General features: G+C 66.2%; 403 protein-coding genes, 4 tRNA genes, 2 pseudogenes, 1 riboswitch and 3 other annotated features (2 of these 413 running past the window's edge). Of the genes and pseudogenes, 218 read left to right on the forward strand and 191 right to left on the reverse strand.

All coding sequences use genetic code 11. From position 1 onward, the window contains the following. The 3 genes from KF907_RS07865 to KF907_RS07875 form a co-directional block, all read right to left on the reverse strand. Positions 1 to 1046, reverse strand: partial view of a hypothetical protein gene (locus tag KF907_RS07865; RefSeq protein ID WP_291219541.1) — the start only. Its footprint begins 1333 nt before the window's first position; 1046 of the gene's 2379 nt are visible here — the first part of the coding sequence; it begins with the start codon at positions 1044 to 1046; its stop codon lies beyond the left edge, outside the window. Positions 1047 to 1135: 89 nt separating this feature from the next. Beyond that, on the reverse strand, positions 1136 to 3931 hold the full coding sequence (locus KF907_RS07870) for a serine/threonine-protein kinase (RefSeq protein ID WP_291219542.1): 2796 nt from the start codon (positions 3929 to 3931) through the stop codon (positions 1136 to 1138). 34 nt (positions 3932 to 3965) lie between these two features. Beyond that, entirely contained in the window at positions 3966 to 4502 is a 537-nt protein-coding gene (locus KF907_RS07875) for an ECF-type sigma factor (protein ID WP_291219543.1), read from the reverse strand. Between the two features lie 289 nt (positions 4503 to 4791). Between KF907_RS07875 and KF907_RS07880 the strand changes: the two genes are divergently transcribed. Together KF907_RS07880 and KF907_RS07885 are read left to right on the forward strand one after the other, a co-directional pair. After that, entirely contained in the window at positions 4792 to 6855 is a 2064-nt protein-coding gene (locus tag KF907_RS07880; protein WP_291219544.1) for a carbon starvation CstA family protein, read from the forward strand. 65 nt (positions 6856 to 6920) lie between these two features. Continuing rightward, on the forward strand, positions 6921 to 7106 hold the full coding sequence (locus KF907_RS07885; protein ID WP_291220284.1) for a YbdD/YjiX family protein: 186 nt from the start codon (positions 6921 to 6923) through the stop codon (positions 7104 to 7106). Positions 7107 to 7451: 345 nt separating this feature from the next. On the opposite strand, the gene KF907_RS07890 is transcribed toward KF907_RS07885, so the two are convergent. The 5 genes from KF907_RS07890 to KF907_RS07910 all read right to left on the reverse strand — a co-directional run bounded on the left by KF907_RS07890 (position 7452) and on the right by KF907_RS07910 (position 15212). Then, positions 7452 to 10706 (reverse strand): S41 family peptidase, encoded by a 3255-nt coding sequence (locus KF907_RS07890; RefSeq protein WP_291219545.1) that lies wholly within the window; start codon positions 10704 to 10706, stop codon positions 7452 to 7454. A 179-nt stretch (positions 10707 to 10885) separates the two neighbouring features. Continuing rightward, entirely contained in the window at positions 10886 to 12121 is a 1236-nt protein-coding gene (locus KF907_RS07895) for a TCR/Tet family MFS transporter (protein ID WP_291219546.1), read from the reverse strand. A gap of 11 nt (positions 12122 to 12132) precedes the next feature. Beyond that, a complete protein-coding gene (locus tag KF907_RS07900; protein ID WP_291219547.1) occupies positions 12133 to 12903 on the reverse strand; it encodes an SDR family oxidoreductase in 771 nt (256 codons plus the stop codon). Between the two features lie 231 nt (positions 12904 to 13134). Next, on the reverse strand, positions 13135 to 14358 hold the full coding sequence (locus tag KF907_RS07905; RefSeq protein WP_291219548.1) for an Lnb N-terminal periplasmic domain-containing protein: 1224 nt from the start codon (positions 14356 to 14358) through the stop codon (positions 13135 to 13137). Beyond that, entirely contained in the window at positions 14358 to 15212 is an 855-nt protein-coding gene (locus KF907_RS07910) for an HlyC/CorC family transporter (RefSeq protein WP_472843832.1), read from the reverse strand. Before KF907_RS07910 ends, KF907_RS07905 begins: the two co-directional genes overlap by 1 nt. 222 nt (positions 15213 to 15434) lie before the next feature. On the opposite strand from KF907_RS07910, the gene rplU reads away from it, so the two are divergent. The 3 genes from rplU to cgtA all read left to right on the forward strand — a co-directional run bounded on the left by rplU (position 15435) and on the right by cgtA (position 17285). Continuing rightward, positions 15435 to 15758, forward strand: a complete 324-nt coding sequence (gene rplU, locus KF907_RS07915; RefSeq protein WP_291219551.1) for a 50S ribosomal protein L21 — start codon at positions 15435 to 15437, stop codon at positions 15756 to 15758. Positions 15759 to 15779: 21 nt separating this feature from the next. Then, on the forward strand, positions 15780 to 16043 hold the full coding sequence (gene rpmA / locus KF907_RS07920; protein WP_291219552.1) for a 50S ribosomal protein L27: 264 nt from the start codon (positions 15780 to 15782) through the stop codon (positions 16041 to 16043). Between the two features lie 189 nt (positions 16044 to 16232). Beyond that, complete coding sequence (gene cgtA / locus KF907_RS07925) at positions 16233 to 17285, forward strand: Obg family GTPase CgtA (protein ID WP_291219553.1); 1053 nt, start codon at positions 16233 to 16235, stop codon at positions 17283 to 17285. A 79-nt stretch (positions 17286 to 17364) separates the two neighbouring features. Here cgtA and rpsT read toward each other — a convergent pair whose 3' ends face one another. Next, the gene (rpsT, locus tag KF907_RS07930) at positions 17365 to 17628 is read right to left on the reverse strand and encodes a 30S ribosomal protein S20 (RefSeq protein WP_291219554.1); all 264 of its coding nucleotides are present in this window, start codon (positions 17626 to 17628) and stop codon (positions 17365 to 17367) included. A gap of 86 nt (positions 17629 to 17714) precedes the next feature. Between rpsT and murJ the strand changes: the two genes are divergently transcribed. From murJ to KF907_RS08005, 15 genes are all read left to right on the forward strand, one after another. Further along, entirely contained in the window at positions 17715 to 19322 is a 1608-nt protein-coding gene (gene murJ, locus KF907_RS07935; RefSeq protein ID WP_291219555.1) for a murein biosynthesis integral membrane protein MurJ, read from the forward strand. Positions 19323 to 19556: 234 nt separating this feature from the next. After that, complete coding sequence (locus tag KF907_RS07940) at positions 19557 to 20516, forward strand: bifunctional riboflavin kinase/FAD synthetase (protein ID WP_291219557.1); 960 nt, start codon at positions 19557 to 19559, stop codon at positions 20514 to 20516. Positions 20517 to 20563: 47 nt separating this feature from the next. Beyond that, the gene (gene ileS / locus KF907_RS07945; protein ID WP_472843859.1) at positions 20564 to 23419 is read left to right on the forward strand and encodes an isoleucine--tRNA ligase; all 2856 of its coding nucleotides are present in this window, start codon (positions 20564 to 20566) and stop codon (positions 23417 to 23419) included. 459 nt (positions 23420 to 23878) lie between these two features. After that, on the forward strand, positions 23879 to 24529 hold the full coding sequence (locus KF907_RS07950) for an REP-associated tyrosine transposase (RefSeq protein WP_291219560.1): 651 nt from the start codon (positions 23879 to 23881) through the stop codon (positions 24527 to 24529). A 338-nt stretch (positions 24530 to 24867) separates the two neighbouring features. After that, on the forward strand, positions 24868 to 25365 hold the full coding sequence (gene lspA, locus KF907_RS07955; RefSeq protein ID WP_291219562.1) for a signal peptidase II: 498 nt from the start codon (positions 24868 to 24870) through the stop codon (positions 25363 to 25365). Between the two features lie 8 nt (positions 25366 to 25373). Next, positions 25374 to 26321, forward strand: coding sequence for a 4-hydroxy-3-methylbut-2-enyl diphosphate reductase (gene ispH / locus KF907_RS07960; protein WP_291219564.1), 948 nt, complete (start codon positions 25374 to 25376; stop codon positions 26319 to 26321). A 132-nt stretch (positions 26322 to 26453) separates the two neighbouring features. Further along, entirely contained in the window at positions 26454 to 26912 is a 459-nt protein-coding gene (locus tag KF907_RS07965; protein ID WP_291219565.1) for a hypothetical protein, read from the forward strand. Between the two features lie 140 nt (positions 26913 to 27052). Continuing rightward, positions 27053 to 27607, forward strand: a complete 555-nt coding sequence (locus KF907_RS07970; protein ID WP_291219566.1) for a GspH/FimT family pseudopilin — start codon at positions 27053 to 27055, stop codon at positions 27605 to 27607. A gap of 11 nt (positions 27608 to 27618) precedes the next feature. Then, on the forward strand, positions 27619 to 28128 hold the full coding sequence (gene pilV / locus KF907_RS07975; RefSeq protein WP_291219567.1) for a type IV pilus modification protein PilV: 510 nt from the start codon (positions 27619 to 27621) through the stop codon (positions 28126 to 28128). Between the two features lie 12 nt (positions 28129 to 28140). Next, the gene (locus KF907_RS07980) at positions 28141 to 29460 is read left to right on the forward strand and encodes a PilW family protein (RefSeq protein WP_291219568.1); all 1320 of its coding nucleotides are present in this window, start codon (positions 28141 to 28143) and stop codon (positions 29458 to 29460) included. Between the two features lie 14 nt (positions 29461 to 29474). Further along, positions 29475 to 30143, forward strand: a complete 669-nt coding sequence (locus tag KF907_RS07985) for a pilus assembly PilX family protein (RefSeq protein WP_291219570.1) — start codon at positions 29475 to 29477, stop codon at positions 30141 to 30143. A 27-nt stretch (positions 30144 to 30170) separates the two neighbouring features. Continuing rightward, complete coding sequence (locus KF907_RS07990) at positions 30171 to 34076, forward strand: pilus assembly protein (RefSeq protein WP_291219572.1); 3906 nt, start codon at positions 30171 to 30173, stop codon at positions 34074 to 34076. 73 nt (positions 34077 to 34149) lie between these two features. Beyond that, positions 34150 to 34554, forward strand: a complete 405-nt coding sequence (locus KF907_RS07995) for a type IV pilin protein (RefSeq protein WP_291219574.1) — start codon at positions 34150 to 34152, stop codon at positions 34552 to 34554. 172 nt (positions 34555 to 34726) lie between these two features. After that, positions 34727 to 34802 (forward strand) — tRNA-Thr (locus tag KF907_RS08000). Between the two features lie 16 nt (positions 34803 to 34818). Then, positions 34819 to 34893 (forward strand) — tRNA-Val (locus tag KF907_RS08005). A 105-nt stretch (positions 34894 to 34998) separates the two neighbouring features. On the opposite strand, the gene KF907_RS08010 is transcribed toward KF907_RS08005, so the two are convergent. The 3 genes from KF907_RS08010 to pilB form a co-directional block, all read right to left on the reverse strand. After that, on the reverse strand, positions 34999 to 35868 hold the full coding sequence (locus KF907_RS08010; RefSeq protein ID WP_291219576.1) for a prepilin peptidase: 870 nt from the start codon (positions 35866 to 35868) through the stop codon (positions 34999 to 35001). 223 nt (positions 35869 to 36091) lie between these two features. Next, positions 36092 to 37366, reverse strand: a complete 1275-nt coding sequence (locus KF907_RS08015; protein ID WP_291219577.1) for a type II secretion system F family protein — start codon at positions 37364 to 37366, stop codon at positions 36092 to 36094. 3 nt (positions 37367 to 37369) lie between these two features. Further along, the gene (gene pilB / locus KF907_RS08020; RefSeq protein WP_291219579.1) at positions 37370 to 39094 is read right to left on the reverse strand and encodes a type IV-A pilus assembly ATPase PilB; all 1725 of its coding nucleotides are present in this window, start codon (positions 39092 to 39094) and stop codon (positions 37370 to 37372) included. A 149-nt stretch (positions 39095 to 39243) separates the two neighbouring features. Between pilB and KF907_RS08025 the strand changes: the two genes are divergently transcribed. From KF907_RS08025 to KF907_RS08060, 8 genes are all read left to right on the forward strand, one after another. Then, positions 39244 to 40092: a glycosyltransferase family 2 protein gene (locus KF907_RS08025; protein ID WP_291219581.1), complete on the forward strand. Its 849-nt coding sequence runs from the start codon at positions 39244 to 39246 to the stop codon at positions 40090 to 40092. 95 nt (positions 40093 to 40187) lie between these two features. After that, the gene (locus KF907_RS08030; protein ID WP_291219583.1) at positions 40188 to 40481 is read left to right on the forward strand and encodes a hypothetical protein; all 294 of its coding nucleotides are present in this window, start codon (positions 40188 to 40190) and stop codon (positions 40479 to 40481) included. Next, positions 40478 to 40963, forward strand: a complete 486-nt coding sequence (locus KF907_RS08035; RefSeq protein WP_291219585.1) for a hypothetical protein — start codon at positions 40478 to 40480, stop codon at positions 40961 to 40963. The genes KF907_RS08030 and KF907_RS08035 overlap by 4 nt, the downstream gene beginning before the upstream one ends. Positions 40964 to 41037: 74 nt before the next feature. Further along, the gene (locus KF907_RS08040) at positions 41038 to 42120 is read left to right on the forward strand and encodes a glycosyltransferase family 4 protein (RefSeq protein WP_291219586.1); all 1083 of its coding nucleotides are present in this window, start codon (positions 41038 to 41040) and stop codon (positions 42118 to 42120) included. Further along, a complete protein-coding gene (locus tag KF907_RS08045; protein ID WP_291219588.1) occupies positions 42117 to 42884 on the forward strand; it encodes a class I SAM-dependent methyltransferase in 768 nt (255 codons plus the stop codon). Before KF907_RS08040 ends, KF907_RS08045 begins: the two co-directional genes overlap by 4 nt. Beyond that, positions 42874 to 43890, forward strand: coding sequence for a glycosyltransferase family 2 protein (locus KF907_RS08050; protein WP_291219589.1), 1017 nt, complete (start codon positions 42874 to 42876; stop codon positions 43888 to 43890). The genes KF907_RS08045 and KF907_RS08050 overlap by 11 nt, the downstream gene beginning before the upstream one ends. 19 nt (positions 43891 to 43909) lie before the next feature. Then, positions 43910 to 45208 carry a lipopolysaccharide biosynthesis protein gene (locus tag KF907_RS08055; protein WP_291219591.1) on the forward strand — a complete coding sequence of 433 codons (1299 nt, stop codon included), beginning with the start codon at positions 43910 to 43912 and terminating at the stop codon, positions 45206 to 45208. Continuing rightward, positions 45198 to 46022 (forward strand): class I SAM-dependent methyltransferase, encoded by an 825-nt coding sequence (locus KF907_RS08060; protein ID WP_291219593.1) that lies wholly within the window; start codon positions 45198 to 45200, stop codon positions 46020 to 46022. The genes KF907_RS08055 and KF907_RS08060 overlap by 11 nt, the downstream gene beginning before the upstream one ends. Here the strand turns inward: KF907_RS08060 and KF907_RS08065 are convergent. Next, positions 45980 to 47211 (reverse strand): IS3 family transposase gene (locus KF907_RS08065; RefSeq protein ID WP_472843833.1). Its coding sequence is split into 2 segments (ribosomal slippage): positions 45980 to 46923 and positions 46923 to 47211, totalling 1233 coding nucleotides; the frame shifts between segments, so codons are not numbered across the junction. The two genes, KF907_RS08060 and KF907_RS08065, sit on opposite strands and share 43 nt — an antisense overlap. Then, positions 46817 to 46933, reverse strand: a sequence feature (AL1L pseudoknot). (Overlaps the previous gene by 117 nt.) Between KF907_RS08065 and KF907_RS08070 the strand changes: the two genes are divergently transcribed. Together KF907_RS08070 and KF907_RS08075 are read left to right on the forward strand one after the other, a co-directional pair. Next, positions 47210 to 47611 carry an FkbM family methyltransferase gene (locus KF907_RS08070; RefSeq protein WP_291219598.1) on the forward strand — a complete coding sequence of 134 codons (402 nt, stop codon included), beginning with the start codon at positions 47210 to 47212 and terminating at the stop codon, positions 47609 to 47611. The two genes, KF907_RS08065 and KF907_RS08070, sit on opposite strands and share 2 nt — an antisense overlap. Positions 47612 to 47744: 133 nt before the next feature. Then, positions 47745 to 48839 (forward strand): FkbM family methyltransferase, encoded by a 1095-nt coding sequence (locus KF907_RS08075; RefSeq protein WP_291219599.1) that lies wholly within the window; start codon positions 47745 to 47747, stop codon positions 48837 to 48839. On the opposite strand, the gene KF907_RS08080 is transcribed toward KF907_RS08075, so the two are convergent. The 8 genes from KF907_RS08080 to tfpZ form a co-directional block, all read right to left on the reverse strand. Beyond that, complete coding sequence (locus KF907_RS08080) at positions 48794 to 50014, reverse strand: ATP-grasp domain-containing protein (RefSeq protein WP_291219602.1); 1221 nt, start codon at positions 50012 to 50014, stop codon at positions 48794 to 48796. The genes KF907_RS08075 and KF907_RS08080 overlap by 46 nt on opposite strands. A gap of 8 nt (positions 50015 to 50022) precedes the next feature. Beyond that, the gene (locus tag KF907_RS08085) at positions 50023 to 51072 is read right to left on the reverse strand and encodes a Gfo/Idh/MocA family protein (RefSeq protein WP_291219603.1); all 1050 of its coding nucleotides are present in this window, start codon (positions 51070 to 51072) and stop codon (positions 50023 to 50025) included. After that, entirely contained in the window at positions 51069 to 52256 is a 1188-nt protein-coding gene (locus KF907_RS08090) for a DegT/DnrJ/EryC1/StrS family aminotransferase (protein ID WP_291219605.1), read from the reverse strand. The genes KF907_RS08085 and KF907_RS08090 overlap by 4 nt, the downstream gene beginning before the upstream one ends. Positions 52257 to 52440: 184 nt before the next feature. After that, on the reverse strand, positions 52441 to 54333 hold the full coding sequence (locus KF907_RS08095) for a hypothetical protein (protein ID WP_291219606.1): 1893 nt from the start codon (positions 54331 to 54333) through the stop codon (positions 52441 to 52443). Beyond that, entirely contained in the window at positions 54330 to 56231 is a 1902-nt protein-coding gene (locus KF907_RS08100; RefSeq protein WP_291219607.1) for a tetratricopeptide repeat protein, read from the reverse strand. The genes KF907_RS08095 and KF907_RS08100 overlap by 4 nt, the downstream gene beginning before the upstream one ends. 63 nt (positions 56232 to 56294) lie before the next feature. Then, entirely contained in the window at positions 56295 to 56750 is a 456-nt protein-coding gene (locus tag KF907_RS08105; RefSeq protein WP_291219609.1) for a pilin, read from the reverse strand. A gap of 110 nt (positions 56751 to 56860) precedes the next feature. Next, the gene (locus KF907_RS08110) at positions 56861 to 57313 is read right to left on the reverse strand and encodes a pilin (protein WP_291220286.1); all 453 of its coding nucleotides are present in this window, start codon (positions 57311 to 57313) and stop codon (positions 56861 to 56863) included. Positions 57314 to 57686: 373 nt separating this feature from the next. After that, positions 57687 to 58430 carry a TfpX/TfpZ family type IV pilin accessory protein gene (gene tfpZ, locus KF907_RS08115; protein ID WP_291219610.1) on the reverse strand — a complete coding sequence of 248 codons (744 nt, stop codon included), beginning with the start codon at positions 58428 to 58430 and terminating at the stop codon, positions 57687 to 57689. A gap of 209 nt (positions 58431 to 58639) precedes the next feature. On the opposite strand from tfpZ, the gene KF907_RS15430 reads away from it, so the two are divergent. Both KF907_RS15430 and KF907_RS08125 read left to right on the forward strand, forming a co-directional pair. Beyond that, positions 58640 to 58801 carry a BrnT family toxin gene (locus tag KF907_RS15430; RefSeq protein WP_472843860.1) on the forward strand — a complete coding sequence of 54 codons (162 nt, stop codon included), beginning with the start codon at positions 58640 to 58642 and terminating at the stop codon, positions 58799 to 58801. Then, positions 58791 to 59072: a hypothetical protein gene (locus KF907_RS08125; protein ID WP_291219614.1), complete on the forward strand. Its 282-nt coding sequence runs from the start codon at positions 58791 to 58793 to the stop codon at positions 59070 to 59072. The genes KF907_RS15430 and KF907_RS08125 overlap by 11 nt, the downstream gene beginning before the upstream one ends. A gap of 224 nt (positions 59073 to 59296) precedes the next feature. On the opposite strand, the gene KF907_RS08130 is transcribed toward KF907_RS08125, so the two are convergent. Further along, a complete protein-coding gene (locus tag KF907_RS08130) occupies positions 59297 to 60058 on the reverse strand; it encodes an enoyl-CoA hydratase/isomerase family protein (protein WP_291219616.1) in 762 nt (253 codons plus the stop codon). 142 nt (positions 60059 to 60200) lie between these two features. Beyond that, positions 60201 to 61631: a DUF4139 domain-containing protein gene (locus KF907_RS08135; RefSeq protein ID WP_291219618.1), complete on the reverse strand. Its 1431-nt coding sequence runs from the start codon at positions 61629 to 61631 to the stop codon at positions 60201 to 60203. 64 nt (positions 61632 to 61695) lie between these two features. Here KF907_RS08135 and KF907_RS08140 point away from each other — a divergent pair, with 64 nt between their 5' ends. Then, positions 61696 to 62136, forward strand: a complete 441-nt coding sequence (locus KF907_RS08140; protein WP_291219620.1) for a copper chaperone PCu(A)C — start codon at positions 61696 to 61698, stop codon at positions 62134 to 62136. Between the two features lie 430 nt (positions 62137 to 62566). On the opposite strand, the gene KF907_RS08145 is transcribed toward KF907_RS08140, so the two are convergent. After that, positions 62567 to 63424 (reverse strand): outer membrane protein assembly factor BamD, encoded by an 858-nt coding sequence (locus KF907_RS08145; protein WP_291219622.1) that lies wholly within the window; start codon positions 63422 to 63424, stop codon positions 62567 to 62569. Between the two features lie 97 nt (positions 63425 to 63521). Here KF907_RS08145 and rluD point away from each other — a divergent pair, with 97 nt between their 5' ends. The 23 genes from rluD (at position 63522) to KF907_RS08260 (ending at position 85373) form a co-directional block, all read left to right on the forward strand. After that, the gene (gene rluD / locus KF907_RS08150; protein WP_291219624.1) at positions 63522 to 64478 is read left to right on the forward strand and encodes a 23S rRNA pseudouridine(1911/1915/1917) synthase RluD; all 957 of its coding nucleotides are present in this window, start codon (positions 63522 to 63524) and stop codon (positions 64476 to 64478) included. 4 nt (positions 64479 to 64482) lie between these two features. After that, positions 64483 to 65226 (forward strand): peptidoglycan editing factor PgeF, encoded by a 744-nt coding sequence (gene pgeF / locus KF907_RS08155; RefSeq protein WP_291219626.1) that lies wholly within the window; start codon positions 64483 to 64485, stop codon positions 65224 to 65226. Positions 65227 to 65977: 751 nt separating this feature from the next. Continuing rightward, on the forward strand, positions 65978 to 66991 hold the full coding sequence (locus KF907_RS08160) for a DUF11 domain-containing protein (protein WP_291219628.1): 1014 nt from the start codon (positions 65978 to 65980) through the stop codon (positions 66989 to 66991). 217 nt (positions 66992 to 67208) lie between these two features. Beyond that, positions 67209 to 69794, forward strand: a complete 2586-nt coding sequence (clpB, locus tag KF907_RS08165) for an ATP-dependent chaperone ClpB (protein ID WP_291219630.1) — start codon at positions 67209 to 67211, stop codon at positions 69792 to 69794. A gap of 161 nt (positions 69795 to 69955) precedes the next feature. After that, positions 69956 to 70276 carry an FmdB family zinc ribbon protein gene (locus KF907_RS08170; protein WP_291219631.1) on the forward strand — a complete coding sequence of 107 codons (321 nt, stop codon included), beginning with the start codon at positions 69956 to 69958 and terminating at the stop codon, positions 70274 to 70276. Between the two features lie 73 nt (positions 70277 to 70349). Next, positions 70350 to 70904: a DUF3011 domain-containing protein gene (locus KF907_RS08175; RefSeq protein ID WP_291219633.1), complete on the forward strand. Its 555-nt coding sequence runs from the start codon at positions 70350 to 70352 to the stop codon at positions 70902 to 70904. Between the two features lie 112 nt (positions 70905 to 71016). Next, positions 71017 to 72780: an aspartate--tRNA ligase gene (aspS, locus tag KF907_RS08180; protein ID WP_291219635.1), complete on the forward strand. Its 1764-nt coding sequence runs from the start codon at positions 71017 to 71019 to the stop codon at positions 72778 to 72780. 20 nt (positions 72781 to 72800) lie between these two features. Then, positions 72801 to 73436: an alpha/beta fold hydrolase gene (locus KF907_RS08185; RefSeq protein WP_291219637.1), complete on the forward strand. Its 636-nt coding sequence runs from the start codon at positions 72801 to 72803 to the stop codon at positions 73434 to 73436. 70 nt (positions 73437 to 73506) lie between these two features. Then, positions 73507 to 74079 carry a crossover junction endodeoxyribonuclease RuvC gene (ruvC, locus tag KF907_RS08190; protein WP_291220288.1) on the forward strand — a complete coding sequence of 191 codons (573 nt, stop codon included), beginning with the start codon at positions 73507 to 73509 and terminating at the stop codon, positions 74077 to 74079. Then, positions 74076 to 74663: a Holliday junction branch migration protein RuvA gene (ruvA, locus tag KF907_RS08195; protein WP_291219639.1), complete on the forward strand. Its 588-nt coding sequence runs from the start codon at positions 74076 to 74078 to the stop codon at positions 74661 to 74663. The genes ruvC and ruvA overlap by 4 nt, the downstream gene beginning before the upstream one ends. A gap of 11 nt (positions 74664 to 74674) precedes the next feature. Beyond that, positions 74675 to 76561 carry a potassium transporter Kup gene (locus KF907_RS08200; protein ID WP_291219640.1) on the forward strand — a complete coding sequence of 629 codons (1887 nt, stop codon included), beginning with the start codon at positions 74675 to 74677 and terminating at the stop codon, positions 76559 to 76561. A 112-nt stretch (positions 76562 to 76673) separates the two neighbouring features. Beyond that, on the forward strand, positions 76674 to 77741 hold the full coding sequence (gene ruvB, locus KF907_RS08205; protein WP_472843861.1) for a Holliday junction branch migration DNA helicase RuvB: 1068 nt from the start codon (positions 76674 to 76676) through the stop codon (positions 77739 to 77741). Beyond that, positions 77731 to 78171: a tol-pal system-associated acyl-CoA thioesterase gene (ybgC, locus tag KF907_RS08210; RefSeq protein ID WP_291219642.1), complete on the forward strand. Its 441-nt coding sequence runs from the start codon at positions 77731 to 77733 to the stop codon at positions 78169 to 78171. The genes ruvB and ybgC overlap by 11 nt, the downstream gene beginning before the upstream one ends. Beyond that, on the forward strand, positions 78168 to 78848 hold the full coding sequence (gene tolQ, locus KF907_RS08215; protein WP_291219644.1) for a protein TolQ: 681 nt from the start codon (positions 78168 to 78170) through the stop codon (positions 78846 to 78848). The genes ybgC and tolQ overlap by 4 nt, the downstream gene beginning before the upstream one ends. An 84-nt stretch (positions 78849 to 78932) precedes the next feature. Continuing rightward, the gene (tolR, locus tag KF907_RS08220) at positions 78933 to 79373 is read left to right on the forward strand and encodes a protein TolR (protein ID WP_291219645.1); all 441 of its coding nucleotides are present in this window, start codon (positions 78933 to 78935) and stop codon (positions 79371 to 79373) included. Between the two features lie 7 nt (positions 79374 to 79380). After that, positions 79381 to 80307: a cell envelope integrity protein TolA gene (tolA, locus tag KF907_RS08225; protein ID WP_291219647.1), complete on the forward strand. Its 927-nt coding sequence runs from the start codon at positions 79381 to 79383 to the stop codon at positions 80305 to 80307. Between the two features lie 271 nt (positions 80308 to 80578). After that, entirely contained in the window at positions 80579 to 81889 is a 1311-nt protein-coding gene (gene tolB, locus KF907_RS08230) for a Tol-Pal system beta propeller repeat protein TolB (RefSeq protein ID WP_472843862.1), read from the forward strand. A 104-nt stretch (positions 81890 to 81993) separates the two neighbouring features. Further along, positions 81994 to 82506: a peptidoglycan-associated lipoprotein Pal gene (gene pal / locus KF907_RS08235; RefSeq protein ID WP_291219649.1), complete on the forward strand. Its 513-nt coding sequence runs from the start codon at positions 81994 to 81996 to the stop codon at positions 82504 to 82506. After that, complete coding sequence (gene ybgF / locus KF907_RS08240) at positions 82506 to 83366, forward strand: tol-pal system protein YbgF (protein ID WP_291219651.1); 861 nt, start codon at positions 82506 to 82508, stop codon at positions 83364 to 83366. Before pal ends, ybgF begins: the two co-directional genes overlap by 1 nt. A gap of 28 nt (positions 83367 to 83394) precedes the next feature. After that, entirely contained in the window at positions 83395 to 84084 is a 690-nt protein-coding gene (queE, locus tag KF907_RS08245; RefSeq protein ID WP_291219652.1) for a 7-carboxy-7-deazaguanine synthase QueE, read from the forward strand. Between the two features lie 56 nt (positions 84085 to 84140). After that, positions 84141 to 84821, forward strand: coding sequence for a 7-cyano-7-deazaguanine synthase QueC (gene queC, locus KF907_RS08250; protein ID WP_291219653.1), 681 nt, complete (start codon positions 84141 to 84143; stop codon positions 84819 to 84821). 159 nt (positions 84822 to 84980) lie between these two features. Further along, positions 84981 to 85055, forward strand: a tRNA-Lys gene (locus tag KF907_RS08255). Between the two features lie 132 nt (positions 85056 to 85187). Then, positions 85188 to 85373 (forward strand): hypothetical protein, encoded by a 186-nt coding sequence (locus tag KF907_RS08260; protein WP_291219654.1) that lies wholly within the window; start codon positions 85188 to 85190, stop codon positions 85371 to 85373. A 194-nt stretch (positions 85374 to 85567) separates the two neighbouring features. Here KF907_RS08260 and KF907_RS08265 read toward each other — a convergent pair. Together KF907_RS08265 and KF907_RS08270 are read right to left on the reverse strand one after the other, a co-directional pair. After that, positions 85568 to 85879 (reverse strand): annotated as a pseudogene (locus KF907_RS08265) (HD domain-containing protein); the annotation flags it as partial. A gap of 82 nt (positions 85880 to 85961) precedes the next feature. Continuing rightward, positions 85962 to 86252, reverse strand: a complete 291-nt coding sequence (locus KF907_RS08270) for a hypothetical protein (RefSeq protein ID WP_291219656.1) — start codon at positions 86250 to 86252, stop codon at positions 85962 to 85964. 86 nt (positions 86253 to 86338) lie between these two features. On the opposite strand from KF907_RS08270, the gene KF907_RS08275 reads away from it, so the two are divergent. Together KF907_RS08275 and KF907_RS08280 are read left to right on the forward strand one after the other, a co-directional pair. Then, positions 86339 to 86620 (forward strand): type II toxin-antitoxin system RelE/ParE family toxin, encoded by a 282-nt coding sequence (locus KF907_RS08275; RefSeq protein ID WP_291219657.1) that lies wholly within the window; start codon positions 86339 to 86341, stop codon positions 86618 to 86620. Position 86621: 1 nt separating this feature from the next. Further along, the gene (locus KF907_RS08280; RefSeq protein ID WP_291219659.1) at positions 86622 to 86903 is read left to right on the forward strand and encodes a HigA family addiction module antitoxin; all 282 of its coding nucleotides are present in this window, start codon (positions 86622 to 86624) and stop codon (positions 86901 to 86903) included. A gap of 167 nt (positions 86904 to 87070) precedes the next feature. Here the strand turns inward: KF907_RS08280 and KF907_RS08285 are convergent, their stop codons facing one another. After that, positions 87071 to 87262, reverse strand: coding sequence for a hypothetical protein (locus KF907_RS08285; protein WP_291219660.1), 192 nt, complete (start codon positions 87260 to 87262; stop codon positions 87071 to 87073). Positions 87263 to 87387: 125 nt separating this feature from the next. On the opposite strand from KF907_RS08285, the gene KF907_RS08290 reads away from it, so the two are divergent. From KF907_RS08290 to tsaB, 3 genes are all read left to right on the forward strand, one after another. Continuing rightward, complete coding sequence (locus KF907_RS08290; protein WP_291219662.1) at positions 87388 to 87966, forward strand: DUF3011 domain-containing protein; 579 nt, start codon at positions 87388 to 87390, stop codon at positions 87964 to 87966. Positions 87967 to 88202: 236 nt separating this feature from the next. Beyond that, positions 88203 to 89543, forward strand: a complete 1341-nt coding sequence (gene creD, locus KF907_RS08295; RefSeq protein WP_291219664.1) for a cell envelope integrity protein CreD — start codon at positions 88203 to 88205, stop codon at positions 89541 to 89543. After that, positions 89540 to 90241: a tRNA (adenosine(37)-N6)-threonylcarbamoyltransferase complex dimerization subunit type 1 TsaB gene (gene tsaB / locus KF907_RS08300; RefSeq protein ID WP_291219665.1), complete on the forward strand. Its 702-nt coding sequence runs from the start codon at positions 89540 to 89542 to the stop codon at positions 90239 to 90241. The genes creD and tsaB overlap by 4 nt, the downstream gene beginning before the upstream one ends. A 271-nt stretch (positions 90242 to 90512) precedes the next feature. Here tsaB and KF907_RS08305 read toward each other — a convergent pair whose 3' ends face one another. From KF907_RS08305 to gluQRS, 6 genes are all read right to left on the reverse strand, one after another. Continuing rightward, a complete protein-coding gene (locus tag KF907_RS08305; protein ID WP_291219666.1) occupies positions 90513 to 91295 on the reverse strand; it encodes a class I SAM-dependent methyltransferase in 783 nt (260 codons plus the stop codon). A gap of 60 nt (positions 91296 to 91355) precedes the next feature. Further along, positions 91356 to 92321, reverse strand: coding sequence for a 2OG-Fe(II) oxygenase (locus KF907_RS08310; RefSeq protein ID WP_291219667.1), 966 nt, complete (start codon positions 92319 to 92321; stop codon positions 91356 to 91358). Positions 92322 to 92367: 46 nt separating this feature from the next. Further along, positions 92368 to 93108 carry an acetoacetyl-CoA reductase gene (gene phbB / locus KF907_RS08315; protein WP_291219668.1) on the reverse strand — a complete coding sequence of 247 codons (741 nt, stop codon included), beginning with the start codon at positions 93106 to 93108 and terminating at the stop codon, positions 92368 to 92370. A 79-nt stretch (positions 93109 to 93187) separates the two neighbouring features. Then, a complete protein-coding gene (phaR, locus tag KF907_RS08320; RefSeq protein WP_291219670.1) occupies positions 93188 to 93670 on the reverse strand; it encodes a polyhydroxyalkanoate synthesis repressor PhaR in 483 nt (160 codons plus the stop codon). Positions 93671 to 93818: 148 nt separating this feature from the next. Further along, complete coding sequence (phbB, locus tag KF907_RS08325; RefSeq protein WP_291219672.1) at positions 93819 to 94559, reverse strand: acetoacetyl-CoA reductase; 741 nt, start codon at positions 94557 to 94559, stop codon at positions 93819 to 93821. A gap of 84 nt (positions 94560 to 94643) precedes the next feature. Beyond that, the gene (gluQRS, locus tag KF907_RS08330) at positions 94644 to 95519 is read right to left on the reverse strand and encodes a tRNA glutamyl-Q(34) synthetase GluQRS (protein ID WP_291219673.1); all 876 of its coding nucleotides are present in this window, start codon (positions 95517 to 95519) and stop codon (positions 94644 to 94646) included. A 168-nt stretch (positions 95520 to 95687) separates the two neighbouring features. Between gluQRS and htpX the strand changes: the two genes are divergently transcribed. Next, positions 95688 to 96563, forward strand: coding sequence for a protease HtpX (gene htpX, locus KF907_RS08335; RefSeq protein ID WP_291219674.1), 876 nt, complete (start codon positions 95688 to 95690; stop codon positions 96561 to 96563). A 105-nt stretch (positions 96564 to 96668) separates the two neighbouring features. Here the strand turns inward: htpX and KF907_RS08340 are convergent, their stop codons facing one another. Further along, positions 96669 to 98747: an EAL domain-containing response regulator gene (locus KF907_RS08340; RefSeq protein ID WP_291219676.1), complete on the reverse strand. Its 2079-nt coding sequence runs from the start codon at positions 98745 to 98747 to the stop codon at positions 96669 to 96671. 133 nt (positions 98748 to 98880) lie between these two features. Continuing rightward, the gene (gene epmB / locus KF907_RS08345; protein ID WP_291219678.1) at positions 98881 to 99900 is read right to left on the reverse strand and encodes an EF-P beta-lysylation protein EpmB; all 1020 of its coding nucleotides are present in this window, start codon (positions 99898 to 99900) and stop codon (positions 98881 to 98883) included. 258 nt (positions 99901 to 100158) lie between these two features. On the opposite strand from epmB, the gene efp reads away from it, so the two are divergent. From efp to KF907_RS08390, 9 genes are all read left to right on the forward strand, one after another. Then, entirely contained in the window at positions 100159 to 100725 is a 567-nt protein-coding gene (efp, locus tag KF907_RS08350) for an elongation factor P (RefSeq protein WP_291219680.1), read from the forward strand. Between the two features lie 10 nt (positions 100726 to 100735). Next, on the forward strand, positions 100736 to 102061 hold the full coding sequence (locus KF907_RS08355; protein ID WP_291219682.1) for a TRZ/ATZ family hydrolase: 1326 nt from the start codon (positions 100736 to 100738) through the stop codon (positions 102059 to 102061). After that, positions 102058 to 102777 carry a bifunctional 2-polyprenyl-6-hydroxyphenol methylase/3-demethylubiquinol 3-O-methyltransferase UbiG gene (gene ubiG, locus KF907_RS08360; protein ID WP_291219684.1) on the forward strand — a complete coding sequence of 240 codons (720 nt, stop codon included), beginning with the start codon at positions 102058 to 102060 and terminating at the stop codon, positions 102775 to 102777. The genes KF907_RS08355 and ubiG overlap by 4 nt, the downstream gene beginning before the upstream one ends. Then, positions 102774 to 103439, forward strand: a complete 666-nt coding sequence (locus KF907_RS08365) for an HAD family hydrolase (protein WP_291219685.1) — start codon at positions 102774 to 102776, stop codon at positions 103437 to 103439. Before ubiG ends, KF907_RS08365 begins: the two co-directional genes overlap by 4 nt. A 2-nt stretch (positions 103440 to 103441) precedes the next feature. Then, positions 103442 to 104287 carry a squalene/phytoene synthase family protein gene (locus tag KF907_RS08370; protein WP_291219687.1) on the forward strand — a complete coding sequence of 282 codons (846 nt, stop codon included), beginning with the start codon at positions 103442 to 103444 and terminating at the stop codon, positions 104285 to 104287. Next, the gene (gene folE2, locus KF907_RS08375) at positions 104284 to 105237 is read left to right on the forward strand and encodes a GTP cyclohydrolase FolE2 (RefSeq protein WP_291219697.1); all 954 of its coding nucleotides are present in this window, start codon (positions 104284 to 104286) and stop codon (positions 105235 to 105237) included. Before KF907_RS08370 ends, folE2 begins: the two co-directional genes overlap by 4 nt. Before the next feature lie 352 nt (positions 105238 to 105589). Then, positions 105590 to 107056, forward strand: a complete 1467-nt coding sequence (gene pyk / locus KF907_RS08380; RefSeq protein ID WP_291219699.1) for a pyruvate kinase — start codon at positions 105590 to 105592, stop codon at positions 107054 to 107056. A 161-nt stretch (positions 107057 to 107217) separates the two neighbouring features. Next, the gene (locus KF907_RS08385) at positions 107218 to 107727 is read left to right on the forward strand and encodes an energy transducer TonB (protein ID WP_291219701.1); all 510 of its coding nucleotides are present in this window, start codon (positions 107218 to 107220) and stop codon (positions 107725 to 107727) included. Positions 107728 to 107852: 125 nt separating this feature from the next. Beyond that, a complete protein-coding gene (locus KF907_RS08390) occupies positions 107853 to 108863 on the forward strand; it encodes a class I fructose-bisphosphate aldolase (RefSeq protein ID WP_291219703.1) in 1011 nt (336 codons plus the stop codon). 245 nt (positions 108864 to 109108) lie between these two features. Here KF907_RS08390 and coaE read toward each other — a convergent pair whose 3' ends face one another. The 3 genes from coaE to ettA form a co-directional block, all read right to left on the reverse strand. Then, positions 109109 to 109735, reverse strand: a complete 627-nt coding sequence (gene coaE / locus KF907_RS08395; RefSeq protein WP_291219704.1) for a dephospho-CoA kinase — start codon at positions 109733 to 109735, stop codon at positions 109109 to 109111. Between the two features lie 124 nt (positions 109736 to 109859). Then, positions 109860 to 110690, reverse strand: coding sequence for an orotidine-5'-phosphate decarboxylase (gene pyrF / locus KF907_RS08400; protein WP_291219706.1), 831 nt, complete (start codon positions 110688 to 110690; stop codon positions 109860 to 109862). Positions 110691 to 110832: 142 nt separating this feature from the next. Further along, entirely contained in the window at positions 110833 to 112494 is a 1662-nt protein-coding gene (ettA, locus tag KF907_RS08405) for an energy-dependent translational throttle protein EttA (protein ID WP_291219708.1), read from the reverse strand. 204 nt (positions 112495 to 112698) lie between these two features. Between ettA and glyA the strand changes: the two genes are divergently transcribed. From glyA to ribB, 5 genes are all read left to right on the forward strand, one after another. Beyond that, positions 112699 to 113952, forward strand: a complete 1254-nt coding sequence (gene glyA, locus KF907_RS08410; protein ID WP_291219710.1) for a serine hydroxymethyltransferase — start codon at positions 112699 to 112701, stop codon at positions 113950 to 113952. 131 nt (positions 113953 to 114083) lie between these two features. After that, positions 114084 to 114605, forward strand: a complete 522-nt coding sequence (gene nrdR, locus KF907_RS08415) for a transcriptional regulator NrdR (RefSeq protein WP_291219712.1) — start codon at positions 114084 to 114086, stop codon at positions 114603 to 114605. A 51-nt stretch (positions 114606 to 114656) separates the two neighbouring features. Next, positions 114657 to 115727, forward strand: a complete 1071-nt coding sequence (gene ribD / locus KF907_RS08420) for a bifunctional diaminohydroxyphosphoribosylaminopyrimidine deaminase/5-amino-6-(5-phosphoribosylamino)uracil reductase RibD (RefSeq protein ID WP_291219714.1) — start codon at positions 114657 to 114659, stop codon at positions 115725 to 115727. 1 nt (position 115728) lies between these two features. Continuing rightward, a complete protein-coding gene (locus KF907_RS08425; RefSeq protein ID WP_291219716.1) occupies positions 115729 to 116328 on the forward strand; it encodes a riboflavin synthase in 600 nt (199 codons plus the stop codon). A 37-nt stretch (positions 116329 to 116365) separates the two neighbouring features. Further along, positions 116366 to 117463 (forward strand): 3,4-dihydroxy-2-butanone-4-phosphate synthase, encoded by a 1098-nt coding sequence (gene ribB, locus KF907_RS08430; RefSeq protein ID WP_291219718.1) that lies wholly within the window; start codon positions 116366 to 116368, stop codon positions 117461 to 117463. A gap of 13 nt (positions 117464 to 117476) precedes the next feature. Here ribB and KF907_RS08435 read toward each other — a convergent pair whose 3' ends face one another. The 13 genes from KF907_RS08435 to pdhA form a co-directional block, all read right to left on the reverse strand. Then, complete coding sequence (locus KF907_RS08435; RefSeq protein WP_291219719.1) at positions 117477 to 118190, reverse strand: M50 family metallopeptidase; 714 nt, start codon at positions 118188 to 118190, stop codon at positions 117477 to 117479. A gap of 8 nt (positions 118191 to 118198) precedes the next feature. After that, positions 118199 to 118654, reverse strand: a complete 456-nt coding sequence (locus KF907_RS08440; protein WP_291219721.1) for a DUF533 domain-containing protein — start codon at positions 118652 to 118654, stop codon at positions 118199 to 118201. 17 nt (positions 118655 to 118671) lie between these two features. Then, on the reverse strand, positions 118672 to 120498 hold the full coding sequence (locus KF907_RS08445; RefSeq protein WP_291219723.1) for an ATP-binding protein: 1827 nt from the start codon (positions 120496 to 120498) through the stop codon (positions 118672 to 118674). 5 nt (positions 120499 to 120503) lie between these two features. Next, positions 120504 to 121214: a PspA/IM30 family protein gene (locus tag KF907_RS08450; RefSeq protein WP_291219725.1), complete on the reverse strand. Its 711-nt coding sequence runs from the start codon at positions 121212 to 121214 to the stop codon at positions 120504 to 120506. A 32-nt stretch (positions 121215 to 121246) separates the two neighbouring features. Beyond that, the gene (locus KF907_RS08455) at positions 121247 to 122110 is read right to left on the reverse strand and encodes a hypothetical protein (RefSeq protein WP_291219727.1); all 864 of its coding nucleotides are present in this window, start codon (positions 122108 to 122110) and stop codon (positions 121247 to 121249) included. A gap of 11 nt (positions 122111 to 122121) precedes the next feature. Continuing rightward, the gene (locus tag KF907_RS08460; RefSeq protein ID WP_291219729.1) at positions 122122 to 122976 is read right to left on the reverse strand and encodes a hypothetical protein; all 855 of its coding nucleotides are present in this window, start codon (positions 122974 to 122976) and stop codon (positions 122122 to 122124) included. 13 nt (positions 122977 to 122989) lie between these two features. After that, the gene (locus tag KF907_RS08465; protein ID WP_291219731.1) at positions 122990 to 123820 is read right to left on the reverse strand and encodes an ABC transporter ATP-binding protein; all 831 of its coding nucleotides are present in this window, start codon (positions 123818 to 123820) and stop codon (positions 122990 to 122992) included. Continuing rightward, positions 123817 to 124629 (reverse strand): ABC transporter permease, encoded by an 813-nt coding sequence (locus tag KF907_RS08470; protein WP_291219733.1) that lies wholly within the window; start codon positions 124627 to 124629, stop codon positions 123817 to 123819. The genes KF907_RS08465 and KF907_RS08470 overlap by 4 nt, the downstream gene beginning before the upstream one ends. Before the next feature lie 11 nt (positions 124630 to 124640). Beyond that, positions 124641 to 126332 carry a phosphate ABC transporter substrate-binding/OmpA family protein gene (locus KF907_RS08475; RefSeq protein WP_291219734.1) on the reverse strand — a complete coding sequence of 564 codons (1692 nt, stop codon included), beginning with the start codon at positions 126330 to 126332 and terminating at the stop codon, positions 124641 to 124643. Positions 126333 to 126363: 31 nt separating this feature from the next. Then, the gene (locus tag KF907_RS08480; protein WP_291219735.1) at positions 126364 to 127068 is read right to left on the reverse strand and encodes a hypothetical protein; all 705 of its coding nucleotides are present in this window, start codon (positions 127066 to 127068) and stop codon (positions 126364 to 126366) included. 87 nt (positions 127069 to 127155) lie between these two features. Beyond that, entirely contained in the window at positions 127156 to 128508 is a 1353-nt protein-coding gene (locus KF907_RS08485; RefSeq protein WP_291219736.1) for a dihydrolipoamide acetyltransferase family protein, read from the reverse strand. A 17-nt stretch (positions 128509 to 128525) separates the two neighbouring features. Continuing rightward, positions 128526 to 129506, reverse strand: a complete 981-nt coding sequence (locus KF907_RS08490; protein WP_291219737.1) for an alpha-ketoacid dehydrogenase subunit beta — start codon at positions 129504 to 129506, stop codon at positions 128526 to 128528. Between the two features lie 26 nt (positions 129507 to 129532). After that, positions 129533 to 130609 (reverse strand): pyruvate dehydrogenase (acetyl-transferring) E1 component subunit alpha, encoded by a 1077-nt coding sequence (gene pdhA / locus KF907_RS08495; protein ID WP_291219738.1) that lies wholly within the window; start codon positions 130607 to 130609, stop codon positions 129533 to 129535. Positions 130610 to 131307: 698 nt separating this feature from the next. Between pdhA and KF907_RS08500 the strand changes: the two genes are divergently transcribed. From KF907_RS08500 to KF907_RS08510, 3 genes are all read left to right on the forward strand, one after another. Continuing rightward, the gene (locus tag KF907_RS08500) at positions 131308 to 132645 is read left to right on the forward strand and encodes a hypothetical protein (RefSeq protein ID WP_291219740.1); all 1338 of its coding nucleotides are present in this window, start codon (positions 131308 to 131310) and stop codon (positions 132643 to 132645) included. A gap of 72 nt (positions 132646 to 132717) precedes the next feature. Further along, entirely contained in the window at positions 132718 to 133581 is an 864-nt protein-coding gene (locus KF907_RS08505; protein WP_291219741.1) for a tryptophan 2,3-dioxygenase, read from the forward strand. 81 nt (positions 133582 to 133662) lie between these two features. After that, positions 133663 to 135171 (forward strand): peptide MFS transporter, encoded by a 1509-nt coding sequence (locus KF907_RS08510; protein WP_291219742.1) that lies wholly within the window; start codon positions 133663 to 133665, stop codon positions 135169 to 135171. 394 nt (positions 135172 to 135565) lie between these two features. Here the strand turns inward: KF907_RS08510 and KF907_RS08515 are convergent, their stop codons facing one another. After that, positions 135566 to 136021, reverse strand: a complete 456-nt coding sequence (locus KF907_RS08515) for a MarR family winged helix-turn-helix transcriptional regulator (protein WP_291219744.1) — start codon at positions 136019 to 136021, stop codon at positions 135566 to 135568. An 87-nt stretch (positions 136022 to 136108) separates the two neighbouring features. Here KF907_RS08515 and hppD point away from each other — a divergent pair, with 87 nt between their 5' ends. The 4 genes from hppD to maiA all read left to right on the forward strand — a co-directional run bounded on the left by hppD (position 136109) and on the right by maiA (position 140443). Continuing rightward, positions 136109 to 137212, forward strand: coding sequence for a 4-hydroxyphenylpyruvate dioxygenase (gene hppD / locus KF907_RS08520; RefSeq protein ID WP_291219746.1), 1104 nt, complete (start codon positions 136109 to 136111; stop codon positions 137210 to 137212). 167 nt (positions 137213 to 137379) lie between these two features. Continuing rightward, the gene (gene hmgA / locus KF907_RS08525) at positions 137380 to 138669 is read left to right on the forward strand and encodes a homogentisate 1,2-dioxygenase (RefSeq protein ID WP_291219747.1); all 1290 of its coding nucleotides are present in this window, start codon (positions 137380 to 137382) and stop codon (positions 138667 to 138669) included. 79 nt (positions 138670 to 138748) lie between these two features. After that, positions 138749 to 139738, forward strand: coding sequence for a fumarylacetoacetate hydrolase family protein (locus KF907_RS08530; RefSeq protein WP_291219749.1), 990 nt, complete (start codon positions 138749 to 138751; stop codon positions 139736 to 139738). Between the two features lie 30 nt (positions 139739 to 139768). Beyond that, complete coding sequence (gene maiA / locus KF907_RS08535) at positions 139769 to 140443, forward strand: maleylacetoacetate isomerase (protein WP_291219751.1); 675 nt, start codon at positions 139769 to 139771, stop codon at positions 140441 to 140443. Here maiA and KF907_RS08540 read toward each other — a convergent pair. The 4 genes from KF907_RS08540 to KF907_RS08555 all read right to left on the reverse strand — a co-directional run bounded on the left by KF907_RS08540 (position 140428) and on the right by KF907_RS08555 (position 146363). Then, positions 140428 to 140856: a CBS domain-containing protein gene (locus tag KF907_RS08540; protein ID WP_291219753.1), complete on the reverse strand. Its 429-nt coding sequence runs from the start codon at positions 140854 to 140856 to the stop codon at positions 140428 to 140430. The two genes, maiA and KF907_RS08540, sit on opposite strands and share 16 nt — an antisense overlap. Before the next feature lie 161 nt (positions 140857 to 141017). Continuing rightward, the gene (locus tag KF907_RS08545; RefSeq protein ID WP_291219755.1) at positions 141018 to 141947 is read right to left on the reverse strand and encodes a glycosyltransferase family 2 protein; all 930 of its coding nucleotides are present in this window, start codon (positions 141945 to 141947) and stop codon (positions 141018 to 141020) included. 90 nt (positions 141948 to 142037) lie between these two features. Then, positions 142038 to 142793 carry a monofunctional biosynthetic peptidoglycan transglycosylase gene (gene mtgA, locus KF907_RS08550; RefSeq protein ID WP_291219756.1) on the reverse strand — a complete coding sequence of 252 codons (756 nt, stop codon included), beginning with the start codon at positions 142791 to 142793 and terminating at the stop codon, positions 142038 to 142040. A gap of 33 nt (positions 142794 to 142826) precedes the next feature. Next, positions 142827 to 146363, reverse strand: a complete 3537-nt coding sequence (locus tag KF907_RS08555; RefSeq protein ID WP_291219757.1) for a S8 family serine peptidase — start codon at positions 146361 to 146363, stop codon at positions 142827 to 142829. 219 nt (positions 146364 to 146582) lie between these two features. Between KF907_RS08555 and hslO the strand changes: the two genes are divergently transcribed. The 4 genes from hslO (at position 146583) to KF907_RS08575 (ending at position 153969) form a co-directional block, all read left to right on the forward strand. Further along, positions 146583 to 147470 (forward strand): Hsp33 family molecular chaperone HslO, encoded by an 888-nt coding sequence (gene hslO, locus KF907_RS08560; RefSeq protein ID WP_291219758.1) that lies wholly within the window; start codon positions 146583 to 146585, stop codon positions 147468 to 147470. 223 nt (positions 147471 to 147693) lie between these two features. Then, on the forward strand, positions 147694 to 148722 hold the full coding sequence (locus KF907_RS08565; RefSeq protein WP_291219759.1) for a hypothetical protein: 1029 nt from the start codon (positions 147694 to 147696) through the stop codon (positions 148720 to 148722). 389 nt (positions 148723 to 149111) lie between these two features. Continuing rightward, complete coding sequence (locus tag KF907_RS08570) at positions 149112 to 151994, forward strand: TonB-dependent receptor domain-containing protein (RefSeq protein WP_291219760.1); 2883 nt, start codon at positions 149112 to 149114, stop codon at positions 151992 to 151994. 163 nt (positions 151995 to 152157) lie between these two features. After that, on the forward strand, positions 152158 to 153969 hold the full coding sequence (locus KF907_RS08575) for a tetratricopeptide repeat-containing sulfotransferase family protein (RefSeq protein ID WP_291219761.1): 1812 nt from the start codon (positions 152158 to 152160) through the stop codon (positions 153967 to 153969). 5 nt (positions 153970 to 153974) lie between these two features. On the opposite strand, the gene KF907_RS08580 is transcribed toward KF907_RS08575, so the two are convergent. After that, positions 153975 to 154619: a sulfotransferase family 2 domain-containing protein gene (locus KF907_RS08580; protein WP_291219763.1), complete on the reverse strand. Its 645-nt coding sequence runs from the start codon at positions 154617 to 154619 to the stop codon at positions 153975 to 153977. Positions 154620 to 154764: 145 nt separating this feature from the next. Here KF907_RS08580 and KF907_RS08585 point away from each other — a divergent pair, with 145 nt between their 5' ends. Next, entirely contained in the window at positions 154765 to 155748 is a 984-nt protein-coding gene (locus KF907_RS08585) for an aspartyl/asparaginyl beta-hydroxylase domain-containing protein (protein WP_291219764.1), read from the forward strand. 64 nt (positions 155749 to 155812) lie between these two features. Here the strand turns inward: KF907_RS08585 and KF907_RS08590 are convergent, their stop codons facing one another. Further along, entirely contained in the window at positions 155813 to 156916 is a 1104-nt protein-coding gene (locus tag KF907_RS08590; RefSeq protein ID WP_291219766.1) for a PilT/PilU family type 4a pilus ATPase, read from the reverse strand. Between the two features lie 138 nt (positions 156917 to 157054). Here KF907_RS08590 and KF907_RS08595 point away from each other — a divergent pair, with 138 nt between their 5' ends. From KF907_RS08595 to KF907_RS08630, 8 genes are all read left to right on the forward strand, one after another. Then, positions 157055 to 157402: a DUF4398 domain-containing protein gene (locus KF907_RS08595; RefSeq protein WP_291219767.1), complete on the forward strand. Its 348-nt coding sequence runs from the start codon at positions 157055 to 157057 to the stop codon at positions 157400 to 157402. Continuing rightward, positions 157399 to 158367 carry an OmpA family protein gene (locus KF907_RS08600; RefSeq protein ID WP_291219769.1) on the forward strand — a complete coding sequence of 323 codons (969 nt, stop codon included), beginning with the start codon at positions 157399 to 157401 and terminating at the stop codon, positions 158365 to 158367. Before KF907_RS08595 ends, KF907_RS08600 begins: the two co-directional genes overlap by 4 nt. Positions 158368 to 158750: 383 nt before the next feature. Then, entirely contained in the window at positions 158751 to 158972 is a 222-nt protein-coding gene (locus KF907_RS08605) for a YdcH family protein (RefSeq protein WP_291219771.1), read from the forward strand. 175 nt (positions 158973 to 159147) lie between these two features. Further along, positions 159148 to 160518, forward strand: coding sequence for a pyridoxal-phosphate dependent enzyme (locus KF907_RS08610; protein WP_291219773.1), 1371 nt, complete (start codon positions 159148 to 159150; stop codon positions 160516 to 160518). Then, on the forward strand, positions 160515 to 161486 hold the full coding sequence (locus KF907_RS08615) for a class I SAM-dependent methyltransferase (RefSeq protein WP_291219774.1): 972 nt from the start codon (positions 160515 to 160517) through the stop codon (positions 161484 to 161486). Before KF907_RS08610 ends, KF907_RS08615 begins: the two co-directional genes overlap by 4 nt. Before the next feature lie 31 nt (positions 161487 to 161517). Then, positions 161518 to 162678, forward strand: coding sequence for a trans-sulfuration enzyme family protein (locus KF907_RS08620; RefSeq protein ID WP_291219776.1), 1161 nt, complete (start codon positions 161518 to 161520; stop codon positions 162676 to 162678). Between the two features lie 95 nt (positions 162679 to 162773). Further along, complete coding sequence (locus KF907_RS08625) at positions 162774 to 164474, forward strand: hypothetical protein (RefSeq protein WP_291219778.1); 1701 nt, start codon at positions 162774 to 162776, stop codon at positions 164472 to 164474. A 337-nt stretch (positions 164475 to 164811) separates the two neighbouring features. Further along, positions 164812 to 165564, forward strand: a complete 753-nt coding sequence (locus KF907_RS08630) for a class I SAM-dependent methyltransferase (RefSeq protein WP_291219779.1) — start codon at positions 164812 to 164814, stop codon at positions 165562 to 165564. Between the two features lie 4 nt (positions 165565 to 165568). On the opposite strand, the gene KF907_RS08635 is transcribed toward KF907_RS08630, so the two are convergent. The 4 genes from KF907_RS08635 to KF907_RS08650 all read right to left on the reverse strand — a co-directional run bounded on the left by KF907_RS08635 (position 165569) and on the right by KF907_RS08650 (position 168758). After that, positions 165569 to 165991, reverse strand: coding sequence for a GtrA family protein (locus KF907_RS08635; protein ID WP_291219781.1), 423 nt, complete (start codon positions 165989 to 165991; stop codon positions 165569 to 165571). Beyond that, positions 165988 to 166959, reverse strand: coding sequence for a glycosyltransferase family 2 protein (locus KF907_RS08640; RefSeq protein ID WP_291219783.1), 972 nt, complete (start codon positions 166957 to 166959; stop codon positions 165988 to 165990). Before KF907_RS08640 ends, KF907_RS08635 begins: the two co-directional genes overlap by 4 nt. A 251-nt stretch (positions 166960 to 167210) precedes the next feature. Beyond that, on the reverse strand, positions 167211 to 168152 hold the full coding sequence (locus KF907_RS08645) for an NAD-dependent epimerase/dehydratase family protein (protein ID WP_291219784.1): 942 nt from the start codon (positions 168150 to 168152) through the stop codon (positions 167211 to 167213). 291 nt (positions 168153 to 168443) lie between these two features. Next, positions 168444 to 168758: an H-NS histone family protein gene (locus KF907_RS08650; RefSeq protein WP_291219785.1), complete on the reverse strand. Its 315-nt coding sequence runs from the start codon at positions 168756 to 168758 to the stop codon at positions 168444 to 168446. 173 nt (positions 168759 to 168931) lie between these two features. On the opposite strand from KF907_RS08650, the gene KF907_RS08655 reads away from it, so the two are divergent. Further along, positions 168932 to 170014: a hypothetical protein gene (locus tag KF907_RS08655; RefSeq protein ID WP_291219787.1), complete on the forward strand. Its 1083-nt coding sequence runs from the start codon at positions 168932 to 168934 to the stop codon at positions 170012 to 170014. 70 nt (positions 170015 to 170084) lie between these two features. Here KF907_RS08655 and KF907_RS08660 read toward each other — a convergent pair whose 3' ends face one another. Then, complete coding sequence (locus KF907_RS08660; protein ID WP_291219788.1) at positions 170085 to 171782, reverse strand: proline--tRNA ligase; 1698 nt, start codon at positions 171780 to 171782, stop codon at positions 170085 to 170087. A 475-nt stretch (positions 171783 to 172257) separates the two neighbouring features. Continuing rightward, positions 172258 to 172665, reverse strand: coding sequence for a DUF4124 domain-containing protein (locus KF907_RS08665; protein WP_291219789.1), 408 nt, complete (start codon positions 172663 to 172665; stop codon positions 172258 to 172260). 152 nt (positions 172666 to 172817) lie between these two features. Here KF907_RS08665 and pssA point away from each other — a divergent pair, with 152 nt between their 5' ends. The 9 genes from pssA to rimI are packed head-to-tail and all read left to right on the forward strand — an operon-like array spanning position 172818 to position 179732. Then, on the forward strand, positions 172818 to 173609 hold the full coding sequence (gene pssA, locus KF907_RS08670; RefSeq protein ID WP_291219791.1) for a CDP-diacylglycerol--serine O-phosphatidyltransferase: 792 nt from the start codon (positions 172818 to 172820) through the stop codon (positions 173607 to 173609). A gap of 5 nt (positions 173610 to 173614) precedes the next feature. Next, positions 173615 to 175312 carry an ATP-binding SpoIIE family protein phosphatase gene (locus tag KF907_RS08675; protein WP_291219793.1) on the forward strand — a complete coding sequence of 566 codons (1698 nt, stop codon included), beginning with the start codon at positions 173615 to 173617 and terminating at the stop codon, positions 175310 to 175312. Further along, on the forward strand, positions 175309 to 175662 hold the full coding sequence (locus KF907_RS08680) for an STAS domain-containing protein (protein WP_291219795.1): 354 nt from the start codon (positions 175309 to 175311) through the stop codon (positions 175660 to 175662). The genes KF907_RS08675 and KF907_RS08680 overlap by 4 nt, the downstream gene beginning before the upstream one ends. Then, positions 175650 to 176447: an MlaE family ABC transporter permease gene (locus KF907_RS08685; protein WP_291219797.1), complete on the forward strand. Its 798-nt coding sequence runs from the start codon at positions 175650 to 175652 to the stop codon at positions 176445 to 176447. The genes KF907_RS08680 and KF907_RS08685 overlap by 13 nt, the downstream gene beginning before the upstream one ends. Then, positions 176444 to 177244: an ABC transporter ATP-binding protein gene (locus tag KF907_RS08690; RefSeq protein WP_291219798.1), complete on the forward strand. Its 801-nt coding sequence runs from the start codon at positions 176444 to 176446 to the stop codon at positions 177242 to 177244. The genes KF907_RS08685 and KF907_RS08690 overlap by 4 nt, the downstream gene beginning before the upstream one ends. Before the next feature lie 30 nt (positions 177245 to 177274). Continuing rightward, positions 177275 to 178201: an MlaD family protein gene (locus KF907_RS08695; RefSeq protein WP_291219800.1), complete on the forward strand. Its 927-nt coding sequence runs from the start codon at positions 177275 to 177277 to the stop codon at positions 178199 to 178201. Further along, positions 178198 to 178815, forward strand: coding sequence for an ABC-type transport auxiliary lipoprotein family protein (locus KF907_RS08700; protein WP_291219801.1), 618 nt, complete (start codon positions 178198 to 178200; stop codon positions 178813 to 178815). The genes KF907_RS08695 and KF907_RS08700 overlap by 4 nt, the downstream gene beginning before the upstream one ends. Continuing rightward, positions 178805 to 179251 (forward strand): hypothetical protein, encoded by a 447-nt coding sequence (locus tag KF907_RS08705; RefSeq protein WP_291219803.1) that lies wholly within the window; start codon positions 178805 to 178807, stop codon positions 179249 to 179251. Before KF907_RS08700 ends, KF907_RS08705 begins: the two co-directional genes overlap by 11 nt. Before the next feature lie 4 nt (positions 179252 to 179255). Beyond that, positions 179256 to 179732: a ribosomal protein S18-alanine N-acetyltransferase gene (rimI, locus tag KF907_RS08710; RefSeq protein ID WP_291219805.1), complete on the forward strand. Its 477-nt coding sequence runs from the start codon at positions 179256 to 179258 to the stop codon at positions 179730 to 179732. A gap of 136 nt (positions 179733 to 179868) precedes the next feature. Here the strand turns inward: rimI and KF907_RS08715 are convergent, their stop codons facing one another. The 3 genes from KF907_RS08715 to rapA form a co-directional block, all read right to left on the reverse strand. After that, positions 179869 to 181101, reverse strand: a complete 1233-nt coding sequence (locus KF907_RS08715) for a DUF4785 domain-containing protein (RefSeq protein ID WP_291219807.1) — start codon at positions 181099 to 181101, stop codon at positions 179869 to 179871. Positions 181102 to 181112: 11 nt separating this feature from the next. Further along, positions 181113 to 181970 (reverse strand): hypothetical protein, encoded by an 858-nt coding sequence (locus KF907_RS08720; protein ID WP_291219808.1) that lies wholly within the window; start codon positions 181968 to 181970, stop codon positions 181113 to 181115. Positions 181971 to 182382: 412 nt separating this feature from the next. Continuing rightward, a complete protein-coding gene (gene rapA, locus KF907_RS08725; protein ID WP_291219809.1) occupies positions 182383 to 185223 on the reverse strand; it encodes an RNA polymerase-associated protein RapA in 2841 nt (946 codons plus the stop codon). A gap of 213 nt (positions 185224 to 185436) precedes the next feature. Here rapA and KF907_RS08730 point away from each other — a divergent pair, with 213 nt between their 5' ends. The 5 genes from KF907_RS08730 to KF907_RS08750 all read left to right on the forward strand — a co-directional run bounded on the left by KF907_RS08730 (position 185437) and on the right by KF907_RS08750 (position 190934). Further along, a complete protein-coding gene (locus KF907_RS08730) occupies positions 185437 to 186336 on the forward strand; it encodes an ABC transporter ATP-binding protein (protein ID WP_291219810.1) in 900 nt (299 codons plus the stop codon). After that, a complete protein-coding gene (locus KF907_RS08735; protein ID WP_291219812.1) occupies positions 186336 to 187103 on the forward strand; it encodes an ABC transporter permease in 768 nt (255 codons plus the stop codon). The genes KF907_RS08730 and KF907_RS08735 overlap by 1 nt, the downstream gene beginning before the upstream one ends. A 41-nt stretch (positions 187104 to 187144) precedes the next feature. Beyond that, positions 187145 to 189016 (forward strand): CIA30 family protein, encoded by a 1872-nt coding sequence (locus KF907_RS08740; protein ID WP_291219814.1) that lies wholly within the window; start codon positions 187145 to 187147, stop codon positions 189014 to 189016. Positions 189017 to 189031: 15 nt separating this feature from the next. Then, complete coding sequence (locus KF907_RS08745; protein ID WP_291219815.1) at positions 189032 to 190207, forward strand: sensor histidine kinase; 1176 nt, start codon at positions 189032 to 189034, stop codon at positions 190205 to 190207. 124 nt (positions 190208 to 190331) lie between these two features. Further along, complete coding sequence (locus tag KF907_RS08750; RefSeq protein ID WP_291219817.1) at positions 190332 to 190934, forward strand: response regulator transcription factor; 603 nt, start codon at positions 190332 to 190334, stop codon at positions 190932 to 190934. Positions 190935 to 191043: 109 nt separating this feature from the next. On the opposite strand, the gene KF907_RS08755 is transcribed toward KF907_RS08750, so the two are convergent. The 3 genes from KF907_RS08755 to KF907_RS08765 all read right to left on the reverse strand — a co-directional run bounded on the left by KF907_RS08755 (position 191044) and on the right by KF907_RS08765 (position 192773). Continuing rightward, entirely contained in the window at positions 191044 to 191880 is an 837-nt protein-coding gene (locus tag KF907_RS08755; protein WP_291219818.1) for a M48 family metallopeptidase, read from the reverse strand. Positions 191881 to 191949: 69 nt separating this feature from the next. Beyond that, entirely contained in the window at positions 191950 to 192456 is a 507-nt protein-coding gene (locus tag KF907_RS08760; protein WP_291219820.1) for a YbjQ family protein, read from the reverse strand. Between the two features lie 2 nt (positions 192457 to 192458). Next, positions 192459 to 192773: a YbjQ family protein gene (locus tag KF907_RS08765; protein ID WP_291219822.1), complete on the reverse strand. Its 315-nt coding sequence runs from the start codon at positions 192771 to 192773 to the stop codon at positions 192459 to 192461. 134 nt (positions 192774 to 192907) lie between these two features. Between KF907_RS08765 and queA the strand changes: the two genes are divergently transcribed. The 10 genes from queA (at position 192908) to pip (ending at position 210277) form a co-directional block, all read left to right on the forward strand. Next, complete coding sequence (gene queA, locus KF907_RS08770) at positions 192908 to 193945, forward strand: tRNA preQ1(34) S-adenosylmethionine ribosyltransferase-isomerase QueA (protein WP_291219824.1); 1038 nt, start codon at positions 192908 to 192910, stop codon at positions 193943 to 193945. Continuing rightward, a complete protein-coding gene (tgt, locus tag KF907_RS08775; protein WP_291219826.1) occupies positions 193942 to 195054 on the forward strand; it encodes a tRNA guanosine(34) transglycosylase Tgt in 1113 nt (370 codons plus the stop codon). Before queA ends, tgt begins: the two co-directional genes overlap by 4 nt. Positions 195055 to 195182: 128 nt before the next feature. Next, positions 195183 to 196262 (forward strand): dTDP-glucose 4,6-dehydratase, encoded by a 1080-nt coding sequence (gene rfbB, locus KF907_RS08780; RefSeq protein WP_291219827.1) that lies wholly within the window; start codon positions 195183 to 195185, stop codon positions 196260 to 196262. A 220-nt stretch (positions 196263 to 196482) separates the two neighbouring features. After that, on the forward strand, positions 196483 to 199665 hold the full coding sequence (locus KF907_RS08785) for a S41 family peptidase (protein WP_291219828.1): 3183 nt from the start codon (positions 196483 to 196485) through the stop codon (positions 199663 to 199665). 83 nt (positions 199666 to 199748) lie between these two features. After that, entirely contained in the window at positions 199749 to 200165 is a 417-nt protein-coding gene (locus KF907_RS08790; protein ID WP_291219829.1) for an antitoxin, read from the forward strand. Between the two features lie 14 nt (positions 200166 to 200179). Further along, entirely contained in the window at positions 200180 to 202801 is a 2622-nt protein-coding gene (locus KF907_RS08795; RefSeq protein WP_291219830.1) for a bifunctional aspartate kinase/diaminopimelate decarboxylase, read from the forward strand. Next, on the forward strand, positions 202798 to 204132 hold the full coding sequence (murL, locus tag KF907_RS08800) for a UDP-N-acetyl-alpha-D-muramoyl-L-alanyl-L-glutamate epimerase (RefSeq protein WP_291219831.1): 1335 nt from the start codon (positions 202798 to 202800) through the stop codon (positions 204130 to 204132). The genes KF907_RS08795 and murL overlap by 4 nt, the downstream gene beginning before the upstream one ends. A gap of 1 nt (position 204133) precedes the next feature. Continuing rightward, positions 204134 to 205492 carry a UDP-N-acetylmuramoyl-L-alanine--D-glutamate ligase gene (gene murD, locus KF907_RS08805; RefSeq protein ID WP_291219832.1) on the forward strand — a complete coding sequence of 453 codons (1359 nt, stop codon included), beginning with the start codon at positions 204134 to 204136 and terminating at the stop codon, positions 205490 to 205492. A 422-nt stretch (positions 205493 to 205914) separates the two neighbouring features. Continuing rightward, positions 205915 to 208809, forward strand: a complete 2895-nt coding sequence (locus KF907_RS08810) for a TonB-dependent receptor plug domain-containing protein (RefSeq protein WP_291219833.1) — start codon at positions 205915 to 205917, stop codon at positions 208807 to 208809. 502 nt (positions 208810 to 209311) lie between these two features. Next, a complete protein-coding gene (pip, locus tag KF907_RS08815) occupies positions 209312 to 210277 on the forward strand; it encodes a prolyl aminopeptidase (protein ID WP_291219834.1) in 966 nt (321 codons plus the stop codon). A 112-nt stretch (positions 210278 to 210389) separates the two neighbouring features. On the opposite strand, the gene KF907_RS08820 is transcribed toward pip, so the two are convergent. Further along, a complete protein-coding gene (locus tag KF907_RS08820) occupies positions 210390 to 212024 on the reverse strand; it encodes a sensor histidine kinase (RefSeq protein WP_291219835.1) in 1635 nt (544 codons plus the stop codon). A 207-nt stretch (positions 212025 to 212231) separates the two neighbouring features. Between KF907_RS08820 and KF907_RS08825 the strand changes: the two genes are divergently transcribed. The 3 genes from KF907_RS08825 (at position 212232) to sucD (ending at position 216399) form a co-directional block, all read left to right on the forward strand. Then, positions 212232 to 213926 (forward strand): M64 family metallopeptidase, encoded by a 1695-nt coding sequence (locus tag KF907_RS08825; RefSeq protein WP_291219836.1) that lies wholly within the window; start codon positions 212232 to 212234, stop codon positions 213924 to 213926. 419 nt (positions 213927 to 214345) lie between these two features. Next, positions 214346 to 215512 carry an ADP-forming succinate--CoA ligase subunit beta gene (gene sucC, locus KF907_RS08830; RefSeq protein ID WP_291219837.1) on the forward strand — a complete coding sequence of 389 codons (1167 nt, stop codon included), beginning with the start codon at positions 214346 to 214348 and terminating at the stop codon, positions 215510 to 215512. 14 nt (positions 215513 to 215526) lie between these two features. Continuing rightward, positions 215527 to 216399 carry a succinate--CoA ligase subunit alpha gene (gene sucD / locus KF907_RS08835; protein ID WP_291219838.1) on the forward strand — a complete coding sequence of 291 codons (873 nt, stop codon included), beginning with the start codon at positions 215527 to 215529 and terminating at the stop codon, positions 216397 to 216399. 87 nt (positions 216400 to 216486) lie between these two features. Here the strand turns inward: sucD and KF907_RS08840 are convergent, their stop codons facing one another. After that, on the reverse strand, positions 216487 to 216816 hold the full coding sequence (locus KF907_RS08840; RefSeq protein WP_291219839.1) for a hypothetical protein: 330 nt from the start codon (positions 216814 to 216816) through the stop codon (positions 216487 to 216489). A 148-nt stretch (positions 216817 to 216964) separates the two neighbouring features. On the opposite strand from KF907_RS08840, the gene recC reads away from it, so the two are divergent. Genes recC through recD form a run of 3 tightly spaced genes read left to right on the forward strand, consistent with a single transcriptional unit; the run spans position 216965 to position 225650 of the window. Further along, positions 216965 to 220225: an exodeoxyribonuclease V subunit gamma gene (gene recC / locus KF907_RS08845; protein WP_291219840.1), complete on the forward strand. Its 3261-nt coding sequence runs from the start codon at positions 216965 to 216967 to the stop codon at positions 220223 to 220225. Beyond that, on the forward strand, positions 220222 to 223821 hold the full coding sequence (gene recB / locus KF907_RS08850) for an exodeoxyribonuclease V subunit beta (protein WP_291219841.1): 3600 nt from the start codon (positions 220222 to 220224) through the stop codon (positions 223819 to 223821). Before recC ends, recB begins: the two co-directional genes overlap by 4 nt. After that, the gene (gene recD / locus KF907_RS08855) at positions 223818 to 225650 is read left to right on the forward strand and encodes an exodeoxyribonuclease V subunit alpha (RefSeq protein ID WP_291219842.1); all 1833 of its coding nucleotides are present in this window, start codon (positions 223818 to 223820) and stop codon (positions 225648 to 225650) included. The genes recB and recD overlap by 4 nt, the downstream gene beginning before the upstream one ends. Positions 225651 to 225677: 27 nt before the next feature. Here recD and KF907_RS08860 read toward each other — a convergent pair whose 3' ends face one another. Next, the gene (locus KF907_RS08860) at positions 225678 to 227840 is read right to left on the reverse strand and encodes a CotH kinase family protein (RefSeq protein WP_291219843.1); all 2163 of its coding nucleotides are present in this window, start codon (positions 227838 to 227840) and stop codon (positions 225678 to 225680) included. Positions 227841 to 227959: 119 nt separating this feature from the next. Between KF907_RS08860 and mtnA the strand changes: the two genes are divergently transcribed. The 6 genes from mtnA (at position 227960) to KF907_RS08890 (ending at position 235744) form a co-directional block, all read left to right on the forward strand. After that, complete coding sequence (gene mtnA, locus KF907_RS08865) at positions 227960 to 228979, forward strand: S-methyl-5-thioribose-1-phosphate isomerase (RefSeq protein ID WP_291219844.1); 1020 nt, start codon at positions 227960 to 227962, stop codon at positions 228977 to 228979. Positions 228980 to 228989: 10 nt separating this feature from the next. Continuing rightward, a complete protein-coding gene (locus KF907_RS08870) occupies positions 228990 to 229379 on the forward strand; it encodes a GtrA family protein (protein ID WP_291219845.1) in 390 nt (129 codons plus the stop codon). A 331-nt stretch (positions 229380 to 229710) separates the two neighbouring features. Beyond that, on the forward strand, positions 229711 to 232299 hold the full coding sequence (gene gyrA / locus KF907_RS08875; RefSeq protein ID WP_291219846.1) for a DNA gyrase subunit A: 2589 nt from the start codon (positions 229711 to 229713) through the stop codon (positions 232297 to 232299). Positions 232300 to 232465: 166 nt separating this feature from the next. Beyond that, positions 232466 to 234142 (forward strand): hypothetical protein, encoded by a 1677-nt coding sequence (locus KF907_RS08880; protein WP_291219847.1) that lies wholly within the window; start codon positions 232466 to 232468, stop codon positions 234140 to 234142. Between the two features lie 198 nt (positions 234143 to 234340). Further along, a complete protein-coding gene (locus tag KF907_RS08885) occupies positions 234341 to 234772 on the forward strand; it encodes an Hsp20/alpha crystallin family protein (protein ID WP_291219848.1) in 432 nt (143 codons plus the stop codon). Positions 234773 to 234853: 81 nt separating this feature from the next. Continuing rightward, positions 234854 to 235744, forward strand: coding sequence for a DnaJ C-terminal domain-containing protein (locus KF907_RS08890; RefSeq protein WP_291219849.1), 891 nt, complete (start codon positions 234854 to 234856; stop codon positions 235742 to 235744). Positions 235745 to 235870: 126 nt separating this feature from the next. Here the strand turns inward: KF907_RS08890 and KF907_RS08895 are convergent, their stop codons facing one another. The 9 genes from KF907_RS08895 to KF907_RS08935 form a co-directional block, all read right to left on the reverse strand. Beyond that, positions 235871 to 236236, reverse strand: coding sequence for a response regulator (locus KF907_RS08895; protein ID WP_291219850.1), 366 nt, complete (start codon positions 236234 to 236236; stop codon positions 235871 to 235873). Between the two features lie 80 nt (positions 236237 to 236316). Beyond that, on the reverse strand, positions 236317 to 237315 hold the full coding sequence (locus KF907_RS08900) for a YhdH/YhfP family quinone oxidoreductase (RefSeq protein ID WP_291219851.1): 999 nt from the start codon (positions 237313 to 237315) through the stop codon (positions 236317 to 236319). A gap of 139 nt (positions 237316 to 237454) precedes the next feature. Further along, a complete protein-coding gene (gene lpdA / locus KF907_RS08905) occupies positions 237455 to 238882 on the reverse strand; it encodes a dihydrolipoyl dehydrogenase (protein WP_291219852.1) in 1428 nt (475 codons plus the stop codon). Between the two features lie 122 nt (positions 238883 to 239004). Beyond that, complete coding sequence (gene odhB / locus KF907_RS08910) at positions 239005 to 240222, reverse strand: 2-oxoglutarate dehydrogenase complex dihydrolipoyllysine-residue succinyltransferase (RefSeq protein WP_291219853.1); 1218 nt, start codon at positions 240220 to 240222, stop codon at positions 239005 to 239007. A gap of 72 nt (positions 240223 to 240294) precedes the next feature. Continuing rightward, positions 240295 to 243171 (reverse strand): 2-oxoglutarate dehydrogenase E1 component, encoded by a 2877-nt coding sequence (locus tag KF907_RS08915; protein ID WP_291219854.1) that lies wholly within the window; start codon positions 243169 to 243171, stop codon positions 240295 to 240297. A gap of 482 nt (positions 243172 to 243653) precedes the next feature. Continuing rightward, the gene (locus KF907_RS08920; RefSeq protein WP_291219855.1) at positions 243654 to 244613 is read right to left on the reverse strand and encodes a GNAT family N-acetyltransferase; all 960 of its coding nucleotides are present in this window, start codon (positions 244611 to 244613) and stop codon (positions 243654 to 243656) included. Beyond that, positions 244610 to 245812, reverse strand: a complete 1203-nt coding sequence (locus tag KF907_RS08925) for a cupin domain-containing protein (protein ID WP_291219856.1) — start codon at positions 245810 to 245812, stop codon at positions 244610 to 244612. The genes KF907_RS08920 and KF907_RS08925 overlap by 4 nt, the downstream gene beginning before the upstream one ends. 167 nt (positions 245813 to 245979) lie before the next feature. Then, on the reverse strand, positions 245980 to 247344 hold the full coding sequence (gene purB, locus KF907_RS08930) for an adenylosuccinate lyase (RefSeq protein WP_291219857.1): 1365 nt from the start codon (positions 247342 to 247344) through the stop codon (positions 245980 to 245982). After that, positions 247341 to 248672, reverse strand: coding sequence for a hemolysin family protein (locus tag KF907_RS08935; protein WP_291219858.1), 1332 nt, complete (start codon positions 248670 to 248672; stop codon positions 247341 to 247343). The genes purB and KF907_RS08935 overlap by 4 nt, the downstream gene beginning before the upstream one ends. Before the next feature lie 200 nt (positions 248673 to 248872). On the opposite strand from KF907_RS08935, the gene KF907_RS08940 reads away from it, so the two are divergent. Together KF907_RS08940 and KF907_RS08945 are read left to right on the forward strand one after the other, a co-directional pair. Next, a complete protein-coding gene (locus KF907_RS08940) occupies positions 248873 to 250267 on the forward strand; it encodes a class II fumarate hydratase (RefSeq protein WP_291219859.1) in 1395 nt (464 codons plus the stop codon). 203 nt (positions 250268 to 250470) lie between these two features. Beyond that, on the forward strand, positions 250471 to 251421 hold the full coding sequence (locus KF907_RS08945) for a hypothetical protein (RefSeq protein ID WP_291219860.1): 951 nt from the start codon (positions 250471 to 250473) through the stop codon (positions 251419 to 251421). Positions 251422 to 251526: 105 nt separating this feature from the next. Here KF907_RS08945 and KF907_RS08950 read toward each other — a convergent pair whose 3' ends face one another. Genes KF907_RS08950 through KF907_RS08965 form a run of 4 tightly spaced genes read right to left on the reverse strand, consistent with a single transcriptional unit; the run spans position 251527 to position 254099 of the window. Next, positions 251527 to 252501: a hypothetical protein gene (locus KF907_RS08950; protein ID WP_291219861.1), complete on the reverse strand. Its 975-nt coding sequence runs from the start codon at positions 252499 to 252501 to the stop codon at positions 251527 to 251529. Further along, the gene (locus KF907_RS08955; RefSeq protein WP_291219862.1) at positions 252498 to 253355 is read right to left on the reverse strand and encodes an ABC transporter ATP-binding protein; all 858 of its coding nucleotides are present in this window, start codon (positions 253353 to 253355) and stop codon (positions 252498 to 252500) included. The genes KF907_RS08950 and KF907_RS08955 overlap by 4 nt, the downstream gene beginning before the upstream one ends. Further along, positions 253352 to 253723, reverse strand: a complete 372-nt coding sequence (locus KF907_RS08960) for a GntR family transcriptional regulator (RefSeq protein ID WP_291219863.1) — start codon at positions 253721 to 253723, stop codon at positions 253352 to 253354. The genes KF907_RS08955 and KF907_RS08960 overlap by 4 nt, the downstream gene beginning before the upstream one ends. 4 nt (positions 253724 to 253727) lie before the next feature. Further along, complete coding sequence (locus KF907_RS08965) at positions 253728 to 254099, reverse strand: hypothetical protein (RefSeq protein ID WP_291219864.1); 372 nt, start codon at positions 254097 to 254099, stop codon at positions 253728 to 253730. 126 nt (positions 254100 to 254225) lie between these two features. On the opposite strand from KF907_RS08965, the gene KF907_RS08970 reads away from it, so the two are divergent. Further along, entirely contained in the window at positions 254226 to 254777 is a 552-nt protein-coding gene (locus tag KF907_RS08970) for a glutathione peroxidase (RefSeq protein WP_291219865.1), read from the forward strand. Positions 254778 to 254887: 110 nt separating this feature from the next. Here the strand turns inward: KF907_RS08970 and KF907_RS08975 are convergent, their stop codons facing one another. Next, positions 254888 to 256609 carry a bifunctional sulfate adenylyltransferase/adenylylsulfate kinase gene (locus KF907_RS08975; protein ID WP_291219866.1) on the reverse strand — a complete coding sequence of 574 codons (1722 nt, stop codon included), beginning with the start codon at positions 256607 to 256609 and terminating at the stop codon, positions 254888 to 254890. Positions 256610 to 256773: 164 nt separating this feature from the next. Between KF907_RS08975 and KF907_RS08980 the strand changes: the two genes are divergently transcribed. Then, positions 256774 to 257511 carry a hypothetical protein gene (locus tag KF907_RS08980; RefSeq protein ID WP_291219867.1) on the forward strand — a complete coding sequence of 246 codons (738 nt, stop codon included), beginning with the start codon at positions 256774 to 256776 and terminating at the stop codon, positions 257509 to 257511. Between the two features lie 51 nt (positions 257512 to 257562). Here KF907_RS08980 and KF907_RS08985 read toward each other — a convergent pair whose 3' ends face one another. Next, positions 257563 to 258315: a hypothetical protein gene (locus KF907_RS08985; RefSeq protein ID WP_291219868.1), complete on the reverse strand. Its 753-nt coding sequence runs from the start codon at positions 258313 to 258315 to the stop codon at positions 257563 to 257565. A 104-nt stretch (positions 258316 to 258419) separates the two neighbouring features. Between KF907_RS08985 and KF907_RS08990 the strand changes: the two genes are divergently transcribed. From KF907_RS08990 to KF907_RS09015, 6 genes are all read left to right on the forward strand, one after another. Next, a complete protein-coding gene (locus KF907_RS08990; protein ID WP_291219869.1) occupies positions 258420 to 259289 on the forward strand; it encodes an AraC family transcriptional regulator in 870 nt (289 codons plus the stop codon). 355 nt (positions 259290 to 259644) lie between these two features. Continuing rightward, entirely contained in the window at positions 259645 to 260373 is a 729-nt protein-coding gene (locus KF907_RS08995) for an FKBP-type peptidyl-prolyl cis-trans isomerase (protein WP_291219870.1), read from the forward strand. A gap of 81 nt (positions 260374 to 260454) precedes the next feature. Further along, a complete protein-coding gene (locus KF907_RS09000; RefSeq protein WP_291219871.1) occupies positions 260455 to 261795 on the forward strand; it encodes a UDP-glucose dehydrogenase family protein in 1341 nt (446 codons plus the stop codon). 159 nt (positions 261796 to 261954) lie between these two features. Beyond that, complete coding sequence (gene gmd, locus KF907_RS09005) at positions 261955 to 263088, forward strand: GDP-mannose 4,6-dehydratase (RefSeq protein ID WP_291219872.1); 1134 nt, start codon at positions 261955 to 261957, stop codon at positions 263086 to 263088. Then, the gene (locus KF907_RS09010; protein ID WP_291219873.1) at positions 263085 to 263297 is read left to right on the forward strand and encodes a SlyX family protein; all 213 of its coding nucleotides are present in this window, start codon (positions 263085 to 263087) and stop codon (positions 263295 to 263297) included. The genes gmd and KF907_RS09010 overlap by 4 nt, the downstream gene beginning before the upstream one ends. A 28-nt stretch (positions 263298 to 263325) precedes the next feature. After that, positions 263326 to 263880, forward strand: a complete 555-nt coding sequence (locus tag KF907_RS09015; RefSeq protein ID WP_291219874.1) for a DUF2058 family protein — start codon at positions 263326 to 263328, stop codon at positions 263878 to 263880. 600 nt (positions 263881 to 264480) lie between these two features. Here the strand turns inward: KF907_RS09015 and KF907_RS09020 are convergent. Genes KF907_RS09020 through KF907_RS09030 form a run of 3 tightly spaced genes read right to left on the reverse strand, consistent with a single transcriptional unit; the run spans position 264481 to position 269460 of the window. Further along, positions 264481 to 267216: a CHAT domain-containing protein gene (locus KF907_RS09020; protein ID WP_291219875.1), complete on the reverse strand. Its 2736-nt coding sequence runs from the start codon at positions 267214 to 267216 to the stop codon at positions 264481 to 264483. A 38-nt stretch (positions 267217 to 267254) separates the two neighbouring features. Further along, entirely contained in the window at positions 267255 to 268814 is a 1560-nt protein-coding gene (locus KF907_RS09025) for a serine/threonine-protein kinase (RefSeq protein WP_291219876.1), read from the reverse strand. Further along, the gene (locus KF907_RS09030) at positions 268801 to 269460 is read right to left on the reverse strand and encodes an RNA polymerase sigma factor (RefSeq protein WP_291219877.1); all 660 of its coding nucleotides are present in this window, start codon (positions 269458 to 269460) and stop codon (positions 268801 to 268803) included. The genes KF907_RS09025 and KF907_RS09030 overlap by 14 nt, the downstream gene beginning before the upstream one ends. Positions 269461 to 269598: 138 nt before the next feature. Between KF907_RS09030 and KF907_RS09035 the strand changes: the two genes are divergently transcribed. The 3 genes from KF907_RS09035 to KF907_RS09045 all read left to right on the forward strand — a co-directional run bounded on the left by KF907_RS09035 (position 269599) and on the right by KF907_RS09045 (position 276375). Continuing rightward, positions 269599 to 271383 carry a Calx-beta domain-containing protein gene (locus tag KF907_RS09035; protein WP_291219878.1) on the forward strand — a complete coding sequence of 595 codons (1785 nt, stop codon included), beginning with the start codon at positions 269599 to 269601 and terminating at the stop codon, positions 271381 to 271383. Between the two features lie 68 nt (positions 271384 to 271451). Beyond that, complete coding sequence (locus KF907_RS09040; RefSeq protein WP_291219879.1) at positions 271452 to 273797, forward strand: NosD domain-containing protein; 2346 nt, start codon at positions 271452 to 271454, stop codon at positions 273795 to 273797. A gap of 118 nt (positions 273798 to 273915) precedes the next feature. Further along, positions 273916 to 276375, forward strand: a complete 2460-nt coding sequence (locus tag KF907_RS09045) for a NosD domain-containing protein (protein ID WP_291219880.1) — start codon at positions 273916 to 273918, stop codon at positions 276373 to 276375. Positions 276376 to 276385: 10 nt separating this feature from the next. Here KF907_RS09045 and KF907_RS09050 read toward each other — a convergent pair whose 3' ends face one another. Continuing rightward, positions 276386 to 277990, reverse strand: a complete 1605-nt coding sequence (locus KF907_RS09050; RefSeq protein ID WP_291219881.1) for a choice-of-anchor Q domain-containing protein — start codon at positions 277988 to 277990, stop codon at positions 276386 to 276388. 391 nt (positions 277991 to 278381) lie between these two features. On the opposite strand from KF907_RS09050, the gene KF907_RS09055 reads away from it, so the two are divergent. From KF907_RS09055 to KF907_RS09065, 3 genes are all read left to right on the forward strand, one after another. Beyond that, on the forward strand, positions 278382 to 279425 hold the full coding sequence (locus KF907_RS09055; protein WP_291219882.1) for an efflux RND transporter periplasmic adaptor subunit: 1044 nt from the start codon (positions 278382 to 278384) through the stop codon (positions 279423 to 279425). Between the two features lie 28 nt (positions 279426 to 279453). After that, complete coding sequence (locus KF907_RS09060; RefSeq protein ID WP_291219883.1) at positions 279454 to 282588, forward strand: efflux RND transporter permease subunit; 3135 nt, start codon at positions 279454 to 279456, stop codon at positions 282586 to 282588. A gap of 187 nt (positions 282589 to 282775) precedes the next feature. Beyond that, on the forward strand, positions 282776 to 283663 hold the full coding sequence (locus tag KF907_RS09065) for a TrmH family RNA methyltransferase (protein ID WP_291219884.1): 888 nt from the start codon (positions 282776 to 282778) through the stop codon (positions 283661 to 283663). A 417-nt stretch (positions 283664 to 284080) separates the two neighbouring features. On the opposite strand, the gene KF907_RS09070 is transcribed toward KF907_RS09065, so the two are convergent. The 3 genes from KF907_RS09070 to KF907_RS09080 all read right to left on the reverse strand — a co-directional run bounded on the left by KF907_RS09070 (position 284081) and on the right by KF907_RS09080 (position 287123). Further along, positions 284081 to 285493, reverse strand: a complete 1413-nt coding sequence (locus tag KF907_RS09070) for a M20/M25/M40 family metallo-hydrolase (protein WP_291219885.1) — start codon at positions 285491 to 285493, stop codon at positions 284081 to 284083. A gap of 193 nt (positions 285494 to 285686) precedes the next feature. Continuing rightward, positions 285687 to 286088, reverse strand: a complete 402-nt coding sequence (gene mscL, locus KF907_RS09075) for a large-conductance mechanosensitive channel protein MscL (RefSeq protein ID WP_291219886.1) — start codon at positions 286086 to 286088, stop codon at positions 285687 to 285689. A gap of 348 nt (positions 286089 to 286436) precedes the next feature. Next, complete coding sequence (locus KF907_RS09080; protein ID WP_291219887.1) at positions 286437 to 287123, reverse strand: fumarylacetoacetate hydrolase family protein; 687 nt, start codon at positions 287121 to 287123, stop codon at positions 286437 to 286439. A gap of 143 nt (positions 287124 to 287266) precedes the next feature. Between KF907_RS09080 and KF907_RS09085 the strand changes: the two genes are divergently transcribed. The 4 genes from KF907_RS09085 to KF907_RS09100 are packed head-to-tail and all read left to right on the forward strand — an operon-like array spanning position 287267 to position 291754. Beyond that, positions 287267 to 288502: an efflux RND transporter periplasmic adaptor subunit gene (locus KF907_RS09085; RefSeq protein WP_291219888.1), complete on the forward strand. Its 1236-nt coding sequence runs from the start codon at positions 287267 to 287269 to the stop codon at positions 288500 to 288502. 58 nt (positions 288503 to 288560) lie between these two features. Next, positions 288561 to 289247, forward strand: a complete 687-nt coding sequence (locus KF907_RS09090) for an ABC transporter ATP-binding protein (protein ID WP_291219889.1) — start codon at positions 288561 to 288563, stop codon at positions 289245 to 289247. A 14-nt stretch (positions 289248 to 289261) separates the two neighbouring features. Continuing rightward, on the forward strand, positions 289262 to 290425 hold the full coding sequence (locus KF907_RS09095) for an ABC transporter permease (RefSeq protein WP_291219890.1): 1164 nt from the start codon (positions 289262 to 289264) through the stop codon (positions 290423 to 290425). A 9-nt stretch (positions 290426 to 290434) separates the two neighbouring features. Further along, positions 290435 to 291754, forward strand: coding sequence for an ABC transporter permease (locus tag KF907_RS09100; RefSeq protein WP_291219891.1), 1320 nt, complete (start codon positions 290435 to 290437; stop codon positions 291752 to 291754). A gap of 105 nt (positions 291755 to 291859) precedes the next feature. Here the strand turns inward: KF907_RS09100 and yedA are convergent, their stop codons facing one another. Next, positions 291860 to 292774, reverse strand: a complete 915-nt coding sequence (gene yedA, locus KF907_RS09105; RefSeq protein ID WP_291219892.1) for a drug/metabolite exporter YedA — start codon at positions 292772 to 292774, stop codon at positions 291860 to 291862. Positions 292775 to 292882: 108 nt separating this feature from the next. Continuing rightward, positions 292883 to 293146, reverse strand: coding sequence for a hypothetical protein (locus KF907_RS09110; protein ID WP_291219893.1), 264 nt, complete (start codon positions 293144 to 293146; stop codon positions 292883 to 292885). Between the two features lie 118 nt (positions 293147 to 293264). Between KF907_RS09110 and KF907_RS09115 the strand changes: the two genes are divergently transcribed. From KF907_RS09115 to KF907_RS09130, 4 genes are all read left to right on the forward strand, one after another. Continuing rightward, the gene (locus tag KF907_RS09115) at positions 293265 to 293606 is read left to right on the forward strand and encodes a Rieske (2Fe-2S) protein (protein WP_291219894.1); all 342 of its coding nucleotides are present in this window, start codon (positions 293265 to 293267) and stop codon (positions 293604 to 293606) included. Positions 293607 to 293755: 149 nt separating this feature from the next. Next, positions 293756 to 294238: a hypothetical protein gene (locus KF907_RS09120; RefSeq protein WP_291219895.1), complete on the forward strand. Its 483-nt coding sequence runs from the start codon at positions 293756 to 293758 to the stop codon at positions 294236 to 294238. A gap of 70 nt (positions 294239 to 294308) precedes the next feature. Further along, on the forward strand, positions 294309 to 294710 hold the full coding sequence (locus tag KF907_RS09125; protein ID WP_291219896.1) for a BlaI/MecI/CopY family transcriptional regulator: 402 nt from the start codon (positions 294309 to 294311) through the stop codon (positions 294708 to 294710). Further along, complete coding sequence (locus KF907_RS09130) at positions 294707 to 296506, forward strand: M56 family metallopeptidase (protein ID WP_291219897.1); 1800 nt, start codon at positions 294707 to 294709, stop codon at positions 296504 to 296506. Before KF907_RS09125 ends, KF907_RS09130 begins: the two co-directional genes overlap by 4 nt. Here the strand turns inward: KF907_RS09130 and KF907_RS09135 are convergent. From KF907_RS09135 to KF907_RS09160, 6 genes are all read right to left on the reverse strand, one after another. Further along, a complete protein-coding gene (locus KF907_RS09135) occupies positions 296436 to 296741 on the reverse strand; it encodes an adenine nucleotide alpha hydrolase family protein (RefSeq protein ID WP_291219898.1) in 306 nt (101 codons plus the stop codon). The genes KF907_RS09130 and KF907_RS09135 overlap by 71 nt on opposite strands. Positions 296742 to 296751: 10 nt before the next feature. Continuing rightward, on the reverse strand, positions 296752 to 298605 hold the full coding sequence (locus KF907_RS09140) for an SLC13 family permease (RefSeq protein ID WP_291219899.1): 1854 nt from the start codon (positions 298603 to 298605) through the stop codon (positions 296752 to 296754). 46 nt (positions 298606 to 298651) lie between these two features. Next, positions 298652 to 299368, reverse strand: coding sequence for a tRNA (guanosine(46)-N7)-methyltransferase TrmB (gene trmB, locus KF907_RS09145; protein ID WP_291219900.1), 717 nt, complete (start codon positions 299366 to 299368; stop codon positions 298652 to 298654). Between the two features lie 2 nt (positions 299369 to 299370). Beyond that, entirely contained in the window at positions 299371 to 300159 is a 789-nt protein-coding gene (locus tag KF907_RS09150) for a thiazole synthase (RefSeq protein WP_291219901.1), read from the reverse strand. Positions 300160 to 300231: 72 nt separating this feature from the next. Beyond that, a complete protein-coding gene (gene thiS / locus KF907_RS09155; RefSeq protein ID WP_291219902.1) occupies positions 300232 to 300432 on the reverse strand; it encodes a sulfur carrier protein ThiS in 201 nt (66 codons plus the stop codon). A 145-nt stretch (positions 300433 to 300577) separates the two neighbouring features. Further along, positions 300578 to 302905 (reverse strand): DUF6600 domain-containing protein, encoded by a 2328-nt coding sequence (locus KF907_RS09160; protein ID WP_291219903.1) that lies wholly within the window; start codon positions 302903 to 302905, stop codon positions 300578 to 300580. A gap of 292 nt (positions 302906 to 303197) precedes the next feature. Between KF907_RS09160 and KF907_RS09165 the strand changes: the two genes are divergently transcribed. After that, positions 303198 to 303271, forward strand: a tRNA-Gly gene (locus KF907_RS09165). Positions 303272 to 303509: 238 nt separating this feature from the next. Next, a complete protein-coding gene (locus KF907_RS09170; protein ID WP_124189372.1) occupies positions 303510 to 305363 on the forward strand; it encodes a tyrosine-type recombinase/integrase in 1854 nt (617 codons plus the stop codon). Between the two features lie 47 nt (positions 305364 to 305410). Here the strand turns inward: KF907_RS09170 and KF907_RS09175 are convergent, their stop codons facing one another. Then, entirely contained in the window at positions 305411 to 306037 is a 627-nt protein-coding gene (locus KF907_RS09175; RefSeq protein ID WP_068636845.1) for a LysR substrate-binding domain-containing protein, read from the reverse strand. A gap of 105 nt (positions 306038 to 306142) precedes the next feature. Between KF907_RS09175 and KF907_RS09180 the strand changes: the two genes are divergently transcribed. Further along, a complete protein-coding gene (locus KF907_RS09180; protein ID WP_003282197.1) occupies positions 306143 to 306442 on the forward strand; it encodes a helix-turn-helix domain-containing protein in 300 nt (99 codons plus the stop codon). Positions 306443 to 306468: 26 nt separating this feature from the next. Here the strand turns inward: KF907_RS09180 and mobH are convergent, their stop codons facing one another. From mobH to KF907_RS09195, 3 genes are all read right to left on the reverse strand, one after another. Next, positions 306469 to 308322: a MobH family relaxase gene (gene mobH, locus KF907_RS09185; protein WP_124189373.1), complete on the reverse strand. Its 1854-nt coding sequence runs from the start codon at positions 308320 to 308322 to the stop codon at positions 306469 to 306471. Between the two features lie 202 nt (positions 308323 to 308524). Next, positions 308525 to 309445 carry a nucleotidyl transferase AbiEii/AbiGii toxin family protein gene (locus tag KF907_RS09190; protein WP_034037631.1) on the reverse strand — a complete coding sequence of 307 codons (921 nt, stop codon included), beginning with the start codon at positions 309443 to 309445 and terminating at the stop codon, positions 308525 to 308527. After that, positions 309438 to 310196 (reverse strand): type IV toxin-antitoxin system AbiEi family antitoxin domain-containing protein, encoded by a 759-nt coding sequence (locus KF907_RS09195; protein WP_033986259.1) that lies wholly within the window; start codon positions 310194 to 310196, stop codon positions 309438 to 309440. Before KF907_RS09195 ends, KF907_RS09190 begins: the two co-directional genes overlap by 8 nt. A 228-nt stretch (positions 310197 to 310424) precedes the next feature. On the opposite strand from KF907_RS09195, the gene KF907_RS09200 reads away from it, so the two are divergent. Beyond that, on the forward strand, positions 310425 to 310790 hold the full coding sequence (locus KF907_RS09200) for a DUF3742 family protein (RefSeq protein ID WP_443080592.1): 366 nt from the start codon (positions 310425 to 310427) through the stop codon (positions 310788 to 310790). 7 nt (positions 310791 to 310797) lie between these two features. Here KF907_RS09200 and KF907_RS09205 read toward each other — a convergent pair whose 3' ends face one another. The 16 genes from KF907_RS09205 to KF907_RS09280 all read right to left on the reverse strand — a co-directional run bounded on the left by KF907_RS09205 (position 310798) and on the right by KF907_RS09280 (position 324836). Beyond that, the gene (locus tag KF907_RS09205) at positions 310798 to 312321 is read right to left on the reverse strand and encodes a conjugal transfer protein TraG N-terminal domain-containing protein (RefSeq protein ID WP_004254868.1); all 1524 of its coding nucleotides are present in this window, start codon (positions 312319 to 312321) and stop codon (positions 310798 to 310800) included. A 15-nt stretch (positions 312322 to 312336) separates the two neighbouring features. Beyond that, positions 312337 to 312690, reverse strand: coding sequence for a hypothetical protein (locus KF907_RS09210; protein WP_004254869.1), 354 nt, complete (start codon positions 312688 to 312690; stop codon positions 312337 to 312339). Then, positions 312687 to 314093, reverse strand: coding sequence for an integrating conjugative element protein (locus KF907_RS09215; RefSeq protein ID WP_004254870.1), 1407 nt, complete (start codon positions 314091 to 314093; stop codon positions 312687 to 312689). Before KF907_RS09215 ends, KF907_RS09210 begins: the two co-directional genes overlap by 4 nt. Positions 314094 to 314103: 10 nt before the next feature. Beyond that, positions 314104 to 315048, reverse strand: a complete 945-nt coding sequence (locus KF907_RS09220) for a TIGR03756 family integrating conjugative element protein (protein WP_291219904.1) — start codon at positions 315046 to 315048, stop codon at positions 314104 to 314106. After that, the gene (locus KF907_RS09225) at positions 315045 to 315494 is read right to left on the reverse strand and encodes a TIGR03757 family integrating conjugative element protein (protein WP_151023721.1); all 450 of its coding nucleotides are present in this window, start codon (positions 315492 to 315494) and stop codon (positions 315045 to 315047) included. The genes KF907_RS09220 and KF907_RS09225 overlap by 4 nt, the downstream gene beginning before the upstream one ends. Positions 315495 to 315647: 153 nt before the next feature. Continuing rightward, complete coding sequence (radC, locus tag KF907_RS09230; protein WP_151023720.1) at positions 315648 to 316142, reverse strand: RadC family protein; 495 nt, start codon at positions 316140 to 316142, stop codon at positions 315648 to 315650. Between the two features lie 195 nt (positions 316143 to 316337). Next, on the reverse strand, positions 316338 to 317081 hold the full coding sequence (locus tag KF907_RS09235; protein WP_151609329.1) for a DsbA family protein: 744 nt from the start codon (positions 317079 to 317081) through the stop codon (positions 316338 to 316340). A 13-nt stretch (positions 317082 to 317094) separates the two neighbouring features. Continuing rightward, the gene (locus tag KF907_RS09240; protein WP_291219905.1) at positions 317095 to 319983 is read right to left on the reverse strand and encodes a conjugative transfer ATPase; all 2889 of its coding nucleotides are present in this window, start codon (positions 319981 to 319983) and stop codon (positions 317095 to 317097) included. Further along, positions 319983 to 320417: a TIGR03751 family conjugal transfer lipoprotein gene (locus KF907_RS09245; protein ID WP_291219906.1), complete on the reverse strand. Its 435-nt coding sequence runs from the start codon at positions 320415 to 320417 to the stop codon at positions 319983 to 319985. The genes KF907_RS09240 and KF907_RS09245 overlap by 1 nt, the downstream gene beginning before the upstream one ends. Then, complete coding sequence (locus KF907_RS09250) at positions 320398 to 321831, reverse strand: TIGR03752 family integrating conjugative element protein (protein ID WP_291219907.1); 1434 nt, start codon at positions 321829 to 321831, stop codon at positions 320398 to 320400. The genes KF907_RS09245 and KF907_RS09250 overlap by 20 nt, the downstream gene beginning before the upstream one ends. Further along, positions 321821 to 322735 (reverse strand): TIGR03749 family integrating conjugative element protein, encoded by a 915-nt coding sequence (locus tag KF907_RS09255; RefSeq protein WP_291219908.1) that lies wholly within the window; start codon positions 322733 to 322735, stop codon positions 321821 to 321823. Before KF907_RS09255 ends, KF907_RS09250 begins: the two co-directional genes overlap by 11 nt. Further along, positions 322732 to 323418, reverse strand: a complete 687-nt coding sequence (locus tag KF907_RS09260; RefSeq protein ID WP_061341187.1) for a PFL_4703 family integrating conjugative element protein — start codon at positions 323416 to 323418, stop codon at positions 322732 to 322734. The genes KF907_RS09255 and KF907_RS09260 overlap by 4 nt, the downstream gene beginning before the upstream one ends. Further along, positions 323415 to 323825, reverse strand: coding sequence for a TIGR03750 family conjugal transfer protein (locus KF907_RS09265; protein ID WP_291219909.1), 411 nt, complete (start codon positions 323823 to 323825; stop codon positions 323415 to 323417). The genes KF907_RS09260 and KF907_RS09265 overlap by 4 nt, the downstream gene beginning before the upstream one ends. A gap of 12 nt (positions 323826 to 323837) precedes the next feature. Further along, entirely contained in the window at positions 323838 to 324206 is a 369-nt protein-coding gene (locus KF907_RS09270; protein ID WP_237264678.1) for a TIGR03745 family integrating conjugative element membrane protein, read from the reverse strand. Between the two features lie 22 nt (positions 324207 to 324228). Beyond that, positions 324229 to 324468, reverse strand: a complete 240-nt coding sequence (locus tag KF907_RS09275) for a TIGR03758 family integrating conjugative element protein (protein ID WP_003140997.1) — start codon at positions 324466 to 324468, stop codon at positions 324229 to 324231. Then, a complete protein-coding gene (locus KF907_RS09280; RefSeq protein WP_291219910.1) occupies positions 324465 to 324836 on the reverse strand; it encodes an integrative conjugative element protein, RAQPRD family in 372 nt (123 codons plus the stop codon). The genes KF907_RS09275 and KF907_RS09280 overlap by 4 nt, the downstream gene beginning before the upstream one ends. Positions 324837 to 325113: 277 nt before the next feature. On the opposite strand from KF907_RS09280, the gene KF907_RS09285 reads away from it, so the two are divergent. The 9 genes from KF907_RS09285 to KF907_RS09325 all read left to right on the forward strand — a co-directional run bounded on the left by KF907_RS09285 (position 325114) and on the right by KF907_RS09325 (position 342273). Beyond that, positions 325114 to 325314 (forward strand): type II toxin-antitoxin system antitoxin, encoded by a 201-nt coding sequence (locus KF907_RS09285; protein ID WP_161613347.1) that lies wholly within the window; start codon positions 325114 to 325116, stop codon positions 325312 to 325314. 19 nt (positions 325315 to 325333) lie between these two features. Continuing rightward, positions 325334 to 326917 (forward strand): ATP-binding protein, encoded by a 1584-nt coding sequence (locus KF907_RS09290; protein WP_291219911.1) that lies wholly within the window; start codon positions 325334 to 325336, stop codon positions 326915 to 326917. Next, positions 326914 to 328947, forward strand: a complete 2034-nt coding sequence (locus KF907_RS09295; protein WP_161613349.1) for a Druantia anti-phage system protein DruA — start codon at positions 326914 to 326916, stop codon at positions 328945 to 328947. Before KF907_RS09290 ends, KF907_RS09295 begins: the two co-directional genes overlap by 4 nt. A gap of 180 nt (positions 328948 to 329127) precedes the next feature. Then, positions 329128 to 332016 (forward strand): hypothetical protein, encoded by a 2889-nt coding sequence (locus tag KF907_RS09300; RefSeq protein ID WP_291219912.1) that lies wholly within the window; start codon positions 329128 to 329130, stop codon positions 332014 to 332016. Beyond that, the gene (locus KF907_RS09305; RefSeq protein WP_161613351.1) at positions 332013 to 333113 is read left to right on the forward strand and encodes a hypothetical protein; all 1101 of its coding nucleotides are present in this window, start codon (positions 332013 to 332015) and stop codon (positions 333111 to 333113) included. Before KF907_RS09300 ends, KF907_RS09305 begins: the two co-directional genes overlap by 4 nt. Then, positions 333110 to 333856 carry a hypothetical protein gene (locus KF907_RS09310; protein ID WP_161613352.1) on the forward strand — a complete coding sequence of 249 codons (747 nt, stop codon included), beginning with the start codon at positions 333110 to 333112 and terminating at the stop codon, positions 333854 to 333856. The genes KF907_RS09305 and KF907_RS09310 overlap by 4 nt, the downstream gene beginning before the upstream one ends. Positions 333857 to 333907: 51 nt before the next feature. Then, a complete protein-coding gene (locus KF907_RS09315; protein WP_291219913.1) occupies positions 333908 to 339472 on the forward strand; it encodes a DEAD/DEAH box helicase in 5565 nt (1854 codons plus the stop codon). A gap of 9 nt (positions 339473 to 339481) precedes the next feature. After that, positions 339482 to 340723, forward strand: coding sequence for a PD-(D/E)XK nuclease family protein (locus tag KF907_RS09320; RefSeq protein WP_161613354.1), 1242 nt, complete (start codon positions 339482 to 339484; stop codon positions 340721 to 340723). Positions 340724 to 340887: 164 nt separating this feature from the next. Continuing rightward, positions 340888 to 342273: a hypothetical protein gene (locus KF907_RS09325; protein ID WP_291219914.1), complete on the forward strand. Its 1386-nt coding sequence runs from the start codon at positions 340888 to 340890 to the stop codon at positions 342271 to 342273. 1 nt (position 342274) lies between these two features. Here the strand turns inward: KF907_RS09325 and KF907_RS09330 are convergent, their stop codons facing one another. From KF907_RS09330 to KF907_RS09370, 9 genes are all read right to left on the reverse strand, one after another. Then, on the reverse strand, positions 342275 to 343024 hold the full coding sequence (locus KF907_RS09330) for a TIGR03747 family integrating conjugative element membrane protein (RefSeq protein WP_291219915.1): 750 nt from the start codon (positions 343022 to 343024) through the stop codon (positions 342275 to 342277). Next, on the reverse strand, positions 343021 to 345177 hold the full coding sequence (gene traD, locus KF907_RS09335) for a type IV conjugative transfer system coupling protein TraD (RefSeq protein ID WP_029578141.1): 2157 nt from the start codon (positions 345175 to 345177) through the stop codon (positions 343021 to 343023). The genes KF907_RS09330 and traD overlap by 4 nt, the downstream gene beginning before the upstream one ends. Before the next feature lie 8 nt (positions 345178 to 345185). After that, the gene (locus tag KF907_RS09340; protein ID WP_029578142.1) at positions 345186 to 345719 is read right to left on the reverse strand and encodes an integrating conjugative element protein; all 534 of its coding nucleotides are present in this window, start codon (positions 345717 to 345719) and stop codon (positions 345186 to 345188) included. Next, positions 345716 to 346336 carry a lysozyme family protein gene (locus tag KF907_RS09345; RefSeq protein ID WP_029578143.1) on the reverse strand — a complete coding sequence of 207 codons (621 nt, stop codon included), beginning with the start codon at positions 346334 to 346336 and terminating at the stop codon, positions 345716 to 345718. Before KF907_RS09345 ends, KF907_RS09340 begins: the two co-directional genes overlap by 4 nt. Next, positions 346321 to 347040 (reverse strand): TIGR03759 family integrating conjugative element protein, encoded by a 720-nt coding sequence (locus KF907_RS09350; protein WP_291219916.1) that lies wholly within the window; start codon positions 347038 to 347040, stop codon positions 346321 to 346323. Before KF907_RS09350 ends, KF907_RS09345 begins: the two co-directional genes overlap by 16 nt. 9 nt (positions 347041 to 347049) lie before the next feature. After that, positions 347050 to 347697: a hypothetical protein gene (locus KF907_RS09355; protein WP_047350999.1), complete on the reverse strand. Its 648-nt coding sequence runs from the start codon at positions 347695 to 347697 to the stop codon at positions 347050 to 347052. Then, positions 347694 to 348101 (reverse strand): PFGI-1 class ICE element type IV pilus protein PilL2, encoded by a 408-nt coding sequence (pilL2, locus tag KF907_RS09360; RefSeq protein WP_472843834.1) that lies wholly within the window; start codon positions 348099 to 348101, stop codon positions 347694 to 347696. Before pilL2 ends, KF907_RS09355 begins: the two co-directional genes overlap by 4 nt. A 275-nt stretch (positions 348102 to 348376) precedes the next feature. Next, positions 348377 to 349246 carry an ImmA/IrrE family metallo-endopeptidase gene (locus tag KF907_RS09365; RefSeq protein ID WP_011829964.1) on the reverse strand — a complete coding sequence of 290 codons (870 nt, stop codon included), beginning with the start codon at positions 349244 to 349246 and terminating at the stop codon, positions 348377 to 348379. After that, positions 349243 to 349566 (reverse strand): helix-turn-helix domain-containing protein, encoded by a 324-nt coding sequence (locus KF907_RS09370; RefSeq protein ID WP_011829963.1) that lies wholly within the window; start codon positions 349564 to 349566, stop codon positions 349243 to 349245. The genes KF907_RS09365 and KF907_RS09370 overlap by 4 nt, the downstream gene beginning before the upstream one ends. A 191-nt stretch (positions 349567 to 349757) precedes the next feature. Here KF907_RS09370 and KF907_RS09375 point away from each other — a divergent pair, with 191 nt between their 5' ends. The 4 genes from KF907_RS09375 to nucC are packed head-to-tail and all read left to right on the forward strand — an operon-like array spanning position 349758 to position 352917. Further along, positions 349758 to 350723 (forward strand): CBASS oligonucleotide cyclase, encoded by a 966-nt coding sequence (locus KF907_RS09375; RefSeq protein ID WP_050157977.1) that lies wholly within the window; start codon positions 349758 to 349760, stop codon positions 350721 to 350723. 5 nt (positions 350724 to 350728) lie between these two features. Further along, complete coding sequence (locus KF907_RS09380; RefSeq protein WP_050157975.1) at positions 350729 to 351244, forward strand: HORMA-1 domain-containing protein; 516 nt, start codon at positions 350729 to 350731, stop codon at positions 351242 to 351244. Next, positions 351244 to 352191, forward strand: a complete 948-nt coding sequence (locus tag KF907_RS09385) for an AAA family ATPase (RefSeq protein WP_050157973.1) — start codon at positions 351244 to 351246, stop codon at positions 352189 to 352191. Before KF907_RS09380 ends, KF907_RS09385 begins: the two co-directional genes overlap by 1 nt. Continuing rightward, complete coding sequence (gene nucC / locus KF907_RS09390) at positions 352192 to 352917, forward strand: CBASS effector endonuclease NucC (RefSeq protein ID WP_050157971.1); 726 nt, start codon at positions 352192 to 352194, stop codon at positions 352915 to 352917. Positions 352918 to 353113: 196 nt separating this feature from the next. On the opposite strand, the gene KF907_RS09395 is transcribed toward nucC, so the two are convergent. The 12 genes from KF907_RS09395 to KF907_RS09450 all read right to left on the reverse strand — a co-directional run bounded on the left by KF907_RS09395 (position 353114) and on the right by KF907_RS09450 (position 362977). Continuing rightward, positions 353114 to 355387, reverse strand: a complete 2274-nt coding sequence (locus KF907_RS09395) for a helicase-related protein (RefSeq protein WP_291219917.1) — start codon at positions 355385 to 355387, stop codon at positions 353114 to 353116. 99 nt (positions 355388 to 355486) lie between these two features. Continuing rightward, positions 355487 to 355792: a hypothetical protein gene (locus KF907_RS09400; protein WP_041104402.1), complete on the reverse strand. Its 306-nt coding sequence runs from the start codon at positions 355790 to 355792 to the stop codon at positions 355487 to 355489. Positions 355793 to 355893: 101 nt separating this feature from the next. Beyond that, the gene (locus KF907_RS09405) at positions 355894 to 357003 is read right to left on the reverse strand and encodes a DUF6094 domain-containing protein (protein WP_291219918.1); all 1110 of its coding nucleotides are present in this window, start codon (positions 357001 to 357003) and stop codon (positions 355894 to 355896) included. A gap of 65 nt (positions 357004 to 357068) precedes the next feature. Then, positions 357069 to 357719: a hypothetical protein gene (locus KF907_RS09410; RefSeq protein ID WP_003141029.1), complete on the reverse strand. Its 651-nt coding sequence runs from the start codon at positions 357717 to 357719 to the stop codon at positions 357069 to 357071. 85 nt (positions 357720 to 357804) lie between these two features. Further along, a complete protein-coding gene (locus KF907_RS09415; protein ID WP_041104397.1) occupies positions 357805 to 358170 on the reverse strand; it encodes a hypothetical protein in 366 nt (121 codons plus the stop codon). 89 nt (positions 358171 to 358259) lie between these two features. Then, positions 358260 to 358871 (reverse strand): DUF3275 family protein, encoded by a 612-nt coding sequence (locus tag KF907_RS09420; RefSeq protein ID WP_034080686.1) that lies wholly within the window; start codon positions 358869 to 358871, stop codon positions 358260 to 358262. A gap of 54 nt (positions 358872 to 358925) precedes the next feature. Continuing rightward, positions 358926 to 359606, reverse strand: coding sequence for an STY4534 family ICE replication protein (locus tag KF907_RS09425; protein WP_472843835.1), 681 nt, complete (start codon positions 359604 to 359606; stop codon positions 358926 to 358928). Between the two features lie 215 nt (positions 359607 to 359821). After that, entirely contained in the window at positions 359822 to 360187 is a 366-nt protein-coding gene (locus KF907_RS09430) for a DUF3085 domain-containing protein (protein WP_041104392.1), read from the reverse strand. A 66-nt stretch (positions 360188 to 360253) separates the two neighbouring features. Beyond that, the gene (locus KF907_RS09435) at positions 360254 to 361051 is read right to left on the reverse strand and encodes a hypothetical protein (RefSeq protein ID WP_058147921.1); all 798 of its coding nucleotides are present in this window, start codon (positions 361049 to 361051) and stop codon (positions 360254 to 360256) included. Positions 361052 to 361341: 290 nt separating this feature from the next. Further along, positions 361342 to 362010, reverse strand: a complete 669-nt coding sequence (locus KF907_RS09440; protein ID WP_472843836.1) for a DUF5983 family protein — start codon at positions 362008 to 362010, stop codon at positions 361342 to 361344. Between the two features lie 298 nt (positions 362011 to 362308). Then, positions 362309 to 362701, reverse strand: a complete 393-nt coding sequence (locus KF907_RS09445) for a hypothetical protein (protein ID WP_023443919.1) — start codon at positions 362699 to 362701, stop codon at positions 362309 to 362311. Positions 362702 to 362725: 24 nt separating this feature from the next. After that, a complete protein-coding gene (locus KF907_RS09450) occupies positions 362726 to 362977 on the reverse strand; it encodes a hypothetical protein (RefSeq protein ID WP_023443920.1) in 252 nt (83 codons plus the stop codon). Positions 362978 to 363450: 473 nt separating this feature from the next. Between KF907_RS09450 and KF907_RS09455 the strand changes: the two genes are divergently transcribed. Then, entirely contained in the window at positions 363451 to 364509 is a 1059-nt protein-coding gene (locus tag KF907_RS09455; protein ID WP_162839967.1) for a hypothetical protein, read from the forward strand. Between the two features lie 545 nt (positions 364510 to 365054). Here the strand turns inward: KF907_RS09455 and KF907_RS09460 are convergent. From KF907_RS09460 to KF907_RS09475, 4 genes are all read right to left on the reverse strand, one after another. Continuing rightward, positions 365055 to 367070, reverse strand: coding sequence for a DNA topoisomerase III (locus KF907_RS09460; protein ID WP_023443922.1), 2016 nt, complete (start codon positions 367068 to 367070; stop codon positions 365055 to 365057). Positions 367071 to 367364: 294 nt separating this feature from the next. Continuing rightward, positions 367365 to 367748 (reverse strand): single-stranded DNA-binding protein, encoded by a 384-nt coding sequence (locus tag KF907_RS09465; protein WP_004362284.1) that lies wholly within the window; start codon positions 367746 to 367748, stop codon positions 367365 to 367367. Further along, the gene (locus KF907_RS09470; protein ID WP_004362273.1) at positions 367745 to 368293 is read right to left on the reverse strand and encodes a DUF3158 family protein; all 549 of its coding nucleotides are present in this window, start codon (positions 368291 to 368293) and stop codon (positions 367745 to 367747) included. The genes KF907_RS09465 and KF907_RS09470 overlap by 4 nt, the downstream gene beginning before the upstream one ends. Continuing rightward, positions 368290 to 369078: a PFL_4669 family integrating conjugative element protein gene (locus KF907_RS09475; protein WP_023125206.1), complete on the reverse strand. Its 789-nt coding sequence runs from the start codon at positions 369076 to 369078 to the stop codon at positions 368290 to 368292. The genes KF907_RS09470 and KF907_RS09475 overlap by 4 nt, the downstream gene beginning before the upstream one ends. 236 nt (positions 369079 to 369314) lie before the next feature. Here KF907_RS09475 and KF907_RS09480 point away from each other — a divergent pair, with 236 nt between their 5' ends. Next, a complete protein-coding gene (locus tag KF907_RS09480; RefSeq protein WP_013721846.1) occupies positions 369315 to 370532 on the forward strand; it encodes a phospholipase D family protein in 1218 nt (405 codons plus the stop codon). 51 nt (positions 370533 to 370583) lie between these two features. Here KF907_RS09480 and KF907_RS09485 read toward each other — a convergent pair whose 3' ends face one another. The 8 genes from KF907_RS09485 to KF907_RS09520 all read right to left on the reverse strand — a co-directional run bounded on the left by KF907_RS09485 (position 370584) and on the right by KF907_RS09520 (position 377695). After that, positions 370584 to 371786: an STY4528 family pathogenicity island replication protein gene (locus KF907_RS09485; RefSeq protein WP_023125207.1), complete on the reverse strand. Its 1203-nt coding sequence runs from the start codon at positions 371784 to 371786 to the stop codon at positions 370584 to 370586. A 3-nt stretch (positions 371787 to 371789) separates the two neighbouring features. Further along, positions 371790 to 372350, reverse strand: coding sequence for a DUF2857 domain-containing protein (locus KF907_RS09490; protein ID WP_010792177.1), 561 nt, complete (start codon positions 372348 to 372350; stop codon positions 371790 to 371792). A 17-nt stretch (positions 372351 to 372367) separates the two neighbouring features. Further along, positions 372368 to 374011, reverse strand: a complete 1644-nt coding sequence (locus KF907_RS09495; RefSeq protein ID WP_023125208.1) for a ParB family protein — start codon at positions 374009 to 374011, stop codon at positions 372368 to 372370. After that, complete coding sequence (locus tag KF907_RS09500; RefSeq protein WP_023443924.1) at positions 374004 to 374240, reverse strand: hypothetical protein; 237 nt, start codon at positions 374238 to 374240, stop codon at positions 374004 to 374006. The genes KF907_RS09495 and KF907_RS09500 overlap by 8 nt, the downstream gene beginning before the upstream one ends. Continuing rightward, positions 374224 to 375090 carry a ParA family protein gene (locus KF907_RS09505; RefSeq protein ID WP_023443925.1) on the reverse strand — a complete coding sequence of 289 codons (867 nt, stop codon included), beginning with the start codon at positions 375088 to 375090 and terminating at the stop codon, positions 374224 to 374226. The genes KF907_RS09500 and KF907_RS09505 overlap by 17 nt, the downstream gene beginning before the upstream one ends. 40 nt (positions 375091 to 375130) lie before the next feature. After that, positions 375131 to 375349 (reverse strand): AlpA family transcriptional regulator, encoded by a 219-nt coding sequence (locus tag KF907_RS09510; protein ID WP_004255100.1) that lies wholly within the window; start codon positions 375347 to 375349, stop codon positions 375131 to 375133. Positions 375350 to 375473: 124 nt separating this feature from the next. Beyond that, positions 375474 to 376229 (reverse strand): hypothetical protein, encoded by a 756-nt coding sequence (locus KF907_RS09515; RefSeq protein ID WP_023443926.1) that lies wholly within the window; start codon positions 376227 to 376229, stop codon positions 375474 to 375476. Positions 376230 to 376783: 554 nt separating this feature from the next. Continuing rightward, entirely contained in the window at positions 376784 to 377695 is a 912-nt protein-coding gene (locus tag KF907_RS09520; RefSeq protein ID WP_291219919.1) for a LysR family transcriptional regulator, read from the reverse strand. Positions 377696 to 378036: 341 nt separating this feature from the next. On the opposite strand from KF907_RS09520, the gene KF907_RS09525 reads away from it, so the two are divergent. After that, on the forward strand, positions 378037 to 378597 hold the full coding sequence (locus tag KF907_RS09525) for a LysR family transcriptional regulator (protein ID WP_227274788.1): 561 nt from the start codon (positions 378037 to 378039) through the stop codon (positions 378595 to 378597). A 111-nt stretch (positions 378598 to 378708) separates the two neighbouring features. Here KF907_RS09525 and KF907_RS09530 read toward each other — a convergent pair whose 3' ends face one another. From KF907_RS09530 to KF907_RS09585, 12 genes are all read right to left on the reverse strand, one after another. After that, the gene (locus KF907_RS09530) at positions 378709 to 379170 is read right to left on the reverse strand and encodes a cytochrome c (protein ID WP_023443928.1); all 462 of its coding nucleotides are present in this window, start codon (positions 379168 to 379170) and stop codon (positions 378709 to 378711) included. Between the two features lie 60 nt (positions 379171 to 379230). After that, entirely contained in the window at positions 379231 to 380430 is a 1200-nt protein-coding gene (locus KF907_RS09535; protein ID WP_023443929.1) for a lipid A deacylase LpxR family protein, read from the reverse strand. Continuing rightward, positions 380427 to 381293: an LOG family protein gene (locus KF907_RS09540; RefSeq protein WP_013721839.1), complete on the reverse strand. Its 867-nt coding sequence runs from the start codon at positions 381291 to 381293 to the stop codon at positions 380427 to 380429. The genes KF907_RS09535 and KF907_RS09540 overlap by 4 nt, the downstream gene beginning before the upstream one ends. After that, entirely contained in the window at positions 381293 to 382702 is a 1410-nt protein-coding gene (locus KF907_RS09545) for an MBL fold metallo-hydrolase RNA specificity domain-containing protein (protein ID WP_023443930.1), read from the reverse strand. The genes KF907_RS09540 and KF907_RS09545 overlap by 1 nt, the downstream gene beginning before the upstream one ends. Positions 382703 to 382709: 7 nt before the next feature. Further along, entirely contained in the window at positions 382710 to 382913 is a 204-nt protein-coding gene (locus KF907_RS09550; RefSeq protein WP_023443931.1) for a YgaP family membrane protein, read from the reverse strand. A 20-nt stretch (positions 382914 to 382933) separates the two neighbouring features. Further along, the gene (locus tag KF907_RS09555) at positions 382934 to 384472 is read right to left on the reverse strand and encodes an efflux transporter outer membrane subunit (protein ID WP_023124374.1); all 1539 of its coding nucleotides are present in this window, start codon (positions 384470 to 384472) and stop codon (positions 382934 to 382936) included. After that, complete coding sequence (locus KF907_RS09560; RefSeq protein ID WP_010792190.1) at positions 384469 to 385587, reverse strand: ABC transporter permease; 1119 nt, start codon at positions 385585 to 385587, stop codon at positions 384469 to 384471. Before KF907_RS09560 ends, KF907_RS09555 begins: the two co-directional genes overlap by 4 nt. Positions 385588 to 385591: 4 nt before the next feature. Next, entirely contained in the window at positions 385592 to 386761 is a 1170-nt protein-coding gene (locus tag KF907_RS09565; protein ID WP_010792191.1) for an ABC transporter permease, read from the reverse strand. Next, on the reverse strand, positions 386758 to 388530 hold the full coding sequence (locus KF907_RS09570; RefSeq protein WP_256514517.1) for an ATP-binding cassette domain-containing protein: 1773 nt from the start codon (positions 388528 to 388530) through the stop codon (positions 386758 to 386760). The genes KF907_RS09565 and KF907_RS09570 overlap by 4 nt, the downstream gene beginning before the upstream one ends. Position 388531: 1 nt before the next feature. After that, positions 388532 to 389572 (reverse strand): secretion protein HlyD, encoded by a 1041-nt coding sequence (gene hlyD, locus KF907_RS09575; protein WP_010792193.1) that lies wholly within the window; start codon positions 389570 to 389572, stop codon positions 388532 to 388534. A gap of 27 nt (positions 389573 to 389599) precedes the next feature. Then, positions 389600 to 390025: a hypothetical protein gene (locus tag KF907_RS09580; RefSeq protein WP_256514518.1), complete on the reverse strand. Its 426-nt coding sequence runs from the start codon at positions 390023 to 390025 to the stop codon at positions 389600 to 389602. Positions 390026 to 390212: 187 nt separating this feature from the next. Beyond that, a complete protein-coding gene (locus tag KF907_RS09585) occupies positions 390213 to 390821 on the reverse strand; it encodes a TetR/AcrR family transcriptional regulator (RefSeq protein WP_023443938.1) in 609 nt (202 codons plus the stop codon). A gap of 295 nt (positions 390822 to 391116) precedes the next feature. Here KF907_RS09585 and KF907_RS09590 point away from each other — a divergent pair, with 295 nt between their 5' ends. The 5 genes from KF907_RS09590 to KF907_RS09610 all read left to right on the forward strand — a co-directional run bounded on the left by KF907_RS09590 (position 391117) and on the right by KF907_RS09610 (position 396476). Then, positions 391117 to 392001, forward strand: coding sequence for a LysR family transcriptional regulator (locus KF907_RS09590; protein ID WP_443089827.1), 885 nt, complete (start codon positions 391117 to 391119; stop codon positions 391999 to 392001). A gap of 328 nt (positions 392002 to 392329) precedes the next feature. Continuing rightward, a complete protein-coding gene (gene rimK, locus KF907_RS09595; protein ID WP_291219920.1) occupies positions 392330 to 393253 on the forward strand; it encodes a 30S ribosomal protein S6--L-glutamate ligase in 924 nt (307 codons plus the stop codon). A gap of 178 nt (positions 393254 to 393431) precedes the next feature. Continuing rightward, positions 393432 to 393917 carry a hypothetical protein gene (locus KF907_RS09600; RefSeq protein WP_291219921.1) on the forward strand — a complete coding sequence of 162 codons (486 nt, stop codon included), beginning with the start codon at positions 393432 to 393434 and terminating at the stop codon, positions 393915 to 393917. A gap of 602 nt (positions 393918 to 394519) precedes the next feature. Beyond that, complete coding sequence (locus tag KF907_RS09605) at positions 394520 to 395206, forward strand: response regulator transcription factor (protein WP_291219922.1); 687 nt, start codon at positions 394520 to 394522, stop codon at positions 395204 to 395206. Beyond that, positions 395190 to 396476 (forward strand): sensor histidine kinase, encoded by a 1287-nt coding sequence (locus KF907_RS09610; RefSeq protein WP_291219923.1) that lies wholly within the window; start codon positions 395190 to 395192, stop codon positions 396474 to 396476. The genes KF907_RS09605 and KF907_RS09610 overlap by 17 nt, the downstream gene beginning before the upstream one ends. Before the next feature lie 198 nt (positions 396477 to 396674). On the opposite strand, the gene KF907_RS09615 is transcribed toward KF907_RS09610, so the two are convergent. Next, a complete protein-coding gene (locus KF907_RS09615) occupies positions 396675 to 397592 on the reverse strand; it encodes a branched-chain amino acid transaminase (protein ID WP_291219924.1) in 918 nt (305 codons plus the stop codon). Between the two features lie 172 nt (positions 397593 to 397764). After that, the gene (locus KF907_RS09620) at positions 397765 to 398319 is read right to left on the reverse strand and encodes a hypothetical protein (RefSeq protein WP_291219925.1); all 555 of its coding nucleotides are present in this window, start codon (positions 398317 to 398319) and stop codon (positions 397765 to 397767) included. Positions 398320 to 398689: 370 nt separating this feature from the next. Here KF907_RS09620 and asnB point away from each other — a divergent pair, with 370 nt between their 5' ends. Next, entirely contained in the window at positions 398690 to 400363 is a 1674-nt protein-coding gene (asnB, locus tag KF907_RS09625; protein ID WP_291219926.1) for an asparagine synthase B, read from the forward strand. Between the two features lie 81 nt (positions 400364 to 400444). Here the strand turns inward: asnB and metF are convergent, their stop codons facing one another. Both metF and ahcY read right to left on the reverse strand, forming a co-directional pair. Further along, complete coding sequence (gene metF / locus KF907_RS09630) at positions 400445 to 401266, reverse strand: methylenetetrahydrofolate reductase [NAD(P)H] (RefSeq protein ID WP_291219927.1); 822 nt, start codon at positions 401264 to 401266, stop codon at positions 400445 to 400447. A 202-nt stretch (positions 401267 to 401468) separates the two neighbouring features. After that, complete coding sequence (gene ahcY / locus KF907_RS09635) at positions 401469 to 402917, reverse strand: adenosylhomocysteinase (protein ID WP_291219928.1); 1449 nt, start codon at positions 402915 to 402917, stop codon at positions 401469 to 401471. A gap of 74 nt (positions 402918 to 402991) precedes the next feature. Then, a riboswitch (S-adenosyl-L-homocysteine riboswitch) is annotated at positions 402992 to 403078 on the reverse strand. Between the two features lie 144 nt (positions 403079 to 403222). On the opposite strand from ahcY, the gene KF907_RS09640 reads away from it, so the two are divergent. Beyond that, a complete protein-coding gene (locus tag KF907_RS09640) occupies positions 403223 to 404560 on the forward strand; it encodes a TolB family protein (protein WP_291219929.1) in 1338 nt (445 codons plus the stop codon). A 116-nt stretch (positions 404561 to 404676) separates the two neighbouring features. On the opposite strand, the gene KF907_RS09645 is transcribed toward KF907_RS09640, so the two are convergent. From KF907_RS09645 to KF907_RS09655, 3 genes are read right to left on the reverse strand one after another with little or no spacing between them, the layout of a single operon-like run. Then, a complete protein-coding gene (locus tag KF907_RS09645) occupies positions 404677 to 405639 on the reverse strand; it encodes a phosphatidate cytidylyltransferase (protein ID WP_291219930.1) in 963 nt (320 codons plus the stop codon). Beyond that, positions 405636 to 406229 carry a lysophospholipid acyltransferase family protein gene (locus tag KF907_RS09650; RefSeq protein ID WP_291219931.1) on the reverse strand — a complete coding sequence of 198 codons (594 nt, stop codon included), beginning with the start codon at positions 406227 to 406229 and terminating at the stop codon, positions 405636 to 405638. Before KF907_RS09650 ends, KF907_RS09645 begins: the two co-directional genes overlap by 4 nt. Further along, the gene (locus KF907_RS09655) at positions 406229 to 406855 is read right to left on the reverse strand and encodes a CDP-alcohol phosphatidyltransferase family protein (protein ID WP_291219932.1); all 627 of its coding nucleotides are present in this window, start codon (positions 406853 to 406855) and stop codon (positions 406229 to 406231) included. Before KF907_RS09655 ends, KF907_RS09650 begins: the two co-directional genes overlap by 1 nt. A gap of 117 nt (positions 406856 to 406972) precedes the next feature. On the opposite strand from KF907_RS09655, the gene KF907_RS09660 reads away from it, so the two are divergent. Then, complete coding sequence (locus KF907_RS09660; protein ID WP_291219933.1) at positions 406973 to 408034, forward strand: GSU2403 family nucleotidyltransferase fold protein; 1062 nt, start codon at positions 406973 to 406975, stop codon at positions 408032 to 408034. A 58-nt stretch (positions 408035 to 408092) separates the two neighbouring features. Here the strand turns inward: KF907_RS09660 and metK are convergent, their stop codons facing one another. Further along, positions 408093 to 409289: a methionine adenosyltransferase gene (gene metK, locus KF907_RS09665; RefSeq protein WP_291219934.1), complete on the reverse strand. Its 1197-nt coding sequence runs from the start codon at positions 409287 to 409289 to the stop codon at positions 408093 to 408095. 213 nt (positions 409290 to 409502) lie between these two features. On the opposite strand from metK, the gene KF907_RS09670 reads away from it, so the two are divergent. The 7 genes from KF907_RS09670 to KF907_RS09700 all read left to right on the forward strand — a co-directional run bounded on the left by KF907_RS09670 (position 409503) and on the right by KF907_RS09700 (position 419440). Continuing rightward, positions 409503 to 411488, forward strand: coding sequence for a reprolysin-like metallopeptidase (locus tag KF907_RS09670; protein WP_291219935.1), 1986 nt, complete (start codon positions 409503 to 409505; stop codon positions 411486 to 411488). A gap of 126 nt (positions 411489 to 411614) precedes the next feature. Further along, positions 411615 to 413339: a hypothetical protein gene (locus KF907_RS09675; protein WP_291219936.1), complete on the forward strand. Its 1725-nt coding sequence runs from the start codon at positions 411615 to 411617 to the stop codon at positions 413337 to 413339. Between the two features lie 258 nt (positions 413340 to 413597). Next, on the forward strand, positions 413598 to 414056 hold the full coding sequence (gene ribH, locus KF907_RS09680; RefSeq protein WP_291219937.1) for a 6,7-dimethyl-8-ribityllumazine synthase: 459 nt from the start codon (positions 413598 to 413600) through the stop codon (positions 414054 to 414056). Then, on the forward strand, positions 414053 to 414514 hold the full coding sequence (gene nusB / locus KF907_RS09685) for a transcription antitermination factor NusB (protein WP_291219938.1): 462 nt from the start codon (positions 414053 to 414055) through the stop codon (positions 414512 to 414514). The genes ribH and nusB overlap by 4 nt, the downstream gene beginning before the upstream one ends. A 35-nt stretch (positions 414515 to 414549) precedes the next feature. Then, the gene (thiL, locus tag KF907_RS09690) at positions 414550 to 415509 is read left to right on the forward strand and encodes a thiamine-phosphate kinase (protein ID WP_291219939.1); all 960 of its coding nucleotides are present in this window, start codon (positions 414550 to 414552) and stop codon (positions 415507 to 415509) included. Continuing rightward, positions 415506 to 415997, forward strand: coding sequence for a phosphatidylglycerophosphatase A family protein (locus KF907_RS09695; protein WP_291219940.1), 492 nt, complete (start codon positions 415506 to 415508; stop codon positions 415995 to 415997). Before thiL ends, KF907_RS09695 begins: the two co-directional genes overlap by 4 nt. Before the next feature lie 425 nt (positions 415998 to 416422). Then, on the forward strand, positions 416423 to 419440 hold the full coding sequence (locus KF907_RS09700; RefSeq protein ID WP_291219941.1) for a ligand-binding sensor domain-containing diguanylate cyclase: 3018 nt from the start codon (positions 416423 to 416425) through the stop codon (positions 419438 to 419440). Here KF907_RS09700 and KF907_RS15435 read toward each other — a convergent pair. Continuing rightward, positions 419364 to 419693, reverse strand: a complete 330-nt coding sequence (locus KF907_RS15435; RefSeq protein WP_472843837.1) for a phage integrase N-terminal SAM-like domain-containing protein — start codon at positions 419691 to 419693, stop codon at positions 419364 to 419366. The two genes, KF907_RS09700 and KF907_RS15435, sit on opposite strands and share 77 nt — an antisense overlap. A 196-nt stretch (positions 419694 to 419889) precedes the next feature. Between KF907_RS15435 and KF907_RS09710 the strand changes: the two genes are divergently transcribed. Next, positions 419890 to 420303 (forward strand): DMP19 family protein, encoded by a 414-nt coding sequence (locus KF907_RS09710; RefSeq protein WP_291219942.1) that lies wholly within the window; start codon positions 419890 to 419892, stop codon positions 420301 to 420303. A 279-nt stretch (positions 420304 to 420582) separates the two neighbouring features. On the opposite strand, the gene KF907_RS09715 is transcribed toward KF907_RS09710, so the two are convergent. After that, positions 420583 to 421814 (reverse strand): IS3 family transposase gene (locus KF907_RS09715; RefSeq protein WP_472843811.1). Its coding sequence is split into 2 segments (ribosomal slippage): positions 420583 to 421526 and positions 421526 to 421814, totalling 1233 coding nucleotides; the frame shifts between segments, so codons are not numbered across the junction. Further along, positions 421420 to 421536 (reverse strand) — a sequence feature (AL1L pseudoknot). It overlaps the preceding gene by 117 nt. 268 nt (positions 421815 to 422082) lie before the next feature. Here KF907_RS09715 and KF907_RS09720 point away from each other — a divergent pair. The 8 genes from KF907_RS09720 (at position 422083) to KF907_RS09755 (ending at position 427241) form a co-directional block, all read left to right on the forward strand. Beyond that, entirely contained in the window at positions 422083 to 422358 is a 276-nt protein-coding gene (locus tag KF907_RS09720) for a BrnT family toxin (protein WP_291219943.1), read from the forward strand. Continuing rightward, entirely contained in the window at positions 422315 to 422593 is a 279-nt protein-coding gene (locus KF907_RS09725) for a BrnA antitoxin family protein (RefSeq protein ID WP_291219944.1), read from the forward strand. Before KF907_RS09720 ends, KF907_RS09725 begins: the two co-directional genes overlap by 44 nt. 218 nt (positions 422594 to 422811) lie before the next feature. Beyond that, positions 422812 to 423141: a hypothetical protein gene (locus KF907_RS09730; protein ID WP_291219945.1), complete on the forward strand. Its 330-nt coding sequence runs from the start codon at positions 422812 to 422814 to the stop codon at positions 423139 to 423141. Between the two features lie 123 nt (positions 423142 to 423264). Beyond that, entirely contained in the window at positions 423265 to 423543 is a 279-nt protein-coding gene (locus KF907_RS09735; protein WP_291219946.1) for a type II toxin-antitoxin system RelE/ParE family toxin, read from the forward strand. Beyond that, positions 423543 to 423836 carry a HigA family addiction module antitoxin gene (locus tag KF907_RS09740; protein ID WP_291219947.1) on the forward strand — a complete coding sequence of 98 codons (294 nt, stop codon included), beginning with the start codon at positions 423543 to 423545 and terminating at the stop codon, positions 423834 to 423836. The genes KF907_RS09735 and KF907_RS09740 overlap by 1 nt, the downstream gene beginning before the upstream one ends. 563 nt (positions 423837 to 424399) lie before the next feature. After that, the gene (locus KF907_RS09745) at positions 424400 to 425041 is read left to right on the forward strand and encodes an alanyl-tRNA editing protein (RefSeq protein ID WP_291219948.1); all 642 of its coding nucleotides are present in this window, start codon (positions 424400 to 424402) and stop codon (positions 425039 to 425041) included. A gap of 83 nt (positions 425042 to 425124) precedes the next feature. After that, complete coding sequence (locus KF907_RS09750) at positions 425125 to 425583, forward strand: hypothetical protein (protein WP_291219949.1); 459 nt, start codon at positions 425125 to 425127, stop codon at positions 425581 to 425583. 426 nt (positions 425584 to 426009) lie between these two features. Next, a protein-coding gene (locus KF907_RS09755; protein ID WP_472843838.1) for an IS3 family transposase occupies positions 426010 to 427241 on the forward strand; the annotation gives its coding sequence in 2 pieces (ribosomal slippage) (positions 426010 to 426298 and positions 426298 to 427241; 1233 coding nt in all). Continuing rightward, positions 426288 to 426404: a sequence feature (AL1L pseudoknot), on the forward strand. Its footprint overlaps the gene before it by 117 nt. 168 nt (positions 427242 to 427409) lie before the next feature. Here the strand turns inward: KF907_RS09755 and KF907_RS09760 are convergent. Further along, positions 427410 to 427919, reverse strand: a pseudogene (locus KF907_RS09760) (integrase core domain-containing protein); the annotation flags it as partial. Between the two features lie 165 nt (positions 427920 to 428084). Here KF907_RS09760 and KF907_RS09765 point away from each other — a divergent pair. From KF907_RS09765 to KF907_RS09775, 3 genes are read left to right on the forward strand one after another with little or no spacing between them, the layout of a single operon-like run. Beyond that, the gene (locus KF907_RS09765) at positions 428085 to 429698 is read left to right on the forward strand and encodes an FAD-dependent oxidoreductase (RefSeq protein WP_291219951.1); all 1614 of its coding nucleotides are present in this window, start codon (positions 428085 to 428087) and stop codon (positions 429696 to 429698) included. Beyond that, positions 429698 to 430879 (forward strand): L-lactate dehydrogenase, encoded by a 1182-nt coding sequence (locus KF907_RS09770; RefSeq protein ID WP_291219952.1) that lies wholly within the window; start codon positions 429698 to 429700, stop codon positions 430877 to 430879. Before KF907_RS09765 ends, KF907_RS09770 begins: the two co-directional genes overlap by 1 nt. Beyond that, positions 430876 to 432540 carry an acetolactate synthase large subunit gene (locus KF907_RS09775; protein ID WP_291219953.1) on the forward strand — a complete coding sequence of 555 codons (1665 nt, stop codon included), beginning with the start codon at positions 430876 to 430878 and terminating at the stop codon, positions 432538 to 432540. Before KF907_RS09770 ends, KF907_RS09775 begins: the two co-directional genes overlap by 4 nt. Before the next feature lie 275 nt (positions 432541 to 432815). On the opposite strand, the gene KF907_RS09780 is transcribed toward KF907_RS09775, so the two are convergent. From KF907_RS09780 to KF907_RS09795, 4 genes are read right to left on the reverse strand one after another with little or no spacing between them, the layout of a single operon-like run. After that, positions 432816 to 434201, reverse strand: a complete 1386-nt coding sequence (locus KF907_RS09780; protein ID WP_291219954.1) for an FAD-binding oxidoreductase — start codon at positions 434199 to 434201, stop codon at positions 432816 to 432818. Positions 434202 to 434204: 3 nt separating this feature from the next. Then, entirely contained in the window at positions 434205 to 434804 is a 600-nt protein-coding gene (locus KF907_RS09785; RefSeq protein WP_291219955.1) for a BON domain-containing protein, read from the reverse strand. Positions 434805 to 434813: 9 nt separating this feature from the next. Next, complete coding sequence (locus tag KF907_RS09790) at positions 434814 to 435170, reverse strand: YraN family protein (RefSeq protein WP_291219956.1); 357 nt, start codon at positions 435168 to 435170, stop codon at positions 434814 to 434816. A gap of 4 nt (positions 435171 to 435174) precedes the next feature. Continuing rightward, entirely contained in the window at positions 435175 to 436980 is a 1806-nt protein-coding gene (locus KF907_RS09795) for a penicillin-binding protein activator (protein WP_291219957.1), read from the reverse strand. A 140-nt stretch (positions 436981 to 437120) separates the two neighbouring features. Between KF907_RS09795 and rsmI the strand changes: the two genes are divergently transcribed. Next, positions 437121 to 437951, forward strand: a complete 831-nt coding sequence (rsmI, locus tag KF907_RS09800; protein ID WP_291219958.1) for a 16S rRNA (cytidine(1402)-2'-O)-methyltransferase — start codon at positions 437121 to 437123, stop codon at positions 437949 to 437951. 158 nt (positions 437952 to 438109) lie between these two features. Continuing rightward, entirely contained in the window at positions 438110 to 439159 is a 1050-nt protein-coding gene (locus tag KF907_RS09805; RefSeq protein ID WP_291219959.1) for an NAD(P)-dependent alcohol dehydrogenase, read from the forward strand. Positions 439160 to 439267: 108 nt separating this feature from the next. Here the strand turns inward: KF907_RS09805 and KF907_RS09810 are convergent, their stop codons facing one another. The 4 genes from KF907_RS09810 to KF907_RS09825 form a co-directional block, all read right to left on the reverse strand. Then, positions 439268 to 440518 (reverse strand): hypothetical protein, encoded by a 1251-nt coding sequence (locus KF907_RS09810; protein ID WP_291219960.1) that lies wholly within the window; start codon positions 440516 to 440518, stop codon positions 439268 to 439270. Between the two features lie 139 nt (positions 440519 to 440657). Then, a complete protein-coding gene (locus KF907_RS09815) occupies positions 440658 to 441647 on the reverse strand; it encodes a stealth family protein (RefSeq protein WP_291219961.1) in 990 nt (329 codons plus the stop codon). 75 nt (positions 441648 to 441722) lie between these two features. Then, the gene (locus tag KF907_RS09820) at positions 441723 to 443813 is read right to left on the reverse strand and encodes a M13 family metallopeptidase (protein WP_291219962.1); all 2091 of its coding nucleotides are present in this window, start codon (positions 443811 to 443813) and stop codon (positions 441723 to 441725) included. Positions 443814 to 443952: 139 nt separating this feature from the next. Then, a complete protein-coding gene (locus tag KF907_RS09825; protein ID WP_291219963.1) occupies positions 443953 to 444633 on the reverse strand; it encodes a DUF502 domain-containing protein in 681 nt (226 codons plus the stop codon). A gap of 186 nt (positions 444634 to 444819) precedes the next feature. On the opposite strand from KF907_RS09825, the gene KF907_RS09830 reads away from it, so the two are divergent. Together KF907_RS09830 and KF907_RS09835 are read left to right on the forward strand one after the other, a co-directional pair. After that, positions 444820 to 445449 (forward strand): DUF47 domain-containing protein, encoded by a 630-nt coding sequence (locus KF907_RS09830; RefSeq protein ID WP_291219964.1) that lies wholly within the window; start codon positions 444820 to 444822, stop codon positions 445447 to 445449. Positions 445450 to 445471: 22 nt separating this feature from the next. Continuing rightward, a complete protein-coding gene (locus tag KF907_RS09835; RefSeq protein ID WP_291220300.1) occupies positions 445472 to 446602 on the forward strand; it encodes an inorganic phosphate transporter in 1131 nt (376 codons plus the stop codon). Positions 446603 to 448127: 1525 nt separating this feature from the next. Here the strand turns inward: KF907_RS09835 and KF907_RS09840 are convergent. Further along, positions 448128 to 448532, reverse strand: coding sequence for a hypothetical protein (locus KF907_RS09840; RefSeq protein ID WP_291219965.1), 405 nt, complete (start codon positions 448530 to 448532; stop codon positions 448128 to 448130). A 58-nt stretch (positions 448533 to 448590) separates the two neighbouring features. On the opposite strand from KF907_RS09840, the gene KF907_RS09845 reads away from it, so the two are divergent. The 9 genes from KF907_RS09845 (at position 448591) to KF907_RS09885 (ending at position 457824) form a co-directional block, all read left to right on the forward strand. Next, a complete protein-coding gene (locus KF907_RS09845; protein ID WP_291219966.1) occupies positions 448591 to 448959 on the forward strand; it encodes an MGMT family protein in 369 nt (122 codons plus the stop codon). 72 nt (positions 448960 to 449031) lie between these two features. Then, positions 449032 to 449667: a rhomboid family intramembrane serine protease gene (locus KF907_RS09850; protein WP_291219967.1), complete on the forward strand. Its 636-nt coding sequence runs from the start codon at positions 449032 to 449034 to the stop codon at positions 449665 to 449667. Between the two features lie 16 nt (positions 449668 to 449683). Further along, positions 449684 to 450955, forward strand: coding sequence for a bifunctional tetrahydrofolate synthase/dihydrofolate synthase (folC, locus tag KF907_RS09855; RefSeq protein ID WP_291219968.1), 1272 nt, complete (start codon positions 449684 to 449686; stop codon positions 450953 to 450955). Between the two features lie 194 nt (positions 450956 to 451149). Beyond that, positions 451150 to 452046, forward strand: a complete 897-nt coding sequence (locus KF907_RS09860; RefSeq protein ID WP_291219969.1) for an SPOR domain-containing protein — start codon at positions 451150 to 451152, stop codon at positions 452044 to 452046. Between the two features lie 106 nt (positions 452047 to 452152). Beyond that, positions 452153 to 452722: a CvpA family protein gene (locus tag KF907_RS09865; RefSeq protein WP_291219970.1), complete on the forward strand. Its 570-nt coding sequence runs from the start codon at positions 452153 to 452155 to the stop codon at positions 452720 to 452722. 3 nt (positions 452723 to 452725) lie between these two features. Then, positions 452726 to 454204 carry an amidophosphoribosyltransferase gene (gene purF / locus KF907_RS09870; RefSeq protein WP_291219971.1) on the forward strand — a complete coding sequence of 493 codons (1479 nt, stop codon included), beginning with the start codon at positions 452726 to 452728 and terminating at the stop codon, positions 454202 to 454204. A gap of 238 nt (positions 454205 to 454442) precedes the next feature. After that, positions 454443 to 455252, forward strand: coding sequence for a ferritin-like domain-containing protein (locus tag KF907_RS09875; protein ID WP_291219972.1), 810 nt, complete (start codon positions 454443 to 454445; stop codon positions 455250 to 455252). Beyond that, positions 455249 to 456433: a hypothetical protein gene (locus tag KF907_RS09880; RefSeq protein WP_291219973.1), complete on the forward strand. Its 1185-nt coding sequence runs from the start codon at positions 455249 to 455251 to the stop codon at positions 456431 to 456433. Before KF907_RS09875 ends, KF907_RS09880 begins: the two co-directional genes overlap by 4 nt. After that, positions 456430 to 457824 carry a hypothetical protein gene (locus KF907_RS09885; RefSeq protein WP_291219974.1) on the forward strand — a complete coding sequence of 465 codons (1395 nt, stop codon included), beginning with the start codon at positions 456430 to 456432 and terminating at the stop codon, positions 457822 to 457824. The genes KF907_RS09880 and KF907_RS09885 overlap by 4 nt, the downstream gene beginning before the upstream one ends. Before the next feature lie 104 nt (positions 457825 to 457928). Here KF907_RS09885 and KF907_RS09890 read toward each other — a convergent pair whose 3' ends face one another. Genes KF907_RS09890 through KF907_RS09900 form a run of 3 tightly spaced genes read right to left on the reverse strand, consistent with a single transcriptional unit; the run spans position 457929 to position 460231 of the window. Then, a complete protein-coding gene (locus tag KF907_RS09890; RefSeq protein ID WP_291219975.1) occupies positions 457929 to 459065 on the reverse strand; it encodes a glycosyltransferase in 1137 nt (378 codons plus the stop codon). A 60-nt stretch (positions 459066 to 459125) separates the two neighbouring features. Next, a complete protein-coding gene (locus KF907_RS09895; protein WP_291219976.1) occupies positions 459126 to 459521 on the reverse strand; it encodes a DUF2304 domain-containing protein in 396 nt (131 codons plus the stop codon). Further along, entirely contained in the window at positions 459518 to 460231 is a 714-nt protein-coding gene (locus tag KF907_RS09900) for a glycosyltransferase family 2 protein (protein ID WP_291219977.1), read from the reverse strand. Before KF907_RS09900 ends, KF907_RS09895 begins: the two co-directional genes overlap by 4 nt. Before the next feature lie 476 nt (positions 460232 to 460707). On the opposite strand from KF907_RS09900, the gene KF907_RS09905 reads away from it, so the two are divergent. Then, positions 460708 to 461373, forward strand: partial view of a hypothetical protein gene (locus KF907_RS09905; protein WP_291219978.1) — the 5' portion only. 90 nt of this gene lie beyond the right edge of the window; only the first 666 of its 756 coding nucleotides appear in the window; its start codon is at positions 460708 to 460710; its stop codon lies beyond the right edge, outside the window.

A 461373-nucleotide genomic window follows, 5' to 3' on the forward strand; every position in this document is an offset into this window, starting at 1 on the left:
TCGCTGTAGATCGCCGCGCCGACCGGAGCGGTGTTCGCCTCCAGTTCCGTGTTGAACAGCCACACATCGGTACTCACGGTGTCGTCGAAGTCCGCGTAGGGCCGCAGGTAGAGGCCGCCGCCACGCTGGCTGGCGACATTGTCGCGCACGCCGGCCGGAGCATCGGCCACGGTCTGCTGGAGCCGGATCGACGCGAACGAGGAGATGACCGTCGTCGCGCCACCGGGATCGTCGCCGACCACGGCCACGCCACCGCCGTACACGGCGGTGTTGGAAACGATCGAACCGAGACCGGGCTGGCCGCTGCCGATGTAGGCGGCCGCCGCAATGCCGTTGCTGAGGACCATCAGGCCACCGCCGTAGCCCCCGCCGCCAATGCCTTGCGCCATGTTCCACATGATCACGCTGCCGGGTGCATGCATGCGGAACTCGCGAATTCCGTGGACGTAGACGCCTCCACCGCTGTGGCGCGCGGTGTTGAAGCCGACGATGACGTTCTCGCCGAACACGAGTCTGGCGTCATGGCCGGTGCCGCGGGCATAGATCCCGGCGCCGTAGCCGGCCTGGTTCTGGATGACCGAGGTATCGCTCAGCTCGAGCACGCCGTTGCCGCTGAAATAGATGCCGCCGCCGTCGGCGTCGCTGGACGGGTCGGCGTCGCGGATCATCAGGTGCTGCAGGCGCACGACACCGCCCCCCGGCATGCTGACACGCAGCACCTGGCGGGGGTTGCCGCCGGCGCCGCTGAGTGTCGTCATGCCCGAGGGCTCGCTGGTGGTGCAGGTGTCGAAGCCGCCGACGAGGGAGAGTTCCTGGCTGGTGTCGACCTGCAGTTCCTGCGCGGTCCAGGTCTGGCTGCGGGTGATGCGGACGGTGTCGGCACCGGGATTCGCCTGGGCGGCATTGATCGCCGCCTGCACGGTCGCATGCGTGCAACCGCTGCCGGTGCCGACCACGTAGACGGCTGCGCCAGCGGACGGCGCGGCGAGGACGAGGCCGATGAACGCGGGAGCGAGACGGCAATGAAGGAGGGAGGTGGATTTCATGGCTGGTCGCCTGTTCAAGGGTCACAGCATGAACAACGCCGTTGGGTGGCCCGGCCTGTCATTGGAGGCACGGCGGATGTACGCGGGTGTCAGTCGCCGCGGCCATCCCGGGCGATGCGCTCGAGGTTGACGAGCATTTTCGCGTTGGTGCCGCGCGGCTTCGGATCGATCGCGAGTGCTTCGGCGGCGACCGGCCTGGCCTCCTCGCCGCGCCCGGCGCGGGCCAGGGCACGTGCCTGCAGCATCAGCATCGAGAACAGCGTCGATTTCTCGTCGGGGGTCTTGGCCTTCTGCTCGGCGACGACGTCGCTGATCAACTCGAGGGTTTCGGCATTGCGCCCGAGCGCAAACAGGGCGAGCGCACGACGGAAGCGCGCATAGCGCACCTCCTTCGAGGCCAGCGTGCCGACGCGCGTGGAGATGGCGAGCACGCTGTCGGTCGTGCGCAAGACGTCCTCGTAGCGCTCGCGGCGGACGTCGACCTGGGCGAGGAATCCGAGTGGGGCGATGAGTTGCGGACTGTCGTCACCCGACAGCGCACGCTGCTCCTCGACTGCATGCGCGGCGAGTTCGCCGGCGCGTTCGACCTTGCCTTCGCCGAGCAGCATCAGCGACAGCGAGCCGAGCAGGCGCGGGCATACCGGGTGACGCACCTCGCCCGTTTGGCAGTGCGCGATGCCTTCCTCGAACGCCAGTCGCGCCTCGTCGCGGCGCGACTGGCCTGCGCGCAGCCGGCCGAGCGCGGCGATGGCATTGAGCGTGTCGGGATGAGTGTCGCCGAGCAGGCTGCGGCGCATGGCCAGGGCGCGTTCGATGTGCGGTTCGGCATCGGCATAGCGGGCATTGGCGACGAGGAAGCTGCCATAGGCACCGATCGCCCAGGCGGTATCCGGATGGGGGCGCGCATGGATGCGTTCGGCCAGCGTGATCGCCTCGCGATAGGCGATATCGGCCTTGTCGGGATGGCCGGTGGCGGAAGCCGCCGTGCTGATCGTCGCGAGCAGATCGAACATGCGCCGGTCGGCCGGTGCTCCCTGCGCGTTCCAGCGCTCGCGCGTGGCTTCGGCGAGCGCGAGCGCATCGTTGAATCGCTGGGCCAGGGCGAGCGCATCGGCTTCGGCGATGTCGACGCTGCGCACGGCATCGTCGCGGCCGGTGGCGAGCCGCCCGGCCAGCGCGCGCGCCTCGGCGAAAGTCGTGCGCGCGGCGTCGTGATCGTTGATGCCGCCTTCGGCACTGGCGCGGGCGACCAGTGCCTCGACGCCGCGCGGTTCGTCGCGCGCGGTCAGTACACGGTCGGCGCCGCCCAGCGCGGTCTTCGCCTCGGCCGGCTTCGATTCGTCGAGCAGCGCCTGTGCGCGCAACAGGCGCAGGCGCAGGCGTGCATCGGCGTCGTCCGCGAGGTGCAAGGCATCGGCTTCCGCTCCGGCGCGGTCGAGCAGGGTGTGCACGCGCGCGGTCGAGCCGAGCGAACGCATGACGCGTGCCAGGGTCAGCGCGAGATCGAGCCGTGTCGCCGGCGGCAGGCGAGTGTCGGCGAGCATGCGCTCGGCAGCCTCGTCGACCAGTTCCTCGATACCGGGCCGCTTCTCGCGTGGTACTTCCGGCTGGGCAGCATCGAACACCGAGACGAGGAAATCGCGCACGGATTCGGCGCGTTGCGTCTGCGTGTTGGCGCGGATGGCTTCGCCACGGGCGACATGCGCCTGCCACAGCGCCACGCCAAGCGCCGCGAGGATGGCGACGAGGAAGGCGAAGGTGCTGGCCACACCGCCCTTGTGGCGCATCACGAACTTGCGTGCGCGGTACCAGGTCGACGGCGGATGGGCGGTGACCGGTCGTCCCTCGAGCAGGCGTTCGATGTCGTCGGCCAGGGTGCCGGCCGAGGCGTAGCGCCGTTCCGGCTCGTCGGCCAGCGCCTTCATGACGATGGTGTCGAGATCGCCGCGCAACTGGCGGCGCGTGATCGGCACAACCGCGCCGTCGCCGGCGGTCATGCCGACGCGGCTGGACGGCGTGCGTCCGCTGCCGTCGTTGACGCGCTCGCCGGTCAGCAGTTCGCCGAGCAGGACGCCGAGCGCGTAGACATCAGTGGCGGTGGTGACCGCACCGCCGCTGCGCTGCTCGGGTGCGGCATAGGCCGGGGTGAAGGCCGGCATGAGGGTGCGGTGGTCCTCGTCGTCGCCTTCGAGCAGCTTGGCGATGCCGAAGTCGAGCAGCTTGACCTCGCCCTCGTCATCGACCAGCACGTTGGAGGGTTTGAGGTCGCGATGCACGATCAGCGCGCGATGGGCGGCATCGACGGCGCGGCAGGCAACGACGAACAGGCGCAGGCGCGCACGCAGGTCGAGGTTGCGCTGACGTGCGTGTTCGACGATGTCGCTGCCGCGCACGAGTTCGAGTGCGATGTAGGGTTGTCCCTCGCCGGTGACGCCGCCCTCGATCATGCGCGCGATGTTGGGGTGGTGCAGGGCGAGCAGGGCGCGCTGCTCGCGGCGGAACTGCTGGCGCGCCTCGGGGCTGTGCAGGCTGCGGCGCAGGAGCTTGAGGGCGACGTCCTGGGTCGCCCCGGCGACCTCGCGACGCGCATGCAGGACGGTCGAGAAGCCGCCCTCGCCGAGCAGGCCGAGGACTTCGAACGGACCGATGCGGTGGCTTGGGCGTGGCGCCACGGCGGGCATGTCGCCGATGTTCCCGGCGAGTTCACCGACGCGCGTGCGCGAGACCGGCTCGCCGGCGTCGGCATCGGCGCGCAGCAGCACGTCGAGCCGGGCGCGCAACCGCGCCGGGCAGTGGGCATCGAGGTAGTTTGCGCGCGTGGCCGGGTCGAGGTCGGCGACGGCCTCGAACAGTTCGCGCAGGAGGGCGGAGTCAGTGGTGCTCATGCCGACGGACAACGCCACACGGCGACCAGACCAGTCATCCGCCGAGCTCGGCCTTGAGGAAGGCGCGGGCGAAGCGCAGGTCGCGCGCCACCGTGCTCAGGCTGATGTCGAGCGTCGCGGCGATCCGTTCCTGGTCGAGGCCGGCGAACCAGGCCAGTTCGGCCACGCGGGCGGTGCGCGCATCGTCCGCTTCGAGCCTGCCCAGTGCCGCATCGAGGGCGAGCGCCTCCTCGGCGCTGTCCAGGACCAGGCGCTCGTCGCGTCCCGTCAGGGTCACGCGCACCCAGTCGCCGCCGGCGCGCTGGCGTTGGCGATCACGCGCGCGGTCGGCGAGCAGGTGGCGCATCGCGCGTGCAGCGTAGGCGAGGAACTGTTCGGGCCGCGCGAAGACGAGGTTGTCGCCATGGCCGAGGCGCAGATAGAGGTCGTGCACGAGCTCGGTGGTGTCGAGCGTGCCGCGCGCACCCCGAGCGAGCTGGCGCCCGGCCATCGCCTTGAGGCGGTCATAGACCGCGGCGAACAACGCGTCGGTGTCGCCTGCCGCTTCGTCGGGGGAACCCGGATCGCTCATCTGCGCACCCCGCCCGGGCGAGTCTAGCTCCAATGCGGCTGTCATTTTGCCATGACTGCTTCCGCGCGGGAAATCGCCGCAGGAAGCGGCCTCGGCCGCGATGCCGTAACCGCGCGACATCGCATGGCAAAGGGCATCGCGCCTGAAGGCGATCCGGGACAGCACGCTGCCACCTCGCGGGCGTCCACTCCAAGGATGGGTCAAAGCATCCTAGTGCGCTGCGGCTTGACCCGACCAGGCCGCAGGGACAGGCTTCCGACGCTTCCCCTGGGGTCATTGCGGAGACGTCATGAACTCGCTCATCAGCAAGATCGGCTGGCTCGCGCTCGCCATACTCGGAGCCTTCTGCCTCGGTACCGTGGCACTGCATCGCGGTGAAACGATCAACGCGGTCTGGCTCGTCACTGCCGCGGTGTCGATTCTGTTCATCGCCTATCGCTTCTACAGCAAGTTCATAGACGACAGGGCACTGCGGCCCGATCCGACGCGGGCGACGCCGGCCTGGCGGCGCAATGACGGCCTCGACTACGTGCCGACCGACAAGCATGTCGTGTACGGCCACCACTTCGCCGCGATCGCCGGCGCCGGGCCATTGGTCGGCCCAGTGCTCGCCGCGCAGATGGGCTACCTGCCGGGAACCCTGTGGATCCTCGTCGGCGTGATCTTCGCCGGAGCGGTGCAGGACTTCATGGTGCTGTTCTTCTCGACGCGCCGCGATGGTCGCTCACTCGGCGAGATGGCACGCTCCGAACTCGGCAACGGCGCCGGCACGGTGGCGATGATCGGCGTGACGATGATCATGTTCATCATCCTCGCCGTGCTCGCCCTGGTCGTGGTCAAGGCGCTGGCGGAAAGCCCGTGGGGCACGTTCACGGTGGCCATGACCATCCCGATCGCATTGTTCATGGGCATCTACCTGCGCTACCTGCGCCCCGGCAAGGTCATGGAGGTCTCGGTCATCGGCCTGGTCCTGCTGATGCTGTCGATCTGGCTTGGTGGTGTCGTTTCGCACAGCCCGGAATGGGCCGACGCCTTCCATTTCGACGGCCGCCAGCTGGCCTGGATGCTGATCGCCTATGGCTTCGTCGCCTCGGTCATCCCGATCTGGCTGCTGCTTGCACCACGTGACTACCTGTCGACCTTCCTCAAGATCGGCACCGTGCTCATGCTCGCGATCGGCATCGTCATCGTCATGCCCGAGATGCGCATGCCGGCGCTGACCAAGTTCGTCGACGGCACCGGCCCGGTGTTCGCCGGCAGCCTGTTCCCGTTCCTGTTCATCACGATTGCCTGCGGTGCGGTGTCGGGCTGGCATTCTCTTATCTCGTCGGGCACCACGCCGAAGATGCTGTCGAGCGAGACCGATGCACGCTACGTCGGCTACGGCGGCATGCTGATGGAAGCCTTCGTCGCGATCATGGCCCTGATCGCCGCCTGTGTGCTCGATCCCGGCGTGTACTTCGCGATGAACGCACCGGCGGCCCTGCTCGGCACCACGCCGGAATCCGCCGCCGCGGCGATCACCAACCTCGGCTTCACGATCACGCCGGAAATCCTCGTGCAGACCGCGAAGGATGTCGGCGAAGGCACGATCCTGTCGCGTACCGGTGGCGCGCCGACACTGGCGGTGGGCATGGCGCATATCCTCCACCAGGTCATCGCCGGCGAAGGCATGATGGCGTTCTGGTACCACTACGCGATCCTGTTCGAGGCGCTGTTCATCCTGACCACGGTCGATGCCGGCACTCGCGCCGGTCGCTTCATGATCCAGGACCTGGCCGGCCTGGCCGTGCCGGCGCTGAAGAAGACCGAGTCGTGGGCGGCCAACCTGATCGCCACCGGCCTGTGCGTCGCCTGCTGGGGTTATTTCCTCTACCAGGGCGTGGTCGATCCGCTCGGTGGCATCAACACGCTGTGGCCGCTGTTCGGCATCGCCAACCAGATGCTCGCGGCCATCGCGCTGACCGTCTGCTGCGTGTGCCTGATCAAGATGAAGCGTGACCGCTACGTATGGATCCCGGCCATGCCGACGGCCTGGCTGCTGGTCTGCACGCTGACCGCCGGCTGGCAGAAGATCTTCCACGACAACCCGAAGATCGGTTTCCTCGCCACCGCCAACCGCTATTCCGACGCGCTCGGCCGCGGCGAGGTGCTGGCGCCGGCGAAGTCGGTCGAGGAGATGGGCCGCATCGTGTTCAACAACTACATCAACGCGACCCTGGCGGGATTGTTCATGCTGATCGTGGTGATCGTGGTCGTGTTTGGCCTGCGTGCGGCGATCAAGGCCCGGCGCAGCGCCGAGCCTACCGCGCAGGAAACGCCGTACGTGTCGATCGACTCGGTGCGCGCCTGATGGCGGCGTTGGTGCGCGAGTCAGCGGAGGCGGGCGTGCAGCCCGTCTCCGTGCGCGTGCGCGCCATGCTGCGCGGGTTCTGGCGTCACGCCGTGCAGACTGCCCGCCTGATCATCGGCATCCCCGATTACGACACCTATGTCGAACACATCCGTCGCTTCCACCCGGAGCGCGAGCCGATGAGCTACGAGGCGTTTTTTGCCGAGCGGCAGGCGGCGCGGTATCGGGGTGGGGGTGGGCGTTGTTGTTAGGGATGTTCCGAGCAAATCCCTTCGCGGCTGAAGCCACCCCCACCAGGCCTTGATTCCGTCCAAGCGAATCCAGCCGTGCGGGCAAGATCGAAGCATCCCTGGCGGCGGCGCGGCCAGGGCGATGCCGAGTTCGTACACGCCGAGCGCTGCGCACCGTTCGTCGCCGCACGCACCGGGTTGTGCATGGTCGGTCTCCGGTTGGGTGCGATGTGCAACCCACGGCGGCGTCCGAAACGAACGCCGCCGCGAATCCGCGTCATCCATCCACAACGCGATCCGCTGCGCGAGGCGGCCAGGTGCCACCCGTCCGTGATGGTTTCGCAGGAGCCCGTTTACGGGCGACGATCAGCGCCGCGCGCGCACCGGCAGCGGCGTCTGCACGGGTTTCGCGGCGGGCGCCTTGTCGAGCGCTTCGAGCGCCACCGCGATCGCGCGGTCGAGTTGCGGGTCGCGGCCCTGGGCGACTTCGGCCGGCCACTGCTCGACCTCGATGTCGGGCGCCACGCCGACGTTCTCGACCGCATAGCCTTCCTCGGTGCGGATTGCGAGGTTCGGCGCGGTGACTCTGCCGCCGTCCATCAGGGTCGGAAAGCCGAGGATGCCGACCAGGCCGCCCCAGGTGCGCTTGCCGACGATGGTGCCGAGCTCGAAGCGGCGGAACATCCATGGCAACAGGTCGCCGCCGGAGCCGGCCGTCTCGTCGGTGAGCATGACCTTCGGTCCGAAGATCGCGCCGCGCGGGCTGACCAGGTCCTCGCCGTAGCGCATCTTCCAGTGCGCGATCAGCGGGCGGCGCAGGATGTCGATGTAGTAGTCGGCGATCAGGCCGCCGCCGTTGAAGCGTTCATCGAGGATGATGCCGGCCTTGTTCGACTGCGGATAGAAATAGCGCTTGAACGACTCGAAGCCTGCGGCTGCCGTGTTCGGCACGTGCACGTAGGCGAGGCGCCCGCCGCTCTTCGCGTCGACGTAGCGCAGGTTGCCCTCTACCCAGTCGCGGTAGCGCAGGCCGTTCTCGCTGGCTACCGGCACCACGGTGACCTCGCGTGCGCCGCTGCCGTCGGCGTTCGGACCGACGCGCAGGCGCACCTGGCGCTCGGCCTTGTTCTCGAACAAGGCGTACACGCTCATCGGTGCGCGCAGCTCGACGCCATCGACGGCGAGCAGGTACTCGCCGGCACGCACCTCGACGCCCGGCGTGCGCAGCGGCGAGCGCAGGTCCGGGTTCCAGTTGAGACCACCGAGCACCTTGCTGAAACGATAGCGGTCGCCAACGAGCACGTAGTCGGCGCCGAGCAAACCGACCTCGATCTTCTTCGGCTTCGCCGGGTAGTCGCCTGGGGAAAGGTAACTGTGGCCGACCGCGAGTTCGCTCAGCATCATGCGGATGACCGTGTCGAGGTCGGCGCGCGTGGCGAGGTCGGGCAGGAACGCGCGGTATTTCTCCCGCATCTTCGGCCAGTCGGCACCGTGGAAGTTGTCGGCATAGAAATAATCGCGGTTGATGCGCCAGGCGTCGTCGAGAATCTGGTGCCATTCCGCGCGCGGATCGACCGCGACGGCGATGCGCTCGAGGGCGAGCTTGCCGTCGCCAGGCTTCAACTCGTCCTTGATGTCACTGATCGACCAGTCCTTGCCGCTGAGCCAGGCGATGCGCTTGCCGTCGCTGGACAGGCGGTAGTCGCCGACTTTCCTCGCCAGCGTCTTCACCTCGCGGTCCTCGAGCCTGAAGCGCTTCAGTTCGGCATCGCCGGAGCCTGCGGAGGCGTGCGGGTTGGCGGTTTCGAGGAAGTAGATCTCGCCGCTGGTGCCAACGCGCAGTCCGCTGCGCCCGGCGCTGCCGGCGGGCAGGGCGACGATGCGGTCCTCGATGCCCTCGGCATCGATGCGTACGCGCACGGCCGGTTTGTCCTTCGCATTCTTGTCGGTGGCCTTCGTTTCGGCGGATTTCACCTCGACCTCGTCGCTCTGTGGCGGGATCGGGTGCGGGCCGTCGCGGCGCAGGGTGATCGCGTACAGGCCATGGGTCATCACGGCATCGCCATTGGCCTGCGAGAACCAGTCCTTGAGCGGGCCGGCATCGGTCGAGGCGAGCACGTAGAGGAACTCGCCGTTCGGATCGAATGCCGGTTCGACCATTTCCGAAAGACCATCGGTGAGGCGGATCGAACGGCCACTGTCGACCGACCAGGCGTACACGGTCTGGATCAGGCCGGCGTTCTGCACGGTGTAGGCCAGCCAGCGCGAGTCGGGCGACCAGTTCGCGCTCATCCGGTCGAGCGGCGAATAAACAGGTTCGGAGGCAATCTTGGCGGTGCGTCCGCTGGCGAGTTCGATGACCCACAGCGACTGACTGTTGTCCTGGAAGGCGATGCGCTGGCCATCCGGGGAGAACTGTGGGCTGTCGTAGTAGCCCGCGCCGTCGAGTTTGTACCTGCGTGGCGTGCCACTGCCATCCTGCGCGCCGACATGGAGCGCGTATTCGCCGTCGGCATCGGAGAACCAGGCGATCAGGCGGCCGTCGGCCGACCACGCCGGCGAGTGGTCGTTGGCACCGGGCGAGCGTGTGATCTGGCGAGGATCACCCTTGCCGGCAGGCACGGTGACGATCTCGCCGCGATAGTTCATGGCGAGGCGCTTGAGATCCGGCGAGCCGGCCACTTCGCGCACCCATTTGACGTCGCTGGCGATGCGCGGACGTGTTTCGGCGAGGTCGGACACCGCCGCCACGACCAGCCGCCGCGTCGTGCCGGAGCGCGTGTCGAGCTCGTGCAGCCAGCCGGCCTGTTCGAACACGATCACGCCGGCGGCATCGGCATCGGCGGAGACCACCGGGAAATCCTCGAATGCGGTCAGTCGCGTCGCCTGCTTCGTCGTCGCGTCGTAGCGGTACAAGTTGAACTCGCCATCGCGGTCGGAGCTGAAATACAGCGTGCCGCCGATCCACATCGGATCGGTGTCATTGCTGCCACCGGCCGGCTTGGAAACTTCGCTGACGGCAAGGCTGCGCATGTCCATCAGCCAGATGCGGCTCTGCGTGCCACCGCGGTAGTTCTTCCACTGGCGAAACGCCTCCGCGTTCGGCGAGTAGGCCAGGGTCGTGCCATCCGGCGAGAGCGCCGCCTTCGCGCCGCTCGGTACCGGCAGCCGCTTCGGCACGCCGCCGCCGACCGGCACGGTGTAAAGCGCGCTCAGGCGCCCGCTGAACTGACCTTCCTCGGACTGGAACAGCACCTCGCCCGCCGGGGTGAAGCCGCGCACGATGTCATTGCCCGGATGCCAGGTCAGGCGCTTCGCTTCGCCGCCGCCGGCCGGCATCACGTAGACGTCGACGTTGTCGCCGTATTCGGCGCTGAAGGCCAGCCAGCGCCCGTCCGGCGAGAAGCGCGGCACGAACTCGCGGCCTGGCGCCTGGGTCAGGCGACGCGCGCTGCCTCCGTCACGCGCGACCAGCCAGAGGTCGTTGTCATAGGTGAAGGCGATGCTGTCGCCGTGCACGGCCGGATTGGCCAGCATGCGCGTATCGCGCGGATTGGCCGCCTGCGCCATGGTGCCTGCGAGCAATGCGGCACACGCGCCCATGCCGATCAATGTCCTCATCGCGGGTTTCCCTTGCTGGGCTTCGACAGGCCGCGAGCATAGCGACCCGGCGGCATGGCCGCCCACGGACGGAAGTCACCGTTGCCGCCAGCGATCCGGTAGGAGCTCCCGCAGGAGCCGGTATACGGGCGATTCCTTCTCTCACCCCCGTGTCGACGAACAGGCCCGTGAACGGACTCCTACGACACCCCGCTCCTTCCGTGCAGGCGTCCGACGCGCACGCCGATCAGCGCAGCCGCGGCGAGCACGGCGGCGGCCATCAGCAGGCTCGTGCCGATGTACGGGATCGCCGCATCGGCGCCGCTGGAGATCGAGTAGATCCAGCCGAAGAACAGCGGCGACACCACGCCGGCGATGCTGGCCACGCTCATGTTGGCGCCCTGCAGCTGCCCCTGTTCGGACTCCGACACGCGCCGCGTCATCAGGGCCTGCAGGGTCGGCATGGCCAGTCCCCAAGCCGCATTCGGCAGCATCGACAGCGTGAACAGCACGCCGTTCGGTGCGAGGCCCATGCAGGCGATGCCGATCGCGCCGACGCCGAGGCCGAGCACCATTGTGCGGCGGTCACCGAGGCGTCGTGCCACCGGTCCGACCAGCAGCCCCTGCACGAGCATGTCGAGCGCCCCGGCCAAGGCCAGCACGAGGCCGACGTCGAGTGCGCCCCAGCCGTAGCGGTGCCCCGCATACAGCACGAACACGGCAGAAAAAACGTGGTGGGCGAAGTACAGTAGGAAGTTGACGACGGCGAGGCCGGCGAGTTCGGCATGCGAGCGCAGCAGGCGCAGCGCGCCGAATGGGTTGGCGCGGCGCCACGAGAAGGCCATGCGGTTCTCGGCAGCCAGCGACTCGGGCAGCACGAACCAGCCGTACAGGAAGGCCACGCCGCTGAGCGCACCGGCGAACCAGAACGGTGCGCGCGGCGACCATTCGCCGAGCATGCCACCAAGCATCGGCCCGGCGACGAAACCGCCGGCGAAGGCCGCGCCGATCAGGCCATAGGCACGGGCGCGTTCGGCCGGTGGCGTGATGTCGGCCATGTAGGCGTACACGGTGGTGAAGCTCGCCGAAGTGACGCCGGCGATGATGCGGCCGAGGGCGAGCCACCACAGGTCCGGGGCCAGGGCCATCAGCACGTAGTCGGCGGCGAGGCCGGCCGTGGAGATCAGGATCACCGGCCGCCGGCCGACCTGGTCCGACCACGCGCCAATCACGGGCGAGGCGATGAACTGCATGATCGCCCACAGTGCGACGAACACGCCGTTGATGATGCCGGCGCGTGCGTTCGAGCCGGTGAAGGTCTCGATCAGCGGCGGCAGCACGGGCATGACGATGCCCATGGCGATGATGTCGAGCGCGGCGGTGACGAGGATGAAGGCGATCGCCGCCTTGCGGCGCGATCCGGACAAAAAGGGCATGCGGCGCGCGCTCAAGCGCTGAGATAACCGCCATCGACGTTGAGCCAGGTGCCGGTCACATAGCTCGAAGCGGATGAGGCGAGGAAGAGCAGCGCGCCGGCCATCTCGGCCGGCTCGGCGACGCGTCCGAGTGGGATGTGGCCGAGCGCGCGCGCGAGGATTGCCGGGTCGTGGATCAGCGGGCCGGCAAACCGGGTGTCGGTCAGTCCCGGCAGCAGCGCGTTGACACGCACGCCCTGCGCTGCGCACTCCTTGGCGAAGGCCTTGGTCATCGACAGGATGGCCGCCTTGGTGATCGAGTAGATGCCCTGGCCGTCACCCGGGATCACGCCGTTGACCGAGGCGACATTGATGATCGAGCCGCCACCCTGCCTGGCCATGCGTTTCGCCGCCGCCTGCGACATCAGGAAGTAGCCACGGATGTTGACGTCGACGGTCTTCTGGAATGCGTCGATGCCGGTATCGACGATCGGCCCGAAATACGGATTCGCCGCAGCATTGTTGACCAGAACGTCGAGCCGTCCGTGCTGCGCATCGATCGTCGCGAACGTCGCCGCGATCGAATCCGGGTCGCCGATGTGGCAGGCCAGCGCCTCGGCGCTGCCGCCGGCTTCGCGGATCGACCGTGCGACCGCCTCGCAGGCCTCGATGCGCCGGCTCGACACGATCACATGCGCGCCGTGTGCGGCGAGCAGGCGCGCGCCGGCCTCGCCGATGCCGCGGCTGGCGCCGCTGACGAAGGCGAGCTTGCCATCGAGTTCGAACGTGGTGGGCATGGACATGGGCGTCGCTCCGGTCTGGGGACAGAGTATCGCGGCTGATGCCGCTCCCACAGAAGATGGAAATGGGAAACAGGGGACGGGGAGTGGAAAGATCAACAGCCTTGCTGCCGGCCGTTCCCCGTTTCCCAATTCTCCATTCCCGGCCATTGCCGGAGCCCGTTCACGGGCGATCGCGCGTTGCGATGAACGAAGAGCATCGCCCTCCTGCGTCGAATGAAGCGTGTGGCCTCTTCAGGTGCGATGCGCCCTGCCGCGCGCGTTGTGCACGACGATCCACGCCAGGGCGGCATGCACCGGCAGCAGCAACAGGATCCATGGCAGGTTCGCCTGCGGGAACCACGGCAGGATCTTGACGAACAGGGCGAGGCCGGCGAGCACGGCGATGAGCACGGCGATCACGCGGACGGGTTTCAGGCAATCCCAGGCGTCATGCCGCGCGCGCCACCAGGCTGGCAGCAGCAGCAGGCACAATGGATTGAGCACCAGCAGGTTTTCGTTGGCCCAGGCCGGGCGATGCTCGGTGCCGAGCCAGAGCAACATCAGGATGATGCCGGCAACCGCACAGACCAGCGCGATCGCGCTGGCTGTCACGGCGAAAGCATGGCGGGCGACAACGCTGCGCCGGTGCGAGGCCAGGGCCAGCAGCCATGCCGCCAGCGCGAGGCCGGCGATGAAGAACGGCCAGCGCAGGTCCGGGGGCAGCGCCGGGGGCGCCGGCAGCCGTCCGAACGAGATCACGCGTTCGGCGGCGACGAGCGGGACGGAGGTGCCGTCCGGTCCCGGCACGTTCACCTCGCGCAGGTGGCCCATCAACTGCATCGGGACGAAGCTGTCTTCCCAGAATGACAGGCGCTGGTCGGCGTATGGGCCAAGGCCGGCGTCGAGCACGGCCATCAGCCACGGCTGCGGACTCATCAGCGCATCGGTCAGCATGCGGTAGGTGTAGCCGCGCGAGGGTGCTGTGAGCTGCGCCTTGAGCGCGCCACCGAGTGCCGCGTCGAGTGCGTCGCGCACGCGCGTCGAGCAGTTGGAAGTGAAGTACTCGTAGCGGTAGCGGGCGTTCTCCGGCTCGGCATTCCACTGCAGGAAACGCGCCAGGTTCAGTGCCTGCGTGTCGTTGAGGCGCAGGCGTTGCTCGACGACGGAACGGCCCTGTGCGCTGTACCAGTCGATGTCGTCATCGGCATCCATGGCGAAGGCCTGGTAGGTCATGCGGCCACGGGCGAAGTTGACCAGGAAATCATCTTCCTCGAAGTCGAAGGTGCCGTAGTTGTAGCTCGTCGCCAGGCCGCTCGAGCGATCGCGCACGACGAGCGCGTTGTGGCCGAAGCGTTCCCAGTAGACCTCACCGGGGCCGATGGTGAGCAGGCTGATCTCGAGTCCGCGCGTCGCCGCCTCCTGGGCCGGTGCAGCCCCGCAGGCGAGCAGCAGCCACACGCCGAACAACAAGCGCATCACGCCTCGTGGATCCGCACGGCGAACTGCTGCACGCGGCGTGCATCACCCTTGGTCACGCGGAACAGGAAGCCGCCGAGTGCGGTTTCCTCGCCCGGTTGCGGCACGTGGCCGAAGGCCGAGGTCAGCATCGCGCCGACGGTGTCGTGTTCGTCGCCGGGGAAGCGCGATTCGAAGCGGTCGTTGAAATCGGAGATCGGCGTGATCGCGGCGACCAGGAAGCGACCGTCCGGCTGCGGCTGGATCAGGTTCGGCGTTTCCTCGTCGTCGTGCTCGTCGTCGATGTCGCCGACGATCTGTTCAAGCACGTCCTCGATGGTCACCAGTCCGCCTACGCCGCCGTATTCGTCAACCACGATCGCCATGTGGTGATGCGAGAGGCGGAACTCCTTGAGCAGGATGTTCAGGCGCTTGGATTCCGGAATCAGCGCGACCGGACGCAGCAGCGGGCGGAAATCGCGCTTGCCCGAACCACTGAAACAACGCAGCAGGTCCTTGGCGAGCAGGATGCCGACGATCTCGTCGCGGTCGGCACCATGCACCGGGAAGCGCGAGTGCCCCGACTCGATGACCGTGTCCAGCACTTCCTCGAACGAAGCCGTGACCGGCAGCGAGACCATCTGCGCGCGTGGCACCATGATGTCGCCGACGGTGAGGTCGCTGACCTCGATGGCGCCCTCGATCATCGACAGTGTGTCGTTGGAGAGCAGGCCGTTGGCCTGGGCATCGCGCAGCTCTTCGAGGAGTTCCTCGCGGCTGCTGACTTCTCCGGAGAGGGCATGGGTGAGCCGGCCGAACCAGGATCGCTGGGGCTGGCTACTGGGAGGGTCCTCGCTCATCGATCGCCGGGACATGCCCCAAGGGGCGGGACCGCGAAGTGTAGCAAAACGATGTGAAGGTGCCGGGTGGGCGTGGATCGCCCCCGCAGAAGCCCCTGCAGCGGCGATCGGCCACCCCGCCAGTGTTTGACCACAACCCCCTCCACGGCTATCATCCGCGGTTCTTTTCGCCCCCGGGCCCGGCCCCGGAGCGCGATCAGAGGCAGATTCCAGAATAACTACAGAGGCATTGCCACCATGTACGCAGTCGTACTCATTTCCGGCAAGCAGTACCGGGTCGCCCAGGGTGAAACCCTGCGCGTCGAAAAACTCGCAGGCGAGGTCGACAGTTCCGTCGATTTCGACCAGGTCCTCCTCGTCGGCTCCGGCGAAGGCATCAGCATCGGCGCCCCGACGGTCGCCGGCGCCAAGGTCGCGGCGAAGATCAAGTCGCATGGCCGCGGCGAGAAGGTCCGCATCATCAAGTTCCGCCGCCGCAAGCACCACATGAAGTCGCAGGGGCACCGGCAGCATTACACCGAGATCGAGATCACCGGCATCACCGGTGGCTCGGGCAAGTAAAACGGGTCGAGGAGTCAAGTCATGGCACATAAAAAGGCAGGTGGTTCGACCCGCAACGGTCGCGACTCGAACCCGAAGTACCTCGGCGTGAAGGTGTACGGCGGCCAGGCGGTCAATGCCGGCAACATCATCGTCCGCCAGCGCGGCACGCGCTTCCATCCGGGCCAGGGCGTCGGCCTCGGCCGCGACCACACGATCTTCGCGATCGTCGACGGCGTGGTCGAGTTCAAGACCAAGGGCGCCGAAGGTCGCCGTACGGTCAACGTGATCCCGGCCGCGAACTGACCGCGGACGGCCACCGCGTGGACAGAGCCCCGCCTTGTGCGGGGCTTTTCATTGGTGGTGCCGGGATTCGGGATTCGGGATCGGGGATTCGGAAGATCAAGAGCTTCCGGCGACTCCCGAGCCCCGAAACCCCGCTTCGCCTGTACGCTTTACCCGAATCCCCAATCCCGAATCCCCAATCCCGCCCCCATGCAATTCGTCGATGAAGCCACCATCCATGTTCACGCTGGCAACGGCGGCAACGGCTGCGTGAGTTTCCGGCGCGAAAAATTCATCCCGTTCGGTGGCCCCGATGGCGGTGACGGCGCAGCCGGTGGCAGCGTCTGGCTGGTCGCCGACGAAGGCCTCAACACGCTGGTGGACTTCCGCCACCAACGCAGCTTCCGCGCCGAACGTGGCGGCAACGGCATGGGCCGGCAGATGGCCGGCAAGAGCGGTGCCGACACGGTCGTGCGCGTCCCGGTCGGCACCGTGGTCATGAACGTCGAGACCGATGAGCTGATCGGCGACCTCGTCGAGCACGGTCAGCGCCTGCTGGTCGCCCAGGGCGGGCGTGGCGGGCAGGGCAACATCCACTTCAAGAGTTCGACCAATCGCGCACCGCGCAAGGCCACGCCGGGAACGCCCGGTGAGGAGCGCGAGCTGCGCCTCGAACTCAAGGTACTGGCCGACGTCGGCATGCTCGGCTTCCCGAACGCCGGCAAGTCGACCTTTATCCGCGCCGTTTCGGCGGCCACGCCGAAGGTCGCCGACTACCCGTTCACGACCCTGCAGCCGCATCTTGGCGTGGTGCGCATCGAAACCGACAAGAGTTTCGTGATCGCCGACATCCCCGGGCTGATCGAGGGCGCCGCGGAAGGTGCCGGCCTCGGCATCCAGTTCCTCAAGCACGTTTCGCGCACGCGCCTGCTGCTGCACATGGTCGACATCGCCCCGCTCGACGGCGAGACCGATCCGGTCGAACAGGTGCGCACGATCGAGCGCGAACTCGCGCGCTTCGATCCGGCCCTGCTCGAACGCGAACGCTGGCTGGTCTTCAACAAGGCCGACCTGGTGCCGGAGGAGGAGCGCACCAAGCTGGCCAAGGCGCTGGTACGCAAGCTCAAGTGGAAGCGGCCGTGGTATCTGGTTTCGGCGCTGGCCCGCGAGAACACCTGGCCGATCTGCCTCGACATCCAGCGCTTCTTCGACGAGCAGAAACGCGCCGCCGCCGAGCGTGCGGCCGAGGCGCAGGCGCGCTGACGTGGCCGTGCGTGCGTTTCACGCGGGCACAAAAAAGCCGGCTTGCGCCGGCTTTTTCGCAGCGGCACCGCAGGCGGGATCAGGCCAGCGCGCGGATGCTCGCGGTCAGGCGGCTCTTGTGGCGGGCCGCCTTGTTCTTGTGGATCAGGCCACGCGCGGCGTAGCGGTCGACGATCGGCTCGGCAGCGCGCAGCGCGGCCTCGGCGGCGGACTTGTCCTTCGCGTCGATGGCCTTGACCACCTTCTTGATCGCCGTGCGCACCATCGAGCGGGCGCTGGCATTGCGCTGGCGCGCCTTCTCGGACTGACGGGCACGCTTCTTCGCAGACTTGATGTTGGCCAAGGGATGACTCCGGAATGCGGGTGGGGTGGAAAAAGGCGGGGGATTATGCCGATGCGGCGCCGCGCGGTCAATCCGGGAGCCGGGCCATGACCCGCCGCAGCCTGCTGCGCTCGATGCTGACCTTCAGCGGCGGCACCTTCGTCTCGCGCGTGCTCGGCCTGGTCCGCGAGGTCGTCATCGCCGCCGTGTTCGGCGCGAACGCGGCGACCGATGCCTTCCTGGTCGCCTTCCGCATTCCCAACTTCATGCGCCGGCTGTTCGCGGAGGGCTCGTTCTCGATGGCCTTCGTGCCGGTATTGAGCGAGTACCGGCAGACCCGCAGCCACGCGGAACTGCGCGAGCTGTTCTCGCGCACGGCCGGCACGCTCGGAGCGATCCTGCTCGTCGTCACCGCGCTCGGCGTGGTCTTCGCCGAGGTGCTGGTCGGCGGTTTCGCGCCGGGCACCCTGGACGAGCCCGAACGCTTCGGCCTGACCACCGACCTGCTGCGTCTGACCTTCCCGTTCCTGCTGTTCGTTTCGCTGACCGCATTGGCCGCCGCCGGCCTCAACAGCTTCGACCGCTTCGGCATCGCCGCGCTGACGCCGGTGATCCTCAACCTGTGCATGATCGCCGCCGCGCTGTTCCTCGCGCCGAAGCTCGACGTGCCGATCATGGCGCTGGGCTGGGCCGTGCTCGCCGCCGGCATCCTGCAACTGGCCGTGCAGTTGCCGGCGCTGCACCGCCTCGGCCTGCTGGTCTGGCCGCGTTGGGGCTGGCGCGACAGCGGCGTGCGCCGCGTGCTCAAGCTGATGGTGCCGACCCTGTTCGGTTCCTCGGTTGCCCAGGTCAACCTGCTGCTCGACACCCTGATCGCCTCGTTCCTGATCGTCGGTTCACAAAGCTGGCTCGGTTACACCGATCGCCTGCTCGAGTTTCCGCTCGGCCTGTTCGGCGTGGCGCTCGGCACCGTCATCCTGCCATCGCTGTCGCGCCGCCATGTCGCCGCCGATCCAGCGGGGTTCTCGAAGGCGCTCGACTGGGGCCTGCGCACGACCCTGCTGATCGGCCTGCCGGCCATGCTCGGCCTGGTCCTGCTGGCTGAACCGATCCTCGCCACGCTGTTCCAGCGCGGGCGCTTCACCGCGCACGACGTCGAGATGGCGGCGATGTCGCTGGCAGCGTTGTCGTTCGGGCTGCCGGCCTTCACCCTGGTCAAGACGCTGGCGCCGGCGTTCTATTCACGCCAGGACACGAAGACGCCGGTGCGCGCCGGCATCATCGCGATGGTGGCCAGCATGCTGCTCAATTTCGTGTTCGTCGGAGTGCTGTTCTGGCTGTGGCATCGCCCCGAGCATCTCGCCATGGGCTGGACCGAGGCGCTGGCCGACATCCCCGGCCTGCATGTGGGGCTTTCCCTGTCCAGTGCCTGCGCGAGCTATCTGAACGTGGCCCTGCTGTGGCGCGCGCTGCGCCGCGACGGTGTCTACACCGCGCAGCCCGGCTGGACACGCCACCTGCTGCGCCTCGCCGTCGCCTGTGTGGCCATGGCCGTCGTGCTGCTGGGCGGCCTGCAGTTCTGGAGTGAATGGACGAGCTGGAGCGAAACCACCCGCATCTGGCGCCTCACCGCCTTGGTCGGAGCCGGTACCGCCACCTTCGCCGGCGTGCTCGTTGCCGGCGGGTTCCGGTTGCGCGACCTCCGAGGACCATAGGTCACGACGGGTTGCATGTTCTGCGCAGGAAACGGCGCAGGAAACGGCGCAGGAAACGGCGCAGGAAACGGTGTAGGAAACGGTGTAGGAAACGGCTTTAGCCGTGATGCCCTGGCCGTACAACCCCGCAAAGCAAAGGCATCACGGCCAAAACCGTCTCCCACACGAAATCGAACGGCCGCTCCCGGCGATCGGGCGCCGCGTGGTGGTGGCCCGAGCCGCTATACTTCCGCGATGTTCCGGCTTTTCCGCGATCGTGAGGGTGCTTCGCTGGCACCCCAAGGCAGTGTTGCCTGCATCGGCGCGTTCGATGGCGTCCATTTGGGCCATCGCGCGCTGCTCGCGCGCGTGCGCGAACGTGCCGACGCGCTCGGCCTCGCCGCGCTCGCGGTCAGCTTCGAACCGATCCCGCGCGAGTACTTCGCCGGTGGCGAACCGGTGCCGCGCATCGACGACGCGCGCGGCAAGATCGCCAACCTCGCCGCCACCGGCATCGACCGCCTGCTCCTGCTGCGCTTCGACGCCGCGCTGACCGCGATGGACGCCGACGCCTTCATCACCCGCGTCCTCGTCGCACGCTGCGCGGTGCGCGAGGTCTGGGTCGGAGCGGATTTCCGTTTCGGTCGCGGGCGCGGTGGCGACGTCGCCCTGTTGCAGTCGCGTGGCGCGACACTCGGTTTTGCCACGCGCGTGTTCGAGGATTTCCGCATCGGCGGCGAGCGCGTGCGCAGCAGCACCATCCGCACGCGCCTGGCGGGCGGCGATTTCGATGGCGCCGCGAACCTGCTTGGGCGACGCTTCATGATCGGCGGTCATGTCGTGCACGGCCTCGCCCTAGGCCGCAAGCTCGGCTATCCGACCGCGAACATCCCGCTCGGTCGGCGCAGCTCGCCGGTGTTCGGCATCTTCGCGGTACGCGTGCACGGTGTCGGCCATGCACCGATGCCGGGCGTGGCCAGCCTCGGCATCCGCCCGACCATCGACGGCACCGAGCCACTGCTCGAAGCCCATCTGTTCGACTTCGACGGCGATCTGTATGGCCGCCGTCTGGACGTCGAGTTCGTCGCCAAGCTGCGCGACGAACTGAAGTTCAACGATCTCGACGCGATGGTGCGTCAGATCGACGAGGACGCGCGCCAGGCGCGCCACCTGCTCGGCCTGTCCGAGGCCGCCACCGCCGGAGCCCCCGCGTGAGCAAGGACTACAAGACCACGATCAATCTGCCGAATACCGGCTTCGCGATGAAGGCCGACCTGCCCGGGCGCGAGCCCGGCATGCTCGCCGACTGGTACGCGAAAGACCGCTACGCGCAGATCCAGCAGCGCACCGCCGCGCGCGAACGCGCCTTCATCCTGCACGACGGCCCGCCGTACGCGAATGGTGCGATCCATATCGGCCATGCGGTCAACAAGGTGCTCAAGGACATCGTGGTCAAGTCCAAGCTCATGGCCGGCCTGCGTGCGCCTTATGTGCCCGGCTGGGATTGCCACGGCCTGCCGATCGAGATCGCCATCGAGAAGGAGTTCGGCAAGGTCGGACAGAAGATCGATGCGACGACGTTCCGGCAGAAGTGCCGCGAGTACGCGGCACAGCAGATCGACTTGCAGCGCGCCGACTTCAAGCGCCTCGGCGTGCTCGGCGACTGGGACCGGCCGTACCGCACGATGGACGCGAAGTTCGAGGCCGACATGCTGCGCGCGCTGGCGAAGATCCACGCCAACGGCCACATCACCCGCGGCTTCAAGCCGGTGCACTGGTGCTTCGACTGCGGTTCGGCGCTGGCCGAAGCCGAGATCGAGTACGCCGACAAGGTGTCGCCGGCGATCGACGTCGCCTACGACGCGATCGATGCGAAGGCACTCGCTGCGAAGTTCGGCGTGACGATCGACGACGACACCATCGTTGCCGTGCCGATCTGGACGACCACGCCGTGGACGCTGCCGGCGAGCCTGGCGGTGTCGCTCGGGCCGGAACTCGAATACGTGTTGGTCGAAGGCCCGGCGCGTGCCGGCCAGCGCGTGCTGCTCGTGCTCGCCGAGGCGCTCGCGGCAAAGGCATTGGCGCGCTACGGCGTTGAAGGTGTGACCGTGTTTGGGCGCACGACCGGATCGGCGCTTGCATCGCTTCCCCTGCCGACTGGGGAAGGGGTCGAAGGCGCGGGCGTGCAGGCTGGCCTGAAGCACCCCTTCTACAGCCGCGAAATCCCCCTGCTCGTCGGCGACCACGTCACCGCCGAGGACGGTACCGGTGCCGTGCATACCGCGCCGGGGCATGGCGTGGAGGACTTCAGCGTCGGTCGCCAGTATGGCCTTGTCGACCGCTACAGCCCGGCCGAACTGAACCCGGTTGGCGGCAATGGCGTCTACATCGCCGGCACGCCGATCTTCGAGGGCCAGTTCATCTGGAAGGCGAATGACGCGGTGATCGATCTCATCCGTGGCAACGGCCACTTGCTCGCACTGGCGAAGCTCGAGCACAGCTATCCGCATTGCTGGCGGCACAAGACGCCGGTCGCATTCCGCGCCACGCCGCAATGGTTCATCGCCATGGACAAGGAGGGCCTGCGTACCAGCGCGCTCGAATCGATCAAGGCGGTGCGCTGGATTCCTGGCTGGGGAGAGGAGCGCATCACCGGCATGATCGCCGGCCGGCCGGACTGGTGCATCTCGCGCCAGCGCACCTGGGGCGTGCCGATCGCGATGTTCGTCGACAAGGCCACACAGCTGCCGCATCCGCGCAGCGTCGAGTTGTTCGAGCAGATCGCGCAGCGCGTCGAGCAGGGCGGCATCGATGCGTGGGCCACGCTCGACCCCGCCGAGTTGCTCGGCGACGAGGCCGCGCGGTATGAGAAGGTCAGCGACGTGCTCGACGTCTGGTTCGACTCCGGCGTCACGCACTACTGCGTGCTCGACCAGCACGCCGAACTGGCGCGCAAGCCCGGTGACCGCGTCATGTATCTCGAAGGCTCGGACCAGCACCGTGGTTGGTTCCACTCCTCGCTGCTGACCGCATCGGCCATGCACGGCCACGCGCCGTACGACGAGGTACTCACGCACGGCTTCACCGTCGACCAGCACGGCCGCAAGATGTCGAAGTCGCTCGGCAACGTCGTTGCACCCCAGAAGGTCGTCGATTCGCTCGGTGCCGATGTGCTGCGCCTGTGGGTCGCCTCGACTGACTACCGCAACGAGATCGCCGTTTCCGACGAGATCCTCAAGCGCGTCGCCGACGCCTACCGGCGCATGCGCAATACCGCCCGCTTCCTGCTCGGCAACCTCGACGGATTCGATCCGGCGACGCAGCTGCTGGCGGTCGAGGAATGCCTGCTGCTCGACCAGTGGGCCGTGCAGCAGGCGTACGATGCACAGGCCGCGATCATCGCCGCCTACGACCGTTACGACTATCCGGAAATCGTCCAGCGCGTGCAGAACTTCTGCACCAACGAGATGGGCTCGCTCTACCTCGACATCACCAAGGACCGCCTGTACACGATGCCGGCCGGCAGCCACGGCCGGCGCAGCGCGCAGAGCGCGATGTATCGCATCCTCGAAGCGATGGTGCGCTGGCTCGCCCCGCTCACCACGTTCACCGCTGAGGAGATCTGGCAGCACCTGCCCGGTGCGCGCGACGAATCGGTGCTGTTCGAGACCTGGTACGACGGCCTCGCCGCCACGCAGGCCTCGGCCGATGCGCGCGGCCGCTGGAACGACCTGCTCGGCGTGCGCGCGGCGGTGTCGAAGGTGCTCGAAGGCATGCGTGGCGCCGGCGCGATCGGCGCCTCGCTGCAGGCCGAGGTAACCCTCTACGCCGATGCCGACACCCGCGCGCGTCTCGACAAGTTCGACGATGAGCTGCGCTTCTTCTTCATCACCTCGACCCTGACCTGGCGCGACCTGGCCGAACGTCCGGCCGACGCCGTGCGCGCCGACCTTGAAGGCCGTGAACTGTGGATCAACGCCTGCTCCAGCGACGCCGGCAAATGCGTGCGCTGCTGGCACCACCGCAGCGACGTCGGCACCCACCCGGACGATCCAGAGCTGTGCGGCCGCTGCGTCGAGAACGTCAACGGCAACGGCGAGGTGCGGCGGTGGTTTTGACCGTCGCGATCGTCGCGGGAAACGGCCGATATATATGAGGCGCCGCAGGAAACGCCTTCAGGCGTGATGCCTTTTCTTTGCGGGGTTGTACAGCCAGGGCATCACGGCCTGTAGGAAACGCCTTCAGGCGTGATGCCTTTTCTTTGCGGGGTTGTACAGCCAGGGCATCACGGCCTGTAGGAAACGCCTTCAGGCGTGATGCCTTTTCTTTGCGGGGTTGTACAGCAAGAGCATCACGGCTGAAGCCGTTTCCTACGGGGGTTGTACGGCCAGGGCATCACGGCCTGTAGGAAACGCCTTCAGGCGTGATGCCTTTTCTTTGCGGGGTTGTACAGCCAGAGCATCACGGCCTGTAGGAAACGCCTTCAGGTGTGATGCCTTTTCTTTGCGGGGTTGTACAGCCAGAGCATCACGGCCTGTAGGAAACGCCTTCAGGCGTGATGCTCTTTCTTTGCGGGGTTGTACGGCCAGAGCATCACGGCTGAAGCCGTTTCCTACAAGCCGTTTCCTACGGGGGATTCCCACGGCGTAACGCCTTTCCGCGTCGAATGGCGGATTTCCTACACGCCGTCGGGACAATCTTCCGTTTTCGACATCGACGTACACGCCCATTCTTTGCGCATGGTCGACGTGCGCTATCCACCCCGCGGAAAATCCGCCCTGCGAATCGGGCGTACCAGCGAACCCGGGCGCGTTTACCTTGTCACCTTCGTGACGATGGCGCGCAGGCAGACTTTCCTCGACTGGAACGCGGCGTGCACGGCCTCCCTGGCCTTGCAATCGAAGCACGTATGGCGAGGCTCGAGCCTTCTCTGCTGGGTTTTGATGCCCGATCACTGGCACGGGATGATCGAGTTGGGTGACATGGACAGCTTGTCCAGCCTTGTCGGTCGCGTGAAAGGCACGCTTGCCCATGCCGTGAATGCGGCGATGGGGTCGCGCGGTTCGGTATGGGATGTGGGATTCCATGATCGCGCCCTGCGTTCCGAGGATGATGCCTTGGCGGTTGCGCGATACATCGTGTTGAACCCGGTGCGGGCAGGATTGGTGCCGCGGGTCGGCCTGTATCCGTTCTGGGATGCCGTGTGGGTCGACCAAGGGGCCGCATGATCATTGAGAGTTGCTGTAGGAAACGCCTTCAGGCGTGATGCTCTTTCTTTGAGGGTTGTACAGCAAGAGCATCACGGCCTGTAGGAAACGCCTTCAGGCGTGATGCTTTTTCTTTGAGGGTTGTACAGCAAGAGCATCACGGCCTGTAGGAAACGCCTTCAGGCGTGATGCTTTTTCTTTGCGGGGTTGTACAGCAAGAGCATCACGGCTGAAGCCGTTTCCTACAAGCCGTTTCCTACAAGCCGTTTCCTACAAGCCGTTTCCTACAAGCCGTTTCCTACAAGCCGTTTCCTGCCGCGGCATGTACCATTCGTTCCCTCGTCGCCCTGAACATCCCCATGCTCCCACGCCCCACCGCGCTGTCCTGGCTCTGGCTCTCGCTCGCTGTCCTTGTCGTCGATCAGGTCAGCAAACACATCGTGCTGGCCCACATGCGGCTGCACGAATCGATTCCGGTCATCGAAGGCCTGTTCGCGTGGACGCTGGCCTACAACGAAGGTGCGGCTTTCAGCTTCCTCGCCGATGCGGGGGGCTGGCAGCGCTGGTTCTTCTCCGGGCTGGCCGTCGTCGTCAGCACCATGCTTGTGCTGTGGCTGGCGCGCACGCCGCGGGGCGACTGGAAGACCGCGCTGCCGCTTTCGCTGGTGATCGGCGGGGCGGTCGGCAACGTGATCGACCGCGTGCGTTTCGGCCATGTCGTCGATTTCATCGACGTGCACTGGAACGGCTCGCATTTCCCCGCCTTCAATGTCGCCGATTCGGCGATCAGCGTCGGTGCAGTGGCGATGATCGTGCTCGGCCTGTTCGGTGGGAAACCCGCCGGCACTGGGCGATAATTGCGCGCATGCAAATCTTTCTCGCCAATCCGCGCGGTTTCTGCGCCGGCGTCGACCGCGCCATCGAGATCGTCGAGCGCGCCATCGACATGCTCGGCGCACCGATCTACGTGCGCCACGAGGTCGTGCACAACCGCTTCGTCGTCGATTCGCTGCGCCAGCGCGGCGCGGTGTTCGTCGACGAATTGGACGAGGTACCCGACGGCGCCACCGTCATCTTCAGCGCGCATGGAGTTTCGCAACAGGTGCGCGCCGAAGCGAAAGCGCGCGGATTGTCAGTGTTCGACGCCACCTGCCCACTGGTGACCAAGGTGCACATCGAGGTTGCACGCCACGGCAAGGCCGGGCGCGACGTCATCCTCATCGGTCATGCCGGCCACCCGGAAGTCGAGGGCACGATGGGGCAGTGGAGCCCGGCCAATGCCGGCGACATCCTGCTCGTCGAAACGCCGGAATGCGTCGCCACCTTGACGCCGCGCCATCCCGCGCACATAGCCTACGTCAGCCAGACCACGCTCTCGGTCGATGACACGAAAGCCGTCATCGAGGCCCTGCGCGCGCGGTTTCCGAAGATCCTCGGGCCGCGTCACGACGACATCTGCTACGCCACGCAGAACCGCCAGGACGCGGTGCGCGCGCTCGGCCAGACGTGCGACGTCGTCCTCGTGGTCGGCTCGCCGAACAGCTCCAACTCCAACCGTCTGTGCGAACTGGCCGGCAAGCAGGGTGTACCGGCCTATCTGATCGACGGTGCCGACGACGTCCGCCGCGAATGGGTCGAAGGCCACCAGCGTATCGGGCTGACCGCCGGCGCCTCGGCCCCGGAGAGCCTCGTCCAGGACGTCATCGCCCGCCTGCGCGTCTGGGGCGCCACCCACGTGCGCGAAGTCGACGGCAAGCTGGAGGACGTCACCTTCGCCCTGCCGAAAGAGCTGCGCATCAGGGTCGTGGCCTGAGTGCGGTGATGGCTGCGGCGGTTGCCGTGGCCACTCGTCTGGAAATCCGTACCTCGCGCGCGCGACGTCCTTGTCAGGTCCCGCAGGCTGCACTAGCGTGCCTCCTCACAGAACCGTTTGGAGTGGGGAACCATGCTTCCTGGATCGTTCAAGGCAGTCGTGCCGGTGCTCTTTCTCTGCGCGCTGGGTTCGTCGACGGCATCCGCCCAGGGTGCGTTCGCAGGCAGCTGGCGGGTGGTCGATTCCGTCCGTCCCGACTGGATCGAGCCGACCTCGCCCGAGCCGGTTGCCCCACTCAAGCAGGGCGACATGGTCACGTTCAAGGCCGATGCAGTGATCGCGGACAGTTACCTCGGTTGCCGAGATGCGACCTACGAGGTGCTGACGGTCGCGCCGGAGGGGCTGTTCCAGGGCGGAGTGGTCGATGGCGCCCAGCTTGCGTCGGCGCGTGATCGCTTCGGCCTGTCTGCGGCCACGACCACGCTCCGGGTCGATTGCGATCAGGGTGTCTTCGACTACCACCAGGGCGGCAAGGGGCTGGTGATCCAGTTCGACAACATGGTTTACGTGCTGGAGCGGGCAGGGCGCTGAGGGTCCGGCGAAATCCGCCGCGACCAGGGCGCGGTGCGCCGCCGATCCGGGAAATCCTGCCGCGCGCAGTCCAGGACCTTGCCGGCGTGTCTGGTGGCTCGGTAGCGTTGGGTGCAGGGCAGGCCCTTTTGGGGAAAAACATGTCGCTATTGCTTCCTGTGCGTCGTCCATTCCGTCGTGCCCGGCCGCGGGGATTCACCCTGCTCGAGCTGCTCATCACGATCGCGGTGGTCGCCATCTTGGCCGGTCTGGCATTGCCCAGCTTCCGCGAGTTCCGCATTCGCATGAATGTTTCCGACGCCACCAACGGACTGGTCCATGCGCTGAGCCTGGCCCGCACCGAAGCCGTCAAGCGCGGTCGCCCGATGTCGGTGGAGCCGGTCGTGGCGGGCTGGAGTTCGGGCTGGGTGGTGCGCTGCTATGCCTGCGCCGGCAACCCGCCCACGAGCGACGAACAGGTTTCCGAGTTCAACAAGGACCCCCAGTACGCGGTCACGTCGTCAGCCGCGACCGTCGAGTTCAACGCGGCCGGTGCACTCGTCGGTGGCGTGAATGTCTCCTTCAGGATCTGCCGGCCGACCGATGCGCCCGACCCTGCCGAGAACCGCATCGTCGAGGTGCAGGGTGGCGGCATCGTCAGCAGTCGCCGGCACGGCGGCAGCGACCCGACCACAGCCCCACCGGCGTGCCCGTGAGGACCCCACACATGCCCAAGATGCGCGGCCAACATGGCTTCAGCCTGCTCGAAGTGCTCATCGCGCTTCTCATCTTTTCGCTGGGCCTGCTCGGCATGGCCGCCCTCATGGTGGTGTCGGTCAAGGCCAACCAGAGCGCCTACGTACGCACGCAGGCATCGTTCATCGCCGAGGCGATGGCCAATCGCATGCGCGGCAATCTAGCCAACATCCCCAGCTACAACGACACCTATACGCCCGGTGCCGGATCGGATCCCTGCACCGGCGGCGTGCCATGCTCGACCTCGGATATCGTCGCGCGCGACCAATGGCTGTTCCAGCAACAGATGCAGGAGTTCCTGCCGAACTCGTCGGCGACGATTGACTGCGACGGTGTACTGCTCGGCAGCGGAGCGCAGGCGGCGTCGTCGCCCTTCGACGGGTTGTGCACGATCTCGCTGTCCTGGAGTGAAGCGGCGCTCGAGCGCAGCGCAGGCGGCAATCCCGATACCCAGACGTTCGCCTGGGTCTTTCAGCCCTGACGGAAGGCTTCCATGACTATCTCCAGAATGCGACATGCCAGCGGAGCCGTCCGGCGAACGGTTGGTTTCACCCTGATCGAGCTGATGGTCGCGGTGACACTCGGCCTGCTGCTCACGCTGGGCATCCTGCAGTTGTTCGACGGCACCAGTCGCACGAACAAGCTGCAGAACGGTTTGGCGCGCCTGCAGGAGAACGGCCGCTATGCAGTCACCCGCATCGAGGCCGACTTGCGCATGCTGGGCGGTCAGCGCTGCAGCAATTTCGCCGGCAATGCGATCACCGATGGCGCGGGAGGCAACAGCATCTGGTCGGCGCGTGCGCCGATTTCGTACGTGACCTCGCTGAGCGTCCCGGACATGGTGGCGCCCCTCACCGGCGCGACGCCGTACCGGGTCGACCCGAGCGTGTTCGTGCGCGGCTACGAATGTGGAGGGGGCGGCTGCTCGAACATCCCCGCGCTCGGCAGTTATGCGGCCGAGGGTCTGGCAGCAGGTCGCAGGGTCCCCAACTCCGATGTCCTGACCATCCGCTACCAGGCCGGCACCGGATGGCCGGTGAGGGTCGGCGGTTGCAGCGCTGCCGGTGACTTCATCGCCGACGGTGACGTGATCAACCTGGTCAATCAGACGGGCAATGATCCCGCCCCGGCGACCACGCCCTCGGCCATTCTCGTTTCCAGTTGCGCCGGTTCGGCAATCCTGCCGGTCAGCGCCATGACCGGGGCCGCACCGAGCCAGCCGTCGGCGTTCACGATCGGCCCGGCCGGTTCGCTGTTCGCCAATGCCGCACCGTCCGGCTTGTGCCAGGGCAATGCGACTACCGACGTGCGCGCGTTCAGCATGGACGATTTCGTCACCGTGTCGTACTTCCTCGTGTACCGCCAGAACAGCGACCCCGATGCCGGAGTGCGCAGCCTCGTGCCCACCCTCGTGCGTCGGGTCAACGGTGGCCCGGCCCAGGATCTGGTTCAGGGTGTCGATCAGCTTGATTTCGTCTTTGGCGCACTCACGGCCGATGGATCGCTGCGCTTCCTGACCGCCAACCAGGTCGATGCCGAGCCCGGATCAAACTGCACGCCGCCGGGCGACGGCGTCGCGAACGGCCCGGGTTGCCTGTGGCGCGACATCCGTACCGTCGAGGCGCACCTGCTGGTCAATTCGGGCGATCAGGTGTTCGGCCTCGACGACATCAGCCGCTCGTTCCGCTACCAGGGCACCACGACGGCCGTGGCAGCGGACGGCAGCACCCTGCTGCCATCCGGCCAGGTCGCCGGCAGCATGCTGCGTCGCGAGTTCATCGCGCAGACGATGATTCGCAACCGCAATCCGTGAGCCAGGAGCATCCGATGACTCTCTGCAATGCCAAGAGCCTCCCCCGGCGACAGGTTGGCGCGGTTCTCTTCGTCGCGCTGGTCTTCCTCATCCTGCTGACCCTGCTCGCCCTGACCGCCACCGGTACGTCGATCCTGCAGGAAAAGATGACCGGCAACCTGCGCAACCGGCAGCTGGGCCTGATGGGAGCGGAAAGCGGCGCCCGAGGTGGCGAGCAATATCTGTGGCAGTTGAGCTTCGACCACACAACCGGTCAGCCGCTGCCGCCGTGCGCAGGCAACAGTGCTTCGGCATGTGTGTATCGGCCCCTGCCGGAGGGTGGACTCGATGCTTCGATCCAGACCTTTCGAACCTCGAAGAACTGGGTGACGGCTCCGCCCAATCAGCCCGGCTACACGAAGGTCATCAGTGGCAATATCGAGGCATCGCAGACGGCCGGCATCGCCGCACAGCCGGTGTTCGCAATCGAGAACCTCGGGCCGGATGTGCCGCTCGGCAGTGGCAAGCAGGACGGAATCTACGATCCCGAAACGACCACGCTGGCCGGCAAGCACGAGTTCTACCGCATCACATCACGCAGCCAGGGTGGCAGCAGCGCGGTCCAGCGCATCGTGGAAAGCGTGTACTCGGCCATCGACCTGACCAATACCGGGACCAATCCTGGCTCGGCTTCCGGGCCGTGACGACAGGCATCGACAGGAATCTCCATCATGACTAGCACTCACAACCTTGCCGGTTCGCTTCGCCTCACCGCACTCGTGGCGACGATTTGCGCGTCTGCCGGGCTCGGGATGATTCCATCTCCGGCCCAGGCCGCCGCCGATGGAACGGTCAACCTGCTCGCCACGCCGCCCGAACTGACTTCGAGCGTATCGCCGAACCTCATCCTCACGTTCGATGACTCGGGTTCGATGGGGCGCAATTTCATGCCCGACCAACGACCCTACGGCGGTGGCGGCTGGGGTGCGACCGATCAGCAGAACACCAGCAGCAGCCAATCGTTCGCTAGCGGGGCCGGACCCTTTCTCTGTGCCGGGCTCATCGACCCACGCGTCACCGATCCTGCGGATCCGCGTTCCTGGGCGATGAACGGCGTCTACTACAACCCGAACGCAACCTATCGCCCGCCGCTCCTCGCCGATGGCATCACCGAGATGCCGAATGCGCCCTTCTCGGCGGCCTGGGACAACGGCATCCATCCGAACCGGCCGGATTCCCCGACCACGAGCACGACGCGCAATCTGGGCACCGACGCCCGTTTCTGCGGGAACACAGCAGGGTACTACCGGCTGCGGACAGGCGTTGCCCTGCCAATCGACGCGGCCACCGGCACGTTCACTCCCGCTGGGCGCAGCGCGCTCTTTACCGCCGCCAACTGGGAGTGGGTGCCGCTGCCGGCCGCCGAGCAGCAAAACTTCGCCAACTGGTATTCGTACTATCACACGCGTCATCTTGCGGCGAAGACGGCGGTATCGCGTGCCTATGCGCCGTTCGATGAAAACATCCGCGTGGCCTGGCAGAACATCAACCAGAACCAGATCGTTGCCGCCACGAGCTTCTTCAAGTTCCGCGATGTCCCGGCCAGCCCGGCGGTCGGCCAGCGCACGGTACGCACCCGGTTCTACAACTGGCTGTTCGCGTCGCCCGTGTCGGGGGGTACGCCGAATCAGCCGGCCACCGTGCGCGCCGGCAACCTGTTCACGCGCAATACCGGCAGTGTCGACAGCAATCCCTACTGGGACCGCGACCTCAATCGCGAGTTGAGCTGCCGGCAGAACTTCCACATCAACATGAGCGATGGATTCTGGAACAACTCGACGGCATCCACCACGCTCACCGACAGCTCAGCCGGCACCTTGCCGGATGGCCGCCAGTTCTCGCTCAGCGACCCGGAAAGCTCGATCGTCTGGAACCAGCAAAATGCCGGCCAGCGCACGATGGCCGATATCGCCTACCACTACTGGGCGACCAACTTGCGCCCGGATTTCATGGGGAATCCCGCAACGCGCCTCAAGGTGCCGGCCTTCATCCCCGACCGGTCGACGAACCTGTTCGGCAATCCGCTGGCCAGTGGCCAGGACCCGCGCGACAACAAGGAGATCTACTGGAACCCGGCCAATGATCCGGCGACCTGGCCGCACCTCGTCCAGTTCATGATCGGCTTCGGCATCTCGGGAACGATTCCGCGCAGTGACGCCAACTACGAGCAGCTGCGGCGCGGAAACATCCTCTGGCCCGCGCTGCAGGGCAGCTCGCCGTACAGCGATACGTCCGAGAAGGTGGATGACATCTGGCATGCGTCGGTGAACAGCCGCGGCAAGTTCTTCGCCGCCAGCAATCCCGAGGAACTGATCAGCGCGCTCAGCGAGATCATCGCCAGCATCATCGCGCGTCGCGGCGCATCCACCGCGATGTCGGTGTCGCTGCCGCTCATCACCGATGGCACGACCGGCTACTCCGCCGGCTACGACACGACCGACTGGTCGGGTTTCGTCACCCGCAACACCCTTGATCCGGTCACCGTCGAGGCCATCGGCGTCGAATGGGATGCCGGATGCAAGCTCACCGGTGGCCCGTGCCCGAGCATGCCCAACACGACAAATCCGGTCCGCGATCCGAACTCCCGCAACATCATCACATCGCGGGGTGACCCCGGAACCGGCATGCCGTTCCGCTGGGCCAACCTTGCGCCCGCGCAGCGGGAAATGCTCAACATCGAACCATCGAGCATCCGCCTCGACCTGGCCGCATCGCCGCGCTCGAGCTGCGGTGGCGCCAGCAGGCATTGGGAATGCGATGCCTATGGCGAATCGCGCCTCAACTACATCCGTGGCGACCGCACCCACGAGACCACCGCGACACCGCAGTTCCGTGCGCGCAGCTCCGTGCTTGGCGCGGTGATCAAGGCGCAACCCGAGTACGTCTCCTCGCCAACCAGCGGCTATCGCGACATCTATCCGCTCGGCTCGCCCGAGCGCACGGCCGCCATCTCCGGCAATTCCTATGCGGTGTACCAGAACGCCCAGCGCAGCCGCACGCCCACGCTCTATGTCGGCTCCAACGACGGCATGCTGCACGCATTCAATGCGCAGACCGGTGTCGAGACCTGGGCTTATGTCCCCAACATGGTGATCGAGAATACCCGTCTGGTGAAATCGACCCAGGTCGAGGTCGGCCTCACCCCCGGCGTCGATGCCGCGCCCGGTGAGATCGACGTGTTCTTCGGTGGCCAGTGGCGGACGCTGTTGCTCGGCTCGATGCGCCTTGGTGCGCGCGGCATCTACGCCCTCGATGTCACCAACCCGGTTGTCACCGAGGCCGCACCCACGGCACCGCTCTGGGAGTTCACCAGCGGTCCGCGCAACCAAGGCCCGGACAGCGGGGCGCCGTGCGCGGCAGGCGCGCGCTACTGCCGTTCGCTCGGCTATACCTATGATTCAGTCAATGTCGCGCGCCTGAACTACGGCGTCGGCGGCAATCACTGGTTCGCCATCGTCTCCAGCGGCTATTTCCCCACGGATACGCTCGACCCCAGCAGCAACGAAATCGCTGCCGGGCGGACCTCGTTGCTGGTCATCAACCTGGAGACTGGCGAGCTCGTGCGCGAGATCCAGACCAGCGAGGCACCGCAGGCGCTGCCGTCCGGATTCAAGACCTTCGGCCTGTCGACCGCCGTGGTGTATGACTCCCAGTCGGACCAGATCGGTGATTTCGCAGTCGCCGGCGACCTCGCCGGCAACCTCTGGCGTTTCGACCTGACGTCCAGCAATCCCGCTGACTGGTCGGTGGACCTCATGTTCGCCAACTACGGCAGTGGCGGTGCCGCCGCGGTCGGTGACCAGCCGTTCTCGTTCATGCCGACCGGCCTGCGCGACCCGCAAACCCTGCGTCCGATCTTCGTCATCGGCACGGGCAAGTACCTCGGCCTGCCGGATCGTACCAGCCTCGTTCCGCAACAGGCCTTCTACGGCATTCGTGACATGGGCAGCAACAGCCCGTGGTATCCGATCCGGGTCAATCAGCTCGTCACCCAGCACATGACGCAGACCAGCGACGCCCGCGAGATCACCGGCTGGTCGCCGCCCGCGTCGGTCCCGCCGGCCCCCGCGCCGGTCATGACGCTTGGTGATACCGACGCCGGTGGCAACCCCATCCTCACCCAGGTGCGCGCGCTTGGCTGGCGCCTGCCGATCAACATCGGCGGCAGCAGCGTGGCGCCCGGCACGCCGGAGCCGGGTGAGCGCGCGCAGCGTCGCGTGGCGCCGCTGTTCTCGGCCAATCTGGCCCTGGCGTACACCTTGATCCCGAAGGGCGAGGATCCCTGCGATCCCGGCGCGCGCTATGCGCTGATGGTGCTCGATGCCGCGACCGGTGGAGCCCGCGTGCGCACCAACCAACCGTCGGGTGCGGTGCAGGGCATCGGCATGATCGGCGGCGTGGTCGGCCTCACCACGCCACCTGGCAATCCGGTCACGCGTCCTGGCGGTGGTGGGCTCGCCATTCCCGGGTTGCCGCCGAGTCTTGCCGACGAGGTCAAGGATGCGCTCGAAGCGGCGCTGGCCGACGACGTCTGGCATCGCAACGCCTGGCGCGAACTGCTTGATCTGTTGCTCTGAAGAGCCGGGGTTACTGCATGGATCGGCGCGGCCAGCGCCGGTCCATCGCGACATTCACATCGGGGGCGTTTCAATGAACAGGAATCGTGGCTTCACCTTGCTTGAACTGATGATCGTGGTGGCGATCATCGCCGTACTCGCCGCCCTCGCCTACCCGAGTTATACGCGCTATGTCGAGCGCACGCGCCGTGCCGACGGGCGCGAGTTGCTCATGCGCATCTCGGCGGCACAGGAACGCTTCTTCACCAACCGCAACCGCTATGCAGCGACCTTCACCGACCTCAGTGTCAGCGACACGAGCGAAAAGGGTTACTACCGGGTGACCATCGGTGGGCTCGGAACCAACAACCAGACCTATACGCTCACGGCGACGCCACAGGCGCCGCAGAACAACGATTCGTGTGGGGCGCTGACGATCAACAACACCGGCTTCAAGGCGGCGCCCAGCGACACGGGCAGCAATGGCGCATGCTGGTAACGCCAGCCTGCCCCGCGCGGGCCGATGCGGGCATTGGGTGACCCCAGCGGACACCCATTCCCGCCGTGTCCCTCGCCGGGGCGGGGCCTGAATCCCCGGATTCAGCCGCGCCTGCCAGCCGTGCAGGCTTGTCGCTGCCATGGCGAGTTCCTATAATCCGCGGCCCTGCGTTGCCGGAATAGCTCAGTTGGTAGAGCGCGTCATTCGTAATGATGAGGTCGTAGGTTCGATTCCTATTTCCGGCACCACTTCTTTCGCATCCGTGGGCGGTTAGCTCAGCGGTAGAGCACTGCCTTCACACGGCAGGTGTCGCAGGTTCGATCCCTGCACCGCCCACCATCCCCTCTCGCTCCCCCGCAGGAGCCCATTCAGGGGCGATGCTTCGAGGCTCCGTGGAAAGCATCGCCCGTGAACGGGCTCCCACGGAAATCCCTCGCGCCGTGCTCACCCCGCGTAGAACCACCCGCGATACCACGCGCCGAGCACGTCGCCGAACACGAACCATGCCCAGCCGGCCGCGGCGATGAAAGGGCCGAAGGGGATCGGAGTTTCACGGCCCTTCTTGTTCACCGCCAGGATCGCGCCGCCGATGATCGCGCCGATCAACGACGACAGCAGGATGATCGGCAGCAGCGCCATCGCGCCCATCCACGCACCAAGCGCGCCGAGCAGCTTGAAGTCGCCGTAACCCATGCCTTCCTTGCCGGTCAGCAGCTTGAACGCCCAGAACACCAGCCACAGGCTGGCCCAGCCGATCGCCGCACCGAGGATCGCGGTCGGCGCATCGACGAACAGCGGCACCAGCGAGACCAGCAGGCCCAGCCAGAGCAGCGGCAGGGTGAGCTGGTCCGGCAACAGTTGTGTGCGCGCATCGATCCCGGCTGCGGCGATCAGGATCCAGGTGAACGCGAGCGCCGCCAGCAGCGGCCAGCCGAAGCCGAACTTCCACGCCAGCACCATGCACGCCGCCGCGCTCAGCGCCTCGACCAGCGGGTACTGCCATGAAATGGCCTCCTTGCAATAACGGCAGCGCCCACGCAGGGCCAGCCAGCTCAACAGCGGGATGTTGTCCAGCGGCGACAAGGCATGCCCGCAATGGACGCAATGCGAACCCTTGAACACGAGGTCGGGCGGCGCCTGGTCATCGGCCGGCGCGTCCTGGGCAAGAAACTCGCGCGCCTGCGTGCGCCACTCGTGCTCGAGCCGCCGCGGCAGGCGCAGGATCACCACATTGAGGAAGCTGCCGACCAACAGGCCGAGCACACCGACCACCGGGATCAGCATCACCGGCTCGTGCAACCACGAAAAATCCATCGACCTGCCCCTGCTGCGGATGCACGGCATTGTGCATGTCGCAGGGCAGGGCGCAAAGATGGATGAAAGGTGGACCCGCAGGAGCCCGTTCACGGGCGATCGGGTGTCGTGACGATGCGGAAAACGCATCGCCCCCGAAGGGGCTCCTACGGGGGTTCCGGCAGGGGCGCGGCACGGGCCGGCGCCGGTGGCGCGCGGCCCGTGCGGGTGAGGCGGGGATCGGTCAGCCGACGACGGCGCCGAGCTTGAAGATCGGCAGGTACATGCCGATGACCATGCCGCCGACGAGTACGCCGAGGATGACCATGATCAGCGGCTCCAGCAGGCTCGACAGCGCATCGACGGCGTTGTTGACCTCCTGCTCGTAGAATTCGGCGATCTTGAACAGCATCTTGTCGAGTGCGCCGGACTCCTCACCGATCGCCACCATCTGCACGACCATGTTCGGAAACAGGTTGGTCTGGCGGATCGCGAGCTGGAGCTGGTGGCCGACGGCGACGTCCTCGCGGATGCGCTTGACCGCATCGTTGTAGACCACGCTGCCGGTGGCGCCGGCAACGGAGTCGAGGGCTTCCACCAGCGGCACGCCGGCCTTGAAGGTCACGCCGAGCGTGCGCGCGAAGCGCGCCATCGCCGATTGGCGAAGGATTTCGCCAACCACCGGCAGCTTGAGCATGCCGCGTCCGACGAGGTGGGCAAACTTGTCCGAGCGCTTGTACAGCAGAACGATGCCAACGATCACCGCACCGGCGATACCGAAGACCAACCACCAGTACTGCACCATGAACCGCGACATGTTCACGAGCATCTGCGTGAAGGCCGGCAGGTCGGCACCGAAGCCCTGGAACACGTTCTCGAACTGCGGGATCACGAAGATCATCAGGATCGACGAGACGAGAATCGCCACGGCGATGACCATGGCCGGGTAGAACATGGCCTTCTTGATCTTGGCCTTGATTGCTTCGATGTTCTCCTTGTACGTGGCGATCGTGTCGAGCACGGTGTCGAGCACACCAGCCGACTCGCCGGCACGGACGAGGTTGCGGTACAGCTCGTCGAACTGAACCGGATACTTGTTGAGCGATTCGTTGAGCGAGGAGCCGCCTTCGATCTCGGTCTTGATGTCGACCAGCATGTTCTTCATGCGCGGGTTGTTCTGGCCGCCAGCGACAATGTCGAAGCCCTGCACCATCGGCACGCCGGCCGCCATCATCGTGGCGAGCTGGCGGCTGAAGATGGCGATATCGCGCGGTGCAATCGTCTTGCCAGCCGCGCCGAACAGGGGCTTGGCCTTTTCCTTGACCGTCTGCGGATTGATGCCCTGGCGGCGCAGTTCGGCCTTGACCAGGCCGACGCTCTTGCTCTGGTACTCGCCTTTGATCTTGTGGCCGCGCTTGTCGAGGCCGACCCAGGTAAAGGTGCTCAACTGGCTGATCTGGGCGCGTGACTTGCCCGCGCTCTGCTTGATGCCGGCCCGTGCGGTTGCGGTGGTTGCCATGGCTTAGTCCTTGGTCACGCGGTTGATTTCGGCAAGGCTTGTAACACCCTGCTTGACCTTCAACAGTGCGGAAGCACGCAAATCGTTGATGCCGATGCGCTTGGCCTCGGCGGCGATCTGCAGGGCGTTGCCGCCGGCGAGGACGATCTTCTGGATCTCCTCGCTCATCGGCATCACCTGGTAGATGCCGGTACGGCCCTTGTAGCCCTCGTTGCAGCCCGAGCAGCCGACCGCCTCGAAGAGTTCGATGCCGGCTTCGACATCGGCCTCGCTGAAACCTTCGGCCAGCAGGGCGGCCTTGGGCAAGGGCGGGTTCATCGGTCGCTTGCAGTCGTGCAGGCGGCGGGCCAGGCGCTGGGCGATGACGATGGTCACCGACGAGGTGATGTTGTACGGGGCGATGCCCATGTTCATCAGGCGCGCGATGGTCTGCGGCGCGTCGTTGGTGTGCAGGGTCGACAGCACCATGTGGCCGGTCTGCGCCGCCTTGATGGCAATCTCGGCGGTTTCCAGGTCGCGGATTTCGCCGACCATGATCACGTCCGGGTCCTGGCGCAGGAACGAGCGCAGCGCCGCGGCGAAGGTCATGCCGCGCTTCTGGTTCTGCTGCACCTGGTTGACGCCGGGCAGGCGGATTTCGACCGGGTCCTCCACCGTGGAGATGTTGCGGCCCTCGGTATTGAGGATGTTGAGCGCGGTGTACAGCGACACGGTCTTGCCCGAGCCGGTCGGGCCGGTCACCAGCACCATGCCGTAGGGTTTCTCGATGGCCTCCAGGAACAGCTTCTGCTGATCCGGCTCGTAGCCGAGCTTGTCGATGCCGAGCTTGGCCGCCGAGGCATCGAGGATGCGCAACACGATCTTTTCGCCGAACAGGGTCGGGCAGGTGCTGACGCGGAAGTCGATCGACTTGGTCTTGGACAGGTTGAGCTTGATGCGCCCGTCCTGCGGCACGCGCTTTTCGGCGATGTCGAGGCCGGACATGACCTTGATGCGCGAGGAAATGCGCGGGGTCAGCTTGACCGGCGGCGAAGCCACCTGCTTGAGCATGCCGTCCATGCGCAGGCGCACGCGGTAGTTGTTCTCGTAGGGCTCGAAATGGATGTCCGAGGCGCCGCGCTTGATCGCATCGACCAGCACCTTGTTGACGAAGCGAACCACCGGCGCGTCGTCACCGCCCTGGGCATCGACGCCGCTGCCGCCTTCGTCCTCGCCGGAGGTATCGGCAAGGTCGAGGTTGTCGAGACCTTCGGCATCGTCCATGCCCTCGATCGTCGTGCTGCTGGTCGCCTGGGCCTGCTCGATCGCACGTTCGAGCTGGTGCTCGTCGACCAGGATCGGCTCGATGATGTGGTTGGACTGAAACTTGATCTCGTCCAGCGCGCGCAGGTTGGTAGGATCCGACACGCCGACGAACAGGCGGTTGCCGCGCTTGAACAGCGGCAAGGCCTTGTGCTTCTGGATCAGCTCTTCCTTGACCAGCTTGAGCGGCACCTGGCTGAGGTCGAGCGCGGCGACGTCGAGCAGCGGCACGCCGAACTCGAAGGCCGAGGCCAGGGCCAGGTTGGCGCTGGAAACCAGCCCGTTCTCGGTCAGCCAGGCGCCGATCGGAATCTTCTGCTTGCCCGCATCCTCGACGGCCTTGCGCGCGTCCTGCTCGCCGAGCAGGCCTTCGGCCACCAGGCGACGGCTGACGCCACTCAGCCCCGTCAAGGAGGGGGTATTCATCTGGGTCGCCATAGGAATGTCGCGTAAGCCCCCGAAACTCCACGCGAATCTACAACAAAAGCGTTGCTGAATGAACACCATCCGGGCAGGATGGGGAACCCACTCCCGGAAAGGAGGCGTCAGGCCGTCAGGCGGCTTCGACCCCACGCATGATCAGTATCGTCCTCCCCGCCAAGAACGAGGCCGCTGCGCTGGTCGGCCTGCTGCCCAGGCTGAAAGAGGCCCGGCCCGATGCGGAAATCATCATCGTCGACGATGGCTCGACCGATGACACGGCCGAGGTCTGCCGGGCCGCCGGCGTTACCGTGCTGAGCCGCCCGTACTCGATGGGCAATGGTGCCGCCATCAAAGCCGGTGCCAGGGCAGCCCGCGGCGACACACTTGTTTTCATGGATGCCGATGGCCAGCACGACCCCACCCTGATTGCCCGGCTGCTCGATAGGCTCGATGAGGGCTATGACATGGTCGTCGGTGCCCGTGATTGGGCCGGCCAGGCCGGGGTCAGCCGTGGCATCGCCAACACGTTGTACAACTGGCTGGCCAGCCGCATGACCGGCTTCGACGTGAAGGATCTGACCTCCGGGTTCCGCGCGGTCCGGGCGGACAAGTTCCGCGAATTCCTGCACCTGCTGCCGAACGGATTCTCCTATCCCACCACCTGCACGATGGCCTTCTTCCGCAGTGCCTATGCCGTGGCATATGAGCCCATTCCGGTTGCCAGGCGCATCGGCAAGAGCCACATCAAGCCGATCAAGGACGGCATCCGCTTCCTGCTGATCATCTTCAAGATCGCCACGCTTTATGCGCCACTCAAGCTGTTTGCCCCCATCTCCATCGCCTTCTTCCTCACTGGCCTGGGCTGGTACGGCTACACCTTTGTCACACGCCACCAGTTCACCAACATGAGCGCGCTGCTGTTTTCCGCAGCGGTGATCATCTTCCTGATCGGGCTGATCTCCGAGCAGATCACCAATTTGACCTATCGCCGAGATGGTTGAACCGGCACTGGCAGCCGGCTGCGTGGGTGCAGGACCTTGGGCAACGCCAGTCCCGCTGGATAAACTGGTCCAGCCAACGGGAGCAGGTAATGCGATTGAGCCACGAACACAGACAGGCGTTGAAGATGCTGGCCCTGGAAGAGGCCGGGCCGGGCGCGCGGCTGCGGCTGTTTGGTTCACGGCTGAACGATCATGCCCGTGGCGGCGACGTTGACCTGCTGCTGGAGATGGACACCCCGGTGGCGCAACCGGCACCGCTGATGGCCAGAATCGCCGCGCGCGCAGGCCGGGTCATGGACGGTCGCAAAGTGGATGTGCTGCTGCTGGCCCCGAACCTGCTGCGATTGCCGATCCACGATATCGCGCTGAAAGAAGGGGTGCTGCTGTGAGTGCGGATGCAGCGCTGATTCATCGACTGCGGTTTTTGACCCGCGTCGTGCAGCGTGAGCGCAAGCACCTGCTGGCAACCGATCACCGGGTGTTTGCGCAGGCATTCACCGTGGAACGCGCCAAGGCGCTGGATGCCGATATTGAACAGGCGGAACGGGTCGAGGCCTTTGCTTCCCGCTTTGCGCGTCTGCAAGACACCTTGGGCGACAAAGTGATCCCGACCCTGCTGCACGCGCTGGGTGAGCCCGTGGGTGTGGCCATTGACAACCTCGATCGCGCCGAGCGGCTGGGCTGGCTGGCGTCAGCAGACCAATGGCTGGCCGTTCGACGGCTGCGCAACCAGATGGTGCACGAATACATCGAAGATCCTGCAATTCTGGCCAGCGCCCTGGAGGCCGCGCATGAACAGGTGCCGATGTTGGTCACCACCGCTGAGGCGTTGCTGGCGGAAATCCAGGCGCGCGGCTGGGCGGCGGCGTGAACGACCGGTTGGCGCCAGCGGCACGCCCTCGTATCTTGCTCATCACTCGCAACCTGCCCCCGTTGGTGGGCGGCATGGAACGGCTGAACTGGCATCTGGCGGAAGAACTCGCCAAACAGGCACAGGTGCACATCGTGGGGCCCAGAGGCTGCGCAGCGCTCGCCCCCACCGGCGTGATCATGACCGAAGTGCCGCTCAAGCCCTTGTGGCGGTTTCTGCTGCTAGGTGGTCTGGCTGCATGGCGAGTGGCCAGGCGCTTTCAGCCGGATGTCGTGCTGGCAGGAAGCGGATTGACTGCACCATTGGCGTTGTTCGCTGCGCGTCGCAGTGGCGCCCGCGCCCACGCCTATGTGCATGGCCTGGACGTGGCAGTGCGGCACCCCATATATCGGGCCATTTGGCTGCGAGCACTGCGCAGGCTGGATGGCGTGATCGCCAACAGCGGCCCCACCGCCACGCTCTGCCGCAGCATCGGAATCCGTGAAGACAGGCTTGGCATCGTCCATCCAGGTGTTGACCTTCCCGAGGCCGACGCCACCCCGTCATCACGGCTGGATGGCATCGACAACCGCCCCCTGCTGCTTTCAGTTGGCCGCCTGTCCACACGAAAAGGGCTGCGTGAGTTCGTAAGCCAGGCCCTTCCCGCCATCGTCGCCCGTCATCCAAAAACCTTGCTGCTGATCGTGGGTGAAGCCCCGGCTCAGGCCCTGCATGCCCAGGCGCAGACACCCGAATCCATCCAGGCCGCCGCCGATGCGGCCGGCGTGGGCGGCAACCTGCGGTTTCTTGGCGTGATCACCGATTACAAGGAATTGGGGCAGATCTACCGCGCCTGCGATGCGCATGTGTTCCCCGTACGCGAGATTCCCGGCGACCCCGAAGGCTTCGGCATGGTGGCGGTGGAAGCCGCAGCGCACGGCCTGCCCACGATCGCCTTTGCCACCGGCGGCATCGTGGATGCCGTGGCAGAAGGGAAATCCGGTCATCTGGTGCCGCCCGGCGATTACCCGGCCTTCGTCGAGGCCACGTTGCGAGCAATTGAGGAAGGCCAAGAACTGCGTGCCACTTGCCTGCCGTTTGCGGCGCAGTTTGCCTGGTCCATGTTCGGGGCTGGCGTCTGGACGTTGCTGGCAGCAAACCCCGAGGCTTCGGCATGAACGGCGCTTCCCACGATGCCGTGCGCCAACCCCATGCCGTGCTGGACCTTGGTTCGCGCACGGCCAAGGCACTGAAAATCGAACGGCTGCTGGATCTGCAGGCGCGGTCACAGCCGCTGCGCCTGCTGGAAATCGGCACCGGCTCCGGCGGCATCGCCCATTACTTTGCTACCCATCCGAGCCTGCGCTGTGAGGTGGATGCGGTCGATGTGGTCGACAATCGGCTGACAACCGGGGACTACCGCTTTCAGCAGGTGGAGGGTGTGGCGCTGCCGTTTGCAGATGGCCGCTTCGACGTTGTCATCAGCAACCACGTCATCGAACATGTCGGCGATGCCAGCGCGCAAGCGCAGCACCTGCGTGAAATCCGCCGCGTCATGCACCCTGATGGCGTGGGTTATCTGGCCGTACCCAACCGCTGGATGCTGACCGAGCCGCACTATCGGCTCATGTTCCTGAGCTGGTGGCCACGCAGCTTGCGCACGCCTTATTTGCGGCTGATGGGCAAAGGCACGTTCTACGACTGCGAGCCGCTGCAATTGGGACAACTGGAGCGCATGTTGACCGCAGCCGGCTTCCGCCATCGCAATCTGTGCATCCAAGCGCTGCGGGAAACTTTCGAGATCGAGCGCCCCGCTGGCGGTGCCACAAAATTGTTGCGCAAGATTCCCGATGGCCTGCTGCGGCCGTTTCGTCGAATCATCCCTACGTTGATCTATCGCATCGAGAAAAAGCAACCGTGGGCTGAATCGCATGCAGGCTGAAACGATAGAAGTGAGCAACCCTGAGCGTCTTGTCAAAAGCCCGCGAGTCAGCGTCCTGATGATTACCTTCAATCATGCAGGCTATATCGCCGAAGCGATCGAGGGCGTGCTGCGACAGGAATGCGACTTTCCCATTGAGTTGATCATCGGCGAAGACGCCTCCACGGACGCAACCTTGCAGGTCGCTCTCGAATACCAGCGCCGCCATCCTGAAATAATTCGTGTCGTTCATTCGGCTGCCAATGTGGGGATGAACGCCAACGCGCTCCGCATCTTTGCAAAGGCAAGGGGGGGGTATGTGGCGTACTGTGAGGGCGACGACTTCTGGTGTGCACCGGACAAGTTGGCGCGACAGGTTGCGCTGATGGAAAGCGATGATCGGATCGGCATCGTGCATACGGACTGGACACGCGCCACCTTTCAGGATGTGGGCTGGAAGCATGACGCCCGCAAGTCGGTTCATCGCCGCGTTCCCCTGAGGTATCTGCGCGGGAACATTTTCAAGACATGGCACTATCCGAAGATTCTCAGGACCTGCACCATCCTGCTGCGCAAGCAATCAATGGAGGATTGGTACCAATCCGGGCTGATGGATGACAGCTACCTTTTCGGCGACAGCGTGTTGTCCGCGTGGATCACATCTCGCTGGCAAGTGGGGTATATCCCTGCGGTCACGGCCGTGTACCGGGTCAGTCCGAACTCCGCACTGCGTTCAGGTGCTGGATCGCGGGTAGCTTTCTACCGCTCCGCGCTGAAATTCGATACTGCGGCTCGCACCTACTTTTCCGGCATCACCGACTATCCATCTGGCTACCGGTGGGAATCTGCTGTCGGGTTGCTGCTCTGGGGGCTGCGGGCGCGGGACTTTTCCGCGGCCAAGGATGCGCTGCGCGATCTCTGCAGGCATTTCACCGTAGCCGGTTTTGTCATTGCCGCTTTGCACGCTGTCATCATGCGGCTGCCCAGCATCAGGCGCTTGCGCGACACGCAAATGTCCGCGCAATAACCTTGACGGCAACGACGCAATGAGAAAATGGCAGGGCCCAAGTTTGTACGGATACAGGCCGGGACGACTTGGCCAGAACACCTTGTACGGAACGGCGGGGCTGGGCGCGCGCGCGGTAATGCAGGCGGCTTACCTGCTGATCGTTTCGCGCTGGCTTGGCGCAGACGGCTACGGCCTGTTTGCGGGCTCAGTGGCGATGGTCGTTGTTGGCGCGCCGCTGGCGAACTGGGGAAGTGCGTTTCTGCTCACGCGCTACATTGCGCGGAATCGCGCCAGTTCGCGTGCGATGTGGGCGACTGCCCTTGTGCAAACGGGTGTGGTGGGCAGCCTGCTGGCCCTTATCGTGCTGGTGATCTCCGCTCAGTTGTTGCAGCAGCGATTGTCGCCGACCTTCATGCTCTTGTTGGCTGCGTCCGAATTGCTGCTGCTTCCTGCGGTGCATGCCGCCACCAGTCATTGTTTCGCATTGGGACGCGGAATGGCGTCGGCAATCGTGATGTGCCTTGTCCCGCTGGGGCGCGTCTTGGCGATGCTGGGTTTCATCGTCATGGGTCTTGCCGGTACGCCGGATCACGCGGCTACCGCGCATTTCACCGGCTCACTGCTGGGCTTTGCAGCGGCAGCAGCAGTGGTGGCCACTGTTGATGGATGGCCGGCCTGGCGCTCGCGCCTGCCGCTACGCGATGCTTTTCGGCAGGGTACGGCCTATGCCGTCAGCAACGCGGCTGGAAGCAGCTATCAGGAAGCGGACAAGATCCTGATGCTGCAAATCCTCGGTGCTGCGGTCGTCGGCCCTTACACCATCGCCTTTCGCATCGCCAGCATCTTCCTGATGCCGGTGGCCGCACTTGCCAGTGCCAGCCTGCCGCGTCTCATGGCGCGCACAAGTGATGATGGGCGAGCGCAGACCTTTCGCGCGATGTTGTTGTCCGGAGTTGGTTATGGCGTGCTGGCAGGCGTTGCGATCCTGCTGGCGGGACCTTGGGTGCCGCGCCTGTTTGGCGATGACTATGCATTGGCTACGCGCTACCTGGGCCTGCTGGCGTTATGGCCTGCGCTGTTTGCACTGCGCCAATGCCTGGCCACGTACCTGACCGCAATCCATCGACAGGGCGCACGCAACTGTGCTGAAGTCTTGGGGTTGCTGATCGTGGTGCTGTTGAACCTGCTGCTGCTGCCAGGCATGGGGGGCGAGGCTGCGGTTCTGGCATTGCTGGCCTCGGAAGTCGTGGTGACTGCCATGATGGCTGTGCTTGTCAGGCAGCGGCATCGTGCTTGGAATGCACTGAAAGCGGGAAAGGACAAACATGGCTACTGAACAGCGATGGCTGAATGGTTTGTTGTCGCAAATTGACTTTCACTTGCGCGGTTGCGCCCGGGGTCGGAGAGATCAAAACTTCGATTGGAAATGGTTCAGAAGGTTGCCGACTGCCCATTTTATCGATACACGTCGCCGCATACGGAAACTGCTTGGTCGGCTGAATGGCAATGTGCCAAAAGGCTACTCAGTGGAATGGTTGGTGGAAAATTCATCAAAACTTTGGCAGACGCGCCAATTGCTTCAGGATGATTTGAGTCGGCGGCAGTTCGATGATGCAATAACGCTCAAGATCGTTGGCTATCGTCGCGCATACTTCCCTCCCGAAGCGTTCGATGAATATCTGGAATTGTGCGCATCGCGACCGTTCGTGCATGAGGAATTGCCAAACAAGTACATGAACGTGCCGTTGCGCGAACTGGAGGTGAGTCGTGCAGGCGCATGTGCAAACATCATTGCGACGGATGGATTTCTGGATTCCATCAATCTTTACCGTCAATATTTCGTGGAGCGTGCTGGCGTCGACTTTGCGCCACAGCCAGGCGAAACGGTGATTGATTGCGGCGCATGTATTGGCGAGGTGGCTACCTTGTTTGCCTTGCTTGTCGGCGCGAGCGGGCAGGTACACATGTTCGATCCGATGCCCGTGCACGTGGCATTCTGCAACTTGCAGAAGACGTTGAATCCCAGCCTTGCCAGTCGAATGCACATTGTGCCGATGGCGGTTGGGGCTGAACCGCCCCGGCTTTCGTGGAGGCTGTTTGGTTTAAGTCAGACCAGCTCGGCAACGGGCCTCTCGGCGAGTTGCCGGTAGTAGTTTGCCTCAGCCTCTGCCGGCGGGATATGCCCGATCGATCCGAGGAGGCGTTGGGTGTTGAACCACGACACCCATTCCAGCGTCGCCAGCTCCACCGCTGCCTTCGTCTTCCAAGGGCCACGTCGGTGGATCAGTTCGGCCTTGTAGAGTCCGTTGATGGTCTCGGCCAGCGCGTTGTCATAGCTGTCTCCTCGGCTGCCAACGGACGGCTCGATGCCCGCTTCGGCGAGCCGCTCGCTGTAGCGAATCGACACGTACTGCGAACCCCGATCGCTGTGATGGATCAGCGTGCCGTCACGCTCCGGCTGGCGTGCGTACAGCGCCTGCTCCAGCGCATCGAGTACGAAGTCCGTCCGCATCGAGTCGCTGACCCGCCAGCCCACGATGCGGCGGGCGAACACGTCGATGACGAAGGCCACGTACAGCCAGCCCTGCCAGGTCGAAACGTAGGTGAAGTCCGACACCCACAGCTGGTTCGGCCGTTCGGCGCGGAACTGCCGGTTCACCTTGTCCTGTGGGCACGGCACGTTGCGATCACTGATCGTCGTTCGCACCGCTTTTCCGCGCATCACGCCGCGCAGGCCCTGCTGGCGCATCAGTCGCTCGACCGTGCATCGAGCCACCGTGATGCCCTCACGGCCGAGCTGTCGCCACACTTTGTTGGTGCCATAGACCTGCAGGTTGGCCCGCCATACCCGGTGGATCTCGGGAATCAGGGCCTCGTCGCGCTTCGCCCTCGCCGGGCGTCGCTCAGGCTCGCGATGGCGGGCCGCGTGTCGCCGGTAGCCGGACGGGGCGATCTGCAAGGCCCTGCAGATCGGCTCGACCCCGAACGTGCTCCGGTGCGTGGCGACAAACGTCCTCAGGGCTTCAGCCGGCGGTCGAGCTCCGCCTGGGCGAAAAAAGCACTCGCCAGCTTCAGGATCTCGTTGGCCCGGCGCAGTTCCCTGTTCTCGCGCTCCAGTTCCTTCATCCGCTTGGCGTCCGCGGTCGTCACGCCATCGCGCATCCCCGCATCGACCTCGTGCTGCTTCACCCACGTCAGCAGCGTCTGCGGCACACAGCCGATCTTGGGGGCGATCGACTCCACGGCCGTCCACAGCGACGGGTACTCTCCGCGATGCTCCAGCACCATCCGGACTGCACGCTCGCGGACCTCAGGGGAAAACTTCTTCGACTTGTTCATGGCTCCATTCTCTCAAGAGTTGGAGCCTCCACGTTTCCCGGGGCGGTTCAGGGCTGCTTCCAACGGGCGTCCGGCCCTGGCCTCGGATGCGACGAAAATTCAACCCAACGCCATACCGGACACCACGTTTCCGTTTGTCTCAATCGACGACTATGTCCGAGACAACGGAGTTCGTCCAAACGTCATCAAGATGGATATTGAAGGCGGTGAATGTGACGCCTTGCGTGGTGCGGAACAAACATTGCGAACGTTCCAGCCAAGATTGATGATCTCCGCTTACCACCGAACGGATGATCTATGGGGGCTGCGCGAGCAGATTCAGGCGATCAACCCTAATTACAGGTTCCACTTCGGGCACCATACCCCTGTTCAGTGGGAGTCTGTGCTATATGCAGTTTAGTGCCTCCATGTGTTTTGAATGCAGTTATGTCTGCATTTGGCGCAGTTTAAATGCTTATTGAGTTAGTTTCGTTTTTTATCATGAATTTTTAGTCCGTGTTGGACTGCTAGAGTCAAGACATTTTGGAGTGGAAATGTGCCTGAAAGACGTTTTGAGTCGTGCTTTGGTGCAATCGGTAGCGAATCAAAGTGCGGCTGAGACTTTCCTTGGAGGTCATCGTGGGAAAGCTCGGTACGCGATTGGAAAAAATGCAGAAAGCTTATCCATTCATCGCCTTGTGCCCCTGGATGGGATCATTGACGACTATGCCGTGCAAGGTGAAATTTGGAATGGTATTCCGCTGCTGCATACCGACGCTGCCCGCAAAGATAGCCTGGTTGTCAATTGTTCAACATCGATTCGGCCGGTGGACGTGCTTGATCATCTTGCAATGTCTGGTTTTTGCCATGTCATTGGTTTGTCCGACCTTATATGCGTTGCGGACGGATCTTTAGCGTGGCCGGACTTCGTGGAAAGGCAAAGGGTGGAAATGGATGAGCACATCAGTGTCTGGCAGGGCATCTACGACGCCTTGGCGGACGATATTTCCAGAAAAACTCTTCGCGATGTGCTCTCGTTTCGTGTGACTGCTGATCCGGTCTACATGAGCGAATATTCTGTTCGCATCCATGATCAATACTTCGAAGATTTCATGAAGTATAGAAATGAGGTTTTCGTGGATGCGGGTGGGTTTGATGGAGATACGGCAGAAGAGTTTGCCAGGAGGTACGGAGATTATCGAAAAATTCTTTTATTCGAGCCGTCCGCTCGGAACATGAGTCTGGCGCGTCGTCGGCTCTCTGGGTTGCGTGATATCGATTTCTTTCCGATTGGTTTATCTGACTCTCCCGGCGTTCTGCGCTTTGATCAAAACAACGGGTCGGCATCAGCCATTAATGATGGTGGTGGGGACGAGATACGTGTCGACACTCTTGACGCCGTTGTGCATGAGCCTGTTTCATTCATAAAGATGGATCTGGAGGGCTGGGAATTGCCGGCGCTGGAGGGTGCACGACGCCACATTCGCGACAATAAGCCGAAGCTGGCGATTGCCGCTTACCATGATGCTTCCGACCTGAGGCGCATTTACCGCTTTATTGAATCATTTGGGCACGATTACCGCCCTTACCTGCGGCACTATACTCAGGGCTGGTCGGAAACCATACTTTTCTTCAGGCCTGAAAGCTGACCGTTACCGTCAATTGATCTCATGCCATTGGATACTTCGTAAAGCTCACGTCGCAATGTCGCTGTATAGAGTTTGTCGAGCTCACCCTGGCTTCGCTCTTGGCAAAACATGATGGCCACGCGACTGCGTGGACTCGGCAAGAGGATGTCGCCAGCCAAGCTAAGAGGAACATAGCTTATTATGTTCATCCTGCGCAAAAAACGGACATGATCAAAGGTCTGCTCTGCGGGTACGCTGATGGTATGGCGCATGACAGGCCGCAGCGAGTCATTGTATCGAGGTGTGGGCACCCCTCCCGTGAAAGCCATCGCGTAGCTATGTGCATACGGGTATCCGGTTGAAAACTCGATCAATTGGCTGTACAGATCCCCTGGGCATCGACGCGTCGATTCGATCAGCCATATCTCGGCTTCATTTGCAATAAATTGAGTATGGAGCAAGCCATCATTTAAGCCGAGGTGCTCGGCCAGCGTCTCCACACTTTTGCGGATTTTCACTAAAAGCAGAGGCAGCACGGAGGGGGCGAGAACCCGGCTCGTATCGACTACGAATCTATTTGCGGTTCCGTCCTCCTGAACGAGGAAGTCGCACAGAACCTTGCGGTCAACCAGAAAGGCGGAGTGGCTGTACAACTGCCCTTCAACGAATTCTTCGACCAAGGCTTGCCGTGACGGAGACGAAGCATGTGCCAATGTTATTGCTTCATGAATCGTTGCGCTGCTCGCGTTCGGTAATACCGTTATTCCCTTACCACTGAATGCGTCCACTGGTTTGACAATAGCCTTGTGCCCGATCGCATCCATGGGGTTATGAAAGATTGCAGGGATAGGTAATCCGATACTTGCGGCGACGCGCCTGAACGCAGCTTTATTACTGATTGCCGTCGTTGCGCTAGGGGAGTCAATTCCGGTGAATCGGCCGCGCCCGGCAATTACGCATGACTCATAAGAGCGATCTGTGCATCCCGGCACGATGTAGTCGAAACCTTGTTTATCGATCAGATCGGACAGTAACTCGATGTCCGAATAATCAAGATTCCAATAATGTGATGCTTGTTTAGCTAGGCAGTCCGAAGGATTGCCGCCAACAACATGCACTTCATCGTTTGTCTCGAGCAGGGCGCGATAAATCGGTACCGAAGAGAAGTTGGTGTCGACCAGAAGGGCCTTGGTCATGAGATTCCTTATACCTCAATTGCGCGTCGTTCAGCTGCGGATCTGGAAATTGCATCGGTAATGACAAGATTGCGTAAGCCGTCGGCCGCAGATACCAAAGGAAGAGCGTCGCCCCTGATGACCTGAATGAAATTCTCTAGTTGGCAGGCCAATGGTTCTTGTCTCGTTACTTCGATGGTTTCCTGGACTAGGGGCTCCCACCACGATGGCTCAGTGCCTTCTCGCGTACATTTCAATCGAAAGGTCGGTACCGAGAGGCAGCCAAGCGTCCCTGCAATCACGTAGCAATCTTCATCGGTATATGTCGGGTAGGCCGGGTTCTCCCGGGAAGTTTGTTCCCAGCTCCTTGCGCATGTTGCAGTGTCAGACAACATGAAGTTTCCGAGTGCGCCGTTTGCGAAACGCAGGTTGATCGAAACGGTATCCTCAACCATGAACTTGCGAATCGCGGAAGAAGAGAATGCTTGGACTTCGGTTATCTCGCCACACAGACTACGCAGGTTTCCTACTTCATGGATGAGGTTGATCAGTATCGGCCCACCGCCAAGCTTTGTTCGCCATGGCCCAGCCTCGAAGTATGCTGTCGGTTTGTAGAATTGGGCACTCCCCATCACCGAGACCAGTCGACCGAGACGGCCGCTGTTGATGATGCTCCTAGCTTGCGCGAGCAGAGGGCTATGAGCGCGATGGTGTCCAACCAGCATTTTTCCGTTGGTCCGCTCTACCATCTCCACGATCTCGATTCCATCCTGAACGCTGGATGTGATGGGCTTTTCCACAAGGACGGGGATTTTTGCTTGCAAGCAACACTTCGCGTGCGCTGCATGGAATTCATTCGGTGAAGATATGATCACGCCGTCAATTTTCCAGCTTTGCCCTATGCACTCATTCAGGGTGAAATACAACGGAACTCCATGCTCGCGGGCGACTTCATGATTGTGTTCATGATTCGGCGCAACGATGGCTGTCAACTTGCAGTCGTGCCTATTCTGGATCAGTCGGATATGCTGCTTCCCGATCAGTCCTGGGCCGACCACGACAATATTCAGTTGCTTCATTGCGCTACCTGTTCGTCGTTGGGAGCCGGGTGACTGGAGCCGTGCTGCATGGCCATCGAGCGAAGCACGTTGGAGATGGTGAGTGCAGTACCATCCGGCAGGTTTCCATTTGGTAGCACCACAATCCGCGCCGCCAGATTGTTCGTCTGTGGCAGCACCAGCCCAGCATGCGGAAACAGATCCCGATACGGCTGCATGCCGTGGCAACCGGGCCAGAAGTATCTGCGTGCAAGGATATTCTTTGCATGCAAGGTGGCGATAATCTCGTCGCGGCTCGCCGGACATTCATCGCCCACTTCCAGCACTACATAATGATGGCTGTTGCGCTCCGCGGGATCGTAGTCGAGTAGCTCGACACCCGGTATCCCTGCCAGCGCCTGCTTGTATGCGGCGTGGTTGCGCCTATTGGTATCGACGATGGCGTCGAAGCCGTCCAGGTTCGCCAGCCCCATCGCCGCGCAGACTTCGATCATCTTGCCGTTGGTGCCGGGGTGGATGACGTTGTCGTAGCCCTTGAAGCCGAAGTTGCGCATCAGGCGCATGGTTTCGGCCAGTGCGTCGTCATTGGTGGTGACCGCACCGCCTTCCATGGTGTTGAAGGCCTTGGTGGCGTGGAAGCTGAAAACCTCGCAGGCACCGAAGCGGCCGATGCTTTGGCCCTTGTAGCTGCTGCCAAAGGCGTGGGCGGCGTCGAACATCAGCTTCAGGCCGCGCTCGTCGGCGATGGCCTGCAGCTCGTCGATCGGCGCGGCGCGACCCCACAGGTGCACGCCGATGATGCCACTGGTGCGCGGGGTGATCATCCGCCGCACGGCTGCGGGGTCAAGGTTGTGGGTGGCCGGATTGATGTCGGCAAACACCGGGGTGATGCCCTGCCAGTACAGCGCGTGCGCGGTGGCCACAAAGGTCCAGGACGGCACGATGACCTCGCCGGTCAGGCCCAGCGCGCGGATGGCGATTTCCAGCGCAATCGTGCCGTTGCACATCGCCACGCAGTGCTTGACCCCCAGCCGCTCGGCAATGCGCTGCTCCAGCTCCTGCACCATCGGCCCGTTGTTGGTCAGCCATTGGTTGTCCAGGATCTGCTCAACCCGGCGCAGGAACTCGGCGCGGTTGGTGATGTTGGGGCGGCCGACGTGGAGGGGTGTGCGGCGCTGACTGGCGTGCGGATCGGGACTGGTCATGTGCTGGCCGCTAATTTGCTGAATGGTGATGACTGCTGTGGCAATAAGGGGACAGAGACCCGGTGGGTAACAGATTCAGCACTGGCAGCAGCGCAATCGTTGCCATCACCAGCAAACCGCCCCGAAATTGCAATCGTTCCGGCGGTCCATGTGCCGATGGGCATCACTGGGAAGGGAGCCTTCGTCACGGCATCTCCTGCAATTCGCGGATCACGCCTGCCTGCTCGTCGTCATTGGACTTTGCCGTCTGTTTCAGGCGATCGAGCACCTGCGCCGCACCGGCATCGTTGTTGGCGGATTTGGCCATCATGAAGGCGAACACGCCCAGTTCGAAGCGAGATCCGCTGTCGAGGAAGGCGCGTTGGGCAAGCGCGAACGCCGTGTCCAACTGGCCGGCGTGCGCGTACATGCCGGCAGCCACTGCACGCGCTTCCCACAGGTACTGATGGGCGGGTGCCTGCGGCGACTGATCCGCCCACGCAGTGAGGATTCGGCCCAGTTCCGCTGTGTCCAGATCGGGGCACTGCCCGGCGCGGACGCTGGATTGCAGTTGCATCATGGCCAGATTGGCGGCCAGGGTGATGCGTGTTGCGGGTTCGGCGGCTACCGAATCGAGCACATCCGGCGCAAGCGGCACGCCGAGCCGGCAGTACGAGAAGAGGTTCCAGAGCCGGGCGGTGCGTTTCTCCGACGATGGGGCGACCTGATACGCGGCTTCGATTTCGCGTTGTGCCCCCGCGAAGTCGTCGGCCTCAAGGGCTTCGCGCAGCCGATCCGTATGCAGGCGCAAGGATGTGGGGTTGTTGATCTCGGCATGCTTCAGCAATCGACCCATGTCGCCCCAGAGGTGGGCACGGGCCGCCGTCGCAAGCGCGAGGCAGGCGAATGCGCCCGCGGCAAGCAATGCACCATGGCGAGCGATGCGAGGCACGCGCTGCCCGAGCAGGTGGAGCGTGGACACGGCCGCCAGCAGCAGGCCCATCGAAGGCAGGTAGTTGCGATGGACGAAGTAGATCTCCAGCGGAAATATGGTCGATTCCAACGCGTGCCCGGCGAAGAAGAACAGGACACCGCCAACGATCGTGCGCCAGCGGCGCAGGAACCAGAGCCCGGCGACGACGGCCAGCCAGCCAGCCAGTGCGAGCGCCGTCACCGGCGGGTCGAACAGGCCGTGCGAAAGCGCATAGTCGTCGTTGTAGACGTTGGCGGTTCGCTCCAGCGGGAAGAACGTCGACCAGGCGTACTCCCACAGGACCCGCAACTGCGAATACACGCGCTCCGCCAGGCCGAAATCGCGGCCCTCATAGCCACTCAGCACGATGCCGGGGTGCCATGCAATCCAGCCGATGGCAGCAACCAAAGGCAGCACGCCAACCAGCAGGATCACCAACCGCGCCAATGGCGGGCGTCTGCTTCCGGCTGGTGGTGCAAAAAACGCCCATTCAACGATCAACAGCAGCAACGGAAACACCAGGGCCGATTCCTTCGACAGCGCGGCGAGCGCGGCGCAGAGCGCCATCAGCAGCAACAGCGGAACGGCGCCAGCACGCGCCTGCTGCATGCGCTCGCGCGCGGCCACATACGCCCACAGGCCGAGCACGCTGAACAGCGCTGCCAGCACGGTCATGCGCTGCACCGTGTAGAGGACGGTGACGACATGCTGCGGCAGGGCCAGCCACAGCACGGAGGTTGCCATCGCAAGCGCGCGGGCGTGATTGGCCAGCCGTGCATCGCGGCGCAGCAGCCTGTCCAGCAGGCCGAACAACGCCACGCCGGTCAAAAGGTGCAGGAGCACGTTGGTCAGCTTCATCGGCCAGAGGGTGCCGCCCGAGACGAGGGCATTCCCCATGAAACTCAAGAGGCTGATCGGGCGCCCCATGGGCCCGGATTTCCGCTCTGCCAGCAAGGGATTGTCGGCTTTGCCCTGCGCCCAATCGACGATCGGGCCGAGATTCGGCACGTCGTCGAGCAGCGCCGGGCCGTGCAGGCCGGGCAGGTACGCCAGCAAGACGGCAGCGAGGGCCAGGCAGGGCAGCAGCCGGGCTGGCAGGTTGGGATGGGTGCGGTCTGATTTCATGGCGAGGCACCCAGCCGTGCACGGAAGTTGGCAATCTCGCGAACCATGCTGCCGCGCCGGTCACGCTGTTCGAGGTTCATCAACGCCTGCGCGGCTTCGTCGTTGCGCCCCAATGCCAGCAGGAACTCGACCAGATTGGCCTGGAACTGCAGGTCGCCGCCCTGCGCCGCCTCGCGCACCAGTTGCAGCGCAAGTTCAGTGTCGTGCAGCCGATTGTGGGCATGGATGCCATAGCTGTACAGCACCCAGGCCGAACGCGACGGTTTGTCGAGCGCGGTCTGGTAGAGCCGGGTCAGTCGGGCGTCGTCCAGATGGCACTGCCCCTCGCGCTGGCATTGCGTCAGCGCAGCGATGGCGCGCGCATCCTCCGGGGTAATGGGGCGGTTGGCCAGCTTCTGCTCCATGCTGTCGATCCAGCGTGGATCCACAGCATGGCCGGCTTTGGAACTCACGATGATCAAACCCGATTCGGGCAGGGTGCTGGAACCTGGCACGCGCATGGCGGCTTCCAGTGCTTCAATGGCGCGCACGGTATGCGGCGAACCCGGCCGGTATGCGCCTAGCTCGGCATACGCGACACCCAGCTGATACGTGGCGCGCGGTGACGCGGGATGCCGGGCCACCTCGGTCATCGCCAACAGCAAGGGGTTCCCCCAGGTCTTTGCACGCAGGGCGAGGGAGAACGTCGCAAGGGCGAGCAGGCAGGCCAACGCGCCGAACCGGGCCCGGTTGAAGGCTGCCTGCAGCGTGGTCGGCAGCAGCAGGTCGAAAACCGCCAGCAGCACGCCGATCGAGGCGAAGTAGTTGCGGTGTTCGAACACCAGCTCCAGCGGGAACACCGTCGCGGTCAGGGCATGGGCGCCGAGGAACCAGCTCCAGCCCAAGGCGAGCAGGGGCCTGCTCTGCCGCCAGAACCATGCCGCCACGGAGATGCCGAGCAGGGTGAGGATCGCGGGCAAGGTGGTCCAGGGCGTGAACAGGCCCGTGGAGATCACGTAGTCGTCGCGGAAGAAACTGAAGAAGCCGGGTGCGGGGAACACCATCCAGCTCAGGTAGTCGAGCAGGACGCGCGGTTCGGTGAGCAGGCGCTCGCCCAGCGTGAACGCGCGGGACGCATAGGCGTGTTCGGAAAACACGCCGGGCAGCAGCCAGGCCAGGCCGGCGATGGCCGGCAATGCAAGGAAGAGCGCGAAGAACGCCTTCAAGGCACCGGGCCTTGCGTATGCCCGCAGTACCGTGAACTCAAGCAGGAGTGCGTACAGCGGCAGCAGTGCGGCTGATTCCTTGCTCGCCACGCCAAGCAGGATCATCAGCGGAAAGGCCAGCCACAAACGCCATGCGGCACCGGGCCGCCGCCCGTGTTGCCGCATGCGCGCGTCGAAGTAAACGATCAACCCGGCCAGCACGAACAACTGCGCCATGCTTTCCATGCGTTGCACGACCAGCAGCACCGGGCTCAGGTTGATCGGGTGGAGCAGCCAGCTGGCCGCCACCAGGGCGGCCAGCCATTCGCCACGTGGCCAGGCAGGCGTTTCCCGGGGGCCGACGGGGCGTACGATCCGGCGCAGCAGCGCGAACAGCAGGACGCCGTTCAGCAGATGGATGACCAGGTTGGTCGCCTTCATCGGCCACGGCGCCAGTGCAGTGAAATAGTGGTTGATGGCAAAGCTCAGCGAGGCCAGTGGCCGCTGCAGTTCACTCGAAGGCGAAGCCCACATCGCCTGCTGCCATGCCTGGGCGTCGAGGCTGCGGACATGGATTCCCGGGTTGGCAACGATGTTCGGCTGGTCATCGAACAGGAAGCCGCCGTGCAGGCCGGGCAGGTACAGGATCGCGCACAGCGCGGCCAGGCCGGCAAAGATCCACGCTGCCCGATCGGGAATACGGTTGTCCGACATGCGCATGCCCCGGGCCAAACGCCCATCATCGCATGCCCGCTGCGATCAGCGGCACGCCGCAGATCAGTTCTGCCCGCTGCGGCAGATCGTCGGCAGGTACTTGGGGCTGATCGAACTGGAGCATGTCCAGTTCAACGAGCCGGCATTGGGGTCGGGCGCCGGGGTGAAGACCAGGGCGTTGCCAGCGAGGAGGGCATTCGCGCGTTGCGGTGCGGTGGCGCTGAAGGCGACGGTGACGATGCCCGCGCCGACGGTCACCGAGCTGACGTACTTGCCGGTGATGCTGGTGGGTGACGGCAGGCCGGCCTCGGTGTTGTCCGCCGGGACCGTGCCGTGGTTGGAGAAGGCCTCCGACACATGCACCCGAACCCCATCCCCAAGCACCGCCCCTTCGGATACCTGGGTGCGGATCACGTAATCCTGATAGGCCGGCAAGGCGATGGCGGCGAGGATGGCGATGATCGCAACCACAATCATCAGCTCGATAAGCGTGAATCCGCGGAACGACGACGTGTTCATGGCAAGGCCTGGCGGCGGAGGGTCGTCCAGAGAGAAAGCATGTGTCGTGCCAGCCGCAACGAAAAAGGCCACCCCGAGGGGTGGCCTTTTTGCGATCCATGAACGGGATATCAGTTCTGGCCGCCGCGGCAGATGGTCGGCAGGTACTTCGGCGCAATCGCCGAGCTGCAGGTCCACACGGTCGAGCCGGCGGTCGCACCGAAGCTCGGCGTGAAGACGAGTGTCGAGCTATTGATGGTGTTGTTGGCGCGCCGCGGGGCCGTACTGCTGTAGGTCGCGGTGATCACGCCGTTGGCTCCCACTGCAACCTGGGAGACGTACTTGCCCGTGATCGACGCGGCCGCCGCGAGGCCGGCGTCCGCATTGCTGGTCGGCGCGGTGCCACGGTTGGAGTAGAACTCGGCCACGGCGGTCTTGGCGCCGTCGGCCAGCACCGCACCTTCCGAGACCTGCGAGCGGATCACATAGTCCTGGTAGGCCGGCAGCGCGATGGCGGCGAGGATGGCGATGATCGCGACGACGATCATGAGTTCGATGAGGGTGAAGCCCTGGGTCTTCTTCATGTTCATGACAAAGGTTCCTTTGAAAGGGTGTGACGCATTGAAAAGGTAAATCCGGATTGCCCCTGGCTTCCGGTTCGGTCGACCCGGGAAAGCTTTCCTGGCCGCCCGCTTCGACAAATCCCGGAAGCGTGCGGAGGATAGAGCAGCATCCGTGCCAAGTGGGCGGAATCTGCGGCGCGGCGTAACAATCCTTGATGATCGTCACAGGCCGTGCACCGTGCCGGGGCTCCCGGACGCGCGATCTGTGCCAGCGATCACGCAGCACCCGCGGGGACCGGGTGGCTGCCGGCCTGCGGGCGGTGTCGGGAGCTTCCGCAGGCGATGTCAGCATGTGACGCCGATTGTCAGGAATGGCGGACAGCGGGGCGCGGCCTCAATTGGGATCGATGGCGATGACGCCGAGGACCGCGCCGGTGCGCGCATCCAGCAGCATCGTCAGGCTGGCCTTGCGCGCATCCACCGGCAGCCAGGCCAGTTCGGATTCCGGCTTGGCGTGTTCCTTCAGCCAGGCGTCGATGGCGGCGGCCGCATCCGCCTGCCGGTCGCGCAGCGCCGCGATCGGCTTGGCGCGGGCGCGCAGGTGGTCGGCTTCCTCGGCGTAGTCGACGAAATAGCGCGGCTGGTTCTGCACATCACGCCCGGCGAATCCGGCAAAGAGCAGGTCGCTGCGCTCTTTCGGGTCGCTCGGCAGGCGTGCGGCGACCAGGCGCGGGCCGGTCCACGGGAGGCTGGCAAAGCGCGGGTCACGCGCCTCCGCCAGATCGGCCGGCGCGATCTCGTTGGCCGCCACCACCACGAAACGATCCACTGCCGCGACGATGAAGGCCGGCCGCGCCGAAGCGATGACATGGAGCCCGTAGAGCAGGGCCGCTGCTTGCACCACGACGATGACGCCGAGGTCGAACCTGAGCCCGGGCTTGCCCGCCTTGAACACGACCAGGGTAAGCAGGGGGCCGAGCACCAGGTCGATGCCGATCAGGGTGAGGGTGAGTTCCTGCCCGCCCGCTGCCTGGAAGTACGGCGAGGGATACCACACGCCGAACACCAGGGTGAGCACGGCAAGGCCGATCAGCACACTGATCGCAAGGTGGATTCCGGCGGCTTTCCAGCGGGACATGGTGTGTGAACCGAGGGGAGCGGCGGGGGATTCTAGTGCGGCTGGTCGATCGTGCAATGGGGGTGACGTTGCAAGGTGTGCGACATCGACATCCGCTTCGATCTCAACGGCGCGAGTTTTGTCTGGGATGACGAGAAGGCCCGGCCCTGAATCACGACGTCACGTCCAGGCACGCGGCGGAGGTGTTTTTCGATCCGTTCTTCCGGCTGGTGGATGCCAGTCGCAATGACGAGGCCCGCGACGCGGTGATTGGCCATGACGTTCAGGGGCGACTTTTGTTCGTCGTGCACATCGAGATCGATGGCGAGTGCATCCGCATCATTTCGGCCCGCAAGGCCACGAAACAGGAAGGTGACATCCATGATTCCTGACAAACTGAAGGCCCGGATGAAGAAGGACCGGGAAATGACCAGCATTACGTTGCGCATCCCCGTGGATGTGGTCGAATCGTTGAAGGCGATTGCGCCACACAAGGGCATGAGCGGATACCAGGCGCTGCTGAAGGCGTATGTGAGCGAGGGTCTGCGTCGCGATGAGGCGGTGCATGTCTTCGGCCCGGCCGCGCGTCTGGCGCAGGCATTGCGCAAGCGCGGCGTGCCCGCGGAGCTGATCGAGGCGGCGGTGCAGGAGGCGGCGGCTTGAGTCGACGCAGGTGTTTCGGATGATGCATGGCCAGCCATGCAACATCGCCTGGCAGCAGAGCACGATCGAATCGCCTGCCGTGTTGTCGCAAACACGCACCCCGATGATGCCCTGGCGTGATGGCCTGCCATGTCCTGCCGTGGGCGCCCGTTCACGGGCAATCGGTGGCGAGGCGTGTCATCACGGAAAGCATCGCCCGTGAACGGACTCCTTACGGGGTGGGTTCAAGCCTTGGCCTTGAGTCTGGCGACGAGGTTGCCGAGGACGTGCTGGGCTTCGGCGGAGAACCAGCGGTCGACGAATGGGGCGGTGTCCATCGCGCCGGGGCGGTCGAACAGGGCGACGAGGTCGGCGCGGGCGATGCGGCGGGTTTCGGTCATGGCCTCGACGGGCAGGGCGAGCAGGTCGGTGAGCCAGCGGATGGCGTGCTCGACGACCTGTTCGGCATCGGCCAGCGCGTCGACAAGGCCGACATCGAGGGCGCGTTCGGCTTCGAGCATGGCACCTGCGACCATCAGGCGTTCGGCGCGGTGGTTGCCGACCAGGCGGCGCAGGGTGGCCTGGACCAGTTCCGGCACGACCAGGCCGACCTGGGTTTCGTTGAGGCCGATGCGATAGTCGCCGCGCGCCATGATGCGGTAGTCGCAGAAGATCGACAGCACCGCGCCGCCGGCCGGGCTGTGGCCGGTGATGGCGGCGACGACGGGCACGGGCGAGGTGCCGAGTGCATGCAGTAGGCCGAAGAAATCGGCCCATACCGTGCGCATCGTGGCACGGTCGAGCTGGAGCAGGGCGGGCACGTCGAGGCCGCCGGAAAACATGCCGGGGCGCCCGGACAGCACGATGCCGCGCGCGCCGCTCGCCGGGGCTGCTTCGACGGCTTCGCGCAGACAGCGGATCAGTTCGGCATCGAGCGCGTTGACCGGTGGGCGCGACAGGCGCAGTTCGAGGATGTCGTGGTGGCGCAGGGTTTCGAGGACGGTCATGGCGGGTCCGGGGTTGTGGTGACGTGCGCTGTACTCGCAGAAGCCCGTTCACCGGCGACCTGGCGCGGCGAAGCAGAATGCATCGCCTCTGAAGGGGCCCCCGCGGGAGCGGTGCAGGGGTTGAGGTGAGTGGCACGGCTCATCAATCGTCCGCCGGCGTCCAGGTGTAGGCGACGCTGTAGTCGAGCACGGCCTTGCCGTTGGCGGGCACGTTGATTTCGAATTCGAGCGTGTCGGGGGTCTGGCGGGTCGGTTTGGCGCTCGATGTGGCGAGTTTCCATTGCGTCCAGCGATTGGGATGCTCGCGCACGGTGACGGTGCGCGCGCTGGCGCCGGCGTTGCTGAAGCCGAGACGGAATCCTTCGCCCATCGTGCGTGCGCCGCGGTCGACCGTGAAGGCGGTGCGCTCGCGCGTGGCGCTGAGTTCGAAGGCGTTGCCGAGGGTGAGGTCGACCGGCTGGCCTTTCGGCGTGTCGCCGACGCGGTTTTCGCCGAGGAATTCGAGCTGGCCGTCGCGATCGCGCATGAGCACGCGCAGATAGCCGGCGGGCAGGTTTTCGGCGGCGCTGAAGCGCAGCGTGCCGAGCACCGGGCCGCTGCTGCGCGTGGTGCCGGTGGCGCCGGTCATCGGCTTCGGCGGATACCAGGTGTTGCCGGATTCGAACAGCCAACTGCGCTGGCAGGGGAGTTCGCGGGCGGCGTACAGCGGCACCTGGGTGACGCTGGCGTCGGGCAGGTCGAGCGTGCCGTCGATGGCGAAGCTGCGGTAGTCGCCGAGCGAGGTCTGCTCGGGCAGGTCGAAGGGCGCGGCTTCGGCGACCATGCCCTTGGCCATCATCATCGGCTGTGCCATCGACGGTTTGGCGAAGTTCGCTGTGCCGGCGATCAGCTTGAGGCGCGAAGCCGGATAGTCGCGACCGCTGCGGTTGGCGATGCTGGCCAACGCCTCGAAACGCATCGCGCAGGCATCGGCATCGGCGAGCACCACCGAGTAGGCGGCGCGCCAGCCGAGGCCGCTGGTCGGATAGGCGAGGCGCACGCGCTCGCTGCCGGCCTTGCCTTCCAGGGCGAGTTGCAGGGTGCTGCCGGGTTGGCCGCTGCCGCTGGCGAAGCGCACGCTGGTGTAGTCGCGCACGTAGTGCACGCGGCCGTCGCCGGCACGCACGCCGATGCCGTTGCCATCGATGCTGAGCAAGGTGCCACCGACCAGCAGCCGATCGGCGGCGAAGACCTCGATCGCCTCGCCGCGATGCGCGGCAAGCAGGCCGGTATCGCCGGCGGCGAGCACGCGCTGGGCGAGCACGCGCGTGCCACGGACGGAATCGATGGCGATGGCTTCGGCGTCGATGGTCGAGGGCAGGCCGTCGATGACGACGGTCTGGCGACCGCCGTCCAGGGTCAGCACGCGCACTTCGTGCACGACCGCATAGCCGTCGGCCACCGGCGATCCGCCGCCTTCGAACAGGGCGCCGCCATCGCTGCGGTAGATCGTCAGCGCTGCATCGTCGGCGGCCGTGGCAATGGCGGGGAGGGACAGTGTGGCGGCGATCGCCGAGGCGAGGATGCGGTGCATGGTCGCGGAATCCGTGGGAGCCAGGACAGGCGCCGTATCATAGCGGCGCTGCCTGGAGACGCCGATGAACATTCTGCAACGTGTTGCTGCTCTCATGGTTTTCGCCTTCGCTGCCACGGCTGCCGAAGCCGGCGGGAAGCTCGTCATCGAAGCCGCGTGGATTCCGACTGCGCCACCGGGCATGGCGATGTATGCCGGTTACGCGACGCTGGCCAATCGGGGTGATGCGGAATTGACGATCAAGGCTGCCGAATCGCCGCAGTTCGACGACGTGTCGATCCACGAGACCGTCGTCGTGGACGGCGTGTCGCGGATGCGCGCGCTGGAGACGATCGCGATCCCCGCAGGGGGCGAGGTGAAGCTCGTGCCGGGCGGACGTCATCTGATGCTGATGGAACCGGTGTCCACGCCGGCGCCGCTGGCGGGCGACACCGTGATGATCGAATTCGTGCTCACCGATGGCAGCCGCGTGCCGGCAACATTCACCGTCCGCGCGCGGGATTGACACGAATCGATCGCCTGCCCGGCCCCTGCGGGGCGGTGTGGCATCGATGCGCTGTAGGAAACGCCTTTAGGCGTGATGCTGTTGGTTCGGAGATCGATGCGCTGTAGGAAACGCCTTTAGGCGTGATGCTTCTTCGGTGGGCGTTGTACGGCAAGGGCATCGCGGCTGAAGCCGCTTCCTACAGCCGCGTCCTACGGGCGCTTCCTGCGGGCGCTTCCTGCGGGCGGGGTGGGATCAATGCGCTGTAGGAAACGCCTTTAGGCGTGATGCGTTTTCCGGGGATCAACGCGCTGTAGGAAACGCCTTTAGGCGTGATGCTTCTTCGGTGGGCGTTGTACGGCCAAGGCATCGCGGCTGAAGCCGCTTCCTACAGCCGCTCCTACGGCTGCTCCTACGGCCGCTTCCTACGGCCGGTTTCTGTGGGGGCTTGCTATTTCTTCGCGATCGGTTTGGCGCCGCGGTTGCTGAGCGGGATCAGTTTCCACCAGTTCGAGCGCCACACCGGCCAGCCTTGGCTGAGCGCGGGGTGGTTCGGGTAGTTGAGCTGGAGCACGCGCGCGGTGTCGTCGGAGAGGGATTCCTGGCCGAGTTCGTGGTAGCTCTTGACCAGAATGGCGAGCGCGTCGCCGACCTGCGGCGCGCCATCGTAGGTTTCGATGACGGTCTTGGCGCGGTTGGCCGCGGCAACGTTGGCGCCCTGGCGCAGGTAGTAGAGCGCGATGTTGATTTCGGCCTGGGCCATGCCGTTGCGCAGGTGGACCATGCGCTGGGTTGCGTCGGGTGTGTAGCGGCTGTCCGGGTAGCGCCGCACCAGTGACGAGAAATCGTCAAATGACTGGCGCAGGAAGGTCTGGTCGCGCTGGGTCATGTCGAGGCCGACATAACGTTCGAGCAATCCTTCCTCGCGGTCGAAGTTGATCAGGCCGCGCAGGTAGTAGGCGTAGTCGACGTGCTTGTGGGTCGGGTAAGTCTTGATGAAGCGGTTGATCGTCGAGTAGGCGTCATCCGGCTTGTTCATCTTGTACTGTGCGTAGGCCTGGTCGATCTGCGCCTGCTCGGTGTACGGACCGAACGGGAAGCGCGCGACGAGGCGGCCGAAGGTGCGCACCGCAGCGTCGTAGTTGCCTCGGTCGTTGGCCAGCTTGCCGCGTTCGTACAGGGCTTCGACGCCGAGCGTCTCGAGCGGGTCTTCCCGTTTCTTGCCGAACATCGAACAACCGACGAGGGCGACGAGGGCGAGGAGCAGCAGCAGCCGCGAGGCGGCGCGGAACACGGGCGAAACTCGCATGCGGAGGGGGGCTCTGCGATGATGTAAGGCCGCGATCATACCGCGAACCCGGCAGGTGCCGGAAACCGGTTGCACCGCACATTTTTTTCACGTTCGCATGACCGACCCCACCACCACGCTGCGCGCGACGATCCCCGACGAGGCGGCCGGACGCCGTTTCGACCAGGTGCTTGCCGAGCTGTTCCCGGACTATTCGCGCTCGCGCCTGAGCGTTTGGATCAAATCCGGCGCGGCCCGTCTCGACGGCGCGACCGTGGCGCCGCGCCAGCTCGTCGACGCGGGTCAGGCGGTGGAGGTCGAGGTGCACCTCAAGCGCGAAGTCGGCGCCGAGGCCGAGGCGATCGCGCTCGATATCGTCCACCAGGATGACGACGTCATCGTCGTCAACAAGCCGGCCGGCCTGATCGTGCATCCCGGCGCCGGCAATCCGGCCGGTACCTTGCAGAATGCCCTGCTGCACCACGATCCGGGGCTGGCCTCCATCCCGCGCGCGGGCCTGGTGCATCGCCTCGACAAGGACACCTCGGGCCTGCTCGTGGTCGCGCGCACCTTGCGTGCGCACACCGCGCTGGTCGAGCAACTGTCGGAGCGCACCATGCATCGCCAGTACGAGGCGATCGTCTACGGCGCGATGGTGGCCGGCGGCAAGGTCGATCAGCCGATTGGTCGGCATGCCGGCGATCGCCTGCGCCAGGCCGTGCGCGAGGACGGTCGCGAGGCGGTCACCCATTACCGCGTGCGCGAGCGCTTCCGTGCGCTGACCCTGATCGAATGCCGGCTCGAAACCGGACGCACGCACCAGATTCGCGTGCACATGGCGCATGTGCGCCATCCGATCGTCGGCGATGCGACCTACGGCAACCTGCGCCTGCCCAAGGGCGCGACGCCGGAACTGATCGAGGCGCTGCGCGGGTTCCGTCGTCAGGCCCTGCATGCGGAACGGTTGTCGTTCGCGCATCCGGCGGATGGGCGCGAGATCGTCGTCGAAGCGCCACGGCCCGCCGACATGGAACGCCTCGTCGCCGTGCTGCGTGACGACGCGAAGACGGGCTGAGGCGATGCAGGACTGGCTGGTCCCGGACTGGCCGGCGCCGCCGAACGTGCGGGCGCGGGTCAGCCTGCGCGGCTCGCCCGGCGTCTCGCTGGCGCCCTGGGATCGCTGCAACCTCGGCAGTCGTTGTGGTGACGATCCCGCTGCGGTGGCGGCAAACCGTGCCGGCCTGGTCGGCGCACTCGGCCTGCCGGCGATTCCGTGCTGGCTGCATCAGGTGCATGGGGTCGAGGTGGCGCTCGTCGATCGTGTCGATTCGGCCGCCGAGCCAGTGGCCGATGCGGCGATGACTGCGCAAGCCGGTCGCGTGCTTGCCGTGCTGACGGCGGATTGCCTGCCGGTGCTGTTGTGTCGAGCGGATGGTTCGGCCGTCGCCGCGGCACATGCCGGCTGGCGCGGGCTCGCCGCAGGCGTGCTCGAAGCAGCCTGCGATGCGCTCGGCTCGTCTGATCGCGAGGTGCTGGCCTGGCTCGGTCCGGCGATCGGCGCGGCTTCGTACGAAGTAGGCGACGAAGTGCGCGAGGCCTTCGTGCGCATCGATGCGGCTGCCGAAGCGGCCTTCGCACCGACCCGGCCGGGGCACTGGACCTGCGACCTCTACACCCTCGCCTGCCAGCGCCTCGCCGCGCGCGGCGTCAGTGGCGTGCATGGCGGAGGTTTCGACACCCTGACCGATCCGCGCTTCTATTCCTACCGCCGCGAGGCCCGTACCGGGCGGTTTGCCAGCCTCGTGTGGATGGGGAGTTCCTGAAGGGCGTGGCGGCGTCGATGCCTGCAGGAAACGCCTTTGGGCGTGATGCTTCTTCGGTGGGCGTTGTACGGCAAGGGCATCGCGGCTGAAGCCGCTTCCTACGGCCGCTTCCTATGGCCGCTTCCTACGGCCGCTTCCTACAGGCGCGTCCTACAGGCGCGTCCTACAGGCGCGTCCTATGGGCGGTTCCTGCGGGCGGGGTGGCATCAATGCGCTGTAGGAAACGCCTTTAGGCGTGATGCGTTTTTCGGGGATCAACGCGCTGTAGGAAACGCCTTTAGGCGTGATGCTTCTTCGTTGGGGGTTGTACGGCAAGGGCATCGCGGCTGAAGCCGCTTCCTACGGCCGCTTCCTACGGCCGCTTCCTACAGCCGCTTCCTACAGGCGCGTCCTACAGGCGCGTCCTACAGGCGGGTCCTACGGGCGGGTCCTACGGGCGGTTCCTGAGGGCGGGGTGGCATCAATGCGCTGTAGGAAACGCCTTTAGGCGTGATGCTTCTTCGTTGGGGGTTGTACGGCAAGGGCATCGCGGCTGAAGCCGCTTCCTACGGCCGCTTCCTACAGCCGCTTCCTACGGCCGGTTCCTATGGGCGGTTCCTGTGGGCGGTTCGTGCGGGTGGTTCCTGTGGGGATTGCGGGCGATGGGGCAGGGGAACGGGTGAGGGTCAGGAGTCGTTGATGTGATGCCTGCCTCCCCATGTCGGGTCGGCTTGCGCTACCGTCGGGTTTCGTTCAGGCCTGGGGGGGTGCGATGCGTGCAGTGATCGGGGCGATGGCGATGGCGATGGCGGCGGCGGCGTCCGCGGCCGAGGTGACGGTGAAGAACGACAGTCTCACCGATTTGTCCGCGGGGGTGATCCAGGCGGGTTTCGTTGCCGGCGAGAAGGCAGCCAGCTGGTTGACCTCGCCCTGTACGGGCAACATCGTCGGCGTGCAGGTGTTCTGGCGTTCGCTGTCCGGCGGCGCTGCGTTCGTGATCGGCGATGCCATCGACATCCATCGCGCCGGCAGTTTTCCCACGCCGGGTGAGCTTGCCCTGTCGGTGCTCGGGCCGGTGATGACCGATGGGGTGCTCAACGAATTCCGTTACCTCGACGAGAACAACACGATCCCGATTTCGGTGCCGGTTGCGCAGAACGAGACCTTCGTTGTTGCCTACACCTTCAGCGAGAATCCGCCGGCGGTGGGGCCGAGCGTGGTCAACGATTCCGACGGCATCCAGCCGAACCGCAACGCGATCTACGCGGAAATCTCGCCCGGATTGTTCTTCTGGTTCGGCTCGCAGGCGCTCGGGGTGAATGGCGACTGGGTCATCCGCGCAGTCGTCGACTGCCAGGCCGCGGCCGCGCAGGCCGATGTGTCAGCCGCGATCACGGCCAGCGTGCCGGCCTACACGGCTGGTGCGCCGTTGACCTACACGATCACGATCACCAATGCCGGGCCGTCGGCAACGAACGCGGCCGTGGTCGATACCTTCCCGGCCGCCTACACCGCGCCGACCTGGGCCTGCATGGCCACCGGCGGCGGCAGTTGCGGCGCCAGCGGCAGCGGCAATATCGCCGACATCGCCAGCCTGCCGCCGAACGCGCAGGTGGTCTACACCGTCAACGGCACGGTCGCGCCGGGCACGACCGGCACCCTGGCAAACAGCGTCGTTGCCGTCGTCAACGCCCCGGTGACCGATCCGAACCAGACCAACAACACGGCCACGTCGACTCTCGAGCCGGACACCGACCGGATTTTTGCGGACGGGTTTGATCCATAGGGACAGCAAGGGCAGGGCGCTCCCCATCCGGCGCTGCCGCACCACCTTCTCCCCGTTGGCTCGGGGAGAAGGGGATCACGAGGCGTCACTTCTTCCCGCTTGCAGGGGGAAGTGACGCGGGAGCGATTGACGAAGGGCCGCTTGGAAGCCCGCGCGCGAATCCCCATGTCGCGCGCATCGCCGGCATTCCGGCCTCCGCTTCCGAAGGTTTCCCGTCATGCGAATGGACAAGCTCACTTCGCGCTTCCAGCAGGCCCTGGCCGATGCCCAGAGCCTGGCGGTCGGTCGCGACCACAACATGCTCGAACCGGTCCACGTGATGACCGCGCTGCTCGACCAGCGCGGTGGTTCGACCGCGCCGATGCTGGCCCAGGCCGGCATCAATGTCGCCGCCCTGCGCACTCGTCTCGGCGAGGCGCTCGACCGCCTGCCGAAGGTGGCCGGGCAGGAAGGCAACATCTCGGTCGGCAACGATCTTTCGCGCCTGCTCAACCTGACCGACAAGCTTGCCCAGCAGCGTGGCGACCAGTTCATCGCCAGCGAACTGTTCGTGCTGGCCGCGCTGGATGACAAGGGCGCGCTCGGTACCGCGCTGAAGGCGAGCGGGGCAGGCAAGCCCGCGCTGGAACAGGCGATCGAGGCGATGCGCGGCGGCGACAAGGTCGACGACGCCAATGCCGAGGAGCATCGCCAGGCGCTGGAGAAATACTGCATCGACCTGACCGCGCGCGCCGAGTCGGGCAAGCTTGATCCGGTGGTCGGGCGCGACGAGGAAATCCGCCGCGTCGTGCAGGTGCTGCAGCGGCGCACCAAGAACAACCCCGTGCTGATCGGCGAGCCCGGCGTGGGCAAGACCGCGATCGTCGAGGGCCTGGCCCAGCGCATCGTCAAGGACGAGGTGCCCGAGGGCCTGCGCGACAAGCGCGTGCTGTCGCTCGACATGGGCGCGCTGATTGCCGGCGCGAAGTTCCGCGGCGAATTCGAGGAGCGCCTGAAGGGCGTGCTCAACGATCTCGCCAAGCAGGAAGGCCGCGTGATCCTGTTCATCGACGAGCTGCACACGATGGTCGGCGCCGGCAAGGGCGAGGGGGCGATGGACGCCGGCAACATGCTCAAGCCGGCACTCGCGCGCGGCGAGCTGCACTGTGTCGGTGCGACCACGCTCGATGAGTACCGCAAGTACATCGAGAAGGACGCCGCACTCGAACGCCGTTTCCAGAAAGTGTTCGTCGGCGAGCCGAGCGTGGAGGACACCATCGCCATCCTGCGCGGGCTGAAGGAGAAGTATGCCGTTCACCACGGCGTCGAGATCACCGATCCGGCGATCGTTGCCGCGGCCACGCTCTCGCATCGCTACATTCCGGATCGCCAGTTGCCGGACAAGGCGATCGACCTGATGGACGAGGCCGCCTCGCGCATCCGCATGGAGATCGACTCCAAGCCGGAGGAACTCGACCGCAGGGAGCGTCGCCTGATCCAGCTCAAGATCCAGCGCGAGGCGCTGAAAAAGGAGAAGGACGCCGAATCCAGGCAGCGCCTGGCCGACCTTGAAGCCGACATCGAGGCGCTCGAACGCGAGTATTCGGACCTCGAGGAAATCTGGAAGGCCGAGAAGGCCGTCGTCACCGGCACCACGAAGATCAAGGAAGCGATCGAGCAGGCACGCAACGAGATGGACGCGGCGATGCGCCAAAGCGACTACGCCAAGGTCTCGGAGATCCAGTACGGGCGCCTGCCGCAGCTCGAGAAGCAACTCGCCGCCGCCGCCGAGACCGAGCAGCAGGGCTTCAAGCTGCTGCAGGACAAGGTCACGGCCGAGGAGATCGCCGAGGTGGTTTCGCGCTGGACCGGCATTCCGGTAAGCAAGATGCTCGAAGGCGAGCGCGAGAAGCTGCTGCGCATGGAGGACGAGCTGCACCGGCGCGTGGTCGGCCAGGACGAAGCCGTGCGCGCGGTCAGCGACGCGATCCGCCGTGCCCGTGCCGGCCTGTCCGATCCCAATCGGCCCAACGGCTCGTTCCTGTTCCTCGGGCCGACCGGCGTTGGCAAGACCGAACTGTGCAAGGCGCTGGCCGGCTTCCTGTTCGACTCGGCCGACGCGATGGTGCGCATCGACATGAGCGAGTTCATGGAGAAGCACTCCGTGAGCCGCCTGATCGGCGCGCCACCGGGCTATGTCGGCTACGAGGAAGGCGGTTACCTCACCGAGGCCGTGCGCCGGCGCCCGTACAGCGTGATCCTGCTCGACGAAGTCGAGAAAGCGCACCAGGACGTGTTCAACATCCTGTTGCAGGTGCTCGACGACGGCCGCCTGACCGATGGCCAGGGCCGCACGGTCGATTTCCGCAACACGGTCGTGGTGATGACCTCGAATCTCGGCTCGCAGTATGTGCAGGAGTTTGCCGGCAGCGACGACGAGGAGGAGTACACCAAGATGAAGGCGGCGGTGATGGGCGTGGTGCAGGCGCACTTCCGCCCCGAGTTCATCAACCGCCTCGACGAGATCGTGGTGTTCCGCTCGCTCGACAAGCGTCAGATCCGCCAGATCGCAAAGTTCCAGATCGCCTATCTGGAGAAGCGGCTGGCCGAACGCCAGTTGCGCATGGAGGTCAGCGACAAGGCGCTCGATCTGCTCGGCAACGTCGGCTTCGATCCGGTCTATGGCGCGCGGCCGCTCAAGCGTGCGATCCAGCAGCAGCTGGAGAACCCGCTGGCGAAGGAGATCCTCGAAGGTCGTTTTGCTTCAGGAGAGACGATCCGCGTCGATGCCGAGGGAGGGCATCTGGTGTTCGCGAAGGCGTGAGCCTTCGCGATGCCGCGAAACCGTCCGCATCGATTCCCGCAGGAGCCCGTTTGCGGGCGATGCTCTTGCAGAAGAAGCATCGCTCCTGAAGGGGCTCCTGCAGGATGCGCGCCGGTGTACGCTTTTCCCGTTTCCCATTTCCCATTCCCCGCTTCCCAGCCATGCCGATCTACGAATTCGAATGCCCCGCGTGCAGCCATCGCTTCGAGCGCCTGCAGAAGCTTTCCGATGCCGATCCGACCACCTGCCCGGAGTGCGCGGGCGACGGTGTCAGGCGTTGCCTGACCGCGCCGGCGTTTCGCCTTGCCGGTTCGGGCTGGTACGAGACCGATTTCAAGAAGGACGGTGACGCGAAGCGCAACCTGGCCAGCAAGGAGGAAGCGCCCAAGGCCGATGCCGGCAGTGGCGATGCGACGAAATCGCCGGCACCGAAACCGGAGGCGGCGAAGCCGGCCAGTGGGGGCGGCAGCAACGAATCGTGACAATGCTCGAACAGGCCAGGCGCCGTTCAGCGCTCGCACCTACACTGGCGCGACTCACAACGAGGAGATCGGGATGTACAAGTCACTCGCTGCCATTGCCGGGTTGATCGCCGGTGCTGTTCTTCTTGCACCTTCCGTGCAGGCACAGCCGCCGCGCGGTCCCGGCCATGGCGGTCCCGGCCCGACCCATGGCTCCGTGCAATGTGAGAGCAGGGACTACCGCCTGCGTCGCTGCGACACGAACTGGCGCGACGCACGCATGGTCCGCCAGACCTCGTCGGCGCGTTGCGTGCGCGGGCAGAACTGGGGCGTCGATCGTCGCGGCCTGTGGGTCGATCGCGGCTGTGGCGGCATCTTCGTCGAGGCCGGTCGCGGGCCGGGTCACGGTCCGGGCGGCTGGCAGCCGGGTCCGGGCTGGGACACGACGCTGCGCCTGAGTTGCCAGAGCAGCGATTATCGCTACCGGTTCTGCCAGGTCGATATCGGTCCGGCCGGGCGCGTGCGTATCGAGCGCCAGCTTTCGCAGGCGGCCTGCATCGAAGGCCGCAGCTGGGGCTTCAACCGCGCCGGCGTGTGGGTCGACAGGGGTTGCGCGGCGACCTTCGTCATCGATCGGCGTTGGCGCTGATCGTTCCTGGTCCACCCTGATGTGACGAAAAGGCCCGCCTCCCGGCGGGCCTTTTTGTTTGCGGCGCAGCAGCATCGGCTATAGCATTCCGCGCCTTTCCCCGGAGCCTGCCATGCGCACCCATTACTGCGGCCTAGTCGACGAGGGTCTAATCGGCCAGACGGTCACGCTGTGCGGCTGGGTCGATACGGTGCGCCTGCAGAGCCACGTCGCCTTCATCGACCTGCGCGATCACGAGGGCATCGTGCAGATCGTGGTCGAGCGCGATTCGGCCGAGGCGTTCCGCCAGGCTGCGGACATCGGCTATGAGTATTGCCTGCGCGTGAGCGGCGGCGTGCGTGCGCGCATCCAGGCCAACGACAAGCTGCGCAGCGGCAGGGTCGAAGTGCTGGCCGAATGCATCGAGGTGCTGAACCGCGCCGACAACCTGCCGTTTGCCCTGCACGAGAACCCGAGCGAGGAGACGCGGCTCAAGTATCGCTACCTCGACCTGCGCCAGGCCGACATGCAGCGCAAGATGCGCCTGCGCACGCGCCTCGTTTCCGCCCTGCGCCATTGGCTCGACGCGCGTGGCTTCCAGGACATCGAAACGCCGATCCTGACCAAGGCCACGCCCGAGGGCGCACGCGACTACCTCGTGCCGAGTCGCGTGCACGCCGGCGAGTTCTTCGCCCTGCCGCAGTCGCCGCAGTTGTTCAAGCAGTTGCTGATGGTGGCCGGCTTCGATCGCTACTACCAGATCGCGCGCTGCTTCCGCGACGAGGACCTGCGCGCCGACCGCCAGCCCGAGTTCACCCAACTCGACATGGAGTTCGCCTTCGTCAGCGAGCGTGACGTGCAGGACACGGTCGAGACGATGATCCGCGAGGTGTTCCGCGCGGTGGCCGGTGTCGAGCTTGCCGATCCATTCCCGCGCATGACCTATGCCGAGGCGATGCGCCGCTATGGTTCGGACAAGCCGGACCTGCGCATCGCGCTCGAACTGGTCGATGTTGCCGAGCATGTGCGTGGCGTCGAGTTCAAGGTGTTCAGCGAGCCGGCAAACGATCCGGCCGGCCGCGTCGCCGCGCTGCGCGTGCCGGGCGGCGCGGTGTTCTCGCGCAAGCAGATCGATGAACTCGGCGCGCTTGCGGCCAAGTACGGCGCCAAGGGCCTGGCCTGGATGCGCGTCGACGATCCGGCCAAGGGCCGCGAGGGCGTCAATTCACCGGTCGCCAAGTTCCTCGACGATGCGGCACTTGCCGCCGTGCTCGGCGCGACTGCCGCGCAGGCCGGCGACCTCGTGTTGTTCGGCGCAGGTTCGTACAAGCTGGTCTGCGATGTGCTCGGCGCGCTGCGCCTGAAGGTCGCGCGCGACCTCGGCCTGGTCGAGAACGCCTGGCGCCCGCTGTGGGTGGTCGACTTCCCGATGTTCGAGTACGACGCCGAGGCGCAGCGCCACGTCGCCCTGCATCACCCGTTCACCGCGCCGAAGATCGACGACGTGGCCGATCTCATGGCCAATGCCGGCATCGCCGTCTCGCGTGGTTACGACATGGTGCTCAACGGCAACGAGATCGGCGGTGGCTCGATCCGCATCCATCGCAGCGACATGCAGAGCGCGGTGTTCGAGCTGCTCGGCATCGGCGCCGACGAGGCGCAGGCCAAGTTCGGCTTCCTGCTCGAGGCGCTGCGCTACGGTGCGCCGCCACATGGTGGCATTGCCTTCGGCATCGACCGCATCGCCGCGCTGATGGCCGGCACCGAGTCGATCCGCGACGTCATCGCCTTCCCGAAGACGGCCAGCGCGCAGTGCCTGCTGACCGCGGCGCCGTCGCCGATCCCGCCCGCGCTGTTGCGCGAACTGCACGTGCAGGTGATCGACGAGGCCGGCTGAGCCGGTCCGCCGCGACGATCATGGGCGAGCACGTCATCCTGCTGCATGGCATCTGGATGCGCGGTTTCACGCTGACCGCGCTGGCGCGGCGGATGCGCGGCGGCGGTTTCGATTCGGTCGAGATCCTCGACTATGCCAGCGTCGCCGGTTCGGTCGATGCGGCAGTCGAACGTCTCGCCCGGCGCATCGAAGCGAAGGCCGGCGCCGTGCACCTTGTCGGTCACAGCCTTGGCGGCATGCTTGCGCTCGAGACGGTCGCGCGGGCGCGCGTGAAGAACTGCGGACGCATCGTCTGCCTCGGCTCACCGCTGCTCGGCAGTGCCGCCGCGCGCGGCCTTGCCCGCGTGCCACCGGCGCGCTGGGCCATGGGTCACAGCGCCGGCGTGCTGGTGAATGGCTTCGAGCGCTGGGATGCCGATACCGACGTCGGCGTCATTGCCGGGCGCGCGCCGTTCGGGCTTGGTCGCTTGCTCGGTGCACTGGATGGCCCGAACGACGGCACGGTCAGTGTCGCCGAGACGCGCCTGCCCGGCATCACCGACCACTGCGTGGTGGACGCCACGCATTCGGGCCTGGTGTTCTCCGCGGAGGTTGCGCGCCTGACCACGGCCTTCCTGCACCACGGCCGTTTTCCGACCATACAGGCAGGCGCGTGATGCGCGACGCGGAGGTGGCATGAGACAGCGCGTATCATGGCGCATGCCCGCAGCGACCAGCGAAGCACCGATGCCCGCCCGTGCCGCCGACCATGCCGGACCCCCGCCCTGCGCTGTGGCGACGACGCGCATCCTCGGCATCGATCCCGGCAGCCAGCGCACCGGCATCGGCATCATCGATGCAAGTGCCGATGGGCGGTCGCGGCCGGTTTTCCACACCGCCCTGCACCTGCTCGGCAACGACAATTTCCACCAGCGCCTCAAGCAGATCTTCGACGAGATCAGCGCGATCATCGACGCGCATGCGCCGAGCGAGGTCGCGATCGAGCGCGTGTTCATGGCACGCAATCCCGACTCGGCGCTCAAGCTCGGCCAGGCGCGCGGTGCGGCGATCTGTGCGGTGGTCAGCCGTGGACTCAGTCTCGCCGAGTACGCGCCGAAGGAAATCAAGCAGGCCGTGGTCGGCGGCGGCGCAGCCGAGAAGGGCCAGGTGCAGCACATGGTCGGCGTGCTGCTCGGCATTCCCGGGCGCCTGCAGGCCGACGCGGCCGACGCGTTGGCCATTGCCCTGACCCATGCGCACACACGTTCGAGCATCGAGCGCATCGGCATTCCACGCACAGCCTGGAGGCGACGCCGGTGATCGGAAGACTGAAGGGGGTGCTCGCCGGCAAGCAGCCGCCATGGTTGCTCGTCGATGTCGGCGGCGTCGGCTACGAGCTGGAGGCGCCGATGTCGACCTTCTACGACCTGCCCGAGGTCGGCCGTGAAGTGACCCTGTGCACGCATTACGCGGTGCGCGAGGACACGGTCGCCTTGTACGGATTCCTGCGCGAGAGCGAACGCAGCCTGTTCCGCCACGTGCAGAAGGTCAGCGGCATCGGCGCCAAGACTGCGCTCGCGGTGCTGTCCGGGGTGTCGGTCGACGAGTTCGCGCGCCTGGTGCAGAACGGCGACATCGCTGCGCTGACGCGCATTCCTGGCATCGGCAAGAAGACCGCCGAGCGCATCGTCGTCGAGCTGCGTGATCGGGTCGATGGCTTGTCCGGCGGCGGCCTCGCGCAGGCGAGCGGCGTGGCGCTCGATCCGGTCGGCGAGGCCAGCGTGGCCCTGCAGTCGCTCGGCTACAAGCCGGCCGAGGTGAGTCGCCTGGTCAAGGACGCCAGCGCCCCGGGCGACAGCGCCGAGGACATCATCCGCAAGGCGCTGAAGGCCGCGTTGCGCTAGGCGAAACAATGATGAGCCACGCCACGAACACGAACGGCCTCCACGGCAAGCGCCTGCTCGCGCTGTGCTTCGGCGTGGTCGGCGTGGTCTATGGCGACATCGGCACGAGTCCGCTGTATGCGTTTCGCGAGGCCTTCGGCCAGCATGGCGTCGAAGTCGGCCGCCAGAACGTGCTCGGCGTGCTCTCGCTGATCTTCTGGTCGTTGATCCTGGTGGTGTCGGTCAAGTACGCCACGTTCATCCTGCGCGCCGACAACAAGGGCGAGGGCGGCATCATGGCGCTGATGGCGCTGGCCCAGCGTGGCGTTGCCAGTGCGCGCGTGCGCTGGCTACTGATGGTGGTCGGCCTGTTCGGCGCGGCGCTGTTCTTCGGTGATGGCGTGATCACCCCGGCGATCTCGGTGCTGTCGGCGGTCGAGGGCCTGGAGGTCGTCGCGCCGAAGCTGCACAGCTGGGTGGTGCCGCTGACCGTGCTGATCCTGCTCGGCGTGTTCGCCATCCAGAAGCACGGCGCCGGACGCGTCGGTCCGCTGTTCGCGCCGATCACCCTGGTCTGGTTCCTCAGCCTCGGCGCGCTCGGCCTGTATGGCATCGCGCGAGAACCGCATGTGCTTGCGGCGCTGAACCCGCAGCACGCGGTGCTGTTCTTCGTCGACAACGGCAAGTTCGCCTTTTTTGCCATGGGCGCGGTCGTGCTCGCCATCACCGGCGCCGAGGCGCTGTATTCGGACATGGGCCACTTCGGGCGCAAGCCGATCCGCCTGGTCTGGTTCTTCCTGGTGCTGCCCTGCCTGATGCTTAACTACCTCGGCCAGGGCGCGCTGGTGCTGGCCGACCCGGCCAAGGCGGCGAATCCGTTCTACCTGCTCGTGCCCGAGGGCCTGCTGATCCCGATGATCGTGCTGGCAACGATGGCGACCGTGGTTGCCTCGCAGGCGGTGATTTCCGGTGCATTTTCGATGGCGCGCCAGGCCGTGCAGCTCGGCTACCTGCCGCGCATGCAGGTCATGCATACCTCGAAGGAGACGATCGGCCAGATCTACCTGCCGTGGATCAACCGCATCCTGCTCGTGCTGACCATTGCCGCCGTGCTCGGCTTCCGTTCCTCGGAAAATCTGGTCGCCGCCTACGGCCTCGCCGTGGTCGGCACGATGCTGATGAACACGATCCTCGTCGTCGTCGTCGCGCGGCGCATCTGGCGCTGGAGCCGCCTGCGCGTGCTCGTGGTCGGCTGCCTGTTCCTTGGCATCGACCTCGTGCTGCTCGCTGCGGTGGCGGACAAGATCGAGTACGGCGGCTGGTTCCCGCTCGCCCTCGGCCTCGGCGTGTTCACGATCATGGCGACCTGGCGGCGCGGCAAGGAACTGGTCATGCGCGAGATGCGCCGTGCCGGCCTCGCCCTCGAACCGTTCATCAGCTCGATCGCCATGCATCCGCCGCTGCGCGTGCCGGGGACGGCAGTGTTCCTCACCGCCAACCGCGATGGCGTGCCACACGCGCTGCTGCACAACCTCAAGCACAACAAGGTGCTGCATGAGCGCAACGTGATCCTCAACGTCGAGGTGCTCGATGAGCCGGCAGCTGACCCTGGTCGGCGCATTGCGGTGTCGCCACTGGCCGATGGCTTCTATCTCGTGGTCGTGCGCTACGGCTTTGCCGAGGATCCGGACTTGCCGAAGGCGCTGGCCGGGGTGACCCAGTGTGGTTTGCCGTTCGACATGATGGATACCACGTTCTTCCTCAGCCGTGAGAGCATCGTCGCCACCGACCGCCCCGGCATGATGCTCTGGCGCGACCGCCTGTTCACCATTCTCGCCCGCAATGCGCATTCGGCGACGGCGTTCTTCCGCATCCCGGGCAACCGGTTGATCGAGCTCGGTACACAGGTGGAGATCTGAGGAAGGCCGCGATTGGGGATTGGAGATTCGGAAAAGACCGGAGAAACACTCCATAATCGCGCCGTTGTCCCCACCCCGAATCGCGAATCCGGCCTTGAGTGTCGAATCCCCAATCCCCAATCCCGGCTCCCCGCGCCTGATCGCCGCCGATGCCGACCGCGAGGACGAGCTCCTCGAGGCGAGCATCCGTCCGCAGCGTTTGGGCGAGTATCTCGGCCAGGCGACGGTGCGCGAGCAGCTGTCGATCTACATCGAGGCGGCGCGGCGGCGTGGCGGCGCGCTCGACCACGTGCTCGTGTTCGGGCCGCCCGGGCTCGGCAAGACCACGCTGGCCCATGTCATCGCCAATGAGCTCGGCGTGAACCTGCGCAGCACCTCGGGCCCGGTGCTCGAGCGCGCCGGTGACCTGGCTGCCCTGCTGACCAACCTGCAACCGAAGGACGTGCTGTTCGTCGACGAGATCCACCGGCTGTCGCCGGTTGTCGAGGAAGTGCTGTATCCGGCGCTCGAGGACTTCCAGATCGACATCATGATCGGCGAGGGCCCGGCGGCGCGTTCGATCAAGCTCGACCTGCCGCCGTTCACCCTGATCGGTGCGACCACGCGCGCGGGCCTGCTGACTGCGCCGCTGCGCGACCGCTTCGGCATCGTCCAGCGCCTCGAGTTCTACACCACCGAGGAACTGGCGGCGATCGTGCGCCGCGCCGCGCGCATCCTTGGCATCGGCTGCGAGCCGGATGGTGCGACCGAGATCGCGCGCCGCTCGCGCGGCACGCCGCGCATCGCCAACCGCCTGCTCAGGCGCGTGCGCGATTTCGCCGAGATCCGTGCCGACGGCGTTATCACGCGCGAGGTCGCGCGCAATGCGCTGGAAATGCTCAAGGTCGATGCGGAGGGCTTCGACGCGCTCGATCGTCGCCTGTTGACGACGATCATCGAGAACTTCGACGGCGGCCCGGTCGGCGTCGAGTCGCTGGCCGCTGCGCTCAGCGAGGAGCGCGGCACGATCGAGGACGTGCTCGAACCCTACCTGATCCAGCAGGGTTTCCTCGTCCGCACCGCGCGCGGGCGCATGGTCACGCAGAAGACCTGGCGTCATCTCGGCCTGCCGGTGCCGCGCTCTGCGCGTCGCGAGGACCTGTTCAGTTCCGCGCCCGACGAGGTCGTCGATGGCGGCTAGGCCGATCGGGACCGGCGCCGCGCCGGCATTCACCTGGCCGGTGCGCGTGTACTGGGAGGACACCGACGCCGGTGGCGTCGTCTACCACGCCAACTACCTGCGCTTTTTCGAGCGCGCGCGCAGCGAGTGGCTGCGGGCGGCCGGTATCGGCCAGGAGCAGTTGCGCGCGGAACTCGGCATCGTCTTTGTCGTCCATGGCATGGACATCCGTTTCAATCGACCGGCCCGTCTCGACGACGCCTTGCTCGCCAGCGTGCGCGTGGAAGCACTGCGCGGGGCGAGCTTCGAGGTCGCGCAGACCTTGGTGCGCGAGCGCGAGCCGGCAATTTCACTCGTCGATGCGCGGGTGCGCATCGCCTGCCTCGACGCCGAACGCTGGCGGCCGCGGCCGATTCCAGAATCGTTGCTCCAGGAGATTGTTCGTCCATGAACCACGAGCTCAACATCCTCGCCCTGATCTGGGGAGCCAGCCTGCCGGTCAAGATCGTCATGCTGATCCTGATCCTGTTCTCGATCGCGTCGTGGTTCATCATCTTCCGCAAGCAGGCGATGCTGGCCTCGGCGAATACCGCGGCCAACGAGTTCGAAGAGCGCTTCTGGTCGGGCTCGGACCTCGCAGCCCTGTTCAAGGACGTCAATGCCAGCGGCGAGCGCATCGCCGGACTCGAGGCGATCTTCGAATCCGGGTTCCGTGAATTCGCACGTCAGCGCCAGCGCCGCGGTGTCGATTCGCGCAGCCTGCTCGAAGGCGCCCAGCGCGCCATGCGCGTGGCCCAGTCACGCGAGGTCGACCGCCTCGAACGCAACCTCGAGTTCCTCGCCAATGTCGGGTCGATCAGCCCCTACGTCGGCCTGTTCGGCACGGTCTGGGGCATCATGATTGCCTTCCAGGGGCTGGCCAACGTCAAGGAAGCGACCATCGCGATGGTCGCGCCGGGCATCTCCGAGGCGCTCGTCGCCACCGCCATGGGGTTGTTCGCGGCGATTCCGGCGGTATGGGCCTACAACCGCTTCGCCAGCCGCGTCGAACGCGTCGCCCTGCGCTACGAGACCTTCCTCGAGGAGTTCTCCTCGATCCTGCAGCGCCAGGCGCATGTCGACGACTGAGGCCGCCGACCCCGTGCGCATCCATCTCGCGTTTGAATCGTCCAGTCCGGGCGGCGCCATGGTGCCGCCCGCCGGAGTGTGCTGATGCAAAGCTATCGCAACCGCAAGCGGCGCAAGCTCAAGGCCGAGATCAACGTCGTGCCGTACATCGACGTCATGCTCGTGCTGATGATCATTTTCATGGTTACCGCGCCGCTGATGAACCTCGGCGTCGACATCCAGTTGCCGCAATCGAATGCCACGGCGATCCAGAACGACAAGGAGCCGGTGGTGGTCAGCGTCGACCAGGACGGCCAGTGGTTCCTGACCATCGGCGCCGGCCAGCGCGAGCCGATCGACGAGGATGTGCTGGTCAACAAGGTTTCAGCTTTCGTCCGCCAGAATCCACAGGTCCCCGTGCTGATCGGTGGCGACGAACGCGTCGACTACGGCCAGATCTATCGGGCCATGGCCGCGTTGCAGCGCGCCGGCGTGCCGAAGGTCGGCCTCATGAGCCAGCCGGTGCAGACCCCGGCGAAACGTTGATGCAGGCATGATCGAAAGCCTCGGAGACAAGCTGCGCGCGATCGTCTGGTCCCTGCTGTTGCACGGGGCGATCGTGCTGATCGTGCTCGGAGGGATGTGGTGGACGCGCGAAACACGGCCGGTGGTGATGCCGGGCCAGGTCATCGAGGCGGTCCTGGTCGGGCCGACTGCGGCACCGAAGCCGCAGGCGCGGCGTGCGCCGCCGAAACCCGCGCCCAAGCCGCCCGAGCCGAAGCCCGCGCCGAAGCCGGAGCCGATCCCCGAGCCACCGCAAGCGAAGCCCGAACCCGAGCAGGCGCCGCCACCGGCGCCGCCGAAGATGGACACGGTCGACCAGCAACGGATCGCCGCACTGGCCGAGCAGAAGGCCGAGCAGGCGAAGAGGGAGCAGGAAGCAAAGATCAGGCAACGCCAGATCGAACTCGAACAGGAACAGAAGCTCGAAGCCGAGCGCGCGCGGAAGCTGGCCGAGATCCGCCGGCAGCGCGAAGCGGCGGCGCGGCAGGTCGCGCTGGAGAAGGCGCGCCTGGAACAGCTGAAGGATCTGCAGGCCGCGCAACAGCAGAAGGCCGAGCGCAACCGTCCGAGCGTGGATGTGCCGCAGGAAGCCGAGCAGGCGACGACTGGCGCCGGTGGTCAGGACGACAGCCTGGCTGCACGCTACGCGGCGGCGATCCAGGCGCAGGCGGTGGCGCAGTGGCATCGACCCGAGGGCATCAGCCAGGTGATTTGCGACATCCGCATCGTGCAGATTCCCGGCGGCGAGGTCATCTCCGCGGCGGTGCAGCCGGGTTGCGCCGCCGACGAGATCACGCGCACTTCGATGGAAGCGGCGGTGCGCGAGCGGCCCTTGCCGTATCGCGGGTACGAGAGCGTGTTCCGCCGCGAGGTTGTCCTGACGTTCTGCTATCCGCTGGAAGTCTGTCCGCAGTGATGGCGTGCCGGCCCCATCCCCTGGCTTCCTTGATGACCTGCAATGGCCGTCCTGTTCGGGCCCCATCGCGGCGATGTCGCTCCTGCACGAACCGCCTGCCGTGGGGGCGGCTTGAGTCAGGATCGGTAGAATCGGGACATCTCTCGCCCAAGCTGCTTCCTGCGCGAGCGACTTGTGCCGCGATCGATGGAATCTGGGCATTCCGGAATCCAGCGCCTCATCCGCTCATCCCTTTCAAATTCCGCCCGTTGGAGGTTGCCGCTCCATGCTGATGCCAACCCGTATCGCGCTCGTCGCCCTCGTTGTCGCCGTGATGGCCATGGTTTCGCCGGTCCGGGCCGACGATGCCCTGAAGATCACCGTGCCCGTCGGCAATGAGGCCTCCACGCCGATCGCGGTCGTGCCATTTGCCTTCGAGGGCGCCGGCCTGCCGCCCGAAACCGACGTCGCCGAGGTGATCCGCAACGATCTTGCGCGCTCCGGCCAGTTCCGCACGCTGGGCAAGAACGACATCGTCGAGTTCCCGGTGCGCGGTGCCGAGGTCAAGTTCGGCACCTGGCGCATGCTCAAGCAGAACTACCTCCTGATCGGCCGCATCGCCGATGCCGGTGATGGCGCCCTGCGCGTCGAGTTCGAACTGTTCAACGTCGCCTCGGGCACGTCGATGTTGGCTTTGGCGATGACCGGCCAGCGCACGGGCATGCGCGATGTCGCCCATCAGGTCGCCGATCTCGTCTACGAGAAGATCCTCAACGTGCGCGGTGCGTTCTGGACGCGCATCGCCTACGTCACCTCGGTCGGCACCGGGCAGAACACGCAGTACGCGCTGATGGTCGCCGATTCCGACGGCTTCAATCCGCAGACCGTCGTGCGCTCGCGCGAACCGCTGTTGTCGCCGGCCTGGTCGCCGGATGGCCGCCGCCTCGCCTATGTCTCGTTCGAGCGTGCCAATTCGGCGATCTATGTGCAGGACCTTTCTACCGGCGCGCGCGAACTGGTTTCGTCGAGCAAGGGCATCAACGGCGGCCCGGCATTCTCGCCCGACGGCACACGCCTCGCCTTGACCCTGTCGGCAGGCGGCAACCCCGACATCTACGTGATGGACCTGGCCAGCAAGCGCACGACCAAGGTGACCAACCACTTCGCCATCGATGTCGAAGCGGTGTGGATGCCGGATGGCCGCAGCCTGGTCTTCACCTCCGACCGGTCCGGCAAGCCGCAGCTCTACCAGACCCCGGTGTCGGGCGGGGAGGCCACGCGTCTGACCTTCCAGGGCCAGTACAACGCCCGTGCTTCGCTGTGCTGCGACGGCAACAAGATCGCCATGGCACAGGGAAATGGAAACGTGTATCGTATCGCGGTTTTGGATCGCGCCACCAACGGGTATCGCGAGATATCCCTCGGCAACGTGGATGAGTCGCCGAGTTTCGCGCCGAATGGAAGCATGGTGCTGTACGCCGCGACGGAGGGTCCACGTGGCGTGCTGTACACCGTTTCGGCCGACGGCAGGGTCCGCCAACGCCTCGTGCTTGCCGAAGGTGACGTACGAGAGCCGGCCTGGGGGCCATACCGCCAACGCTGAGAATGACGATGAGGTCGGACCACCGACCCGTTAAGGTTCACCCGTATTCAGTACTGCTGTCCCAATCCAACCGTAACCTTGTCCACCGTTTGAGGGATACACCCATGAAGATTGCAGTCCGCATCCTGGTTGCCGCCATGCTGGTTGCCGGCGTGGCCGCGTGCAAGAAGAAGGTCGTGAAGGCCGATACCGATTCGACTCCGGCCACGCAGACCGAAACCAAGTCGGTCGACACCAGCGGCCGTTACAGCGTCGGTGACCTCGAGACCGACGCGTGCCTGCGCCAGCGCGTCATCTACTTCGACCTCGATCGCACCGAGATCAAGCCGGAGTTCCAGGCCCAGATCTCGTGCCATGCCGAGTACCTGCGCCAGTTCCCGGGTGCGCGCGTGACCCTCGAGGGCCATGCCGACGAGCGCGGCACGCGTGAGTACAACCTCGGCCTCGGCGAGCGCCGTGGCAATGCCGTGCGTGACGCGCTGAACGGCGCCGGCGCTTCGGGCGGCCAGCTCAACGTGGTCAGCTACGGCGAAGAGCGTCCGGTCGACCGTGGCCACGACGAGTCGGCCTGGTCGAAGAACCGCCGCGTCGAAGTCGTCTATACCAGCGCGCAGTAATGCAGGGCGCACATGCCACGCGCGCGTACCTGGCGGCGGTCGCCCTGACCGCCGCCGCGTTTGCGCTGCCCGTCCAGGCCCAGCAGCGGCTCAGCCTCGCCGAGCGCGTCGAGCGCCTCGAGCAGCAATCGGCGCGCGGCAGCACCGTCGATCTGGTCAACCGCAACCAGGAACTGCAAGCGCAGGTGCAGAGCCTGCTCGGCCAGATCGAGGAACTCAAGTTCCAGATCGGCGAGATGCAGCGCCGCTCGCGTGACCAGTACATCGACCTCGATTCGCGCATCGGCCGCCTCGAAGGGGGAGCGCCCAAGGCACCGGCCGAAGCCGCATCGGCGACGACCGGGCCGGCCTTGCAGGACATCCAGCTCGGTCAGGCCACGGCTGCCTCGGGTTCGCTGACTGCCGAGGATGCCGCGCTGGTTCCACCCGCCGATGCCGCCACGACGGCGAGCGACGTGACGGCTGACCCGGACGCTGAGAAGCGCAGCTACGACGATGCTTTTGCCGCCCTCAAGGATGGCCGCTACGCCGAATCGGCGCGTCGCTTCCAGGCCTTCATCGCGCAGTATCCGGACAGCACGCTGGCCGGCAACGCTTACTACTGGCTCGGCGAGTCGTACTACGTGACGCAGAACTACCGCGTCGCGCTCGATACCTTCGCCACCTTGCTGACGCGCTTCCCGACCAATCAGAAGGCCCCCGACGCCTTGCTCAAGACCGGCTATTGCCAGTACGAGCTGAAGCAGTGGGCCGAGGCCGAGGGCACGCTCAACGAAGTCGTCGCGCGCTATCCGGACACGACCGTCGCGCGCCTCGCCTCGGGTCGCCTGCGTGCGCTGAAGCTCGAAAACCGGCGCTGAGCGCGCGCCGCCTGCGCGCGTCGCTGCCGTGTCTGCCACCGCTCCATCCCCCCTCGTCCCGACCCGGCCCGTCGACGAGCCGCGTCTGCGCGTCACCGAAGTCTTCCATTCGCTGCAGGGCGAAGCTGACAGTGCCGGCTGGCCGACCGTGTTCATCCGCCTCACCGGCTGCCCACTGCGCTGCCGCTGGTGCGATACCGAGTATTCGTTCCATGGCGGTGAGTGGCGCACGATCGACGACCTCGTCGCCGAGGTCGCTGCCCATGGTGCGCATCATGTCTGCGTGACTGGCGGCGAACCGCTGGCACAGAAGCGCTGCCTGGTCCTGCTCGAACGCCTGTGCGACGCCGGTCACGAGGTTTCGCTGGAGACCTCGGGCGCGCTCGATATCACGGGCGTCGATGCGCGCGTGCGTCGCGTCGTCGACCTCAAGCCGCCGGGCTCGGGCGAGGAAGCACGCAATCGCTGGGAGAATCTCGCCGATCTGCGCGCCCACGACCAGGTCAAGTTCGTGCTCGCCGATCGCGCCGACTACGAATGGGCGCAGGCGGTCGTGCGCGAACACACGCTGGACACGCGCTGCGCCGTGCTGTTCTCGGCCGTGCACGGCGAGCTGCCGGCGCGCGAACTGGCCGAATGGATCCTCGCCGATCGCCTGCGCGTGCGTTTCCAGATGCAGTTGCACAAGCTGCTCTGGGATGATGCGCGTGGACGTTGAGGGCCGGTGGGGGCGCCGACCGATACACCGCATCGATCCACGGAGAGCACCGGAGCATGACCACCCAGGACACCCCGCGCGCCGTCGTGCTCGTTTCCGGCGGCATGGATTCGGCCGTCACCCTGGCCATCGCACGCGCCCGGGGCTTCCGCTGCCATGCGCTCAGCGTCGCCTATGGGCAGCGCCATTCTTCCGAACTGGTTGCCGCGGCGCGCATCGCCGCCGACCTCGGCGCGATCGAGCACAAGACTGTTGCCGTCGACCTGCGCAGCATCGGCGGTTCGGCGTTGACCGCCGACATCGAAGTGCCGGAGCAGGGCGGGGCGGGCATTCCGATTACCTACGTGCCAGCACGCAACACGATCATGCTGTCGATCGCGCTCGGCTGGGCTGAAGTGCTCGGCGCCGCAGATGTCTTCTGCGGCGTCAACGCGGTGGACTATTCCGGTTACCCAGACTGTCGGCCCGAATTCGTCGCTGCATTCGAGGTGCTGGCCAACCTGGCGACGAAGAGTGGCGTGGAAGGCACGCGCTTGCGCGTGCACGCGCCGCTGATCCACCTCTCGAAGGCCGACATCGCCCGCGAGGGCGCGCGTCTCGGTGTGGACTTCGCGCGGACCGTGTCGTGCTATCAGGCCGATGTCGACGGCCGCGCCTGCGGTCACTGCGATGCCTGCCGCTTGCGCGCCGCAGGCTTCGCCGCCGCAGGGCTCGTCGACCCCACACGCTATCGTTGAGGCCCGCGCGCGGGTAAACTGCGCGGCCTTCGTGGCGTCGCCATCCATCTGTCGACGATGTGCGGCCACGGCGTTGCCCTCACCCCTTGCCCTCTCCCGCAAGTGGGAGAGGTGAGTGATTGTCGCGCAGCGCGCGACTGCATTGTCTGGTTGAAGCGGGGGCCGTTAGCTCAGCGGTAGAGCAGTGGACTTTTAATCCATTGGTCGATGGTTCGATCCCATCACGGCCCACCATTTCCCCGTCCATCAACGTCCAGCGTTGTCCATTACTGTCTATTTTGCTCAGGAAAACCCCGGTATTTCGCCGGTTTTCTGTCTTGCGCTGTCTGCCCTCGTCCATCGACATCCAGGCGGTTTGTGAGGTCGTTGCTGATCGCGTGCGAGTTCTCCTTGATCGCGGCAACGGTCGCCCTGGAGATCGGCGGCCGAATGGAACGCGCCCGGGAGGCACAGCTCCGCCTTGTTCGCTTGGCGGAGCACTTGAACCAGGATGGCGCGACGATCCGCATCACCGACGAAGTCGAGCGGATGTCGCCCGTTTCGCGTGCGTAACCCGATGGTCAGGCCGCGGTCGTGGACGGTGAACGTGCCAGCAGCGCATCGAACCTCGCGCGCAGACCGGTCGGCTGCGTCGGCAGTCGGTCGACGACTCGCGCCGCCCATGCGAAGTAGGCTGCTCTCCGCTCGACCGGCCAAGGCGGCGGCGACTCGAGGATGTCGGTGAAGTTGGCGATCTTGTCGGCGAACTACACCAGCGCAGCACCCTCGCTCAGGTGCGGCGCGTGCTCGACCTGCAGAGCCTTGCGCCTGTCCTTCGGCAGCGATTTGTCGTCGGTCACTTCCAGGACGATGCCGGCAATCTCTTCGCCGAACAGCGCACGCAGTTCGGCGGGCGTTGTCGTCGTGTCCTCGATCGTGTCGTGAAGCAGGGCCGCGGCAAGCACCACAGGGCTGCCGATGCCTGCACTCGAAAGGATGTGTGCGACCTGCACAGGATGATTGATGTAGGGCGACGCCTCAGCGTCCTTTCGACGCTGGTTGCGGTGCTGGTGCGCGGCGTAGGCCGCGGCTTTGAGTACGAGTTAAATCATGGGTGATCTCCGTTGGGGAAAGCTCATCCGCCAGCGGTCATGCCGTACATCAGGTGTCATCGCCGGCGGGCGGGAAGGGGGTGAGCGGAGGCTCGCCGTTGTCGGTCAGGTTTGCTACCTCAACCGACTTGTTCACGCGCTGCTCGAGGGTTTCCAGAAGCTTCGCGTATGCCGGCCTGGGGCCGAACCGGAGCGTGCCTTGTGCGGCGGTCGCCTGCGCGTCGAGTCGCGCTCGCTTCGCGCGCCGCAAGCCCTCCTCGTGAAAGTGCATTCGTCCGCCATGGTCGAGCGCGATCCAGAAATCGAGCTGCGAGATGCGATGGCGGGGCGGTTCGGGCATGTGCGGAAGTGCAAAGCGGGCCGCTGGCGGCCGGCAGGGAGATGATCGCATTTCGCCGTCTCGAACACTGAGATACAGACGGCCCCGTGATTCGCAGCTTCCGCCACAAAGGGCTCGAACGGTATTTCCTGACCGGCAGAACGTCAGGGATTCAGGCCAGACACGCGAGCAAACTGCGGTTGCAATTGTTCGCCCTGAACCGCGCCAGCGGCCCACAGGACATGAATGCACCGGGATGGAAGCTGCACCCGTTGAAAGGCGGCCTGTCCGGGCATTGGGCGATTTGGGTGAGTGGAAATTGGCGGCTGACCTTCATGTTTGCCGATGATGGCAACGCCGAGCTTGTGGACTATCAGGACCATCACTGACATGAATATGCACAACCCCCCGCATCCCGGCGAAGTCCTGCGCGAATGGTTGGCATGCGTGACTGTGACCGAAGCCGCCGAACGCTTGGGCGTTACCCGTGCGGCGCTGTCGCGCGTGTTGGACGGCGCGGCGGGCATCAGCCCGGAAATGGATCTGCGCTTGCACAAGGCGCTGGGCACGACGCCGGGGATGTGGCACGCGATGCAAGGCGACTTCGACATGTGGCAGGCGCAAAAGCGATTCCGCGCGAAGGTGCAGCCCATCGTCGTGGCGGCTGCGTGAGCGAGCTGCCACGGCGATGCAGGCGGCGAAGCTGAGCTTCTGCCGACGGATGTCGCCGGAGCGCCAAGCGCACGCCGACGGAAGTGAGTAGGATCGTGAGTACGATTCCGATGGCGGCGATCAGCAGTCTCGCGGCATCAGTCACTTAGCGGAGCTTTGCGGTTGCATCACGGCCATTCCTGCCTTTGGCTCGCAACGATCTGCTCGAGGATCGAGCCGACCGCGTCCAGGGCTTCCTCCACCGCGTGCGATGGCGCGTGTTCCAGGCGCCGGAACGGGCGTGCCCGCGCGTCCACGGTGCGTGTCTGGTTGCAGAGGATGACGCCTTGCATGCGCGTGCCGGAGCCCATCGGCGTCACGCTGAATCCTGATTCGCGAGCGGGTTTGCCACGGGTTGCCGCGATGGTGCGCGTTCGTTGTACGCTTGGCGCGCCGGTCGCATGGGCGCGATCGGAGACCTTTATTTCCAAGCCGGAGAGTACGCATGAAATTCCTCATGGCAATCTCGCTTGCAGCAGCCGCCTTCTTCGCCGCCAGCGCGGTCCAGGCCCAGCCTGGCCAGTGGTATCCCGGCCCGGACTGGGATCGCGACATCAATGTGCGTTGCGCCAGCCACGACTATCGCTATCGCATGTGCCAGATCGATACCGGTCGTGGCAGCCGCGTCTACCTGACGCGCCAGATTTCCAATACGCGCTGCATCGAAGGGCGCAATTGGGGATGGAACCGTGCCGGTGTCTGGGTCGATGGCGGCTGCGAGGGCATCTTCACGGTTGAGCGGCGCTGGAGCGGCGGTCCCGGTCGGCCCCCGGGCCATGGCGGTCCCGGTGGCTGGGTGCCTGGGCCGGATTGGGACAACGACATCAGCGTGCGTTGCGGGAGCCGGGACTACCGTTACAACCTGTGCCAGGTCGATACGGGTCGCGGCGGGCGCGTGTACATCACGCGCCAGATCTCGAATACACGCTGTGTCGAGGGCCGCACCTGGGGTTGGAACCGCGCCGGCATCTGGGTTGATGGCGGTTGCGAGGCGATCTTCACCGTCGAGAGGCGCTGGCGCTGATCGATGCGCGGCGGGGCGACGCTGCAATGGCGCTCGCCCCGCCTGGTGTGACATCTGGCAATGGGGGAACAGGGAATCGGGAATGGTTGCAAAACCAGAAGCGCACGCGATGCTTTCCCAGCCCCTGGTCGCCGGCCCCCGCTACTCCCCGTTTCGCCCGAAATCCGCCACATGCGGGCGCCGGCATGCCGGTTCGACGCGCTTCCATGGCATCTCCGAAACCGTGGAGGTGAACCATGTGGCAGGACTGGACGCGCAGCGTGACCCTGCGTGCTCTCGGCATCGGCTTCCTCGGCCTGCTGCTGATGATTCCGCTATTCCAGGTGCAGGGGCTCGTGCGCGAGCGTCAGGGCCTCGAGTTCGAGGCGCGCGCGAAGATCGCCGAGCGCTGGGGTGAAGAGCAGTCCGTCGGCGGCCCCGTGCTGGTCGTGCCGATGCGCAAGTCGGTGCAGAACGACAAGGGCGTCGTCACCACCTACGACGTTGCCCGGTTCCTCCTGCCCGAGCGCCTGCGCGTCGAGGGCACGCTGGAGACCGAGAGGCGCCATTACGGAATCTACGAGACCCCGGTGTACACGGCCGTGCTGCGCTTCAGCGGGCATTTCGAGCCGGCCGCAATCGCGGCGATGAACAATGCGGGCGGCGATCCGCAGTGGCATGCGGCGAGCCTGCGCGTGCCGGTCACCGACGTCCGCGGCATCCGCCAGGTGTCGGTCCTGCGCATCGACGGGCGCGAGTTGGCGTTCGGGCCCGGCGGCCAAGTCGCCGGGATCTCCACGACCGAAGTCGACTGGCCGCTTGATGACGCGGTGGCGCAGCGCCCGTTGCCGTTCTCGTTCGAAATGCGTCTGGCCGGCACGGCCGTGTTGCGTTTCCTGCCGCTGGCCCGCCAGACCGATGTCCACCTCGCCAGCGCCTGGCCGGATCCGAGTTTCACCGGCGCCTTCCTGCCGGCCTCGCACGACACCGGCACGCAGGGATTCAGCGCGCAATGGCAGGTGCTGGACCTGAACCGCGCGTTCGGGCAGAGCTGGAGCGAAGGCGCGAACGGTGCGCCGCTGGTGCTGCAATCAGGGTTCGGTGTCGAGTTGTATCAGCCGGTCGATGCCTATCAGCGCAACGAGCGCGCCGGCAAGTACGGCGTGCTGTTCATCGCGCTGACCTTCGCCGCACTGTTCCTGTTCGACGTGCTCGGCCGCTGGCGCGTTCATCCGGTGCAGTACCTGCTCGTCGGCGTCGCCCTGTGCACGTTCTACGTCGTCCTGCTGGCGCTATCGGAGCAAGTCGGCTTCGGCATGGCCTATCTGCTTGCCGCACTCGCAGTGGTGGCGATCGTCGGTGGCTATGCGCGTGCAGCGGCACGCGGCGGCGCGGCGGCGACGACGCTCGGCGGCCTGCTGGCCTTCGTCTACGCGCTTCTCTATGGACTCGTGATCAGCGAACAGTACTCGCTGCTGATGGGCGCACTGGCCCTGCTCGCTGCGGTCGCGATTCTCATGTACCTGACCCGGCGCGTGGACTGGTACGCTCTCGGCCCCGCGCGCATCGACGTACCGGCGGGGATGGACGCACGATGAACCTGCTCGCGCTGGAAACCTCGACCGAAGCCTGCTCGGTGGCGCTGATCGCCGGCGATGCGATGTTCGTGCGCAGCGAGATCGCGCCACGACGGCACGCGGAACTGCTGCTGCCGATGTGCGAGGCAGTGCTTGCCGAGGCCGGCCTGCGCCGCCGCCAACTCGATGCGATCGCGGTCGGTCGTGGGCCCGGTGCCTTCACTGGCGTGCGCCTGGCGATATCGGCGGCGCAGGGCATTGCGCTGGCGCTGGATCGTCCGGTCGTGCCGGTGTCGTCGCTGGCCGCGCTCGCCCTCGAGGCACCCGCCGAGGCGCGTTCGATCCTCGCCGTCATCGATGCGCGCATGGGCGAAATCTATGCCGGCACCTTCCATCGGCGTGGCGACGGCCTGGTCGAGCCGGTCGGTTTCGAGACGGTCGGTCCGGCTGAACGCCTCGCCGTGCCGCCCGGGCATGCCTGGGCCATCGTCGGCACCGGTTGGGACACGCACGCGGCGGCGATCCGCGCCCGCCTCGACCGCGAACCGGTGTCTGCGCAGGGCTTGTGCTATCCGCAGGCTGCCGCCATCGCGCGTCTCGCCGTGCCGCTGCTGGCCGGCGGCCACGGCCTCGACGCCGAGCAGGCGCTGCCGGTCTATTTGCGCGACAAGGTGGCGTTCACGACCAGCGAGCGGGAGGCGGCGCGCGCATCGGCGTGATGATGATGCGCCCACCCGGGCGCAGGGCGCCTGGATTCCACTCGGGTGCCGACCGGGTTGAAGGTGATGTGCTGGGCGATTTCGGTGAGCGGGCCGACGACGATGCCGGTGCAGGCGACGGCCGCGCGCGGATCCCGGATGTGCTTGAACCTGCATCTCGTGGCGATGAAGCGCGCATGGCGCGGGCGCAGATTCTCCAGCGCTGTTCCACCATGTTCGACAAAGCATGCTTCCGGATCTTCAGGGTTTCCCGCGCTTCGTTCGATGCGGTCTACCGTGATAGCTGCCGGCTGCGGACGAGACAGAACGCACGCTCGTCGCCTTCCTGGCTGGCCGGGTCGGAATTGAGCGTGTCGCCGACCGTCATGAAGTCGAGCACATCCCAGCCGGTGCGGTCGAGGATGCGGCGCAGGCCGGCCTCGGAGAACATCCAGTAGTTCGTGTTGTCGTTGTTCGTTTCGTCCGGCGCGACCAGATAGGCCGCAGGAATCGATTGCAGCTCGACGCGTTCGCGGTTGACGCCGTTCCTGCCGCGCGCTTCGTTCGTGGTGTTGTAGCGGGTGATGCGCGTGCTGATGACGGCGTGGCGTGCATTGCGCGCGAGGCTTTCGAGCGCGTTGTATGGGTTTTTGAGGTGGTAGAGGATGCCGAGGAAGAACGCGAGTCCGTAGTTCTCGCCGGGCAGGTCGAAGCGGGCGTCGAGGTCGGCTTCGTGGATCGTCACTTTCGAGTCGAGGGCCTGCTTGAGCAGGTGCACGCCGCGGCAGCCGTTGAAATTGGTCGGGGCGTTGTCGACGACATGCGCGTCGAAGCCGAGTGATTCGAGGAAGAACGCCGAATCGCCGTCGGCCGCGCCGATGTCGGCGACCGGCGCATCGCCTGACAGCGCGGAAAGGTCGCGGTTGGTGCCGGTCAGCAGACGGTCGAGGTGCTGGAAGTTGCTCAGCGTGCCGTACGGGTACCAGCCGAATCCTTCCGGCGCGAGGTCGCGTTTGGTCTGGCTCAGTGTGGCGTCGAAGGCGTGCGCCTTGCGGGCGATTTCTGCGATGTCCAAGGGATGTTCCTGCCAGGCTGGGAGCGCCGCACACAATGACAAGTATGCCCACGCAGACGGCTACTGTCTGCGCAGGAGCCAGCGGATCTTGTGGGCGAGTCGCCGAATCGGTCGGGCTCTCACCACGGTGGCCACGACATCGGAAGGTTTGAGGTTTTCGAGTGCGCTGCGGGCAGCCTCGTACTGCGTATTGGCGTGGCTGATGTCGCGATACAGGCGCTGGATATGCTGATCGCGGCGGGCGAGCAGGATGCGCAGTTCCTGCATGTCGTCACCGGTGAGCGTGAGTCCGGGACGGAAGCGTTCCGGCAGCGGGCGGTCGACGTAGATCGTCGAATGCGTCTCGGCGAGTTCCTCGGCCGGGCGCTCCTTCGTGTAGAAGTAGAGCGCCAGCGATCGGCGCGTCAGTGCGCGCCTGTCCTCGGGCAGGACGATCGGCGGGAAGCCGTGCCAGCTCGATTCGGTCGTCTCGAAGATCACGCAGCGGTTGAACAGCGGCGTGACGCGCTTCGTCTCGTTGTGTTCGGAGCGCGGATCGGAATGCAGTTCGAGCGAGCCGCCCCAGGCATCGTCCCATTCGTGGTTGAGGTAGACGATCAGGTTGAGGCGGCGGTGCCAGTTCTCGATCGGATGGCGGTTGAAGTCGACGTGCGCGTCGAGATCCTGCCCGTGCCGGCTCTCGTGCGTGCCGCCGCCGAAATACCAGGGGTCATAGAGCAGGTCGTCGATGCCGGTCAGGCGGCCGACCAGGTCGAGGAATTCCTGCGACTGGATCAGGTCGTCGAGTGCCACGAACGAGGGGCCGAGGCCACGGACTTTCTCGATCGTCGACTTGTTGCCGAGGTCGCCGTTTTCGGTGCGCGCGTTGCCCCGTTCGAAGTCCGGAAATTCATCGAGGATCCGTGCCGCATAGGCCGGTTCGAGGAAATCGTCGATGACAAGGTGGCGGAACGGTTTCGCTGCGACGAATTGGCGGCCGTAGGCGTCGGCATCCTGCAACACATGTTCGGCAACGAGATGGTTCATGGGGTGGCCTTGCGCGCTGTGGTTTGGCCGGGCATCGGAACGATGCTCAGAAATCCATGAAGTAGCCGCCGTTGACCGGGATGTTCGCACCGGTGATGTAGCCCGATCCCTCGGCGCACAGGAAATCGACCGTGCGCGCGATCTCGGCAGGTTCGCCGAGGCGGCCGGCCGGGATGCGCGAGACGATGTCGGCGCGCACTTCCGCCGGCACGGCCATGACCAGCGCGGTTGCGCAGTAGCCCGGCGAGACGCTGTTGACGGTTACGCCCTTGCGCGCGACTTCGCGCGCGAGGGCCATGGTGAAGCCATGCATGCCGGCCTTGGCAGCCGAGTAGTTGGTCTGGCCGAACTGGCCGGTCTGGCCGTTCACCGAGGACAGGTTGACGATGCGCCCGTAGCCACGCTCGACCATGCCGTCGACGACGGCCTTGCAGGTGTTGAACACGCTGTCGAGGTTGACGCGCAGCACGTCGTTCCACTGCTGCACGCCCATCTTGCGCAACGAGGTGTCGCGGGTGATGCCGGCGGCGTTGACCAGCACGGAAACCGGACCATGCGTGGCCTCGATGCGGGTGAAGGTCGACGCGCAGTCATCGTGGTCGGCGACGTCGATCGGCTCGAAGGCGATGCCGTCGTCGGCCGTCTCGGCGAGGAAGGTGTCGATGCGTTCCTTGCGTGCGCCGAGGTCGGCGGCGATGACGCGATGCCCGGAACGGGCGAGATGACGGCAGATCTCGGTGCCGAGTCCACCGATGCCGCCGGTGACGACGGCGATGCGCTGGGTCATGGTGGGTTTTCCGCGGTGAAGAATCGCCCCTGAAGGAGCCCCTGCAGGGGCTCCTTCAGGGGTTCCGACATGGATTCCTTTATTTTTTCTTGCCGGCTTCCTCGGCCTCGCGCACGCGACTGGCGGCGGCGGTGAGGAAACCCTGCTGCAGCGACTTCCAGGCGTCCATGTTGCGCTCGGTCATGTCGTTGAGCATCGACCAGGGCGTGCGGCCCATGAGGTTGTTGAGCTGGCTGCGGAACTGCTGCTGCTGGTCGAGGAAGACCTGCAGGCTCTTCTCCAGATAGCTGCCCATGAAGCCCTGCAGCGAATCACCGTAGAAGCGGATGATCTGCGACAGGAGCTGCGTCGTGAACATCGGCTGCCCGCGCTCCTCGTGGTCGGAGATGATCTGCAGCAGCACGGAGCGCGTCAGGTCGTCGCCGGTCTTGGCGTCGCGGACTTCGAAGGTCTCGCCATCGACGACGAGCTGCCGGACTTCTTCGAGCGTGATGTAGCTCGAGATCTCCGTGTCGTAGAGGCGCCGGTTCGGGTACTTCTTGATGATGCGGGTCTGGCTCATCCGCGCAAATTAACAGATCGTGCCGCGCCGCACCAGTTTCATGCTGCGCAGCATGATTCGACGGCGGCGAGCCGTCGCTCTGGCCCGGAAACCAGCCGCACTGCGGCGAAAAGCCGCAGTGCGGGCAGGCCGGCACTGCGCCGCAGCGTCACCAGCCCATGTAGTGGCCGCCGTTGATCGAGAGGTTGGCGCCGGTGATCCATGCGGCGCGCTCGTCGATCAGGAAACCGACCGCATAGGCGATCTCGTCGGGGTCGCCGAGGCGGCCGACCGGGATCTGTGCGGCGATCTTGGCGCGCACGTCCTCGGGTACGGCACGCACCATTTCGGTGAGCACATAGCCCGGCGAGACGGTGTTCACGGTGATGCCGAACTTCGCGTTCTCCTGCGCCAGCGAGATCGTGAAACCGTGCATGCCGGCCTTGGAGGCCGCGTAGTTGGCCTGGCCGTACTGGCCCTTCTGGCCGTTGATCGAGCTGATCTGCACGATGCGCCCCCACTTGCGCTCGCGCATGCCTTCGATGACCGGGCGGGTCACGTTGAAGCAGGAATTGAGGTTGGTGTTGATGACATCCTGCCATTGCAGGGCGGACATCTTGTGGAAGGTGGTGTCGCGCGTGATGCCGGCGTTGTTGATCAGGATCTCGATGCCGCCGAGCTGAGCTTCCGCGGCCTTGACCATTGCCTCGGCGCCGGCGGTATCGGAAACATCGCCGTGGACGATCGCGAAGTCGAAGCCGTCGGCCTTCTGCGCCGCCTGCCAGGCCTTGGCCTTCGCCTCGTCGCGGTAGTTGGTGGCCACCTTGTGCCCGGACCGGGCGAGTTGGCGGCAGATGGCCGTGCCGATGCCGCCGATGCCGCCGGTGACGAGTGCTACGCGAGAAGTCATGTCGTTCCCCTTGCCTGATGGTTGGCGTGATGACGGCGTGCGAGCGCCGGACGAAGGCCGCTGATTCTGCCGCGGCCACCCGTATTAGTCGTCTTGCAATGCGACATGCGGATGATCCCCGCGCGGAATGCGCGTGACATCAAAGCGTGCGACCGCGTCGGCCAGGAACGGCCGCAGCGACGGGGACGCCGGTACGGCCTGGCCGAGCATGGCCAGTGCGCGGCGCAGTGCGGGCAGCGGATCGCCGGCATCGAGCGGATGCGCGGCGTCGCGCTTGGCCAGCTTGCGCCCGGCGGCGTCGAGCACGAGCGGCAGGTGCAGCCAACCGGTATCGGCCAGGCCGAGCAGGCGACGCAGCAGGATCTGGCGCGGCGTAGAGTCGAGCAGGTCGACGCCGCGCACGACCTCGCTGATGCGCTGCTCGCCGTCATCGACGACCACGGCGAGCTGGTAGGCGTATTCGCCGTTGGCGCGGCGCAGGACGAAGTCGCCACCGACTTCGCGCAGCGATCGTTCGACATGGCCGTGGACGACGTCGTCGAAGGTGATCGATTCATCGGGCACGCGCAGGCGCCAGGCCGGTGCCTGGCCCGGTATGGGGCGACGCACGCAGTGCGCGGGATGCACGCCCCCGCATGCGGCGAGATCGCTGCGGCTGCAGGCGCACGGATAGGCGTGGCCTGCTTCGCGCAGGCGCGTCAGGGCGGCTTCGTACAGGGTGTCGCGTGTGGATTGTTGGAGCACGGCCTCGTCGGCGTCGAAGCCGAACGCGTGCAGGGTGGCGAGGATGTCGTCAGCCCAGAGCGGCGAGGAGCGCGTGCGGTCGACGTCCTCGATGCGTACCAGCCAGGCGCCGCCTTCGGCGCGCGCACGCAACCAGCTGCCGAGCGCTGCGACCAGCGAGCCGAAGTGCAATGGGCCGGTCGGCGACGGCGCGAAGCGGCCGCGATACGTGCTCACGCGTGCCCGGAGAACTTGCCCGGGATCGGGTTGTCGAACAGCATCGTGGGTGTATCCGCTTGAAAACGCGGCAGTTTACCCAACATGACGGAGCAGCGCGGTCGACGGCAGCAGGCGGGCCGCGACTTGCGATACCGTACCCGAAACCCAGCCGTGAGCGAGGAGCCCATGCGTCGCATCGTCCTGTTCGTCCTGACCAACCTTGCCGTGATCGCCTTGCTGTCGATCATCGTCAAGCTGTTCGGCATCGACACCTACACCTACCGCAACGGCGGCATCAACTACCAGGGCCTGCTGATCATGTCGGCGATCGTCGGCTTCAGCGGCTCGCTGATCTCGCTGGCGATCTCCAAGTGGGTGGCCAAGTGGCAGACCCGCGCGCACGTCATCACCCAGCCCTCCAACCAGACCGAGGCCTGGCTGGTCGAGACCGTGCGCCGCCAGGCCGAGAAGTCCGGCATCCGCATGCCCGAGGTGGCCATCTACGATGCCCCGGAGATGAACGCCTTCGCCACCGGCCCGACCCGCAACAACGCGCTCGTCGCGGTCAGCACGGGCCTGTTGCAGCAGATGAGCAAGGACGAGGTCGAGGCCGTGCTTGCCCACGAGGTCAGCCACGTTGCCAACGGCGACATGGTGACGATGACCCTGATCCAGGGCGTGGTGAACACCTTCGTGATCTTCCTCGCCCGCGTCGTCGGTACGGTGATCGACCGTGCGATCAGCGGCAACCGAGAGGGCGGCAATGGCATCGCCTATTTCGCGATCGTGCTCGTGCTGCAGTTCGTGCTCGGCATCTTTGCCTCGATGATCGTCATGGCGTTCTCGCGCTGGCGCGAGTTCCGCGCCGATGCAGGCAGCGCGCGCATCGTCGGCAAGGAAAAGATGATCGCGGCGCTGAGCCGCCTCAACGCTGATCGTGGCGAGAACACCTTGCCGCAGGCGATCCAGGCCTTCGGCATCGCCGGCGGCGGCATGCGCAAGCTGTTCTCGAGCCACCCGCCGATCGAGGAACGCATCGCCGCGCTGCGCAAGGCGGGGTAGGGGCGCGCCGCGTGCGCGATCGCCTTTCCCAAGGCACCCCGCGAGCATCATGGCCGAAGTCTATTGCCGCGGCCGGCTGGCGCGCCGGTCCGTGGCTGACGCCAATCAGCCGTTGCCGAAGTCGTAGGCCATGACCTGCTCCGGCTCCTGCAGGAAATTGCCCTGCACGAAGTTGACGCCGCAGCTGAACAGGATCGACATGCTCGCCGCGTCCTCGACGAATTCGGCGACGGTGAGCTTGCCGGCATTGCGGGCCTGTTCGCAGATCGCCTTGATGCGCTCCTGGTTTTCCTTGTGCTTGGGCAGATCGGCCATGAAGCTGCGGTCGACCTTGAGGTAATGCGCAGGGATGTGTTTGAGCAGCTGGAACGAGTTGAGGCCGGAGCCGAACTGTTCGAGGGCAAAGCCGCAATGCACCTGTTCGAGGCCCTTGAGGAAGGCGCGTGCGGGTTTGAGGCTGGTGACGACCTTGCTTTCGGGCATTTCGAAGACCAGCGCGTCGCCACGCAAGCGTGTGTTCTTCAACTGCTGGGCGAGCCAAGGCAGCAGGCCATGGTCGTCGAGCGACTGCGGCGTGAGCTTGATGAAGAAGGTTGTCTTTCGCCCCGCTTGTTCGCGTTCTGCGAGCGCGCGCATGGCGTGGGCGATGACCCAGCGGTCGATCGCCGGCATCAGGCCGTTCTTCTCGGCGATCGGCAGGAAGAAGCCGGGCATGATCTCGCCCTTCGGGCCCTTCATGCGCAACAGGATCTCGTAGAACTCGCCCTCGGCGCCCTGCAGGCTGATGATCGGCTGGTAGTAGAGGATGAAGCCTTCGTTGGCGAGCGCGTCATTGATCAGGGCGAGCCAGTGGCGCGCCTTCTCGGCCTCGGCCTTGTCCTGCGCGCCGGGGTCGAAGATGCGCACGCGATTGCCGCCTTCGGCTTCGATCGCGCGCAGCGAGGCCGAGGCCTGGTCGATGATCGTCGAACTGCTGGCGTTCTTCTCGCCGATCAGGCTGCCGCCGACGTGAACGGTCAGGCTGATCGACTGCTTGCCGACCTCGAAGATGCGTTCCTCGAAGGCCTTGCGCAAGGTTTCGCCGAGCTGGTGCACCTCGTCGGCGGAGCGGCCGACCGCGATGATGGCGAAGGTCTGGTCGCCGAGGCGGGCGGCGGTGTCTTCGTCGCGCAGGTGCCGGCGCAGCAGGCTGGCCATGTCGCCGAGCAGCAGATCGGTGTTGCCGAGACCGATGCCGTCGAGCACCTTCTTGAAGTTGTCTGGTTCGATCAGCAGCAAGGCCTGGTCGGCCTTGCCGCCGGCCGCCGCGGCGGAGGCGCGGTCGAGCTCGGTCAGCAGGTACTGGCGGTTGTAGAGGTCGGTGACGAGGTCGCGCGTGCGCAGCGCGTCAAGCTCACCGGCCAGATTTTCGTCGACGATCTGCTGGCGGAACGTGATCTGCTGGCAGGGCTCGCCCTCGAAATTCGCTTCGGCGAATTCCATGGTGGCATCGAAGGTCGTGCCGTCGCCACGCTGGGCCTTGAGGTTGAGGCGCTGCGGGGGCTTCTCGCCCTTGGACAACTTCTTGAGCAGGGTCTTGAAGTCGCTGGCGTCCTCGGCCGCGATGAGGTCGAGGATCGACACGCCCTCGAGCTCGTCGAAGTCGTCGAAGCCGAACGTGTCGAGGTAGGCCTTGTTGGCGCGTACGTGCATGCCTTCGTGCACGTAGGCGATCGGGTCACGCGAGGAATCGAGCAGGGCGCCGCAGCGGCGCTCGGATTCGCGCAGGGCGTTCTCGAGCCGGCGCACGCTGCGGCGCGTGGTCAGCGCCTCGAACTCGCGGCGCACGACCATTTGCACGTGCTCGACTTTCGTGCGCAGGGCGTAGGCGCGCACGCCCGAGCGGTAGGCCTCGACGATGTCTTCCTCGGACGCATTGCTGCCATAGCCGACCAGGGCGATGTCCTTGCCGGTACGCTCGGCGGCCTGTGCACAGGCTTTCAGCGGGATTTCGCGGGCATGCAGGTTGACCAGGATCAGGTCCGGCGTCTGCCGTTCGAGCTGTTCCTGCAGCTCGGCTTCGTTGGTCGCGCGGGCCGGACGCACGGCGATGCCGCCGTTGCGCAGCATGCTGATCAGCTGCTCGGCGTCGTCGACCGCATCTTCGATCAGCAGCAGTTTGATGACACTGTCTTGTTTGCTCATGGGTCCGCGCAGTCAGGGGGTGCTGCAGAGGGGCGCAATGCGGGGCGCAACGGATTCGGGGTTGTACCGGATTCACCCGGGGTTTTCCATACGCGTTCACGAGGTTTGACGCGCAGCCCGGATTCACCGTCGATCACAGCGGGGTCTTGCCGTCGGCGCCGGCGACTTCGCGCACCAGGCGCGGCACCAGATAGCCGGACAGGCGCGCATGCAGGGCCGCGTGCAGGGCGCGGGCGCGGGCGTCGTCGACTTCGAAATGCGCGGCGCCGGCGACGCGGTCGAGCTGGTGCAGGTAGTAGGGCAGCACCGCGCAGGCGAGCAGGCGCTCGGACAGCGCGGCCAGGGTGTCGACATCGTCGTTGACCCCGCGCAGCAGCACGGTCTGGTTGAGCAGGGTCGCGCCGGCGTCGCGCAGGCGCCGACAGGCGTCGGCAACGGCAGCGTCGAGTTCGTTGGCGTGGTTGGCGTGGATGACCACGACGCGATCGAAGGGCAACGCGCCGAGCCAGGCGAGGAAGGCTTCGTCGATGCGTTCGGGCAGCACCACCGGCAGGCGTGTGTGGATGCGCAGGCGGCGCAGGTGCGCGATGCCGGCGAGGCCGTCGCCGAGTTCGGCCAGGCGTGCGGTCGACAGCGACAGCGGGTCGCCGCCGGAGAGGATCACCTCCTCGATCGAGGCATCGGCGGCGAGCTGGGCGAGCGCCTCGCGCCAGCGTCCGGCTGCGGCGGTCTCCGTGGCATAGGGAAAGTGGCGGCGGAAGCAGTAGCGACAGTGCACGGCGCAGGAGCCGGTGGCCACCAGCAGGGCGCGCCCGGCATATTTCCGGATGACGCCGGGGGCGGTGCGCGCGGCGCCGTCGCCGACCGCATCGAGGCCGAAGCCGGGCACTTCGTCGAGTTCGGCCGGGCGCGGCAACACCTGGGCCAGCAGCGGATCGGCCGGGTCGCCGTGGCGCATGCGTGCGATGAAGCCGCGCGGCACGCGCAGGGGGAAGCCGGTATCGCGTCCGGCCAGCAACTCGTCGGCACGCCCGGCGAGACCGAGCAGGGCGAGCAGTTCACCCGGATCGGTCACCGCCTCGCGCCACAGCTGCTGCCAGCGCGGCGGTTTCGGCGGCGGGATATGCGGGAGCGGCGGGCTTGCGGGTATCATTGCGGATCGATTGCGGCCCGGCCGGTCGGCGGGCCGGCATTTTAGGAGTCTGCACGGCAGAAGCAATCGAGGCGATAAGTATGCGGCGCGACGACAGTTTTTCGACGATTCGCCGGCCCGTAGTGGTTCTGCGAGCCAAGAAGCGGCGGAAAACCGGACTGCGCGGCATACTTCGCGGCCCGGGTGGCTTGCGCCACGCAGGCTCCTGATCGTTTCGCCGGCGACCCTCCCTCATCAAGTCAAGTACAGGAGCGCTCCATGGCTTCGCATGGAATGAACGACGTCAAGAACGGCATGAAGATCATCGTCGACGGCTATCCGTGCACGATCGTCGACACCGAGTACATCAAGCCGGGCAAGGGACAGGCGTTCACGCGCGTCAAGTACCGCAACCTCAAGACCGGCCGCGTCGTCGAAATGACCATGAAGTCGACCGACTCGGTGGAAAGCGCCGATGTCGTCGACACCGACATGGAGTTCCTCTACTCGGACGGTGAGTTCTGGCACTTCATGCATCCGGACACGCATGAGCAGATCGGCGCCGACGAGAAGGCCATGGCCGACGCGTCCAAGTGGCTGAAGGGCAACGAGACCTGCATCGTCACGCTGTGGAATGGCGCGCCGCTGACGGTAGCACCGCCGAACTTCGTCGAACTGGCCATCACCGAGACCGATCCGGGCGTGCGCGGCGATACCTCGGGCGGTGGCGGCAAGCCGGCCAAGCTCGAAACCGGCGCGGTGGTGCGCGTGCCGCTGTTCGTGAACCAGGGTGAAGTCATCAAGGTCGACACACGCAGTGGCGAGTACGTCGGTCGCGTCAAGTAAGCCTGCGCCCATGACCGAACCGCAGGCGGTCGACCTTTCGATCGAGGCGCGCTGGATCGTTCCGGTCGAGCCACATGGCGTCGTCCTCGAAGGGCACGCCGTGGTGGTCGATGGCGACCGCATCATCGACCTGCTGCCGTTGGCCGACGCGCGCATGCGCTACGTGCCGCGCGAGCGTGTCGAGCTCGGCGAGCATGTGCTGATGCCGGGCCTGGTCAATGCCCACGTGCACAACCCCATGACGCTGATGCGCGGGTTGGCCGACGACCTGCCGCTGATGCGCTGGCTCAAGGAGCACGTGTGGCCGGCGGAGGCGCGCGTGCTCGGCCCCGAGTTCGTGCGCGACGGCATCGAACTGGCGATCGCCGAGATGATCCGCGGCGGCACGACCTGCTGCAACGAGAACTACTTCTTTCCCGACGTGCAGGCGGCGACCTATCGTCGCCACGGCTTCCGCGCCATGGTCGGCTTGCCGGTCATTGAATTCCCGACGCCGTGGGCGGCGAGTCCGGACGAGTACTTCGACAAGGGACTGGCGGTGCACGACGACCTGCGCGGTGACGCGCTGATCGGCACGAGCTTCGCTCCACACGCGCCGTACACGGTGTCCGATGCGAGCTTCGAACGCATCGCCCTGCTCTCCGATCAGCTCGATCTGCCGGTGCACCTGCACCTGCACGAGACTGCGGACGAGGTCGCCGACAGTCTGCGCGACCACGGCGTGCGCCCGTTCGCGCGCATCAAGCGCCTCGGTCTGGTCAATGAACGCCTGATCGCCGTGCACATGACCCAGCTCACCGGGAGCGAGATCGCCGACTGCGCCACGCATGGTGTGTCGGTGGTCCACAACGTCGAATCGAACCTCAAGCTGGTAAGCGGCCTGTGTCCGGCCGAAGCCCTGCTGCGCGCCGGCGTGAACCTCGCCATCGGCACCGACGGTTGCGCCTCGAACAACGACCTCGACCTGTTCGGCGAGATGCGCACCGCGGCCCTGGTCGGCAAGATCGTCGCCGGCGATGCCGCCGCACTCGGTGCGGCCTCGGTGCTGCGTGCGGCCACGCTGGGCTCGGCGCGTGCGCTCGGCTGGGGTGATCGCATCGGTTCGATCGAGGCCGGCAAGCAGGCCGACCTCGTCGCCGTGCGCCTCGACGATCTGGAAACGCAGCCGATCTACCAGGTCATTTCACAGCTCATCTACGTCGCCGGCCGCCACCAGGTCAGCGACGTGTGGATCGCCGGGCGGCGCAAGCTCGCCGCGCGCGGACTCGATGGTCTGGATACGGCCGATCTGGTCGCCCGCGCGCGGCGCTGGCGCGAACGGATCGTCGGCGCATGAACGCAGATCGTGCGGAATCGATGAATGCCGATCCAGCCGAGCTGGCGCATTTCGAGCGCATGGCGAGCCGCTGGTGGGATGCCGACGGCGAATCGCGCCCACTGCATGACCTCAATCCGGTGCGCCATGCCTATGTCGCCGCACGCGTCGCCCTGCGTGGTGCGAAGGTGGTCGACGTCGGCTGTGGTGGCGGCCTGCTCAGCGAGGCGCTGGCTGCATCCGGCGCGGTCGTTACCGGCATCGATCTGGCGCCGGCCCTGCTCGACGTGGCGCGCCTGCACCTGCATGAAAGTGGATTGATGGTCGACTATCGGGAAACCAGCGTGGAAGCCCTCGCCGCCGAACAGGCGGGTGCTTTCGCGGCCGTGACCTGCATGGAAATGCTCGAGCACGTGCCCGATCCGGGTGCCGTCATCACCGCCTGCTCGCAGTTGCTCGAGCCGGGCGGCCGTCTGTTCGTGTCCACGCTCAACCGCACGCCAGCCGCATTCGCCGCGGCAATCGTCGGCGCCGAACATGTGCTGCGCCTGCTGCCACGAGGTACGCATCACTACGCGCAATTCATCCGCCCGGCCGAACTTGCGCGCGACCTGCGTGCAGCCGGCCTCGTGCTCGAAGACGTCAGCGGCATCGCCTGGAATCCGCTGACACGGCGCGCGCGCCTGGTGCCGTCGACCGCGGTCAACTACATCGCCTGCGCGCGCAAGGCCGCATGAGCACGGCGTCACGCTTCGACGGCGTGCTGTTCGATCTCGACGGCACCCTGGCCGACTCGGCCCCCGACCTCGTCGCCGCGCTGGCCGTGCTGTGCACGGAACTCGGTGAGCCCGCGCCGGATGCAGAAGCGGCCGGGCGCGTGGTCTCGGCCGGTGGCCGCGCGATCCTGCGCAAGGGCTTGCCGGCGTTCGACGAGGCACGCATCGAGGCGGCGCTGCCGCGCTATCTCGATCTCTACGCAGCGCGCGCGCATGTCGCCACACGCCTGTACGACGGCGTGGCCGAGCTGCTCGATGCACTCGACGCGCGACGCATCCCTTGGGGCATCGTGACCAACAAGGCGGGTTGGCTGGCTGAGCCGGTCGTTGCCCATCTCGGTCTCGCCACACGCAGCCGCGTGCTGGTCGCTGGCGATACCCTGAGGCAGCGCAAGCCGGATCCGGCGCCGGTGCTGCACGCGTGCACCAGGCTTGGTCTCGATCCGAGACGCATCGCCTTCGTCGGCGACGACCGTCGTGATGTCGAGGCCGGCCGTGCGGCGGGCGCGCGCACCTTCGTGGTCGGCTGGGGCTATCTCGATGGCGGTGATCCGCGCGACTGGGGCGCGGATGCGATCGTCCCCACTCCGGCCCTGCTGACCCAGGCCCTGGTTTCCGCCTGACCATGGCCGATGCCGCCTTCGCCGGCTTCGAATCGAAATGGATCGCGGCGCTGCCCGAGTTCGGTCTCGCCCTGCGCTTCGTCGATCCGGCCAACCGAACGGCGCGCGCGGCACTGGCCTGCATCGGCTACGAGATCGAACACGCCGCCAGCCACATCGGCGAAGCCGAGGTGGCCGCCGGCAAGCTGCGTTGGTGGCTCGAGGAACTGGACGCCTTCGCCGCGGGCGCACCGCGCCATCCGTTGACCCGCGCGCTTGCTGCCGAAGTCGATGCCAGGCGCGTGCCGCATGCGTCCTGGCACGGCGTGATCGCCGCGGCACTGGCCCGCCTCGACGACACGCCGGCAACAACGCTCGACGCGCTGCTCGACGCCCATCGCGACCTGCACCGCCACCTGGCCGAAGCGGGCAGGGCGTTGTTCGCGGATGACGCCGTCGCGGTCGTCGCCGAGGCCGGCGCACTGCGCCGCATCCTGCGCGATGCGTTCGCCGCCGCGCATGCAGACGTACCGAGCCGACTCGTCTTGCCGCTGGAACTGCTGGCGCGACATCGCCTCACCCGTGCCGATCTCGCCATCACCTCGCCGTCCCGCGAGGCCGCCTTGCGCGAGTTCGCCGCACTGCTCGCGGTGCGCCTGGACGCGATCGATCGCGCGGTACTGCCGGTGATCGACGCGGTCGCCGTGCACGCCGAGCGTGCGCGTTGTGGCAAGCTGGCGCGTGCGCGCGAACCGCTGCGACTCGCCGCGTCCGCGTTCACGCAGCTGCCGCTGTCGGCCGCCTGGCAGGGCTGGCGCGCGGCACGGCGCCACGCGCACGCTGCCCTTCTGTCTGGAACACGCCGATGAGTCCGAATCAGCCCGCCCGCGACCGCTTGCCCGACGTGGCCGATGTCGCCATTGCGCGTGCCGGGGCCACGCTCGATTGGGTCGGCATGGACGGCATTGCCGTGCCGGTCTGCATCACCGATGCCGACGGTACGACCATCCGGGTGCCGGCACGCGTCGCTGCTTTCGTCGACCTCGGCCGGCCGGATGCGCGCGGCATCCACATGTCGCGCCTGTATCTCGAGGTGCAACGTCATCTTTCCCGCGAGCCGTTGACGCCGTGCACGCTGCGCCGGCTGTTGCGTGATTTTCTCGACACGCACGCAGGCCTGTCCGGCCGCGCGTGTCTGCGCCTTCGCTACGAGCACCTGTTGCATCGCCCGGCCCTGCGCAGTGCGCACGGTGGCTGGAAGGCCTACCCGGTCGAGATCGAAGCGACCCTGGCCGGCGGCGCGTTCACGATCGACCTCGTCACCGAGGTGCTCTACTCGAGTACCTGTCCGGCCTCGGCCGCGCTGGCCCGCCAACTCATCCAGCAGCAGTTCACCAGCGACTTTCCTGCTGGCGGCACACTCGACCGGGATGCCGTGCTGCAATGGCTCGGCAGCGAGCGCGGCATCGTCGCCACCCCGCATGCGCAGCGCAGCGCCGCGCGCCTGCATCTGCGACTCTCGCCGGCCTTCGATTTCCCGCTCGCCGCAGTCATCGATCTCGCCGAACGCACGCTTGCCACGCCAGTTCAGACCGCGGTCAAGCGCGAGGACGAACAGGCCTTCGCCCTCCTCAACGGCCAGAACCTGATGTTCTGCGAGGACGCCGCGCGCCGCCTCAAGGCGGCCCTCGACGCCGACGAACGCATCCTCGATTTCCGTCTGCGCGCCAGCCACTACGAAAGCCTGCACCCGCATGATGCGGTGGCGATCGCGGTGAAGGGGGTTGCGGGTGGCTTCGTTGCGGAGTTGGGCGGGTAGGCCGCGGTGGTGGTTTCGGTTCATTGCGTGGCGTGCTGATTGCTCGCTTTCCCGTGGGCTGCAGGTATCGGATCACGCTTGCCTCTCTGCCGGCCTTGCGGATGTCATGACGCCATCGCGGGATTGATCAGAACATCCTTGCAAGCGCGTGGCCTTCGTGCGTGGGTACAGTTCGGTATCGCGCCGGTTCGGCAGACGGTCAGTCTGCCTTCGCCGTCGCAGGATTGATCCGAGCATCCCGGAAGCGCCGGCAGAGCCAGAATGACCGATACGTCATCGGGCCGATGGAACTGGCCACCATGACGCGATACACCCCTCGTGGTAGCGTCCGCATGTCATCCAGGGAGGCAACATGTCGGCACATCTGCGGCGCACGCGCATCATCGCAACACTGGGCCCGGCGACGGATGTCCCCGGCATGCTCAAGCGCGTGCTCGCCGAGGGCGCCGATGTCGTGCGTCTCAATTTCTCCCATGGCGAGGCCGACGATCATCGCGCGCGCGCCGCCGCGGTGCGCGAGGTGGCCGTGGAACTGGGCCGCGAGGTGGCCATCCTCGGTGACTTGCAGGGTCCGAAGATCCGCGTCGAGCGGTTCGCCGAAGGTGCAGTCCATCTCGAGGTCGGCGCAGCGTTCACGCTCGACTGTCGGCCGGATGCGCCGGCCGGTGACGCGGCTCGGGTCGGCGTCGGTTACCACGAACTCTGGCGCGACGTGAGGCCGGGGGACACCCTGCTGCTCGACGACGGCCTGATTGCGCTGGAAGTGATCGATGTGGTGCCACAACAGGTGCGGTGCCGCGTCCTGGTCGGTGGGCGCCTGTCCGACCGCAAGGGCATCAATCGTCTCGGCGGAGGCCTCACCGTCGCCGCCCTGTCGGACAAGGATCGCGCCGACATCCGCCTCGCCGCCGAGCTTGGCGTCGACTTCCTCGCCGTGTCCTTCGTCAAGGACGCGGCCGATGTCGAACAGGCGCGTGCCTTGCTGCGTGAGGCCGGCGGTGATGCGGCGGTGGTTGCCAAGATCGAGCGCAGCGAGGCGATCGGCGCGCTCGGCGAGATCGTCGATGCCGCCGACGTGGTCATGGTCGCGCGCGGTGATCTTGGCGTGGAGATCGGCGACGCCGAACTGCCTGGCCTGCAGAAGAAGATCATCCGCGAGACGCTCGAGCGCAGCCGTATCGTGATCACCGCGACGCAGATGATGCAGTCGATGGTGGAGTCGCCGATCCCGACACGCGCCGAGGTACTCGACGTGGCCAATGCGGTCATCGACGGCACCGATGCGGTCATGCTCTCGCAGGAAACCGCCTCGGGGCGCCATCCGGAAAAGGCCGTGGCGGCGATGCGTCGCGTCTGCCTCGGTGCCGAGCGCCAGTTCGAGGCGGGCGACGACTTCGCGCCGGGCCGCGAACCGCTCGATCGCACCGATCAGGCGATCGCGCTGGCAACCATGTTCCTGTCCGCGCGCATCGGTGTGCGTGCGATCGTCGCCCTGACCGAGTCCGGTGCGACGGCGCGCTGGTTGTCACGGCATCGTTCCAGCGTGCCGATCTATGCCTTGTCGCGCAACGTGCGCGCACGCCGGCGCATGCTGCTCTATCGCGATGTTTTTCCGATCGAGTTCGATCCGCACGACGTCGGACCGACCCAGGCGGCGCGTGCGGCGATCCAGCACCTGTTCGATCTTGGTCACCTCGCCGAGGACGACCGCGTGATCCTGACCAACGGCGATCACACCGGTCAGCTCGGCGGCACCAATACCTTGAAGCTGCTGCGCGTGGGCGCGGGCGGGCTGGCGATCGGGTTGGGGGATTTGTGAGCTTTCGCCGGCGCAGGCCGGGATTGGTAATTCGGGATTGGGGATTGGGAAAATCAAGAGAATGTCGGCGCTGGAATCGCTTCTTTTGATCTTCCGAATCGCCAATCCCGAATCCCAGATCTTCGCTATGCTCTCGCCCTCCGCGAACCGGGAGTCCGCTCATGTCCGCACGCCTCGTTCTCGCCGCCGGCCTCGCCCTCGTGCCGGCACTCGCCATCGCCCAGCAGGCGCCGCGCTCGGTCACGCCCGAGGCGCTCGAGAAGTACTGGGTGTTGATCCATGCTTCGGTCGCGGCCGATGTTCCGCTCGGCGGTCGGCGCATGACCGAGCCCGGCTGTGCGGCGGTGTCCTTCGTGGTCGAGAAGAACGGCCGCACCAGCAACGTCAAGGTGCAGCGGGTCGAGCCACCCGGCGATCTCGGCACGGTCGCGGCGAGTGCGGCCGCCGGACTTGAGTTCGAGCCGACCATCTCCAATGCTGGCCGTGATCGCGTGTTCAGCTCGTTGATCTTTCCGTTCAACCTGCCGGCCGACCCCGAGGCGCGCAGCGCGGTCATGCAGAAGTGCGTCATTCCGCCGCTGCGCTGGAGCGACCCGGCCGCGCGTGTCGGCACGCCGCCCGTGGGAACTCCCCCTGTGGAACCGGATGCGGCTGACAAAACCTCGCCATAGGAGCCCCGGCCGTGCGATCCACGGCCTGTCCCGGCCTGCTTCGCCCGGGTTTCTGACCTATAATCCCGCGCTTTCCGCGCACTCGCACCGAGCGCGTGCGTGTCCATCGCTTGCCGGAGTCCGCAATGAGTATCGAGCAGCTTGAGAGCATCGCCCAGGCCATGGTCGCCCCGGGCAAGGGCATCATCGCGATCGACGAGTCGAACAACACGATCAAGAAGCGCTTCGACGCAGTCGGCGTGCCGAACACCGAAGAGAATCGCCGCGCGTATCGCGAAATGCTGCTGACCACACCGGGCCTCAACCAGCATATTTCCGGCGCGATCCTCTACGACGAGACGATCCGGCAGTCGACCAAGGCCGGCGTGCCGTTCACCAAGCTCATGCTCGATGCCGGCATGCTGCCGGGCATCAAGGTCGACAAGGGGCCGTTCCCGCTGGCCGGTTTCCCTGGCGAACTCGTCACCGAAGGCCTCGACGGCCTGCGCGATCGCCTCAACGAGTACGCCAAGCTCGGCGCCAAGTTCGCCAAGTGGCGCGCCGTCATCACCATCGCAGCCGATGCGCCAAGCGGCACCTGCATCGAGGCCAACTGCCATGCCCTGGCCCGCTACGCTGCGCTGTGTCAGGAAGCCGGCATCGTGCCGATGGTCGAGCCCGAGGTGTTGATGGATGGCGAGCACGACATCGACGAGTGCTACGACGTCACCGAGGCCACGCTGCGCAGCCTGTTCTCGTCGCTGTACGAGCAGAACGTCCTGCTCGAGGGCACGATCCTCAAGGCCAGCATGGTCATCTCCGGCAAGAGCTGCGCCGACCAGGCCGGTGTCGACGAGGTCGCGGAAATGACCATCCGTTGCCTGAAGTCGGCCGTGCCGGCCTCGCTGCCGGGCATCGTGTTCCTCTCGGGCGGCCAGAGCGACGAGCAGGCCACCGCCCACCTCAACGCGATGAACCAGCAGGGCCCGCATCCGTGGCCACTGTCGTTCTCCTACGGGCGCGCGATGCAGCAGGCGGCGCTCAAGCTGTGGAGCGTCGACATGGCGGCGAATTTTGCCGACGCGCAGAAGACCGTCGCCCAGCGTGCCCGGGAAAACGGCCTTGCCGCACTCGGTCAGTGGAAGAAGGGTGCCTGAGCGCGCTCGCCACGGGACACACACACGACGGGCACCGCGAGGTGCCCGTTCTTGTTTCTGGATGCTTCGAAGGAATCGCCTGCGGGTGTGATGCTCGTTCTTTGTGGCCTCGTACAGCCGGAGCATCACCAGCGGTGACATGCAGGGGTTGCATCAGCGGCGAGGCTGGTTCTTTGTGGTGTTGCACGAACAGAGCATCGCGGCTGAAGCCGCCCCCACAGTGGCGTGGTTTTTTGGGAGCGGCTTCAGTCGCGATCGGTGAATTCAGTCGGCGCATCGTCACGCAGGGCGAGATAGCGCGCATGCAAGGCCGCCACGGCGGCATCGAGTTCGGCCAGTGAGCCGGCATTCTCGATGATGTCGTCAGCGAGGGCGAGGCGCCGTTCGCGGCTGGCCTGGGCGTCGAGCATGGCTTCGGCCAGTGCGCGGTCGACGCCGTCGCGCGCGGTCAGGCGTGCGATCTGCACTTCACGTGGCACATCGACGACGAGCACGCGGTCGACCCAGGCGTAATGCGGCCAGGCTTCGACGAGCAGCGGCACGGCGACGATGCCGTAGGCGCTGTCCACTGTTTCGGCGCGCTGGCGCATCGTGGTGCGGATGCGTGGGTGCAGGATGGCCTCGAGGCGCAGGCGCGCGTCATTGTCGTTGAACACGCGCGCGCGCATCGCGCGGCGGTCGAGGCGACCGTCGGCGCCGAGCACGCCGTCGCCGAACGCCGTGACGATCTCGTCGAGCGCCGGCATGCCTGGCTCCACCAGTTCACGCGCAACCAGGTCGGCATCGATGATGTCGATGCCCAGCGCGGCGAAGCGGTCCGCCACGGCCGATTTTCCCGAGGCGATCCCGCCGGTGAGGGCAACGGTGCGCATGTGCGCAGGGTAGTGGCTCGCGCAGCCCGATAACAGGGGCGAGAATGCGTCCCCCATCGGGTGTCAAGCCCGGAATGTCGTAGCGGGTCGATCCCCGATGAGCGGCCATGACGCCATTGCGAGGCTACTCAGCGCATCCCTGGCGTCTGCAAACATTGATCGTCTCGCGCAACTCCAGCGCGGCGCGGCGGGCGGCATCGGCGTAGTCGTCATCCGCGCTGGCGTAGAGGATCGCGCGCGACGAGCTGACCAGCAGGCCACAGCCATCGGCCGAGCAGCCATTGCGCACCACTGCTGCGACATCGCCGCCCTGCGCGCCGACGCCGGGTACGAGCAGGGGCATGTCGCCGACCAGGCGGCGCACCGCGGCGAGCTCGCCGGGCCAGGTGGCGCCGGTGACGAGCAGGCAGTTGCCGTGCGTGTTCCATTCGGTGGCGACGCGTTCGGCGACGTGCTGGTAGAGCGGCCGTCCGCCGACGTCGAGATCCTGCAGCTCGCGCGCACCCGGATTCGAAGTGCGGCACAGCACGACCACACCCTTGTCGGCGCGGTCGAGGAAAGGCTGGGCCGAGTCGCGGCCGAGATACGGGTTAACCGTCACCGCATCGGCGCGGAAGCGTTCGAAGGCTTCGTGCGCATAGTGCTGCGCGGTCGAGCCGATGTCGCCGCGCTTGGCATCGAGGATGACCGGCACTCCGGGCTGGTGCGCGTGGACATGCGCGATCAGGCGTTCCAGCGCATCCTCGGCACCGAGCGCGGCGAAGTGGGCGATCTGCGGCTTGAAGCAGCAAACCAGGTCGGCGGTGGCGTCGACGATGTCGCGGCAGAACGTGAACACCGCATCCGCATCACCGGCGAAGCGTGCCGGAAAGCGCGCAGGTTCCGGGTCCAGCCCGACACAGACGAGTGAATCATTGCGCTGCCACGCTGCGCGCAGCGATTGCATGAAGCTCATCGGACCCTCCGCTCGAGACACGCCATCCTTCCGGCGGAATCAAGGCATCGCGCCTGAAGGCGCTCCTACGGGTCAATGTTTGTAGGAGCGCCTGCAGGCGCGATGCTGCAACGATTCCCCAATCCCCAATTCCCGACCCCAATCACGCCAGCTTCTTGTAGCGCAGCCGGTGCGGCTTGGCTGCCTCCTCGCCGAGGCGGCGCTTCTTGTCTTCCTCGTATTCGCGGTAGTTGCCCTGGAAGAACTCGACATGCGAATCGCCCTCGAAGGCGAGGATATGGGTGGCGATGCGGTCGAGGAACCAGCGGTCGTGGGAGATCACGAAGGCATTGCCCGGGAATTCGAGCAGGGCGTCCTCGAGCGCGCGCAGGGTCTCGATGTCGAGGTCGTTCGAGGGTTCGTCGAGCAGCAGCACGTTGCCGCCCTGCAGCAGGGTCTTGGCCAGGTGCAGGCGACCGCGTTCGCCACCGGAGAGCGTGCCGACCAGCTTCTGCTGGTCCGGCCCCTTGAAGTTGAAGCGGCCGATGTAGGCGCGCGACTGGATCTCGATGCCGTTGATGTTGAGGATGTCGGCGCCGCCGGAGACTTCCTGGAAGACGTTGTGGTTGCCTTCGAGCTTGTCGCGGCTCTGGTCGACATAGGCAATGTTGACGGTTTGGCCCTTGAGGATCTCGCCCTTGTCGGGCTTTTCCTGGCCGGTGATCATCTTGAACAAGGTCGACTTGCCGGCGCCGTTCGGGCCGATGATGCCGACGATGGCGCCGGCCGGCACGACGAAGCTGAGATCATCGATCAGCAAGCGGTCACCGAACGATTTCGACACGCCCTTGAACTCCATCACCGAGGCGCCGAGGCGCTCACCGGGCGGGATGAAGATCTCGTTGGTCTCGTTGCGCTTCTGATAGTCGACGGATTGCAGTTCCTCGATGCGGGCGAGGCGCGCCTTGCCCTTGCTGCGGCCGCCCTTGGCATTCTGACGCGCCCATTCGAGCTCGCGCTGGATAGCCTTCTGGCGCGCCTTCTCCTGGTTCTCTTCCTGCTTGAGTCGCTCGTCTTTCTGTTCGAGCCACGAAGAGTAGTTGCCCTTCCACGGAATGCCGCGGCCGCGGTCGAGCTCGAGGATCCACTCGGCGGCGTTGTCGAGGAAGTAGCGGTCATGGGTGACCGCGACGACGGTGCCGGGGAAGTCGGCGAGGAAGTGCTCGAGCCATTCCACCGATTCGGCGTCGAGGTGGTTGGTCGGCTCGTCGAGCAGGAGCATGTCGGGCTTGGACAGCAGCAGGCGGCACAGGGCGACACGGCGCTTCTCGCCGCCGGAGAGGTTGCCGACCTTCGCATCCCACGGCGGCAGGCGCAGCGCATCGGCGGCCACTTCGAGCTGGCGTTCGAGGGCGTGCGCATCGCTGGCGGCGAGCAGGTTTTCGAGTCGTTGCTGTTCGGCGGCGAGCTTGTCGAAATCGGCGCCTTCCTCGGCGTAGGCGGCATAGACCTCGTCGAGGCGCGCCTGCGCGTTCATGATCTCGGAGACGCCTTCCTCGACGACCTCGCGCACGGTCTTTTCCGGATCGAGCTTGGGTTCCTGTTCGAGGTAGCCGATCTTGGTGCCGGGATTCGGCCGCGCCTCGCCCTGGTAGTCGGTATCGACACCGGCCATGATCCTGAGCACGGTCGACTTGCCGGCGCCGTTGAGGCCGAGCAGGCCGATCTTCGCGCCGGGGAAGAACGACAGCGAGATGTCCTTGATGATCTGGCGTTTCGGCGGGACGACCTTGCTGACGCCGATCATCGTGTAGATGTACTGCATGCCAACTCCGGGGAATGGGCGCGCCGGCCGGCGGGCCGGGCCCGGGCCGTGCGCAGGATGAAAGGGCGCGGATTATCGCCGATCGGACATGCACGCGTCATGCCCCGGCCCGGTTTTCCGCAGTTTCCGGGCCGCCGCCGCTGCCAGCCCGGCACCACAACGCGGTACCATGCGCATCTTTTCCGGCCAGACGGGGTTGCGACGATGTTCCCACGCGATTCGCGCATCGAGGGTTACGACCCGGAACTTGCCGCGGCGATCGCGGCCGAGGCGAAGCGTCAGGAGGATCACGTCGAACTGATCGCCTCGGAGAACTACGCCAGTCCGCGCGTGCTCGAGGCGCAGGGCAGCGTGCTGACCAACAAGTACGCCGAAGGCTATCCCGGCAAGCGCTACTACGGCGGCTGTGAGCATGTCGACGTTGCCGAGCGGCTCGCCATCGAGCGTGCCAAACAACTGTTCGGTGCCGACTACGCCAACGTGCAACCGCACTCGGGGTCGCAGGCAAACCAGGCGGTCTACTTCGCCCTGCTCAACCCGGGTGACACGATCCTCGGCATGTCGCTGGCCCACGGCGGGCACCTGACCCACGGCGCCAAGGTCAACGCTTCGGGCAAGCTGTTCAATGCCGTCCAGTACGGTGTCAACGATCAGGGCCTGATCGACTACGACGAGGTCGAGCGGCTCGCCGTCGAGCACCGGCCGAAGATGGTCGTGGCGGGCTTCAGTGCGTATTCGCAGGTGGTCGACTGGGCACGCTTCCGCGCGATCGCCGACAAGGTTGGTGCGATCCTGTTCGTCGACATGGCCCACGTCGCCGGCCTCGTCGCCGCCGGCGTCTATCCGAGCCCGCTGCCGCACGCCCATGTGGTCACCTCGACCACGCACAAGACCCTGCGTGGTCCGCGCGGCGGCATCATCGTCGCCAGTGGTGCCGGCGAGGAGATCGAGAAGAAGCTGCAATCGATCGTGTTTCCGGGTATCCAGGGCGGCCCGCTCATGCACGTCATCGCGGCCAAGGCGGTGGCCTTCAAGGAAGCACTCGAGCCGGCGTTCAAGGTCTACCAGCAGCAGGTGGTGAAGAACGCGCAGGCAATGGCGGGCACATTGATCGCACGCGGCTACCGCATCGTCTCGGGCGGCACGCGGAACCATCTGATGCTGGTCGACATGATCGGCAAGGACGTGTCCGGCAAGGACGCGGAAGCCGCGCTCGGCAAGGCCCACATCACGGTCAACAAGAACGCCGTGCCAAACGATCCGCGCTCGCCCTTCGTCACGTCCGGCCTGCGTCTGGGCACTCCGGCGATCACCACGCGCGGATACCTTGAAGCCGATACGGTCGAACTCGCCGGCTGGATCGCCGACGTCCTCGATGCGCCGAACGATCCAGCCGTCATCGCTGCGGTTCGCGACAAGGTCGCCGCCCAGTGTGCGCGGTTTCCGGTGTATGGCTGAGGAGACGGGATTCGGGATTGGGGGTTCGGTAAAAGGCGGACTGACGCATGTCCGCGCGTTGCGCTCCAGCCCGACCCTGCAACCTCGCTCTTCCGAATCCCCAATCCCCAACCCCTGATCCCCGACTCCTGATGCATTGCCCCTTCTGCCAGCATGAAGACACCCGCGTGATCGATTCGCGCGTGTCCGAGGACGGCGGCACGATCCGGCGGCGGCGCGGTTGCGAGCACTGCGGGGAGCGGTTCAATACGTTCGAGACGGCCGAGATCAAGATGCCGGCGATCGTCAAGAGCGATGGCCGGCGCGAGGCCTTCGACGAGCACAAGTTGCGTACGAGCTTCGATCGCGCGCTGCAGAAGCGGCCAGTGGCCAGCGATGCCGTCGATGCCGCGGTACGCGCGGTCGTCGATGAACTGCGTCGCAGCGGCGAGCGCGAACTTCCGTCGCTGCGCGTCGGCGAGCTGGTCATGCTCGAACTGAAGAAGCTCGATCAGGTCGCCTACGTGCGCTTTGCGTCGGTCTACCGCAGCTTCGAGGACGTGCAGGCGTTCCGCGAGGAGATCGAGCGCCTCGAGCGCGATCTGCCCTCGATCGAGGGCATGCAGCTTCCCTTGCTGGGTGAGGTCGCTGCCGCACGCAAGGGCCGGGTCTAGGCCCGGGCTCGCCCCGGTCGCGCGATGCTCACGGCAACCGATCCGACACACATGGCGCAGGCGTTGCGCCTCGCCGAACGCGGTCTGTGCAGCACGCAGCCGAACCCGCGGGTCGGTTGCGTGATCACTCAGGGCGACCAGGTGGTCGGCACCGGCTGGCATCGCCGCGCCGGCGAAGCGCATGCGGAAGTGCTGGCGCTGGCCGAGGCCGGTGCGCGTGCGCGCGGGGCGACGGCCTACGTCACGCTCGAGCCCTGCGGCCTGCACGGGCGCACACCGCCGTGTGCCGATGCGCTGATCGCCGCCGGCATCGCGCGCGTCGTCGTTGCCTGCACGGATGCATTCCAGCGCGAGGGGGGCGCCATCGATCGCCTGCGCGCGGCCGGCATCGCGGTCGATGTGGGCCTGATGCATGATGCCGCGCGTGAGCTCAACCGTGGATTCTTCGCGCGCGTGGAGCGTGCTCGGCCATGGTTGCGCATCAAGCTGGCGCTGAGCCTCGACGGCCGCAGCGCGCTCGCCGACGGCACGTCGAAATGGATCAGCGGCGAGGCCGCACGCGCCGACGTGCAGCGCTGGCGCGCACGCAGTTCGGCGATCCTGACCGGCAGTGGCACCGTGCTCGCCGACGACCCGGCGTTGACGGTGCGCGATCCGGCCATCCTTGCGGATGGCTGCGTGCCGCCGCTGCGCGTTGTGCTCGATTCGGCACGACGCATTCCCCCGAGTGCACAGGTCTTCAACGGCGCCGCTCCGACGCTCGTCTTCCACGAGGCATCGGTGTCGGCCGGCAAGAATGTATCGAAGGCCGAGTACTGCGGGATCGGGGCGCGCAATGGCCATCTCGATGCCGATGCCATGTTGGGTGAACTCGCCCGGCGTGGTTGCAACGAAGTGCAGGTCGAGGCCGGACCGACGCTGTGTGGTGCGCTGTTTGCTGCTGGTCTCGTCGACGAACTGCTGCTCTACGTCGCGCCGGTGCTGCTCGGCGACCGCGCGCGCCCACTGCTGGCGTTGCCACCGCTGGCCGACATGGCCGCGCGCTGGCGCCTGCGCGTGGTCGACCAGCGCAACGTCGGCGCCGACTGGCGCCTGCTGCTGCGTCCGGACCGGGAGAGCTGACGTGTTCACCGGCATCGTCCAGGCCATCGGTCGCATCGAAACCCGCGAGGCACGCGGCGGCGATATGCGACTCGTCATCGATACCGGCGCCCTGGGGCTCGATGACGTGCGCGAAGGCGACAGCATCGCCGTCGCCGGAGTCTGCCTGACTGCACTCGACATCGACGGCACGCGCTTCGCCGCGGATGTCTCCAACGAAACCCTGTCGTTGACCACGCTGGGCGCACTCGTCGTCGGTGCGGCGGTCAATCTCGAGAAGGCGCTGCGCCTCAACGACCGCCTCGGCGGTCATCTGGTCAGCGGCCACGTCGATGGCATCGCCCGCGTCGTCGCGGTCGAAGGCGACGCGCGCTCGCAGCGCTGGACCTTCGAGGTGCCACCACCCCTCGCGCGCTATATCGCGGCCAAGGGCTCGGTCTGCCTCGACGGCGTCAGCCTGACCGTCAACACGGTCCATGACGCACGCTTCAGCGTCAACCTCATTCCGCACACCCAGGCGGTGACGAGCTTCGGCCAGCGCGGCATCGGCGACCCGGTCAACCTCGAAGTCGACCTGATGGCGCGCTATGCCGAGCGGCTGAGTGCGGCAGATCGCGCCTGACCGACCCTGCGCCCGACGAACCACGAGAACACCTGCCATGGCTTTTGCCACGATTGCCGAGATCATCGATGACATCCGCGCCGGACGCATGGTCGTCATCCTTGACGACGAGGATCGCGAGAATGAGGGCGATCTGGTCATGGCCGCGCAGAAGGTGCGTGCCGAGGACGTCAACTTCATGGTGCGCGAGGCACGTGGCCTGGTCTGCCTGTCGCTGACCGCGGCGCGCTGCACGCAGCTCGGCCTCAAGCCCATGGTGCTCGACAACACCTCGCCGCACCATACCAACTTCACCGTGTCGATCGAGGCCGCCGAAGGCGTGACCACCGGCATTTCCGCGCACGATCGTGCGCACACGATCCGTACTGCGGTGGCGCCCGATGCGCGGCCCGCGCATCTCTCGCAACCCGGCCACATCTTTCCGTTGACCGCACAGCCAGGTGGCGTGCTGGTGCGCGCCGGACATACCGAGGCGGCCAGCGATCTCGCCGCCCTGGCCGGGCTCGAACCGGCCGGTGTGCTCGTCGAGATCCTCGCCGAGGACGGCACGATGGCGCGGCGCCCCGAACTCGAGGTGTTCGCCGCGAAGCATGGGCTGAAGATCGGCACCATCGCCGACCTGATCCGCCATCGCCTCGAGAACGAGAAGACCGTCGAACGCGTGCATGAGGTCGACGTCGACACCGAGTTCGGCGCGTTTCGCCTGGTCGTCTGGCGCGATCTGGTGCGCGGTTCGCTGCACTACGCGCTGGTGCGCGGCCAGGTCGATGACGGCGAACCCGTGCTCACGCGCGTGCACGTGCGCAACACCCTGAGCGACGTGCTGCATCTGCGCCGGACTGATCTCGGCCTTACCGTGACGGCTGCCCTGCGTCGGGTTGCGGACGAGGGGCGCGGCGTGGTCGTCGTGCTCGGCGAAGGCGAGGACGATGCGGCCGTGCTCGATGCGCTGGCCGGCAATTCGGCGAAGACCAGCGCCGACCCGGTGCGCGAATGGCGCCGCCACGGCCTCGGTGCGCAGATTCTCGCCGACCTCGGCGTGCGCCACCTGCGCGTACTCGGCACGCCGCGGCGCATGGTCGGCTTGGCCGGATTCGGCCTCGACGTGCTCGGCCACGAGGACGCGCCGGCCTGAATCGGCGGTACGCTCACGGCGCCGCAGTACGGCGGCGATAGGCGAAGCGCAGGGTCAGCGCGAGCAGGACCAGGGACAGGGCCGACCATGCCAGCGCCCACCAGGTCGCCGGCAAACCGGTCAGTTCTCCCATCGTGCGTGCATCGGTGTGGATGGCGGCATCGCCGGCGAGTGTGACGAGGTCGAACAGGCTGTTGAAGCCGTCGAGCACGAGCTGCACGGCGAGCACGGACAGCAGGCCGTCGCGCCACAGTGGCGGCAGGCGCCAGGCGGCGAGGACGAGGGCGAGGCCGATGCCGATTCCGGTGGCCAGGCCGAATGCATTGCGCACGAACAGCAGGCAGGCGGCCACGAGCAGTACGCCGAGCGTGCCGAGCACGCCGCGCCCGGACGCGCCGCGTGCGGCGAGCGCGAGCAGGCTGCAACCGGTCAGCGCACAGCCGAGATAGCCGGCGCTGATGACCATCCAGCGGGTGCCGCCAGCGGACCAGGCGGTGCCCGAGAGATCGGCATTGACGACGAAGTGCTGGAACTCGCCGCCGGTCGCCAGGGCGGTTAGGCCGTGGCCGAGTTCGTGGACGAAAGTGGCGAACAGGCGCAACGGATAGACCAGCGCGCCGATGTATGGCACGCGCCAGAGCGCAAGCAGGGCAAGGCCGAGCGTGACGAGGCCGAACAGCTCACGCCAGTGCCAGGCGTGCGTGGCCGTGCGCTGCCCAGGTGCCACGGTGACGACTACTTCGCCGCGAGTTCGTCGGCCACCTGGCGCAGTGCATCGACGTTGCTGATGCGTGAGATCTGCTGCAACAGGTGATCGGCGATGCCTTCCTCGATGGCGCCGAGCGTGCTCGCGTCGACGCCGAGCGCTTGGGCGAACGAGGCGATGCATGCGCGCTCGCCTGTGCTGTAGCGGCCGTCGGCATGGGCGAGCAGCAGGCAGGACTGCAGCAGCACGGCCTTGCGCTCCGGCGTGTCGAACGCGGCGGCGTCCGTGGCCGCATCGAACGGCGTCGCCACGATGTCGTCGAACGAGGCCAGCGCACCGGCCTCGTGCTGGCAGCTTTCGTAGAAGCCGCGCAGCATCACCTGCTCGGTCGCATGCACGCCGTCGGATTCGGCGACGGCGTGCATGGCGCGCACGATGGACTGGAGGTGGTGGAGTTCGATCGATGGGGGCAGCGGCGAGGTCATGGGTTGTCTCCTGGGGTTCAGCGGATGCGCAGTTCGCGTTGCAGTTCGCGCAGGCGTTCGTGCAGGACTTCCGGCGGCACGTCGCGGAAACGTGCCGGCAGCATGCTCTTGCGCGAGGCCTCGAACACGGCCAGCGTCTCCATGTATTCGAGCATCGCCGAGTCGCGCGCCGGCACGTAGTCGTCGACCGCGCGCGCGAAAGCGTCGGCGTTGACCGCCGAGGCGTCGGCGGCGAATTCGAGGGCGAGCAGGGTGACCGCTTCGAGGTCGGCGTTGGAATAGCCGGTCAGGCGCGCCGAGGTACGCTCGCGCGCGGCCGGCCAGTCGATCGCATTGCCGAGGCGGTAGCGCGCGAACAACGCCTTCAGCACGGCTTCGACGTCCTCGGGCGTGTCGGGGTAGAAGAACGGGATCTTGCGGTCGATGCGGCCGGCGCGCTTGATGTCGATGTCGAGCTTGTCGGGCCGGTTCGTCATCAGGATGAACAGCACGTTGCCGCGGTTGTCCGGATCGCTCATGAACTCCTTGAGCCTTGCGATCACGCGCGAGGAGGTGCCGCCGTCACCGTCGCCGGAATCTCCGCCGAAGCTGCGGTCGCCTTCATCGATGATGAGGATGATCGGTCCGAGCGCGCGCACCATGCCGAGCACCTTCTCGAGGTTGGCCTCGGTCGAGCCGACCCATTTCGAGCGGAAGTTCTTCAGGGTCACGGCGGACAGGCCGGAGTCCTTGACGAAGCACTTGGCGACGAAGGTCTTGCCGGTGCCCATCGGGCCGACGAACAGCAGGCCCATCGGCACGCGGTTGCGGTCGCCGGCACGGATCGCGCGCGCGATCTGCATGAGCTCGTCCTTGATCGGCGCGTTGCCGCCGACCGCGTCGAGGCCGAGGCGCGCATCGACGAACTCGATCAGGCCGGAACATTCCTTTTCGATGATCTCGCGCTTGCGCTTGTGCACCAGCTCGATGACCTCGGCATACGGATCGCCGGCGTCGGTTTCCGGCAGCGGATGCGCCGGATTGATGAGGTGGCGGATCTCGTCGGTATCCATGCCGCGCGTGATCGCGGCGAGCTTGCCGGCGCGTTCGGCGGCATCGGGGCTGTCGCCGAGCAGGGTGCGGATCAGGCTGAGGCGATCGCTGTCGGCGAGCGCACCCGTGCCACGCGGCGTCAACAACTGGGCGAGTTGCACGGCGCGCAGGCCGGCACTGTGCTCGGCCAGGCGCTCGACGTGGGCGGCATCGATGGACGGGTCGACGTGACGTATCACCGCGGCGCGCTCAGTGCGGTCTGGCAGGGGAATCTCGACCGCGCCGACGCGTGGGTTGGCGATCAGGCGTGGATTCAGTTCCGGCAGCGATTCGACCAGCAGGAACACCACGTTGTCCTTGCCGGCCAGCTGCGTGCTGAGCGACCAGCGGTGCAGGCGGATCGCGGCGATGCGGTCGGGCAGGGACAGGAAGCTCTCGTCGCCGGGCGGGGCGACGCTGCCGGCGTAAGGGATGATCAGGGCCGCGCTGTTGCGCAGCAAGATCTCCTGCTCGATCGCGGCGAGTGCCTCCTCGGGCGGCTTGTTCGCGCCGAGCGGTTCACCGGCCACGCTGCCGCCGGTGCGCTTGGCGTAGCGTACGCCGCTGGATGGATCGTAGACGAGGATCGTGTCTTTGTTGTCCTTGAGCAGGACCTCGACGAGGAAGTCGACCAGCGTCCAGTTGCGCCCGTCGTGCAGGATTTCATCGAAGACGTTGTTGTACAGGACGAAGACCGTGGCCTCGCCGCCAAGGTACTTGCGGCGGATCGTCTCCGCCCATCGCGGCAGCGGCGCAGAGGTGGGCGTGCCCATCGTGCTCACATCTGCTTGTTCGCGCCCTGCGCCTGCGCGGCGCGCTGGCGCTTCAATTCATCGAGTTGCGCACGTGCGGTGACGGTGCCGCTGGACTGGCGCAGCTTGTCGAGGCGCACGTCGAGGTCGGAATCGCGCAGCTCCTTGCCGAGGTTGGCTTCGGCGATCGTCGTCTTGATGTGGTCGCGCACCTTGTCGAGCGCCTGTACGTCGGCTTCGACACTGAGGCCGTCGAGTTGGGCCTGGATCTGGATGCGCGCCTGCGCACTCTGCATCTTGGCGAGCATGCGGTCGCGTTCGGCCTTGAGCTTGCCAATCTCGGTCTTGACCGAGAGCAGGGCGCTCTTGGCGTCCTCGGCATCGACCTTGGCCTGCTCGGCCTCGACCCCGATCGCGGCAAGTTCCGCCTCGATCGCCGACTTCTTCTGCAGCAGCACGAGGGCGAGGTCGTCCTGGTTGGTCGCCAGCGCGGTCTCGAGATCGGCGTTGACCTGGGCCAGCGCACGGTTTTCCGCGTCGACGCGCTGGTCGATGTCCTCGCGGCGGCGGATGATCGCCGCGGTAGCGGTCTTCAGGCGCGTGTACTTGGCGACCATGCCGTTGATCGCGTTCTCGTAGGCGATCTCCGGGTGGTTCTTCTCGACGTCGGCGATCCACAACGAGACGAAGCCCTTCCACAGGTTGGTGAGTCGCGCGAAGAAATTGATGCTGGCCATGCAGGTGTCCTCGATGAACGTTTGCGTCTTGCTCAGTCGTCGCTGGCGTTGACGCGCGTGAAGAAGCGGCGATGATCGCGGGCGAAAGCTTCGAAACCTTCGTGCATCTGTCGGCGCAGCGCGGCGTGCTGCGTCGGCGAGACGAAGCGGAAGGCGAGCCGTGCGCCTTGGGTGGCCCATTCGAAATGGTCGGCCTCGGCACCGCCGCCATGCCCGGAATGGATCGGGATCCAGTGATAGGCGACGTGCTCCTGGCCGGCAATGGCTACCCGCGTGGTCAGCAGGTGCTCGACGAGGTCGCCGGCCTGCTCGCGCAGGGTCTGGTCGATGATCGAGAACTCGGCGTCGGCGAGAAGCTCGGAGCCAAGGTGGTAGCCGATCGCCGAGAAGATCGGTGCGAGTTCGTCGGCGCTGCGCGCGCCGTAACCGTCGGCGACCTTGGCATTCAGCTCGCGCAGCCACGGCGGGTCGTCGAGCAGGGCATTGAGCGTGGCCGGATCGCCGAGATCGGTCGCGCCGCGCGTGACTTCGTAGTCGACCAGGCCGCTCAGGGTCGACTGCGCGAGGCAGCGATGGGTGTCGCGATGCACGCTTTCGTGATCGTCGAATTCGTCGCGCGCGGCGTCGAAAAAGAAGCTGGCCACGTACACGCTGCGGTCGGCCAGCGCATGCACGGGTTGTTCGGGATCGAGGAACAGGCCGCGCGACCGGCCGACCTTGCCGGCCAGGGCGGCCACGCCCGAGCCGAAGAAGCCGTTCCAGCTTGCATAGCGGCCGAGGAAACGCACGCGCCGGCGCGGATCAGAGAGCGCATGGCCGACGGCCTGGCGAACCATTGCCTCGTGCCCGGCGAAATCGACCAGGCATTGCAGTTCCTCGCGGGTCACGTCGGTCATTGGAGTTCCCTTCAATGGCGCTGGCCGGCAAGCATACGCGATGCGGCCTGCGGGGCGATCTCGCGCAATTCGGCACCGTAGGAGGATTCGAGTTCCTCCTCCAGGCGCAGGCGTTCGACGGCTTCCTGCAGGCGTGTGCCGCCGCCGCCCGAAGCCGGCGCGGTGACGACCGCGTGGTAGATCTCCTCGACCGCGTCGGGCAGCGACAGCAGGGCTGCTTCGGCGGCGGCATGGCGGCTGGCCAGGCGGCGGTGGCGCAACAGCAGTTCCTCGAGGTCGCCGCGCGCCTTGCGCAGGCTCTTGGTGTCGCTGGCCCCGGCATCGATGCGCTGGCCGAGGTCGGCGATGCGTCGTTCGATCGCGACCTCGTCGACCGCGTTGCGGCGTTCCTGCATCGACAGTTCGGCCAGCCACAGGCCGAGGAAATCCAGGCCACTGTCCTCGATGCGCTCGAGGTCGCGCTCGCCGAGCGGGCTGCGCTTGTGCTGGCCGATCTCGCGCAGCGAGGCGACGCGTTCGCGCATGCGCTTCCAGATGTTCCAGCGCGGGTGGTCGGCAACGACGCGCCGACTGATCTGGTCGTACAGGTGCGCGGTCGCACGATCGCGCCGGCGCGTGCGGAACTCGCGGTCGACGCGCTCGCGGAAGCGGACGGATGTGGCGATGAAGGTCGCGGCCAGTGCCTCGCCGGCACCGAAGGCGAGCAGCGGCAGGGCGATGCCCGGCAGGCCGAACGGGATCGACAGCAGTACCCCCGCAGCGAGCGTGCCGAGGCCGATATGGATGTTGAGTGGGCTCGTCAGCAGCGCGCCGAGGTACGACGGCTGATCCTCCTCGTCCTTGCTCCAGACCGGATGTTCGCTCACCGGGTGCGACTCCTCAGATCGTCACGACGACGCTGCCGGGGCCGCCACTGCGACTGTGCAGGCGATCGAGGATGCGCTCTTCCATGCGCACGGCTTCGCTGGAACGTTGCCAGGCCGCCGAACGCGGACGCGGTTCGAGGATCGAGAAATCGTCGGCGACCACCGCCGGCTGGGTCGACAGCACGATCACGCGGTCACCGAGCAGCAGCGCCTCGGTGACGTCATGGGTAACGAAGATGACCAGGCACGGGTGGCGTTCGTGCAGTTCGACCAGCAGGGTCTGCATCTCGCCACGGGTCTGTGCGTCGAGTGCGCCGAACGGTTCATCCATGAGCAGGACGCGCGGACGCAGGACCAGCGCGCGGGCCAGCGCGACACGCTGGTTCTGGCCGCCGGACAGTTGCGAGGGCAGGTGGTGGCGGTGCGCGCCGAGGCCGACCGCATCGATCATTGCGTCGACGCGCGCTTTCCACTCGGCCTCGGGCACGCGCTTGCGCCAGTGGGCCAGGCGGAACGGGAAGGCGACATTGTTCCAGACATCGAGGTCGGGCCGGTTGGCGTAGCGCTGGAACACCATGACCACGTCGTCGTGCGCGCCATGGCAGGGTGTTCCGTCGATCAGCACTTCGCCGGCGGTCGGTGTCTTCACGCCGATCGGGCGCACGCCACCCATCATGTGGAGCAGGGTCGACTTGCCGCAGCCGGAGGGGCCCAGCAGCATGTTGATGCCGGGGCGGTCGAAATGCAGGCTCACGCCGTTGATGACGCGCAGTACGCCACCCTCGCGACCCGGGTACTCCTGCACGATCTCGCGCAGTTCGAGGCTCACCGTCGCAGCGGTCATACGCGGGTCTCCCACGGGTACAGGCGGCCCTTGATCCAGCGCATGAAGTGGTAGGTCAGCAGGGCGAAGGCAATGATGACGATGATGCCGGCGAACACCTGGTCCATCGCGGAGAAGCGGCGTGCGTTCTGGATCAGTTGGCCGAGCCCCTCGCGCGCATTCACGTACTCGGCCACGGTGATGTAGGTCCACATGACCGAGACGGCAACGATGACGGCGTCGGCGATGCGTGGCATGGCCAGCGGCAGCACGGCGTGGCGCACCGCTTCCCACGGTGTGGCGCCGAGGTCGCGTGCACCGATCCAGTACGACTGCGGCACCGCGCGCACGGCGTCGCGCACCATCGGGATCAGGTACACGACCGAACCGGCATAGAGAAACAGGATCTTCATCCACTCGCCGATGCCGAACCACATGACCATGATCGGCAGCAGGGCGACCACGGGTGCCGAACGAAACGGATCGACCAGTGGCGACAGTGTGGCGTTCACGCGTGGCGAGGCACCCATGAGCACGCCGACCGGGATGCCGATGGCGATCACCAGCGCTCCGGCCGCGAGCACGCGCCCGACCGACCAGAGCGTGGCATTCCACAACAGGCTGCGCTGGTTCTCGCCGTCCCAGGCGAGATAGGCGAAGGCCTTGGCCACCTGCCAGGGCGCGGGCAGCTTGTTCGGACCGATCCAGCCGAACCCGGTCACCACTGCCCACAACACGAGCACGGTGACGACGGCACCGACGCCGAGCATGCGCGTGGTGCGTGCCGGCAGCAGCGCGTAGGGATTCCAGTGCTTGTCAGCAGCAGCCATCGCGATGCCCGTCAGCGAGCCAGCACGGCCGCGCGCGTCGAGCGGTTCAGCGCACGGCATTCCTCGAGCGTCAGGTTCTCGCTTTGCGGCGAGGCTTCGTTGCAGATCGGCCGGTCGGGGCCGTTGCCGACGATGCGGAAGCGTGCCCGTTCGAACTCCCACTGGGTGACCAGGTAGTCGACGACGGCTTGCGCACGGGCGCGCGAGAGCCGCATGTTGACCTCGCGCGAACCGGTGGAGTCGGTGTTGCCGGAGATCTCGAAGTAGGCCGAACCGTTGTTCTCGATGAACGGCACCATCTCGTCGTCGAGGGTCTTCTGCGCGCGTTTGGTCAATTCGGCCGAGGCGGTGGCGAAGGTGACCGTCACCGGCTTGGTCACGCTGGCCGGTTGCTGCGACATCTGCTCGCGCTCGCGCTCGCTGAACGTATATTCGGGCTGCGCCGCCGCCTGCTGCGCGGCCTGGCTCTTGGCAAGCAACTTGCTGACGAAGCGCGTGTCGAACGAATCCTGCGGAGCGATGACCGGGCTGTTCGGGTTGGCCAGCGCGCCGGCGCGGCGGTAGATGCCGTCGAAACGGCGGTATACGCGCTCGTAGTGGTTGGTGCCGCCGACCAGGCCGAGGATACGCGCATTGTCCTCCAGGCCGGTCCAGACGAGGTTCTGGAACAGGCTCTTGACGAAGTCGCGCCCTTGGTCCTTGGCGAGCAGGGTGAAGAACTCCTCGGTGCGCACGAGCGCGTCGACCGCGTCATCCGGTGCCTTGCGTGCAACCTCCACGCCTTCGAGCCAACCTGCGACAAAAGCCTGGAAGGTGTTCGTGTTGGCCGGATTGTCGAGCACGCGGCTGTCACAGACGATGACGTCGTAGATCAGGTTGGTCGCGGTGCGGGTCGAGTAGACGACGTGCGCGCCGGGCACGTTCTTGAGCGCCAGCGACAGGTCCGGATCCCACAGTGCGGCGGCATCGACGTTGCCGGCCGCGAAGGCGGCGCGCACGCCGGCGGTGCCTTCCTCGGCGTTGATGTAGACGTAGCGCACCGAGTTCTTCGCGCGCGCGGTCATGCTGGAGTTTTCGATCGCGTCGATGGTCATGCCATCGGAGGGCGTGAACTGGAGCAGGGCAACCGTGCGGCCGGCGAGGTCCTCGACGCGGCGGATCGCCGGGTCGCGCGTGATGATCGCGTCACCGCCCTGCGTGTTGTCGACGACGATGATGGCGCGGCCGTCGTGGCCCGAGTTGCGCAGGTTCGGCTGCTCCTGCGCCCAGAAGTCCGAGGTGCGCCAGGCGCATTGCGCGGTGTTCGATTCGAAGATCGTGGTCAGCGTCGGGATGTCGTCCTGGATGAGGAACTCGACGTTGACGCCGAGACGGTCGTAGATCGAGCCGGCTTGGGTCTTCAGCGACTTGCCGTTGGCGAGCAGGGCCGGCGCATAGCCGTGGAAGCTGACCAGGCTGACCTTGAGCGGATTGTTGGCGCTGCCGAGCGGGCCGTTGCCGGGCTTCGTGGTTGCGACCGGGCTCGTGGCTGGCCGGCTCGATGTAGATGTCGATGGTGGAGTGGGCGTGGAGGTCGAGGTGGCGGGAGTGGCACTCCGTGACTGCACCAGTTCGCGCAGGCCGAGATGCCAGGCTGCGGCAGCGGTGCCGCCGATGACGACGAGGGTGATCAGGCCTTTGGCCAGCGGGGTCAGCTTTGCCATGTCGGCTCCTTGGAAGCGGGCAATGGGAAGTTCACGGGTTCGCGGTCGGATTCGCCCGGCCGTCACCGAAGACCGCGGCGATGCGCGACAGGCGCATGCCTTCCTGGTCATAACGCAGAATCTCGCGCTGGCAGGCCTCCTTGGTCGCGCGGGCCTCGGCCTCGAGCGCGCCCTTCTCCTCGGTCGCACGCGTGATCTCGCGCTCGAGCAGGGCTTCGAGGTCGGCGATCTGCTGACGGATCCGCTGGGTGGCTTCCTGCTGGCGTGCCTCGCGCGTGGCGATCGCCTCGCGTGCGGTCTCGAGCGCATGGCGCGCGTGCTGTTCGAGTTCGCGCCGTGCGGTCTCGAGAGCGCGCTTCTTGTGTTCGGCATCGAGCAGGACATCGTCGATGGCCCAGGTTTCGTCGGCCGCGTCGAGCGCCTCGACCGCCGCCTTGCGCGCCGAGGGATCGAGCGCGGCCAGGCCTTCGAGCACGCGCAGCAGCTTTTCCGCGCTGAACGGCGCGGCCGGCAGGCCCTGCGCGGCATAGATCTGTTCGAATGGGCGCTGCTCGACCGGGCCGGCGGCCGTGGCGGCAGGCGCCGGCGCAGGTTCTGGCGCAGGCGTTGGCGCTGCCCTGCGCGCCGGCGGCTCGCGTCGCGCCACCGGCTCCGGCGCGGCAGGTGTTTCCACCACCGCCGGCTCCCCGGTCTCGACGAGTCCGACCTTCTCCAGCACGCGCAGCAATTTGCTCATCGACGCACCCCCGGGCAATCCAGCGCCCAAGTGTAGGGGATTCGCGGCCGGTTTGAGGAAGCGTGTCGGTCGCTCGTGAACGGGCTCCTACCGCGGCAGGGCGAGGTCGTCGAGCATGGTCTTGAGGAAGCGCGCGGCCTCGCCGCCGGTAGCGGCGCGGTGATCGAAGGTCAACGACAGCGGAATCACCCGGTGCGCCTCGACCCCGCCCATCACCGGCGTCAGCTGGTGGCGACCCTTGCCGGCAGCGACGATCGCCACGGTCGGCGGTACCACCACGGGCGTTGCATAGCGACCGGCGAATACGCCGAAGTTCGACAGCGAGATCGTGTAGCCCTTGAGTTCCTCGGGCGGGATGCTGCGCTCGAGGACCTGCTGGCGCAGGCGGTTGATCGCCTGGCGCAGACCGTTGGCGTCGAGTACGTCGGCATTGCGCAGGGCCGGCACGAACAGGCCGTCGTCGGTATCGACGGCGATGCCGATGTCGACGTGCGGGTGCAGGGTGCGCACGAGGTTGTCGCCGTCGAACCAGGCGTTCAGTGCCGGCACCGCCTTGCAGGCGGCGACGAGGGCACGGATCAGGCGCACGGTGATGTCGTTGCCGGGTTGCCAGGCGTGGATGTCGGCATCGTCGCACAGCGTGGTCGGCACGACCTTGGCATGCGCGTCGGCCATGACACGCGCCATGTTGCGGCGCACGCCCTTGAGCGGTTCGGGCTGACCAGTCGCACTGACTCCCGGCGGCTGGGTGCGCATGGGCTGACCGGATGCGGAAAGGTGCGTGCGTTCGCGGGTGTCACGCACCGGCGCCACCACAGGGGGCGGCATGGGCGGCGCCGCATCGGTCGCGCGTGCGAGCGGCGCCGGCACATCACGACGGGCGCTGCCGCTCGCTGCGGCCTGCTTGACGTCCTGCAGCGTGACCACGCCGCCGGCACCGCTGGGCGCGACGCGGCCCAGGTCGATGCCGAGCTTCTTCGCCAGCGCGCGCACCGCCGGCACGGCCTTCACGCCGCCGACGTCGCTGGCCTGCTCGGCATGCACATGGCTGCCGGTTTCCATCGCACCGACCACGGTGCCCGAATCGGCACGCGCCTCGATGCTTGTGGCGGCGGCAGCCGGCGCGGCTGGTTTCGCCGGCGCATGCGCGTGGTGGTGGCCGGTGGCCTCCGCCTCGGCGCGTTGCGGCAGGTTCGGATCGAGCGCGATTTCGACCAGCGGCGCGCCGGTGACGATCACGTCGCCGGCCGCACCGAACAGCTTCACGACCTTGCCCGAATACGGTGATGGCACCTCGACCACCGCCTTGGCTGTCTCCATCGACACCAGCGGCTCGTCGAGGCGGATCGTGTCCCCCACCTTGACCGCCCATTCGACGATGGTTGCGTCGGGCAGGCCCTCGCCGAGATCGGGCAGCAGGAATGACTTGGTAGCGCTCATCGGTTCGGATCCTTCAGTCAACTCACCGCCAGCGTGCGTCGTGCAGCGGCGGCGATGCGCTCCACGCTCGGCAGATATTTCATCTCGAGGCGGAACAGCGGAATGTGGGTGTCGTAGCCGGTGACGCGCTCGACCGGCGCGACCAGGTCGTACAGCGCCTGCTCGGCGAGCCGAGCGGCGATCTCGGCACCGAATCCGGCGGTGCGCGGTGCCTCGTGCACGATCACGCAGCGTCCGGTCTTGCGTACCGACTCGTGGATCGTGTCGAAATCGAGCGGTTTGAGCGTAGCCACGTCGATGACCTCGGCGCTGATCCCCTCGGCGGCGAGTACGTCTGCGGCCTCGAGGGTTTCCTTGACCTGCGCGCCCCAAGTGACGAGGGTGACGTCGCTGCCGTCGCGCAGCACGAAACACACGTCGAGCGGCAGTGCCTCGCCGTCATCCGGTACTTCTTCCTTGTACTGGCGGTAGATGCGCTTGGGCTCGAAGAAGATCACCGGGTCGGGGTCGCGGATCGATGCGAGCAGCAGGCCGTAGGCACGTGCGGGCGACGACGGCAGAACCACGCGCAGGCCCGGCACGTTGGTGAAGATCGCCTCGTTGGCCTCGGAGTGGTGCTCTGGCGCACGGATACCGCCGCCCCACGGGGCGCGCCACACGGCTGGCACGCTCATGCGTCCGCGCGTGCGGTTGCGCAAGCGCGCGGCGTGGCAAATGATCTGTTCGAGCATCGCGTAGATGAAGCCCTCGAACTGCGCTTCGGCGACTGGCTTCATGCCCTGTGCGGCCAGGCCGACGGTGAGTCCGGCAATGGTCGTCTCGTCGAGCGGCGTGTCGATCACGCGCTCGGCGCCGTAGCGCCCGATCAAGCCGAGCGTGGCGCGGAACACGCCGCCGTTGACGCCGACGTCCTCGCCGAGGACGACGACCGAGGGGTCATGTGCCATCTCCCAAGCCAGTGCTTGGGTGACGGCTTCGATGAGGGTGATCTGGGCCATGATGGTTCCGTTTTGCGGGGCGCCGATCAGGCGCGCTTCTCTGCGGCGACGGCCTCTTCGCGCTGGGCAACGAGATCCGGTGGCAGTTCGGCGTAGGTGTAGTCGAACATCGCCTCGACCGGTTGCGTCTTCGTTTCGAGATAGGCATTGACCTCGGCGTCGACATAGCGCGTGCACTGTTCCTTCCACGCGGCTTCCTCGTCCTCGGTCCAGGCATTGAGGGACATCAGATAGGCCTTCATGCGCTTGAGCGGTTCGCGTGCCCAGGCGTCCTTGACCTCCTGCTCGCCGCGGTAGCGGCGTGCGTCGTCGGCGGTGGTGTGGTCGGACAGGCGGTAGGTCACCGCTTCGATGCACATGCCGCCGTGGCCGTGGCGGGCGCGCTTGATCGCATGATCCATGGCCGCGCGCATGGCGATCAGGTCGTTGCCGTCGACCTGAAGGCATTCGAGGCCGGCGGCGATGCCCTTCTGGGCCAGCGTTTTCGCGCCGGTCTGTGCGTTGCGCGGCACCGAGATCGCCCACTGGTTGTTGACGATCACCGCGACCAGCGGCAGCTGCATCGCGCCGGTCACGTTGAGGGCGCTGTTGAAGTCGGCCTTCGACGAACCGCCGTCGCCGATCGTGCACACGGCGACACGCGGCTCCTTGCGGATCTTGAACGCCAGCGCCGAACCGGCCGCGTGCAGGCACTGCGTGCCGATCGGCACGCACCAGGCGAAATCGTGCGCAGGTCCGGAGAAATCGTTGCCACGCTCGTCGCCCCCCCAGTACAGCAGCAACTCGCGGGGCTTCACGCCGCGATGGAACTGCACGCCGTATTCGCGATAGCTCGGCGCGAACACGTCGTCCTCCTGCATCGCGCTGCCGATCGCCAGATAGGTCGCCTCGTGGCCCAGGCAAGGCGCATAAGTGCCCAGCTTGCCGGTGCGCTGCAGGGCGATCGCCTTGGCGTCGAACACTCGCGCCATCAGCATCTCCTGGTAGAGCTTGACCAGCTGGCGTGTGTCGCGGGCGAAGGCCGGCAGGTCGTTGCGCACGAGCCCGCCGTCGGCGTCGAGGAACTGCAGGTATTCGATCTCGAAGGTGGCGGCGGTGGGCATGGATGTCTCCGCTGGGGCGCCGCTGGCCGCGCATGCACGGCCGAAGGGCAGGCCCGGATTGATGCCGGGAAAACCGTGGCGTCCCGCCATGCGGGAGCGTGGGGTTCGGTGCGAAGGCTTCGCGCGGAGCCCGGATCCAGTGCCGGATTGCGCGATGCCGCGCCGAGGGATGTCCCCGCGCCACGACGAATCGTTGCGTCTGATACCAAGGCCGGCGTGGCGGCGCAAGGATCGGCGCAGCACGGAATGCGGCCGGGTCGAGCCCGACGCAGTTTGTCCCCGCTGCAGGTTCTTGCGCCAAATTGCGTTGATGTCCGGCAATTCCATCACAGTCCGGGGTTTCCGCCATGACGCCTGCAGTTCGAACGCGGGTCGTATCGCTCGTGCTGTTTCATGCCGCACTGGTTTCCGGCCCGCTCCACGCGGCGTTGTTCTGGGTCGGCAGTGAGGCGGGCTGCACCCATTCCACGCTGCAGGCGGCCATCAATGCGGCGCAGGCAAACGGCCCCGGTGCGGACGAGATCCGCGTACGCACCGGCACGTTCCTGAACCAGAACCTGAGCATCGAGGATCACTCGCTTTCCATCAGCGGTGGCTGGAACGCCTGCGGTGCAGCCGCGCAGCAAACCGCGCGCAGCGTGTTGTCGGCCGGCGCCAGCGCGGGTACGTATGGCAGCAACCCGGTCCTCAGGATCCGCATGCTGGCCGGGCCGCAGAGCGTTTCCTTGCGCAATCTGCTCATCCAGGATGGCTACGGCCAAGCCGTCGATGGTGGCGGCATCCACATCTACGGGCGGGCCTCGGTGGTTCTGGAGAACGTGCAGGTCGATCACAACTACACCTTTAGCATCGGCGGCGGCATCTACATCAATGGTTCCGGCTCGACCGCGCCTGCCACGGTGGAACTGCATCGCAATGTGACCATATCCAACAACCGGGCCGAATTCACGGGCGGAGGCATCTACGGCAGGCACGCCAACATCCGCATCCGCGCGGACCTGACCGACATCGTCGGGAATCTCGCCGGATTTGGCGGTGGCATCGGTGTGGAACAGGCGACCATCACGGTCGGCGCGGTCGGCCAGCCCGTGCCGTACCAGAATGCGACGGGAGCCAAAATACGCAACAACCGGGCCGTCCAGGGCGGTGGCGTCTGGCTGATCAACCACGCAACCCTCGATGCCCGTGAGCTGAGCCTGGAGGGCAACATCGCGACCGCCGGCAACAGCAGCGGCGGCGGCATCTACGCCGACTCCAACGCCTTCGTGCGCATGGCGCGCGACTATCCCGATGCCAATGTCGTCAGTTGTCCGGCAGACCAGAACTGCTCGCGCATCGTTGGCAACCGTGCCGGCAACGGCTGCCCGGGCACGAACGGGCATGGTGGTGGTGCGTATTTCGATGGCGCGAACGGTTTTTTCTACCAGACCATGTTCCTGGAAAACTGTGCCTACGGCTCGCCAGCGTTGAATACATGGGGGGCGATGCTGGTTCTGGAAGGCGTGGTGGTTGCCAAAAACAGGCTTGCCTCGCGCGGCAGCGATCAGACCGGTCGCAGGGTGGTAAGTCATGCCTCCCGGAGCGGCAACCCGATCTCCTTTTCGGACATCCGGTTTTCGACCTTTGCCGACAATGTCGAAGTGCAATCCGATGGTTCGGTGTCGCCGGCCATGGCTGTGCAGCTCATCAACGACAGTTCGTGGAGCCATGAATTGGTGGCGTCGGCTTTCGCCGAGCCGGTCTCGGTTTCCGGCAGTTTCGACGCCTACGGTCCCTGCAACCGCATCCAGCTCCAGTCCGGCAATTTCGTCAATCCGGCAGCGAACGACTACCGCCCGACGTTGGCCGGTTTTCTGGTCGATGCCTGTTCGGAGGCTTCGATCAGCCACTTCATCCAGTACACAGACCCGCGTAAGGTCGCACGCTGCCAGGATCATTCGCGCCCGGACCAGGGCGGCAAGTGCGATGTTGGCGCCTATGAATTGCCGACCGACATTCCGGCCGACCGCATCTTCGCGCACGGTTTCGAGAACTGAGGAAGCACAGGGCTGGCAGTCGCCGCGCGCGTCCGGTAGGTTGCGGAATCAATTCTCCGAGGCCGATGGCGCATGGAAAACCGACGTGAGCTCGAGCAGGGCATCGAAACCGACCTGCGCGACCGCCTGACCTACGGCGGCTACCTGCAACTGGACACCCTGCTTTCGGCGCAGCTTCCGCTGAGCCAGCCGCAGCACCACGACGAGATGCTGTTCATCATCCAGCATCAGGTCGCCGAACTGTGGATGAGGCTGATCGTGCACGAGCTGCGCGCGGCGATCGGTCTGCTGGCGATCGATCAGACTGATCCCTGCCTGAAGATCCTTGCCCGCGTGAAACAGATCCAGCGCCAGCTGTTCGAACAGTGGGCCGTGCTGGAAACGCTCACGCCGACCGAATACCAGGAGTTCCGCCACGTGCTGGGGCCGGCTTCGGGTTTCCAGTCATGGCAGTACCGCCTGCTCGAGTTCATGCTTGGCAACAAGAACGCCGACATGGTGCGCGTCTTCTCCTACGACCCGGTACGTCAGGCCGGCTTGCGCGAAGTGCTCGAGGCGCCGAGCCTCTATGACGAGTTCCTGCGCCATCTCGCCCGTTGCGGGCATGCGGTGCCGGCGCACTGCGTCGAGCGCGACTGGTCGCAGCCGCATGTGTTCGTGCCTGAACTGGTGCCGATGTTCGAGCGCATCTACGAAAACGCCGACGAGTTCTGGTCCGAATACCACTTCTGCGAGCAGCTCGTCGATGTCGAGGAGTCGTTCCAGCTCTGGCGCTTCCGCCACATGAAGACGGTCGAGCGCATCATCGGCCACAAGCGCGGCACCGGCGGATCCTCGGGCGTGGCCTTCCTGCGCAAGGCCCTCGATCTCAGCTTCTTCCCGGAGCTGCTGGAGGTGCGCACGGTCATCGGCGCGTCGCCGTCTGCGCCTGTCTGAGCGGGCGTGGTGGATTGACGCATCCCGCCGCGTCGGTGATGCTCCCGCGGTCCATCCTTCGCTCGACCAGGGGAGATTCGCATGAGTGGCCAATCCGCAGCCGCGCCCGATGTAACGCCGCCACCCGATTTCAAGACCGTGATGGGGCATCCGCGCCCGCTGTGGATGCTGTTCATGACCGAGTTCTGGGAACGCTTTGCGTTCTACGGCATGCGCTGGGCACTGGCGCTGTACATCGTCGCCCAGTTCTACAGTGGCGACAGTGCTGGCGAGGCGCCGGCCAGCCGACTGTATGGTGCCTATCTCGCCCTCGTCTATGCCGCCGCACTGTTCGGTGGTTACGTGGCTGATCGTGTGATCGGCTACCAGCGTTCGATCCTGGTCGGTGCAGTCGTCATGGCCGCCGGCCTGTTCATGATCGTCGTGCCGAACGAGCAGGTGTTCAAGCTGGGCCTGGCCACGGTCATTGCCGGCAACGGCCTGTTCAAGCCGAACATCTCGACCATGGTCGGCAAGCTGTACGCCCCAGGGGATGAGCGGCGCGATTCCGGCTTCACCCTGTTCTACATGGGCATCAATGCCGGCGCGCTGATCGCTCCGATCCTCACCGGCTGGCTGGCCGAGCGCATGTTCGGCGGCTCGCCCGACATGCCGGCGTACAAGGTGGTGTTCATTGCCTCGGGCATCGGCATGCTGGTCAGTCTGGTCTGGTTCTGGTTCGGGCGCGCGCAGCTGCAGGGCATCGGTCGCCCGACCGAAGGTACCGAAAGCGTGCAAAGGGTGGTGTACACGCTGCTGGGCACGCTGGCTTCCATTCCCGTGATCTACTTCCTGCTCGCCATCGATGCCAGCCAGCTGCAGTGGCTGCTGACCGCACTGTTCGTGGCGCTGTGCGTGCTGATCCTGCGCGAAGGCTTCCGCGATGGCGCGGTGCGGCGCGACATGGCGATCGCCATGCTGATCATCTTCGCCTTCAACGTGCTGTTCTGGATCTTCTTCGAGCAGGCCGGCTCCTCGTTCAACTTCCTCGCGCAGAACATCGTCAACCGCGACTTCGGCGGCTGGATCTTCCCGGTGGGCTGGTTCCAGTCGGTCAACTCGCTGGCGATCATCACCCTCGCCCCGGTCATCGCCTGGATCTGGGTCAAGATGGGCAAGGCCAATCCGTCCATCCCGCGCAAGTTCGGCCTCGGCATCATCTTCAATGGCCTGGCCTTCCTGCTGCTGATGGTTGCGCTGTCGAGCATGGTCGATCCACAGAGCCTGAAGATCCCGTTCTGGACGCTGTTCATGGTGTACGTGATCCAGTCGGTCGGTGAGCTGTGCCTGTCGCCGATCGGCCTGTCGATGGTGACCAAGCTGGCACCGGTACGCCTGGTCGGCTTCGGCATGGGCGGCTGGTTCCTGTCCACCGCCATCGGCAACAACCTCTCGGGCATCTTCGCCAGCCACGTCAGCGGCGAGGGCGGCATGAGCGTGGAGTCGGCACTGTCGGGCTACACCTTTGGCTTCTGGGTGCTGGTGGGTTCGGGTGTGTTCCTGTTCCTGATCGCGCCACTGATCCAGAAGCTCATGCACGGCGTCAAATGAGTCCTCGATGACGCCAGCCCGTGCAGGCCATGGACGGCCTGCGCGCGGGATTCGGACCAAGGGATGCTCTGATCAATCCCGTCATCGGATATCAATAGCTCGGGGCCGTCCTGTGCGGGCGCAGCCCGGAGTTGCGCCGGCCCGACAGACGGCCAGTCCGGCTTCGCCGTCGCGCCTTGACCTGCGCTCGCACAGGACGGTGACGCCGCAGTGGGATTGATCGGAACATCCCAAGGTTTCCCCGGATCGTGCCGACCGCGGCTGTAGCCCCACGAGGGCTTGATCCAGTGAACGGCTTCAGTCGCGACGGCTATCGGCCGAGTTCACAGATACGGGCCGCGACGGCACGACCACGACCATCCCGTTCGACTACCGCCGCTGCGGCGGTTGAACCTCAGCGCTTCGACTCGACCAACTCAGCCTTCCACAGCGTATCGAGGATGCGCGCGAGCCATTCGCGTTCTTCCATGCTGAGATGCGAGAGCAGGCGCTGCTCGTGTTCGAGCGCGAGCGGCGCGACCTGGTCGTAGATCTTCCAGCCTTCCTCCGACAGGCGCAGCACCGAACGGCGCTTGTCGTTGGCGGCCGTGCCGCGCTCGACGAGGCCCTTGGAAAGCAGGCGCGCGATCGCGCGGCTCACTGCAACCTTGTCCATCGCCGTGCGCTCGGCGACCTCGCGGCCCGACAGGTCGGCACGGTGGCCGAGCACGGCCATCGCACGCCACTCGGTGACCGACAGACCGAAGCGTTTGTCGTAGACGCGCGCGATCGCCTGGCTCAGGGTGTTGGAGAGCACGCTGAGGCGGTAGGGCAGGAAGGTTTCCAGTTCGAGCAGGGCGTGACCGGCCATCGGGACACTCTTGATTGTGGTTTCAATTGAAACTATAAAGGACGTTTGCGCAGCGCGTGCGCATCGAGCCAGCCGAGGAGCCGCCCCATGAATGCCCAGCCCGCGACGAAGACCGGTGTCGAGGTTACGACGTTCGACAACCCGATGGGTATCGATGGTTTCGAGTTTGTCGAATTCGCCGCGCCGCAGGGCCAGGCGCAACACCTGCACGACTACTTCCGCAAGCTTGGCTTCGTGCAGGTTGCGCGCCACAGGACACGCCCGATCAGCACGTATCGCCAGGGTGACTGCACTTTCCTCATCAACGAGGATCCCGATTCCTTCGCCGCACGCTTCGCCGCCGAGCATGGCCCGAGCGCCTGCGGTTTCGCGATCCGCGTCAACAAGCTCGCCGAATGGGTGCGCGTGCAGGCTCTGAAGAACGGCGCGGAATCCTTCGACACGCGCGACGAACTGAGCAAGGCCGCAGCCGCGCCGGTCATCAAGGGCATCGGCGGCTGCATGCTCTACATCGTCGACCGCTACGACGACAAGGGCACGATCCACGATCCCGACTACGAATACCTGCCAGGCGTCGACCTGCTGCCAAAGGGTTTCGGCCTGACCTTCATCGACCACCTGACCCACAACCTCTACCACGGCAACATGGCGAAGTGGGCGGACTACTACGAGCGCCTGTTCAACTTCCGCGAGATCCGCTACTTCGACATCAAGGGCGCCAAGACCGGCCTGCTGTCGAAGGCAATGACCGCGCCCGACGGCATGGTGCGCATCCCGCTCAACGAATCGAGCGACCCGAAAAGCCAGATCAACGAATACCTCGACCAGTACAAGGGCGAGGGCATCCAGCACATCGCCTGTTTCACAGACGATATCTACACCACGGTCGAACGCATGCGTGATGCCGGCATCGAATTCCTTGATACGCCGGACACCTACTTCGACGTCATCGACGAGCGCATTCCGAACCACGGCGAGGACGTGCCGCGCCTGGCAAAGAACAGGATCCTGATCGATGCCGATCCGGAGACCAAGCAACGCAAACTGCTGCAGATCTTCACCCAGAACGCACTTGGACCGATCTTCTTCGAGATCATCCAGCGCAAGGGCAACGAGGGTTTCGGCGAGGGCAATTTCCAGGCGCTGTTCGAGAGCATCGAGCGCGACCAGATGCGCCGCGGCGTGCTGTAGTAGGAAGCGGCTTCAGCCGCGATGCTCCTTCTGTACAACGCCCCAAAGAAAAAGCATCACGCCTGAAGGCGTTTCCTACAGGGCAATGGGTCTCCGAAGAGCATCACGCCTGAAGGCGTTTCCTGCAAGATGAATACCCACCCGGCACGCGCGCAATGGTGACCCGCATGCATCCGCAATACCAGACAGGTTTCGCCAATGAGTTAGCCACCGAGGCGCTGGCCGGCAGCTTGCCGATCGGGCGCAACTCGCCGCAGCGCGTGGCGCACGGGCTATACGCCGAGCAGCTCTCGGGCACGGCGTTCACCGCGCCGCGCCATGCCAACCGACGCAGTTGGCTCTACCGGATCCGTCCGGCAGCGATGCACGGTGCGTTCGCGCCGTTTGCGCAACCGGCCTTCCACAATGATTTCGGCAATGGGCCGGTCACGCCCGAACAATTGCGTTGGGATCCGCTGGCGTTGCCGAGCGCGCCGACCGACTTCATCGAAGGCCTCTACACGATGGCCGGCAACGGCGGTCCGCTTGCACAGTCCGGCGTCGGCATCCATCTGTACGTGGCCAACCGCGACATGCACGGCCGCTGGTTCAACGATGCCGACGGCGAGTTGCTGATCGTTCCGCAGCACGGCCGTCTGCGCCTCGAGACCGAGTTCGGCGTGATCGAGATCGAGCCGCAGCAGATCGCCGTGGTCCCGCGCGGCATCCGCTTCCGCGTGTCCTTGCCCGATGGTGTCGCACGCGGCTACGTTTGCGAGAACTTCGGCGCCTTGCTCAAGCTGCCCGATCTCGGCCCGATCGGCAGCAACGGCCTTGCCAATCCGCGCGATTTCGAGACACCCGTCGCCGCCTACGAAGATGTCGAAGGCGATTTCGAGCTCGTCACCAAGTTCCAGGGGCACCTGTGGCGTGCGGACATCGGCCATTCTCCGTGCGATGTGGTCGCCTGGCACGGCAATTACGCGCCGTACCGTTACGACCTGCGCCGGCACAACACGATCGGTTCGATCAGTTTCGACCATCCTGATCCGTCGATCTTCCTCGTCCTGCATTCACCGAGCGACAGCGCGGGTGTCAGCAACCTTGATTTCGTGATCTTCCCGCCGCGCATCCTGGCCATGCAGGACACGTTCCGTCCGCCGTGGTTCCATCGCAACGTGGCCAGTGAATTCATGGGGCTGGTGCATGGCGCCTACGACGCCAAGGCCGGCGGCTTCGTGCCGGGCGGCAGTTCGCTGCACAACAGCTTTACCGGTCATGGTCCCGACGCGGCGACGTTCGAGAAGGCGTCCAGCGCAGACCTGTCCAAACCTGATTTCATCACCGACACGATGGCTTTCATGTTCGAGACGCGCGCGGTTATCCGGCCGACTGCCCAGGCCCTCGATGCCGCGCACCGGCAGCGTGACTACCAGGCCTGCTGGCAGGGATTGCGCAAGCATTTCAGCGCGCCCTGAGACGGGCGCCCATTCCCTGCGTGCATCGCGGTGCCCTGATCCGCGATCATGTACCGATCCCAGGCGGAGACTGCATGGCATGAAACTCGGTTCCTTGAAGGAGGGCGGCCGTGACGGCACGCTCATCGTGGTCAGCCGTGACCTTGCCCGCGCCGTGCGCGCGGGCGGCATCGCGCCGACGCTGCAGGCAGCGCTCGACGACTGGTCGAACACCGCGCCGCGCTTGAACGCGCTGTCGGAAACGCTGAACGCCGGCAAGGCCGATGGCGCGTTCGCGCTCGACATGGCTGCGCTCGCCGCACCGCTGCCGCGCGCCTACGAATTCGTCGACGGCAGCGCCTACCTGCCGCACGTCGAGCGGGTGCGCCGCGCCCGGGGTGCCGAGGTGCCGGAGAGCTTCTACGTCGATCCGTTGATGTACCAGGCGACCAGCGCCGGCTTCCTCGGGCCACGCGATCCAATCCTGGCCGCCAGCGAGGACTGGGGCATCGATCTCGAGGCCGAGGTCGTCGTCGTCACCGACGACGTGCCGATGGGCAGCGATGCCGCGCGCGCAGCCGGGCACATCCAACTCGTCGGGCTGGTCAACGACGTGTCGCTGCGTGGCCTGATCCCTGCCGAGCTGGCCAAGGGCTTCGGCTTCCTGCAGTCCAAGCCACGTTCCGCCCTGTCGCCGGTCCTGGTCACACCGGACGAACTCGGCGAGGCCTGGCGCGAGGCCAAGCTGCACCTGCCGATGCGCACCTGGATCAATGACCGATGGTTCGGCGAGGCCGAGGCCGGTGTCGACATGCAGTTCAGTTTCGCCGAGCTGATCGCCCATGCTGCGAAAACCCGCCCCCTGACTGCCGGCACGATCGTCGGATCAGGTACGATCGCCAACGAGGATACGACCAAGGGGGCTTCGTGCCTGGCCGAGCAGCGGACCGTGGAAACGCTGCGCGATGGCAAGCCCTCGACGCCGTTCCTGCGCTTCGGTGACCGCGTGCGCATTGATGTGACCGATGCGTGCGGCCGCTCAATCTTCGGTGCGATCGACCAGATCATCAACGCGTACACGCCGGGTTGAACCCCGCGCGAACGCGATGGGGGAGGGGGAATGGCAACGTCGTTGAAGCTCTACAGCTACTGGCGTTCGAGTGCGGCCTGGCGCGTGCGCATTGCGCTCAATCTCAAGCAACTGGCGTACGAGATCATTCCGGTGCATCTGGTCGCCAATGGCGGCGAGCAGCACGCCCTGGAATACCGCGAGGTCAATCCGCAGCGGTTCGTGCCGACCCTGCTCGACGGTGCGCGCGTGTTCCGCCAGTCGCTGGCGATCATCGAGTACCTCGACGAGGTTCATGCTGGCACCATGAGCCTGTTGCCGTCGACGGCGCGTGACCGTGCCCGGGTGCGGGCGATCGCGCAGGTCGTCGCCTGTGACATCCATCCGCTCAACAATCTGCGCGTGATGCAGTTCCTCGAACGCGAATTCGCCACGCCGCAGGTCGAGCGTGACCGCTGGACGCGGCATTGGATCGTCGAGGGTTTCCGCGCCGTCGAGGCGCTGCTGTCGGAAAGCGCCTCCACCGGTCTCTACTGCGATGGTGATGTGCCGACGCTGGCCGACGTCTGCCTCGTGCCGCAGGTCTACAACGCGCGCCGCTTCGGCGTCGACATGAGTGAGTTCCCGATCATCGAGCGCATCGACCAGCAGTGCCTGGGGCTCGCCGCCTTCGACGCGGCGCGACCCGAGAACCAGCCCGATGCGCCGGCTCAACCGGCGATGTAGCGCTGCAGTTGTTCGATCTGCTCGGTCTGTTCGCTGATGACCGCCTTGACCAGGTCGCCGATCGACAGAACACCGCCCACACGGTCCGCATCGACCACCGGCAGGTGACGCACGCGACGCTCGGTGCACAGGCGCATGCAGTGGTCGACGCTGTCCTCCGGACTCACCGTGACGACCTCGGTGGTCATGATTTCTGCGATCGGCGTGGCCGACGACGAGCGTCCCTTGAGCACGACCTTGCGTGCGTAGTCGCGTTCGGAAACGATGCCGGCGAGGCGCTGGCCATCCATGACGATCAAGGCGCCGACGTGGTGCTCCGCCATCATGCGGATGGCATCGATGACTGGCGCCGCCGGCGACACCGAGTGGACGACGGAACCCTTGTCGGCGAGTAGATGCTTGACCTGGCGCATGGCGACCTCCACGACTGGGCGGCACCGGCAGGCGATGCCGAAGGGGTGAGTGTAGTAGGAAACGCTCCGCCTACAAGGTCGGGTATCTCCGTGGGAGCCCCTTCAGGGGCGATGCTTTCGTTACCCGGCACATTGGAAAAGCATTGCCCCTGAAGGGACTCCTACCGCGGTGGCCGGTACTCATCGACGAGGTAAAGGGGGCGCTGCTTCGCTTCGAGGTAGAGCCGGCCGAGGTACTCGCCGATCACGCCCAGCGCAATGAGCTGTACGCCGCCGAGGAACAGCATCGTCACCATGATGGTCGGATAGCCTTGTACCGCGTCTCCGAACAGCAGGGCCTTGATGGCGATCCACAACCCGAACACGAAGGCGAACGCGGCGACACCCAGGCCGAGGTAGGTGGCCAGCTTGAGCGGCGCACCGGAGAACGAGGTGATCCCCTCGATGGCGAAGTTCCACAGCCTCCAGTAATTCCACTTCGTGGTGCCGGCGAAGCGCGGGTCGCGCGCATAGACGACGGCCTTCTGGCGGTAACCGACCCAGGCGAACAGGCCCTTCATGAAACGCTGGCGCTCGCGCACCTGCTTCAACGCGTCGAGCGCGCGCTTCGACAGCAGGCGGAAGTCACCGGTATCGCGCGGAACCGGGGTATCGCTGAGGCGACCCATGACCTTGTAGAACGCGGTTGCGGTCAATTTCTTGAGGTGCGTCTCGCCGGCACGCGAGGCGCGCGTGCCGTAGACCACGTCGAAACCCTCCCGCCAGTGCCGCACGAACTCGGTGATCAGTTCGGGCGGATCCTGCAGGTCGGCATCGATGATCACCACGGCATCGGCGTCGGCATGGTCGAGGCCTGCGGTCAGCGCCAGCTCCTTGCCGAAGTTGCGCGACAGGCGCAGGGTCGCAACGCGCGGATCGGCAGCGGCGAGCTCACACATGATCGGCCAGGTATCGTCGCGGCTGCCGTCGTCGACGTACAGCACCGAACAGGAGAGATCGAGGCGATCGAATACCGTGGCGAGTCGCGCATGGAACGCATGCAGGCTTTCGCTCTCGTTGTAGGCAGGGACGACGACGGTCAGGTGCTGCATGACGATCGGATTGGTGGTGGTGGCGGGATGCTAACCGATGCGGATGGCCTTGCATCGCGGGATGCCCGGTAGGAGCCGCTGAAGGGGCTCCTACGGGAGGGCGAGATAGGCCGGGCCGCCGAGCTGGCGGACCTGACGCTGGACCCACGCGGCGCGGCGCTCGACATGGGCCGAGGGAGCGTCCACGCGCAGCCGGCGTGGATTCGGCAGTACCGCAGCCAGCAGGGCGGCCTGGCGCGCGTCGAGCGCTTCGGGTCCGCGCTTGAAATATCGCTCGCCGGCGGCGCCGACGCCGTAGACGCCGTCGCCGAACTCGGCGATGTTGAGATAGACCTCGAGGATGCGCCGCTTCGGCCACAGCACTTCGATGAGGACGGTGAAATACGCTTCGAGTCCCTTGCGTACGAAGCTGCGTCCACTCCACAGGAACAGGTTCTTGGCGACCTGCTGGCTGATCGTGCTCGCGCCGCGCAGGCGTTCGCCTTCGCCGGCTTCGGCCATGGCTGCCTGGATGGCGTCGATGTCGAAACCGCGGTGGTGCGGAAACTTCTGGTCCTCGGCGGCAACCATCGCGATCGGCAGTTCGACGGACATGTGCTCGATCGGCGTCCAGCGGTAGTGCAGGCGAAAGTCGCGCTCGCCGGCCAGCATCGCCTCGAGCGTCCGCCCGAGCATGAAGGCCGAGGTCGGCGGCGGCACGAACCGCAGGATCAGGACCAGCAGCACGCTGGCCGCGAGCCAGCCGAATGCTGCCAGCAGCAGCCAGCGCAGCAGGCGGCGCCGGAACGGGCGGTTGGTCGTGGCGCGCAGGAGTCGTTCCTCGAAAAAAAGCGGGCGCCGGCACATCCGCACCGGCGCCCGGGAGTCACCGCATGCGGATCACTGGCACATGTATTGATCGAAGTCGAAACCGTTGCGGAACAGGATCGACGAATCGCCGATACGTACCTCGTCGAGGAAGAAGCCCGAATAGTTCAGACCGGGGTCGGACGAAAGGCGCCAGCGGATCTTCACGTTCTGGCCGACATAGGCAGCGAGGCCGGCGGAGAAGGGCTTGAACACCGGTGTGGCGGAGCCGTTGTTCGGGTCACCGTTGGAAGCGGCCGTCGTCACGCCGCTGTAGATGCCCTTGCCGTTGGCGAAGCCGCAGGCATTGATGATGCCCGTCGAGCCGGTGTTGAACACGGTCGGGTAGTCGCCATCCGGGGGCAGGTCGGCCCAGGTGGCGCCGCCGTCGGTGGAGATCTCGGTGACCACGCCGTCCCACTGGTATTCGAGGTTGTAGCGGGCCATGAACGTGAGTTCGCCGTTGGCCGGAACGGTCAGCTCCGGCGTCTCGATGCTCGTGCACTGCATGTTGTCGTGGTTCGGCGCCGCGCCGCCCGTGTGGTAGCTGTGGCTGCCATTGGATGCGAACTGGTTGCTGATCCCCCAGCCCGGCTCGAACGTGAGGTAGGCCGTGTTCTCGACGTTGTCGAAGAACATCGAGGGATCCGGGCCTGCGGCACCGCTGGTGGTCACATTGATGACCGGCGACGGCGTGGACGAATTGCCGTAGGTGTCGGTCGCGGTGAGCCGGTAGAAATACGCGCGTCCATTGACGACGTCGGTATCCACGAAGCTGGTGCCGACCACGCCGGTGGCGATCACGCTCGGACTGCTGAAGAACGGGTTGGTCGCACGCTCGATCGAGTAGGTCGCGGCAGCGGATGCGGGGCAGGCTGGGGTTACCGCCTGCCAGCCGAGGCTCACGCTGCAACTGGCATTCGCACCTTCGCCGATGAACGCGCTGCCGGCGATCGACGGCAGCAGCGTGCAGTCGTCGGCGGAAACGACGTCGAAACAGGCTGAAACCAGGCCTTCGACGTCATTGGCGACGCCACGGACCTTGTAGGCGTAGCTGAAGCCACCCTGGGTCAGGGTGTCGACGAGCGGCGAGGCTGCGCCAGTGGCGACGAGGCGGAAGTCGCCGGCATCTGCGCTGGCGCAGGTGCCGTTCGCGCGATAGAGCTGGAAGCCCTGCGCTGCGCTGCCGGCAAAACCGATGGCGACACCGTTGCTGTCGTTCGATGCGGCGACCAGTGTGGTCGGTGCGGCGAGCGGAGTCGGGTCGGGCAGGCCGAAGTTGCCGGAAGCGACCAGCGCATAGCCTTGCCGGTCGGTACCGGCACGGCCATTGCCCGGAACCGCGAGCGCCTTGACCCGCAAGGTGTAGCCACCGGCGGTCGGTGCGATCAGGCGCACCTGCTCGACGGTGTTGCGCGCATCGGCCGTGCCGCCAGCCGAGGACACGCCGGAGGTGAACACATTGCCCTTGTAGACGATGTTGCCGGGAGCGACGACCTCGAGGTCGAGGTTGTTGATCAGGGCGACCGCGGTACCCGCGCTGGCCTCAGGGTCGAACCAGGCCAGCGTTACCCGCAGTTCGCTGCCAGCAGCGACGCTGCCGAGCGCGTACTCGTGAGCCTCGCCGGTCACCAGACCGCTTGCCTGTGTGCGCTCGAACACGCGCAGACGGCGGCTGTCGTCGCCCCCGCCCAGTGTGCTCTTGAACCACAGGTTGCCGTCGAGCCACGCCCGACCCCAGCCGCTGTCGGCATTCGGCCAGTTCGGCGCGCCGAGAGGATTCGTGCCATTGATCAGCACCGCCTTCATGACCATGCCGCTCGGGTCATAGCTGTCGTCAGCGGTACGCTCGCCGCGTGGATAGAAACCGTCGGCGAAATACTGGCGGACCAGCGCGGCATTGCCGCTCAGGGTCGGTGCGGCCATCGAGGTGCCGGTGAAGGTCGCCGTGTTCGGCTGCGTCGGCACGGCGCTGAACGCCGTGGTGCGTGCTGCTGAAACCACGCTCGTTCCCGGCGCGGCAATGTCAGGCTTGATGCGTCCGTCGGCTGCCGGTCCACGATTCGAGTAGGTTGGAACATTGGTTGCGCCGGCATGGCCGAGCGCGGCCACCGAAAGCACGTTCTTGGCGTTGCTCGGTGAACCGGTCTGGGTCGCGCCGGGTCGGTCGTTGCCGGCCGAGACGACAACCAGCAGGTCTTCGTTGCTCCATGTCACGCGATCGGCATTGACGTCGTTGCCGCTGTAGACGCCGGCGGTCGCCCCGCCCCAGCTGTTGTTGTGCACGCGCGCACCACCGGCATAGGCCTGCTCCAGGGTACCGGCGAAGTCGGTGACGTAGACCGCCGATGCACTGGTGCCGCCGATGTCCTGCATGATGAGCTGCGCATTCGGGGCCATGCCATCTGCGCTCTCGTGGTTCGGCAGTGTCGGTGTCGAGGCGACGTAGGTGTTTGCGCCGAATGTGCCGGCGGCATCGCCTAGAACCGTGCCCGAGGTGTGCGTGCCGTGACCCGAGGTGTAGTCGTAATCGACGTTATTTCCCGGCTGTCGCCAGTAGGCGACGATCTTGCGGTCCGGATAGAGATTGCCTGTCGCTGGCAGGTCCGGTGGCGGGTTGTCGGCGAGGGTGATCTCCGTCAGCGCGCCGCTGCCTTTGTCGAGGGTGGTGAACCAGGCGGCCCAGGGCGTCGTGCCGGAGTCGGCGACCGCAACGATCTGGCCGGTGCCGATGATCCCCTGCGCCCACAGCGGGGCAGGACCGCAGACCGCGCCGTTGCCGCTGCAGGCCGTGGTCGCGTTGCCCTGGAGTGCGCCGACACCACCGGCGTTAGCGGTCTCCGTCGGCACCCAAGGCTCGATCGAGGCTACGCCATCGATGGAACTCGCCGCGCCAAGCAGCGCGTCGAGTCGGCCGCGGGATACGCCGGCGTGAACGTAAGGCAAAGCATTGGCACGCACGCTGCGCTGGATGATGCGAACGTCCGGGACGAGCTTCTCGAGTGTCGCTGCAATGGCCATCGAGGATTCGCCGGCGAAGGCGCGGATGTCGACGATGTCGAGCAGTTCGTCGCCGCGCACCGCATCTTCGGGAACCTGCTGTTGCAGCTGGTCACGCTGGGTGGACCACAGGCGCGGATCGATCTTGAGTCCGGCCGCATGGAACTCGGCGGCACGCACCGCCACATTGGCCCTGACCGTATCGAGGCTGTGGCCGTTCAGGCGCACGAAGTAGGCATTGTTCGGGATGTAGCCGACGAACTCGATGCCCTGTGCCTCGAGCTTGCGACGACCGGCGTCGAGTTCGTGCGCATGGAACTGCACGATCGCATAGCGTGTGCCCGTCGCGACCGGATTGGCGGTTGCGCCGAGGTCGAGGCGCTGGCTGAGCGGGTCGTAGCTGCCCGCGCGGAACATCAGCAGGTTCGGATTCGGCAGGCCGGCCTCGATGGATTGCGGGTTGGCGATCTCGGCTGGAACGACGACGCGCGGATCGGTGGATGCGGCGCTGGTCTGGGCGAGGATCGAGGCGAGGGCGGCAACGAGCGCCTTGCGGTGCAAGAAGGACATATTCAAAGTTTCGACTCCGGGGAGCGGCGCACGATGGGCGTCCGTCGGGTGGGCGTCCTGCCGGGGTGTCCAGGCCACCGATGGATCGATGGCCGCCGGATGTTACAGCCCAAACCCGTCCGTGTGGGTGTCGGCCGACCTCCTCCGGGAGGCGGCGCAGGACTTGCGCGACCGTTGCGCAGCCACCATCTGACGCACTCCCATGCATGGATCCTTCCGATGAGCCAGGCTGACGACGCCCTGCATCGCTTCCGACTCGAGCGCGCCGGCGTGCGCGGCGGCTTGGTGCGGCTGGAATCGGCCTGGTCCGAACTGTTGGGGCAAGCCGACTATCCGCCATCGATCGCCCGCCTGCTTGGCGAGACCTTGGCCGCCAGCGCCCTGTTGTCCGGCCTGATCAAGTTCGAGGGCAGCCTGTCGATCCAGTTGCGCAGCGGGGGCGTGCCGCGTCTGCTGTTCGCCGAATGCAGCGACGACGGCGGCCTGCGCGGCATCGTGCGCTGGGAAGGCGAGGTACCTGCCACCGCAATCGACATTCGCCAGCCGTCGGCGCAGTTGGCCATCACGATCGAGAATTCGCGCACCGCGACCCGCTACCAGGGTCTCGTGGCGGTTGAGACTTCCGGGCTCGCGGGCGCGCTGGAGGGCTATTTCGCCCAGTCCGAGCAGTTGCCGACCCGGATCGTGCTGGCCCAGCATGGCGGACGCTGTGCCGGCATGATCCTGCAGCCGTTGGCCGGTGAAGGCGGCAGCACGGCGCTGGGTGATGCCGATGCCTGGGATCGCGTCGGCCATCTGCTGGCCACGCTTGGTACGGACGAACTCCTTCATTTGCCAGTGGAGACCCTGTTGTTTCGCCTGTTCCACGAGGAGCAGGTGCGCCTCGAACCCGGCCGGCCGTTGCGATTCGCTTGCAGTTGTTCGACTGAGCGCGTGTCCGCCATGCTGCGTGCGCTCGGTCGCGTGGAATGTGAGGCGGCGCTCGACGCGGACGGTGCCATGGGCATCACCTGCGAATTCTGCAATCGTCAGTACAGGCTCGACCGTGTCGATCTCGGGCTGGTCTTCGCCGACTCCGTTGCCCCGGCTCCGGCCAGGCCTCAATAGGAGAGCCCCTTCAGCAAGGGGATCGATGAGGGGCGTCCCGAAACAGGCTGCGGGGGCGGCATGCGTGACAAGCCGGATCAGGTTCGCCGGGAATGTGAGCATTTCGTTGTCGGCCGCTCGCGGATGCGCGTATGATCCCGGCCCAGGTGTCTTTGCGATGGGGCGGGAACTCGCTCCGGCAACGCCAGTCACAGCACCGCTGCAGGATGGGAATCCAGATACCGTGTTCGTTCGCTTCGCCGCCACGCTCGCCTGCTTCAGCCCGCTGCTCGCCGCAGCGCAGGCGCCGTTGCCCGTGCTCGCGAACGAAGAGCATCCAGTTTCATTCGAGGGACTGATCGCACCGGGGACATCGAGCGCCCCCGGCAGTTCGTCCCAGGTCGTGCCGTTGTGGGCCAGCGATGACGGGCGCCTGCTGGCCATCGCCAGCCTCGCGCCGCATTCGGGTGCGCCGGCGTTGCCGCCGGCACCTGCATTCGGCGGCCTGTCGGATTTGCGCATCATCGACGCGACGGCCCTGTTCTCGACCGGATTGCGCTGGAATCCCGGCCATGGCCTGCGTACCGACCTCCTGATCGGCGTTACCCCTGTCCTGTCGTCGCCTCTGGCTCGACTGCTCGACTGCTCGGCTGCCGAATGTCTGTGGTCGTCGTCGCAGCCGTCCACGCAGGCGCTCGGGGCCTCGCTCGGTGCCGGCTGGACCTCTTCTGGTGCGAGCCCGGTCGATTTTTCCTTCGGCCTTTCGTGGCTGGAAACCGGTGAGCCGTCGGCCGTCATGGCTGCGACCGATCCGCTGGCTGCGAGGATGGCTTTGCTGACCCTGGATGGCGGCATGCCCTGGCGCCTCGATTCATCGCTGATGCTGTCGGCGCGCGGCAGTTGGCGTCTCGCGCAGGGCCCGCGCCTCGACCTCACCGCCGGAGTCGGTCGCGCCGACGCCGTGCCGCTTTGGTACGGCGTGCCGGGGGGCGGCATCGAGTTGAACCAGATGAGTCTCGGGCTGGGCGTTGCCGCGGGTTCGATCCGCGGCAGCATCGTCGGTCACGTCATCAGCGCCGATGATCCAGCCATTGCCGGCGCGCGTCGCTGGAGCGGCATCGATCTGGGCGTCTCCTGGCGCACACCGTGGCGTGCCGAACTCAGCGTCGGCGCACAGAACCTGTGGTCGTTGCCGCTCGATCACGGCAATGCACGCGAAGCCGATTCGAATCAGGCACGCATGCCTTACGTGCAATACCGCCAGGACTTGTAAGGCCTCCTGCTCCGTGTCGCACGGCCGTCACTGCAGCTTTTCTCCCGCTGTGTCGCCATGCCGTCTCGATCTGTTCGGCGCAGTCCGATGGCGCGTCGCTGCTGCTTGGGAGCAGGCCGCGATCGTAACGTCGCGTGTTGTGCAGCGGCACAAGCGCGCCCTGAGGATGTTCTGATGAATCCCATGACGCCATTGCGGGATTGATCACGGCACCCCCAAGGTTCGGTGCTCCCTCCGCTGTGAGAAAGTTGTTAGTATCGGCCGGACATTCGAAGACCCGTCAAGACTGAACAAGGATCAGCGAGAACGCAGGCAGTGATGCCGCCCCCCCCCCTTGGCCGCGCTGCGCGTGGTCCCCGAGAACCAAACTCGAACGTTGGAGAGCGTTGATGAGTATGAAGAACAATGAATTGCTGAAGGCCGTGAGGCTCTCGTTGTACGCCGGTGCCACGGCCGCCGTGGGTCTGACTTCCCTCCCGGTTTTTGCGCAGGGCGGGGAGTCAGGCACAGACAAGCTGGAGACCATTGTCGTCACTGGCTCGCGCATCCGTCGCGTGGACATCGAGAGCGCCAGCCCGGTGTTCAGTATCGAGAAGGCCGACATCGAAAAGAGCGGCAAGCTCACAGTTGGCGACCTCATCCAGGAATCCCCGTCGATCGCCGGCGCGGCGACCAACCCGTCGGTCAACAACGGTGGTGGTGACGGCGCTTCGACCATTTCCCTGCGCGGCCTTGGTTCGCAGCGCACCCTGCTCCTCGTCAACGGCCGTCGCCTGGCCTATGCCGATGTCAACTCGATTCCGCTCAATCTGATCGAACGCATCGACATCCTCAAGGATGGCGCTTCGGCGATCTACGGCTCCGATGCGGTTGGCGGTGTGGTCAACTTCGTCCTGCGCAAGGACTATCACGGCATCGAGGCCGCCGTCGACTACGGCATCTCCGATCGCGACGACGGCGAACGCAAGGGCTTCACGATGACCATCGGTCACACCACTGACCGTGGCGGCATCATCGTTGGTGCAAACTACAACAAGACCGAACCGGTCTGGGCGGGCGATCGCGATTTCTCATCGCCGCCGCTGTACAACTATTTCGGCACGATCTACGTGCTCGGCTCAGGCTCGATCCCGGGCGGCCGCTTCGTCATCCCGCGCGCAACGGCCGTCGCCAATGGCATCAACTGTCCGGGTACCAGCGCCACCGTCAGCGTGGTGCCGATCAACGGCTCCTACGGCGCATCGGCGTCGGATTACCGCTGCTACGTCGGTGGTGGTGCGAACAACGACACCTACGACTACTCGCCGTACAACCTTGAGCTGACCCCGCAGGAACGCGGCGGCCTGTTCGTGACCGGCAACTACCGCATCACCGACAACGTCGAGGCCTATGTCGAGGCGTTCTCGAACAAGACGCGCTCGCGCTACATCATCGCGCCGCTGCCGCTGATCCTCTCCCAGCTTGGCGGTCCGATTTCTGGCCAGAGCGTGTACAACCCCTTCGGTGTCGACATCACCAGCGGCGGCCTGCGCGACGTTACCGGCGGCAACCGCGAAGGCATGTTCGAAACCCAGGCCGACCAGATCAATGCCGGCTTGCGCGGTGGTTTCGGCGACACCTGGCAGTGGGATGCGGGCATTACATGGGCACGCACCTCGCAGGATACGGCGAATACCGGCTACTACTATCTGCCGGGTCTCGCTCCGGCCCTCGGCCCGTCGTTCATCCAGGACGGCGTCGCCTACTGCGGCACCCCGGGCAATATCATTGCCAACTGCACGCCGATCAATATCTTCAACCTCGACCCGTCGACGCCGGCCGGTGCAATCGGTCGCGCGGCACTCGATCAGCTTGCAGTCACCGTGCGCGGACATTCGTACACGTCGCTGAAAACCGCACAGTTCAACCTGACCGGCGACCTGTTCGAGCTTCCCGCCGGTGCGGTCGGCGTTGCCGTTGGCGGCGAGTACCGCAAGCTCTATGCCTACGACCAGCCGGACTTCGTTTCGACGATCACCAATCCGGAAGAGGGTACCTGCCTGACCTTCACTGACGCCTGCGCCTCGCCGGCCAAGGGTGAGCTCAGCGTGCGAGAGTTCTATGCCGAGTTGCTCGTCCCGGTTCTGCGTGATTTGCCGTTCGCCAAGTCCCTCAATGTGACGCTCGGATCGCGCTACTCCGATTATTCCGCCTTCGGCAGCACGACGAACTCGAAGATCGGCATCGAGTGGCGTCCGATGGACGACCTGATGCTGCGCGGCACGATCGCAGAGGTGTTCCGCTCGCCGACGCTGGGCGACCTGTATGGCGGCACCACCCCGAGCGCGGATACGTATGTCGATCCTTGCCGCAACCTGACCGCCAACGATCCGCGTCTGTCCAACCCGGCTTGCGCCGGCCTGAGCCCGGGCTTCACGCAGACCACGCAGCAGACGCAGGCGCTGTATGGCTCGAACCCGCTGGTCAAGCCGGAAGTCGGCAAGACCTTCACTTGGGGTGTGGTCTACGACCCGAGCTGGCTGCCGGGCCTGTCGACCTCGGTCGATGTCTGGAAGGTCGCGCTGAAGGATACGATCGGCGAGATCGGCACCCAAGTCATCATCGACCAGTGCTTCCAGTTCGGCCGTTTCTGCAACCTGTTCACTCGTGATACGCAGACCGGCGGCACCGGCGACATCAACTTCGTGAACAACCTGACCCAGAACATCGGTCGCGTCGACACGAGGGGCGTCGACTTCAGCGTCAAGTACCGTCTGCCGGATACTCCGATCGGCAATTTCCGCGTCTCGCTCGATACGACCTACGTGGCGCAGTATGACGTCGAAGTGCTGGCCGGCGACATCACCACGCGCTACCACCGTGCGGGTACGTACACGTCTTCCGCCACGGGTGGCGACGGCAATTACTCGCGTTGGCGTGCCCTTGGTGCGTTGAGCTGGAGCCTTGGCGACTTCGACGCAAGCTGGCGTGCACGTTTCGTCGGTCCCGCCCGCTTCGGTGACTACGCCGTTGCCGGTGATGGCTCCAACGTGGTGGCCCCGAGCGGTGATCCGGCCGACAACTCGTACCGCATCGGTTCGTCAACCGTCCACAGCCTGACGTTCGGCTACAACGCGGATGTGATCAATACGCGCTTCGATATTGGTGTGGACAACGTGTTCGACAAGCAGCCACCGATGCTGTGGAACTACGGCTTCAACGGCAACACGGACGAGCGCACCTACGACGTCGTGGGTCGCTACTACTGGGCGCGCGTGGGCGTGAAGTTCTAAGCCGACGCTGTATCGCTCCATCCAAGGCCGCGCGGCGCAAGCCGCGCGGTTTTTTTTGCCCGCATCATTGCGATTTGCGAACTCCCGTGCAGTGGCTCATGGTGCTTGTGGCCGATGGTGGGGCGCGTGATACTCGTGCTCCCTCACGCTCCACGGATATCCGATGTTCGAAGCGGCGTACCAGGCATTGCAAAGTGGTCGAGCCGCCGATGCGGAATCGATCAGCCGCCAGTGGCTGAAAAGCGATCCCGGTGGGGAGACACCGCTCCTGTTGCTGGCGCTGAGCATCGAGGCTCAGGGGCGTCCGCGCGAGGCATTGCCGATATTCGAGCAACTCGCCATGCGTCATCCCGGGACGACGGCTCACTGGATCAATCTCGGCAGCGTGCGTCGAGCCCTTGCCGACTCCAAAGGGGCACGCGAGGCATACGAACGTGCTCTGGAGATCGACCCGCATGAGGCCAACGCCTTGCTCAACCTCGGGCTGCTTGCGCTCGACGCTGGTCAATTCCAGGCCGCGCGCGAAGCACTGCGGAGGGCGGTGCAGGCGGCACCGCTCGACGCGTCGATCCGATCAGAGGCCGCCAATGCCGAGTTCGCCAATGGCAATGCGAGCGCGGCGGAATCCCTGCTTGAGGGGTGGGAGCAATGGGCGGCCTCCGATCCATTGTCGCTCGGAAACATCGGCTGGCAGTTCGCCAAGCTGGGACAGGCCGATGATGCGCAGCGCGCCATCGACCTTGCCGCCCGCATGCTTCCGGGACATCCCAAGATTCAGGTGCGCAGGGCTGCATTTCTTGAGCGTGCCAACCGTGTCGACGAAGCTCGTGAGCAACTGGCGCGGATCGATCCTTCGGCAGCCTCACGCGAGGCTGTCACCGAGGACGTGAGAATCGTTCGCGCCCACATCGCCGCGCGCGGAAGCGACCTCGATCTCGCCCTGCGTCTGCATGAGGAGATCGTTTTCGATCCGGTCGCCGCGCGGCGAAATCCCGAACTGCTCACCGCAATCGGTCGCCTGCACGACAAGCGCGGAGACACTGCGGCAGCGATGGACTGGTTCCAGCGCGCCCATGCGACGCAGCTCGACGAGCTTCGCGAGCGTTCGCCGAAATGGCTCGAAGCGGGTGCTGATCCGCTAGACATTACGCGTTTCCGCATCAGTGCCGATGAGCGGGCGGCATGGACGGTCTTGCCCGAACCATCCGTCGAGGAATCACCCATCTTCGTCGTCGGCTTCCCGCGTTCGGGTACGACGATGCTGGAAACGATGCTCGATGCGCATCCGGCGCTGGCGGGCATGGATGAACGTGCCTTCCTCCAGGACGTCATTGACGATTTGCGTGCAATGCGCATGACCTATCCCGAGGACATCGCGCGACTCGACGCAGAGCAGGCTGAGCGGCTGCGCTCACGCTACTGGGACCTCGTACGCAGGCGCGCGCGAATACCACCAGGCAAGCGGCTCGTCGACAAGAATCCGCTCAATATCCTGCGCCTACCGCTGATTTCCCGTCTGTTTCCGCGAGCGAAAATCATTCTCGCCCTCCGACACCCCTGCGATGTCGTGCTCAGCAACTTCATGCAAACGTTCCGCACGCCTGCCTACGTCGCACTGACCTCGACTCTCGCGTCGACCGCCAGAGGATATGCTGACACATTCGATTTCTGGGTCGATCAGGCGGCCGTGCTGAAACCGGATGTTGTCGATCTCCGCTACGAAGACGTCGTCGACGATATCGAAGCACAGTCACGACGCATCACCGACTTCCTCGGGATGCCGTGGGACGAGCGCATGATCAACTTCCATGAGCGTGCCAAGGAGAGGGGCTACATCGCCACTCCGAGTTACCACCAGGTGATCGAGCCGGTGAACCGCAAGGGGGTCGCGCGCTGGGAGCGCTACCGGAACTATCTTGATCCGGTAATCCCGGTATTGCGGCCGCATATCGAGCGTTGGGGATACACCGTCTGACCTGGTCAGCGTGTATCGGCGTGGCCATCTGCGTCGTAGCCGAGCAACTCGAAATCGCGCGCATACATGCGCGCAACAAGCGAGCGCAACTCGTCGTCGTAGTATTCCATGTACGGACGATGGCGCGAAGCGTTGACCTGCTCGAGTTTCGTCGACGGGATGCCGATGTGGCCGCATATGCGGTCATAGTCGGCTTGCATGTTCTCGACCCTGCCGAGCATGTCCATCGCGACCCTGCCAGCTGCATCGACGAGCATTTCGTGTTGGGGGCGGAACAGCACGTGCTGCCACGGCGGTGCATCCCGGACGATGTGGCGCATGAACGCCTGCGGTGCCACCTCGAAACTCCCGGTCTGGCGGCTCATGAACGCGCAGTAGGAAACGAACCGATCGAAAGGGTTCCGCACGAAGGCGAATTTGAAGTAGTTGTCGAATGTTTCCGCGCCGAGCACAGGATGTACCTGGCGCACGCTGAGATGGCCATGCCCGATGGCGTTGAGCTCCGGGAATGGAAATCGCTTCTGAACGAACAGGCCAACCTGTTCGAGATCATCCTCGGCAAGGTGCGGACGCAAGGCGCGGCGTACCGAGTGCGTGCCTGTTTTGGGCACTGCGAAGAAGATGAAGCGACGGTGCCTGGAAATGATCATGGGCAGAAGCGTGGCGGGATCACGCCCGACATTGTCGCATTGCCACCCGCTGGAAGTCAGATCTTTGAGTCGGCCTCGTGTGGGCGGGCCAAACATGTGCTTGCTATGATGCGAGCCAAGTCAGAGCGTGGTTCGCCGACAGGCCATGAAACTCCAGGTTCCGTTCCTCCAACTGCCCGTGTCCTTCGATGCGCCTGCGCTTGCGGCCGAGATTGAGGCGCTCGGCGAATCGGCATGGCGCCCGCACCCGCAGGGGTTCCCCGGCAATTCGGCAATGCCGCTGATTGCCGAGAACGGAAACCCGCAGAGCGATTCCGTGCGCGGCAGGATGCGCCCGACGCCCCAGCTCGAACGCTGTCCGTACCTCAAGCAGGTTCTGGCGACGATCGGCGGCGTGTGGGGCCGCAGCCGGCTGATGCGCCTGTCGGGCCAGGCGGAAGTCACGGCCCATGTCGATATCGATTACTACTGGCGCGACCACATGCGCGTGCACGTGCCGATCATCACCCAACCGGATGTGAGCTTTCATTGCGGCGAGGATTCGGTGCACATGGGAGCGGGCGAGTGCTGGATCTTTGATACCTGGAATCTGCACCGTGTCGTCAACTCGACCGACGCGGCCCGCGTTCATCTCGTCGCTGATTCGGTGGGGGGGCCGGGACTGTGGAACCTCATCGCTTCTGGACGCCCCCATACGGTGAATCTCCCTGGTTGGCGACCGCAGCACGTTGCCCCTGGCGTCGTGCCGGCGGCGCTTCGTCTCGAATCCTTCAACGTGCCATCGGTGATGACGCCTTGGGAGATCCAGGACCAGTTGTCCTTCGTCCTCGGCGAAGTGTCGCAGCATCCAGCGTTGGCAGCGCTGCATCAGTTGGCGGGACATTTTCACCGCCATTGGCGCTCGCTGTGGGCAGCCTACGGCGATTCGGGCGACGGGCTGGCCGAGTATCGGGAAGCACTGCAGTTGTTCGCCACGGAAATGCGTCGTCTCGGCGCGGGTGTGCGATTGCGCAACGGTACGTTGCTGCTCCAGGCAATCAGCAGCCTGGTCATCGACGTCGCCCTGAGCGAAGCGGACAAGCCAATGCTCGCCGACGAGCGCTCGGCTTCGTTTGCGCAGGCGATGTAGGGCGGCGGGAGCCGCGCCGAAAACCGCCTGCGAACACGGGCATTCCGGGGGCGACCCGGCTGCCTCAGAAATGCGCGCTTTCGAACCCTTCGTCCAGCGGCGTCTCGCCGCCCTCGGCGAGACGGATCTTGAGTGCCAGGCCGTCGCGCGAATCGGCCTTCGAAAGTGCTTCCTCGAGTTCGATCTTGCCTTCCTTGTAGAGCGCGTATAGGGCCTGGTCGAAGGTCTGCATGCCTTCCTGCAGGCTGCGGTCCATGGCTTCCTTCATTTCATGGATCTGGCCGCGACGGATCATGTCGCGGATCAGCGGCGTGTTGAGCAGGACCTCGACCGCCGGCAGGCGGCGCCCGTCCTTGCCCATGACGAGGCGCTGCGAGATCACGGCACGCAGATTCAGCGCGAGGTTCATCAGGATGTTGCGATGGGCCGATTCGGGGAAGAAATTGAGGATGCGCTCCAGGGTCTGGTCGGCGTTGTTGGAGTGCAGCGTGGCGAGGCAGAGGTGGCCGGTTTCAGAGAACGAGATCGCCGCTTCCATCGTTTCGGCATCGCGGATCTCGCCGATCAGGATCACGTCGGGCGCCTCGCGCATCGCGTTCTTGAGCGCCTCGTGATAGCTGTGCGTGTCGAGACCGACCTCGCGCTGGTTCACCACCGACTTCTTGTGCCGGTACAGGTATTCAATCGGGTCCTCGACGGTCAGGATGTGCCCGGAGGTGTTGGCGTTGCGCTGGTCGATCATTGCCGCCAGTGTGGTCGACTTGCCCGAACCGGTCGCGCCGACCACCAGGATCAGCCCTCGCGGCTCCATGATGAGTTCCTTGAACAGCGGCGGCAGGCGCAACTGTTCGATCGTCGGAATCTCGCTCTTGATCGCGCGGATGACCATGCCGACTTCGCCGCGCTGCTTGAACACGTTGATGCGGAAACGCCCGGCATCCTTGACCGCGATTGCCATGTTCAGCTCGAGCGCGCGCTCGAACTGCGGCACCTGGCCTTCGTCCATCAGCGAATAGGCGATCTTCTTGACCATGCCGCCCGGCAGGCCCGTGTTGCCGAGTGGATAGAGCTTGCCCTCGACCTTGATGTTCACCGGGGCGCCGGTTGTAAGGAACATGTCCGACGCGCCTTTTTCGGTCATCAGCTTCAGGAAATAGCCGATATCCATCAGTACGATTCCCCCCGTGCGACGCGTGCGGCGGCTGCGTCGTTGCCAAAAGTGCCGTCGAGTTCGGACAATAGGCCGTACCCGTTCGTACAGAGCGCGTTTATGACACCAAGTCGCCCGAAAATCCATGCGGCGGTCGTGATTTTGCTTTTCGCCGTATCGACAGCCTGGGCCGCCAAGCGGCCACCACCGGATCTGCTTGGCCCGGCCCAGTCGCAGTTGCGCGCGGCACGCACCGAGGGTGCCTCGACCTATGCGCCGCTGGAACTGCGTTTTGCCGAGGAACGCCTCGATCAGGCCCAGGTTGCCGTCGATGAGCGCGACTATGCGCTCGCCAGCCGACTGGCCGCGGAATCGGCGGTCAACAGCGAACTCGCCACGCTCAAGGCGCGCCTCGGCAAACGCCGCGAAGCTGTGGAGGAACTGAAGCGGCGGAACGAGGAGGTCGCGCGCACGCTGCACATGACCGGGGAGGGGGAGCAATGAGATGCGGACTCGGTGCCCTGTTCGTGTGTCTCGCGCTCATCGTCCACAGCGCGCCGGCCGCGGCTCGTGATGTCGACCACGAGAGGCTCACACGCAGTCTGGTCCAACTCGAGGCTGATGCAAAGCTCGCCCCCCATGCCAGCAGCGAGATTGCCGCCGCGCGCGTGGCGCTGGCCGACCTGCTCCAGAACCGCCGCGGCAAGAAGCGCGTGCACGCTCTCTACATGGCTGAACACCGGGTCGACATCGCTTGGGCTGCAGCCCAGGTAGGCGATCTCGACCAGCAGCATCGGGAACTCCAGCGCGAACACGATCGCCTGCTTGTACTGGCCGCGCGCCAAGAGGCAGAGCAGGCGCGGCGCGAGCTCGAACACCAGCACTTGCGGGCGCAGATCCAGGCCGAGGAGGCGGAGCGCGCCGCGCGCGAGGCCGAGGAGGCACGCCAGCGCGAGGAAGAGGCCACTGCATCGGCGAAGCAGGAAGTCGAACAATCGCGGCGCCTGCTGGACGCGCAGGCGCACGAGGCGGAGCTGAGTCGCAAGGAGGCCGAGCTCGCGCGCGAGCTGGCCGATGCCGCGATGCGCACGCGGCTTGAGAACCAGTCGCCGCAGCCGGTCGCCGATGGCTTGCAGATGACGATCGATGACGAAGCGTTCGGCACTGGGCGGGCAACCCTGCGTCCGGCAGCACGCAAGGCGCTCGGCGGCATCGTCACCTTTGTCAATCGCGAGCCGGCGAAATCGATCCGCATCGAGGGGCATGCCGATGCGAGCGGAAGGGTCGAGGCGAATCGTGCCCTGTCGCTGAAGCGCGCGGAATCGGTGCGCGATGCCCTGGTCGCGGCCGGAGTCAATGCCGCGCGGATCAGCGTGGTCGGCCATGGTTCCGACCACCCCCTGGCTTCGAATGACAGCGCTGATGGTCGAGCCAAGAATCGCAGAGTGGTCGTTATTCTCCTTGAATAACAAGAGCTTACGAGTTAAATCCATATTCTGTTGCGAATCGCGGGGCAAAGGAGTAGCTTCACTCCCCCATGCGATCCGGGGTTTCTCTGGCCTGCATGGGACAAGCCCAGCCCATGAGCTCAGTACCTGCCGCCGTGGATCCGCCGTCACCTCCCGATGGGACGGGGTTTCATGGTCGGGTGCCTGGCAGTGGCGCCCCAGCCGTGTCGCCGACCTTCATGGTCCCCGCGTCGCACGCACTGTGCTTTGAGGCCGGGCTGGCCCGAATCCCGTCCGGGCCATTTCGCGTCATGTTCCATCGTCCCGCACCTTCACGGTGCGACGTCCCAGCGACGTCGCACCGTGGGGGCTGCGCTTTTTTCCACCGAGAGGAGGTCAGGTCGATGTTCGAGCAGCACGATCAGGAAGCCGTTGAATCCCTGATGCACCGCGATGTCGAGTTTCGCCAGTTGTTCCACAAGCACCGCGAGCTGGACAGCAAGGTGCGCAACGCCGAACTCGGCGTGCTGCCGCTGGACGATGTGACCCTGCACACCCTCAAGAAGGAAAAGCTGCGCGCCAAGGACCGCCTGACGCACATGTGGGAAACGCGTCGGCAGGCGTAGCCAGTCCCCGATTGCGTGCGGTTGCTTTCGTAGGAGCCCGTTTACGGGCGATTGGTACGCGCTCCGAATGCGAGGAAGCATCGCCCTTGAAGGGGCTCCTACAGCCGCTCCTACGGAAAATCGCTGGTTGCAGGCTGGGTTATCATCCGCGGGTTTCCCGCCGCGCGGAGTCCGCATGCCCGTCCACAACAGCGTGCTTGAACTGATCGGCAACACACCGATGGTTCGGGCGCAGCGTCTCGATACCGGCTGCTGCGAGCTTTTCCTCAAGCTCGAGTGCGCCAATCCCGGTGGTTCGATCAAGGACCGCATCGGCCTCAGCATGATCGAGGCCGCCGAGCGCGCCGGCCGCATCAAGCCTGGTGACACCCTCGTCGAGGGCACCGCCGGCAACACCGGCATCGGCCTCGCCTTGGTCGCCCAGCAGAAAGGCTATCGCCTCATCCTCGTCGTGCCCGACAAGATGAGCCGCGAGAAGATCTTCAATCTCAAGGCGATGGGTGCGGAAGTCGTGCTGACCCGCTCCGATGTCGCCAAGGGGCACCCGGAGTACTACCAGGATCTCGCCGCCCGCCTCGCCGAGGAAACGCCCGGCGCGTACTTCATCAACCAGTTCGGCAATCCGGACAACCCACTCGCACACGAACGCACCACTGGTCCCGAGATCCTCACGCAACTCGATGGCCGCGTCGATGCGGTCGTGTTCGGCTGCGGCTCGTCCGGCACGATGACCGGGCTCTCGCGTTTCTTCGCCGAGCATTCGCCGCAGACCGAATTCATCCTCGCCGATCCGGTCGGCTCGATCCTCGCCCAGTACATCAACGAGGGCGTGCTTTCCGACAAGTCGGCGAGTTGGATGGTCGAAGGCATCGGCGAGGACTTCTTGCCGTCGATCAGCGACTTCACGCGCGTGAAGAAGGCCTATGCCATCGGCGACAAGGAAAGCTTCCTCACCGCCCGTGAGCTTCTGGAGAAGGAAGGCGTGCTCGGTGGCTCCTCGACCGGCACCCTGCTCGCCGCCGCTCTGAAATACTGCCGCGAGCAGACCTCGCCGAAGCGTGTCGTCACGCTCGTCTGCGACACCGGCAACAAATACCTGTCGAAGATGTACAACGACTACTGGATGCTCGACAACGGCTTCATCGAACGCGAGCACCACGGCGACCTGCGTGACCTCATCCTGCGCCCCTACTCGCGCCGGGATACCGTGATCGTGTCGCCCAAGGATCTGCTCGTCACCGCTTACAACCGCATGAAGCTCTACGACGTCTCGCAGCTTCCGGTCATGGACGGCGATGCCATCGTCGGCATCCTCGACGAATCCGACGTGCTCATGCACGTCTACGGTGACGAAGCCAAGTTCCGCGATCCCGTCTCGACCGCCATGGTCAGCCGCCTCGAGAAACTAGACGTGAAATCCCCGATCGAAGCCCTGCTGCCGGTGTTCGACGCGGGGCATGTCGCCATCATCATGGATGGCGAGAGGTTTCTCGGGTTGATCACGCGAATTGATCTGCTGAATTATTTGCGGAGGAGGGTGCAGTGAGCGGTGTGATTGGTAGGCTTCTGCGTGCGCTACGATCACCTTCGCAGACCATGGATGCGTCCTGTTCTACGGGCCTGTTGGATCCACGCAGCTTCCAACCGGCCTTGGTTTACCCGGATGGATTCGGGCGTCACGCGCTGCTTGATGCACTCACCGCAGTATCGATTGGCAACAGTACCCGCGGCGAGCTGCGGGCGTACGCGGAGGGCGATTTCGAGCGATTCCTGCGAACTCTGGATCTGTTCCCGGCTGGTGTTTCTGGTCGTCTTCTCGAGGTCGGGGCCAACCCCTACTTCACCACGTTGCTGCTGCGCCGTTTCCGGCCGGGGCTTGAGCTTTCATTCGTCAACTATTTTGGGCCAGGAGCCTCGTCCGGAACGCAAACGCTCGTATTCCCCGGTTTCGACGGAACCGAAGAGACGATCGATCTGCCGTTCGAAAATGTCAACGTAGAGGCGGAACAGTTGCCCTACGAGGCAGCATCGTTCGATTACGTCATATTTTGCGAGGTGCTGGAGCACATGACGAATGAGCCGGTGGCGGCTCTGCTGGAACTGAAACGTGTATTGAAACCCGGCGGTACCATGGTGCTCACAACACCCAACGCGGCCAGACTCGAGAACGTGATTGCGTTCATCGAAGGTCGCAACATGTACGACCAGTACTCCGGCTACGGCCCATACGGTCGTCACAACCGGGAATATACGCGGCACGAACTCCACATGCTGATGGAGCACTGTGGGTTCGATGTCGAGATCAGCTACACCGCGAACGTCCATCCCGATCTCCCACCACAGGTCGTCGATCCGGGGATGATCGCTGCGGTTCTCCGGCAGGTTCCCAACCGGGAGCATGATCTCGGACAGTACCTTTTCACCCGGTGGGTCAATTCGCGTGCCGCGAAGCAGGGGTTGCCGCGTTGGTTGTACCGGAGTCATCCCGAGCATCGAATGGAAACCGTGCAATAACCCCTTCCAGGAATGATCCAGTGAGTTCGACATGAAGAAGAATGTGAGAACGGGGCTTGGCACCCGCGCGATCCACGCCGGTCAATCACCAGACCCCTCCACCGGCGCGATCATGGTGCCGATCTACGCGACCTCGACCTACGTGCAGGAAAGCCCGGGCGTGCACAAGGGGTACGAGTACTCGCGCACGCAGAATCCGACGCGCATGGCCTACGAGCGCTGCGTTGCCGATCTCGAAGGTGGTCGTCAGGGCTATGCCTTCGCCTCGGGACTGGCTGCGGCGGCCACCGTGCTCGACCTGCTCGACTCGGGCAGCCATGTCATCGCGATGGACGATCTCTACGGTGGTACCTATCGCCTGTTCGAGCGCGTTCGCCGCCGCTCGGCCGGGCTCGATTTCAGCTTCATCGACCTCAACGACAAGGATGCGCTGAAGGCGGCGCTGCGCCCGGACACGCGCATGATCTGGGCAGAGACGCCGACCAATCCGATGCTGAAGCTGGTCGATCTCGCCAGGATCGGTGCCTTCGCGCGCAAGCACGGCCTGATCCTCGTCGTCGACAACACCTTCTGCTCGCCGATGCTGCAGCGCCCGCTCGAACACGGCGCGCATCTGGTCCTGCATTCGGCGACCAAGTACCTCAACGGCCATTCCGACATGGTCGGTGGTGTTGTTGTTGCGGGCGACGATGCGGAACTCGCCGAGAAGATGGCCTTCCTGCAGAACTCGGTTGGCGCCGTCGCCGGCCCGTTTGATGCCTTCCTCGCCATGCGCGGCCTCAAGACCCTGCACCTGCGCATGCGCGCGCATTGCGAAGGCGCACTCGAGATCGCGCGTTGGTTGGAGAAGCATCCTGCAATCGAGCGAGTCATCTATCCGGGCCTTAAGTCGCACCCGCAACACGCCTTGGCCAAGCGCCAGATGGATGGTTTCGGCGGCATCATTTCCGTGGAAGTGAAGGGTGGCCTGCGCAAGGCGCGTCGCATGCTCGAACGCTGCCACCTGTTTGCGTTGGCGGAGTCGCTCGGCGGTGTGGAAAGCCTGATCGAGCATCCGGCGATCATGACGCATGCATCGGTACCGGCGGCGAATCGCAAGCGGCTAGGTATCAGTGACGGCCTGATTCGTCTCTCAGTGGGCGTCGAAGACGTGATTGATCTCCGCCGGGAACTTGCGGCTGCATTGGCATAGGTCGTGCTATCACTGTGAATCAGGATTCAATCCAATCCTCGGAAGGACGGCTGTCACCTCAGATATCGCGCAAGATCGCGTCGCCCCTGTCGACCATGGCCATGGTCGAGCGTGCGGCGACGTGGCTGGCGGCCGCATGTGCTTTCGTGGCACAGATCCTGTACGCCGTGCATTTCTACAAGCCGCATTTCCAGAGCGATGACGCGGTTCTGAACATGCTTGCTGAAGCCATGTGGGAGCAGGGCACCCTGCTGCCGCGTGGATGGATCACGAACAACGGCGACCTGATGGTGCCGTCTGGCGCCATCCTCCTGGCGCCACTGCTTTCGTGGATTCCGAACGGGTTCCATGCACACGCCATCGTGGGTGTCTTCGCCATCGTCGTGATGTTGTTGGCGTTCGTCTGGTTCCTCCAGCAGCGGATACACGATGTCTCGATCCTGGCGGCTGCCACGGCGGTCTGCCTGTCCGGATTGTCCTGGTACTGCGCGCACGCGATATATCAGCAGACGACCTACCTTTGGTGGCCGGCAGGCTTCTTCGTTGGGGCTGCTTTGATATGGAAATCATGGCGGGCCCGACCGGATAGAAATGCGTCCCGTTGGTGCGGCATCGCCCTGTTTCTGCTGGTCGCCATCATCTGTTTCGCCAACCCCGCGCGTACGGTCATCATGTTCGTCCTGCCCCTGTACGCGTTTGACCGGGCACTCGCTTTGTCGAATGGCACCAATCCAGGTGGTTTGGCAAAGCACTGGCTGCATCGTTTCGGCGTCGGGGATGGCTCTTCGTCCATTGCGCTCGGCCTGGGCTTTGTCACTTCCGCAGCAGGATACGCCTGGCTGACGTATTCGGGGCGTGTGGAGACATTGCACAGCGCGTCGGGACTGCACTGGGCGGGATGGGGTTCCGTTGCAATGCATGCCCGACTGTTCCTGGAAGGCTGGTTTCCCCTGCTTGGGTTTGGTCCGAATCGAGTCGGCCTGGAGTCCGGCTACTTCGCCGTGGTTATGGAATGGGGGCGCTTGTTGCTTGCCCTGTGGCTTACCTGGGTGGCCGTACACGAGACGCTGACCGTCCGTCGGCAGCAGGATCCATTCCGCCGCGCTTTGACGTACGCCTTTCTGGCGGCCTTCCTGCCGATTCTCGCGCTATACGTTTTCCTGGCACCGCTTGCGGTTGACGTGTCGACGATGCGGTACTTCATCGTGCCGCTGTTCATCCTGCTCGCACTGGCTGCGGTGCGCGTAGCATACGCGCCGTCTCGAAATGACCGGGCATTCCAGGTCGCGATAGTCATCGTCTGTCTGGTGGTGAGCCAGACATCGATGCAGCGTTTCGTCTTTCATGCAAACCAACCCATCTCCGATTTCTGGCACATCAATCCATCAGCACACATGCAACTCGCAGATACGCTCAAACTGGAAGGGCTCAAGTGGGGCTATGCGACATGGTGGAATGCGGGCGCCACGACCGTCGCGTCGGAAGGGGAGGTCAGGGTGAATCCCGTCATCTTGGCAGATGGGCAGGTTCGACCGTTCCCTTTTATGGTGCAGAAGGCATGGTACGACCCATCCAGTTGGCGTGGCGAGACTTTTCTTGTCCTTGATGCGACCGAAGGAAGCGAGGAAACCCTGCGTGGGATGCGGGCATCGCTGGGTGCACCGAGTCGCGTCGTCGAGGCTCCGTTTCACAAGATCTTCGTCTATGACCACAACATACTCGGCTGCGATCAGGGGCGGCCCATGTCACAAAGGACCGGTTCCGGCGCGGTAGGCTTCTGTACTGCACGGGACTGACGCGGACGGCGGTGTGCGTAGGGCTGATCAACCTCACCCACAACCTGCGGCGGTTGATGACGAAGCACCGGATAGCGGCAGGAATCGCATGAAAAGGCGGGAGAAACAGGCAGAAAACACCCGCCGGCATCAAGAATCAGGTGTCGCCCGCGTTCATGACTCCGTTCGCCGCCCTGTGCGGTGAGGCCGCTACGTGTGGAAACTCGAACTTCGATCGCATGGGTGGTGCTGGGTGAGTTCTTCAAACTGCTCTCTTGCTTCTTCTTCATGGCTCCATCCTCTCAAAGGAGAGAGCCTCCGGAAAAGGCGGGGCGGTTCACAAGAGAGGTTGGGGTCTATGCCGAACAATCGTCGCCTTCGCGATGGCGAACACGCTTCACCTTCGAGCAAAGGCAATCGCTGGGCCAGCGACGCCTACCCGGATCGTTACCGTGACGACGTCAATGCCTCGATCGGCTTCGCCGGAGTGGATATGGACATGTTCACGCGTGGCAAGGTCGAGGACCTGGTCAAGCTGATCGATCGCGTGGCGCGGATGCCGGCGTCTCGTGCCGAATGCCTCGATATCGGTTGTGGCGTGGGCGTCATGCATCCCATGCTGCACGGGAAGGTTGCCCGTCTTTCCGGTGTCGATGTGTCCGAGGATGCGGTCCGCGATGCATCGTCGGCACATCCGCAAGTCAACTACGAGGTGCAGCGCAACGACCGCTTGCCGTTTGCCGACGCGAGCTTTGATGTCTGCTCGACTGTCTGCGTCATGCACCACGTCCCGCCTGCACAATGGCGGCACTTCGTGGCCGAGGCGTATCGCGTCACGCGTCCCGGTGGCTTGTTTGCCGTCTACGAGCACAACCCGATCAATCCCCTGACGCGCGTGGCGGTCTGGCGTTGTCCGTTCGATCACGACGCGGTCCTGCTGCGTGCCGGTCAAACCAAGGCCCTGCTCCGCGAGGCGGGGTTCGAGATCGCCGAGACGCGTTACCTGTTCTTCACGCCGGTCGACGCGGCGTGGGCGCGACGGGTCGATGGTTTCCTTGGCTGGCTTCCGCTCGGGGCGCAGTACGTCGTCTGCGCGCGCAAGCCTGGTTGAGAGCTCAGCCCGCGCGCAGGATCCAGCGCGACAGCGCGAACGTGACCGGAATCGTCGCGACTACGGCGAAGCCGAGGGCGACCCATTCGGGCAGGCCGATCCATTCGACTGCAATCCGCAGCAGGACGAAGCTGACCAGGAATTGTGCGATGTAGACGAACGGGAAGCGGAGCGCTGAGCGGCGCTTGAACGGTTGGCGGAACACGAACGTCGAACTCAGCACGTAGGCCATGGCGATGCCGACTGCATAGCCGATCGTGTAGGCGAGTTCGTAGCGCATCCAGTTGAGCAGCAACAGGTAGATCGCATAGGCGACGATCGTGTTTGCGCCACCCATGACGAGAAAGCGCAGGAACTCGCTGACGATGCGGTGCAGTGGGCGTGACTGCGGCGAGGGTGAATCGGCCCGTTCGTGATCCGGATTCATGCCGGTGGCAGCGAGCGAGCCGCAGTCTGCCGCGTGCGGCTTTCGACGAGGTAGACCGGCTTGCGATAGGCGGCGCCCATGAGCCGGCCCACGTACTCGCCGACCACGCCGAGGATCAGCAACTGGACGCCGCAGGCGAACAGGATCACCGACATCAGCGACGTGTAGCCGGGGTTCGTAATGGACCCGGTGAACCAGGCGTGCACGACATACATCAGGTAGCCGAAGCTGGCCAGTGCGAGCGCCGCACCGCCGTAGCTGGCGAGGCGCAAGGGCAGCAGAGAGAATGTCACGAAGATGTTGACCGCGTGCGAGACGAGCTTGCGCAGGGTGTAGGTGCTTTCGCCATGCTCGCGCGTGCCGTGCGCAACCTCGACCGTGTGCACCGATGACGTCAGCCAAGACAGCATCCCGTCGACATAGGGCTTGCTCAGGCGGAAGCGCGGCAATTCGCGCGCCAGCGGGGCGTGGATCGCGCGGAACGAGGAGTAGTCCTCGTTGAGGTCAGGGAATGCGCGCTTGAGCGTGCGGCGCATCAGCTCCGAACTGAGGTTGCGATAGCCAGCATGGGTGCGCTTCGCGAACACGCCGTAAACGAGCGGTATCTCCTCGCTGCCGGCGGCGAGCAAGTCGGCAATCGCTTCGGGCGGATGTTCCAGATCGTCGTCCATCGTCACGATCCAGGCGCCGCGCGCCTGCTCGATGCCGCAGATCGTCGCCGCATGCTGGCCGAAGTTGCGGGACAAGCGGACGCCGACCACTTCGGGAAACTCGTCGGCTAGCGCGCGGATGGCCGGCCAGGCTTCGACCTGGCCGCGGTCGTCGACGAGGATCAACTCGAAGGTTTTTCCGGCGGCAACCATCGCCGCCGCGACGCGTTGGCGCAACTCGGGCAGCGCGCATGTCCCGCCGTAGACAGGAACGACAATGGATGCGTCCAAGGCGTTGGACTCTGACGGATTCTTCATGGGGACTCGGTATGGAAAACGGTGAGGCTCGATCAGAGTGGCAGGAATGACGCTACTCGAATCGGATGCTGTACAGCATGATGCCAAGTTGCCTTGCATCGATACTGAGACCCAACGCCTCCGGGCTTTTCGCATCAGGTGTCGAGATGCTCTACGTAAGCACAGTATCGCCGGAGTCGGGGACGTCCAGCACGGTCATGTGCCGAGGATTCTCCATCGAATAGTGGACAACTGTCGATGCACGGGGCGGTTCACAGCCTTTGCTCTCCAGCATTTCGGAGTATCCAGTCCCAAGTCTGCGTCAGTCCATCGCGTAGCGAAATGCGCGGGGTCCAACCAGTTGCGGACGTGAGCGCCGCATGTGTAGGAGAGACATGCGGAACATCGATTCCGCGAGGTGGAAGGTACTCGGTCTGGATGCCCCGCCTACTGACAAGTTTACACATTTCGACCAGTTCGTTGATGGACAAGACTTCTCCGCTGGAAACATTGAAGACGTCGTGCACGCCGCGACGGGGGGCGGCGAAAACGGCGGCAACGGCGGATGCCAGGTCGTCTATGTAAAGGAAATCGCGCACGCTCGATCCATCGCCCCAAATCTGGAAGGTACTTGCGTCAAGCGCGCGCTGGAAGAGGGTGGGGACGATCGCAAAGCCCTTGGTCTTGTTTTGACCGGGTCCATAAGGATTGGTTGGCCGGAGAATGGTGGTCGTCCAGCTTGTCGTGCGTGAGCACGCATGCAACAGCGCCTCTGCCGCGACTTTTCCTGCGCCGTAGTACGATCTGGGACGCAGCGGCGTCGATTCGTTCGCGCCTCGTGCGCCATCGCCGTATACAGTTCCGCCAGAGGAAAGATAGACCAGGTGCCGAGCCGGGAACTCGGTTGCACACTCCAGGAGTCTGGATAGCGGAAGCAGATTCCCGAGTATCTCGAGCGACGGTTCGTTCGCGGATGTCCCGGGTGTCGTGATGCTTGCCGAGTACACAATATGCCTGCATTCGCGCAGGACTTCGCGAAGAAGGCCGGAATCCTCTATCGAACCTCTTATGCGGACCACGCCATTCTCGCGCGATTCGTTCTCAGAGCGCCCGAGTGCGAAGATGGTCGCCCCATTCCTGCAAAGATGACGGGTGATCGCGGAGCCGATGAACCCGGCTGATCCCAGGACCAAGGTATTCTCGGTCGGTTTCATGGGGAGGAGGCTTCGCTGGTCGAGGTCATGCATGCCCGGTACGACACAGGAATGAGCAAATCGCAGCGCTATGCGGGCCGTGCACTCGTGTTCTGTCACGTCCCCACCATCTGCGCGAGGCGTGCGCGGTGCACGAGAGCAGTTCGAATCAGTGGGGAGTCTGCGCCCGGGGGAAGGCCCCGACATCGCATGCAGGCCCCCTGTACACAATCGAAAGATGCTGCACTGCCCTGATCGCATGCCGGAAGCCGTGACGGACAGGGGCCGGCACGACTTCCCTGCGGTTGCCGATCAACCGATCAAAAGATCCTTTTCCTTCTTCCCCGCCGCGAGGGCGGCGGAGAACCAGCGTGGGCGCTTGCCGCGGCCGGTCCAGGTTTCGGTCTTGTTGGCCGGGTTGCGATATTTCGGCTTGACCTTGGAGCGCGGCTTGCGCGACTTGCCGAATACTTCATCGAAGGTGAAACCTTCCGCCTTGAGAAGGGCGTGGACCTTGTTGCGGACCTTGACGAGCCGCTCTCCGGCGAGGTCGGTTTGGCGCTGTTTGGCGCGCTGAATGAGGTCGTTGAGCTGGTTGTGGTTCAGGGTCTTGATATCGATTGCCATGGATTATTCCTGTCATTGCGTGCGGACGGATATTGTCCGGCCGGCGCATTCTGTCATTCCGGGCTGTGGAAATAAACCCGGATAATCCGGTTCAGGTTCGCCGCCCTTCATCGAATGCACATTTAGCTCGTCGAATGTCGGCGCATGGTGGATGGGAATGACGACACCCGGCGATGCTGGTGGTCGGAGCTGCGGGCATGCCGTGCCGCCTTGCCCCGGTTCCTCGAATCGCGGCTGGTTTTCAACGGCCGAAGCGCTTTTCAAAAGCCGAACAGCTGGTCAGCCGCTCCCACAAAAGTCGCGATCGCAGTCCAACTGGAGGATTGCTTGCGCGGTTTCGCATCCCCGTACTATCGTTTCGCAGTTGCATCTCGTGCAGTTGGCCCGGGCGCGGCGTTTCAGGGGGATACACCATGGGTTTGCTCGACGATCTCGAGAACGAGGCGCAGAAGCGGCGCAACGACGATGAGGAAGCGGCGGCGCGCAAGGCCGAGCGCGAGGCGGCTTATCGCACCGTGGTCGAGCCGGCGATGGTGGCGTTGTTCGCGTGGTTGCGCGAGTTCACCGCGAAGTTGAAGGAACTGCGGCCGAAAATCGGCATGCGCCACACGCTGGCGGGTTATGGCGATGTCGTCGGCTATGTCGACCACGAATTCGACTTGCGCGAAGATCGCCAGCCCTCGTCACGCGAGATCGTGCTGTCGTTCGGTTGCGTGGTGGCGCCGTCTGAGTGCCCCAGCGTGCAGGTCGAAGGCACTACGCGCGTGCGGGCGGTGGCGGCCCTGTTCCAGCGTCATCGCCTCGGTGGGCCGCTCGCGGCGCAGAAGGATGGTTCCGGCGAGATGACATCGGCCACGTTCAAGGCCAAGGGGCGCATTCCGCTCGAGGCACGCTTCCAATCCGACACGTCCAGCGGACAGTTGCGAATCACCTTCACCAACTTCGAGGATCTCGGCTCGGCAGTGAAGCTGTTTCCGCCGGAGCGGCTCGACGAGGCGTTCTACGATGAGATCGGCCGCTATCTCCTGCGCGAGCCGAATACGCTGATGCGCGAGGCTTTGCCGGATGACTTCCGCAATGCGCTGAAGGCGCGCGTGCAGGAGCAGCAGGTGCGGCGGCACTGGGAATCTCAGATCGCCGCGCGTCAAGCCGAAGAAATCGCCATGCTCAAGCGCGAATACAGCGTGACCGGAAAGTTCAGCAGGCTCGGTGATGCGATGGGCAAGTTGCGTGGGCTGGTCGGGCGCAAGGGGTGATGCCAAAGCATCGCCCGTGAACGGGCTCCTGCCTTCGTAGGAACCCGTTCACGGGCGATCCGAGACGGCGTCAATCGAACAGCGCGAGCACCTCATCGCGCGTCAGCGAACGGTTCTCGGTTTCGCCGCGGCGGCGGTACTCGTATGTGCCGGTGGCCAGGCCGCGTTCGCCAATGACGACGCGGTGCGGGATGCCGATCAATTCGGCGTCGGCAAACATCGGGCCTGGGCGCAGGCCGCGGTCATCAAGGGCGACGTCGATACCCCGCGCGGAGAGATCTTCGAGCAGGCGTTCCGCTTCCTCGCGCACACGTTCGCTGGCGGCCATGTTGATCGGGCAGATGATGACCCGCCAGGGCGCCATTGGCTCTGGCCAGAGGATGCCGGCTTCGTCATGGTTCTGCTCGATCGCAGCGGCGACGATCCGGCTGACACCGATGCCGTAGCAACCCATGTGCATGACGCGGGCCTTGCCTTGGTCGTCGAGCACGGTTGCGCCGAGCGCTTCGGCGTATTTCTGCCCTAGCTGGAACACGTGGCCGACTTCGATGCCGCGCGCAAGCGACAGCGTGCCCTTGCCATCGGGCGAGGGGTCGCCGGCGACGACCTTGCGCAGGTCGGCAACACGGGTCATGCGCGCATCGCGTTCCCAGTTCGCGCCACGCAGATGCTTGTCTTCGGCATTCGCACCGCAGACGAAGTCGGCGACGACGGCGGCCGAGCGGTCGACGATGACCGGGATCGATTCAGGCAGGCCGGCTGGACCGATGAAGCCCGGCTTGCAGCCGGTCATGCGCACGATCTCGGCTTCGTCGGCGAGCACGAACTCGCCGGGCAGCTCATCGAGGCGCGCAGCCTTTACCTCGTTGACCTCGTGGTCGCCGCGCAGGCAAAGGGCAACCAGGCCTTCGGTACCGCGCACGAGGATGGTCTTGATGCAGCGCTCCGCGGGCACGCCGAGGAAGGCGCTGATTTCGTCGATCGTGCGCTGGTTCGGTGTGTCGACGCTCTCGAGCGTCGCTGCCGGGGCAGGGCGCGCAATGGCCGGCGCGAGCGCCTCGGCCTTCTCGATGTTGGCCGCGTAGTCCGAGGCATCGGAGAACGCGATCGCGTCCTCACCGGAATCGGCCAGCACCTGGAACTCGTGCGAGGCGCTGCCGCCGATCGCGCCTGTATCGGCGTCGACAGCGCGGAAACGCAGGCCCAGGCGCGTGAAGATGCGCGCATAGGTGTCGTACATGTTGCGGTACTCGCGCTGCAGGCAGTCGAGGCCAACATGAAACGAGTAGGCGTCCTTCATCAGGAACTCGCGTGCACGCATGACGCCGAAACGCGGGCGGATCTCGTCGCGGAACTTGGTCTGGATCTGGTAGAAATTGACCGGGAGTTGCTTGTACGACTTGAGTTCCTGGCGCGCGAAGTCGGTGATGACTTCCTCGTGGGTCGGGCCATAGCAGTACTCGGCTTCCTTGCGGTCGCTGATCTTGAGCAGCTGGCCGCCGAACTTCTCCCAGCGTCCTGTTTCTTCCCACAGCTCGCGCGGCTGGATCGACGGCATCAGCAGTTCGAGCGCACCGGCGCGGTTCATTTCCTCGCGCACGACGTTCTCGACCCGCTGCAGCACGCGCAGGCCGAGCGGCGACCAGGTGTAGATGCCGGCGGCGAGCTTGCGGATCATGCCGGCGCGCAGCATCAGCTGGTGGCTGGCGATCTCGGCGTCGGCGGGGACTTCCTTGACGGTGGCGAGGTGGAAGCGAGACAGGCGCATTCGGGGGCGATCCTTTCAATGGACCGCGGATTCTAGGGATGTTTCGATCATTCCCACAACGGCGTAACCGTCCTGTGCGGACGCAGATCAAGGCGCGACGGCGAAGGCAGACTGGCCGTCTGTCGAGCCGGCGCAAGGCTGAGCTGCGCCCGCACAGGACGGCCCCAACCTCCTGATTCCCAATGACGGGGTGACATGCGCAAGGCCCGCAGCGCGCCGTGCGCGACTCGCCCAGGCAACCCGCCTGCACTTCGCCACGCCCACCCCGCTGCGAACCTTGCGGATGTCACGAGGCCATTGCGGGATTGATCAAAGCATCCCTCGTGCACACCTTCGAGATCGCGTCGATTTCAGGGGGGCGCGTTTCGGGGCAGCCGTCCCGGCAGAGTCTTCATGGGGATGGCCTCGCTTGCAGCGCTTGGGAACCACTCCTCCAACGACCGCCCGACACGAAGCACTCCAGACCGGACGGCCCTCAACCGCAGAACAGCGCGATCTGCTGTTGTGCCTTGCCGATGCGTTCCTGGTGCTCCACCTGGACCTCGACCTCGGCATCGGCACCCGGCTTGCTTTGCTGCAGGACATCGAGGTTGCGCCGCGCCGTCGCGCAGTTGCGCTTGATGTCCTCGGGCGAGTAGCCGGCGGCAGCGGCCATGCTCGGCCCCTTGCCCGTGGTTTCCTTCTCGGCAACCTTGTTGGCGTCCTCGGTGCTGGTCACGCCGCCACGCACGACGACCTTCTTGGTGTCCTTCACGTTCGGCGGCGGCGGTTCGTCGGAGAAATGCTTGACGCCATTGGCGTCGGTCCAGGTATAGACCTGCTGGGCGGCCAGCGGGCCGGCGACGGCCAGCAACAGAACCAGGACGGAAATCGAAGGCTTCATGACAGGGCTCCAGAGGGCGGCGCAAGCCGGGGGCGGTTCGCACCCGATTCTGGGCGCACTGGATAACACTAGCGGCCTTTCCTGACAAGCAATTGCGTGGCAAATCGCAGTCATCGGCTAAACTCGGGGCACCCTCTCGGAAGGTATCCAGCGTGGAAGACGCCCCATCCAGCGAGCGCAAGCGGCCGCGAGGCATCTACCTGTTGCCGAACCTGTTCACGACCGGGGCGATGTTCGCCGGTTTCTACGCGATCATCGCCTCCATCGGTGGGCGCTACAGCGAGGCCGCGCTGGCGGTGTTCGTCGCCGGAATACTCGACGGCCTCGATGGCCGCGTGGCGCGCCTGACCGGCACGCAGAGCGATTTCGGCGTGCAGTACGACTCGTTGTCCGACCTGGTCAGCTTCGGTGTTGCCCCGGCTCTGGTCATGTACACCTGGTCGCTGTCGTCGCTGGCGGCCTATGGCTCGTTGTGGGGCAAGGTCGGCTGGGCAGCGGCCTTCATCTACGCGGCCTGCGCGGCGTTGCGCCTGGCCCGCTTCAACACCCAGGTCGGTGTGGTCGACAAACGCTACTTCCAGGGCCTGGCCAGCCCGGCCGCGGCGGTGCTGTGCATGTCGTTCGTGTGGACGGTCGAGAAGTTCGAGCGCTGGTCCGGTATCGACGTGCAGTTCGTCACGCCGGTCATCGCCATCAGCGCCGGTCTGCTGATGGTCAGCAACGTGCGCTACTTCAGCTTCAAGGCCTGGCCGCGCTCGGATCGCGTGCCGTTCATCGTCGGCCCGATCGCACTGCTGGTCATCGTCGCCCTGGCGGTCGATCCGCCACGTGTGCTGTTTGGCATTGCGGTACTGTACGTGCTGTCCGGCCCGGTGATGACGCTGTGGGGCCTGCGCCGCACGCGTGTCCAGCGCGCCCAACGTGGCGAGCGTGGTGCCGAATGAACGCCTTGTCGGCCCCGTCCGACCACGCGGCCTGTGTCACTGAGGCGCGTGCGTTCGCCTTCCTCGCCGATCTTTCCCAGGCGCTGGCGGTTTCGCTGGACCTGCGCCAGACCATCGATGAGGCAGTGACGCGCATCGCCGCCTTCATGGAGGCCGAGGCGGCGTCGTTGTTCCTGCTGGATGACGACGGCATCACCCTCGAATGTCGGGTTTGCTACGGGCCGGTCGACTTGACCGGCATGCGCATCGCCGTCGGGCAGGGCGTGGTCGGGCGCTCGGTTGCCGACAACACCACCCTGATCTCGACCAACGCGCAACAGGACGCACGCCTCGATCGCGCCAGCGACGAAGCCACCGGTTTCGTCACACGCAGCCTGGTTTGCGTGCCGTTGGCAACGGCGAAGGGGCCGATCGGCGCGCTTGAGGTCCTCAACAAGCGTGACGGCAGCGCTTTCGTTGCAGGCGATGCCGAGATCCTGCGCCTCGTCGCCGCGCCGACCGCACTGGCAATCAACAACGCGCGCATGGCCCATGCGCTGGTCGAGCAGACACGCCTCAAGCGCGAGTTCGACCTGGCCCGTCGGCTGCAGAAATCGCTGCTGCCGAAGCGGCGGCGCGATGCCTTCCCGGTGCTCGGCGTCAACCTGCCGGCACACGAGATCTCGGGTGACTTCTACGACTACTTCGACCTGCCTGACGGCCGCGTCGGCTTCGTCATCGGCGATGTATCCGGCAAGGGACTCGACGCCGCCCTGCTGATGGTGCGTGCGGCCTCGCTGTTGCGCTGGATCGGCCAGGACGGCACTCCGCCGGCCGAATGGCTGGCGCGCGCCAACGACGACCTCTGCCGCACCGCGCTCGATGGCCGCTTCGTCTGCGCCCTGGTCGGCCAGTGCGGGCGCGACGGCGGTGCAGTGCATTTCTGCGCAGCCGGTTTTCCGCCGGCCTTGCTGCACCGCGACGGCGGTTTCACCGAGTATGCCTCGGGTGGTCCGCCGCTAGGCATCCTGCCCGGCGTCGACTTCGAGTCACACGCGCTCGACCTCGGCGACGGCGCCCTGTATTGCTTCTCCGATGGTGTCACCGACGTGCGCGACGCCGAGCGCCGCACGATCGGTGCGGAAGGCGTGCGTGCGCTGATCACGCGCCACGCCGGTTCGTCGGGCGGCCCGCGCCTGCGCGCCATGCTTGGTGAACTCAAGCGCATGCACCTGGTCGACGACACTACCCTGCTGGTGGTCGAGCATCCCTCGACGCGTGGTCACGAGGTGTTGCTCGCGCGCCGCTTCCCGGCACAGCCCGAGGCGATGCGCGAACTGCGTGCGGCACTGCGCGCCGCACTCGATGGCGCCGGCGTGGAATCCGGACTGCGCGATCGTCTCGTCCTCGCTGTCGACGAAGCCTGCTGCAATATCATCCGCCACGCCTACGCCGGTTGCGGCGCCGGCGAGATCGACCTGCGCGTGCGCAGCGATGGCAGTCAGCTCGAGTTCCGCCTGCTCGATTCGGCGCCGGTGGTCGATCCCTGCTGCGTGAAACCCAAGCCGCTTGGCGAGATGCGCACCGGTGGATTCGGCGTCGCCCTGATCGACTCGGTGATGGATGAGTGGCAGCTTTGCTCGCGCCCCGGCGGCTGCGGCAACCGCCTCGTCATGCGCAAGCGCATCGAGTTGGCTCCAGCCACGGAGGAAGACCACGAATGAACGCGATCGAGCAGGAGAGTGCAGACGGAACCACGCTGATTCGCCTGCGCGGTGAGGTTGACCTGTCGTGGTCGCAGCAGGTGCGCAAGGCCGTGCTCGATGCGCTCACCTCGAGTTCGCGTGTCGGCGTCGATCTCGCTGAGGTCGGCTACATCGATTCCTCGGGCATCGCCGCCCTGGTCGAAGGCTTTCAGCAGGCGCGCACGCAGGGCCGCGGTTTCGCCCTCGTCGCGGTCAGCGATGCGGTGCGCTCGGTGCTCGAACTGGCACGCCTGGATCGCGTGTTCCCGCTGGTCGATGAAGTTGGCGCGATCCCTGCCGTGACCGCTGCGCCGGCATGGAAACCCTGACCGGCGCCCTCGCCCAGGTCGGTCGCGCCACCCTTGGCGCGCTCGCCGGCATGGGTTATGCGGCGAGCCTGCTGTTCGAGTCGCTGTGGTTCACCGTGGCTGGCTGGCGCATCGGCCAGCCGGTGCGCTGGCGGGCGGTGCTGGAACAGATGCGCCAGATCGGCGTCGACGCCTTGGCGATCGTCAGCCTGCTGGCCTTCACGGTCGGCATCATGCTCGGCATCCAGTTCATCGCCGCGCTCGGCGAGTTCGGCGCGCAGTCGCAGGTGGTCATTGCCGTGGCCAAGTCGGTCACACGCGAGTTCGGAGCGTTGATCACGGCGATTCTCGTGGCCGGCCGCTCCGGCTCGGCACTGGCGGCACGCATCGGCTCGATGAACGTGTCGCAGGAAATCGACGCGCTCGCCGTGATCGGCATCGAGCCGGTGCGCTACCTGGTCGCTCCCGCCCTGATCGCGATGCTGGTCATGTTGCCGGTGCTGACCGTGTTCGCCGATGCCGTGGCGATCTTCGGTGCCGCACTGTACAGCGCGCCTGCGCTCGACATCACCCCGACGGCCTACCTGCTGCAGACGATGAACCTGCTCGATCCGGGCGACGTCGGCCAGGGGCTGGCCAAGAGCCTCGTTTTCGCCATCCTGATCACCTTGATCGGCGTCGGCACGGGTTTCTCGGTCACCGGCGGTGCCGAAGGCGTCGGTCGCGCGACAACGCGCGCCGTGGTCCTCGCGATCTGCTGGATCATCGTCGCCGACATGATCTTCAGCTTTTTCCTCAATCGATGAACGCCGCGACGCCGCTGATCGAGGTCGAGGGGCTCGAGGCCTGGTACGGTCGGCGCCGCATCCTCAATGGTGTGGATTTTCGCGTCGAGCCCGGCGAGATCCGCGTGATCATGGGCGGGTCCGGCTCCGGCAAGAGCACCCTGCTGCGTCACATGCTCGGCCTGAATCGGCCGGTATCCGGCACCGTCAAGCTGTTCGGCAAGGACATCGCACACGCCAGCGAGCGCGAAAAGCTCGACGTGCGCAAGCGCATCGGCGTGTCGTTCCAGGGTGGTGCGTTGCTGACTTCGCTCACGGTCGGCGAGAACGTCGCCCTGCCGCTGCGCGAGCACACGGACCTCGATGAATCGACGATCCGCATCATGAGCCGACTCAAGCTCGAGGTGGTCAATCTCGGCGGCTTCCAGGACCTGATGCCGGCGCAGCTTTCCGGCGGCATGATCAAGCGTGCTGCACTCGCGCGGGCAATCGTCATGGATCCACGCCTGCTATTCTTCGATGAGCCGTCCGCTGGCCTCGACCCGGTGGTTTCGGCAGAACTCGACGAGCTGATCCTGCGCCTGCGCGACGCGCTGCGCATGACCATCGTCGTGGTCACCCACGAACTCGAAAGCGCCTTCAAGATCGCCGATACGATCACCGTGCTCGATCACGGCAATGTGCTGATGACCGGCAGCGTGGGTGACGTGCGCGCCGCTGACAACGAGCGCATCCAGGACCTGCTCAACCGGCGCCCGCGCGAAGTGCAGGTCGACGCCGACGAGTACCTGCGGCGGTTGACCCGCGAGGATGGGTAGAATGATGCGACGCACCGGGGGAGGCGCACGGTGAAACGCGATACGGTCAATTACGTGCTGGTTGGCGCGGTCGTCGTGGCCGGACTTGTCCTGCTGCTGGTCGGCCTGGCCCTGATCACCGGCCGGGGTGGGGCGAGCAGCGACTACGTCGTTCGCTATCGCAACGTGACCGGCCTGCGCTACGGCGCGCCGGTGTTCTACCAGGGCTTCCGCATAGGGCAGGTGACCGAAGTCGTGCCCGAGCGCAATGCCGAAGGCACGCGCTACCGTGTCATCCTCGCCGTGCGCAGGGACTGGGCAATCCCGAAGGACAGCGTCGCCCACCTGACATCCAGCGGCTTGCTCGCCGACATGTCGATCGGCATTCGAGAAGGCGGCAGTCGCGAGATGCTGGCCGCCGGCGGTGAACTGACCGGAGCCGAAAATGCAGACGTGTTCGCCGCGGTCGGTGAGTTGGCCGGTCAGATCAACATGCTGACGCGTGACAAGCTGAACCCGCTGGTGACCCTGCTTTCGCAGCGGGTCGACTCGATCACTGGCACGCTCGACAGCGCCGCGCCAGACATCCTGGCCCAGGCCAATACCCTGCTCGCCCGTCTCAACGATGCCTCTGGTGCGCTTGATGACCTGCTCAAGCCGCAAAACCGGGCCGCCGTCGCCGGCATCCTCGGCAATGCACAGGGCTTGACCGCCGAGTTGCGCGAAACGCGCAAGCTGCTCGACGCGACGGTCGGCACGCTTGCCGACATCGCCGCCGAGAATCGCGGCAGCATGCGCAACGCGACCACCGATCTCGCCACCGTCATGGCCAGCCTGTCCAGCCGCATGGAAGTGATCACCCATCATCTCGAATCGGCGACGCGCAACCTCGACGAGTTCAGCCGCGAGATCAGGCGCAATCCCGGCCAGTTGCTGCGTTCGCCCAAACCCGACGACCTCGACGGGGAGGGGCGATGAAACGCGTGATCCTGCTTGCTTCGTTGGCCTTCGGCGTGGCCGCTTGCGGTCATGTCGCCGAGGTGCCCGACCACAGTTTCTTCCGCATGCCGGCGCCGGCTGTGCTGCCGGTCAGCGCCGAGCAGGTGTTCGACATACCGATCGTCGTCGGCTTGTTCGCCGCCGATGGCCTGTATGCCGATCGCGCACTGATCCATGCCGTCGATGCGGAGGCGCGTGAATTGCGCCAGTACCACTACCAGTTGTGGACCGATCCGCCGACCCGCATGCTGCAACGGCGCCTGCTGGTGGAACTGCGCGAGGCGGCGATTGCGCCGATGGTGATCGACCAGCTTGCCGCCAGCCAGGACGCCCTGCGCATCAGTGGCGTGATCCTGCGTTTCGAGCGCGTGCCGCGACCGGGGGGCGGTTGGCTGGCCGCCGTCGCCCTGAAGCTGCGCGCCGACCGCGCGGACGGCACGCCATTCATCGACGAGGTCTACCGCGCCGACGTCGTCGCCGACGGGGCGCATCTCGTCGCCACCACCGATGCGCTGGCGACAGCGGTCGATGCCGTTTTCGCAGAGTTCCATGCCGACCTCATCGCCCATCCGGAGGCTGGCCGTGCTCGATGACTACAGCCTGCGCCTGCTGGCGGAAATGGGCGTCGAGGTGTACCTGCCGCGCGCGTCGTCCGCCGCGACGATCGTCGATGCCGCACCGCCTTCGGGCGCGCCAACGGCGAACACGGCCGGCGTGGTTTTCGTCTGTCCGCGCGATGCAGGCGGGCGCCTGCGTAGCCATGTGCTGCTCGCCCTGCGCGCGGCCGGCTTGCGCGTGCTCGACGGCGAGGACGTCGATCTTGTCGGTGATCGCAGCGTGGCCGCTGTCGTCGTGCTCGGCGAGGCGTGCGCGCGTGCGCTCGGTGCCGGCCTGCCGGCGCCGCGCCATGCCGAACTGGAATGGGTCATCAGTGGCGAGCCGGCCGCATTGGCTCGCGGCGCCGCGCCGAAGCGTGCACTGTGGGGCGAGATCAAGCGCCTTGCGCGGACCTTGGTTGCTCGCAGGTGATGGCATGGCCGCGAACCTCAAGGAACCTGCCGCAATCCTCCGCGTGATGCGCGCCGACGACCTGGACGACGTCGCGCGCATCGAGCGTTCGGCCTATCCGTTTCCGTGGACCATCGGCATCTTCCGCGACTGCCTTGCTGCTGGCTATGACTGCTGGGTGCTCGCCCAAGGGCAGCGCCTCATCGGATATGGCGTGCTTTCGGTCGCTGCCGGCGAGGCGCATCTGTTGAACCTTTGCGTGGCGCCGACCGAACAGCGACATGGCCATGGCCGACGCATCCTTGCGCGCATGCTCGACCTGGCGCGTTGGCACCATGCCGAACGTGTCTTCCTAGAAGTACGTCCGAGCAACCCGACTGCGATCGCACTCTACGAACGCGCCGGGTTCAACGAGATCGGCCGTCGCCCGAACTACTACCCCGCGCGCGGTGGTCGAGAGGATGCGATCGTGATGGCGATGGAGTTGCTGGGGGTGGGGTAGGAGCCCGTCTGCGCGCGATGGGGCGTTGCGACGAAACGCAAAAGCATCGCCCCTGAAGGGACTCCTGCAGGAATGGATGGAGCCGGATTCGAGGGTATTCCCCCGGCCCTGCATGGCAGGGCCGGGGGAGGGTGGATCAACGCAGCGCTGCGGCGCGCTCGCGGCGTTCGACGAGGCTCATGTCGGCCTGATTGATCAGGCGCAGGTCGCGCAGTTCGTACGGCGCGCGCAGACCGCTCGCCGCAAGCGTGTTCGCGTCAAAGCCGAGCTCGATCGTACCGACGCCGGCATCGAGCCATGCTGCGGCGTGTGCGATCGCGGCCGGCTTCAGGCGGCCGCCGGCATCGGTCGCGTAGAGCACGCCGGCGATCTGGTAGCGGCTTGCATCGGCGACTTCCACGCCAAGGCGCAGGGTGAGGCCGTTGTTCGTGCGTGCGCTCCTCCTCACCTGTTCGATGCTGCCGTCGAAGCGAGCCGAGGCGACGGCGACGCCGAAGGCGGTGCGTGCGTCACGCTGCACGTCGAGGCTGTCCTTGCGTGCCTGGCCGAACACGTGCAGTTCCCACAGGCCTTGCTGGCCGGCGAAGGCAGCGTCGGGTTTGGCAAGGGCGACGAAACTGCCGTCGGCCTGCCGCGTGAAGCTCACGTCCATCGCCTCGCCGCCGGGTGCGCGCACGCTGCCGGCGAGCTGGTCGATCGAGCCCCCGCCCTGCATATGGGCACGGAAGCGGATCGTTTCGCCGGCCAGCACGTTGTCGCGCTCGGCGGACAGGGCGAGGACGACCTCGCTGTTTGGCTCGAACACGTGCACGAGAAAGGCGCTGCGCGCGTTCGCGGCGACGAGTTCGATGCGACCGGCGCCAACCTCGTCGGCCAGCTTGAACACGAGCGTACCGCCCGGCGCATCCATGCCGGCCGCGGCGAGTTCGTCGGCATTGGCGACGCTGCGCAGCGCGTCCTTGCCGGCATGGAGCTGGCCGTTCGCGCGCACGCTGATGTCGGCCGGGGCGATCGCCATGGTGGCGTCGCCGCCATGCGGACTCAGGCGCACCAACGCACCCTTGGCCGTGGTCGACAGCACGAGGCCGCGCTTGAGGTCATCGGCGCTGGCATCGATCCAGTATTCGCGGCTCTCGGCAATGTGCACCTGCGGTCGCGCATCGAGCGCAGCATCGGGTGCGAGCGCCCAGGCCATCGCGGCCGGTGCGCGGTCGAGCGTGGCGGCGACGCTTCGTGCGCTGGTCATCGCCTGAAGACGGGTCGGCACCTGGTCGTCCGGGCTGGCCGGCAGCAGGCGGTTCTGCGCGGCGGCGGCAAGTGGCATGGCGAGCAGGAGGGCAGCGATCACGGTGATCTTTCGGTTGTTCATCGGGGCTCTCCTCACAGGTCCGCGCGCAGGATGTTATGCAGGCCGAAGCAGTCGCGCCGGCTCTGGTTGTGGTTGAGCACCTTGCCGCCGGTGCGCGTGGTATCGCGGAACCACAGCGAACCCGCGGCCTGCTGGCTGCTGCAGTTGAGGAAGCCGTCCGAGCAGCTGGCCAGCCAGTTCTGCGTGATCTCCAGGCCGACGCTCTGTGTGTAGCCACCGCAATAGGCGTTGGAGCTGAACACTCCGGAAGCGACGTCAGTGCCGACCACGCTCCAGAAGCCCTTCGGCAGACTCGGGCGACCACTGGTGCCGTAGAGATTGTTCTGGTTGTACTGCGCCATCCAGCTCACCTGCTGCATGCGCACGGCATCGTTCTTGTAGCCGAGCAGCCAGCCGAGAGCGGACTCGAAGACGTTGCCGGCGATCACTGCATCGGCGAGCGGCGTGCCGGCACTCGAAGGTGCCAACGCGTTGACCCAGCGGATCTTGCTGATGATGTTCGGATAGCGGCTGTCGTAGGTCGGGTTCGACATGATCCAGCGCATCACGTTGCCGCCGTTGGAATGCGTAATGACGACGAGGTCGGTGATGCCGCGGCTGTTGATGAAGCTGGTCAGTTGCGTGGCCAGGCAGCCGGCGGCGCGGCTGTCCCACATGTACTTCGTGAAATCGCAATTGATGACGGTGTAGTTGGCCTGGTTGGTCAGGCCCTGGCGCACCGTGTTGATGATGGTCGGCTGCCAGTAGTCGTTGTAGGCATTGGTCTGCGAACCGGTGCCGTGGACGAAGGCGACGCCGGTGCCGCTGTGGGCGGCGTGTGCACTGGACAGGCCCAGCGCGAACAGCAAGGCGAAGACGTAGCGGAACATGCTTCCCTCCCGGTGCGGTCCGCGTGCGAGCGCGACCGCGGTTGGGCTGCCCACGCGCGTTCGTCGGCATCCGGGCCGGCGGAGCAGGTGGCACAGCGGAGATTCCCCGTTGCGGCACGGCGGACGATCCCCTCCCCGGAATCACCATGCGCGCGGCGAAACTAGTCCCAAAGTGGACTCGGGTCAAACGTTTGTTTCAGTCTCGTGTTCGAGCGGGATGTGGCGGTGCGGCATGTAGATGGGCATGCCCGCGGAGCCGCATGGGAAAAGCCGGCGGAAAGTGCACGCCGGACGGGTCGTGCGGTGCGGCATGGCGGGTGGATCGCCCGTGAACGGGCTCCTACGCAAAAGATGTGCGTCGCAGGAGCTCCCGCAGGAGCCCTATCAGGGGCGATGCTCTTCCCGGACGCACTCAGCGCAAGCCGAGGAAATCCACGCTGCAGATGAATCGCAGTGCGTCGAGCCGCGGCGTGGCGTGCGGGATGGCGGTGCGCAGTGCATCGAGTTCGGTATCGAGCGCCTCGATCTCCTCGGCACGTACGGCCGGGTTGACCCGGGCGAGGGCGATGAGCCGTTCGCGTTCGGCACCGAGGGTGCGCTCGGCATTGCCCAGCGCAGTGCCGATCTCGATCTGGGTGCGCTCGCGCGCCAGCGTTTCGGCATGCGCAAGCATCGGCTTGACCAGTTTGGCCAGTACCGGGCGGTATTTCGCCACGTCGACTTCGCGCTCGGCGGCACGTTGCACGACGTCGCTGGCCGGCGCGTAGTCGTGGCGCGGCAGCAGGCGCGTGTCGACGACCAGGCGGATCGGCAGCGGCGGCAGCCAGCGCTCGACGCCGAGGGCGCGGTCGGCCACGCAGGCCAGCACGAACACGCATTCGAGCAGGGCACTGCGTGGTGGCAGGCTGTCGTCGACGAGGAACGAGGCGTTGCCATGCTCGCCTTCCAGCAGCAGGTCGAGCGCGCCGCTGACCATCGGGTGATCGAGGCGCAGAAGTGGCAGATCCTCGCGCGAAAGTGCGACCGCACGATCGAAGGTGACCTGCTGGGGACCATCCTTGAGGCCGGGAAACCCGTCGGTGCTCAGGTACTCGGGATCGAGCACGACGCTGCGCGCGCCGGTTTCCTCGTTGTCGATGCCGAACTGCTCGAACAGGCGCAGGATGAAATCGTCGCCAGCGACGAAGGCGTCGGCTTCGACCAGCGCGCGGCGCAGCGCGCCGGCATCGGCCTGGCGCGTTCCGGCGAGTTCGAGCAGGCGGTCGCGGCCGCGATCCACCAGGGTCGAGAGTTCCTCGTGGGTGGCGCGCGTCTCGCCGATCAGGGCGTCGAGTTCGGCATCCGCCGCTTCGCCGCCGTGGGCGTGCTGCTCGGCCAGTTCGATCACCCGCATGCCGTAGCGCTTGACCAGTTCGCGGCCGTCGGACGGGCTGGCGCGGAAGGCGTCGAGACCCTGTGCGTACCAGCGCTGCAAGGCGTGCTGGGCTGTGCCCGAGAACGCGCAGGCGTGGATCAGGATGTCGTGTTTCTGGCCGATGCGGTCGAGGCGGCCGATGCGTTGTTCGAGCAGGTCGGGATCGAGTGGCAGATCCCATAGCACGAGGTGGCGCGCGAACTGGAAATTGCGGCCCTCGGAGCCGATCTCCGAGCACAACAGCAGGCGCGCGCCATCGGCCTCGGCGAACCAGGCCGCGTTGCGGTCGCGCTGAACGAGGTTCATGCCCTCGTGGAAGCGCGCGACCTTGGCCCCGCTGCGCGTGCGCAGCGCATCTTCGAGGGCGAGCACCTTGGCCTGGGTGCGGCAGATCAGCAGCAGCTTGTCCTGGCCGGTGCGTTCCATCAGCGCGAGCAGCCACGGCAGGCGCGGATCGTCGGCGTAGCTCGCCTCGATATCGGTCGGCCGCGGCTGCACATCGGCATGGAACTCGGCGAGCAAGCGTTGGCGCTGCGCGTCGTCGAGCTCGTTGCCGTCGAGGGTGGTCAGTTGCGGCACACGCTTCGGGAACCCACCGACCTGGGCGCGGCGGTTGCGGAACATCACGCGGCCGGTACCGTGGCGGTCGATCAGCGCATCGAGCAGGCGCCCGCGTGCGGCTGGCGACGCATCGTCGAGCAGGGTGGCGAGGCCAGGATCGTCGCCGAGGCGCGCAGCGAGCACGGCGCGGTCATCGGCATCGAGCGCGCTGCCTTCGTGCAGGCGGCTGGCGACGTCCGACAGTGCGGCAAAGCCTTCGGCCTCGGCGACGTAGGCGTCGAGGTCGTGGTAACGCGCCGGATCGAGCAGGCGCAGGCGTGCGAAGTGACCACTGCGGCCGAGCTGCTCGGGCGTGGCGGTCAGCAGGACAAGGTTCGGTGTGCGCGCGGCGAGCGCCTCGACGATGCGGTATTCGGGGCTCGCCGCTTCCGGTGTCCACGCCAGGTGATGCGCCTCGTCGGCGATGACCAGATCCCAGCCTGCCTCGATCGCCTGCGTCGCACGCTTCGCCTGCGTACCGAGGAAGCCGACGCTGGCGATCACAAGTTGCTCGTCCTGGAACGGGTTGCGGCCCGGGTCGCTGGTCTCGATCGCCTCGCAGCGCTCCTCGTCGAACAGCGCAAAGGCGAGGTTGAAGCGACGCAGCAGTTCGACGAACCACTGGTGCACGAGGCTTTCCGGCAGCAGCACGAGCACGCGACCGACACGGCCGGTGGCAATCAGGCGGGCCAGGATCATGCCGGCTTCGATGGTCTTGCCGAGGCCGACTTCGTCGGCCAGCAGCACGCGCAACGGACGCCGTGCCGACGCCGTGCCGGCGACGCACAGCTGATGGTCGACGAGGTCGATGCGTGCCGATTCGAGTCCCCAGGCCGGCGAACGCAGTGCTTGCGCGCGGCGCAGCAGCGCTTCGAGGCGGAAGTCGAAACGATCGGCGCGGTCGACGCGGCCGGCGATCAGGCGCTCATCGGCGCGCGACATGGCCTGGTTGTCGTCGAGTTCGGCTTCGCTGAGCGTCTTGCCGTCACCGTGGTAGACGAGCAGGCCATCGCACTCGCCGACGCGCTCGACGACGAAGCTCATCCCTTTGCCGGTGATCTTTTGGCCCGGCCGGAACTCGGCGCGCGCGATCGGCGCACTGTGTGCGGCGTATCGGCGCAGCACGCCGGCGGTGGCGAACAACACCTGCACGCTGCGGCCCTCGATGCGCACCAGCGTACCGAGCCCGAGCTCGGGTTCGGCATTGGAAAGAAAGCGTTGTCCGGGGACGGGGGTCATTGCACGAGCGTCGCATCGCAGGGCCGCGGATTATCCCTCGTTGCTGCCGTGCGGCATAGCGGCGGTGCGGAGCGATCGCCTCGATCACCCCTCGGGGTTCCGTGAAGTGGTTTCGGCCACCACCTGACACCTGTCATGCACGATGCCTGATCGCCGCGACTGCCGGAGCGGTGCGTGTGCGTCGACGATGGCGTCGTCGAAAGGAGGTTGTCGATGACGATTCCATCCGCCCCGCTGTTGGCCGAGCTCGCCGGTGTGCGCAAGCGCTACGCTGCGCAGGTCGCGCTCGACGGCATCGATCTCGCCGTGCATGCCGGCGAACTACTGGCCCTGCTCGGACCGAACGGCGCCGGCAAGACCACCGCGATCGGCCTGCTGCTCGGTCTGCTCGATGCCGACGCCGGCAGCGTGCGCCTGTTCGGGGCATCTCCGCATGAGCTGGCTGCGCGCCGTGGTGTCGGCCTGATGCTGCAGTCGGCCGGCCTGGCCGAGACGTTGAAGGTCGGAGAACTGCTCGACCTGACGCGCAGCTACTACCCGCAGCCGCGCAGCGTTGCCGACTGCGTCGCCCTGGCCGGTCTCGACGGCCTGCTCGGACGTCGCTACGGCAAGCTTTCCGGCGGCCAGCAGCGGCGTGTGCAGTTTGCCTTGGCGCTGTGCGGCCGGCCGCGCCTGCTCTTCCTCGACGAGCCGACCACCGGCCTCGACATCGAGGCGCGCCAGGGCCTGTGGAAAGCGATCCGCGAGCTGGTCGCCGACGGCTGCGGAGTACTGCTGACCACACATTACCTCGAGGAAGCCGAGGCGTTGGCCGATCGCGTGGTTGTGCTCAACCGCGGTCAGGTCGTCGCCAGCGGCAGCGTCACCGAAGTGCGCGCACACGTCGCCCAACGCCGCATCCGCTGTCAGTCGACGCTCGCGGTCGCCGACGTCTCGCGCTGGCCCGGCGTACGCAGCGTCAGCGTGGAGGGTGGTCGACTCGATATCGTCGCCGACGGCGCCGAAGGCGTCGTGCGTCGCCTGCTCGCCGAGGATGCCGCGCTCGCCGAACTCGAAGTGCAACGTGCCGGCCTCGCCGAGGCCTTCATCGAACTGACCCGCGAGGCCGCCTGATGGACATCGCCACGTTCCCCGCGCACTCGAGTGCGCGCAGCTACCTGCTCGAAGCGAAGTACGAATTCATCCGCCTTTGGCGCACGCCCTCGTTCGCCCTGCCGAGCCTGTTGTTTCCGCTGATCTTCTACGTGCTGTTCGGCGTGTTGCTGGCCGGTGGCCGCAGCGGCGGCGAAATCGCGCGCTACCTGCTGGCCACGTACGGCGTGTTCGGCATCATGGGCTCGGCGCTGTTCGGTTTCGGCGTGACCATCGCGATCGAGCGCGAGAATGGCCAGCTCGAGTACCGGCGCGCGTTGCCGATGCCGCCGGGTGCCATGCTGCTGGCGAAAATGGCGATGGCCATGCTGTTTGCCGCGATCACCTCGGTGCTGCTCGCCCTGATCGGTGGATTCGCCGCCGGCGTCAACCTGGCGGCCTGGCAGTGGCTGACCCTGTTCGGAGTCAACGTGCTCGGCGGGCTGCCGTTTTGCGCGATCGGCCTGCTGATCGGCACCTGCGTCGGCGGTTCGGCGGCGCCGGCCGTGGTCAATCTCATCTACCTGCCGATGGCCTTTCTGTCCGGCTTGTGGATTCCGTTGGCGATGCTGCCGGGGTTCATCGGCAGTTTCGCTCCAGCCTTGCCGTCATACCACCTTGCGCAGATCGCCTTGAAGGTGGTCGAGCGCGATGCCGGCGTAGCACTGTGGCTGCACCTCGGCGTGCTCGTCGTGGTCACCGTCACCTGCTTCATGCTCGCCCGCCGACGCCTCGCTGCGGCACGCTGATTTTTTGTGGATTCCTTGCGGGGAAAGCCCTGGAGAACACGATGAAGAAGCACTTCCCCGACCTCGTCCTCGTCGCCGTGCTGGTCGGCACGCTCGCCGCGGCCGCGATCCTGACACCACCGGTGCGCAAGCCGGGCGCGGCGCCAGCACCGACGCCGGCGACGACCGGCGAGCGTGCCGAGCCGAGCGGCCATTTCGCGATCCGCGACGTGCGCGTGTTCGACGGCGAGCAGATGATCGAGCGCGCCAGCGTGGTCGTGCGTGACGGCCTGATCGCACATGTCGGGCCCGATGTGCCGATCGCCGACGGCATCGCCGTGGTCGACGGTCGTGGGCGCACCCTGCTGCCGGGGCTGATCGATGCGCATGTGCATGCCTGGGGCGAGGCACAACGCGATGCCCTGCGTTTCGGTGTGGGTACCGAGATCGACATGCATGGCGACGCCTCGCGCTTGCCGGCGCTGAAGGCGCAGCGTGCGTCGCTGCGCGAGGGTGCCGCTGCCGACCTGTGGGCAGCCGGCACGGCGGTCACCGCGCCGGGTGGCCACGGTACCCAGTACGGCTTCACCATCCCGACGCTCGCACCCGGCGACGACGTGCGTGCCTTTGTCGATGCGCGTGTCGATGAGGGCGCCGATTTCATCAAGCTGATCGTCGAGGATCTCGGTGTCTACAGCGGCGCACCGAAGTGGCCGACACTTGCGGCCACGCAGGTCGCCACCGCGATCGAGGCCGCACACGCGCGCGGGCGCATCGCCGTCGTGCACGTTTCCAGGCAGGTCGATGCGCTGGTGGCGATCCGGAGCGGCGCCGACGGCCTCGCGCATGTCTTCGTCGACGAGACCGTCGGCGCCGAACTCGTCGCGGAGATGAAAGCGCGTGATGCATTCGTCGTTCCGACCCTGTCGGTGACGGCGCAGGGCAGTGGTGACGGCGACGGCAGCAGCCTGGTCGCCGATGCGCGGCTGAAGCCGTTTCTGTCGTCGGCGCAGGCCAACAGCCTCGGTGCGCGCATCGAGGTGATCGCGCGCGACGCGGGCTTTCGCGACAGGGCCTTCGCCAGCGTGCGAGCGCTCAACGCTGCCGGCGTGACCATTCTGGCCGGCACCGACGCCGGCAACCCAGGCACGGCACATGGCGCCAGCCTGCATGGCGAACTCGAACTGCTGGTGCGCGCCGGCCTGTCGCCGGCCGAGGCGCTGGCTGCGGCCACGGCCCTGCCGGCACGGCGTTTCGGCATGACTGATCGTGGTCGCATCGCACCTGGCCTGCGTGCCGATCTCGTGCTCGTCGACGGCAATCCGCTCGACGACATCACCGCCACGCGTGCGATCGCCATGGCGTGGAAAAGCGGTCATGCCGTCACGCGCGCGGCCATCGCCGCGACCGATGTCGACGCGCCGGTGGCACATGCGGCCACCCGCATCAGCGATTTCGACGGCGACAGCATCGACATGGCCAGCGGTGGTTTCTGGCTCGACACCAGCGACACCATGATGGGCGGGGCCTCCGTGGCAAGTCATCGGCTCGTCAGCGGTGGCGCCGCAGGCAGTCCAGGGGCGCTCGAGATCACCGGCGAGATCCGACCCGGCTTCATCGAACCATGGGCTGGCGCGATGTTCTTCGTCGACGCCACGCCCATGCAGCCGCACGACTATTCGGCACGCAAGGAACTCGTGTTCCATATCCAGGGTGACGGTCGCGAGGTGCGTGTGATGCTGCTGTCCGGCCCGACGCAGGAGGCCATGCCGGCGGTCCGCTCAGTGCCCACCGGGCCGGAATGGACCGAGGTACGCCTACCGCTGGCCAGCTTCGTCGGCGCCGACATGGCGCTGCTGCGCGGAATTGCGTTCAGCGCCGGCAATCCGCCGGGTGCGTTCCGTTTCCGCATCGATGGCGTAGAGTTGCGCTGAACCCTGGTGGATGAGGTGAGCCGACCCATGGACACCCTGCGTCACTGGCGCGACCGCCTGATCCCCGCGGCCTATGGCCAGGGCTGGATGCCGTTCTACATGCTCGGCTACCTCGTGTTCCTGTTCATGCCGCTGCTGTTCGACTACACCGGCAACCCGCGCGCTCGCGGCATCGCGGCGCTGCTGTTGCCGACCCTGGCCACGCTCGTCGCGTTCCTGCCGTTGTACTTCGCCACCTATCGCACCCGCGGACGTCGGCAACTGGCTTGCACGCTGGCCATCGCCGCGCTCGGCTACGCACTGACGCCAATCAACCCGTTCGCGAACACCTATGTCATCTATGCCGTCTCGTTTGCCGCATTGCTCGACCGCGATCTGTCCGCCCGCTCGATCGTGCTCGTCGGCGTGCTCGGCCTGTTCCTGGTCGAAATCCTGCTGCTGGGTTTTCCGCTGTTCGTGTTCGCGATCACGGCGGTGATCGGCATCGCGGCGTTCTTCGGCAACCACTACTACGCCGAGAACGCGCGCAAGGGGGCCGCCCTCAAGCTCTCGCACGACGAGGTGCGCCGCCTCGCCGCACTGGCCGAGCGTGAGCGCATCGGCCGCGACCTGCATGACCTGCTCGGCCACACGCTGTCGCTGGTGGCGCTGAAATCGGAACTTGCCGGCAAGCTGTTCGAGCGCGATGCGCACGCCGCGCGCCGCGAGATCGATGAGGTTGCGAGCGTTGCTCGGGACGCGCTCAGCCAGGTACGCCGCGCAGTGACCGGCATCCGTGCGGCCGGCCTCGCCGCCGAACTCGCCTCGGCCCGATTGCTGCTCGAATCGAGTGACGTCGCATTCCGCTACGAGCTGGCGGACGCCGGCCTTGCGCCCGAGGTCGAGACCGCGTTCGCCCTGGCAGTGCGCGAGGCCGTCACCAATATCCAGCGTCACGCGCAGGCGCGGCAGGCCTCGGTCTCGTTGGTGGTGCAAGACGGCATGGCCGTGCTGTGCATCGACGACAACGGTCGCGGTGGTGCGCTCACACCCGGCAACGGACTCGATGGCATGCGTGAACGCATCGAGGCGGTCGGCGGCAGTCTGCGCGTCGATTCGATGCCGGGTCGAGGCACGCACATCGAAGCGCGGGTCGCGCTGTCGCCGGAGGCACGGACCGTGCGTGCGGATGGCATCGTGGGTGCGACGTAGGAACCCGTTCGCGGGCGCTGCTTCTGCGGACCCTTGTCGAAGAGCATCGCCCGTGAACGGGCTCCTACGGGTGATTTTGATTTGTTACCGTGCATGGCATGAACACGCCACAGGCAACCCGCCGATGATCCGCATCCTTCTGGCCGAGGACCAGGCGATGGTGCGTGGTGCGCTGTCGGCGCTGCTGGGTCTCGAACCCGACATCGAAGTCCTCGCTGCGGTTGCCGACGGCGAAAGCGCGTGGCGGGAACTGCAACGGCTGAAACCCGATGTGCTCGTCACCGACATCGAGATGCCGGGTTTGACCGGCCTCGACCTCGCCCAGCGCATCCAGCGCCACGAATTGCCGGTCAAGGTCGTCATCGTGACGACGTTTGCGCGCGCCGGCTTCCTGCGTCGCGCGCTCGACAGTGGCGTGTCCGGTTACCTGCTCAAGGACGCGCCAGCCGAGAACCTGGCCGAGGCCTTGCGCAAGGTCCAGCGTGGCGGCCGCGCGATCGATCCCGAGCTTGCCGTCGAGGCCTGGTCCGAGGCCGATCCGCTCAATGACCGTGAACGTCAGGTGTTGCGCCTCGCCGGTGAGGGCCAGTCGGCGGGCGACATCGCCGCACGACTCAATCTTTCGCACGGCACCGTGCGCAACTACCTGTCCGAGGCGATCAGCAAGCTCGGCGTGGGCAATCGCATCGAGGCCTACCGCATGGCGCGGCAGAAGGGGTGGCTTTGAGGCGATCGTTGCGCTCCGTCGTGCAGGAGCGCGTTCACGGGCGAGCATTTCGACGCATTGGCAAGGAGCATCGCCCCTGAAGGGGCTCCTGCAGCAAGGTGTGATGGCGTCAATCGCCTGTCCACGCCACGCGCAACGGCGCGATCACCGCATCGGCGCCTGCGGATGCGGCGGAGGCGAGCCTGGCGATGCGTTCGGCATCGGCCGGATGTGTCGACAGCAGGGTCGGTGGCGTGGCGGTCGCTGCCGCCTCGCGCGCATCGGCCAGCGCGCGGATTGCCGCATCGGCATCCGCCGCATGGCCGTAGACTGCTTTGAGCGCCGCCAGGGCGAGGCCGTCGGCGCGGGTCTCCACGGCGCGCGAGTAGCCGAGGGTGACCAGGTGCGCGACCTGCGGCAGCAGGCGGCTGGCGTCGCCGCCGAGCAGGGCGAAGGCGAGGGCGATGCTGGCGCCGCCGCCGACTGCGGCGATCGGGTCGCGTTCGCGCACGTGGGCGATCTCGTGGGCGATGACGAAGGCCAGTGCGTTCTCGCTCGGCATGCGCGAATACAGTTCGCGCGTGATGACGATGTGCCCGCCGAGCGTGGCGAAGGCGTTGGCGACGCCGCTGTCGACCACGTGCATGCGCACCTGCATGCCGTCCGGCAGGTCCATGGCGGCGGCGAGGCGTGTGGTCAGGTCGTCGACGTAGGCCACGATCGCAGCCGGCACGGCGGTGCCTTCATCGGCGGCGACGAGTTCCAGGCCCGGCACGCTCTCGCCGACCAGGGCGGCCTCGCTGGCGAATGGCAGATGGCGTGCGAGCCAGCCGCCACCGGCCCAGAGCGTGGCGGCGGCGAACGCCGTGACCAGGCCGAGGCCGATGAGCAGGCGCAGGAACTCGCCAAGCGGGTTCTCGCGGGTGACGTTGACCTCGTGCGGGACCGGTGGATTCTCGTAGCTCATGGTGGCGAACGGCGCCCCCCTGGGAAAGGACTCGCGGCCGCGAGCGGTCGGTCGTGTTGCCTCCGCCGCTCAATGCGCAAGCCGCATCTCGCTGGTATCCGCCGCAGGGGCCTCGGTGCGCGGCGGGATCAGGGCCGTGCCGTAGGCGTGGAATTCTGCCGAGAACAGCGCCTGCGGCCGCGTCGGGTCGCTCATCGAGGTCGTTTCGAAGCGGACGTTGAAGACCATCGTCGCGCCGAGCCGCGCAGCCTGTTCCTTGAGGCGCACGATCGCCTCGCGGCGACCGCGGTCCATGATCGACTCGTACACGGTCAAGCGCCCGCCGACCAGGCTCTTGAGCGCAGCGGCGATGCGCTTGAAATAGTCCTCGCCGAGCACCACGGCACCACCGACCAGGGTGCTGCGCATGCGCGCCGCATCGGGCGGTGGCGTGCGCTCGCTGAACACGAGGATGCGCGCGAGGCGCTTCTCGGCCTGTTCGAGGCGGCGGAAATGCCCGCGTTCGGCCACGCGCCCGAACACGTAGCCGATCACGAGCAGGGCGACGAAGACGCCGACCTGGAGCACGAATTCCATGGCTACTGCACCACGACCGCCGTGCCGTAGGCCATGACCTCGGCGGCGCCGGAGGTGATGTTCGCCGTCGAGAAGCGCACATTGACGACCGCGTTCCCACCGATCGCCCGGGCTTGCTGGAGCATGCGGTCGATCGCTTCCTGGCGCGATTCGTTGAGCAGGTCGGTATAGCCCTTGAGTTCGCCGCCGACGATATTCTTGAGGCCGGCCATGAAGTCGCGGCCGGCGTGCTTGGCACGCACGGTCGAGCCCTGCACCAGACCGAGGTGGCGCACGATGGTGCGGCCGGGGATCGATTCCAGGTTGCTGATGTCCATGATGTCCTTGCGTTGACCTGACCGGTCGGCGTGCCGGCGTGCACAGGGTAGCGGGCTTGTCCGCTGCGGCACAGGGGCGCGACGGCGCAGCGCCTGGCGCCTACAATGCGCGCCCGCATGAAGCCGCTTGCCGTGTGAAGAAGTCCGACTTCCGTTTCGACCTGCCGGTCGAACTGATTGCCCAGGAACCGCTGGCCGAGCGCTCGGCGAGTCGCTTGCTCGTGCTCGACGCGCAGGCACGGACGCGTGCCGACCGTCGCCTGAACGAGCTTCCCGATCTGCTCGCGCCGGGCGACCTGCTCGTGTTCAACGACACGCGCGTGCTGCCGGCACGCCTGCACGGGCGCAAGGCCAGCGGCGGGATGGTCGAGATCCTGCTCGAGCGCGTGACCGGCGCCCACGAGGCGATCGCGCAGATGCGCGCGAGCAAGAAGCCGAAGCAAGGCGCCACGATCGAACTGGCCGACGGTTCGACGATCGAGGTGCTCGGTCGCGAGGGCGAGTTCTTCCGCCTGCGTTTCGCCGCCGACGAGCCGCTCGAGAAGCGCTTGCTGCAGCTCGGCCGCATGCCGTTGCCGCCTTACATCGAACGCGAGGCCGGTCCTGCCGACGAGGCGCGCTACCAGACCGTGTTTGCGCGCGAGCCGGGTGCCGTGGCCGCACCGACCGCGGGCCTGCATTTCGATGCGCCGCTGCTCGACCGCCTCGTCGCGCACGGCATCGAGGTTGGCCATATCACCTTGCATGTCGGTGCCGGCACCTTCCAGCCGATGCGCGCCGAACGCCTCGACCAGCATGTCATGCACCGCGAATGGCTCAACGTGGGCGCCGAGCTGGTCGAAAAGGTCCGGCGCACCCGCGCACGCGGCGGTCGCGTCATTGCGGTCGGCACGACCGTGGTGCGCGCACTGGAAAGTGCCACGCGCAACGGTGCGCTCGAACCGTTCGCGGGTGAGACGCAGATCTTCATCTTCCCCGGCTACCGCTTCTCCAGCGTCGACGGCCTGCTCACCAACTTCCATCTGTCGGAGTCGACCCTGCTCATGCTTGTCTGCGCCTTCGCTGGCCGGGAGTTCGTCCTGGCTGCCTATCGCCACGCGGTCGAACAGCGCTACCGCTTTTTCTCCTACGGCGATGCCATGCTCGTCCTGCCGCGGGTGACATCGCCGTGAGTGCGTTCGAGTTTGCCGTGTCCGCACGCGACGGCCGCGCCCGACGTGGCCGTTTGACGTTCGCGCGCGGCACGATCGAGACGCCGGCGTTCATGCCGGTCGGCACCTATGGCTCGGTCAAGGCGATGACGCCGCGCGATCTCGTGGAGACCGGGGCCGAAATCATCCTTGGCAACACCTTCCACCTGTTCCTGCGTCCGGGCCTCGACGTCGTCGGCGACTTCGGCGGCCTGCACCGCTTCATCGGCTGGGACAGGCCGATCCTGACCGACTCGGGTGGCTTCCAGGTGTTCTCGCTCGCGCACAAGCGCAAGATCACCGAGGACGGGGTGACCTTCGCCTCGCCGGTCGATGGCTCGAAGGTGTTCCTCAGCCCGGAGGAGTCGATGCGCATCCAGCGCACGCTCGATTCCGACATCGCCATGATCTTCGACGAATGCACGCCGTATCCGGCCACGGACAAGGTCGCGCGCGAGTCGATGGAACTGAGCCTGCGCTGGGCACTGCGTTCGCGCCGGGCTTTCGACGCGCTCGAGAACCCGAATGCGCTGTTCGGCATCGTGCAGGGATCGGTGTTTCCCGACCTGCGCCAGCGCTCGGCGGATGCGCTGATCGGGATCGGCTTCGACGGTTACGCCATTGGCGGCCTTGCCGTTGGCGAGACCGAGGAAGAGCGCAACGCGATGCTCGACATCGTTGGACCGATGCTGCCCGACGCGCGCCCGCGTTATCTGATGGGAGTCGGCCGGCCCGAGGACATCGTCGAAGCCGTGCGCCGTGGCGTCGACATGTTCGACTGCGTGATGCCGACGCGCAACGCGCGCAACGGATTTCTGTTCACGCGCAACGGCACGCTGCGCATCCGCAACGCGAAGTACGCGCGCGACACGCGGGTGATCGAGGAAGGCTGCACCTGCTACACCTGCCGCTCGGGCTTCAGCCGTGCCTACTTGCGGCATCTGGACCGCTGCGGCGAGATTCTCGCCAGTCAGCTCGCGACGATGCACAACCTGCACCACTACCAGCAGCTCATGCACGGCCTGCGCGCCGCGATCGCCGAAGGCCGGCTCGACGCCTTCGTCGCCGCGTTCTACGCCGATCGCGACTGAAGTGCTCCCACGGGGTTCTGTTCCGTGTCGCCCGACGCTCGTGGGAGCGGCTCCAGCCGCGATGTTTTACCATCGCCACTCCGCGGCGCGCGTTCCGCACGCCGCATCGATTGCGGACCGTCAGGCCCATGAAAACCCTGCTCGTCACCGGCGGCGCCGGTTTCATCGGCGGCAACTTCGTGCTCGATGTGCTCGCCCTCGGTGGCTACCACATCATCAATCTCGATGCGCTGACCTACGCCGGCAACCTCCATACCCTGGCTTCGCTGCGTGACGACGGGCGCCATCGCTTCGTGCACGGTGATATCGGTGACCGCGCATGCGTGCGTGCCCTGCTCGACGAGCACGCGCCGACGGCCATCATCAATTTCGCTGCCGAGTCGCACGTCGATCGCTCGATCGACGGCCCGGCTGCATTCGTGCAGACCAACGTGGTCGGCACCCTGAACCTGCTCGAATGTGCGCTGGCCTACTGGCGCGCGCTGCCGCTCGACCGCCAGGACGCGTTCCGCTTCCTGCATGTGTCCACCGACGAGGTGTACGGTTCGCTCGGTCCGGTCGGGCGCTTCACCGAGGAATCGCCGTACCAGCCGAACTCCCCGTACTCGGCCTCGAAGGCGGCTTCGGACCATCTCGTGCGCGCGTTCCACCATACCTATGGCATGCCGGTGCTGACCACCAATTGCTCGAACAACTACGGGCCGTTCCAGTTCCCGGAAAAGCTGATCCCGCTGATGATCCAGAAGGCGCTGGCCGGCGAGCCGCTGCCGGTATACGGCGACGGCCGCAACATCCGCGACTGGCTGTACGTGAAGGATCATTGTGCGGCGATCCTGCGCGTGCTCGAGATCGGCCGCGTCGGCGAGGTCTACAACGTCGGTGGCGACGCCGAGCGCGAGAACATCCACGTCGTCAAGACGATCTGCGCGTTGCTGGACGAACGCCGCCCGCTCGCGGATGGGCGGCGCCGGGAAACGCTGATCACCCACGTCAGGGATCGCCCCGGACACGACCGCCGCTACGCGATCGACGCTTCAAAGCTCAAGCGTGAACTCGGCTGGCGCCAGACCGAAAGCTTTGAATCCGGCATCGCGCGCACGCTCGACTGGTACCTCGACAACCAGGCTTGGGTGCAACGCGTGCTCGACGGCAGCTACCGCATGGAACGCCTCGGCGATGTGCAGGCCGGCGCACAGGATCACCCGTAGAAGCCCGTTCGCAGGCGATGCTCTTCGTCACCCCGATTGCCCGTAAACCGGCTCCCACAAAGAATCGGTCGTCGCGGGAGCCCGGCAGGAGCCCCGGAGTCCCTTCAGCGGCGATGCATTGACGTCGTTCCATTTCCAGTAGAGGCGGACCAAACCATCGACACGGTCCATGCGCGGCGTCCCGTGCGAGCATGCGCGCTTCGCCGCATGGGGAGCGTCCATGAACCGTCTGTCCGTCGCCGTAGTCCTTGCCGCCATCGCCGTTGCCGCCCGGGCGGCAGAACCTGCGCCATACCTGACCCAGCCGGCACCGTCGCCGGACGGGCGCGAGATCGCCTTCGTCTCGGGCGGCGACATCTGGGTCGTGCCGGCGAAGGGGGGTGACGCCCACCTGCTCGTACCCGGTCCCGCGGTCGAGTCGCGGCCGTTGTATTCGCCGGACGGCAGGCATCTCGCCTTCATCTCGACACGCAGCGGCAACGGCGACATCTACACGCTCGAGTTCGCCAGCGGCCGCGTCGAGCGCATCACTTTCGACGACGCCTACGACAACCTGAGCGCGTGGTCGCGCGACGGCGAGTGGCTGTATTTCAGTTCGCCGCGTGACAACGTCGGCAACATGGCCGGTGTGTTCCGCGTGCGCGTCGACGGTGGCACACCGATGCCGGTCTCGCGCGAGGACTACCGCAACCACGAGGGCGCGGCCCCATCGCCGGATGGCCGCGATCTCGTGCTGACCGGCAACGGCACGGGGGAGCGCCAGTGGTGGCGGAACGGCCACAGCAACCTCGAAACCGGCGCGCTGTGGCTGTTCAACGACGACGGGCATGGGCGCTACCGGCGCATCACGCCGGACGATGCGCGCGCGTTGTGGCCTATGTGGAGCGTCGATGGTTCGTCGATCTTCTATATGAGCGATCGCGGCGGCGCCGAAAACCTGTGGCGCACGAACCGAGACGGCCGCGCCGAGGCGATGACGCGCTTCAGCAATGGCCGCGTGCTGTGGCCGGCGATCTCGGCGGACGGCCGCATGATCGCCTTCGCGCGCGACTTCGGCCTGTGGACCTTCGACGTCGCCAGCGGCGCGGTCGCGCCGGTGCCGGTCACCCTGCGCGGTGCGGCCAGCGCACCGGCGACCGAGCGGCAATCATTCAACGGCGACTTTGCCGAACTTGCCGTATCACCGGACGGAAAGAAGCTCGCCTTCATCGTGCGTGGCGAGGTCTTTGCCGCCTCCAGCGAGAAGGGCGGCCGGGCCGAGCGCGTCACGCGCTCGCGCGAGGCAGAGTTCCATCTCGCCTGGGCGCCCGACAGTCGTCGTCTCGTCTACGCCTCCGAGCGGGATGGTGGTGGTCGGCTCTATCTGTTCGACTTCGCCGATGGCAGCGAACGCGCGCTGACCACCGGCGCAGGCATCGACATGCGACCGCAGTTCTCGCCGGACGGCAAGCGCATCGCCTTCGTGCGCGACGCGAAGGAATTGCGCGTGCTCGATCTCGCCGGCGGCAATGAAAGCCGCGTTGCTGCCGGCCGCATCGACCTCATGCGACCGCTCGAATCCGACCGCCCGTTCGCGTGGTCGCCGGACGGCCGCTGGATCGCCTGGCAGGGTTATGCTGAACGCATGTTCCGCCATGCCTTCGTTTCGCCGGTCGATGGCGGCAACGCGGTGCAGGCCAGTTTCCTCGCCAACGTCGGCGCCGATTCGATCGCCTGGTCGGCGGACGGCAAGGCGCTGTATTTCTCGACCGGCCAGCGCACCGAGCAGGCCCAGGTTGCACGCGTGGACCTCGTGCCGCGCGTGCCGCGCGTCCGCGAGGCCGAGTTCCGTTCGCTGTTCGAGCAGGAATCGCCGCCGGGCGTGGCGAAGTCGGACAAGCCCGGCGTCAAGAGCACGGCAGCGGCCACTGCGACGGCGAAGCCGGAAAAACGCGACGAGCCTGTGCGTATCGAGCCTGCGGGCATGCGCGATCGCCTGAGCCTGCTGCCGATCGGCCTCGATGTCGCTGCGCTTGCCATCAGTCCTGACGGCAAGTCGCTGTTGCTGACAGCCGAAGCGGCCGGGCGCACGAACCTGTACCTTTTTTCGATCGATGAGCTCGCCGACGAAGCACCGGTGGCGCGCCAGCTCACTTCCAGCGCGGCACCGAAATCGCATGCGCAATTCGGTGCCGACGGCAAGAGCGTGTACTACCTCGAAGGCGGCCGCATCGCGGCGCTCGGTGTCGACGACGGCAAGGCGCGTGCACTCACCGTCAGCGCCGACCTCGATGTCGATTTCCACGCCGACAAGCTGACCCTGTTCGAGCAGGGCTGGTGCTGGCTGCGCGATGCCTTCCACGACCCGGCCATGAACGGCGTGGACTGGAGCGCACTGCGCGCGACCTATGCGCCGCGCATCGCCGCGGCATCGTCGCCCGATGTGTTGCGCGAATTGCTCAACCTGATGATCGGCGAACTCGATGCCTCGCATCTCGGCGTGCGCGCGCCGGGCCAGCCGAAGTGGACCAGTGGACGCACCGGCCTGCGTTTCGAGCGCACGACCGCCGAGCGCGAAGGCCGCCTGCGCGTCGCCACGATCCTGCCGCGCTCGCCAGCCGACGTGGCGGCGACGATCGCCGTCGGCGATGTCCTCGTCGCCGTCGACGGCCGCACGCTCGGGCCGCGCGACAACCTCGATCGCCTGCTCGACAACACGGTCGGCCGCGAAACCGCGTTGCGCTTCAGCCGCGACGGCAAGGTCTTCGACGTGCGCCTCAAGCCGGTCGACACGCGCGCCGACGGTGAGCTGGCCTATCGCGCCTGGGTTGCGGCGAATCGGGCCTACGTCGAAAGCGCGAGCAAGGGCCGGCTCGGCTACGTGCACATGGTCGACATGTCGATGCGCTCGCTGCAGCAGCTCTACCTCGACCTCGACGCCGGCAATGCCACGCGCGAAGGCGTCGTTGTCGACGTACGCAACAACTTCGGCGGATTCGTCAACGCCTACGCGCTCGACGTGCTCGCGCGTCGGCCCTACCTCGGCATGGCCTTCCGCGGCCAGCCGACCGCGTCAGCGCGCGCGGTACTCGGCCAACGCTCGCTCGAACGCCCGACCGTGCTCCTCACCAACCGTACGACCCTGTCCGACGGCGAGGACTTCAGCGAGGGTTACCGCCGCCTCGGCCTGGGAAAAATCGTCGGCGAACCGACCGCCGGTTGGATCATCTACACCTCGAATGCACGCATGCTCGATGGTTCGGCCGTACGCCTGCCGTTCATCACCGTCACCACCGTCGACGGTCAACCGATGGAAATGGCCCCACGCCCGGTCGACGTGCCGGTCGATCGTCCGCTCGGCGAAGCGCAACGCGGCATCGACAGCGAACTCGACGCGGCGGTGAGGGTGTTGCTGGGTGGGTGAACGTTCCAGGGATCGATCGGAGTATCCCCAGGTGTCCGGGGAGGCGCATTCCTGCTCATGCTTGCCAGCCCGCACAATGAGATATGTCTTTGGCATATCTCATTGCAGCGGGCGCCACCATGCCTTGCGCCAGGATCTTCCGGTCCGGTCGTTCGCAGGCCGTGCGGCTGCCCAAGGAGTTTCGTTTCGACGTGGACGAGGTGCGCATCCGCCGCGAGGGCGGGGCGCTGGTGCTCGAACCCATCGGCACGGACCGGGACTGGCTGGATGCGCTGCCGGGTGGCGTCGATGCGGGCATGGCTGATGTTGTGAATGAGCGCGCGCCGCCACAAATGCGCAAGCGCCGCATCGCATTCCCACAGGAGCCCCTTCAGGGGCGATGCTCCTTGTGTGCAACCTCCAAAGCGGAAGCATCGCCCGTGAACGGACTCCTGCGGTCGCGTCGCTCCGTGCATTGCCTTTTGCTGCGTCGCATCGAAGAATGCGGGGCCGTCTCTTGAGCCTTCCCGCGCCGATGAACAGCCCCGCGCCCGCGCCCGCGACCTTGCCGCCCGATGCGCCGTGGGTGGTGGTCAAGTTCGGCGGTACCAGCGTGTCGACGCGGGCGCGCTGGGACAGCATCGCGCGCATCGCCGAGGCGCATCGCGCGCGCGGGCGGCGCGTGCTGATTGTCGTCTCCGCGCTGTCGGGCATCACCGATCAGCTCAAGGCGATCACCGAGGCGCATGCCGTCGACGCGCGCTGTCGCGAGATCCTGGCCGGCATCGCTGCGCGACATGATGCGCTCTATGCCGACATGCAGTTGCCGTTGCGCAATGCGCTCGACGGCTGGCTCGCGCGCCTGGCCCAACTCGTCGCCGATCCCCGCCGCGCGCAGGCGCCCTACGCCTGGCAGGCCGAAGTGCTGGCCTGTGGTGAACTGCTGTCGAGCACGCTCGGTGCACTCCATCTCAATGCGAGCGGCCTGGTCACGCGCTGGCTCGACGCGCGCGAGCATCTCGTTGCCATGGCCCTGCCGAACCAGACCGACTGGGCGCGCTGGCTGTCGGCCTCGGTGCCGACACAACGTGATCCGGCGCTGTCGTCGGCGCTTGCCGCACGCGGTGACGTGTTCATCTCGCAGGGTTTCATCGCGCGCGATGCGGATGGCGCGACGGCGATCCTCGGCCGCGGCGGCTCGGATACCTCGGCCGCGTACTTCGGCGTGTTGCTCGGTGCCGAGGTCGTCGAGATCTGGACCGACGTGCCCGGCATGTTCAGCGCCAATCCGCGCCAGGTGCCCGAGGCCCGGCTGCTGTCCTCGCTCGACTACGCCGAGGCACAGGAAATCGCCACCACCGGCGCCAAGGTGCTGCATCCGCGCTGCATCCATCCGCTGCGCGAGGCGCGCGTGCCGCTGGTCATCAAGGACACCCACCGACCGCAACTGCCGGGCACCTCGATCGCGTGGTCGACCGCACAGACCGCTCCCAGCGTGAAAGCGATCAGCTCGCGCAAGGGCATCACCCTGGTGTCGATGGAATCGATCAGCATGTGGCAGCAGGTCGGCTTCCTCGCCGACGTGTTCGATGCGTTCAGGCGCCATGGCCTTTCGGTCGACCTGATCGGCTCGGCCGAGACCAACGTCACCGTCTCGCTCGATCCGTCCGACAACCTGCTGACTTCGGACGTGCTGTCACGCCTGTGCGCCGACCTCGAACCGTTCTGTCGCGTCAAGGTGATCGCGCCTTGCGCGGCGATCACCCTGGTCGGCCGTGGCATGCGCGCGATGCTGCACCGGCTCTCGGCCGTGCTTGCCGAGTTCGGCGCGCTCGACGTGCACCTGATCTCGCAGTCGTCGAACAACCTCAACCTGACCTTCGTCGTCGACGAGGCGCTGGTCGATGCGCTGGTGCCACGCCTGCATGCGCTGCTGATCCGCGCCGGCGCGATGCGCGTCGAGGATGCGCAGGTGTTCGGCCCGAGCTGGCGCGAGATCGAGCGTGGCGGCTCGGCGCCGCCGCGTCCGGCCTGGTGGCGCGCGGCACGTGCCGACCTGCTCGCGCTGGCCGCCGAAGGAACGCCACGCTACGTATATGACCTCGCCACCGTGCGCGCGCAGGCGCGTGGCTTGAAGACGATCGCCGCGGTCGACCGCTGGCACTACGCGCTGAAGGCCAATCCGCATGCCGATATCCTGCGCGCGCTCGACGGCGAGGGCTTTGCCTTCGAGTGCGTGTCGTGGAACGAAGTCGAGGCGGTGCGCAAGGCGCTGCCCACGCTCGCGCCGGGCCGCATCCTGTTCACGCCCAACTTCGCCCCGCGCGGCGAATACCGCGCCGCGCTTGCCGCCGGCGTGCGCGTCACTCTCGACGCCCTGCATCCGATTGCCGAATGGGGCGAGGATTTCGCCGGTCACGACATTTTCCTGCGTGTCGACCTTGGCGCCGGACGTGGCCATCACGACAAGGTCAAGACGGGTGGCGCACAGTCGAAGTTCGGCGTCGCGCTCGATGCAATCGAGACCTTCCGCGCGCATGCGCGCGAGCACGGCGTGCGCATCACCGGCCTGCACGCACACCTCGGCTCGGGCATCCTCGATGCGCAGCACTGGCGCGGCGTGTATGCGCAGCTCGCCAGCCTCGCTGAGCGATTCAACAAGGTCGAGGTGCTCGATCTCGGCGGCGGCCTCGGCGTGCCGTCGCGACCCGACGACGAAACGCTCGACCTCGCCGCGCTCGGCGCCGCGCTGGCCGAGGTCAAGCAGGCCTATCCGCAGTTCCGCCTGTGGATGGAACCGGGGCGCTATCTCGTCGCTGAAGCCGGCGTGCTGCTCGCCCGTGTCACCCAGCGCAAGCGCAAAGGTGAGGTGCGCTACGTCGGCATCGACGCCGGCATGAACTCGCTGATCCGTCCCGCGCTGTACGAGGCCTGGCACGAGATCGTCAATCTCAGCCATCTCGACGAACCGGCGACGGAACTGGTGCAGGTGGTCGGCCCGATCTGCGAGAGCGGCGACATCCTCGGCAGCCACCGGCGGCTGCCCGAATGCGCCGAAGGCGACGTGCTGCTGGTCGCCGAAGCCGGCGCCTACGGCGCGGTCATGGCCTCGCGCTACAACCTGCGCGAGCCGGCGGTGGAGGTGGTGCTCCCATGACCCTGCCTGACCCACGCCAGGCGCAGTGCTTCCGCTTCGTCCGCCGCGGCTACGTGGACGGTGTGGTCGAGCTGGTCTATGCCTTCGACGACGGTCCCGAACTGATCGAGACGATCACGTTTCCGGATGCGCCGGTGCTCGCACCGGAACGCGCGGCGGCGTTCGCGGCCGCGCTGGACCTGCTGCATTTCATCGCCGGTGTCAGCTACTACAAGGCCGGCGTGCCCGCGTCGATCGTAGTCGAGACGCGCAGGCCGGATGCGACGCTCGCGGCCTTCCTCGACGAGCTGTACCTGCATGGCCTCGGCGAGTTTGCCTGGCAGAACGGCCTCGATCTCGACGGCCGCATCCGTTTTCCAATCGCCGAGTCAGCAGCGGCACCGGCGCCCGCACTCGGCCTGCCGCGACGCACCCTGGTGCCGATCGGCGGCGGCAAGGATTCGCTGGTCAGCATCGAGCTGCTGAAGGCGGCCGGCGAGCCGGCGACGACGGTGTGGGTCGGCAATTCGCCGCTGATCGAAGCCTGCGCGGCGCGCACCGGCCTGCCGACACTGAACATCGCGCGCTCGATCTCACCGGTGCTGTTCGACTACAACCGCCTCGGCGCGTGGAACGGCCATATCCCGGTCACCGCGATCAACTCGGCGATCCTCGTCGTCGCCGCCCTGCTGTACGGCTTCGACGCGATCGCGTTTTCCAACGAGCGCTCGGCCTCGAGCGCGACTCTCGAAGCCGGCGGTCGCGAAGTCAATCATCAATGGAGCAAGGGCTGGCGCTTCGAGGACGGCTTCCGCGCGCTGCTGCATGCGCAGGTCGCGCGCGATCTCGACTACTGCTCGTTGCTGCGGCCTTGGTCCGAACTGGCCGTGGCCGCGCGCTTCGCCCGCGAAACGCGCTACGACGACGTGTTCTCGAGCTGCAACCGCAACTTCCGCATCCTCGGGCCGAAACCGGCCGACCGCTGGTGTGGGCAGTGCCCGAAATGCCATTTCGTGTTCCTCGCACTCGCGCCGTTCATGCCGAAGCCACGCCTGCTGGCGATCTTCGGGCGCAACCTGCTCGATGACGAGGCGCTCGCGCCGGGCTTCGATGCGCTGGTCGAGTACCGCGACCACAAGCCGTTCGAATGCGTCGGCGAGGGGCAGGAATCGCGCGCCGCATTCGGTGCACTTGCCCGCCTGGCCGAGTGGCGCGAGGATGTGCTGGTCGAACGCTATGCGCGCGAGATCGCGCCACAACTGGCAGAGGCGCCGACGCTGGATGCGTTGCTCGAAGCGCAAGGGCCGCACCACGTTCCGTCGGCACTGCGCGCCGTGCTCGGGCTGGCCTGACATGCGCCTGGCCGAACTTGCCGGACTGCGCGTGGCCATCTGGGGCTTGGGTCGCGAAGGCCGTGCCGCACTTGCTGCTTTGCGCGCGCGTGTGCCGACGCTGGTGCCGAGTGTGTTCTGCACGGCGCAGGAAGCCGCCGCGGCTGCACACGACGGCGCAGTGCGTGTCATCGGCGCGCCGCCGAGCGTCGCCGATCTGTCCGCCTTCGATGTCGTCATCAAGTCGCCCGGCATCAGCGCCTACCGGCCCGAACTGATCGAGGCGCGGCGCAACGGCACCCGCTTCACCTCGGGCACGGCGCTGTGGTTCGCCGAGCACCCGCAGGCACGCGTGATCGCCGTGACCGGTACCAAGGGCAAGAGCACGACCAGCGCACTGATCGCCCACCTGCTGCGCGCGCGCGGCCGGCGCGTGGCCCTGGCCGGCAACATCGGCCTGCCCTTGCTCGACCTGCTCGATCCGGCGCAAGTGCCCGACTGGTGGGTCATCGAACTGTCGAGTTTCCAGACCCGCGAGGTACCGCACGTCGAGCTTGCCGTTGTCACCAGCCTCGTCGAGGAGCACCTCGACTGGCATGGCGACCGTGACCGCTACGTCGACGACAAGCTCGCGCTGGTCGGCGTGGCCGGATGCCTCGTTGTCAACGCCTGCGTCGACGAACTCGTGCGACGCACCGCCACACATCCGGCCCGCCGGTTGTTCGGTGCTGCCGCTGGCTGGCATGTCGGCGCCGACGCGCTGATGTGCGGCACGCAGACGGTGTTCGCGCGTGCCGGACTGGCCGTGCCCGGTGCGCACAACGCGCTCAATGCCTGTGCCGCGCTGACGGTGCTCGACGCCGTTGGCGAGGATGCCGTCGCCGCGGCCCCGGCGCTGGCCACGTTCCGCCCGTTGCCGCATCGCCTCCAGCACCTCGGCGCGCGCGATGGCGTGGACTGGATCGATGACAGCATCGCGACCACGCCGGCGGCCACCCTCGAAGCCTTGCGCAGCCTGACCGGAAAGGCCGTCGTCCTGCTCGTCGGCGGCTACGACCGCGGCCTCGACTGGTCGGCCTTTGCCACCGCCTTGCGCGACCATGCGCCGCAGGCCGTCATTGCCAACGGCGCCAACCGCGCGCGCATCGTCCACGAACTGCATCGCGCCGGCGTGCCGAACGTGCACGGGGAAGCGACGCTGGCCGCAGCGATCGTGCGCGCGCGCGAGCTCGCCCGGCCCGGTGCGGCCATCCTGCTCTCGCCCGGTGCACCGAGCTTCGACCAGTTCGGCGACTACGCCGAACGCGGGGCCGCCTTCGCCGTGGCTGGCGGTTTCGACCCGCGATGGATCGGGCAGATCGAGGGGCTGGGCATCCACTGAACGCGTCGGTCCGCCGCGCGGAAGTCGTGGCCGGCGCCCCTCGTCGGGCAGGGGAGGCGCACCTGGCCAGTTCCTCGCACGGCCAGACCGCGGAGCTGAACCGCATCAGCCTCATCGCGAGTGAAGCCGGGCGGCGCGGGGGCTTCCGGGAGGGGGCGGTTCGCCTCGCCGCGTGGAGACAACCCCCGGCCGACGTGCGCCGGAAATTGCCTTGGGATGCTCTGGTCAATCCCGTCCGGGATTGACCAGAGCATCCTTAACGCATTGTTCACATCGTCGGGATTTGTTGGTACGATCCCGGTACCTCTGCTTTTTTGGGTTGACTGTTCGAGTGTGGTTGCTCCGGGTAGCAGCAATGACATGTCGAGGTAGCGAAACTGTCAGGGCGCTGTGACACAACATCAACGTGGGAGACTCTTCAAATGAGTTTGATCAACAACGACCTTACCAAGGCAGTGCGTTTCGCGTTGTACGCGGGTGCCGCCGTCGCCGTGGGCCTGCCCGCTGCACCGGTCTTCGCGCAAGGCGAGGATGGTTCCAGCGAGAAGCTCGAAACCATCGTGGTCACGGGTTCGCGCATTCGTCGCGCCGATATCGAGACCGCCCAGCCGGTGATGGTCATCGATCGCGCCCAGATCGAGAACCAGGGCTTCACCTCGGTTGCCGACATCCTGCAGAACCTGCCGTCGGCCGGTTCGCCCGCCATCAGCCGCTCCCAGGTCCTCGCCTCGGGTGAGAACGTCGGCGGCTACTACATCGACATCCGCAACCTCGGCCCGAACCGTACGCTCGTCCTCGTCGACGGCAAGCGCCTCGGCCGCACCACCGACGGCCTGCAGGACCTTGGCCAGATTCCGACTTCGGTGATCGAGCGCATCGAAATCCTGACCGACGGCGCCTCGTCGGTGTACGGCTCCGACGCGATCGCGGCCGTCGTCAACGTCATCACGCGTTCACGTTTCGAAGGTGCCGAAGCGAACTTCTACGTCGGCCAGTACGACCAGGACGACGGCGACCGCCAGGTCTATGACTTCACCATCGGCAGCACGAGCGAGCGCGGCTCGGTGACGATGAGCGTGCAGTACCTGAAGGAAGAGCCGGTCTGGGCGAAGGACCGTGAGTTCAGCGCCTACGGCAACGCCGGTCCGGATTTCCCGGGATCGGGCTGGAGCCCGGTCAGCATGAACGGTTCGTGGTTCGGTCCCTGCGGTGCGAATGGCGCCAACACCTGGTGTACGCTGATTCGTGGCCAGGATCCGCTGCTCGTGTCGAGCTATCGCCCGCACGTCGCCACCGACAACGCCAACAGCAACCTGCAGATGATGAACCAGACCGGCATCGAGCGCCGCTCGGTCTTCGTCTCCGGCCAGTACGACGTGTTCGACAACGTCAAGTTCCGCGCCGACGTCATGTACAACGAGCGCACCACGCTGCAGCAGGTCGCGGGCTATCCGTACCAGTCGCTCGCGTTCGGTACGCCGCTGTCGGCCGACAGCGTGTTCAACCCGACCGCGGGCAACGTCCAGTTCCGCCGCCGCCTGTGGGAAGTGCCGCGCACGACCGCCAGCGATCTCGACACCTACCGTGTCACCACGGGCTTCGAAGGCTACTTCGAGCTGTTCGGCAAGGAATGGTCGTGGGATGCCGGCGCCACGCTCAACCGCAACAAGGTTCTGAAGCGCGGCTTCGGCGACGCCAGTGTTTCCGCCATGGAACTGGCGCTCGGCCCGTCGTTCATCAACGCGCTCGGCCAGGCCCAGTGCGGCACGCCGAGCAATCCGCTCCCGCTCGGCTCGAACCCGGCCAGTGGCGAGTGCGTGCCCTGGAACCCGCTGCTGCCGTTCGGTGAGCCGGGTCTTGGCTCGCTGTCCGACCCGCTCCTGCAGGCGTTCCTGTTCCCGGAGACGCATGACACGGGCCGCGTGAACTACACGAGCTATGCGGCGAACCTCGCCGGCTCGCTGTTCTCGCTGCCCGCCGGCGAACTCGGCATTGCTGTGGGCGTCGAGCACAGCCGTGAACACGGCACCTTCATCCCGGATCCGCTCGCCGTCAACGGCGACTACACCGGCCTGCCGGCCACGCCGACGCGTGGTGGTTTCGACCTCGACGAAGCCTATGTCGAAATCGAAGTGCCGCTGCTCAAGGAAGTGCCGTTCGCACACGAGCTGACCATCAACGTCGCCAGCCGCTACTCGGACTACAGCAACTTCGGCGACACGGTCAACAACAAGTTCGGCCTGAAGTGGCGTCCGTTCGAGGAGCTGATGATCCGTGGCACCTATGCCGACGGCTTCCGCGCGCCGACGGTCGGTGACCTCTATGCCGGCGTCAACGGCACGTTCGCCTACTACATCGATCCCTGCGGCTCGCAGGGCCCGGGCAACGTTGCGGGTTCCGCACCGTGTACGGCGGCGGGCGTTCCGGCAACCTACGTGCAGCTCGGCCAGGGTCTCGTGCCGTGTACGGCGTATCCGTGCCAGACGCCGTTCCAGTTCCTCTCGGCCAGCTCGAACCCGGATCTGACCCCGGAGAAGGCGAAGACCAAGACGCTCGGTTTCGTCTACAGCCCGAGCTACCTCGAAGGCTTCGACATCGCTCTCGACTGGTGGAAGGTGCGCATCGACAACGTCATCGCCAGCGACTCCTTCGGCGATGTGCTCACCGATTGCTATGTCTACAACATCGCGTCGCGTTGCTCGTCGATCGTGCGTGATCCGGTCCTGCACGTCATCACCTCGATGCGTTCGGGCCTGACCAACAAGGGCTTCGCCGAGACGGAAGGCTACGACCTGAGCGTCAACTACCGCCTGCCGGAGTTCTCGTTCGGCCGTTTCCAGATCAGCTGGAACACGACCTACACGAGCAAGTACGACGCCAAGGCGGACAACGATCCCGAGACCTTCGTCTATGGTTATGTTGGCCAGACCGGCGTGTACCGCACGCGCTCGAACCTCAACATCGACTGGTCGCTGGGTTCGTTCGGTGCTTCGTGGACGACCCGCTACTACTCGCGCTCGTGGGAGACGTGCGTGCGTGACGTCAACGGCGGCGCTGGTGGCCCGCTGTGCGATGAGCCGGGTCATGTCAACGTCGATGGCTCGATCACGAACCGTCGCAACGTTGGTGCGAACACCTTCCACGACGTCCAGTTCCGCTGGCGTGCACCGTGGGATGGCACGTTCGCGATCGGTGCGAACAACGTCGGTGAGCACTATGGCCCGATCATGTTCACCAGCCCGAGCAGCCAGTTCCCGTACTACGGCGGCTTCGACATCGGTCGCTTCTACTACGCGAAGTACACCCAGCGCTTCTGATCGGCACAACCCGCCGTCCCCGCCCATCCGGGCAGGGGACGGTTCCCGCATCAAGCTTTGGAGGCCCCTCGCGGGGCCTCTTTTTTTGCGCTCGGACGAAGGCGGGAACGACGGTTTGCTGCGCCACGCTCTGCAACCCATGACTCGCTCCAAGGCAGGGAGGCATTCCCATGGCGGCCGCGGTGACGGAGTGGATTCGCGGATGCGGGTGTCGGCAGACCCATCGTCCTGTGGTGAGATTCTCCGCTTCCCCAGGTCCTACGATCTCGTCAGGATTGCCCTGTCCGATCCCCGACGTGGCTTCATCCGTGCCGACGATGCCCTGATTCCGCGAGAGCGGTTTCGGTGGCGATCCGACCGGACGGAGCGCGCCTGCCGACCCGTGGACGACATGCACATTCGCGTTCGGAGCAAGGTTCCCGTGCGAGGCGCGTCAGGGTATATGTAGGATTTGTCCCACCTGAGACGCTCGTCGCGCCCAGCGCTGCTCTGGAACCCCGGCATGCATACGAACCCTTCCTCGACCCGCCGCAGCTTCTATCCCGAGATCGAACCGTTCGATAGCGGCCATCTCCAGGTGTCGCCCCTGCACCGCATCTACTACGAGCAATGCGGCAATCCGCGCGGCAAGCCGGTGGTGTTCCTGCATGGCGGTCCGGGCGCGGGCTGCAACGCGAAGGCGCGGCGCTTTTTCGATCCGGCGCACTACCGCATCGTGCTGTTCGATCAGCGCGGCTGCGGGCGCTCGACGCCCCATGCGGAACTCGCCGACAACACGACCTGGCACCTGGTCGCCGACATCGAAACCCTGCGTGTACACCTCGGCATCGAGCGCTGGCAGGTGTTCGGCGGTTCCTGGGGCTCGACGCTCGCGCTGGCCTATGCCGAACGCCACCCGCAGCGCGTCAGCGAACTCGTCCTGCGTGGCATCTTCATGCTGCGACGCTGGGAACTGGAATGGTTCTACCAGCGTGGCTGCGACGCGCTCTACCCCGATGCCTGGGAGGCCTATCTCGCGGCAATTCCCGAGGCGGAGCGAGGCGACCTCATGAGCGCCTACCATCGCCGCCTGACCAGCACCGATCCGGCTGTACGCCTCGCCGCGGCCCGCGCGTGGTCGGTGTGGGAAGGTTCGACGAGTTTCCTGTTTCCCGACACCACGCACATCGCCGGCGCTGCCGAGGATGCGTTCGCGCTCGCCTTCGCGCGCATCGAATGTCACTACTTCGTCAACGCCGGCTTCTTCGAGTGCGACGGTCAGTTGTTGCGTGACGTTGGCCGCATCCGCGACATTCCCGCGGTCATCGTGCAGGGGCGCTACGACGTGGTCTGCCCGATGCGCAGCGCCTGGGACCTGCATCGCGCCTGGCCGGAGGCGGATCTGCGCATCGTCACCGATGCCGGCCATTCAGCCTTCGAGGCCGGCATCACGCACGAGTTGATCGAGGCGACCGACCGGTTTCGTTGAGCTTCCCGGCCATGCTTCCGTACGCGCCCGTTTACGGGCGATTCTGTGTGGCCTGATGCGTGGTGGGAAATGCATCGCCCCCGAAGGGGCTCCTGCAAGGGGCTCGACAGCCCTACCGCGTCGCCGGCTTCGGCGTCGGCGCGGCCAGCGAGGCGACCGGCGAGAGAGTGATGCGGAAGCAGGCACCGCCGCCTGCGACGGGTACGTATTCGAGGGAGGCCTGGCTCGACTCGCACATCTGCTTGGCGAGGTAGAGGCCGAGACCGGTGCCGTATTCGCTGGTGGTGAAGAACGGATCGAATATCTGCGCGGCAACCTTCTGCGGGATGCCGGGGCCTCGGTCGACGACTTCGAGCATTGGCGGCCCCTTGTCGGTGGCGAGGCGGGCGACGACAACGACGCGTGCGGCAGCGCCGGGCTCGCGGCCATAGCGGATCGCGTTCTGCACGAGGTTCCACACGACCTGGTGCAGGTGTTGCGGATCGACCATCGCCTCGACGCGGCGGTTCTGCGTGATCGCGCGCAAATGATCCTGGCCGAGATCGTTGGCCTGCTTGTATTCCTCGACGAAGGCCAGTGCCCAGGCGTTGACGTCGATGCTCTCCGGCCGCGAGCGCTCGCGTCGTGACAACTGCAGGATGTTCTCGACGACCTCGTTGGCGCGCGTGCAGTGGTTGTTGACGATGTCGACCAGGCGGCGGTCTTCCTCGTGCAGGTTCTCCGACTCGGCGAGCAGTTGCGCCGAGTAGCGGATCGCCGCCAGCGGGTTGCGGATCTCGTGGGCGATCGAGGCCGACAGGCGACCAAGCGAGCTCAGGGTCATTTCCTCGGCACGCCGCGACAGCAGCGAGGTGTCGTCCAGGAAGATCAATACGTGGGCGTCATCGTTGGCGGTCATGCGCGAGAAGCGCGGGATGACTTCGGGCACGTCGATGGCCAGCGCGATCGGCGTCTGGTCGATGCGACCGGAATGGCGCCAATGGTAGAGGCGACGCGACAGTTCGGGTGCGACGGCGCCGAGGTCGCGCTGGTTCGGCGACGGGTTGCCGATCAGGTGCCAGGCCGATTCGTTGATGGTCAGGATGTTGTTGGCATCGTCGACGAGGATGACGCCGGTCTTCATGCGCCGGATGATGAGGTCGTTGACCTGTTCGAGGTTGAACAGGTCAACACCGCGTTTTTCGGCCAGCGCTTCGGTTTCGCGCATCTGCCGGCCGAGGTGGGCACACAGACCGGCAACGGCGAGGTAGGCGACGCCGAACAGCAAGGCTTCGAGGATGCTGCGCTCGCTGGCAACGCCGAGCGGGAACAATGCCGGCGCGATGATGCCGATCGCGGCGAGCACGGCGAGCAGGATCGACTGGCGGAACGGCAGGAGCAGGGCGCCGACGCCGACGTTGACCAACAGCATGACCGGAATGGCAGCATGCCCGCCGGTCAGCGCCATCAACACGGCCGATGCGGCGACGATGTCGATGGTCAGGGCGAAGCCGATGCTCGCGCCGATGCGACGGCGCATGCGGTCGGTCGAGATCAGCAGGACCAGGGCGAGGGCGAGATAGGCCACCGCAACACCGCGGCCGAGCAGGGGGTGGCTGACCTTGATCCAGTCGAAGGCCAGCGAACTGAACACGAGGCCGCCATAGACCACCGCCTCGAGCACGCGATAGAGGTTGAAGAAATACAGTTCGCGCCGGGTCAGATCGCCGGAATCACTGGGTGGGCGGAGTAGTTGCTTGTCAGCCAAGGTGTTCTCCCCAGGGAATCACGAACTGGTCCCGGCCGTTGCTTGGGCGGCTCGCACAGGCCATGCACTGCGGAGCGATCCAGGTCGCGATACGGATCCAGTCGGAACAGTCCCCCGTTGCGCGAGTATAGGTCGGTCGGTGCAATCGCCAAAGCCACGCCGACGGGATGCGATATGCTCCAATCTTGTCGTCAGGGGGAGGGCGCCATGAGAACAATGATGTTGCGCAAGGCGGTGCTCGCCGGTGCGCTCGCTACCGGCCCGGCCTGGGCGGTACCCGCCCATTACGTCGTATTCGGCTTCGATGCGCAGGGTCGCATCGAGCCGCGCTTCCATGCCACGGTGGAACTGGCGGACGATGCCTCGACCGCGGTCGCGCTGTCGCTGCCTGATCACCTCGGCAACCGCTTGAATTGGCACGCACTCAAGGATGGTCAGCGCGGCGCGCGGCGTGAGGTCGAGGTGTCGCGCGTGTTGCGCGCCGAGTTTGCGCATGACATCGACAGTGGCCACGGCGAGATCGATGGCCAGCTGTCGCCCGATCCGGATCCGGCCTTCGTGCTGCGCGTGCCGGTGGCCGAGGCCGAGGTCGTCGAGTTCGAGACCACCGCGGGCATGCAGCGATTCGACCTGGCCGCATTGGCCGCGGATGCCGCGCGCCTGCCGCTGGCCGGCGGCGCACAGGCACGGATCGAGGCACCGTCGTCGCTGGCCGGTGCCGGCGGCAGCCCGGCCAATCGTGTCGACATCCTCGTGCTCGGCGATGGCTACACCAGCGGCCAGGAGGCGCTGTTCAACACGCATGTGGCTGCGCTGGAAGCGTCGATGTTCAACGTGACGCCGTACAAGGAATACGCGAACTTCGTGAACTGGCGCAGCGGTTTCATCGCCTCGGCGCAGTCCGGCGCCGACCACCCGCTGTATCTGGCCGGCTGCGTGACGACTTCGTGTTGCGCCGATAGTGCCGCACAGGGCGATCCGCTGGCCGGCCAGTTCGTCGATACCGCGCTCGACGGTCGTTTCTGCACGAACCAGATCCATCGCCTGCTGACGGTGAGCAGCGCCAAGGTGTTCGCCGCCGCCGCCGCGTATCCGAACTGGGACAAGCTCCTCGTCACCGTCAACGACCCGGTGTATGGCGGCTCAGGCGGCAGCTACGCGACCGTATCGGCGCACGCTCAGGCACCGCTGGTTGCCATCCATGAGTACGGCCACAGCTTCCACAAGCTCGCCGACGAGTACACGACGCCGTATCCGGGTTTCCCGGCCTGCAGCGACCTCGGTACGCCGCAGACCTGCGAGGCGAACGTGACCAACCAGAACGATGCAACGCTGGTCAAATGGCGCAGCTGGTTCACCCCGGGCATCGCCATCCCGACGCCGGCCGGCACGCCGGGCACCGGCCTGTTCGAAGGCGCGCGCTATCTCGTCGGCGGCATGTACCGGCCGACCAGCAACAGTTGCCTGATGCGCGTGCTCGGCTCGACCTTCTGCAACGTCTGCCGGCAGGAATACGTGAAGTTCCTCTATCGCGGCGGCTTCGGCACGCCGGCTGCCGGCATCGATCTGATCGAACCCGGCACCGAGTCGCCGTCGCCGGCCACGCCGGTGATCGTTCCCACCGGCACGCCACGCACATTCTCGGCGACGATCCTGCGTCCTGTGATCGGCACGGTCAGCCTGCAGTGGTACCTCGACGGCGTGCCGATCGCCGGTGCGACCGGCGAATCGCACGTGTTCAGCCAGGCCGTGCCGACTCCGGCCGTGCGCACGCTCGAACTGCGCGCGATCGACACCACGCCGTTCGTCAACGCTGAGATGGCCGATGGCCTGACCACGCATGTGCGTACCTGGACGATCCAGATCAGCAACGACCTGTTGTTCAAGCACGGGTTTGAATAGAGGCCGGCAGGGGAGGCTCTGATCAATTCCACAAAGGCGGACCGTCTTGCGCGAACGCAGATGGGCCGTGCCCCAGTTCGTCACCCGGCGCGACCGCACGCAGCGCGAGTTTCTTGTGCGAGGCAGCAATCAAGGCTGCCTCATCCGCCCGTTGGCGTGTCAGCCGGTTCTGACGAGCCGATGACCGTGGCCTGCCGTACCGGTATCCGGCCGCGCTGGCCAGGTTCAGGCGGCGAACCTCGCGGCCGCGACGCGGCCCGTTCGGCCTGCCTCGCCCCCTTTTTGCATTCGCAGCACGGATTGCTGAAAATAGCCGTCGATTTTTCTGCGGACCGCCCCTTTCGGCAGTCCCCCGCCCCCTGTCCCGTCCACGCCGCTGTCGCGTGGATGGCCTGCGCAACCTCAGCCAAGGTGCATGCATGAACTTCCACGAATATCAGGCCAAGGAGCTGTTCGCCGAGTACGGCATCCCGGTGCCGCCCGGCAAGGTCGCCAGTACCGCTGACGAGGCCGTCGCCGTCGCCCAGTCGCTCGGCAACGGACCGTGGATGGTCAAGGCGCAGATCCACGCGGGCGGGCGCGGCAAGGCCGGCGGCGTCAAGTTCTGCAAGACGATCGACGAGGTGCGCACGGCCGCGGCCGGCATGCTTGGCAAGAACATGGAGACCTACCAGTCGGCCGGGCGCGCCCTGCCGGTGAATCTGGTGCTGGTCACCGACGCCACCGACATCGTCAGCGAGCTGTACATGTCGGTGCTGGTCGACCGCGGCAGCAAGACCGTCTCGTTCATCGCCTCTGCCGCCGGCGGCGTCGACATCGAGCAGGTCGCCAACGAAACGCCCGAGAAGATCCACACCCTCGAGGTCGATTTCGTCGAAGGCGTGCAGCCGTACCACGCGCGTCGCCTCGCCTTCGACATGGGCCTCAACGCGAAGCAGGCCGGCCAGCTGACCAAGATCATGCTGGGCCTGTACAAGCTGTTCAACGACAAGGATCTCGCCCTGGTCGAACTGAACCCGCTCGCCGTCGTCGCCGGCGGCGACCTGATGGCGCTCGACGGCAAGATCAATTCCGACGACAACGCCGAGTTCCGCCATCCGAAGCTCGCCGCCATGCGCGACGAGTCGCAGGAAGACCCGGCCGAAGCGGCCGCGGTGAAGAACAACCTCAACTACGTGACCATGGACGGCAACATCGGCTGCATGGTCAACGGCGCCGGCCTCGCCATGGCGACGATGGACGTGATCAAGCTGCACGGCGCCGAGCCGGCAAACTTCCTCGATGTCGGCGGTGGCGCCACCAAGGAGCGCGTGACCGAGGCTTTCAAGCTGATCCTGTCCTCGGACAAGGTCGAGGCGATCCTGGTCAACATCTTCGGTGGCATCGTGCGCTGCGACCTCATCGCCGAAGGCATCATCGCCGCGGTCAAGGAAGTCGGCCTGACGATTCCGGTGATCGCGCGCCTCGAAGGCACCAACGTCGAGAAGGGCCGCGAACTTCTCGCCAATTCCGGCCTCAAGATCACCCCCGCCGTCGACCTCAACGACGCCGCGCAGAAGGCGGTTGCCGCCGTCAAAGCCGCCTGAGCGAAGGAACCCACATGAGCGTTTTGATCAACAAGAACACCAAGGTCATCACCCAGGGCTTCACCGGCCAGCAGGGCACCTTCCACTCGACCCAGGCACTCGACTACGGCACGAAACTGGTCGGCGGCGTGACGCCCGGCAAGGGCGGCACCACGCATATCGAACTGCCGGTGTTCGACACCGTCGCCGATGCGGTCGCCGAAACCGGTGCCGATGCCTCGATGATCTTCGTGCCACCGCCGTTCGCTGCCGACGCGATCCTCGAAGCGGCCGACGCCGGCATCAAGGTCATCGTCGCGATCACCGAAGGCATCCCGGTGCTCGACATGCTGCGCGTGAAGAACGTGCTGAAGTCGCATCCCGACGTCGTCCTCGTCGGCCCGAACTGCCCGGGCGTGATCACGCCGGGCGAGTGCAAGATCGGCATCATGCCGGGCCACATCCACCGGCCCGGCAAGGTCGGCATCGTCTCGCGCTCCGGCACGCTGACCTACGAGGCGGTGTTCCAGACCACCAACGAGGGCCTCGGTCAGTCGACCTGCATCGGCATCGGCGGCGATCCGATCAATGGCCTCAACTTCATCGACTGCCTCAAGCTGTTCCAGGACGATCCGCAGACCGAAGGCATCATCATGGTCGGCGAGATCGGCGGCAGCGCCGAGGAGGAAGCCGCCGAGTTCATCGCCGAACACGTGACCAAGCCGGTCGTCGCCTTCATCGCCGGCGCTTCGGCCCCGGCCGGCAAGCGCATGGGCCATGCCGGCGCGATCATCTCCGGCGGCAAGGGCACCGCCGCGGCCAAGTTTGCGGCACTGGAGAAGGCCGGTGTCACCACGGTCAAGTCCCCGGCGGACCTCGGCAAGACGTTGGCGAAGAAGATGAAATAACGGGGCAAAAAGCGCCCCCTCAATCCACCCCATTCGCAAACAACTGGTCGTTCTCCCACGCACCGGCTTCGCAGGTGCCCCACAGGTTCAGGCCGCCGCTGCTCGCCGCGGTGTTGGCGTGGATGTGCGTGTCGGGATTGAGCGTGAGGGCGAAGCCGGCCGCTTTTCCGCTGCCGCGCGCCGCGTGGTTGCCGCCGCCGGCAAGGCCTGGTTCGCATGGGTGGCATTGTTGGCGACCATCACGTAGTCGAGCCCCGGCCCGTTGGCCAGGGCCGCCTGCAGGGCCTGGGCGATCGTCGCGAACTGGCAGCGCGGGTCGTCGAGGTCGCCGACGATGAAATACTTTGGCACCGCCATCGCCGTCGGGGCGGCAAGGCAGGCGAGGGCGAAAAGGCCGATCTTCAAGCTGCGGAACATGCGGGACCTCGCGAGGACATCGCAGGAAAATCTCCTGGCCGAGCCAATACGCGGTACGGGGACGAAAACCCCGATCCGCCGCGCGCGGCCACGCCCGGCGCATGGCAGACTCGAGCCTTCGACGTTCAGCAGGCATTCGCGCGGTCGCATGCAGGTCGCCACCTTCATCCACGGCAATCGGCTCGAGGTTCTCGCCGATCGCCTCATCGACGACGAGCTCGAGCGCCTCGACGCCGATCCGCTGCGTGCGCAGGTCATCGTCGTCGCCCATCCGGCGCTGGGTCGCTGGCTGCAGGAGCGCATCGCGCGACGCCTCGGCATCGCCGCCAACATCGAGTTCCCGCTGCCGTCGTCGTTCGCCTGGAACATCCTGCGCGACACGCTCGGCGACCTGCCGAAGGAGTCGGCGTTCTCGCGCGAAGCGCTGGTCTGGCGCATCCACGCGGCCCTGCCGCAGTTGGCGCGGCAGCCGCGCTTCGGCGCGGTGCGCCGCTATCTCGGCGATGGCGGCGACGCACGCCGGCGCCACGACCTCGCCGTGCAGCTTGCGCGCAGCTACGACGAATACATGGTTGCGCGACCGGAATGGCTGGCGGCGTGGTCACGCGGAGACAGCATCGTCGACGACGAACACGAAGCCTGGCAGGCTGAGTTGTGGCGTCATCTCGTCGCAACCACCGAGGAGCCCGATCGCGCGACGCTGATGGCGCGGGCGGTCGCACGCCTGCACGATCCGGCACCGCTGCCGGACACGCTGCCGCGCCATGCCGCCGTGTTCGGCGCGGCTTTCCTGCCGCCGCTGCTGCTCGAGTTCTTCCTCGCCCTGTCGACGCGCTTGCCGCTGCGCTTCTACCAGCCGAATCCCTGCCTCGACTACTGGGGCGACATCGTCTCCGACCGTGAGCGCCTGCAAGGTCTGTGGAAGACACACCGTCGTCGCGAAAGCCTCGCCCATGCCGAGGCCGGCCATCCGCTGCTCGCCTCGTGGGGCGTGCTCGGGCGCGAATACCTGAAGGAGATCCATGCGCCTGAACTGGTCGTCCACGACGACGATGCCTTCGTCCCGCCAGACTCGTCACACCTTCTCGGTTGGCTGCAGAAGGGCATCCTGCTGCTCGATCCGGAGCATGATCCGCCGCCGTCAGAAGCGCTGCTGTCGATCGAATTGCACGGCTGCCCGGATCGCCGGCGCGAGGTCGAGGTGCTGCGCGATCGCCTGCTGGCGATGATCGAACAGCGTTCCGACCTGTTGCCGCATGACATCCTGGTCATGTCGCCGCAGATCGATGCCTACGTGCCCTATATCGACGCCGTGTTCGGCAGCGCCGACGAGGTGCTGGCACTGCCGTACCGCATCAGCGATGTCGCGCTGAGCCGCGTGCATCCACTGATCGATGCCTTCCTGCGCGTGCTTGCGCTTGGCGACAGCCGTTTTGCCGTGAGTGATGTGCTCGGCCTGCTTGCCGAGCCGGCGATCGCGCGGCGTTGTCGCATCGACGCGAATGGCCTGTCTTGGATTGCGACCTGGCTCGAACAGGCGGCGGTGCGCTGGGGACTCGACGCAGCGTTCCGCGAGTCGGTCGGTGCGGCGGCGATCGACGAGAACACCTGGCGCTTCGGTTTCGATCGCCTGCTGCTCGGCCATGCGCTCGGCGACGCAGGCGCGCTGGTCGCCGGTATCGCGCCGGTGGCCAATGTCGAGGGTGCCGATGCGCAGGCGCTCGGCGAACTCGCGCGCTTCGTCGATGCGCTCGTGCAGACGCGCGAAGGTTTCGCCACGCCGCGCACGGCCGATGACTGGAAGACCTGGCTCGGCGCGCGCCTGGATACCCTGTTTGACACCGAGCCGGTCGATGCGGCCGAACTCTGGGCGGTGCGTGCCCTGCGCGAGGCGATCAGCGACTTCGCCGCCGCGGCCGAACCCTGGCTCGATGGCGAGCGCCTGCCGTTCGAAGTGGTGCGTGCAGTACTCGAGGCGACCCTCACCGAACCGGGGGCGACGCGTGCCGGCCGCTTCGGCATCACCTTCTGCGGCATGGTGCCGATGCGCAACGTGCCGCATCGCGTGGTTTGCGTGCTCGGCCTCGACGCCGGCGTATTCCCGCGTCGGCAGCCGGCGCCGGGTTTCCATCTGATGCGACGGCATCCGCGCCGCGGCGACCGCAGCGTGCGTGAGGACGACCGTTTCCTGTTCCTCGAAGCCCTGGTCGCCGCGCGCGACGTGTTCTATCTCAGCCATGTCGATCGCGACGCGAAGAGCGGAGATGCCAACCCACCATCGCCGCTGGTCGAGGAACTGTTTGGCTTCCTGCGCGACGCACACGGCGACGCCTGGAAGGAGGTCGAACCGCGCCTGCGCTTCCGTCATCGCCTGCACCCTTTCGATCCGGCGTACTTCGGTGGCGACACGAAGCTGCGCAGTTACGACGCCGCATGGTGTGCCGCCGCCGAGGCACTGCTGAAGCCATTGCAGGCACCGCGCGCATTCGCGGCCGATGCACGGGCACTTGCGCCGCCCGTCGACGACCCGGCGACGATCGAACTCGACGACCTGCTGGCTTGGTTGCGCGCGCCGGTCGGCGCGTGGTTCGGTCGCGCATTGCCGCTGCGCATCGACGTCGACGAAGCGCTTGATGACAGCGAACCCTTCGACCTCGATGGCCTCGAGCGCTATGCACTCGGCACGCGCCTGCTCGATGCGGGCGATAGCCGCCCCGACCTGCAACGCGCGCGGCGCGAAGGCCGTTTCCCGCTTGGCCCGGTCGGCGATGCGCGATGGCAGGCGCTGGCCGAGAGCGCGGCGACGATCGATGCGGTGACGCGCGACTGGCTTGGCGACGGCGTGCGGCCGCTCGATGCCGGACGCCGCAACGTCGCCATCGCCGGCACTTCGCGGCATCTTGCCGGCACGCCGCGCCTGCTCGTCGAGGGTGATATGCGGCGCGCGCTGTTGCTGCGTCGCGCCGGGCGCATCCGTGGCCTCGATCTCGCCCGGCTGGCGCTCGAACGCATCCTGCTCGGTGCCGAAGCAGCCGACCTGCCGGCGCGCGCGATCGGTCTCGACAAGCATGCGCTTGAACACGTCGAACTCGGCGCACTTGCCGACGAAGCAGCCTGGCTTGCCGCCGTGGTCGGGGCTTTCCTCGATGGCCGGCGCTGGCCGGTGCCGGTGTTCCGCAATGCGGCTGATGCCTGGGCGAAGGCCGTGGTGCGCGCCGGCCAGGCCGTACCACAGACGCAGGCGCTGAAGGCCTGGGAGGGGAACGAGTACCACCGTGGCGACAGCGACGAACCGCTCAACGCGCTGTTCACGCGCGACGGTGAAGCGCCGCTCGGCGACGATTTCGAGGCGCGCGCGAGTGCGATCTACGTGCCGCTGCACGCCGCCTGCCGCGAGGTGAAGCCGTGAGCACGCCGCTCGACGCCGCCAGCCTGCCGTTGCGCGGCCTGCACCTGATCGAAGCCAGTGCCGGCACCGGCAAGACCTTCACGATCGCCTTGCTCTACCTGCGCCTGCTGCTCGAACGCATCACCGGCCTGCGCGGCATCGCCGTCGTCACCTTCACCGACGCAGCCACACGCGAACTGCGCCGACGCCTGCGCGAGCGCATCGACGATGCCCTGCACAGCCTGCGCACCGGCAAATCGGACGATGCCGCGCTCGAAAGCGTGCTCGCCGCGCACCGCGACGGTGGCGAGCGCGAGCGAATCGCAGTCGAGCGCCTGGAAGCCGCGCTGACCGGCTTCGACGAGGCCTTCGTCGCCACGATCCACGGCTTCTGCCGGCAACTGCTGGCCGAGAACGCGTTCGAGAGCGGCCTGCCGTTCATCGAACTCGATGCCGACACGAACGGCGAAGCCGTGCAGGAACTGGTGCGCGACTACTGGCGCCTCAACGTCATCGCCGCCGATGGCGAAGCCGCGCGTGAGGCTGCCGAACGGTGGTGTGATCCCGATAAGCTGGCCGCGGCACTGGCGAGTTCGGGCGCGCTCGCGCTCGAAGCCGCTGCGATCGATCCCGTCGATGCGCGTGGCTGGCTCGACCAGGCAACACATGCCGGCGAGGCGGCGTTGGTGCAATGGCTGGCCTGCGTCGCCGATGGCCGGGCCGCGGGCGCCATCGCCGAACTGCGCGATGCGGCGAAGGACAAGCGCGTGTCGATCCGCCGTGGCGGCCTCTACCACGCCGAGGCCTTGGCCGCCTGCGCGGAAGCCATCAGTGCGGTCCCGGTGGATGTCAAGTCCCTGCGTCCGCTGCACCTCGAACTCATCCGTGCCGCCGCGCTCAGCGCAACCTGCAAGGGATGGGAGCCCGACGGTGTTCTCGCCGAAGTGGCCGCAATCGTCCAAAGCCTGCTCGACGCCGCCGACCAGGCGCGCCTCGCGCGCCGTGCGCTGTTCATCACCGACGCGCTGGCCTTCGTGCGTGGCGGTCTTGCCGCACGCCGTGAACGCCTGCGTCGCTACGGTTTCGACGACCTCATCGGCGTGCTGCACGAGCGCCTGCGCGGTGCGCATGGCGATGCCCTCGCACGGGTCATCGCAAAACGCCTGCCGGCGCTGCTGGTCGACGAGTTCCAGGACACCGATGCCACGCAGTACGCGATCCTGCGCTGCATCCATCGCGCGAGCGACGACGGCGCGATGTTCCTGATCGGCGATCCCAAGCAGGCGATCTACCGCTTCCGCGGCGGCGATGTGTTCAGCTATCGCCATGCCGCGCAGAATGCCTGCGCGCACACGCTCGTCGACAACTGGCGTTCCGATGCGCGCCTCGTCGATGCGGTCAATGCCGTATTCGGGCACACCGGGGATGCCTTCCTGCACGACTTCATCGGTTTCGAGCCGGCCCGTTATCCGCCGACCCGACAGCGCGCGGCCAAGCCAACCGAAGCTGCAACGCCACTGGTCGTATGGCGCCTGCCCGATGTCGTCGATCCCAAGGCTGGCGCGAAGCCATGGAACTCCGACGACTTCACCACCCGCGTGCTCGCCGAGACCGCACGCGAGATCAAGCGCCGCCTGGCCGAAGCCAGCGCGGACGGCATGAAGCCGTCGATCGCCGTGCTGGTCAACACCAACAGGCAGGCGGCCGAAACCGCGGCGACGCTCGCCCAATGGAACATCGCCTGCGACTACCTGAGTGACCGCAGTGTCTATCGAAGCGACGAGGCCGAGGACGTGGCGCGCGTGCTGGCGGCATTGGCCGCGCCGGGCGATGCCGGCGCCGCGCGCGCGGCGCTGGCCACCGAACTGCTCGGCGAAAACCTCGCTGGCCTGCTCGCCGCGCGCAGCGACCTTGATGCCTGGGAGCGCCAGCTCGCGCGTATCGGCAGCCTGCGCCAGCGCTGGAATGAGGCCGGGCCGTTCGCCGCGCTCGCCGACGCGATCCAGCAGGCCGCTCCGCGCCTGTTGTCACGCTGGGACGGGCGCCGCCGCGTGACCAACTACCTGCATCTCGCCGAGGCCTTGCAGCACGCTTCTTCGCAACGCGAATCGCCCGGGGAGATGCAGCGCTGGCTGGCCCAGCGTCGTCGCGATGCCGGCGAGAATCGCGGCCAGGGTGCGGCCGAAGCCCTGCGTCCGGCCGACGACGCCGGCAGCGTGCAGGTGCTGACCATCCATCGCAGCAAGGGCTTGCAGTTCGACATCGTGTTCGCGCCGTTCCTTGCACACACGCGCTGGGTTGAGCCCGGCGACGTGCCCGGTGCGCCGGTGTCCTGGCACGACAACGACGGCCTGCGCGTCGACGTCGGTGGCCCCGAGTGGCGCAGGCACGCGCTCGCCCAGCGCGAGGAACAATTCGCCGAAAGCCTGCGCCTGGTCTATGTCGCGCTGACCCGCGCGCGCCATGCGGCGTACACGGCCTGGGCCTGGGTCAAGACGGGTACGTGCAAGTCGCAGTCCACCCTGGTCGGGCCGCTTGCCTGGCTGCTGCTGCGCGACGCGGCAATGACCGCGCCCCAGGATCTGGCCGACATTGATGTGGCGCACATCGACACCGCGCTGGCGGAACTCGCCGCAGACTCGGGTGACACGATCGCGATCATGCCGCTTGAGCCGGGCGCCCCCGTGATCGACGACGCGCCGTTGCCGGGAGAGGTCGTGCATCTCGAACGCCCGCTGTTCCACGGCAGGATCGAGCGCCGCTACGAAACCCTCAGCTACAGCCGCCTGTTCGGCGGCAGCGTGCATGCGCCGGTGGCCGACCACGACGAGGGCGAGCGCGTCGATGCACCGGCCATGGTTGCCGATACGCAGGTCGGCGATGCCGCGCCGATCCCGCTGTGGCCGCGCGGCGCCGCCTTCGGCGACTGCGTGCACGAGATCCTCGAGAAAGTGCCGTTTGCCGAACTGGCCGCATCTGGCGTGCACGCCGAGCTCGCGCGCATCGCGCGCGACCACGGCCACGATGCCGGCGAGGTGCGCACGATCGCGGCGATGACCCGTGCGACGGTGACGACACCGCTGCCGGGCGAGCCACCGTTCACCCTCGCCGAACTCGCCACGGGCGAGACGATCAGCGAACTCGAGTTCCTGTTCCCGCTGCCGGGCGCGCGCCTCGGTGCGCTCGACGTGATCCTCGCCGGCCATGCGCAGTATGCGCGCGCGCCGGGTGAACTGGCGCGCCGGCGCCACGAGGTCGCCGGACTGATGACCGGCTTCATCGACCTCGTGCTGCGCCGGAACGGCCGCTACTACGTGGTCGACTACAAGACCAACCTGCTCGGTGCGACCGCCGCCGACTACGCGCCGGCGCGACTGGCGACTGCCGTCCGCGCGCACGACTACGACCTGCAGTACCTGATCTATCTGGTCGCCCTGCAACGCTTCCTGCGCGCGCGCCTCGGCAGCGATTACGCGTACGACACCCATATCGGCGGTGCGATCTACCTGTTCGTGCGCGGACTCGGCAGCGGCGAGGGTCATGGCATCCATGTCGATCTGCCGCCGCGTGTACTGATCGACGCCATCGACGCCTGGTGCGTGGGAGGTGCGGCATGATCGGCTTCGACCGCTGCCGCGAAGGCGGCCTCACTGCCCTCGACGTCGCGCTGGCGCGTTCGCTGCATTCGGCCTGGCCCGAGGCCGCCGTCGATGCGCTGCTGCTCGGTGCGCTGGCGAGCTGGGCGGTCGGGCAGGGCCACAGTGGCCTCGACGCCGGCCTGCTGCGCGCGCAGGCCGACTTGCTCTTCGCCGATGCCGACGAAGCCGCACGCGTGATCGACCTGCTTGGCGACGATGCGCCGCGCGTCGCCTTCATCGGCACCGGCGCGGACACGCACACGCCGCTCGTTGTCGAGAATGGCCGCGCCTGGCTGCGCCGCTACTGGCGCTACGAGCGTGAGATCGAACGCGACCTGCGCGCACGCGCCGGAGTTGCGGCCGCGTTGCCCGACGCGGCGCGCGTGCGTGTCGAACTCGACCGTCTGCTGCCGCCGGGTGGCGACGAGGGCACGGACTGGCAGCGCGTCGCCGCTGTGCTGGCCTTGCGTTCGCCGCTCGGCGTGATCTGCGGCGGTCCGGGGACCGGCAAGACCTTCACCGTGCTGCGCGTGCTCGTGCTGCTGCAACGCTTCGCCGCGTCGCCGCTGCGCATCGCCCTGGCCGCACCGACCGGCAAGGCCGCGCAGCGCCTCGGCGAATCGGTGCGCGCCGGCCTCGACGCGCTGCCGCTAGACGAAGCCGAGCGCAAAAACCTGCCGACCGAAGCCTCGACCCTGCATCGCCTGCTCGGCTTCCATCCGCAGGCGGTCGATCCTCGGCGTGGGCGCGATCACCCGCTCGACCTCGACGTGCTCGTGGTCGACGAAGGCTCGATGGTCGATCTGCCGCTGATGGCCAAACTGCTGCGCGCGCTGCCGCAGACGGCGCGCCTGATCCTCATCGGCGACCCCGACCAGTTGCCGGCGGTCGAGAACGGCGCCGTGCTGGCGACCCTCGCCGCGTGCAATCGCGACAACGGGTTCTCGCCGCAGACCGCCGCATGGATCGCGCAGGCGAGTGGCGAACACGTCGCCGTCGACACGGCGCGCACGTCACTCGCCGACGGCATCGTGCGCCTCGAACGGCCGCGTCGTTTCGGCGGCGATTCCGGCATCGCGCGCCTCGTGCGCGCAATCCGCCTCGGCGACACCGAACAGGTATTCGCCGCGCTCGAAGGCAGCGACGACATCGTCTGGCATGCCGCGCCGCGCCGCTTCGATACCCCGGCCGGCATCGCCGCGCTGCGCGCCGCGCATGCCGAGCTGACCGCCGCGCGTTCGCCGGCCGAGGCGCTGGCCGCGCTCGGTCGCTTCCGCCTGCTGTGCGCGCTGCGCGAAGGCCCGGCCGGCGTGGCCGGCCTCAACCTCGCCGTCGAGACTGCCATGCACGGACCGCAGGCACGAGGCGCGCTGTACGCCGGGCGACCGATCCTCGTCACCAGCAACGATCCCGCGCTCGGCCTCCACAACGGCGACGTCGGCATCGTGCTCGGCGAAACCCCAGACGCCCCGCTGCGCGCATGGTTCGACCACGGCGACGGCGCTCCACGCGCCTGCCTGCCGGCGCAGTTGCCGGCCTTCGAGAGTGCGTACGCGATGACCGTGCACAAGGCGCAGGGCTCGGAGTTCGACACCGTCGACCTCGTGCTTCCGTCCAAACCACACCCGCTGCTCACGCGCGAGTGGCTGTACACCGCCGCCAGCCGCGCGAAGCGTCGCCTCGTCGTCGAAGGCACGCGCGAGGTGATCGCCGCCGCGCTGGCGCGGCAGGTCGAGAGGTTCAATGGATTGGCGTTTGATGAGCCGGGCATCGCGCCTGAAGGCGTTCCTACAACAGCAGCCCTGTAGGAGCGCCTTCAGGCGCGATGCTTTTCGTCACGGGTCGAAGCCGTCCTCGAAGATGAGGTCGCTCGCGGTACAGGCCGAGTAGAGGCCAGGCGTGCCAAGCTCGCCGCTGGTCGCCACCCACGAGCCGTAGCTGTCGCCGGCGGCGGAGAGTTGCCACTGCGTCACTTCGTTCGCGCCGACCGCCGTGCAGGGCGGCTGGCCGCTCCTGTTCTGCGTGCGGATGCTGCCGGGGTAGGTTTCGTCGCCGTAGTCGAGCTTGTCCTGCAGTGCGCCGGTGGCGTCGTAGAGGTGAATCTGGTCGTTGCGGCCGAGGTTGCTCCCGCTGGTCACGCCGAGGTCGCCGATGATCTTGACGCTGGCCGACAGGTTCCACGCACTGCGGAACGTGGCTTCCGTGGCTTCGGTGAGGATCACCGATTCGCCGGGCTGCACCGTTCCGAACGCGCCGAGGCCGAACGCGCCTGGGGTGGCGCCGTTGTCGTCGAAGCTCCAGCCTGTCAGGTCGATCGCCGAGTCGGAGAGGTTGGTGAATTCGACGAACTCGCCGCTGGTACCGGCGTACATCCATTCGGTGATGCGCACGCCGCTGTTGCCAAACGCGTAGACGATCGAGTTGGGTGCGCGCTCGGTCAGTTCCGGCAGGAACTCGACTGACGAGTACGCGTTCGACGCAGTGGCGGCGACATACCAGTCGATGCGCTGGCCCGGCGAGCCGGTGGTCGGCAGGATCACGCCATACACGCCGTCACCCGCGGCACCATCGCCCGATGCGCCGTTGTCGAGCATCGTGAGGCGCTGGTATGGCGCGCTGCGGACCGGACGATAGAACAGTTCGACCTTCGAGATGCCGCTGCCCGACGAGACGACGTTCGCGGTGATCGTTACCGCCGTGCCCGGGTTGGGGGTTTCGTCGGAAGCCTGTGCGGCGCTGATGATCGGGCCGGCCGCGTTCAGTTCGGCATTGCCGGCGTTGTTGAGGAACGTGCGGCGGTCATTGACGAACTGCTGCAGGCCGACCACGGTGCCACCGGCCGGGCCCGTGTAAGGCAGGGTCACCGTGCTGGTGAAATTGGTGTTGAACAGGGCGTAGCTGTAGAGCCTCTTCGGATCGGCCTGCACGGCGGCGTCGATCAGGTTGCGGTGCGCGGTGATGATTGGTTCGAAATGACTCCAGTCGAGGTCGCGTTTGGCGACACGGTAGTGCGAAAGGTAGCGTTGGCGCAGTTCCGGTACCGACAGCACGCGGCTCAGCACCGGCTTGTTGCTTGCGCCGAAGTTGCGGTTGATCGCCCAGGTGCTGGCGAGGAAGGTTTCGTTGGCGTCGCGCTGGATCAGGTGCAGGCGGTTGTCCAGCGGGTCACGATAGGTCATGAAATCGCAACCCTTGTTGACGTAGCTGTCGTCGTCGGTCAGCAGGTTCTCGAACACGATCGACCAGATCGACGGATCGATCGCGAACAGGCTGTCGATGCTGGTCGGCCACGTTGCCAGCGTGCCGTTGGAGAGTGCGTTGGTGACCGGGATCAGCGCCTCCACGATCGGATTGGCGAGGCCGCCGTCGTTGTTGACCTCGTAGGCCGTATAACCCGAGGCGTTTGGGCCGTTGTAGGCCAGGCCTGGCCCGTTCGGATTGTTCGAACAACCGATGCGGACGCCGTCTTCATTCTCGAAGTAGCGGCGCAGCATCGACTTGTTCGGCTGCTGAACGTTGATGTAGACGCCCCAGTTCGCGCCGTTGAGAGTGACCAGCACATGGTTCGCGCGCGGATTCGGGATGAACTGCGCGACGTGGTTGTTGTAGACGACCTCGCGCATGAAGGTCGGATCGTGGAAGCCGTTGTTGAGGTTGATGTTGTCGTAGCCCATCAGCTTTTGATCGGGGTCGACGTGGTCGGTGTAGATCTTCAGGGAGAATTTGTCCGAGCCGGCCGGCAGGCCCGTGTACGAAGTGTTGCCACGAATGCGCACGCCGACGTTGGGGTAGCTCACGCCGTCGACGACAAGCGTGGCCAGGATCGGAGTTTCCGAGGCGTAGTTCTGGCGCAGCAGGGTCAGCCAGTTCGCATCATGGAAAGTCAGCGCGAAGGTGCGCAGCGTGGTCGTGTCGTAGAGGTCCTGGGCGCGTGCGCCGGCAGGCAGGGCGAGGCCGACGCAGGCAATCAGCGCGGCGGCGAGACGGATGGCGTACATGGGCTTCCTCGGGTCGGCATGGCACGAGTGCCCAAGCCTAATGCCCGATCTTGCAGAAACCGTGGATTGCCCGTCGTTTTCGCTGGTCCATGCCAAGCCCGCCCGCTATCCTCGCGCGGATGACCGAAGATCTTTCCCGCTACGACTCCATCCGCGCCGTACTCTGGCGCGGCGACCGCCTGCGCCTGCTCGACCAGCGCAGGCTGCCCTTCGTCGAGGACTACATCGACTGCACGACACCCGACGACGTCGCGACTGCGATCCGCGACCTCGTCGTGCGCGGCGCACCGGCGATCGGCATCGCTGCGGCCTGGGGCGTGGTGCTCGCCGGGCAGCGCGGCCGCGATGCGCTCGCCGACGCGCTGCCGCGCCTGCGCGCGGCGCGGCCGACCGCGGTGAACCTGATGTGGGCGCTCGATCGCATGCAGGGTGCGATCGCCGATTCGCCCGATGTGCAGGCCCTCGTACGCGAGGCTCAGGCGATCCAGGACGAGGATCTCGCCGCCAACCGACGCATGGGCGCACTCGGTGCCACCCTGCTCGGCGAACGGGTTGGTGTGATGACCCATTGCAACACCGGTTCGCTGGCTACCGCCGGCTACGGCACTGCGCTCGGCGTGATCCGCGCCGGTGTCGCCGCCGGACGAATCGAGCGCGTGTATGCCGGCGAGACGCGCCCGTGGCTGCAGGGGGCGCGCCTGACCATGTGGGAGCTCGTGCGCGACGGCATCCCCGCCACGCTCGTCGCCGACTCCGCTGCCGCGCACCTGATGAAGACCGGCGCCGTGCAATGGGTCGTCGTCGGTGCCGACCGCATCGCCGCCAACGGCGACACGGCCAACAAGATCGGTACGTACCAGCTCGCCATCGCCGCACGCCACCACGGTGTGAAGTTCATGGTCGTCGCGCCGTCCTCGACCGTCGACATGGCCACGCCCTCGGGCGAGGCGATCGAGATAGAACTGCGCGATCCCGGCGAACTGCTCACGTATTCCGGCCAGCGCACCGTGGTCGATGGCGCCGTTGCCTGGAACCCCGTGTTCGACGTGACTCCAGCCGGCCTGATCGACGCGATCGTGACCGAGCGCGGCATCATCGAGCACCCGGACGCGGCGCGCATGCGCACGCTGTTCACCTGAGGTTTCGCGCATGCGCCAACTGATGCTGTTCGGCGTCGGCGGCGTGCTCGGCTTCGTCGTCGATGCCGGCATCGTGCAGGCGCTGGTCGCCGGACTCGGCTGGAACCCGTATGGCGCGCGCCTGCTGTCCTTCCTTGTCGCGGCGACCGTGACCTGGCTGTTCAACCGTCGCTTCACCTTCCGCGAGGAGCGCCACTACGGGCTGTTCGGCGAATGGGCGCGCTGGATGGCCGCAATGAGCGGAGGCTTTGCGGTCAACTACGCCGCCTACTCGTTCTGCATCTTCCACTCGCCGACGATGCGCGCGCTGCCGGCGCTCGCCGTGGCGGTCGGTTCGCTGGCCGGTTTCGCGGTCAACTACGTGGCGTCGAAGTGGTGGATCTACCGGCGGCGGGGGTGAAAGGCCGGGAATGGGGAATCGGAAATGGGGAATGGTGGAGCCGCCGTTTTCGCGGCACTTAGCCCCGTGGGGAACGGCTTCAGCCGTGATGCTCTGGCTGTACAAGGCCTCAAACAAGGGGCATCGCGCCTGAAGGCGTTTCCTGTGGGGTTGCGTTTCGCCGGCGCCCGGCTTCGGGTGCCCCGCTTCGAGCGCCGCGACCGGGTGCCAGGAAGGGGCGGGAAGGGGGCGCCTGTGCTAGAATCGCGAGCTTGTTCCAAGCCGTTCCGGCACCCCTGCGGTGGCTCGGTCCAGAGCCGCAACCTGCTGATTCCACGGGAAGAATCATTCAATGGCTGAGTTCGCCAAAGAAGTCATTCGCGTCAATATCGAGGACGAGGTCCGGCAGAGCTATCTCGATTACGCGATGAGCGTCATCGTTGGTCGTGCGCTGCCCGATGTGCGCGACGGCCTCAAGCCGGTCCATCGCCGCATCCTCTACGCGATGCAGGAATCCAGCACGGTCTGGAACCGTCCTTACGTGAAGTGCGCGCGCGTGGTCGGCGACGTCATGGGCAAGTACCACCCGCACGGTGATTCGTCGATCTACGACGCCCTCGTGCGCATGGCCCAGGACTTCTCGATGCGCTACATGCTCATCGACGGCCAGGGCAACTTTGGTTCGGTCGATGGCGACAACCCGGCGGCAATGCGCTACACCGAGTGCCGCCTCGACCGCCTCAGCTCCGAACTGCTCGCCGACATCGACAAGGAAACCGTCGACTTCCAGCCCAACTACGACGAGAAGGAGCTCGAGCCGGTCGTCCTGCCGGCACGTATTCCGAACCTGCTCGTCAACGGCTCGGCCGGCATCGCCGTCGGCATGGCGACCAATGTGCCACCGCACAACCTCGCCGAGGTGCTCGGCGCCTGCATCGCCCTGATCGACGATCCAGACCTTGGTTTCGATGATCTGCTGCGCCTGGTTCCTGGCCCCGACTTCCCGACCGCCGGCATCATCAACGGTGCTGCCGGCATCGTCGAAGCCTACCGCAGCGGCCGTGGCCGCATCCTCGTGCGCGCCAAGGCCGAGATCGAGACCGAGGCCAATGGCCGCGAGACGATCGTCATCTCCGAGCTGCCGTTCCAGGTCAACAAGGCGCGCCTGATCGAGAAGATCGCCGAGCTGGTCAAGGAAAAGAAGATCGAGGGCATCTCCGAACTGCGCGATGAGTCCGACAAGGACGGCATGCGCGTGGTCATCGAGGTGCGCAAGGACGCGATGGGCGACGTCCTGCTCAACAACCTCTACCAGCAGACCCAGCTTCAGGTCACCTTCGGCATCAACATGGTCGCCCTCGTCGATGGCCAGCCGCGTACGCTCGGCCTGCGCGAGATTCTCGATGCCTTCATCCGGCACCGTCGCGAAGTCGTCACGCGGCGCACGATCTTCGAGCTGCGCAAGGCGCGCGAACGTGCCCACATCCTCGAAGGCCTGACCGTCGCACTGGCCAACATCGACGAGATGATCGAGCTGATCAAGACCTCGCCGTCGAGCGAGGAGGCCAGGCAGCGCATGGTCGCGCGGCGCTGGGAGCCGGGCCTCGTGCGCACACTGCTGGCTGCCTCCGGCGCCGATGCCTCGCGCCCGGAGACGCTTGACCCTTCGGTCGGCCTGTCCGATGCCGGCTACCAGTTGTCCGAGGTGCAGGCCCAGCAGATTCTCGAGATGCGCCTGGCGCGACTGACCGGGCTCGAGCAGGAGAAGCTCACCGACGAGTACAGGTCACTGCTCGACACGATCCGTTCTCTCATGGCGATCCTCGAAGATCCCGAGCGCCTGCTCGCGGTGATCCGCGAGGAACTGGTCGCGCTGCGCGAGGAGTTCGGTGATGCGCGCCGCACGGTGATCCAGGCAAGCCAGGACGATATCGACGTGCTCGACCTGATCGAGCCCGAGGACGTCGTGGTGACCCTTTCGCATGCCGGCTACGCCAAACGCCAGCCGGTCAGCATCTACCGTGCACAGAAGCGCGGCGGCAAGGGCCGCTCGGCTTCGGCGCTCAAGGACGAGGATTTCGTCGAGCGCCTGTGGGTGGCCAACACGCACGACACGCTGCTCACCTTCACCAGCACCGGCCGTGTCTACTGGCTCAAGGTCTACCAGCTGCCCGACGCCGGCCCGAACGCGCGCGGCAAGCCGATCGTCAACCTGCTGCCGTTGGGCCCTGGCGAGAAGGTGCAGGCGATCCAGCCGGTGCATGAATACTCGGCCGACCGCTACGTGCTGTTCGCCACCGCCAAGGGCACGGTCAAGAAGACGCCGCTCGACGAATTCGCCTTCCAGCTGCAGAAGGGCAAGATCGCGATCAACCTCGACGATGGCGATGCGCTGGTCGACGTGCAGATCACCGACGGTGAGCGAGACGTTCTGCTGTTTGCCTCGAACGGCAAGGCCGTGCGCTTCGACGAAGGCAGCGTGCGCGCGATGGGTCGCACCGCCACCGGCGTGCGCGGCATGCGCCTGGCTGAAGGCGAGCGCGTGGTCAGCCTGATCGTCGGCGAAGGCGAAGGCGACATTCTCACCGCAACCGAGCGTGGCTATGGCAAGCGCACGCCGCTCGACGAATATCCAAAGAAGGGTCGAGGCACACAGGGCGTCATCGCGATCCAGTGCTCCGAGCGCAACGGCGCCCTGGTCGGCGCCGTGCAACTCGACGATGCCCATGAGCTCATGCTGATCTCGAACCAGGGCACCCTGGTGCGCACGCGCGCCGCGGAGGTCGCCCGCGTCGGGCGCAACACCCAGGGCGTCACCCTGATCCGTCTGCCATCCGACGAGAGCCTGGTCGGGGTGGTCCGTCTCGATCCGCTCGGCGACGATGCCGAGGACAACGGCGAAGGTCCCGGCGAATCACCGCCGCCGCTCGAAACTCCCTGAGCCAGCACAAGGGATTGATCAGAGCATCCCAAGCGCCGCCCTGATGGGCGGCGTTTTCGTTGGTGGCTGCGATCGCGTTCTGTGGGTACGCCAATCCGGGTATTGTTGGGGTCTCCGGCACTGTTTCACGTACAGGCTGCACGATCGTTTCCCCGGGAGAGCCTGCATGCGCGGCATGATGATCGTTCTGGTGGCGGTGTCGGTTGCGGCAATCTTGCCGCTGCGTGCCGCGGAAGTCGTGCAGGGCGCGCATGGCTACGAGTTCCGCGAGCGTTTCGCCTGGACCGGTACGCACGCCGCCACGCTCGGCACAGGTGGGACCACGGTGTGGTGGGACGAGTCCGCCTGGGATGTGCATGGCGACAGTTCCTTTATTGCGGTGACGCCGGTCGATGGCACCATCAGCAACCGTTTCCACGTCGACGTGCACAAGGCCATGTCGGCCGATCCGCGCGATGGTCGCATCGACAACAGTCAGACCATCGTTGGTGGTGACGGCAGCCAAGGTGTCGGCGTGATGCATCTGGACTACCAGGACATCCTCGACGCCCGCCTGCGCAATCCACTGCTGATCTCGCCTCAGCAGCCGGCACGCGTGCGTTTCTACGCTTCCGGGTTCAATACCAGCGGTCACTGGTGGGAACTCGCCCTGACCCCGGCCGATCGCGTGATCGGCGGCGAATACACCAGCGTGCCGGGGCAGGGCGAAGCCGGCCTGCTCGAACCCTGGCCGGGCAGCACCAATCGCAGCCCGGGGCCGGGGCATTCTCCAGCCGAGGATTCGCTCAACCTGGTCATGTTCGGCGCCAGTGATGTGCCATGCATCACCGGCTGGCAGGTGCGCGCCGCGGTCACGCGCAGCGTAGGCGGGGCCATGCAGCAGTTCGTGAATCCGGCGGCAACGCTCAGCGACTTGATGCAGAGTGATCCGTCGCTGGCCGAAACCCTGATCCACTGGGAGGTGGAGTTCCGCAGCGATGGAGTCGTGCTGCGTGCCGACCCGGATGAGGACGGCAACTTCGATCTGGTCGAACAGTGGGCCGTATCGATCCCTTGGGCCGAGGTGCATCTGCACTTGCTTGGTGTCGCCTATCAGGCCGACCATCATCCGCAGGAGCCGTGTTTCCTCGGCCACATGCGTGAGTTGCGCTGGCGCGATCTGCGTGCCTGGCCGGTCAAGTACGCGGCTACCGACGTGTTTCCGAAGAACATCGGCGCGCAGCAGGTACCGACCCAGACCGGCTGGCGTGCCTACGACCTGCGTGACATCCAGCGCTTCGGTCCGCCGGTAAATGGCGTGCCGCAACCGAACTTGGGCGCGTTCTCCGTCGCTCATGCCGGCCGCTGGTGCAACCACGCGGGCTACCCCTGCTTCCGCAACGACGTGCAGGTCGACCTGACGCTGGCCATTCCGCCGCGCCCCGGCTTCGCGATCGCACAAGCGCGTTTCGTCCACGACGGTCGTGCCGCCGAAGGCACGAATGCGCGCGCGACGCTGCGCCTCGGTGGCGCAGTGGTCGGGCGTCTGCCGAGTCCGGCCAGCGTGCCGAGTGCGGAAGCCCAGGCCTGGGTGCGCGGTGCATTGCCGATCCCGGCACTGGCGCTAGCGGCGACGAACGCGTTCCGCCTCGAACTCGATCCGGGTTTCCATATCGACCGCATGGAGGTGGAGTTGGCTTACACCGCCGACGCCGCAACCGATCAACTGTTCGCCGACGGCTTCGAGCAGGGCGTCGCCGCCGCACCCCTGCAGTCCGTGCGCGCGCCGGCGTCGAAGCAGTGGCTGCCGGAGCTTCGCTTTGGCCGACCCGCCGGCAGCGGTGCCCATTGCAGCGGGCCGTGACGGGTTCCCATGGCAGACCGGATCGGCCGATCGAATCCGGTCCGCCCGGCCCCATGGCCGATGCTTCTCGGCGAACCGAACGGGATGGATCGCTGGTTGCATCGATCGCGCAGCAGCGGCCTTGAAACCCGTGCCGCGGAGCCCATTTCTCGAACCATCGCGGCTATGGTCGCCGCACATCAATTCGAGGGTTGAGCCATGAGTCTTGCACGTCATACCGGCTGGTCCGCCAATCGCGACCTGCGCCAGTTCTTCGACCGCTTCCTCAATGCCGAGGAAGGCGATCAGTCCAACGTCGTCACCAGCCAGTGGGCACCGCGTGTCGACATCCGTGAGGAAGACAAGCGCTTCGTCATCCTCGCCGACGTGCCGGGTGTCGATCCGGCCGCGATCGAGGTACACATGGACAAGGGCATCCTGACGATCAAGGGCGAGCGCACGTCGGAAAAGGTCGAGGGCACCAAGTTCACCCGCATCGAGCGTTCGTACGGCAGCTTCCATCGCCGCTTTGCGCTGCCCGACAGCGCCGATGCCGAGGCGATTAGCGCGACCGGCAAGCACGGCGTGCTCGAGATCTCGATCCCCAAGAAGCCCGAAACCACACCGCGCCGGATTACCATCAACGCCTGATCCGGGCACTCCCGGCGAGTCTGCGCGGCCTGCGGTGGATTCCACCCCGCGGGCCGCGCTCGCTTACCTGCAAGGTGAGGCATGCAGTTCAAGGACTACTACGACACGCTTGGCGTGAAGCCCGACGCGGCCGATGCCGACATCAAGTCGGCGTATCGGCGTCTCGCACGCAAGTACCACCCTGACGTCAGCAAGGAAGCCGGCGCCGAGGAGAAGTTCAAGGCGATCAACGAGGCTTACGAGGCGTTGCGCGATCCAGAGCGTCGGCGTTCGTATGACGAGCTGCGCGCCGGTGGTTACCGTGCCGGCGACGAGTTCCGTCCGCCACCGAACTGGCAGGGCGGTGGTTTCGACGATGGCGGTGCCGACTTCGGCGATTTCTTCGAATCGTTGTTTGGCGGCCGTGCGGGAGGTGTGCGGGGCGGTCGCGCCGGGCCGCGCCGCGGGCGCGACCTGCACGCGAGTGTGGTCATCGACATCGCCACCGCGTTCCGTGGCGGCAAGGAGCGCATCACCCTGCGCGATGCGGTGCAGGGCGAGCGCACGCTCGAGGTGAAGATTCCGGCGGGTATCGAGCCGGGCCGACAGATCCGCCTGGCCGGGCAGGGCCATGCCGGACATTCCGGCGGGCCCGCCGGCGACCTGCTGCTGGAGATTTCATTCCGTGAGGATCCGCGCCTGCGCCTGGAGGGCCGTACGGTGGTTGCGACGCTGCCGGTATCGCCGTGGGAGGCCGCGCTCGGCGCGACGGTCAAGGTGCCGACCCTCGCCGGCGAGGTTGAGCTGCGCATCCCGCCCGGTTCCGACAGCGGCAGCAAGCTGCGCCTGCGTGGCCGCGGCTGGCCGGGCCCCGGCGGTCCGGGCGACCAGATCGTCGTGCTCGAGGTGCATGTGCCGAAGCCCGGCACCGGCGCGCAGCGCGAGGCCTACGAGCGGCTCGCAGCGGCGTTCGATGTTGCGCAGAAGTCGTGAGTGGTGATTGGTGATTCGCAATAGCGAGGCCCCTTTCTCCGCTTGGGAGAAAGGGGAGGGGGGCGCTCTTGATCTCACGAATCGCCAATGACCAGGCACGGCCCGGGGCGCAGCCCCGGAGTCCCGTCAGTGCGGCAAATGCTCGTTGATCGCCTTGATCAGCTCGTCCTCGTCGACCGGCTTGGTCACGTAGGTCTTGGCGCCCTGGCGCATGCCCCAGACGCGGTCGGTTTCCTGGTCCTTGGTGGTGACAAGGATGACCGGGATGTGGCTGGTCTTCGGATCCTTCGCTAGGGTGCGCGTCGCCTGGAAGCCGTTCAGGTTCGGCATGACGACGTCCATGAGAATGAGGTCGGGCAGCTCGCGTTTGGCCGTTTCGACACCGGCGGCGCCGTCTTCGGCCGTGATGACTTCATGGCCAAGTTTCTCGGTGATGCGCTTGAGCCCGGTGAGCTGCGTCGGTGAATCATCGACGATCAATACACGCGCCATAGCAGTTTCCAGTTTTCCCCTGTGCCGGCTGGCGTCGGCAATCTAATCACAGCCGGGGCCGCGCGGCCATAGCACGGGTCTCATCCCGGACGAACGAGTGTACGCCCGCGCGAGCCACCGGCGGTCATCGTCGCGAACACCTCCGGGAGTTCGTCGAGCGTCGCCTCGCGGGTGGCGATCGTGTCCAGATGTGCGGGCTTCCAGTCGTCGGCAAGGTGGCGCCAGATATCGTCCCTGATGGCGCGCGCGGTACCAGCGGAAGCGATACCGAGCAGGCTGACGCCGCGGATGATGAACGGCATGACCGTGGTTGCCAGGGCGATGCCGGACGCATTGCCGCAGCTGGCGATGTTGCCGTACGGCTGGATCACGCGGGTCAGGCCGGCCAACATCTCGCCGCCGACGTTGTCGATCGCACCGGCCCAGCGCGCCGCTTCGAGCGGGCGCTGGCCCCAGTGCAGGTCGGTGCGTGCGATGCACTGCTTTGCGCCGAGTCCGATCAGGGCATCGAATTGTTCGAGCTTGCCGGTGATCGCATGCACCTCGTAGCCGGCCCGCGTCAGCAGATCGATCGCGAGCATGCCGACCCCGCCGCTGGCGCCGGTGACGACGATCGGCCCCTGTTCCGGCGTCTGACCGTTCTGCTGCATGCGGTACAGCGACAGCGCCGCGGTGAAGCCGGCCGTGCCCAGGATCATGGCCTCGCGCAAGCTCAGGCCCGCAGGCAGCGGGATCGTCCATCTCGCATCGAGGCGTGCGTATTCGGCATAGCCGCCGTCGCGTGTCTCGGACAGGCCAGAGCCGGTGCACAGCACTGCGTCACCTTCGCGGAAGGCCGGGTCGCTCGATGCGGCGACATAGCCGGCCACGTCGATGCCGCCATTCAGGGGATAGCGGCGCAGGATCTTGCCCTTGCCGGTACCGGCCAGCGCATCCTTGTAGTTGACCGACGAATACGCGACCTTGACCAGCACTTCGCCCGCTGTCAGCGCATTGACCCGCATGTGCTCGATGCCGGCGCGATGCCGGCCGCCGTCGTCGTGGATGCGGAAGGCGCGGAAGGCGGTATCGTGGTTCATGCGGTCGTCCTCGCGTGGGTGCGGGAGATTATCCGCGGAATCGGATGTCCCCGGAGGGGCTGCGCCGTAGGAGCCCCTGCAGGAACCCCCGTAGGAGCCCCTTCAGGGGCGATGCTTCCCGGTTGGGTTCATCCTGAACTCAATTCGCCTTGTGGATGGCGCGCTTGTCGACGGCCATGGCGGCGTCGTGGATCGCTTCCGACAGCGTCGGGTGGGCGTGAACGATGCGGGCGAGGTCTTCGGCGGAGCCCTTGAACTCCATCGTGATGACGCCTTCGTGGACGAGTTCGGAGACGTTCGCCCCGACCAGGTGCAGACCCAGCACGCGGTCGGTTTCGGCATGGGCGATGACCTTGGCGAAACCCGCCGGTTCGGCCATGGCGACGGCACGGCCGACCGCGGCGAACGGGAAGCTGCCGACCTTGTACGGTACGCCCTCGGTCTTGAGCTGTTCCTCGGTCTTGCCGACCCAGGCGATCTCGGGTTCGGTGTAGATGACCCATGGGATCGTGTCGAAGTTGACATGCCCCGGTTTGCCGGCGATCAGTTCGGCAACGGCGATGCCCTCCTCGAAGCCCTTGTGCGCGAGCATCGGTCCACGCACGGCATCGCCGATGGCCCAGATGCCATCGACACCGGTGTGGCAGTGCTCGTCGACCTCGATCTGGCCGCGCTCGTTGAGTTTCACCCCGGTGTCCTCGGCGAGCAGTCCCTTGGTTGCCGCGCGCCGACCGACCGCGACCAGCAGCTTGTCGACGACCAGGGTCTGTTCGCCCTTGTCGTCGCTGTAGACGAGGTGCACGCCGTCCTTTTTCACTTCGGCCTTGCTGACCTTTGCGCCGAGACGGATGTCGAGCTTCTGCTTCTTGAATTCGCGCGCGGCGATCCTGGCGACTTCGCCGTCGGCGGCGGCGAGGAAGTTGGGCAGCGCCTCGAGGATCGTCACTTCCGAGCCGAGGCGGTTCCACACGCTGCCGAGTTCGAGGCCGATGACACCCGCGCCGATCACGCCGAGTCGCTTCGGAACTTCGGTGAAATCGAGCGCGCCGGCATTGTCGACGATCGGCCCGCCGAACTTCGCGAACGGCAGTTCGATCGAGTCCGAACCGGGGGCGAGGATGACGTTGGTGGCGGAGAGTGCGACTTCACTGCCGTCGTGCTGCTTGATCTTGACCACGCGGTTCGCGTGCAGCACGCCGAAGCCATGGTACGGCGTGATCTTGTTGGCCTTGAACAGCGCGGCAATGCCGCCGGTGAACTGCTTGACGATCTTGTCCTTGCGGCCAACCATCGTGGCGACGTCGATCTTCGCGTCTTTTGCGCTGATGCCGTGTTCGCCGAACAGGTGGCCAAGGTTCCAGAACTGACGTGAGGAGTCGAGCAGTGCCTTCGACGGAATGCAGCCGACGCGCAGGCAGGTGCCACCGAGCGCGGGCTTGCCGTCCTTGCCGAGCGCGGCGTCGATGCAGGCCGTTCTGAGGCCGAGCTGCGCTGCGCGGATCGCCGCGTGATAACCGGCCGGGCCGGCGCCGATGACGATGACGTCGAATTGTTGCTGTTCGCTCATTTCATTCGCTCACGCGGGAATGGGGGATAGGGAATGGGGAATGGTGGAAGCAGGGCATTGCAAGCTGGGCGGCTTTTGCAATTCCCCGTTCTCCATTCCCCATTCCCGGATGCTCGCGGGCCTTACAGGCCCACGAGCATCCGGTGCGGATTTTCGAGCTGGTTCTTGATGTCGACGAGGAACAGCACCGCGTCCTTGCCGTCGATGATGCGGTGGTCGTAGCTGATCGCGACGTACATCATCGGTGCGGCAACGACCTGGCCGTTCTCGACGATCGCGCGTTCCTTGATGGCGTGCATGCCGAGGATCGCCGACTGCGGTGGGTTGACGATCGGCGTGGAGAACAGCGAGCCAAAGGTGCCGCCATTGGTGATCGTGAAGGTGCCGCCTTGCAGATCGTCGAGGGTGAGGCCGCCTTCACGCGCCTTCTTGGCGTAGCTGGCGATGGCCTTCTCGATCTCGGCGAAGCTCATTTCCTGTGCGTTGCGCAGCACCGGCGTGACCAGGCCCTTGTCGGTCGACACGGCGACCGAGATGTCCTGGTAGCCGTGATAGATGACGTCATTGCCGTCGACCGAGGCGTTGATGATCGGGTGACGCTTGAGCGCCTCGGCTGCGGCCTTGACGAAGAAGCTCATGAAGCCGAGCTTGATGCCGTTGGCCTTTTCGAAGGCCTCGCCGAGCTCTTTGCGCATCGCCGCGACCTTGCCGAGGTTGATCTCGTTGAACGAAGTCAGCATCGCAATCGAGTTCTTCGACTGCATCAGGCGCTCGGCGATCTTGGCGCGCATGCGCGTCATCGGCACGCGCTCTTCCGGGCGACTGGAGCCGGGGATGGGGAATGCGGGGCGGGGAGTGGAAGGAGCGGCAGCCGGGGACTTGCCTTGGGTGATGAGGTCTTCCTTGGTCACGCGGCCGTCGCGACCGGTGCCGGTGACGGTGGTTGGATCGATGCCTTGTTCGGCGGCGACGCGGCGCGCGCCCGGCGGCAGGTTGTCGAGATCGGCGCTTTTGCCCAATCCCGATTCCCGATTCACCATTCCCGGCTTCGGCGCTGCCGGCGCCTCGGCCTGGGCAGTCGGCGCGGGTGCCGGAGCGGCAGCGCCCTCGATGACGATGCCCAGCACCTCGCCACTGGTCACGGTGTCGCCGACCTGCTTGAGGATTTCCTTGAGCACGCCGTCGGCGGTGGCTGGCACCTCGAGCACGACCTTGTCGGTCTCCAGGTCCACGAGGTTCTCGTCGCGCTTGACCGCGTCGCCGGGCTTCTTGTGCCAGGTCGCGATGGTCGCGTCGGAAACGGATTCGGGCAGAACCGGAACTTTGACTTCAAGGGCCATGATGGGTGTCCTGGGGCGTTCGTGCTGTTCGTTGGGTGGACGATCTTGCCGCCCGGGTCCGGGCGGCGGCAATCACTCGGAGGTCGGATCGGTGCCCATCGGCGCGACGAGGGCGAGTTCGACGAGGGCGGCCTGCTCGGCCACGTGCGTGCTCAGATGGCCGCAGGCCGGCGCCGGCGAGCGCGGCCTGCCGGCGTAGGCGACGACATGCTTCGGCGACACGATGGCCTGGAGATGGTGCTTGATCTGGTACCACGCACCCTGGTTCATCGGTTCCTCCTGGCACCACACCACTTCCTTCGCCGCCGGGTACTTCGCCAGCTCGGCGGCGGCCTCGACGCGCGGGAACGGATAGAGCTGCTCGACACGCAGGATGGCGATATCGGCGATGCCGCGGCGCTGCGCTTCCTCGACGAGGTCATAGTAGACCTTGCCCGAGCAGAACACGACGCGCTTGACCTTCTTCGCGTTCTTCGCCGTGCCGTCGGGGATGACGAGCTGGAAGCTGCCTTCGGTCAGATCGGCCAGGGTCGACACCGCAAGCTTGTGGCGCAGCAGCGACTTCGGCGTCATCACCACCAGCGGCTTGCGGCAGGCGCGCAGCATCTGCCGGCGCAGCAAGTGGAACATCTGCGCCGGCGTGGTCGGCACGCAAACCTGCATGTTGTCGAGCGCACACAGTTGCAGGTAGCGCTCCAGGCGTGCCGAGGAGTGCTCGGGACCCTGGCCCTCGTAGCCGTGTGGCAGCAGCAGCACGATGCCGCACAGGCGGCCCCATTTCGCCTCGCCGGAAGAGATGAACTGGTCGATGACGACCTGGGCGCCGTTGGCGAAGTCGCCGAACTGCGCTTCCCAGATCACCAGCGTGTTCGGACGCGCGGTGGCATAGCCGTACTCGAAGGCCATGACCGCCTCTTCGCTGAGCAGCGAGTCGATGATCTCGACCGAGGCACCGGCACGGACCGTGCGCAGCGGCATGTGGCGCGCGGCGCTCTTCTGGTCGTGCAGCACGGCATGGCGGTGGAAGAACGTGCCGCGACCGGCATCCTGGCCGACGATGCGCAGGTCGCGGCCGTCGGCGACGAGGGTGCCGTAGGCGAGGTTCTCGGCATAGCCCCAGTCGAGCGGCAGTTCGCCGGCTTCCATCTTCGCGCGGTCTTCGTAGATCTTGGCGACGCGTGGATGCAGGGCCATGCCCTCGGGCAGCTTGAGCAGCCCCTTGCCGATCACGGCGAGTTGCTTCGAGACGACGCCGGTGGCGACGTCCTCGGCAAGGTTGCCGCCGAGATGACGCGACCAGTCGACCGCATGCGGATCGTGGTAGTCGGTGTCGACGCCCGCGATCGGCTTGCCGGCCTCGAGCAGCTTGCGGTAGTCGTCGGCCATCGCCTGCGCGTCGGCTTCGGTGAGTGTGCCTTCGGCGACCAGCTTGCGGCCGTACAGCTCGCGCAGGGTCGGGCGCTTGCGGATCACTTGGTACATCAGCGGTTGCGTCGCCGCCGGCTCGTCGGCCTCGTTGTGGCCGTGACGGCGGTAGCAGACGAGATCGATGACGACGTCACGCTTGAACTTCTGGCGGTAGTCGAAGGCCATGCGTGCGGCAAACAGCACGGCTTCCGGGTCGTCGCCGTTCACGTGGAAGACCGGAGCGTTGACCACCTTGGCGACGTCGGTGCAGTACAGCGTCGAACGCGCGTCCTGCGGGTTGGAGGTGGTGAAGCCGACCTGGTTGTTGATGACGATGTGCACGGTGCCGCCGACGCGGAAGCCCTTGGCCTGCGACATCTGGAACAGTTCCATGACCACGCCCTGGCCGGCGAAGGCGGCGTCGCCGTGGATCAGTACCGGAACGACGTGCTCACAGGTTGCATTCTGGCGGGTGGTCTGGCGCGCACGCACCGAGCCGGCGACGACCGGATCCACGATCTCCAGGTGCGATGGGTTGAAGGCCAGTGCGACGTGCACGGTACGCCCCGGCGTGCGCACGTTTGCGCTGAACCCCATGTGGTACTTCACGTCGCCGGAATGGGCCGGGTCGTCCGGGTGGTCGAAGCGACCCTCGAACTCGTCGAACAGCTTCGATGGTGGCTTGCCCAGCGTGTTGACGAGAACATTGAGACGGCCGCGATGGGCCATGCCGATGACCACATCCTTGACGCCGGTGCTGCCGCCACGGCGCAGGATCTCGTCGAGCAGCGGGATCAGGCTGTCACCGCCCTCGAGCGAGAATCGCTTCTGGCCGACATACTTCGTGTGCAGATAGCGCTCCAGACCGTCGGCCTGGGTGAGTTTTTCCAGCAGGCGCTTCTTCTCGTCCTTCGACAAGGCGTAGCGTCCGCCGGTACGTTCGAGTTGCTCGTGCATCCACTGGCGCTGTTCGGCGTCGGAGATGTGCATGAACTCGATGCCGAGCGTATTCGCGTACGTCGACTTCATCATGGCGACGATGTCGCGCAGTTTTGCGCGTTCCGGACCACCGAGCGAACGTGTGTTGAACTCGGTGTCGAGGTCGGCTGCCGACAGGCCGTGGAACTCGATTTCCAGGTCGGGTGCACCGGGGCGCGGCAGCAGGCCGAGCGTTTCCAGTTCCGCCGTGCTCAGGGTCTCGGCGAGATCCAGCGGATCGAGCCGCGCGGCGAGGTGCCCGCGCGAGCGATAGGCGGTGATGAGCCGCTGCACGCCGGCCTGCTTCTGTGACACGGCATTGTCGCCACCCGTCGCCGCCGTAGTGCGCAGGCCGGCGCGTTGCGCTGCCTCGATGCGGGCGATCGCGTCGGAATGACCGACGTCGTTGGCGGCCTTGCCCTTGATGCCTTCGAAATAGCTGCGCCACCCGTCGCCGACCGCTTGCGGATCGCGCAGCCACTGTTCGTAGAGATCTTCGATGAAGGCCGCATTGCCGCCGGACAGGGCGGACGTGGACTTGAACAGCTCGAGTAGGTTGGTCACGCGGACACCGTGCGGGGCAGGCGGGGCGGAAAAGGGACGATCCGGGGCGCGGCGACGGGTTCGCGCCGAGCGCCCGGCCGCGCTCATGAAACCCGCGGATTATACCGGCATGGATCGCCGCGTGTTGCATTGCGGCACGGCGCGGCGATCGACCATGGTCTAGGACTGCTGATCAATCCCACAACGGCGCCACCGTCCTGTGCGGGCGCAGATCAGGGCGCGACGGCGAAGGCAGACTGGCCGTCTGTCGAGCCGGCGCAACGCCGAGCTGCGCACACGGGTCAGTCCCCGCGTTGTCGCTATCCCATGAGGCCGCTGCGGAATGAGTCCGTGCATCGCCGCGCGAACGGTGTCGATCACACCCGCGAGGCTTGGAGTCCGCGTGGGCGGCTGCCGGTGCGATCGGGTGAATCGCAATGTCGGCGGGCCTGCACGGCGATCGCCCCTGCTGCGGCGGCAATTGACCGCACCCGGGCCGCTGGTCAGATCTCCAGTCGTCGCATCTCGGCCGCCGGTTCGCTGCGTTCCCACACCTCGTCGAAGCGCGCGAGAAGCTGGGCGGTACGTGCACGGGCGTGACTTGCCCCCTCGCCGTCGTAGCGGCTGGCGAGGGCGCGTTCGTACCAGCCGCCGCGGTCGTTGGCGACGAAGGCGCCCGGGTACTGGTGGTCGATCTGCTCGACCGGTGTGCGGAACGCGAACATGCTCGACAGGCGTTGGCCAAGCGCGATCAGACGGTGCGCGCTGCCGCTGGCACGTGCCGGATCGAGCACGAGGAAGCGGATGCGCACGTTCGGCGTGCCGACCGCGAGTTGGCGGAGTGCCTCGAGCACGTCGGCATGCTCGAACAGTTCGGCATCGAGGTCGCGACTCATGACGGCGAGCTCGCGGCGAGCGCTGCCGATCACCGCGAGGATCGCCGCGCGCGCCTCCTCGCGCGTGGCCGTCAGCCAGGTCTCGCCCGTGCCGCCGGCGTCGTCGGCCGGTGTCGGTTCACGGCCGGCCGGCGTGTCGAGGTGCATGCGCATGCTGCGGTGGGGGATGCCGCATTCGTCGTATTCGTCGCCAAAGGCGGTGAAGCCGGCGCGCTCGTAGAACGGGATCGCATGCACCTGCGCATGCAGTTCGACCTCGGGCAGGCGCAGTTCGCGGGCACGTTCGAGCAGGGCGCGCAGCAGCGCCGCACCGACGCCACGGCCACGCCATTCAGGCAGCACGGCCATGCGTCCGATCATCCGTTGCGGGGTCAGTCGGCCGGTGCCGATCGCCCGGCCGCTGGAATCGCGTGCGATGACGTGGTGCGAACGCGCGTCGTGTTCGTCCCATTCCTCGTCCTCGGGCACGCCTTGCTCGACTACGAACACGGCAGTGCGCAAGGCGCGCAGCTCATCCAGATCGACCTCCCAGGTCGCTGGTTCGACGCTGAATCCGCTGGTGATCATCGTTTCCTCCGGGCGCGCACGACAGCAAGGTGACCGTCATTGAGCAGCGTGAGCAGCAGGTCCCGTGCCGCGTCGTCGAGCGCAAGGATATCGGCTGCGTCGAGCGCTTGCGGACGGCACAATCGCTCGGCCAGCACGCGCTCGCAGCGATGCGATTCTCCGCCGACATGCAGTTCGGCGCCGCGTGGCAAGGCGCTCCAGGCCATGCGCGACCATGGGTTGCGCACGAGGCCGTCACCGGCAGCCAGCCGGCGTGCGAATGCGGAGGCAGTCAGTGGCGGCGTGCGCGGCACCGCCTCGTTCGCCACGCGGTAGCGCGTGATGAACGAACCGAACCACCGCCGGAGGTATGACGAATCAGTCGCCAACGCAGCCGAAAGTTCCATGCGCAGCTTTTCAAGGACGTCCGATGTGATCTCACCCGCCCGCTTCGCCGGCGGCATCCCCGCGTCTCCATACCGCCGCGTCTCGGGCAGCGCCTCGGCTACGCCCGCAGCGAAATCGGCGACCAGTTCGCCGATCGCCGGCGCGCGCATGCCCACCGAGAAGGTCAGGCAGGCGCCCTCGGCGATGCCGTGGTGCGGCACGCCGGGCGGCAGGTAGAGCAGGTCGCCTGCTTCGAGCAGCCAGTCGTGGGTGGCATGGAACTCGCGCAGAAGCTTGAGCTCGACATCATCGCGGAACGCGCCCGGTGCTTGCGCGTCGGTGCTGATCTGCCAGCGCCTTCGGCCCATGCCCTGGATGAGAAACACGTCGTATTGGTCGACGTGCGCACCGACCGAGCCGCCATCGACCGCGTAGCTGACCATGATGTCGTCGATACGCCAGCTTGGGATGAACTCGAAATGGCCGAGCAGGGCGGCCACGTCGGCATCCCACTTGTCGACATCCTGCACGAGCAGGGTCCAGTGCGTCTTCGGCAGCGTTGCGAAATCGGTTTCGTCGAACGGGCCGCTGCGCAGCAGCCAGGTGTCGCGGTGCGGGTCGTGCACGACGATGCGCGACAACGCGGCTTCCTCGCAGGCGAGGCCGGCCAGGTCCTCCGGTGCCAGCGGCGGTTCCATTCCCGCGAACGCGCCACGCACGAGCAGCGCATGCCGCTGCCAGTAGTCGCGCAGGAAGCGCGACGGCGGCATGCCGAGCGGCTGGCCGGGTCGGGCGTGGACTTCGATGGCAGGTGGCATATCGGCGGTCGTCATGGCGTGGATTCTGCCGCGTGCAGACGGTTGCCGACACCCCGGACGCGGCAGCGGGCGTCGATCGGGTGATACTCCGGCTTCGTGCCGGCCGCGGATGGCCAGCACGAAAACGACGTCGATGGTCTGGTCGAACCGTACAGGGCGAAACGCTACAAGCCGCGATCCGCTCAGATCCCGCGGGCCAGCCGCTCGGCGAGGCCGGTGTAGCCGGCCGGGGTCAGCTCCAGCAGGCGCTGCTTTTCGACGGCAGGAAGGTCGAGCGCTTCGATGAAGGCGAGCATCGATTCGCGGGTGATGCCGTGGCCACGGGTCAATGCCTTCAGCTGCTCGTAGGGGTTCGGCAGCCCGTGGCGGCGCATGACGGTCTGCACGGCTTCGGCGAGCACTTCCCAGCTTGCATCGAGGTCGGCATGGAGACGGTGGGCATCGACCTGCAGCTTGCCCACGCCCCTGGCCAGCGCGTCGAGGGCGACCTGGGTGTGACCGAAGGCGGTGCCGAGCGCACGCAGCACGGTCGAGTCGGTGAGGTCACGCTGCCAGCGGCTGATCGGCAGCTTCGCCGCGAAGTGCTCGAACAGCGCGTTGGCGAGGCCGAGATTGCCTTCGGCATTCTCGAAGTCAATCGGATTGACCTTGTGCGGCATGGTCGACGAGCCGACCTCGCCGGCCTTGAGCGCTTGGCGGAAGTAGCCGAGCGAGATGTAGCCCCAGACATCGCGCGCAAGGTCGATGAGGACCGTGTTGAGGCGGCGTACGGCGTCGCTGATCTCGGCGATGCAGTCGTGCGGTTCGATCTGCGTTGTGTATGGGTTGAAGACCAGGCCAAGGTCTTCGACGAACCTGCGCGCGAAGGCCGGCCAGTCGATTTCGGGGCAGGCGACGACATGGGCGTTGTAGTTGCCGACTGCGCCGTTGATCTTGCCGGTCAGCTCGACCGCGGCGATCTGCTTGCGCTGACGTTCGAGGCGGGCGATGACGTTGGCGATCTCCTTGCCCAGCGTGGTCGGTGAAGCGGTCTGCCCATGCGTGCGCGAAAGCATCGGCTGCGCGGCCTGGGCGTGGGCGAGTGTGCGCAGGTCACCGACGAGGCGGTCGATCGCGGGCAGCAACACGCCATCGCGCGCATCGCGCAGCATCAGCGCGTAGGCGAGATTGTTGATGTCCTCGCTGGTGCAGGCGAAGTGCACGAACTCCTTGGCGCGGCCGAGTTCGACGTGGTCGCCGATGCGTTCCTTGATGAAGTATTCGATGGCCTTGACGTCATGGTTGGTCTCGCCCTCGATCGCCTTGATGCGCTCGCCGTCGGCGGCGCTGAAGTCCTGCGCGATCGCGCGCAGCGCGGCCGTGGCCGCGTCCGACAGGGGAGCGACTTCGGGAATGCCCGGATGCGCGGCCAGCGCGGCCAGCCAGCGCACCTCGACCTCGACGCGCCGTTGCATCAGGCCGAATTCGCTGAATACCGGGCGCAGGGCCGCGACTTTCGCCGCATAGCGGCCGTCGAGCGGGGAAAGGGCGAACAGGGCGTCGGTCATGGCAGGGCCGTTGTGTGGTCGCGGGTGGAAGGATCGGGCTTGACCGTGATTGCCTGCGCCTTGGCGCCCTTCATCGCACGCACGGTCAGGGTGAAGCCGTCGAAGGCGAACGACTCGCCTTCGGTCGGCAGGCGTTCGAGGCGGTGGATGATGAGGCCGCCGACCGAGTTGACCTCGTCGGGCGCCTCGATCTCGTGCCCCAGCAGGCGTTCGAGGCGGTAGATCGGCAGGCTGCCCGGGATCGTGAAGCTGCCATCGGCGGCGGGTTGCGCGATCGCGGAGGGGCGCTTGCGGCGGTGGTCGTCGGCGATGTCGCCGACGATGACCTCGACGAGGTCCTGCAGGGTGAAGAAGCCGACCACGCGCCCCGACTCCTCGTTGACAAGGGCCAGGTGCGTACTGCCGGCGCGGAAGCGCTTGAGCACATCGAGCACCGGTGTGTCGAGCGGCACGACGATGCCCGGGCGCAGCAGGGCGGTGATGTCCTCGACCACGCCGCGCGCGGCGACAGCGAGCAGGAGATCCTTGACGTGCAGCACGCCTCGCACGCCGTCGCCGTCGGCCTCGAACCACGGATAGCGACTGAATTGTGAGCGACGCACCTCGGCGAGCACTTCGTCCTGGGTCTGGCCGTCATGCAGCGAGGCCAGTTCGTCGCGTGTGCGCAGCAGGTCACCCGCGACCAGTTCCGGCAAGTCGAGTGCGTGACTCAGCATCTCGAAGGTCTCACCGGAGTCGCGCGCGCGGTTGCCGTGCAGGATCAGCTTGAGTTCCTCGCGCGAATAGTGATGTTCGTGGCCTTCGACCTTGTCGAGGCCGAACAGGCGCAGCATCCAGTTGGCGCTGGTGTTGAGCAGCCAGATCGCCGGATACATCAGCCAGTAGAACAGGTACAGCGGCACTGCCGTCCACAGCGACATGCGCTCGGGGCGCCGGATTGCCATCGACTTCGGCGCCAGTTCACCGAGCACGATGTGCAGGAACGAGATCACGGTGAAGGCGAACAGGAACGAGACGAAGTCGATCGTCTCGGGGTCGAGTCCGCCAACGCCGGACAGCACGGGCTCAAGCAGGTGCGCGAAGGCCGGCTTGCCGATCCAGCCGAGGCCGAGCGAGGCCAGGGTGATGCCGAGCTGGCAGGCCGAAAGATAGGCGTCGAGGTGGCCATGCACGCCAAGCAGCACGCGCCCACGCCAGCCACGACCCTCGGCGAGACCGACGGCCTGGGTGTAGCGCAGCTTGACGAGGGCGAACTCGGCGGCGACGAAGAAGCCGTTCAGCAGGACCAAGAGCAACGCGGCGACGATGTAGAGGGCGTTGACGAGCATCGCTCGGCAGGGCGGCGGCGGGTCGGTCAGTCTAGGGATGTTCTGATCAATCCCGCAATGGCGTCGCGGGATTGGTCGGAACATCCCTGGCAGTCTCGTGCTGGGGGTCGGTGCGAGACGGGAAAGGATCGCGGCTGAAGCCGCTCTTGCAGGGCCTTATAATCACCGGCCCCCGATTTCCCTCCCGCAGGATCCCCTCCATGAGCGATTTCCGCATCGAACGCGACAGCATGGGCGAACTGAAGGTGCCCGCCGACGCGTTGTACGGCGCACAGACCCAGCGTGCCGTGCAGAACTTCCCGATCTCCGGCCTGCGCATGCCGCGTGAGTTCATCCGCGCGCTCGGCCTGATCAAGTCGGCGGCGGCACAGGCCAATGCCGACCTTGGCCATCTGAAGAAGGCGCAGGCCAAGGCGATCCGCAAGGCCGCCGAGCGCGTCGCCAAGGGCGAGTTCGACGCGCATTTCCCGATCGATGTGTTCCAGACCGGCTCAGGCACTTCGTCGAACATGAATGCCAACGAGGTGATTGCCCATGTCGCCGCAGCTGCCGGCACGAAGGTGCATCCGAACGACGATGTCAACAACGGCCAGTCCTCGAACGACGTCATCCCGACCGCGATCCAGGTCAGCGCGGTGCTGGTGGCCAGCGAACAACTGCTGCCGGCACTGGGCCATCTCAAGGCGGTGATCGACAAGCGCGCCAAGGAACTGCGCAAGGTGGCCAAGACCGGCCGCACCCATCTCATGGATGCGATGCCGGTGACCTTCGGCCAGGAGCTCGGCAGCTGGTCGGCGCAGATCGGTTCGGGCATCGAGCGCGTCGGCGATGCGCTCAAGCGCGTGCGTCGGTTGCCGCAGGGTGGCACTGCCGTCGGCACAGGCATCAATGCCGACGCCAAACTCGGCCCGGCGATCTGTGCCGAGTTGACGCGCATGACCGGTGTGAAGTTTGAGTCGGCGGCCAACTACTTCGAGGGCATCGGCTCGCAGGATGCCGCCGTCGAGCTCTCGGGCCAGCTCAAGACACTGGCCGTGAGCCTGCTCAAGATCGCCAACGATCTGCGCTGGATGAACTCGGGGCCCCTCGCCGGCCTCGGCGAGATCGAACTGCCGGCCCTGCAGCCGGGTTCATCGATCATGCCGGGCAAGGTCAATCCGGTGATCCCGGAAGCGGTGGCAATGGTCTGCGCCCAGGTCATCGGCAACGACACGACGATCACCATCGCCGGCCAGAGCGGCAACTTCCAGCTCAACGTGATGCTGCCGGTGGTCGCGCTGAACCTGCTGCAATCGCTGGAACTGCTGGCCAACGCCGCGCGCGCGCTTGCCGACAAGGCGATCACCGGTTTCAAGGTGCGCAGCGACAACATCGAGCAGGCGTTGGCGAAGAACCCGATCCTGGTCACCGCGCTCAACTCGGTGATCGGCTACGACAAGGGCGCGGCGACCGCCAAGCAGGCCTACAAGGAAGGCCGCCCGATCATCGACGTGGCGGTCGAGACCACTGGCCTGCCGCGCAAGCAGCTGGAACAGCTGCTCGATCCGGTCGCGCTGACCAAGGGTGGCATCCACGGCGGATCGGCCGGAGGTTGATGTCGACCCCGGGCGTGGCGGATGGCACATGTCGACGTCGCGTCCGGCAAGCGCAAACTGTGTGGCCGATCCGTTCGCCACACGAGGACGATCCAGTCGTCGTGTGGCCGCGCCTTGTGCCGGTGGTCCGGTTGTCTTCTGTCCAGCAGGCTCCTAGGCTCTCCCGTTTCAGAACTTGTGCGAATCCGAGGGGAAAAATACCCATGATCAAACGAGCCATTCTCCTCTCGGCACTGTGCGCAGCGGGGAGTGCATGGGCGCAGCAGAGCCTCGACATCAGCGAGAAGGACCTTGCCAGTGGTGCCGCCAATGCGCGCCTTTCGGCGCTGGCGCGCACCGCCGCGTCGTCCGGCAAGCGTGTCGTCGTCACCGCGCCGCAGCACCTGCACGCGCAGGTGGCGGCGGCGCTCGCCGCCGGCGGCGAGGCCGACGTCGTGTTGCGCGATGGTTTCTACGAGAACGTGCTGGTGCGCGTCGAGGACAAGGTTGAGGAAGCGCCCAGGCCGGCGGCGCCGCCGCCCGCACCCGCTCCCGCAACGGCGCGTCCGGCACCGGTCGTGGCGCCGCCCGCCCCGCCCACCACCCCCGCCCCGGCGCCGGCCACGGTGAGTACGCCACCACCTGCAACGCCGGCAGCGGCTTCGGCGGCTGCAGAGCCACCCGCGCCACCGCCTCCGGTTGCAAGTGCACCCAGCCCCGCGCCGCCGCCGGTGACGACCGCTCCGGCAACGATTGCCGAGCCGGCCGCCGACCTGTCGCGGCCGCCGCCGGTCGCTGCACAACCGACCCAGGCGACCGCCCCCGCTTCCGAGGCGGCGCCTGCCGAGGTCGAGTCGGCCCCGACCGCGGCCGAGAACGTGACAACCGCGGCGACGAACGTCCTGGTGGCGACCGAGCCCGGCGATGTCACGCCGACACGCGCTTCGCTCGAGAAGCTCTACAACGACGGACGCCGCATCCGCGAGCGCATCACGCCGGGCCAGCTGAAGAACGGCGACATGGTCTATACCGGTGACGGTGCGGCGGTGGTCGTGCGTCGCGACGGCACCAACCTGCTGCGCTTCTGGCTGGAGGGTGAACTCAACCTGGGCCATCGCGGCCTTGAGGCCAGTGGCCGCAACCGATACCGCGTGATCGGCAGCGTCATCCGCTGAAGCGCCGGCCCGAACGGCGATGGACGCCGCGCCGTTCGGGTCTCGTCCGCGCATGCGCGCGTTCGGATGGAGAGTTCCGGGAGCGGCCGTCCCTGGCCATCCCGTTCAGGTTGAAGTTTCGATGCGCGTGCGGCGCAGCCAGATCGATGCGGCGATCAGGGCCGCGCCGACCACCACGCCGATCCACAACCGGGCTGTGCCAAGCACGGCGTAGACGCGGGTCGGTGAGAACATCGCGAGTACGCCTGCGTCGTGGCCGGCGTCGCGCACGTAGCTGCCGAGGTTGAGCCCGCCGCCGGGCAACCAAGCGCCGGGCAGGATGCCGGCCAGCAGGCGCAGGATGACATCGTTGACCAGCACCGCGCGATCGATCGACGGCGCGCCGAGCATGCCGAGCCAGCTGTTGGCGATCAGCACGAACAGCGGCACCAGCACCGCCCAAAGGAACGGCTTGCTGCGTGCGAAGGCCGACCAGAACATCAACCAGCCGACCGTCGGCAGTGCCCACAGCGCATCGACCGGGATGGTCAGCAGCATGCGCCAGAACAGGCCGAACGGATGCGCGGCGGCGATCGCCGGCAGCGGGTTGATGCCGTGGATCATCGCCCACACGCCGACCACGACGAGCAGGCCGAGCCAGGCGACCGTCGCCACGATGAAGGCGATCAGCGGGGCGAGCAGGACCGCGGCGGCGACCTTCGACAGCACGGTGCTGGTGTCGGTCACCGGCAGTGACTTCCAGAACAGCACGCTGCGGTCGCGGCGATCGTCGTAGAGCGAGCCGAGCAGGTAGAAGAACAGCACGAAGAACAACGGGATGCACAGGATCGCGGCGAGGGCGATGTAGGCGACATCGAGTCCGGCGCCAGCCTGGGCGAGATCGCCTGCCGTCAGGCGCTCGGTGATGATCTTCCACGGCACGCCGCCGTTGATTTCGACGCGTGCGCGCACGACTTCGGCGGTGATGATGCCGAACACGGTCAGGGCGAGCATGACCACGCTGACCCAGATCGGCGTCCACAGGAAGCCGCCACGGTGTTCCCAGTACTCGCGTTTGACCAGCCAGGCCATCGTATTCATGCGTAGGTCCCCTTCATGGTGGCGACGAACAGGTCGGCGATGCTCGGCTTGTGCACCTCGCCGAGCTCGGCGAGGTGGCTGCGTTCGGCGCCGTCGAACAGGAAGATCGACTTGCCGAAGATCGAGCGCTCGTGCAGCGGCGCAAGCGCGCGCGCGGCGTCTGCCTTGTCCGGATTGACCATGACTTCGGTGTAGCGGTCGGCGATCGCCTCCATCGAGGCATCGAGCACGATGCGGCCGTCGCGGATGAAGATGAGGTCGGTGAGGATGTGTTCGATCTCCTCGACCTGGTGGGTGGTGACGATGATCGTCTTTTCCTCGTCGAAGTAGTCCGACAGCAGGCTTTCGTAAAAGGTCTTGCGGTAGAGGATATCGAGGCCCAAGGTCGGTTCGTCGAGCACTAGCAGACGTGCGTCGATCGCCATCACCAGGGCGAGATGCAGCTGCACGATCATGCCTTTCGAAAGTTCGCGCACGCGCATCGACTTGCCGATCCTGGTGCTGGCAAGGAAGCGCTCGCATTTCTCGCGCGAGAAGCGCGGATGCACGCCGGCGACGAAATCGACGGCTTCGCCGACACGCAGCCAGCGCGGCAGCACGGCGACGTCGGCGATGAAGCAGACCTGTTCCATCAGTTGCGCTCGCTGCGTGCGTGGATCGAGACCGAGCACGCGCAACTCGCCGTCGAACTCGCTGAGGCCGAGGATGGCCTTGAGCGCGGTCGTCTTGCCGGCGCCGTTCGGGCCGATGAAGCCGACGATGCGGCCGGACTCTATGGTGAAATCGACCTGATCGAGCGCGACCTTGGTGCCGTAACGCTTGCCGAGGCCGCGAGCCTGGACGACGGCGCTCATCGGCGTTCTCCCCTGGCCTTGAGTGCATCGAGCAGGGCTTCGAGATCGAGTCCCATGCGCTCAAGGCGCGCGTACAGGGCCGGCCATTCCTCGTTCAGGAAGCGCTCGCGTTCGGATTTGAGCAGGGCGGCGCGCGCCCCTTCGGTGACGTACATGCCAAGTCCCCTCCGTTTCTCCACCAGGTTCTCGTCGACGAGTTCCTGGTAGGCCTTCGATACCGTGATCGGATTGATCTGGAAGTCCGCCGCCACCTGCCGTACCGATGGCAGGGCGTCCCCCTGTTTCAACACACCGTCGAGGATCATCGCCACCACGCGTTCGCGCAGTTGGCGGTAGATCGGCGTGTTGTCGTTCCAGGTCGTGCTCATCGCATCAATCCTTGCTCGTGCCGGGGATCAGCTTGCCGAAGGAATAGTAGGGCACGTCCAGGCGTGCTCGCGGCAGCAACTCGCCGACGATGCCAGCGCCGCCACCATGGCTATCGTCTGCCGCGGCGGCGAGTTCGAGCGCCATTGCGCGCTCTTCCGCGCTTGGGCGCACGATGACCAGCGGCAGCACCGGCACGTCATCGTTGGCATTGACCACGATGGTCGGGAGGACCGGGATCGCTTCCGGGGCGGTCTCGAACGGAGCGGACGCCGCGATGGCTGAGGCCTGTGGACGGGTCGCGCTCCAGGCGAATGCCGAGATGCTGGCCGTGATGGCCAGGGCGACCAGCAGGCGGAAGTGGATGATTCGGTTCACGGCGACCTCCTGAGTGGTCTGTCGATGAAGTAGTGTTGTAGCGAACTATAACACCAAAACTGACCATGTCAACCCCCATGCAACCTCGGCACACGGCACAATCGGCCTTTGCTGGAGGATGCGCCGATGTCCCGACTGCTGATCGCCCTGTTTACCCTCGCTGTCGCCGGCGGCGCCCATGCCTGCGGCGACCTGCTTGAAGACGTCCACTTCCGCCCCCTGGCCGGCAAGGAGCCGGTCGACCTCTGTCAGGCCCATGGCGGCAAGGTGCTGCTGGTCGTCAACACCGCCAGCAAATGCGGTTACACCCCGCAATACGAGGGTCTGGAGGTGTTGCATGCGAAGTACGCCGCACGCGGTTTCGCCGTGCTCGGTTTCCCCTCCAACGATTTCCGCAACCAGGAGCCGGGCACGGAGCAGGAGATCCAGGCGTTCTGCACGCTGACCTATGGAGTCAGGTTCCCGATGTTCGAGAAGGTCAGCGTGAAGGAGGGCGCGGCCAATCCGTTCTACGTGAAGCTCGCCGAAGCGAGCGGCGGCCACTACCCGGCCTGGAACTTCCACAAGTATCTGCTCGACCGCAACGGCAAGGTCGTCGCCGACTATCCGAGCAAGGTCAAGCCCGACGATGCCGGACTGGTGGCGCGGATCGAGGCCCTGCTGGGCGAGCCGGAATAGCGTCGCGACCGCGTTCCGTCATCGCACCCGGTCGCCCATGAACGGGTTCCCATTGCGGAAGATGAGCGTGTCGCAACGGGAGCCCCGTCAGGGGCGGTACGCACGGGTGCTCAGCGCGTCGGCCGGATCAGGCCGAGCGCTTCGAGCTTGAGCACGATCTGCTGCACGGCCTGGTCGGGGGCGATGCCGCTGGTGTCGATGCGCAGTTCCGGATTCTCCGGCACTTCGTAGGGATCGCTGATGCCGGTGAATTCCTTGATCTTGCCGGCGCGGGCAAGCGCGTAGAGGCCCTTGCGGTCGCGGCTTTCGCAGACGTCCAGTGGTGTCGACACGTGCACTTCGACGAAGACGCCGGCTTCGCCGACCATCTCGCGCACGATCCGGCGTGAACCTGCGTACGGGGCGATCGGCGCGCAGATCGCGATGCCGCCGTTCTTGGTGATCTCGGCGGCGACGAAACCGATGCGCTGCACGTTGAGGTCGCGGTGTTCCTTCGAGAAGCCGAGTTCGCTCGACAGGTGCTTGCGCACGACGTCGCCGTCGAGCAGGGTCACCGGGCGCGTGCCGAGTTCGAGCAGGCGCACGAGCAGGGCATTGGCGATGGTCGACTTGCCCGAGCCGGATAGGCCGGTGAAGAACACGGTGAAGCCCTGCCTGTGGCGCGGCGGATGCGTGCGGCGCAACTCCTCGATGACTTCCGGGTAGGTGAACCACTCGGGGATGTCGAGTCCTTCCTGCAGGCGACGGCGCAACTCGGTCCCCGAGATGTTGAGCACATGGTGTCCTTCCGGAACCTCGTCGGCCGGCATGTATTGCGCGCGCTCCTGCACGTAGACCATTTCCTGGAACGGCACCATGGTCACGCCGAGTTCCTGCTCGTGCTGCGCGACCAGGGCCTGCGCGTCATAGGGGCCGTAGAACGGCTTGCCGTCGCTTCCGGTGCCGGGGCCGGCGTGGTCGCGGCCGACGATGAAATGCGTGCAGCCGTGGTTCTTGCGGATGATCGCGTGCCACAGCGCCTCGCGTGGGCCGCCCATGCGCATGGCGAGGTGGAGCAGGGCCAGCGTGGTGGTGCGCTCGGGGTAGTGGCGCAGCAGTTTTTCGTAGCAGCGCACGCGCGTGTAGTGGTCGATGTCGCCGGGCTTGGTCAGGCCAACGACCGGATGGATCAGCAGGTTGGCTTCGGCGATCTGCGCGGCGCGGAACGTCAGTTCGAGGTGCGCGCGGTGCATCGGATTGCGCGTCTGGAAGGCGACGATGCGTGACCAGCCGAGCTTGGCGAACTGCGCGCGCAATTCCGCTGGCGTTGCGCGCAGGTGGCCGAAGTCGTAGTGGCGCGGCGCCTCGATCGCCCGCACGCGGCCGCCGACGTAGACCGGATGGCTGCGATCGAGCAGGTGGGCGACGCCCGGGTGCTTGCGGTCGGTCGTGCCGAACACCTGCAGGGCTTCGGCCTGGCGATCCGGCGTCCACAGGTCCGACACCTCGAGCACGCCGAGGACCACGCCCTCCTGGTCACGCAGGGCGATGCGCGCACCAACCGCGATCGTCGCGGCGAAGGCTTCCGTCACGTCGAGCGTGATCGGCATCGGCCACAGCGTGCCATCGGCCAGGCGCATGTGCTTGCAGACGCCCTCGTAGTCGGCGCGGCCGAGGAAGCCTTCGAGCGGCGAGAACGCGCCGTTCTGCAGCAGTTCGAGATCGCAGAGCTGGCGCGGAGTGAGATCCCAGGCCGGCATGTTGGCGGCTTCGGACTTGAGTGCAGCGCGTTCGGCCGCGGCGACGAAAAGGTCGACGAGACGGCCGCCATGCGGCGCGATCGGAGTGGTCATGGGGAAGGGGCCTGCGCGGAGAGGCGCGGATTATAGGTTGCCGCGCGGGCAGGGCAACGTCGGCGGACGTTGATGGCAAATCCCGGGCATTTCCGTCCTGGTACGGGTAGCCGTCCGCACCCCGCGGTTGGGCCACGCCATTGCAATCACGAAGGAGTCCTCCCATGCGCACATCGATCCACGGCCTGTTGCTTGCGCTCGGCCTTGCCATGAATCCTGCCCACGCCGGCGAGCTGACCGATCTCTGGGTCGATCCGGTCGGCGGCGTGCGTGCCACGCTCGTCCAGCATGGCGATCGCCTCGCGCTCGACCTGCACCAGCAGGTCGCGATCGCCTTCACGCCGGATTTCCATGCTCCGGCGCTCGGCCTGGTCGGGCTTGATGCATCGGGCCTGCCCGTCTTCGCGGGCACCCTGGACGACGGCGTCACGGTGGCCAGCGTCGAGCCGCGCGGCATCGACCGCATCGTCGTCGAGATCGACGCCGTGCCCCTGCCGCGGCGTTTCGAACTGGTGCGCCCGCTGACCCCGCCGCTCGACCTCGGTGGCAGCTGGCTCGGTGGCTACCGACATCCCGGCGCCGCCTGCCCGCAGTTCTCGGGGCCGTCGCGTGAGCGTGCCGGCGTATGGACGGTTTACTACTTCGACGAGAAGCAGCAGGACCGGGTGACGATGCGCTTCGCCTCGGCAGGGCAGATCTGCCACTTCAATGGCCGCCAGCAAGGCATCGGTGTGCTGACCCGGGTGAGCGGTCGCTTTGCCTGCAACGGTGCGGTGGAAGGAAGCTTCGAGACAAACGACCTCGTGCACACCGGCAACGTGTTCGGTGGCGAGATGGCCGTTTCGATCCCGGCCTGCGGCCTGCGTCGGCTCAGCTTCGGCGGCATTCGCCGCGGTCCGTGACCCATCGTGTGCGTGACCGGCAGCAGGTCCGCCACCGGTCACTCACCTGCGCTACTGGTTGACCTTGCCCGGCAGGGACAGGTCGCCGGACGCGACCTTGAACACGTCGACGACGCACAGCAGCGGCGCATGCACGCTGGCATTGACACGCAACGCTGCGGTCACCCCGTCGAAGCCGGCGGCTTCGACGGCGCCGATGTCGTCGAACGGCACGCGCACCTCGAGCGATTCACCCTTGAACAGGGGACTCCAGCCGGGACTGTCGATCAGGATCGGCAGGCCCGGCCAGGTCCGCGGCAGGCGTGGTTTGCTGCCCTCCGGGATGTCGACCACTTTCAACGCGTCCTCGCCGCAGGCGGGATCGGGTTGCAGGACCACCCAGTGTGAATGCCAGAGGTTGCCGTCGTTGCCGGGATCGCCATCCCCGTTCTCGTCGAACAGCGGCGTGTCGTCGAAGTCCGGATGGGCGGTGACCGCGAAGGCGAGGATGCCGGCCTTCGGTTCGAAGCCGACGAGGAAGGGATCGAGGCTGGTCGGCCAGACATAGGAGAACACCGAGCTGCCGGCGAGCTTGCCCGACTTCGCCGGCCGGCTCGCGCCGGCCCTGCCGGACACGGCCATGTGGAACACGGCGGTGTTGCCTTCGGTACGGATGCGCGTGTGCACGATGTCGAACGGTGCCTTGACGGTGTCGACGGCTTTGCTGGCGATGCCACCGGTGTGGCTGTCCTGGTGTGCGGAGGCGCCGCCGGCCAGGGCGGCCAGAGCGATGGCGGAGACGAGTGCGGAACGGCGTGATGACATGGCTTTTCCTCAGGATGTCTGTGACGGAAGAGGTGGCGGCAGTATCGGCGCATGCCGTGTATGATTGGGTTCAATTCATCCATGAAACACATCTTTCCGTACCGATGCGCAGGACCTCTCCCATCGATCGCCTATCCGGACTGCTCGAACGCTTCCGCGTGCGCGCACAGCTGCACCATTCCGGGGCCCTGTGCGGCCTCAACCAGTTCGATGCGGGCGACGGTCATGGTTACTTGCACGTGCTGCGTCGCGGCCGGCTTGAGGTCAGCCACCCTGGTACGCGTGCGCTGCCGCCCCTGTTGCGTTTCGATGAACCGACCCTGTTGTTCTATCCGCGCCCACTCACCCATCGCTTCCGCAATCCGCCGGTCGAAGGTGCGGATTTCACCTGCGCCCGGCTCGGTTTCGAAGGCGGCGCGGAAAACCCGCTGGCGCGCGCCCTGCCGCCCCTGATCGCCCTGCCGCTGGCGCGCGTGCCCGGACTCGATCTCGCTCTCGAACTGCTGTTTCGCGAAACCGACCAGGTGCGCTGTGGCCAGCGCCTGCTCGCCGATCGGTTGTTCGAGGTGGTATTGATCCAACTGCTGCGCTGGCTGCTCGATCATCCGCAGGAGGCCGGCATGCAACCCGGTCTCGTGGCTGGCCTGTCGGAACCGCGCCTGGCACGTGCACTGGTGGCCATGCACGAAGCGCCGGGCGAGGCGTGGACGCTCGAGCGCATGGCTGAACGCGCCGGCATGTCGCGTACGGCATTCGCCAACGCATTCCGCGAGCATGTCGGCCAGACCCCGGCGGAATACCTGGCTGGCTGGCGCATCGCCCTGGCACAAGACCGCCTGCGCGAAGGGCAGCCCCTCAAGCGGCTGGCTTCCGAACTCGGCTACGCCAATCCCTCCGCGCTGTCGCGCGCCTTCACGGCACGCATGGGCATGTCGCCGCGCCAATGGAGCCAGGGATTGGGGAATGGGGAATAGGGAATGGCAAAAGCAGGAACCTGGGATGTTCTGACCAATCCCACGACGGCCGCAACCTTTTGATTCCCAATGACGGGGCGTCATCCGCAAGGCCCGCAGCGGGGTGTGCGCGGCTCGCCCAGGCAACCAGCCTGCACTTCGCCACGACCACCTCGCTGCGAGCCCTGCGGATGTCATGACGCCATTGCGGGACTGATCGGCATCCCTTGATCCTGCTCAAACCCACTCCCGATTCCCCACTCCCCATTCCCGGTGTCATCCGCCACAATAGGCGGCCCGCTTCGCGGCTGGATTGCTTTCCGGTCCGGCGGCCAGTCCGGCCAGCCCCGGTTCCCTTCATTTTCAGGAGTTCCAGATGATCCGTTTCGCGCGCAAGTCCCTCATTGCCGTCGCGCTCGCCTCGACGTTCGCCGCCGGCAGTGCGTTTGCCCTCGATGCCTCGCTGAAGACCGAGAAGGACAAGGTCAGCTACATGGTTGGCGCCGATGTCGGCCGCGGCCTCACCCAGATCAAGGATGATCTCGATCTCGCCATCGTCGTGCAGGCGCTGCAGGACGAGTTCAACGGCAAGAACACCAAGATGACCGCCGAGGAAGGCCAGCAGATCCGCCAGGAATTCATGCAGAAGCTCCAGGCCAAGCGCGTCGCCGAGGAAAAGGCCGCCGCCGAGAAGAACAAGGCCGAGGGTGCTGCGTTCCTGGCCAAGAACAAGTCGAAGGCCGGCGTGAAGACCACGGCCTCGGGCCTGCAGTACGAGGTCATCAAGGAAGGCAGCGGCAAGAAGCCGGTCGCCACCGACACGGTCAAGGTCGACTACACCGGCACCAAGATCGACGGCACCAAGTTCGACAGCTCGATCGATCGCGGTGCACCGGCGACGTTCCCGCTCAACGGCGTCATCAAGGGCTGGACCGAGGGCCTGCAACTCATGAGCGAAGGTTCGGAATACAAGCTCTACATTCCGGCCGAACTCGCCTATGGCGAGAACGCGCCGCCGACGATCGGCCCGAATGCGACGCTGATCTTCGACGTCAAGCTGATCTCGATCGAGGCCCCCGCGGCCGATGCGGCCGACAAGAAGTAATCGTCGCGACGCGTACCGACGAAGGCGTGCTCAGGCACGCCTTCGTCGTTTCCGCGAGCAGCAATTCCGGAGGTGTTCAGCATGCGCGTCACGATCTTCGGCACCGGCTACGTCGGCCTCGTCACCGGTACCTGTCTCGCCGAGGTCGGCAATGACGTCCTCTGCGTCGATGTCGACGTCGACAAGATTGCGCGCCTCGAACGCGGTGAGATCCCGATCTACGAGCCCGGTCTCGAACCGCTGGTACGCGACAACCACGCCGCCGGGCGCCTGCGCTTCAGCACCGATGCGGCACGTGCGATCGAGCATGGCCAGGTGATCTTCATCGCCGTCGGCACGCCGCCTGATGAGGACGGCAGTGCCGATCTGTCGCACGTGCTCGCCGTGGCCGACACGATCGGTCGCCATCTCGGCCGCCATGCCGTCGTCGTCGACAAATCGACCGTGCCGGTGGGTACCGGCGACCGCGTGCGCACGACGATCGCCGATGTGCTCGCCGGGCGCGGTGTGGAGGTGCCGTTCGACGTGGTCTCCAACCCCGAGTTCCTCAAGGAAGGCGATGCGGTCAAGGACTGCATGCGACCGGACCGCATCATCATCGGCAGCGACAGTCCACGCGCGATCGAATCGCTGCGCGCGCTGTACGCGCCGTTCAACCGCAACCATGACCGTATCGTGGTCATGGACCTGCGCTCGGCCGAGCTGACCAAGTACGCCGCCAACGCGATGCTGGCCACCAAGATCAGTTTCATGAACGAGATGGCCAACATCGCCGAGCGCGTCGGCGCGGACATCGAACAGGTGCGTCTCGGCATCGGCGCCGACCCACGCATCGGCTACCACTTCATCTATCCGGGAGCGGGCTATGGCGGCTCGTGCTTCCCGAAGGACGTCAAGGCGCTTGCCCACACGGCGCAGCTGCACGGCTGCGCGACGCGCGTGCTCGATGCGGTCGAAGCCACCAACGCGGCGCAGAAGCGCAGGCTGTTCGCCCTGCTCGAGCGCCATTTCGGCGGCAAGCTTGCTGGTCGCACGATCGGCGTCTGGGGCCTTGCCTTCAAGCCGAACACTGACGACATGCGCGAGGCACCGAGTCGCGTCCTGCTCGAACAATTGTGGGCTGCCGGCGCGCGTGTGCGCGCCTACGATCCCGAGGCCGCGGACGAGACGCGTCGTCTGTATGGCGTGCGCGACGACCTGGTCCTATGCGATGCGCAGTACGACGCTTGTGCCGGTGCCGACGCATTGGTCGTCGTCACCGAATGGAAGGCCTTTCGCAGTCCCGACTTCGAGCGTCTGCGCGCATCGTTGGCAACGCCGGTCGTGTTCGATGGCCGCAACATCTTCGATCCGCGCGTCGTCGAGGCAGCCGGCTTGGCGTACTACGGGATCGGGCGGGGGCGCAGCGTGGAGAAACCGTGATGCCGGATCGGATGATCCCGCTGCCGGGCCGCTCATGCGATGGTTTCCGTGTCGTCGCGCGCGGTCTTGCAGGGCTGTACCTGTACTCCCCTCACCGCTAACATCCCCGGTCCCGCGTCGACGCCCTGAGTCCGGCGCAGTCCCGAGGCAATCCGATCGATGGAAAAGAAGCGTGCGCTTGTCACCGGAGTCACCGGCCAGGATGGGGCCTATCTCGCCGAACTGCTGCTGCAGAAGGGCTATGAGGTGCATGGTCTCAAGCGGCGTGCCTCGTCGTTCAATACCGAGCGCATCGATCATCTTTATCACGAGCGCGACGAGGGCGGCCCGGCGCTGACCCTTCACTACGGCGACCTCACCGATTCGAGCAGCCTCACCCGCGTCATCCAGCAGGTCGAGCCGCACGAGATCTACAACCTTGCCGCGCAGAGCCATGTCGCGGTGTCGTTCGAGGAGCCGGAATACACGGCCAATGCCGACGGCGTCGGCACCCTGCGCGTGCTCGAAGCGGTACGCGTGCTCGGCATGAAGGGCCGTTGCCGCGTCTACCAGGCGTCGACTTCGGAACTGTATGGCCTCGTGCGCGAGACCCCGCAGCGTGAAACGACGCCGTTCTATCCGCGCTCGCCCTATGGCGTGGCCAAGCTCTATGCCTACTGGATCACGGTGAACTACCGCGAGTCCTACGGCATGTTTGCCTGCAACGGCATCCTGTTCAATCACGAATCGCCGATTCGCGGTGAAACCTTCGTCACGCGCAAGATCACCCGCGGGCTCGCCCGCGTGATCCAGGGCCTGCAGCGCTGCCTATATCTCGGCAATCTCGATGCGCGCCGCGATTGGGGTCATGCGCGCGACTACGTCGAGGCGCAGTACCTGATCCTGCAGCACCACACGCCGCACGATTACGTCATCGCCACCGGCATCCAGCACTCGGTGCGCGAGTTCGTCGTGCTCGCAGCGCGCGAGATGGGCATCGACGTCGAGTTCCGCGGCAGCGGCGCCGACGAGGAAGGCATCGTCGCCGCCGTGCATCGCGACGATGCGAAGGTGCGCGTCGGCGACACGCTCGTGCGCGTGCATCCTCAGTATTACCGCCCGGCCGAGGTCGATACCCTGCTCGGCGATCCGACCTTTGCCCGCGAGACACTCGGCTGGACGCCGAAGACCGGCTTCGCCGACCTCGTGCGCGAGATGGCCGCCGCTGATCTCGCCCTCGCCCGGCGCGAGTGTGAGGGGCAGGTCGGTGCGCGTCATGGCCGCCATCTGATCGAGGATTTGCGCGCACGATGAGCACGCTGGAGGAACGCCTGACCGAGCTCGAGGTTCGTCTCGCGTTCCTCGACGACAGCGTGGCTGCTCTCAACTCGGCGGTGGCCATGCACGATCGCACGAACGTGCAGTTGCGCCTCGAACTCGAGCGCATGCGTGCTGAACTCGTCGGCTTGCGCACCTCGCTCGCGCACGACACGGCAAGCGAACCGCCGCCGCCGCACTACTGAATTCGCCCGTGACCAACGGAACGCCTCGATGGCCGATTCCCTGCGTGACCAACTGCTCAAGACGGGCCTCGTGCAGAAGCTCAAGGCGGAGGCGCGCGCGGCCGCGCCGGTTGAAGCCAAGGGCAAGGCGGACGCGCGCAAGCCCGGCGTGCGCAGACCGGATGCGATGCCGCGCAAGCACGAGGAAATGGATCTGGCCAAGGCCTATGCCTTGCGCGAGCGTGCCGAACGCGAACAGCGCGAACAGGAAAAACGCGCTGCCGAGCAGCGCGCGAAGGAAAAGGCCGAACGCAAGCGCAAGCTGGCTGCCCTGCTCGACGGGCAGGGCCTCAACGACAAGGACGCCGATGTTGCCCGTCATTTCCCGCACGGTGACAAGATCAAGCGCGTCTATTGCACGCCAGCCCAACTCGCCGCGATCAACACCGGTGAACTCGCCATCGTCCAGCACCTCGGCCGCTACCACATCGTGCCGCGCGCGCTCGGCGAACAGGTCCGCGAAGTCGCACCCGAAGCCCTTGTTTTGCTGTGCGAGCCTGGTGCTGTTGATGACGATGGTGTGCCGGCTGACCTGACCTGGTAGGGATCAGGGGCTAGGGGTTAGGGCGCGACAATCGATGGTTGATGCAAGACCGACATTCCGCGGCAAAAGCGGCCGTGTCGCATTCATGCATTCGCTCTGCTCTGGACACCAACCACATTTCCTCAACGGCAGCGTTTTCACGATGCGCCAATCGCGCACAGGGTGCGCTCCTACGAAAGAATGGCAACGCGCGCTTTGCTTTGGCTCTTGCTCTTCGGGTCCCCTGCAGAAGCGCCGAGGAGCGGAGTCGGCCGCCGGGGAAAGGCAAACTGTCTGAGGCCATGGATGGCCGAGTTGTTTGCCGGCCGGTGGACGGCGAGCACCGCAGGGAACCGATTGGGCGAAGCCCAAGCGGCGCGGATGCCGGGGTGCCCTTCTCTTTGGTTACGTTCTCTTAGGCAAGCAAGAGAAAGTAACGCGCTCGCCGCCGAGGCGAGCGGAACAAGGAACCAAAACCACCAAGAGACAAAAGAAGAAGCAACGCAAGGAGCTGGATCCCGGCCTTCGCCGGGATGACGGCGTTGGGGCCGCCGAGGCGAGCGGAACCGAGTACCAAAGCCACCCAAAAACGGGTGAAGAAACAACATCAGGCTCATTCGCTCAACGCCAGTCGCCGAGCGCGATGAACCCCGCCCAGTAGAACGGATGCATGCTGCGGCCGGCGGCCTTGCGTGTGGCGATGACCTTGCGTTGTGCGTCACGCAGGGCGTGCGGAACGTCGGCCCTGGCGCCCAGGCGCGCGGCGTAGAGCGCCTCGCTCCAGGTCGCGGTGGCGCCGTCGTCGACCGGCCACAGGCTGACGAAGACGGTGCGCGCGCCGGCGATGCGGAACGCGCGGGCGAGGCCGTCGAGGCCTTCGTAGTGGCGCATCGCGCCGGCTGCCGTCGTGCACGCGGCGAGGACGGCCCAGCGCACGCCGCGCAGGTCGAGCGCGGCGATCTCGAGGTAGCCGAGCAGGCCGTCGTCGGCCGCATCGGGCACGCGTGCGTGGGCAGCGAGCACGAGCGCGGTTGCGACCGCGGCGCTGTCCGCAGCGGTGGCGGGATCGCCGGCGAGACTGACACCGCGCGTGCCGGCGACGCAGTCCCGCCCGCTGCCATCACTGCCGTGCGTGGCCAGGTGCAGGATCGCGGCCTGTGGCGCGGCGCGGCGGAAGGCCGATTCGGTCGCCGCCTCGCCGAGCAGGGCGAGCATCGGTGCTGCGGTGTGTACCTCGACCAGTGCCTGCACACGCTCGACTTCGCGGCGTGCGCCGGGCAGTACCTCGCGTCGTGCCGCGCAGCCCGCGCGCGAGACGCCTTCACGGTCGAGCGGATCGGCCAGCGCGACGACGCTGTAGCGTGGCGGCAGGCTTGCGCTCGTGACTGGTGCGAGCAGTTCCTCCTCGTGGTTGAGCAGGTGCACGAGGCGCTCGCCGTCGAGCAGATAACCTTCGCCGTCGGGCAATGCGCTCCAGGCGATGCGTTGCAGCGGTGCATCGGCGAGCATCAGCATCCGTCGCGCCTTGGTCGCTGCGGCGAGCGGTCGCCACAGCGCGTCGGTCACGCGCCGGCCGTGTTGGCGGAGGATCGCTTCGTCGCCCTGCGGTGTCGCCAGCGCAGCCTGCCAGCGCTCGACATCGGCCATCAGCGGCCGCAGCGGCCCGAGCGGCACGACGCGGATCGGCGTGCCGGTGCCGGCCTCGAGCACGAAGGCGCGCACGAAAGGGTCGCGTTCGTGCATTTCGCGGCTGGCGAAATCCTCGGCGCGCACGTGGGCGCCGACGTTGAGCCAGACCAGCGCGCTGTCGTCCGGCAATGCGGCGCGCACGGCGGCGAGGTCGGGTTGCATGCCGGCGATCGTGGCGCCGCGCGGCAGAGCCTGCACGAGCCGGCGTTCGGCTGCTTCGCGGCGCTCGCTTGCGCCGGCCGCGGCGACGCCGGCGAGTCGCGCATTCTCGAGCGCACTGCTTGCCGCCAGCCAGGCCTGCCACAGTGGCGCGATGGCCGGGTCGGAATCGAGGCGCGCACGCACGCGACCGAGGCGTTCGGACTGGATCGCGGTGACCTGGCCGCGCGCGGCGATCGCCAGCGACCATGCGCGTTCGAGCAGGTCGCCGCGCCCGCTGGCGACCGCGATGGCGAGCGCGAGATCGAGCGTGGCGTATTCCTGCTCCTGGAAGACCAGCATCTGCGCATCCGAGAAAGAGGCGGAAACCTCGCGCAAACCGGCCACGCGCGTGTGCTCGGAAGCCTCGGCGGCGGCGAAGGCGTCGTCGAAGCGCCGCTGGCCCCACAGCGCGGCGGCAAGACCATGCTGCACGAACAACGGCGAGGCTTCGCTGGTCGGGGGCATGCCATCGAGGCGGGCGAGCATCTCGCGGAAACCCGCCTCCGCTTCTCGGTGGCGGCCGTTCCAGATGTCGACCATGGCGATGTTGGCGCGCGGATAGTGGTCGCCGGGATTCGCCGCCGGATCCTTGCGGACGATGGCGAGGGCACGCTCGAACAGAGCGATCGCCTCGGCGTGCCGGCCGATGCGCACGCTTTCGGCGTTGCCGTAGTTGTTGAGCACGCGCGCGAGCTTCAGCGAATCGCCGCCATAGGCGCGTTCGAACGCGGGCACGGCCTGCGCATACCAGGCGATCGCCGCTTCGGGTCGCTCGCGATGCCGCTCGAGGTTGCCGAGCGCGTACAGCAGGTCGGCGCGCCGTCGGCCGCCCGGGTCGGGTGTGCGCGCGTCGAGTTCGAGTGCTTCGCGGTAGTTCGCCTCGGCGCGCACGAGATCGCCGCTGATGCGCTGCGCCTGGCCGAGCCGCAGCAGGGCGAGGGCGAGCGCGGCCGGATCGTCGTGCCGGCGCTGGATCGCGATGGCCGTTTCCAGCGTCGTGATCGCCGCACCGTAGTCGCCGGCGACGCGCTGGGCCACGGACAGCTCGCCGAGCACTTCGGCGTGCGCGGGACTGTCCGCGCCGTCATGCATGGCGCTGAGCCGCCGCGCTTCGTCGAGCGTGGCGAGCGCCGCCGCCGATTGGCGCAGCTCCGCTTCGGCGAGGCCGCGCACGCGCAATGCGCGCAGGCGCAAGGGCGCATCCGCATCGCGCGTGCCGATCGCGGCGAGGGCCTTGGCGGCATCGTCGATGACGGCCTCGGGGCGCTGTTCACGCCAATGCTGCTCGGCCCGTTCCACGTACGCCGCCGCGCTTTCGGCCGGCGTGGTGCCGGCGGGTGCCGATGTGGGGACATCGACTTCGCCTCCGCGCGCGCCGGTCGCGCCGGTGCAGGCAACGAGGACGAGCGCGGCGAGCCATGCACGTCGCCTTTGCCGCTGCATCGTTTTCGCGATTGCGCCCGTCATCGTCCCGCCCTCGCCGTACCGCGAGGATAGCGCCACCGTCATTCGTTGCGGTGCGGCAGGCGGAAACGCCAGATGCGCAACGGTTGTGGCGAGGCCTCGAGTCGCGCGACCAGCGCATCGAGGTGATCGGGAGGTGAAGGAGCGGCCTGCGGCACGAGGCGCTGGCTGCCGCGCGTGCGGATGTCGGTGTCGATGCTGGCCTGGTCGGCGCCGATCGCTTCGAGCTCGTCCACCACCTGCGTGCCGGCGACGACGAGGAAGCGTTCCGCCTGCGCCGGCGACGACACTTCGACGTGCAGGGCGCGACCTGCAGCCAGGCCCGGCAGTTCACTGCGGCGTCCGCCCGGCAGCGGGTTGCGCGTGTCGAGTCCGGGCAGCGGGAACAGGCGGGTCAGGCGACCTTCGTCGTCGGCGTTGAACACGTAGACCCACAGCGGTTGCGCGCTCTCGACGGCGAACGAAAGGCGGTCGCGCAGAACGACGCTTGCACCGTCGGCCAGCACGTGGCTGCGGCCATCCGCATGGCGCAGCAGTTCCACCGTGGCGGTCGGCGGTGCTGCCGGTCGCGCGAACATCGCCAGCGCGATCACGAGCAGGGCGATGGCGGCAATGGCCGCGCCGGCGAAAGCGAGACGCCGCCGCGGTGCTGGTGCTGCTGCCACGGGTTTCGGTTGCAGGCAGGCGGCGAGGTCGGCGGCCATCTCCTCGGCGCTGCCATAGCGCGCGGCCGGGTCGGCGGCACGTGCGCGCGCGATCACCGTGCGCAGCGCCGGATCAACGTCGGCGCGCGCGAACGCGGCACCCGGCATGCGCGGATCTGGGCTGCGCGCATCGAGCAGGTAGTGCAGGACACCTCCGAGCGAATGCAGGTCGTCGCGCGGCGAACGCGCGGCGCCATCGAGGACTTCGGGTGCGGTCCATGCCGGGCTCGCCTGCGTGCGCAGGCTTGCGTTGACCGCGGCCGGTTCGCCGCCGGCGCCGAGGTCGGCGAGGACGATGCGTCCGCCGCGCTCGCGCAGGATGTTGTGCGGCTTGACGTCGCCGTGCATCAGGCCGGCGCGATGCACGGCGGCGAGCGCGCGGCACAGGGCGAGGCCGGTGACGGCGGTTTCCGCGCTGCCGAGTGGGCCGTCGCGTTCGACGCAGTCCGCCAGCGTGCGTCCGTCGATCCATTCGCACCACAGGCCGGCGCGTCCGTCATGCACGCCGGCGCCGTACACGCTGACGACGTGGGCGTCGCGGATGCAGGCGAGGCGGCGCGCCTCGTCGAGAAAGGCACCTGCGCGCCAGTGCGCGGCGATCTCCGGCTTGAGCAGTTTCAGCGCAACGTCGCGGCCGAGGCGGCGGTCGTGCGCACGGTAGACCTCGGCGCTACCGCCTTCGGCGACGCGCTCGACGACATCGAGCGGTCCCCAGGCGAACAGCACGGCGCGTGGCGCCGGCGAGCCGATGCGGCCGAACGCGTCGGCGACTTCGGCGAGTGCGCGCAGGGCGTCGAAACGCGGGTCGTCGTCCGCCTCAGCTACGCCCCAGTCGAGCGGCTCGGCATCGAGGATGCGCTCGAGCATCTGCTCGAAGGCGGCGTCACGCGGCGTCATGGCTCATCGCCCTGGCCAGTTCGGCCGCCGCGCGCTTGATCGCCATGCGCACGGCATCGCGGCTCATGCCGGTCTCGTCGGCGATCGCGCCGTAGTCGAGGCCGAACTCGATGCGCATGACGAGCAGTTCCTGGCTGCGTCGGGCGAGGCCGGCGAGCGCGGTCTCGTAGCGGCGCAGGCGTTCGCTGCCAAGCGTGGCCTCGAGCGGCGACGGCGCGTTCTCGTCGACGAGCTGCTCGCCGGGCTCGCCGGCGACGCCGTGCACGGACGAGCGGCGGATCTCGTTGCGCAGGACGTTCAGCAGCAGGTGGCGCAGGTAGCCGAGGAAGCAGCCACTACCTGCGTATTCGAACGTGTCGAGATGGCCGAGCGCACGCAGCAGGGTGACCTGCACGAGGTCGTCGGTGTCGGCCAGGTCGCGTGCGTGTGCCGGCAGGCGTCCATGCGCCCAGCGCCTGAGCATCGGCAGGTAGCGGGCGAGCAGGCGTTCGCGCGCCCGTGCATCGCCCGCGCGGATGCGATGCAGCAGTTCCTGCGTGGTATCGGCCACGGCGTCCATGCGCGGCCTTATAGCACGCGTGTCGCGCGCGGACCCGAGCAGGCGTCCCGCTGCCAGGGGTTGCAGTTCGAGGCAGGTCGTCGTCATCGCCGCAGGGAAAACCCGCGGCGGCGGCGGAACGAACGCCTTGCAGGAAAAGGGTCCGAAGTCGCGTCCGCGCGCCTTGTTCGTTTCGCCACGGTCGCGGGTTTCCGCGGTGACAGGGGCTTGGCCGGAGGAAGATCCATGCTGAAGATCCACGCGCTGCACATCGCACCCGACCCGTTCCCCGATCTGGCCAGGTGCGCCCGCCTGCTGCTCGCGCCGTGGCTGGTCTGCGGCGCGGTCGCGATGGCCGCGCCCGGCGACCTCGATCCCGCGTTCGGCACCGGCGGCTTCGTGCGCGACGCCATGGGCAGCAACGGCGGCGCGGTCGCGACGGCCGTCGCCATCGATGCCAGCGGTCGCATCGTGGTTTCCGGCAGCGTCGGCGAGAACGCGATCAATGGCGACTTCGGCGTGCTGCGCCTCGTCGCCAATGGCGACCTCGATGCCGGTTTCGGCGTCGGCGGTCGCGCGATTGCCGGTCGCGTGGCGGCGAGCGACGAGGAGGCCTACGGACTGGTCATCCAGGCCGATGGCCGCCTGGTCGTCGCCGGCACCAGCTTCCTGACCGCGCTCGGCACGCGTTCGGTCGCGCTGCGCCTGAACGCGGATGGCGCGATCGACGGCAGCTTCGGCAACCAGGGCGACGGCTGGTTCCTCAACCCACGTGTTGGCGACGATGTCGGCCTTGCGCTGGCGGCCGGCAGCGCTGGCTTCGCCATCGCCGGCTATGCCGGAGATGGGCTTGGCGGCATCGATGCCTCGGCGCTGCGCCTCGACACGCTCGGCATGCCGCTGCCGCTGTTCGGCGATGCCGGCTTCGTGATCGCCGCAAGCGACACCAGTTCGGCGCGCGCGGTCGCGTTGCAGGCCGACGGCAAGCTGCTCATCGCCGGCACGCTCGACGGCGACGAGGCGGCCGCCTTCGTCCAGCGCTTCGACGACGATGGCGGCGTCGATGCCGGTTTCGCCGGCGACGGGCGGGCCGAACTGGCGGCACCGTCGCGGCTCGTCGCGCTCGCCGTGCAGGGCGACGGCCGCATCGTCGCCGCCGGCCTTGCCGGCAACGACGCGATCGTCGTGCGCCTGCTCGCCGATGGCTCGCCCGATCCGTCGTTCGGCAGCGGCGGCACGGTCACCCTGGCAGCGACGAGCTTCGGCCTGACGAGCCTGCGTGCGCAGGCACTCGCCTTGCTTGCCGACGGCCGCATCGTCGTCGGCGGCCGCGCCTTCGATTTCAGCCAGGGCACGACGGGCTTCGCGGCGCGCCTGCTCGCCGGCGGCAGCCTCGATCCCGCCTTCGCCGGCAGCGGCCTGCGCGTCGTCGACGCGCCGACCGACATCGAGTTCCGTGCGGTCGCCCTGCAGGCCGATGGTGCCGTCGTGCTCGCCGGCATCGACTACGGCGCTTCCGCCACCGGCACCGATGACCAGTTCCTCGTCGTGCGCCTGCAGGGCGGTGGCGCGGCCGGCGGCCCGCTGACGTTCTCGGTGGGCGATGCGAGCGTGGTCGAAGGCGACGCCGGCACGACGCTGATGAACTTCATCGTCACGTTGTCGGCACCGTCGCCGGGCGGTGTCGGCGTCACTGCGCAGACCGACCTCGGCAGCGCCGCGCCGAACGTCGACTACACGCCGACCGGGGCCTTCCTGACCTTCGACCAAGGCGTTTCGACGGTGAACTTCCAGGTGCCGGTGATCGGCGACCTCGTCGACGAGCCCGACGAGACCTTCCTCGTGCGCCTCATCGATCCGGCCGGCGCGACGATCGCCGATGGCGTTGCCACCGGCACGATCATCAACGACGACACCAGCGGCACCGTCGAGGCACGTCCCTTGCCGGGTCCCGGCGCGCTTGCGCTCGGCCTGCTCGCGGCGCTGCTCGCCGCCGCGGGCATGCGCTCGCGCCATTCCCGGCGGCACTGAGCGGGTCGCCGTTCGCCCGCGCCCCGGCGCGGGTTTCCCCTGTCGACGATCCCGTTGGAGCCATGGTCATGTCCCTTCGAACCGTTTCATTCAAGTCGTTGCGTGACGCCGTGCTTGCCGCCGCGATGGGCTTTTGCGCGCTTCCGCCGCGTCCGGCAGCCGCGCTCGACCTCTGCGTGCAGTCGCAGTCCGACCTGCTCTCGGGCCTGCAACGGGCCACGGTGCGGCAAGCCGACGGCACCGTGACCTTGCGCCTCGTCGCCCGGACCTACGTTTCGGGCGTGGCCATCGACGGCGTCCTCGCCAACCGCCTCGACCTGCTCGGCGGCTACGCACCCGGTTGCTCGACGCGAACGGTCGATCCGGCCAACACGGTCATCGACGGCGCTTCGACGATGGAACTCGACTTCATCCACACGGGCCTGGGCGTGAAGGTCGAGGGCATCAGCTTCCGCAACGTCGGGCGGCTGCGGTTCGGACTGGCGGACACCTGCCTCGCCCGCGGCGAAGCCGTCCGCTTCCGCCGCAACATCGTGCAGGGCGCAGGCGGCGGCAGTTCCGGCCCGCTCGTCGTCGGCAACACCTGCGGACCCATCGTCTTCAGGAACAACATCGTGCGCGCCAGCCACGGCACGAAGCTGACGTCCGGGTCGGACGTCGCCACGCAGGCATGGGTGAGCAGCAATACGTTCTCGGACTCGAACACCTCCGGACTCGAGGTGTTCCGCAAGCCGGACACGGCCGCGTTCGAAGTGCATCTCGACAACAACACCTTCCGGGACAACGCCGGGCACGACGTCGAGCGGATTCCGTCCAGCGGCGACGTGCTCGTGCATGCGCGCCACAACACCTGGAACTCGATCGACCCGCGGGTGACGGCGGCCCGTCAGTCCGGCACGGGCACGCCGGATCCGCAGCGCGATGCGAATCGGCCGGTAGGCATCGACACGTCACGTTTCGATATCCCCGGCCCCGGGTTCGTCGTCACCAGCAGCAACGATGCGGGTCCCGGTTCGCTGCGCCAGGCGATCCTCAACGCGAACCAGTCTCCCGACTTCAACACGATCAGCTTCGCGATTCCCGGCAACTTCGGCGCGATCCTCGTCGCGCAGGGGGCGTATCCCGACATCGTCACGCCGATGCGCATCGACGGCTTCACCCAGCCCGGCGCGCAGCCGAACGAGAACGAGTGGAGCAACAATGCGACCTGGAACATCCAGATCGCCGGCGGCGGCGCGGTCAGCCATGCCTTCCGCGTGCCGGCCAACGCGCCGGCGGGTACGCGGCTGGAGCTGCAGGGCCTCATCATCGGCGGCTTCAACTACGCGCTGCTTCTGCAGGGCGGCAGCGGCCACATCGTGCGCGGCAACCATTTCGGCCGATTCAATGCCGGCGTACTCGGCGGCAGCGACAACGTCAATGCGATCTACGTGACCGGACCTGCCGCCGGCGTGAAGATCGGTGGCATCGATCCCGCCGACCGCAACTCGATCGCCGGTCATCCGAATCCGCCCCCGAATGTCGGCTACGGCATTTTCCTCGGCGGCACCGGCAACGGCCACGTCGTCATCGGCAACCTGATCGGCACCTATCCGGACGGCAACACCGCGCGCGGCCACCGATTCGGCGTGGTCATGAACACCTCGCTCGGCGTGCTGCTTGAAAACCTGATCTCGGGCAATTCCACCGGCATCGCGTTGTACGGCAGCGAGAATCTGATCGTGTCGAACCGCATCGGCGTGAAGGCGCTGGCGATCTGCCTGCCGCCCTGTACGCCGGACTACGCCCTGCCGAACACGCACGGCATCCTGGTCTACTCCGGCGCCACCGACAACGACATCCTGCGCAACCAGGTCGCCTACAACGACTACAGCGGATTGATCCTCTATCCGGGCTCGCGCAACAACGAAATGCTCGGCAACCGCGTCCACGGTAACGGCTTCTCCGACATGGACCTGCGCGATCCGCAAGGCGTGAATCCGATCGACAACGATTCCCTCATCAACCCGTGCGACGACGCCAACTGCGGAAGGAACTTCCCGCAGCTCGACGCCGCACTCGGGACGCGCAACGCGGGGCGCGTGCGCGGTTCGCTGTCGACTTCCAACGGCAGCTACCGGGTGGAGTTCTTCGCCGGGCCGATCTGCGGTCCCCGCGGACAGGGTGGCGCCGCGCGCTATCTCGGTTTCCACGACGTCGCCGTCAGCGGCGGCACCGTGACCAGCAATGGCCACGCCATCTTCGATCTGCCGATCGAGAGCGGTACTCCGCTGTATGGACAGACCATCACCGCGACCGCGACCGACGCGAGCGGCAACACGTCCGAGTATTCGACCTGCGTCGCCTACACCTGCGACGTGATCTTCCGCCATGGTCTCGAGGGCAATGCCGAAGTCTGCCCGTCGATCGACTGACGAGCGGATGCAGTCGAAGCCGTTGGCGAACAGCAGGCCGGGTTGCCATTCGCGGGCGTCGTTCGTCCGCGCGCCGGCGCGGGTTTCCACTGTCGAAGATCCCACCGGAGCCATGGCCATGTCCCTTCGAACCGTTTGCTTCCAGTCGTTGCGCGCCATCGTACTTGCCGCAGCGACGGGCCTTTGCGTGCTTGCACCGCGTCCGGCGGCCGCGCTCGACCTGTGCGTGCAGTCGCTGTCCGACCTGCTCTCGGGCCTGCAGCAGGCGCAGGTGCCGCAAGCCGACGGCACGGTGACGCTGCGTCTCGTCGCCCAGACCTATGCCACCAGCGGCGACGTCAGCCGCATCCTCGTCAACCGCCTGAACCTGCTCGGTGGCTACGGCCCGGGCTGCTCGACGCGAACCGTCGATCCGGCCAACACGGTCATCGATGGCGCCGGCACGATGGCGCTGGAACTCGCCCACGCGGGGCTTGGCATGACGGTCGAGGGCATCAGCTTCCGCAACATGGACCTGCTGCAGTTCAGGTCGCCCGGCAGCTGTCTTGCCTACGGCGAAACGGTCAGCTTCCGACGCAACATCGTGCACAACGCGAGCGGCGGCTTCGGCACGTTCGACATCGGCAACAACTGCGGAACCACCACCATCGAGAACAACCTCGTGCGCGCGCGCTATGGCCTGAGGCTGTCGTCCTCGCCCGAAGTGTCCCAGCTGGCCCGCGTGACCAACAACACGTTCTGGGGGTCGGAAGGCTCGGGGCTCGAACTTTTCCGCAACAGCGACAGCGCGACATTCGAGGTGCAGCTCAGCAACAACGTTTTCTGGAACAACGCCGGCATCGACGTCGACCTGCGCATCGCCAGCGGCCCGGTGCTCGTGCAGGCACGCAACAACACCTGGAGCTCGATCAACCCGCTGCTGACGCTGGCTGTTTCGACAGGCACGAGCACGGCGAATCCGCAGCTCGACGCGAACCTGCGCCCGATCGTGCCGGTCTCGCCGTCGATCAACAGCGGCAACAACGCGCCACCCGGAGGCTTGCCCGGCGTCGACATCGACGGCGGCCCGCGTCTCGTCGGCACCGCCGTCGACCGCGGCGCCTACGAATCCGCGTACGACGACAGCGTCGAACTCGTCGTCACCAACAGCAACGATTCGGGGGCCGGCTCGCTGCGCCAGGCGATCACCAGCGCGAACCTGTCGACGGACTTCAACACGATCCGCTTCGCGATTCCCGGCAACTTCGGCGCGATCCTCATCCCGCAGTCGCCGTATCCCGACATCGTCACGCCGATGCGCATCGACGGCTTCACCCAGCCCGGCGCGCAGCCGAACGGGAACGAGTGGAGCAACAATGCGACCTGGAACATCCAGATCGCCGGCAGCGGCGGCACGGTCAGCCATGCCTTCCGCGTACCGTCGAACGCACCGGCGGGGGCCCGGCTCGAGTTGCGTGGTTTCATCATCGGTGGCTTCAACAACGCGGTGCTGCTGCAGTCCGGCAGCGGCCATGTCGTGCGCGGCAACCATTTCGGCCGTTTCAGTGCCGGCGTGCTCGGTGGCAGCGACAACCTCAACGCGATCTACGTGAACGGACCTGCCGCCGGCGTGAAGATCGGCGGCATCGATCCCGCCGACCGCAACTCGATCGCCGGCCATCCGGACCCGACCCCGGGCAACGGCTACGGCATCTACCTCGGCGGCACGGGCGACGGCCACGTCGTCATCGGCAACCTGATCGGCACCTACCCGGACGGCAACAGCGCGCGCGGCCACCAGGTTGGCCTGCGCGTGGCCACCTCGCTCGGCGTGGTGCTCAACAACCTGATCTCCGGAAATGTCACCGCCATGCAACTGGCCGGCAGCGAGAACCTGATCGTGTCGAACCGCATCGGTGTGAAGGCTCTGGCGATCTGCCTGCCGCCGTGCACGCCGAACTACGCCCTGCCCAACACGCACGGCGTCCTGGTCTACTCCGGCGCCACCGACAACGACATCCTGCGCAACCAGGTCGCCTACAACGACTACAGCGGATTGATCCTCTATCCGGGCTCGCGCAACAACGAACTGCTCGGCAACCGCGTCTACGCGAACCAGACCTTCGACATGGACCTGCGCGAGCCGGCCGGCGTGAATCCGATCGACAACGACGCCCTCGTCGGCTTGTGCGAAGAGGCCAACTGCGGCAGGAATTTCCCGCAGCTCGACGCCGCATTCGGCACGCGCAACGCGGGCCGCGTGCGCGGTTCGCTGTCGACCTCCAATGGCAACTACCGCGTGGAGTTCTTCGCCGGCCCGACCTGCGGCCCGGGCGGACAGGGTGGCGCCGTGCGCTATCTCGGCTTCCACGACGTCGTCGTCAGTGGCGGCACCGCACTGCCGCCACGGAATGGCCAGGCCATCTTCGACCTGCCGATCGAGAGCGCGACCCCGCTGTACGGCCAGATCATCACCGCAACCGCGACCGGCGCGAGCGGCAACACGTCCGAGTATTCGACCTGCGTCGCCTATGCCTGCGACATCATCTTCCGCCATGGTTTCGAGGGCAACGCGGAAACCTGTCCGCCGCTCGAATGAAGGAAGGGGATCAGTCGAAGCCGTTGGCGAACAGCAGGTCCGGCTGCCATTCGTAGGCGCCGACGTCGACCGCGCCGACGCGCGGCAGGCCGCGCTGGTCGGTGGCCGTCGCGCCTGTGGCGGTGCCGGCGTCGCGGGCCGGCGAGGCGGCGCCGATCGGCATCGTCGCGGTCGGCCCGCCGTGCATGCCAAGGGCGCCGAGGCCGGCATCGGCGAACTGCGAACCCGGCGTGACCGCGGCTTCGGCCTGGTTCGAGACGGGCCGGAACTGCGGCCATTGCAGGTTGTTGCTGCCGGCGACCGGATGCAGGATCGCCCACGGGTTCCAGGGATTGCCGGCCGTGTTGTCGGCGAAGATCGTGTTGCGCAGCGTGATCGGCAGGCCGTTGCCGTTGGCGATGCCGGCGGCGAAGCAGACGTCGCACAGCGCGCGGTTGCCGGCGATCGTGAGGTTCTGCAGGACGATGCCGCCGCTGCCCTGCAGGTTCATCGCGCCGCCGAGGCCGCTGCGCGCGATGTTGCCGTGGAACGTGCTGCTGGTGATGTCGCCGGAGGCGCGGATCAGCGTGCCGGTCTGGTGGTCGAAGATCGACAGTCCGCCGTAGCCCGCCGCCGAGTTGCCGGCAAACGTGGAGTTGCGGATCGAGAACGGCCCGCCCTGCAGGTAGACGCCGCCGGTATGCGCATTCGAGCTGCCGCTGCTGGTGTTGTCGGCGATCGTTGAATCGAGGATGCGGGTGAAGCTGGTGGTGTCGTAGACCGTGGTGAACACGCCGCCGCCGTAGGCGTTGGCGGTGTTGCCCAGGATGCGGGTGCGGCACAGGTTGACGAAGCGGTCGGCGCCGTCGATGCCGAATGCGCCGGCATTGCCGCCGTTGCCCGGATTGCCGCCGGTGCCGGTCGCGCGGTTGTTCGCCAGTTCACTGTCGAACAGGTCGATGCGCTTCGAGCCGAGCGAATAGATCGCGCCGCCGTTCGCGCCTTCGTTGCCGCTCATGGCGACGTCGACCAGCACGAGCGCCTGCGCGCCGACCACGTAGATGCCGCCGCCGCCGTCGTCCTGCGCGGTCACGATCGCGCGGTTGTTGCTGAAGCGCGAATGGAACACCCGGATCGTCACCGCCTGCCACGGGCCGCCGGTCGGTTTCCACAGGCCGGCACCGGAGCCGGTCGGTGTCGAACCGTTGGCGATCGTCGCGTTGACGAGGTCGAAGGTATAGGTCGCGTTCGATGGGTTGTCCACCCGCAGTACGCGTCGCGCATTGCCGCCCGACAGCGTGGCGCCGCCGGCATCGAGCACGGTGGCGCGGGTCACGCGCAGTTCGCTGCCGACGACCAGGGTCGAGTTGCCGATGGCGAGGCGGATCGCGCCGCCGGCGTCGAGCGCAGCCTGCAATTGCGCCGTCGTCACGCTGCCGGGCGAGCCGTTGCCGAGCACGACGGGGTTGACCAGGATCGGCGTCGGCGGGGCCACGCAATCGAAATTCGCCTGCGCGGAGGCATCCGCGGCGAAGGCGAGGACGGGCAGGGCCAACAGGCGGTACAGGGGATGCATGGCGTAGGCTCCGGGTCGTGCAGCGTTGTCGCCACCGAAGCCGTCGGCGGCGGTGTCCATCGGCGGCTCGATGGCCACGCGCCGGGCAGGCTACCGGATTCGGTGCCGGATTCACGGGAACCCGGTCACGGCTGATCCTCGCTGCGGTGACGCGAAAACATCGCCCCTGAAGGGGCTCCTACGGAGTGTGTGTTCTTTCGTAGGAGCCCGTTCACGGGCGATCGGCGGCGCGTGATGGGGCGCCGCGCCCTCAGGTGTGACGCCTTTGCAATGACTTCTGGCGGATGATGCGACACAGCGCCGCGCTACCCTTGCGAAGGTGCAGGTAAAGCACGGTAAAGGCCCCCGTCGAATCGTCGGCGCGTCGCTAGAATCGACCACCACGGCCCCTGTTGATCGCCCGCATCCATTGCCCCGCCACGCGGCGGGGCGCCACGGAAGTACCTGCTGCATGCACATGTCCAAAGCCCTCGTCCTCGTCGCCGGCCTCGCCCTGGCTGCCTGTTCGCGCGGCAATGCGCCGGCTGCGGGTGGTTCCGCGCCGTCGGCGGTCATTGTCACCACGACCGTGATCGAGCCTTCGCCCTGGGTCGACACGATCGAGGCGATCGGCACCAGCCGCGCGCGCGAAGCGGTGACCCTGACCGCGAAGATCACCGAGACCGTGCGCAAGGTGAACTTCGTTGATGGCCAGCGCGTCGCAGCTGGTGACGTACTGGTGGAGTTGACCTCGGGCCAGCAGGTCGCCGGCCTAGCCGAGGCGCAGGCGACCTGGCGCGACGCCGAACGCCTGCTCAAGCGCAACGAGGATCTGGTGCGCCAGGGAACGATCTCACGCCAAGTGTTCGACACTGCGCAGGCTAACCACGATTCCAGCAAGGCGCGTGTCGACGTGCTGCGCGCCCAGCTTGCCGACCGTGTCGTCACCGCGCCGTTCGCCGGCGTGCTCGGCCTGCGCCAGGTCAGCGTCGGTTCGCTGGTCACGCCGGGCACGGTCATCACCACGCTCGACGACATCGATGTCGTCAACGTCGATTTCGCCCTGCCCGAGCGCCATCTGGCGGCATTGGCGCCCGGTCAGGCGGTTGTCGCACACAGCGATGCCTATCCCGGCCGGCGATTCGAGGGCAGGGTCATGTCGCTCGATGCGCGCATCGACCCGGTCACGCGCGCATTCAAGGTGCGCGCCGAGATCCCGAATGCCGACCACGCCCTGCGTGCCGGCATGCTGCTCGGCATCGAAGTGCTGCGCCCGGAGCGCAGCGTCGTCGCCGTGCCGGAGATCGCGATCGTGCAGGTCGGTACCGACTCCTTCGTGTTCCGCGTCGACGGCGAGGACAAGGTGGCGCGCGTGAAGGTCGCGCTCGGTGCGCGCCGGCGCGGCCAGGTCGAGGTGGTCGAGGGCCTGGACGCCGGCACCCGCATCGTCGTCGACGGCACGGTCAAGCTGCGCGACGGCGTGAAGATCGCCGAAGCGGTGGCGACAAGGTCATGAGCCGCCGGCGTGCGAACGGAGTGCGGCGATGATCCTTTCCGACATCGCGATCAAGCGTCCGGTATTCGCCACGGTCGTCAGCCTGCTGCTGGTCGTCCTTGGCATCCTCTCGTTCACCCGGCTGACCCTGCGCGAACTGCCAGCGATCGATCCCCCCATCGTCTCGGTCGACGTCACTTATCCGGGCGCCTCGGCCGCCGTCGTCGAAACGCGCATCACGCAGATCCTCGAGGACGCGCTGGCCGGCATCGAGGGCGTCGACATCATCGATTCGCGCAGCCAGAACGGCCGCGCATCGGTGTCGATGGAATTCTCGTTGACGCGCGACATCGAAGCGGCGGCCAATGACGTCCGTGATGCAGTCAGTCGCGTGATGGACCGCATGCCCGAGGAGGCCGATGCACCGCAGGTCGCCAAGGTCGAGAGCGATGCCGACGTCATCATCTGGTTCAACATGCGCTCGGACGACATGGATGCGCTCGAGCTGACCGACTATGCAGAGCGCTACATCGTCGACCGCCTGTCCGCGATCGACGGCGTCGCCCGCGTGCAGACCGGTGGCGCACAACGCTACGCGATGCGCATCTGGCTCGACCGCGAGGCGCTGGCTGCACGTAACCTCACCGTGTCCGACGTCGAGTCGGCCCTGCAGCGCGAGAACGTCGAACTGCCGGCCGGCCGCATCGAATCGGACAGCCGTGATTTCACCCTGCGTGTGCAACGCGGCTATCAGACGCCCGAGGATTTCGCGGCGATGACGATCGCCAAGGGCGCCGACGGTTACCTCGTGCGTCTCGGCGATGTCGCCCGCGTCGAACGCGCCGCGCAGGAGCGGCGCTCGTACCTGCGCAGCAATGGTCAGCCCAACGTAGGCATCGGCATCGTCAAGACGTCGACCGCGAACAGCCTCGATGTGGCCAGGGCGGCGCGTGAGGAAGTCGAGCGCATCCGCCCCTCGTTGCCGGAAGGCACCGTGATGTTCGTCGCCTACGACAGCACGCTGTTCATCGAGTCCGCTGTCGAGCGCGTTTACGCCACCTTGATCGAGGCTGGCCTGCTCGTCGTCTTCGTCATCTTCCTGTTCCTCGGCAGCCTGCGTTCGGCGCTGATCCCTGCGGTGACCGTGCCGGTTTGCCTGATCGCCGCGTTCATCGCGCTGTATGCGTTCGGCTACACGATCAATCTGCTTACCCTGCTTGCGCTTGTGCTGTGCATCGGCCTTGTCGTCGACGATGCAATCGTCGTGCTCGAGAACATCCAGCGTCGAACCGACCTCGGCGAACCGCCGCTGGTGGCGGCGAAGCGTGGCACCGCCCAGGTCGCTTTCGCGGTGATAGCGACGACCGCCGTTCTGGTCGCGGTGTTCCTGCCGGTCGGCTTCATGGAAGGCAATACCGGGCGCCTGTTCCGCGAACTTTCGGTGACGCTCGCCGGCGCGGTCGCGCTGTCGGCCTTCGTCGCCCTGACCCTGACGCCGATGATGTCTTCCAAGCTCGTGCGCCCGCATGCTGGGCGACGCGGCTTCAATGCCTGGGTCAACCGGCGCCTCGACGCGCTGACGCGTCGTTATCGCGGGCAGATCGAGCGTGCCGGCCGCCATCGGGTGCTGTACGGTTTGGCCATGTTCGGCGTGCTCGTTGCCGCCGGCCTGATCAGTGCGCTGCTGGTCTGGCGAGTGCCCTCGGAGCTTGCCCCGACCGAAGACCGTGGCGTGTTCATGATCAACATCACCGGCCCCGAAGGCGCCGGTTTCGACTACACGGTCGCCCAGGTTCAGCAAGTCGAACAGCGCTTCATGGGCCTCATTGGCGAGAGCGGCCCGATCGAGCGCATCAATACGCGTGTGCCCGGCAGCTGGGGCAGCAGCGAGGAAATGCATTCGGGCATGGCGACGGTGTTCCTCAAGGACTGGACCAAGCGCGACGTGAGCACGGTCCAGGTTGCCGAGAGCGTGCGCAAGAATCTCGCCGACCTGCCGGGCGTGCGCGCCCAGCCTTCGGTACGCAGCGGTCTCGTGCGCAGCTTCGGCCAGCCCGTGCGTTTCGTGCTTGGCGGCCCCGACTATGCCGAGCTGGTCGCCTGGCGTGATCGCATGCTCGAACGCATGGAACAGAACCCCGGGCTCACCAGCGTCGACTCCGACTACAAGGAGACCCGGCCGCAGCTTCGCGTGGTGATCGACCATATGCGCGCCGCCGATCTGGGCGTGTCGGCGCAGGAGATCGGCCGTACGCTCGAGACGATGATGGGCTCGCGGCGTGTGACCACCTACGTGCAGGATGGCGAGGAGTACTACGTCATGATGCAGGCACAGCGCGACGACCGCGCCGCGCCGGCCGACCTCGACAACCTCTACGTTCGCTCGCAGCGCAGCGGTGAACTGGTGCCGCTGGCCAATCTGGTCAGCCTGACCGAACTGGCCGAGCCGGGGCAGCTCAACCGCTTCAACCGCCTGCGCGCGATCACCCTGTCGGCCGGCCTCGCCCCGGGCTACACGCTTGGCGAGGCGCTGACGTGGATGGAACAGGTCGCGCGCGAGGAACTGCCGGGCACCGCGCAGATCGACTACAAGGGTGACTCGCGCGAGTTCAAGAAAGCCGGTGGGGCCGTCATCTTCACCTTCGTGCTGGCCTTGCTGGTGATCTATCTGGTGCTGGCCGCACAGTTCGAGAGCTTCATCCACCCGGTCGTCATCATGCTGACCGTGCCGCTCGCGGTGTTCGGCGCACTGGTCGGCCTTTGGATCACCGGCGGCACGCTCAACCTGTTCAGCCAGATCGGCATCGTCATGTTAGTCGGGCTTGCCGCGAAGAACGGCATTCTCATCGTCGAATTCGCCAATCAGTTGCGCGACGAGGGGCGTAGCGTTGCCGAGGCCGTCGCCGAATCAGCCTCGGTGCGCCTGCGCCCGATCCTGATGACATCGGTGGCGACGATCGCCGGTGCGGTTCCGTTGGTCGTTGCCGGTGGTCCCGGTTCGGCGAGCCGCGCGACGATCGGTGTTGTCATCATCTTTGGCGTGGCTTTCTCGACCCTGCTGTCGCTGTATGTCGTGCCGGCCTTCTATGCATTGCTGGCGCCGTACACGCGTTCGCCCGAAGCGCTTGCCCACGAACTCGAGAAGCTCGAAGCGGCAACGCCGGCCGTCGGCGGCCATGCATGAGCACTATCACGCCGCATCGCGCCTGAAACCGCTCCTGCGAGTGTTCGTTCGACGGGGTTCCGCGCCGGTGGGTGCGGCATTGGAAGCCTGCTTTGCTATGCCAGCATCCGTCCATCGCGCTGCGAACCTTGCGGATGTCGTGCAGCCACTGCAGGATTGATCCGGACATTCCTGCCGAGTCCCTCCCATGACCGACGATGGCAAGCGACGCCCGCGCTCCGCGCCTGTGGCTTCGCCGTGGAAGGTGCGCACCCCGCCGGACGCTTTGCGGCAATCGCGCGCATCGCCATCACCACGCACGGATCCGGCGCCAGCACGGTCGGCGCCGGAGATCCGCCTGTACGGGCTCAATGCCTGCCTCGCTGCGTTCGCGCGACGGGCGCATGATTTGCGCAAGGTCTATCTCGTCGAAAGCCGCATTCCGGCACTGAAGTCCGTGCTCGCCTGGTGCGTGCAGCATCGCCTTGGCTATCGCGTCGTCGAGACCGGCGACCTCGATCGCCTCACCGGCTCGCGCCACCACGAAGGCGTCTGCTTCGACCTGCGTCGGCCGGCACCGCTCGCACTCACCGATCTGCTGGCTACGCAGCCGGCCGCGCCGGCAGCATCGCTGCTGCTCTGGCTAGACGGTGTCGGCAACCCGCACAACCTCGGCGCCCTGCTGCGCAGCGCCGCACATTTCGGCATCGGTGGCGTGATCGTGCCGCGCGCTTCGTCGCTCGATCTTTCCGGTGCCGCCGCGCGTGTCGCCGAAGGTGGCGCGGAAGCCGTTGCACTCGCACGCGTCGACGACGAGGCACAAGCACTCGCCGCCCTTCGCGCCGCCGGCTACGCCATCGCCGCCAGCGTGCCACGCGACGGCAGCGATGTGTTCATTGCTGATCTGCCGCCACGCCTCGTCCTCGTGTTCGGCGCGGAAGGCGAGGGCATGAGCACCGCCCTGATCGCTGCCGCCGACCTGCGCCTGACCATCCCCGGCAGCGGCGCCGTCGAAAGCCTCAACATCGCCGCCAGCGCGGCGGTGTTCCTCGCCGAGTACCGGCGGCGTTGGAGCGTCGTGAAGGGTGCCTCGTGAGTTCGAGTCTCCGCATGCGGGGATCGTTGCTCTTCATCGCGGGTCCTGCCCGGGAGATGTATGCATCGACCTTCACCGAGACAGTCCCGCAGGTAGGCGATACCGAACAGGATGTTGCCGCTGCAGAACAGGAATGAGACAACCGGAGCAACGCCGAGCTGCGCCCGCACAGGACGGCCCCAAGCTTTTGATTCCCAATGACGGGGTGACATGCGCAAGGCCCCCAGCGCGGCGTGCGCGGCTCGCCCAGGCAACCAGCCTGCACTTCGCCACGCCCACCCCGCTGCGAACCTTGCGGATGTCATGACGCCATTGCGGGATTGATCGGAGCATCCCTTGCCCCGATGCGTTCGAGCGCGTCTGCTTCGGAGGTCACCTTCGACCTCCTGCCAAGCCGGAGGATGCCAGGACCCGGAATCAGGGTTTCCGCGCAAACGCCCCCGGCTTGGAGCCAAAATCGCCTTTGGCCTCGGCGGCCAGGTACATCGCGACCGCGTAGGCGGCGACGTTCTGGCGGAGCTGTTCGAGATCGACCTTGTCGAGGGTGTCGTTGGCGGTGTGGTGCCAGGCGAAGTAGCGGGTGGTGTCCTGATGCAGGGACAGGCCTGCCATGCCGACGGCGTGCACGGCGGAAAGGTCGGAGCCGCCGGCGCCGGGGGCGTTGCGGTCGTATTCGATGCCGAGCGGGGCGAGGGCTTCGGCGATGCGGTCGATCGCGCCGCGTGCTTCCGGTTTGACCGTGGCGGTGAGCTTGACGATGCGGTCCGAGCCGGCGTCGGACTCGCTGCCGAGAATCGCGCGTGCGATTTCCTTGCGGTGCTTTTCCGCGTACTCCCGGCCACCGTAGAGGCCGGCTTCCTCGTTGGCGAAGGCGACCACGCGGATGCTGCGCGCGGGGCGTTTCGGCAATTGCGCGATCAGGTGAGCGGCCGCGGTGGCGATGGCGATGCCGGCGGCGTCGTCGACCGCGCCGGTGCCGAGATCCCAGGAATCGAGGTGGCCGCCGGTGAGGTAGTACTCGTTCGGCCTGCTGCGTCCGCGCATCTCGGCGATGACGTTGGCGCCTGTGTATTCACCTTCGATGCCGCAGTCGAGGGCGAGGCGCAGCACGACCGGCTGGCCGCGCTTGAGGATGCGTTCGAGCTGGTCGGCATCCGGATTCGACAGCGCGGCGGCCGGGATCGCGGCGACGCCGTCCTCGAAGCGTGTCACGCCGGTATGCGGCAGGCGCGTATCTTCGGGGCCGACCGAGCGCAGCAGGAAGGCGGCGGCACCTTTGCTCGAGGCGAGCGAAGGGCCGCGCCCGCGCACCTGCGAACCCTGGCCATAGCCGCGCCCGGCCTTCTCGTCCATGCGCGTCGTGCCGATGTAGACGATACGGCCTTCGACCGCTTCACGCGCGGCTGCCTGGAGTGCTTCGAGCGATTCGAAGGCGACCACTTCGGCGCGCAGGCCGCCGTCCGGCGTTGCCGCCGAATAGCCGAGTGCAGTCAGCGCAAGTGGCTGCGGGAACGGCGAGACGATTTCAGCGTGCTCGCTGCGACGCACCCACTTCGGATAAGTGACTGGTTCGGTCCAGACCTTGTCGAAGCCGAGCGCCTTGAACCGGGCGATCATCCATTCGCGGGCACGTGCATCCGCCTCACTGCCGGCCAGGCGCGGGCCGACTTCGGTGGTCAGCCCCTCGGTGATCTCCCAGGCGAGCGTGTCGGCGAGCGCTCGTTCGCGCAGTTCGGCAGCGGTCTTCATTGCCGCGTCGGGGATCGTCGTTGGCGCGGCAGCGGCGACCAGTGGAAAGGCAAGGGCGAGAGCGAGCGTCGACAGGCGCATGGCGGGCGATCCCGGAGGGCAGGGCCGCCGATGATGCCAGAGCGGTTTGCGGTCGCGCCGTGGCGTTGGTCATGCATGGGCGCCGTTGCCGGCGCCCCAAAACATCCCGAAGCTCGTCATCCCGGCGAAAGCCGGGATGACGCCCAACAGCCGGGTTGTCGGAGGTTCTCCATCGACGCCTGTGCACATGTCCTCAGGACTTGGCTTGCTTGAGCAGGTCGCGGATCTCGCCGAGCAGGACGACATCCTCGGGCGGCGGTGCCGGTGCGGCTTCTTCCTTCTTGATGACGCGGTTCATCACCTTGATGACGACGAAGATTGCGAAGGCGACGATGGCGAACTGGATCAGCGTGTTGATGAAGGCGCCGTACTGGATGGCGACCTCGGCGGTGCCATCGGCAGCAGCCGGCACCAGCACCCATTTGTACGAGGAGAAATCGACACCACCGATCAACCAGCCGATCGGCGGCATGATGACCTGGTCGACCAGCGAGGACACGATCTTGCCGAAGGCCGCGCCGATGACCACGCCGACGGCGAGGTCGATCACATTGCCACGCATGGCGAATGTCTTGAACTCGGAGAAGAAGCTCATGGGGACTCCTGGGATGGTTCAGGGGAGGACGCCCCGGCGTTGGCGATGGTGTTACCGGGAAACGCGGAACCATTGTTCCGTGTGTGGCCGCGTGTGTCGAGACGTCCGCAGTGCCATGTTGTGGGAAACGGCCGCAGGAAACGCCGCAGGAAACAGCCGCAGGAAACGGCCGTAGGAAACTGCCGTAGGAAACGGCCGTAGGAAACTGCCGTAGGAAACGGCCGTAGGAAACGGCTTTAGCCGTGATGCTTTTTCTTTGGGGCGTTGTACAGCCGGGTCATCACGGCTGAAGCCGCTTCCTACGGAGAAAACAGGGAGAAATATCGTTGCAGGATGCCCGCAGCATCCCTAGATAATGCGCCCTTCGAGTACCGCGACACCTTCGACTTCGGCGCGGAAGCGGTCGCCACGATGCAGCGCGGCCACACCGGCCGGGGTGCCGGTGAAGATCAGGTCACCCGATTCGAGCTCGTAATATTTTGAAAGCTCGTGGATGATCTCGGCCACGCTGAAGACCATGTGGGCGATATTGCCCTCCTGGCGGCGTTCGCCGTTCACCTCGAGCATGAGTCTGGCTGCAGCGGGATGGCCGACTTCGGCGACGCGGCGCAGCGCCGATACCGGCGCCGAGGCGTCGAAGCCCTTCGCGGTGTCCCAGGGGTGGCCCTGCTTCTTCGCGTTCGCCTGCAGGTCGCGCCGGGTCAGGTCGAGACCAACGCCGTAGGCGTAGACATGCTCGAGCGCGTGCGCGACGGCGATGTCGCGGCCGCCGCGGGCGAGGGCGACGACCATCTCGACCTCGTGGTGCAGGTCCTGCGTGGCGGGAGGGTAGGGTACGTCGCCATCGTCGATGACGATCGCGTCGGCCGGCTTCATGAAGAACAGCGGCTGCGTGCGGTCGACGCTCGCGCCCATCTCGGCGGCGTGGTCGGCGTAGTTTCTGCCGATGCAATAGATGCGGTGCACGGGAAAGCGCAGGTCGGTACCGGCGACGGGAATCGCGGGAATGGCATGTGGGGCGAGCGCGTAGGTCATCGATGGTTCCTGTTCGGGCAGGCAGGGCGATGCAGGCCTGACAATCGTCATCCCGGATGCATGAAGAAAGTGTCTTTCGGCAAGGTCGGGTGCGCATCAGTCTATGGCAGACTCGCTGGCCTCGTCAGGGCGCAGGAACGTGCATGGATTCCAAGGCTGAACTTCTCCGCCAGTTGCGCATCGACCGCAACGCCTCCGAAGCGCGCAGCACCGGGCCGTGGATCTTCGGCGGCCTGGCGGTGGCCCTGCTGCTCATGGCCGTGCTCGGCTGGTGGCTGTTCGGCACACCAAAGCCATTTGTGATCGATGCTGCGTTGGCGGCGCCGCCGGCCGGTGCCGGTAGCGTGCCGGCGGCCGTATTGCAGGCCACCGGCTACGTGACCGCGCGCCGCCAGGCCACGGTGTCGGCGCAGATCACCGGCACGATGGCTGAAGTGCTGATCGAGGAAGGCGAGCGCGTCGAGGCCGGCCAGGTGCTCGCGCGTCTCGACGACACCGCACAGCGTGCCGCGCTTGGCCAGGCCGAGGCGCAGCTCGCCCAGGCGCGCGCCCAGGTCGGTCAATACCGCGCCCGCCTCGACCAGGCTCGCCGCGACCGCGAGCGCCTCGATGATCTGGTCGGCCGCAAGCTTGTCTCGCGCCAGGCGGCCGAGGCGGCGCGCACCGAGGTCGACGCGCTGGTCGCCCAGCTCACCGCACAACAGCGTTTCGTCGACCTCGCCGAGGCGCAGTTGCGCAGCGCCCAGGTACAGCTCGACTACACCACCGTGCGTGCGCCATTCGCCGGCATTGTCATCGCCAAGGCGGCCCAGGTCGGCGAAATCGTTTCGCCGCTTTCCGCCGGTGGCGGCTTCACCCGCACCGGCGTCGGCACGATTGTCGACATGGATTCGCTCGAGGTCGAGGTCGACGTCAACGAGGCCTACATCAACCGCGTGCGCGCCGGTGCGCCGGCCGAGGCCGTGCTCGATGCCTACCAGGACTGGAAGATCCCTGCGCGCGTGATCGCGATCATCCCGACCGCCGACCGCGGCAAGGCCACGGTCAAGGTGCGCATCGGCCTGGAGCAGAAGGATCCTCGCGTGCTGCCGGACATGGGCGTGCGCGTGTCGTTCATGGACGAAGGGTCCACATCGGACGATGCCGCGCCACCGCCGCCGAAGGGCGTGCTGGTGCCGGCCACGGCGATCGTCGAGCGCAACGGGCGCAGCGTCGTGTTCGTCATCGATGGCGCGCGCGTGCGAGTGCAGGCGGTGACGCCGGGTCAGGCTCATGGCGAACTGCGTCTGGTCGAAGGCATCGTCGCTTCGACACGCGTCGTGCGTGCTCCTCCGGCGGAAATGGCGGATGGTGCGCGTGTGGACGTCAGCGACAGGTAGTCGGCAATCATCGAATCAGGCGTCGCCGGCAACGGCTGGCATGCACATTGGAGGCAACATGACGAACATCGTCGAGATTCGCGGCGTCAGCAAGGTCTATGCGCGCGGCAAGCAGAAGGTGGAGGTGCTGCACAACGTCGACCTCGACATCGCGCAGGGCGACTTCCTCGCCCTGATGGGGCCGTCGGGATCCGGCAAGACGACCTTGCTCAATCTCATCGGCGGCCTCGATTCGCCGAGCAGCGGCGCGATCGCGGTCGGCGGCCAGCGCATCGACAGCCTCGGTGGCGGCGCGCTGGCAAGGTGGCGCGCGGCCAACGTCGGCTTCGTCTTCCAGTTCTACAACCTGCTGCCGATGTTGAGCGCGCAGAAGAATGTCGAAGTACCGCTGCTGCTGACCCGTCTTTCGGCCGCGCAACGCAAACGCAATGCGGCCATCGCGCTGCAGCTCGTCGGCCTCGCCGATCGTGCCAGCCACAAGCCGAGCGAGCTTTCGGGCGGCCAGCAGCAGCGCGTCGCCATCGCGCGCGCGATCGTGTCGGATCCGAACCTGCTGGTCTGCGACGAGCCGACCGGCGACCTCGATCGCCAGGCCGCCGAGGAGGTATTGACCCTCCTGCAGCAGCTCAACCGCGAGCATGGCAAGACCATCATCATGGTCACCCACGATCCGAAGGCCGCCGAATACGCCACGCACACTTTGCATCTGGACAAGGGCTCGCTGGTCGAGCAGGCAATGACCTGAGCGGAGGAGTTTCGATGAAATACTTCCATCTGGTCTGGGCAGCGCTGTTCCGGCGCAAGACGCGCACGACGCTGACGCTGCTGTCGGTGATGGCCGCGTTCGTGCTCTTCGGCCTGCTCGACAGCGTACGTGTCGCGTTCAATTCCGGCGGCGAGGCTGCTGGCGTCGATCGCATGGTCGTCGCGTCGCGCTTCTCGATCATCCAGAGCCTGCCGCAGAGCCTGCTGCCGCGCATCGAGGCCACGCCCGGCGTGAAAGTGGTGACCTGGGCGAACTGGTTCGGCGGCTATTACAAGGACCCGAAGAATCAGGGTTTCAACATCGCGATCGGCTCGAACTATTTCGATGTCTACCCGGAGATCGCCATTGCACCCGAGGTGCGCGCGGCGTTCGAGCGTACGCGCACCGGCGCGATCGTCGGCGAGGCGCTGGCGAAACGTTTCGGCTGGAAGGCCGGTGACAAGGTCGTGGTCACCGGCGCGATCTTCCCGGACAGGGCGAGTGGCGAGACGACTTGGACCTTCGACCTGGTGGGCACCTTCAGCGTGAAGGAGGAAAAGCTGCGCGGCATCGAACAGCAGCTCTATTTCCGCTGGGACTATTTCGACGAAGCCAACGCCTATGGCTCCGGCCAGGTCGGCTGGATCATCCTGCGGGTCACCGATCCGGCACAGTCGGACAGCGTCGCCAAGGCGATCGATGCGTTGTCGGCGAACTCAGACCATGAGACGAAAACCCAGACCGAGCAGGCATTCAGCCTCTCGTTCGCCAAGCAGCTCGGTGATATCGGCCTGATCGTCAGCGCGATCATGGCCGCCGTGTTCTTCACCCTGCTGCTGTTGACCGGCAACACCATGGCGCAGGCCGTGCGCGAGCGCATTCCGGAACTGGCAACGCTGAAGACGATGGGGTTTTCCGACCGCAGCGTGCTCGGTCTCGTTTTTGCCGAAGCAGTGTTGTTGATCGTGCTCGGCGGCGTGCTCGGACTCGGTTTGGTCGCCATGATCCTGCCGGCGCTCGAAGCGGCGAGCGGCGGCATGTTGCAACTGCCGCCGGTCGGCGCCCGTACCTGGGGTGTCGGCATCGCGGTGATGCTTGCGATCGGCCTGCTCGTCGGCGTGCTGCCGGCGTTGCGCGCGATGCGCCTGAAGATCGTTGACGCCCTGGCTGGCCGATAGGAGACCCGCATGCGCATCCTCAAATCAATCCTTCGTGGCCTCGGCGTCACCCTGCTCATCCTGGGTTCGGTCGCCCTCTGGGTGATCCTGCCGTGGTCGGTCCTGATCGTGCTGGCTGCGCTGCTCGGTGCATGGATGCTGCTCACGCGCAGCGGCCGGCAGGCCGCATCGGCGACCTGGATCGGCGTGTCGACGATTGGTCAGCGCCTCGGCGCCTCATCGGTGATCGTGGTCGGCATCGCGGGTGTGGTGGGTGTGCTGGTTGCGCTGCTGGCGATGGGCGAAGGCCTCAGCCGAACCCTGAAGAGCACCGGCGATACCTCGACCGCGATCATCCTGCGCGGTGGCGCCACCGCCGAACTGAGTTCTGGTCTCGGTCGCCAGGATGTCACCCTGCTCGGGCAACTGCCTGGCATCCTGCGTGATGCCGAGGGTCGGCCGATCGCCTCGCCGGAACTCGTCGTCGTCGCCAACCTGCCGAAGAAATCGAGCGGTACCGATGCCAACGTCGAGGTGCGCGGCGTCGGGCCACAGGCCTGGGCGGTGCGGCCGAATGTGAAGATCGTCGAGGGTCGCGCATTCACCCCGGGCTTGCGCGAGATGATCGTCGGCCGCGGGGCGCGCAACCAGTTCGCCGGACTCGAACCCGGCGCGTCGATCAACCTCAACAACCAGCAGTGGACGATCGTCGGCGTGTTCGAATCGGGTGATGCGCATGAATCGGAACTGCTTGGCGACGTCGACACCGTGGCGGCCGCGTACCGGCGTACCGGCGGCTACCAGTCGATGACCGTGCGCCTGACCTCGCCGGAGGCACTCGACTCGCTCAAGGCCGCGATCGCGACCGATCCACGCCTCAAGGTCGATGCGAAGACTACGCTCGACTACTACACCGCGCAGTCCGAAGGCCTCAGCAAGCTCATCCGCGTAGTCGGCATCACCATCGCGGTCATCATGGCGATCGGTGCGATCTTCGGCGCGCTCAACACGATGTATGCCGCCGTGGCGGCGCGGGCGCGCGAGATCGCCACGCTGCGCGCGATCGGCTTTCGTGCGCCGCCGGTGATCGTGTCGGTCATGCTCGAAACGATGTTGCTTGCGTTGGCCGGTGGCGTGTTCGGCGGGTTGGTCGCCTGGCTGATCTTCGACAGTTACTCGGTGTCGACGCTGGGGGCGAACTTCAGTCAGGTCGTATTCCAGTTCAGCGTGTCGCCGGCGTTGCTGTCGAACGGGCTCAAGTGGGCGCTGGCGATCGGTTTCATCGGCGGCCTGCTGCCGGCCCTGCGCGCTGCAAGCCTGCCGGTCACCACCGCTTTGCGCGAGTCGTGACACGACGTATTCGACAAATGATCCTGGCTGTGGGAGCGCGCCCTGCGCGCGCTCGTCGCACGGTCGCCAAAGAGCAATCGCGCACGGGCTGAGCCCCTGCGGAAATCAATCTTCCACGTTCGGACCGGGCCTTCCGGCTGGCACGCGCGGTTGCGATTTCGTCAGCGTTATCAGGGCGACGCCGGCGAGGATGATCGCCATGGCGGCGACGTCGCCAGCATGGATCGTTTCGCCGCCGAACCAGGCGCCGAGCAGCACGGCGACCGGCGGGTTGACATAGGCATAGCTCGTCGCCAGCAAGGGTCGCACCGCCTGCAGCAGGTAGAGATAGGCGGTGAAGGCGAGCAGCGAGCCGAACACGATCAAATAGACCAGGGCGAGGGTTGCGTCGAGGCTCGGCGATGCCGGCGGGCGTTCGCCGGCGAGCAGTGCGCCGAGGGTGAGCGCTGCTCCGCCACAGAGCATCTGCGCGGCCGTGTTCATCGCTCCCGGTGGCATGTTGCGGCGGCGGCTCCACACCGATCCGAACGCCCAGGCCGCCGCAGCGGTGATCAGCGCGATCGCGCCGAGCGGAGCTGCGCTCATGCCGGCACCGAGATTGAGCAGGATCACGCCGGCGAAGCCGACAGCGAGACCGAGCCATTCCGCACGTCGCGGCCATTGCCCATACAGCCCGGTGAAGACTGCCGCGAACAGCGGCATGCCGGCCACCGCGACGGCGGCAATGCCGGAGGCCACCGACTGTTCGGCGTAGCAGACCAGACCGTTGCCGAGGCCGAGCAGCAGGGTGCCGCTGAACGCCGCATTGATCCATTGGGGGCGCGTCGGTGCGGCCATGCCGCGCCAGCGCAGGAAGGCGTACAGCACACCACCGGCGACGAGGAAGCGGGTCGCCGCCATCGTGAACGGCGGCCAGCTTTCGAGGGCAAGGCGGATCGCGAGATAGGTGGATCCCCAGACGAGGTAGACCGCGAGCAGGGCCAGCGGCACCAGCACGCGTGGATTCGGGGCCAGGTTCATCGGCGCGAGTTCGATCGAACGAAGACAGGACAGGGGGTGGTCATCGTCGCTGCTACCCGGCCCACGCCGACAGGGCCACTCGGCCGTGGCGGTGTGGAGCCAACGGACTCAGCGCGAAGGACGTTGCGGACGCACCTGGACGACGGTGAACTCGCCGTCGATCACCTCCGATGTCGCTGATTGCACGGGCGCTGGCGGCGCGCCGAAGGTGCGGCGCACGGCATTGATGCCCCACCACAGCAGGCCACCCACGATCAGGGCGGCGAGAGCGAACACGCCGAGCGCGATGACGGCGGCGAGCGCGAGCAGGGCGAGGACGCCGGCGAGCAAGCGCGCCAGCGGATGGCGTGGACGGAACTGGACATGCAGCATGGCGGCTCCTCGTACGGCTTCGTGGACCGCTCGCGCAGGCACCGCGCCCTTGCGGAATACATCGAAGCGTCCCTAGTCTTGGGGCGGTCCGCATTGCGCGCAAGTGTCGAAGGTTGGCATGAACGAAGCTCCATTCCTGTGTCGTCTCGAAGAGATCCCTGATGGTGGCGCGATCGGCGTGACGATCGAATCGGCGACCGGTGGCTTCGGGGTGATCCTGTTGCGCGAAGGTGGACGCGTGTTCGCCTACCACAACGAATGTCCGCATGCGGGCAGGGCGCTCGACTATGTGCCGGGCCGCTTTCTGGTCAAGGACAGTCGCATCACCTGCGCCGCGCACGGGGCAACCTTTGCGGTCGCCTCGGGCGCTTGCGTCGGCGGCCCCTGCCGCAGCGGCCTGGTTGCCATCCCGGTGCGGGTGGAGGACGGCAAGGTCATCGCTGCGGCGGATGCCGGCTGAACACAGACACCCTTCAGCCCCGGCAAAGTACGATAGTCGTCGTTGACAGGGGTGGTGGACCGGAATAGGCTGCGATCCGCACGGGGAAACGGGCGTGACCGCCACCTTCCGTGTCGCCCCAGCCCAACATTCCGGAGAGATCCACGCCCATGTTTTCCCGATTGATCCTGTCTTCCATCCTCATGCTCGGCCTGTGCGTCCCGATGGCGGCGTCGGCAGCGAATGTGGTGTTTCCGCTCGATGCGACCAGCGCTGCCGAATTTCGCAAGCAGGCTGACGAGTTGCGTCGGGAGATGGCGCAAGGCGGCAAGTACGACAAGCTCTCGAGCGAGGAGCAGGTGCGTGTCGGCAAGCAGCTCGATGTGCTGCAGGGCCTGTACGACAAGCATCAGATGCGTGCGAAATTCGGCCGCAAGGACGAGCTTGCCCTCATCAATGCGAGCGAGGAGATCAATGCCGTCCTCAGCGGCAACGAGGATGATCGTCTCATCTGCGAGCAGGTGCGCACGATCGGTTCGAACCGTGCGCAGAAGGTATGCATGACCGTGGCCGAGCGTCGTGCGCGCGGTGACGCGGCACGGACGGACCTGCGCGAGCGCCGCCCACTGGGCACGCGAGGAAGCGGTATCTGATCGAGCTGGAACGGGGCTCGGTCCACATGGAGCGGGCTTGGCATGCAAGTCGTCGCAGGAGTTCGATGCAATGCAGGGAAAATCCGACAATCTGCCAAAGCCGACCGAGGCGGAACTGGCGATCCTGAACACGTTGTGGGAGCGCGGCCCGTCGACCGTGCGTGACGTCCACGAGGCGCTCTATCGCGAAGACGGAACCGGCTACACCACGGCCCTCAAGATGCTGCAGATCATGCACGCAAAGGGCCTGGTCGAGCGTGATGATTCGCAGCGTGCCCACGTCTACAGTCCGGTAGTGAGCAAGGCCTCGACGCAGAAGCGTTTCCTCGCCGATCTCGTCCAGCGCGTGTTCGACGGCTCGCCATCGCAACTCGTCCTGCAGGCGCTCGGTGGTGGGCAGAAGGCCAGTCGCGAGGAACTCGAGGAGATCCGTGCGCTGCTGGACCGCCTTGAGTCGAGGATCAGTCGGTGAGTGTCGATGGCCTGCAGGCGTGGATCCACGCGTTTGGCTGGATGCTCGTGCATTTCCTCTGGCAGGGTGCCGCAGTCGGTCTCGCCTATGCCGTAGTGCGCGCGCTGATCCCGCGCGATCACGGCGAGGCCCGCTATGCGGTCGGGCTTGTTGCGCTGGCAGCGCTCGTGGCTTGTCCACTCGTCACACTGTGGCTGCTGCGACCGTCGGCAGTCGTGGCCGAGGCAGGTGCGTCGGTCGAACTGGCGGCGCTCGCGATGGCACCCATCGGTGTGGGTGCGACCGGATTCCTCGCCTCGATCGACCTGTCGTGGCTGGTTGCAGCCTGGGTGGCCGGAGTCGTCATCATGACCGCGCGTGCGCTGTGCCAGTGGCGCGCGCTCGAGCACATCGCCACGCGCCTGGCGTGGCGCGAGGCGGAAGTCGATGCATTGTTCATGCGTGTGGCTGCGCGGTTCGGTGGGGTTCGTGGCGTTTGCGTGCTGGTCTCGCGACACCTTGACACGCCGACCCTGATCGGGTGGTTCAATCCGGTGATCCTGCTGCCGGCAGCCGTCGTGCTCGGCTTTCCTCGCCATCAGCTCGAGCTGATCCTTGCCCACGAACTCGGCCATCTGCGTCGCCACGATCATCTCGTCAATTTCGTTCAGGCGACGATCGAGACCTTGCTCTTCTACCACCCTGTCGTGCACTGGATCTCGCGCGAGGTTCGCCACGACCGCGAGATCTGCTGCGACCGTCTCGTGTTGCACCTGACCGAAGGCGAGCCGCACGAGTACGCACGCACACTGGCAGCGCTGGAACACCTGCGCCAGCTTCCGCCGCAACTGGCGGTCGCGGCTTCGGGTGGACGTCTGCTCGATCGCGTGCGCCGCATCGTCGGCCTGCCATCCATGCCCGATGCACGCCCGCGCGGTGCCTGGTTCGCGCTTGCCGGTGGGGTTGGCGTGTTCGCCGTGGCGTTGGCGATATCGCATTGGGACGACGATGTGGTCACGGCGCGGACGCTGGACCCGGTCGCCTCGCGCGAAGCCGCACCGATCATGGACCGGCTCGACACGTCCGTTGCGCCGGCCGATATAGCGCTGCCCAGGCTCGATCCGCCGCTGGCAGCCGCAGGGAGCGAGCATTCATCGGCTCCCGCCTTGCCCGACCGGACCGAGGAGGAGGGCGACGATGGCGCGCCCGTTCCGGTGTTGCTCCCCGTGCCTCCACCGGCCAGGACCGAGGGTGCGGTCGCCGCCGCGGCGTTCGAGGTTTCCGACCTGGAGGCGACGATGGTTCCCGCCGCCGAAGTGCCGCAGGTGCGTCCGCTTCGTCAACCGAGCCGTGCGCCCAAACTCGTGCGTCGCGTCGATCCCGTCTATCCGGAAGTTGCTTCCGACGACTCGCGTGGCCATGTGGAGTTCGAGTTCTCACTCGAGCGCAACGGCAGTGTGCGTGACATCAACGTCGTCTCTGGTGACGCGCGCGGAATGTTCGCCAATGCTGCACGCCATGCGTTGCGCCAGTGGCGCTTCGATCCACGCGATTCCGCGCGGGTCAGCGGCCAGCGTTTCCGTCAGGATTTCGTCTTCGCCGGCATTTCGCGTGGCCTCATCGAGGAAGCGGGTGCCTGCCAGCGCTCAACCGGTTCGCATCTGTGTCGTCCCGCGCGCGTGCTTGGCCTGTCCACCGAGGTCGAACTGGAGACAGTCGCTGCCCAGACGGATGCGCCGCTGGCTTTCACGAGCCCGGCGACGCCGGCCGGTGTGGAGCCAGCGCCGGGTGACCCTCCGGCGAGTGGAACTCGCTGACCGGTACCTGTTCCCTGGGCCACGGCAACGGGATCGACTGGAGGGTGAGTCCGGCAGCCACCGCCCGCGCTTCGAGGATGTTGCGCCGGGTCGAATGCATGGTGACGCAATCATGCGGCGAGTTGATGGTGGTCAGGAGGCCGATGATTTCGACATCCGGCGTCTGCCGGAGCACATGCAGGGACCACGCGCTGTCCTTGCCGGAACGCGAGGACAGCAGTACGCGGCGCGGCATGCGGTCCGCGTCAGCCGCGATTGAACACGAGATTCACCAGTACCAGGGTACCGACCAGCATCATGATCGTCAGCGGCAGGCCGACGCGCAGGAAGTCGCTGCGCCGGTAGCCGCCCGGTCCGGCCACCACGAGCATCACCGGGTTCGCGCTCGGCAGCAGGTAGGTGTTCGAGGTCGAGATCGCCACGATCAGCGCGTACGCGGCCGGGTTGCCGCCGGAGGCGAGGGCGATGTTGATCGCCATCGGCACCATCATGACCGCCGCACCGACGTTGGAGACGACCTGCGAGAGCAGCAGGGCGAGGATCGCGATGAAGGCCTGCATGGCCCAGGGCGGCAGGCCGCCGAGGTAGACCATCACCTCTTGCGCTATCCAGGCCGCGGTGCCGGTCGAGTCCATCGCGCCGCCGAGCGGGATCAGGCAGGCGAGGATGAAGATCGTCTTCCAGTTGATGGCGTGGTAGGCCTCGTCCATGCTGAGGACGCCGGCCAGCAGCATGCCACTGGCGCCGACCAGCATGGCCAGGGCGAGCGGCAGATTGGTGAACAGGCCGAGCCCCATGGCCAGGGCGAAGAACGTCACCGCATGCCAGATCTTGCTTGGGCGCTGTTCGTCCTGCGGGAAATCGGTGACGACGACGAAATCGCGCGATTCGGCGGCCAGGGACAGGTCGCGCCAAAGGCCGTGCAGGACCAGCGTGTCGCCGGGCCGCAAGGCTATCTGGCGCACGTCTTCACGGAACACCTGCTCGCCGCGCGTCACCGCGAGCACGCTGATGCCGAAGCGCTTGCGCATGCGCAGGTCGCCGACGAGCTGTTTGATCCAGCGTGAATTCGGCGGAATCACCGCTTCGGCGATGCCGGCACGGGTCGGATTGAACATGTCGCCGAAATGGCGCAAGCGTGGCTGCACGCGGCACAACTGGTTGTTGGCAAACTCGTTGACCGCTTCGCGCTTCCCCAGCACGCCGAGCACGCTGCCGACCCAGATCATCTGGTCGCCGGGTGGTGCGAGGCGCGCCTCGTTGCCGGTCTTCAGGGCAAGCACCAACGGCGCGCCGTGCAGTTGTTCCGCTTCGAGGACGCTCATGCCGACCAACGGGCTCTCGGCGGTGACCACGAGTTCGACGACCTCGCCATCGATGCCGTAGGTCTCGGCGAAGTAGGTCTCGGTGCGTCCCGGGGTGACTTTCTGACGCTCTTCGTCGTCGCCCGGCCACAGCCGTGGCGTCAGCCAGGCGAAGTAGACGAGGCCGATCACCAGCAGCGGGATGCCTATCGGAGCGATCGAGAACAGCGGAAACGCCTCGATGCTCTGGGCACCGGGCGGCAGGTTGCGGTTCGCGCTGGCGATGAGATCGTTGAGCAGGATCAGTGGCGAGTTCGAGATCATCGTGATGTTCGTGCCGGCGAGGATGCAGCACGCCATCGGCAGCAGCAGGCGCTTGAGCGGGATGCCGGTGCGTGCGCTGATGCGGCTCGCCACCGGCATGAACAGCGTGGCCAGTGCCTGACTCTGCATGATCGCCGACATGCTGCCGACCATGGCGTTGACCAGGTTCGACACGCGCGCCTCGACGCCGCCGGCCAGGCGCAGGATGAACGAGGCGGCCTTGCCGAGCACGCCGGTGCGGTCGAGCCCTGCGCCCATGATCATGACTGCGATCAGCGACATGACGGCGTTTCCGGCGAAACCGTCGAACAGGCGGTCGACCGGCATCAGGCGGGTCACGCCGACGACGACGATGACGAGGAGGGCCACCAGGTCGGCACGGATCCACTCGAGGACCAGCATGAGCAGGGTGAACGCGAGCAGGCCGAGCACGATGGCCATTTCGGTCGTCAGGGTGAGGCTCATGTCCATCGGGCGGGAGGCTGCGGTCTCGTCGTCGCGGAAGGTGTGTGGTCGATCAGGTTCTCACGAAAAGAAGGTCGAATACGCCATGGCCGAGGCGCAGGCCGCGGCGTTCGAAATGGGTCTCGATGCGCCAGGCCGGGCGTGGCGACCACGGTCCCGGTTCGGCGAGGTTGCGCCAGTGTGCGCTAGCGCCGACCACGGCGTGCATCTGTTCGGCGTACTCGGCCCAGTCGGTGGCCAGGTGCAGCAGGCCGCCGGCGCGCACGCGCGTGGCGACGAGATCGATGAAGCCGGGCTGGACGAGACGGCGCTTGTGGTGGCGCTTCTTCGGCCACGGATCCGGGAAGTAGATGCGCACCTCGTCGAGGCCGGCCGGGACGACTTCGTGCGCGAGCACCTCGACGGCGTCGTGGCGATAGATGCGCACGTTGTCGCTGCCGTCGGCGGCGAGCGCGTTCATCAGGCGGCCGACACCCGGTCGGTGTACCTCGACGCCGATGAAGTTGCGTTGCGGTTCGTGCTGCGCGGCATGCCGCAGCTGCTCGCCGTTGCCGAAGCCGACTTCGAGCACCAGTGGCGCGACGCGGCCGAAGGCGGCGGCGAAATCGCGCGGCTGGCCCGTGTAGTCGAGCCCGTAGCGTTGCCAGTGCCGTTCGAAGGCCTGTTCCTGGGCCGGCGTCGTGCGGCCCTGGCGCAGCACGAAACTGCGCACGCGACGTTCGTGCTGGCCGCGCCGGTCGGTGTCCTCCATGGCTTCGTGTCCGCCCATGCTCAAGCGATCGTGCCGTCGATGGGACTCGAGGCCGAGGCATGGCGCTTGCGCGGAATGCGCCCGGCGCGGAAGGCCAGGCGACCGGCCTCGACGGCATGCTTCATCGCCCGGGCCATCAGCACCGGTTCGCGCGCGCCTGCGATCGCCGTGTTCATCAGCACGCCGTCGCAGCCGAGTTCCATCGCGATGGCTGCATCCGAGGCCGTGCCAACGCCGGCATCGACGAGCACCGGCACCTTCGCGTTCTCGACGATCTCGAGCAGGTTCCAGCGGTTCTGGATGCCAAGTCCCGAGCCGATCGGCGCGGCCAGCGGCATGATTGCGCAGCAGCCGATCTCCTCGAGGCGGCGCGCGAGGATCGGATCGTCCGAGGTGTAGACCATCACGTCGAAGCCATCGGCGACGAGCTGCTCGGCCGCGCGCAGGGTTTCGACGACGTCGGGGAACAGCGTCTTCGCATCGCCGAGCACTTCGAGTTTGACGAGTGTGTGGCCGTCGAGCAGTTCGCGCGCCAGCTTCAGCGTGCGCACGGCATCGTCGGCGGTGTAGCAGCCGGCCGTGTTCGGCAGGATCGTGTAGCGCGACGGCGGCAGCACGTCGAGCAGGTTCGGCTGGCCAGGATCCTGTCCGATGTTGCTGCGGCGGATGGCGACGGTGACGATTTCTGCGCCGGCGGCCTCGGTGGCGAGGCGGGTTTCCTCGAGGTCGCGGAACTTGCCGGTGCCGGTGAGCAGGCGCGAGCGGTACGGGCGTCCGGCGATGGTCAGGAGATCGTCTTGGTGGGGCATCGAAGGTCGGGTCGCTGTGGTCGTTGGAGGTTCTTCATGGAGGGAGGCGGCGTCGACCTGTGATGCCGGTGCTCAGCCGCCGCCGATGGCATGGACAATCTCGACGCGGTCGCCTTCGGCCAGCGCGCGCGAGGCATGTTCGCTGCGCGGCACGATCGCGCGGTTCACCTCGACCGCCACGCGACGGTCGCCATAGCCGGCATGGGCGAGCAGGTCGGCGACCGTGCGCACCGCATCGATATCGCGCGATTCGCCGTTGAGCGTGATCTTCATGGGCGCATATTCTAGCCCCTGCGAACGCGGGCTGCGCGGAGGGCGTGGCCTTCGAGGCCCCGGTGACGGGCACCTTTCCGGCACCAGAGACGACGACGCCACGCTTGAGGCGTGGCGTCGTCGGTCTCGCGAGCGCTGCTATGGATCAATCTTCGCGACGCCTGCGTTCATTGCCACCGTCCTGGCGACCGCTGCGACCCTGAGCCTCCTGCTCGCGTGGTTGTGGCTGCGGTGCGGAACGCTGGGTCGGTTGCGGCATCGAGCGCTGGACGGGTTGCGGATTCGACCGCTGGACCGGGGGCGGCGCCGCCGGTTCGACACGCTGCGGCGGCTGCACCCGGGGCGCCTGCTGGACCGGCACGCTACGCTCGATGCGCTGTGGTGCCTGCGGTTGCACGCTGCGCGGCTGCGGACTGTTGTCGCGATAGATTGGTGCGCTCCGCTCGGACCGCGCCGGCTCGCGCCGCTCGACCGGCACCGGCGCCTGGCGAGTCTGCACGCTTTCGCGGCGTTCGATGGGTTGGCGCTGGGGAATCGCGATTCCCCTGCCCTGGTCGTCGTTGCTGCGCGGCGCCACGCGACGTTCGCTCGTCGGCGCCTGTGTGCGAACCGGTGCCGTGCTTCCATCGCGACCGATCACCTGCACGTCACGCGACGGCTGCGGGCCACGCTCCTCGCGCATCCGTGTCTCGCGCGCGGGGGCATAGCCGCTCGACGGCAAGCGGCGGTCGTTCGCATCCACGGGCTGCCTGCGTGTCTCCATTCCCTGGGAACTGCGCGACGGTGCGACCGGAGTCGGCGCGCGCTGATCTTCGCGACCGGTGCGTGCATCACGAACCGGTTCGACGGCCGTCCTGGTGACCGGTGCACGGCTGCGCTCGCCCGCCTCGCGCGGGGGCAGGGGCTGTGCCGTTCGCGGCGTCCCTTCAGCAGCATTGCCGACCACGCGCACGCGCTCCGCACGCACCGCAGGTGCCGGCGCCTGTCGCGCGATGTCGCGCATCTCGTTCATGGCGAGTGGCTGGTTGCCGTTGCGCTCGATCTCACGCAGGCGATTCTGGATCGCCGGGGTGCGCGTAGGCTCGGTACGTGCGATGACGCTGCGACGCGCGACGTCGACCGAAGGCTGGCGTACGCGGTTGACGGTCTCGCTGCCGCCGCGGAAGCTCGCCGCGACCGGCGTGACATCGACGCGGCTCAGCACCTCGCCACGGCCGAGCTGGGCGCGGTCGACACGCAGCAGGCTGCGGTCGACCTGGCGGGCACCGACGAAATCCTCACGCGAGACCGCAGAGAACGCTCGCTCATTGTTGCGGAAGGCGTAGTTGAAGTTGTTCACCGGGCGTCCACGCGAATAATTGTTGTAGACGTTGGTGATGTGGATGTTGTTGATGATCGTGGTGTTGTGCACGTTGATGTTGTTGAAGTAGGTGCGCGAACCGCGGTACCACGGCACGTACACGTCGCGCGGGCCAAGCGGGAACCAGCCGATCGGACCACCCACATTGATGCTCACGCCGAAGTTGTGGCCGCCGACGAAGGCGACGAGTGCGGGCGCATACACCGGACGCACGTGGCGCGGACCGGGCACCCAGCCCCAGCGGCTGCCGACCTGGCACCAGCGGCCGTAGTGGAACGGCGCGAAGCCCCACGGTGAACGGTCGACCCAGCTCCAGCCCCAGGGGTCGATCCACATCCAGCGGCCGTGGCGGTATGGCGCCCAGCCGATGTCGACGCGGGTCGGGAACCAGACCGAGCCGTAGGTTTCGACCGTGCTCCAGCTGCCGTAGTCGTCGAGGTCGGCGTAGCCGATCACTTCCTCCGACACGTAGCGGCGCGAGACCGAGCGTTCGTAGCGGCCATCGCGCTCCTGGCACCAGCGATCGAAATCGTCCGGGCGCGGCAGATTGAGGGTTTCGTAGTCACGCAGAGACGAGTCGTAGAAGCGGAAGCTGCGACCACCGTCGACCGAATAGCGCGCGTTGTTTTCACCATAGACCGTGCCGCCGCCCTCGAAGACGGTGATCATGGTCGAAGATCCGTCGGGGGCGATGTCGACGCGATAACTGCCGGGCCGATCGACGACGAAGGCCAGGGTCGGCGTGTCGATCTCGTAGCTGTCGCCTTCGAATACGCGACGCACGCGCAGGTTCAGCACACCCTCGGTCAGCTCCATCTGGGCAAAGCTGTCGTCGAGGTTGAGCACGCGGAACTGGCTGCGCTCGTCGAGGCGGACGGTGGCGGCGCCGACTTCCATTTCGACACGCGAGGCGCGATCGACATAGAGGCCATCGCCGGGTACCAACGGGCGGTTGAGGCTGGCTTCGGTCCAGCGATCGTCACCGCCCTGCTGGAAGCTGATGTCTCCACTCATGTAGCCGAGTCGAACGACGCGCCCGGGTGGGTCGGCCAGCGCCGGCGTCGATACGGCGACCGCGGCCAGGGCAAGCATCGCCGTGAGGGCGCCTGACATGGATCGGAATCGGGTGAGCATTTCGAACTCTCCTGTGGCGTGTCGGACCGGGCCGGGGACCACCCCCGGAGCGCCGTCGCGGACGATCGTCGCGCGGCCGTATCACAGCGCACGCTGGCTGAATGAGTGGTATCCGTGCAACGCGAAACGGCCACGCCTTGCACAAGTGGCATGGAGTTTACGAATACTTGCATTCGAGCGGGCGGGTGCCGAGTCGAACCAAGGGGGCTGCCGCCGGGCCGGGGCACGGCTTGCCGCGCCCAGCCCCGCGCGTTTACCCTGCGCGCTGCAAGCGGGTGTAGCTCAATGGTAGAGCTGTAGCTTCCCAAGCTACTGACGAGGGTTCGATTCCCTTCACCCGCTCCACTGCATCAATCTGCGGACTTCCGCAGAAGTCCAAGAGAGCCTGCAAGTCGTTGCCACACAAGGACTTTTCCTCTCTTTGACGTTCTGCCGCGGTCCACTGCGATCCGCCTACAGCCGGGACTTTTAAGTCCACAAACAAGTCCATTTTTGCGGGTGCGGCTGATTCCGGATTGTTGATGGAGGGGCGAGGTCGACGTGACCAGCATCTGGTTCCTGACTCATGTTCAGGAGCAAGAGCATGGCACTCTCAGACCTGGCCGTTCGGCAGGCCAAGGCAACTGGCAAGGCATACACCCTCCCTGACTTGGATGGCCTCTCCCTGGCCGTCACCGCTGCCGGGGGCAGGACTTGGCACTTCCGCTACTACTGGGCGGGCAAGCAGAAGCGGATGTCGCTCGGCACCTACCCGGAGGTGACGCTTCGCGAGGCCCGCAGCCTGCGCGACGAAGCGCGCGCCCTGCTGGCCAAAGGCACCAATCCTCGCGTTCACCGCAAGCAGAAGCGCACCGCTGTCCGGCTCGCCGACGAAAACACCTTCGAGGCGGTGTATCGCAAGTGGCTCAAGCATCGCGGGCTCAGCCTCAAGGAAGGCCGGCAGACGACCCTTTCGATACTTCCGCGCATCTTCGACAAGGATGTGCTGCCCGCCTTGGGCAAGCGGTCGGTCTATGAGATCAAGCGTCCCGACCTGTTGGAGGTGATCGCCAAGATCGAGAAGCGCAAGGCGCTCTCCGTCGCCGAGAAAGTCAGAACGTGGTTCAACCAACTGTTCCGCTACGCGCTGGTGATCGTGCCGGGCCTGGAGCAGAACCCCGCCGCCGATCTCGATGTGGTGGCGCTGCCGCTGCCACCCGTCAACCACAACCCGTTCCTGCGCATGGCCGAGCTGCCGAAGCTGTTGCAGCGTCTGCGCAGCTATCGCGGCAGGCGGCAGACCCAGCTCGGGCTGCGGCTATTGCTGCTGACCGGCGTGCGAACCGGCGAGCTGCGACAGGCGATGCCGGATCAATTTGATCTGGACCGGGGGTTGTGGATCATCCCACCCGACGTCGTGAAGCAACTCCAGTTGGATATGCGCAAGAAGCGGCAGCAGCCGAAGGACATCCCGCCCTACATCGTGCCGCTGTCGATTCAGGCCATGGAGATCGTCCGGCACCTGCTGGATGAGTTCAAGCCGGCCCAGCGCCACCTGTTCCGGCACGACAGCGACTTGAAGAAGCGCATCAGCGAGAACACGCTCAATGGTGCGCTCAAACGCATGGGCTATCAGGAGCGCCTGACCGGACACGGTATCCGCGGCACGATGTCCACTGCGCTCAACGAGATCGGCTACCCGAAGGTCTGGGTGGATGCACAGCTCTCGCATGTCGATCCCAACAAGGTCAGCGCGACCTACAACCATGCCGAGTACGTGGAGCAGCGTCGCCGCATGATGCAGGACTGGGCCGATCGGCTCGACCTCTTCGAGCAGAACCAGGTCGAGGCGGCCAGCATGCCGCTCACCGTGCATCTGGAAGGCGTGCCCGCGTTTCCGAGTGAGCAAACCGCAAGCGCGCCCTCCGCGCCGGTTGCCGCTTCGCCAATCCTGCTCGTGACGAAGCCGGGCGACGCCATGCCGTTGGTTTCTGCCGCCGCACATCGGCTGCCGGCGGTTCCGCCCCCTCGATCGGCCGCGCCGCTGGTGCCTTCGGACATTCAGCGCGAGAGGATGGAACTGTTCGATGTCTTCGAAGCGCCGCACAACCTTCCCGTCGCTGCGTTTGCCAAGATGGCAGGCAAATCCCGCAGGTGGATCAGCTACGAGATCAAGGCGGGCAACTTGCTGGCGTTGAACGTAGGCAACCGCGGCCAGCGCGTGCCGGACTGGCACCTCGACCCACTCAAGCACGAGCTGATCCAGTCCGTCCTGAAGCTAACCAGGGGTGCGGACCCTTGGCAGATCTACCATGCACTGCTACAGCCGCGCTCGATGCTGCGGGGGCGTTCGGCACTGGAGGGCGTGACGGCCGGCAATCTCGACAAGCTCGTCATGGCCGTGAGCACAGCCGTGAAGGAAAGCGAATGGACCCCGCCGCGAGTCGGGGTCGCCTAGCAGCAGGAATGCGGGATCGTGGCGAAACCGCGATCCCCGCGCGTCCGTCAGGACACCAAGCGCGCGCGGCGGGCGAATCTTGCCTGGGTGTCCGACAAGGAAGCCTCGCGACGGAGCAGATAAGCCATCACGATCGTTGGTGCGCCGGCCAGCGGCCGCATGGCGATGCCTCGGCGTAGGTAGCTCGCCAGTCTCGCGGCGGGCGCAATGGTGATCCCGTACCCGGCGGCAACCAGCGTCATCACCACATCGAATGTCTCCACCGTTTGCTCCCGCTCCTGCAGCGCGTTCTCGAACACGCGCTGCACGGTCATGCGCCATGGTTCATCGGCCGTGGACTGCGAGCAGATCAAGGGCTGCTTGAGCACTTCCCCGCACGGCACTTCACGGTGGGCCAGCAGGTGGGAGCGCTTGGCCACGGCGACCGCCAGCGTGTCATGCCACAGCGGTTCGCATACCCAGCCAGGCCACTGCCGGGCAACCGCAGACAAGGCGAAGTCGAAGCCGTCGTCCGGCATCTCCGCGCCTCGACCGGGATCTGTCCAGCCGGCCAGGACGGCATGAGTCTCCGGCTCTTCGGCACGCTGCAGAGCGAGCACGTCGGCGAGCTGGGGAGGCACCCATTCGCCGAGGACGGCCATGCGAATTTCGGCGGTGATGTCACTCGATTCCACGTCCAGCTCCCCCAGGCGGTGAACTCGTGGCAACTGATCTCGAAGCCGTTGGATGAGTTAAGTTTAACGTGGTTTAAATCGTGACCGTGTTCGACGCTCTTGGCAATGCCAAAGCGTTCGATCCAAAGGGGCCGCCCCACCGGCACCACTACCTACGAAGCGGAACCAGCCATCGCGTTTGGGGCTGCCGTGCGGGAAGAAAGAACCAACCAGGGCATAGCTCAGGAAACGCTGGCCCACATGGCCGGCATCGAACGGTCGCACATGGGCAAGATCGAGCGCGGCGAGCATGTGCCCACGCTCCCTCTCATCCTCAAGATTGCCCGTGCGCTGAAATGCAGTTCCGCCCACTTGATGACTCTGACCGAAGCCAAGCTGGCAGAGTCGGCTCCATCCGCAGATTGAAGCCGGCCCGCACAGCGGTCGCACGCCTACCCCTGATCGTCGTTGTCCTTGCCCCCAAGGGCTGAATCTTCGCGCTTTGCGGCCTCGTTGAGGAGCCGCAGGTATGGGTTGTCTGGCGGCGTCTCCCGGAACAGCGCCTCCGGGCTGGCGAGCAGATAGCCGTGCAGCCGGCGCGACTTGCGCGGCCCCGTGACTTCGCAGGTCCAGATGTTCAGCCCGCTCGGCTGCTTGCGGTGCTGCCCCAGCTTCTCAAAGCGCTTCTGTACCCACTGCCACCCCTCCAGCTTCTCCTGCTTGGCCAGCGCGGCGACTTGAAGGTACTCCTGCGCGTAGCGCTGGAACACGCCGGGGCTGACGAGATAGGTCGTACCGGCGACGGTATGCACCAGGGCCTTGGCGTCGTTGATGATGAGCTTGCGCGTCTGGATGCTCTGACGCAGCCAGGCCATGAAGTGCGCCCCGGAGGGCTCCGCGCGATCCTGGGAAGGCGCGAGGCCCATCTGCGGCGGGGGCACGGTCGAAGGGGCCGGCTCGGGCTCGGCAACAGGGGAACTCGGGATCTCCGGTGCCGTGGGTGGAGCGGTGTCGCCCAGCAGGTCGAGCAGCGCGGCCACGCCGGTGTCCATGGCTGCGGATGCGATCGGCGTCGTGCTCGCGGATGCAGCTTCGATGCCTTCCGCGCGCGGCCCATCGGGCACCGCCGGCGCCTGTGGCGTCGGCTCCGCTTGTTCCTCTTCGACCTGCACACGGCCTGCGAACGGCGCCGGCCGGTCGGCGGCATCCCAGATCATCGCTGGCGAGAGTTTCAGGAAGGTGAATGCGTGCGACCAGCCCGCGTCGCTGGTGACGGTAGCCTTCCAGATCGCCTTGCCATCCGGCGTCGGTTGCACGATGCCGTGATCCTGCAGCACGTTGAACACCGCCGTATTGCTGGCCGGGATGCCGTCGATGCCCTGTGACAGCAGATGTGCGCGCAGCTTGTCGGAGACGGTCTTGCTCACCAGCCACAAGGCGTCTTGGGTCAGCCAACCGTCCGCCGGGCCGGCCTGGTTCAGCTTGAACGCTTCCTTGAGCAGGTAGCGCAAGCCGTCGAGCAATTTGCGTTGCAGAGCATGCTTGGGCGCCACCAGCGCCTTGCTGGGATCGCCGCCGAGTTCCTGGGCGACCGATGCCTGGTCGGCCTGCACGACCAGCTCGCCGAGCGTGCCGGCGTGCTCGTACTGGCCGGCCAGCACGTACAGCAGCGCGGCCCAGAGGTCGGGATAGCCGCTGAGCCAGTCGAAGATGTCCCGATCGAGAAGGCGCGCGTAGAGCAGCCCGGTGGCGGCGCTGTGCAGGCGGTACTCGCGCTCCTTTCGGTAACGGAAGCGGTAGGGCTTTCGCAGCGGGCCGTGCCAGGGATGCCAGACGCTGCCGTCGGCATGTTCGACGTGCAGATCGACCGCAATCTTGCCGATGTCGTGCAGCAGGGCCGCGTAGGCCGTGCCTGCGGTCCAGGCTTCGGCCTGGGCCGCCTGTGCCTCCGGCGTGACGCCCGCAGGCAGCAGGTATGACTGCCGCAGCTTCAGCGCATAGGCGACGATCTCCAGGCCGTGGTCCAGCATGCCGCCCGGATAGGCGTGGTGGTGGTTCTCGGAGGCCGGGAACTGCTGGACCAGCTCGGCGTAGCGCTCCAGTGGGGCGAGGTAGAGCGTGGCGAACTGCCGGCGCGAGAGCGATGTGCGCTGCCAGATGTGTTCCAGCAGTTTCTGCCGGCGCGGCGTGGCCAGCAGCGATGCGGCCGACTCCGGCCGCATCGACCCTTTCGGAGTTTCGATGGCGGAGGTGGGCGGCGTGCCGGCGGTGGGTGGCACCCGTTTGCGCTGGAACAGCGAGAGCATGGCGAACCCCGGATGACGGGCTGCTCGGGGCGCCTTTTGGCCTTTTCAGGATAGGGCCTTTCCCCTTGGCACCCTTCCTTTGCCCCTTCCCAGCCCTTTGGCCTTTGTCGGAAGCCTTTGGGTATAGGGCCGCTGCTTCGCGGGTGCCACGATGAATGCGGCATGGGGCAATCCCGGCAAGTGGGGCGCTGCGGGACGTTCGTCAGCTCTGGCCCAAGCCGGTGTCGAGGGCGGCGGATTGCGCTGCGAAGTCGTCGGGACGGCGCTTGCGGAAGGTTTCGAGATTGGCGAGCTTCCAGCGCAGTGCCGGCAGTTGAGCGGCGTGTTGGCATTGCACCAGCGACCAGTCCGGTTCTGCGCGCACCAGCCCGCTCAGAAACTGCTTGTGAGCGGTGCTCAGTCGCTGTGGCAGCTCGCGCCGCACCCTGGCGCGAGCTTCGAGCAGTGTCTCCAGGGAGCAGTCCACTTCGGTCATGCCGACAAAGGCCCGCTCGTACTCGCCGGCGATGTCCTTGTCGTTGCCGAACAGCACTTCGTGGGGCGGCCGGTTGTGGCCCGCCAGATAGATCACGAAGCACTCGACCATGCCGTCGCTGATGTCGCCCGATTCGTAGAGCTGCCACACGTCGAACAGGTCGCGGGGGTGCTGCCGATCCAGCGCGGCCACCAGCTTGCTGGCGTACAGCTCGTCCGGTGCCAGAACCGGCAGCTCGAACTCGACGCCGAACAGATCGCTGGTCTTGGCGCTCAGCGGCCGCCGCTCGACGGGCAGCACGCTGCCTCGGAACACGACGTTGACCTCGATCTTCACCTGGTTGGCGTCGTTCTCGACGATCAGCTTGGTGTCCCCCAGGTCCTTGGCGCGAACCAGGCGTGTCTGCACGCCCAGTGGTGCAACGCGCGTGGCGATGGCGGCCAGCTCCTGGTTGATGGCTTGCAGCGCTTCGTCGCGCGGCGTCTGCCATGGGAGGTACACCACGTCGATGTCCACCGACAGGCGCGGCATGTCCCGCACGAAGAGGTTGATGGCCGTGCCGCCCTTCATGGCGAAGATGTCGTTGGCGAACACGTCGGGCGCGACGGCCAGCAGCAGGCGAACGGTGTCCGCGTAGGTCTTATCCATGAGGTTTCAGGCTCAGCAGGGTTCCGTCATCGAGCCGGCTCATCCAGCGCGTGTTGCTGCCGGTGCGAACCGGGTACTGCTCCAGCAGGGCATCGACATCCACGAGGCTGGTCTCGCGCGCCCAGGTGAGGAACAGGCGCACGGCCTTCACGCTGGTGCAGCAGGACAGCAGTTGTCCGAGCAAATCCTTGCGGGGGGAACGCAGTCCATCAAAGATGTTGCGGGCCTCTTCGAGGCTCTGCTTGACGCCGGCTTCGTACAGCAACTCCAGAACGGCACGCTCGGAGGCAGCCACCCGCAGATCCTCGGGCAGGCCAGGCGGCGTGGTCAGGGTCTTGCCGGCCAACACCGTATCCGGCCAGTCGAACAGGCGGGCGTGGACGTAGCGGGCCGGAAAGCGCGAAGTGAACCAGACCGGCAACGCAAAGCGACCGTCGCCCCACAGCACCAGCGCCTCCCGGCTGCCCAGGTTGTGCCGCACACCCTGCAGGGCCAGGGCGCTCTTGCCGCCGACGTGCAGGCCGGGCACGCGCTGTTGCAGGAACTTCAGCGCACCGTAGACCCCGAATTCATCGTTCGGGAAGGCATAGACGCCATGGGCCAGGCGCACGAGCCACCCGCCGTCGGCATAGTGGGCGGCGAGCTGGGGCGACACCCCGAACTGGCTCAGGGTGGCAAGGTCGAACGGCGCCCCGCGGGGGAGTCCCGCCTGCAGCCGCTTGATTACCTGGTGCCGAGAATTTCCATCCATGTTATAAAAATAACACAAAATCCAATCGCCCCTAGAGCCATTGCAGTAACGTGCAGGGAAAGTAGCATAAGGTTTGATTTATCGTGCAGAATCTAATCGACCTGCGACCCGAGCCAACCCGGCTCTGCCGGCCGCAACCCGCCCTCCTGATCGCGGTCTATGCTGGAGGGCAGGCCACGACCGGCCGCTCCGCGAGGTGAGGCACCACTGAAGCCGAGGCATATGAGCATGACCACCAACACGCACAACGGGCGCTGGAGCCACCGGCTGGGCCGGGGGGCTGGCCGTGCCTGGCGTGGATACGTGCGCCGCGAGCAGCGTGTCGCCGGCTGGCTGGTGACGCGCGGGGTGCCCGCGGGCGCGGCGACGGCGGTGCTCTGGATCGTCAAGCTCGCCGTGCTCGGTGCGCTGCTCTACTCCGCGTTCTGGCTGGCCCTGCTGCTTGCCTTTGCGGTAACTGCTGCATGGCTCGTGCAGCACGACGACCCTGATCAAAAGGAACCGCAACCCGAGTGGAGGGAAGGCCCCAACGGCTTCGGGCTTTATGACAAGAGCGATTGGCGCATCGACCCGCATGTGACCGACGACGACTGAACGGCGGTCACTTCTTCGATACGGCGCTCATTGCCATGCCAGCGCCACGCCCCCCAGCGCCTTTGGCGTCCGAGGTGGCGGTGGACAACCCCTGCACGATATTTCCCGTGCGCACGCCTGCCCAAGCCAATGCCATCACCCAAAACGTCGGCAGCACGATGAACATCATCGCCATGACGAAGTTGAGCAGCATGTCGCCAAAGGCGTTGTTCAAGCCGATCAGCGGATCGAAGTTCGTGTGCGGCCTGTCCGCGCCAAACCCCCAACCGTAGAGCGCATCCAGGATCGTGCTGTCGATCCAGCGTGCGAGCTGGAACCAGAAGTCCACGAAGAACAGCGCGAACTGGACGCAGCTCACCGTCACCACCGTCTTCAGGTCGTAGGTGCCGATCAGCAGCACCAGCGGGATGCAGATGACTAGCGCCATCTTGAGCATCGCCAGCACCATCGGCAGCGCCTGGCGCACCACGTCCATCGCCGGAAAGAAGCCCAGCGAGCCGACGGTCAGCCCCAGGTCGCTCGCGCCGCGCGTGACGATGTTCGGCAGCGTCTTGTCGATCTGGCCGCCGTAGTCGGTGTAGACGGCGCCCTGGTTCATCTTCTGCTGCCGCGGTGAGACGACGGCGCGGATCACTGAGTCATTGACCTCGCTCTGCGACAGGAAGCCCACCCAGCGCCCGATGCGGGTCAGCAGGTCCGGGTCGACCTGTGCCAGCAGCCGGCTGCGCAGTCCCTGGCCGCCATCGGCCCACCACTGCCGGCAGGACGGATAGCCGCCGCCGCTGTCCACCTGTGCCAGCCCTGCATCGCGGGTCGCGTCGTAGGGCCAGGCCGTGCGTGGGGTCTTGGCGCGATAGGTGTCATAGAAGCCGGGCGTGTCGAGGAAGTAACTCGACCCGATCCAGGTGACGTCGTTCATCTGCTCGTCGGAGAGCGTCGGCCGGTTCATGAACAGCTTGGCGCGCGACGGCCCGTAGCAGTCGTGCGTGAAGTCGGCGACCTCCTGTGCCAGCACCGGATCGTCGATGCGCGTGGCATCCACATCCATGCGAATCTGACGCAGGTCCGTGCCGCAGGGAATCGCTGCCACCGCGGAGCCCGTCACGGCTTTCGACAGCGCGTGCATGAAGAACCACCACACCGGCACCAGCGCGCTCTGGTCGTTTAGCGCCGTGTAGACGTTGGACCAGCCCGTGTCGTTGGGCAGTGGGACGTTGACCTGGCATTGCGCGGAGCGCGTGGTGTCGAACTTGATCGTGGCGAGATCCACCGGGATGAACGGGATGCCGGCGAACATGATGACCACGATCGCCACCCACACCCGGTTCTCGATGCGCATCGACGACAGCACGCCCTTGTTGCCCTCGTCCGCACCTTCGCCGCGGGCCTTGAGCCATTCCTGGATCACGATGGCCACGAACGGCAGCGCGAACACCCCGCTGGCCACGAGGATGCTCCAGATGCCGTTGTTGACCACCCAAGCCACCAGGGTCAGGTAATACTCCAGGTAGTCCGTGGTGTAGAGCGTCATGCCTGCCTCCCGGTCTCAGCCGTGCTGCAACAATTGGCTGGCTTCCAGCGCGACCACGGCGATCACGGCCGCGATCTCCGTGCACAGCAGGCGCTGATGCGTCTCGCGGGACGGCTCCCGCCGCAACAGGCGCCGACGCATCCACCACCAGCCGTAAGCCGTCGCTCCGTAGAGGCACAGACGCCACACGAAGAAGTGGCCGGCGTGCGCCTTCAGCCAGTGCTGCCAGCCCTCGACGCCGCCGACCACGTGGATGCCAGTGATGTTCACCGCCACCGCGGCGGCGACCACCAGCAAGGTCCACAGCAGCGCCAAGCCGATGCGGCGGTTGAACAGCCATGGCAGCCGCAGCCAGGCCAGCCGGCTCATGGCGTACCGCTCCGCGGCTTCTGGACTTCCCGCAGACGGTCGCGCGTGGTGTCGCCCTCGAAGACGCCGCGCGAACCGGCAGCGCGGGTGCTGTGGCGCTGGATGATCGCCATCGCCGAGTTGCCGGCCAGCGTGCGCCGCAGCTCCAGCTCGGTCTTGAGGTTGTTGATCTCCTGCTCCAGTGCGCTGTTCTCCTGGCCGACCGCCTGCACGGCCAGCTCGTTGGCGGCGACGTTCGGCTCCTTCTTGCCGGTCAGCAACGTGCGTTGCAGCAGCAGGGCCTTCTCCAGCACGCTGGACAGCGCCGCCTCGGACGCGAGGCGCCGGCCCAGCACGTCCTGGTCGGGCTCGTCACGCAGGGCCTCGATCACGCCGCGGGTGATCGGCAGCGAGCTGCTGCCGGCTGCGTCGAGATTGGCCAGCGTCGTCGGCCGGGCGCCCGTCACCAGTTCCTGCAGCGCCTGCAGCTTGGTCTCGTACTCTTCCTGGATCATTGGCGTCAGCCCGACGCCAGGCGTGGTCTGGGTCTTCGTGCAGTTTTCGCAGGTGCGCTGCTCGCGTTCGCCCAACACGCGGGTCGCCCAGTCCGCGGCCGCCTGGGGCGAGAACCAGGTTTGGCAGGTCAGGCGGTTGCCGCAGGCGCTGCGCGCGATCGACGAGCTATCGGTGGCGCTGCGCCCGTTGAGCAGGTTGTAGCCCGCGCGCGTCACGTCGCCGACCACCTTGATCGAACTCTGACCGGAGCCGCCCGCGTTGCCGCCGCCGACCCATGGCACGCCGTTGTTTCCCTTGTTGGACTCGGCCTGCTCGATGGCGGCGACGGCATCGGTGCTGCTGACCGCATCCCGCAGCGCCATCCCTTCGGCGAGCTGGTCCCAGCCGGCCTGGCCGCCGGCCATGTCCGCCATGCGATTGGCGATGGCGCGGCAGGTCATCTTCGAGCGGTCGAAATCCAGGCGCGCCTGCAGGATGCCGTTGGTGAGCAGGTTGTACAGACCCGGGTCGGCGCGCTGGATGATCAGGGCCGGCAGCGAGGCCACGGCGCTGGTGGCGTTCTGGATCACGTTGCTCATGATCGTCTGGAAGCCGTTGGTGATGCCGTTGAGCTGGTTCTGCAGCGTCGTGGTGATGCTCATGTCGCCGCAGATCAGGTTGCTGTTCCAGCCGACGCCGACGCCGATGCTCTGCATGTTGCCGGCACCACCCATCGACACGGCCCGGCCGCCGCCGATGCTGTAGAGCACGTCGTCGCCGATCACGCTGCCGCTGACGTTCACGCCATTGGGGTCGATGCGGGTCTGCGCCCAGGCGACGCCGACGACCAGCGTGATGGCCGCCACGAGCAGCGTGGCCCGCAGGTGCGACTTCGCGCGACGCAGGAAGTCAGGGAGGGAGGCGTTCATCGTGGGTTCCTCACATGAAATCGACGCTGCCGAGGAAGACCTGGCCACGGCGCCGGCAGCAGGAGTACGGCCGCCACAAGGCCCAGGCGTAGTCGCCCTGCTGGGCCTGCACGCGGGTGCGGCTGTGCGGGAAGACCACGCAACTGTTCGAGAGCGTGGGCGTCAGCTCCTGCCACTTGCCCGTCGAGGCGTCGGTCTCCATCAGCGCGCCGGCCGGCCAGTAGCCGTCGCGGGCGTTGGCCAGCAGGGGCTGATACACGTGAATCTGGTTGCGGCGCGTCACGATGTCGCCCGCGCGCTGCGCGACCACGGCGCCGCTCTTGTGGTCGTCGGTCTGGTGTAGGAAGCCACCGCGGGGATACACGTTGCCCCAGAGGTTCAGGCCGGTGCGCGTACCGATTTCGCGCCGGCCGGGGATGAGCGCTTCGGGGTAGAGCGCTTCCGGGATGTTGTAGCGCCAGGCGATCGTGTCGAGCGTGCTCAGCAGATACGGCATGAAGGCCGTGCCCGCGCCTTCGCAGGTGTAGCCGGAGGCGCTGGCGAACTGGCTGAACACCATCCCGGCCGGATGGCCGATGACATCGGCGTTCTTGAACTTGGCGAGGTTGTTCTCGTTGTCGTGGTTGGTCGTGCCGTCACCGCCAGCCTTGGCGCTCGGGTTGGGCATGCTCATCGCCCTGACTTCCTGCCACGGGTTTTCGCCGGTGTTCGAGTAGCTCGACACCACTGCATCGGGGACGTAGTGGCGCACCTTGACGGAGGTGCGAACCGAGCAGCCGAATGGCGTGCAGTACAGCCAGTAGCAGATTCCGACCACGCGATATTCGAGGCAGTCGGGGGACAGCGCCGACGAGACGATGGTGGCGGTGTCCAGGGCGAACGTCGACGTGGCCGCGCTCAGCAGCAGCGCGGCGGCGGTGGCTCGCAGGCGCCGGGATGCCAGCAGGAGGCTCATGGCTGCGTGCTCCGGTAGGCGTTGATGCGCGCGACGGCGCGGGGCACGTCGGGCTCGCCGTAGACCACGTAGCGTCGATCGACCACCACGGCGGGAATCTTGGCGATGCCCAGCCCCCAGGCATCCGCGACACCTTGGTAGGCATGGCCGATGCGGCGCTGCAGGGCCTCGCCGCCGTCATGCAACCCCTGCCGCACCAGGGCCGCGGCCTGTCGCGGGTCGGCCGGCAGGTGCGCGGCGAGTTCGACCTCGATGCGCGTGGCCTGGTCCAGCTCGATGACCCGCACGCCGGCCGGGGCCTGCACCGGATGACGGCTGTCGGTGACGACGAGCACATCGGCGGCCGCCGCGATGGGAGCGAGCAGCGCGGCGCACAGTCCAGCGGCCAGCCTGGCGGCCAGGGAGCGCCGCGAGACGGCAGGAAGGTTGAGGAAATGAGCCGGCATGTCGCGTCTCCGAGGAGTCGATGCAGGCTCGTAGTCGAGCGCAAATGCAGATCAGGGAACGACAAAGAAACCGAAACCGGTCAGCCCCGATTCCCTGCGGACCGGCGAAAAGAAACGGGAGCCAAGGGCTCCCGTGGTGATGAATTGAGTGCGCTACAACAAGCCGGCTTCTGCGAACGAGTACGGACTGCCCTTGCCGACGATGAAGTGGTCCAGCACCCGGGCATCGACGGTGGCCAGGGCGCTCTTCAACCGCTCGGTGATCGCACGATCAGCGGCCGAGGGCTCGGTGTTCCCCGAGGGATGCTGATGCGCCAGGATCAGCGCCGAAGCGTTGAGCGCCAGCGCACGCTGGACCACCACCCTCGGATACACCGAAGTCTGGTCGACCGTGCCCCGGAACAGCGGCTCAAAGGCGAGCACCTGGTGCTGGTTGTCGAGAAACACGACGGCGAAGATTTCGTTTGGCTCCGCGACCAGTTTCAGGCGCAGGTAGTCGCGCACGGCGGCGGGACTGCCCAGCGCCGGACCGGCCTTGAACACGCGGTTCTCCAGCAGGGTGATGGCCTGCCGGATGATCCAGTCTTCGTGCTGGGCGGCGATCAGGGTGAGCGACTCCGGGCGGGAGTCGGCGATGACGAGAGACATGGCGAACCTCCAATGGATGAGATCGGAGGGCGCCTGCCCCTGGAGGGCAAACCCTCCTGGGGACGATGGGGATGGAACAGGTGACGAGCGGGCATCCACCACCGCGGATGCGATGGCTGTTCGCGTCAAGGGATGCGATGCGAACGGGTTTCGATCAACGCGGACGAGCCGCGCCGCAGCCTTGAAGATCGATGGCTACCTGGGCATGTCACCGGCAACGCCGGCGGGCATGTCTGGGGAATGGGCGGGTTCGGCTGCGGTCGTGCTGCCGACGGCGAGCAGGTCGATGGCCGACAGCAAGGCATCGCCTTCGACGGGACCGTGCAGCAGGAGGGTCTTGCCGGACTCGCGGTCGCGCAGTTGCAGGGCCGGCGTGGCCGCGATGCCCTGCTGTGCCGCTTCCGCCGCCTGGGCACGGATGACGGCATCGGGGCGATCGCTGTCGAGACAACCCTGCATGGCTGGCGTGAGGTCGGGATAGCGCAGGCCCTCCGGCAGGCCCTGGCCGTCGCCACGGGTGTGCGCGTAGAGCCACGCCACGGCCTGCCAGAAGGTGGCATGTCCGCCCGTCTCGCCCGCGCACTCGGCCAGGCGTGCCCCGGCAGTCGCGGCCGGCTCGTGCATGGACAGCGGCAGGTGGTGCCACTGCCAGTTCACCTCGGGATGGGCGTCGATCCAGCCCTTGAGCGCGGGGAAGTAGGCCCGGCAGTACGGACACTCCAGGTCGGCGTACCCGACCACCGTGAAGCGCGCATCGGCACGGCCATACAGCCAGGGCGGGCCGGCCGGTTTCGACGCTTCGGACCGGGCGGCGGCCAGGGGCATGGACTCGGTTGCCGGTTGCGGCGCGCGCAGCAGCATCCACGAGCCAACCCCAATCGTCGCCACGATCAGCAGACCGATCCAGGGATGACGGCGGGCGAATGAAGGCATGCGCATCGTGTCGCTCCCGTCAGGCTAACGTGTCCAACGCCAGAGGTTCGATACCCCGCGCACGGTCGATCTTCTCGGCCACGCGGAAGGCGGCATCCAGCTCGCTGATGCCGTGCTGCTGCATCAACTGGAAGCGTTCGGCCTTCTCCTCGGGCTCGGTCATCGCCATCGCCAGGTAGAGGCTGGGCGGCACGGCCCGGAACAGCACCTCCATCGACTTGGACAGGATGACGCCCTCGCTGAACTTGCCGGCCTCCTTGCGGGCCGAGAGCATCAGCGCCTTCTGCGACGCGTTGAGTTCGCGGAAGCGCGCGATCTTCTCGACTTCATCGGGCGGCATCGACAGGCAGATCCACCACTCGATCATGTTGAGCATGGGCTCGGCCGCCTTCGGCAGGTCGTCCAGGTTCTGCGTGGCGAGCCAGAACCAGGCGCCGAGTTTGCGCCACATCTTGGTGATCTTGACCACGTAGGGCGCGAGCAGCGGGTTCTTCGTGATGATGTGGCCTTCGTCCGTCACGTTGATGATCGGACGGCCCAGGAACTGGTCGCGCTCGGCGATGTTGTTGACGGTGTTGATGAGCGAGATGTAGGCAATCGAGAGTTGGGCGTTGTAGCCCTCGCGCGCGAAGGTGGCCAGGTCCACGATGGTGATGTCCGCCTCGGGCCACGGCGTGCCGGACCGGTCGAACATCTCGCCGTCCACGCCCTGGCAGAACATATCCATGGCGTCGGCCATCTCCAGCAGCCGTGCGCGCCGCATCTCCGGCAGCGTGGCGTCGCGGGCGCGCTCGCGCAGCGCGTCGCGCACATCGCGCGTGAGCACCGTGCGTCTGTCCGCCACGCAATGCTGGGCCGCATCGAGAATGCACTGGCGGATCAGGCTGCGGTCGGCGCGCGTCATGCGCGCTTCTTCCTTGTCCTCGCCGCCGGTGATCATCAGTCGTGCAGTGATCTCCAGCTCCCCGAGCACGTCGCGCTGCTCGTCACCTTCCACGGCCATGCCGGCATCGGTCTGGTCTTCGTCGAGCGCATCGGCGTCCAGCGTCTGTACCTGGCTCGGCGTATCGATCAAGCGCCAGGCGTCGGCGAACGGAGCCAGACTGACGCCCGCGCCGGGCGCAAGTTTCACCCGATGCACGGTGAGACCCAATCGTGCCGCGAAGTCGCCAAACAGGCCGAAGCTGTTGCCCGCCTCGACGATGAACAGGCGCGGCCGATAGATCGCCGTCACCTGATTCAGGATGTTGTTGAGCGTCGCGCTCTTGCCCGAACCCGTGGGGCCGAAGAGGAACAGATGCGCGTTCATCTGCCGGTCGAGGCGGTTCAACGGATCGAAGGTGATCGGGCCGCCGCCGCGGTTGAAGAACGTGATGCCCGGATGCCCCGTGCCCTGGCTGCGGCCCCAGACCGGCGCCAGGTTCGCCGCGTGTTGCGCGAACACGAGCTGGGTGTACCACTGGCGCTTGTCGGCAGCCGGATCGAACACGCACGGCAGCCAGCGCAGATAGCTGTTCAGCGGCGCCACCTCGTCCTCTTCGCGCACCGGTTGCAGGCCGGCGTTGAGCATCACGTTGACGAGCTGCAGGCCGCGCGCATCGAGCTGGGCCAGGTCGCAGCCGCGCAGGTAGAACGCCAGCGCACCGCGGTAGAGCTTGTGCGCGCTGCCGATCAGGCCGCGCGCCTGCTGCACGTCTTGCCGGGTCTGCTCCGAGGCCAGGGTTTCGCCGACGGCCTTCCTGGCGAGGTGGTTGAGGTGCGCCTCCAGCACGTCCTGGGGTGTGGCGACCAGCGTCAGGCACATCACCGTGTCCTCGGGCATCTGGTCGAACAGCGCGTTCATGGCATCGCCGCCTTTGCGCGTCTCGCCCGTCAGATGGCCCGTCACGGGTGGCGTGCGCAGGCGATCCATCACGATCACCCGATGCGGCATGCCGTCGAAGAACCACAGGCCGTTGGGCACGTCCGAACGTGGCTGGCCGAAGAACAGGCGCTGCGCGAAGTCGGTGCCGCTGGCGAGTTCGATCTCACCCTCCTCCCGCTCTTCCGGGTAGCGGGTCAGCGCGTAGAAGCGTTCCCGGTCTTCGGCAGTGGCGCCGAGCAAAGTCGGATTCGGGTTGAACCAGCGCAGCAGCCAGGCGTGAATGTCCGCCGCGCCGAGCCGTCGGGCTTTCACGCCGGCATTCGCCAGCCCGCCGGCGAGGCGGTCGCAGATCGTGGTCAGCGCCTGCTCGGGCGACTGGCCGCGCCGCGAGGCCGGGGTCGCGGACGTGCGGCGGTAGACCACCATGCGCACGCGCCGGACCTGGCCGCGCCACGGCAGGCGCGTCACCGTGGTGTCCTCGAACAGGCCCCCCGGCTTGGCGATGGCCCGCAGGTGATGGGCGAAGAAGCGCAGGTAGAAGTCGCTGAACGCGCTGCCCTGCGCACGCGGCTGCAGATAGTTCGCCAGGGAGCACCGATAGTTGTCCCAGTCGGCCTCGTCCTGGGCGTAGAGCTGCACCACCCAGGGGTTGTCGTCCAACTCGTCGAAGGAGTCCTGCAGGGCGTTCTCCAGCGCATCGCGCGCCTGCCATAGCCAGGCCATCTCGCGGCCCTCGGTACCGACTGGCGCCAGCTCGAAGAAGGCCGCCACCGACTGGCCGTCTTCCAGCAACATGCACTTCGTGTCGGGCAGGTACTCGACCCAGGGCAGCAAGTCCGCGAACGACGGCGCGACGCCATAGAGCGCATCGTGGTCGGCCTGGGTGGCCGGCCTGCGCCGGCCCCGGCCGAGCGCGCTGCCCGGCTCGGCGACACCCTGTGCCGCCAGCGCCGTTACGTGCTGTGCCCAAGCATCATCGGCCGCATCCGCGGCGTCAGCAGGCGATGCGTCGGGCTTGCGTGACCACGGCAGCGACCAGGCCATCAGTAGTCCTCCACGCGCTCGCCCGGCATCGCGTACTGCACGCGCTGGTAGAGCGGGAACACCGTGCTGTAGCCGGGCACCGGCACCGGGTCGGTGCCCGCCAGGTGCGGGAACACGTACATCACCAGGTCGGGGTTCGGCAGGCGGTGGAACTGGCGGTAGATCTCGTTCTGCGCGGTACGGGTGTAGCGCGCCTGCACGCCGGGCGCCGCCTGCACATCGGCCTCGGTCAGCGGCCGGCGCAGGCCCTGGCGCGCGTCGAGCAGTTGCCGCGCGGCCTGGCCGCCGCCCGCGCCGCCGCCGGTCTCCAGATTCCAGATGTCGAGCATGGTGCTGTCGCCGTGTGGCAGCAGCTTCTCCTTGCTGGTGGCGCAGCCGCCGAGCAGGGTGGCCGCCAGCAGCACGGCGGCCGCGTCAATCCAGATCCGAGGCATGGGCTTCTCCGGTGCGGTGGTGGACCCGACGCCCCTTGGCGTCGTAGTCGATGTCGAGCGGTTGCTCCAGATGCACGGCCACCTTGGCGCCGGGCTGCACGTAGACCGCCGCGAAGGCCTGGCCGTAGAGCTTGTTGACCCAATCGGCCATGTCGCGCACGCCGCCCGCGAGGATGCGGCCCATCGCTTCATTGCCGCTGATGCCGACGGTGCCAAGCGAGCCGTTGTTGTTGGCGACCACGGCCACGCTGCCGTTGTCGGACTTGATGAGCGAGGCCGCGCCGGCGCCGGCCGCGGTGATGAGCGCCTGGCTGCCCAGGTACTGCTGGGCGTTGCTGCGCCGCTCGCCGCTGACGCAGGGAATGCCATAGGGGTCGCTGATCCAGCCCAGGCCGCCCTGGATGCTGGCGCCGTTGTGACCGGAGTTGCCGCCGCTGCTACCGCCCTTGCTGCTGTCCTCCGGCACCGTGCGGATGGTGCCGTCCTGGAACACGAACGTGACCGAGCGGATTTGCCCGCGCACGCACGAGAGCGTCCAGTCGCCCGAGGCCGTGCCGCTGACCACGGCGCCGGCCACGTCGGGGATGTCGATGCCGTTGGCCGTGAGGTTGTCCGGGCCGATCAGCACCTTGAACGGGTACGGGTCGTTGACGGTTCCATCGATCGGCACGCGCCCGATCAGCGCCGTCATGGCAATCGACCCCATGAGCGTCGAGTTCGACGGCACGGTGTAGACAGCCTTCGTGGAGGCGCCCACGGCGCGGCTGCCCACGTCGGCGACGGATTCCGCTGCGGCCGACAGGCTTTTCTGGGCCGGCCCGAAGCTCAGGGGAAAGCTCGGCTCCTTGCTGCCGTTCTTGGCGTCGACCTTGGCATCGTCGGGCTCGACCCACTGCGTGCCACTGGTGCCGCGGTTGAAGCGCTTGCCGTCACCCTCTTCCAGCCCCAGCCCGATGGGCAGGTCGGACGGGCCACCCTTGCCGGAAAGGCCGTCCAGTTGCCGCTGCAGATCCTGCAGCAGCCCTTGGGTCTGCTGCCTGTCGCTGGCCACCTGATTGCGCTCCTGCTCCAGGCGGTTGCGTTCGCCTTCCAGCGCGCTCTGGATGCGCTGGTCGATCACGCTTTCCCGCGCACGCAGGCGCTCATTCTCGGCCTTGTGCTGCTTGTTGTCGCCGAGCGCGCTCTGCAGCTCGGTGCGCAATTGCTTCACCTGGGCCACCAGCGTGGCGACGGTATCGCGCGGCGTGTCGCCGGCGATGCCCAGGGCTTTCATCTCCTCGGGCGTGAGCGTACCGGCCGCGCCCTTGGGGGCGGGTTGGCCGCCGGGGGCGCCGGAGAACAGTTTGATGCCGACGAACACCAGCAGCAGCGCCATCGGGATCAGCAGCCACTTGAGCAGCGGATTACTCTTCATCGCGCGCTCCTCCGGTCGAGCCCGCCGCGGCGGCCGGCGGCAGGTTCACGGTGGCGTCGATCGGGCTCAGCGCCGGCAGCAGCGACTCGGCCAGGCCGTGGCCGCGCGTGACCAGGTAGAGCACCGTGGTGTCGGACGCGGTGCCGGCCGGTCCCAGGTTCGGATGCTGGAAGGTCGCCGCCACGAAGTTCCCCTGCAAGGCGCGCGGGTCGAGGTCGAGCCAACGCGCGGCGGTGTTGGTGAGTCGCACGGCCGTCACCCACTGGTCTTCCAGGCGCCACGCGGCCAATGCCCGCGCGTGCACCGGCAGCGTCGGCAGCAAGGTGTCCAGTGCGAGGTCGCGGCGCAGGTTTGCGCGCCCGATGCCGGCGACCGGCTCGACGGTGCGCAGCGGCGCGTACAGGTTCTGCGCGGCATGGCGCGTCAGCACGACCGATACCGGCGTTTCGCGCCGGGGAACGGATTTGTCTGCGGGCGCATCGGCCTGCTCGTCCGCGCCGCTTGCTGCACCGCCGCCGTAGCGCTTCGCGGGGGCTTCCGCTTCCACGATGCGCACCGGCTCCAGCGGCGCCTGGCCGTCCTTCGCCGGCTCGGCGGCGATGTCGAGCAGGATCAGCGCGCCGGATTCCACGTCCTGCAGTTGCAGCCGCGTGGGCGGAATCGGCTCGCTCGCCCGCAGGTAGATCGCGCCGCCCGCACTCTGCACGCGCAGGTGATCGCCGACGCTGGCCGGCACGCCGACACGCACATTGCGGTCGATGAAGACCACGCGCTCCTGACCGACCACCAGCGGCACCGGCAGGGGCAGGCGCTCCCAGCGCAGGATTTCCACGGCCTGGCTGGCCGGCACGAAACCGAGGATCAGCAGGACGCCGGCCAGGGCCGACAAGGCAATGGGCTTCATGGGGAGTCTCCCTGCAGGTGGCCGGAGGCGTTGGCGGGCGCGCCGGCCTGGGTCGGCGGCGGTTCGATGCGCTGGGGTGCGCCGGCGTAGCAGTCCAGCGCCAGGCCGAAGGGGTTGCGCTCGGGGTCGATGTCCAGCCGGACGACCTTGATGGGGTAGCGCACCAGGGCGCGCTTGACCTGCTCGGAGCCGTAGTATTCGTCCGCGCTCACGTCGAGCGTGACGATCCAATCGCGGTCGGAAACCACCTTGACGCGCGTGGCCGGATCGTCGCCGTAACCGCGGCCGGGAATCTCGTAGATGCCGCGCACGCGCTGACGCAGCTCGCCACTGGCGCGCCGGTACTCGTAGTCCTGCTGCAGAAAGGCCCGGCAGCTCGGCGTCAGGTAGGCCGATAGCGCGCGCAGGTTGCGTGGATAGTCTTCTTCGCCGTTCGTGGGCCAGCGCTGTACCTGCTGCCAGATGTAGAACGAAAACGCGTACACGCTCTCGGGCGGCACGTCCCACCACTTGCGCGTGCTGCCCGAGCGCAGGTCCGGCGGCACATGGATGGTCAGACTCTTCGGCGCACTCCACCAACCGAAGCCGAGCAGCAACGCCACCACGAACAACGCGCCGGCCCCCAGACGCAGCGTCTTCACGTGCGCCTGCAGGTGCGCAACCTCGTTCTTGAAACGGCTCATGGCGCCCCTCGATCGGTGTTGCGCCGGGTCGTCCAGTAGCCCGAGCGGGTGATGAGGCGCTGGCCGCCCAGGAGCGCTGCCAGCGCCGGGTGCCGCAATGCCAGCCGCCACTGGAGCTGCCGGTGCAGCCAGGTGTCGGGCCGGCCGCGCTTCTGCGCGCGCAGAAAACCACCGCCGACGAAGACGCCCAGCGCGATGCCGGCGACGATCAGCGTGGGCACCATGGCGATGCTGTGCGTGAGCCAGGCCAGCGGCAGGCCGAGCGCGAATCCGGCGGCGGCCGACAGGCCGGCGCAGATCCACAACTCGTCGGCGGTCAGCCCGCGCACGACCACCGGCTGGCGGTTCAGCCGGTGCGGCAGGAAGGTCACCAGCGTGTCGCGCGGGGTCTCCGCAGGGACAGCCATCGCTTGCCGCCCTCACAGCACGCCGGTGGCCTTGGTGAGCAGCCAGATGCCGACCACCAGCAGGATCGCGCCCACGGCGACCGTCAGGCCGAACTGGCCCCAGGTGGCGCGGCCGGTGTGGATCTCCGAGTAGCGCGTGTAGGCGTGATAGCAGACTCCGACGAACATCGAGGCGACCACCAGCAGCGCGATCAGCAGCACGATGTCGTAGCCGTAGTTCTGCAAGGTCTGCAGGATGCCGCTGCCCTGGCCGCGCGATGGGTCTTCCATGGTCGGCAGGCCTTGCGCGAAGGCCGACAGCGGCAGGCCCGCGAGCGCCAGCGGCAGCAGCGGAGCGGCGATGCGGGACGGAATGCGATGGAATGTCGTTGGAGTGTTCATGGCGTATGGCCCTTCGTGACGGTCAGGAGAGGAGAAAGAAGGTCAGCACCAGGTACATCGCCACGAAGCGCACGACGACGGCGAGGAACTGACGTTCGGTGATGCGGTGCTCGGCCCAGCCGACGTAGGCGGTGCGCATGGCCCACACGCCCCACAGCAGCAACACGGCGAACACGAAAGCGAGCACCACGGCAGAGACGGCCGAAGGCGCAAAGCCGCCGTTGGCCTGGAAGGCGGCGACCTGATCGGCAGAGGGCGTCATGGCGACGGCTCCTCGTCGTCGGTGCGGTCGCGGCGGACGTAATCGCCGGCCAGCGGGACGGGATCGCGCGGCTGGGCGCGCTGGGGCACGAGGTAGTCCTGCAGGCCGGCGCGAACGCGCATCAGGTCCGTGCGCAGTCGGGCGTAGTCGAAGTGGTAGCGGGCGCGTTCCTGCGGAGCGGTATGGGCGGCGTGCTCGGCGAGGCGGTCGAGCAGGTCGAGTTGGCGGGTGAGCGCCGCCAGTTGCTCGTGCTCAGCGGTGACACCGCCGGCCGATGCGGGCGATGCGCCGGCGAGCGCGATGGTCAGCGCCACGGCCAGGGCCGGCACACGGCGGCAGGCGGTCGTCGGGTTGCCAAGGGGTGTCATCACGCCGTTCCACAGTCGTCTGGATGGCGGGATGCTGCGGCGTGAAGCTTGGGTGTGCCGCAAACAATCGGAACTGGTGGTGCACCGGAATTTTCTGTGGTCGACGGGCGCTCTCGGAGCGGGAGGTGGTTGGCGCTACCGCAAATAGCCTCACCCGTTCGGACGTTCGGAGGCGGTCTGCTCTCAGCAAAAAGCACGCATTGACGGCATTGTGTTGTAAGACCGACGCGCAATACTGTACATTGCAGTACATTTGCAGTGCTTCCTGGAGAAGCTGATGGCTACAGGCAAGACCGCCACGCTGACTTTCCGGATCGATCCCGGATTGAAAGAAGCGCTTCGCATCGCGGCGGAACAAGAACATCGATCCATAACGAACATGGTCGAAGTTCTGATTCGGGGCCACTGTGAGCGGCGTGGCATTGCAATTCAGCCTTCTGACGAAACAAGAACAACTGCAGGGGGGGCGCATGATTAAAGCTGCAGCGAGTAGGGCTATGACGAAGACCGTGCACTCAGTTCGACGCGCCGATTGCTCGATCATCGCGCTCGACAAGTTCATCCAAGCGACCCGAGACTCTGGGTACAAGGGTACAGCGAGCGCGATCTCAGAACTCGTTGACAACTCTATCCAAGCGGGTGCCACACGCATCGCGATCTCCGTCGCGGCCAAGACCAGCGACGACGAGGAGAAGGCGATAGAGGTTTCGGTACTGGACAATGGCTGTGGGATGGACCCGCCGACACTGCGTCAGGCACTCCGGTTCGGCGGGAGCACTCGATTCGGAGACCGCCGAGGACTTGGGCGGTACGGCATGGGCCTGCCCAATGCGTCGCTGAGCCAAGCGCGGCGTGTCGCGGTCTTTACGTGGCAGTCGCCGAAGGGCGCGCGTGGGCATGACACCCCGACCGTGTACTCGTCATACCTCGACGTCGACGAGATCGTGCGCTGCGAAATGATCGAGGTGCCCGAGCCGAAGGTGGTGAAGGTGTCGCCAAGTGAGTGCGCAGGGAACTCGGGAACCCTCGTTTGCTGGTCGCAGTGCGATAGGCTCGACAATCGCCGCGTCTCTACCATCGTGCGCAAGCTTGAGGTCGAACTCGGTCGACGTTTTAGGCACTTCATCTGGAAGGGACTCCGTATAACCATCAACGGCGATACACTCGACGCCTTCGATCCGCTTTACCTACACCCGAAAGCAGAGATTTCTGGTGCCCAACTTTTCGGTGAGGAGATGCGCTTCGAAGTCCGCGCCGATCCGCTCGATTCGCGAAAAACTGGTTGGGTGAGCGTGCGGTTCACGGAACTGCCGGTCCACGCGTGGCACAAACTTTCGAACGACGAGAAGCGCCGAATCGGCCTCTCGAAGGGTGCCGGCGTCTCAATCGTCCGTGGAGGACGAGAGGTAGACTACGGCTGGTTCTTCATGGGCAGCAAACACCGAGAGAACTACGACGACTGGTGGCGCTGCGAGATCCAGTTCGATCCGATCCTCGACGAAGCCTTTGGCATTACACACACGAAGCAACAGGCTCGCCCCCAGGCGCACCTCATCGAGGCACTCTCGCCGGATCTCGAGGCGACCGCGCGTGCCCTCAATGGCCGCGCACGCAAGGCTCACACAGCCGTGAAGGCGCGCGAGCGCTTCTCCGAAGCGGAGCGCATCGCCAATGAGCGGGACCACCTCCTACGCCCCCTCCCGCGCAGTGTTGATCCGACAGCGCGGGCGCTGATGCGTGAATTGGAGGAGAGTCACCCGACGCTACGGGATCGCCCTAACGAGGCGGACCGCTACAGCATCATCGAGCACTCGGTGAAGGACACGTCGTTCTTCACCCTCGCGCACGACGGGGACAGGCTTGTGCTCGTATTGAACCCTGATCACCCCTTCTACCGCGAGATCTACAAGCCGCTCTCTGAGGGCGAGGCCCCTCGCGATCCGCAACTCCGCGCCAAACTCGAACTGCTCCTCCTCGCGGCGGCGCGGAGCGAAGCGGCCGCGCGCGGGAAGGTCCCGGCGCTCGCAAAGCATCGGCTCGAGTGGAGTAACACCTTGGCTGCCTTCCTGAACGACAAATGACCAACGTGCCCGGTAACACGTGGACCACGCTGGAGCCACCGCTCCCGAGCAAGGCGTCGCAGAACGCCTTCGTGGAGCACGCGCGCGCGCTGGCGAAGGTGTGCCGGCGGGAGCGCACCGAGGAGGCGATCGAGAAGGCGCGCGGCGCGTTCGTCGCTGAAGTCACGGCGTGTCGTCGCAGTGATCGACAGGCGCTGCTCGCGGCGGGGCTCGTCATGACCGACCTCGCGACGCAGGGCTGGACGGTCCGCGTGCGCAGCGAGCGCGTCGAGGTCAAGCCGCCTGACCCCGTCACCGACCCGCTCGCCGAGAAGGCACGCATTCGTCGGCAGGAGTTGGTCAAGCGCAACGCACAACTCCGCCAGCCGTCGGTGCAGCGGTTCCTGGACTCGATGGAACGTCAGCGTCTCCACGATGGGAGGTACGTCTCGATCTACTCGCTCATGCGCGACGGGCGAGATCTTGCGGAGGGCCTTCGGGAGGCCCGGACGCACCTCAACAACGGTTGGGCCGACGCGCTGTCGAAACTCGTCGATCCCTACCTACAGTTCGTCACCGCTGAGAACACCGCGTGTGAGTTCACAGGGCTGCGCCTGATGGACGTGTGGCGCTACTTCCGCCACACGTGGACGAACCAGTACACGAGCGTGCCGGGCCGGACGATGGTCTTCCTCGTGCGCGACCGCGCCGCTGCCAACCACCCGGTGATGGGTATCGGCGCGCTGAGCAGCCCGATCATGCAGATCCGCGAGCGCGATTCGTGGATCGGGTGGCACCCGGAGACCTTCCTTGATCGCGTGCGGACCGCGCCGACGCGAGAACTCGCTAAGTGGCTCGTCGACACGCTCGACGCCGCCATCGACGAAATCTACGTGGCGGACCTGATCGAGGACGGCATCCTCTCGACGCGCGATCTCAAGACACCCTCGTTGGCAGTGATCGAACGACTGTTGAAAGAGAGCGCCGAGGCGCGCAAGAAGCACCACCGCTTCGCGCGCTCGCGTGACCACAAGCAGAAGCGCTCAGATTTCCATGGCGACGAGTACTGGATCGCGAAGGCTAGGACGCACCTGTTCCGCAGCAAGCGCGCGCTCGCCCTCTCAACGTACCTCCGCGCGCGCGCGGTTCTCGACGAGGCATTCGGCGGCAAGCCGACGGCGGAGAAGCTCGCCACGCTCGCGAAGACCGGGTATGGCAGCGACGCGATCCGCAGGGTGCTCAAGAAGGCGAAGGCTGACCGGGTCGGCATCGCGGTCGCAGACATCTCGGTGTGCGGCGCGGTGCAGCCCTACAACGCGCTCCTTGGCGGCAAGCTCGCTGCCATGATGGCGGCGAGCCCAGAGGTCGTGCATCAGTACCGTCGACGGTACGCACAGGCGGAGAGTGAGATCGCGTCCTCGATGGCTGGGCGACCCATCGTGCGTGCTTCGAAGCTTGTGCTCCTCGGTACGACGTCGCTCTACGGCGTGGGGTCGAGCCAGTACAACCGCATCAAGATCCCGGCGGAGCGTCTCGGGGGCAATGCGGAGGACGTCATCCGATACGCTGAGTTGGGTCGATCGGAGGCGTTTGGCACGTCGCAATACTCCGAGGAGACGGTCGACGCGCTTGTCGACCTTGTGCAGCAGTCCGACGCGCAGCGTGTGAACAGCATTTTCGGTGAGGGCGTGAGCCCCAAGCTGCGCAAGGTAAGACAAGCACTCGATCTGCTGAACCTGCCGTCGGGGATGCTCCTCCGCCACCACCGTCCGCGCGTTGTGTACGCGGTGAGCCTTATTAAGAACCTCGACGACTACCTCATCGGCGCCGCCAAGCGGCCCGAGTACATAGTACCGGTCAACGAGGGCGTGGCGGCGACGGCGGCGATCGGCGCGTGGTGGCGCGAGCGGTGGTTACGAAATCGGATTATCTCCGATGACGTCCTCGATGAGATCGAGCGGCACACAACCGTCCGTCCGGTCACCCACGGGGCTCGTGTTCCTCTCCAGCGCGCCGCCCCCCAGCAGCCCATGTACTCCGATCTCTCCTGAAGTTCCAGAAGGATGATGATGAGTAAGTTCAGGGACATCCGAGAGAACACCGCGCTCGCGCGGGGAGTCGCGACGCATTCCCCTGCGTGCGCGCTGGGGTGGTGCGCTCGGTCTCCTCACCTGACGACGACCGACGCGCAGCGTGCAACTGTGCGGCTCGGGAAGTGAACAGGTGTCGTGATGGATCTGGGGGCGTGGAACCAGCGACTTGCAGCGCACTTCGGCGCCCTCGCGCGTGACCGCAAGGACATCCCTGTCTTCGCCTTGGAGCACGGCCTCGCGCAGGCCGAGTTGCTAGCGCTGCAGAACACGCTGCGCGCCCACATCCAGGTCTCGGCGCCCGCACGCGACCACCAACTCGTTTGGGTCGTTTATGCGGCGGAGATCGGCTACGGCTATGCGGGGAGCGAGTACTGGCAGACCTTCGAGGATAAGACGCCGGGCTGGACGTTGAACGGTAGGCGCGACTGGATTCGCGACGCCTTTGTCGCCTTCCAGAGGAAGTTCGCGGGCGCCAAGCCGTCGGGCCCTTGGGCGGAGCAGTTCTCGATCATTGCGTGGCCCATCACGCACGCGATCCTCCCGTGCGACCTGCAACAGCAACTCGCGCGCATCCTCTACGAACTTCGGCACTCGTTCTCCGGCGAACTCTTCGATGAGCCGCAGCGCCTCGGGGACTTCATCGCGGCGCGGAGTTGGAACACGTCGGCACGCTTCCAAAACCTTGTGCAGGCGCCGGCGCTCGTCGGCCAGATCGCCGCCGCGCTCCTTCTCCAAGGGAAGGAGGGCTTCAAGACGCTGCTCCACCCGACGACGCTGAAGCGCATCAGCGATGACGTCGACCGCGAACGTCGCGGTCGCGACTGGCTGCGCGGCGCACGCCGCGCGGCGGAGGAGCGGGCGAAGATCCGAGGGCTGACCATCGGCAGGTCAACGAACACGACGTTCCAGAGGCGTGAGGAGGCTCGAGAAGAAGTCGTACGACTCGGCATCGAGCCGCGCCTCGTGCTACGACCCATCGAGGGGTCACGCTGGGAGGTCTCGCTCGAAATCCCAGACCTCTCGCACTTGCTCCTCCGCTTCCCGCAGGTGCGAGAGGCCCTCACCGAATCGCGATGCACCGTCGCGGGCGCGGTGGGGCGCCCGCTCGCGAGGGGACGCTGCCTGCACGGCCCCCAACGCGTCCCGCTCAGCCACTGGCCCCGGCCCGACGATGTGCTGTTGAAGTTCGAGCGCACCGACGCGCAACTCGAGTACCTCCTGCGCGCGGAGTGCATGCTCCGTCCGGGCACTTCGTGGCTCTTCAAGGTCGCCAGTGATGGCCTTGCCTACGAGTCTCGCGGCATGCGCGTGCGTGCGGACTCGAAATACCTGCTGGTGAGCACAGAGTCGTTTGCGTGCTCACCCATCGCGCGCCCCGTCGCGCTGACGTGCCAAGGCGTACACGCCGTGCTCCTCGACGTGCCCGCAGCGCTCACGCCGGAGTGGGAGCAGGCGCTGAAGCAGTTCCAGGTCACCCAGGCGAAATCGATCGAGGTGTGGCCCGCCGGGCTCGCGGCGGTCGCGTGGGACGGTGAGGGATATGGCGAGTGGCTCGCGTCGGAGACACCGACCCTCGCTATCCGATCGGACCACTCGATGGACGAGTTGACCATTGCGATGGGGGATGGCCCGTCGCTCTCGTTGACGCTGACCGACACGCCGCCCGGCGAGGCAGTCTTCGTCGAACTCCCGCCGTTGCCAGTCGGGCTCCACAAGTTCAGCGTCGCAGCGCGCAGCGGGAGCAGCGCAGACTCCGAGGTGATCGGCGACCTCGATGTCGTCATGCGGGTCCGCGAGGCCCGCCCTTGGTCGCCTGGGTCGACCTCGCACGGTCCACTCGAAATGGAACTCGACCCCGCCGCGCCCTCGCTCGAACAACTCTGGGAAGGGAAAGCCGCCGTCCTGGTGCGTGGTCCTACTGGGCGCCAGGTAATGGTCCGGGTGCAGATGTTCGTGAAAGCGGGAGAAGCACCGTTGTTCGAGCGTCAACTGCCGCCGGTTACGTTACCGCTTTCAAGCGAGGAATGGACGCGCCACTTCGAGGCACACATCAAGAATGACAAGAGCGCGCAAGGCGCATACGACGACACACACGTTTGTGAGGTCGAACTCACCGCCGACGAACTTGGTGTGTTCACGCTTCGCTGCGAGCGCGAATTCACGCCGCTGCGATGGTCATTGCGGAGGGATTCCTCTGGGTTCGTAGCGCGCTTGCGAGACGACGCTGACAGCGACGCGCCGGTCATCGAGCGCTATTCGTTTGAGACTCCAGCCATCGGAGAGAAACTTCCGAGCGTTGTGGAACACAACGTACCGCGCATTGGTGGTCTATACGTTGCAACGACCGGTGATTTCAAGGCGGCAATTGTTGTTCCGCCTGTCGTGGAAACGCTTGCGGATCTACAGTTTGAGCCACGGGTTGACGTTCGAGGTCGCACGGTTGAATCAGTAGCTCAACTCTTGGCATTGGCTAGACTTTGGAACTCGGCACGGCACTCTGGCGAACTTATTGGGCGCGCGCGCCAGCGGCTTATCTCACGAGCTATTGCGACGCGCATTGCATCTCTGATCGCCGGAGACAACTGGAGCAGATGTGAACGAGATTTTTCTCGAGAAGAAATAGGAATAGGAGCGCTGAGGCGGGCGATTCCGATGCAGCGGCATCAGAAAAATAATGGTTGGCGGCTAATTACTGTTGATCAGATTTTTCCCCGGGAAATCTTGGCGCGACTAGCGGATACGCCCTTGGCCGAACGAGGCGCTGCATTTAAGGATTTTGCTGAAAATAGCCTAAGTCTCGAACAAGAAGGGAGTTTGCTCTGGCTTTCCGAATTTTCACTGCGGATGGCAAGCGCCCCTGACAGCCTTGAGAATTGGGCGGGCTCCCTCCTCGCAAAAGGAATCAATACATTATTGGACGCGCCGTCGCTTGCTTGCACTGCACGCTTCTTTGTTCTCGCTGTTGATCAGATGAGGACTGTGCCAACAGGTGCTGGTGAGATATACGCCGGATGGGGGTGGTCATGAGGCGCCTTACCATCGAAGAAGTACACGCGCAGAAGATCCGAGAACTCGGGCTCGACCCAGAGGCGCTCGACCTGACGACGCCGGAGGGGCTTGCAGGCGCGCTGCGCCGGGCTGCGAGCTACCTGTGTCCGTGCTCTGCGGCGACGCTCGTGCGCGCCGTTGTGCGTCCACTGCGGGGTTTGGTGCCCGACCTCGAGAAGGCGAAAGAACTCGTCGAGGAGACTCTCGAGGCGATGATCTCGCACGGCGACATCCTCGAGCAGCCTGAGGTAGAAGACGGGACGTCGACAGCGCGTGTACTGCTCTACGCCGCGCCCGCGAGCTTCGTCGTCCGTCAGAGCGGGCTCGTGATCCTCCTCGGTGTCACCGCAGACCAACTCTCGCCGCTGCCCTCGGAGCTTGAACGTCGTATCGAATACCTCGGGCACGTACGCAGGCTGAGCCCGTCGTCGGGGGCCGAGGATCTACGCAGCGAGTTGCGCCAGCTCGGGTTGTTCGAGCTCACTCCCGACGCGTGGCTGAAAGGCCCTAAGCCCTGCGCCGCATCGCTGGCCGTTGCCGCGAGCGATCGAGCCCTCGACGTCGCCCCGCCGTCGAGGGACATCCCGGGGCTCCTGCTCCTCGATCCGACGAAGCCGGTCCGATACTACCGGGGACGCTGGACCGAGCCAAAGACGCAGACGGGCCGCTTTATGGCGCGGCGACAGCAGGCCTACGGCGCCGATCTCTGGTGCTACGTCCAACTCACTAACGGCCACCCAGAGCGGATGATCGACCTTCCGCAGCGGGGGAGTCGGTGGCGCGGCTGCGACGAAGCTTGGCACCTCCAGATGGCGATCGACGCGCAGCGAGGTTCGCCACAGCGCTTCCGCGTCACTCCAAGTGGTGACGCCATGGTCCTCGAGTTGTTTTCGCCAACACCTGCATGGGCGCGTCGACGTTGGGACGCAATCGGCGAGCCGGTTCCGAGCGCTGGCTGCCTCTTCGCTTATCGGATACCCAAGACTGAGATCGAAGAGGAGCGGCGGTTTGCGCACGAAGCGCTCTGGCTTGAAGAGATGACGACGGGTTCGGAGGGGCGAGGTACTGAGAAATGACAAGTCCGCTTAAAGCGAGGCTGGAGCAAGAAGTCGATGCCGCCCGCCGTATTGAGATCATCGAGCAGGAACTCTGTCCACCCGAACCTCAACTGCTTGACACATGCGTTCTACAGAATCTTGACTGGGTCGACCGCCGGACTGAGTCAGACGGCTCCCTTACGTGGGATGACGGAGCAGTCGCCGACCTCACGGAGAGATACGGCGCTGAATTGGCGAACGACCTCATAGACCTCGGCATTCTTTACAAGGAATTCGAGGATCGCTCTGGCTATCCTTGGCTGGTTTCCCGGGCGGCCCAAGGGGAAGCGAGTCTCGCCGATGGAGCCAAAGGCGTGAGGCTCTTATCGCTGCTCGGCTTCTTTCGTGGTCACCAGGATGACTGGTCCGACGACGCCTACCCTGGTATCGCGAAGGGACTATTGTCCGCTCGTCGAAGCATTCGGGTGTCACCGCTGCTACTACGTGGGTTAGGCGTGACGTCTGTGGACGAGATCCATTCGGTAAGAGGTCCGCTATCCTTCCTTCCGGATGAGGGTGACAGGATGGTTGCCGCCGAGGCCTTGATCGCGAACGTCCCGGTGTTGTTGACAACAGACCGGCGAACATTTTGGAAGCACCGCGTTGAACTCGATGCTTTTGGATTGGCAGTTATGCGCCCGACAGAACTGCTCAAACTGTACGAACCGTACTGGGAGGCGTTGGACGAAGAGTTCATGCGGCGCAGAGAAACGCAGCGATGAGATCGAACGCTCCAATTGCGGGAATATGATTCTGGAGAGAAAGAGGCTGATATGGCTCTGACCATTGGCGAGACGACCCAGCAACTCCACCGCGCCCTGCGCGACTACATCGAGGCCACGTACCACGTGAGCCACCGAACACTCGTCGAACAGCGCAGCGCGCTTCTCGATCAGGTCGGCATCATCCACCAGCGTCCGTATCTTGAGAGCACACCACGCTACAAGCCTGGAAAGAAGTTCGTGGACCTCGGCCTCCCGCCTGCGGCGCTCGACATCTTCGCGTCGGTATCCGCCGCGAAGGGCGACCTCGGGCTGCTCATTCACGACCCGCCGTACCAGCATCAGGCGCTCTCGACGCAACTCTCGCTCGTCGACGGACGCAGCCTCGTGGTGATGACCGGTACCGGTTCAGGAAAGACCGAGTGCTTCCTCCTCCCGATCCTCGGCAAACTCGCCACCGAAGCGGAGGCGAAGGGCAAGGAGTTCGGCGAGAGCAGCGCCGTGCGCGCAATGGTGCTTTACCCGATGAACGCGCTCGTCAATGATCAGCTTGGACGTCTCCGATTGTTGCTCGGCGATCCGCGTGTCGTCCAACGCTTCGTCGGCTGGTCCGGGCGCCCTGCGCGCTTCGCGCGATACACGAGCCGAACACTGTATCCCGGCGTTCGCGACAAGGATAAAGACCAAGACCGCTTGAAGCCCATCGGGAAATACTACGTCAAGGCGCTTGAACTAGCCTCCGGTCCTCCGTCGCCGGAGCAAGCGGCGGCCGCTCACCTCGTGGACGAGTTGAAGAAGCGCGGCAAGTGGCCAGCGAAGCCCGACCTCGCGGCATGGTATGGCAATGGTCGCTGGCTCGATAAGAATGGCGACTTCAAGCGCTGCGTCACGCTCCCGGAGGACCCCGAACTCGTCACCCGTCACGAGGTCCACGCGGCACCACCCGACGTCCTCGTCACGAACTACTCGATGCTCGAGTACATGCTGATGCGCCCGCTTGAGCGGCCCATCTTCGACCGCACGCGCGAGTGGTTGCAGAAGAATCCCGAAGAGCGCTTCCTCCTCGTCATCGACGAGGCCCACCTCTATCGCGGCGCGCAGGGCGCCGAGGTGGCGCTGCTTATCCGACGCCTGCGGACGCGCCTCGGCATACCCCCGGAACGCCTGCAGGTCATCTGCACGAGTGCCAGCTTCAAGGACGCGGACTACGCCGTCGAGTTCGGCGCGCAACTCTCGGGCAAGGACCCCACCGACTTTCGGAAGGTCCAGGGGGACCTCCTAGAACGCCCCGGTGCGGCGAAGGGGACGGCCGCCGACGCAGCCGCGCTGGACGCATTCGATCTCAACGACTTCTACGAGGCGGCCAGCGACGCAGACCGTCTCAAGGTGATCGAGGGCTTCCTCAAGTACCGGAAGGTCACGGCGCCGTGGGAACTGCAGCCCTCGCTCTACAAGGCGCTTGAGTCATTCGGCCCGATGTCGAGCCTCGTCAACTCGACGATGAAGGAGGCCCAGCCCGTCGACGAGTTGGGCGCCAAGCTGTTCGAGGCGGACGTCCCTGCCGAAGTCGCTGCGCGGGCAGTCACGAATCTCATCGCGCTCGGCAGCGTGGCGCGGAGGGAGCCGACGGAGCCTGGTCTGCTGCCGTGTCGAGTCCACTCCTTCTACCGTGGACTCGCGGGCCTGTGGGTCTGCATGGACCCGAACTGCACGAGCATCCCCGCCGCCCAGCGTGGCGGCCCCGCGGGCAAGCTCTACAGCCAGCCGCGCGACACGTGCGAGTGCGGCGCGCGCGTGTTGGAACTCTTCACGTGTAGGAACTGCGGCACGGCTCACGCGCGCGCGTACACCAACGACGTCAACAACCCGGATTTCCTGTGGGCGGAGCCAGGCGGCGCATTCCGGACGCTCGCCGGGTTTGTCGACGAGATCGCTCCGCTCGACCTCCTCCTCGAGAAGCCTGTCTTCAATGACTTGGCGGAGCCCGCTGAGTACGACCTGATCACTGGCCGGCTGAACCCGCAGAAGCTCGGAACACGGAATAGAACAGTCTACATCCGGGCGGGGCGGGCCCAGCCCGTGACGGACGATGAGCCGCAGGACGCGAACCCGGGCGAGTTCCGGCCCTGCGCCGTATGCGGAGGGCGTGCGGCGTTTGGGCGCACGTCCGTCCAGGATCACCAGACGAAGGGCGACCAGCCGTTCCAGGCGCTCATCGCGAAGCAGATCCAAGTGCAGCCCCCGAGCCCGGTGCCCGCGACCCGCCTCGCGCCGCTGCGTGGGCGCAAGGTCCTCATCTTCTCCGACTCGCGACAGACGGCGGCGCGCCTCGCGCCGAACCTGCAGACATACTCGACGCAGGACGCGATCCGTCCCCTCATCGTCGCGGGCTACCAGCGGCTGTCGAGTACGGCCGCGATTGCTCCGTATCTCTCGCTCGACGACCTGTACTTCGGCGTGCTCATCGCAGCGAAGGAGTTGGGCGTAAGGCTCCGGCCAGAGCTAAAGGCGGGCGAGAGCTTCCAGGACGAACTCGACGTGGACGCCGCCATCAAGAGCGGGGCGCTGACGAACCCTGCGGCGCTGATGCCGCTCTGGGGCAAGTTGCGCGCATCGCGACCGCCGGAGTCGTTGCTACGCGCGATCGTGAACTCGCTGGGCGACCGATACTACGGTCTCGAGGCGCTCGCGATCGCGTCGCTCCGGGAGCGCGGCGACCACACGACATGGGTCGAGGCGCTGCCGGACATCCCTAGCTTCGCGACCACGCCAGAGCAGAAGCTGGCAACCGCGCGCTCATGGATACGGTGCTGGGGCCGCGCCGGCCTGTGGATGAGCCAGATGCCGCCCGCGTGGCGCAACTCGAGCCGGCAGTACCAGGCGCGCTCCGGCAAGTTCGACGAGATGGATCGGTTCATCGCGGACAAGCCCGCGCGAACGTTCTTCAATAAGGAGTGGCTACCCAAGCTGCTTCAGCGCTTCGGAGAGCAGGTCGCGCCGAACAAGTTCTACCTGAAGGGCAGCGAACTCTCGCTCTACGTCGGCGGTCCATGGGCGTACTGTCAGTCATGCAAGACGGCGCAGCGCCCGTTCCCCGGACGCACGACCTGCGTGAACTGCGGCCAGCCCACCGCGACGGCGATCGATCCGAACACCGACAAGGTCTTCGTCGCGCGTAAGGGCTACTACCGCGCGAGCACCGTCGATGCCCTGAAGGTCCCGCCGTCGCCGCCGATGGCGCTCATCGCCGCGGAGCACACCGCCCAGCTCAACACTGCCCAGGCCGACGAGGTCTTCTCGAAGGCGGAGGAGCACGAGTTGCTCTTCCAAGACGTGGACCTCGGCAACGACGGGACCGGCCATGATCGGCCGGCCATCGACGTGCTCTCCTGTACGACGACGATGGAGGTCGGTATCGACATTGGATCGCTCTCGGGTGTGTCGCTGCGGAACATGCCGCCGGCGCGCGCGAACTACCAGCAGCGCGCAGGTCGCGCCGGTCGTCGAGGGAACGCGGTCGCGACCGTCACGGCCTTCGGCAGCGCGGACAGCCATGACGAGCACTACTTCTCGAACCCCGACCAGATGATCCGTGGCGCAGTTGATGATCCGCTCCTCACGCTCGACAACGCCGAGATCATCCGACGGCACGTCACCGCGTACCTGCTGCAGCGCTACCACCAGGACAAGCTGCCCACCATCAACCCGGAGGAACAGCCGCACCTCTTCGCGGTGCTCGGCACCGTGGCTGACTTCAAGAAGTCCGCGAAGGTGCTCAACCGATGGGATCTGAAGAACTGGCTCGAGGCGAACGAGGCGGCACTGCGCGCCGAGGTCGACGCTTGGCTCCCGCAGCAGTTCTCGACTGCAGAACGCAAGCGCCTCCTCGACGAACTTGTGCCGAAGACGATGGAGCCGATCGACGCGGCGATCGAGTTCGAGCCTCCGGCAAGCGCGGCAGCGTCTGCGCCGGCAGCCGCGCCCGCTCCCGCCGCCTCTGGGGACGCGTCCACGGCCTCGAGCGCGGACACCGCGCTCGAGGCGCCTGACGAGGAGGGCGAGGAGAAGCCGGGGCGTGACCCAGCCTCCGAGAACCTGCTCGACCGGCTCCTCTACCGGGGTGTTCTCCCTCGCTACGCGTTCCCGACCGACGTCGCCACGTTCCACGTGTTCGACCCGGTCAACTCGACAATGTACCGACCCGCTTTTCAGTTCACGCCGTCACAGGGCCTCACCATTGCGCTCTCGCAGTACGCGCCCGGGAAGGAGGTCTGGATTGGCAACAAACTCTGGACCTCCGAGGCCATCTACTCGCCGATGCGCGATGACCGATATCGCGCCTGGCTGGGACGGCGGCTCTACTACGAATGCAGCGTGTGCCACTACGCGAGGACCACGACCTTCGAGGGTGGCTCGCGTGGCGAGACCAAGGACTGCGAGGCGTGCGGTGGCGTGGGTACCTTTGGCCCTGCCACGCAGTGGCTCCGCCCGCCTGGCTTCGCGCACCCTGTGAGCAAGCCGGAGGGCACCTCGCCCGACGACATGCCCGCGAAGAGCTACGCGACGCGCGCGAAGTTGACGGCGCCGACCCCCGCGGACGCCTCGAAGTGGAAGCAATTAAACGAGCGCCTCCGGGTCCACCACACGCGGCAGCACCTGCTCGTAACGAACCGAGGTCCGCGGGAGGAGGGCTACACGTACTGCACCAAGTGCGGGCTCATCGAGCCCACTGCGAACCCGAAGGGCACCGTCGCGGCGGCGCACCGAAAGCCGTATCCGGATATCAAGGAGCCGATGTGCCCCGGAGGAGGCGCGACGAAGGGCTTGGTCCTCGGTACGGACTTCATCACCGACGTCTTGCTCGTCGCGATCCGTGTCGACGCGCCTATCACGCTCGTGCCCGGCGTGCTTGCGACCGACGTCGCGCTGCGCACGATCTGCGAGGCGGTGACCAAGGCAGCGTGCGCGCGGCTTGAGTTGGAGGCGAACGAACTTCAAGCCGAGTACCGCCCAGCGCTCACGCCAGAGGGCCGCGCGGGGCTTGAGTCGGAGATCTACATCTACGACACACTGCCCGGCGGCGCCGGTTTCGCGAAGCGCGTTGGGGATATCGGGCTCCCGATCTTCGAGGACGCGCTCAAGCTTCTTGAGGTGTGCCCGGACAACTGTGACCGTTCCTGCTACCGCTGCCTTCGCAGCTACAAGAACAAGTTCGAGCACGACCTCCTCGACCGCCATCTCGGGGCGAGTTTGCTGCGGTTCATCCTCAACAACTCGGCCCCGACGCTGAGCCCGAATCGCGTCGCGCACTCGACCAACCTCCTGTTCGAGGACCTCGATCGGCAGGACATCGAAGGGCTCACACTCGAGCGCTACAAGAAGATCTCGGTCGCGGGCCTCGGCGACGTCATTGCGCCTATCCTCGTGACGAACGCGAGCGGCGCGCAGTTCGCCATTGGGCTGCATGGTCCGCTGACGCCGAACGAACCGACGGACGCGGACCTCAAGGACATCATGGAGTACGCGACGTCGCTGACCGTCCACCTCGAGGATGAATTGGTCGTGCGGCGCAACCTCCCGTTCGCCACGCAGAAGCTCATCGAAAAGCTCGGCTGAGGAGTCCCGGTGAGCACGAACGAGAAGACGCACTGGCGCGTCGTCACACCGGCAACGTGGCCCGCTCCACCGGCCGAGATGAGCGTGTCGACATACGCGGAGATCGAAGAGTGCCCACGGCGCTGGGCGCTCAGCTCTGCCGAGTATCCGGAGCTTTGGGGCGGGCGAGGCTACCCGCCTAAGCTCCAAGTCGCTGCGCTGGCGGGCAGCGTCGTCCACTTGGCGCTCGAGATCATCATGAAGCAGCTTATGCGAGCGGGCGTGCCTTCGCTGAGCGACCCGAGCGCCCCGCAGGTGCTGCGGGAACTCGGCGGATACACGCGCGTCGTGGAGGAGTGCGTCGAGCGCATCCTCAAACGCTATATCGACAACCCGCGCGCAGGCGCGTTGATGGAGCATGCACAGCGGGCCCTGCGCGGCCAAGTGCCGACGCTTCGAGTGCGCGTACAGTCGATGCTGAGCCGACTTCGGTTGCCGAATAGTGCTCCGCCAGCACCTGCCGCGTCAGCGCCGAAGTCGGGCGGACCACCGCCACGGCTCCCGCTCGTGAACGGGATCTACCCCGAGGTGGAGGTCCACGCGAAGAGCATCGGGTGGAAGGGGAAGATCGATCTCCTTGTTCTCGGCGACGACGCGTGCCAGATCACCGACTTCAAGACCGGCGCGACTGACGAGGCGCACAAGTTTCAGGTCCGGGCGTACGCCGTGATGTGGCGGCTCGACGACGAACTGAACCCGTCGGGGCGCGTAGTGGATCGGCTCGTGCTCGCGTACGAGAACCAGGATGTCGACGTCGCGCCGCCGATCACATCGGAGATTGATGAAATCGGTCGTGAACTCCTCGCGCGCCGACAGGCAGCGGAGGCCGCGTTGGCCGCACGCCCGCCCTCGGCACGCCCGAACACCGAGTCGTGTCGCTACTGCGGTGTGCGCCAACTCTGCGACGCATATTGGGCCAGCGCCACGCAGGTGGTCTCGGATGACGGACGCTACTGCGATATCGAATTGAAGATCACCGGGCGTCACGGCCCGACGAGTTGGGACGCTGTAGTCGTACGTGCGCGTGATCTCCCGGCGAAGATGCCAGCATTGCTGAGGGTCCAACAGCCCGGCGAGTTCAAGAAGGGCACCCGGGTGCGCGTGCTCGACGGCGCGCTTGCCCGTGACTCAGAAGACGATGCTGCCCCCGCCATCGTCACGCTTGGTGTGCTCAGCGAGGCGTACTACGAACCGCTTGGCGATCAAAAATGAACTTCTGGGGTGTTGACTGAACGGGGAGGATAACGGTTGGCTCAGGAAATCCAGATCATCGATCCGAACTATTTCGCGCCCTGCTGTTGGCCCGGCTGTTGGCAGAGCGGGGAGCCTACGATAGTTCTCGGGGAAAGCTCGCATTTCCCCAGGAGGGGCGGGGCATGAATCAGCAGACGCAGCCATCACCAAGAGAGCATCATTTCTACGTTGCGATTGCCAAGTTTCTTTTTCACCATCCGAAGCACGACATTGTGTCTGTGCGGGACCCGATCAAGGTCAAGGACGCAGAGCGGTACGGGCTCAGCCCCCTCATACTCTATGGATTGACCGTTGCCGGGTTGCCCATTCGGTGGATGACCTTTACCCCAGCCGATCAGCCCAGGGCCTTCCGGGATGTTCTTTTGGATGCGTGGCGTAACGCCAAGGGCTTGCGTGGCCGACCGGACATTCTGAGGATCAACCGCCACCTCGCGACAGCCAGCCCTGAACTGGCACGGGATATGGCGGAAATCGGAGTCCAGGTCGAGGTCGCCGATGCCAAGGAGAAATCCCTTCCAGCTTCCCTGCGCTCAGCCCAGGACTCCAGCCGGTGGCTGCTGAGGAAGCACGACGGAAAAGACCGGTCTCTTACCGGGTCCATCCAGGCCCTTTGCCGGGACGCTCAAAATGACCACGATTTTCGTATCAGGGATGGTCACAGAGGCGTGAACAGCCGCGAGGTCGAGGACAGAATCCAGCAGTGGCTGGCCTTACCGGCGCAAGTACCGGTGCCAACAATGACAGGTGGGCTCGACTGGGAACCCGGTCCATGGATGTCGTCCTGGGAGACCTCTCTGCCGCCCGATCAGCCCCGTTATTTCAACCTCGACGGGTTCGATGGCAGGACTTGGCTGGTGACAGGTGAGAAGGCACCGGAGGACATCGTTGAGGATGACGATTTCTGGGCCGACAGTGACTATGACAACGCAGCCGAGATCGTCAAGAACCTCGTGGCGTGCTGGCCCAATTCGCCTGCAGACGTTGCCAAGTGTGCAGGGATCACCCTGCGGGAACTTCAATGGTTCACCTCGGGAAAGGCTCCCCTGGGCCGACATGCACGCTTTGACCTGGAAGACTTGCTCGGCATCGAATACGACGAACGCATGGGTAGTTATGTAGGGGCCGGGCCTTATGTCCTGGTGGCCCACAAACCCCAGGCCATCAAGGAGGTCTACGAAGCCATTTCCAAAGGCGGAGACGCGCGTCCCTGTGAGATTGTCCCTCGCCAGGGAGCCGCAGACCCAAGCTGGCGATACGTGTTGATCAATACGTATGGAGAGCCCCCGAGCATTGTGATGGCACCTCGCGGAGCAAGTATCACGGAGCGTCTTCCGGATTTGCTTATGAATTATGACGGCATCAGGACTGTCGCTCCGGAACTCTACCGGGATGTCGTTTCTACCTGCGCCCGGGCCTGCCGCGAACCTGCCGTCAACATCCGGGAGATGAAAGACTTTGTGAAACGCTACGAAGCGCACTGGGCAGATTGCGCCTGGCAGCCGGAGTGATCTACAGGTACTTCTTGAACGTCGCCGCCGCAATGCACACCGCCACGCCGAGCAATGCGGCGCTGGGCAGCAGGACCAGCAACGGGTTCACGCTGACCGGCAGTGCCAGGTATGTCACCCACGGAAGCACGGCCAGCGGGATCAGGCTGGCCCTGGCGCGGTGATAGATGAACCCCGATTCGCGTCCCGCGCCGAAGCGGCGGATGTCTCGGCGCACCAGGCCGTCGACCAGCCCGACGAAGGCGGCCATCAGGAACAGCGGCAGGGTCAGGCACAGCACCAGCAGCCGCACGAGAAAGACGAGCGTCGTGTAGGCCGCCGCGATCAGGTAGCTCTCCAGATGCACGTAGACCAGGCCCAGGTAGTAGCGGAAATCCTGGGTCGGGCGATGGCTGCCGGCGCTGGCCTGCGCCGAGGCGTCGCGTATCCAGTCCAGCAGGCCGCTCTTCACGAACAGCCAGTCGTAGCCCTGCTCGACCAGCCGGTGCGCGGTGCGCCCTGGCTCCTGCACCAGCGCGCTGCGCGTGAAATGCGTGGAGAGCTGATCCAGCTCGTAGTGCAGCATGCCCTGCGCGTGGCGCCAGCCCTGCTCGGGCCAGAAGAAATGCATGCCGACGCATTCGATCAGGATGCACAGCAGCAGCGCGCCGCACAGCACGCCGAAGAAGCGGAACGGCAGCGTGACCAGGCTGGCGATCAACCCCTGCTGTCGTTGCAGCTGGCGCTGGGCCGCGACGGCCGGATCGCTCATGCTTCGGCCTCTTCAGCGGCAGCCATCTGCTTGAAGTCGTCCAGCAGGTCGTCGGGCAGCGCCTTGTCCTGCAGGCCGGGGAGGCCTTGGTTCTCCCACCAGTCTCCGGCCTCGACGTAGTGCTGCCGCATGTAGCCGGCCAGCTCCTGCAGATCCTTCGGCATGGCTTCGTCGGGGTCGGGTGCCGGCAGCGGCATGCGGACTTTCCAGAGGTTGCCGCCCTCGGTCAGCGCGAAGCACTGCCCCTTGGGCAGCGCCACCACATGCGCCGGCTCGATCAGCGGCACGCTGTTGCTGCTGATGCGGTCCTGGGTGTTAGACGTGAATGCAGTATTGCCGTGCGGGTCGGAGCTGTCGGTGGCGCCGCTCATCAGTGCCGTGGCGTACACCTCGACCTTGGGCAGTTGTCGCGTCAGCAGCTCGGCGGTGGCGGTCTCGCGCACGCGCAGCATGAACAGGTTGTTGAAGTTGCCGACCACCTGGCCGGCCTTGGCACGGTTGCCGATGCGCGCCTCGATGTCGCTCAAGGTCTGCGTGTAGGCCGTCACCTGCACGCCGGCACCGCCACCCTTGTTGACCATCGGAATGAACTCGTCGCCCATGAGTTCATTGAATTCGTCGGCGTGGACATTGATCGGGATCTTGGCGCCCGCCGCGGCGCCGGGCAGCCCGTCGTCGATGCCGAACTTGTAGATGTGGCCGGCGACCGAGACCAGATCGCTGAACATCGAGTTGCCCACCGCCGCCGCGACTTCGGCGTCGGACAGCGCATCCAGCCCCACGTAGACCACCGCGCGTTTGCGGATGACCTGCATCCAGTCGAAGATCGGCCGCGGGTCGGACAGGTCGGAATAGTTCGGTGCGAGCAGTTGCGCAATCTTGCCGGTGGTGAGCTTCTCCAGCAGCGGCAGCAGCGAGGCGACGATCTTGTCGAAGTACGTCCGGTCGTAGCGCACGGCGCTGCGCAGGCCGTCGAGCACCGGGTCATAGACGCGCACCTGGGACAGGTACTGTTCGAGGGCCACCACGCGCTTCTCGCGCCCGATCATGTTGCGCGGGATGTTCTTGTCGTTCAGCTTGGCTTCGAGCTGGACGATGACTTCCCAGGCCTTCGGCTCATTCTTGGCGAAGTAGTGCTGGGCGTACTCGATGAACAGCGCGTCGATGTTGATGACGTGGCGCTGGATCAGCAAGTAGTCCGGCCGCTGCCCCAGCTCGACCAGGGCGCGCGCGATGATGTTGACAAAGCGCCAGGCGAACTCGCGGAACGCGGCGCTGTTGCCTTCGCCCGAGAGCTGTCCGGCGATGCGCGTGGCCACCTCGGAGATACGCCCGAACCGGCCGACGGCGTTGTAGCGCGCCGAGATGTCCGGCCAGCCCAGATGAAACACGTAGAACTCGCCTTCGCGCCCGGCGCGCTTGGCCTCGACGTACATGCGCTTCAACAGGTCCGCATCGCCCTTGGGGTCGAAGACGATCACCACCTCGTGCTCGCCGCGGACCTTGCGGCGGATGTCTTGCGTGATGAACAGCTCGGCCAGCCGCGTCTTGCCCACGCGCGTGGTGCCCAGCACCAGGGTGTGGCCGACGCGCTCGCCCAGCGGCAGGGTGACGTCGACCTCGTGCGGCTCGATGCCATGCAGGCGCGGCAGTCCGCCGACCGGCGGCAGCGGCCGGGCCGGGTTGAGCGGGCTGTCCCAGGCCAGCGCGCGCGCCAGCGTCGAGACGGGAAACGGCGCGAACTCAAGCCGCTCCTCCAGCCGCCGGGCGGCCCGGTAGATCGCCGTCGGCTCGACGTAGCGGCGGAACTCCGGCCGGTAGGTCTGCATCAGCCGGTGCGTGTGCCGCTGCTCCCAGCGAAAGCCCCGGCCGACGAACAGCCGTTGCTGACTCACCGGCACGTCGCGGCTGGTCATCACGTAGCGCGGCAGGCGGCGGATGTTGCGGCGATAGCGCAGGATCGCCCAGGCATCGCGCAGGCGAATCGCGCCGAAGGTCAGGAAGGCCAGCGCCGAGCCCAGGCCGAGCAGCGGGTTCAGCGCGAGCGACCACGGTGCCACCAGGCACAGAATCGCGGCGCCGGTGCAGACCGCCACGGTATGAAGCTCCACCGCTGGCCGCAGCAGCACCTCGACCGCATGCGGTTGGGCCATTTGCGCACCTACTGCTCGACACCGGTGGCCGTGATGAGCACTGGGTAGTGGCGCAGGCCCAGGCGCTGGGCCAGGTCGTCGCCGGAGACCGGCGAGAGGGTGAGGCCGGGAGCCAGCCTACGCAGCGCCGTCAGCGCGGCCATCGACTCCACGTTGACCACCAGGCCCACGGCCTGCAGCTCTCGCAGCGCCGCCTGCCGCTGCCGCAGCCAGGCGCGCGAACGCTCGTCGTCGCCGATCAGGAACAGCGCCGTCAGGCCCGGCGCCCGGATGACGCGGCGCTGCACCTCGCCCGGCGACAGTTGCGTCGAGCGCACCGGCAGCATGGCGGCTTCGGCGTCGGCGGTGTTGCCCGCGCGAGGGGCCGGCATCGGGGCCGGCGGCGTGGCCTGATCCGGCTGAGGATTCAGCGACTGGTAGTACGGCAGCGCGGAGTCGCCGCCGCGGTCTTCGACGACGATCAGCGGCGCGGAGACGGTCTGGGCGAAGACGGTGGTCGTGGGCAGCAGCCCGATGGCGGCGATGAGAACGATGTGGTTCATGGCGTGGTGGCCTGGAGGGTTGGAACGGGAACGTCGGGGTCGAGCACGCGGGTCAGGTGCCGATGCACACTGCGCCGGTAGCGCGCCGCGGGTGCCCCGCCGGCGGGCCGGTGGTAGCGGCCGATGGCAAGCAGCCAGTCCTCGCCCGGCGTGTGCTGTTCGCGCAGGATTTCCGCAGCGATGGCGAGGTTGCGGTACGGGTCCAGCAGCTCGCAAGGCTGCGTGTAGCGATGCGTGTGGTAGCCGAGATTGACTTGGCCGAGGCCGGCGTCGATGCGATTGGCCGGCGTGCTGGCGAGTGCCCGGCGTAGCCCCGCGCAGGCCTCCGCGCGGGTGGCATAGCGCTGTGGCGAGCCGGCGACGTTGAGCGTCCACGGCCAGGGGATCAGGCGCCCGCGCAGCATGGCGCCGCTCTCCTGCAAGGCCACCGCGTACAGCACCGCCGCCGGCACGTCTGCACGATGCGCCGCCAGTTGATAGGCCGGCGGCGGCACTTCCCGCGCGAGGGCGGCCAACGTCCAGCCGCCGGTGGCGAGCAGCAGCGCGGCGCTGGCGCAGCGGATGGTGACGCGGGATGGCCGACGCTCCCGGCCCGGAGTACCTATTGCCGCTGCCATTGGCCGTTCACCTCGCGCACCACGGCCGGCAGATCGCCGGGCAGGCCGAGCGACAGCCAGCGCCCCGCATCGTGGTTGAGCGTGATGGTGCGGGCGCGCACCCTGGCCGGGTCGATGCCCGCCTGGATGGCCCACTGCCGGATGCGCGCGTCGTCCTGACGGCTGCCGACCATGTAGAGGTCGAAGGCCGTGCCGGCCGCCTGCAACTGCTGCACGCGCTGCGCGCACGGTGCGCAGTCGGCCTTGACGAAGACGGCCAGGCGCCCGGAGCCGGTGTTGCCGGCACCCTGCGCCTTGGCACCGGGAAGGCTCACGCGCGGCTGGCCGGGAAACAGGCGCTGCCACGCCGCGTCGTAGGCCCGCTGGTAGGCCAGCGTCTTGCCGACGCGCCGGGCCTCGGCCTGCACCTGCAACTCCGCGTAGCGCCTGCGCTCCTCCTCGCTGCGGGCCTCGATGCCGAGCGCCGTGAGCGGATCGAGCTGGGGCGAATAGACCCCGAGCGGCCCCTGCATCAGTTGCCGGTAACGTGCCCACTCCTCGGGCTGAAGCCCCCACTCCCGCGCCTGCCTCTCGTCGAGCGCGGCATCGGCGCCCGGCTGCACCTGGGCGGGCACCAGGCGCGAGTTCGTCACCGGGGCTGGCTGGGCGGATGCGCCGAAAGCGGCGAACAGGACGATGGCAGCGAGCAACGGCCACAGGTTCATGGCGACCTCCTACGGTACCGCAACGCGCTGCGTCTGGCCGTTCACCCGGAACACGCCCGCCTGCGCCTCGATGGACTGCAGTTGCCAGCCGCCCTCGGCATCGCCCTCGCGCAGCAGCCGGGTGCCCGCGAGCGAGGCCGCGGCGGTGGAGGTGATCGACAGAAAGCGCTCGCCTCCCCGCAGCTCCACGCCGAGCACCCGGAACGGCGGCTCCGGCACCTTGGGCTTCGTCGCAACCGGAGTGCGCGGGCGAGCGGCGGATGCCACCTGCCGGGTCTTCTCCAGGCGGGTTTCGATTCCGTTCACGCGCGCCTGCAGCGTCTGCAGGTCGATGGCCGAGGCCCTCGCCTCCTCCGCCTCTTCGAGGCGCGTCATCCGTTCGTTCAGCGCCTGCCGCGCGTTGGCGAATTCGGCCTGGCTGATCGGCGCCGGCCGGCGCTTGTCCGCATCGGCCTGTTGTTCGAGATCGGCCACGCGCAGGCCCAGCGCCTTGACCTGCGCATCCTGTGCGCTGCTCTGGGTCTGTTCGGCGAGCCGCGACAGGCCGACGTTGTTGATGAGTGCCACGGCACTGATGAGCAGCAGCCAGAAGGCCGCGGCGATCTTGAGCCAGCGCGTGCGGGAATCGCGCTCGGATGGCGCTTGGGGAAAGGTCATGGCTGCATCTCCTCGCGCCGGTCGGCCTCCGGCACGGGCGTGGCGGTGCCGGGCGGGTTGGCGGAAAGGAAGGCGGGAGCACCGTGTCGGCTGAAGCAGACCTGGCGGGTCAAGTCATCGACCGACAGCTCCCAGGCGGGGCCGGCAAGGGTCAGCAAGGCATCGCGCAGCATCAGCGGGCCCAGGCGCAGGTGCGCGGCAGGCAGCGGCAGCGCGTAGAGGGTGGCGGCTTCGGCCGCATCGCAGAGCCGGTAGCCGGAGCGCAGGAGCACATGGCGCATGGCGTCGCCCACGCTGGCATCGAGCATGGGCGGAATCGAGACCTCCACCGCCTGCTGCAAGAGATCACGCTGCGCAGGTTCCGGCACCAGCTCGACCAGGGTGTAGCGGCCGTAGCGGGCCACCGGGATCAGTGCCGGCGGAGATGCTTCAGCAACGCTCCCGGAGTTCCCTGCCGGCACTTCGGCCTGGGGTGGCGTAATGGTGGTGCAGCCGGCTGCCAATGCTGCGAAGATTAATAGAAGGCCAGTAGTGCCTAGCCGGCGGGCAATGGAGAGAAAAGATGGAAATCGATGCATCGCTCGGCTCCTGTAGCGGAGCCGATACCTTCGGCGCATGAAACCGAACGCGCAGCAAAGAAAGGGAGCTAGCGCTCGACCACCTTCTTTCTAGCAATCAGCTACTCTTCGTCACGGTCACGTGGCGGCCAAGCTTCGGCTGATCGCGGTAAGCACAAAAGGCTCAGCGTAGCGTCGTACTGTGCTGCGTGTATCTTCATCTCACGCAGCGGAATACTCGGATCGGCGTGTGGGAACCAAACGGCCGCGGAAATCTTGGTGCCTTGTCGATCATGCAGCACTTCCTGATTTGCCGCGAGGGAGTGTTCTGGCAGAGGAATGACGTTGCCACGGGTGCGGAAGAACGCGCCAGCTCGGGCCGCGGGTTCGCTCGACCAAGCCCAATTGATGAAGCCATCGTTGGACATCACTAGAACGGCCTTCTCATCGGTGTACTGCAACCACTTCAAGATCGCCGCCGTCAGCGACACACCGTAGCGCTCCGCGCATGCGCCGAGGATGTCCATGTCGACGTTCGTGGTGACCTGCTTGCGGTAGTCGTCCAGCGGCATCAGCAGGTACGAAGCAAACAGATCCGCCTGAGCCTCGATGTCGCGATCGTCCTGAGACCAGTTCAGCATGTCGGCATCACTGCACTGGAAGGACTCCCTTTGCATCCGGTGCAGAATGTAGTGCCCAAGTTCGTGCGCTTGCGTGAAGCGCACACGTCCCGGAGATGTCACCGCGTTGTTGTAGAGGAGCAGCCACTCCTTGCGGCCATCCCCGGGAAACAATGCTCCGTCAAAACCTTTGATCGCCGCAGCTTGGACCTTTGTGATGGGATCTGACCAGTTGAATATGCGAGCGGACTCAAGCGCCAACTGAGGCACGTCCACCGGAAACCGATCAATGCCGTGCGCCATGCTGACAGCTTCGACCACCTTCACGAGGCGATTCGCAGCACGCTGGGGCGTCCAGCCGCCGTCCGTCATGGGGTCTTCTTGAAGGTATCGAGGATCTTGCGAAGTTGTTCCTTCGCCTCAGGCTCCAGCTTCTGGTAGCCGCGAAAAAACGCCTCGTCCAAGTGCCGCTCTTCTGGTGCGCGCACGTCTTCCTCTATGAAGTACGAGGCCGCCACACCCAGCGCGTCCGCCAGCGCGGTGAGCTTTTCTGCTGATGGCCGCTGGGACTCGCGATTCTCAAGTTCCCAAAGATAGCTTTTGCTCAAGCCGGCGGCGTCGGCCAGCTTTTCAAGGGTTAGCTTGCGCTCCTTTCGCAGCTCGCGCAGCTTTTCCCCGAGACGGGTCGCCATGGTCACGTCTCCTGTCTAGTTCCTACGAACCCTGAGAATACCACGGTACCGAACTTTTTGTTTGACAACCGAGGAAACGGGTGTAACATCACGGCAAGTTCACGATTCCGAACTTTTTCTGCTGGCGCTCTGAACGCGATCACAAGGACTGATCGGACAGCCCGGCCCAATCACCGAAGGAGCATGTCCACATGTCCAGAGCTCACGTCGATCACCGCGACCTCGTCCGCTTTGCCGAGGAACGCGTCAACCTGCCCAAGGAAAAGGCCGATGAGTTCCGGGCACAGGCGCGCCGACTGCGCGAAAAGCTGGAGGGCTACCTCGCGGAGCATCCGGACTTCGCGCTGAAGAAGATGCTGCTGTCCGGCAGCTTGGCGAAGGGCACGGCACTGCGCTCGCTGAACGACATCGACGTGGCCGTCTATATCAGCGGCTCCGATGCGCCTCACGACCTCCAGGCCCTGCTGAACTACCTTGCCGAGAAGCTGCGCAAGGCGTTTCCCAACTTCAGCCCCGAACAGGTGCAGCCCCAGACCTACTCGGTCACGGTGAACTTCCGCGGAACCGGGTTGAACGTGGATGTCGTACCCGTACTGTACGCCGGCCTACCCGACTGGCGCGGCAACCTCATCAGCCAGGACGACGGCTCGTTCCTGGAAACCAGCATTCCGCTACACCTGGAGTTCGCCCGCAAGCGCAAGCAAGCGCAGCCCACGCACTTCGCGCAGGTGGTGCGGCTGATCAAGTACTGGGCACGTCGCATGAAGCAGGAACACGACGGATTCCGCTTCAAGTCGTTCATGATCGAAATGATCCTGGCCGAGCTGACAGACAACGGCACCGATCTTTCGGACTACCCCGAAGCGCTGCAGTCCTTCTTCACATACGTCGCAGAGAGCAACCTGAGCGAGCGCATCGTGTTCGAGGACTACTACCAGGCCTCGACGGTGGCACCCAGCGCGGACCGTGTGCAGATCATCGACCCGATCAATGCGTCCAACAACGTTGCGCGGCTGTACACCGCCCAGAACGCCGCCGCGATCGTAGACGCGGCGCTGGACGCTGGCGACGCCATCGACGCCGCACTGAAGGCACCTACCAAGGAGTTAACCGTGCACTACTGGCAGAAGGTCTTCGGCTCCTCTTTCCAAGGGTGAACACCATGAGTTACGCCTACACCACCACCGAGACCAAGGCGTTCACCTTGACGCATGCCAGGCACCTGGCGGCGAAAGTGGCAGCCGACCTGAAGCGAATGCAGCGCTTCTACCATGCCCCCGACGATGCTTTCATCGAGCGACTCGAAGGCGAGATCACGGAGCTCTTGCGTCAAGGCTATCTCGACACGGTGACCTATGGCTTCAAGCGCGATGGCGAATGGATCGAGCCGACCCTGCGCTACACGGCCCGTGAACTGGCTGGAGACGGCATGGATGACGATCCGGGCCGTGTTCGCCCCGGCGCCAACGTGGCAGGAGCGTCGTTCTACAGCTATCTCACCTACAGCTCTGCCTGGGATGCACTCACGCTGGCGCAGCGCGAAGCCATCAAGCAGCAGTTGCCCGTCCAACGCACGGGAGCGCCCGAGCCATCGGTCAGCGGAGGCTACTTCGCCGACGACAAGACGTATTCATCCGGCGGCCGCGCCTTGGGCCGCGCCAGTGTCAGGAGCTACTGATGACCACTACCAGCACGCCGGGGCTGTTCGAACGCCCCATCACTTTGCCAGATGCCGACGCCCAGAGCCGTCTGGCCAAGCTGGTCGGAATGGACGACAAGATCCGTCGTCTGAGTAACGTTCTCGCTGTTCTCATCAACCCCGCAGGTCTCAAGGAATGGCTCGACCAGCACCACGCTCATTCGACAGGATTGCTCGACGCCGTGCTGCGCCGGCCCCCATTGGTAGTGCTCTCCGGCGATGTGGGCTCCGGAAAGACCGAACTCGCCGAAACGATCGGTGACATGGTGGCGCGGCAAGAAGGGATCGACATCACACTGCTGCCGCTCAGCCTGTCTTCTCGGGGGCAAGGCCGTGTCGGCGAGATGACCCAACTCGTCTCGGCGGCGTTCGACCACGCCTTCCATGAAGCAAGCAAGGTCAAGTCCTCCAAGGGCAGTCGAGCACGCGGAGGCGTGATACTGCTGGTTGATGAGGCCGATGCGCTCGCGCAATCCCGAGAAGCCGATCAGATGCATCATGAAGATCGCGCGGGCGTGAATGCGTTCATTCGCGGGATCGACCGGCTGGCCAACGGCCACCTGCCGGCCGCTGTGCTGATGTGCACTAACCGCCTCAACGCGTTGGACCCGGCCGTGCGCCGACGCGCGGCCGACATTCTCGTATTCGAGCGACCTGACGAAGCTCAGCGACTTGAGGTCCTTCACCGGCGCCTGGGCGACGCTGGCTTTGGCAAGGCCGATCTGCAATCCCTGGTGGCGGCCACGGGCGAGCAGGCCAAACGCCCTTACGGCTTTACCTACTCGGACCTCACGCAGCGCCTGCTACCCGCGATCGTGCTGGACGCCTACCCTCAGGGGCCCATAAAGCCATCCCGTGCCATCGAACTGGCCCGCGCGATGGCGCCGACTCCGCCGTTCAAAGACTCCACGGCAAGGGGGTGTTAAATGTCTCAGTGGTCGCTCTCCCAGCTTCTTTCCTCTTTGCATGAAGACATCCAGCAGCGCCTCTCTACTGTCCGCAAGACATTTGGCCATCCAGGAACGAAAGGCGATGCAAGTGAAAACGTCTGGATCAGCATGCTGGATACGTACTTGCCGAAGCGTTATCAGGCCGCCAAGGCGCATGTGGTGGACAGTCTCGGGAACTTCAGCCAGCAGATCGATGTGGTGATCTTCGATCGGCAGTACTCGCCCTTCATCTTCACTTACGAGAATGAGACCATCATCCCAGCCGAGAGCGTATATGCCGTATTCGAGGCCAAGCAGACAGCAGACGCCAATCTGGTGGCTTATGCACAGCAAAAGGTTGCTAGCGTCCGCAGCTTGCATCGGACCAGCTTGCCAATTCCTCATGCGGGAGGGACTTACCCTCCCAAGCCTCTCATTCCCATTTTGGGCGGATTGCTTACGTTTGAGAGTGAATGGAGCCCTGCACTGGGGAAATCCTTCGACCGAGCTCTGACCACCGACTTAGAGGACGGGCGACTGGACATCGGGTGCGTAGCTGCTCACGGCCACTTTTTTCTCGACCATGCTACGGGCAACTACAGCTACATCAACGAGAACAAACCAGCGACGGCCTTTCTGTTCAAGTTGATTTCCCGACTTCAGTTCAGTGGGACAGTTCCCATGATCGATGTGGAAGCTTATGGGCAGTGGCTCATGAAATAGGCATATGCCCATCAAACTGGATAGCCATTCGTAGAAATTATCAGAGCAAGCAAGCCCGGCGGTGGCCCGGTCCAAGCGGTCGTCCGGAGCCCGTCGGCGTCCACCCCTACTTGATAGACCAGCTTGGCTCGCACATCGGCAAGCGGCCAGAAAAAGAGCCGACAGCCCTTACGGGGAGTCGGCTCACGTAAACAGGTCAGACCGCGACCAACTGCCGTGCCAGTGCCACCTCCACCGAGTCGCCATCCTGGTTCAGGACATCGAGCCCCGATTCGGGCACGTCGCCGGAGGTGCTCTGCGACACCATGATCTTCCGGGCCATCAGCCCCAGGCAGGTCATCTGCGAGGAGTTGGCGTAGCCGAGGTAGATCACGCGCACCGGCTGCTTCTGGCCGATGCGCCATGAGCGCCGGGCGGCCTGCTGCAACGAATACACGTTGTAGCCGGACTGGAGGAACACGATGGTCGGGAACTCCAGCAGGTCCAGGCCGGTTTTCACCAGCTCGGGATTGGTGATGAGCACGTCGATGCCACGGTCCAACTGCTCGGCGATCCAGTCCTCACGGCGGGAGGCATCCACGCTCGCGCGCAGTACCGCCACCTTGAAGCCTTCCTGCTCAAGCAGCACCTTCAAACGCGACGTGGTGTCGCGCGTGCCAGTGTAGACCGAATAGACCAGGGTCTTGCGACCTTCTGCCTTCTCTTGCTTGCAGATCTCGATCAGCTCGCGTTCCTTGGGCATCACCTCCAGCTCGTTGAACTGAGCCGGCACGAACGCCAAGGTGTTGCGTGTGCGCGGATGTACCACCGTTTCCGACCGGAAGCAGCAGTCCGGCCAGGCCAGCAGCACATTGAGGACTACACCGAGCAGCGTCGTGTCGCGCTTCGCCAGGGCCTGCTTCAGCTCCTGGGTCAGCCGACCCGCCAGATCGCGGTAGGCCGCGGCCTGCGCCGTGTCCATCGCGACTTCGCGGAACTCCTCGTCGTAGGGCGGCAGCACGTTGCCACCGATGTCCTTCAACTTGAGGAAGACCGTGAACGGCAGGACGCAACGCAGCACGCCCTTCGGACCGAAGCCCGGCGCCTTGACCGTGCGCACCGATACCTTGGTGCCCTTGGCCGTCTTGTGCGCCGTGCCAGTGCTCTCGGAATAGATGTCCTTCAAGACACCGTGATCGCGCATGAACGCCATCGCAGCCGACGTCATGCTGCCGCTCTTCGTCGGCCGGTAGCCGTCTTCGATCATCCGCCCCGGCAGGGCTCGGAACAGCAGGTGGAACAGGTCGTCGCCGTAGCCGCCCATCAGTGTGCCGGTGAGCAGCAGCGTCTTGCGCGCCTTGGCCGCCAACACCCCCATGGCCTGGCCCTGTGCGGAGCCGCCGTTCTTGTACTCGTGTGCCTCGTCGGCGATGAGCAGGTCGAACGTGCCTTGGGGAAGCTGCCTCTTGATGAACTCGGACGGCTGGTAGCCGCCCTCGCCGAAGCCGAACTCCATGTTGGCCATCGCACGTTCCATCCGATGGGCTTGCCGGTCCGAGAAGACCAGCTCGCCGTTGCCATCCATCAGGTTGATGAACTCGTGGATGTTGTCCCCGAGCATCGACGCGAGGAAGGCGTCACCGAACTTTTGCATCAGCTTCTGCGCGGTGACTTCCCCGATGGTTGGAATACGCTTCAGTGCCTTGAGCACGGTCGAGGACTGGTCGCTGGCGGACAGGCCTCTGGGACGGATCAGCGTCCACAGCGGTGAGGTGCAGTGGCTGCATTTACGGCGGGACTCTTCCGCTTCTAGATCGATGGTGTTGACAGGCTCGCCGTCCAGGTCGGTGATGACATGCCCGCAAGCCGGGCAGGCCCCCACGTCGCCGTGAGGCGTGCGCCGCCGAACGAAGACAGGCTTCCAGTGGAACCCCATCCGCATCCGCACGCGGCCCAGGACGAAGAACTCCTGGCCCTGCGCCGGCACGCCCAACTGCTCACGCAGTTTCAGCAGCTTGACCAGCGTGTCCGGGCCGTTGAGCACCCAGACCTTGGCCCCGGCCACCGTCTCCTGGATTTCGCGCCGCCACTTGTAGACCAAGTGGGGTGGCGAGAGCACCAGGGTGCGGCGGTAGCCTTCGGCGTTGAGCACGGCGGCGGTGGCAATACCCACCGTCGTCTTGCCGCAGCCCATCTCGCCATTGACGATCGCGGCGCGTTCGCCGCGATCGACCAACAGCTCGGTGACAGCGTGGACCACATCGGCTTGCGCCGGGAACAGCTTGCGCTTGAGCGCGGCGAGGATCAGTTGCCGATGCACCCGCACCTCGCCGGTGTAGACCGGAGGATTGGCGCGGTTGAGCGAGTCGAGCAGCTCGTCGCCGAACTCGGACACGAAGTCCTGCAGGCTGAGCGTGAGGGGTGAAGCGGCCGCTTCGAGCAGGTCGCCCTGCACAGCGGTTTCGGGAACGGTTTCGAGATCGAGGGACATGGTGATGCTCCAAAGCAATGGGGCATGCACCTCCCCCACGGGGCGGTGACATGCCCCTGGGTGGGAAGAAAGAAGCGGCGCGAGGCCGCTGGATGCGGATCAGTATTCGCTGGGCAGCAGCAGTGTGGTGACGCTGCGATCCCATTCGGTGATGATCCAGAGCTTCAGGTCGCGCGTGACCTGGTAGGACGAGAACAGACGATCCTCGCCAGACTTCAGCGCGGCGTCGTTCTGCCGCCGATCGCTGTCGCTCAGGTCGCCCCATTCGCCATGAAGATGGCGGCTCAGGTACGGCGTGGGGTTGAGCCGGCCCTGTCGGACCAGCTCGTCGACGCCGGCGGTCATGACCACCTGCCCGGGCGAAAAGCGTGCTTGTGACGCGAGGTTGAGGACTGCGAGTGCCATGGTGGTATCTCCTTCTGGAAGAAGGGGCCACGGCACCCCATCGGGGCAACGTGACCCCGGTGGGTGGATGAAAGCGACGGTGAACCGTCAGGGAACAGCGATCAGCGGATAGTCAGCACTTCGCCCCACGTGGGCGAGCCCAGCGTCAAATCCCATGCACGAATGACCGGCACGAACTTGTCGGTGAGGATGCGCGTCTCGGCCACGGAGCCGTCGTCGCGCTCGGTGTACTCCGTCTGGAGGGTCTTCTCCTTGTGGGTATCACCTTTGACGACCAGCACGCGCCCGCTCTTGGACGTCACCACGCCGGAGATCGCGCCTGCGGCCAAGGCCAGGGCGAGATGCCAGTGCGACAAGGCCCGCGCGGGCGGACGCAGCGATTGCTGCGCGGCGCCCAGGTGCGTATCGAGCGCCGGCCAGAGTCCTTGTAGCCGGCCGACTTCATCGGCGAACTGCTCGGGCTCCATCGTCACGCGATAGAAGTGCTCCGGCTCGGCCGGGCTGGCAGGGACGGTGTACGGCAGGAACGGCCATTCGAGCGGCAGTTCCTCGGCTTCGGCGTCACCCTCTCCGATCTGCAGCAGCAGACCGCGCACGGCTTTGACCGACTCCGACGCCTGGTCGCGTTGACGAATCCTGCGACCGAAGATCACCACCTGCTTGAACTGCGTTTCCACCGCACGGTAGATGCGCAGGTCGGCGAAGTGGCGCGTCAGCCATCCGACCAGCTCGGGGTCGAGCACGTAGGACGGCACGATGAAGATCAGCACGCCGCCGTACTGCAGCAGCGGCAGCGCGCGCTGATAGAACAGCTTTTCCAGCCGCGCACGGCCCTGGCCCTGATAGCCGATGTTGCCGTTCACGTCCTTGCTCAGGTCGCCATACGGCGGGTTCAGCCACAGCAGCCCGAAGGACTGGCGCGAGATCAGCGTGTCCATCAGGTCACCGTGGATGCAGCGATCGACCAGTTGCCGTGCGTGGCGGGCACGCTCGGCGTCGTACTCGACGACGAAGGCCTGGACCTGCTCGCGCCCGAGGGCGTGGGCGGCTTCGGCAATCGCCACGCCTTCGCCGGCGCAGGGATCGAGGATGGACATGGAGCCGGGAGACGGCGCCAGTGCGGACAAGGCCCGCTCCAGCGTCGGCTCGTCGGTGGGGAAGTAGCCGTTACGAATGAAATTGCGCGCCAGGCGCGGAAACATGAGTGTCATGGATTTCTCCTGGTGATGGATGAGGGAAGGCGGGCACGCGCGGCGCGCATGCCCGTGGGGATGGCTCACGCCACACGCCGAAGCGGTGCGTTCGCGGCCAGTTCGTACTGCGTGGCGCCGAGGGTGCCGTTGCGGATCAGCTCGCCCAACGCCTTCGTCAGCGCCGGGACATCGAGGGCCAGCCGATGGCCTTCCAGCGGCCCGAGGGCCAAGGGAAGACCGGTCAGCATCCGCCGTGTCTGCAACAGCTCCAGCACGGTGTCGCGCCAGTGGTCGAGCAGTGGCAGCGGGCAGGTGTCCTGCACCAGCGTCCACAGCCGGTCGAGCCGGTGAGCGGAATCCCTGGGCAGAAGCGCCAGCGCGCTGGCGTTGGCCTTGTCTGGCTTCACGCAGCGACGATCGAACAGCCACACATTCGTCAGCGAACCGAACAGCGTTCGCCGATAGGCACGGGTGATGCGCTTTTCCAGGTTCTCGACGTTGCCGACGAAGACCGGGATGGATGCGCCCTGCTCGGTGATGACGTGGAACTGATCCAGTCCCTGTTCATCCCGGCCGAGGGTCAGGCGGGCGAGGAACTCCTGAACGGCGGTGTCGCGCGCCCAGATCGAGAGAAAGACGAGATTGCCCTGCTCGTCACCGACGCAACCGTCGGCCATGAGGTCGGGGCATTCGTCGATGCGGTACAGCGGTTTCGCGGAAGAAGGTGCAGGCATGGTGATGTCCTCTTGAAAATGAAGGAGCAACCACAGCCCGCGGGGCCATGCTCGCCCCGGTTGGGTGGAAGGAAGATGCGTGCCGCTAGACAGCGCGCCCCGCGTGGAAGCGGTGAACCCGCTCGCGCCACGCGGGGCTTTGCACCGGCGCCATGTCGAGATAGCGCAGCGGACACGAGTAGTAGTACGGATGCACGGACTCATCGAGGGACTTGTAGCCCCACTCGAGGCCCGCGCTTTCCAACAGATGGCAGCCGATGTAGGCGACGGACTCACCGGCCGCGAGGCCCATGACGCCCGTCTGCTTGGCGGTGACGCGAACCACGGTCCACAGAACGTCGCCGTCCAGCGTGTGGTCGATGACTTCGCAGCAAGCGCGTTCGGACGCCTGCGGAGCGATCAGCTCGCGGATCAACTGATCGCGCGTCTGACGAACGAAGGTCCAGCCCATGAGGGTCTCCTTGAAGAAATGGCCGGAGCCCTCCCCGTCGGGGGAGAACCCCGGCGGGTGGCGGAATGCCGCGCAAGGCGGCGGATGGATCAGGCAGCTTGGAGGTGCCAGTCCTGGGATAACGGAGCGAACTCGTAGCCCAGCTTGTCGAGACGGTCGCGCTGCTGACGCAGCACACGACGATCCACGGTCGCATCGAGCTTCACGGTCTCGCCCAGGGGCCACAAGGCACCGAACAGCGCCGCGTCGTCTGCCTCGGCCGAGGCCGCAGCGGACACGGGAGCCGGTTCGCTGCCGAACGGCGTGGTATCGACCAGGGGATCGCGCGGACTGCGCGGCTTCGCCTTCGGCTTGGCCGGGGGCGTTGCCGGCACGGGCGCCTGCGCCTCCTCGTCGATCGGATCGACTTCCTGCGGACTCAGCCGGCGGGCTTCGTCGCGGCTCAGGGCGTCGATGTTGGACAGTGTCATCCCGCCCAGATGGGCGCGGATCTCGATGACCATGCGGCCGTTGGCGTTGTACGTGGAGGGACGAATCTCGACGATGACGAAATCACCGTCGTACTTGCCCTCGCGGTACTGATCGAGTTCGGCGTTCTTCACGACGAACTCGCCGATCGAGGTCGCCAGGCGGCCGACGTTGAAGTCGCCGTTCCTGCCGTGGATGGTCTTGATGGCCAGTTGGCCGGGGATGGTGATCATGAAGGTCTCCTGGGACGAAGAGAAGACAAGGCCCCGGGGATGGGGCCTTGCGGATCAGAACGACTCGGCAACGGCCAATGCGGGGGCATCGGCTGCGTCGTCGGCAGCATCGGCGACGGGCTCGGAAGGCTCCGGTGCCGAGGCTTGCTGCGCAGCGGGCGCGTCGGACGTCACAGGGACTTCCGGCTCCCGCTCGTCGGTCTCGGTCGGCTTTGGTTCGGCCTTGTAGACGAGCTTGCCGTCGACCTTGATCCAACTGACGAACAGCAGGCGGGCCTTGAGGCTCACACCCTGCTCGCCGGCACGCTTGCCCTTGGAGTAGGTGAAGGTGTCGGTCCACAGGTCGCCCAGGCGAAAGCCGATCATCACCTTCTTCTCGGCGTCGACCGCCTGAATGCAGCGGCGCACCAGGTGCTGCGCTTCCGAACCCGATACGCGCGTGTCGAAGCGCACATACGAGACGTCATCGCTGGGACCGTTCAGGGCTGCGATGTCGCAGGCCAGGAACGCATCGCCTTTCTTGGGCTTCACTTCGCGGATGCGATTGAGATACCCGAGGCCGGTGATGTGCAGATCGAAGTAGGACTTTTCGGTGGAAGTGGTCATGGTGAATCTCCTGGGAACAATGAGGCGGAGACACACCCGACCCAAGGCGGGGAAGGTGTGGAACCCCCGCGTGGGTTGATGGAACAGCTTGGTGGCATCGCCATCGAGAACCGATGGCCGTTCGCGCATGGATGCCGGTGCGAACTGGAGTGATCAACGCGGCCGGAACCGCATCGCAGCCTTGAAGATCGTGGCTGCCTGGGCATGTCGCTGACGGACGTCAGCGGAACATGGCCGGAAGCGTGGCGCCAGGACGGCGCGCAGGCGAGCGGCAATCGGCACTCGCGGCTGTCCGCATTGCCGGGAAGAATGAGGCCCCCGGAGCGGGGGCCAGGGATGGGCGGTCAGTTGCCGCTGGGGGTGGAAGGAACCGCCTGCAGCGACAGGTGTGTCGCGGTGGCGGACACGTCGAGGTCGTCCTCGCTGCGCAGGATGCGCGCAAACACGCCCTCCTGCGGATCGAAGACCTCGCCGAAGTCGTCGCCACCGACCTCGGCACGCGCCAGTTCCCACCAGTCGTCGAAGGCATCGACATCCGGGTTGCAGCCGGCGGCATAGGCGATGGTCTTCTGGCGACCATCGGGTCGGCGCTCGCCGCGCTCGGCCAGGAAGTACACGCCGTGATCCTTGACCAGGATGACGCGGCATTGATTCGCCACCGCTTCGGCGAGCACGGGCCGCAGCTCCGTGCCTTTGAATCGAACAGTCATGGGTGTGATCTCCAGGGAGGCAGGAAGAGAGGCTTCCCGCCGCGAGGGCGGGAAGCTGCTGGGAGGTCAGTGCCGGACAGCCTTGCGACCCGACTGACACTGCACGCGAATGCGTCTCCAGCTCCCGTCGTCGATCAGCCGTTCCAGCGTCTCGCCGAGGGTGTCGAAGAACACCTCATCGACCCGTTCGACCAGCTCGCCGTCGCGGCGCAGCTCCACCGCGTAGAGGTCGAGGCCACGCTCATACAGCACGGTGACGCGACCCTGGAACTTCATCGTGGCGACGGTGAAGCCGATGGCCGGCGGCGTGCGGATGATGTCGGCGGGCAGCGGATCGACCCAGGTGATGTCCCGCGCACCGGCATCCACCAGCATGTGGGTGATGCGCCGGAAGCCGTCGGGAGCAGGCAACTGCTCCAGTTGGTCGATCAGTTCCTGCAGCTCGGGGCAGCGCGGCTCGGGGATCGGCAGCTTCGCCGGTGCGGAACCGAGCACGAACCGCTTCACCGTGTAGGGCTGGCCGTCGGCGGTGAACTCGGTCTGCTCCTCGGGCGTGTCCGCCCGCTGACCGTCGAAGCGGCGTCTGACATAGGGTTCGACCTGCACCTTGGCGCCCTCGTCGGGCACTTCGGTCACGAGCGTGCGATCGAGTACCGCGAACTCGGCCCGTCCCGTCTTGACGACGATGGCCTCGTCGGTGGTGGCGATGACCTTGCCCTCGAATGGCTTCGGGTCGATGTGAAAGCCCAGCGTCGAAACCTTGGGCTGGCCGTCGAAGATGTTGAACTTGAACGAACGGACGTTGGAAGGCACATGACCGACGACGAGCGCCGGCATCTGTGCGCGGATGGCTTGCGTATCCATGGGGAGACTCCTTGTGGCAACCAAGGGACTCCCGCCTGCAAGGGAGGTCGGTCCCTTGAGGGTGAGGTGGATGGACGCGGGTGCGCCCGGAGAACGAAGCAACCAGCACGGCGAACCGCGCCGCAGTCTCGAAGGTCTCGACTGCCTGGGCATACTGCCGGCAACGCCAGCGAACATGCGGCCAGCGTGCGGCACATGGCGGCGACCGTCCGTTGGGAATCGGCAATGCGCCGGCACCGCGTTCCGCGCAAAAGAAGAGCCCCGACGTGGGGGCTCGAATGGGTTGCGGGTTACTCGTCGTCGTAGAGCGTCAGCCCGTCCAGCACGGGCGCGTCGGCATCGAACACCAACATGCGAACGTCGGCGAGCGCAGCCAGGTGCAACACTTCCACGAGGGACTCCGGCACGCCCTTGGCCCGGTGCTCCTGCCGCAGCTCTTCGGCGGTGATGCCCTCGACATGCTGCAGGTTCGCATCCGTCCAGGGCGTGGCGATCAGCTTCACGCCGACCGCCGGGCTGTAGGGAATGCGGAAGGCCATGAACAAAAAACCGCTCGGCGTGGCGATGTCCGCCAGTTCGGCGAGGAAGCGGCCGGCCTCCTCGGTGATATGCACCGAACTGATTTCCCAAGCACGGCTGTAGAACCCGGTCTCGAAGCGCAGGCGGCGTACCACCTCGCGCGCGGCTTCCTCGGAGTAGGTATCGCCGACGTGCAGCGGCTGGCCGGCTTCTTCGGCCATGACGGCGTAGACGAGGTTTCGGGCGATGCCGTGGCTGGGGCACTGCGCGTCCAGCTCGGGCGGCACGTTCTGGCCCTCGGTGATCAGCGCGAAGTCGTCGCAGAAGACGCAGGCATGGCGCTCGACCTGGCTGTCCGGCAGGTGCGACTGCGAGACGTGCAGCGGCAGATAGCTCAGCGGGCAGTCGTCGTCGTAGGAAATCGCCAGCAGCCGCTGCACGGACAGGCCACCGTAGCCGCGGACGAAGGGGTTTTTGGAATGAGACATGGGATTGCTCCAGCAGAGGATGGCCGAGGCAATCCCCTGCCGGGGATTGAACCCCAGCGAGTGGATGAAGTGGCAGCCGGTCAGCCGGCCGCGGCGTCGGGCCGCCCTGGTGGCGGGCGGTGCAGGTCAGTGGAAGATGGTGATTCGGGACATGGCCGCTCCTGCGAAAGGAAGGAGGGACATGGCCCCGAACGGGGACGCATGTCCCTCGTGGGGTGGGATGAAAGGACGGTGGGTTGCCAGGCGCGGTTCACCAGCCGTTGTAGTGCAGCGTGAGATCAGCGATGACCTGGCGCCGTTCCAGATCGAGGCCGCCGAAGTCGGACAGCCCCTCGAAGCCGCAACGCTTGAGCATCGCGCCGCCCTCGCGGGAGTTGTAGAAGCTCACCATCGCGGACAGGAACATGCGTTGACCGCTGCTCAGCACGCCCAGGGCGTCGTTGAGCATCAGCATGTTGGGCCGCAGGTCCCACTTGGTGGTGGCACGCTGCAGACCTTCGCGTGTGCCGTCGCCGAACCACTCGTGGCCGGCGATTTCGGCGCCGCGCTTCCATGCTTGGAAGAACGCTTCGGGCGCTTGGGAAAAATGCAGATCCTCCAGAGCGATCAGGTCGAGTACGTCTTGGGGCAAGGACTGGTTCATGAGGAATCTCCTGGCGAGAGGGTTTCAAGGCTTAAGCCGCTGTTGCCAGTGGCCTGTCTCCAGGGCATGGCGGGCGGCCTGGTACGAACGGAAGTACTGGACGGACTCACGCGAGACCGGACCTTCTGCATCGGTGGTGCCGATGTAGTGGCCGGCGGCGCTGTGGCAGACCTGCAGGGGCAGGCGCTTGCCGATGTGGACCAGGGCCAGATGGCCGATGGAATCGGCACAGGCCTGTGCGGGGCTGGGAAGCACCGCTGGGGGCGGACGGGGCATGGCAATCTCCTGGCGAAGGTCGGAGGCCACATCCCGAACGGGAGCGGAAACCTCCCGGTGGATGGAACAAAGCAGGCATCGGCGCCGCGAGGGCGTGCGTCCGCGGTGGTCGATGCGAAGCGGACTGGGCGGGTCGCACGGAGGAGCTCCGCGGCAGCCGGATGACCCTGGCTGCTGGCATGGTGCTGACGAGTCAGCGACGCATGATGGGAGGATCGGCGCGAGGAGGGTCGCTGTGGTCCAAGAAACAGAAATCCGTCATCACCGCAATGCCGCCGAATCCGGCTAGTGCCCTATGCACCAGGACCCGGTTGGGTACGACTGGTGCTGCGACGAAGCGATGGCGTATTGCGTATGAAGGCTGCGCCAGATGCTCCAGTGCTTGAATGCACCGAAAAGTCACTGCCTGACGGGATGAGATGGCTACACTGCGAGCGTTGCACCATTACGGCGATGGGGGCACATGGAGCGGAATGGACACAACGAGAGACTTCGACTTAGTGGAGCCGCTGATCGGCGAGACATGGGTGGTGGATGGGAAGGTGGCGGCCTCACCACCTGGCGAGATCGATGCGCTGTATATCCGGCCGATGCTGCACCAATGGGGATCGGTGCCATCGGGCTCGAAGGTGCTGCATTCACTGGTGCTCGACAACAATGTGCTGACCGACATGGTCGAAGGCCGTCGTTCGGCCAACACCGACTATCTGGAGAACCTTCTGCGCTCGAAGCCGTTGGAGCTGAACCCGGTGATGGCCATGCTCGAACAGCGGCAGAAGTTTGGAGGCGCCAGCCAGGCACTGCATGATTTTGCCGAGTTGCTGGGGCAGCGCTTTGGTGCCTGGGCGGCCAAGCAAAATGCCGGATACTTCGACAGGTTGCTGGAGGACGGCAAGCCTGAGCTTGCGCAGAACATAGCCCTGCTGTCGGGCTACCTGCCAGCCATTCTGTACATCTACCACCAGCCTGGCAGTGCGGAATCCAAGCTGGAGTGGTTGAGTGGCCTGATCCAGGCGGTGGATCTGCCATTCCTGCAATTGCCCTTCTATCTTGCTGCGTTGTTGTTTCTCGTGAAGGAACAACCTGCGCTGTTCCGCAACAAGGTCATCCGCAAGGTGAAGAGTGACACCAAGTTGATGGCCAGCCTTGAGGAGCAGAAGAAGGCGGTGCTGAATCTTGCGCACGATGTGATGCTGCCTGCGGTAGCGATTTTTCCTGCCGGTGTCGAGGGCACGATCGTGTTTCCATACATCGCCACCCGCGACTACTTGTTGCAGGATTTCCTGGGGGAAATCCGTTGCCGTGCCGTCGTGGCGATCCCAGGTGGTCGAGCCAATGGCGCTTGGGAGTTGAATCCAACCGGTCATATCCATGCGCGACTAGGCGAAGTCGTCGCCCGCTGTCTACCCAAACGCGCGGGGCCTGGAACTGTGGCGGAGCAGTCGGTGCGTCGCGCGAACCTGCGAGCGTTCTCGGACAGCTATCTGGCGAAATGCCTGCTGCTGAAGAAGCAGCCCGGCACGCTTGAGTGAAAGCTGGCAGGTCGGCAGATCTCCATGAGTCGTTGAGGTCATGGTGTTTCCTGTTCGGGTTTCGGGAAGGCTGGAAAAAGGCGCCGAAGACCTGCAGGTCTTCGGCTATCGAACAAGAAACCACCCGTGGGCTGGCACAGCGCCTGGCCGTCGTCGGAGCCGTCCGCTGTCGCAGCATTCACACCCGACCCGTGTCGTGGTTGGGGCCGAAATCCTTTGGCACGCATACGCGCACAAAGGGAGCCCGTTGTTCCGCCGGCGGGCACCGGCACGGAATACCCTCGGCCCAAGGGGCCTCCTCACGGCTCGCGCGGCGGCAAGGCGTCAGGAAGCCCCTCGTGACCGAGGCAAGGCACACCGATCAAGGGAATGGCGGCGGGCGCGATTCGTGGGAGCAATGACCTTCTCGCCCCGTCGCCCGATGGCGGGCAGACGGGGCGCGCACACCGTTGCAGAAGGAGACGCGCGCTTTGGAGTCCCGCGCGGTGCGGGACGTTTGCCTCGCCGCCAGTGAAGTGGCCGGCGCGGCAGGGGGAAAGCGAGGATCAGGACGCCTTGGAGGCAGCGCGCCGCTTGCGCGGTGCGCTGCGCCGGCCCGTCGGGGACTCGATCGGCAACGTACCCTTGCAGTCCGGGTAGCGCGAGCAGGACCAGAACGCGCCGCTCTTGCCCGTGCGCTGCTGCATCGGTGCGCCGCACTGCGGGCAGGCCGGCGCCGGCGGCAGCTTGAGCGAGAGCGTTGCGCCGCGGTACTGCTGCACGAGCTGGCCGACCCACACGGACTGCTTCTCGATGAAGGTGTCCAGCGCCATTTGGCCGGCCTCGATCATGTCGAGCGCCTGCTCCCACACCGCCGTGGTGCCGGGGTCGGCGATGGCCGAGGGCACCGCGTCGATGAGCGTGAATGCCGCGTCGGAAGCGCGGACGGCGCGGCCTTTCTTGACCAGGTAGCCGCGACCGATCAGACCGTTGATGATGTTGGCGCGTGTCGCCTCGGTGCCGATGCCGGTGGTATCTCGCAGCTTCTGTTTCAGGCGCGGGTCGGTCACGAACTTGGCGACGGTCTTCATGGCCTTGATCAGCTCGCCCTGCGTGTAGGGTTTGGGCGGCAGCGTCTTCAGCGCCTTGAGATCCACCTTTCCGACCGGGCAGGACAGGCCCGCATGCAGGGCGGGCAGCACCTGGCTGCGCTGCGCATCCTCGCCATCGGCATCGTCCGGCCCCGGCGTCGCCAGCACCTCACGCCAGCCGGTGACGGCGATCTGCTTGCCCACGGCCGCCAGCGACTGACTGCCGCACGAGAACTGCGCTACCGTCCGGTCGAACTCATGGTGCGGGAGGAACTGCGCGAGGTAATGGGCGCGGATCAGCCGGTAGACGGCCAGTTCCTTCTCGTTCATGGCCGACAGGTTGGCGGGCTCCAGCGTCGGGATGATGCCGTGGTGAGCCGACACCTTGCCGTCGTTCCATGCACCCGAGCGCTGTTGGCGATCCAGGCGGTCGATCAGCGGCCGCAGGCTGGGGTCGGTCTTGACCAGGCTGTCGAGTACGGTCGGCACCTCGGCCAGCATGCTCTCGGGTAGGTAGCCCGAATCCGAGCGCGGATACGTTGTCGCCTTGTGTGTCTCGTACAGCGCCTGGGCAATGTCCAGCGTCTCCTGCACGTCGAGGCCCAACTGCTTGGAGCACACCTCCTGCAGCGTGCCCAGGTCGAACGGCAGCGGCGGTGCCTCGCGCACGCGCTCGGTGTCCACCGACACGACCTGCGCATCGCGTGCCGCGCGAATGCGATCCGCAGCCTGCTGCGCCACCGGCTGCTGAAGGCAGCGACCCGCTGCATCCGTGCTGCCTTCGGGCGGTATCCAGCTCGCGGTGAAGGATTGGCCGGCATGGGATAGCAGCACATCCACGGCCCAATACGGCATGGAGACGAATCGCGCGATCTCGCGATCACGATCCACGACCAACTTCAGCGTCGGCGTCTGCACGCGCCCCACCGACAGCACGCCCGTATAGCCGGCCTGGCGCCCCAGCAGGGTGAACAAGCGGCTCAGGTTCATCCCGATCAGCCAGTCGGCACGCGAACGGGCGAGTGCGGAGAAATACAGCGGCAGCGTCTCGGCGGACGGTTTGAGCGCGCCCAGCGCCTTGCGGATCGACGAATCGTTGAGCGCCGACAGCCACAGGCGCTGAATCGGCCCGCGGTAGTCGCATAGGTCGATGATCTCGCGGGCGATCATCTCGCCCTCGCGGTCGGCGTCGGTCGCAATCACCAGCTCACCCGCCTTGGCGACGAGCTGCTGCACGACCTTGAATTGCGCTGCGGTCGCCGCCTTGGGCTCGACACGCCAACGCTCAGGAAGAATGGGCAGTTGCTCGATGGCCCAGCGCTTGTATTGCTCGCCGTAGCCTTCGGGCGGAACCGCCTCCACCAGATGACCGATGCACCAGGTCACGACGACACCCGCGCCGCTGTAGCAGCCGTTGCCGCGTTGAACGGCGCCCAGCACACGGGCGATGTCCTTGCCCTGGGACGGCTTCTCGCACAGGAACACGCGCATGAAGCCTCCTTGGAAATGTGCGGTTCATCGGATGGGCGTCAGCTTGGCGGCGCCAGGAGATGCCGACAGCAAGGAAGCCGATTGATGCAGACACCGCTTTGTGATCGGCAGGCGGGCCGTTGCCGCAGCGGTGCGCATGGACCGCAGGAGCTGGCGCAGCAAGAGCGTCGTTTGGGGAGGGTGGCTGGAACTCCGTGGACGACCTTGGAGCTATCCCCCGGGGATAGCTCGCTGGTGCATCGCGGGCGTATGACGGTTGCTACAGCCGCCCTCGGGGGAGCGGCGATGGGTGAACTACTGTCCTCCGGCCGGCTTAGCGCTCAGCGCCACCGACTCGATGCGGTACGGCAGGATGCCCACGCGCCGGGCCTCGACCTTGAAGGTCACCCGTTCGTTCTCGTCGGCGTCCTCCCATTCGTCGCGCACGGTGCGGCCCTCGACCAGCACCCGCATACCTTTCTGGTACAGCGTCTTCCAGTGCTCGGCGTCGCGGTGCCACAGCTCCACGGGCGCCCAAAAGCCGCCGCGATCTTCGTACTCGCCGTCCTTCTTCGGGATCGGGTTGTCGAAGTAGACGTTCAGGCGAAGCAGCCGGCGCGGCTCGTCGTTGCCGTTCGGAAATTCGCGGTAGTCCGGCGCAGAACCGATGTTGCCCTCGCCGACGAAGTGCGTGCTCATGGTGACTCCTTGGTGGTGGGTGGAACGGACGCGGTATGCCCGTGGACGCGCCGCAGGTAAGCCGCTTCGGCCTGCGCGGCCTTGTTGGCGCATTCCAGGGCTTGGCGAGCGATGCTGTGGGTCAGGCTGATCTGCATGTTCAGCACGATGCGCTGCAATTCGATCGCGTACAGCTCGTCGATCAGCGAGGCCGGCGTCGCGGGGTTGGCCAGCAGGGCCTCCCACAACGCCACGCCCATGGAGGAACGGTCGAGGTTGCGCCAGCGCAGGAAGGTCGTCCCTGCGCCAGTGGCCTGCTGGGCCAGTTGCACGTCGAGCAGACTGAATGGATAGGCGCGCGCCTGGGGCAGCACGCGCCGCTGCGCCAGGCCAATCACGTCGTCGCGCAGCGCTGCGCACTGGCTGGCCCAGGTCTCCAGACTCCCCTTACCCTTAAAAGGCTGTAAAAGGCCTTTTAGGTAGCCTGCGTGTTCCAGCCGCTGGAAGTCCGCCTGTTCCAGCGCCACGAAGCGCGTGGAGTGGCTGATAGGGGGTGATGCTGTCATGCGCCAACACCCTCATCGCCCGCGGCACCATCGGCTGCGCCACCCGTGGGAGCCTGCGCATCGGGCACGATGGCAGGCGCAGCAGGCGGCGTGCCGGGCTTGTTCGACCGCCGCGCGATGGGTGGCGCGAAGCGCGAGCGGCGCGCGCCTTCCAGCACGTCCTGCGGCAACTCGCCGAACTTCTCCAGCGCCGCTCGCGCCGCCGCGTTCTTCGCCGCGAAGTCGTCGCGCGTCGTGCCCGAGTAGCGGTACTGCTGGGCCAGCGAGAACAGGCTGCGCAGCGCGTGCGCGCCATCATTGAGCCAGCGCTCCAAGGTGCTGCGGTCGATCAGCGCCGTGTGGTGGGCCAGGATGAGCTTGCGTGCCAGGTCGTCGTAGTCGGCCAGCAGGTACACCGCCATGAAGCCGAGTTGTGCATTCACGAACAGCGGCAGCTTCACCGGCTGCACATTCATGTTCTCGCCCAGGGACAGCGCCGCTGGCACGTCGGCCAGGGCCTGATCCACCTGTTCGCGCAGGGTCTGCAAGCGGGTCTTGGTGTCGGCGAGCTTGTCCTCGATCCGCAACATCCACCAGTCCGAGTACGGGTCGTCCTGCTCGGCGCCGCGCTTCATCTTGTTCATGGCGCCGATGAAGCCGTTGAGACCGATGATGCCGGGGCGCCCCTCGGTCGGCGCGCGGCCGTGCCAGATGCGCGAAGCGTGGTGCGTGTGCAGCGTCAGCGACATCGCGCTGCGCAGCGATCCCAGATTCAGTTGCAGGGGTTCTGTGCGTTCGTTGGCCATGTGAGCGACTCGCGGTGAAGGGGCGAGTCGCCAGCATCGGCATCGGCCGGAAGGCTGTCAGTCAACAAACCGCAGCCCATGCGTGCCCGGATTGTTCCGCACGGAAGGCTGTGTGTGCCGGCTATCCCCTGGGGATAGGTCTTGAGCCCGCGATGCTTGATGTCTGGGCGTGAACCATGACAATGACTGGGGGTGCATCGCACCTGGGTTGCTGCGCAGAAGAACGAGGGGAAAACATGCAGGATGGGAAAGCCGTTCAGTTGCTGTTGAACGGGGAAGAGCACGGGCACGGCCACGTAGTCGAGAAGCTGCTGAAGCGGGCGGAACGCCTGGAATGCTTGGTGGCCTTCGCGAAGATCTCGGCCATCGGCGACTTGTTGAAGCCCTTGCGCAAGGCGCTGGAAGGGGGATTGAAGGCCAGGTTTGCGATAGGTCTGGACTTCTACCTGACCGAACCCGAAGCACTCCGACAGCTCTTTGCGCTCGCCGAGAAGCACGCGCTCGTCCTGTACCTCAGCAACGCCAGCGACACCTTCCACCCGAAGATCTACGCCTTCCAGAATGGCAAGCAATGCTCGGTGATCGTCGGCTCGGCCAACCTCACCCACGGAGGCTTCTACGGAAACTACGAGGCATCGGCCCTCATCGACGACGCGAGCGGCGCGCTGATGGCATCTGTCACGCGACACCTCGATGCGCTGGTCGCGGACAGGATTCTCGTGCCAGCGACCAAGCCCCGGATTGATGCCTACGAGCGGGAGTACATCATCCACGACACTTGCCGGAAGGTGGCCAAGAAGCGTGCGCAGAAGGCGAGCCGAACCGAGGGGCCGGACTTCACGATCCTGGCCGACCTCCTGGAGCTGATGAAAAGCGACGATTCAGCGCATGGATTCACCGCGCAGAAGACCGGCCGCAAGGGAAACCTGCGCCAGGCAAGGCGCAGGCTGGCAGAGCTGGCGGCCCTGAGCAGCAATGCCAGGCGGGACTTTCCGAGTAAGTACGACGCGCTGATCGGCCTGTTCCATTCCGGCGGGCTGCACCGCGGCAAGAGCCGGATCGCCAACCACCCAGGGCAGTTCGTGGCCGCAGTGGCGGACATCCTTGACCGGCGCAACCTCTCGCCTGCCGAAGCGTTTACCGTTCTACATCGACATTTCGGCGCCATCACCGGAGCAGGCATCAACCTGCTGACTGAGATTCTGCACGCGCTGGACAACAAGCGGTTCGCCGTGATGAACCAGAACGCGGTGTCGGGACTGGCGCTCGCCGGCATCCGGGACTACCCACTGCATCCAACCAAGCAGAACGTCAGTGCGGAAAGCTACGCAAGGTACTGCGGGCATGCCGATACGGTCAGACGATCGTTGGGCCTGGACGACTTCACGGAGCTGGATGCACTGTTCAACTACGCCTATTGGCGGGAAACGGAAGAAGACGAAGCCGCGACCTGACTGGATCACCCCACGGAAGGCGACCTGTTCCGTCTATCCCCTGGGGATAGCTCAGGGATCGCGCAAGGCTGAACGCAGCCGTGCGAGGTAGGCGCGCGCCACCTCGGGGTCGGCTGGGCGGGAGGCCGAAGGCGACGACGATGACGCGGGCCCCGCAGCTCGCGGCGCGGGCGGCGCTCCTGCGTCGGTGCCCGCCCACGCCTTGAACTCCCCGCGGATCGCCTTCTGGATGATGCCAAACAGGTAGCCGGCCGGGTTGCGCACCGCGCTGTTGTGGCAGCGTGCCGCCCACTCGTCGAGAACGGCCTGCCGCTGCGCCTCGTCCACCTGCTGCAGCGCCACCAGCGCGCCGGCCTGCTGCTCGTCCTTCAAGCGCAGGAAACGCTCGGGCAGTCGCAGGTTCTGCAAGGCCCTCGCGCGCGGTACTGTACGTACTTCATTTATACGATCATTACGTACTGTACGGTCCTCCTTCGGAATCCGAAGAGAGCTGTCCGGCGCGGGTTTCGGCCCTGCTTCGGATTCCGAAGACGGGCGCGCAGCATTCCGAAGAAGGGCTTCCTGGCCTTCTTCGGATTCGTGGTCCGCACCCTCCTGTGGATAACCTGGCGTCGTCCAGCCATGCCGCGCCATGCGCTGCGCCAGCACTTGCAGACGGGTCGGCAGTGTGCGCCCGCTGAGCAGCGGGTCTTCGGCGATCTCCCGCAGCGTGTTCATGCCCACGACCTGCACCGCCTTCGCCGCGTGCGTGAGCGCCTGGCTCACCAGGCCCAGGTAGTCCGGGTCGAGCTGCATCGCCTCGAAGGGTGACAGCGGTTCGTCGTGCAGCACGTAGAGGTTGCCTTGGATACGGCCGGTCTTGGGATCGCGCCGCCGCCGCACCAGGCTGAGCCAGCGCGTCAGCCGCAGCAGCGTCAAGGCGCGCGCCACGGTCTCGTGCGAGGCTTGCGCCGCACAGGGCATGGACGCCAGATATGGGCGGAGCTGGTCGTAGGTGGGAAAGGCGGTCACGCCGTCGTCGTTGAGCTGCAGGCGGAACACCTGCCAGGCATTGCGCTCCAGCGGCGTCAGGCGCCGGTCGAGGAACAACGCGCGCGGCACGCTCTCGTGCCGGTTGCCGCTGTAGAGAAAGCCGTCCTGGCTCGGCGCCGTGCCCTGCGCCGGTTCCTTCGGCTCAAGGTGCCGCAGCGCCTCGTCGAACAACGCCGACAGCGCAACCGGGCCATCACGCCGTGGAGCGTCGCCCGTCGTCATGACCTACACCAGCCCCTGGTCGACCCAGTTCCGTATCGCCGACCAGATCACCGACATGGGCAGGGTCATGGCCTCGGCCAGGTCCATGGTCAGCGCCAGCATCGCCATGTCGTCGTTCAGTGCGATGTGCCGCTCCGTGATGCCGGCCTTCCAGCGTTCCCACAGGGCCACGTCCTGCGCCTCGTCGAGCACCGGATGCCGACCCTTACGCTTGGGCAGCCCGAGGATGTCGCGGCGCAGCGCCACTTCCTGATGCGTGAGGCCGTAGAACTTGCTGACCATCTCCGTGCTCGCCCCCAGGCGCAGCATGCGGTCCACCGTGGCGATCTCCCGCTCCACGTCGTGCACCTGGCTCAGCAGCCGCTTCAACACTTCCCGGTTCACCGACACCGAACACCACGACACCGTGGCATTCACCAGCATGCTCACGAGTTCTGGGTGCTTCAGCGCATCCAGTTCCTCCTCACCGAAGCCCATGGCCTTGCAGCGGCGCAACTGGCCGTTGCGCAGGTCATGCAGGGCCTGGGCGATCACGGCCTGGTTGAGCGGGTGCGGTGCCGACATACGGGAGCCTCCTGCGCTCAGGAATCCTGGCTCGCTACGCCGGCTTCCAGATCCAGCAGCCGGCGCGCCAGGCGCAGCAGACGGAACAGCTTTACCAGCCCGGCATCGCTCAGGCGCGTGACCAAGCCGCCGTGACCATGCAGCAGCGGCCCAAGGTCATCGGCCAGCCGCGCGCTGTCCAGCCCGGTCGCGGGTGCCGGCGCGGTGCTCAGCGCGTGCAGCAGGGTCAGCATCGCACGCGCGAACGCCGGGAGCGCCTTCGCCTGGCCCACGGCCGGCGTCACGCAGACGAAGCCGATGCCGCCATCGCTGGCTTCGATGTGGTCGCCCACCGCCGCTTCCCCCGCGATCTCGCGAGCGAACTGCGCGATATGCACGCGCAGGCGATCCGGCACGTCCAGGCCCGGCTCGATGTACCAGACATCCGAGATGGGAAAGAGCCCGCCAACCTGCACCGGGATCGCACGCAGCGCGTCGGCCTCGAAGTCGGGTAGCTTGTCGCCGAGCTGATCCGCGACCATCCTCTGGATGGACTGCAGGCGCTCGGTGGTTGGGGCCGGCGTCACGATGTGCCCCTGCAGGCGCTCGTCGCGCTGCCCGTCCCGGGCGTTTGGTGCAGCGGCAGGTGGTGCCGAGGGTGTCTCTGCCGGTGGCGCGACGGGCGAGGTGTCCCGTGGCGTTGGCGCCGCGGGCGACAGTTGCGGCGTGATGGCTGGCGCCGCAGGTGCGACAGGCGTTGCCGGGTTCGGCGCGGCCGGCTCGCTGGTCAATACTCGCTGACGGCTTTCGCTGTCATCGACCTCCAATGCCAGCGTGTCGTAGTCCGCTTCCAGCAGCTCGGCCATCTGACCCACCAGTTCGTCCTGCACGCGCTGGGGCGAGAAGCCCTCCGGCTGCGTGTCGAACTGCGACAGCACATCCTGAAACAGCGAAGCGAAGTCCACGGTCAGCGGCCGGCCCAGCGCACGCCGCTCCCAGGTGCGCTCGCACGCCTTGCGCAGCACTGCGAGCCGGTCCACCTGATGCCGGCCCAATCCGCCGTACAACAGCGTCGGGATCGCCGGCAGCAGATAGCGCACCGCATCGTTCATGCGGCTGATGTGTGACTGCGGCACCGGATAGCCGTCGGCCGTCAGTCGCCGCGCGAGTTCGCTTTGCGACAGCGCCTGGCCGCTTTCCTGCTCGTAGAACTCGCGCGCCTTCTCGATGCCCAAGGCCCGCTCGATAAAGGTCAGGCCGCCGCGCAGCTCGTTCTCGGCCAGATGCCCGGTCAGCGCCACGATTTCGCCGCGCGCCGGCCACGGGCGGAACAGGCACGCAATGCGGAAGAAGCGTTCCTCCTTGGTCTCGCTCCACAACTCGCGCAGGATCGCCAGCCGCGTGTTGCCGCCGTTGCGAATGATGTAGTGCGCCTCGCCCGGCCTGCGCGTGATCGCGGGGGGCGCGTCCAGCCCACGTTCGCGGATGGACGCCTTGATCTCCGCATAGGCCGGGTTGCGCGTCACGCGTGGGTCGTGGTCGTAGGGCCGCAACTGGTCCAGCGTCACCACCATCGGCGTGTCGGCGATGGGGTCGCTCAAGGTCGCGGCCGAAGGGCCGCTGCGCTCGAAGCCGGTGGCCAGCAGCTTGGCAGCCATGTCCTGCGGCGTCAGCTCAGCCACGGCCATTCTCCTGCGCTTGCCGGTCGGCGCGGCGAAGCTGTGAGTGGGCATTGCGGTCGGCACGGTGGTCGCTCGCCGTCGAGCTGGTGTAGATCGACGCGCAGCCTTGCTTCGTGAATTTCAGGTGCCCGCCGGACGTGCGAACCACGCGCCAGCCTTCGCCCAGCGCGAACTCGATCAGCGCGCGCAGCCGTTCGCGGCCGCGCGCCAGTTCATGCGCGCTCGCCATGGCCGGCCCCTCCCGCGTCGGCCCGACCGGTGACCAGCGCGAAGCGCTCCCGCCACACGGGGAACAGCTCGCCGGCCAGCGTGCGCATGGTCTCCAACGCCGCGGGCGCCGTGCGCCCAGCCGGCTGCCGGTACTCCACCCGGTGCACCGGCAATCCTCGTGTCGCAGCGCGCGGATAGGCTTCGATGGCCGGTACGTCGGTGCCCAGCACCTGCACGCCGGCCTGTTCCTGAAACACCTGTCGCAGCGCCTGCTGGACCAGCCGCGCATTCGACGACACAGGATGCACACGGTTGATGAGCAGACGCAGCGGCGGCGGCTCGATGCCCAGGTGCCGATACGGCGCGATGTCCTCGATCAGTTGCAGCGTGCCGCGCCGCAGCTCGCGCGCCGCGAGGATTTCCGGCGTCACCGGCGACAGCGCCAGGTCGGACGCCAGCACCGCCATCTCCAGCAGCACGCTGCGCGCGCCCTGGGTGTCGATCAGCAGCAAGTCGTAGTGCGTGCGGAAGACGGGAAGCAGATGGCGCAGTCGCAGGCGCCCATCCGGAGCGTGCAGCAGCAGCGTGTTCAGTTCGCCGCTGTCGTCGTTGGAGAGCACCAGGTCCAGGCCCGCGATCACGGTACGCGACACCAGTTGCTCGATGCGCCGCTCGTTGAAGGCCAGCATCTGGTAGATGCCGCCGGGCGCGCGAACGTCCAGCGTGAAGTAGCTCGACAGCGTGGGCTGCACGTCCAGGTCCAGCAGCAGCACGCGCAGCCCGGCATCGGCGATGAAGCCGCCCAGGTTGGCCGCCGTCGTGGTCTTGCCCACGCCGCCCTTGGTCGAAATGATGGACACCACCTGCATGGGCTTCTCCTCGTCGAATGGCATGAACCGAGAAGAAGCGTCAGGCGCGTTCTTTGAGGCGATCGGCGATCCACTGTTCGATCTCCACCGAGTCCCAGCCCACCGCGCGCACGCCCAGGCGCAGCGCCTTGGGGAACTTGCCTTCCTTCATGAGGCTGTAGATGTGCGCGCGCTTGAAGCCGGTCTTGGCTTCGACCTCGGCGCGGCGCAGGATGCGGTGCTCGGGCGGCAAGGCCGGCGCGATGGTCTGCGAAGACATGAGAGGCACTCCTTGACGCTCGATGGCGTTGTTCAGAAAGTGCCTCGCATTCCATATGCTGCTGCTGCGAGATTCACTGCAACTGCAGAACACGCAACTGCAATTGCAGTCTGCTGTTACAGGCTCAGCGCGATGCATCCAGGTGGCGACGCGCCTGTGCCAGCTTGCTCCACAGCGTTCGCTCGCTGATGCCGGGCCGCCCTTCATGGTGGGCCAGTAGCGCACTGATCACCGCATCCATGTTGCGGAAGGACGAGTAGGCAGAGCCCGCGGGGGACTTGCCCAACAGCAATGTCAGCAGGCCGCCAATGATGTTCAGGTAAGTCGATTCGCTGCGCAGGCCCGGTTCACTCGCATCGCCCTCACGAATGCTACTGGCATGCTCCTTCGCCAACGCTTCGTGCTGTGCCTTCAGCGCCGCATGTAGTTGTGCGAGTTCGGCAAGCTGCAGCTTGGCGGCCTCGCGATCGGCCAGCAACACGTTCAGCATGGCGACGCTCACCGAAGGATGCAGTTCGCGCTCGATGCCGTCGAACAGGAATGGAGGCCGCTCACCGGGGTAGTAATGCGACATCCACGCCTTCAGGTCGACGTGGCGCACGATCAACGCAGGATCGTCGAGTGCGGGGCGCTGAGGTTCCTGCGCCATGCCTGCCTTGCCGTAAGAAAGCTCATCGTGTGCCAATGCGTCGAAGATGCGCTCGGAGAAAAGGCGCAGCAAGGGCCAGCGCGGAAAGTCGTTCGGCTCAGGCATGGCACGTGGCCCGAGCGTTTCCAGAATCCGCGGCTCAAAGCGCAACAGTCCCGCCCAACGGACGGCCGCCTCGATCGGGCGGTAGTAGATCCTGGCGCCAAAGGCAAGGCAACTCGATTTCTCCATGTCGCGTGCGTCCCATCGTCGGATCGAACTCTGGCAGACGCGCACCGCCCAAGTGGGCGAGGCGATTGCCCAGAAATCCGGATGAAGCGCAGGACCGGCCGGGATCGTGGAAGGAAGCGTTGCATCGGCGCTGACGGCCGGCTAAGGGCGAACTACATCTTGCTACGCTTGAAACTCCTCAACCATGATGCGGGCGCTTTGCCTTTGGACCGGCACGCGGCTTGGTGGTCGCGCTCCCCTGGGGTCAAGCATGGGTGCCGCGCTTTACCCGAAACCTGGCCAAAGTTTTCCGTAGGAATTCCAACGGCGTAAAGTGCCAATGCGTCAACAGGATGAGCCGGTTTGCAACCAGCAAAAGCTCATGCGTTCCGCGTCAGTGAAATGACCGCGGCGGCGAGCCCGCAGGCGAGTGCCGGAGTACGGAAGGGCGCAGCAATTGCGTCGAAACTGGAATCAGTACAGCGCATGAGCCATGCAGATCGGGTCAGCCGCAAGACCAAAGATGAATCGCGCAATCCGAGAAAACTAGCCGCGCACCTTTCGATAGATCTGCGTCAGATCGCGCGTGATGTGCTTGCGTCCTGATGACATACACGTTCGGCGCGTTCGATGAACCGCTGCAACGGCTCCGTCATGCCACCCTCGGTTCGTAACAGATAGGTGGTTATCGATGCGCTCTGACCGGCCAACGGGCGGACAACAACATCCGCCGGCTGGCAAGTTGCCAAGTGCGCGGCAGTGGAAAAACTTAGCCCGTACCCTGCGGCCACCAACGTCAGCATCAGCCCGTGAGAAGCGGCATACTCAGCCACGATCGGTTGGACATCGACAGAGCGGAACAGTCGTTCGCTCTGCCGACCGCAACCTTGGCATGCCCGTGGATCACAAAGTACCAGCGGATAGCTCACCACTTCCTGCAACGGCACTTCCTTGAAGGCTACAAGCGGGTGCCGTGCGGGCAGGATCACTACCAAGAGGTCGGCCCACAGCGGCTCAGCAATGATCCCGTCCTCCACTTCATTGACCATTGCAAAGCCGGCGTCGAACAGATTTGCGTTCAGCCCCTGCACGAGTTCGGTCAGCGGTACTTCGGAGAGCCGGATGTTTACCTGCGGCGACTCTTCGCGGCACAGTGCAAGCAGTGCTGATAGCCTCGCCCGTCCTATGTCTCTCGACAGCGCGATTCGCAAAATGCCCTGAGAACCGGAGGCAGCAGCCTTCGCGCTGGCCACTGCCTGCTCAACGCTCAACATGATGCGGCGGGCGTCGTCGAGGAAGACTCGCCCTGCCCAAGTCAGGGTTGCGCCCCGCGGCGTGCGACTGAGCAACGTCACGCCTAGAGTTGTCTCCAACTTGCGGATCGTGCGTGATAGGGGAGATTGTTCTATATGCAGCCGCCTAGCGGCTCGACCGAAGTGCAGTTCCTCGGCTACAGCAATGAAACAGCGAAGATGACGTAAGTTCATGCGCAGTCCCTCGTGACGTGACCAGTCCTTATGATCGTAGGGAGCCGCATGCGTGCGGAGAAGAGGCCGGCATGTCTTGCAGCGGCTGCCGTCGCCGGCTCACAGCACGCGGGCAATGGTGTCCGGAGTTATTGCAACGCTGCTTGAACGCGGGCGGCGGTCATGGCGGATGGCTAGCTAGAGCACTCGCGCCAGCGCGCCTCGGCTATCTTCTGTGGCCGCAGCGACCCGAGGAAGACAGTCGCGGCGTCTTACGTCACTCCCCGAGGGCGAGCGATTTGGTCTGTCGACACGGGCGGCGGCGCAGCGTCTGAAGTTCGCGCCAGCGGGCATCGCGCCGGATGAACTGTCGATGGGCATGTTCGGCGAATTCGAGATCGCCACCTGTAACCGCGCTGCTGAAGCACTGCGGCCGGAGCAGTCGCAGCAAGCGGCTGACGCGGGCGGACAAGCAATTCCTGCAACATGTGCCGCGCCTCTTCACTGCCTTGCAGCAAGCCCGCGACAGCGTGAGGGGAGCGGCCAACGGCTTTCACGGTCAGCAACGCATTACGCTGTCCGATGGCATCACCCCGTCGCGCTTGCCGACCTTGCTGGCGTTAAGCTGGCAGGAGGAGCCCGACGTCGAGTTGCGCCTGTTCGAGGTGTCACTGTCGCAGCAAATCAAGGGGCTGCATGGCGATCTGTATGACCTAGGGCCCAGTCTGGTGAAGTGGGTGACGACATCGTGGCTAAGGCGCTTTGGAGCGCCCCCCCTCATGGTCGCGGCGCCGGCATGGCATCCGCTGCTCAAGCACAAACGTATCTCACTGGACGAGGTGCTGCGTTATCCGCTGGTGCTGGTGACCCACATGCATACGGGAGTCATGAACGTCAGATCCAACGAGTGCTGCCGCGGGTGAAGCAGGAACCCGTGATCGCTGCACGGGTGGCTTCCTGGGAACCTGAAACGCGTCGAGGTATATTGATTGGACAGAAGCTAGTCTTCCGTCAACAGGTGTAGCCATCCCTTGCTAGCGGCTTCCATAGAACTTTTCCACGAACGAGCGACGGTAACTCTGGTGGCAGGCTAGGCAGCTTTGCTGGGTCTTGGAGAAAGCCGCGATGACTGCTTGGCCGTCATTCCGCTGTGCAGCCTCGCCCATGGCGGTCGCGGCGTCATGGACCTGTCCATCAAGACCCCGAAACTTTCCAGCGTCTGCCCCAAGCCAAGCAAGGATGCGCATCTTTTCCGACATGGGCGGCTCGGCATGCTTGGCGATTCGTGGTGCTAGCTCGGCGACCAGCGGCCAGTCTTCTTTGGAGATCGCGCCCGTGACGGCTTGCATGTCGCGACCGAGTCTTTCCATTATGGTACGAAGCGCCATTGGCTTTGCCGCCTCTACGGACTGCGCACCGAGTGCCGTGGCGAAGGTTGCCAAGAGCACGGACAGCGGGACGGTGAAAAACGATCTGGGTTTCAAGGGCTGGTTCACGAATTTCTCCATTGATGTTGTGACGAATGCTTTGGGTCTAACGATTGGTTGCAGGTGTCCTCAAAATTCCAGACTCAGCGCGATCGATCCGAATGCGTGATGGCCCGCCTGCTGGTCGAACTCGCGGGTTCTCCAAACGCGCATCACGGCGAGCCGTACGCCACGTCCAGCAACGATCCATTGGCTACTGATGCCGAGAGCTGCTTGCGCGATCCAAGGCCGCCGGCTGACGTGATGGCTATGCCGGAACATGTTTCCGTCGAGTGAGAAGTCCCAGGCGACGGCTTTACCCTCCAGATTCAGGAAGACATGTGCCCCAGGTTTGGGCGCCAGGACCGACTGCGGCGTTGTCGTGCGCAGATCGGCAACACCAGAGGGCGGGCGGTTCTCTGCGCCAGGGCGGATCGGATAGCTGCCGAAGTCGTTCGGTATATTCCAGCCCGCGCGAAACTCCACGCCGGTACTGGCGGCGGTTTCGATGTTTCCGACCCGCAGGGCATAGCTGCCGATCACGTCGCTGCCCCATCCAGGGCGGACCGCACCCTCCATGTACGGCTTGAACTTGCGGTCCATGGCCATCTGAAACGCCGGCTCGTTGCGCAACTGGTTGTCCCAGCCGCGAAATCGCTCAATGCCGCGTGCCCGATGCACCAGATCCTGAGATTGCTCGGCCAGCGACCAGGGGCCGATCACGCCCAGGGTCAGCTCACGCACGTCAAGCATTTCGTAGCTGGCGGCTTGTGGGTGGATGCGGCGATTCCACGCCAAACCCAGGTAGAGCAAACCAGCGTACGGTCGGTCATCTGGAATCACGTCGGTGCGCGTCTTGTTCTCGGGCGTGTACATGGACTGGCCAAAGCGCACGACGAGGTTTTGCGACGATGTCTGGGCGCCGGAATCGCGCCAGAACCCGGGATCAGCCCAGCCGATGAAGCGGGCGTACAAACCAATCGGCTGAGGCAGGCACTCCGGACGGAGCCCGCCTTGCAGATCACGTGAGACTGCTGTTAGCGCGACACCGTTGGTGTAGTTGCGATCGGAGCCGGTGAACAAATCGTTCTCCAGACGCAGGGTGCCGCCCCGCCAGCGCAGGGATTGCTCTGGCGAGCAGGAGGGAGGATTTGCAGAGAGTGAGACTTCGGAACCAAAAGCAGAAATCGGGCTGAACAATGCACCCGCAATCAACAAGATGACGCACTGCATCGGCTGCCGCACCTTGGTGCCGCGCAGGCTCCAGCGATACCCGCCGATGCCAATCATGTTGCCCCATCGCCTGCCGCCCTGTTGACGTAAAAGCGTTCGAGGGCACTGACGATTTCCTCCGCATCGTCTACGCAGGTGAACAAGTCGAGATCGGATGAAGAGACATAGCCTTCGTCGAGCAGAAGATCGAAATCAACTACGCGACGCCAGAATGCACGGCCGACCAGCACCACCGGAACACGCTGCATCTTTCTGGTCTGGATCAAGGTGAGCACCTCGAACAGCTCATCGAGCGTTCCATAGCCACCGGGGAAGGCCACCAAGCCCTTGGCGTGCAACAAGAAGTGCATCTTGCGCAGCGCGAAATAGTGGAATCGGAACGCCAAATCCGGGCACATGTAGGGGTTGGGTGCCTGTTCGTGGGGCAGCGTGATGTTGAGGCCAATCGAACGTGCGCCGACCTCGAAAGCACCGCGGTTGGCGGCCTCCATGATGCCGGGCCCACCCCCGGTGACGACGACGAAATCACGGCGGTTTTGCTGCTGGAAACGCGCCGAAATAAGGCCCGAGAAACGCCTCGCTTGCTCGTAGTGACGTGCCTGTTCGACCCGGCGATTGGCCCGCGCAAGCTCTTGCCGCAGCCCGACATCCTCCGGAGTGACGAGCGCCTGACGCTCCAGAACGCCAAGACGGGCTTCTGCCGTCTCGGCATCGCTCACGCGTGCGCTGCCGAAGACCACTACCGTCGAGCGAATGCCTTGCTCGTGCAGGATGCGCTCGGGCTTGAGCAGTTCGAGCTGTAGTCGCAGCGGCCGCAGTTCGTCCTGGCCAAGCAGCTCGATGTCTTCGTACGCAAGCCGGTACGTTGGCGACTCGCGGATGGCGCGCAGGCGTTCATCGAGATCTTCTGCGGGCTTCATCACTCGTGCGCCAGAAAGTCCGGCCAGCGCAGCGCATGGCCATACTCGGGCACCGTGACCTGCCAGCCGAGTTGCTGCTGCAAGAGGTCAGCGAAGGTTTGCGCGGCCGACGATTCCCCATGCACCACGAAGGTTTGCGCCGGTGCTTGAATGAAAGCACGGGCCCAATCCAGCAGCGCCTTCTGGTCGGCATGCGCCGAGAGGCCGTCCACGCTGTGGATCGCCGCACGTACCGGGATGTCCTCGCCGAAGATGCGTACACGTTCGGCCCCCTCGATCAGGCGTCGGCCAAGCGTCCCCTGCGCCTGGAAACCGGGAAACAAGATGCTGCATTCGCGGCGTGGCAAGTTGTGGCGCAGGTGGTGCCGGATACGTCCCGCATCGCACATGCCGCTGGCAGAAATAATGATGGCCCCGGAGCGAATCCGGTTCAGCGCCATGGACTCCTCAGCGCTCGCTGTGAAATCCAGGTACGGGAGGTTCTCGCCGCGCGCGTGCCATCCGGCCAACCGCTTCGCCTGTTCGTCGAACAATTCGAGATGTTCACGCGTGATGCGTGTGGCCTCGGTGGCCATCGGCGAATCGACAAACACCATTGGACGCTGCAGACGCCCTTCGCAGGTGAGACGATGTAGGTGGTAGAGCACCTCCTGGGTTCGGCCGACCGCAAAGGCCGGAACGATGACATTGCCGCCGCGCTCGAACAGGGTTTTCTCGACGATGCCGATCATGTCCGCTTCGGTCGCCGAAAAATCCTTGTGCCGGCGGTCACCGTAGGTGGACTCGATGACGAGGATGTCGGCTTCCTCAATGGGTGTCGGGTCGCGCAGGATGGGGCGTCCCGGCTGACCCAGATCGCCGCTGAACACGATCTTCGTGGGGTAACCGTACTCGGTAATCCACACTTCCAGGATGGCCGAACCAAGGATGTGTCCGGCATCACGAAAGCGGGCGCGCACCCCGACGCGGGGTGCGAACTCCCGGTCGTATTCGATACCTCGTACTTGCTGCAGGCATTCGTGTGCATCCTGCAGGGTATACAGGGGTGGCGGCACGGTCTTTTCTTTGAGCCGCTTGGCAACCCGCTTGGCATCGATTTCCTGGATGTGAGCGCTATCGGGCAGCATCACCCCGAGCAGATCAACCGTCGCTGGCGTGGCGTAGATGGACCCCTTGAACCCGGCGCGCGTGAGTTTGGGCAATAGCCCGCTGTGGTCGATGTGGGCGTGGGTTAGCAGGACGAAGTCAATGGACGCCGGGTCGAACGCGAACGGCTCGTGGTTGCGTGCTGCTGCTATACGCCCACCTTGAACCATGCCGCAATCGACCAGGAAGCGGACATTAGCCGCTTCGACCAGAAAGCACGATCCGGTGACTTCTCGGGCTGCGCCCAAAAAACTGAGTTTCATAGGGCGTTCACTCGGGTTTTCGCATCGGGCAAGTGCTGAGGCCGAGCAGGCGATAGCCAGGACAGCGGCCTGCCAGGCCGGTGAGGAGTGGCATGATTCCAATGAGTCCCAGCCAACGCCAGGATGAGTCCAGCCACAATGGGAGACTGAGCATAATCAGTCCGATGACGATGCGCACAATGCGGTCGAGATTTCCAACGTTGATTTGCATGACGGTCTCCTTGTGTTGAATCAGCGGCTTGAAAACGCGACGGGGGCGGCAGCGCCCCGCAGCGGATGGGTTGCGGTCGATGCCGTCGTGGATACGTCCCAGCCACCACCAAGGGCCTTGTACAGCGCCACCAGTTGCACGGCGGCGTTGGTATGCGCGCGTGCGGCTGCGGTTTCTGCCTCGTGCAGACTGCGCTGGGCAGCCAGCAGTTCGACCAGCGCAATGTCGCCCGCCGCGTAGCGCGCCTTGGCGTGGCCGTAGCTGGTGCGCGCGGCATCCAGTGCCATACCGCGGCGCTCCAGTGTGTCCAGCCCGCCGTGGTAGTCGCCAAGCGCGCGCTCGGCATCGCCCAGCGCCGCCAGCACGGCCTGCTCATAGGCCAGCGCGGCCTGTCGCTCGGCCGCCTCGCGTGCCCGAATTTCGGCTCGCACACGGCCACCGTCGAACAGGCGCCAGGAAATCAGCGGCAGGATGGAAAAACGCGAGCTGGATGCATCGAACCAATCGCCCGTACTGAGCGCTTGGAACCCGCCGCCGACACCGATGGAGAGTTTGGGGAACAACTCGGCCGTGGCCACGCCGATGTCGGCGGAACTCGCTGCCAGGTGACGCTCCGCAGCCAGCACGTCCGGGCGCCGGCGCAGCATCTCTGCGCGCTCGCCCACCGGCAGCGCCCGCAGCGTGCTCGGCGTCAAGGGGCCATCCAGCAGTGCCAGCTCCCGCTCCGGCGGCGCGCCCAGCAGCACGCCCAGGCTGAGTATCGCGGCGCGCTGACGCGCCTGGATATCCGGGATGAGCGCGTTGACTGCTGTCCATTGGGCGTACGCCGCCTCCACGTCGGCGGCCGACGCGTCGCCCAGCGCATGCCGCAGGCGCACCAATTCCAAGGTCTGCTGCAGCGTATCCAGTGTGGCCTGTTGTGCGTGCAACTCGTAGCGGGCGCCGACGGCGGTGAACCAGGTGCGCGCGACCTCGGCCACGATGCGCATGCGTATGCCCTGCGCCTCGGCTTCGGTCGCCTGCAGGCGGGCGCTGGCGCCTTCCAGCGCCCGCCGCTTGGCCCCGAACAAGTCGGCCTCCCAGGCCGCGTCGAAGCCCGCGTCGTAGATGGTCTGCGTGGCGTCAAGGCCGGGGATCGAACCTACGGGCAGGGGTCCGTTCTCGCTTTGACGGCGCCGGTTGACGCTCGCGCCAGCGGCGGCGGTGGGCAATGCCTCGCCGGCCACACGATCGCGCAGGGCGCGTGCCTCATCGATGCGTGCCGCAGCGTGGCGCAGATCCAGGTTCTGTGCCAGCGCCGTGGCCATCAGGCGATCGAGGATGGGATCGTCCAGTGCAGACCACCATTGGCTCAAGTCTGCGGACTGGGATTCGCTTGCCAACGGCAAGCTCCAGCCGCTGCCGACGTCGACCGGCGGCGGCTCGCGGTAGTCGGGGCCCACGCTTGCGCAGGCAGTCAGCAGCACGCAGGACAGGGCCAGCACGAGCGGACGCGCGCGCCCAGGGGTCAGGCCGGTGACGGTTGCGCGAAGAAAGGGAGTGCGGGGCTTGGATTTCATTGCAGGCGTCCTCGGACGAATACGGTGGCCATGGTCAGCGTGGCGAGGGCGATGACCGCCAGCGGCCACAGGCTGGCGAGAATGTCACCGGGCGGCATGGCCTTGAGAAAGCTGCCTTCGACGATGATGAGGAAATGGGTCAGTGGGATGGCCTGAGCCAGCCATTGCAGGACGACAGGCATGTTTTCCACAGGCGTCGCAAAGCCGGACATCAGCACCGCCGGCACGCCGATGGCGAACGCTCCCAGGATGGCCTGCTGCTGCGTCATGCTGACCGCGGAAATCATCAGACCGATGCCGACCACCGAGGCGATGAACAGCACCAGGCTGGCAAGCAGGAGTGCAAACGAGCCCGTAAACGGGATGCCGAACAGGAAGACGCCCGCGCTGATCATGAACAGGCCCAGCCCGGTGCCAATTGCGAGTGCCGGCAGCGACTTGGAGATGATGATCTCGGGCGTCGAGGTGGGCGACACCAGCAACTGGTCGAAGGTGCCCAGCTCGCGCTCGCGCGCGATCGACAACGAGGTGATCAAGAGCGAGCTGAACAGCGCCAGGATGCCCGTCAGGCCGGGCACGATGAACCAGCGGTAGACCAGATTCGGGTTGAACCAGTGGCGCACGACCACGGGCGTTGGTGCCTGGGCGTCGGGCACGACCTCGGCGCCGACATCGGCGGCGATGGTGGACAGATAGGCCACGGTGATCTGCCCGGAGTTGCTGCGCCGGCCATCGACCAGTACCTGCGCGCGGCCACTTTCGCCGGCGGCGATGGAGCGCGAGAAATCCACCGGGATGGCGAGCGCGGCGATCACCTCGCCACGGTCGATCAGCTCGTGGAGCTGCTGTTGGCTGTCGACATGCCGGACGTGGGTGATGAAGCGGGCGCTGTCCAGGCGTTGTACCAACTCGTGCGACCAGCGCCCCGCATCCTGATCGTAGACGGCGATATCGACGTTGCGCACTTCCAGCGTCGCGGCAAAGGCGAACACCAGCAACTGCAGGATCGGCGGCACGAACACCACCATGCGGCTGCGCGGGTCGCGCAGGACGCTGAGCACTTCCTTGATGAACTGGGCGCGCAGGCGGGTGAACGAGAATGCGGAAGTCAACATCGCGTCACTCCAGGTTCTTGCGCGTGGCGCGCTTGGCGATCACGAAGAACAGCCCCCCGATCGCCGCCATGGCCGCCAGGTTGGGCAGGAACACGGCCCAGATGTCGCCGGCCAGGAACACCGTCTTCAGCGAATCGACGAAGTAGCGCGCCGGAACCACCAAGGTGATGGCGCGGATCGGTGCCGGCATGGCGTCGATCTCGTACAGAAAGCCCGACAACATGAAGGCCGGCAGGAAGCCCGTGAACAGCGCAATCTGCGCTGCCAGGAACTGGTTGCGTGCCAAGGAGGAAATCAGCAGACCCTGACCCAGCGCCGGCACCATGAACACCGCCGACAGCAGCAGCAGCGCCGCCAGCGAGCCCCGCATCGGGACCCCGAACACGAACACCGCCAGCGCCGCCGCACCCAGCGTGGACAGCATGCCGAGCACGAAGTACGGCAGCAGCTTGCCGATCAGGATTTCGGCCACCGAGGCCGGCGTGGACAGCACCGCCTCCATGGTGCCGCGCTCCCATTCACGCGCCACCACCAGTGCAGTCAGCATGGTGCCGATGATGGTCATGACGATGGCGATGGCACCGGGAATCAGTGCGCGGCGGCTTTCCAGCTCGGGGTTGAACCAGTAGCGCGGTTCCAGCATGACGGCCTGCGCTGGTGCTCCGACGTCCAGTCCGGCACGCCAGGACTGGACCACGCCGCGGGCGTAGTTCTCGACGTAGTTGGCGGTATTGGGGTAGGAGCCGTCGGTGACGATCTGCACCAGCGGCTCGCTGCCACGCTGGGCCAGCCGCTGCTCGAAATCCTGCGGGATCACCACGTAGCCGCGCAGGTCGCCTGAGACCAGCTGGTCGGCCACTTCGCGCCGGTCATGGGCGAAGTGGGCATCCAGGAACTTTGTGCCGGCAAAGGCCGCCGCAAGCTCCTGCGCTGCAGCGCCGGGCGACTCCAGCACCACGCCGACGCGGACATCCTTCGCATCCAGCGACACCGCATAGGCGAACAGCAGCAGCAACACCACCGGCAGCACGAACGCGATCAGCAGCGTCGAGGGGTCGCGCAGCGCCTGGTAGCTTTCCTTGGTGACCAGGGCGATCAAGCGCCGCAGATCAAAATGGCGCAGGTCGGTCTGCTGTGGTCCATTCCCGTCCTTGTGCTTTGTGGTGCCGTTCATGTGGCGGCCTCCAGCTCGCGGTCCGCCGACTCCACCAGGTGAATGAAGGCGTCCTCCATCGTCGGGTCGGGTCGTTCGGGGCTGACCGCCGAACGTTTGAGCGCGTCGGGCGTATCCAGCGCAATCAGTTGCGCACGCGAGAGCATGGCCACGCGGTCGCAGTATTCGGCCTCGTCCATGAAGTGGGTGGTGACCATGATGGTCACGCCCTTGCGGGCCAGTCCGTTGATGTGGGTCCAGAATTCGCGCCGGGTGATCGGGTCCACGCCCGAAGTGGGTTCATCCAGGAACAGCACGGGCGGCCGGTGCATCAGCGAACAAGCCAATGCCAGGCGCTGCTTGTGGCCCAGCGGCAGGGAATCGGGCGTGGCGGACAGCCAGTCGCCCAGATCGAAGGTTTCGATCATCTCGGCAATGCGCTCGCGCCGGGTGTTGCCTTCCAGTCCGTAGACGCCGGCCGAGAATTCCAGGTTCTGCTGCACCGAGAGCAGGCCGTAGAGCGAAAACTTCTGCGCCATGTAGCCGAGCCGGCTCTTGGCTGCGCCGGTGGCGCGGCGCAGATCATGGCCCACCACATGCGCTTCGCCAGCAGTTGGTTTCAACAGGCCGCACAACATCTTGAAGGTGGTGGACTTGCCGGCGCCGTTAGGGCCGAGCAGGCCGAAGATTTCGCCCTTTTGCACCTCGAAGCTGACGTTGTCGGTGGCGGTGAACTCGCCGAAGCGCTTGGTGAGGTTTCGGCACGACACGGCAATGTCGGAACCCAGCTCAACCGGCGGCAGACGCTCGGCCAGCGTCGAAGTGCCGCCGGGGCCGCCACCGAGCAGATCGATGAAGGCGTCTTCGAAGCGCGCGGGCACCTGCGCCAGCTCCACTCGCGCCTGATCGGACAGGGCCTGGAGCTGCTCCGCTTGAGCGCCCTCGCGCAACACCACGCGCACGCCGGCGCCCTGGATCACGCCATCGCTCACGCTGGGCAGGTCGAGTGCCTGGGTCAGGACCGCTCGGCGCTCGGCACCGACGTCTTCCAGACGGAAACTGCGGCCTTCGAGCTGTGCGGTCAGCTCCTGCGGCGGGCCATCGAACAGGAGCTGCCCTTGGTTCAGCAGCAGCACGCTCTCGCAGCGCTCGGCTTCGTCGAGATAGGCGGTGGACCAGACCACGGCCATGCCTTCATCGGTCAGCGCCTGCACCATGCGCCACAAGTCCTGGCGGCTGACCGGGTCGACACCCACGCCCGGCTCGTCCAGCAGCAGCACCTTCGGCCGCGCCATGAGCGCACAGGCAAGGCCCAGCTTCTGCTTCATGCCGCCGGAGAGCTTGCCGGCCAAACGCTTCGTAAAAGGCCCCAGTCGCGTGAAGTCCAGCAGCTCGGCAAACAGATCGGCGTTGCGGTCCGCATCCATGCCGCGCAACTGCGCATACAGGCGCATGTTCTCCATCACCGACAGGTCTTCGTACAGTCCGAAGCGTTGCGGCATGTAGCCGCTGGCGACGTGAATGGCGTCGTTGTCCTTGACCACGTCATAGCCTGCCAGGGTGACGTGGCCGGCGTTCGGCACCAGGAGGCCGGTCAGAATCCGCATCAGCGTCGTCTTGCCGGCGCCGTCCGGGCCGACCAGACCCGTCAGCCGCCCATAGTGGATGCGCGCGCTCAAGCCCCGCAGCGCCTTTATGTCGCCGAAATGCTTGTCCACGTCTTCGATGACGACGGCAGCGTCTTCGCCCGCACCCGCAGGCACGGCGGCGATAGCAGGGCTTGCCTGCATTTCAACGCTCCCCCGCCGGGATACGGGTGCCGGCTTTCGCATCGACCTCGATCGTCACCGGCATGCCCTGGCGCAAGGCACTGTCGCTGTCGGCTTCGTCGATGACGATGCGCAGGCGGTAGACCAGATCCGTGCGCAAATCCGTCGTCTCCACCGTCTTGGGCGTGAACTCGGCGCGCGGCGAGATGAAGCCGATCTGGCCGCGATAGACCTTCTCTGATGAATCGCTTTTGACGCGCACCACAGTACCGGGCGCGATGCGCCCCAAGTCCGACTCGCCCACGTAGGCGCGCACGTAAACCGGCTTGTCCAGGCTCAGGCTGTAGACCGCGCTCTGGCTTGCGACCATGCTGCCGGGCTCCCGCACTCGTGCGATGACGGTGCCGCTACTGGGCGCCATCAACTCGGTGTCCGCCAAGGCTGTCGTGGCTTGCGCTGCGGCAGCCTGTGCGGCCGCAAGGCGAGCTTCTGCCGCGGCGATGTCTTCCTTGCGAAAACCTTCGGATGCTTGCGACAGGGCCGCCTTGGCCGCTTCGACGCCAGCGGCTGCCTGGTCGCGCGCCGTGCGGGCTGCATCGACCGTGCGCTGGCTGCTGGCGCCCGATGCCAGCAGGCCACTCTGGCGCTGGAAATTGCGCTCGGTCTCGGTGGCGAGCGCCTGGGCCTGCCTGAGGGCTTCGCGCGCCTGGGTGATTTCCTGCGGTCGCAGACCGCGGCGCAGCTTGGCCAGTTCCGCCTGCGCCACCTGCACCTGGGCCTGTGCTGCCGCAAGTGCTTCCCGATAGGGTTGCGCGTCAAGCGCCGCCAGGCGCGCGCCCGCGCTGACGGCATCGCCCTCATCGAAAGCCATTTGCATCACGCGCCCGGGCTGACGGAAGGCCAGTTGCACCTCGCGGATGTCGACGTTGCCGTAGAGGCGCAATGCATCTTGTTGTCCATGGTCGCGCGACAACCAGAACGCCAGTGCGCCGCCAAGAGCGAGCACGACGACGGCGATCACGACCCAACGGGTTTTCTTGAAGAGGAGGTTTGGAGTTTTCATCGATGGGTTTCCGCTGGATAAAGGTGCTCAGTGCTCGCGTGCGACCGGCGCATTCGCCGCTGACCGGCGCCAGGCGATGGCCGCTATGCCAGCCCACACCAACGTGCGCAGCGTCATGGCGACCACCGTGCGTCGCTCCCAGGCGCCACCCAGAGCCACATGCACTCCGAAAGCGAGGAACACGAGTGCGGTCGCCACCGTGATGACAATCGCTAACCACGCGGCCCAGCGCCGGCGCATCCACAAGCCGACGCCGGCGATGATGTAGGCGAACCCGGCCAGAAAATTGAACCAGAGCACGAAGGGCACATAGTGGCCGGCGGCTTGGCGCGCCGCGCCGTCGACAAACAGAACGGCGCCGCCCTCCCGAAGAGTGAGCAGACCGAAGCCGATCGCAAGCAGGGAGATCAGCCAGTGCCAGATGCTGCGTTGTGGATGAGTGGTCATCTTCATGGCCTTTACTTGATCGGGGAAACTCCCAGGCCTTCGTCGTCGTCGCGGCGTGCGTGTGCATTCCGCCGGGCGGTCGGGCTGAGTGTTGAATGACGCGGATTCGCGCTGGAGGCGCAACGCGATCGCATGACCGTGGTGTGCCTCTCGGCTGACCGAGGAACTGCGTGGCGGCAGGATGGAAGGCGTTTCATCGGGTGTGCGTGATGCCACGGAGATAGATGGCAAACACGGCTGGCGCGTCGCGGCGGATGCGTGCTACATCGCCCGCCAGCAACGACTGCATCACCAGCCCTTGAATTGTGCCGATGAACAAGACGACGGCCGCGTCCACATCCAGTTCTGAATGCAGCTCGCTTCGCGCCTTACCGGCTTCGAGCAGTCGACGCAACCGCTCACCATATTGACGGGTCAAGGTCTGCACCATTTGCTTGGGCAGGGTCTCCCCCGGCCGCTGTAATTCGCCGAAGAGCATCCTCGGCACCCCCGGGTGCTCGGCCACGAAGTCGATGTGCGTCTTGAAGATCGCTTCAAGAGCTGCGAGGGGGGACGTAGCACCTTCTGCGGCCTTGTCTACTCGAGCGAGCAGGCGTTCCGTAACCCAGGACATCACCGCCTGCAGGATTGCGTCCTTAGTCGGGAAGTGACGGAACAGTGCTCCCTGGGTCAACCCCATGCGCTGCGCGATGGCCGTGGTCGTGATGTCGCTGGGGTTCTGTTCGGCAGCCAAGTCGACCACTGCCTCGACGGTGGCCGCGCGCCTCTCATCAGCCGGTAGATGCCTGGAGTGTCCGCTCATTGCTTGCATCCCAAAAAGGGAGTAATCTATTACTATCTTACCACTGTGCAGCCAGACCGCAAGAGGGGAAGCACGAAAAAGAGGTCTCGATGAACAGCAGAACTGCTATCTCAGACGGCTGCCAACGGTCGATTTCTGGCGGGCGCAAACGTCGCCCTCCGCACCTCATTGGCGGAAGGGCGCCGGCACATCGCAAGCCTGGCGGGGCGTAAGTGGGCGGGATGTGGATGGAGATGCTGGCGCCCGAGAGGCCGAACCAGAAGAAGACGAACAGGAGGTGGCCTTGGATTTCAGATTGCTGCGCTACTTCATCGCAGTCGCGGAAGAACTGCATCTGGCCCGGGCAGCCGAGCGTCTGGGCATCGAGCAATCGCCTGTGTCACGTGCGATGCGCGACCTAGAAAGCCAGCTTGGCGTGCAGTTGTTCGACCGCAGCACACGCCTGACGCGGCTGACCTGGGCCGGCCAGGTGTTCCTCGGCGAATGCCGGCGCGTGCAGGCCACCGTGGAGCAGGCAGTCAAGAGCGCCAAGGCGGCGGCACAGGGCTACCAGGGCCATCTGCGCATCGCGATCTGCGACGGCCTGGCGCAGCCCCGCATCGCCACCTTGCTGGCACGCAGCCGCGAGGAGGAGCCCGAGATGGAGATTCGCGTCTTCGAGCTGCCGTTCGCGCAGCAGCTCAAGACGCTGCACGACGATCTGCTGGACATCGGCTTTGCGTTGTCAAACGCGGTACATGATGGCCTCGTCGCCGAGCCGGTGTGGACCGATCCGCTGTCGGTGATCGTGCCCGCACGCCACCCCTTGCTGGCACACGTGCAGGTGCCGCTGGCCGAAGCCCTGAAGTTCCCGCTGGTTCTGTGCCATCCCGAATCGGGATCGGGCTGCCGCCATCAGATTCAAGCGCTGCTGCAGGACGCAGGCACGCCGCTCAAGCTGGTCGATGAAGTGACCAGCCTGGGCGTGATGCTGACCCTGGTCGGTGCCGGCTACGGCATCGGCTTCGCCATCGCCTCGCAGGTGCAGACGCTACAGCGCCCGGACATCTCCATTCGTCCCTTGGCCGGCAGCCCACCGGTGCTCTCTACCTACCTGCTGCGCCGCCGGGGCGAACCCTCGGAGCCCATGAAGCGGTTCATCGAGCGGGCGAAAGGCGGGCGGGACCGGGCCTGTCGATGATGAGTCAATCCTTTGAGGACGCAGATCACCTGTCCGTAGCGGCCTGTGGCGTGATGTGCCAGTAGACAGATAGACTTCCGAATGAAATCCGATGCTCTGGCTGTTGATGGATGTGCTTGGCTCGCTTTGGATCACCCGCAACGGCCTGCGTTGACCAGGCCGAAGACTTGAGTCCACAATCGAGTCCATTCCGTGACGCTTGGATCGGAAAAAACGTTCGTAATAAACGAGTTAGCGACCGGGTGCTGTTCCCATCACCCGCTCCATTCCTCCATGACCGCAGCCGCCGCGCAAGGGCGGGTGCAGGTGCGCGTGTCGCACGACTTCGATGAAGATCGCGATCCTCTCCCGCAATGCCGCGCTGTATTCGACGACGCGGCTCGTCGAGGCCGCACGTGCGCGTGGCCATACCGTGCGCGTTCTCGATCCCTTGCGCTGCTACATGCGTATCGCCGCAGGCGCCTTCGAGATGCACTACAAGGGCCGCGCGCTCGGCGGATTCGATGCGGTCATCCCGCGCATCGGCGCCTCGATCACGTTCTACGGCACGGCCGTGCTGCGCCAGTTCGAGATGATGGGCGTATACACGCCAAACACGTCGGATGCGGTGCTGCGGGCGCGCGACAAGCTGCGTTCGCTGCAACTGCTGGCACGTGAAGGCATCGCCCTGCCAATTACCGTGTTCGGCGACTACCCGGATGACACCGCCGACCTGCTCGGCATGCTCGGCGACCCGCCGCACGTCATCAAGCTCAACGAGGGCACGCAGGGGCAGGGTGTCCTGCTCGCCGAGAAACGTTCGGCCTCGCAGGGCATGATCGAGGCATTCCGTGGCCTGTACGCGAACTTCCTCGTGCAGGAGTTCATCGGCGAGGCGAAGGGTGGCGACTTGCGCTGTTTCGTGGTCGGCAATCGGGTGGTCGCGGCGATGCAGCGTCAGGCGCCCGAAGGCGATTTCCGCGCCAACATCCACCGTGGTGGCAAGGCCACGCCGGTGCGGCTGTCGAAGGCCGAGTCGGCGATTGCCCTGGCGGCCGCCTCGACCATGGGCCTGAGCGTGGCTGGTGTCGATCTGCTGCGCTCGAACCGTGGGCCGCTCGTGCTCGAGGTCAATTCGTCACCGGGTCTCGAGGGTATCGAGGCGGCGACCAAATGCGATGTCGCCGATGCCGTGATTGCCCACATCGAGAGTGGTGTCGCGCGCATGCCGGCCAGACCGGCGAGGACGCGCACGCCGCGAGCGGGGTATTGATCTACGACGATCCTCGTTGACAAAAGTACGAACCTCTTCCTACTATCGCCCGCCTGCACTGCATGCCGCCATTGTTTTTCGGCTTGCTCGCGGTTCGCGCCGCGGTTCGGCGGTGCCCCGATTCATTTGCCATTTCCATCAACCAGGAGTTCTGATGAAGTCGTCACTCGTTTCCGTATTGGGCATCGCCCTGGCCGCCATGGTCTGCCTGCCCGGCGTTGCCGAAGCCAAGAAGACCGGCAAGAAGGACGATGGCGCCGTCACAGCCACCACGGCGGCGACCTTTGCAGCACAGGCTGAAGAGGTGCGCCGGGAAATGAAGGCGGGTGGGCGCTATACCGAAATCAGTGCTGACGAGCGCGCGCGCGTCGAGAGGAATCTCGAGGTCATCGCGCGCTTGTTCGCGGAACGGAACGAACTGTCCGCGATGAGCGATCGCCAGAAGCTCGAGCTCATCAATGCTCAGGAAGACGCCAACGCCATCCTCACCAAGAACGACGATGATCGCCTCATCTGCGTATCGCGCCGCCCGACCGGATCGAACTTCAAGCAGAAGCAGTGCATGACGGCCAAGCAGGCGCGCGAGGCGCGCGAGCGGTCTGTCCAGGGCATGGATCGCTACACGCGCCCCGGTGAGTCGAGGGAGTTGCAGGGCAGGCCATGACCCGGTGCGGGAACCTCGAAGGATCCCGAGCCTTCTCGTCATCCCTGCGACTCTCGACAGCCGAACGCTCGGGTGGGCCGGATCCCGGCGTCCAGTCACTTGAATCAAAGTCGCACTGGGCTCCGGCCTTCCCGGTGCGGCGTCCCGACTGCCTGACGTCCGGTGGCAGGGTGGCAACCGCAGGACCCACAGCGCCGCGCGCGTGCCCGGGCCAGGCGACCGGCCTGCGTTTCGCCACGCCCACCCTGCTGCGAACCACGCGGATGTCATGACGCCATTGCGGGATTGATCAGAGCATCCTTAACGGAAGCCTGAGTCGGACTTAACAGGGGTTTAAGCCTTCGGTTCCTATAGTCGGCGGCACTGTAAGTCCTGCTCGACACTCCTAAGTCAGGTTCAGTGACTGGCGGATTACGGTAATCGGGGCAGTAGCTTTTGGCCCAGGCGAGGTGCGTTCCCCCAATGGCGCCTCCCTTGGGCCATTTTCTTTTGCGCGCATCCTGCGCGATCCTGGACCAGAATAGCCTTCGGCTGAACGATCCCTTTCCGGGGATGTCCAAGGCCGTTGCCCGGCTGTCGGGTTCCCACGCTAATCTATCGCCATGCGCATACTCGTCATCGAAGACAACAGCGACATCGCCGCCAATATCGGCGACTTCCTCGCCGACAGGGGCCACGTGGTCGACTTTGCTGGTGACGGTGTGACCGGGCTGCACCTGGCCGTGGTCAACGAGTTCGATGTCATCGTGCTCGATCTCAGTCTGCCTGGCATGGATGGCCTCGAGGTCTGCCGCAAGCTGCGCCAGGACGCCCAGCGGCAGACGCCTGTGTTGATGCTGACCGCACGTGATGCGCTCGAACAGAAGCTCACCGGCTTCGAGTCCGGTGCGGATGACTACATGGTCAAGCCGTTTGCCCTGCAGGAACTGGCCGCGCGCATCGAGGTGCTCGGGCGCCGCGGCAAGGGAAGCAAGAGCCGCCAGCTCCAGCTTGCCGATCTCACCTACAACCTCGACACGCTCGACGTCACGCGGGCCGGCAAGGCGATCCAGCTCAATCCGATCGGCCTCAAGCTGCTGCAGGCGTTGATGGATTCGGCACCGTCCGTGGTCACGCGCCGCGAACTGGAGACGCGAGTCTGGGGTGAGGAACTGCCCGACAGCGATTCCCTGCGCGTGCACATCCACGGCCTGCGCGCGGCGATCGACAAGCCCTTCGACAAGCCGCTGATCCAGACCAAACACGGCATCGGTTACCGCATGGTCGATCCCGATGCGGTCGCGGCGTAGGCTCCGCAGTCGCATCATCATCTCGTTCGCGCTGTTCGGCCTCGGCCTGACGGCGCTGTTCGCGGCAGCGACGATCTACCTCCGTGTGCGCATGGAGGATCAGCTCATCAATGACACGCTCACCCGCGAGCTGCGCCACTTCGTCGATTTCAAGCGTGAGTACCCCGAACCGGACGCGCGCTGGAGCATGTCTCTTTTCGAGGCGCAAATCGTCCGTGCGGGACGCCTGGCGACCGTGCCATTTGCCTGGCAGGGTTACGATTCAGGTGTTTACGACATTGACGACCCCGATCGCGGAGGGCTCAACCAGGCCTACAAGTTGGCCGTCTACAAGGACGCCGACTACTGGGCCTACCTGCGTTTCGACGTCAGTTCGCAGAAGCTCAGCGAGCGCCAGCTGCTCCTGGTTCTCGGCAGTGCGGTGGTCCTGTTCGGCCTGCTTTCGCTGGTCATCGGCGTGTGGCTGTCGGCACGGGTGATGAGCCCGGTGGTGGATCTGGCCGCACGTCTGCGCGAACTGCGCAAGCGCGGTGACTACAAGCCACTTGCACCGCATTTCGCCGACGACGAGGTCGGCCAGGTGGCCGAGGCACTCGACGACTATGCCGCGCGTCTGACTCATCTGGTCGAGCGCGACCGCGAATTCAACGCCGACGTCAGCCACGAATTGCGCACGCCGCTGGCGGTGATCGCGACCACGACAGAACTGCTGCTCGGCCAGAACCTGCCCGACAAGGCGCAGGAACGCCTGCATCGCATCGAGCGCGCGGTACGCCAGTCGACCGAACTCACCGATGCCTTGCTGCTGCTCTCGCGCAGCGAGCGTCGGGGGCCGACCGATGGGGAAGCGACCGATGTGGCGCGCGTGGTCGAACAGGTCATCGACATCAGCCGGCCGCATCTTGGCAGCAAGCCGGTAAAGGTGCGCCTCGACGTCGAGGAGCCCTTGCACACGGCGGCACCATCGTCGGTCGTCGCCGTCGCCCTGACCAACCTGATCGGCAATGCTTTCAAGTACACGCAGGAAGGCGAGGTGGTGGTCATCGTCGGTCATGGCCGCGTCGCCGTCGAGGACACCGGCCCCGGCATCGCCGCGGAAGACGCCGAGCGCCTGTTTGAGCGCGGCCAGCGCGGCACCACCACGGTCAAGGGGGCCGGTCTCGGCCTCGCCATCGTCAAGCGACTGTGCGAGCTGTATGGCTGGAAGGTGTCCCTGGCGCCACGGCCACAGGGCGGGGCGGTCGCAACCCTGAGTTTTGGCAGGGAGTAGAGGGCAGCATCACCGCTGACGAAAGGCGAGCCGCCAGGGATGCTCTGATCACTCCCGCAATGGCGTCACGACATCCGCAAGGCCCGCAGTGGGGCGGGCGCGTGGTGGTTCCGCAGGAAGCGGCTTCACGATCTCCTCATTTGCAACGAGTGCAACGAGGCGAGATTGTCGCGCCTTTGCACCTCGTCTGTCGGGCGATCACACCGGATCGAGCCAACCCCATTCGTCCTTCGTGCGGCCGTCGAACAAGCCGAAGAACAGGCCCTGCAGCCTGCGCGTGAGCGGGCCGGCAACGCCGCTGCCGACCGGTTTGGCGTCGACCGAGCGGATCGGCGTGACTTCGGCGGCGGTGCCGCACATGAAGATCTCGTCGGCGAGGTACAGGTACTCACGCGGCAGGTCGCGTTCGATGACCTCGATGCCGTTCGCGCGAGCGAGCGTGATCAGGGTGTGGCGCGTGATGCCGTTGAGGATTGCTGCGCTGGCCGGCGTCGTGTGCAGCGCGCCGTCGAAGGCCAGGAACAGGTTCTCGCCGGCACCTTCGCTGAGCAGGCCGGTGGACGCCAGGGCGATACCCTCGCCGAAGCCGAGGCGGCGCGCCTCGCGCGCGATGAGCTGGCCGGAAAGATAGTTGCCGCCGGCCTTGGCGCCGGCCGGGATCGTGTTCGGCGCAAAGCGCTGCCAGCTCGACACGCAGGCGTCGATGCCCTGTTCGAGCACGCCGGGACCGAGATACGGGCCCATTTCCCAGGTGGCCACGGCGACGTCGATCGGCGTTTCCGCCGACAGCCCGAAACCACCGAGACCGCGGTACGCGACCGGGCGCAGGTAGGCCTTGGTCAGGCCGTTGCGGCGGATCACCTCGCGGCAGGCTTCAGCCAGCACGTCCTGCGTGTAGGGAATCTCCATGTCGTAGATCTTCGCCGACATGTACAGGCGCTTGAGATGGTCGCCGAGGCGGAAGATCGCCGGACCGTTCGGTGTCTCGTAGCTGCGGATGCCCTCGAACACCGACGAGCCGTAATGCAGGGCATGCGCCATGACATGCACCGTCGCCTCGGCCCACGGCTTGATCGCACCGTTCTGCCAGATGTACTCGGGGTAGTTCGCGGCCATGGTCGGTTTTCCTGCGGAAAGAACCGCCAATGATAGCTGGGAGGGGAAGCTGTTGCGAACGGTGCGGCCAGGAATGGCCACGCCTGGACTCGGCAATGAAGCAGCCTCGCATACGCGTGAAACGCGGTTGACGCAGCGATCCGGGACGACGGCACCAGCCGCGATTCATGAATCACCAATCCACCAACCTCAACCACCAGCAACCGCGATGATCGACGACCTCGAAGCTCGTGCGCGCTTCATGCGGCACGCGGTCGAGGTCACGCGCGGTGCGCACGATCAGCAGCGTGTCCATCGGCGCGCGCGGTCCGCGGCGGCGGGCGTAGGGATCGCCCCAGGGCGCTGACGACACCTGGTCGAGTTCGATCGTGATCAGCGGTTCCTCGATCAGGCGTGCGAGTTCCCGCAGCGTCGCCGTTGCATCACCGCGACCATATCCGTCCCACAGCATCAGTCCCGACAGCGCAATCGCATTGCGTCCGTCGAAGGCAGCGGCGACACGGTCGCGAAGCTCCTGCGGCGAAGTCGGGCAGGTCTGCATCGGCGCAACCAGGGGCAGGGCGTAGTCGATGTCGTCGCCGCGTTCCGGCACGGGAGCCAGCTTGCACGGACGATCGGAGAACACCGGCTCGCCATTGGCGCCGATGCAGCGGCGGACGCCGCCCTGCGCCTGCGCGCTCATAGCCAATGCCGCCAACAGCAAGGCCAGGCATGGTTGCAGGCGCAAGCATCGACATCGTGCGCGAGGCTTGCCGAAGGCGCGGCGATCTGCTCTAGTGCGGGCCATGTCCACGTCCGCCACCCTGCTTCGATCCTGCGCTGCCGTCAACGGCGCGAACAATAATGGACGCATGCAGGCAGGGGCCGGCGTGGGATAGGTGGTTGCATCCCGATTCACGCGCAGAAGGCCCGCCACCGAGCGGGCCTTTTTGCTATGTGCCCTTGTGATCGTCGGTGATCGCTGCTTCGTCTGCCGGTGAGATGTAGGTGAGGTGTTTCGGTACCGGATTCCGCAAGCAGCCATCCATGGCGGCACTTTTCAGAACAGCATTTCCAATCCAGTTTCAGAACAGCAGTTCAAACCCAGGAGTTTCAAGATGTGTTCGATCCTCGGCCTGTTCGGCCTGCAACCCGGTGACGACGTGCCGTCCCTGCGTCGTCTCGCCCTCGAGCTATCGCAGCGCCAGCGCCATCGCGGGCCGGATTGGAGCGGCGTGTACACGGACGATAGCGCGATCCTCGTGCACGAGCGCCTCGCCATCGTCGATCCGGCCGGTGGCTCGCAGCCGTTGCGCTCGCAGGACGGCCTGCTCGCGCTCGCCGTCAACGGCGAGATCTACAACCACCGCGAGCTCGAGCGCGGCCTCGCGCAGCCGTACGCTTTCCAGACCGGCTCGGACTGCGAGGTCATCAACGCGCTGTATCGCGAGCACGGTCCCGAGGGCGTGAAGAAACTCAATGGCATCTTCGCCTATGCGTTGTGGGATGCCGGGCGCAAGCGTTTCGTCATTGCCCGCGATCCGATCGGCGTCTGCCCGTTGTATTGGGGACACGATCGCGAGGGCCGCATCTGCGTGGCCTCCGAGATGAAGGCGCTGGTCGGCGTCTGTGCCGACGTCGCCACGTTCCCGCCCGGCCACTACTACGACAGCGAGTCCGGTGAACTCGTGCGCTACTACGACAAGCCGTGGCGCGCTTATGCGGCGACCGAAGGCGTGACGATCGAGCCCGCTGCGCTGCGCTCGGCCTTCGAGGCGGCCGTGCATCGCCAGTTGATGACCGATGTGCCGTACGGCGTGCTGTTGTCGGGCGGCCTCGATTCCTCGCTCGTCGCCGCCTGCGCAGCACGTTTCGCCCGCCACCGCATCGAGGAAGACGACAACGCCGAAGCCTGGTGGCCACGGCTGCATTCGTTCGCGATCGGCCTGAAGGGGTCGCCGGACCTCGCCGCCGCCGAGATCGCCGCCAAGGCACTTGGCACCGTGCACCACGGCTTCGAATACAGCTTCGAGGAAGGCCTCGACGCGCTGCCCGAGGTGATCCGTCACATCGAGAGCTACGACGTCACTTCGATCCGCGCATCCACGCCGATGTACCTGCTCGCGCGGCGCATCAAGGCGATGGGCGTGAAGATGGTGCTGTCGGGTGAGGGTTCGGACGAGATTTTCGGCGGCTACCTCTACTTCCACAAGGCGCCGAATGCGCGCGAGTTCCATGAGGAGACCGTGCGCAAGCTCGATGCGCTGCATCTCTACGACTGCCTGCGCGCGAACAAGTCGATGATGGCCTGGGGCGTAGAGGCGCGCGTGCCGTTCCTCGACCTCGAGTTCCTCGACGTCGCCATGTCGATCGACGCGAAGGCGAAGATGGCCGGCAACGGCCGCATCGAGAAGGCAATCCTGCGCGAGGCCTTCGAGGGTGCCTTGCCCGAGTCGATCCTGTGGCGGCAGAAGGAGCAATTCAGCGACGGCGTCGGTTATGGCTGGATCGATGGCCTCAAGGCGCATGCCGAGGCGCAGGTCAGCGATCGTGAATTCGCCGCTGCGGCGGCGCGTTTCCCGGTCAATCCGCCGCAGACCAAGGAGGCCTATTTCTACCGCGCGATCTTCGAACAGCACTTCCCGGGACAGGCCTGTGCGGAGACGATTCCAGGCGGCAAGTCGATCGCCTGTTCGACACCGGCGGCGATCGCCTGGGATCCGGCCTTCGCGAACTCCGCCGACCCGTCCGGGCGCGCGGTGGCGGGAGTGCATCTCGCCGCGACGGGTTGATGGCTGCTCGTGTGTCCAGGCGGCTTCGATGGGGTCCAGAGCAGGAGCATCGCGGCTGAAGCCGCTTCCTACGGGTTTCGATTACAGGCGTTCGAGGATGGCCAGGGTCGGCTTCGCGCGGTTCAGTGTGTAGAAGTGCAGGCCGGGCGCACCGCCATCGACGAGACGGCGGCACAGGTCGGCGACGACGTCGGCACTGAACTCGCGAATGGCCGCGGCATCGTCACCGAGTGCGGCGAGGCGTTTTCCGAGCCAGCGTGGGATTTCGGCGCCGCACATTTCCGAGAAGCGCCTTAGCTGGCTGAAGTTTGCGATCGGCATGATGCCCGGCACGATCGGCACATCGACGCCGAGCCGGCGCACGGCGTCGACGAAGCGGAAGTAGCCATCGGCGTTGTAAAAGTACTGGGTGATCGCGCTGTTTGCGCCGGCATCGATCTTGCGCTTGAAGTTGGCGAGGTCGGCGAGCGCGTCCTCGGCCTGCGGATGGACTTCCGGGTAGCAGGCCACGTCGAGATGGAAATGGTCGCCGGTTTCGGCACGGATGAAGGCGACCAGGTCGCTGGCATAGCGGAAATCGCCGAAGCTCGCCATGCCCGATGGCAGGTCGCCACGCAGGGCGACTATGCGGCGTACGCCGAGATCGCGGTACTCGTCGACGAGGCGGCGGACTTCCTCGCGCGTGCCGCCCATGCATGACAGATGTGGCGCGGCGACGAGGCCGTGCCGGTCGAGCAGGTCGCGGACGGCCTCGACCGTATAGCTCAGCGTCGAGCCGCCGGCACCGAAGGTCACGGAGACATATTCGGGTGCATGCGCCTTGAGCGCTGTCGCTGCGCGCGCTAGCCCCTCGCGCTGTTCGTCGGTCTTGGGCGGGAAGAACTCGAAGCTGACTGCCGCCATCGGGAAGGTCCGGCCGGGTGGGGCAGGCAGTCTATCTTTTCATCGCGATGAAAGGTAAGAAGACCGGCCGGGGGCATATGCAGCGGGTGGCGCACTCGCCGGCATGCCGACATGTGTCGCTGGCGTCTGCGTCCGTGCACGCCGCAACGAAAACGGGCGCCTTGCGGCGCCCGTTTCGTCCACGCATCGGCCAGACAGCCGATCAGTAGCGGTAGTGCTCCGGCTTGTACGGCCCGTCCACGCGCACGCCAAGGTAGTCGGCCTGCTCGGGAGTCAGCTTGGTCAGCTTCACGCCGATCTTCTCCAGGTGCAGGCGCGCGACTTCCTCGTCGAGCTTCTTCGGCAGGATGTAGACCTTCGGGTCGTAGAAGTCCTTGTTGGCCCACAGGTCGATCTGCGCCAGGGTCTGGTTGGAGAAGCTGTTCGACATGACGAAGCTCGGGTGGCCGGTGGCGCAGCCGAGGTTCACCAGGCGACCCTCGGCGAGCAGGAAGATGCTGCGGCCGTTGGGCAGGTCGAAGCGGTCGACCTGCGGCTTGATATTGACTTGGGTGACGCCGGCCAGCGCCTTCAGCGCCTCGACCTGGATCTCGTTGTCGAAGTGACCGATGTTGCAGACGATGGCCTGGTCCTTCATCGCCTGCATGTGCGCGACGGTGATGATGTCCTTGTTGCCGGTGGTGGTGACGTAGATGTCTGCGGTGCCGAGGGTGTCCTCGACGGTCTTGACCTCGTAGCCTTCCATCGCCGCCTGCAGCGCGCAGATCGGATCGATCTCGGTGACCACGACGCGCGCGCCGTAGGCACGCAGGCTGTGCGCCGAGCCCTTGCCGACGTCGCCGTAGCCGCAGACCACGGCAACCTTGCCGGCCAGCATCACGTCCATCGCGCGCTTGAGGCCGTCGGCCAGCGACTCGCGGCAGCCATAGAGGTTGTCGAACTTGCTCTTGGTCACCGAGTCGTTGACGTTGATCGCCGGTACCAACAGCTTGCCGCGCTCGGCGAGCTGGTAGAGGCGGTGCACGCCGGTCGTGGTTTCCTCGGAGACGCCCTTCCAGTCGGCGACCACGCGGGTCCAATAGCCTGGACGCTCCTTGGCCACGCGCTTGAGCAGGTTCTTGATGACCTGCTCCTCGTGGCTGCCGGAGGGTGAGTTCACCCAGCTTTCGTCACCCTTTTCGAGTTCGTAGCCCTTGTGGATCAGCAGGGTCACGTCGCCGCCATCGTCGACGACGAGTTGCGGGCCAGTCAGCGTGCCGTCGGCCAGGGTGAAGGTCAGCGCGTCGAGCGTGCAGTCCCAGTATTCCTCCAGCGTCTCGCCCTTCCAGGCGAAAACCGGCGTGCCGCTGGCGGCGATCGCGGCGGCGGCGTGGTCCTGTGTGCTGAAGATGTTGCACGAGGCCCAGCGCACGTCCGCGCCGATGTCCTTGAGCGTCTCGATCAGCACGGCGGTCTGGATTGTCATGTGCAGCGAGCCGGTCACGCGCACGCCCTTGAGCGGCGCTTCGGCCTGGTACTTGCGGCGGATCGACATCAGGCCCGGCATCTCGTGCTCGGCGATGTCGATTTCCTTGCGGCCCCAGTCGGCCAGCTTGATGTCGGCAACCTTGTAGTCGCCTTCGGTCGAGAAGGTCTTCAGTACAGCGTTCATGGTTGTTGCTCCGGTTCGTGACCGCACCGCGCTCGCGCGCCGGCTGGCCGGTGGCGGACGCAGGTTCGGATCGGGTTGGCCGGGCGCCGTTGCACGGGAATCGCCTGTCGAGCCTGGGTTCGCCACCGGATGGCGGACGACGTGCAGCGCCCCTCGACAGGGAGGCCGGGGATTATACCCGCCGGCCCAGCGGAAACCGGAAGGTGCCGCGCGCCGGTTGCAGGTTTTTCCCGCGGACTGCGTTTCCTTCCATGCCGGGACTTGCCGTCCCCCGGGATTCACGCGCGGTGATTCCGGAATCCGTCATGCAGGAGATCGCCATGCAGTTTCATCGCCGCCTCGCTGCCGCCCTTGTCGTCGGCAGCGCAACCGTCCTTTCCTGTCCGGCAGAGGCGGGCGATTTCGTCTACGCCCGTCTGGTGCCGGGCGTGGGGATGCAGCCCGACGGCCCCTCCGAGACAGTCGACATGTCGGCCGACGGTCGCACGGTGGTCTTCTCCAGCAGCGCGGCCAATTGGGCATCGAGCGGCTCCTTCATCGGCAACCGCGCACTCGCCATCGATCTGCATACCGGCGCGATCGACGTCGTTTCCCGAAACTCCGGAGCCGGCACCACCATGCGCGGCGAACGACCAGCGGTCTCGGGCGACGGTCGCTACGTGGCCTTCCTGACCTTCGATCACCCTCAGGCCCCGAACTGGCAGGTGATGCGCAGGGATCGCCAGACCGGCATCCTGGTCATGGCCAGCCGCAACGCGGCCGGTGTGCCCTCCAGCGGCACCGACGACGACACGGTGTCGATCTCCACCGACGGCCGCTACATCGCCCTCGAGACCAACTCCGAGAACTTCGGCCTGACGCCCGGCGCCTGGCAGGAAATCTTCGTCAAGGACATGGACACCGGTGCGGTGGAGATGGCCTCGGTCAAGGCCGATGGCACGCCGTCCGGCGGCCAGTGCGACCTGTATCCGAAGGCGCTGTCGGGCGACGGCCGCTACATCGTGTTCAAGTGCAACCAGCCCATCGTTCCCGGCGCCACCTGGGGACAGGTCTATGTCCGCGATCTGGTCACCGACACCACCGAACTGGTCAGCCGCTTGGGGGCGGCCGGTGCCTCCTCCACCGCCGGAACGACCCGGCCGGCGATCTCGCCGAACGGCCGCTACGTCAGCTTCCAGAACGGCGCCCACGGCGGCCTGGGCTATGCCAACGGCGCGAACGTCAATGGCAACAGCGGCATCTACGTCCGCGACCGGCAGACCCAGACCACCATCGCGATTCCGCGACCGGCCATCATTCCGGCCAATGACTACGACAGCTGCACCGTTTCGTCGGTGTCCAACCTCGGATCGCTGACCATGGCCTGCACGATGGACACCCCGTCTGGCCGGCTCTCGCAGGTGTTCACGTACGTTCCCGGCCAGCCGTCACCGACGCTGGTCTCGGTCAACGGCAGCGGCCAGCCGGGCAACGGCCACTCCGGCAACACACTGGCGGTGAACGGCTCGGGCCTGTCCATGGCCTGGGAGTCGCGGGCCAGCGACCTCGCTCCGGGCGACAGCAACGGCTTCTCCGACATCTTCGTGCTGGTGCATTCCTCGCTGCTGAGCGATGTCATCTTTGCCAGCGGTTTCGACAACTGATCCGATGCGGGCCGCTTCATGGGTGATGCTCCGCTGAAAGATGCATCGCCCCTGAAGGGGCTCCCGCGGGTGCTCCGTTTTTCCGCAGGAGCCCGTTCACGGGCGACCTCGTGCGATCAGGCGAAGCCGTAGCGCACCACATGGAAGAACACCGGTGCGGCGAAGGTCACCGAGTCGAGGCGGTCGAGCATGCCGCCGTGGCCTTCGATCATCTGTCCCCAGTCCTTGGCGCCCAGGCTGCGCTTGACTGCCGACAGCGCAAGACCGCCGAGGAAACCGCACAGCACGATCAGGAGTGACAGCATGCCCGACTGCAGCGGCGTGAACGGAGTGATCCACCACAGCGCGGCACCAATCGCGGCGGCCGAGAGGCCGCCACCGACCAGGCCCTCGATGGTCTTCGACGGGCTCACCTTGGGCGCCAGTTTGTGTCGGCCGAACAGCTTGCCGAACACGTACTGCAACACGTCGCTGATCTGCACGACCAGCAGCAGGTAGAGCAGCAGCAACAGGTTGCTGCCCTCGAACCCCGGGATGCGCAGCAGGAGCAGGGCAGGGGCGTGGCTGATGCAGTACACGGTCAGCATCAGGCCCCACTGGATCTTGGTGTTGCGCTCGAGGAAGTGCTCGGTATCTCCAGCCAGTGCAGACACCGCCGGCAGCAGCAGGAAGCCGTAGACCGGAATCAGGATCACGAACAGGCCGTACCAGTCGCTGCCGATCAGCCAGTACTGCAGCGGGATCGCCACGTAGAAGCACAGGCACAGCGGCAGATGGTCGCCGGGGCGCGTCGGCGTCAGCGTGATGAACTCGCGCAGGGCGAGGAACGACGCCAGCGCGAACAGCACCAGGGTGGCGATGCGACCGAGCAGGAAGCAGGCACACAGCACGGCGACCATGACCCACCACGCATTGATGCGCGCGACGAGGTTGTCGACCACCGCGCCGGGGCGCATGCGCCCGAGCACGAAGCCGATCGCGCTTGCGACGATGAGCAGGGCGAGCACGCCACCCATGACCCACCAGAACTGCGCCGGCGTGTCGGCGACCAGGGCCGCGAACCAGGATTGCGGATTCATGCGAGTTTCACCACGGCATTGCGTGCGCGTTCGAGGAAATCGGCTTTGCTTTCACCATCCATGCGCTGGATCACCTCGCCGAAACGCACGGTGCAGATCAGCGGCACCGGCAGCAGGCTGCCTTTCGGCAAGCTGCGACGGGCATTGTCGAGATACACGGCGACCAGTTCGACCTGCGGGTGGCGCTCGGCGAGGTGGTACAGCCCGGACTTGAACGGCAACGGCAGTGCTTCGGCATTGCGTGTGCCTTCCGGGAACAAGATCAGTGAATCGCCGGCCGCCAGCGCGTCATCCAGCGGTTGCAGCGGATCGCCCTCGGCCTTGTCGCGGTTGCGCTCGATCAGCACGGCGTTGAGGCCGCGTCGCGCGACCAGCGCACGCAGGCCGCGGCTCCAGTAGTCCTTTGCGGCGACCGGTCGCGTGCGCCGACGCAGCGTCGGCGGCAAGGCCGCCCACAATGCCAGCGTGTCGAGATGGCTGGCGTGGTTGGCAAAGTAGATGCGCTGCGCGGCTTTTGGCTGTGTGCCGATCCATTGCGGATATGCGCCGACCAGCAGGCGCACCAGGGCGACGAGCAGGCGCGCGATCATCAGCCCTTCGCCCGCAGTTGCGCGGCGATCGCGCGCGTGCGCGTGACGCAGGTCAGCGCGGAGCCGACGGCGATGATGACCGCGGCGGCGAGCAGCGCATGCCGCGTACCGTTGAAATGTCCTTCGAGCGCGCCGACGAGGCAGCCGAGCGTGAGCACAGCCATGCGGTGCGGCTTGGCCATCGGCCCGCGGAAATCCTGGGCGAAACCGAGCGCGCCACCGGTCGCGCGCACGTAGGCGGTCAGTGCGGCGAGCAGGGCGCCGAGCCAGCCGAGCCACGGCATCTGGATCGTGTAGCCCAGCGCGACGATGAACAGCGAATCGGCGATGCGATCCGGCAGTTCGTTGTACAGCGAACCGACCGGCGACTGCTTGCCGCCCTCGATCGCGACCATGCCGTCGAACAGGTTGCAGGCCAGGCGCAACTGCACGCAGACGGCGGCGAGCACGAGGCCGGCCGTGGTCGGCCATTCGACCAGCAGCCAGGCACCTGCGATTGCAAAGACGATGCTGACCACCGAAATCTGGTTCGGCGTGACGCTGCTGCGGGCGAGCGTCGAGGCGATCGCCTTGGCCCAGCCTGTGCTGCGCGAGGTGAGTGGGCGGCGGGTTTCGGTGGGGGGCATGGGCATATGGAGTCGATGCGGGTTGATGCAGCATAGCGATCGTCGTGGGCATTGGGGGTTATACCACCTTCAATTATTTGGTGGTATAACTCGCGCGTGTCATGCGAGGACGATCGAATGCTTCACTACCGCGAACTCTCCGCCTCCGCACAAACCGCCTATGCGGAATTGTACGAGCGCGTGCACGTGACGGAGACCCTGCGCTCGCCGGCCTTCGTCACCGGCAATGTGGCCTACAAGACGATCAAGGGCTCGCGCTACGCCTATTGGGCCTTCAAGGAACTCGACGGACGCAAGCGCGAGTACTACCTGGGGCCGGCAGGCCCGGCCATCGACGCGATCGAGCGAGCGCGAAGCGAGGGTGCTCCTGCGCTCGAGTCGGTGGGGCGACAGGCGGCCTCGGCCCTCGCACTGGGTTGCACGGCCACGCCACCAAAGCACTTCCGCATCGTCAAGCGCATGGCCGAGTACCAGTTCTTCCGGGCAGGCGGGCTGCTGGTCGGCACGCATGCCTTCCTCGCGATCGGCAACCAGTTGGGCGTGGCCTGGGACGGTGCTACGCGCACGCTGGATCTCGATTTCGCCCATCCCGGGCCTGGAGGCAACGTCGCCTTGGCGCTGCCGGCGAACCTGCACGTAAACATGCACGACGCATTGACGTCGCTCAGGCACGGATTTCTGCCTGCCATGGGGGGCAGCAAGGGAATGGCTTGCCTGAACGTGAGTACCCGCGAGCCCGACCTGCGCATCGACTTCCTGACCGTACGGCGACGCGCTTCATTCGATGGCGTGCCGGCCCCGGAACTGGGTGTGGCCCTCAGTCCGTTGAAGTTCCTCGAATACCTGATCGAACGTCCAGGCCAGGCGGTGCTGCTGGATCGTGCCGATGCCTGCCTCGTCAACCTGCCGGATCCGGCGCGCTACGGCCTGCACAAGCTGATCGTCGCGCACGAACGAGGCGCCAGGCATCCGAAGCACGGCAAGGACATTGCACAGGCCGTGGCCCTGATCGAATGGCATTTGCGCGAGTCGCCGCGCGCGCTGGTCGATGCGTGGGATGACCTGACCGCGCGCGGAACGGGTTGGAGCAAACGAGCCCGCGCATCCCTGGCTGTTGCCGCGCGGACCGAAAAGGAGATCGTGCAGGCGTTCGAGCGCCTGGTTGCGCCGCGCAAATGAAACGGGCCGCACAAGGCGGCCCGTTTCGCGTCGCGAGGCATCGCGCCTGAAGGCGCTCCTACAGTTTTGCGTCCGCACGCAGCGCCTCGGCCTTGTCGGTCTTCTCCCACGAGAAGGCCGTGAAGGTTTCGCCGTTGGCCAGCTTCACCTCGTACGGCGCGCGGCCGAAATGGCCATAGCTCGCAGTCGGCTGGTACATCGGATGCACGAGGTCGAGCATCTTGATGATGCCGTACGGTCGCAGGTCGAAGTGCCTGCGGATCAGCTTCTCGATCTTCTCGTCGCTGATGCGGCCGGTGCCGAACGTCGTCACCGAGATCGAGGTCGGCTCGGCCACGCCGATCGCGTAGCTGACCTGCACCTCGCAGCGGTCGGCGATGCCGGCGGCGACGATGTTCTTGGCGACGTAGCGCGCGGCATAGGCGGCCGAGCGGTCGACCTTGGACGGATCCTTGCCCGAGAACGCGCCACCGCCGTGGCGTGCCCAGCCGCCGTAGGTGTCGACGATGATCTTGCGGCCGGTCAGGCCGCAGTCGCCGACCGGGCCGCCGATGACGAACTTGCCGGTCGGATTGATGTGGTACTTGGTGCCCTTGTGCAGCCACTTCGCCGGCAGCACGGGCTTGAGGATGTGCTCGCGCACGGCTTCGACCAGATCCTTCTGCTTCACTGAAGGATCATGCTGGGTCGACAGCACGACGGCGTCGATCGCCACCGCCTTGTCGTTCTCGTAGCGCAGCGTGACCTGCGACTTCGCGTCCGGGCGCAGCCACGGCAGCGGCGAGTTCTTCTTCTTGCGCACCTTGGCCTGCTGCTCGACGAGGCGATGCGAGTAGTAGACCGCCGCCGGCATGTAGTCCTTCGTCTCATTGGTCGCGTAGCCGAACATCAGGCCCTGGTCCCCGGCGCCCTGTTCTTCCGGCTTCTTGCGGTCGACGCCCTGGTTGATGTCGGGCGACTGCTTGCCGATGAGGTTCAGCACACCACAGGTAGCGCCGTCGAAACCGACGTCGCTGCTGTCGTAGCCGATGTCGAGGATGACCTTGCGCGTCAGCGCTTCGAGGTCGATCCACGCGCTCGTGGTCACCTCGCCGGCGACGATCGCGACACCGGTCTTGACCAGCGTTTCGCAGGCGACGCGCGCGCGCTTGTCCTGGGCAAGGATGGCGTCGAGCACGGCGTCGGAGATCTGGTCGGCGACCTTGTCCGGATGGCCTTCGGAGACCGATTCGGAGGTGAACAGATAGCTGCTCATTTTCGGCAAATATCCTTCAATGCGGATGGATGGATGAAACGGGCGCGGATCATACACGCCTCGTTTGGGTTTTGCAGGCGCATGGTGCCATGATCGTCGGCGTCCGTTCAGGGCTGCGGCGGCGCCGCGTGGCAACGCTACCGCCGCTGTGCGAAGGTGGCGCGCTTTCGCCGCCCGCCGCAGGGCATCCATCTCGTGCACAGGTCATCCGCCATGCGTTCACCCGTCACCGGTTTCGTTGTCCTCCTTTCCCTGCTCGTCGCCCCGGCGGTCGCGTTCGCCGGCTACTGGCAGGACGTCGCCGCGCGCGCGCCGCAGGTCCATGGCGAAGCGCCGTCGGCATATCGCCAGGTATCGCTTGACTGGCCCGGACTGCGTCAGGCGCTGGCCGCGCATGCCGATGGTGTCGGCGCCACACTCACACTGCCGGCTCCGGACGGTGGGCTGCGCGAATTCGTGCTGGCCGATTCTGGCGTCATGCCGGCTGAACTGCAGGCACGCTTCCCCGCCATCCGCAGCTACCTCGCCACCGATGCCCGCGGAACGACCGCGCGCGTCGGTATCTCGATGCTTGGCCTGCATGCCACGGTGCACGACCGCGACGGCATCTGGCTGGTGCGACCGGAGCGTTCCGGCATGGGCAGCCACTACCTCAGTTTCCGCCGCGCCGATGCCGGCGTCGCCCCGCCGTTCAAGTGCCGCACGCATGGCCACATCGACATGGACGAGGACCACGCGATGCCGGCACAGGCCCCCGGCGTCGCCACCGTCACGGGCACGATCCTGCGCAACTACCGTGCCGCCTTCGCCGCGAACCACCACTGGGTGCAGGCGGTTGCCAGCGCCATGGATCCGCCGCAGGCACCGAGCGTCGCCATCGGTCTCGCCGCTGTGGTCAATGTCATCAACCGCATCAACGAAGTCTACGGACAGGACTTCGCGATCCGCATGACCCTGATCCCCAACAATGACGCAATCATCTATCCGTTCGCTGAAGGTGACCCGTACTCCAACGATGAAGACGCCATCGACGAGAACGGGCCCAACCTCAACGCCGTCATCGGCAGCGCGAACTACGACATCGGCCACGTGTTCACTACCGGATCGGGCGGACTTGCAGGTCTCGGAGTGGTATGCCGCATCTGGAAGGCGGACGGTACGACCGGATTGCCAAACGGTGCGACGTTGCAGACCGATGTGTTCTACATCGACTACGTCGCGCACGAAGTCGGTCACCAGTTCGGCGGCGACCACACCTACAACTCCTGTGACGGTGACAATGCCGGCGAATCCGGTTTGGAGCCGGGCAGCGGCTCGACGATCCAGGCCTATGCCGGCATCTGCGGCAGCGCGAGCGACCTGCAGACGAACTCCGATCCATATTTCCATGCGCGCAGCCTGCAGGAGATGGGGGGCTATTCGAGCGGTATCGGCGGATCCTGCGCGCAGGCCACGCCGCGCGCTTGGGTCGCGCCGACCGTCGTGCCCGGCAGCGCGACGACGATTCCTGCCGCCACGCCATACGTGCTCACCGCACAGGCCGGTTCATCCGCGCCGGGTGCGGTTTTGACCTACACCTGGGAGCAGTACGATGCCGGCCCAGCCAACATGAACCTGGCCGTCGACCCGGGTGCCGGCCCGATCCAGCGCTCGTGGCTGCCGACGATGAGCCCGCGCCGCTATCTGCCGCGCATCCAGAACCTCGTGTCCGGTGTCTTCGCCAAGGGCGAGATCCTGCCGACCACGAACCGCACGCTGAACTATCGCCTGACCGTGCGCGACAACCTTGCCGGCGGGGGTGCCACCAACAGCGCCGACCGTGTGCTGACCGTGGTCGACACGGCCGGTCCATTCGTATTGACGGCACCGGCTGCGCCGACGATCTGGACCTGGGGCGAAACGCCCGCGCAGACGATTGCATGGAATGTCGCCGCGACCGACCAGGCGCCGATTTCCTGCAGCGCGGTCGACATCGACCTCGTCGTACCGGCGGCCGACAACAGCGAGTTGCTGCGACTCGCGGTGCTGCAGACAGGGGTTCCGAACAGCGGCAGCGCAACGGTGACGGTGCCGAATGTGTCGATCACGGCGGGTCACGTGCGCGTCGCGTGCTCGAACAACATCTTCTTCAACATCAGTCCACAAGTGACCGTGATCGGCGGGGATAGCCTCTTCGCGGACGGGTTCGACAGCCCGTAGCAGCGGGATCGCTCCAGCGACCCGTGCACAGGCCTCGTTCGTTGGAGGCGGGACACTACGCGGGGATGCACCGGCGCGGTAGGATCACGGTTCTCGCAGGTTCCTGCATCAATCAGGTCGACTCCAATGCCCAACAAGCCTGTTCTGTTCTCAACCGCACTGGCTGTCGCGATCGCAGCCTTCGCCGCCAATGTCCATGCCAAGAAGCTGCCCGACGGCATGGTCGAGAGCATCACCAAGGCCTTCAACGAGGATGCCGCGATCGAATCGGCCCAAGGCCGGTTCGCCGCCGATGGCCGCGCCTTGACCCTGTTCCAGCCTGCGTTCCGGGCGCGGGTCGGCACGCCCGAGTCGATGGCACGCGAGTTCCTTGCCGCGCGCGTCGAGCAACTCGGCCTCAAGGACAACCCGACGGTGCTCGAGAAGATGTACGAGCGCGACGACCAGGCCTTCCATGTCGTGCGCTTCACCCAGCATTTGGACGGCGTGCCGGTTTACGGCAGCGACATCGCGGTAACGGTCAGGCCCGATGGCGAAGTGATCTTCGTCAGCAGCGAATTGCGCCCGGACGTGCAGCGCATCGTCACGACGTCGGCACGCGCGTCGTCGGACCTGCGCGCGAAAGTCGTCATCGACGCAGGCATGCCGGCGGCGAAGGACGAGGTCGAACCGACGCTCGTCGTCTATGCCGACGCGCAGCCGACGCGACTTGCCTGGATGTACTACCTGCGCGATGTGGTCAAGCGGGGTTCGTGGGAAGTCATCGCCGATGCTGCGACCGGCGAGATCCTCGCCATGCGCAACACCGAGTTGTACGTCGACGGCACCGCCACCGTGTTCGATCCCGATCCGCTGACCTCGGCGCGCACGACCTACGGCAGTGGCGCTGGCCAGCTCACCGACGCCAACGACGCCGATTCGGCGGGCCTCACCGCGCAGCTCATGAACGTCACGCTGCGCGACATCACGTTTGCGGGAGGCGTCTATCGCCTCGAGGGGCCGTGGGCGCGCTGTAACGATTGGGAGGCGCCGTTCGGTGGCGTCGATGACTGCCCGACACCGAGCACGCCAGATTTCAGTGCCACGCGTGCAAGCCAGGCGTTCGAGGGGCCGAACCTCTACCACCTCATCGACAAGCAGATGCGCTACCTCAACGTCACGCTCGGCGTGACCGTGGTGCCGAACAACGTGGCGGGTGGCGTGCGCTTCGATCCGCATGGGTGGAATGGGCAGGACAACTCGTCGTTCACGCCGGCCACCGACCGGCTGAGCTTCGGCGAAGGTGGTGTCGACGATGCCGAAGACGCCGACGTCGTCATCCACGAACTGGGTCACGGCCTGCACGACTGGGTTACCAATGGTGGTCTGTCCCAGGTGCAGGGCCTCTCCGAGGGTGTCGGTGACTATTTCGGTAATTCCTACAACCGCTCGACCGGCTACTGGACGCCGAGCGATCCGCAGTGGTTCTGGATGTTCCACTGGGACGGCCACAACCAGTATTGGGCGGGCCGCGTCACCAACTGGCATATCGGCCGCAGCTGGCCGAGCAACATCGGTTCCGGCATCCATGCGCAGGGCCAATACTGGGCATCCTGCAACATGGTCGCCTGGACGGCGATCGGCCGCGACAAGATGGACAAGGCGATGCTGCGCGGTCTGGCCATGACCACCAGCAGCTCGAACCAGCAGGTCGCCGCGCAGGCCGTCATCACGGCGGCGGCGACGATGGGCGGCGCCCAGGGCTACACGCCGGCGGACATCGCCGCGATCGGCGCTGCATACAACACGAGCTGCACCTACGGCGTGAGCGTGCCGCAGACCGACATCATCTTCCAGCACGGGTTCGAGTAATCCTCAGGGAACGTCTGCACGACTTGTTTTTTGCTCGTCGTCCCGGCAAAGGCCCGGACCCAGTGCCTCCTGCCTACAAGAGTTTGCAAGGCGCTGGGCTCGGGCCTGACCAGCCATTCGGCTGTTGAAAACCGCCGGAGCGACGGGTTGTGCAGTCCCGTGCTTGAGTGAGCCGGGCAGCACTGAACAGTTGCCCGCCCGGCTTCCGGTAAACTCGCCGGCCCGGGCCGATCCGCCCTTCACGCGTCGCCGCCGCCCTTGATCGCTGGACAACTGCGCGCCCACCCCGACGCCCGCTACGCGATCGTCGCCAGCCGCTGGAACCCGCGCATCGTCGATGCGCTGCTGGCGGCGGCGCAGCGCGCGTTCGCCGAGCATGGCGTGGCCGAGGCGGCGCTCGACGTGGTGCGCGTGCCGGGTGCGTGGGAGATTCCGGCCGTGGCGGCGAGGCTCGCGGCGGGCGGGCGGCATGCGGCGATCGTCGCGCTCGGCTGCGTCGTGCGCGGCGACACGCGCCATTACGAGCATGTCGCCGACGGCTGCGCAGAGGGGCTCATGCGCGTGGCCGTCGAGCATCGCCTGCCGGTGCTCAACGGCGTGCTCGCGGTCGAGCGGCATGCTGACGCCGAGGCGCGCGCGGGCGGCGCGCACGGCAACAAGGGCGAGGAAGCCGCGCTCGCCGCGCTCGAGATGACCGACCTGTGGAGACAGTTGTGAACCCGACCCGCCGACCCGATGGCATCGACCTCGCTGCGCGCTCGCGCGCGCGTCGGCGCGCCGTGCAGGCGCTCTACGCGTGGCAGGTCGGCGGCAACCGCATGGCCACGGTCATCGAGGAGTTCCGCCACGAGCAGGACATGGAGATCGCCGACCTCGACTACTTCGAGGACCTGCTGCGCGGCGTCGACCTGCACGTCAACGAGCTCGATGCCGGCTTCAAGCCCTTCCTCGACCGCGAGGTCGCCGAAGTCGATCCGATCGAGCGCGCCGTGCTGCGCCTGGCCGCCTACGAGTTCCGCTATCGTCCCGACGTGCCGTACCGCGTCATCCTCAACGAGGCCGTCGAAGTCGCCAAGCGCTTCGGCGCCGACCACGGCCACACCTACATCAACGGCGTGCTCGACCGCCTCGCCGCCGACTGGCGCAGCACCGAGTACCGCGCGGCGCGGCGCTGAATGCGCGCGCCGTCGCCACGCCCGCGTTGAGCGCGATGGCCGAATTCGACCTCATCGACCATATCCGGCGACGCTGCGACCTCGCCCGCGCCGACGTGCGCCTCGGCATCGGCGACGATGCCGCCGTGCTCGCCGTGCCGGCCGGGCACGAACTCGTCGCCTGCACCGACACCCTCGTCGCCGGCGTGCATTTCCCGCACGGCAGCGCGCCGGCCGACATCGGCTGGAAGGCGCTGGCGGTGAACCTCAGCGATCTCGCCGCGATGGGCGCGACGCCGGCCTGGGCGCTGCTCGCGCTGACCCTGCCGGAACCCGATGCCGGTTTCGTCGCCGGCTTCGCCGAGGGGTTCGCCGACCTTGCCGCCGCGCACCATGTCGCCCTCGTCGGCGGCGACACCACGCGCGGGCCCTTGGCGATCACCGTCACCGCGCACGGTTTCGTGCCGCCGGGCCAGGCCTTGCGCCGCGACGGCGCGCGCAGCGGCGACGAGGTGTTCGTCACCGGCACGCTCGGCGACGCCGCCGCTGCCTTGCGCCTGCTCGGCACCTCGCGCGCGGCGGAATTCACATTTGCCGAACTGCGCGCACGACTCGACCGCCCGACACCACGCGTCGCCGCCGGCGCGGTGCTGCGCGCACGCGCCACGGCCTGCATCGACGTCTCCGACGGCCTGCTCGCCGATCTCGGCCATATGGCGAATCAAAGTGGCGTCGGCATCGAGGTCGAGGCGGCCTGCCTGCCTGCATCGCCGGCCCTGCTGGCGATATTCGACGGCCGCGAACGCTGCGCCCTGCAACTGGCCGGCGGCGACGACTACGAACTCGCCTTCAGCGTGCCGGCAGGGCAGGCGCATGACCTCGCGCAGGATCTCGCCCGCATCGGCTGCGCGGCCACGCGCATCGGCCGCGTTGTCGACGGCACCGGCGTGCGCGCGCTTGATGCGCATGCTCAACCGATCGAACTGCCGCGCCGCGGCTGGGAGCATTTCGCATGAGACTCGATGCCGCGCAGCGCCGCGCCGTGCTTTCCCATCCGGCCGGCTGGATCGCCAGCGGCTTCGGCGCCGGCTTCAGCCCGTTCGCCTCCGGCACCGCCGGCTCGGCCGTCGCCCTCCTGCCGTGGCTGCTGCTGCGCGGACTTTCGCCATGGTGGTGGCTTGTCATCATCGCCGCGGCCTTCGCCATCGGTGTATGGGCCTCGACGGTCGTCGTGCGCCGCCTGCACATCGAAGACCCCGGCGTCATCGTCTGGGACGAATTCGTCGGCCAGTGGATCACCCTGTGGCCGCTGCTGCTGTGGCCGCGCCACCTCGCCTGGGTCGCCGTCGGCTTCTTCCTGTTCCGCATTTTCGACGTCTGGAAACCTTGGCCGGTCTCCTGGGCCGACCGCCACGTCAAGGGCGGCTTTGGCGTGATGCTCGATGACGTGCTGGCCGGCGTCTATGCCGCATTGGTGCTGGCCTTGCTGGTGCGGTTCTTCTGACGGATGTCACCCCGTCATCGGGAATCGAAAGGTTGGGGCCGTCCTGTGCGGGCGCAGCTCGGCGTTGCGCCGGCTCGACAGTCGGCCAGTCTGCCTTCGCCGTCGCGCCTTGATCTGCGCCCGCACAGGGCGGTGACGCCGTTGTGGGATCGATCAGAACATCCCAAGGCCCGTTGGGCGTCGGAGACAGGCCGGCAAGGCCGACAATCCTCGCTACACTTCTGCGCAACTGCCCCGCGGACGTCAGGGATGCCCATTCATCGCGTTTCGCATGGCCGATCGCGCCGTCAATCAGCGTGTCGATGTCGGGCATGCCCGGCCGGTTCAGTGCGTCGCGTCCGCTTCGGACACGCGGGGCCGGGCTGTGCCATGGAGGTTCGGTGCCCGTCACGGTCCGCACCTGTCGTTGCTGGGCAATCCTAGACATGGGCTTCGGCACCCGGCTGTGCTGCCTGGCCCTGTGGCCGACCCTTGCGACGGCCCTTGCGCCGCCCGTGGATGCGCCGGTGGCAGAGGTCGATTCCGACCTGGGCTGGCGTGCCTTCCGAACTTTCACCAGCGCCGACGGCCTGCCACAGAACAGCGTACTGGCCCTGCTGCAGGACCGCGACGGCTTCATCATCGCCGGCACCAGCCAGGGCCTTGCCCGCTACGACGGCCATCGCTGGACGCCGATCGAACTGCCGACTGCCGGCGTGCGCTATGCCGTCGGCTCACTGGGGGAGGACCGCGACGGAGCGCTCTGGATCGGCACCGACTCGGTCGGCGCCTGGCGGGTTCACGACGGCAGACCACAACGGGTGCCGATCGAGTCGAACTCCGGCGCGAATGCCCTCCTGCCGGCCAGCGACGGGCGCATGTGGGTGGGCACCTTCGAGTCCCTGTACCGTTGCCGCCCCGAGCACTGCGAGGCCATCGAGGCCCTCGCCGGTCTCGGCGTGCGCAGCCTCCTGGCCGATCGCGCCGGCGGTGAGGAAAGGCTCTGGGTCGGTACGAATGGCAGCGGCGTGGTGCAGCTCGTCGACCTCGATGCGCAACAGCCCAAGCTGGGCAGCCTGCGCATCAGCAAGGATGATGGCCTGCCGAACAACATCGGACTCGCCCTTGGCCATTTTGCCGGGGACCTGTGGATCGGCACCGGGCGTGGCCTGGCGCGTTTCGACGGGACGCGCCTGCACGTCTACGGCAAGGACAACGGTTTCCCGGTTGCCATGGTGTTCGGCCTGCAGGAAGCCAGCTCCGCAGACGGCCAGCCGATGCTGCTGGCCAGCCTGCGCACGGGAGGCGTGGCCGAGATCAATGCGGGTGGGCAATGGCGCCTGATCGATGCGCATCATGGCCTGCCTTCGAATGCCGCGCATGCCTTGCTCCTCGAGCGCTACCGCCGGCATGTCTGGATCGGCACCATGACCTCAGGCGCCGCGCGCATGGAGCCGGACCGCTGGGCCCTGCTCAACGAGCGCAATGGCTTGCCGGACCGCATCATCGAAGGCGTGGGCATCGGCAGCGCGCCGGCCGGACTGTGGGTGGGAACCGCCAGCGGTGCCGTGCAATGGCGCGATGGGCATTTCGTTCCATTGATTGATGATCCGCGTGCCGCGCACCTGGTCCGCGACGTGCTCGATGCGCCCGACGGCAGTCGCTGGATTGCCCACGCGCGCGGCCTGCAACGCTGGCGTGGCAACGAGTTGCTCGGTGACTTCACCGTCGACAACTCGGAGTTGCCGGCGGTTTCCTCCGATCGGCTCATCCTGCGGCGCGCGGGCATGGGCGGGCCCGAGCTTTATGTCGGTACCGGCCACGGGCTGGCGCGTTGGCGCGCAAGCAATGGCTTGCGTCGTGTCGAACTGCCGTCCGAGTTCGCGACGCATGCGTCAGTGCAGGCGCTGGCAATCCAGGCACTCCCCGAATCTCCAGACCGGGATCGCCTGTGGCTTGCCATTGGAGGAGACTTGCTGCGTCTGGATGGAGAGGCGTGGGAACCTGCCGGGGTCGACTGCATCGGGCAGGACAGCGTCGTCGACCTCAATGTCGATCCCGGCAGTGACGATGGCCTGTGGGTGGTCACGCGCGGACACCTGCTTCAGGTTGACGCCAACGGGGCTTGCCGGGAATGGCCAGGGGCATCGCGACTGGGCGCGCTCAGCCACGTGCGTTTCCATGGCGGGCATGTGTACGTGTTCGGCTCGCGCGGCATGCTGCGCCTGGACCGGAGCGCCGGAGCGGAGCAGGAAGGTGAACTCCTCGGTCGCGAAGCCGGCCTCGAAAGCCCGGAAATCATCGACAGCGTGATTGATGAGCGTGGCCGTATCTTCGCGGCCACGGCCAGTGGCCTGGCTGCGCTGGCAACCGACGCGGCACAGCGCACCACGGCTTTGCAGCCTGCGCCATTGCGACTCCTGTCCGCACGCCATGGCGAGGGCGGCGCGCCGCTCCTGCGCGGTAGCCGCCTGCCGCCGGATGACAGCAGTGTCGAGTTCGATTTCGTGTTGCTGGCTTTCGATCGCGAATACGCCGTGCGCTATCGCACGCGCCTGGTCGGCCTGCAGCAGCGGCCCGGCGAGTGGACGGACGTGGCCGAAGTCAGCCATGCGCGCCTGCCTGCCGGTGACTACGAACTCATCGTCGAAGCCCGCGATGCCGACGGCATCGAAGCCGAGCCGATCCGTTTCCCGTTCAGCGTGGATGCGCCGATCTGGCAGAAGTCGTGGGTCCTGCTCGGTGCTCCCTTGCTGCTGCTGGCCGCCGGTGTCCTGCTCGGGCGCTGGCGCCTGCGCGCGGCACGACAGCGCGCCACCGAACTCGAAGCCGAAGTTGCAGCACGCACGCGCGAACTGGCCCTGGCCAACCAGCGGCTCGAACAGACCGCGTTGACCGATCCCCTCACCGGACTCAAGAACCGGCGCTACTTCACAGGCGCGGCCGCTGCGCAGGCGGAGCGCGCGCGCCAGTCGCGCGACGGCCAGTTTCTCCTCGTGGCCCTGCTCGATGTGGATCACTTCAAGCGCATCAACGACAGCTTCGGCCACGATGCCGGCGATGCGGTGCTGGTCGAGGTCGCGCGCCGCCTGCATGCGCTGGCACGCGAGGATGACATCGTCGTGCGTTGGGGCGGCGAGGAGTTCCTGCTCCTGCTGCGTGGCGTCGTGGAAGGGGATTTCGAGTCCGTGCTGCAGCGCCTGCTCGATGGCATCGTGCGCGAGCCGGTCCGGATCGGCGAGCGTACCCTCGCCGTGGCCGTGTCGATCGGTGCGGCGCAGTTTCCATCCGGCGCCGCGCAAGCGCAGGGCGAATCCCTGGAACAGGCCATCACGCGTGCGGACCGCGCGCTCTACCGTGCCAAGCATGAAGGTCGCCGCCGCGCCATCATCGGCGAACCGGAAGGCACCCTGTCCGAACAGGCTTTCCGCACCATCCTGCCGAGCGCCACGTCCGCCAACTGAGGTCGTGGCGCATTCCGCTCAGGAAGGCCTCAACCTCCGCCGCCCCCATCTCCCGAGGATGTCGACGGCCACCGGCAAGGATGAACCTGCGGATCCATCCGGTGTACGCCCGTTCGGTGTGCAAGCTGTAGTGTTTGAGCCGCAATATGCGCCGAATCTCGTCGAACAGGCGCCGAGCGGGCCGGTCCGCCGCACCACTTGCTATCCCTCCGATCCATCGTGATATTCCATAACACCCCGCATCCGTCGACAACGCAGGTACGTTCAGTGAAATCCGTCGCCCCTGGAATCGGACAAAGGATTGATTTCATGCAGGAAAACCGCTTGACGCGCACCGCGCCGATGCTGAACGATCCATGCTACACCTCGGATTCGGGGTCTACTTGTAGTTAGCCGTTTAGGGGGGAACTATGGGTTACTGGAGTTTGATAGAGCCGATTTGGGACACAGTGTCAATCTACGATGGTCCAGACACCTTCCTGCAGCAATACAATGCTTCGCCGGAGGCTTCTCGTGTCCTGTTCGCTGCACACTGGACGCAATCCGAAGTACTAAATGGAGGCTTCGAACAGTACTTTTCTAACAGCACAGGCGTGCTTGCGCCAGAAGCGGTAGTAGCGTTCCGAGCGCTTGGCATGCCCCAAACCGCAGCCCTCCTTGAGCGAGCTATGGCCTTCTTCGACTCTCCTTATCCAAGAGATCGCAGAGAGCGGCAAGATGCGCTCGAAGCAGCATTTGACGCCTCCGGTGATGACGAGTTCGATCCGTTTCAAAGCGTAGATGAACCATTCTCTGAACTCCTTGAAACAGAAAATGGCGGCTTTGAAACAGCTGCAGACAAATATGCAGCACTCAACGGCTAACAACTCAATCCAGCGGACGCGCTACGCGCGCCGCTGATTTCGGGCGTTAGGCATCACATGGAGAGTTCCGCGTGCCGCTGAGCAAACTCAACATCAGGGGAAACAAGGCCGCCGCGAATCCACAAGGCCAGGTCATCTTCCACGTACAAGACACGCATACACTCATTCAAGCTGCTGGATATCTAAAACACGTCAGGGGCAACAAGAACTCCGAGCTTGTGTATTTTCGCGGAGAATCCATGAACCGCCCCGGCTTTCGTGGAGGCTGTTTGGTTTAAGTCAGACCAGCTCGGCAACGGGCCTCTCGGCGAGTTGCCGGTAGTAGTTTGCCTCAGCCTCTGCCGGCGGGATATGCCCGATCGATCCGAGGAGGCGCTGGGTGTTGAACCACGACACCCATTCCAGCGTCGCCAGTTCCACCGCCGCCTTCGTCTTCCAGGGGCCACGGCGGTGGATCAGTTCGGCCTTGTAGAGCCCGTTGATGGTCTCGGCCAGCGCGTTGTCATAGCTGTCTCCTCGGCTGCCAACGGACGGCTCGATGCCCGCTTCGGCGAGCCGCTCGCTGTAGCGAATCGACACGTACTGCGAACCCCGATCGCTGTGATGGATCAGCGTGCCGTCACGCTCCGGCTGGCGTGCGTACAGCGCCTGCTCCAGCGCATCGAGTACGAAGTCCGTCCGCATCGAGTCGCTGACCCGCCAGCCCACGATGCGGCGGGCGAACACGTCGATGACGAAGGCCACGTACAGCCAGCCCTGCCAGGTCGAAACGTAGGTGAAGTCCGACACCCACAGCTGGTTCGGCCGTTCGGCGCGGAACTGCCGGTTCACCTTGTCCTGTGGGCACGGCACGTTGCGATCACTGATCGTCGTTCGCACCGCTTTTCCGCGCATCACGCCGCGCAGGCCCTGCTGGCGCATCAGTCGCTCGACCGTGCATCGAGCCACCGTGATGCCCTCGCGGCCGAGCTGTCGCCACACTTTGTTGGTGCCATAGACCTGCAGGTTGGCCCGCCATACCCGGTGGATCTCCGGAATCAGGGCCTCGTCGCGCTTCGCCCTCGCCGGGCGTCGCTCAGGCTCGCGATGGCGGGCCGCGTGTCGCCGGTAGCCGGACGGGGCGATCTGCAAGGCCCTGCAGATCGGCTCGACCCCGAATGTGCTCCGGTGCGTGGCGACAAACGTCCTCAGGGCTTCAGCCGGCGGTCGAGCTCCGCCTGGGCGAAAAAAGCACTCGCCAGCTTCAGGATCTCGTTGGCCCGGCGCAGTTCCCTGTTCTCGCGCTCCAGCTCCTTCATCCGCTTGGCGTCCGCGGTCGTCACGCCATCGCGCGTCCCTGCATCGACCTCGTGCTGCTTCACCCACGTCAGCAGCGTCTGCGGCACACAGCCGATCTTGGGGGCGATCGACTCCACGGCCGTCCACAGCGACGGGTACTCTCCGCGATGCTCCAGCACCATCCGGACTGCACGCTCGCGGACCTCAGGGGAAAACTTCTTCGACGTGTTCATGGCTCCATTCTCTCAAGAGTTGGAGCCTCCACGTTTCCCGGGGCGGTTCACTATCTGGTATACGTTTCTATTCACGAGCCCAACAATGGCTGGTACAAAATCGTTCCCCAAGGCATCACGCAGCTTGCCCCCTAACTACTCGCTCAACGGGACCGCCGGGGGCGGCCTCAAGTATTCTTTGGGCTCCGGGCCGGCGGCCCGTTAGCTCAGTCGTTAGACCGGCACAGCCAGCTCTTGCATTGGCCTATTGTTGTAGTTACACTAATGCATGCGCATTAGCTATGACCCGGCCAAACGACAAAAGGCGCTGGATGAGCGCGGCCTCGACTTCGAGGATGCCCCTGCTGTCTTTTCCGGTCTCACCTTCGAGGTCGAGGACACCCGCCAGGACTACGGCGAGACGCGCATGATCTGCTTCGGCCACCTGGCCGGTCGCCTCGTCGTGATCGGTTACACGCCAAGAGGAGCAGTCCGCCACATCTTCAGCATGAGAAAAGCCAATGAACGCGAGCAAGCTCGTATCGGCCCGTACCTTGAAGTCTGACCTCAAGCGTGTGGACTCGCACAAGACAAAAGCCAGCGAGTACAAAGAGCTTCCGGAATTGACGGATGGCATGCTCAAGCGCGGCACTGTCAAGCGCGCAGGTCGCCCTGTTTCCGCCAACCCACGGCGCCAGGTCACGATCCGCTTGCCGGAGTCTGTGCTTGCCGCGTGGAAAGCCACTGGCCCCGGCTGGCAGACCCGCATGGCTGAGCTGCTTAGCAAGCGCGCGTCATAAGTGCCGGTCTAACAATTCGTTCAAGCCGACGCTGCTTCGTTACGCGAAGCACATGGCAGGTACAGCTTGCCATGTGCTTCGCTCCACTACGCAGCGCGGCTTAACTCAAGTGTTAGGCACCAATGACAGGCTCATCGCATCCCGTCTTAGATCCGTCGCTCGTTGGCTCTTACCCAGCCAGCGCCAAAGCTGGTGGCGGCTATGTATGGGATGCAGTCTTGGAGTATCGCGTTTGGTGTCACCCGGAGCACGGTGCGCCGGACGCCGCTGATGGCAATGACTACTACTATCCGTTCGAGACGTATGAGGAGGCGCTAAGGTTCTCCCAGGAGACGCCAGGGGCAGAGGAGCCACTCGCCCTGATCGTACAAGAGGAGTACATAGACGAGCCTGAGCCGGGCAAGTACGTACATGTAAAGGAGCGCCGCGTTGCGGAGTGGCCTGTATCGTTCCTTTCACGGCCGCGCCGGACGCCTCGGACAATCCCGGACTTTATGGCTCCAGACGCACCATCCAACAAGCTGGACATCCTTCGTGGGCTCGCGTAGCTCATCTCTGGCGCCAGCGCGGTTGGTGCCTAACCAGTCAATCCAGCGGACGCGCTACGCGCGCCGCTGATTTCCAGCGTTAGGCCGCTTGTTGCGTAGTGCGCAACGTGATACAATCGCCGCATGATCAAGTCGTTTCGGCACAAGGGGCTACGCAAGCTCTTTGAGACTGGCAACACCGCTGGCGTTCAAGCCAGTCACAGCAAACGTCTGCGGCTGCAGCTTGCCGCCCTCGACACGGCCCACGTCATTGAGGACATGGACGTTCCCGGCTTCAGGCTCCACCCACTCAAAGGGGCAATGAAGGGACGCTGGTCAATCACCGTAAACGGAAATTGGCGGATCACATTCGAGTTCAAAGACGGTAACGCGTACGTCCTAGACTACGAGGACTATCACTAATGAGCATGCACAACCCTCCTCACCCTGGTGAGTTCATCTCCGGCATCTATCTGGAGCCCAACAATATCAGCGGCCGCGAGCTTGCTGAAAAGCTTGGCGTTGCAGCATCCACGCTCAGCCGCGTCCTCAATGGCTCCAGCCGCGTCACCCCAGAAATGGCTCTTCGCTTGTCCAAGGCCATTGGTCGGAGCCCGGAAAGTTGGCTCGCCATGCAGGACGCCCATGATCTGTGGGTCGCTCGCCAGAACATTGACTTGCAAGGTGTGAGCAAGCTCAAACTGGCCGCGGCCTAACAATTCGTTCAAGCCGAAATTGCTTCGTGGCAGCGTCTGCGTGCTTACGCTACGCTAGCACGCAGCCGTTGCCACTTCGCAATTCGGCTTAACTCAGGTGTTAGGCCTCTCACGCAAATGGAGTCGTATCCGTCAGAGCAAGATCTTCTTGCCGCACTCGATCGCGGTGACGAGTTAGTGCGTTTGTGCGCCTCAGGCCGGTTATCGTTCGCTGAGTTCTGTGAGCGCTACGACAATCTCTACTGGGTGTACGCAATGGACGGTCATGAGGCCAATACCGAGGGCAGAGCCGTGCTTACCAAATATGCCTCGCGCATCGCGCCGCACCGGGCCGTAGCTGAAATTTTGGGCATGGTCTGCTCCGACCCCGACGCAGACACTGAGGCCTACCGCCGGGCTGGCCGCTTTGGCTCTAGCGAGGCCGTCGCACGGCTTACACTTGTAGCTTCTGGCCTTTCGGGTGGAGAGGCCTAACAACTCGGTCAAGCGGACCGCCGTCCCGCTGCGCGGGCCGTCGGCCGCTTACCTCGGGCGTTAGGTGGCGAAAATCGTTCGAGAACCCTATGACTATTAAGCACTTCTGGATCGACCCATACGCCGCATCACACCAAACCACGGTGACCTCAGTCGATGGATGTGAAATCGAACTTGAATCCACAATATTCTTTGCCTTCTCTGGGGGACAGGAGAGTGATCAAGGTTTAATTTCTGATATTCCTGTCATATCAGCAAGAAAAGAAGGGTTGCGAATCAAGTACACGTTGCCAGCCAATCATGGACTCGTGATTGGGCAGTTTGTTTGTATTGAGATTGATTGGTCCAGGCGCTATCGATTAATGCGACTTCATTTTGCGGCTGAATTGGTTCTAGAACTCATCTACAACAAACTGAGCGGCACCGAGAAAATTGGTGCCCACATCGCACAAGACAAAGCTCGCATTGACTTTGTCTGGCCACATAGTATTTCGTCAATACTTCCTGCAGTCTCCGAAGAGGCCAATAAAATCATTTCATCAGATTTGCCAATTCACACCGGATTTGACGACTTTGAAAACGAACGGAGGTACTGGGAAATCGATGGACTCTCACGAGTCCCATGCGGCGGTACTCATGTCCGATCGACAGGAGAAATTGGTCAAATCCGACTTAAAAGAAATAACATAGGCAGAGGAAAGGAGCGGGTTGACATCTATCTATGCGAGTAGTTTTCCCATCTAACAATTCGTTCAAGCCGACGCCACTTCGCGGCGCGGCTTAACTCAAGTGTTAGACCATTGGGATGAGCTCAGTGGAAAATGTGCAGCTTGCCAAGGTTGGCCCGTGGCAATTCGATATGCCGGAGGGCTGGCGTCACAAGGACAACGAGAGCAGCGAGTCGTACTTTGAGGCGCCCGATGGAGAAAAAGGGCTGTACGTAAAGTGCATCGAGCTACCCGATCCACAGGCCTCGCCGCAAGCTGTTGCGGAGTACGTGCAAGGCATTCACTTCAAGGCGTTCACCGAGCTCAGCGGCTCAAGGTGGACCGTGATGGGGCGTACGGTCGGAGAGCAAGAAGGCATTGTCCGGTCTGTCCTCGACCTCTACGACGCCCAAGCCAATTACCGTGTGCTTTCGCTGGTAGTTTGTGGCAAGCAACGGGCAGTTCAAATCACCGTGCACGACTACTGGTGTACCGACTATGAGGCAACTTGCAACGCTTTCGGCCCGTTGGTGGCGTCAGTCCATAACACGCAGCCAATGGTCTAACAACTCGGTCAAGCGGACCGTCGTCCCGCTACGCGGTCCGTCGGCCGCTTACCTCGGGCGTTGGGCTTGAACGAATGAAGACAGGAATAGCATCGACTGGGTGGGTGCTGGCACTCGCAGGCCCGATCGTCGTTGATTCTGCGTATCTGACGTTCTCCCGCTGGCCGGTCCGATGGTGGTCCGAAGGCTCAGACTATCTCGCTTTGGCTTTGGCGGTGGTTGTTGGTGTCGCGGGCATATTTCTTTTCGTTCGTAGCGCTGCTCGCCGCATCATTGCCTCAGTGGTGTACGTGTGCGCGGCATTCGTTGCACTAACGTGGTACTCGTTGGCGTTCGTATGCCGTGCCTTTGGAGATTGCCTCTGATGCCCAACAAGTGAACCGCCCCGGGAAACGTGGAGGCTCCAACTCTTGAGAGAATGGAGCCATGAACACGTCGAAGAAGTTTTCCCCTGAGGTCCGCGAGCGTGCAGTCCGGATGGTGCTGGAGCATCGCGGGGAGTACCCGTCGCTGTGGACGGCCGTGGCGTCGATCGCCCCCAAGATCGGCTGTGTGCCGCAGACGCTGCTGACGTGGGTGAAGCAGCACGAGGTCGATGCGGGGACGCGCGATGGCGTGACGACCGCGGACGCCAAGCGGATGAAGGAACTGGAGCGCGAGATCAAGGAACTGCGCCGGGCCAATGAGATCCTGAAGCTGGCGAGTGCTTTTTTCGCCCAGGCGGAGCTCGACCGCCGGCTGAAGCCCTGAGGACGTTTGTCGCCACGCACCGGAGCACATTCGGGGTCGAGCCGATCTGCAGGGCCTTGCAGATCGCCCCGTCCGGCTACCGGCGACACGCGGCCCGCCATCGCGAGCCTGAGCGACGCCCGGCGAGGGCGAAGCGCGACGAGGCCCTGATTCCGGAGATCCACCGGGTATGGCGGGCCAACCTGCAGGTCTATGGCACCAACAAAGTGTGGCGACAGCTCGGCCGCGAGGGCATCACGGTGGCTCGATGCACGGTCGAGCGACTGATGCGCCAGCAGGGCCTGCGCGGCGTGATGCGCGGAAAAGCGGTGCGAACGACGATCAGTGATCGCAACGTGCCGTGCCCACAGGACAAGGTGAACCGGCAGTTCCGCGCCGAACGGCCGAACCAGCTGTGGGTGTCGGACTTCACCTACGTTTCGACCTGGCAGGGCTGGCTGTACGTGGCCTTCGTCATCGACGTGTTCGCCCGCCGCATCGTGGGCTGGCGGGTCAGCGACTCGATGCGGACGGACTTCGTACTCGATGCGCTGGAGCAGGCGCTGTACGCACGCCAGCCGGAGCGTGACGGCACGCTGATCCATCACAGCGATCGGGGTTCGCAGTACGTGTCGATTCGCTACAGCGAGCGGCTCGCCGAAGCGGGCATCGAGCCGTCCGTTGGCAGCCGAGGAGACAGCTATGACAACGCGCTGGCCGAGACCATCAACGGGCTCTACAAGGCCGAACTGATCCACCGCCGTGGCCCCTGGAAGACGAAGGCGGCGGTGGAACTGGCGACGCTGGAATGGGTGTCGTGGTTCAACACCCAGCGCCTCCTCGGATCGATCGGGCATATCCCGCCGGCAGAGGCTGAGGCAAACTACTACCGGCAACTCGCCGAGAGGCCCGTTGCCGAGCTGGTCTGACTTAAACCAAACAGCCTCCACGAAAGCCGGGGCGGTTCAGTCACGGCCTCGGAGCCGCCGGCTAACAATTCGTTCAAGCCGAAATTGCTTCGTGGCATCGTCTGCGTGCATACGCTACGCTAGCACGCAGCCGTTGCCACTACGCAATTCGGCTCGTTAGCTTCCCCGTCAAGCAGACATTTCAAAAGTAGAATTTCCGGCGACGTGTTTGCGGTACTCGGCAGGGGGCAGGTCGCCGAGCGAATCGTGTGGACGGTCCTCGTTGTACTCGAGCATCCACCAGTGTGCCGCCTCGCGCACGTCGTCGAGGCAGGTGAACAGGTGCTGGTCCAGCACTTCCTGGCGGAACGTCCGGTTGAACCGCTCGATGTAGGCGTTCTGGTTCGGCTTGCCGGGCTCGATCAAGCGCAGCAGCACGCCACGCTCGTGGGCCCATGTGGTCATGGTTCTCCCGCAGAACTCCTTGCCGTTGTCCGAGCGGATGATCTTCGGGAGCCCGCGGCTCAATGCCAGGCGCTCCAGCACGCGGACGACGCCATGGCCGGAGATCGCACGTTCCGTCTCGATCGCGACGGCTTCGTGCGTGGCGTCGTCGACAATCGTCAGGCGTTTGATCACGCGACCATCGGGCGTTGACATGGCGCGGAGGTTGGTGAGGGCGAGTGGCCGATTGAGCGGGAAAACACCTGGGACGTTTCCCACACCTGAGTCCGGTCGCGCGATGGTGCAGAATGGGGCGTCCAGGTGTGGGTAGCCCATGAGCATGTCTTTCCCCGTCATCCGCTTGATCGCAGGTTCCGCGGCTGTCGCGGGCGATGAACCCCGCACTCCCGGTGGGGCATCGTGAGCGTTGGGCAGCGCGCCGATGTGGTGATCGTCGGCGGTGGCCTGGCCGGTATCGTGACGGCGCTGGAGTGCCTGCGTTCGGGGCTGCGCGTGATCGTGGTCGACCGCGACACTCCGGAGCGGCTGGGTGGCCTGGCCTTGTGGGCCTTTGGTGGCATGGCGCTGGTGGATACGCCCTTGCAGCGGCGCAGGAAGATCGCCGATTCGCCGGAGCGCGCGTTGCGTGACTGGATGAGTTTCGGCGAACTCGACGAGGCGGACGTGTGGCCACGACGCTGGGCCGAACACTACGTCGAGCATTCCTGTGCGCGCGTGCACGACTGGCTGCGCGGGCATGGGCTTTCGTTCATGCCGGCGGTGAACTGGGTCGAGCGCGGGCTCCGGGGCGATGGCAACAGCGTGCCGCGTTACCACATCGTCTGGGGCACCTCGCGCGAGCTGACGCGCTGCATGATCGCGAAGATGCGCGTGGCCGACAGCGGCGGGCGCCTTACCCTGCTCAGCGGTCATCGCGTGACCGCCATCGACAACAGCGGCGGCCGGGTGTCGGGCGTGCAGGTCGAACAGGAATCGACCGGCGCGCAGTCGCGCATCGAGGCGCCGGTGGTTGTGCTGGCGATGGGCGGCATCAACGGTTCGCTCGAACAGGTGATCGCGAACTGGCCGGCCGGCCGCCCACGTCCGGCGCAGATGCTCAACGGCGCGCATCCGTTTGCCGATGGCCGGCTGCATCATCGCGTCGCCGACGACTGCGGCGGCCAGCTCACCCACGTCGGCGAGATGTGGAACTACGCGGCCGGTGTTCCGCATCCGCAGCCGCACTATCCAGGCCACGGCCTGTCGCTGATCCCGTGCAAGTCGGCCTTGTGGCTGGACCATCGCGGCCGGCGCATCGGCCCGCAGCCGCTGGTCACGGGGTTCGATACCCACGATCTTTGCCAGCGCGTGTCGGCGCTCGAAGGTGGCTGGACCTGGCATCTGATGAACCGGCGCATCGCCGCGCGCGAACTGGCGATCTCAGGAGCCGAACACAACCCGCGCATCCGCGACCGGCAGTTCATCCGTTTCGTCGCGGAGATGCTGCTGGCCCGCGGCACGCTGATCGACCGCATGTTGCGCGAGAGCCCGCATTTCCTCGCCGACGACACCTTGGTCGGACTGGCAGACAAGATGAACGCGTTGGCCGGCACGCGCGACATCGATGCGAACACCTTGCAGGCCACGGTCGATGCCTTCGACGCGAACTTCCACGATGGTGCCGCGCCGGAGAACGACGAACAGATCCGCCGCATCCTCGAGGCACGGCAATGGGGCCCGGAAAAGCTGCGCACTTGCGCGCCGGCGCCGTTGTACATGCAGGGCGCCGGTCCGTGGATCGCGATCCAGACACGCCTGATCACGCGCAAGAGCCTCGGCGGTTTGCAGACCGACCTGCAAAGTCGCGTGCTGCGCGCCGACGGCAGCGCAGTGCCGGGCCTGTACTGCGTCGGCGAGGCGGCCGGCTTCGGTGGCGGCGGTGCCAGCGGCAAGCGCTCGCTGGAAGGCACCTTCCTGCCGGGCTGCATCCTGACCGCACGCGCCGCGGCGGATTCGATCAGGGAGGGTGGCTGATGGCCTGGCGATTTCCTGTCACCGCGCATGACTACAGCCGACTGGCCGCATCGCGCCTGCCGCGCTTCCTGTCCGATTACGTCGACGGCGGCGCTGGCGACGAACAGACGTTGCGCGCGAATGATGCCGCGTGGGCCGCTGTGACTTTGTGTCAGCGCGTGCTGGTCGATGTCGATGGCGTGGACACGACCACTACGCTGGTTGGCCAGTCCTGCGCGATGCCGCTGGCGCTGGCTCCGGTCGGGCTGGCCGGGATGATGGCGCGCCGTGGCGAGGTGCAGGCTGCGCGGGCTGCGCGGGCGGTGGGCGTACCTTTCACGCTGTCGACAGTCGGCATCTGTCCGCTTGAGGAACTCCACGCTGCGGGGGTCGATCCGGTGTGGTTCCAGCTCTACATGCTGCGCGATCGCGGCATCGTGCAGGCCTTGCTGCAGCGGGCCTGGGCGGCGGGTTGCCGCACGCTGGTGTTCACCGTCGACCTGCCGCTGCCCGGCATGCGCCATCGCGATACGCGCAACGGCCTGGGCGCGGGCAGCGTGCGTGCGCGCATGCTCAAGATCATCGACCTGCTGTCGCGCCCGGGTTGGGTGCGCGACGTGGGCCTGCGTGGCAAGCCACATGTGTTTGGCAGCCTCGCCCAGCAGGTGCCCGGCGCGCGCGACCTCGATGCGTTCAAGGCTTGGGTGGACAGCCAGTTCGACCCGTCCGTCACCTGGGCCGACATCGATTGGCTGCGCGCGCAATGGCCCGGCACGCTGCTGCTCAAAGGCATCCTCGATGCGGACGATGCGCGCGCGGCCGTGCGTTGCGGCGCGCAGGGACTGGTGGTGTCCAACCACGGCGGGCGGCAGCTCGATGGCGTGGCGGCCACTGCGAACAAGCTGCCGTGCATCGTCGAGGCCGTCGGCACACAGGCCGAGGTGCTGGTCGATGGCGGCATCCGCAGCGGCGTCGATGTGCTGCGCGCGCTGGCGCTCGGCGCGAACGGCGTGCTCATCGGCCGGCCCTGGGTGTGGGCGCTCGCGGCCGGTGGCGAGCAGGCCCTGGCCGACATGCTGGCGCGCTGGCGGCGGGAACTGCGCCTGGCGATGACGATGGCCGGCGTGCGTCGCATCGCCGACATCGATGCCGGCGTGCTGGATGTTTCCTCGAATACCGACAACGGGAGCGCAACGACATGAACGGCGCACAGGCCCTGATGAAGACCCTCGCTGATGCCGGCGTGAGCGTGTGCTTCAGCAATCCCGGCACCTCCGAGATGCACTTCGTCGCAGCGCTGGACCAGGAGCCACGCATGCGTGCCGTGCTGGCCCTGTTCGAGGGCGTGGCCACCGGCGCGGCCGATGGCTACGCGCGCATGGCCGGCAAGCCGGCCGCGACGCTGCTGCATCTCGGCTGCGGGTTGGGCAACGGGCTGGCCAACCTGCACAACGCGCGCAAGGGCAGGGTGCCGGTGGTGAACATCGTCGGCGATCACGCCACCTACCACGTCAAGTACGACGCGCAGTTGCAGTCCGACATCGAGACGGTGGCGCGCAACGTCTCCACCTGGGTGCGCACGTCGGGTTCGACCGAAAAACTCGGTGACGATGCCGCGCAGGCCGTGGCGGCGGCGATGGGACCGCCAGGCCAGGTTGCCACGCTGATCCTGCCGGCCGACGTGTCGTGGAGCGAGGGCGGTGTGCCCGCGGCTCCGGTGCAGCCGACCACTGCGCTGGTGGCCGACGAGGCGACCCTCGACGCCATCGCCCAGGCCCTCCGCAGTGGCGGCAAGGCCGCACTGCTGCTCGGCGCACGCGCGTTGCGCGAACCGGGCCTGCTCGCGGCTTCGCGCATCGCCGCGCAGGCCGGTGTCAAGCTGTTCGCCGAAGTGTTCCCGACCCGCATCGAGCGCGGCGCCGGCCTGCCGCATGTCGAGCGCCTGGCCTATCTGGCCGAACTCGCATCGTTGCAGCTGCGTGGCCTCGATCACCTGGTGCTGGTCGATGCCAAGTCGCCGGTGTCGTTCTTCGCCTATCCGGGCAAGGCCAGTGATCTGGTGCCCGAAGGCTGCACCGTGCACACGCTGGCCTCGCCGATGCAGGATGCGGTCGGCGGATTGCAGCAACTCGCCGCGCGCCTCGGCGCCGATGCGGTCGCGCCGGTGTTGCAGCCCGCCGTGCGTCCAGATCGTCCGAAGGGCAAGCTGACTGCCGAGAAGGTCTGCAAGGCCGTTGGCCACCTGCTGCCGGAAAACGCGATCATCGTCGACGAAGCGCAGACCTCGGGCGTGATGCTGCCGCACTTCACGCGCGGCGCGCCGCGCCACGATGTCATCACCCTGACCGGCGGTGCCATCGGCCAAGGCCTGCCAAACGCGGTCGGTGTCGCGGTGGCCTGCCCGGACCGGCCGGTGCTCGCGCTGGTCGGCGACGGTTCGGCGATGTACACGATCCAGGCCTTGTGGACGATGGCGCGCGAGAAGCTCGACGTCACCACCATCATCCTCAACAACCGCTCCTACGCCATCCTCAACGTGGAGCTGCAACGCGTCGGTGCGACCGGCGGCGGCAGCAAGGCCGGCGAGAAGGCCCGCTCGCAACTGGACCTCGGCAACCCCGGCATCGATTTCGTGCAGATGGCCGCCGGCATGGGCGTCCACGCCGTGCGCGCCATCAGCGCCGACGAGTTCTGCGATGCATTGGCCTACGCCCTGCGCGCGCCGGGCCCGCATCTGATCGAGGCCGTCGTGCCGAGCACCTTTTCCGGACTGAAGCTGCGCCTGCTACCGCACATCCTCGGCTCGCTGGCCAGCCTGCCGCAGTCGCTGGCGCTGGCGATCAAGCGCAAGGTGTCTCCTTGATGCCGCTGCGCCGAGCATTTCGACTGCAGGGAACCTCGACGAACCTCTCATTTCCTCGTCATCACGGCGAAGGCCAGGCAAGCACGCAGCGCGCAGAACGTTCGAAGGACGGCCCCGAAGGGGCGAGCGCAGCAGGTCATCCAGTGCCTTTAAGGCATGCAAGCAATGGCACTGGGCTGCGGTCTTCGCCGGAGCGACGGATCCTGATTGGCTTGTCAAAGGTTCCTTGCTGCGCGTCAGCCCGGCATGGCCGTCATGCCCCCTTCCCGGCCCCATCAGGGCAACAGCTTTCCCGGATTCAAGATGCCGTCGGGGTCGAACTGGCGCTTGATCGCGTGCATGAGGTCGAGGGCGACCGGGTCGAGTGCGCGGGTCATGAACGGACGCTTGGCGAGGCCGATGCCGTGTTCGCCGGAGAGCGTGCCGTCGAGGTCGAGGACGAGCGCGAACACGGCGTCGAGGCAGGCATCGACGTTGGCGGCGTGGGTGGCATCGTCGGGACGGTAGAGCAGGTTGACGTGGATGTTGCCGTTGCCGGCATGGCCGAAGTTCACGATCGGGATGGCGAAGCGCTGCGAAAGCGCCTTGAGTCCGGCGATCAGCGCCGGCACCCGGCTGACCGGCACGACCACGTCCTCGTTGATCTTGTTCGGTGCGAGCGTGCGCAGGGCCGGTGACAAGGCCTTGCGTGCGGCCCAGATGCGTTCGACTTCGGTGGCGTCGCACGCCTCGTGCCAGTCGAGCAGGCCGTCGCCGCGCGCGGCACGGGCGATCGCGTCGGCTGCCCCGGAAAGCGTGTCGGCTTCGCCGTCGACCTCGACGACCAGCATCGCACCGGCCTGCGGGATCGCCTCGCCGCCGTGCTCGCGCGCGAGGCGCAGTGCTTCGTCGTCGAGGAACTCGAGCGCGCATGGCGTGACCGGCTGCGCCATGATGCGTGCGACCGCGGCGGCGGCGGCGCCGATGTCGGCATAGGTTGCGCGCAACGTGCGCACCGCCGACGCGATCGGGGTCAGCTTCAGCGTGGCCTCGGTGACGACCGCCAGGGTGCCTTCCGAACCGACCAGCAGGCGCACGAGGTCGTAACCGGTCGCGCCCTTGGTGGTCGGCTTGCCGCAGCGGAATGCCTCACCCGTGCCGCCGACCGCGCGCAGGGCGAGCACGTTGTCGCGTGTCGCGCCGTACTTGACCGCGCGCGGGCCGCCGGCGTTGCAGCCGATGTTGCCCGCGATCGAGCAGAACGGCGCCGAGGTCGGATCGGGCGCCCAGAAGAAGCCATGCGGTTTCAGTGCGGCCTGCAGATCGGCATTGAGTACGCCGGGCTCGACCACGGCGATGCGGTTGTCGGCATCGATAGCGAGGATGCGGTTCATGCGCTCGAAGCTGGCGACGATGCCGCCGGCCACCGGCACGGTAGCGCCGGTGGTGTTGGTGCCGCGTCCGCGCGCGACCAGCGGCAGTTGCAGTTCACGGCAGATGCGCACGAGTGCGACGACCTGGTCATGCATGGTCGGAAACACGACCGCATCGGGCAGTGCCTCGCGTCGCGAATTGTCGTAGCCGTAGACCGTGCGTTCGGCTTCGTCGAGCGTGAACTCGTCCGCGGCGAAGCACTCGCGCAGGCGCGCGCCGAGTGCGGCGGGGGCCGGCGAGGTGGCCATGCGCTAGTCCCCGGTGTACTCGAATACCTTGACCACGCGCTCGACGCCATTGACGTTGCGCGCGATTTCGGTGGCGATCTCGTCTTCCTCGGCCTTGAGGATGCCTTGCAGGTAGACGGTGCGGTGGGCGGTGCTGACCTTGACCCGGGTCGGGTCGAAGCCCGGCGTCGACACGGCATCGAGCAGGGCGAGCTTGACGCGCGCGGTCAGGCGGTTGTCGTTGCGACGCGCCCAGAAGCCTTCGGGCTCCATGATGTCGATTTCGTTGACGATGCGCCTGACGCCCTCGAAGCCGGTGACCGTTTCCTCTGCGCGTGCCTTCAGTTCCGGGGTGCGCACCTCGCCCATCAGCAACATCGTGCCGTTGTAGACGGCGATCATCACGCGATTGCGCAGCACGAGTTCCTTGTCCTTGTTGATCGTGTCGTAGGCGCTGAGCTGGATGCGCTTGTCGTCGATGACGATGCCGGTGCTGCGGCGGTCGTGCACGGCCGAGCCGGTGGCGACGGCGCCGGTGGCGACCACGGCGACACAGCCGCCGAGCAGTGGCAGCAGGAGCAACAGCAGTGCAATGGTGCTGGAGATTCTGGCGGAAAGATTCATCGGCATTGCTCAGTCAGTGCGGAAGGCATCGCGCAACCACTCGATCGTCGGGTGACCTGCCACGCCACCGATCGCCACGACGTCGAAGCGGCAGGCGTGATGCACCCACTGAGGGTGCATCTGCAGGAACATCCGCGCCGCGGCGACCAGGCGTGCGCGCTTGCTTGCGCCGACCGACGCCACAGCGCCGCCGAAACCATGGCCGCGACGGTAGCGCACTTCGATGAACGCGAGTACGTCGCCGTCGCACATGACGAGGTCGAGTTCGCCATAGCGGCAGTTGAAGTTGCGCGCGACCAGGCGCAGTCCGTTGCGCTCGGCGTGGGCGAGGGCGATGTCCTCGTAGCGGGCACCGGTGCTGCGCACGGTCCTACGGCGCAGCCGGGCTCAGTGCACCGTACACGGGCCGCGCAACGCCACCGGAATAGCGAGCCCAGGTCAGCACCCGGTGGATGCGACCGAAGCTGTCGGCGGCGAGCTGACCGGTTGCACCGTCGAGGTAGGCGTCGCGGTTGGCCAGCAGCCAGTCCAGATACGGCAGCAACGCATAGGCATCCATGCCGAAGGCGAACAGGCGTGCACCGACGCCGCCGGCGCTGCGCAGGTAGTGGCTGATCTCGTTGCGGTCCGGACGGCCGGGCACGGTGCCGAACAACCACGCGGCATCGCAGAATTCGATGCCATCGAGATCGCGATCGAGGCCAGGACTGGTCTCACCGGAGTGGATGTGCGAGGTGGCCAGCACCGGTACGTTGACGCCGGCGAGCTTGAGTTGCGGGGCGAGCAGGCGTGCCTGCTGCGGACGCATGCTGATGAACACGCCGGCGTCGGTGGGCGTGTCTCGGCGCACGCTGCCGTCGATGGTCTGGGTCGCATCGGTGATGGCTGCGGCGGCCTGCAACACGGCACTCTTGTAGTTGACCTCGGATTCGCGGATGCGTGCCTCGCCGGTCACCGTGCCGCCGCGCGACTCGAACTGCGCGCGGAAGGCGAGCGCGGCGCGTTCGGCCCAGTCGGTATCGGCGGCGATGATCGCTGCGCGGGTCAAGCCGAGCGACAGCATGCGCTCGGCAGCCTGCATGCCTTCGGCATCCGGCAACAGGCCGAACTCGGCGCTGCCGGGCGGCGGTGTCTCGCCGCTGTCGGGGTGGTTGAGGGCGAGCACGCGCACCGGCAGCGACTGGCGCAAAAGCGCACCGACGGCCTCGCGCTGCAAGGGGCCGACGACGACGCCGGCACCATCGGCGACGGCCTTGCGGTAGGCGGCGATGGCGTCTTCCGGTGTGCGTCCGGCATCGTACAGGCGCAGGCTTGGGCGATGGCCATCGACGTCGTTGTAGTAGGCGGCGAGGAACCCATCGCGGATCGATTGCGCGACGCCAGCCACCTGGCCGCCGAACGGCAGGATCAGGGCGACCTGGGCGATCGCGCGATAGCCCTCGCGCTCGCTGCCCGGCAACAGGGTGCCGACCGGTCGCTGTGGTATTGGCAGCGTGCGCGGCAGGGCTCCGCCATGCCGACGGATCGCCTGCTCGATCGCAGGCAGCAGCGGATCGTCCGGGCGCAGCGTGGTCGCATGTGCTTTCAGTGTCGATTCGTCGAGGCCAGCCAGCAGGTCGAGGAGCTGTTCGCGGTTGTCCTCGCGATCGACGCCGTCGAGTTCGCCATCGAGCATCGTGCGCAAGCGTGCGGCGGCCAGGCGCTTGCCATTGGCTGCCTCGGAACGGGCGCGGAGTTCCAGCACGCGTGCGCGCAGCGGCGCCGGCACGCCGGTTTCCGGGATCGTGAGCAAGGCGCTGGCACGCGCCGCGTCACCGTGACGCAGCGCGAGCTCGGCTTCGAGCAGGTCCAGGCGCAGCGCCTCATCGCCGACCAGGCGTCGGCGTTTGATGTCGGCAGTGATGCGCTCGACGCCGGCGAAGTCGCCGGCGTCGCGTCGTGTCTCGGCGGCGCGCAGGCGGTAGCCGGCGGCACGATCGCCGCCGCGGCCGGCCAGTTCGAGCCAGGCGTCGGTGGCCGCGTCGAGATCGCCGTCGCGGGTGAGCTGGGTGGCACGCGCGCTGTTGACGTCGTCGACCGGGGCCGGGCCGACACCGCCGCTGGTCGCGCAGCCGGCGAGGGCGAGAAGAACACTCAGCAGGAAGGCGTGCTTGGAGGAAATCGCGAACGCGGGCATGAGGCAGCAAGGTTCCGTATCGAGGCCCGGATGATAGCCCGGATGAGCGTTGATGAAGCCGGGCATCGGGAGTGGGGAATGGGAAGATCAAGAGCGATGCATCATCCTATCGCCCATTCTCCACTCCCCATCCCCGACTTATGGATGTGAAACCTGGCCGCCTGTGGGTGGTGGCGACGCCGATCGGCAACCTCGACGACCTGTCGCCGCGCGCGGCCGAGGTATTGCGCACGGTGGCCACGGTGGCCGCCGAGGATACGCGCCACAGCACGCCGCTGCTCGCCCGGGTCGGCAGCCGGGCCCGTACGCTGGCCTTGCATGAGCACAACGAACGCGAGCAGGCGGAACGCATCGTCGCGCTGCTGCGCGAAGGTCAAGACGTCGCCTTGGTCGCCGATGCCGGCACGCCGCTGGTCAGCGACCCGGGCTTCCGTCTCGTGCGCGCGGCACGTGAAGCCGGCATCGAGGTATCACCGGTTCCGGGACCATGCGCGGCGATCGCCGCATTGTCGGTGGCCGGCCTGCCGAGTGATCGCTTTGTCTTCGAGGGGTTCCTGCCAGCCAAGTCCGCCGCGCGTCGCGAGCGCCTGCAGGCGCTCGCCGCGGAGACACGCACGCTGATCTTCCATGAATCGAGCCACCGCATCGCCGACATGCTCGACGACTGCGTGGCGGTGTTCGGTGGCGCACGCGCTGCTGTCGTCGCGCGCGAGCTGACCAAGCTGTTCGAGACCGTGCTGTCAGCGCCGCTCGGCGAACTTGCCGCACGGGTGCACGCGGATGCGAACCAGCAGCGCGGCGAGTTCGTCGTCCTCGTCGGCGGTGCCGACGGTGCCGATGCCGACGTCCGCCTGGCCGAGGGCCGCCGCGTGTTCGCCCTGCTGCGCGACGAACTGCCGCCCGCCCGCGCCGCCAAACTCGCCGCTGCGATCACGGGCGCGCCACGCAAGGCCTTGTACGGGGAAGGCTGATCGCTGCCAGCTTCGCCCGCAGCGCACCCGGCGCGCGATTCCTTTCCCAGCAATTGCGAAAGCGCGGTCGCGCACACGGTGCGCTTAGGGGTACGTTCCATTCCGATCGGCACGCGGGACTACAATGCGACGCGACAGCAAGCCAGGGGCGAGCACACATGACCATCAAGGCCTGCGGCGCTCATGCCGCTGACAAGCCGCTGGAAATCCTCGACATCACGCGCCGCGCGCCCGGTGCGCACGATGTGCAGATCGACATCGCCTATTGCGGCGTCTGCCACTCGGACCTCCACCAGGTCCGTTCCGAGTGGGCCGGCACACGGTATCCGTGCGTGCCGGGGCACGAGATCGTCGGTCGCGTGGCGGCCGTCGGCGCGCGGGTGACCGCCTTCAAGCCTGGCGACCTGGTCGGTGTCGGCTGCCTCGTCGACAGTTGCGGGCAGTGCGAAGAATGCGGTGACGGGCTGGAAAACTACTGCGACAACTGGGTCGGAACCTACAACAGTCCGACGCCGGATGCGCCCGGTCATACGCTGGGTGGATATTCGCAGGCGATCGTCGTGAACGAGCGCTTCGTGCTGCGCATCCGTCATCCGGCGCAGCACCTGGCTGCGGTGGCGCCCCTGTTGTGCGCGGGGATCACCACGTATTCGCCGCTGCGCCACTGGAGGGTCGGGCCAGGGCAAAAGGTCGGCGTGGTCGGCATCGGCGGCCTCGGCCACATGGGCATCAAGCTTGCGCACGCGATGGGCGCGCATGTGGTCGCGTTCACCACTTCAGAATCAAAGCGTGCGGCGGCCACGGCATTGGGCGCGGATGAAGTGGTGGTGTCGTGCAACGCCGGGGAGATGACTGCGCACGTCAAGAGCTTCGATTTCATCCTCAACACGGTGGCCGCACCGCATGACCTGGATGCATTCCTTGCCCTGCTCAAGCGCGACGCCACCATGACCCTGGTCGGGGCGCCATCGTCGCCGCATCCGTCGCCCAACGTGTTCGGCCTCATCATGAAGCGCCGCGCGCTCGCCGGCTCGCTGATCGGTGGCATCCCTGAGACGCAGGAGATGCTGGATTTCTGCGCCGAACACGGCATCGTCGCCGACATCGAGTTGATTCGTGCGGGGCAGATCAACGACGCCTACGAACGCATGCTGAAGGGCGATGTGAAGTACCGCTTCGTGATCGACATCGCTTCGCTGGCGGGGTGAGGTCGCCATTGCCGTCGTGCAGGAGCCCGTTTACGGGCGATGCTTTTCGTGTCGTCGAGAGCATCGCCCGAAAGCGGGCTCCCACCGGGGCTCCTGCGGAGTACGGCTTCAGGGTTCCGCGTCGAAGCCGTCGACAAAGATCGTGTCGCTGCTGTCGGCATAGGCGATGAACACGCCGCTTCCCCATTCGACCTGGTTGTTGCCGGTCGGGTGCAGGCCGGCGACGAAGACGACGTCGCCGCGTGTGTTGACACCGGGTTTTCCGGCGAAGATCGGCGAGCTGTCGTGCTGGCCGATCTGCGCGGAGCCGAGATCGGTCTGCACGGGCGTGGATTGGCCGACGACGCGCACGAGGGTGTCGCCATCGCCGGCATAGATCGCCTGGCCGGCGGCGTCGCGGCCGCGGAACACGACGAGGCCTCCGACGTTGATCGCCGGGGCGAAGAACTCGATCTCGCGGATCGTGCCGGCCGGGTCGACTGCGGCGATCAGGGTCGTCGTCGTGCCGTCGCTGCGCAGGACCACACGGCGATTGTCGGCGGCGCGGCGTGCGACGACGGCGACCACGCCGTCGGCATTGACGCCGAGTCCATTGTCGAAGCCCGACCACAGCGATGCGGGATCGACCGCCTGGTTGGCGAGGATACGCGTCGACGTGCCATCGGCGGCGAACAAGCGGATTTCCTGTTCTGTCGACATGTCCGGTGAGGTCGCCACCTTGACCGCGATGCGGCGCTGGCCATCGAAGGCGGGCGTGTAGATGTAGGTGTACGGGCTGCCCGGGCTGACGCCTCCGTCACCGGCATGGATGACCGTGTTCGTGCCGAGCGTTGAGGCCAGCGCGCGACCCGACGAGAACACCGCCTGGTAGCCGATCGCACCGGCGCTGTTGATGCCGGGTGAGGAATAGCTGTTGGGAATCACCGGCAGGGTGTTGACTCGCGCGGCCACGCCGGCCACCGGATCGTAGAGGTACAGGCCATCCTGCGTGCCGGTGTCGCGCATGGTGAAGACGATGCGGCCGGTGGCATTGATCGAGGCCTCGGGGCTGATCCCCGAATCGGCCGGGCCTTCGTACACGAGCGCGCCGCTGCCGCTCGCGCCGGTCCACAGGCCGGGGTGGCTGCCGCCGGCCCCCGGCACGACGCCGACGGTGAAGGCGACCTGCGCGGTGTCGTTGATCGCGGCGCTGATGCTGTTGAATGACGAACCGGGTGGCAGGTTCCAGCCGTTGTCATTGACCAGCAGGTTGCTGCGTGCCTGCAGCTCGATATCCGACCAGGTCGGCACGGCGGCGAGCGCGCCTGCGAATGGGGCCGGCAGCAGCAGGGCAAGGGCGAGTCGAGTGGTGATGTGCATGCGATTCCTCGCGCGGAAGCAATCAGGGTGATCGGATTGTACGAGGCGCATGGCCCTTCGCAGGAACCCCGGCAGGAGCCCGTTCACGGGCGATGCTTTTCGACACGGCGCTGGCAAGGCATCGCCCGTGAACGGGCCCCTACGAAAGCCCGCCGATCACATCGTCGAGCCGCCCAACACGCCGGTCGAGCCAGGCGTCGATGCGCGCTTGCGCTGTTTGGCCGGCCATCTCGAGGCTCTGTACGACGACGAACGCAGCACGCTCGTCACGATCGGCGCGATTCATCTTGGCCTGCATGCGCGGCAGCCATTGTTCACTCGGCTTGAGCTGAACAGTGTGCAGACGATTGTCGAGGATGGAGTCGTGGCGGGCGATTTCGAGGTGGGTGGCGACTGCTTCGGTCTTGAACTGCTCGTCGGAGCGCAGGCGGTAGGAGACGTTTCGGGCGAGCAGTTCCGGGTGCTCGGCGAAGAACGCCGCAAGCACCGACACGCGCATCGGGTACGGGTTGTGGTAGAGCCGGTAGTAGCGATCGTGCATTCCGGCGAGACGTGCGCTGCGCTGCTGCGCGTCGAGGTTGCCGACGCGTGTTTCGCCCCCGCGCAGACCACGCCACCAGGTCTTGAGCCGGTGCGAGACGAGATGCTGCGATTGCGTACGCCACTGCCCGCGCAGGACGACGCGGCCATCGCGGAAGAAGTCACTCTCGTCGATCGGGCGCAGCAGGGCCATGTCGTCGTTGAAATAGACGAACTGGTCGGCGAGTCCCGGAGTGCGCCAGAGCAGGCTGATGATCGCGCGGCTGTTGAAGGTCGGCAGGTGCTGTTCGAAGCCGGCGAAGATGTCGCGATGGTCGACGATGGCGATGCGTTCGGCCCAGGGCGTGCCGGCCAGACGCGCGACCAGTGCCGGCACCTGGCCGTCGGTGACGATGTGGATGCGGCGAAACCACGGTGCGAAACGCAAGATCGAGGCGACGCACCAGTCGATTTCGCCGGCGTCGTTGAAACGCGTGCTGTGTGCGGCGCGCGGCCGTTCACCGCCGCGTTCGGCCAGGTAGGTGGCGAGGCGCTCGCGGTGTTGCGGGTCGGCGCCGTCGACCCAGGTGATGACGGCATCGGTGCTCATGGTGGTGCATGCTCGCACGACACGAGGCGGAGCATCCCGGCCCGTGCACGCGACGTGCACGGGCCGGGGGTTCAGTCACCAGATCTTCACCTGCGCATCGCCACTGCGCACCATCGCATCGCCTTCCTTGCAGCCGAAGGCGCTGGCGAAACTGTCGAGGTTTGACGGCGCGCCGGTCGCGCGGTAGCGGGCCGGTGAGTGCGGGTCGGTGGCGAGCATCACTTCGAGGCGCTTGTCGAGCATGTTGCCGCGCCATACGCGCGCCCAGTTCAGGAAGAAGCGCTGGTCTTCGGTATAGCCGTCGATCGTTGCGTTCGATTCGCCCGGCTTCTTGCCCAGGGCGACCTGCAGGGCGTCGTAGGACACGGTGAGGCCGCCGAGGTCGGCAATGTTCTCGCCGAGCGTGAGCACGCCGTCGATGTGCTTGCCCGGCAGGGGCTCGTAGGCGGCGAACTGCTCGACGAGCTTGCCGGTACGCGCCTTGAATGCCTCCTTGTCGGCAGGCTGCCACCAGTCCGCGTAATTTCCACGGGCGTCGAACTGGCTGCCCTGGTCGTCGTAGCCGTGGATCGCCTCATGCCCAATCACCGCGCCGATGCCGCCATAGTTGATCGCGTCGTCGGCCTGGGCGTCGAAGAACGGCGGCTGCAGGATCGCGGCCGGGAAGTTGATCGTGTTGTCGGTCGGGTTGTAGTAGGCGTTGACCGTCTGCGGTGTCATGTGCCACTCGAGGCGGTCGGTCGGCTTGCCGATCTTGGCCACGTCGTGGGCATGGTTGAACTTCAGCGTGGCAAGGATGTTGCCGAAATGATCGTCGCGCTTGAGTTCCAGGCCACTCCAGTCGCGCCATTTGTCGGGATAGCCGATCTTCGGCAGAAAGCTCGCCCACTTTTCAAGCGCCTTGGCCTTGGTCGCCTCGCCCATCCAGTCGAGCTTTTCGATGCGCGCCTTGAGTGCGGCTTGCACGTTGTCGACCAGCACCCGTGCGCGCTCCTTCGCTTCGGGCGGGAAGTTGTCGACGACGTAGAGCTGGCCGAGGGCCATGCCGATGTTGTCATTGACCGACGCCAGCGCGCGCTTCCAGCGCGGCTCCTGTTCCTTCTGGCCGTTGAGCGTCTGCTTGTGGAAGGCGAAGCTCGCATCCTGGAATGGCGAGGACAGATACGGCGCGGCGGCGTCGACGGCGTGGAAGCGCAGGTAGGCCTGCCACTGCGCGATCGGCGTTTCCGCGATCATGCGGTCGACCTCGGCGAAGAACTTCGGCTGCGACAGGGAGAAGCCCTTTTCGACATTGGCGCCCTGGGCTGCGAAGAACGCCGGCCAGTCGAAGTGCGGCATGGCCTTCTTCGCCTCATCGAGGCTGACGAAATTGTATTGATTGGCCGGATCGTTGAGTTCGGCCGGGGCGAACGAGACCTTGGCCAGGCGCGTCTCGAAGGCGAGCACGTCGGCGGCCTGCTGTTTTGCCGCGGCGGCGTCGACGCCGACCAGTTCGAGCAGGCGCACGATGTGGGCGGTGTAAGCCTCGCGCGTCGCCGCGTGCTTGTCGTCGGTGTAGTAATCGCGCGTCGGCAGGGTGAGGCCGGCCTGGAAGGCGTAGGCGATGGTGTTGGCGGAGTCCTTGTAGTCGGCGCCGGAGCCGAAGGCGAACACCTGCATGAAGCCCTGGGCGTGGGCGGCTGTCAGGTAGGCGGCAACATCGCCCGGACCCTGCAGCGCATCGATCTTCGCCAGTTCGGACTTGATCGGGTCGAAACCGGCGCGTTCGATCGCCGCTTCGTCCATGGCGGCGGCATAGAACGCGCCGACCAACTGTTCGAGCGAGCCGGGGGCTGCATCGGTCTTCGCCGCGACGGCCTCGACCAGTGCCTTCTGCGTGTTCAGGCTCTTCTCGCGCAGCATGTCGAAGGAACCCCAACGCGTCTTGTCTGCCGGCACCGGATTGGCCGCGAGCCATTTGGCATTGACGAAACCGTTGAAGTCCTGGCAGGCATCGATGGTGGTGTCGAGTTCGCTGATGTCGAAGGCGACATGCTTCTGCACCGGCGCTGTGCTGGCGGCTGGCGCAGCCGCTGCCGTAGTCGGCTGGTCGGCCTGCTTGCATGCGGCAAGGGTGAGGGTGGTCGCAAGCGCGAGCGCCAGCGGTTTCAGCGGGGTCGGGTTCATGGAGTCTCCGTTGCCTTTGGGCAGTGCCGGCAGGATGCGGGCACGGGTCGGTGGGAAGGACGCGCTGGGTGCGCGGGCTTGCAATTCTTCGAGGCTGGCGATTCTGCCGCGTCGAGGTCCGGCGCGGTTGTGTCGAAGGTCATCCGCCGGTCGGCCTCGCGGGCGTGTCCGTACCGCGCCAGTGAGTGCTGAAGGGCAGCGCCTCGGGCGCGACTGCCCCGGCCGAGAGAATGAAGGCCATGGCCTGGTCGACGCTCCAGTCGGTCGCGGTGAGGCGTTCGACCGGCACGATCTCGAGGTAGCCGCCGGTCGGGTTCGGCGTGGTCGGCACGTACACGGCGGCCAGTTCGCGGCCACCGGCATCGTTGAACACGCGCGTGACGAAGCCGACCGACTTGAGCTCCGGCGATGGAAAGTCGATCAGCACCACGCGCTGCGCGCCACTCGGCTTGTTCTGCAGCACCGACATGAGCTTTTTGGTGCCGCCATAGATCGTCTGCACGACCGGAATGCGCTCGATCAGGTGTTCCATGCCGTCGATCAGGCGCCGCCCAAGCACGCGGTTGGCGGCGAAGCCGAGGCAGTACAGACCGACCAGGGTGATGGCGAAGGCGAGCAGCGAAACCAGCCAGGGCTGGCCGAGGAAACTGCCCATGCCGGGCCAGGTACGGCCGATCACGGCGAGCAGCTTGCCGACCAGCGGCGCGCTCGACGACGACAGCAGGCCGAACACGAACGAGAACACCACGAGGGTCAGCCACAACGGCACGACTGTCAGCAGTCCGGTCAGCAGGTAGCGCTTGATGTAGAGCGGACGCATGCGGGCAGCCATCAAGGCGGGGGTTGGCGATTATCGCGCGTGGGGCGGCGGATGGGGAATCGGTCGTCGCTGGAGGCCGCGTTCACGCGTCCGCGGCAGCCGGTGCGGCGTTCCCGTCGCGCAGGCGCGCCATCGTCTTGTTGTAACATTCGCCGCCCGCGCGCCCATCACCCACGGACCAACGCCATGTTTTCCCTGCAGACGATCTTCGGCAAGGGTGACAAGTTCTACGGCCTGCTCGAAGCCAGTGCAGACGCTGCCCGCCAGAGCGCGCGCGCGCTGGGAACCATGCTCGCCGACCGTTCCCAGGCGCCAGCCCTCGACGAATTCCGGGTTGCCCGCAAGCGCGAGAAGGACCTGCTCGCGCAGATCAACCTCGAACTGGTCAACACGTTCGTGACCGCGCTCGAGCGCGAGGACATCGAAGCGCTGGCCGGGGCGCTCTACAAGATTCCGAAGACCGTCGAGAAATTCGCCGAGCGCTACGTGATGTTCGCCGACCGCCTCGCCGACACCGACTACGCTTCGCGCGCGCAGATGCTCGAGCGCGCCTGCGAGGTGATCGTGCAGATGGTCGGCGAGCTGCGTCGTGGCTTCAAGCTCGACGTCATGCACGACCTCAACGAGCGCATGCAGTCGATCGAGAGCGAGGCCGATCGCCTGCTCCTCGATCTCTATCACGAGTTGTTCCTTGACCAGAAGGACATGGGGCGCCTGCTGCTGCGCAAGGATCTGTTCGAATTGCTCGAGAAAGCCATCGACAAGTGCCGCGACGCGGCCAACGTCGTCTACCAGATCGCCCTCAAGAACTCCTGAGCGCTGGAGCAGGCCCGTGACCCTGAGCATCACCCTGGTCTTGCTCGTCGTCCTCGTCGCGCTTGTCTTCGAGTACATCAATGGTTTCCACGACACGGCGAACTCGATCGCCACCGTGGTCGCCACCAAGGTGCTGAGTCCCGGCCAGGCGGTCATGCTCGCCGCCGGGGCCAACCTGATCGGTGCGTTGTGGGGCACCGCCGTTGCCAAGACGATCGCCTCTGGCCTGATCGACACCGGTGTCGTCGCGGTCACGCCGCAAGTGCTGATCTGCGCCCTGCTCGGCGCGATCATCTGGGACCTCATCACCTGGTGGTGGGGCCTGCCGTCGAGTTCGTCGCACGCACTGGTGGGCGGATTGTGCGGCGCCGCGCTGGCTGCCGCGCACGACAACTGGTCGTCGATCATCTGGTGGCAGGGCGGCGAACACTGGTGGCTCGGCAAGGGTCTGGTACCGAAGGTCATCCTGCCGATGTTCAGTTCGCCCCTGCTCGGCTTCGTGTTCGGCTTCCTGCTCATGGGCGGGATCTTCGCCTTGGTCAGCTTCCTCGGCTCGCGCACCGGCGCGGTGCAGAAGCTCGGTCGTCCAAGGTTTCTCAATGCCTTCTTCGGCAAGGCGCAGATCCTCTCGGCCAGCGCGATGGGGCTGTCGCACGGCATGAACGATGCGCAGAAGACCATGGGCATCATCGCCCTTGCGCTGGCCGGGGCGACCAGCGCCGGCAGTTTCGACAGCCTGCCCGACATGCTGTCATTCCTGCGCGTCGAGGAAGATGCCGGCAAGCAGTTCGAGATCGCGCTGTGGATCAAGGTCGTCTGCGCGCTGGTCATGGCCGCCGGCACCGCGGCGGGTGGCTGGCGGATCATCAAGACGCTCGGCCACAAGATGGTCAAGCTGCACCCGGTCAATGGGTTCGCCGCCGAAAGCGCCTCGGCGACGGTCATCATCGCCGCCTCGCATTTCGGCATCCCGGTCTCGACCACGCACAACATCTCGTCGGCGATCATGGGCGTCGGCGCGGCCAAGCGCTTCTCGGCGATCAAGTGGACGATCGTCGAGCGCATGGTCTGGGCCTGGCTGTTGACGATCCCGGTGACGGCAGTCCTGGCCTGGCTGCTCGTGCGCGCCGTGCAATACCTCGGTCTCGATTGAGCCGCCCACCAGGAAGTGCCCGCAGGAACCGCCCGTGGGACGCGGCCGTAGGAAGCCGCTGTACGAAGCGGCCGTAGGAAGCGCCCGTAGGAAGCGGCCGTAGGAAGCGGCTGTAGGAAGCGGCTGTAGGAAGCGGCTTCAGCCGCGATGCCCCTGCCGTACAACACCCCACCGAAGAAGCATCACGCCTGAAGGCGTTTCCTACAGCGTTGATGTCTGCAACAAGGCATCACGCCTGAAGGCGTTTCCTACAGCCACCAAACCCACGCCGCCCCGCAGGAACCGCCCGTAGGAAGCGGCCGTAGGAAGCGGCTTCAGCCGCGATGCCCCTGCCGTACAACACCCCACCGAAGAAGCATCACGCCTGAAGGCGTTTCCTACAGCGTTGATGTCTGCAACAAGGCATCACGCCTGAAGGCGTTTCCTACAGCCACCAAACCCACGCCGCCCCGCAGGAACCGCCCGTAGGAAGCGCCCGTAGGAAGCGGCCGTAGGAAGCGGCTGTAGGAAGCGGCTGTAGGAAGCGGCTTCAGCCGCGATGCCCCTGCCGTACAACACCCCACCGAAGAAGCATCACGCCTGAAGGCGTTTCCTACAGCGTTGATGTCTGCAACAAGGCATCACGCCTGAAGGCGTTTCCTACAGCCACCAAACCCACGCCGCCCCGCAGGAACCGCCCGTAGGAAGCGGCCGTAGGAAGCGGCTTCAGCCGCGATGCCCCTGCCGTACAACACCCCACCGAAGAAGCATCACGCCTGAAGGCGTTTCCTACAGCGTTGATGTCTGCAACAAGGCATCACGCCTGAAGGCGTTTCCTACAGCGTTGATGTCTGCAACAAGGCATCACGCCTGAAGGCGTTTCCTACAGCCACCAAACCCACGCCGCCCCGCAGGAACCGCCCGTAGGAAGCGGCCGTAGGAAGCGGCTGTAGGAAGCGGCTGTAGGAAGCGGCTGTAGGAAGCGGCTTCAGCCGCGATGCCCCTGCCGTACAACACCCCACCGAAGAAGCATCACGCCTGAAGGCGTTTCCTACAGCGTTGATGTCTGCAACAAGGCATCACGCCTGAAGGCGTTTCCTACAGCGTTGATGTCTGCAACAAAGCATCACGCCTGAAGGCGTTTCCTACAGCGTTGATGTCTGCAACAAGGCATCACCCCTGAAGGCGTTTCCTACAGCCACCAAACCCACCCCGCCCCGCAGGAACCGCCCGTAGGAAGCGCCCGTAGGAAGCGGCCGTAGGAAGCGGCTGTAGGAAGCGGCTTCAGCCGCGATGCCCCTGCCGTACAACACCCCACCGAAGAAGCATCACGCCTAAAGGCGTTTCCTACAGCGTTGATGTCTGCAACAAAGCATCACGCCTGAAGGCGTTTCCTACAGCGTTGATGTCTGCAACAAGGCATCACGCCTGAAGGCGTTTCCTACAGCGTTGATGTCTGCAACAAGGCATCACGCCTGAAGGCGTTTCCTGCGAAAGAACATGCGATGAACGCAGTGGTATCCAGCGGATGCCGCGTCGCCCCGGCTCAGAACGCGTCGCCGCCCGCCGAAATCGATAGCTCCAGGCGATCGCCGAGCAGGCCGAGTTCGCGCACGACGCGGTCGATCTCGTCGCCGGTCAACAGTTCGTACGGACGGTTTTCGCACAGGTGCAGATAGGGCGAACCGTCGAGGTCGCTGAGGGCGAGGTAGCCGATGCGCTGCTCCCAGTTGAAGCGCAGGCAGCGCGCGGCGTCGATGCCGGTGGCCGGGCCGATCGGGGTCGAGATGCGCAGGTGTTTGTTGCCGTCCTCGTCCTCGATTTCGGTGAGGTAGATGCCCTGGTGGCGCCCCTGGGCCACGGTGAGGTCGAAGCTGATCAGGTAAGGGTCGTTCGTGCGCAGGCTGTGCTGCTCGCTCGCGTGCGAGCGGATCTGTTCGAAACTGTGCACGGCGTTCTCCCCGATTCCGGATCGACCGGTATGCTAACCGTTTCGACGAGTCACGCGCATGGCTTCGGGCAAGACGGCCACCACGGTTTCGGCAGTGCCGCCACCGCATGCGGCGATCCACCGCGCCGTGCTGGCGATCCCGCGTGGCTGCGTGGCGAGCTACGGCGAGGTCGCGGCACGCGCTGGATTGCCGGGGCGCGCGCGCCTGGTCGGGCGTGTGCTCGCCGCCGCCGGCGAGGCCGCGCGCCTGCCCTGGCATCGGGTGCTGCGTGCGAACGGTCAGTTGGCCTTCCCGCCGGACAGTGCCGCATTCCGCGAGCAGAAGCGCCGCCTTGCGGCGGAGGGTGTGATCCTGCGCGGCACGCGCGTCGATCTCGGCCGCCACGGCTGGCAGTGCAACCTCGATGCCGAGCTGTGGGCGCCTTGAACCCGGCGCGTCCTGCCCCGATCCTTGGCTTCCCGCCGTCTCGCCGACGGTTTCCGCGTGACGGACATTTCAATGCGCACTGACCTGCCTCCGGTCACGCAAGCCCTGTTGATCGCCAACGTCGTCGTTTTCGGCCTGCAGCAGTTCTTCGACGAGGCGATGCTGATCCATTTCGCGCTCTGGCCCCTCGGCAGCCGTGCCATCCCGGGAGGTTCAGTCGGCTTCGAGGTCTGGCAACTCGTCAGCTACGGCTTCCTGCACGGCGGCCTCACCCACTTGCTGTTCAACATGCTCGCGTTGTGGATGTTCGGCGGTGCGATCGAGCGCCTGTTCGGCGCTCGGCCGTTTTTCCTGTACTACTTGGTCTGCGTGATCGGCGCTGCGGTCGCGCAGCTCGCCGTCATCGCCTGGTTCACCGGCGGCTTCTATCCGACTGTCGGGGCCTCGGGGGGCGTGTTCGGTATCCTGCTCGCCTTCGGCATGATGTATCCGCAGGTCCGCATCATGCCGCTGTTCCCGCCGATCCCGATGCCGGCCTGGCTGTTCGTAACCCTGTACGGATTTGCCGAACTGGTGCTCGGTGTCACCGGCACGCAGGCCGGGGTTGCCCATTTCGCCCACCTCGGCGGCATGGCGGCGGGTTTCCTGCTGATCCAGTACTGGCGCGGGCGCCTGCCGTGGAAGCCGCGCCGCATTCTCATGCGCTGATCCCGTGCAACCGCCCTTGCAGCGCTCGCTGGCCGACTGGCTCGAATACCAGCAGGCGATCCACCCGCGTGGCATCGCGCTCGGCCTCGAGCGTGTCGCCGGCGTCTGGCGGCGGCTCGATGCACCACGCCCTGCGCTGCACGTGATCACCGTCGGTGGCACCAACGGCAAGGGCTCGACGGTCGCTTTCCTCGATGCCCTGCTGTCCGCGCGTGGCCTGCGTGTCGGCACCTACACTTCGCCCCACCTGCTGCGCTACAACGAGCGCGTGCGCATCGATGGTCGCGAGGTCGGCGATGTGGCGTTGATCGACGCTTTCGAGCGCATCGAGGCGGTGCGCGGCGAGATCGCGTTGACCTACTTCGAATTCGGCACGCTGGCTGCGCTGTTGTTGTTCGCCGAGGCGGGCATCGACGTCGCCGTGCTCGAGGTCGGCCTCGGAGGACGTCTCGATGCGGTCAACATCATCGATGCCGATGTGGCCGTCGTGACCACGGTCGCGCGCGATCACGAGGAGTTCCTCGGTCATGACCTCGCCGGCATCGCGCGCGAGAAAGCCGGCATCTTCCGTGCAGGTCATGTCGCCGTGATCGGCGACGCCGATGCGCCGCCCGGAGTGCTCGCGCACGCCGAGTCGATCGGTGCGCGCGCACTCGTCGCCGGGCGTGATTTCCGCGTCGATCCGGCCCCCTCAGGTTGGCGCTGGAGCGGATTTGGCCACGTATTCGACCTGCCTGACCCTGCATTGGCCGCACCGTGTCAGCGCGCCAACGCCGCCGCGGCGATCGCTGCGGTACTCGCGCTCGGCATCGACGGCGAATGGTCGCAGGCCACGATTGCCCGCGCGGTGGCGACCGCGCACGTACCGGCGCGGTTGCAGGTGTTCCCGGGCGAACCGATCGTTGTCGTTGATGTTGCCCACAACCCGCAAGCCGCAGCAGTGCTGGCTGATTGGCTGGCGGAAAATCCGGTCGCCGGACGCAACCTCGCCGTGTTCGCCGCGCTCGGTGACAAGGACATCGACGGCATCGTGCAGCCGCTGTGCGCCGCCATTTCCGGCTGGTATCTGGCCGGACTCGACGGCGCAACGCCACGCGGCCTTGCCGCTGCCGCGCTTGCCGCGCGCCTGCCGACCGATCTGCCGGTGCTCTGCCGCGCAGCCAGTGTCGTCGCTGCACTCAGCGCGGCGCGACGCGAAGCCCGCCGCGGCGACCGCATCGTCGCTTTCGGTTCGTTCTTCGTCGCCGCCGAGGTGCTGGCGCACCTGCCTGCGCTCGACGCAGGGTGAGCCTTGGCATGTCCTTCGTGGGGGAACCTTCCGTGGGAGCCGCTTCAGCCGCGATCTTTTCCGTTCTCGCGCCTGTCGCCAACCCGCAGCCATCGCGGCCGAAGCCACACCCACAGAAGGAACACTTCTGCTGCAAGGCTGCCAGTCATCCGGCGCGGGTATAATCGCGCCGATACGACTGCCCGTGGGTTGCCATGGATTCCGCCCTGAAACAACGTCTGCTCGGCGCGGCCGTGTTGATCGCGCTGGCCGTGATCTTCGTGCCGATGCTGTTCACTGGATCGGCGCCGAAACAGGAATCGGCAACGCTCAACCTCGAGATTCCTCCGGCGCCGGACCGCGAGTTCGATACGCGCGTGCTGCCCGTCGAGCCGAGCCGGTCGAGCAGCGTGCCGGCGACGGTGAGCGAACCGGTCGTGCCGGTCGATGTCACGACGGCGCCGCCAACGTCCGCATTGGCGACACCTGCCGAGCCGGAACCGGCCCCCGCGGCAGTGCCCGCAGCCGTCGAACCAAAGCCTGCGCCCACACCGACAGCGACCCCCGAGCCTCCCGCACCGGGTACGGCCGCGAACGGACGCTTCCTGGTCCATCTCGGCGTCTACACCTCGACGAAGAATGCCGATGATCTGGTCGCTGCGCTCAAGCGTGGCGGCTACAGCGCGTTCAGCGAGGCCACCGAGTTCCAGGGGCGCAGCGCACAGCGGGTGCGTGTCGGCCCGTATGCGGATCGCGCGGCGGCCGAGGCGGCACGTATCCGCATCAAGCAGATCAAGCCCGACGTGCCGGGAAGCGTCGTCGCCATCGCCGAATCGGCCACGGCCGATGCACCGCGCGAGGCGGTGCCGGCCAATCGCGCCGGAGGCTGGGCCGTGCAGCTCGGCGCGTTCAAGACCGTGGAGGAAGCGAACAAGCTGAAGGGCCGCCTGCAGGCCGCTGGCTTCGTCAGCTACGTCGACAAGCTGGCGACTGAGGATCAGACTCTGTGGCGCGTGCGCGCCGGTCCGGAAACCGACCGTGCCGCTGCGGACAAGCTGCGCGGGCGCATCAAGGACAAGCTCAAGCTCGACGGGCTGGTGGTCACGCAATGAAGCCGGGATTCGGCATTGGTGATCGGGGATTCGGAAAAGCGGCACGACGCTTCGTCTCCGGTCTTTTCCGAATACCGAACCCCGAATCCCCAATCCCGGCCCAACCATGACCTGGTTCGACTACGCCATCGCCGGCGTGCTCGCCTTGTCGGTGCTGATCGGCCTGTGGCGCGGGTTCATCGGCGAGGTGCTGGCGCTGGCGTGCTGGGTGCTTGCGTTCTGGGTGGCCTGGATGTTCGGGCCGCTGCTTGCAGAGCGGTTTTCCGCCATTTCGGTGCCATCGGTGCGAGTGATGCTGGCCTATGGCCTGTGTTTCGTTGCCGTTCTGATGGCCGGTGCGCTGGTGTCGTTCCTGCTGCGCAAGCTGGTCAGCGGCAGCGGTCTTTCCGGTACGGATCGCCTGCTCGGCATGGTGTTCGGCCTCGTGCGCGGCGCGGCGGTGGTGGTGCTCGTGGTCATGCTGATGAAATTCACGCCGGTGGTGCGGGACGACTGGTGGCAGGCCTCGCAACTGCGCCCGACCTTCGAGGAGGGCGCGCACTGGGTCACTTCGCGCCTGCCGGAAGAGGTGTCGCGTTACCTGCAACCGGCGGAGGCAATGCCGGTCGACTTGCCGGACAATGCGCCTGCCGGTGAACCGCCCGGCCCGGCAAACCCAACCTCGACGGTGGACTGAACCATGTGCGGAATCATCGGAATCGTCGGCAAGTCCGAGGTCGCCTCGGCGCTCTACGACGCGCTGACCGTGCTGCAGCATCGCGGGCAGGACGCCGCCGGCATCGCCACCACCGACGGCTCGCGCCTGCGCCTGCACAAGGGCGGCGGGCTCGTGCGCGATGTCTTCCAGCGCGAACAGATGCTCGGCCTGCGCGGGCGCATCGGCATCGGTCATTGCCGCTATCCGACCGCCGGTTCTGAAGGGGCCGGCGAGGCGCAGCCGCTCTACGTCAATTCGCCCTACGGCATCGCGCTGGCGCACAACGGCAATCTCGTCAACACCGACACGTTGCGTCGCGAGATGTTCGAGGACGACCGCCGCCATATCAACACGGATTCCGATTCGGAAATCCTGCTCAATGTGCTGGCCCACGAAATCCAGATCCAGGACCGCCTTGCCCTGACCGCCGACAACCTGTTCAAGGCCGTCACCGGTGTGCACCGGCGCTGCATCGGCGGCTATGCGGTCGTCGCCGTCGTGCTCGGCTACGGCATTCTTGCCTTCCGCGATCCACACGGCATCCGTCCGCTCGTGCTCGGCGAGCGCGACACCGCCGAAGGCAAGGAATATGCTGTCGCCTCGGAATCGGTCGCGCTCGACATCCTCGGCTTCCGGTTGTTGCGCGACGTCGCGCCCGGCGAAGCCGTGCTCATCACCCTCGACGGCCAGGTCTACGCGCGTCAGTGCGCAGAGCCGGCGCGCCATGCGCCGTGCATCTTCGAATACGTCTACCTCGCCCGTCCGGATTCGATGATCGAGGACGTTTCGGTGTACAAGGCGCGCCTGCGCATGGGCGAGAAGCTGGCCGCGAAGATCCTGCGCCTGCGCCCAGACCACGGCATCGACGCGGTCATCCCGATCCCCGACACCTCGCGTACCGCAGCCTCGTCGCTGGCCCAGGCACTCGGTGTGCCCATGCGTGAGGGCTTCGTCAAGAACCGCTACATCGGCCGCACCTTCATCATGCCGGGGCAGAGCGAGCGCGTGAAATCGGTGCGTCGCAAGCTCAACGCGATCGGGCTGGAGTTCCGCAAGAAGAACGTGTTGCTGGTCGACGACTCGATCGTGCGCGGCACGACGTCGAAACAGATCATCCAGATGGCGCGCGAAGCCGGTGCGAAATCGGTGTACTTCGCGTCGGCGGCGCCGCCCGTGCGTCATCCGAACATCTACGGCATTGACATGCCGGCTGCAGCCGAACTGGTGGCGCATGGACACAGCGAAGCCGAGATCGAGAAGCTGCTCGGCGCCGATTGGCTGGTCTATCAGGACCTGGACGACCTCGTCGCCGCCGTCGCCGAGGGCAACGACAACCTCGTCGAATTCGATACCTCGTGCTTCTCCGGCGAATACGTCACCGGAGTCGAAGCCACCTACCTCGACCAGCTCGAATTCGCGCGCTCGGACGAAGCAAAGAGCCGGCGTCGGCAGCCCGGTTGAAGGGTATCCTCGTGCGTGGTTGCTTTTCGACGGCGCTTGCGCGAAGGAGCATCGCGACTGAAGTCGCTCCCGCAGGGCATTGATCGTGCGACTTCAGTCGCGATGCCTTGCTCCTGCAACACGTGACGTCGCCTGAATTTCACCGGGGATGCGCCCACGGGTTTCGCCATTCGCGCCGACGCGGCAGAATCGGCGGATCGGCGCGCGTGGCGTGCCCTGGCGCGGATGTTTGCATCGAATGCATGGCCTGGATCTGTACAGCGCCGCGCGGCAATGCCTCGAAGCGGATGAGCCGGCGGCCAAGCTGGAACTCACGCGGCGCGTGGCGGCGGATTGGCGGGCCGGGCGTCTTGTCGCCCCGGGCGAATCGGTCATCGGCCCGTTCGGAGTCGAACCGGGCCGTCCCGCGCTCCCGAGGCTCGTCGATCCGCGCCAGCTCCCGCATCGCGGGCTCGGCACGGTGCAGGGCAGGGCGGCGCTGCTGCACGCCGTGGCGCACATCGAGTTCAACGCGATCAACCTGGCCTGGGACGCGGTGCTGCGTTTCCGCGACATGCCGCGGGCCTTCGTCGATGACTGGATTGGCGTGGCCGATGACGAAGCGCGCCATTTCAGCCTGGTCGCGGCCCGTCTGGCCGAACTCGGCCATGCCTATGGCGACTTCGATGCGCATGACGGCCTCTGGGACATGGCGCGGCGCACTGCGCATTCCTGCCTCGAACGCATGGCCCTCGTGCCGCGCGTGCTCGAGGCGCGCGGGCTCGACGTAACCCCCGGCATGATCGCGCGCCTGCGCAACGTCGGCGATGAGGCGAGTGTGGCGGTCCTCGAGGTCATCCTGCGTGAGGAGGAAGCCCATGTCGCCGCAGGCTCGCGCTGGTTCAACTGGTGCTGCGCACGCGAAGGACTCGATCCCGAGGCGACCTTCGCCGGTCTGGTCGCGAGCCATCTCGGTCGGGCGCTGCGCGGCCCGCTCAATGTCGAAGCACGCCTGCGCGCCGGGTTCAGCGCCGGCGAGCTCGGTCGGCTCGAGGCACTGGTTGCATGAGGCGGCTCACGTTCGCGATCGCGATGATGATGAGCGTGCTCGGCGTGCTGGCCTGGGCCGCAGGCCTCGATCCACGTGCGCCGCTTGCGCCGGCGCAGGAACGAGTGTTCAAGGGCGCCGATCTGCAACCGGTGATGGGAAGCACGAGCGTTGTCGCCGACAGTCTGCGTATCGAAGCGGTCAACGACGAAGAGGCAACGGCCCTGCAGTCGGTCGCGCTGGACGGTCTCGCCGCTGCCGACTATTCGTTCCTGCGCTACCGCTTTCTGGGATTCCCGCAGACCCTCGAACTCTCGTTGATTTTCCGCCGGGCCGATTCGCTCGACGAGGTGCGCGTGGTTTCGCTGCCGTGGCCGGGGCACGGCGATGCCTGGTTCGATCTATCCGCCGTTCCCGAATGGCAGGGCCGCATCGTCGAACTCGGCTTCGCCCAGTTTCCGACCCCGCAGGTGGTCAGCGCCAGCCAGCCATTCGAGCCGTTCACGCTCGAGGCGGTTGCTCTCGTGTCGCCGTCGTGGAAAGGCGAGCTCGCCGCGCTGTCGACCGACTGGCTCGGCCAGTGGCCGTGGAGCCAGCGTTCCGTGCATGCACTCGGTCGCGATACCGACACGCCGCGTGCGCGTTCGATCGTGCTGTGCATCGCCTTGGTCGTCGCCCTTGCCCTGGTCTGGGGCGGCGCGTTGCTGCGCTGGCGCGGCCGGCGCCTCGTCACCGCCGCGGCCATCGCCATCGCTGCCGGCTGGCTGCTGCTCGACCTGCACTGGCAAGCCGGATTGCAATGGCGGCACCAGACCACGCGTGCGCTGTATGCCGGCTTGCAATGGCCCGCTCAGGAAGCGCGCGCGGCCGATGCCGACATCCTCGCCGCCGCGAAGGAGATCGAGCGCGCCCTCGCGCGCGAAGCCGACACGGCGCGCATTCTCGTGCATGCGGGTGGGTCATACGAACAACTGCGCCTGGCCTGGCACCTGTTGCCGCGCAATGTCGCCGTGCTGCCGCTGGTGGTCGAAGCATCGGTGGCGCTTCCGCCGGGCACGCTCGTTGTCGTCTACAACTATGACGAATGGCGCCTCGACGCCGCCGCCGGGCGCTTGCGTGGCGGTGGCCTCGACTGGCCGGCGGAGCCGGTCGCGCACGGGCATGGCTGGATCCTCGCGCGCATCACGGAGGATCGCCGATGATTGCGTACCTGTTTGCGTGGATCCTGCCGGTGTTCGCCGGTGCCGGCGTGTATGCGCTGCTGAACCGCGACCTGCGCGGCCCCGGTGCCGTCTGTGCGGCGATCGGCTACGGCTTCTTCATCGGACTCTTCCTTGCAGCCTTCCTGGCCGGCACGCTTGCCGGTGCGCAGATCTCGGCAACGTTCGCCCGCGTTGCGCCGTGGCTCGCCGCGATCGGCATCGCGGCATGGATCGCCGCGTGGTACCTGCGTTCGCGCCATGTCGAGTCGACGGGTAAACGCTTGTCGACGACGGCGCGCGTGATCATTGCCGTAGCCGTGCTGTTGGTCCTGCTGCGACTGTGGATCCTCGCCGCCGAGGCCTCGTTGCGCCCGGTGTTCCCATGGGATGCGTGGTCGGCGTGGTCGGTCAAGCCGAAGACCTGGTATCTGCTCGACCGTTTCGTCGCCTGGGTCGATCCCGCGGCCTGGCTGGCCGCGCCGGCGGGCGCAACGCGCACCTCGGCGGTGTGGAATTATCCCGAACTGCTGGCCTGGATCGAAGTCTGGTTCGCCAGCGCCGCCGGCGGCTGGATCGAACCGCGTATCGGTCTCGCCTGGACGGGGGCATTGGCTGCACTCGGTCTCGTCAGTTACGGACAATGGCGTGGCATCGGTATCGATGCCGTGCTGGCTGCGGTACTTGCCTACGCGCTGGTGTCCCTGCCATTGGTCGATGCGCATGCAGCCTTGGCCGGTTATGCCGACCTCTGGCTTGCCGCGGTGTTTGGCCTTGCCGTGCTGGCGTGGTTGCGCTGGCTGCGCCGTGGCGGCATCGGTCAGCTCATCCTCGCCTTGGCCTTCGCGCTGTGCCTGCCACTGATCAAGCTCGAAGGCGCGGTGTGGTTGCTGATCCTGTCCGTGGTCGGCGTGTTCGCCGCGTTGCCCTCGCGCTGGCGCTGGAAGCTCGCGGCAGTCGCGGCCCTGCTCGTTGTTGTCGGCCTTGGTCTTGGCGGCTTCGTGTTTCCGATGCTGGGCCTCGGTTGGGTCGGCATCCAGTGGGGCGAGGTCGTGGTGCCGGCGCTCGGCGCGATCGACTTGCGCTGGCGGCCCGGCGGGCTGGCAATGCTTGCCGGCCTGTTCACCCTGCCGAACTGGCACCTGCTCTGGTACCTCGCTCCGGCGCTCGTCGCGTGGCGCTGGCGGCAACTCATCATCGATCCAGCCAGTGCTCGCGTAGCGACGATGCTCCTGGTCTGCCTCGCGTTCCTGTGCGTGCTGTTTTTCTTCACTGACGCGGCGGCATGGGCCGAAAACCACACCAGTGCGAACCGGCTCGTCCTGCACTTCGTCCCGGCGGTGTTCAGCCTCCTGGCCCTGTTGCTCGCGCCGGTGGTCGACGAAAGGTCGTAGGAGCCCGTTTACGGGCGATTGGCGTTGCGGCGAATCGAAGAGAGCATCGCCCGTGAACGGGCTCCTGCGACGAAGAACGACAACGCTGCCGCGCGATCGACGTCTCAGCGCAACACGTCGAGATGGACGTCCTGCACCGCCCGCGCCGCGCGTTCGAGGGTGAACTCGGTTTCCCAGCGCCGCCGACCGGCCGCGGCGAGGCCGGCGCGCAGGTCGGCGTTGGCATCCAGGCGCGTGATCGCCGCAGCGAGCGCGCTGACGTCGCCGGGCGGTACGGGCAGGCCGGCGCCGCCGCCGATGACGTGGCCGATGCCTGAACCGCGCACATCGCTGGCGATTACCGCAAGCCCGGCACGCATCGCTTCGAGCAGGACGATGCCGAAGGCTTCGCTGCGATCGAGCGAGGGCAGCACGAATACATCCGCCGCCGCATAGGCGGCGGCGAGGGCATCGTCGTCGAGGTCGCGAACGAAACCGACGCGGCCGGCCAGACCACGCTCGCGCACGCGTGTCGCCAGCGCCGCGGCTTCCTCGCCGTCGCCGACCAGCAGCAGGCGCCCGCGCGGCGTGCGTGCCAGCGCATCGACGAGCACCGCAAACCCCTTGTAGTGGCTGAGGCGTCCGACCGCGAGGATGCGCATGCCTTCGCCTTGCGGCCATGCCGGCGACTTCGACACGTCGACTTCGCCGATCGCATCGACGCCGAGCGGAACCACGCGCACTTTGGCGTGCCAGCCGGCCAAGGCGTTGCTCGCATCAAGATAGCGTTGCGAGGTGGCAATGATCGCTGCCGCGCGGCGGAGCGTCGCCTGCTCGAACGGGCGATACGCCGCATAGGCCATGCGCAGCGCACGGCTCGGCACGTCGGGTGAAACGTCCGCATGCCAGTGCACGACCCACGGCAGCGCTCGCGCGCGCCGGCTCGCGAGCGCGAACAGGCAGGCCGGGTTCGGCAAGTGCAGATGCAGCAGGTCGGGTTTCCACGCGGCGATCACGCGCGTCAGCAGCAGTGGAAAACCGGGACTCAATGGCGCATACAGCGGGGCGGCCAGGCAACCGGCGCGCCACAACTGTACGCCGTGCAGGGTTTCCCGCAGGCCACGCCAGCGCCCCGGCGGCTGGTGGACAATCGCGCCGACATCGGCACCGTGGCTGACTTGCCATTCGGCAAGATCCTGCAGATGACGCTCGATGCCACCACGCTGTGGCGCGTAGTACTTGCCAACGTGGAGTATGCGCATCGGTGGTGCCCGAACGCGCCTCAGCGCCGCTGCACGAAAGTCGCGGAAACGGCGTGCGGTTCAGCCTGCATCGTCGTCATCCGCGATCACCGGCCTGCGCTTCGCGCCGTTGCCACGCAGCGTCTCCAGCTCCTGCTCGAGAATCGCGAGTTTCTGGGTCAGGCGGCGCACCTGGCGCTCCTGCCGGGAACGGTCGATGTCGAGCTTGAGCAGCCGCAACAAGATGAACGAGAGCGCGATGATGATCGGCAGCACCGGCGCATAGCGGATGCCGGTCAGTTCGCCGAGCCAGGTCACCAGGGCGGGGAAGATGCCGAGTGCCACCGTCGCCACCGCGACGACGAACCACCATGCTGCGAACGGGCCGTGCAGGTGATCGCGGCGCACGAGGTAAAGGATAGCCCCGCCGAGGGCGACGCCGAGGATCGCGGCCGTGATCTGTCCGTTGAGCATCATGGCTTCACCGTGGCGGCGCGGTGGCCGCGGTCGAGCCGCGAAATGCACAGTACCGTCGTGTTGAACATGTAGCGGGCCACGATCGCCCACGAGGCGAACACGCGCGAATGGCCCACCTCGCGCGGGTTCATCGGCGTTTCCGTTTCCACGATCCGCATGCCCTGGCTGGCCAGCAGCATCAATACCCCCACGTCCTGGTAATCGAGCAGGCTCGCCTCCGGCCCGGCGAGGCGGCTCATCGCCTTCGCATCATATAGGCGCAGCCCCGAGGTGAAGTCGCGCAGACGCAGGCCGGTGAGGGTACGCAGGTAGCGCCAGGCGATCCGCTTGGCCATGCTCAGACGTTCCATGCAGGTGCCGATGACCACGTTGGCCCCGGTCCGCTCGCGTGCGGCGAACAGCGACGGCAGCGATTCCGGCACGTGCTGGCCGTCCGCATCCAAGGTGATCACCGCGGCATAGCCGTTGCGCAGGGCGTAGCGGATGCCCGCCTGGCTCGCCCCCCAGGCACCGAGGCCGATCGGCAGGCGCAACACGTTGGCCCCGGCCTGGCGCGCCGCCGCACCGGTACCGTCGGTGCTGGCGTCATCGACCACGAGCACGTCGCAACCGAGCGTCGCGCGCACGCCCGCCACCACGCCGCCGACGGTCAGCACTTCATCGCGCGCGGGAATGACGGCCAGGCAGCGGGCTGGCAGGTTCGTGTCCAAGGGCAGGGCGGGCCGGGAGGGATCGCGATTCTCGGCAGGTCGTCGGACACCTGTCAATCGGCGTCGCCAGTCGGTGAGCGGAGCCTGCGGCCTGAATGGCAGGGCCCGGATTCGCGCCCGGGGTGGCGTCAGCCGGACCGGGCTGCTGGCACGACCGTCCCGGACAAGTCCCTCCACGCCCTCGCCAGGTTGGGTCGACGGGCGGTGCGGGTGTCCGGTTCGGGCAGTGTCCTGCGTCTACCCAAGCTGTGGACGGGGTGGATCCACCGGATTCGCCGTTCGGGGCCATGAGGCCAGGCGTTCGGTAGCCACCACAAGTTCTGACAGGTCGGTCAAGCAAAGAGCCGGAAGCTATTGACGAGGCACGGGGATCCTCCCTATGCTCCGTCCGGTTTGAGAGTCCGCTAGGCCGTTTTGCAGCAAAACACAGGGGAAGGGGGCAGGCCCCACCCGGACAATCTCTGGAGAAGGTTCAGATGAATACGAAGATGAAGACGCTGTCGCTGGCCGTCCTCGGCCTGGTCGGTTTTGCTGCTGCTGGCGCCGCGATGGCGCAGTGCCCGGCAAGCCTCGTCCCGCCTTGGTCGGCCCTGAATGTGGGCGGTGGTACTTCCGCTGCCAGCAGTGTGAGCGGCGGTTACGCGGGCACGCAGTGCCGTTTGTCCTCGGCACTTGGCAACAACGGCGCGGCACGCGCGCAGGTGCGCGACGACACTCCGGCCAATGAGGCACGCTACCGCGCCCAGTTCATTTTTGACCCGACCTCCATGAGTGGAACGAACGGTACCAACCAGGCTGACATCTTCTTGGCTAACGCCCCGGCAGCGTTCAATGGGCTGCTCCGTTTGGTCCAGATCAAATTTTCTGGCTCGGGTGCTGGCACCAAGCGCATCGTTATCAACGCTGCTTGCAACAACGGTGGTACGAACGTCTGTAGCGTTCCTGTCGACCTTCCGGTTCAGGGTGGTCCCAATCGCATTGAAATCGACTTGACGGTCGGCGCGGGTGGTTCGTTGCGCTACTGGGTGTCGAATCTCGCCACGAGCACGAGCGATGGCTCGCCGACCGGCACGCTTTCCCTGACGGGAGGCAATGCTGGCTGGGTTGGCGTTGATCAGGCGTATCTGGGTTTGGCCTCGCCG

The sequence above is a fragment of the Dokdonella sp. genome, assembly GCF_019634775.1.
In the GTDB taxonomy this organism is placed as follows: domain Bacteria; phylum Pseudomonadota; class Gammaproteobacteria; order Xanthomonadales; family Rhodanobacteraceae; genus Dokdonella.

Excerpts from the sequence above, each read along its gene's own strand:
- KF907_RS09315 (WP_291219913.1), top strand. The coding sequence starts at position 333,908 with ATGGCTCTGACCATTGGCGAGACGACCCAGCAACTCCACCGCGCCCTG.
- KF907_RS08580 (WP_291219763.1), bottom strand. The coding sequence starts at position 154,619 with ATGATCATTTCCAGGCACCGTCGCTTCATCTTCTTCGCAGTGCCCAAA.
- tolA (WP_291219647.1), top strand. The coding sequence starts at position 79,381 with ATGATCGAAAGCCTCGGAGACAAGCTGCGCGCGATCGTCTGGTCCCTG.
- htpX (WP_291219674.1), top strand. The coding sequence starts at position 95,688 with ATGCGTCGCATCGTCCTGTTCGTCCTGACCAACCTTGCCGTGATCGCC.
- KF907_RS08500 (WP_291219740.1), top strand. The coding sequence starts at position 131,308 with ATGCTGGCCGGGCCGCAGAGCGTTTCCTTGCGCAATCTGCTCATCCAG.
- mtnA (WP_291219844.1), top strand. The coding sequence starts at position 227,960 with ATGACCGAAGATCTTTCCCGCTACGACTCCATCCGCGCCGTACTCTGG.
- KF907_RS08515 (WP_291219744.1), bottom strand. The coding sequence starts at position 136,021 with ATGGCCGGTCACGCCCTGCTCGAACTGGAAACCTTCCTGCCCTACCGC.
- pilB (WP_291219579.1), bottom strand. The coding sequence starts at position 39,094 with ATGAATACCCCCTCCTTGACGGGGCTGAGTGGCGTCAGCCGTCGCCTG.
- murD (WP_291219832.1), top strand. The coding sequence starts at position 204,134 with ATGCGCCTGGCCGAACTTGCCGGACTGCGCGTGGCCATCTGGGGCTTG.
- tolB (WP_472843862.1), top strand. The coding sequence starts at position 80,579 with ATGCCAACCCGTATCGCGCTCGTCGCCCTCGTTGTCGCCGTGATGGCC.
- KF907_RS07910 (WP_472843832.1), bottom strand. The coding sequence starts at position 15,212 with ATGTCCCGGCGATCGATGAGCGAGGACCCTCCCAGTAGCCAGCCCCAG.
- rfbB (WP_291219827.1), top strand. The coding sequence starts at position 195,183 with ATGAAAACCCTGCTCGTCACCGGCGGCGCCGGTTTCATCGGCGGCAAC.
- sucC (WP_291219837.1), top strand. The coding sequence starts at position 214,346 with ATGAACTTCCACGAATATCAGGCCAAGGAGCTGTTCGCCGAGTACGGC.
- KF907_RS08810 (WP_291219833.1), top strand. The coding sequence starts at position 205,915 with ATGAGTTTGATCAACAACGACCTTACCAAGGCAGTGCGTTTCGCGTTG.
- KF907_RS09535 (WP_023443929.1), bottom strand. The coding sequence starts at position 380,430 with ATGATTGGCATCGGCGGGTATCGCTGGAGCCTGCGCGGCACCAAGGTG.
- pilV (WP_291219567.1), top strand. The coding sequence starts at position 27,619 with ATGCCCAAGATGCGCGGCCAACATGGCTTCAGCCTGCTCGAAGTGCTC.
- sucD (WP_291219838.1), top strand. The coding sequence starts at position 215,527 with ATGAGCGTTTTGATCAACAAGAACACCAAGGTCATCACCCAGGGCTTC.
- KF907_RS09050 (WP_291219881.1), bottom strand. The coding sequence starts at position 277,990 with ATGGACACCGCCGCCGACGGCTTCGGTGGCGACAACGCTGCACGACCC.
- KF907_RS09295 (WP_161613349.1), top strand. The coding sequence starts at position 326,914 with ATGACCAACGTGCCCGGTAACACGTGGACCACGCTGGAGCCACCGCTC.
- epmB (WP_291219678.1), bottom strand. The coding sequence starts at position 99,900 with ATGATACCCGCAAGCCCGCCGCTCCCGCATATCCCGCCGCCGAAACCG.
- KF907_RS09030 (WP_291219877.1), bottom strand. The coding sequence starts at position 269,460 with ATGACGACGACCTGCCTCGAACTGCAACCCCTGGCAGCGGGACGCCTG.
- thiS (WP_291219902.1), bottom strand. The coding sequence starts at position 300,432 with ATGAAGATCACGCTCAACGGCGAATCGCGCGATATCGATGCGGTGCGC.
- rplU (WP_291219551.1), top strand. The coding sequence starts at position 15,435 with ATGTACGCAGTCGTACTCATTTCCGGCAAGCAGTACCGGGTCGCCCAG.
- tolR (WP_291219645.1), top strand. The coding sequence starts at position 78,933 with ATGCAAAGCTATCGCAACCGCAAGCGGCGCAAGCTCAAGGCCGAGATC.
- KF907_RS09515 (WP_023443926.1), bottom strand. The coding sequence starts at position 376,229 with ATGGAGAAATCGAGTTGCCTTGCCTTTGGCGCCAGGATCTACTACCGC.
- traD (WP_029578141.1), bottom strand. The coding sequence starts at position 345,177 with ATGGCCCAACCGCATGCGGTCGAGGTGCTGCTGCGGCCAGCGGTGGAG.
- KF907_RS08280 (WP_291219659.1), top strand. The coding sequence starts at position 86,622 with ATGAATATGCACAACCCCCCGCATCCCGGCGAAGTCCTGCGCGAATGG.
- KF907_RS08290 (WP_291219662.1), top strand. The coding sequence starts at position 87,388 with ATGAAATTCCTCATGGCAATCTCGCTTGCAGCAGCCGCCTTCTTCGCC.
- KF907_RS09585 (WP_023443938.1), bottom strand. The coding sequence starts at position 390,821 with ATGAGCGGACACTCCAGGCATCTACCGGCTGATGAGAGGCGCGCGGCC.
- KF907_RS09290 (WP_291219911.1), top strand. The coding sequence starts at position 325,334 with ATGACGAAGACCGTGCACTCAGTTCGACGCGCCGATTGCTCGATCATC.
- KF907_RS08485 (WP_291219736.1), bottom strand. The coding sequence starts at position 128,508 with ATGAGCGCTACCAAGTCATTCCTGCTGCCCGATCTCGGCGAGGGCCTG.
- KF907_RS08975 (WP_291219866.1), bottom strand. The coding sequence starts at position 256,609 with ATGACCACTCCGATCGCGCCGCATGGCGGCCGTCTCGTCGACCTTTTC.
- KF907_RS08900 (WP_291219851.1), bottom strand. The coding sequence starts at position 237,315 with ATGAACCACGATACCGCCTTCCGCGCCTTCCGCATCCACGACGACGGC.
- KF907_RS08730 (WP_291219810.1), top strand. The coding sequence starts at position 185,437 with ATGACGATTCCATCCGCCCCGCTGTTGGCCGAGCTCGCCGGTGTGCGC.
- ribD (WP_291219714.1), top strand. The coding sequence starts at position 114,657 with ATGGCGCAGGCGTTGCGCCTCGCCGAACGCGGTCTGTGCAGCACGCAG.
- KF907_RS09330 (WP_291219915.1), bottom strand. The coding sequence starts at position 343,024 with ATGAGCGATCCGGCCGTCGCGGCCCAGCGCCAGCTGCAACGACAGCAG.
- thiL (WP_291219939.1), top strand. The coding sequence starts at position 414,550 with ATGGCCGAATTCGACCTCATCGACCATATCCGGCGACGCTGCGACCTC.
- KF907_RS09780 (WP_291219954.1), bottom strand. The coding sequence starts at position 434,201 with ATGGCCACCTCGCCGGCCCCCGCCGCACTCGGCGCGCGCCTGCGCGAG.
- metF (WP_291219927.1), bottom strand. The coding sequence starts at position 401,266 with ATGGCGGCAGTCAGCTTCGAGTTCTTCCCGCCCAAGACCGACGAACAG.
- KF907_RS09805 (WP_291219959.1), top strand. The coding sequence starts at position 438,110 with ATGACCATCAAGGCCTGCGGCGCTCATGCCGCTGACAAGCCGCTGGAA.
- KF907_RS09350 (WP_291219916.1), bottom strand. The coding sequence starts at position 347,040 with ATGAACCTGTGGCCGTTGCTCGCTGCCATCGTCCTGTTCGCCGCTTTC.
- KF907_RS08555 (WP_291219757.1), bottom strand. The coding sequence starts at position 146,363 with ATGTCCTTCTTGCACCGCAAGGCGCTCGTTGCCGCCCTCGCCTCGATC.
- KF907_RS09085 (WP_291219888.1), top strand. The coding sequence starts at position 287,267 with ATGGATTCCAAGGCTGAACTTCTCCGCCAGTTGCGCATCGACCGCAAC.
- KF907_RS08105 (WP_291219609.1), bottom strand. The coding sequence starts at position 56,750 with ATGAACACGTCGTCGTTCCGCGGATTCACGCTTATCGAGCTGATGATT.
- KF907_RS09470 (WP_004362273.1), bottom strand. The coding sequence starts at position 368,293 with ATGACAGCATCACCCCCTATCAGCCACTCCACGCGCTTCGTGGCGCTG.
- KF907_RS08980 (WP_291219867.1), top strand. The coding sequence starts at position 256,774 with ATGCGCACATCGATCCACGGCCTGTTGCTTGCGCTCGGCCTTGCCATG.
- KF907_RS09205 (WP_004254868.1), bottom strand. The coding sequence starts at position 312,321 with ATGACGCTCTACACCACGGACTACCTGGAGTATTACCTGACCCTGGTG.
- KF907_RS08715 (WP_291219807.1), bottom strand. The coding sequence starts at position 181,101 with ATGAACAACCGAAAGATCACCGTGATCGCTGCCCTCCTGCTCGCCATG.
- queC (WP_291219653.1), top strand. The coding sequence starts at position 84,141 with ATGACCACCCAGGACACCCCGCGCGCCGTCGTGCTCGTTTCCGGCGGC.
- KF907_RS07890 (WP_291219545.1), bottom strand. The coding sequence starts at position 10,706 with ATGAGGACATTGATCGGCATGGGCGCGTGTGCCGCATTGCTCGCAGGC.
- KF907_RS09785 (WP_291219955.1), bottom strand. The coding sequence starts at position 434,804 with ATGAATCTTTCCGCCAGAATCTCCAGCACCATTGCACTGCTGTTGCTC.
- radC (WP_151023720.1), bottom strand. The coding sequence starts at position 316,142 with ATGTCTCTCGTCATCGCCGACTCCCGCCCGGAGTCGCTCACCCTGATC.
- KF907_RS09055 (WP_291219882.1), top strand. The coding sequence starts at position 278,382 with ATGCACATGTCCAAAGCCCTCGTCCTCGTCGCCGGCCTCGCCCTGGCT.
- KF907_RS09845 (WP_291219966.1), top strand. The coding sequence starts at position 448,591 with ATGGCTTCGGGCAAGACGGCCACCACGGTTTCGGCAGTGCCGCCACCG.
- KF907_RS09735 (WP_291219946.1), top strand. The coding sequence starts at position 423,265 with ATGATCAAGTCGTTTCGGCACAAGGGGCTACGCAAGCTCTTTGAGACT.
- KF907_RS08085 (WP_291219603.1), bottom strand. The coding sequence starts at position 51,072 with ATGAAGCAACTGAATATTGTCGTGGTCGGCCCAGGACTGATCGGGAAG.
- KF907_RS08475 (WP_291219734.1), bottom strand. The coding sequence starts at position 126,332 with ATGGCAAAGCTGACCCCGCTGGCCAAAGGCCTGATCACCCTCGTCGTC.
- KF907_RS08340 (WP_291219676.1), bottom strand. The coding sequence starts at position 98,747 with ATGAGCAAACAAGACAGTGTCATCAAACTGCTGCTGATCGAAGATGCG.
- KF907_RS09720 (WP_291219943.1), top strand. The coding sequence starts at position 422,083 with ATGCGCATTAGCTATGACCCGGCCAAACGACAAAAGGCGCTGGATGAG.
- KF907_RS09015 (WP_291219874.1), top strand. The coding sequence starts at position 263,326 with ATGGCCGATTCCCTGCGTGACCAACTGCTCAAGACGGGCCTCGTGCAG.
- KF907_RS09170 (WP_124189372.1), top strand. The coding sequence starts at position 303,510 with ATGGCACTCTCAGACCTGGCCGTTCGGCAGGCCAAGGCAACTGGCAAG.
- nucC (WP_050157971.1), top strand. The coding sequence starts at position 352,192 with ATGTCTCAGTGGTCGCTCTCCCAGCTTCTTTCCTCTTTGCATGAAGAC.
- KF907_RS09370 (WP_011829963.1), bottom strand. The coding sequence starts at position 349,566 with ATGGCGACCCGTCTCGGGGAAAAGCTGCGCGAGCTGCGAAAGGAGCGC.
- KF907_RS09745 (WP_291219948.1), top strand. The coding sequence starts at position 424,400 with ATGACTATTAAGCACTTCTGGATCGACCCATACGCCGCATCACACCAA.
- coaE (WP_291219704.1), bottom strand. The coding sequence starts at position 109,735 with ATGCGCACCGTTGCCCTCACCGGCGGGATCGCCTCGGGAAAATCGGCC.
- KF907_RS09260 (WP_061341187.1), bottom strand. The coding sequence starts at position 323,418 with ATGAGCCGTTTCAAGAACGAGGTTGCGCACCTGCAGGCGCACGTGAAG.
- KF907_RS09235 (WP_151609329.1), bottom strand. The coding sequence starts at position 317,081 with ATGCGCATGCCTTCATTCGCCCGCCGTCATCCCTGGATCGGTCTGCTG.
- metK (WP_291219934.1), bottom strand. The coding sequence starts at position 409,289 with ATGAGCAGCTATCTGTTCACCTCCGAATCGGTCTCCGAAGGCCATCCG.
- KF907_RS07990 (WP_291219572.1), top strand. The coding sequence starts at position 30,171 with ATGACTAGCACTCACAACCTTGCCGGTTCGCTTCGCCTCACCGCACTC.
- KF907_RS09865 (WP_291219970.1), top strand. The coding sequence starts at position 452,153 with ATGACCTGGTTCGACTACGCCATCGCCGGCGTGCTCGCCTTGTCGGTG.
- pal (WP_291219649.1), top strand. The coding sequence starts at position 81,994 with ATGAAGATTGCAGTCCGCATCCTGGTTGCCGCCATGCTGGTTGCCGGC.
- KF907_RS09210 (WP_004254869.1), bottom strand. The coding sequence starts at position 312,690 with ATGAGCCGGCTGGCCTGGCTGCGGCTGCCATGGCTGTTCAACCGCCGC.
- KF907_RS09045 (WP_291219880.1), top strand. The coding sequence starts at position 273,916 with ATGTCCCTTCGAACCGTTTGCTTCCAGTCGTTGCGCGCCATCGTACTT.
- KF907_RS09240 (WP_291219905.1), bottom strand. The coding sequence starts at position 319,983 with ATGGCCTGGTCGCTGCCGTGGTCACGCAAGCCCGACGCATCGCCTGCT.
- KF907_RS08125 (WP_291219614.1), top strand. The coding sequence starts at position 58,791 with ATGATTCCTGACAAACTGAAGGCCCGGATGAAGAAGGACCGGGAAATG.
- KF907_RS09885 (WP_291219974.1), top strand. The coding sequence starts at position 456,430 with ATGATTGCGTACCTGTTTGCGTGGATCCTGCCGGTGTTCGCCGGTGCC.
- KF907_RS09475 (WP_023125206.1), bottom strand. The coding sequence starts at position 369,078 with ATGGCCAACGAACGCACAGAACCCCTGCAACTGAATCTGGGATCGCTG.
- KF907_RS08885 (WP_291219848.1), top strand. The coding sequence starts at position 234,341 with ATGAGTCTTGCACGTCATACCGGCTGGTCCGCCAATCGCGACCTGCGC.
- KF907_RS08050 (WP_291219589.1), top strand. The coding sequence starts at position 42,874 with ATGCAGGCTGAAACGATAGAAGTGAGCAACCCTGAGCGTCTTGTCAAA.
- KF907_RS09510 (WP_004255100.1), bottom strand. The coding sequence starts at position 375,349 with ATGTCTTCGCAGACCATCGCGCCGGCCTTGCCGCCCGAGCACCGCATC.
- KF907_RS09220 (WP_291219904.1), bottom strand. The coding sequence starts at position 315,048 with ATGAGCCTCCTGCTGGCATCCCGGCGCCTGCGAGCCACCGCCGCCGCG.
- KF907_RS09020 (WP_291219875.1), bottom strand. The coding sequence starts at position 267,216 with ATGACGGGCGCAATCGCGAAAACGATGCAGCGGCAAAGGCGACGTGCA.
- phbB (WP_291219668.1), bottom strand. The coding sequence starts at position 93,108 with ATGACCCAGCGCATCGCCGTCGTCACCGGCGGCATCGGTGGACTCGGC.
- KF907_RS09025 (WP_291219876.1), bottom strand. The coding sequence starts at position 268,814 with ATGACGCCGCGTGACGCCGCCTTCGAGCAGATGCTCGAGCGCATCCTC.
- KF907_RS09480 (WP_013721846.1), top strand. The coding sequence starts at position 369,315 with ATGCAGGATGGGAAAGCCGTTCAGTTGCTGTTGAACGGGGAAGAGCAC.
- pdhA (WP_291219738.1), bottom strand. The coding sequence starts at position 130,609 with ATGCCCACCGCCGCCACCTTCGAGATCGAATACCTGCAGTTCCTCGAC.
- KF907_RS09650 (WP_291219931.1), bottom strand. The coding sequence starts at position 406,229 with ATGATCGCGCGCCTGCTCGTCGCCCTGGTGCGCCTGCTGGTCGGCGCA.
- mobH (WP_124189373.1), bottom strand. The coding sequence starts at position 308,322 with ATGCTCTCGCTGTTCCAGCGCAAACGGGTGCCACCCACCGCCGGCACG.
- KF907_RS09200 (WP_443080592.1), top strand. The coding sequence starts at position 310,425 with ATGACCACCAACACGCACAACGGGCGCTGGAGCCACCGGCTGGGCCGG.
- ribB (WP_291219718.1), top strand. The coding sequence starts at position 116,366 with ATGGCTTTTGCCACGATTGCCGAGATCATCGATGACATCCGCGCCGGA.
- purF (WP_291219971.1), top strand. The coding sequence starts at position 452,726 with ATGTGCGGAATCATCGGAATCGTCGGCAAGTCCGAGGTCGCCTCGGCG.
- KF907_RS07870 (WP_291219542.1), bottom strand. The coding sequence starts at position 3,931 with ATGAGCACCACTGACTCCGCCCTCCTGCGCGAACTGTTCGAGGCCGTC.
- KF907_RS09545 (WP_023443930.1), bottom strand. The coding sequence starts at position 382,702 with ATGAAACTCAGTTTTTTGGGCGCAGCCCGAGAAGTCACCGGATCGTGC.
- pgeF (WP_291219626.1), top strand. The coding sequence starts at position 64,483 with ATGCAGGACTGGCTGGTCCCGGACTGGCCGGCGCCGCCGAACGTGCGG.
- KF907_RS09500 (WP_023443924.1), bottom strand. The coding sequence starts at position 374,240 with ATGGCGAGCGCGCATGAACTGGCGCGCGGCCGCGAACGGCTGCGCGCG.
- KF907_RS09420 (WP_034080686.1), bottom strand. The coding sequence starts at position 358,871 with ATGATCACCATCCCCGGCCAACTGGCCATCAAGACCATCCACGGCAGG.
- KF907_RS08540 (WP_291219753.1), bottom strand. The coding sequence starts at position 140,856 with ATGCGCCAGGTCAAGCATCTACTCGCCGACAAGGGTTCCGTCGTCCAC.
- KF907_RS09000 (WP_291219871.1), top strand. The coding sequence starts at position 260,455 with ATGCGCGTCACGATCTTCGGCACCGGCTACGTCGGCCTCGTCACCGGT.
- KF907_RS08130 (WP_291219616.1), bottom strand. The coding sequence starts at position 60,058 with ATGACCGTCCTCGAAACCCTGCGCCACCACGACATCCTCGAACTGCGC.
- KF907_RS09640 (WP_291219929.1), top strand. The coding sequence starts at position 403,223 with ATGCAGGAGATCGCCATGCAGTTTCATCGCCGCCTCGCTGCCGCCCTT.
- clpB (WP_291219630.1), top strand. The coding sequence starts at position 67,209 with ATGCGAATGGACAAGCTCACTTCGCGCTTCCAGCAGGCCCTGGCCGAT.
- KF907_RS09275 (WP_003140997.1), bottom strand. The coding sequence starts at position 324,468 with ATGACGCCCTCTGCCGATCAGGTCGCCGCCTTCCAGGCCAACGGCGGC.
- KF907_RS09435 (WP_058147921.1), bottom strand. The coding sequence starts at position 361,051 with ATGGATACGCAAGCCATCCGCGCACAGATGCCGGCGCTCGTCGTCGGT.
- KF907_RS08075 (WP_291219599.1), top strand. The coding sequence starts at position 47,745 with ATGTGCCTGAAAGACGTTTTGAGTCGTGCTTTGGTGCAATCGGTAGCG.
- KF907_RS09490 (WP_010792177.1), bottom strand. The coding sequence starts at position 372,350 with ATGTCGGCACCGCACCCGCTCAACCAGGCCGTGATCGCCCAGGCCCTG.
- KF907_RS09125 (WP_291219896.1), top strand. The coding sequence starts at position 294,309 with ATGCAGGGAAAATCCGACAATCTGCCAAAGCCGACCGAGGCGGAACTG.
- KF907_RS09670 (WP_291219935.1), top strand. The coding sequence starts at position 409,503 with ATGCGTTCACCCGTCACCGGTTTCGTTGTCCTCCTTTCCCTGCTCGTC.
- KF907_RS08510 (WP_291219742.1), top strand. The coding sequence starts at position 133,663 with ATGAGTGGCCAATCCGCAGCCGCGCCCGATGTAACGCCGCCACCCGAT.
- murL (WP_291219831.1), top strand. The coding sequence starts at position 202,798 with ATGACCCTGCCTGACCCACGCCAGGCGCAGTGCTTCCGCTTCGTCCGC.
- KF907_RS08880 (WP_291219847.1), top strand. The coding sequence starts at position 232,466 with ATGCGCGGCATGATGATCGTTCTGGTGGCGGTGTCGGTTGCGGCAATC.
- KF907_RS09150 (WP_291219901.1), bottom strand. The coding sequence starts at position 300,159 with ATGCCCCACCAAGACGATCTCCTGACCATCGCCGGACGCCCGTACCGC.
- mtgA (WP_291219756.1), bottom strand. The coding sequence starts at position 142,793 with ATGTGCCGGCGCCCGCTTTTTTTCGAGGAACGACTCCTGCGCGCCACG.
- KF907_RS09540 (WP_013721839.1), bottom strand. The coding sequence starts at position 381,293 with ATGAAGCCCGCAGAAGATCTCGATGAACGCCTGCGCGCCATCCGCGAG.
- KF907_RS09285 (WP_161613347.1), top strand. The coding sequence starts at position 325,114 with ATGGCTACAGGCAAGACCGCCACGCTGACTTTCCGGATCGATCCCGGA.
- KF907_RS09850 (WP_291219967.1), top strand. The coding sequence starts at position 449,032 with ATGCGCACTGACCTGCCTCCGGTCACGCAAGCCCTGTTGATCGCCAAC.
- KF907_RS08950 (WP_291219861.1), bottom strand. The coding sequence starts at position 252,501 with ATGAATACGATGGCCTGGCTGGTCAAACGCGAGTACTGGGAACACCGT.
- KF907_RS08620 (WP_291219776.1), top strand. The coding sequence starts at position 161,518 with ATGAAGAAGAATGTGAGAACGGGGCTTGGCACCCGCGCGATCCACGCC.
- KF907_RS09405 (WP_291219918.1), bottom strand. The coding sequence starts at position 357,003 with ATGACACTCATGTTTCCGCGCCTGGCGCGCAATTTCATTCGTAACGGC.
- cgtA (WP_291219553.1), top strand. The coding sequence starts at position 16,233 with ATGCAATTCGTCGATGAAGCCACCATCCATGTTCACGCTGGCAACGGC.
- KF907_RS07905 (WP_291219548.1), bottom strand. The coding sequence starts at position 14,358 with ATGCGCTTGTTGTTCGGCGTGTGGCTGCTGCTCGCCTGCGGGGCTGCA.
- KF907_RS09645 (WP_291219930.1), bottom strand. The coding sequence starts at position 405,639 with ATGAATCCGCAATCCTGGTTCGCGGCCCTGGTCGCCGACACGCCGGCG.
- KF907_RS08925 (WP_291219856.1), bottom strand. The coding sequence starts at position 245,812 with ATGACGACCGCCGATATGCCACCTGCCATCGAAGTCCACGCCCGACCC.
- KF907_RS09555 (WP_023124374.1), bottom strand. The coding sequence starts at position 384,472 with ATGAAATCCAAGCCCCGCACTCCCTTTCTTCGCGCAACCGTCACCGGC.
- KF907_RS09890 (WP_291219975.1), bottom strand. The coding sequence starts at position 459,065 with ATGCGCATACTCCACGTTGGCAAGTACTACGCGCCACAGCGTGGTGGC.
- hslO (WP_291219758.1), top strand. The coding sequence starts at position 146,583 with ATGAGCCAGGCTGACGACGCCCTGCATCGCTTCCGACTCGAGCGCGCC.
- lspA (WP_291219562.1), top strand. The coding sequence starts at position 24,868 with ATGCTCCCACGCCCCACCGCGCTGTCCTGGCTCTGGCTCTCGCTCGCT.
- KF907_RS08660 (WP_291219788.1), bottom strand. The coding sequence starts at position 171,782 with ATGCGCCTGTCTCGCTTCCACCTCGCCACCGTCAAGGAAGTCCCCGCC.
- KF907_RS08790 (WP_291219829.1), top strand. The coding sequence starts at position 199,749 with ATGTCTTTGGCATATCTCATTGCAGCGGGCGCCACCATGCCTTGCGCC.
- KF907_RS08090 (WP_291219605.1), bottom strand. The coding sequence starts at position 52,256 with ATGACCAGTCCCGATCCGCACGCCAGTCAGCGCCGCACACCCCTCCAC.
- gmd (WP_291219872.1), top strand. The coding sequence starts at position 261,955 with ATGGAAAAGAAGCGTGCGCTTGTCACCGGAGTCACCGGCCAGGATGGG.
- rimI (WP_291219805.1), top strand. The coding sequence starts at position 179,256 with ATGGCCGCGAACCTCAAGGAACCTGCCGCAATCCTCCGCGTGATGCGC.
- KF907_RS08870 (WP_291219845.1), top strand. The coding sequence starts at position 228,990 with ATGCGCCAACTGATGCTGTTCGGCGTCGGCGGCGTGCTCGGCTTCGTC.
- KF907_RS09795 (WP_291219957.1), bottom strand. The coding sequence starts at position 436,980 with ATGCCCGCGTTCGCGATTTCCTCCAAGCACGCCTTCCTGCTGAGTGTT.
- hlyD (WP_010792193.1), bottom strand. The coding sequence starts at position 389,572 with ATGAAAACTCCAAACCTCCTCTTCAAGAAAACCCGTTGGGTCGTGATC.
- KF907_RS09615 (WP_291219924.1), bottom strand. The coding sequence starts at position 397,592 with ATGGCCGCGAACTACCCCGAGTACATCTGGCAGAACGGTGCGATCAAG.
- asnB (WP_291219926.1), top strand. The coding sequence starts at position 398,690 with ATGTGTTCGATCCTCGGCCTGTTCGGCCTGCAACCCGGTGACGACGTG.
- KF907_RS09525 (WP_227274788.1), top strand. The coding sequence starts at position 378,037 with ATGAACTGTCGATGGGCATGTTCGGCGAATTCGAGATCGCCACCTGTA.
- KF907_RS09375 (WP_050157977.1), top strand. The coding sequence starts at position 349,758 with ATGTCCAGAGCTCACGTCGATCACCGCGACCTCGTCCGCTTTGCCGAG.
- KF907_RS08445 (WP_291219723.1), bottom strand. The coding sequence starts at position 120,498 with ATGGGCACGCCCACCTCTGCGCCGCTGCCGCGATGGGCGGAGACGATC.
- KF907_RS08080 (WP_291219602.1), bottom strand. The coding sequence starts at position 50,014 with ATGACCAAGGCCCTTCTGGTCGACACCAACTTCTCTTCGGTACCGATT.
- KF907_RS09815 (WP_291219961.1), bottom strand. The coding sequence starts at position 441,647 with ATGAGCACCGATGCCGTCATCACCTGGGTCGACGGCGCCGACCCGCAA.
- KF907_RS08545 (WP_291219755.1), bottom strand. The coding sequence starts at position 141,947 with ATGCAGCACCTGACCGTCGTCGTCCCTGCCTACAACGAGAGCGAAAGC.
- KF907_RS09825 (WP_291219963.1), bottom strand. The coding sequence starts at position 444,633 with ATGCGTCCGCTCTACATCAAGCGCTACCTGCTGACCGGACTGCTGACA.
- phbB (WP_291219672.1), bottom strand. The coding sequence starts at position 94,559 with ATGACTTCTCGCGTAGCACTCGTCACCGGCGGCATCGGCGGCATCGGC.
- KF907_RS07880 (WP_291219544.1), top strand. The coding sequence starts at position 4,792 with ATGAACTCGCTCATCAGCAAGATCGGCTGGCTCGCGCTCGCCATACTC.
- KF907_RS08365 (WP_291219685.1), top strand. The coding sequence starts at position 102,774 with ATGAGCACGGCGTCACGCTTCGACGGCGTGCTGTTCGATCTCGACGGC.
- KF907_RS08070 (WP_291219598.1), top strand. The coding sequence starts at position 47,210 with ATGGCTCCATTCTCTCAAGAGTTGGAGCCTCCACGTTTCCCGGGGCGG.
- KF907_RS09095 (WP_291219890.1), top strand. The coding sequence starts at position 289,262 with ATGAAATACTTCCATCTGGTCTGGGCAGCGCTGTTCCGGCGCAAGACG.
- KF907_RS08040 (WP_291219586.1), top strand. The coding sequence starts at position 41,038 with ATGGAACGGCTGAACTGGCATCTGGCGGAAGAACTCGCCAAACAGGCA.
- KF907_RS09605 (WP_291219922.1), top strand. The coding sequence starts at position 394,520 with ATGCGCATACTCGTCATCGAAGACAACAGCGACATCGCCGCCAATATC.
- KF907_RS09325 (WP_291219914.1), top strand. The coding sequence starts at position 340,888 with ATGAATCAGCAGACGCAGCCATCACCAAGAGAGCATCATTTCTACGTT.
- folE2 (WP_291219697.1), top strand. The coding sequence starts at position 104,284 with ATGAGTCCGAATCAGCCCGCCCGCGACCGCTTGCCCGACGTGGCCGAT.
- KF907_RS09610 (WP_291219923.1), top strand. The coding sequence starts at position 395,190 with ATGCGGTCGCGGCGTAGGCTCCGCAGTCGCATCATCATCTCGTTCGCG.
- lpdA (WP_291219852.1), bottom strand. The coding sequence starts at position 238,882 with ATGAGCGAACAGCAACAATTCGACGTCATCGTCATCGGCGCCGGCCCG.
- ileS (WP_472843859.1), top strand. The coding sequence starts at position 20,564 with ATGAAGGCCGACCTGCCCGGGCGCGAGCCCGGCATGCTCGCCGACTGG.
- aspS (WP_291219635.1), top strand. The coding sequence starts at position 71,017 with ATGCGCACCCATTACTGCGGCCTAGTCGACGAGGGTCTAATCGGCCAG.
- maiA (WP_291219751.1), top strand. The coding sequence starts at position 139,769 with ATGGCAACGTCGTTGAAGCTCTACAGCTACTGGCGTTCGAGTGCGGCC.
- KF907_RS08625 (WP_291219778.1), top strand. The coding sequence starts at position 162,774 with ATGGCCATGGTCGAGCGTGCGGCGACGTGGCTGGCGGCCGCATGTGCT.
- KF907_RS09520 (WP_291219919.1), bottom strand. The coding sequence starts at position 377,695 with ATGAACTTACGTCATCTTCGCTGTTTCATTGCTGTAGCCGAGGAACTG.
- glyA (WP_291219710.1), top strand. The coding sequence starts at position 112,699 with ATGTTCCCACGCGATTCGCGCATCGAGGGTTACGACCCGGAACTTGCC.
- KF907_RS08635 (WP_291219781.1), bottom strand. The coding sequence starts at position 165,991 with ATGAATCCGGATCACGAACGGGCCGATTCACCCTCGCCGCAGTCACGC.
- KF907_RS09190 (WP_034037631.1), bottom strand. The coding sequence starts at position 309,445 with ATGGATAAGACCTACGCGGACACCGTTCGCCTGCTGCTGGCCGTCGCG.
- KF907_RS08720 (WP_291219808.1), bottom strand. The coding sequence starts at position 181,970 with ATGTTCCGCTACGTCTTCGCCTTGCTGTTCGCGCTGGGCCTGTCCAGT.
- KF907_RS07895 (WP_291219546.1), bottom strand. The coding sequence starts at position 12,121 with ATGCCCTTTTTGTCCGGATCGCGCCGCAAGGCGGCGATCGCCTTCATC.
- KF907_RS07875 (WP_291219543.1), bottom strand. The coding sequence starts at position 4,502 with ATGAGCGATCCGGGTTCCCCCGACGAAGCGGCAGGCGACACCGACGCG.
- KF907_RS09280 (WP_291219910.1), bottom strand. The coding sequence starts at position 324,836 with ATGACACCCCTTGGCAACCCGACGACCGCCTGCCGCCGTGTGCCGGCC.
- KF907_RS09385 (WP_050157973.1), top strand. The coding sequence starts at position 351,244 with ATGACCACTACCAGCACGCCGGGGCTGTTCGAACGCCCCATCACTTTG.
- KF907_RS08655 (WP_291219787.1), top strand. The coding sequence starts at position 168,932 with ATGCTGGTGGTCGGAGCTGCGGGCATGCCGTGCCGCCTTGCCCCGGTT.
- KF907_RS09010 (WP_291219873.1), top strand. The coding sequence starts at position 263,085 with ATGAGCACGCTGGAGGAACGCCTGACCGAGCTCGAGGTTCGTCTCGCG.
- KF907_RS09365 (WP_011829964.1), bottom strand. The coding sequence starts at position 349,246 with ATGACGGACGGCGGCTGGACGCCCCAGCGTGCTGCGAATCGCCTCGTG.
- KF907_RS08940 (WP_291219859.1), top strand. The coding sequence starts at position 248,873 with ATGAGCGATTTCCGCATCGAACGCGACAGCATGGGCGAACTGAAGGTG.
- hmgA (WP_291219747.1), top strand. The coding sequence starts at position 137,380 with ATGCATCCGCAATACCAGACAGGTTTCGCCAATGAGTTAGCCACCGAG.
- KF907_RS09270 (WP_237264678.1), bottom strand. The coding sequence starts at position 324,206 with ATGAACACTCCAACGACATTCCATCGCATTCCGTCCCGCATCGCCGCT.
- KF907_RS08055 (WP_291219591.1), top strand. The coding sequence starts at position 43,910 with ATGAGAAAATGGCAGGGCCCAAGTTTGTACGGATACAGGCCGGGACGA.
- KF907_RS08490 (WP_291219737.1), bottom strand. The coding sequence starts at position 129,506 with ATGGCCCAGATCACCCTCATCGAAGCCGTCACCCAAGCACTGGCTTGG.
- KF907_RS08355 (WP_291219682.1), top strand. The coding sequence starts at position 100,736 with ATGACCGAACCGCAGGCGGTCGACCTTTCGATCGAGGCGCGCTGGATC.
- efp (WP_291219680.1), top strand. The coding sequence starts at position 100,159 with ATGGCTTCGCATGGAATGAACGACGTCAAGAACGGCATGAAGATCATC.
- KF907_RS09080 (WP_291219887.1), bottom strand. The coding sequence starts at position 287,123 with ATGACCTACGCGCTCGCCCCACATGCCATTCCCGCGATTCCCGTCGCC.
- KF907_RS08970 (WP_291219865.1), top strand. The coding sequence starts at position 254,226 with ATGTCCCGACTGCTGATCGCCCTGTTTACCCTCGCTGTCGCCGGCGGC.
- KF907_RS09655 (WP_291219932.1), bottom strand. The coding sequence starts at position 406,855 with ATGCCCCCCACCGAAACCCGCCGCCCACTCACCTCGCGCAGCACAGGC.
- ubiG (WP_291219684.1), top strand. The coding sequence starts at position 102,058 with ATGAACGCAGATCGTGCGGAATCGATGAATGCCGATCCAGCCGAGCTG.
- KF907_RS09380 (WP_050157975.1), top strand. The coding sequence starts at position 350,729 with ATGAGTTACGCCTACACCACCACCGAGACCAAGGCGTTCACCTTGACG.
- KF907_RS09675 (WP_291219936.1), top strand. The coding sequence starts at position 411,615 with ATGCCCAACAAGCCTGTTCTGTTCTCAACCGCACTGGCTGTCGCGATC.
- purB (WP_291219857.1), bottom strand. The coding sequence starts at position 247,344 with ATGACCGACGCCCTGTTCGCCCTTTCCCCGCTCGACGGCCGCTATGCG.
- KF907_RS08760 (WP_291219820.1), bottom strand. The coding sequence starts at position 192,456 with ATGGAATTCGTGCTCCAGGTCGGCGTCTTCGTCGCCCTGCTCGTGATC.
- KF907_RS08175 (WP_291219633.1), top strand. The coding sequence starts at position 70,350 with ATGTACAAGTCACTCGCTGCCATTGCCGGGTTGATCGCCGGTGCTGTT.
- KF907_RS09180 (WP_003282197.1), top strand. The coding sequence starts at position 306,143 with ATGCCAAAGCGTTCGATCCAAAGGGGCCGCCCCACCGGCACCACTACC.
- KF907_RS09430 (WP_041104392.1), bottom strand. The coding sequence starts at position 360,187 with ATGACTGTTCGATTCAAAGGCACGGAGCTGCGGCCCGTGCTCGCCGAA.
- KF907_RS08095 (WP_291219606.1), bottom strand. The coding sequence starts at position 54,333 with ATGAAATCAGACCGCACCCATCCCAACCTGCCAGCCCGGCTGCTGCCC.
- KF907_RS09305 (WP_161613351.1), top strand. The coding sequence starts at position 332,013 with ATGAGGCGCCTTACCATCGAAGAAGTACACGCGCAGAAGATCCGAGAA.
- KF907_RS09425 (WP_472843835.1), bottom strand. The coding sequence starts at position 359,606 with ATGCGCGAACGGCCATCGGTTCTCGATGGCGATGCCACCAAGCTGTTC.
- KF907_RS08160 (WP_291219628.1), top strand. The coding sequence starts at position 65,978 with ATGCGTGCAGTGATCGGGGCGATGGCGATGGCGATGGCGGCGGCGGCG.
- KF907_RS08390 (WP_291219703.1), top strand. The coding sequence starts at position 107,853 with ATGAGTATCGAGCAGCTTGAGAGCATCGCCCAGGCCATGGTCGCCCCG.
- KF907_RS08985 (WP_291219868.1), bottom strand. The coding sequence starts at position 258,315 with ATGTCATCACGCCGTTCCGCACTCGTCTCCGCCATCGCTCTGGCCGCC.
- rimK (WP_291219920.1), top strand. The coding sequence starts at position 392,330 with ATGAAGATCGCGATCCTCTCCCGCAATGCCGCGCTGTATTCGACGACG.
- KF907_RS09820 (WP_291219962.1), bottom strand. The coding sequence starts at position 443,813 with ATGAACCCGACCCCGCTGAAACCGCTGGCGCTCGCGCTTGCGACCACC.
- KF907_RS09565 (WP_010792191.1), bottom strand. The coding sequence starts at position 386,761 with ATGAACGGCACCACAAAGCACAAGGACGGGAATGGACCACAGCAGACC.
- KF907_RS08955 (WP_291219862.1), bottom strand. The coding sequence starts at position 253,355 with ATGAGCGCCGTCGTCCAGGCTCGCGGCCTCGGCAAGCGTTACGGCACC.
- KF907_RS09695 (WP_291219940.1), top strand. The coding sequence starts at position 415,506 with ATGAGACTCGATGCCGCGCAGCGCCGCGCCGTGCTTTCCCATCCGGCC.
- KF907_RS09115 (WP_291219894.1), top strand. The coding sequence starts at position 293,265 with ATGAACGAAGCTCCATTCCTGTGTCGTCTCGAAGAGATCCCTGATGGT.
- KF907_RS08585 (WP_291219764.1), top strand. The coding sequence starts at position 154,765 with ATGAAACTCCAGGTTCCGTTCCTCCAACTGCCCGTGTCCTTCGATGCG.
- KF907_RS08505 (WP_291219741.1), top strand. The coding sequence starts at position 132,718 with ATGGAAAACCGACGTGAGCTCGAGCAGGGCATCGAAACCGACCTGCGC.
- murJ (WP_291219555.1), top strand. The coding sequence starts at position 17,715 with ATGACCCGCCGCAGCCTGCTGCGCTCGATGCTGACCTTCAGCGGCGGC.
- mscL (WP_291219886.1), bottom strand. The coding sequence starts at position 286,088 with ATGAGCTTCTTCTCCGAGTTCAAGACATTCGCCATGCGTGGCAATGTG.
- KF907_RS09415 (WP_041104397.1), bottom strand. The coding sequence starts at position 358,170 with ATGGGCTGGACCTTCGTTCGTCAGACGCGCGATCAGTTGATCCGCGAG.
- KF907_RS08200 (WP_291219640.1), top strand. The coding sequence starts at position 74,675 with ATGAGCCACGCCACGAACACGAACGGCCTCCACGGCAAGCGCCTGCTC.
- KF907_RS07885 (WP_291220284.1), top strand. The coding sequence starts at position 6,921 with ATGCTGCGCGGGTTCTGGCGTCACGCCGTGCAGACTGCCCGCCTGATC.
- KF907_RS08045 (WP_291219588.1), top strand. The coding sequence starts at position 42,117 with ATGAACGGCGCTTCCCACGATGCCGTGCGCCAACCCCATGCCGTGCTG.
- KF907_RS09120 (WP_291219895.1), top strand. The coding sequence starts at position 293,756 with ATGTTTTCCCGATTGATCCTGTCTTCCATCCTCATGCTCGGCCTGTGC.
- KF907_RS09060 (WP_291219883.1), top strand. The coding sequence starts at position 279,454 with ATGATCCTTTCCGACATCGCGATCAAGCGTCCGGTATTCGCCACGGTC.
- trmB (WP_291219900.1), bottom strand. The coding sequence starts at position 299,368 with ATGGGCGGACACGAAGCCATGGAGGACACCGACCGGCGCGGCCAGCAC.
- KF907_RS09505 (WP_023443925.1), bottom strand. The coding sequence starts at position 375,090 with ATGCAGGTGGTGTCCATCATTTCGACCAAGGGCGGCGTGGGCAAGACC.
- KF907_RS08440 (WP_291219721.1), bottom strand. The coding sequence starts at position 118,654 with ATGACCTCGCCGCTGCCCCCATCGATCGAACTCCACCACCTCCAGTCC.
- KF907_RS07985 (WP_291219570.1), top strand. The coding sequence starts at position 29,475 with ATGACTCTCTGCAATGCCAAGAGCCTCCCCCGGCGACAGGTTGGCGCG.
- KF907_RS09135 (WP_291219898.1), bottom strand. The coding sequence starts at position 296,741 with ATGCCGCGCCGCGTACTGCTGTCCTCGCGTTCCGGCAAGGACAGCGCG.
- KF907_RS07940 (WP_291219557.1), top strand. The coding sequence starts at position 19,557 with ATGTTCCGGCTTTTCCGCGATCGTGAGGGTGCTTCGCTGGCACCCCAA.
- ybgC (WP_291219642.1), top strand. The coding sequence starts at position 77,731 with ATGGCGGCTAGGCCGATCGGGACCGGCGCCGCGCCGGCATTCACCTGG.
- KF907_RS08010 (WP_291219576.1), bottom strand. The coding sequence starts at position 35,868 with ATGGATTTTTCGTGGTTGCACGAGCCGGTGATGCTGATCCCGGTGGTC.
- hppD (WP_291219746.1), top strand. The coding sequence starts at position 136,109 with ATGAATGCCCAGCCCGCGACGAAGACCGGTGTCGAGGTTACGACGTTC.
- ispH (WP_291219564.1), top strand. The coding sequence starts at position 25,374 with ATGCAAATCTTTCTCGCCAATCCGCGCGGTTTCTGCGCCGGCGTCGAC.
- KF907_RS08140 (WP_291219620.1), top strand. The coding sequence starts at position 61,696 with ATGAACATTCTGCAACGTGTTGCTGCTCTCATGGTTTTCGCCTTCGCT.
- KF907_RS09860 (WP_291219969.1), top strand. The coding sequence starts at position 451,150 with ATGGATTCCGCCCTGAAACAACGTCTGCTCGGCGCGGCCGTGTTGATC.
- KF907_RS08370 (WP_291219687.1), top strand. The coding sequence starts at position 103,442 with ATGGCCGATGCCGCCTTCGCCGGCTTCGAATCGAAATGGATCGCGGCG.
- pyrF (WP_291219706.1), bottom strand. The coding sequence starts at position 110,690 with ATGAGCTTCATGCAATCGCTGCGCGCAGCGTGGCAGCGCAATGATTCA.
- KF907_RS09580 (WP_256514518.1), bottom strand. The coding sequence starts at position 390,025 with ATGAAGATGACCACTCATCCACAACGCAGCATCTGGCACTGGCTGATC.
- KF907_RS09215 (WP_004254870.1), bottom strand. The coding sequence starts at position 314,093 with ATGAACGCCTCCCTCCCTGACTTCCTGCGTCGCGCGAAGTCGCACCTG.
- ahcY (WP_291219928.1), bottom strand. The coding sequence starts at position 402,917 with ATGAACGCTGTACTGAAGACCTTCTCGACCGAAGGCGACTACAAGGTT.
- KF907_RS09355 (WP_047350999.1), bottom strand. The coding sequence starts at position 347,697 with ATGACCTTTCCCCAAGCGCCATCCGAGCGCGATTCCCGCACGCGCTGG.
- recC (WP_291219840.1), top strand. The coding sequence starts at position 216,965 with ATGCAGGTCGCCACCTTCATCCACGGCAATCGGCTCGAGGTTCTCGCC.
- KF907_RS09550 (WP_023443931.1), bottom strand. The coding sequence starts at position 382,913 with ATGCAAATCAACGTTGGAAATCTCGACCGCATTGTGCGCATCGTCATC.
- KF907_RS09255 (WP_291219908.1), bottom strand. The coding sequence starts at position 322,735 with ATGAAGCCCATTGCCTTGTCGGCCCTGGCCGGCGTCCTGCTGATCCTC.
- KF907_RS08665 (WP_291219789.1), bottom strand. The coding sequence starts at position 172,665 with ATGAAGCCTTCGATTTCCGTCCTGGTTCTGTTGCTGGCCGTCGCCGGC.
- KF907_RS08015 (WP_291219577.1), bottom strand. The coding sequence starts at position 37,366 with ATGGCAACCACCGCAACCGCACGGGCCGGCATCAAGCAGAGCGCGGGC.
- KF907_RS08945 (WP_291219860.1), top strand. The coding sequence starts at position 250,471 with ATGATCAAACGAGCCATTCTCCTCTCGGCACTGTGCGCAGCGGGGAGT.
- KF907_RS09700 (WP_291219941.1), top strand. The coding sequence starts at position 416,423 with ATGGGCTTCGGCACCCGGCTGTGCTGCCTGGCCCTGTGGCCGACCCTT.
- KF907_RS09465 (WP_004362284.1), bottom strand. The coding sequence starts at position 367,748 with ATGAGCACGCACTTCGTCGGCGAGGGCAACATCGGTTCTGCGCCGGAC.
- KF907_RS08650 (WP_291219785.1), bottom strand. The coding sequence starts at position 168,758 with ATGGCAATCGATATCAAGACCCTGAACCACAACCAGCTCAACGACCTC.
- ruvC (WP_291220288.1), top strand. The coding sequence starts at position 73,507 with ATGCCCGCCCGTGCCGCCGACCATGCCGGACCCCCGCCCTGCGCTGTG.
- KF907_RS08680 (WP_291219795.1), top strand. The coding sequence starts at position 175,309 with ATGAACGCGATCGAGCAGGAGAGTGCAGACGGAACCACGCTGATTCGC.
- KF907_RS08450 (WP_291219725.1), bottom strand. The coding sequence starts at position 121,214 with ATGGCCAGCATCAATTTCTTCGCGCGACTCACCAACCTGTGGAAGGGC.
- KF907_RS09070 (WP_291219885.1), bottom strand. The coding sequence starts at position 285,493 with ATGCGCCTGTCGACGCTCGCTCTCGCCCTTGCCTTTCCACTGGTCGCC.
- KF907_RS08990 (WP_291219869.1), top strand. The coding sequence starts at position 258,420 with ATGCGCAGGACCTCTCCCATCGATCGCCTATCCGGACTGCTCGAACGC.
- KF907_RS07995 (WP_291219574.1), top strand. The coding sequence starts at position 34,150 with ATGAACAGGAATCGTGGCTTCACCTTGCTTGAACTGATGATCGTGGTG.
- creD (WP_291219664.1), top strand. The coding sequence starts at position 88,203 with ATGTGGCAGGACTGGACGCGCAGCGTGACCCTGCGTGCTCTCGGCATC.
- KF907_RS07900 (WP_291219547.1), bottom strand. The coding sequence starts at position 12,903 with ATGTCCATGCCCACCACGTTCGAACTCGATGGCAAGCTCGCCTTCGTC.
- KF907_RS08610 (WP_291219773.1), top strand. The coding sequence starts at position 159,148 with ATGCCCGTCCACAACAGCGTGCTTGAACTGATCGGCAACACACCGATG.
- KF907_RS09810 (WP_291219960.1), bottom strand. The coding sequence starts at position 440,518 with ATGCACATCACCACTCGACTCGCCCTTGCCCTGCTGCTGCCGGCCCCA.
- KF907_RS08385 (WP_291219701.1), top strand. The coding sequence starts at position 107,218 with ATGTCCGCACGCCTCGTTCTCGCCGCCGGCCTCGCCCTCGTGCCGGCA.
- KF907_RS09450 (WP_023443920.1), bottom strand. The coding sequence starts at position 362,977 with ATGCCCCGTCCGCCCCCAGCGGTGCTTCCCAGCCCCGCACAGGCCTGT.
- rpmA (WP_291219552.1), top strand. The coding sequence starts at position 15,780 with ATGGCACATAAAAAGGCAGGTGGTTCGACCCGCAACGGTCGCGACTCG.
- KF907_RS08890 (WP_291219849.1), top strand. The coding sequence starts at position 234,854 with ATGCAGTTCAAGGACTACTACGACACGCTTGGCGTGAAGCCCGACGCG.
- KF907_RS08110 (WP_291220286.1), bottom strand. The coding sequence starts at position 57,313 with ATGAAGAAGACCCAGGGCTTCACCCTCATCGAACTCATGATCGTCGTC.
- KF907_RS08935 (WP_291219858.1), bottom strand. The coding sequence starts at position 248,672 with ATGCTCGTCAACGCCCTCTACATCGTCGCCGCGTTGCTCTTGGTCCTG.
- KF907_RS09160 (WP_291219903.1), bottom strand. The coding sequence starts at position 302,905 with ATGTCAGGCGCCCTCACGGCGATGCTTGCCCTGGCCGCGGTCGCCGTA.
- rsmI (WP_291219958.1), top strand. The coding sequence starts at position 437,121 with ATGGATGTGAAACCTGGCCGCCTGTGGGTGGTGGCGACGCCGATCGGC.
- KF907_RS08530 (WP_291219749.1), top strand. The coding sequence starts at position 138,749 with ATGAAACTCGGTTCCTTGAAGGAGGGCGGCCGTGACGGCACGCTCATC.
- KF907_RS08575 (WP_291219761.1), top strand. The coding sequence starts at position 152,158 with ATGTTCGAAGCGGCGTACCAGGCATTGCAAAGTGGTCGAGCCGCCGAT.
- KF907_RS08185 (WP_291219637.1), top strand. The coding sequence starts at position 72,801 with ATGGGCGAGCACGTCATCCTGCTGCATGGCATCTGGATGCGCGGTTTC.
- KF907_RS08960 (WP_291219863.1), bottom strand. The coding sequence starts at position 253,723 with ATGAGCACGACCTGGAACGACAACACGCCGATCTACCGCCAACTGCGC.
- KF907_RS08470 (WP_291219733.1), bottom strand. The coding sequence starts at position 124,629 with ATGGCTGCTGCTGACAAGCACTGGAATCCCTACGCGCTGCTGCCGGCA.
- KF907_RS09485 (WP_023125207.1), bottom strand. The coding sequence starts at position 371,786 with ATGACGACGGGCGACGCTCCACGGCGTGATGGCCCGGTTGCGCTGTCG.
- KF907_RS09895 (WP_291219976.1), bottom strand. The coding sequence starts at position 459,521 with ATGATGCTCAACGGACAGATCACGGCCGCGATCCTCGGCGTCGCCCTC.
- KF907_RS09770 (WP_291219952.1), top strand. The coding sequence starts at position 429,698 with ATGGCCTGGCGATTTCCTGTCACCGCGCATGACTACAGCCGACTGGCC.
- KF907_RS09560 (WP_010792190.1), bottom strand. The coding sequence starts at position 385,587 with ATGTTGACTTCCGCATTCTCGTTCACCCGCCTGCGCGCCCAGTTCATC.
- KF907_RS09140 (WP_291219899.1), bottom strand. The coding sequence starts at position 298,605 with ATGGACATGAGCCTCACCCTGACGACCGAAATGGCCATCGTGCTCGGC.
- KF907_RS08590 (WP_291219766.1), bottom strand. The coding sequence starts at position 156,916 with ATGGATATCGGCTATTTCCTGAAGCTGATGACCGAAAAAGGCGCGTCG.
- KF907_RS09880 (WP_291219973.1), top strand. The coding sequence starts at position 455,249 with ATGAGGCGGCTCACGTTCGCGATCGCGATGATGATGAGCGTGCTCGGC.
- KF907_RS08735 (WP_291219812.1), top strand. The coding sequence starts at position 186,336 with ATGGACATCGCCACGTTCCCCGCGCACTCGAGTGCGCGCAGCTACCTG.
- KF907_RS09035 (WP_291219878.1), top strand. The coding sequence starts at position 269,599 with ATGCTGAAGATCCACGCGCTGCACATCGCACCCGACCCGTTCCCCGAT.
- KF907_RS08645 (WP_291219784.1), bottom strand. The coding sequence starts at position 168,152 with ATGAAACCGACCGAGAATACCTTGGTCCTGGGATCAGCCGGGTTCATC.
- KF907_RS09300 (WP_291219912.1), top strand. The coding sequence starts at position 329,128 with ATGGATCTGGGGGCGTGGAACCAGCGACTTGCAGCGCACTTCGGCGCC.
- nrdR (WP_291219712.1), top strand. The coding sequence starts at position 114,084 with ATGCATTGCCCCTTCTGCCAGCATGAAGACACCCGCGTGATCGATTCG.
- KF907_RS08570 (WP_291219760.1), top strand. The coding sequence starts at position 149,112 with ATGAGTATGAAGAACAATGAATTGCTGAAGGCCGTGAGGCTCTCGTTG.
- KF907_RS09110 (WP_291219893.1), bottom strand. The coding sequence starts at position 293,146 with ATGCTGCATGTCCAGTTCCGTCCACGCCATCCGCTGGCGCGCTTGCTC.
- odhB (WP_291219853.1), bottom strand. The coding sequence starts at position 240,222 with ATGGCCCTTGAAGTCAAAGTTCCGGTTCTGCCCGAATCCGTTTCCGAC.
- KF907_RS08465 (WP_291219731.1), bottom strand. The coding sequence starts at position 123,820 with ATGACCGCTGCGACGGTGAGCCTCGAACTGCGCGAGATCGTGCAGGAG.
- KF907_RS09740 (WP_291219947.1), top strand. The coding sequence starts at position 423,543 with ATGAGCATGCACAACCCTCCTCACCCTGGTGAGTTCATCTCCGGCATC.
- KF907_RS08455 (WP_291219727.1), bottom strand. The coding sequence starts at position 122,110 with ATGACCGACGTGACCCGCGAGGAACTGCAATGCCTGGTCGATTTCGCC.
- tsaB (WP_291219665.1), top strand. The coding sequence starts at position 89,540 with ATGAACCTGCTCGCGCTGGAAACCTCGACCGAAGCCTGCTCGGTGGCG.
- KF907_RS09410 (WP_003141029.1), bottom strand. The coding sequence starts at position 357,719 with ATGCCTGCACCTTCTTCCGCGAAACCGCTGTACCGCATCGACGAATGC.
- KF907_RS08825 (WP_291219836.1), top strand. The coding sequence starts at position 212,232 with ATGAGAACAATGATGTTGCGCAAGGCGGTGCTCGCCGGTGCGCTCGCT.
- KF907_RS09090 (WP_291219889.1), top strand. The coding sequence starts at position 288,561 with ATGACGAACATCGTCGAGATTCGCGGCGTCAGCAAGGTCTATGCGCGC.
- rluD (WP_291219624.1), top strand. The coding sequence starts at position 63,522 with ATGACCGACCCCACCACCACGCTGCGCGCGACGATCCCCGACGAGGCG.
- KF907_RS09660 (WP_291219933.1), top strand. The coding sequence starts at position 406,973 with ATGCTTCACTACCGCGAACTCTCCGCCTCCGCACAAACCGCCTATGCG.
- yedA (WP_291219892.1), bottom strand. The coding sequence starts at position 292,774 with ATGAACCTGGCCCCGAATCCACGCGTGCTGGTGCCGCTGGCCCTGCTC.
- KF907_RS08765 (WP_291219822.1), bottom strand. The coding sequence starts at position 192,773 with ATGGACATCAGCAACCTGGAATCGATCCCCGGCCGCACCATCGTGCGC.
- KF907_RS09395 (WP_291219917.1), bottom strand. The coding sequence starts at position 355,387 with ATGTCCCTCGATCTCGAAACCGTTCCCGAAACCGCTGTGCAGGGCGAC.
- KF907_RS08600 (WP_291219769.1), top strand. The coding sequence starts at position 157,399 with ATGAGATGCGGACTCGGTGCCCTGTTCGTGTGTCTCGCGCTCATCGTC.
- KF907_RS08740 (WP_291219814.1), top strand. The coding sequence starts at position 187,145 with ATGAAGAAGCACTTCCCCGACCTCGTCCTCGTCGCCGTGCTGGTCGGC.
- KF907_RS08920 (WP_291219855.1), bottom strand. The coding sequence starts at position 244,613 with ATGATCACCAGCGGATTCAGCGTCGAACCAGCGACCTGGGAGGTCGAT.
- KF907_RS08750 (WP_291219817.1), top strand. The coding sequence starts at position 190,332 with ATGATCCGCATCCTTCTGGCCGAGGACCAGGCGATGGTGCGTGGTGCG.
- tolQ (WP_291219644.1), top strand. The coding sequence starts at position 78,168 with ATGAACCACGAGCTCAACATCCTCGCCCTGATCTGGGGAGCCAGCCTG.
- KF907_RS08170 (WP_291219631.1), top strand. The coding sequence starts at position 69,956 with ATGCCGATCTACGAATTCGAATGCCCCGCGTGCAGCCATCGCTTCGAG.
- KF907_RS09725 (WP_291219944.1), top strand. The coding sequence starts at position 422,315 with ATGAACGCGAGCAAGCTCGTATCGGCCCGTACCTTGAAGTCTGACCTC.
- KF907_RS09340 (WP_029578142.1), bottom strand. The coding sequence starts at position 345,719 with ATGAACCACATCGTTCTCATCGCCGCCATCGGGCTGCTGCCCACGACC.
- KF907_RS08860 (WP_291219843.1), bottom strand. The coding sequence starts at position 227,840 with ATGTACGCCATCCGTCTCGCCGCCGCGCTGATTGCCTGCGTCGGCCTC.
- KF907_RS09100 (WP_291219891.1), top strand. The coding sequence starts at position 290,435 with ATGCGCATCCTCAAATCAATCCTTCGTGGCCTCGGCGTCACCCTGCTC.
- ybgF (WP_291219651.1), top strand. The coding sequence starts at position 82,506 with ATGCAGGGCGCACATGCCACGCGCGCGTACCTGGCGGCGGTCGCCCTG.
- gyrA (WP_291219846.1), top strand. The coding sequence starts at position 229,711 with ATGGCTGAGTTCGCCAAAGAAGTCATTCGCGTCAATATCGAGGACGAG.
- KF907_RS09830 (WP_291219964.1), top strand. The coding sequence starts at position 444,820 with ATGTTTTCCCTGCAGACGATCTTCGGCAAGGGTGACAAGTTCTACGGC.
- KF907_RS09265 (WP_291219909.1), bottom strand. The coding sequence starts at position 323,825 with ATGGCTGTCCCTGCGGAGACCCCGCGCGACACGCTGGTGACCTTCCTG.
- KF907_RS08995 (WP_291219870.1), top strand. The coding sequence starts at position 259,645 with ATGATCCGTTTCGCGCGCAAGTCCCTCATTGCCGTCGCGCTCGCCTCG.
- KF907_RS08785 (WP_291219828.1), top strand. The coding sequence starts at position 196,483 with ATGAACCGTCTGTCCGTCGCCGTAGTCCTTGCCGCCATCGCCGTTGCC.
- KF907_RS08630 (WP_291219779.1), top strand. The coding sequence starts at position 164,812 with ATGCCGAACAATCGTCGCCTTCGCGATGGCGAACACGCTTCACCTTCG.
- pyk (WP_291219699.1), top strand. The coding sequence starts at position 105,590 with ATGTCGGCACATCTGCGGCGCACGCGCATCATCGCAACACTGGGCCCG.
- KF907_RS09040 (WP_291219879.1), top strand. The coding sequence starts at position 271,452 with ATGTCCCTTCGAACCGTTTCATTCAAGTCGTTGCGTGACGCCGTGCTT.
- KF907_RS08840 (WP_291219839.1), bottom strand. The coding sequence starts at position 216,816 with ATGTTCCGCAGCTTGAAGATCGGCCTTTTCGCCCTCGCCTGCCTTGCC.
- KF907_RS08480 (WP_291219735.1), bottom strand. The coding sequence starts at position 127,068 with ATGAGCAAATTGCTGCGCGTGCTGGAGAAGGTCGGACTCGTCGAGACC.
- phaR (WP_291219670.1), bottom strand. The coding sequence starts at position 93,670 with ATGAGCCAGACCCGCATCATCAAGAAGTACCCGAACCGGCGCCTCTAC.
- KF907_RS08895 (WP_291219850.1), bottom strand. The coding sequence starts at position 236,236 with ATGGCGCGTGTATTGATCGTCGATGATTCACCGACGCAGCTCACCGGG.
- KF907_RS08270 (WP_291219656.1), bottom strand. The coding sequence starts at position 86,252 with ATGCCCGAACCGCCCCGCCATCGCATCTCGCAGCTCGATTTCTGGATC.
- tfpZ (WP_291219610.1), bottom strand. The coding sequence starts at position 58,430 with ATGTCCCGCTGGAAAGCCGCCGGAATCCACCTTGCGATCAGTGTGCTG.
- KF907_RS08685 (WP_291219797.1), top strand. The coding sequence starts at position 175,650 with ATGGAAACCCTGACCGGCGCCCTCGCCCAGGTCGGTCGCGCCACCCTT.
- KF907_RS09775 (WP_291219953.1), top strand. The coding sequence starts at position 430,876 with ATGAACGGCGCACAGGCCCTGATGAAGACCCTCGCTGATGCCGGCGTG.
- KF907_RS09225 (WP_151023721.1), bottom strand. The coding sequence starts at position 315,494 with ATGCCGGCTCATTTCCTCAACCTTCCTGCCGTCTCGCGGCGCTCCCTG.
- KF907_RS09065 (WP_291219884.1), top strand. The coding sequence starts at position 282,776 with ATGACCGACGATGGCAAGCGACGCCCGCGCTCCGCGCCTGTGGCTTCG.
- KF907_RS09195 (WP_033986259.1), bottom strand. The coding sequence starts at position 310,196 with ATGGATGGAAATTCTCGGCACCAGGTAATCAAGCGGCTGCAGGCGGGA.
- rapA (WP_291219809.1), bottom strand. The coding sequence starts at position 185,223 with ATGACCCCCGTCCCCGGACAACGCTTTCTTTCCAATGCCGAACCCGAG.
- KF907_RS09345 (WP_029578143.1), bottom strand. The coding sequence starts at position 346,336 with ATGGCAGCGGCAATAGGTACTCCGGGCCGGGAGCGTCGGCCATCCCGC.
- recD (WP_291219842.1), top strand. The coding sequence starts at position 223,818 with ATGATCGGCTTCGACCGCTGCCGCGAAGGCGGCCTCACTGCCCTCGAC.
- KF907_RS09310 (WP_161613352.1), top strand. The coding sequence starts at position 333,110 with ATGACAAGTCCGCTTAAAGCGAGGCTGGAGCAAGAAGTCGATGCCGCC.
- KF907_RS08135 (WP_291219618.1), bottom strand. The coding sequence starts at position 61,631 with ATGCACCGCATCCTCGCCTCGGCGATCGCCGCCACACTGTCCCTCCCC.
- KF907_RS08755 (WP_291219818.1), bottom strand. The coding sequence starts at position 191,880 with ATGAGCTACGAGAATCCACCGGTCCCGCACGAGGTCAACGTCACCCGC.
- KF907_RS09875 (WP_291219972.1), top strand. The coding sequence starts at position 454,443 with ATGCATGGCCTGGATCTGTACAGCGCCGCGCGGCAATGCCTCGAAGCG.
- KF907_RS09250 (WP_291219907.1), bottom strand. The coding sequence starts at position 321,831 with ATGAAGAGTAATCCGCTGCTCAAGTGGCTGCTGATCCCGATGGCGCTG.
- KF907_RS07970 (WP_291219566.1), top strand. The coding sequence starts at position 27,053 with ATGTCGCTATTGCTTCCTGTGCGTCGTCCATTCCGTCGTGCCCGGCCG.
- KF907_RS08145 (WP_291219622.1), bottom strand. The coding sequence starts at position 63,424 with ATGCGAGTTTCGCCCGTGTTCCGCGCCGCCTCGCGGCTGCTGCTGCTC.
- KF907_RS09455 (WP_162839967.1), top strand. The coding sequence starts at position 363,451 with ATGGACACAACGAGAGACTTCGACTTAGTGGAGCCGCTGATCGGCGAG.
- KF907_RS09570 (WP_256514517.1), bottom strand. The coding sequence starts at position 388,530 with ATGCAGGCAAGCCCTGCTATCGCCGCCGTGCCTGCGGGTGCGGGCGAA.
- KF907_RS08700 (WP_291219801.1), top strand. The coding sequence starts at position 178,198 with ATGAAACGCGTGATCCTGCTTGCTTCGTTGGCCTTCGGCGTGGCCGCT.
- KF907_RS08605 (WP_291219771.1), top strand. The coding sequence starts at position 158,751 with ATGTTCGAGCAGCACGATCAGGAAGCCGTTGAATCCCTGATGCACCGC.
- KF907_RS08060 (WP_291219593.1), top strand. The coding sequence starts at position 45,198 with ATGGCTACTGAACAGCGATGGCTGAATGGTTTGTTGTCGCAAATTGAC.
- KF907_RS08640 (WP_291219783.1), bottom strand. The coding sequence starts at position 166,959 with ATGAAGAATCCGTCAGAGTCCAACGCCTTGGACGCATCCATTGTCGTT.
- KF907_RS09400 (WP_041104402.1), bottom strand. The coding sequence starts at position 355,792 with ATGGCACTCGCAGTCCTCAACCTCGCGTCACAAGCACGCTTTTCGCCC.
- ettA (WP_291219708.1), bottom strand. The coding sequence starts at position 112,494 with ATGCAGTACATCTACACGATGATCGGCGTCAGCAAGGTCGTCCCGCCG.
- KF907_RS09445 (WP_023443919.1), bottom strand. The coding sequence starts at position 362,701 with ATGAACCAGTCCTTGCCCCAAGACGTACTCGACCTGATCGCTCTGGAG.
- KF907_RS08100 (WP_291219607.1), bottom strand. The coding sequence starts at position 56,231 with ATGTCGGACAACCGTATTCCCGATCGGGCAGCGTGGATCTTTGCCGGC.
- KF907_RS07980 (WP_291219568.1), top strand. The coding sequence starts at position 28,141 with ATGACTATCTCCAGAATGCGACATGCCAGCGGAGCCGTCCGGCGAACG.
- KF907_RS08795 (WP_291219830.1), top strand. The coding sequence starts at position 200,180 with ATGAACAGCCCCGCGCCCGCGCCCGCGACCTTGCCGCCCGATGCGCCG.
- KF907_RS08310 (WP_291219667.1), bottom strand. The coding sequence starts at position 92,321 with ATGAACCATCTCGTTGCCGAACATGTGTTGCAGGATGCCGACGCCTAC.
- KF907_RS09245 (WP_291219906.1), bottom strand. The coding sequence starts at position 320,417 with ATGCCTCGGATCTGGATTGACGCGGCCGCCGTGCTGCTGGCGGCCACC.
- KF907_RS08690 (WP_291219798.1), top strand. The coding sequence starts at position 176,444 with ATGAACGCCGCGACGCCGCTGATCGAGGTCGAGGGGCTCGAGGCCTGG.
- KF907_RS07965 (WP_291219565.1), top strand. The coding sequence starts at position 26,454 with ATGCTTCCTGGATCGTTCAAGGCAGTCGTGCCGGTGCTCTTTCTCTGC.
- KF907_RS08025 (WP_291219581.1), top strand. The coding sequence starts at position 39,244 with ATGATCAGTATCGTCCTCCCCGCCAAGAACGAGGCCGCTGCGCTGGTC.
- KF907_RS09460 (WP_023443922.1), bottom strand. The coding sequence starts at position 367,070 with ATGCGCGTGTTCCTGTGCGAGAAGCCGTCCCAGGGCAAGGACATCGCC.
- pip (WP_291219834.1), top strand. The coding sequence starts at position 209,312 with ATGCATACGAACCCTTCCTCGACCCGCCGCAGCTTCTATCCCGAGATC.